A 461373-nucleotide genomic window follows, 5' to 3' on the forward strand; every position below is an offset into this window, starting at 1 on the left:
TATTCCTCTGGCATTATTAAACCAAGTTCAAGATGAAGGTTTTGATTGGCATATCCCTGCGCTCAGACATGAGCTGGTTTGTGGGCTTATTAAGTCACTGCCGAAGACCTTAAGACGTAACTTTGTGCCGGCACCAAATTATGCCGATGCTGTGCTTGCCGCCGTTGAGGTAATGCAAGGCTCATTTATAGAAGCGGTGGCCAACCGTTTACTCAGAATGACAGGTGTCAAAGTCGCCGAGTCAGATTGGGACGTTAGTTCACTTGAGCCGCACTTAAAAATGCAATTTCAGGTAGTTGATGACAAAGGCAAGGTGATAGCCCATAGCTTTGATTTATTGGCACTTAAGGCAAAGTTGCAAGGGCAAGTGACCGAGACGCTTTCGCAAGTGGCAGAGCAAGGGATTGAGCAGGCGGATATTCAGCAGTGGGATTTTGGCGAGCTGCCAGAGCAATATACTAAAAAGCAAGGCAATTATGAGATTAAGGCTTTCCCTGCATTAGTCGATAAAAAGCAAAGTGCGGCTATAGAACTGTTTGATAACGAAGTAAAAGCCCAAGCGGCGCATCAAGCAGGATTGCGCCGTCTTGTGCTACTCAATGTTCCTTCGCCTGTTAAATACCTGCAGCAACACTTACCAAATAAGGCTAAGTTAGGATTGTACTTTAACCCCTTTGGTAAAGTGCATGATTTAGTTGATGACTGTACGCAAGCTGGGGTTGATAAGTTGCTGCGTGCATTTGGTGAGATCAGAGATGACGTCGCGTTTGAAAAAGCCAAAGAACACATTCGAGCTGAGCTAGGTGACACTGTAGTTGAAATTGCGAAGCAAGTTGAGGCTGTGCTTAGTATTGCCCACAGTATTAACAAGCGTATGAAAGGCAGAGTGGATCTCACGATGATCACCGCGCACGGCGACATAAAATCTCAGTTATCCGGTCTTATCTTTAAAGGCTTTGTCACCGCTCATGGTGCTGACAAAATCTCTGATATTTTGCGTTACATGAAAGCGATTGAAAAAAGGCTTGAAAAACTTGCGGTAGATCCAAACAGAGATAGGCTGTGTGTACTAGAATTGGAAAAAGTTGCTGCGGCCTATCTAGACAAGTTGGCAAAAATTCCTTCTGGATTACCTGTACCAGAGTCGCTTATAAATATTTTTTGGATGCAACAGGAACTTCGCGTGTCTTTGTTTGCTCAAACATTAGGAACGGCTTACCCAATTTCGGCTAAACGCGTTCTGAATTCGATAAAAGAGTGCGAAATATAAACTTGCATTTTAGAGTACGACAGTTACTTTATTATATGAGGAAGTAAAGTTTTGGATTGTGAGAAGGAAGCGGCATTGAATATGTCCACACGAGAGAAAAGGAAAAATGCACCGCATCTGCTAGTGGTCGACGACGAGTATTTTAACTATGAAATGCTCGAAGTGGCGCTGTCAGGGGCGTTTGAGCTGAGCTATGCAAACTCGGGCACGAGTTGCTTGTCTAATGCGATTGCTGATCCTCCAGATGCTATTTTGCTTGATGTGTGTATGCCGGGCCTTGACGGTTACGACACCTGTCGAATGTTGAAAAATACACCAGAGACGAAGGACATTCCTGTATTAATGGTATCTGGTTTAGAGTCCGAAAAAGAACAAAAAGCGGGATTCGATGCCGGCTGCGATGCCTATGTGGTAAAGCCATTTTCAATGCAATCGCTATTAGAAAAAATAAAATCAATGGTGTAGGAGCATTATATGATCAATGAAGATAAACGCCGTTTTATGCGTATGTCGGTGGATGCAGTTGCAAAATTAACCGAGCTTGAGTCGGGTAAAGTGCACCAAGGAGTTTGTCACGATTTAAGCGCCACAGGGTTGTCGGTGACAGTGAGCGACCCAATTGAAGCAAATTCAACCGTTGACATTTTCATTGATTCCAGTGGCGATATGATCCAGCCACTTAGTGCTCACGCGACCGTGATCCGCTGTAGTCAAGAACAGGACGAGCAGTGGATTGTAGGGCTTGAAATCACCAAGTTTAATTAGATTACCTAAGCCCTAAAGGTGGTATTGAAGTTTCCTCCGATACCACTGTAAATTGCTAAATCAATAGACCTTACAAATTAGGCCTTTTAGGTAAAAGCCTTCTGGATAATTGCCTGCAATAGGGTGGTCGGCTGCTTGATTTAGCCTTTCCATAATCAACAATTCTTTACCGGCATCGAGCGCAGCGTCTGCAACGACTTTCTGGAACAGGTTTTGTTCCATAAGGCCAGAACATGAGAAGGTGAGTAACGTGCCACCTGGCTTTAATATCTGCATGGCAATCATATTGATATCTTTATAGCCACGACAAGCGCCGTTAAGCTGCGCCTTACTTTCTGCAAACTTTGGTGGATCCATCACGATAGTATCGAATTGACGGCCCTCATCACGATACTGTCTTAGTAGTTTGAACACGTCTTGCTTAACAAACTCAGCTTTCGATAAGTCTAGTTCATTATGTTCTACATTGCGTTTAGCTGTGTCGAGTGCTGGCTGCGATACGTCAACGTTGATTACTTTACTACAGCCACCGCGCAGTGCATAAAGGCCAAATGTACCGGTGTAGCAGAAGCAGTTAAGCACTTCTTTTTCTTTTACAAAGCGCTCTAACGCGGCTCTACTGTCGCGTTGATCTAGATAAAAACCGGTTTTATGGCCGCCGATGATATCGACTTCAATCTTTAAACCATTTTCGCTTATAAGGACTGGTGCGGTTGGTGCGTCGCCTGCAAGCGGTCCGGTAATTTTATCAAGGCCTTCTTTTTTGCGCACATCAACATCTGAGCGCTCGTAAACATGACAATCAGGAAATAGTGATTGCAATGCCATTACTATTTCACCCTTGTGGCGTTCGGCACCAGCGCTTAGCAACTGACAAACCAAGTAGTTATCAAACTTGTCAATTGTTACACCTGGCAGACCATCTGACTCTGCGGCACACAATCTAAAGCCAGTTAAACCACCTTCAGCAATAACATATTCTCTGGCTGCTAGTGCACGTGCGAGTTTTTGCTCAAAGAACGCTTGGTCGATATGTTGTGATTCATCACATGTCCAAATTCTGGCTCGGATCTGAGAGTCTGGACTGTAAGCGGCTGTCGCGAGGTATTTACCCTCATTGCTGTATATCTTAACGGTATCGCCAAGGGCGGGTTTACCTTTTACTTTTTTAATGGCCTTTGAGAAAACCCAAGGGTGTTTTCTGTTAAGGGATTTTTCTCTGCCTGGTTGCAGATATAGCGCGCAAGTCATATATTTTCTCTAATCTTTCCTGATAGCTGCCATTTTAGTGAAGGGTGTGGCAACATACAATCAGTAATGCCTTTCCCGCTGAATTTGTGTGGGTTTATTTGTCAGATATTAATAAAAGTTGAGCTTAATGACGTTAAAAATGCATGAATTAGAAAAAGCATGTGAAGAGTTTATGCTGTCGACACCATGTGCAGATACCGCCCATGATTTGTCTCATATCAAGCGTGTAGTTAAAGTCGCAAAGTCGCTTTGCGAAGCTGAGGGGGCGGATCCTGCTGTGGTGATCCCTGCTGCTTGGTTACATGATTGTGTTGCCGTAGCAAAAAATCATCCAGATAGACCGCTGGCGTCGAAATTAGCTGCAGATAAGGCGGTTGCCTTCCTAACAGAGTTGAAGTACGACACGGATAAACTCGAGGCTATTCATCACGCCATTGTTGCACACAGCTTTAGCGCCGGTGTCACACCCACGACATTAGAAGCCAAAATTGTCCAAGATGCAGACAGAATGGATGCGTTAGGGGCGATAGGTGTTAGCCGCTGTATGAAAGTAGGTGGGGCGATAGCGCGTAATCTTTACAATGTAGAAGACCCTTTTTGTGAGCACAGAAAAGCTGACGATACCAAATATACCTTAGATCACTTCTTCATTAAGCTGCTGCATATTAAAGATAACATGCATACCACCGCAGCCCGTGAGCAGGCACAAACCCGCACCCAATATATGCTGGATTTTTTAGAACAACTGAAATCAGAAATCGCGGATTAAAAAATGACGAGATGAGTATCATCTCGTCATTTGCTTTACAAAAACCACCACAAATAGCGCTAATGAAAAGCTGCCAGTAAAAGCCTCTACTGCTGCGATCAGTCGGGAGATCCCCACAGGAGTAATATCCCCGTAACCCAAGGTTGTGAAGGTAACAACACTAAAGTAAAAGCTGTTCAGCAGTGCCATGACGTTTTCAGATACACTGTTGTCTAAGTCCAGTTGCATTATCTGGTCTTGAAACGAAACACCAAATAGAAAATAGCAAAATGCACAGGTAATTATCATACCTAAACTGAAGCGAATGACATTTTCCGGCTTTTCTCCATACCCACATAATAAGTCGACAAAGCTGGAAATAAGGTGACGTTTTGAAAAGCGTGGATACTGTGCATGTCGCATGCGCAGCTCTTTATATGTAAAGCGCCCAACCATTTCAAATAGTCCTTGGTTTTCTGCGCCCTTACGTAGTAAACGATAGATCTCTTCGGATTGTAGAAACAAGTCTTCCGCGTCTTCTTTGGCTCGGTTTCTACGAGCTTCAAAAGCTTGCTGCTCTTGTAGTAATTGCTCGCCGAGTTCCATATTATCGATACGGGTGTTTTCAAGCTTTATGCCGAGCAAATTGGTGCTTTCTAAATTACAGCAGTGCAGACTTGCTTCTCTCAAATCGGCCTTCATTAGCGACGCATGCTTAATGGTATTATTAAACAGGTGCGCCCCTTTCAAATTGGCACGATAAAAGTTGCTATAAGATAGATCATAGCCATGATGATTTTCAAAGTTAACAAGATTGAGCCCCTCTAAATTGGCTCGCTTCAACTCTAAGCCTTGCAACAAACCGCCGCGCTTGGCGTAGCGTTCAAGCTTTTGGCTTAGCTCCAAGCCACCTTTATCGAATTTATTGTCATGCCAAAAGCAGTAACCTGAGCCCATATCGATTTCACTGCATTTTTTTCCCTCAGGTGACACATATTGGCAAATGGGTTTATCAGCCATAGCTTGCCTAAATCAAAATGCCTTTTTCATTAAGCGTAGCAGCAAAAATAATAAATACGGTGATTTAACGAAAAAATCTTTCTAATTTATAGAGTGTTAGAAACCACACTATTGATGAATGTATTGTCATTGTTGATCAAATTCATCATCTTACATGGCGTTTGCAGTGACTCTGATAAGTTGCTCATATTATAATGCATGCTTTAGTGACTAAGAATTTGTTACCTTGCAATATCAATTGAAGAAAAGCCGAAAGCGTAAGAGCGTTGCGATAAAAATAAAAGCTGGCCAAGTATTTGTGTATGCACCAGAGCAAGTTTGCGAGCACTGGTTACATAATTGGGTGGAAAGCAAATCCGATTGGATAAAATCAAAGCTTGCTCTAAAAGTCATACCTGAGAGCCCTCGGCCACTGGAAACAGGAATTGTGCAAGTATTCGGCGAGACCTTTATCATTCAAAGGGGCGAAAGCACGACCTCTGTAATTGATTTTGATAACAAAAGGGTGTTACTTAAGGCTGTCAAAAATGAATGGCGTGAATTAGTTGCGCTGTTAAGCGAAACGCTAAATGACTATGTAGATATGGTTATTGCGCGCTATCAACCTGATATTCAAGCTCGCTTTGATACACTAAAAATACGCGTTTATAAAAGCCGCTGGGGCAGTTTTTCATCTAAAGGCGTGCTTGCGTTTAATACGCTTTTGATTGGTGCGCCTAAGTGGGTAATTGATTATGTGGTAGTGCACGAACTTTGCCATTTTCATGTCATGGCACACAATAGCGCATTTTGGCATTTGGTAACAAAGTACTATGGCCACGACCATAAAATGGCTCGGCGTTATTTACGTGACCACGGTCGTGACTTGATGATTGAGCATTAGCATAGTGTCCTGTTTATGCCTATTATTTCTCGGGTCTCGCTTTTGCTGCGCGTTTTAACAGCTTCTGAAATGTCGGACATTCAAAGTGGCTTGGCGCAGGACATTTGGCAGCGTGATAGAGGCCATCTCGCATTGCAGTTAAATGCTTAATGGTTTCATTTAATTCATCCCCTTTGGATTGTAACTTCGCCCTATCAATATCCGCTTTACCCTCGGGGGTAAACATGTCCGCTATTTCATCTAACGAAAAGCCTGCGTTTCTGCCTAGTGTAATAAGCGCTAGACGTTCAAGTATCGAAGGGGGGAAAACACGTTTGAGCCCTTGTCGACCAATCGATCGGATCAGTCCTTTTTCTTCATAATATCTAAGCGTGGATGCGGGTAAACCAGACTTCTTTGCTACTTCACTGATATCCATTCTTGCCCTTGACTTAAAGTTAACTTGAACTAGTAGGATAGCGGCTATCAGTAAAAAAGAGGAGTAAAAATTGTGGAAAACCTATATATGATGTTAATGCCAGCAGTTGTGATTGGCGTAGGTGCAACGCTTGTTATGGATTTGTGGGCATTTATGCTCAGTCGCGTGTTTGCCATAAAGGGCTTAGATTATGCATTGGTTGGTAGGTGGATTGGACACTTGTGTCAAGGTCAGCTTACGCATCAAGGTATCGGGCGTAGTAAACCAATATTTGGTGAACGTGTCATTGGCTGGGGCGTGCATTATCTCATTGGGATTGTATTCGCCTTGGTGTTACTACTGAGCGTGGGCAAGCCTTGGTTGACTGAGCCTAGCCTTTTCATTGCGTTAGTTTTTGGCTTAATAACGTGTGTTTTTCCATTTTTTATTATGCAACCCTGTTTTGGTGCAGGGGTAGCAGCATCTAAATTACCAGAGCCGAATAAGGCAAGGGTAAAAAGTATGGCAGCACATTTGATTTTTGGCTTTGGATTGTTTTTAAGCTCGTTTATATATGTAAGCTTATTGTGAGAGCAAGCAATAGAAGGTGGTGGAGGGAGCTGGATTCGAACCAGCGAAGGCTGAGCCGTCAGATTTACAGTCTGATCCCTTTGGCCGCTCGGGAACCCCTCCATCATTTGGAGCGTTTACTTTAAAAGTGGTGGAGGGAGCTGGATTCGAACCAGCGAAGGCTGAGCCGTCAGATTTACAGTCTGATCCCTTTGGCCGCTCGGGAACCCCTCCATACATTTTAAAGCGTTACAATTTGAAAGTGGTGGAGGGAGCTGGATTCGAACCAGCGAAGGCTGAGCCGTCAGATTTACAGTCTGATCCCTTTGGCCGCTCGGGAACCCCTCCGAAATTGTAACTGTTGTTTATGGTGGAGGGAGCTGGATTCGAACCAGCGAAGGCTGAGCCGTCAGATTTACAGTCTGATCCCTTTGGCCGCTCGGGAACCCCTCCTAAACAACGGCGGTGATAATAACAAAGTTTTTTTCGAAGTAAAGAAAACTACTAAAGTTTTTCGGAAAAAGGCCGATAAATTCATAATTAGCAAAATAATCGGTTGGAATACATGCAAATTGATGGCGTTTTAATCAGTGAGTCGCAATTAGGATCCGCATTGAACATTAGTGTTCATGAGACGCGCTCTGCCGATTTTGCCATGCTGTTATCTATGCTATCAACCGATGCATTAGATTTTAGCCAATTTCACCTACCAAAATCTGAAGCTGCCGCAAAAGATAACTCAGAAGAAACACTAAAAAAGCAATTTGAAATAGGTCCACAAAAGCCGCTTGCGCCAAAAGAGTACAATATGCTTATTGGTCAGCATAACGCGCAGCTGGTATCTATGGGGGCGATGGCAACCTTGCGATTGCAAGAAAATTTAAATCCAGAACCTTTTGCCGCACGAAATGATAAAAAGCATATTCCACTCGAAGTCGTAGAAAATTTGGAACCAGCGGTTAAAAGACGTTTGGCGAGCGCGCAAGGTAAACAGGCCTTAGTTGCTGATAAGGCAATGGATGCGGCTGGTTTTTATGATCAAATTGCAACGGGTGATATGCAGAGTATGTTACGCGCGACGGCGTAACAACATTAGCTGCTTTTACTCCTTCAAAATTGAGCAAATTTAAGACAAACGGGTATTAAAACTTGTCATTTCACAGCTGTTTGCTTCGTTACTAGACTGACATAAAACGCCATGCTTATCGTGCCTCATGTTTAATACCAATTGAATTAATTCTCTAATCAATTTGAAGGGTGAAATAGCATATTAGCTTCGTTAAAAATTTCTCATTTAGAACAACTAAATAGCAAAATGTTTGCCTTGCTACTAAAGCTATTTCCCCGCTTCAAAATAGATCATTTACTTAATACAACTGGTATAAGCTAAACGGCCTTTAATCATCCTTAGCTTGCTTCAAGCTTTTTTATTGCTTTGTATCTAATCTCTAATTCAGGTTATTTTTGGTACCGTGGCACTTTTTGTACTTTTTGTCACTGCCGCACGGACAGAGGTCATTTCTGCCTACTTTGGTTGTAGGTGTATCGTACAATTCACCATCTAAGTAATACCATCTGCCTGCTTCGGTAATAAAATTTGACCGCTCATGGAGTATATAGTGTGTGTTTTCTGCGATATAGTGCGCCTTAAACTCAACGATCCCCTGAGTAGCTTCTACTACTTCTTCTAGCACTTCCAATTTTATAAAGTGTGCATAATTAGCAAATGCAGCAATATCGTCGATATTGTTTTGTGATTGTTTAGCCTGGGCGTAGGTGTCATGAATATACTTTGCATCTTTTAAGCAGTATGCAGTATAGCGAGAGCGCATGAGTATTTGTGGACGCTCTGCGAATTTTTGTCCCTTAAGGTACGGCTCACAACATTGCGAATAGGGAAGGGATGAATTGCAATAACAAGACATAAAAACTTCAGTTTTAACAAATTTATATCCTGTTATTGTAGCTTGTTAAGCGCTTTGAAAACAGTGGATCGCAACGTCAGATACCGGCAGTTCCATTTTGTTGATAGTTTGCACTGATGCAATATCAGTCCAAATCACCACCGCAGCGAAATTACCATTGCTGATAGCACTTTTAAGTACATACTCAAGGTCGTATATGTGCTTTTGCCTAATGACGAGCAACTTGCTTGCATCAACTGAAGCACTTTCTAGCAGTGACTTGTTTGGTACATTATCGGGCGCAACGAGTAGCGTCCAGCCTTGTTTATGCTGACATTTATGTAAAACTTTAAGTAACTCTAAGCTAGCGACGATCTCATCTTCAACGATTACATTATTGATTTCGTTAAGTGTGTAATAAGTCGAATTATTTGGCTGTAGAAGTGTATTGCTGTGTAACATAATTGTCTCACTGGTTATCTATACAGTATTTGTATACAGTAGTTTATACAGTGTGTGAATGCAAGGAAAATTGCTAGCTTTTTAATCAATATTCAAGCTTAATTTTTATTTAGTTTAAATTTTTAATATAAAACAAATGGTTGTGGTTTTTTGAAATGAGAGCTTAATTGACGAAAGTTCAGTATGAGTAAAGCATTAGGAAGTTTTCTCAGCTGCTATACAGTAGTTTTCCTACTGTACTATTGTGATCGTTGCAGAGGGTAAGCGTACGTTTACTGAAGAGAGGCTTGGCTACGCCTAGCCTATATTTTGGTGAGTAAAATTTAATTTATTGGCTAATATGCTGTAGTTGATGGATTTGCTCGTAAAGTGTTGCAGCATAGCACTGTGCATCTCTAAAGCGCTTAGTTGTAAGGAAGCGGCGTACATCTAGTAGTACCTGTTCGGCGCCTTTGTGCCCTTGGCTGCTGGCCAAACTTAACCAAGCGGCTGCATGAAAAGGACTGGGTGGCACTCCTTGACCTTTCATAAACAACAAACCTAAAAAGAACTGTGCCTTCAAATCACCAGACATCGCCGCCAGTCTTAGCCATTTTGCCGCAAGCGGAAAAGACTTTTCTTTTAGGTAATAGAGACCTTTTTTCAAAGCTTGGGTATTGTCATGAAGATCTGGGAATTTTGCGTCTGCTTTTAATGGCGACGTTACAAATTCAAGCACATTCAGCAGCTGCTGTTCTAAGTCATGGTTTGCTGAGTTGTCGGTGCTATTTTGATCCATATCTTTATTCGCAATAATGTTGATAAGCAGAGTGTAGCTGAATTTTAACTATTTTGTCCGAGTTTTAAAGTGATTCGTGTTAAAATCCAACCACTTGTTCCTCAAATTTGTAATTTTAGTTATGCTTGAGCGGTTATTTTCACTGCAAGCTATGCACACCAATGTAAGAACAGAGGTGATTGCTGGCTTGACGACATTCGTTACTATGGTTTACATCGTTTTTGTAAACCCTGCAATGCTAGCAGAAGCTGGTATGGATCACGGCGCTGCTTTTGTAGCAACTTGTATCGCAGCCGCAATCGGCTGTTTTATTATGGGGCTATGGGCAAACTATCCGTTAGCGCTTGCGCCTGGAATGGGCTTAAACGCCTTTTTTACCTATGGTGTTGTGCTTGGCATGGGTTATACATGGCAAAGTGCATTAGGCGCGGTATTTATGTCGGGCTGTTTATTTCTATTTTTGAGCGTATTCAAAGTTCGCGAGTGGGTGATCCAAGCTATACCTATCGTGCTAAAGCGTGCGATCGCGGCAGGTATTGGCGCATTCTTAGCGTTAATCGCGCTAAAGAACGCGAAAATTGTTATCGCAAGCGATGCTACATTAGTACAACTTGGTGATATCACTTCTCCCGGCCCGCTATTAGCTATTGCGAGCTTTTTTGTGATTGCGGCGCTTATGTACCGTGAAGTCAAAAGTGGCGTGCTTATCAGCATTTTAATGGTAACGGGTATTGCGTGGGGGCTTGGGCTTGTAGATTATCATGGGGTTGTTGATATGCCCCCAAGCATCGCGCCGACCTATATGCAGTTGGATTTGAGCGGAATTTTTGAGCTTTCCATGCTTAGCGTGGTATTTGCATTTTTATTTGTCGATTTATTTGATACCAGCGGCACATTGGTTGCGGTGACGCAAAAGGCTGGATTATCTGACGAACATGGTCGCATGCCAAGGTTGGGTAGGGCACTGTCAGCTGACAGCACTGCGACGATTGCTGGCTCAGTGCTCGGTACCTCAACGACGACTTCATACATCGAATCAGTGTCAGGTGTATCCGTTGGTGGCCGAACAGGGTTGACAGCCGTGGTCGTGGGGATCTGCTTCTTACTCATGATATTCTTTGCGCCACTGGCACAGATGGTTCCTGCATATGCGACGGCAGGCGCGATATTGTATGTGTCGGTATTAATGCTACAAAACCTAAAGTTGATTAATTGGGATGAGATGAGCGATGCTATTCCGGTCAGTGTTGTGTTATTGATGACACCGCTCACGTTTTCAATCGCGCATGGTATTGCTTTGGGTTTTATTTCTTATACGGCAGTTAAGTTGGCGTGTAATAAGGCAAATGAAATCAGTATCAGCGTTTGGGTACTGACAGTACTCTTTATCGTTAAGTTTGCTTTTGGTTAAGCAAGTGGGTTTACTTCATTTGTAATAAAAAAGGCTGGGTGACCAGCCTTTTACGTAAATGATGGTGTTACCATTTCTTCTTCGGTGCAAACAATACGTCCAAGTCGTCTTGTTCTTGCTCTGCTTTCTTTTTCACCGCTGATGCGTTGGACGCTCTAAGTTCACTGCTGATCTCTTCTAAATAACCTTCCAGCTGTGCTTTTTTCTCTTTTACATAGTCATCATTGTATGAGACGGCGCAAATTGTAGCGTAAGCTTTTTCAAAGTATTGTCTTGCCGAACCGACCATATTTGCAGTCCTTGCTGAAAGCCCTCGTTTTATCTGGCTTTCAACATTGATTTTAAGCTGAAATCGCTCCAGCCTACGGTCTTCATTAACGAACAATTGAGTGTCTACTTTACCTTTACTATGCTCAGAGCGCAGTAGTTGGCGTAATTTCTTTATGCCTTGAACTAATGCGATAATTTGCTTGTCATTGTCAGGAAGTGCTATCGAGTCTGAGTCAGCTGTTTTTTCAGGCTGAGTATTTAAGCGCTCTTGCGACTCGTGTAAGCGACTTTTTAATTCTTTCGAAGTAGGAGACAACTCCACCATTGCGGCTAAAGCGTCATGCACGCGGCGCTGAATGATACGGATCATGACTTCAGACATCGGAATATTGCTGCCGTTCATGATGACGTCTTCCGCTTCTTCTATTACGCGTTTTTGCTTAGCAAGTTCTTTACGTCTCTCCGCTTCTTGTTTCTCTTTATGTTGCTGGATCGCGCTTACCCAAACTGCTATGACGATAAGTGCAACAATCAACATTATTATAATAGAAACAAACATACTGAAATCTCTTTCATGTAACCACCAGTGTAATTTTTTAATCTTACATGAATTCGTACTATTCTGAACAGGTTTACGACAATAACCTGTAAAAAAGATAAAGAATTCATTATTTTTTAGTATAGTCGATGCCTAAATGAGCGGTTAGTTTTAGTGAAAGATAGTCGCCAGATTTAGCACGTGAGTTTGCAAAAGCGTGTCAAAATATTCGCTATTTGGCCAAATGACTGTCGGAGCGTCAGTGAAAATGCTGATATTTAGTACCTCTTGGCTACCTCATTTTTACCAAATGTGCTAGCCTACATAAGGTCGTAACAGGCGGTTTTTATCGCTTTGCACTAAACTAGCTAACAAAAAAGCGGTTTTGCTATGGGCTGATGCTCAACATCAAGAGATCATAAGAATAAAAGCAATATGAAATTACAACAATTGAGATATATCGTCGAAGTGTTGAATCACAACCTTAATGTGTCAGCGACGGCGGAAAGTTTATATACCTCTCAACCCGGTATTTCAAAGCAAGTGCGCATGCTTGAAGACGAGTTGGGGGTACAAATTTTTGGCCGTAGCGGTAAGCATTTAACGCATGTTACGGGCGCGGGTAATGAAATTATTAATATTGCTCGTGAGATCCTCTCTAAAGTGGAAGGGATCAAAGCGGTTGCAAATGAACATACCTTACCAGATCAAGGTAAACTGAACATCGCAACGACGCATACACAAGCTCGTTACGCGTTACCTCCTGTGATCCAAGGGTTTATGAAAAAATACCCTGCAGTTTCTTTACATATGCATCAAGGTACGCCACAACAAATCTCTGATGCTGCCGCTCGAGGTGATGCTGACTTTGCTATCGCCACCGAGGCACTGCATTTGTACAGTGATCTGGTCATGCTACCTTGCTATCATTGGAATCGCAGTATTGTGGTCGCCAAAGACCATCCACTTGCACAAAAAGGCAGTGCACTTACGGTGCAAGACGTCGCTAAATATCCGTTGATCACTTATGTGTTTGGGTTTACTGGCCGCTCAGAACTGGATAAAGCATTTAATGCTCATGGTTTGGAGCCACACATCGTGTTTACTGCAACAGACGCCGATGTGATTAAAACCTACGTAAGATTAGGACTCGGCGTTGGCGTATTGGCGTCAATGGCACTTGATGAAAAGTCTGACAGCGACTTAGTTTGCATCGATGCGAGTCACCTATTTGAAGCAAGTACGACGAAAATTGGTTTCAGAAAAGGAAGCTTCCTAAGAGGCTACATGTACGATTTTATTGAGCGATTTGCACCGCATCTCACAAAAGATGTGGTAGAGCGTGCAAGCTTGCTACGAAATCAAGATGATATCGACAAGCTATTTGAAGGTATGACGCTTCCAGTAAAGTGAAGCACTTGAAAAGCATATGAAAAAGGCCTCAACAGAGGCCTTTTTCGATACTGTTATTCGTACGGGAGCGGATCTGTTGCGTGGTTTAACTCAAACGCTTCGAGACGCTCTTGGCAAGCACCACACTTACCACATGCTTTTTCGCGGCCGTTGTAACACGTCCAAGTGTCAGCGTAATCTAATCCCATTTTTAGACCGTCGGTCAGGATATCAATTTTTGAGTTGTTAAGGTAAGGACTGACAATTTCAACGGCGTCGTAGTTCGCAATGCGGCAAACATCATCCATCTTTTTAACGAACTCAGGGCGGCAATCGGGATAAATTGCATGATCGCCAGAGTGAGCACCGTAAAATACCTTATTTGCTTTTAGAGAGACAGCGTAACCTACCGCAAGAGAAAGCAAAATCATATTGCGATTAGGCACAATCGTGCTCTTCATGCTCTCTTCTTCATAGTGGCCTTCTGGCACGTCGATGTCATCTGTTAGGCTAGAGCCTGACAATAATTGATTGATAGCAGAGATATCAACGACCTTATGAGCAACGCCGAGTTTTGCACATACGTCAGCGGCAACTTGTAGCTCTTTTACATGTCGCTGGCCATAGTTAAAAGACAGTGCATAAACCTCATGGCCCTCGCGGACAGCCTTGTTTAGTACAGTGTAAGAGTCCATTCCGCCGGAATAGATTACGACAACTTTTTCGCTCATAGGTGATTTGCCTCGATTTTGATAGAGGTTTACTTCAGGGCGCGATATACTACACGGCCGCTGGAGAAATGACAATTTTCTCGCGGTATTTTTCGACAACTTTATCTTAAACACGGGGCCATTTTGTACAAGGTTAACGAAATATTTGAAACAATTCAGGGTGAAGCAAGCTTCACTGGTACGCCTTCAATCTTTTTACGTTTGCAGGGCTGTCCAGTTGGTTGTGCTTGGTGTGATACCAAACAAACCTGGGAAACCAACGACACTTTTATTGTTTCATTGGATAACACTGTAGAAAAAAAGGCTGACTCAGAGTGGTGGGCGAACGCGAGTGCTGACGAGATCTTGGCGATTTTCGAGGCGCGGGGCTACCAAGCCAAACATGTGGTGATCACCGGTGGTGAACCTTGTATGTTTGATCTTCGCCCATTATGCGAGTTATTGCATAGTAAAGGGTACAGCACACAGATCGAAACCAGTGGTACATTTGAGATCCTCGCGCCAGCTGAAACTTGGGTTACCGTGTCGCCAAAAATTAATATGCGTGGGGGTTACAAAGTACTTCCAAGTGCAATGGCTCGTGCCGATGAGATAAAGCACCCCGTCGCGATGCAAAAGCATATTGAGGAATTAGAGGCGTTATTTGTACAAACTGGAGTTGAACCGAAGTTAGTGTATCTTCAGCCAATCAGCCAAAAAGCCAAGGCCACTAAGCTTGCAATAGACAATTGCAAAGCGAAAAATTGGCGCTTATCAGTTCAAGTGCACAAGTATTTAGGGATTAACTAAAGCGATTTGCCTAAGCGTATTTTAGCTAAAAATGCGGTGTGTTTAAGCAGAGGTACTGAACAAACCGCGATGCTTAGGCGTTAAGTTCTATGTAGAGGTCAATAACACTCGTTACTGACCATTTCAATCATTCTTTGCGTTTCGCCACTGTTCTCAAATTGATAGAGATTGCGATTGATGTCTTTGAGCAATTCACGCCAATGTGGTTTTTGCTTGCTAAGCGCAAAGTAGAGGTGGTTATACTTTATAGGTGGCGTCACGTTTTCTATGTTTCTTAGTAATTCAATTTTCTCAGCTCTAGGTAAGTCTGAATAATTGACCGTAAAGCGCAGTACTTTTGGATCGCCTATTACTAAATTTACGCGTTTACCGACGAGTAACTTCACCAGCTGTAAATCATTTACGGCCTCTACTGTAACAAATTCACCATTATCCATCATAGCATCAAACTCTGGGGTATTCTGATAGCCCCTCACGACACCAATGAGCTCATTCTTAACCGAGTTTAGATTGCCATCAAAGCGGTCTTCTTCACCTCTTCGTTTCAAAAAGCCGATTTCACCACCAGGAAAGGCATTAGATAAAGCAAGTAGCTCTCTGCGGGTCTTATTCTTGTGATTGTCAGACGGTGCTGAATCCTCAATATAGTATTCAGGGAATAAAATATCGGCTTTTCCCGTTTCCGCGGCCCTTACGGCACGAGCCCAAGGCAAAAATTCAACATACACTTGATAATCTAAATCTGTAAGCAGCGCGACGGCAAACTGAAAGGCCCAGCCTTTATTGCAGAGGTTTGCACCGATATAAGGTGGCCAATCTAATGTCACAATATGAATGAAGGCATTTTTGCCTTTCTTATTGTATAGATAGCCCCCTTGATACTTTTCTCCAGCAACAAGGCGAAATTCTCCACCCTTAAAGTAGGCAACGTTTAAATTCTCCCCATAGATGAAACTACTAAACATGAGAAAAAACATGAGTAATAAGGTCTTTACAATCATCGAAGTCAAAAAAGCGTAGCGAATAGATAAAGTGTAGTGAAAGGAAGTGAAATTAAAAGGAATAATATAAAAAACAAAGGGGCAGTGATGCCCCTTGGTAATCTAGAATATGAAGCTCTACTCTTACTGCACTAATTCTTGTTCAGAGAATGTGTCTGCAAAGAGTGGGCTAGTTAGGTAACGCTCTGCAGCGCTTGGCAAAATAACCACGATGTTTTTATCAGCATTTTCAGGTTGCTCGGCAATACGCTTTGCGGCAACTAGGGCTGCGCCTGAAGAAATACCTACTAAAATACCTTCGTCTTTCATCAGCTGGTGTGCCATTGCAATTGCATCTTCATTCGACACCAACTCAACGCCATCAATAAGCTCAAGATCTAGGTTGCCCGGAATAAAGCCAGCACCAATCCCTTGAATTTTGTGTGGACCTGGTTTTACTTCGTCGCCCGCAAGGGTTTGCGTGATAACTGGTGAGTCAACTGGCTCAACAGCGATTGACTTAACATTTAGGCCTTTTTCATTTTTCAGATAGCGTGAAACACCGGTGATCGTGCCACCCGTACCAACGCCCGCAACGAAGTAATCGATATTACCTTCAAGTGCATCAAAAATTTCTGGACCCGTTGTTTCAAAGTGGATCTTCGGGTTTGCTGGGTTTTCAAACTGTTGCAGTAACACGTATTTTTCAGGGTTACTTGCTTGGATTTCATTTGCTTTTTCAATCGCGCCTTTCATGCCCTTAGCGCCTTCGGTTAGCACTAAATTTGCGCCAAGTGCTTTAAGTAGTTTACGACGCTCAAGGCTCATCGTATTTGGCATAGTAAGTGTCAATTTATAACCACGAGAAGCAGCAACGAAAGCCAGTGCAATACCCGTGTTACCTGAAGTTGCTTCAATAAGCTCTTTACCTTCGCTAAGAAGACCTGCTTTTTCAGCTTCCCAGATCATAGACGCACCAATACGGCATTTAACGCTGAAGCTTGGGTTACGCGCTTCCACTTTTGCGTAAACATTGCCGCCAGAAACGCGATTGATTTTAACCAGCGGTGTATTACCGATAGTTAGACTGTTGTCTGCATATACTTTAGTCATTTGTGTTCCCTAATCTAGGTTTGCTTGTATTCCATCACTTTACTGCGCATTTCGCAAAACGAAAGGAAAGATTGGCTATAAGATATATCAAATTTGCTTATAGCCAATAGTTATTTAAAGGTTGATATTTAAATCAACCAGGCATAACTGAACTTCATAAATACCGTCTTTTCGTCTTTAGTTATCTTTGACAAATCATCGTCTTGATAACCATGATCGGAATAGCCTGCAAAGAAAACGGTTTGTGGGTTTAGTTTATAGGAATAGAGCAGTTGGGTGCTGATGCTTTTATAAGTCGCATCAACATCATCGTTATAATTGCTCTGGTTTCTCGAAATATCTGTATTGATGATTGCCAATCTCAAATAGCTATTAATGTTGAATTGGTAAGTCAGGCGGATATCGCTCAGATTTGCGGTATAAACTTCCGCGCCATCTGCTTTCATTTTTTCGTATGTGTGGCGTAATCTAACTTCAAAATGTTTGCCAAAATTGACGTTAATAACCGGACGGGCGAAATACAAATCACCAACACGGTTGTTTGCAAGGTCAACGCGGTTTCCTTTACTTAAGTTCAAACCTGCGAAAACGCCGGCCATTGGCTTGAACTCCATATAGGTCCACTGTGAATTCTCGGTAAATAGATCGGTATTGCCGTCAATCGCTAAACGGGTTTCATCATGTCGCAGTCCTGTGCGTTTTCTATGTTCAACACCGAAATCAAGAAAGCTTTGCAACGGGCCGTCAACTGCAAAGTTGGTTTGCACTTCTTTTTCTAATAACTCGCCTTGCTCGTTGTGGGAAATATCCCAGTCGGCGTACCAACGTGCACGGTTCCACCAGTTGTTGTCATCGCCATACCAACGGTACTCACCGCCGAAAAGAAATTTATTAAAGTCGACCTGAGTGATAAAGCCCATATCGGTTCTAAGTGCTGCATCGCGAGCTTGATAGCTGGTAAATGCCTTCCAATGCTTGCGATTGTGCTCATAATTAACGTAATAGCCAGCACCACGGTCATCTTCGTCAATCACTCTGAGTACACTTTCGTTTAGGTCGCACTCCGCGAGCGTACTATCACATAACGCTTCAGCAAAAGCGCTATCATAGTCTGTATCTGAGCCAATTAACTGCACTTGCAGGGTATCGTTATCTGTTGGCTTGTATTTGGCGTCTATACTCGCAACTTGGTTGCGATAGTCGTCGCTTTGCCTGGTAGTCGATGTCACGCCTACTGACAAGGTTTTGTTTAGGTCATGACGATATCTCAGTGCCATGTTTTGGCTTTTTCTCTCTAATGAGACAACGCTCGAGCCCAGATTTCCGGGAACAACGACATTGAGTCTTTCATCGTTGGCAATAAATCCTGCAAAAGTGTGACCGTTTTTATTACCGGTAAGCTTGACGCCATAATCGGGAGCCGAAATGTTCCGAGTATGAATAAGGTTAAGGTGAGAAGAAAAGTAATCGGAATTATCTAAAAAGAACGCCCGTTTTTCAGGGAAAAATAGGCTAAAGCTATTGTTAACGCTCAATTGTCCCGTGTCAGCTTCAACTTGTGAGAAATCAGGGTTTAGCGTTGCGTTTAGCGTCGTGTCTGGTGTGATAGCCCACTTTACGTCTAAACCCGGCTCGACATTATTGTCGGCTTGCCATGGCTCTGCGATACCATCATCTATGTCGCGAGATTCTCGCCTATTGGTGACTAGTGTTGGAATAACGGCAAAGTTACTACCTTGCTTAGCCTTAGCAAATCCTTGATATTTCGGCATTTGACAGATCCAGCAAGAATTTGCATGTCTCAATTGCATGCTGGAGATACGCAACCTTTCATTTCTTGGATAAAAACGCAGAAACTCTAAAGCCATTGTTTTGCTTGCGAGGGAGTCGTTAAAATTTAATACACGAAGTGGGATTTCAACTTCAACAACATAACCATCTTTGTTTATCTTTCCGACGCTATCCCAGATCCCATTCCAAGAACCATTCTCACTTTTAGTAAGTTCGTTTTCAATTGAGTCTTGTTGTACACCTAGTGGATTGATGAAAAACTGGTAAGCGCTTTGGGCATTGTTAAATGAATCAATTTTAATGCCGACAAGATCATCTTCCCAGGCGCGGTCACGGTCACGATAAAATGCGCGGATCAACTCAGGATTAGGATCCTTTGCATCAAAAGCAATAAACAAAGATTGACCATTCTCATATACGTAGGCCTTAGTTTGTACTGGACTTGATTGGTTCTCGTATGGCCAAGTGATGTTGTTGATATCTATTTCTAATGCACGTTGCCAAATATCGGCTTCAAGTGCACCATCAATTTTTGCAGAACTGTCGATAAATGGGATTTTATTTGGGTCTAGTGCCCATGTTTGGCTAGATAGACTAAGCGCGACAAAAGAGTAGGTTACAGCTTTAAGCATGAATTTAATTATTTTACAGAGACTTTTTCCAGTATTAGATAATATGCAATGAGCTGAAACAATTTATTTTCGTCAAGTTGCAATTATTTACGTTAGGTGGCGAATATGTATACATAAAATGTACAAATCTATTTATCTCCATCGAATTAATAGCAAAGATGGTCAAAAACATGTTACAACAACGCCTTTGAAAATCTGCTAGGAAGTAACTATGTCTCTTATATTGAAGCTAGTGGCGGGTATCGTCGCTGGTATGTTGGCGGGTCTGTACTTGCCGGCTGTGTTAGTTGAGCTCTTATACACCTTCAAGGTGATCATAGGGCAACTTATCAGCTTTACTATTCCTCTGATAATCCTGCTTTTTATTGCTTCAGGTATAGCAGGTTTACCAAAGGGATCGGGCCACTTACTTGGTAAGACAGTCGGCTTTGCTTATGGGTCAACCATTATTGCTGGCACATTAGCATTTTTATTAGTTAATGCTTTCATCCCATTCTTTGACGGGGGCGTTGCTTATCAAGCTGTGGAAGAGTCTCATCTTAATAGCTTTATTAATATTGAGATCCCTCCGCTGATGGGAGTGATGACGGCACTTGCAACGGCATTTATCTTTGGTATTGGGATGAGCCAGTGCGGTTTAACTAAACTTAAAGGTGTCACTGACGAAGCGAGAGATGTGGTAGATGCACTGCTTGCGAAAGTTATTATTCCAGTATTACCGCTTTACATCGCAGGTGTTTTTGCTGAAATGGCAGTAGCTGGTACGGTATTCGACACCCTGAGTACGTTTGGCGTAGTATTGCTTGCCGCGATTATTATGCATTGGCTATGGCTAAGCACTTTGTTTGTGGTGAGCGGCCTGTTACTTGGTAGAAATCCACTGGAATTAATCAAAAATATGCTACCTGCGTATTTTACCGCTATTGGTACTATGTCGAGCGCGGCAACTATTCCTGTGTCTCTTCGTGCAAGTAAATCTAATAATGTTAACGAAGAGGTTGCCAATTTTACCGTACCACTTTGTGCCACCATCCATTTGTCAGGGTCGACTATTACCATAGTGACTTGTGCAATGGCTGTGATGCTGCTTTCTCCTGAGATGGTTGTCCCGTCATTGTCGGAAATGTTGCCATTCATCTTTATGCTTGGTGTCGTAATGATTGCGGCTCCTGGTGCGCCGGGTGGCGCGGTTATGTCTGCGCTTGGACTATTGACCAGTATGCTTGGTTTTAATGAGGGCGCAGTGGCATTGATGATTGCTTTATATTTAGCGCAAGACAGTTTTGGCACAGCATGTAATGTAACCGGTGATGGTGTGATTGCACTTTGGGTCGATAAATTTTCAAAGCAAAGCTGAGTCATATAAAAATAGATCTACTATAAGTCGCTATGGCTAAATGCTATAGCGACTGCCTTTAAAATCACAAAGCGGTGAAATTATAATCAAACTGCTTCTTTCATAAATTAACTATTTAGTTAATTCATATCAAAATTGTATTTTTCTCTCGTTTCTATCGTTATGCTTTTAAAAAATATGTGGTAATCTCAAACATCTGGAAGCGGGGCTGTTGGTTGCTTCGCTCCTTTTACCAATATATATGTAGAGGGTGTGCCATTGATTAATGTGCTTTTAGTTGATGATCATGAACTTGTCAGGACTGGCATAAAACGCATTTTAGATGATGTGCGTGGCTTTAAAGTGGTAGGAGAAGCCAAAACCGGTGAGGAAGCCGTAACCTTTTGTCGTCAAAGTGAGCCTGACATTGTGCTAATGGACATGAACATGCCTGGTATTGGTGGATTGGAAGCGACCAAAAAGATTTGCCGTTACTGTCCAGATGTAAAAGTTATTGTGCTTACCGTGCATTGTGAAGATCCTTTCCCAAGCAAGGTAATGCAAATTGGTGCGCATGGTTACCTAACAAAAGGTGCAGGCCCCGATGAAATGATCAATGCAATACGTGCGGTTAATGCTGGTCAGCGTTATATTGCGCCAGAAATTGCTCAGCAAATTGCCCTTGCGCAATTTAGTGGCCGCAATGACGAAAACCCTTTCCAATCGCTATCGGAAAGAGAATTGCAGATCATGCTCATGATCACTAAAGGTGAGAAAGCACAAAATATTGCAGATCGCTTGAACCTAAGCTCTAAGACGGTAAATAGTTATCGCTATCGCATGTTTGAAAAGCTCAATGTGAGCGGTGATGTGGAATTAACCCACTTGGCGATTCGCCATAAAATGATCGATATAGATAGCAGTCATTAAGTTCTTTTTAAATGACTGAATTTGATTACAAACCTTTCCTTAAGACATTAACAACAGAACCTGGTGTGTACCGCATGTACGATGTGGACGACCAGGTTATCTATGTTGGTAAAGCAAAAAACCTCAAAAAACGAGTTTCTAGTTACTTCCGTTCAAATATCACAGATAGTAAAACGCGAGTATTGGTCAGTAATATTGACCATATTGAAGTAACGCTAACGAATACCGAAACCGAAGCGCTGCTTTTAGAAAATAACTTAATTAAGAAATACCAACCACGATATAACATCCTCTTAAGAGATGATAAAAGTTATCCGTATATTTTCCTGAGCGCCCATCAACATCCAAGACTTGCATTTCATCGTGGTAGTAGAAAACAAAAAGGCGAATATTTTGGTCCTTTTCCTAGCAGTGCTGCGGTATCGGAAAGTCTAAGGTTAATGCAGAAGATCTTCCCGGTTAGGCAATGCGAAGATGCGTATTACCGCGCACGCAGCCGACCTTGTTTGCAGTATCAGTTAAAAAGATGTTCAGGACCATGCGTTGGCAAAGTAAGCGACGAAGAATACCAAGAACAAGTAGCCATGGTTCGACAGTTTTTGACGGGACGCTCTCAGGACGTCATCTCAGCACTGGTGGAACGAATGGAAACCGCCAGTATGTCTTTGGATTTTGAGAAAGCAGCAAAACACAGAGATCAAATTGCTTTATTAAGGCAAATGCAAGAACAGCAGTCCATTGCAGGGAACTTTGCAGAGCTTGATGTCATTGGTTATGAGCAGAAGAACGGTTTAGTGGCCATTCATGTACTGATGATAAGGGAACACAAGGTACTTGGGACGAAAACACATTTTCCAAAAGTACCAAAAGATTCTGGCGCAGATGAAGTGCTAACTTCTTTCATCGGGCAGTATTATATTTCAACGGGTAACCACTCTAGAATTGCTAAAGAAATTGTATTGCCATTCGAAATAGAAGAAGGAAGTGCATTAGAAGCTGCACTGACTCAAGTTTCGAAGCGCAAAGTTAATTTCAAATGTAACGTTCGTGGGGAACGAGCCCAATATCTTGCATTAGCAAATAAAAATGCGCAAAACAGTATTGAAGTTAAACAAAGTGCACAAGACTCAATCACCAAACGATATGCCAAACTAAAAGCAGTGCTAGGGCTGTCAGACATTCAAAGAATGGAGTGTTTTGATATCAGTCATACCATGGGAGAAAACACGGTCGCATCGTGCGTTGTATTCGATGGTCAAGGGCCAAACAATAGAGAGTATCGCAGATATAACGTCATTGGGATCACCCCTGGGGATGATTACGCAGCGATGGATTTTGCATTAAATAAGCGCTACGGCAAAATGTCGGATGAAGCGAAAGTACCCGATATTATTTTTATTGATGGTGGTAAGGGGCAGTTAGGTAGGGCGGAATCTTTCTTCGCTGATTGGCAACTCAATAAAATGCCGATACTGATAGGGGTTGCAAAAGGCACAAGCCGAAAGCCAGGATTAGAAACATTGCTAATAGATGGTGGTCGTAAAACGGTGAATGTCGAAAGTGATTCACCTGCATTACACCTTATCCAGCATATCCGCGACGAATCACATCGCTTTGCAATTGCAGGGCATCGTAATAAAAGACAAAAACAAAGAACGCAATCTGTGCTTGAAGAGATTGAAGGCGTAGGTCAGAAAAGACGTCAGGCACTACTTAAGTTTTTAGGAGGCATGCAGGGAGTTAAATCTGCAAATATACATCAATTAAAGCAAGTTCCTGGGATCAGCCCTGAAATGGCTGAAAAGATATTTAATCATTTGCATGACAAAGCTTAAGCAATCATGCGAACATAGAAAAAAAGACAATACCAAGTAGTTATGTGGAATATTCCAAATACGCTCACAACATTTAGATTGCTACTCATTCCCGTGTTTGCAGTCGTTTTTTATCTTCCTTATTCATGGGCGTTTTTTGCCGCCGCTTTTATTTTCTGGTTAGCTTCCGTTACCGATATCCTCGATGGCTATCTTGCGCGTAAGTTGGAACAGTCAACACCATTTGGTGCTTTTTTAGATCCTGTTGCCGACAAGGTGATGGTCAGTGTTGCTTTAGTGATACTTGCCACACATTATGATAATTATTTCATTACTATTTCTGCTGTTGTCATTATTAGTAGAGAAATAGTTATTTCTGCGCTGCGTGAATGGATGGCTGAACAAGGTAAAAGAGGTAGTGTTGCAGTATCTTGGCTGGGCAAATTCAAAACAGCTGCACAGATGTTAGCTATTATAGGTTTGATTTGGCAATTATCAGATTGGATGACAATGCTAAGTTACGCACTTTTAGCTATCGCGACATTGCTCACATTAGTTTCTATGATCCAGTATCTCTATGCTGCAAAAGGAGAATTGACTAATTCTTGACTTAAAATGATTATAAACCCAGCGGTTTAGATAAATTTTGAGCAAACGATTCAAAACATTCATTTTTTATGTTGACGCGTTCCAGAACTTCTGTAGAATGCGTCCGTGTTGAGAGGGCAGTATGTCATCTAAATGAAATTTAGATAGCATCACCTAGCAAGTTAAAGTTTAAAGAAGCTTAGTAAATAAGTAGATTTAAATAATGGAACGCGAGTATAGCTCAGCTGGTAGAGCGCGACCTTGCCAAGGTCGAGGTCACGAGTTCGAACCTCGTTACTCGCTCCAAATTTGCGGCGGAATGGCAGAGTGGCCATGCAGCGGATTGCAAATCCGTCTACCTCGGTTCGACTCCGGGTTCCGCCTCCATTTCTCAACATATCCACATGCGAAAGCAAGCCCGATGCCCGGGTGGTGGAATTGGTAGACACAAGGGATTTAAAATCCCTCGCTGGTAACAGCGTGCCGGTTCAAGTCCGGCCCCGGGCACCATTTATATCGGGATTTGTATGTAACAAATCTACATGGTTTTTATATACAAAACGGAACGCGAGTATAGCTCAGCTGGTAGAGCGCGACCTTGCCAAGGTCGAGGTCACGAGTTCGAACCTCGTTACTCGCTCCAATTTTTGCTTTCACACCCGATGCCCGGGTGGTGGAATTGGTAGACACAAGGGATTTAAAATCCCTCGCTGGTAACAGCGTGCCGGTTCAAGTCCGGCCCCGGGCACCATTTATTTTTCACATATCAAATTTACCAGTGTGAAAAATGGAATGCGAGTATAGCTCAGCTGGTAGAGCGCGACCTTGCCAAGGTCGAGGTCACGAGTTCGAACCTCGTTACTCGCTCCAATATTCTTCATGGCGGAATGGCAGAGTGGCCATGCAGCGGATTGCAAATCCGTCTACCTCGGTTCGACTCCGGGTTCCGCCTCCATATCGCATATTCTCCTTATTCTTAATATCTTTCTTATTTACCTTTTTTATTATACAAAAACGCCACTGTTACTGATTTATCCACATCTTTTTTACTTAGACATTGTTTCTTTAGATCCCAGAATCATTACTATAGCTACTAGCCAATAATAAGAAGGATCGAAAGTTAGTATTCAATACCTTTATAAACGCACCTATCTTCATATTTTCGATAAAAGGTATCATTTAGGTATCTAGTCCTGCTTATTGGATAGACTTACTGCTTCTTAGTAGCTTTGCATTTTCACTTCCACATAATTTACGTACACCTTCTCTACATAAAGCAGAATTGACCTGGCTTTGTTTCGATTTCTATATGTAAGTAGACAAGTTGATATGCTAACAGATGCTATATAACGCCATTTGTTTTAGTTGTTCCACTGTGATGCTTAAAGTTTATGTAGGCTCGCGTGACCTCAATTCGGTTTTCCTGAGCAAAAAACATACTGTTTTGACATGTTTCGTTTGTTTTTTGTTCGAACAAATCTTTTTTATAAGTTTTAATGAAAAAAGGGGTTGCACTAAAATCGGATCTCCCTATAATGCGCATCCACCGACACGGGGAGCAACGCTGAAAAGCAATAAGCCAACGAGTTGGTAGTCGAGTAAAACTTAAGTTCGAAACTTCTTATAAAGAAATTCAAAATTAAGTGTTGACAAAAAATCGGGAATGCTTAGAATGCACATCCCTCGAAACAACGAAATGTTTCGAAACGTTCTTTAAAAATATGAAGCAATCATCTGTGTGGGCACTCGTACAGATTGAGTTCTAACAGCAGATTCTAGTTCGCTAGATGACGCAAACAAATTTAGAGTCTCAATTGTAACTGAGTGACTATATAGTCAATTCGTTTTGATTTTTCTTTTTTGAAAAGTAGAAACAAACAATCAGAATTCATTGAGCATGAAACTTAGGTTTCAAAAAAACTTTTAATTGAAGAGTTTGATCATGGCTCAGATTGAACGCTGGCGGCAGGCCTAACACATGCAAGTCGAGCGGTAACATTTCTAGCTTGCTAGAAGATGACGAGCGGCGGACGGGTGAGTAATACTTGGGAACATGCCTTGAGGTGGGGGACAACCATTGGAAACGATGGCTAATACCGCATAATGTCTACGGACCAAAGGGGGCTTCGGCTCTCGCCTTTAGATTGGCCCAAGTGGGATTAGCTAGTTGGTGAGGTAAAGGCTCACCAAGGCGACGATCCCTAGCTGGTTTGAGAGGATGATCAGCCACACTGGAACTGAGACACGGTCCAGACTCCTACGGGAGGCAGCAGTGGGGAATATTGCACAATGGGCGCAAGCCTGATGCAGCCATGCCGCGTGTGTGAAGAAGGCCTTCGGGTTGTAAAGCACTTTCAGTCAGGAGGAAAGGTTAGTAGTTAATACCTGCTAGCTGTGACGTTACTGACAGAAGAAGCACCGGCTAACTCCGTGCCAGCAGCCGCGGTAATACGGAGGGTGCGAGCGTTAATCGGAATTACTGGGCGTAAAGCGTACGCAGGCGGTTTGTTAAGCGAGATGTGAAAGCCCCGGGCTTAACCTGGGAACTGCATTTCGAACTGGCAAACTAGAGTGTGATAGAGGGTGGTAGAATTTCAGGTGTAGCGGTGAAATGCGTAGAGATCTGAAGGAATACCGATGGCGAAGGCAGCCACCTGGGTCAACACTGACGCTCATGTACGAAAGCGTGGGGAGCAAACAGGATTAGATACCCTGGTAGTCCACGCCGTAAACGATGTCTACTAGGAGCTGGGGTCTTCGGACAACTTTTCCAAAGCTAACGCATTAAGTAGACCGCCTGGGGAGTACGGCCGCAAGGTTAAAACTCAAATGAATTGACGGGGGCCCGCACAAGCGGTGGAGCATGTGGTTTAATTCGATGCAACGCGAAGAACCTTACCTACACTTGACATACAGAGAACTTACCAGAGATGGTTTGGTGCCTTCGGGAGCTCTGATACAGGTGCTGCATGGCTGTCGTCAGCTCGTGTTGTGAGATGTTGGGTTAAGTCCCGCAACGAGCGCAACCCCTATCCTTAGTTGCCAGCGATTCGGTCGGGAACTCTAAGGAGACTGCCGGTGATAAACCGGAGGAAGGTGGGGACGACGTCAAGTCATCATGGCCCTTACGTGTAGGGCTACACACGTGCTACAATGGCAGGTACAGAGAGCAGCGAGCTAGCGATAGTGAGCGAATCCCTTAAAGCCTGTCGTAGTCCGGATTGGAGTCTGCAACTCGACTCCATGAAGTCGGAATCGCTAGTAATCGCAAATCAGAATGTTGCGGTGAATACGTTCCCGGGCCTTGTACACACCGCCCGTCACACCATGGGAGTGGGTTGCTCCAGAAGTGGATAGTCTAACCTTCGGGGGGACGTTCACCACGGAGTGATTCATGACTGGGGTGAAGTCGTAACAAGGTAGCCCTAGGGGAACCTGGGGCTGGATCACCTCCTTATACGATTTAGAACTTATTTGTTCGAAGTGTCCACACAGATGATTGTTGCTTGGCCGGATGGCTAAGTGATATTGCTCTTTAAAAATTTGGAAAAGCTGAAAAATTAAATTCTGATAGATAACATAAAGTTATTTATCGAGTTTTCGAAAGAAAATGCCGATTAATCATTTTTATGATTAATTAGCGTCTACTTTAGTATTCAATATTAACTTCTGGCGAAGTTAAATCAGTCTTTGATATACAATGTCAAATTAGACATTTTCAATGATTTTGGTTTTTAGGCAAGGCGCTTGAGATTTTTGTCGACGGGAGCATAACGTGTTATGTGACCAAGCAAAAATATCGAGGAACGCAGCATAAAAGACAAAAGCGAAGAAAAACTACTTTGGGTTGTATGGTTAAGTGACTAAGCGTACACGGTGGATGCCTTGGCAGTTGGAGGCGATGAAGGACGTACTAACTTGCGATAAGCCTAGTCAAGCCAGTAAGAGGCGCTTGAGACTAGGATTTCCGAATGGGGAAACCCACCTGCTTGCAGGTATCGTTAACTGAATACATAGGTTAACGAGGCGAACGCGGAGAACTGAAACATCTAAGTACCCGTAGGAAAAGAAATCAACCGAGATTCCGAAAGTAGCGGCGAGCGAAATCGGACCAGCCCTTAAGCTTTAGTGTAGTTAGTGGAACATGTTGGAAAGCATGACGAAACAGGGTGATAGTCCCGTACACAAAAACTTATCTAAAGTGAAATCGAGTAGGTCGGAGCACGTGAAACTTTGACTGAATATGGGGGGACCATCCTCCAAGGCTAAATACTCCCAACTGACCGATAGTGAACCAGTACCGTGAGGGAAAGGCGAAAAGAACCCCTGTGAGGGGAGTGAAATAGAACCTGAAACCGTGTACGTACAAGCAGTAGGAGCCTACTTGTTGGGTGACTGCGTACCTTTTGTATAATGGGTCAGCGACTTATATTCTGTAGCGAGGTTAACCATTTAGGGGAGCCGTAGCGAAAGCGAGTCTTAACTGGGCGCTTAAGTTGCAGGGTATAGACCCGAAACCCGGTGATCTAGCCATGGGCAGGTTGAAGGTTGAGTAACATCAACTGGAGGACCGAACCCACTAACGTTGAAAAGTTAGGGGATGACCTGTGGCTAGGAGTGAAAGGCTAATCAAACCGGGAGATAGCTGGTTCTCCCCGAAATCTATTTAGGTAGAGCCTCGGACGAATACTTACGGGGGTAGAGCACTGTTAAGGCTAGGGGGTCATCCCGACTTACCAACCCTTTGCAAACTCCGAATACCGTAAAGTAATATCCGGGAGACACACGGCGGGTGCTAACGTCCGTCGTGGAGAGGGAAACAACCCAGACCGTCAGCTAAGGTCCCAAAGTGTATGTTAAGTGGGAAACGATGTGGGAAGGCTAAAACAGCTAGGAGGTTGGCTTAGAAGCAGCCACCCTTTAAAGAAAGCGTAATAGCTCACTAGTCGAGTCGGCCTGCGCGGAAGATGTAACGGGGCTAAACATACCACCGAAGCTACGGCTGCAGACTTTGTCTGCGGGGTAGGGGAGCGTTCTGTAAGTGGCTGAAGGTGTGCCGGGAGGCATGCTGGACATATCAGAAGTGCGAATGCTGACATGAGTAACGACAAGAGGAGTGAAAAACTCCTCCGCCGGAAGACCAAGGGTTCCTATCCCATGTTAATCAGGGTAGGGTGAGTCGACCCCTAAGGCGAGGCTGAAGAGCGTAGTCGATGGGAAACGGGTTAATATTCCCGTACTCGGTATGAATGCGATGGGGGGACGGAGCAGGCTAGGCAAGCATGGCGTTGGTTGTCCATGTGAAAGGCTGTAGGCTGGTGACTTAGGAAAATCCGGGTTGCCAAGGCTGAGAGTCGAGACGAGCCACCAAGGTGGTGAAGTTGTTGATGCCCTACTTCCAGGAAAAGCCTCTAAGCTTCAGTTCATACTGAATCGTACCCTAAACCGACACAGGTGGTCAGGTAGAGAATACTAAGGCGCTTGAGAGAACTCGGGTGAAGGAACTAGGCAAAATTGTACCGTAACTTCGGGAGAAGGTACGCTCTTGTTTGTGAAAGACTTGCTCTGTAAGCAAACGAGAGCCGCAGTGACCAGGTGGCTGGGACTGTTTATTAAAAACACAGCACTGTGCAAAATCGTAAGATGACGTATACGGTGTGACACCTGCCCGGTGCCGGAAGGTTAATTGATGGGGTTAGCTTAGGCGAAGCTCTTGATCGAAGCCCCGGTAAACGGCGGCCGTAACTATAACGGTCCTAAGGTAGCGAAATTCCTTGTCGGGTAAGTTCCGACCTGCACGAATGGTGTAACCATGGCCACGCTGTCTCCACCCGAGACTCAGTGAAATTGAAATCGCAGTGAAGATGCTGTGTACCCGCGGCTAGACGGAAAGACCCCGTGAACCTTTACTACAGCTTGGCACTGAACATTGACCCTACATGTGTAGGATAGGTGGGAGGCTTTGAAGCAGAGACGCTAGTTTCTGTGGAGCCGACCTTGAAATACCACCCTTGTAGTGTTGATGTTCTAACTTAGGCCCCTGAATCGGGGTTGAGGACAGTGCCTGGTGGGTAGTTTGACTGGGGCGGTCTCCTCCCAAAGAGTAACGGAGGAGCACGAAGGTTTGCTAAGTACGGTCGGACATCGTACGGTTAGTGTAATGGTAGAAGCAAGCTTAACTGCGAGACAGACACGTCGAGCAGGTACGAAAGTAGGTCATAGTGATCCGGTGGTTCTGAATGGAAGGGCCATCGCTCAACGGATAAAAGGTACTCCGGGGATAACAGGCTGATACCGCCCAAGAGTTCATATCGACGGCGGTGTTTGGCACCTCGATGTCGGCTCATCACATCCTGGGGCTGAAGTCGGTCCCAAGGGTATGGCTGTTCGCCATTTAAAGTGGTACGCGAGCTGGGTTTAGAACGTCGTGAGACAGTTCGGTCCCTATCTGCCGTGGGCGTTTGAGAATTGAGAGGGGCTGCTCCTAGTACGAGAGGACCGGAGTGGACGAACCGCTGGTGTTCGGGTTGTGATGCCAATTGCATTGCCCGGTAGCTACGTTCGGAACTGATAACCGCTGAAAGCATCTAAGCGGGAAGCAGGCCTCGAGATGAGTTCTCACTTTGACTTAGAGTCAACTGAAGGGCCGTTGAAGACTACAACGTTGATAGGCGAGATGTGGAAGTGCTGTGAGGCATTAAGCTAACTCGTACTAATTACCCGTGAGGCTTAACCATACAACGCCAAAGTGGTTTATAAGCGACAGAAGTTAATAGACTAAAGTAGACAAAAGAATTTAATAAGCTTTTTCCGGATTTACATTGATGAGGGAGACTTCATTGATGAACAGAATTTCCTGGTGACTATAGCGTTTTGGACCCACCTGACCCCATGCCGAACTCAGAAGTGAAACAAAACAGCGTCGATGATAGTGTGGATTACCCATGTGAAAGTAGAACATCGCCAGGGCCAAATAAGAGAAACCCGTTGCAGCAATGCAGCGGGTTTTTTGCTATGTGTGATTTGAAAACCTCGCGAGGTGAACTCACTCCCACCACAGTATTAGCACAGGGCAAAATGGCAGGAGGTGGTTTACCCGCCGATAGGTTGCAATGAAGTTCCGGCAAAAAAACCATGTACATAAAAACCCGTTACAGTAATGCGGCGGTTTTTTTGCTGTCTGGTGTATAGAGATTTGAGATATAAAACCTCGCAAGCCAATCAACACATCGCGAGGTGAACTCGCTCCTACCACAGTATCAGCACAGTGTAATATGGTAGGAGGTGGTTTATCCGCCGATGGCTTGCAATGAAGTTCCGGCAAAAAAACATGTACATTAAAACCCGTTTCAACACTCGCTCCCAGCAGATACACAGCGTTAACTCTCATTGAAGTTTTGTATTCTTTCTTTAATTTTAGTGCTAGAAATTCCTTGGGTATAAGGGATATAAACAACCTGAATATTTTGTGGTGCTAAAGCGGCTTCCAATGCCTGCCAGCGGGGCGTGTGTTGCCATTCATCACCGCAGATCACAAGGTTTACTCTTTGTTGTGCGATCCAGTGCGCTGCTCGCTCAGTATCAGCCATTGGTGCACCGACTAAAACCGCTTTATCTACGCATGCTAATGCCTTAATAATACTTAAGCGCTCGTCTTGATCCATTATTGACGCTCGTCCCTTACTTTTTAACGCAAATGCATCCGGTGCGACCCCAACAACTAAGTAATCTCCGTGTGATTTCGCTAACGACAAATACGTTAAGTGACCAGGGTGAAGCAGATCAAAATAACCAAGCGCTAAAACACGGCTCGGCTGTTGTGATTTCATCCGCTTTTGTACGAACTGCATAAGATTTTTTAAAAGACCGTCATGAGGTTTGAATTGTAATAGCACCTTAAGCATGGCATGCATTTTTTTGAAGTTGCCTTTTTTCCACTCAGTGTAGAGATGAGAGTAGGCATAACAGTAATATAAGTAGGAATCTTGCATAATATTCGGGGCGCAGACGATGGTATCAAAATTTGCGTCAGGTATTTTCCAATCCAGCCCATACAATGCTTGTAAGATTTGTTCTGGATACTGGGGATAACAAATTTCTCCAGCAGGTGAGCTGATGCTCACAACTTGAATAGCAGAGAAACGCGTCACTCTATTCCAAGTAAAAGGTACGTCTTGCATCCATAAACCTGATATGGTGTCTCCAGTGCTTTGCTCTGTGGCATAACCGCAAAGGTCAAGCACTAAGCCTGATTGGTGGCGAAAACATCGAGGGTTTATAAGTCCATAGGATTGCGCTTCTTCCTGCCAGCCAAAATGCTGTAAATGTTCGATTGCGCTTTTCATGTGAGACCAGTCGATACCAATATCAACATCTTTATCATTTTCTAAGAGTTGACCTTCACGCTCTAACCCGAGCAAAGTACCAGCCGTAGGAAAAGCATAAAATCCCGCCTTTTTTAAGGATGACAATGTTTGTAGTAATAGGTGTAAAGCGTGTTCAGGAGTTAGTTTAGTTGAGCTCGCGCTTTCATGTATTGGTACTTCGGATGATTGAACTTCAGCAATGTTTGTCAGTGCGTCATGCTGCAAGCGCCATCCTAGCGCTTGATAGAAGGTTTGAGCGGCGAGTGGTAGTTGTCTGTTTTGTTGATAACTGCGAGCGAGAATATAATAGCTATCTGGTACATCTGGGTGTTTATGTAGCAGTGCCTCAAGTTGTTCAATCCATTCACTCCCGGCTTGTCTACGCTGCGCCAATTGCGCGAGATATAAAATGACCTGCTGGGTGGGCTGCTGTTGATATAGCCGCTGAAATGCTTGCTCTGCTGCTTGATCTTGGCCCGAAGTAAAATACTCGATGGCCTGTGTCATCTTTCTATTAAGTTGTGACTGTTTAATTGCTGTGTCTTTCTGCATCGAGTAAATACCTTGTTGTGCTGCTTTTAGTTTTTGTAGTCACAGAGTCCATATTTTGATGACCCACTTTAATGGATTTGATGTGTTTAATGTGAAGTCGCTAGCGGTTTTATACTTCTGCACGCTCGGGCATTTTGCCAACCGGCGGAAGCTCCACTATGATTACTTTAAATCAGGAAATCGGAGAGCGAAAGTGCTACCAGTTTTAATTATTGTTTCTTCTCTGACAGTACTCGCCCCTGATGAATTGTTTAAGACATTACAGGTTATTCAAGATTTAAACATCTCTAACCCAACACAAGCAACTCGAGTATATGAAGCAGCGTTACCCAAACTTCCAGAACAGCCCTCTAAAGGTATCTATGAGTTACATCGCGCCGGTTTAGAAGCTGCAATTAAAACAAACGATACGGTCAGAATTCGTGAAATAGTAGCGCTATTTTCCGACAATACTGAGTGGCTTGCGTATTTGCAGTCCGAAAAGGGGCAAATTGCAAATTACCTCGCGATTTATTATCGCCGGATCGGTAAGCCTGCGCTTGCGCAAAAAAACTATGAATGTGCTCTTAAGTACTCAACTCACGAGCAAAGGCCACTTATCGTTAATAATCTTGCTGTTTTATATCGAACAACAGGGCAGTTAGAAGAAGCAATCAATATTTTAGCGCCGGCATTGTCTGAGGTGAAGGATGAACAACTGGAAGCGGCACTTAACAATAACTTAGCTAATGTTTATTTTGATATGAGTAAGTATCAGCATGCTGCAAGACTATATAGGCAAGCTTTCCTCTATCATCAAACAGCAGAACAAGCTTACGAAGCGAGCTATACGGGGTTAAATTTATTAAATGTTTATTTGCTTGCCAATCAGTGGAAAAACTTTAGGCGCTATATGAATACAGTGAAAACTCAGCTAAGTGCGGTAGAGGATAAAGAATTATCTATTGTGTTTACTTGGCAGGAGCTAATTTTTCAAAAAAGTAGAAATGGCATACAGCCAAATGCAGATCAAGTAGAGTTTCTTATTTCGACTTTACCCATATTGCTCCAAAGTGATTACGGCAGCAATATGGAGAAGTATGTTTATACATTGCAACTCCCAGAATTGATAGCGTCATATAATACGTTACTGTCTGAGCAGCAAAAAGTGGCCGCCAGTGTATCGACGGATACTTCGCTACCGGAAGTTGCGCTATCTTGGTGTGAACACTAATCCATCACAAAAAACTATTACCACAGCACTACTCTTTATACTTTGAATAGTAGATGTAGTCAGGTGGGGCTGATAAATAATGAGTACCTTTGACTCAACCATCACAGAGCAATACCAATTTACTTAATTAAGTGGTCTATTTTGAGGCAAAAAAATCTTGTCGATAGCCCGGCAAAAATTTTGCTATTTAGTTGTTCTAAATGATAAATTTTTAACACAGCTAGCGTCAGATTTAATTCCTCAAATTGAACAAGTATTAAGTTAAATTGGTATAACATCAAAGGTCAAAAGCAAGTTTAGAGTTAGAAAGTCCACGCTAGATGTAGCTGGGGAACAGATTCATTGGTATCTGTGCCAAGTTTGTTACGCCAATATTGCCATTCAACCCCTAACATTAACTGATTGTCAGGCATACCTACCGCGTTGCCTAGATCCCATTGTAGAATTGGCTGCGCGAGCAACCAGCCTTTTACGTCATTACCCAACTCGTTTTCTCGCTCGCCAATATATTCTACGTGACCTGTGAGATAGAACTTCTGCTCGCCAATTGTAAAGGGGTAACCCCAAGCGAGATCTATCATCCAGCTATCACTTTCTTTAGGCGCACCGCCATGACTAATACCTTGGCTATCGTCTTGATAAAGTGTGAATGTAGAAGAGAAAAAATTGAACCCATCAAAATTCCAATTTACTTTGACACCAGGTAAGTATTTCATCACCTTAGCGTCTCCGGCTGCATTGAAACCCATGGTTAAGCTAACGTCAGCTATGGCGTCGAAAGAAGACTTAAAGCCTACAATCTTTGACATCGAGAAGCTCGAATACCACTCTCCATAAAAGTCACCGTCTTGGTATCCATCACTAAGGTCATCTTTGCTGTAATCGATAAAGAAGAAATTATCGCCGTAGCGATATCCAGACGCATGTTGTAATGAGTAAACCGTTGCCGTTGCTTCGCTTCTGCTAAACGGGTTTTTGAAATCACCGTGGTTTATATGTAGTTGTGTTGTACTCCAATCAGCAGCATAACCAAATGTGCTAAAAGCGAGTGAGGAGGAAATGATGAGCGTGTTGATTTTCATTTATTAATTCGGATAGCGTTAAAAATGAAAGTATAACAAAAGCGCCCAAAGTTGGGCGCGTAAACCGAATAAATTATGCTTTATTTCTTCTTATGCAGATAACGGTAATGGCGGTGAAAGCCAAAATGAAACAGTAATAAGAAGAGCTAGATACGTCCCAAGGGCTGATTTTAAACGTGGCCCCGAGTAACAGTGCTTGTGCACCATAGGGTAAAGAGCCTTGCATAACACAAGCGAAAATATCTAATAAGCTTGCTGAACGTTTAGCTGAGATCTTTCCATCGTCAGCCAGTTTTTTAGCGACAGGGCCTGCAACTATGATACTTACCGTGTTATTTGCGATACACAAGTTACTTGTTAGCACGAGTGCAGCAATGCCGAGTTGATCTGCAACTTGACGGTGCCATTTTGCGATAATGCTGGTAATTTTTTGGATCTGTTTGGCTAAAAAATCTAGGCCGCCATTGATACGAATAAACTCAGATAAACCACCAATGAACATCGACAGCAAGAAAATCTCCTGCATATCACTAAAGCCTTTATAGATATCGTTTAAGAACGCAGCGCCTTGATAGTCACCGGCAAAACCCATACAGCCAGCAAAAACGATACCACTAAAGAGCACAACAAAAACATTGATACCAATCACCGCCAAGACCAAAATAAATGCGTATGGTAAAACTAATAACCAATCAAACGGCTTGGTTTCTACAACCTGCGGCTCTGGAGTTAAAAACACCAAGAGTAAAACAGTCAGCAGTGCAGCCGGTAGGGCTATTTTTAGATTCTCTCTAAATTTATCTTTCATTTCACAGCCTTGCGTTCGCGTTGCTGCAATTGTGGTATCGGAAATAATAGATAAGTTATCGCCAAACATTGCCCCCGAAACGATGGTACCAGCCATCAGTGCCGGATCAATTCCGGTTTTCATCGCGACGGCAACAGCAATAGGTCCAATTGCACCAATTGTGCCCATGGAGGTTCCCATTGCAGTAGAGACGACAGCAGAAATAAGGAACAAGCCGGGTAATAAAAATGCCGGAGGAATAAGTGATAAACCGGCGTTAACCACAGCGTCAACACCGCCAGTGGCACTTGCAACCGCAGAAAAAGCACCTGCTAATAAATAGATGAGGCACATGGTGATGATATTGCTGTGTCCTGCGCCTTGAATAAAAGTTTCGACACTGCGGTTGATGGTATCTTTATTAAGTAAAAAAGCGAGAACGATGGCTGGTAGAATCGCGACAGGAGCTTTTAATTGATAAAACGCATAATCAACGCCTTGCGATTGCAAATACAATCCTGCGCCAAGAAAAATCCCTACAAAGGTCAACAGCGGCAATAATGATAGTTTTGCCTTTGTTTGATTGTAATTTGGTTGCATAGCACTCCCCAACAATAAAGCACAGCCAATAACCAGCTGTAAAACCGCACAACACACCTAATACCAATTGTATTAATTCTCCCACCAATTTGAAGGGGGAACTAGCATATTAGCGTCGTTAAAAATTTCTCATTTAGAACAAATGAATAGCAAAATTTTTGCCTAGCTACTAAAGCTATTTCTCCGCTTCAAAATAGCCCATTTACTTAATGCAATTGGTATAAGATGAAAATCTCTCAACTTCAATAGGTGAGCGAGCGCGGCAGTTTATATGTTTAGACGTCTAAAGTCTAATGTTTTATTATTTTCAACTTAACTGACTATGACACACAGATACGGTAAACTCTACTCCCGCAAAAACACATTTCTATTATCCGGTTAGCCATCGTTGCTGCCTTTTGGATAATCAACATCGCAAATAAAAAAGGGTAACGTATGACAAGAATAGGTATTTACGGTGCGAATGGCAGAATGGGGTTAGCATTGATTGAAGCCTGTTATTTGTCGCGACAAGTAGAGCTAGCCAACGCTTTTGTACGAGATAATTCACAATATCTTGATAAAGCAGTTAATCAATTGCAGCCTCAAGCAGACGCAAATATCTGTTTTAGCTCCGAGCAAAGTAAGCTTGAAAATGTTGACGTATTAATAGACTTCACTTTGCCAGAGGGCATGAAGCAGCATTTATCAGCTGCAATTGCCGCTAAAAAACCGATGGTGATCGGTACTACTGGACTGACAGCAAGTGAAATGGCGCTGTTGGTCGAAGCCGCAAAAGATATCCCAATTGTGTTTTCTCGCAACTATAGCGTTGGCATTAACCTGCTACTGAACTTAGTACAAACAGCCGCACAAAAGCTGGCTGACGACATGGATATTGAAATTTTCGAAGCGCACCACCGCAACAAAATCGACGCACCCTCAGGAACTGCACTCGCTATCGGAGAGGCGATTGCAGAAGCAAAAGGCTGGCAACATGATGAGGTTGCGGTTTACGACCGAAGCCAGAGCCATGAAGCGAAATCTCAACAAGAAATCGGTTATTCGGTCCTTAGAGCGGGAGATATAGTAGGTGAACATACGGCTTACTTCTCGACAATGGGGGAAAGGCTCGAATTAACACATAAAGCAGCGTCGAGATTGACCTTTGCGTCAGGTGCTGTAAGGGCTGCGCAGTGGTTAAAAGATAAGCCAGCAGGCCTTTATGATATGCAAGATGTGCTAGATTTAAAGAAGTAGGTATAACATTTTGAGGCTTTAAAGCAAAAAAAGAGTTTAATGGCTTATTTTTATAATTTTTGTGATTTGTATTAGACGAAAAGGCATTCATGCTGTAGACTATAACGAATTTGCCAAAATTTTAATAACTGCGTGTTACCAAGCGCTTTGTAGACGGGATGTTGAGCGTTTTGCTTTCGCCCGTTTTTTACTATTAGGAGGTTAACTTGACTAAATCCGCTCTGTTAGTCCTTGAAGACGGCACGGTGTTTCGCGGTACTGCTATCGGTGCTGACGGTATGTCAGTCGGTGAGGTGGTATTCAATACGTCAATGACGGGGTATCAAGAGATCTTAACGGATCCTTCATACGCGGAACAAATCGTTACGCTTACTTACCCACATATCGGCAACACCGGTACTAACAGCGAAGATGAGGAAGCGGACAAGATCTGGGCAAAAGGCCTAGTGATCCGTGACTTACCACTGCTTGCGAGTAATTTCCGTAACGAACAATCATTGAGTGATTACTTGAAAGAACGCAATATCTTAGGGATCGCAGATATTGATACTCGTAAACTAACTCGCATTTTACGTGATAAAGGCGCTCAAAACGGCTGTATCATCGCAGGCGACGAAGTAGATGAGCAAAAAGCGCTAGAAGCGGCGCAAGCATTCCCTGGCTTGAAAGGGATGGATTTAGCAAAAGTAGTAACAACAGAATCTCAGTTTGAATGGCGTGAATCAAGCTGGACTCTAGGCGAGGGCTTTAAAACGCTTTCTGCTGAAGAAGAAAAATTCCATGTTGTTGCGTACGATTTTGGTGTGAAAAAGAACATTCTTAGAATGTTAGTTGATAGAGGCTGTAAGTTAACCGTTGTTCCAGCAGAAACCTCCGCTGCTGACGTACTTGCATTAAACCCTGATGGTATCTTCCTATCAAATGGCCCTGGCGACCCTGAGCCATGTACTTATGCCATTGAAGCAATCAAAGCATTTTTAGAAACAGATACACCTATTTTTGGTATTTGTTTAGGCCATCAGTTATTAGCACTCGCTTCTGGTGCGAAAACAGTAAAAATGAAGTTTGGTCACCATGGTGGTAACCACCCGGTTAAAGACTTAGATCGTGATGTCGTGATGATCACTGCACAAAACCACGGTTTTGCTGCTGACGAAGCAACGCTTCCTGATACGCTACGTGCAACGCACAAGTCACTGTTCGATGGCACACTGCAAGGTATTCACCGTACTGATAAGCCAGCGTTTAGCTTCCAAGGTCACCCTGAAGCAAGTCCTGGTCCACATGATGCGGCACCGCTATTCGACCATTTCATTGAATTAATGCAATCTCGCAACGCTTAATTAGACCGGAGTAATAATGCCAAAACGTACCGACATAAAAAGCATTCTGATTTTGGGCGCAGGCCCAATCGTTATCGGCCAAGCATGTGAATTCGATTACTCTGGTGCTCAGGCCTGTAAAGCGCTTAGAGAAGAAGGCTATAGAGTTATTCTTGTAAACTCTAACCCTGCGACTATCATGACTGACCCTGAAATGGCGGATGCAACTTACATCGAGCCTATTCACTGGGAAGTGGTAGAAAAGATCATCGAAAAAGAAAAGCCTGATGCGGTGCTGCCGACTATGGGTGGCCAAACAGCTCTTAACTGTGCGCTAGACCTAGATAAGCACGGTGTGCTTGCTAAACATGGCGTTGAGCTAATTGGTGCGACTGCAGATGCAATCGATAAAGCGGAAAACCGTGAGCGTTTTGACGCGGCGATGAAAAATATCGGCTTAGAATGTCCTCGTGCTGAAATTGCACACTCAATGGATGAAGCGCACGATATCTTAACTCGAATCGGGTTCCCATGTATTATTCGTCCTTCATTCACTATGGGCGGCACCGGTGGTGGTGTTGCGTATAACATGGAAGAGTTTGACGAGATCTGTACTCGTGGTCTTGACCTGTCACCAACAAATGAGCTGCTTATCGATGAAAGCCTATTAGGCTGGAAAGAATATGAGATGGAAGTAGTTCGTGACAAAAACGACAACTGTATCATCGTATGTTCAATCGAAAACTTCGACCCAATGGGCGTACACACTGGTGACTCAATCACAGTTGCACCAGCACAAACGCTAACTGATAAAGAATATCAGATCATGCGTAACGCCTCGATGGCGGTACTTCGTGAAATTGGTGTTGAAACGGGTGGTTCAAACGTTCAGTTTGGTGTTAATCCTGTTGATGGCCGTATGGTTATCATCGAGATGAACCCGCGTGTATCGCGCTCTTCTGCACTTGCGTCAAAAGCAACGGGATTCCCGATCGCTAAAATCGCTGCCAAGCTTGCCGTAGGTTATACGCTTGATGAGCTTCAAAACGACATCACAGGTGGTGCAACTCCAGCATCATTTGAGCCGTCAATCGACTACGTAGTGACTAAGATCCCTCGTTTTAACTTCGAAAAATTCGCAGGTTCAAACGACCGTCTAACAACGCAAATGAAGTCTGTTGGTGAGGTAATGGCAATTGGTCGTAACCAACAAGAATCATTACAAAAAGCACTACGAGGCCTAGAAGTGGGTGCAACGGGTCTGAACCCAATCGTTGCACTTGACGCGCCAAACGCAAAAGAAACGATCATCCGCGAATTACGTGAGCCGGGTGCTGAGCGTATTTGGTATATTGCTGATGCGATGCGTCACGGTATGTCTGTTGAAGAGGTATTTGAACTCACTAAAGTTGACCCTTGGTATCTAGTGCAAATCGAAGACATCTTAAAAGATGAAGCGACAATCGCTGAAGTGGGCATGGCAGGTCTAAACAAAGACTTCCTGCGCCGCTTGAAGCGTAAAGGTTTCTCAGATGCTCGCATTGCCGAAATCGCAGGCGTATCAGAAAAAGAAATTCGCAAGAAGCGTCACCAGCTTGAAATTCTGCCTGTTTACAAGCGCGTAGACACATGTGCTGCAGAATTTAGCTCAGACACCGCTTACATGTACTCAACGTATGATGAAGAATGTGAAGCGAATCCTTCTGACAAAGACAAAATCATGGTTATCGGTGGCGGTCCTAACCGTATCGGTCAAGGTATCGAATTCGATTACTGCTGTGTACACGCAGCCCTTGCGATGCGTGAAGATGGCTATGAAACTATCATGGTTAACTGTAACCCAGAGACAGTTTCAACAGACTACGATACGTCTGACCGCTTATTCTTCGAGCCAATTACACTGGAAGACGTGCTAGAAATTGTCCGTGTTGAAAAGCCAAAAGGCGTGATCGTTCAGTATGGTGGTCAAACTCCACTTAAACTGGCACGAGACCTTGAAGCGAATGGTGTGCCAGTGATTGGTACTTCTCCTGACGCTATCGACCGCGCAGAAGACCGTGAGCGCTTCCAACAGCTTGTAGAGCGTCTAAACCTACTACAACCAGAAAATGCAACGGTAACGTCACTAGAAGAAGCGGTTGCTAAATCACAAGAAATTGGCTTCCCACTGGTTGTTCGTCCATCATACGTACTTGGTGGTCGTGCAATGGAAATCGTGTACGATGAAGACGACTTACGTCGCTACATGACAGAAGCGGTGTCTGTTTCTAATGAAGCGCCAGTACTACTTGACCGTTTCTTAGATGATGCAATTGAAGTAGATGTTGATGCTATCTGTGACGGTGAGAACGTTATCATCGGCGGTATTATGGAGCACATCGAGCAAGCAGGTGTTCACTCGGGTGACTCGGCCTGTTCATTGCCTGCACACACGCTGCCGCAAGATATTCAAGATGTGATGCGTAAGCAAGTCCGTGATATGGCGCTGGAACTAGGTGTTGTTGGCCTGATGAATACCCAGTTTGCGGTGAAAGACGGCCAAGTTTACCTGATTGAAGTTAACCCGCGTGCTGCTCGTACAGTACCATTTGTTTCAAAAGCAACAGGCGTTGCACTTGCAAAGGTTGCTGCACGTTGTATGGTTGGCCAGTCTCTTGAAAGTCAAGGTGTAACGAAGGAAGTTATCCCTCCATATTACAGTGTGAAAGAAGTGGTATTGCCATTCGCTAAGTTCCCAGGTGTTGACCCAATGCGTGGTCCAGAGATGCGCTCGACGGGTGAAGTGATGGGTGTTGGTGAAAACTTCGCCGAAGCATTCGCAAAAGCCCAATTAGGTGCATCAAACACTTTACCACGTGGCGGCCGCGCGCTACTATCTGTGCGCAATGGTGATAAGGCACGCGTAGTTGAACTAGCTAAGACAATGAAAGCAATTGGTTTTGAGTTAGATGCAACGAATGGTACGGCGAAAGCGCTTGAAGAAGCGGGTATTGAAGTACGTCGCGTAAACAAAGTATTCGAAGGCCGTCCTCATATTCTTGACCGTATCAAGAATGGTGAGTACAGCTATATCGTTAATACTACCGAAGGTCGCCAAGCTATTGAGGACTCGAAGGTGTTACGTCGTGGTGCACTTCAGCATAAGACTAACTACACCACTACGCTAAATGCAGCGTTTGCAAACTGTACAGCGAATGAAGCTGACGACAGAAGTTCTGTAAACTCTGTTCAAGAACTACACCAGCGTTTGAACTAAAAAGAACAAGGCCAGAGCGTCAGCTCTGGCAATGAGTGAGATACTTATGCAATCAATTCCGATGACAGTACGAGGCGAAGAATTGCTTCGTGATGAACTGAATCATTTAAAAAAAGTTGTTCGCCCGAAAATCGTTGCAGATATTGCAGAAGCGCGTGAACACGGTGATTTGAAAGAAAATGCTGAATACCATGCTGCACGTGAGCAGCAAGGTTTTTGTGAAGGCCGAATTCAAGAAATTGAAGCTAAGCTTTCGACAGCACAAATCATCGACGTGACTAAAATGCAGAACAACGGCAAGGTTATTTTTGGTAGTACTGTGACTATTGTGAATGTAGATACAGACAAAGAAGTAACTTATCGTATCGTTGGTGACGACGAGGCCGATCTTAAGAACAACTTGATTTCTGTTAATTCACCGATTGCGCGTGGGTTAATCGGTAAAGAACTAGATGATACAGTGAATATTCAAACACCAAATGGTGCTGTTGAATATGAAATCATTGAAGTTGAATACAAGTAATCCTTTCTTTTAAAGCCTGCATCCGCGGGCTTTTTACTATAACAATCATTTCTACTTTTGCTGCTGTAATGCCGTGTAATTGCCATTTCTCTATATTCTTATAGCTTTGTGTGATGCCTGTATATTTTTGGTACAAACAATTTTAGGAGAAAAGGATGTCATTTGAAGTCGATCAATTCAAAACAGAAGGGTTTGAATTGTTTATATCGAGTTGGAAATCTAAGTTGGCAGGCGCTGGCGCGCGGGACCTCTCCCTGAATCAACATTGTTTTTGGCGTACCATGCGTAGTCGCTGTGCGATTGACCTTAGTAAGCAGAGTGAGCTTTTGCAAGGGGTGAGCTTAGCGAGATACGATACCTACCTTATTCTTACTGCTTTGTTGTATACCAACAGCTTATACGCAAGCTCTGATTTAATCATTGGTTATAACCTGCCAGGCCACTTTTTTACCAGTGAAAGCTCAGAAGCTCGACACAGTTTTTCTCGTGAGTTACTTAATTCGCTCAAGCTCACTCAGCCCTTGTTTTTGGTTGATGAATATTTTGAAAATTTTGAGTTCAATACGATTGCTTATGACAAGCTCAATGAGGCTAATCCCGTTTGGCATGATATAAGCAGCGAATTAGGCACTTTACCCAGTTTAGTAAATACCACCCGCTCAGAGCACCAGCTGTCCTTGAACCTATTACACTTTGTACCGAAGCTTTTCTCTGGTAAGCAGCTTGCCGAGCAAGTCAATTATTTAGTTGAGATTGAATAGGATTATACACATCTGACATAGTTTGAAACGAATTTGCTTTAGACTTTTAGTGCGAGCTTGTTACACTCGGATTGTTCCCAAAACCAATCAGGCACCGGTTCATAAATGATATGTTAGTATGAGCCGGTATCTTTATCAGGAGAATAACCATGAGTTTATTAAAAAGCGCATTGTTTAAGACGTTGAAAAATAAGTCTACTCAGCAAGTCGCTTCAGTGGTATTGGATAAGGCTATGAAGCAGGGAAAAGAATACCTAGATTCAAGAAACACCAGCAGTGGTAACGATACAGATGAGTTGCTGTTAGGGCTACAGCATTTATTAGCACAAAAACCAAATGACGGTGTTTATTCAATCACGCTATCCACTTATCGAGTGAGAGTAAAAATCACTTCTGGCGCCATTTCCCATATTGATAAGATCTAATTTATTCCACTCACTATAAATTTTTATTCCTTCTTTTCGTCAATTGGTTGGACTTTTAATCATAAAGATCAACCAATTGGGTGAATTTGTAACCAACGACCTTCCCCCTTTGGATACCCGCTTTTAAGATTATGGTGGCTTTTCCGTCGAGCCACTATTCCATAAAGTTATATAAAATATATTGTATACATTGTAATTTTAGTGTTAAAAACCTATAACCCAATCGGGTTTGGATACACAACAGGAAAGGTAAATGATGAAAATTACAAAACTCACTTTGGCGCTATCTGCGCTTACAGCAATAAATTCAGCCAACGCACATCAAGAATCACAGCGACTCTTTAAGCCGCTCGATGCATCGGTTCAAGTGGAAACGAACATTTCCCATGGCCATGAGCACAAAAATTTGCATGATAGAGCACCCGTTGCACATACACCAACTAGGAGCATGCCGCTGTTATCTGCTAAACACACGCCATTATTGCAAGCGATGGCAGTAAGCCAAAGTGAAGCGATTGCTGCATGTGATTTAAATAGCTTAGCAAGTGCGAGCAGTAGCCAAATTGTTACTGAAATAAAGCAACAGGGTACGAGCTGTATCAATGCTTTGTTCTCCGCTGACAGCAGCATCCAAACACAAGTATTCACTTCAGATAAAATGTACGCTGCGGCGCAAAATGCCAAATCGCTTTCGCAAAGCTATTCAGGCAACGGCAGTGCCGACCTCGAAGCGCTTTATTTATTTATTCGCGCTGGCTTTTATGTTGAGTTTTACAATGACCAGGTGACTTTTGCTACTTGGGTTAAGCCTGCGGTGAAAGATGCGTTGGATGCTTTTGTTGGTAATAGCCATTTCTACGACGACAATGATGCTCATGGTAAAGTACTCGGTGAGGCTATTACTACAATGGACTCATCGGAACTACAGGGGCACTATCTGCCAGTTGTAAAAGCATGGCTATCTAAATGGAATGAAAGCTACGCTCAGAAGTGGAATATGCGCAGTGCGGTAAACGGCATTTTCACTATCTTATATCGTGGTCAGTGGAATGATAACTTTGTCGCTTTGGTTAAAAACGATCAACAATTGGTGAGTTTACTAGGGAGCTTCACCGCACAAACTTGGATGGTAAATTCAGACTCTGAATATCTAATCATCAATGCTGCGAGCGAATTGGCTCGACTTAAATTATACAATGGTGCAGCTATTCAAGAGTCAGTCGACACGCAATTAACCGCTTTATTCTCGCGTTATAACAGTTATGGCTTTGGCGATGGTGTCTGGTTAGCTGCGGCTGATGTCGCGACCTATTATGCTGATTGTGGCCAGTTTGGTATTTGTAATTTTGATAAAGAACTTGAGAGCAAAGTACTTTCTCAACAACATAGTTGTAGCGATACAATAAAGATTAGAGCACAAGCACTCACCGCTCAGCAATTGACTTCAGCGTGTCAAACCATGGAAGCGGAAGAAGGGCGATTCCACACCATGCTGGAAACAGGCCGCTTACCGGTTGCCGATGATAACAATGATTTTCTGCAAGTGAATATCTTTAATAGCAGTGCAGACTATAAAAAATATGCCAAAGCCATTTTTAAAATCAGCACCGACAACGGTGGTATGTATTTAGAGGGTGATCCTAGCGATGTGAATAACGTTGCTAATTTTGTTGCATACGAGGCCAGTTATGCAAAGCCGGATCATTACATCTGGAACTTAGAGCATGAATACGTACATTATCTTGATGGGCGTTTTGACCTGTATGGTGACTTTAATGCTCCGACTAAGCCTATCGTCTGGTGGAGTGAAGGGGTGGCTGAGTACATTGCAAACCTCAATGATAATCAAGCCGCAATAGACACAATCAAAGATGGCTCAGTATATACGCTAGCCGAAATCTTCAGCACGACGTATGACGGTTTTGATCAAGATAGAATTTACCGTTGGGGTTATTTAGGGGTGAGATTCCTGTATGAAAAACACTTTGATGAAGTGCTCGCAATGCGACAGGAAACGCGACAAGCAAATTGGAATGCGTACCAAGCCCGTATGGACCGCCTCGCATCACAGTATCAATCAGAGTTTGTTCAATGGTGCAACGAGCTTGCTGCTGGTGGTCAGAATAACGCACCTACTTCAGAGGTTAATGGGCCATACTCTGGTGATGTTAATCAAGCGATACTATTTTCAAGCCAAGGTAGTGTCGACCCTGATGGTGATGTACTCACTTATCTGTGGCGTTTTGGTGATGGTAGCCAAAGTAATGAAGCCAATCCCACGCACAGTTATGTGCAAGCAGGCGAGTATCAAATTAGCTTAACGGTGAGCGATCCTAGCGGTTTGAATCACACTAGTAATACAGTGGCTACTGTAAGCGCAACGACTTCAAACAAACTACAGTCTGGCGTACCTGTCACGGTTGCGGGCGAGCAAGATGAACAAGTTGCATTTTCAATCGATGTCGCTGCTGGCACTGATAAATTAGTCATCAGCACGTCTGGAGGTACAGGTGATGCCGATCTTTACGTTAAGTTAGGCTCGGCGCCAACGTTCAGCGAATATGATTGCAGACCATACCAATCCGGTAACGAAGAGGTATGTGAAATCACTACACCTACCGCTGGCACCTATTACATTATGCTGCATGGTTATAATCGCTTTGAAAATGTGCAGTTGTTAGGAGAAATCGCAACAAATTCAACAATAGAGGACGTATGTCAGTCGCAGGGTAGTGTCTCTAATGGTAGATTAGCAGCGGATGAAACAATTTGCCTTGGAAGCCAAGAGCCGATGTGGTTTAGCCTTGAGAATGTAAGTGGTCAACAATCGGTGGTGATCAAAACAGCTCATGGTAGTGGTGATCTTGGGCTTGAATACAGCAATGCAGGATGGCCAAATGGCACTAATGTGGATGCAAGCTCGTTCAATCAAGGTAACCAAGAGTGCATTGAGATAAGTGTGCAATCTGAATATTGGGGATACTTGAAAGTGTCAGGCGCACCAACGGGGGCAGCGCTGAAAGTGTCTTATAACAAAGATGGTTGTCAGTAATTGCCTAATACTAAGGCAGACATAATGAAAGTAATAAAACGGGTGATAGAGATCACAGTTATTACTTGTTCATAATTTGTTTTTGTTATATTTTTGTAAAATAAGGGGCCTTTGGTCCCTTTGCTCATTTAAAAACATGTGAAAGGAATTAACCGATATGCCGAGAAGGAGCTAGGCTGTAGTTTTAGACTGTATTAAAAGTTTAGGTTAGACACGAGGCACTCAGTGTTAAAAAAGTACTTTATTGCCATTTCCACTTGGTTAATGGTGGCCTTTTCAGTGACAGCCGCTGAAACCCAAATTCTCTACGTATATCATCACAAGCCGCCCTATATTATTGATCTAGAATCGCAAAAAGGTCTTTATTTTGATTTAGCAAAACTTATTAATGCCGTGCAAAAAGAGCTGCAGGTAGAAGTACGTTTTGTACCACGTAAACGCTTAGATAAGCAGCTTGAACAGCAAACACTCAAAGGATTTATTTTAGGGGTAAACCCAGCTTGGTTTGATGACCGCAAAAAACAAAAGTATTTGTGGAGCGGCCCGTTAATGTATGACACGGACGAATTCGTCTCGCATGTAGAGCAACCGTTTGAGTATTATCACCCTAGCTCATTGTACGGTAATCAAGTTGGCGCCATTGCTGGGTACTACTATCGCCACTTGGACCAAGGAGTGGAGCAAGCCAATATCCAGCGAGTGAACGTAAATTCCGAAGAAGCTCTATTGGAGATGATCCTCAAAAGGCGGGTGAGTATTGCCATTGTCAGTCGCTCTACGACAGAATATCTTGTTGCTAAAAATGGTTGGAAGCGAGTGTTTCACTTTTCTCAAAATCCCCATGAAACCTATTTTAGAGCAATATTGGCGCCTAAAAATTCAGCATCGGATTTTGAGGCGCTACAACAGGTGTTAGATTCCAAGCCTTTCAAAAAGCAACTGGTGAAATTGCTTAAAAGCTACCATCTTGCTTATTGAAGTAAGGGGGAAAGGAGCGTAGTTATTCTGATTTCAGGTTAGATACATCGCTCCGGTACTTTAGTGATTACCAGCAATTATTACCAACTACCCGTGTTTTCCATTGACTGCCAAGGCTCAGCTGAAGGCAATGCATCACCTTGTTGGAGTAATTCGATCGAAATGCCATCTGGAGATTTAACAAATGCCATGTGACCACAGCGCGGTGGTCGGTTGATCACCACACCGGCATCTTGCAGCTTTTGGCAAAGTGCATAGATGTTTTCTACGGCAAAGGCCAAGTGGCCAAAATTACGACCACCAGTGTATTCTTCCGGATCCCAGTTATAGGTAAGTTCGATAGTAGGAGAAAAGCTTTGCTGCGCCTGCTCAACTTGATCAGGGGCGGCGAGATAAATTAAACTAAAACGGCCTTGTTCACTGTCATAACGTTTCACTTCAACGAGACCTAAGAGGTCGCAATAAAACTTCATGGATTCATCAAGATCACGTACTCGTACCATAGTATGTAAGTATTTCATTATGTATTCCGTTTAGACTCTAGTCAGCAAATTTTAAAGTGTTACACATCAGATTGAAAGGTCAACAGACCTCGGGCACCTAGATGAGCGGATAAAAAAGTAATTGATTTCTGGTAATTTTTAGCACTGCTAGTTAAGCTTTTGTGAGATTGAGAATTAACGATTCAAAAGGGCGCTCAATGATGGCAGAACTTCCTGAAGTAATAGATAGCATGACAGATATCGTTTCGTGTTTAAACACCAGCGAATCTTTGGAGCACTTCTTGTTGAATGTGCACTGTATTGTGCAAAAAATTACTTACGCGGACAATTTCTATGTGGTTTTGCAAAGACAAGATGGCGAGTTTGAATTTCCCTATTTCCATGATGTCAAAGACAGTATTTCGCTCGAGGAATTAAATAGCCTAACTAGCACAGAAATAGACAAAACGCTTACTAGTTATGCGCTGCGCTCTGACAGTGTAAAGAACTATTCTGAGCACGCTTTGATGGCACTGACCGAGAAAGGGGTTATTGAAATGTTAGGCAGTTTCCCCAAGCAATGGTTGTGCTTTCCGCTAATCAATCGCGACAAGCATTTAGGCGCGTTTGTGATCCAATCCTACCGTCGTAGCGATGAATACTCAGAAGCCATGGTGGATTTGTTGTATACCGTTAGTCATGTTATTGCGTCTGCGATGGATGCATTTGCAAACCAGCAAGCACTCATTGAAGCGAATACAGCCCTGAGAACCCATGAGCTTGAATTGGAAGCAATGGTAGAAAAACGCACCCATGAACTTAGTGTGAGTTTAGAAGAATTAAGAACAGAGGTCGAAAAGCGCAAATCACTTCAAGAAAAGCTAGAGTTTGATGCCTACCACGATAACCTTACGCAACTGGCGAACCGAAAATACCTTTTTAACGAGCTGAATAAAATGTCCGCTCGTTCGATGCGACAGCCAGTAAATGTATATTTAGGGTATCTCGATTTAGATAACTTCAAGCCGATCAATGATAATCACGGCCATCATAGTGGTGACGAGGTTTTGGTACATGTAGCAAGACGTCTGCAAGAAGCGTTACGAGAATATGATTTTGTGTGTCGTATTGGTGGAGATGAGTTTGTCTTTGTGATCAATGAAAAAATTGCCAGAGACTTGCTTGAAAGCTTAACAAATCGCCTGTTGAGCGTGATAAATGAAGATATCTTGCTTACCAATGGTGAGTTGGTCAATGTCGGGTGTAGCATCGGCATGGCGGTTTCTGAGAGCGTGGAATTCAGTGCGGAATCGTTATTAAAAGTAGCGGATCAAGCGCTATACGAGTCTAAAGGAAAGGGCAAGAATCAGGTCTCATTTAGCTTCAAATAACACTGAATATAAGATTAATATTTTGTTATTTATCATGTTTTTATAAAATTTCATGATATTGCTCGTTGCCCTTTGCTTTAAGCAGATGATTGATTTAGGATCAGGCTTTATAGTCAGAAAAACATGGACATTATGATCATCAGGCTGATCCTTATTGCACTGTTTTGTTTTGCTATGACGGCAAAAGCAGTAGAAGTTCAAAATTTATATGAAGCCTCGCTGAGTGTTAGCGACAAATCTCGCGCAACGCGAGCGCAAGCGAGCCAACAGGCATTATTAAAAGTGTTGCAAAAGCTCACAGGTAAAGCCGATGATTTTTCTCACCCTTCTATCCAAGCGAGCCTTAAGCGCATCTCAGATTACATGCTGAGATATGAATATTATGATCGACAAGGCGTAACCAAAATTAAGGTGGAGTTTGAGCCTGGTAAGGTCGAAGATCTAGTCAGAGAAGCTGGCCTACCGCTTTGGGGTAACCGCCGTCCTATGGTCGCGATTTGGATGGTGATTGAAGATAACTTCCGCCGAGAGTTTGTTACGCAAGAAAGTTACCCTCAACTCGAACGCCTGATTTATGACACCGCAGACGAATGGGGCGTGCCAGTGGTTGTTCCTTTGATGGATCTTGAAGATCGCAGCAATGTGAGTATCGCAGAGGTATGGGGAAACTTTTCTAATGAAGTTGAGGAAGCGTCATTGCGTTATGAGGCGGAGCGCGTTATCACCGCACGTTTGTTTCAGCCTGCCCATACAAATTCTTGGCAGCTAGACTGGCGCTACACTGATGCCGAATATTTTGAGCCTGAGCAGTATGTCGGTGACAAGCAGCAAGTTATTATTGATATGGTGAACCAGCTATCTAGCACCTTAGCTCAGAAATATGTTATCGATCCTAATCTCACTCTAGAAGCGCATCGAACTGAAATTGTGGTTGAGCAATTACAGTCATTTACGGATGTAGAAATGGCGAAGCGTCGTTTTCTATCTATGAGTACCGTGGTGGATGTTGATGTGATCTACCGTGCGAAAACAGCTGTGAAGTTTGCGATTGAACATACCTCAAGCGTATCAGACTTGCGTAAAACGATTGCATTGGAGCAAAGCTTTAAGGCGTACGAAGACCCGAGAGCCTATTATCAAATCGCAGACGACAACAACCTTAAATACAATTGGGTGGGTAAATAGGATGGAATCGCCACGTCAAATGGCGTTGCCAGTGACGCTGCCTGATGACGAAACCTTTGCCTCGTATTTTGGCGGCGAAGCTTCATTGGAAGTAAGCCACTTAAAAAATGGTCTTGCCCGTCGTTCAGCCGGATTTCAGTACACTTATCTGTGTGGATTGGCTGACTCTGGCAAGTCGCACTTGCTATATGCTACGTGCATTGAAGCGCAAGAGCTTGGACTCTCGACTATTTTATTGTCGATGCGAGAAGTGTTGGATTTTGGTCCGTTAGTGTTAGATGGGCTCGATGCATTGGATGTAGTTTGTATAGACGATGTGCATTTGGTTGCAGGAGATGAAGCGTGGGAAAAAGCCTTATTTAACTTTTTCAATCGTTTTAATGAAAAAGGCAAATGCCTTGTGGTTACTGCCGATCTGTTGCCCAACATGCTGAATTTGTCACTGCCAGACTTAGAATCGCGTCTAACCTGGGGAACGACCTTTCAGATCCGCTCGATGAGTGATGATGATAAAGCCGAAGCCTTAGTAAAAAGAGCACACATGCGTGGCCTTGAGCTCTCCGATGAATGTGCGCGATTTTTGCTCACGAGATTGAGTCGTGATATGCGCGCGTTACTTGATGTATTGGATAAACTCGATCACGCATCCATGGCTGCGCAAAGAAAGTTAACAATTCCTTTTATAAAAGCCACTTTAAAGCTGTAACAGGGCTAGAATATCGCCTTGCAATTCAGTTATCATAAGAGATTAAATAACAGCAAATTACCTCAGCAAAGATCAGGTAGACAATGAATTTAGAAAATATTTTAGCGCAAGCGCTTGAAGCCGTTGAGCAGGCAAGCGAAATTGCGCACCTTGAGGAAGTTAGAGTTAACTACCTTGGTAAAAAAGGTGAGATCACAGGTCTTCTTAAAACGCTAGGCAAACTAGCACCAGAAGAGCGTAAAGATGCAGGTCAAGTGATTAACCAAGCTAAGACCCAAGTACAAGATGCGATTACGGTAAAACGTGAAGCGTTAGCCAATGCAGCACTTGAGCAGAAGCTAGCAGCTGAGACGATTGATGTGACGTTGCCGGGTCGTACAATGCCAGCTGGTGGCCTTCACCCCGTTACTCGCACCATAGAGCGTATTGAGCAGTTTTTTGGTGAGCTAGGATTTGCTGTTAAATCTGGCCCAGAGGTTGAAGATGACTTTCATAACTTTGACGCGCTAAATATTCCAGAGCACCACCCAGCGCGTGCCGATCATGATACTTTCTATTTCAATCCTAAATTGGTACTACGTACACAAACCAGTGGCGTTCAGATCCGTACTATGGAAGCTGAGCAGCCGCCTTTGCGAATTATCTCGCCAGGTCGTGTATACCGTAACGATTACGATCAAACACATACGCCAATGTTCCACCAAGTTGAAGGCTTGATGGTAGACACTAACGTAAGCTTTACAGAACTTAAAGGGATTTTGCACGATTTCCTACGCAACTTCTTTGAAGAAGATATGGAGATTCGCTTCCGTCCTTCATACTTCCCATTTACAGAACCTTCAGCTGAGGTGGACGTAAAAGGTAAAAATGGTAAATGGCTTGAAGTACTAGGCTGCGGCATGGTGCACCCGAACGTACTGCGCTCGGTAGGCATTGACCCTGAAAAATACACTGGTTTCGCCTTTGGTATGGGGGTTGAGCGTTTGACGATGTTACGTTATGGCGTAACTGACTTAAGAGCTTTCTTCGAAAACGACTTAAAATTCCTAAACCAATTCAGATAAGAGCGACAAAAGTATGAAATTCAGTGAAAAGTGGTTACGCGAGTGGGTCAATCCAGCAATTGATACTGATGCGCTATCTGAGCAATTATCAATGGCGGGTTTAGAAGTTGATGGTGTAGACCCTGTTGCCGGTGACTTCCAAGGTGTGGTGATCGGTGAAGTGGTTGAATGTGGTCAACACCCAGACGCTGACAAACTTAGAGTAACAAAAGTAAACGTAGGCGAAGACGAACTACTAGATATTGTCTGTGGTGCCGCTAACTGCCGTGCCGGTTTAAAAGTGGCGGTTGCTAAAGTGGGCGCAACGCTTCCAGGCGATTTCAAAATTAAGAAAGCTAAACTTCGCGGTCAGCCGTCTCACGGTATGCTGTGTGCGTTTGAAGAGCTTGGTATGGCGGAAAGTTCAGACGGTATTTTAGAACTCCCTATGGATGCGCCAATCGGTCAAGATATTCGTGAATACTTCGGCTTGAACGATGTAACGATTGATGTCGATTTAACGGCTAATCGTAGCGACTGTTTAGGGATCAAAGGTCTGGCTCGTGAAGTTGGAGTACTAAACAGCATCGACGTAACAGAAGTTGCTATCACGCCAGTTACGCCAACGATTGATGATAAAATCTCTATTGAACTGGTAAACAGCGAAGCATGTCCACGCTACTTAGGTCGTGTGATCAAGGGCGTTAATGTTAAAGCAGAGACCCCTTTTTGGATGGTAGAAAAACTGCGCCGCTGCGGTGTACGCTCAATTGACCCAGTTGTTGATGTTACGAACTACGTATTGCTTGAGCTAGGTCACCCTATGCACGCGTTCGATTTAAGCCAAATCGAAGGTGGAATTAAAGTACGTAATGCCTTTGAGAATGAAGAGCTAGTATTGTTAGACGGCAACACGGCGAAGCTTAATCCATCAACACTACTGATTGCTGATGATAATAAAGCACTTGCGATGGCAGGTATTTTTGGTGGCGAACAGTCAGGTGTTAGTGACGAGACAAAAGACATCTTGTTAGAAAGCGCGTTCTTTGCACCGCTTGCGATTGCAGGCCAGGCTCGCAGCTACGGTTTGCATACTGATGCATCGCACCGTTATGAGCGTGGTGTAGACCCGGTACTGCAGCGTGATGCGATGGAAAGAGCAACAGGCTTGCTACTTGAAATCGTTGGCGGTGAAGCAGGGCCGATTGTTGAAGCTGTGTCAGAAACTGATTTACCAAAAGAGCGTCAAGTCACTTTACGCCGTGAGCGTTTAGACCGCGTGATCGGTTATCATATCGAAGATGCTAAAGTATCAGACATCTTAACACGTCTGGGCTTAGCGGTAACATTTGCAGGTGGCCAGTGGCAAGCTCAAGTACCAAGCTATCGCTTCGACATTAGTATTGAAGAAGACTTAATTGAAGAAGTTGCGCGCGTATTTGGCTACAACAATATTCCAAATGTGGCGCCAACCGCTGCGTTAAAGATGACAGATCATCAAGAAGCACGTTTGCCTGTAGCGTGTTTTAGAGATGAGTTAGTAAGCCGTGGTTATCAAGAAGCCATCACATATAGCTTCGTTGATCCAAAAGCACAACAGCAGTTACACCCAGAAGCAGATGCATTAATTCTTCCGCATCCAATTTCGGTTGAAATGTCAGCAATGCGTGTAAGCCTGATGACAGGCTTGATCAATGCGGTTTCTTATAACCAAAACCGCCAACAGTCACGTATTCGCTTATTCGAAACGGGCCTTAAGTTTATCAAAGACGACAACGCAGAAAACGGCGTACGTCAAACCGCTGTGATCGGTGGCATCGCGTATGGTAACACGCATAACGAACATTGGTCTGTGCCTTCACGTAAAGTTGATTTCTTTGATGTGAAAGGCGATGTAGAAGCTTTGCTTGCGCTTTGTAACGACAAAGCACGCTTTAGTTTTAAAGCAGAAGCGAGCGATGGTTTGCACCCAGGTCAATCAGCTGCAATTTATGCAGACGGTAAAAAGGTTGGTTTCATCGGTGCAGTTCACCCTCAGCTATTAAAGCCGTTAGAACTTAAAGATACGCCATATGTATTTGAAATCGACATGGCTGCTTTAGAAAATCGCCAGCTTCCAGAAGCTGTTAGTATCTCGAAATTCCCATCAAATAGAAGAGATATTGCTATTTTAGTTGCAGATGACGTAAAAATAGGCGATATTTTAGAGTGCATTGAGAAAGTTGGCGGAAATCAATTAGTTGACCTAAACTTATTCGATGTGTACAAAGGGCAAGGGGTTGAACCTGATCATAAGAGTTTAGCCATTGCTCTAACATTGCAAGCGGTTGATAGAACGCTCGAAGAGAAAGACATCAACGCGGTTGTAGAAAACGTGGTGGCCGAACTGGCCAAACAATTCAATGCATCGTTGAGGGACTAGATATGGCGCTTACTAAAGCCGACATAGCTGAACACCTATTTGAAAAACTGGGGATCAATAAGAAAGATGCCAAAGACTTAGTTGAAGCGTTTTTTGAAGAAATCCGCTCAGCGCTAGAAAACGGCGAGCAAGTGAAGCTCTCCGGGTTTGGTAACTTTGACCTTCGCGACAAGAAGGAACGCCCAGGTAGGAACCCAAAAACTGGGGAAGATATTCCTATCTCTGCGCGACGCGTGGTAACTTTTAGGCCTGGCCAAAAGTTAAAAACTCGTGTTGAGGTCGGCACAAGCAAAAACTTGTAATATAAGAAAGCCTTGGTGGTGATACCAAGGCTTTTTTTATATTGAAATAGTTTTGTCACATATTCAAGCTACACTCTGCGCCTGTTTGCGTTCCGTGGAGTGAGGAGCTTATGCGAGGAGCACACTCCTTAAGCAAGTTGTTTAAGAATATCTTTATTGCTTGGTTGTCTTGCACCTTTGTATTTTCAATTGTGGCCGCCTTCACTTATGTGCATCAAAAAGAGACCGCTAAATCCAATCTTGTCACCGTAGCGAGTCGAATCGTATCTGACATCAACAAAGAGTTTGTCGTTGTAGACGATACCTTAAAACATGCCATCCACCTTTCTCCAAATTGTGACCCTGACGGTCTACACTACATGCGTAGATTGGTTTTTGAAAACCCTGGCATGAGCGAGATAGGGATCGTAGATAGTAAAGGGAAATTGGTCTGCAATTCTTTTGGGCAACTCACTCCACCTGTGAATACCAGTGCCCCAATAAAAAAGCCCGGACTTAGATACTATGGCCCAATCATTACCGACTATTTAGAACTTCCAGCCTTTGTTTTAGCGCGCACGAGAGACGATGGTTATGAGGTAAATGTGTTGATGCCGGATCATTGGCTAAAGAGTATGCTTGATATCTCGGCTCATCATAATACCGATTTTGCTGCCTTGGTCGACAATAGCACGGGTGTGCCGGTTTTTCTAAATGGTAAATACGCTTTACCAATCCGCCAAAAACTATTTCCAACTGCTAATAGCCGCGCGGTAGAGGGACTATTTGATGATGCAAAGGTAAAGTTTGCGTACGTTGCAGCTATTCCGAGTTTGCCGCAGATGAGCTTAATCATTGCAAAAAATGATGAGCAACTAGTGAGTCTAGGGTGGCTGTGGCTAGTACTTTGGAGTGTGTTGTATTGCGCCTCTTGGGTTGGCCTCACGTTGTTATTGATCAGCTATGACAAGCGCCAGCTAAGCAGTAAAACACAAATATTAAGAGCATTGGCAAATGATGAGTTATTTAACGTGTATCAACCTCTTGTTAATGCACAGATGCCATCGATAGTGGGCGTGGAAGTACTCATTCGTTGGCGTCATCCACTTGAAGGTGTGCTCGGCCCCGCTTACTTTGTGCCAGAGGCTGAGCGTGATGGTACTATTTTAGATATCTCGATAGCACAAGTCGAAAATGCTGTGCGTGATTTGACGGACATCTTAGTCGCTCAGCCAGACTTTAAGGTGTCTTTTAACGTTAATGGTTTACTTCTGGGCTCTAAACGCTATATCGATACCTTACTTGCTGCAAAAAACCAAATATCCTCGTTGACTATTGAATTAACCGAGCGTGACGTGCTGACGCAGGCTCAAACGAAAACGGTACTAACCGAGCTCAAACGTGCTGGAATAGAAATCGCGATTGATGATTTTGGTACGGGGTATAGTGGTTTGCAGTACTTACAAAGTTTTCCGATCGACCTGCTAAAAATAGATCAGAGCTTTGTTGCATCAATTGGCCTAGATACTTTGCAATCCCCGGTTTTATCGGCCGTGATTGATATGGCGGAAAAGCTGGATAAAAAACTGATTGCTGAAGGGGTAGAAACCCAAGCTCAAGCTCGTTATCTCAAAAGTCGAGGGGTGAATATTCATCAAGGTTGGCTTTATTTCAAAGCACTGGAACTGCCCCAACTACAGCGTGAGATAGGTAAAGTGTTAGATAACAAAAGAGCGGCTTAACCGCTCTTATTTAACCAAAGCTCAGAAAAAGGCCCAACTATTATACAACCTCAGCGAAGTAGCAACCAAATGCATCAAGTGTTAGTGCATTTGCGCTCGCCGTGCCGCTTAGGTGCTTCAGATCGCACTGCCTCAATGTAACTTCAGGAAGTGTCACGCTTTGTTGAGTAGCTGCTAAGTTGAATGCGCACAGCAGTGTTTGGGTTTGTGTTTTACGGTAAAAAGCTAACACCGGCTCTGGGGTATCAATAAACTCAATGTCACCTGTTTTTAGTGCAGGTTGCGCATTTCTCCACTGTAAAAAGGCTTGATAGTAGCTGAGCGTTGAATTGCTATCTACTGCTTGTTCGTCTACTGCTCGTAGAGCATGTGCTTCAGAAACTGGTAACCAAGGCTTAGACACTGAGAAGCCAGCATTGGTTTTTGCCTTCGTCCACGGAAGCGGAGTTCTACAGCCATCACGGCCTTTAAAGTTTGGCCAAAAGGTAATGCCATATGGGTCCTGCAGCTCTTCGAAGGCAACGGCGGCTTCGCCAAGTCCTAATTCTTCGCCTTGATACATACAGACGCTACCGCGCAATGAACCGAGAAGGGCGGTGAGCATTTTTACCTGTGTATCGTTTACCTTGCCATCTACACTCCAGCGACTAGCTACCCGTTCTACATCGTGATTTGCAAACGCCCAACATGGCCAACCTTCGGTCATGACTGACTCTAGGCGAGAAACCGTTTCTCTGATGTACTTTGCACTATAGTCGTTAGTTAGCAGCTCAAAGCTATAACCCATGTGTAGCTTGTTACCATCGGCCGTGTACTCTGCCATTGTTTGCAAAGAGTCTTCTGAGCTTATCTCACCTAAGCTAACTGTGCCTGGGTATCTATCTAATAAGGCACGGATCTCTTCCATGAACAGTAAGTTTTCAGGTTGCGTATTGTTGTAATAATGGTACTGAAAAGCATAAGGGTTGTCTTCGCTAAAGCCACGACCTTGACGAAGCTCAATAGGTTTAGCTGGATTATCCCTAAGCTGCTTATCGTGAAAACAGAAGTTGATTGCATCTAGTCTAAATCCATCAACGCCTTTTTTAAGCCAAAATTCGACGTTATCTAGTACGGCTTTACGTACTTCAGGATGATGAAAGTTAAGATCCGGCTGCTCAGTGAGGAAGTTATGCAGGTAATATTGGCAACGTCTAGGCTCCCACTGCCAGGCGACACCACCAAAAATGGATAGCCAATTGTTTGGTGGACTGCCGTCTGGATTGGCATCGGCCCATACATACCATTCTGCTTTGTCGTTTGTTTTGTCTTCACGACTTTCGACAAACCAAGGGTGTTGATTTGAGGTATGACTAAGTACTTGATCAATAATGATCTTAATATCACGATTATGTGCTTCGCTGATAAGCGTGTCAAAATCGTCGAGTGTACCAAACATAGGATCTATATCGCGATAGTCGCTAATATCATAGCCAAAGTCTTTCATTGGTGACTTAAAAAATGGTGAAATCCATACTGCATCAACACCAAGCGATTTAATGTAGTCTAGTCGCTGAATAATACCCTGTAAGTCGCCAATACCATCTGCATTACTGTCCTGAAAGCTACGCGGATATATTTGATAGATAACCGCGCCTTTCCACCATTCATTATTTGCCATGCACTTTCTCCAGGCTATGTGCGTGTTTGTTCTTTGGCAGTGCTGAGTATCAAGTAAATACTATGCTAGGCACTTTCACCACTAGTTTTGCCAAAGAATACGTCATGCTCATGGGGCTGTAAAAAACCTGCATACGTATGCAGACTTTGTTGGGTAAGTTTATGATAAGTCATTTACATAATTTTATTTTATAAAATAAATTTACCAATATTGGCCTTTAAAAAGGAATAACCATACAAATGAAGCTTTTCGAGAGAGAATTTTTGGTAAGACCAATTTAACTTGGGTATGACTAGTGATGACATGTTGAGGATATTTTGATGCTCAGCCGACAATAATAGCCCATGAAAGTTAAGATTTAGTGAAATTAAAGCAGGTAAATAAATGCCGTCGGTCTTATGACCTTAACTAATAAAAATATATATTTATCATAAAGTTGAGTTTTATTCCTGTAAAAAGCCTGTAAATTTCGTTGAAATGCACTAGCTTTGAATACGTATGCATAAAGTTGTTTACAAATTTAATCAGCCGCTAGTATTTGACTGACAACAACTGTGCTCGTTTGTTTTTTCATCATTTTGCACGCCTGATGAACAAATCGCACAATATAATATGGTTAATTGGGATAAAACATTATGTCTAAGTTCAAACCGAGTATGCTAACGCTTGCGCTGATTGCTGCGGGTGTGAGCCATGCTGCTCCTGTTGAAGATAACACTGCTAATAATGAAGAACATAACGTTGAGGTGATCGAAGTTCGAGGTATCTCGCGCAGTATCATCGCCTCAATCGATAAAAAAAGATTTAGCGACACCATTGCAGAAGTAGTTGATGCTGGAGACTTAGCTTCCTTACCTGACGTGTCAATCGCTGACTCGCTAAGCCGATTACCTGGGATCACCGCGGTAAGAGCAAGTGGGCAATCTTCGCAACTTAATATTCGCGGGATGAACGGCGACTTTATTCAAACCACATTAAACGGACGTGAGCAGGCGAGTACCAGTGGATACACCGCAGGTAGTCGCTGGATTTCATTCGACCAATATCCGTCAGAATTAATTAATCAAGCCGCAGTGTATAAATCACCAAAAGCATCGCTGATTGAAGGTGGTGTTGCGGCTACGGTTGAACTTAAAACGGCAAACCCTCTCGATGCTGATAAAGAACATAATTTTAATTCTTCGGTAAGATATTCCTACAATGATGCAGCGTCAGATGTGGGCGCGGATTCAACAGGCGAACGTATTAGTTTTTCATACCGAGGTAAATTCCTAAATGAGACACTTGGTTTTGCTATTGGTGGGGCGTATCTAAACCAACCAAATAATGCAATTGATATCTCAGCGCATGCTCCTACACGCTCTCAGGATTTTGATGGCGATGGTACTGAAGAGCGCTCAGTCAATGGCTTTCAATATCGCTCAGCCAAAGGCAGCGATGAAAGACTTGGCCTGTTAAGCACCTTGGTGTATCAGCCAACAGACGCATTCAAAGTACAATTTGATTATTTCCATTCTAAGTTTGAATCGGAAGATAAAAAGAGCGGCTTAAATATTGAAGGGTTTTCAAAAGATATTAACTCGTTGTATACGGTTGACAATGCAGTTGTTAAAGATGGTTTTCTAGTCGCTGGGGATGTAACTATTACGGATCCCAATGGCCCATGGGTTGAGATGCGCTCTGAAGACCAATCAACGGACTCAACCACCGACAGCTTTGGCTTAAACTTGCAATACACGACAGATTCGTGGGAATTAAAGTTCGACTGGGCTCATAGTGAAGGGGAAAAAACGCGTAGAGATATGATTGCTTCAATGCATGCATACGAGTACGGTACTTCTACACTGGAAGATGGAACATTAGTTAACACCTGGCAAGAATTAAGAAATCAAACGTTTTCTTTTGAACAAAGAGAGAAAGATTCACCACTGTTAACACTTGGCAACGGGTATACCGACCTATCTAATATGCGACTGGGTGATTGGGAACAATTCCCTCACAAGTACACAGACGAGTTAGATAGCGTTAAGGTTGATTTTAAGTATTTTATTGAGAACAGCTTTATTTCTTCGATAGAAGTTGGTGCGCGTTGGTCTGACCGTGAATTTACGGATCAACGCTCGACATTTAGATGGGGCGCACGTGAAGGTCAAAATGGTTACCAGTTACCGGATGGCACCATCGTCACGAACAAAGGCTGCGAATTTAATGATCAGAACCACCCGTGTATTCCTCACGATTTGACGGGATATGTTTCGGTTAGAGATACTCGAGGTTTCCAATATTTGGAACTAGATCTTGAAGGTATCGCTAACGAAGTATTTGGTCCGGGTAATTATGAGGCGCAACAAACTTGGGGCCACAATTGGACACTTATTGAAAGTGGAGCTGTTCGAGAAGAAGTATTAGCCGGTTATATTATGGCAAATATAGATACCGAAATTGCCGACATACCAGTGACGGGTAATTTTGGCGTTCGAGTAGTAAGAACTGATACGAAATCAATAGGCATTCAACAGATCCAAGGTGATGAAGTTGGTGACTCAATTATCGATGACAATGGCGTTGAAAGAACCGATTATCGCCATGTTAATTATGGTCCTGAGTATACAGACACATTGCCTTCACTAAACCTCAATTTCAGAGTGAGTGACACAGACCAAATTAGGTTTGCAGCAGCAGAAGTTATTGGCCGTCCACCTGTCTACCAGCTTAGAGGTGGTGCAGGTTCTTGGGCTGACACCGCAAATGATGGTACTAGTCCTCGTTATAATGTGTGGTCAAAAGGTAACCCAAATTTAGACCCGTTTAGAGCGACTCAAATTGATTTATCTTATGAGCGTTACTTTGAAGATGGTGGTGCTTTTGTTGCCGCGATATTCTGGAAAGATATTGAATCTTTGATTGAAAGTATCACTTATCAAGAAGGTGAAGTTGACTGGGCTGATATTGGCCTAGAGGTTCCTGATGGATTCGTTGCAGGTCAATACCAAACGACTCAGAATAATGATCAAGGTGGATACATAAGAGGTATTGAGCTTGCTTATACCACGATGTTTGATAATTTACCGGGCGTCTTTTCAGGTTTAGGTTTTAACGCTAACTATTCATATACTGAGAGCGAAACAACGGTAGATGGCGGTGGTAACTTCCCTGATCAGCAATTGCCACTCCCAGGTCTATCAAAAAATGTTTGGAGTGCGACGGTATTTTGGAACATAGACTCGTTCACAACACACCTGAATATCCGTTACCGTGATGAGTATGTGTATGAAGGGGCTTCACCTGGTGGCTCTTCTCTAGCTTGGGCTGATGAATATACTGTGGTTGATTGGCAGGCATCGTACAACTTTGAGAATGGTTTGGAAGCCGTCTTACAGGTTAATAACCTAACTGATGAGCCAAATACCACTAACTATGGTACTGCACTTGCCACTGGTGAGTACAAAGAGTTTGGTCGCCAGTATTATTTAGGGTTTAACTATAGCTTCTAATTAGTCGCAAGCATCCATGGCCACCAAAGTAACACCTGCTTTGGTGGCTTTTTTATAATCGCTCATAGCGCAATGAGTGGTTATCATCAATTATCTAAATTGATATGTTTGGTTCACTTTCAATACATGGTTTTTAATAGGTTTAAGGTGCGAAGGCGATGAAAAGTCAGAAAATAGTGATTTTAGGTGGTGGAACTGCAGGTTGGATGGCCGCAAATATGATGGCAAAAAGCTGGGCAGATAAAGCGATAGAAATCACTGTGGTTGAATCTTCTAGCATCGGGACTATTGGTGTTGGTGAAGGGTCTACTCCGCAGTTCAAAGGATTTATGGACTATTTAGGTATCTCGGAAGCCGAGTGGATGCCGGCTTGTAATGCGACCTATAAAAATGGCATTCGGTTTATAGATTGGTCGACAAAACCTGGATTTTCTAGCTATTTTCATCCATTTCCTGCACAACCTGATGACTACAGTGCACCGGCTTTTTTTCATAACAGCTTTGTTCGGCGTAAGGCGATTGACGTAGAAGGCCACCCAGACCACTTTTTTTTAGCGACTCACTTGGCTGATTTAAATAAATCCCCAATTGCTGCAGAAAGCTTCCCATTCGAAATTAATTATGGTTATCACTTTGACTCAGCATTGCTTGGCCAGTTGTTGGCTCGCAAAGCGGCTGAGTTTAATGTAAAACACATTGATGCCACAATTACCGACGTTCGGAAACACCTTGATGGTGATATTGCGGCACTGATAACGTCTGATGGTACAGAAATCGCTGGGGATATTTTTATTGACTGCTCGGGCTTCAAAAGTTTACTGCTACAACATACTTTAGGTGTGGGTTTTGAGTCATTCGAGTCCAATTTATTTAACGACGCTGCGGTCGTTATACCTACCAAGCAACTTGACACTATTCGCTCCGAAACACAATCTGTTGCGCGTCAATTTGGGTGGTCTTGGCACATTCCACTAACGAACCGTATCGGCAATGGTTATGTTTATAGTCAGCGTTACTGCGATGCGGATCAAGCCGAAACCGAGCTAAGGGCGGCTTTGGGTTTGTTGGACTCAGAAGTAGAAGCTCGGCATATAAAAATGAAAGTCGGGCAAGTTAAAGCGCATTGGAGTAAAAACTGCATCGCTATTGGTTTATCTCAGGGCTTTATAGAGCCATTAGAAGCAACCGCTTTGCATATAGTCCAAGAAACCGTTCAAAGTTTCATTGAATGCTATCAAGATGCGGATTTTACCGATGGTAACAGAGATAAACACAACCGCGCTTTGAGCGAACGGTATCAGGCTATTCGAGACTATATTGTCGCTCATTATCGTGTCAATAGTCGTACTGACACCAACTACTGGCTTGATAATGCCAACAATAACCACTTATCGCGGTCACTCTATCAAATTTTACAGACTTGGGTTTCTGGTAATAACTTATCGGATGAATTAGTTCGCCAAAACGTTGAGCAATATTACCCTTCAGTCAGCTGGCATTGTTTATTGGCAGGTTATGGTATCTACCCAGAACAAGCTCAGCTTAAGTCAGGCAATGCCCTAGCAAACCAACATAACATCGAAAAAGTGAATGACTTCATCAGACGATGTGGATTGAATTTTAAAGATCACCGAATGGAGCTAGAAAGCTTTGTGGCAAATGTTCACAAGTAACTTGGTATTAATCGTTATAAATAAAATCTAATCAAGGGTCTTTCTGAATACATATGTAATGGGTTCAGTACGTTCGTTTACGCAAGTAGACTCTTTTAAAATAGCATTATGACAACACTATGAAAAATAAATCTCTACTATTGGCTGTGTCAGCGCTTTTGGGTGGTGCAGTAAGTTTAAGTGGCTGTGGCCCCAAGCCAGTTGATAAAAAAACCGAACAAATGACATTGCAATCGGAAGTGGCGCCAGTGAGCAAACCCGTTGTTTATCAAGTATTCACAAGGCTCTTTGGCAATACTAAAACAGAGAACAAACCTTGGGGAACGCTAGAGGAAAACGGCGTAGGCAAGTTTTCTGATTTTACTCCTACGGCATTACAACAAATTAAGGCGATGGGTGTGACCCATGTTTGGTATACCGGCGTGCTCCATCACGCAGTAGTGACGGATTATAGCAAGTATGGGATCAGCCAAGATGATCCTGATGTTGTAAAAGGCAGAGCGGGTTCACCTTATGCAATAAAAGATTACTACACCGTTAACCCTGATCTCGCGAACGATCCTTCCGCACGACTGGTTGAGTTTGAAGCCTTAATCAAACGTACACATGACGCCGGCTTGAAAGTGATCATTGATATTGTGCCAAACCATGTCGCTCGTAACTATGAGTCACTCGGTGCGCCTAAAGGGACTGTCGATTTTGGCGCGAATGACGACACGCAAGTTGCATATGCTCGGGACAATAATTTTTATTATGTGGTTGGTGAGGAGTTTACCGTACCAACGAGTGAAAGCTATCAGGTGTTAGGTGGTGAGTCTCATCCATTGGCGGATGGCAAATTTGCAGAAAATCCAGCAAAGTGGACCGGTAACGGTGCTCGCGCGGCAAAGCCTGATATTAACGATTGGTATGAAACCGTCAAAGTGAATTACGGTGTGAAGCCTGACGGTAGCTACGATTTCGACCGCTTGCCAGACGATTATGCTCAGCAGGATTACCGTGCGCACTTTGAATTTTGGCAACACAAGCAATTGCCAGATAGTTGGTACAAATTTCAAGCCATTACCCACTTTTGGTTAGAAAAGGGCGTAGACGGTTTTCGTTACGATATGGCGGAAATGGTGCCAGTAGAGTTTTGGAGCTTCTTAAACTCGTCGATTAAAACAAAAAATCCTGAAGCTTTCTTGCTTGCTGAAGTCTATAACCCCACTTTATATCGCCCGTATATCAAGCAAGGGAAGATGGATTACCTCTACGACAAAGTGGGTTTCTACGACACCTTGAAGGCGTTAATGCAAGGCAAAGGTAGTGCCCAAGCCGTGTTGGATATGCATCAATCGGTAGCCGATATTGCCCCCCATATGTTGCACTTTTTAGAAAACCATGATGAGCAGCGGATTGCAAGCCCTGAATTTGTAGGCGATCCGCTAAAAGGTAAACCCGCTATGGTGGTTAGTCACCTGATAAGCACAGCGCCATCGATGATCTATTTTGGGCAAACATTGGGGGAAGACGGCTCTGAGCAGGCGGGGTTCGGCAGTCCAAGCAGAACCAGTATCTTTGACTATATTGGTGTACCCGAACATCAAAAATGGATGAATAAAGGGAAATTTGATGGCGCGCTACTTTCAAATGAGCAAAAGGCACTTCGTAATTACTACGTCAAATTACTCAATCTAGCAAAGCAGCCGGCAATTGCGGCTGGTGAATACCAGCAAGTCGCTCTGAGTGCTGAGATGCCAAGCAATGCTGAAACAGTCATGGCATTTGGCCGTAAATTAGGTCAACAAAAGCTGTTGGTCGTGAGCAACTTTAATGCAGAACAAGAACAAATAGTCACCGTAAATCTGCCTAAAGAGTGGGATGGTGTTTATAACGATATTTTAGAGTCACACCCGACTTTACAATTACAACCAACAACTGATGGCGAGCACGCCAACGCAACGATTACGCTAGCACCGCTTGCCAGCGTGGTTTATCAATTAGAGAAGTAACCTATGCAACAAGAACAACAAAAACCACAACTCAGTTTTTGGCAGATATGGAATATGTGCTTTGGGTTTCTTGGGATCCAATTTGGTTTTGCACTGCAAAACGGCAACGTGAGCCGTATTTTTCAAACCCTCGGTGCTAAGGTCGATGACATCCCTATACTGTGGGTTGCGGCGCCCTTAACGGGTTTAATCGTGCAACCAATTATCGGCTATTGGAGTGATAGAACATGGGGTAAGCTTGGGCGTAGAAGACCATTTTTCTTGTGGGGGGCTATTCTCACCACGCTATCGCTTTTCATTATGCCCAATTCTCCAACGCTTTGGATTGCGGCGGGTATGCTGTGGATAATGGATGCGTCTATCAACGTCACGATGGAGCCGTTTAGAGCATTAGTAGGTGATAATCTGAATGAAAAGCAACGTGCTACAGGTTATGCGATGCAGAGCTTTTTCATTGGTGTTGGTGCCGTGGTAGCGTCTGCGCTGCCTTGGATGATGACCAATTGGTTTGAGGTGAGTAACACAGCTCCTGCAGGACAAATCCCTGACTCGGTAAAATACGCATTTTACTGGGGGGGAGCTATTTTGTTCATCTCCGTATTGTGGACGATTCTAAAAACGAAAGAATATAGCCCTGAGCAACTCGCTGCTTTTGAACAAGCGCAAACGAATACGCAAAGCGCAACACTGTCAGACCTAACTGTGAACTTTTTAAAAGGCAGTGTGGTGAGCGGTTTCATTGGCGTTATTGTGTTGCTTGCCGTTGCACTTCTTGGCCTTGAAAAAGAGCTTTATTTGCTTAGTGGGCTGCTTATCGCTTTTGCAATTGTATTTGTCATTGCGCATGTGATGCAGCAAAAACAGACTGTAAGTAATGGTTTTTATCATGTTATTTTTGACTTATTTACGATGCCAAAGACCATGCAGCAGCTTGCTGTGGTGCAATTTTTTAGCTGGTTTTCGCTATTTGCCATGTGGATCTACACCACCTCAGCGGTGACGAGCCATCACTATGGTACGTCAGATGTAACGAGCAAGCTTTATAACGACGGTGCTGATTGGGTCGGGGTGTTATTTGCAGCCTACAATGGCTTTGCTGCTATTGCTGCGATGGTGATCCCATTCATGGTTAAGCGCATCGGCCTCAAAGGGGCACATGCAGCTAACTTGTTTTTTGGCGCAGTGTCTTTAATTAGCTTCAAATTTATCGTTGACCCCACATTACTTTGGTTGCCAATGGTGGGCATTGGCTTTGCTTGGGCATCTATTTTGTCATTACCTTACGCGATGTTAAGTAACGCTTTGCCAAGCAACAAAATGGGTGTATTTATGGGGATCTTTAACTTTTTTATCGTGATCCCACAATTACTCGCCGCCAGTATTCTAGGTCTAATTCTGCGTCATGGTTTTGATAACCAACCGATATTCGCACTCGTCATCGGAGGCGTGTCATTTTTACTCGCTGCATTAGCTGTTTCAAGAGTCACGATAAAGGCTCAATAAGGAGAACGAGATGATTAAACTATCAACAATCGCACTAGCCTTGGTAAGTGCTGGCCTCATGGGTTGCGGATCACAGCAATCTGGCAGTGAAACCCTGACGGCACCAGGTGCACCTGGCGTTAAACCTTATTGGTCATACTCTGGAAAAACGGGGATAGGTACATCGTATGAAGCCTACGAAGACGGCAAGTACAGCGATTCTACGGTTACTAAAGCAGTTTCAAAGGTATGGTTTTCTGTTGCAAAAGGGATGATCACAGAGACCATGTTTGGACTTATTCACCAAGCGCAGATCAAAGACATGCAATTTATCATTGTGGGTGACGGCTTTGCAGTGAAAGAATCTGATACTGACGCCCTTGATGTCACGATTGACTATCTTTATAAAGATGCCAGTGGACGCCCGTTATCGCTGGCTTACAAAATTTTAAGCAAAGATAAACAAGGTCGCTTTACCCTTGAAAAGCACATTTTTACCGACCCTGATGGACAAACCTTGTTTGTTAGAGCAAAAGTAGATACTGATCTCAAAGATGTACAGACTTTTGTGAACGTTAATCCATACGTGAATAACAATGGCTTAAACGATTTTGCAAAAGTGACAGAGCAAGGTTTGTTAGCATGGGAAGGTAAGAACTATCTCTCATTGCAGAGCAAAACCGGCTTTGTTGAAGCATCTGTCGGTTATACTGGCACCAGCGATAATTTAGCGGCACTTGAGACTACAGGACATATAGCTCTGGCTTATGCATCTACAGGCAAAGAGAGTGGCAACGTTAACTGGTTGGCAAACTTAGGACAAGTAAAGGGCAGCAGCACCTTTGACCTTACCTTGAGTTTTGGTCATTCTCAGCAGCAGAGCTTTGCTGAGGGGGCAGCCACATTAGCCAAAGGTTATGACAAGGTACTGGCTGATTATAATGGTCAAGGCGAAGCGACGGGCTGGCAAGATTATCTCGACAGTTTAGTGCCGCTAAAGTCCATGACGGCAAATACCGCAGACAACGGCAAGTTACTTTACACCAGTGCGCTTGTGCTTAAGGCGCAAGAAGATAAAACCCATGCCGGCGCGCTGATAGCATCGTTGTCAAATCCGTGGGGTGACACAGTGCCAGCAGAGCAAGGCCATACCGGTTATAAAGCAGTATGGGTGCGTGATTTTTATCAAGTAGCGATGGCATTTTTGGCGATGGGAGATACACAAACAGCACTCACTGCTTTTGAGTATCTAGAAAAAGTGCAGGTTACGGATAAAACACCGGGTAACCACGGTGATACTGGCTGGTTCTTACAAAAAACGCATGTAGATGGCGAGCTTGAGTGGGTTGGTGTACAACTTGACCAAACGGCAATGCCGATTATGCTGGCATGGAAACTGTGGCAAGCGGGTGTGCTAAGCGATGATAGACTGGTTTATTGGTACAATAAGATGTTAAAGCCCGCAGCTAACTTCTTAGTTGAAGGTGGACTGGCTAAAATATTGTGGAATGACACGCAAATCACACCGCCTGCGACGCAACAAGAGCGTTGGGAAGAGCAAAATGGCTATTCACCATCGACTACCGCGGCAATCATTGCAGGCCTTGTAACGGCGAGCGACATTGCTAAATTGGCCGGTGATAAAGCGGGACAAGAGAAATTCCTTGCGACGGCGCAGCAGTATAATCGTGATGTTGAGTCATTCATGTTCACAACCAAAGGTAATCTGCAAAGCAAACACAGTGACGGTCAATATTTCTTCCGTATTGGACAAGACGAAAACCCTAATTCCAGTACGACCTTAAATGCCAATAATGGCCGCAGCGGAATGGATAAGAAGCAGATCATCGATGGTGGCTTTTTAGAACTTGTGCGTTACGGGGTTAGAGGGGCTGACGCCCCGAGCATCGTGGCTACCATGCCTGAATACGATGATGAGTCGATAGCTGAAAACTTAAGAGTAAAATATAGCTTTAAATTTGATGGCGATGTTAATAGTTATCCGGGGTACCGCCGTTACGGTAACGACGGTTATGGTGAAGACGAGAAGCGTGGTATTAATTATGCCGAAAATGGTCAGAATACCGATGGTCAACGCGGTCGAGTGTGGCCTTTCTTTACCGGAGAGCGTGGTCACTATGATATTGCGCTGGCGCTGCTCGATGGTGAGTTGAGTGCGGATGAGCAGAGCAAAATACAAAATACTTATGTGAAGGGGATGGAGCACTTTGCTAATGAAGGCATGATGTTACCTGAGCAAGTATGGGATGGTGTGGGTAAAAATACCTTTGGCTATCAACTTGGCGAAGGAACCAACTCGGCGACGCCTTTGGCTTGGACACATGCTGAATACGTAAAGTTAGTGCGCTCTCTTAATGAAAAACAAGTGTGGGATCACTACCCAATCGTAGAAAGTAAACTGAAATAACAAACAGTGAGTAAACACATAAAAAATGCCGAAGATGAGTTCGGCATTTTTATCGCTATTGCTACCGTGAAGACTGCCTAACAATCAATTTCGGTGGCAAGAGGGTAGAGGCTACTGCTTCACCTCGGATAAGCGTAAGTAAGTTATCGACCAGCATTTGTCCTGCCAATGTGGTGTTTTGCTGCACAGTAGTTAAAGAGGGAGAAACATAACCCGCCGCGGCAATGTTATCAAAGCCAACGACATGTACATCATGAGGAACGCGAACGCCTGCTTCTTGAAGCGCCTTAATCGCGCCAATAGCAATAAGATCGCTAGCCGCGAAAAGCGCGTTAAATTTAACATTGTTGGCGATTAAGGAGCGAGTTGCATGATACCCAGAGTCTTCTGTGGAAATCGCATTTGCCATCTTACGGTCGCTCACCTCAATACCTTTTGCTTTAAGGGTGTCTCTAAAGCCTTTAAAACGTGCAAAAAACTCCGGGCTGTGATCCGAAGCATCGCCAATAAACGCACAATCTGTTCTGACCATGTCGATTAAATGCTTTGCAGCCAATACACCACCACCGTAATTATCGCAGCTCACCGTTAAGTCTGGACGGTTATCAACCGTTGCCCCCCAACAAACAAACTTTGTGTGGTTGTCGAGTAGAGTTTGTAACTTCGACTGGTAATCGATGTAATCACCATAGCCTAGTAAAATTAACCCGTCAGCACGGTGACTATCCTCATAATCGGCATGCCAATCACTGCTCGTCGATTGGAACGATACTAAAAGGTCATAGCCTTCTTTTGCACACGCTCGGGTAATACTTCCAAGCATACTTAAAAAGAAAGGATTAATTTGTGACTCGTCTTCTGTGGGATCTTCAAATAACAGCAAAGCTAATGTACTACTTTGCTGAGTGCGCAGATTACTCGCGTTTTTATCGACCTTATAGTTAAGCTTTTTAGCAATCTCATGAACGCGACGACGAGTTTCTTCGTTAACCAAAGGGCTATTTCTTAGGGCGCGCGACACCGTAGATTGCGAAACGCCAGCATAATGGGCGATATCAAATGAAGTTGCTTTACCTTTCATGTTCTTCTCAACGCTTAAGACAGTGACATTGTCAGCCATTCAATTTTTTTTTCAACCAATTTCACCGAATTTGCAAATTTTTATTGATACAGTCTGACACCGGTGTCATAATGTCGACGTTTTATCATTTTGTTGTCAAAACGTATTTGGCTGCCCTATGCCAAGGGCAGCATTTTTTACCAAATTAACAGAATAACAGGTAAGAGCAAAAGCCAAGGCGTGCAAATTTTGGCGAGTTGAGACAGTAAATTGCAGGACGTGTGCTGGCAGCCCTGATGTTAGCCCAAGCATAATCGCAGTGATAAAGAGATAATAATATGAGCCAGACAACAAGCCATTCATCCGTGCCGTTTGAGCCGATTGTCGTTGCCGACATCGGGGGAACAAACGCCAGATTTGCAATCGTGTCAGATTTTGATACGCGAACGAACCATTTTGTAATTACGCATCAAGCCACTTTTCCTAGTGCTGAATTCCAGTCTTTTGAATCCGCTATCCAAAAATATTTAACTGAGCTACCTGTTGCGCAGCCAAGCCGAGCCTGTCTCGCGGTTGCCGGTCCTATCAAATCTCAGCAAGTTCATTTAACTAATTTAGGTTGGCATTTTAATTCCGAAGACATCAAAGCCCAGTTCGATTTTACTGAACTTGCCGTGATCAACGACTTTGCTGCCTTTGCCTATGCGGCGCCCTACTTAGCACTAGAGAAAAACCTAGTGATTAAGCAAGGTCAGCCTGAGCTAGGTGCAAATATCGGCGTAATGGGTCCTGGCACTGGATTTGGTGCAGCTTGCCTTGCTAGAGATATTAACGGCAGCGCGGTGATGAGCTGTGAAGCGGGACATATCTCACTTGCACCGGTTACCGCCTTAGACAAAGAGCTGTTAACGGTACTGCGCGCGAGTATTCAACATGTCTCAGTCGAGACGGTGTTTTCAGGCCCAGGTATTGCGAGACTCTACAAAGCCATGGCAGAAGTGCGTGGTGAGCAAGCTAAAGATCTTAATGCGGCGCAGATCAGTGCACTTGCGAAAGAATGTAAAGTGTGCGACGCAACATTGAGTCACTTCTGTGACTGGATGGGTAGTGTGGCTGGTGATTTAGCACTGACTTTTGGTGCCTTAGGTGGTGTTTATATAGGTGGTGGGATCTTGCCGCGGATGAAAGCGCGATTACAAGCAAGTAGCTTTGTTGAACGCTTTACCGAAAAAGGCATGATGTCACAGTACACGAGCCAAATTCCAGTTACTTTGGTGGTACAAGATAATATCCCACTGATTGGCGCAGCTGCATGTATTCATGAGCGACGCCGGGCTTAAGGGAAAATCGATGAAAAAAGTAACTATTAATAGCGTTGCCGAATATGCCGGAGTGTCTAAAAAGACAGTATCTCGGGTATTAAATAACGAGCCAAATGTTAGTCCAGCAACGCGGGAAAAAGTCCTGAAGGTCTTTGAAGAGCTGAATTATAAGCCTAATCCTATTGCACGCGGTTTGGCACAAAATCGTAGCTTTATCATCGGTTGTTTATACGACAACCCATCAAAAAGCTATATTACGCGAGTGCAAAGCGGTGCGCTGGAAGCGTGTCAGAAACATAGTTACAATTTATTGATACATCCTTGTGAACTGCGCGGCCAAGACCTTATCGACAATGTTGATCAGCTGCTTACCACCTCGAGACTTGACGGTATTGTGCTTACTCCGCCGTTTTCAGACTCTAACGAGCTTATTGCTTTTTTAAAGCAGCGAAATATTCCTTATGCACGCGTTGCTTCAGCCATTGAAGGCGATGATTCGATTTCAATTCGCAGTAACGACGAGCAGGGCGCTTTTGAGTTAACTGAGCATCTGATCAATTTAGGTCATACCGAAATTGCCTTTATTAAAGGTCACCCTGATCACAGTGCCACGGAAAATCGTTTCTCTGGTTACCAAAAAGCACTAGCAAAGCATGGTATTGAATATCGAGAGCGATTAGTTGCAGAAGGTAACTTTAGTTATCACTCAGGTGCAGACAGTGCAAAAGCCATACTGGACTTAGAGCCAAGACCAACAGCTGTATTTGCATCAAACGACTACATGGCTGCGGCCGTGTTAAAACTTGCTACGCAGCGAGAGATCAAAGTGCCCGAGCAGTTATCTATTGCTGGGTTTGATAACGCACCTATTGCAAGGCATATTTGGCCGGGTCTGACGACGATAGCACAGCCTGTGGAAGAAATGACTCGGATAGCGGTAGAAGAGCTGATTAAGCATATATCTCAGCCGCAAGAAGCACCGTTTCAGCAAGTTTTAGAAGCTAAACTCATCACTCGAGAGTCGACGAAAGCGCGCTCGAATTCATAACTTTTTCAATTTTTATACTTGCCCCAAAGCCCAACGCATAGCCGTTGGGCTTTTTATTTTCGCAGCTACTAGGGGAAACGTTGCGGACTAGATAAATGCGCAGATCTATGTCGCGATAATCAGGCTCGCTGACCCAGCGATTAAAGGCCATGTTACCAAGTTAAGGCTCATTGATAACTTTGCTATCAAATAATGATTTCGCTCAATCATTAATATTATTCTTTTTGTCATAATAATTACTAATAAAATCAGTTAGGTAATGATTTTAATGCCGCAGATATCGGCAAAGTTTTAAGTGGTTATAATTTGGTCATTTTAAAAAGTTAGACTAAATTTATAAGAAGGGTTGACACCGGTGTCAGCTTTATGCGTAAATATAGTGACACCGGTGTCAGGTTGGGGTGAGAGACAACCTGATAGCGTACCTTTGAACGGGTAAATCAAAGCAGCTCTGTACAAGGATTACCACGAATGCTGGTAATCGTGCAGAGCCTTTTTCCTCTAACACTAGAGAGTCAGTAATATGTTGCATCCACGAATTCAGGAAGTCACCGAACGCGTCATTGAGCGAAGCAAAGCAACACGTCAAGCCTATTTAGCTCGAATCCAACAAGCAAAAAAACAAACGCGCGTACGAGCGGGACTGGGCTGTGGAAACCTAGCACACGTAATGGCTGCTTGCTCAAGCAGTGATAAGGCTCGCCTAAAAGAAGACGAGCAACCAAACCTAGCAATTATCAATTCGTACAATGACATGTTGTCTGCGCACGAACCTTATAAAGAATATCCAGATTTAATTAAAGCAGTGGCAAACAAGTTTGACGCGACTGCGCAAGTAGCGGGTGGTGTACCTGCTATGTGTGACGGGGTTACCCAAGGCCGAGATGGCATGGAACTGTCTTTGTTCTCTCGTGATGTCATTGCCATGTCAACAGCAGTGGCGTTATCACACGATGTCTTCGATGGGGTTTTCTGTCTAGGTGTCTGTGACAAAATCGTCCCAGGACTATTAATTGGTGCTTTGTCTTTTGGCCATTTGCCCATTTTCTTTTTACCCGCAGGTCCAATGCAATCAGGGATCCCGAACAAAGAAAAGGCACGTATTCGTCAAAAGTTTGCACAAGGCTTAGTCAGCCGCGAAGAGTTACTGGAAGCTGAGAGTGCTTCATACCACAGTGCAGGTACTTGTACTTTCTACGGTACGGCGAACTCGAACCAGATGCTAATGGAGATCATGGGTCTTCATTTACCTGGTAGCTCGTTTATCAACCCATACACAGAATTAAGAGATGGCTTAACGGCGAGTGCGGTTGAGACCATGCTAACTCAGCTACTTGACGGTAAAAGCGGCAATGCACTTGCGGATATCGTGAGTGAAAAAACCGTGATCAATGGTTTGGTCGGTTTGTTGTCTACTGGTGGTTCTACCAATCATGCCATTCACTTAGTCGCAATGGCAAAAGCGGCTGGCGTTCAAATCACTTGGAAAGACATGGCGGATTTGTCTGAAGTAGTGCCGTTATTAACGCGTATTTATCCAAATGGTCATGCCGATGTAAACCACTTCCAAGCGGCTGGTGGCATGGGCTTCTTAATGCGTGAATTAAGAGATGGCGGCTTCTTACACAATGACGTAAAAACGATTGTGGGTGAAGGACTTGATGCTTACACGATGGAACCACTACTGGATATCAACAGCAATGTGATCATCAGCGATAATCAAGGTCCAGCCAAAGTGAAGTGGGTACCAGTACCTGAAAACTCACTGGATGAAGAAGTGCTTCGCCCAGTAGCAAATCCATTTAACAAGCAAGGCGGCTTGCAACTACTTAATGGTAATTTGGGTAAAGCGGTGATTAAAGTGTCTGCGGTACAAGAGCAGCACCAAACGGTGACTGCACCGGCGAAAGTATTCAGCTCTCAAAGCGAATTACAAGAAGCCTTTACTGCTGGCAAGCTTAACCAAGACTTTATTGCTGTGATTAAAGAGCAAGGCCCTAAAGCGAAAGGTATGCCTGAGTTACATAAACTGACACCTGTCATGGCTACATTACAAGACCAAGGTTTTAAAGTGGCGATTGTGACTGATGGTCGTATGTCTGGTGCTTCGGGTAAAGTACCTGCGGCGATCCACCTTGCGCCGGAAGCGGTTGAAGGTGGTGCAATTGCAAAAGTACACGAAGGTGATTTGATCACCTTAAATGCACCAAAAGGCGAATTAGTGCTACATGTTTCTGATGAAGAAATGGCACAGCGCGAATTACAGCTTTCACCGCAATCGCAAACATTTGGTACGGGTCGAGAGCTATTCTCAGGATTTAGACACGTAGTGAGCAGTGCAGATCAAGGCGCATGCTCATTTGGCATCGAAGAATAATAACAGTGGGAATGAGGGTGAGCATGAGTATTAAAGAGATATTGTCAGCAGCACCAGTGGTTCCGGTTATCGTTATTGATAACCTCGAAGACGCGGTGCCGCTTGCTACGGCATTGTTTAATGGTGGCTTAAAAGCACTTGAAGTGACACTTCGTACACCGGTGGCAGCGCAAGCGGTAAAAGACATTAAAGCGGCTTTACCAGACGCCTATGTTGGTACTGGTACGGTAGTGGATAAGGCAACCTTTAATGCCTCTGTAGAAGCCGGCGCTGACTTCATGGTAAGTCCAGGTGTCAATGACGAATTATTGGAACTGGCAAAGTCGTCAAGTATTCCATTTCTTCCAGGTGCTGCAACGCCAAGCGAAGTGATGAAGCTTGCAAGTCATGGTTTTGAATTCTTAAAGTTTTTCCCAGCAGAAGCTGCAGGTGGTGCACCAATGCTTAAATCCATTGGCGGACCAATTCCACAAGTAAAATTCTGTCCAACGGGTGGTATTTCGTTGGCAACTGCACCTAAGTATCTTGCACTCGACAATGTGGTATGTGTGGGCGGTACTTGGATGCTTGATAAAGCACTTATCGCAAACAAAGACTGGCAAGCCATTGAAGCGCTTGCGAAACAAGCAAGTGAAGTAAAATAGATTAGGGGACAGTTATCATGATTAATATCGCAATTAATGGCTATGGACGTATCGGTCGTAACGTACTTCGTGCACTGTACGAGTCAGGTCAGAATAAAGACATCAAAGTCGTTGCCATCAACGATCTCGCACCTGCGAACGTAAACGCGCATTTGACCCAATTTGACTCTGTACATGGTCGCTTTCAAGAGCAGGTTGTTCTTAACGACAACACACTCGTTATCGGTGGTGACGAAATCACGCTAACGCAAGAGCGTGACCCTGCAAATCTTCCATGGAAAGCGCTAAACGTTGATATCGTACTTGAATGTACTGGGCTGTTCACTTCTCGCGAAGCTGCGGCTAAACACATTGAAGCCGGTGCGAAAAAAGTGATTGTATCTGCGCCGGGCACAGATATGGATGCAACGGTTGTTCATGGCGTTAACAGCGAAGTGCTAAATGCTGAATCAACCATTATCTCTAACGCATCTTGTACCACAAACTGTCTTGCGCCTATTGCAAAAGTATTGAATGATACTATTGGTATTGAGCAAGGTAGCATGACAACCATTCATGCCTACACTAACGATCAGAATCTATCAGACGTTTACCACCCTGATTTATATCGTGCGCGTAGTGCTACTCAGTCGATGATCCCGACGAAAACGGGTGCGGCAAAGGCGGTTGGCTTAGTGCTTCCTGAACTTGCTGGCAAACTAGATGGTATGGCGGTTCGTGTGCCAACCATCAACGTATCACTGGTTGATTTAACTTTTGTTGCCAAGCGTGACACTTCAAAAGAAGAAGTGAATGCAGCAATCAAAGCGGCTGCTGAGGGCGCGATGAGTGAAATCCTTGAGTACAATGAATTACCTTTGGTTTCTATCGATTTCAACCACAACCCGGCTTCTTCAGTGTTTGACTCTACACAAACCAAAGTAGATGGAAAGCTGGTAAAAGTGATGGCTTGGTATGATAACGAATGGGGCTTCTCTTGCCGCATGCTAGACCAAGTTAAAGCACTAGGTGCATTTTTATAATCAGGATTAATTTCTGACCAAAAGCTCTGCAGATCGCGGAGCTTTTTTGTTTTTGACGGAAAAATTGCCATTCTTCCTTATCAATTAGTATAAGTTCCTTGAGGATCGGCACCGTATATGGAAAAATTCACCACACAAACACCAATAACTCCAAACGAGGATTCAATTATGCGCATCATCTTGCTAGGCGCGCCGGGTGCAGGTAAAGGTACTCAAGCTCAATTTCTAATGGACAAATATGGGATCCCTCAGATCTCTACAGGCGACATGTTACGTGCTGCTATCAAAGAAGGGACTCCGTTGGGTCTTGAAGCGAAAAAAGTCATGGATGCAGGTCAACTAGTATCTGACGAAATCATTATCGGCTTGGTAAAAGAGCGCATCGCTAAAGAAGATTGTGCAAATGGCTTCTTGCTTGATGGCTTCCCTCGCACAATTCCACAAGCAGATGCAATGAAAGAAAATGGCATCAAAGTTGACCATGTTATCGAATTTGACGTGGCTGATGAGATCATCGTGGAGCGTATGAGCGGTCGTCGTGTACACCCAGGTTCTGGTCGTGTTTACCACATCGTTTACAATCCGCCTAAAGTAGAAGGCAAAGATGACGTAACGGGTGAAGACTTAATCATTCGTGATGACGACACTGAAGAGACAGTACGTAAACGTCTAGCGATTTACCATGAGCAGACAAAACCTCTAGTAGATTACTATAGTGCAGAAGCGGATGCTGGTAACACGCAATATCACAAACTAGATGGTACACAAGCTGTTGATGCGGTAAGCAAGCAGTTAGGTGAACTATTGGGTTAATAACTAAGCGTTTGCTTGGTTAACAAGTAGGAGTCCTATGAGACTCCTACATTATCTCTAAACTAGCTAAATCGTTTTAATAAGTGCTGTAGTGGAAAGTAATACTTTCTTTTCGACTTGGCTCTGCATAATGGAAGTTGCCTGTGGCTTCTACTCTATGAACGATAGAGGCTGAAATTCCCGCTTTAAATGCCTCACCATTAAACGTAGCTGTATTCCCTGAATCGTTAGGATTAATTTCAATGCACTTGAAAGGTGCCGTGCTGTATGCACGACTGAAACAAAGCTCCACCGTTTCATTGCCAGGATCGGCGTAACCCGCTGAAGTATAGCTAACTCCAGTGATAGTACCCGTTTTACTTCCATATGGGATATCACTTAAATCGATGTTTAATACAGAAAACTCTGTAGTCGAAAGACCGCCTGCTGAGCTTAATACTAGCATCCGACTAGGTTGTTTTTCTTTCGTGATCATAAAATCGTCAGCAATTGCTTGACCACTAAGCGCGAGTGAAGAAATGAAGAGGGCGGTAAGAGACATCTTTTTCATTAACAATTCCTTATTGTATAGTCTAATACCAATTGCACTAAGTCTCCAATCAATTTAAAGGGTGAAATACCATATTAGCGTCGTTAAAAATTTCTCATTTAGAACAACTAAATAACAAAATTTTTGCCTAGCTACTAAAGCTATTTCTCCGCTTCAAATAGCTCATTTACCTAATACAATTGGTATAATTCAAGCTACGCAGTGCAACCGCATAGTGGCGTGATTGTAATGAACGAAGAATATTTGGGTCAACCTTAGATTTGTAAAATAATGCGACTAAATCAGTCGTTTATGGTTTTATTTTGATGGTTCTTATGAGTAAGGGGCCGGTGCCCCTTACCAGTTTTACGCTTTTGCGATAAATATAGCACGGAGCGGAGCGGGGTAGCCTTCAATGGTTTTGCTAGTGTCATTTGGATCTAAGAAATCAGCAAGCGACTCTGTTTCCATCCAAGGGGTTTGGCGCTGCTCGTCTAACGACGTGACGTCTTTGTTTACCACTTTGATATCTTTAAAGCCCACACGCTCAAGCCATAATGTTAATGCGTCGCAGCTTGGAATAAACCATACATTGCGCATCTTGGCGTAGCGGTCGGTCGGCACTAATACTGTATTTACATCGCCCTCAATGACGAGTGTTTCTAGCACTAATTCGCCACCTTTTCTTAGCTGAGACTTTAGCTGCGCTAAAAAGTCGATTGGTGAACGACGGTGATATAGCACGCCCATTGAAAACACAGTATCAAATGCTTTTAACTCAGGCAGTTGCTCTACACCTAGGGGTAGTAAATGCACGTTTGGATCGGGGTTAAAGTGTTTAATAGTTTGGAATTGGCATAAAAATAGATCGGAAGGATCAATGCCAACAACAAGCTCTGCGCCTTCGCCGCGCATACGCCACAAGTGATAACCAGAGCCACAGCCGATATCTAATACATTACGGCCGTGAAGGTCGCTAATATGGGGGAGCAGTCGGTCCCATTTCCAGTCGCTGCGCCACTCAGTATCAATATGGACGCCATGTAAATGAAATGGTCCCTTACGCCATGGCATCATGCGTTTTAGTAAATGCGTTAATTGCTTTTGATGACCTTCATTAACGTCTTCGCCAGTACCTATCTCAACCTTGGTTTTTATATCAACATGCGTGGTTGAGATCTCTGGTAGATTTTTAATGACTTTTTCCCATTTCGGCCAGTCGCCATGTTGGGCTTCTTTTTGCCAATGGCTAAGCTGCGCAGGCAACGTTTCTAGCCAATGGCTCAAAGGGGTTTTCGCAATGGTTGCATAAAAGTCGGTAAACCAATGATTCATAATTGCCTCTATTTTATTGCTACCATTGAGCAGAAGTTAAAGCACTGATACCACACTTGAGTTTGATTAAAGCCAATATCCTCTAATCTTGTTATATGGGTACTTAATGAGTCCGTGCGCATCACGTTTTCAATCGCAGTGCGTTTTTGGCTGATCTCTAATTCTGAGTAGCCATTGTGGCGTTTAAAGTCGTGGTGAAGGTCGATAAGTAAGTTGTCTTTAGTACCGTTTTCACCGCGGATTTTTTCACTTAATAGCAGTACGCCACCAGGTTTTAAACCCTGATATATTTTTTCGAGAACTGCTTTGCGGTTTTCTGGTGGAATAAACTGTAGGGTGAAGTTCATCGCAACGACAGATGCATTGCTAATCTCTATTTCATTGATATCACCTAAAGTGACCGAGACTGGGACGTCAGATTTAAAGCCTTTTAAATGCAGTTGGCAACGCTCTACCATAGGCTGTGAATTATCCACGGCAATGATATGACAGTTTTCTATATCTATATTTCTACGCATGCTTAGCGTGACCGCGCCTAAAGAGCAGCCTAAGTCATATAAGTTTGAGTTACTTTGCGCGTAAGTACCCGCAAGTTTGCCCATTGTGCTTACTATTGTCGCGTAGCCCGGCACTGAGCGTTGGATCATATCTGGAAACACTTCGACGACATTGGCGTCGAAAGTGAAATCTTTTACTGCTTGCTCAGTGGCATAAATACTGTCTTTGCCCGTCACATTAAATCTCTCTTTGAAAATAATCTCGCTATTTTAGCATTTTATGCTGGATAGTCAGTGATAAATTCAGTAGCTTGGCTACTATTAATAATAAGAAGTAAATATGAGACCAAAAATGGCGAAAAGCAAAGTGATTAGCACAGAAGATATCCTCTCAACGCTATGCCACTCAGTAACAGAAGTTCTGTCGTCGGCAAGCGGCAACCAAATTAACTATTCCGCGATGGTTCAAAAGATCACTCGTACCTGTATGAGGCCTGACATCGGCTGTTTCGTATTGTTTGATGGCGGCTTTACCGGTTTAGTCGTAACTAATTTTACCGCGCAAGCAGCAATGGAGGTGTATACCGATTACATGCGCAACATGGGCATGCCTGAAGAAGAAATTGCGCATAGTCATTTGTCCGACGACGTTGCCAATGTATTGGGTGAGTTGATGAACCAAATTGTTGGTGATTTCACCAACAAAGTACGTGAGCAACTACATACCTCTATCACGCAAAACCAACCTAAGATGATGGCTATCAACAAACAGGTGCAGATCTCGGTAGACACAACGATGGATCGCCCGCAGGCAAGACGCGTTACCTTTACCACGCAAGGCCAGAATATTTTCTATCTTGAATTGGCAATGGATAAAACTGAATTTATTAAGCTACATGACTTTGATATTGCGGAGTCGGTAGACCCAGATGACATTATTGCAAGTCAGGCGGAGAAGAAAAAGCCAGCGAAGCCGCAGGAAGAAGATGTTGTAGATGACGACTTTATGGATCAGTTAGGACTGTAAAACCGTTTTCTTGGAGCACGTAATTAGAAAGGCCACCTCAGTGGCCTTTCTATTACGTCAAAATCTTCACTTCGCCCTAGGATAAATAGATAGCAAAGGTACTAATGCAGTGCGCCTTTTCCTGCATTAAGCTCAGGTGCTTCTTCTACATGCTTTATGGATGTTAGCATCATAAAGGCTTCATTGAACTCAAAGCGGGCGATGGCGGTTTTTAATTTCTGTAATTCTGGTTCAGTCAAATAGCTACTTACTGAAATTGAGTCTACTAGCTCTGTGGCTTGAGTATCATAATCTCTTAACGCACACGCAAGCTGGATAAGTTCCTCTAATTGACTATTGCCACCTTTTTCTTCGTTGTTTTTCGTTACATTTTTTACCTGATGAGACGCTTCTTTTTTACGACGTTTTTGGCATTGTTCCAGTGCATATTTGACGTATTTAATCAGCTCGTCAATTTCGCTCGCATTAGGTGGGCGGACATTAAGAGAAGCTTCAATGTGCTTAAACTCTTCAGTCAGCCTAACAATCGAAAGATTAGCACTAGCACCTTTTAATGCATGTAACATGCTATGTGCCAGTTCAAAATTCTCGATGGCTAAAGCCTGTTTTAAATTGATCAGCTCTTCAATCTGCTGGGACAGGAACTTTTCTAAGATATCGAAGTAAACCTTTTGGTTGCCAGCTGCTCGAGCAATACCCTCGGCAATATCAATACCTTCAAACTCAATGACCTCATCAACTTCCTCTACTTCGGTAGTGACTTCTGGTTGATTTGCTACAGGCGTTGCTAAAAGGTTACTGGTCTCAGCGCTTACATATTTCAAAATACTTTTAACGAGTTGCTCAACGTCGATGGGTTTGGTGACGTGGTCATTCATACCAGCATCGATACAAGTCTGGATGTCTTCTTCCATGGCATTGGCGGTCATCGCGAGAATAGGAAGTGTATTTTTATCGAACTCTATACGAAGGTTTTGCGTCGCGGTAATACCATCCATCACTGGCATTTGCATATCCATTAAAACAATATCTATATGTTTGCTATGAACTTGCTCAATGGCTTCTTGCCCATTATCAGCGACCGCCACCTGAGCTCCGAAGCTAGATAAGATCTCCACTGCGATTTCCTGGTTGACGGGTTGATCCTCCGCAACCAAAATTGATATGCCATTTAGTGCTTGTTTACTAATCGTTTGTTCTTTTTTGGTGATAGTGGTTCTTATTTCTGGTGAGTCAAACACGGCATTTTGAATAACGTCCACAAGATTTGACGGATTAATCGGCTTTAAAAGTACACCATCGACTAAACTGGCTTGGCTATCGTTGAGGTTTAACTCCCGACCATAAGCTGTGACTAAAATAAACTTACTTTGTGACACATCGATTTGCGATTGCAGCTTAGTGATCAGCTCGATACCATCTAATTTCGGCATATGCCAATCGACGAAAATAAGATCGGGTAAATCTTGTGTCAGGACGAATTGATTTAACGCTTTATGAGGGTCTAAATAAGAGCAAACCTGCATACCAAAGTTTGTTAGCATACCGCTTAACACGTCCAATGCGTGTTGGTTATCGTCAATAATTGTTGCTGATAGCTCTGATAAGTGGGTAGAGGCCATTTTCGCCTGACTCAGCTCGTCACTGACTTCCATTTCTAATGTGAAATAAAACTCCGAACCGACGTTCTCCTCACTCTCAACATATATTTCTCCCCCCATAAGCTTGACCAGTTGCTGCGAAATTGTGAGGCCAAGCCCAGTACCGCCATATTTTCGGGTGATTGAATTGTCTGCTTGCGAGAAAGATTGAAATAGGTTTTTTTGCTGGCGTTTATTCATGCCAATACCGGAGTCTTTGACGCTAAACTTAATTTTCGCTAACCCTTTTTCGACATTGACGAGGGCAACACGAATAACAACCTCACCGGTTTCTGTGAATTTAACCGCGTTACCCGCTAAATTAATGAGTACTTGGCTTATTCTAAATTGATCGCCAATCACGCAGTAGGGCACTTGTGAGTCTAGATCAAAGACTAACTCTAGTTGTTTTTCTTGGGCTTTTACACTGACGATGGTGGCAACACTGTCGAGTAGCTTTTCTGTTGAAAAAGCCTGATATTCTAACTCGATTTTGCCAGCTTCGATTTTTGAAAAATCGAGTATATCGTTGATCAATCTCAGTAATTGCTTTGCCGCAGTATCTATTTTTGATACGTAGTCGTGCTGCTTTGCATTTAATTCGGTCGCGAGTGCGAGATGAGACATACCAATAATCGCGTTCATTGGGGTTCTAATTTCATGGCTCATGTTGGCGAGGAATTCGCTTTTCGCTTTTGCCGAGTTTTGGGCCAAGTCTTTTGCTTCTATGAGTTCTCGTTGTAGTTGGTTCCTCTCCGAAACATCAAGGTACATGCCAACAATCCCAGCTACAGCGCCATTTTCATTAAAAAATGGCGCTTCGTATACAATCAGTTCCCGCGCCTGCTCTTGGCCATCGAGCAATAGTACTTCGTAAGTTTGCTCTTGGGTTGTGGTGATAATTTCGTGGGCTTTGGACTCAAATAGGCTGGCTATTCCTAAATCAAAAATTTCGTCTAGTTTGGCGCCAATCACATCTACTTCAAATTGATCTAACAGCGCCAAAAAGGACTTGTTTACCCCCATAAATACCCCGTCAGTAGAACGATAGTACGTCGGGTTTGGGATAGCATTGATTATGTGGTGGGTAAGCTCAAGTTGTTCACTTAAAGCCGACTCTGTCTTTTGTTGTTTTTCGATATTTTCATTAATAGCAAGCGCGAGGCTTAAGTCCTTACACAAGTACTCAAGCGCTTCGAATTGGCTGTCTATCAACGCCTGTGCACTACCGACTAGCAGCACATACACTACATGATTACCGATGGCTAGTGGAAAGCAATAACGGCTTTGTAACTTCACTTCAACTTCTTGTTCTTTGAGCCACAACGGTTCTTGTTGTACTTGTGGTTCATTATTTGTTGCGCAAAGCGCTATCGTGGACGCAATAATTGAGTGGCTTGGTGTCACTCCATGGCTTTTCACTAATGACAAGGTGTCGTCTTCTAAATTGGCATAGAGACAAACACTCGGTGCATTGAACTCATTGGCAATAAACTCTAGTGCGTGGCGCACGATAGGTTCGGAGCCGGTGATGGATTTTAGTTCGCGATTATAGTTTTCGATAATTGCGGCTGACGCCAGCTTTTGGCTTTGAGAGGTGGTGGCAGCATGGATCGCTTGTGTGAGCCGTTTTACATCAGCATCACTGTTTGTGGGGGCTACTGAAAGAGGGGAGCCGTTTAACGCTTGTGCACGTAGCGTATTGACGATGCGATAGAGCGGGGAGAAATGTTTAGTGCGCATAAACCAAACATAAAAGCCTAAAAATAGTGTTAACACCGCGAAAGCAAGGCCAGTAATTAACAGTATTTTAAGTTGTTGATTGGTGCGTGTTTCGAGTTCGGCGTTTGCAATGAGAGGCAGTTGTAGGATGGCGTTTTGATAACTTTGAGGTAAGTCGACCTGTTCAACCGTGTTTGCTAAAAATCGAGATTTTAATCTTGTTTGGGTTTCATAAATTTGTTGTAGCGGTAGTGGCAATGAGTGACTTGGTGCAGATTTGATGTCATCGAGCCATTGGGCGTTTTTATCTTTGCTATACATCTCAAGTGAGAGGTGGTTGTGATAAGCGGTATTAACATCGGTCGCGAGTGTGCTATGAGTGGTTGTTGAGTAGTAGATAAGCGTTGCGCTTCCTAGGGCTGCCATCAAGGCGAAAAGTGCGATCCAACTTAGTAATGCTTTTGAGGACATAAGTTATTATTTACGCGTGAATTTATATATAAACATAGTCGCGATATACAATTTCTCAAGCTATGCTGTAAAAAGTGTCTATCGTAAGGATTTGAGTAACGCTACATGTCAGACATTTTAATTGTTGACGATATGCCGGAAAACCTCCAAGTATTGCAGCTCATACTAAGAAAGGAAGGATATAAAGTATTGGCAGCACGAGGGGGGGACATTGCCTTAGGTATCGTTAAAAAGCATCAGCCTGAATTAATTATTACTGATATAAAAATGCCAAATATGTCGGGGATTGAGCTATGTAAAGTGCTTAAGTCCGACAATTCAACGGCGGCCATTCCCGTTATTTTTGTGAGTGCTTATGAAGACAGCGAGAGCTTGGTACAGGCATTCGAGGTCGGTGGAGTTGATTACATCACCAAACCCTATAAACCCGCTGAAATCATAGCCAGAGTAAACACCCAATTTAAGTTAATTGAAGCGCAAAAGTTAGCGGTAAAACAGCAGCTATCTAAAGCCATAAACCAAATGGTGATGGGGATTGCACACGAAATCAATACCCCGCTTGGTACCAGTATTACGTCCAACACCTTTTTAGAAGGCGTCATGCAAGAGCTACAAAGTGCACTTACCGCAGGTACGCTTACGCAGGATGGGTTGGTTACGGGGTTTGAACAGATCAAAGACAGTAGTGCGCTGTGCAGCCGTAATCTAGAAAAAGTGGCTAAGTTTGTCAGCTTATTAAAATCGGTCTCTCAGTCTGAGCGAGATAGCAGCTGTGCTGACGTTAAATTACAAGAAATAGAAACAAGACTGAAAAAAGATTTTTCCAAGCAAGACGTACAAATCCAGTTTGTTGGTAACACAACAACTGAGGTTTACGTGGATGGACAAGCTCTGGTTGAGGTGTTGAGCAACTTAGTTGAAAATTCCATTGCGCATGCCTGGATTGACCATGATCACCTTGCGACTATCACCTTCACGCACTCGGGTAACAATTTACATGTGAATTATACTGACAATGGAATAGGGCTTAGAGGAATCAGTACACAAGAGTTATTAAAACCATTTGTTACAACAAAAAGAGGTAATGCAGGCCATGTTGGGTTAAGCGCAAATTTAACTGCCAACTTGGTTTCAGGGGCACTCAATGGAGAGTTTAGCGTGAAAAATACACCGCAAGGATTGGAGTGGGATATCCAAATACCGATAGATGCCCCCGATAATGCTTGATCTGCATCAAAAGTCTCAGGTCCTATACATAAAAGCGGACATAAGTCCTTATATCATTTGTCCTAATTCAATAAGCTCGCTCGCTGTTAAAACGTAATCTTTAAAAAGTATTCTGCTAACCATGTAATTAGCTACACTTTTTGAAGAATTATCGACAACACGATCGTATAAGGGCTTTTTAGCCTTTGCTGTTGCTGTTTTGAGTGAGGCTTGTTGAATACAAGTTTACTGCTTAAAAACAACCCCCTAGGTTAACAGACCCGATAACATACGCCTTACCTTCTACTAGGTACGCAGTGTTGAGATGACACGGGAAGTGCGTTATTTACTCCAATGTGCAATTGAGTAAATAACCATGAATTACTAATAATTTTGGTGGAACCATTATGCAACAGTTACCTACCGTAGACTATCAATCGCCAAATGCTGCGAAAGAATTTGTAGAATCTTTAAGAAACACGGGTTTTGGTGTACTAAAAAATCACCCAATCCCACAAGAGTTGGTTGAATCAATCTACAAACATTGGCAAGAATTTTTTAACTCAGAAGAAAAACACGAATTCCTTTTCAATAAAGAAACCCAAGATGGTTACTTCCCATCAGAAGTCTCTGAAGTTGCGAAAGGTTTTACAGTAAAAGACATCAAAGAGTACTTTCACGTTTATCCAAAAGGTCGTGTACCGGCTCAATTAGAAGCAGAAATTCGTGAATATTACCGTTTAGCGAGCGAGTTTGCTCAAGAATTGCTAAGCTGGGTACAAGCCGAAGCGCCTGCAGATGTGAGAGCGAGATTCTCTATCGACCTTAAAGATATGATCAAAGAATCAGAGCAGACATTACTGCGTATTCTTCATTACCCACCAATGACAGGTGATGAAGAACCAGGTGCAATTCGCGCCGCAGCTCATGGTGATATCAATCTACTTACTGTATTGCCAGCGGCAAATGAGCCTGGCCTGCAAGTGCAAAGACAAGATGGCAGTTGGTTAGACGTACCTTGCGACTTTGGTTCGTTGATTATTAACATTGGTGACATGCTGCAAGAAGCGTCGGGTGATTACTTCCCATCGACAATTCACCGTGTGATTAACCCTACGGGCAAAGCATCGACGAAATCTCGTATTTCATTGCCGCTATTCTTACATCCAAGACCGGATGTTGTGTTGTCAGAGCGTTACACTGCAGATAGCTATTTGCAAGAGCGTTTAAGAGAACTTGGGGTTAAGTAATCTGCGAATAACCTGAACGATAAGGTTAAATCGATAAAGCGACTTGATGTAATATTGGGTCGCTTTTTTATTATGTGTCTAACAATCCCTAATCTCTGTTAGTCCTTGTAATTTGACGATTATTGCAATTTTTCACTGACAATCCTCACAATCTGTGCAATATTAGTTTTTTTCAAAATGAAGAAATTTCTTGAAAAAATTAATGACAACGCTGTCATTTGTTGTGTAACATCAATTCAACATGAATGAAAAACCGTGTCTAACGAAAATAATAACGCGGTCTAATCCAGAACAAGGTAGGGGTCTTTACATGATGGCTAAACAGGTTAACCAAGACCAACTATACATCGGCGTCGATGGTGGTGGAACAAAATGCCGCGCTACAATTTATTCTCTTCAACATGGCGTTTTGGGTACGGGTCTAGGCGGTCCTGCGAATCCCTTACATGGTTTAGAGCGTACGCTTGAATCTATCATGGTGTCGACACAAATGGCGTTACAAGACGCGGGTCTTCGTGTTGAACAAGTACATGAGCTAAATGCAGGTCTTGGCCTTGCAGGTGTTAACTTACCCGCGCTCTATGACAAAATCATGCAATGGGAACATCCCTTTAAACAAATGTTCCTTACCACAGATTTACACACGGCGTGTATTGGTGCTCATGAGGGGAGCGATGGTGCCGTGATTATTACGGGCACCGGCTCCTGTGGTTTTGCCTTGGTTGATGGTAAAACAGTGAACTATGGTGGTCATGGCTTTGCGCAAGGCGACATGGGCAGTGGCGCTTGGATGGGATTAGAGGCGGTAAAAGCTGCATTGCTAGATCTCGATGGCCTTGGCGAAAAAACGTCATTGAGCCAAGTATTACTAGAGCACTTCAGTGCGAAAGGGGCAATGGGTATTGCAGAGCAAATGGCGGGACAACCGTCTAGTGGTTATGCAAAGCTGGCTCGTTATGTATTAGAGCAAGCCAAGTTAAATGATGAAATTGCTCTTTCTATCGTAAAGTCTGGTGCGGAATATATTAGTCGTTTAGCAAAGCGTTTACTTGAACTAAACCCACCTAGACTCTCTATGATCGGCGGATTATCAGAGCCGCTACAACCTTGGCTCGACCCAGAAGTTGCAAAGCAAGTCCAATTACCGAAACAACCTCCTGAAATGGGGGCAATTTACTTTGCAATTCAAAGTGCAGGTCAAGAATTAAAAAAGGCGAACTAATGACGACTCAATGTTATTTTGCTCCAGAATTTTTTGATGGTGAAAGTGTTAGAAAAGACGTTTACTTCGAAATAAACAACGGCCAAATTGGTTATATCAATGAGTCGCAAGCGACCAATGTATCTAAGTTATCGGGACTAGTTGCACCAGGCTTTATTGACGTACAAGTTAATGGTGGTGGTGGTGCATTTTTTAACGCCGAGCAATCGACGGCATGCTTGGCGACTATGGTTAAAGCACATGGCCAATTTGGTTCCACGGGATTAATGCCAACCCTTATCACTGACAAAATTGAAGTGATGCAACAAGCGGCAGATGCAACAGCAGAAGCGATTGCTACTAATCAGCCCGGAGTGCTTGGGATCCATTTTGAAGGTCCACACTTATCTCATCCTAAAAAGGGTACGCATAGCGAAAAGTTCATCAGACCAATTTCAGAGCAAGAATTTGCGGTTTACGCGCGTCAAGATTTAGGCATCAAAATGGTGACTTTAGCACCTGAAACTGTGCCACTTAGCGATATCGAACGCTTGATTTCATTGGGTGTGAAAGTGTGTATCGGTCATTCAAACGCGGACTATGACACCGCTAACGCTGCACTCAATATTGGCGTTGATGGCTTTACTCACCTATTTAATGCAATGTCTGCGTTTACTTCCCGTGAGCCGGGCGTTGTCGGCGCCGCACTTTGGAATGACAATAGCTGGTGTGGTTTGATTGTTGATGGCCATCACGTTCATCCATTGTCGGCGCAGCTTGCGATTCGTACTAAGCAGCGTGGCAAAATGATGCTAGTGACGGATGCCATGCCTCCAGTTGGGACAGATGATACGGAGTTTGACTTTTTTGACGGCAGAAAAGTTATTCGTACCGGTGATCGATTAAATTCAACAACCGGTGAGCTTGCTGGCAGTGTATTGGATATGGCAAGTGCGGTGCGAAATACCGTCAATACGCTTAACGTGAGTCTAGCGGAGAGTTTGCGCATGGCCTCACTTTACCCTGCGCAATATCTTGGCTTGTCTCAAAAGGGGCATCTAAGATCGGGTGCTGATGCTGATTTCGTGGTGCTCGATAGCGATTTGATTGTGAAGCAAACCTATATTGGTGGCCAGTTGTTATAACTGATATGCAATCGAGTAGTGGACGGAAACGGCCGCTTAAGTTTCCCTGATAAAACCCCGCAGCAGTACCGCGGGGCTTTGTTTTTTAAGCTTAGCCGGTAATTGGTTAAGCAAGGGTGGATCGACAACTCGGGTAGTTATTGTCGTGTGTAATGATAGAGTCATGATTGCAACGCGCATCAAAACTAACCTTGAGGCAAATGGATTTGCTTGATTGAGCGATCCATAGTTAATGTTTTCACGCGGATAAATAACAATGACAACGAATAATAAGCCAAAGCGACTTGCGTCTTTAGATGCCTTACGCGGCATGGATATGTTCTGGATCTTAGGTGGCCAGTCTATTTTTGCGGCACTGTTTGTATTGACCGGATGGCAAGGCTGGAAGGCTTTTGAAGCGCACACGCTACACAGCCCTTGGCATGGCTTCACTTTTTATGATCTTATCTTTCCACTGTTTATCTTTTTATCAGGTGTGGCGATGGGCTTGTCACCTAAACGTATCGACCATCTGCCCTTTAATGAACGTAAACCGTTTTATCTCAAAGCACTGAAGCGCCTTTTGTTACTGTGTGCTTTTGGCGTGTTATACAACCACGGTTGGGGAACTGGGATCCCAATGGATCCTGACGGTGTTCGCTACGCCAGTGTATTAGGTCGCATTGCGTTTGCTTGGTTCTTTTGTGCTTTACTGGTTTGGCATACGAGCTTGCGAACCTTGGCTTATGTGGGTGTAGGCATATTGATATTTTATTGGTTACTGCTTTGCTTTATCCCGGTTCCTGGTGGACAAGCGGGGGACTTAAGTGCAAATGGTGTTGGTAGTTGGAATGCGTTCATTGATACGTATTTACTACCAGGGATCAGTTATCAAAATCGTCCTGTTGACCCAGAAGGTGTGCTGTCAAGCTTACCTGCCATTGTAAATGCTATCGCAGGTGTATTTGCTGGTCGTGTTATTGCTAATGCACAAACGCAGGGAGAGTGGAAAACCGTTGGTATTTTGGCAGGCTCAGGTGTACTCGTCTTAGCACTAGGTTGGCTTTGGGATATGCAATTTCCAGTTAATAAAGAGCTTTGGACAAGCTCATTTGTGCTAGTAACCGTCGGCTGGAGTGCAATTCTACTAGCGGTATTTTACGCGATAGTAGATGTACTGAGTTTTCAGCGTTGGGCGTATCCATTTGTTATTATAGGAGCCAACTCCATTATTATTTATTTGGCGTCAAGCTTAGTGAATTGGACCTTTATTAGTAAAAGCGTATTCGGTGGCGTGATTGCCGCCGTGCCAACTGCGTGGCAACCATTAATTGCTGTTTTTGCGCTACTGGCGGTACAGCTTTTAGTGCTGCATTGGATGTATAAACGTCGTATTTTTGTAAGTGTGTAATATTCACAAGCCTCCTTTCAAAAAGCCCACCGTTGTGGGCTTTTTAACACCTTTCGATTGCATAGAGTAAAAAATATCCATATTTTTTTTCACTTTTGCTTTACAAGCGAATTATTTCTGATAATAATGACAGCGTTGTCATAATGGTAATAACCTAATGTTGTGTATCCCAATTAGGTTCGATCTGACCTTGCTTTGATTGCACGCGAGGCAAGGCTCAGATCCCATTTTATTCTAATCATCTCAACATTTGGTTAATCGTATGCAAGTAGTCATTTTAAAAGACGCTGCCGAAGTGGCAGCATATGGTGCAGACATTTTTACAACGCAATTAAAGCGTAAAGCTAACTCTGTGTTGGGATTAGCGACGGGTTCAACACCGGTCGCTTTGTATCAAGAATTAATTAAGCGTAACCAAGCGAACGAAATCAGTTTTGCTGAAGTTACCAGCTTCAACCTAGATGAATATTTAGGCTTAGATGGCTCGCACCCGCAAAGTTATCGTTACTTTATGCAGCAGCAGCTGTTTGACCATATCAACATTGATAAAAGTAACACGCACGTACCACCGGGGGATGCAAAAAATCCAATTACGGCGTGCGGCGAGTATGAAGCGCGTATTAAATCTGCTGGTGGTATTGATGTACAGCTATTAGGTATTGGCAGAAATGGCCATATTGGCTTTAACGAGCCATCTTCTGGCTTAACGTCACGCACTCGGGTTAAAACCCTAACGAAAGCGACGATTGATGATAATGCTCGTTTTTTTAAAGCTGATGAGTACCAACCTCACTTGTCAATCACAATGGGTATTGGCACGATTTTAGACGCTAAAAAAGTCGTGTTATTAGCGACGGGTGAAAATAAAGCCGATGCTGTTGTTGCTATGGTGGAAGGGCCGTTAACTGCGGCGTGTCCTGCTTCGGCACTACAAATGCATCGTGATGCTGTAATCGTCATCGATGAAGCTGCGGCATCTAAGCTAAAAGATATTGAATTCTATAAGCATATTGAAAACGAAAATCAAAAGCTGTTGGACTATCTTGCCTCTCTGTAGTGTGAAATCACACTGTAGTTTTCAAAAGCCCATTTATGGGCTTTTTTTTTGCCTGTACCTTTGTGCTATGGTAGTTTTAAGGTCTCACCGAGGTGGATAAAATGTTCCAGAACACGAAGGAATAGGGGCTTGCTGTATTACACGCAAATGACGTTGGACAGAGCGTCTAACGAAAGAAAAGATCAAAACTGGTTATTATCTCAAATGGGTGACAATAGTCGCTGGTTATTAATTCAAGACGACGCTAATTTAGTGCGTGCCCGAGATAATGAATTACATTATCTTTCTCGAACAGAAGTCGCTGATTTAGCACTCCAAGACGCGATATTCTTAGGTCGTGACGAAGCGCACAGCTATTTTGCGCTTGACGTCTCTAAACAACGAGACAAGCTTTCTTTTATTGACTCCGAGTCAGAGTTCATCGACATGCGCCAAGTGGGTCGTAACTTACCAAAGCAACAAGGCTCAATTGGCGTGCTTGCACGAGGCTTATGCTACTGGCATAAAACCCATTGTTTTTGTGGACGTTGTGGGCAACCCAATAAAATGGTTGAAGCAGGTCACGCAAGACGTTGTGTTAACCCTGAATGTCGCCATATGACGTTTCCACGTACCGATCCCGCCGTTATCATGCTTGTCACTCATGTTTTCCCTGATGGCGTTGAACGCTGTTTGTTGGGCCGTCAGGCTGTTTGGCCAGAAGGTGTATTTTCGACGCTGGCTGGGTTTGTTGACCCCGGCGAGTCGTTAGAGCAAGCCGTGATAAGGGAAGTGATGGAAGAGGCGGGTGTTGAAGCATATGACGCCACTTATATTGCCTCACAGCCTTGGCCGTTCCCGTCTTCACTTATGCTTGGATTTATCGCGAAGGCGAAAACCACAGAGATTTTTGTCGAGCAAGATGAGCTTGAGCAAGCTAAATGGTTTTCACGGGCGGAGCTTAATACATTTTCAGAGTGGGGTGATACAAAGCCCGGCTATAAACTCACCAGAGAAGACTCGATCTCCAGATATTTAGTTGAATACTGGCGTGCACAATCAGAAGAGTAATTATGAAAAAGCATACTAAAATCGTTGCTGCTGGAAGAAAAGCAGAATATACCAAAGGGGTAGTAAACCCAGTTGTTCAGCGCGCCTCTACCGTAGTTTTTGAGAGCGTTGCCGAAATGCAAGAAGCGATAAAAGGCCGTGGACATCGCACTTTGTTTTACGGCCGCCGTGGCACCAATACCCATTTCGCCTTGCAAGATGCCATTACTGAGCTTGAAAATGGTGCGGGTTGCGCCTTGTATCCGTCTGGTGCTGCTGCTATCGCACAGTCACTACTGTCATTTTTAAAAGCAGGCGATCACTTGCTAATGGTGGATACTGCCTATGAACCAACCAGAGATTTGTGCGATAAGCTGTTAAAAGGCTATGGTATCGAAACCACTTATTATGACCCTATGGTTGGCGCTGGTATTGACGCGTTAATTCAAGACAATACCAAAGTGTTGTTCTTAGAGTCTCCAGGTTCAATCACTATGGAAGTTCAAGATGTGCCAGCGATGGTTGAAATTGCAAAGCGCCGTGGCGTTATCACTATGCTTGATAATACGTGGGGTAATGGCTGGCAGTTTCGTCCGCTCGATCATGGTGTTGATATCAGCATTCAAGCCGCAACCAAGTATATTGTTGGGCATTCGGATGTCATGATGGGGGTTGCTGTTGCAAACGAGCGTTATTGGCCTGAACTTAGAGAACACTCGTATTTACTTGGTCAATGTACCTCTGCAGATGATGCCTATTTAGCACTACGTGGGCTACGTACTATGCCTGCGAGGTTAAAACAACATGAGCAGTCGGCAATGACAGTGGCGAAATGGCTCGAAGCGCATCCGCTCGTGGATCACGTTAGACATCCCGCTTTTGAGACTTGCCCAGGCCATGAATTCTTCAAGCGAGACTTTGATGGTAGTAATGGTTTATTTTCAATCGTAATGAAAGAAGGTAGCCAAAAGGCGATTAACCGCTTCTTAGATGCTTTATCCCATTTTAAAATGGGTTTCTCATGGGGCGGCTATGAAAGTTTAGTTACAGCCAATAAAACCATGGAGCATTTGCGATCAACCACAGGTTGGACATTGGGCCCCGTGATCCGCCTTCACATAGGTCTTGAAGACGTAGAAGACTTGATAGAAGATTTAGAACACGCACTTAAGGTTTACGAACAAAACCTCGGTAAATCTTAAAACCTCGGTTCGACTTATTGGTAAGGGGTGCTTCATTTTAAAAGAGGTACCTCGGACTTATTTATACCATTATGAAGGTCTCATGTTTTTCATCACCTTGACCCAAGTAGTGCCATTACCTAATACTTCCATTTCATAATTCTCCAAAATCTGTAGACACAGATCATATAAAGCTAGTTTTATGGCGTTGAAAGGAGTAACTTTATTTACGTATTTTTGCCAGCTTTACATAAAATAATACATAGGAAGTTTCAAGGAGAATTATATGATGGAAGTAATGTGGAGTAGTATCAGCGTCATAAGTGCGCTTGTTTACATAGGTTTTATTTTTTTGTGTATACCAATTCCCCTCTTTATTTATCTTATTTCAAAACGAGTCAAAGAAATGAGAGATTTAGCAGTGGAATCAAGAATGGAAATTAAAGAGATCAATGCCAGTTTGAAGTACTTTAAACGTAAGTACAGGGAATCTATTGAGGAAGGTAATATTTAAGACTTACGTCACAAGAATATTACAACCCAAATTCAAGGAAAAGTGATGAAATTAAGTTTATTGATTATGTTACCGATAGTCTCACTCAGCGCTTGTGTAGTAATGCCTGTTCAAGATACTGCTCACACCAACAAGTGCGAGATTTCATCGGATAGAAAAACCCTAAAGATAGTAGATGTTGCAGATGAAACCAATACGTATTATTCCGTGAGTGGAATTATATTAACGCCGATACTCGTACCTACTACTGCTATTATTTCGGGAACTTATGTGCTGGCAAATAATGCCTATCGTCTTGGGGAAGAGACGATAAAATGCGAGAACAAATCTTAAAACAATTACAGACTTGTATAATTGTTGCGTCGTGTGTTGGTTTAAGCACAGCGCAACGCTCCAAAACCACTTGTGCGAGCTCCTTGGTTTGCTGAATTTTTACTTTTCTTAAGTATTTAGCCTTCAGCCTACAAATATCTCCTTTTTATATTTTTTTCTAATGCACTGAAAAATTTAGATATTTTAATAGCTTTAAGTTGTTTGCCATTTAGACTTAACTTTTTTCAAGCCGCTTTTACCACAAAGCGAAGCCGGTGTTATCCCAATACAACACCTTCAACTTGTTCTTATTTTTATTATAAAACGCAAACATTAGGCCGCTCATTGCAGACTCAGTCAGTATTCTATGGCCTTGTGTTTAGGTGAAGTTTACTCTGTTCCTAGCCTTTTTAGCGGAAATTTCGTCAGGTGCTATTGCAAGTCAGTTAAAATTTTTATCCAGCGACTCCTCGTTCAGCATCGTGTACAGAGAGCCCACACCATCAAGTAATAATCAATGCTCTTTAAATTTAAGTAAATATTTAAATATAAGCGTTGATTTTGGGTAAAGTTATTGTTAATTTTGGTTGGTGTTTAGCATTATAAAAGCAGTAATAACATTAAATTAAAGGAATAACGATTATGACAGCCGTCATTAGAGGGATCGGTGTATGTGTCCCACCAAATATTGTTACTAACGATGATATTTCAAAAACACTTGATACCAGCGACCTGTGGATTCGTGAACGGACAGGAATAGAGCGCCGGTACATGGTAGATGGCGAGATATCCACTATGGATCTCGCGATTAAAGCCGGGCTTAGGGCAATCGAATCGGCACAAACCAATAAAATAGACATGGTTATCGTTGCAACAACCTCTCCCGAAAGACTTTGCCCGGCAGTTGCTCCAGAAGTGGCTGACAAACTGGGGCTTAAAGGAGTCGCGGCCTACGATATCACGTCTGCTTGCGCCGGATTTGTTTATGGCATGGCAACCGCAAAGGGCTTTGTGGAAAGCGGTATTGCCGATACTGTTTTGCTTATTGGCGCGGAAGCATTTACAAAATTTGTTAATAAAGATGATAGAACCACTTGGCCAATTTTTGGCGATGGCGCAGGTGCTATGGTTATCGGCAAAGGAGAGCCAGATGAACTAGGTGCGATTGGTCAATTTGATCTTGGTGCTGATGGTTCTCTCAGCGATGCATTATGCACACATGCAGGGGGGGCAAGGCAAAGGGTTAAGGACTCCTTAGGGCAACACGCGCAAAGCCAAGCCTACTATCTCAGTATGAATGGCCGGGTCGTATATGAAAATGCAGTTTCACAAATGACCCAGTCTTCGCTCAAAGCGGTCAGACAGAACGATTTGACCATCGAAGAGTTAGACTGGATGATCGGGCATCAAGCCAATATCAGAATTCTTCAAACAGTAGCGTATGAGTTAGACCTACCGGAATGTAAAGTAGCCAGCAACATTGCTGATCATGGCAATACGCTTACGGCTTCAATTCCATTGCTACTAAACGATTATGCACACAGCAACCAGCTAAAACCAGGTCAGAAACTTCTAATCACAGCATTTGGCGCAGGTTTCTCCTGGGGGTCAACGGTTGTGACCTGGCCAGATCTCAGAACCTATCCAAAAGAATGGAATTAATTTTCCAATCATTTTTTCATCAACAAAAAAACAAGCGAGGCAATTATGTTTTCACTAAACGAACTTAAAACGATCATTGAAACTAGATTCAAAATGGATGTATCTACAACTTCCGGAGATACTTCTCTCGAAGACATCGGTTTTGATTCTCTTTCTCAGCTGGATCTTGCTCAGGCGATCCATAAACAACACGGCATTAAAATTAGCGATGATGATATGGAGTCAATCTCAACGCTAGATGATGTTGTTAATTATGTCAGCGGGAAACTGTCATGAGCAATCAACCTGTGGTGATTACCGGTATGGGGATGATCACCCCTGCAGGTAACTCTGTTTCAGAAAACTGGGACAATATCATCAAAGGCGAAACCAAAGCGGCTTTAGACCCAAGTCTCGAAGATTGTCCGGTTAAATTAAGTTGCAGAGTCAACAATATCGATGAACTGGATATGGAAGTAGCCAAACCTTGGTTTTGGGACGACTATGCAAAGTTCGCCCAACTTGCCACTCTTGAAGCTCTGAGATCGGCGGGATTGGATCACAAAAATTGGGAAGACCCGACACGCGTAGCTGTTTTAATCGGCTCTGGCGCCGGTGGTACACAGACATTGGAGGCGCAACATCGCGCTATGTTAGAAGGTGATTATGAAGATTTATCTCCTCTGACATTGCCAATGGGGTTATTAAATATGGCTGCCGGGCAAGTTGCTATTGAGGTAAATGCGCTCGGACCGTGCTTTTCTCCCTGCAGTGCCTGCGCGTCAGGTGCTATGGCAATTGGACTAGCTAAATATCTAATTAACAACGACATTGCCGATGTGGTCATTGCGGGAGGAGCGGAAGCCGCCATTACTCCTTTCTATGTCTCGTCGTTTGCAAAAATGCGGACGTTGAGTTTAAACCCCGATCCTGCTACGGCTTCGCGCCCGTTTGACAAAGAGCGAAACGGGTTTGTTATTGGAGAGGGAGCCGGTGTTCTAATCTTAGAATCTCAGGCACATGCGAGCAAAAGAAATGCCCCTGTAGCTGGTCATTTATTAGGATATGGCTTTTCGGCCGATGCTCATCACGTAACAACGCCTCACCCTGAAGGCGAAGGCGCATTTTTGGCGATGCAAGCGGCACTAAAAGATGGGCAATGTCACCCCTCTGATGTTGGTTACGTTAATGCGCACGGGACATCAACTAAAGGCAATGATGTTATTGAAAGTGAAGCGATAAAAAGGCTATTTGGCTCACAAGTACCAGTTAGCTCAACAAAAGGAGTCACAGGTCACTTACTAGGCGCAGGTGGTGCTATTGAGGCTATTTATTGTCTCAAAGGGCTTCAAAGCGGCGTTATCCCCGCCAGTGCGAACTTGAAAGAGTTGGACCCAAATATCAATGTAAATGTAATTGCAGGTAACTCCATTGAGCGACAGTATCGCATAGCGCTATCAAATTCATTTGGTTTCGGAGGCCAAAACGCGGCGCTGTTGTTATCAAATTAATAAGGAAAATTATATGGAACTACAGACAAAAAAGGACTTGCTAGGCTTTATCTACAACCGAGCTTATGACTTGGATCATAAAGATCTGCAGGTTTTATTACGAGACAATATTTTCAAATACCAAAGTGGTCTTAATATGGCCGAGTTGGGTAAGCTATCTTATAAAAGAAGTGAATTTATACACTCTAAGATTGAATCTCCTCTTGAGGTACTGGCAAATCCCTCTAGGCTATTTGCCCTTGCTGAGTGGGCAGGTTTGCTTGATGTATCTTGCTTCTCAATCATCATGGTTCACTATAACCTAACTATGGGTACATTCTATGACCATGCATTACATAACCAAGCGACCGCTGCAGAATTAGAAGAATTAAATAACCTAAAATCTTTCGGGCCTTATATGGCCACTGAACTAGGGTATGGAAATAATGTTGCCGCATTAAAAACGGAAGCAATCTATGACCATGATGAAAAGTGCTTCTTTCTGAATACACCTGACTGCCTGGCACAAAAATACATGTCTTACAGCGGCTTTTCAGACATACCTAAAATAGCTGTTGTAATGGCAAGACTAAAAATTAAAGAGAAAGACCACGGTGTGTTTCCCTTTGTTGTTCGTCTTTGCGATGAAAACGGATTACGTGACGGTATTCAGGCGATACCTTGCCCAGAAAAACCAGTGCAAGGTCTGGACAATGGCCTCACTTCGTTCCACAACCTGAGAGTCGAGCGAGATCACGCTTTAATGGGTGAGATCGCAGCTATCTCAGAAGATGGAGAATTTGTAGCCAATATTAAGAATGTACGAGCAAGATTTTTAAAATCTATGTCGCGCATCATGCCCGGTCGCCTTTGTGTTTCGAGTGCTGCGCTTGGAGCAGGCAAAGCGAGCTGTTACATTGCCTTGAAATTTGCTCAATATCGTTTATCTAATGCGCCTGGTGCTAGCGATACTGCAATTATACATTTCCGACCATTCCAGCGAGCGTTGTTTGTTAACTTGAGTAAAGTGTATGCCATGTCTGCATTAACAAACGATGGCAAGACTAAATTCCTCGATGGCGATGGCAAAGTAGATAACGACTTAACAACTCAAATTAATATCACTAAAGCCATTGTAACCTGGGAAATGGCTGATGTTGTCTCAAACTGCCGAGAACGAGTTGGCGCTCAGGGGATATTCTCTATAAATAAAATCACTGAATATATTTCCTTGCTGCAAGGCCTAGTAACGGCTGAAGGTGATAACCAAGTCCTAATTGCCACTGCGGCTGGGCAACTTGTCAATCAGTCTCCTGCGGCTCTTATCCATACAGGTGATGAGCACCTGAGTGAACTGTCTGTAGAGAATATCATTACATTGTTAAACGCGAGAGAAAGCCACTTACATAAGAGCATTTCAGAGAATAAGATAAACTCAGCAGGTAGTTTCTTTGATGAGTGGAATGACAACGCAAATGATTCTATTAAGTTAGCCCGTCTGAGAGGCCATCGATTAGCGCTGCAAGCTCAGGCGAAATGGCAATGTGAGTCTTCTGTAGCCCAATCACATTTGGAAACTTTAGGTCGCTTGTTTGGGTTATCACTTCTAAAAGAAGATTCAGCCTGGTATTACAGTTGTGGTCTAGTCCAGCGCGATCTGATTCATGGCTTGGACAGAGAAATCGACAGGCTTTGCCTGCTCCTCGAGCCTCATATCAACACACTCATTGACGCGTTTGGCTATGACGAAGCACTTTTTGATGCTCCCATTTGCTTCCCTGATTATGGCGAACAGTTTACGGCTAGATCCGAACGTATGAATAGCGAAGGAAAGCGTTATGAATAAGCACTTATATAAATGCCCCGTGAGATGGTCTGATATGGATGTCTATGGTGTAGTAAATAATGTATCAATCATGCGTTTGCTCGAAGAGGCTAGAGTTGATTTTATTTGGGGGATTTCAAAAAAAAATGGCGATGCATTTTTCGATCAAGGTTCGGTAGTTGTGTCTCATTCTGTTAGATATCATGCTCCATTGGTTCACAAGCATGAGCCCGTGAACATTACAATGTGGGTAAGTGACATATCCGCAGCGACAGTAACCATTGCATATACCGTGCATGATGGCGATCGGCTTTGCACTTCAGCTGAAACAACTATGGCACCTTATTGCTATAAAAAGTCACGGCCCCGGTCTTTAAGTGCAGCAGAAAGTGCATTTTTCGAGACCTACCTTCATCAGGATAGTGGTGTTACTTTATGAAGTTAGCAACCATTTTAAGCAAGGGTAGTCGCTACCCTTGCTTAGTTGACTGCAATGGTGATTTAAGAGATGTGTCGAGCATTATCGGTTCTTGGTATGATACAGCGCTGTCACTTAGCGCACTCAACACTTTAATTTCCGATGTTAACTTAACCTTATTACCAAAGTTTAATGACCAGGAAGTTCAGTTTCTAGCGCCAATACAGCCAAAACAGATCATTTCTATAGGGCTAAATTATAGAAAGCATGCTCAGGTAGCGGGCCTTTCTTTACCAAAGGAGCCCATTATTTCTTGCAAATCAATTGGCTCTGTATGTGGGCCGACAGACCCAGTGTTAATCCCTACGCACGCCAACCACGTCGACTGGGAAGTTGAACTCGGCGTTGTCATCGGCGAAACCTGCCAATTATTGGAGTCAGAGCAACAAGCACACAACTCGATATTAGGGTACTGTGTCGCCAATGACTTCTCAGATAGACAATGGCTACTTGAACGTGAAGGTGAATGGGTAAAAGGCAAATCTTTTCAAAGTTTTTGTCCTCTAGGACCATACGTTGTGACTGCTGATTCCTTCTCTTACCCTCTGGACCTAACGTTAACTTGTTACGTTAATGGGGTCTTGAGACAAAATGGAAGTACGACAGACATGGTCTTTACACCTGCCTTTTTAGTGCATTATGTCAGCCAGTTTATGACCTTGTACCCAGGTGATGTAATACTAACGGGAAGCCCGGATGGTATATCCCTTGGAAATGACAATATACCTTACCTCAAGCCCGGAGACCGCGTTACAACACACATCAGTCAGCTAGGTTATCAAGAGCAACTTTGTCAACGTTACCCACAAAGTGAGGACATTCTAAATGAAGAATACACCATCTGACTTTGGTCTGACGATGACGCCCCATATGGTCACAATAGATTGGCATGAAGCTAACGGCTGGGGCGATATTCATCTTCAGAAATATCATGACCTGTCTCTGGCGCCACATTCTCAGTGCTTTCATTATGCTCAAGGTGTATTTGAAGGGTTAAAAGCATTTAGGCAAGCAAACAACGATGCGGCATTGTTTAGAGCTTATGATCATGCTCGTCGTTTTCAATCTTCATGTGAGCGCTTAGCCATCCCAGTGTTAGGTGAAGATGTGTTTGTTGATGCGTTGCTTACGCTGCTTAAAGCAGATCTTCAATACCTTCCTGATATAAGGGAGGGTACGCTCTATTTCAGACCTTTCATAATTGCAACTGAGCCTTCATTAGGCTTCTATGGTCGAGCTAAGAGCTTCAAGTTTATTGTTATCGCGTGTCCTATGAGCAACTATTTTAGCTCAACCAACGCCATTAACATTATGGTTGAGTCCAATTACAGTCGTTCAGCTAAAGGTGGAACTGGTGCTGTTAAAGCGATTGGTAATTATGCCGGAACCATCCTCTCTCAGCAGCAGGCCAAAGAACAGAACTATCACCAGGTTCTGTGGTTAGATGCCAACCACAACAAGTATATAGAGGAGTTAAGCTCCTCAAATATTTTCTTTGTTTATAAAGACAAAGTTATAACACCTCGCCTAAGTGGCTCGATTCTACCGGGGATAACCAGAGATACCACCATCAGTCTTATACAGCAAAATAACTTTACCGTTGAAGAGTCAAGCATTGAGCTGCAACAACTTATTAATGATTGGTATAACGGCGATCTGTTAGAAGTCTTTGTTACAGGTACCACCGCGGGTATCACCTCAGTTAAAAAAATTGATTATTTACAGCACAGCCTTAATTTTGAACAGTATTTGACCGCGCAAACACTCGCTCAGAAGTTATCAGATATTCAAATATCAAAAACACAAAATAATCAATCATGGCTAACCAATCTGAATTGTCATAAAAAATAAAACAATTAATTTCAAGGAATTAGATATGCATAACAACATTGAAAAAAAAGCGGCTTTCGTATCGGGAGGCGCCAGAGGTATAGGACGAGAAATCGTTCGTCACCTTGTCGCACATAATTATAATGTCACCTTCACCTATCGAAATAACCGAGAAGCCGCAGAGTCACTAATTCAGGAATGTGATGGTTCTGTGCTCGGTGTACTTAGTGATGCAGCAGATAAAGATAGCATTTGTCTGGCAATTGAGAAGCACATTACGCAATTTGGAAGATTAGATTATTTGATAAACAATGCGGGTATAAACAGAGATAAGGCTTTTAAATCCCTATCTTACGAAGACTGGCAACAAGTTATAGATACTAACCTATCAGGTACCTTTTTACACTGCCAACAGGCAATCAAATACCTTATAGAAACACAAGGAAGCATTATTAACATTGCGTCTGTATCTGGCTTAATAGGCGTAGCAGGCCAGGCAAATTATGCCGCTAGTAAAGCTGGCATATTGGGTCTCACTCGTTCACTTGCCAAAGAGTATGCAAGCAGAGGTGTTAATGTTAATGCTCTAGCCCCTGGTTTTATCGTAACGGATATGACAGATAAACTGCACGAGCGAGTAAAGGAGCAAGTACTGGACTCGATCCCGATGAAGCGATTTGGCAGTGCAAAAGATATTGCAGAAATTGTCACTTTCTTAGGCTCAAACTCTTGTAACTATATGACAGGGCAAGTTATTCCTGTTGACGGTGGACTTTCAGTTTAAAAAGGAAAGATGATGGTAAGTCAAAATGCATTAACGGTATTTGAAGCACTAAAAAATCTTGGTGTCGACTGTTCTATGGATGAGGATCAATGCGTCAAGCATGGACAAGATCAGTCACCTATTTCTACCGTGATTTCTCCTGATATAGTCGTGTACCCGAAGCATACTCAGCATGTGATGGACATTGTATCTATCGCTAATCAAATGAAAATGCCGATTGTACCTTTCGGAGCTGGTACCTCTGTTGAGGGTCACGTGCTACCAATTCATGGGGGATTGCCATGAATATGACACACATGAACCAGATTCTCGAAATTTCTCCTGAGTCTCTTACAGCAAAAGTGCAACCAGGCGTTACCAGAAAGCAGCTTGATCAGGCACTTGCTGCATATAATTTATGTTTTCCAATTGGTCCAGGAGTGAATGCGACGCTAGGTGGGATGTGCTCAACCGGTGCCAGTGGTACCAATGCTGTTAAGTATGGAACAATGAAAGAAAACGTGCTCGGGCTTGAAGTTATTACAAGCGAAGGAAAGCTTGCTAAAACAGGCACCAAAGCGAGAAAAACAAGTGCAGGTTATGACTTGACTAGATTGATGATCGGCAGTGAGGGAACGTTGGGTGTATTCACCGAAATTACGCTGAAGCTTTACCCGGTACCAGAGCAAATATCAGTGGCCATTTGTTCTTTTGAAAGTATCTCTGACGCAGTCAACTCTGTTATTAGTATAATTCAGAATAGTATTCCTATTGCGCGAGTAGAGCTGATGGATGGCCATACTGTTTCTTTAGTGAATGACTATAGCCAACTTGAACTATCTGAAATTCCAAAGTTAATCTTGGAGTTTCATGGATCGTCGCAGTATATCAGTGAACAAGTTGAGAGAGTAAATTCAATCGTATCTCAGTTTGGTGGTTCCGAGTTTAATTGGGCAACAGAAAAAGAAGAAAGAAACAAACTATGGCAGGCAAGACACGATACCTATTATGCCGCTATCGCCTCAAAAGAGAACGCTCGTTCGATTAGCACTGATACATGTGTTCCAATAGATAAATTGGCTGATTGCTTACTTGAATCGATTAATGAGGTTAACGACTCAGGTCTCCCTTATTTCCTTGTGGGGCATGTTGGAGATGGTAACTTTCATTTCGGATACTTGATTGACCCAGATATTGAAGCAGAGAGGCAAACTGCTGAAGCATTAAATTCCAGACTCATCGAACGTGCGATTAAGTTTGAAGGGACTTGTACAGGTGAACATGGTGTTGGAATGAGAAAAATGCACTATCTGGAACAGGAATTGGGGTCCGAGTCCATTAGCCTTATGCAAAAAATTAAACAAGCACTAGACCCTAATAATATCCTCAACCCGGGAAAAGTGGTGCTGCTGAATTCAGTACAGGAAGACATAGAAGGTTAAGTATGCACACATTAATAAGTACACCATTTGATGAATTACACCTAGGTAAAAAGGTCACTTTATATAAAAAAGTTACTGAATCTGATGTCGAACTGTTTGCACAAGTATCTGGCGATTGTAACCCGCTTCATCTTGATGAAGTGTTCGCTCAACAAAGCGTTTTTAAAACTAGAGTTGCTCATGGCATGCTAAGTGGCGCGTTGATAAGTGCCGCGCTAGCGATGGCAATGCCCGGACCTGGGAGTATTTATCTTGGTCAGGATCTAGCATTTTTGGGCGCGGTAAAGATTGATGAAGTTATACGTATAGAGCTTACAGTGCGAGAGAAAATAGGGATCAACAAAGTTCGTATCGAAACTAACATTTTCAATAGTGACAACAGGAAAGTGGTTGCAGGAAATGCTCAGTCTTATGTCAGTTCAGATCAACACTCTATTGAAGTGAAAGCCTTTCCATTTTCTTATATTGGTATAGTCTAATAGAAATGTCTTAACCGCAGGTTCAATAACACTGAAAAAGGAGTGAGTTAGAATGCAAAAACAGGAAGGTTTTAGAGGAAACCTCGAAATGATTGCTTCAATGACCATTGCAGGGACCATAGGCTGGTTCGTTGTGATGTCAGAACAATCACCGGAAACGGCAGTTTTCTGGCGTTGTTTATTTGGGGCCACTTTCATGCTTTTAGTTTGTTTGTATAAGGGCATTTTTAAACAAGTTAAACTCAATAAACCGTCACTCATATTACTAACAGTTGGCGGTGTGGCTTTATCACTCAACTGGCTGTTTTTATTCAAATCCTTTTCGCTATCATCCATTGCAATTGCTACGATTACTTATCATATTGAACCGTTTATACTTGTCTTGCTTGGCGCTATCTTTTTTAAAGAGCATATTTCTACGGACAAAGTGTTGTGGCTAATATGTGCTTTCTTAGGAACCATATTTATTATTGTGGGAAAACAAGAAGGAGGGGCGGCGCTCACTGATAAAGACACTTACTTACAAGGTGTATTTTATGCGGTAATAGCCGCGTCCTTCTATGCGATTGCGGCTATCACGGCCAAAAAGCTGAAGCATATCCCACCTCATATTATTGTGGCATTTCAACTTTTTATTGGTATTTTTGTGCTTCTTCCATTTACTCCTTTGGGAGATATTTCTGCCATTTCAGCTGTATCTTGGTCTTTTTTAGTTACGATAGGGATTATTCATACCGGGCTGATGTGTTTACTATTATATAGTGCCATTCAGAAAATACCGACCGCTTTGGTGGGAGCGTTGTCTTTCATCTATCCGGTCGTTGCGGTTATCGTTGACTGGGCGGCATTCGATACACGCTTGACGTTACTACAATTCGCTGGTGCCAGTGCAATTTTGATAGGGGCGGCTGGTGTCAATCTAAACTGGCGGATCACAAAGAAAAAGTTAAAAGAAAATCGGAATGAGCTCGTTTAGCTCAAAATAACCTGTATTAAACCAGGCAGTCGGCTTTTCAAAGCACACTGTCTGGTCTGTACTCATTCATTTTAAGCCCCCATAAAAATACTAGATAGAACTCACAGAGCATTTTCTGATTTGTGAATATGGGTCTAGACCAGGCCTCACAGGCGGCTTAGAGCAAACTAGAGGGTCGTCAATGTCACTTTCATTCTACAAAGCGGCCGTTCAGCCAACTCATTCCTGCCCAAAACAAGCTAGAAAATTTTGCTCAAGGGGCTAACTGCTTGATTAGGGCTGCTTTATAAAATCAAGTAGTTAACCTAATTAATTGTTCAGGCTAGCGGCCTCTGTATGCGTAAAAAATATAATTGCTTATTAAGGCAAATTTAGGTGTAATGAATACATAATAAGCGCTGAGCAATGCAGGGAAAGCTTAATAACGCTAGCTAAACTGATAACACTAGCTAGGAAAGTGAGAGCCTCCAAAAAGCCTATTTTTTCTTAGTAAGCCATAGCATAAACAACACCAGCTCTGTCACACCGAGCAGGTAGAGGCTCAGTCCAAAAAGCGATTATGCAACACAAACTGCGTGTCGCATAAATACTAAAATGTTATGTGTTCTAGCGAGGATTGAGATGTCTGGAAGTTACCCTGCAAAAATAAAGAAATTACCTCTCTACGATGGTCGTTTTGATGCTTACAAGCTAGAGGCTAAAGATAGCGATGTTTTGTTCGCCTCATATCCTGCGGGAACTGAAATTCCACTACATACACATGATACTGACAACTATGGTGTAATAACTAAGGGCGAGTTGATTCTAACTATGGGTGGAAAAACTGAGAAAATAGGGCTCGGGCAGTGGTATCACGTTCCTGCCCACGTCGAACATTCAGCTCGGTTCGAAGTAGAAACAGATGAAATTGAATTCTGGTTTACAAAGAACACCTAACACATATGAACCTTATCCGGTCAAGTAAGCATAACGATTCTTTTTAGCTACTTTTAAGCTGCTAATTTGTATTGGCAACGCTTAAACCTGTTCAACTTCGTTATGTCGGTTAGCCGTTAAATCGTTTACGGCAAACACATATAGGGGCGTTACGCCGTAATCTCTTATTGCGATCTCATCGCTGCCTAAATCAGTCGATACAACTTGTCGTTTAGGGCCACTAGACATTCATCGGTTAACCTTAATCTTGCACTACTCAAGGGGATGGCTCATTCGTCCAGTTAGTTAAAGGCTCAGCTAAGGTGTAAACGATTCAATTCATTGCTCAAACAAATGCGCACCAATGGGGTGTCTAATCAAGGCCAAATAGCTTATTACTTCGACAACACTTACCTGTAAAATTCAGCTATTACTGACAAAAACACAAATAATGCATGGTTGTTCGTGCTTATCTAGTTAGGTGTAGAGCTCACCCCATTGTGCGACTTAGCTTTTTAAAAAACGTTCATCGTCGAATACCGTTTTGTTCTTAAGCATAAAATAAACACAACGACCGAGCTTATGGGCGAGCACTGAAAGTGCTTTAGCTTTGCTCATGCGTTTTGTAATTTGTTTAAGTAGCACCGAGCTTTGTCATTTCCACGTAAATAAAGTACAGCGGCTTTTCACTGAACGCCCATTTCAAGTGTCCATTTCCAATTTTATTGCCGTTGGTGCCATAGGTTTTGCCAGCGCACAAATCGCTGACACGCTCAAATCGCTGACACCCACCACTAATTTGCACCTTCCTAAGATACCGCCTACGCTTTAATTCTGCACTCAAAGGATTGAGGAACAAATCGCTGACACCCACCACTAATTTGCACCTTCCTAAGATACCGCCTACGCTTTAATTCTGCACTCAAAGGATTGAGGAAAACAAACTATGGCAACTGCCCGTAAAAAGCAAATCAGTTTAACCGACACCAAATACTACCGCGCAAATCGCTGACACCCACCACTAATTTGCACCTTCCTAAGATACCGCCTAAGCTTTAACTCTGCACTCAAAGGATTGAGGAAACCAAACTATGGCAACTGCCCGTAAAAGACAAATCAGTCTAACCGACACCAAATACTACCACTGTATCTCCCGCTGCGTAAGGCGCGCCTTTCTGTGCGGTGAAGATAAATTTACTGGCAAATCATACGAACACCGCCGGGATTGGGTTGAAGAAAAGCTATTGATGTTGGGGTCTGTGTTTTGTATTGATGTTTGTGCTTACGCCGTGATGAATAATCACACTCACATTGTTTTATATGTTGATGATACAAAGGCTAAGCGTCTGTCGGATAAAGCGACTGTGATACGATGGCACAAGTTATTTAAAGGTAATTGGATAAGCCAAAAGTTTATTGAAGATGAGCCACTGAATGAGTCGGAGCAATTGATACTCGATGAGCTGGTTGATAAGTACAGAGAAAGACTCGCAGATATTAGCTGGTTTATGCGAGTGCTTAACGAAGACATCGCCCGGCGAGCAAATAAAGAAGATAATTGTACAGGCCGGTTTTGGGAAGGACGATTCAAATCCCAAGCATTACTGGACGAGGCGGCGTTGGTCGCTTGTCTCGCTTACGTAGACTTAAACCCCATTAGAGCCAAAATCGCCGCAACGCCTGAAACCTCAGACTACACCAGCATCAAAAAACGCATCGACCATGCGAAGCTGGGAAAACAACCAAAAAGCCTACTACGCTTTGCTGGCAGCCCACGAAAACATATGCCAAAAGGTCTGCCTTTTGAACTCAAATCCTATATTGAATTAGTTGAACTCACAGGCCAATGTATTCGCGCCGACAAGCGAGGCTATATCTGTGAGTCTCAACCCATTCTTACTCGATTAAATATAGAACCGGAAAACTGGATAAAACTTACTACGCAGTTTTCTCGGGTATTCCACGGTGCAGTTGGACGAGAGCGAACAATAACCGCTTACTGCGAAACACTTCAAAAACGACGACGGACGAACCTAACAAATTGCGAGCGCTTGTTGGCTTAGTAAAACGAACACCATCAACTCAGAAATCTATAACTGTTGTATTTACAGCGCGTTGTCGTGCGCAATAACTCAGTTTTGATGTAGAGATATGCTTGAGTGTTAAAAACAACCTATCTATGAACGTTTTTGACCAAAGTGATTGAAGTATTTTTATACTCTTTTACTTCACTTCCTCAGCTTGGATGTTAATAATAGTGGGTGTCAGCGATTTGAGCGCTTCTGTATTTACAGCGCGTTGTAATGCGCGATAACCCAGTTTTGGTGAAGAGATTCGCCTGAGCGCTAAAAATTAGTATCGATGAACGTTTTTGACCAAAGTGATTGAAGTATTTTTATACTCTTTTACTTCATCTTCTTAGCTTTGATGCTAATAGTAGTGGGTGTCACTTGTTTTCTAGCTCTTCAAAAACGACGACGGACGAACCTAACAAATTGCGAGCGCTTGTTGGCTTAGTAAAACGAACACCATCAACTCAGAAATCTATAACTGTTGTATTTACAGCGCGTTGTCGTGCGCAATAACTCAGTTTTGATGTAGAGATATGCTTGAGTGTTAAAAACAACCTATCTATGAACGTTTTTGACCAAAGTGATTGAAGTATTTTTATACTCTTTTACTTCACTTCCTCAGCTTGGATGTTAATAGTGGTGGGTGTCAGCGATTTATGCGTCAGCGATTTATGCGCATCAGCGATTTACCCATATCAGCGATTTACCCAGCGATTTATGCCCCATTTATTTAATGTAATTAACTGTAATTTGGTGTAATGGTCTGTTTGGCGCTGGTTGACTATTATAGATTTTAATTTAACGAGCTAATGAATAACATGCTCTACAACACAAGGAAAATGATTATGAATGATATGACAGACGTAAATCAGTTCATCAGAAAGAGATTCTCTACAAACTTATTTCTAGCATCGAGTGGCACCCCATCAGCGCAAGAATTAGCAGATGCAATAAATGCAAATAACGCTATTTTGAACTATTGCAATGGTATTCTTAATACAAAAATTCCAGTGTTGCCAGACAACCCAGAATGGTATCAAAATTTTCAGAAGTCTTTTGCATCAGCTAAAATACATGCGCTAGATTGGTTTAATGTTGTTGCATATGAACTAAAAGAAATTCCTCAAAGTATTGTTAGTTATGGCTTCATTTTTAAGAGAAAAATGAAAACGATAAATGACGCGTTGGACATACTTGTAGATAACCCTAAGGATAAAGAAGCAAAGGAACAGCTTACAAGGAATATTGAAAACTTGATTGACAGCCTAAACGATTTTGTAGAAATTTCGCAGGGTTTTCATGTGAAGCTACAAAATTTTGAGAAGAATATGGAGTCGGATAACTTAGCCATGAAAGGCGCTATTGTTGAAGCTGAAAAACAGAAAGAGTACGACGAAAAACAGGTTCAATCATTATTAAAAGACATCGAAGAGTTGGAGAAAGAAATAGAAAGTAAAAATCAAATAATAGCAGGTGCTGGAATAGGGGCTGGTGTATCATTTTTCGCAGGTGCTGTGATAGGAATCTTTACATTCGGTTTGGGTATAGCATTCGGTATAATTGGGGCCGTTGCAGGCATTGCAACGATAATTGTTGAACAGGCTCAAATAAAAGTTCTGCAACTGAAAATTAAATCCAAAACAAGTGAGATGGATGATTACAATAGTTCTATTGCTGCACTAAAAATACTGTCACAAAATCTTTCAAAACTAACTGCATTAGCAAAACCCGCTAGCACCCAAATTAAAATGATCGAAGATGTGTGGGATACGTTGATTGATGAGTTAAAGCAGGTTGTTTCAGACTTAAAAAGCGGCCAGTATGATTTGGACCAAAGTAAGTACAAAGAGCTGCGCAATGACTTACAGATGGCAGATGACGATTGGTTGACTGTGAGTGAATCTGCTAAAATATTGGCAGATGTAGAGTACTTTTCAGCAAAACCGAAAGAGGCAGTAATAGAGCTCGCCGACGCAGGTTAGTTTGTATAGTTAAGACTTATTCACCTTCAAAATAAAGATCAGGAATTCGGATCAAGCGAAGGCTTGATCCGGTTTTCGCTTAGTGTTGTGGCTGTGGTGGGAAGTTAGCCAGCAACTCCGAAATGGTTTTGTTGATTGATGCTGTTCTTTGATCTGGTGATTGGTTGCTACGTAAGCGACCTTCTTTTGCACCGCGCCAAACTAGCTGGTTAGATGCTTTGTCTATCATATCGAGTACTAGCGTACCTACTTCATATTCACGTGTTGTGGTCTGTGTTTGCCAGCCAATACCCCAGTAGTTCCAACGCGCACCATACGTGGTGTGAAGTGAGTCAGATTCAATTTTTGTATCAACTGATGCGTGATAGTTAACCAGTAAGTCGGCCGATTGCGGATCGGTGAGGGTGAAACCTTGTTTGCTCATTTCGTTTTGAATTGCACTGCGGATCCGCTTTTCCATTAAGTCATTGACTTGGTATTCACGACCATTATTTTTTAGGTCTGCTTCAGGTGACCAAGCATAGGTTTTGTAGTTAGCGAATTGTACAGACTTATCATAATCCCAATCAGGGGTTTTGGCGCAGGCCGCTAACATCAGCACCAAAGTGGCGATAACAATATTCTTAAACATGTGTCTTTACTCCTTAGTCGGATGTTTGCTCTACCTTAACGTGTTAAGGCGTTAAATGGTAGAGACAAGCACCCTTTAATAATTGTATCTAAGACATTAACTTGGGATTAATGTTCCACTTCTATCCAGTCTTTTTCATCCACCCAGTTTTGGCTACCTTGTGCAACACTGCGGATTGGCACCAAGTAGTCACAGCTGATCTGTGGTTTCACCGATGCAAAAATTGGCACAAACCCAAAGCTTAGTGCGGTTTCGATAATAGCCTTTTGGTTTTGTGGGTCGATATCTGCGGCTTCATCGATATAAATTGGGATACGATACATCGCTTGCTCTTGATCAGATAACAGATAGCGAATAAATAGCATGCCACATAAAAGCTTGATAGTGATCCGCGTACCGTTTGAGCCGGCCGAGTCAATTTTATCAAAGTGCTCAGTGTCACCTGCGCGGTTGACCACCTCAAAGCGAATGTCGAAGAGATCGGTTAACGTCAATCCCGCTTTATCACTTGCTAGTTTGATGATGTGATCTTTCGCCTCATTAACAGACTTTTCTGAGCTAGGCTGCTCGCTCAGTAAGTCTAAGCTTTCGCCCTTTTCATATAAATCTGAAGTGCTGATAATGGTATCTATGCTATCAACTAGCATCTTACGAGGGATGACATTGATTTTGAATGCCTGCAAGTTAGAGATTCGATGCTGGCTTATGCCTTTGTTAAAGCTGTTCATCTCTCGGCGTAAGCGGTCTAAGTCTTGACGCAGTCCTTTAATGGTTGCGGCCACTTCAGTGAGCGCCACTCGTGCTTGTTTATCGACGGCATCTCGTTCGTTATCTAAGTTATGATACGCGCTGATCAGCTTTTGATACTTAATGCTAACGTCTGACTCGTTTTCAAACTTAGTGATCCCAGCATTGTAGATATGCAAGTAGGTATTACGAACATTAACGTCTAAGTTTCTAAGCTCATTACAATCTTTGTTAAACTGGTGGATCACTTCAGAGAGATTATCAAAATCAAGATTAATTTCTATTTCATACGGTGCCAGCTTACCTGAATATAGGTCTAGTGTGTGGTCGATACGTTCTGACTTCACTTGCTTTAGGCGGTCGGCTTGGCGCACCAACAAGTCTTGCTTGCTTTTAATGATAGAGCGGCGGTCTGAAATTGAACCAGCATTACGTTGAATATCATGTAAATATTCATCAACTTGCTCTCGTTCCATCTCTAGTTGCTCTTTTAGTGCTTGTTGAGCATCGACCGATTGCAACATGGTTTGATACTGCTCAAAGCGTTTCATGGCCGCTTCTGTTGCCATGAGTTCATCATAAAGCGCATCACGTTCTTTTTGCTTTTCAGCGACGTTTGCGGCTACTTCTCGCTGCTGCTTTAAGTCGTTAAGCGACTGTTGTAGTGACTCTAGTTGTGCTTGCAATTGGGCTTTGTTCTCACCGCTTTGCATTTGTACTGGACTCAGTTTTTTCAACTTAACGGTAGCACCAGGTACTTTAAGCTCACCGCCTTGAACTGACTTAGATAGCGACTCTAAAAATGCGCCAAAGGCATCTTCGTCGGTGATATCAATTTCACCTTGAGAAGTGGTTGAAAACGATAATAAATCTGGGTTCAAGATCCGCGAGATCTCTTCCACTTCTTTTAAAGAAAGATCTTCACGCATACGAGTAAACAAGTTGAACTCAAGGTTCTTGAGTTGCAGTTTTAAACTCTTAATCTGCTTTTGCGTTTCATTGATGCGAAAATCAAGGGTATGGAGACTTTGCCCCTGTGCACTATTAATAGAGAAGGAAAGCTGCTCATATTCCTTTTTCAACAGCGTTAAATTGGTTTTAAGCGTTGCATGATTAGTCAGTTCAAATTCACGTTTTAACGCGTGGAAATCGGTAAACCATTGCTCTATTTGGGTTTGCTTACGCTCGATATCGCGAGATTGCTGGACGTACAGCTGCTGCTTAGACTCAAATTCGCGCTTTTCGGCTTCGATGTCTTCTAGCTGTGTTGCCAGCTCTGCAATTTGCTCGTTGTGATAGTTATCATATTCAACCAAAGCTAAATCGAGTTTCGGGGCGTAAGCCGCCAGTTTACCTTTTAATACCGCTTCATTTTCAAGCATTTTCTCAAGGGCTGAAATTGGCTCTTGCATCGACTCCAGCGCATTTAGTTCACGGCGCGCGCGGTTGACCTTATCGAAAGCGCGACGCCAGACTTCATAAAAGTCGACTTTCGAGTTCGACATATGGCGTTCAAACACCTTGAGCATAAAGCGCTTTACGTCTTGCGCGCCGAGTTTATGCAGATTCAGAATACGACGGAATATTTCTTTGTATACAGGCGCATCTTGGACATTATTCAGTGGGATCATCTTCAGGTTGATATCGCCATCAAATGGTGTGGCGCCACCTGTGAGTAGGGCATTAAGCTCTTGTGCTTTTAGCTCTACAGGCTTAAGTTGTTTTTCCTGTAAGTGATTAAATAGCTTAGTGTACTTGATGATACTTTTACCTTGGGTGTAATCATCAAGATTCAGTTTGCCTTGATAGCAAAAAAACTGGTGCGCGTAACCAGCGATTTTACCCAGCCCCGCAACGCCAATGACCACATCGCCGTGGGGGAGGTTGGCTTCCAGCAAAATATAGGATTGATCCGAAGAAAAGTAGAACTTACGCGTTTCTTCTAAATCGTGACCATCCCATTCAGTCAGTCTTAAATCGTTGATAAGTGGAAACTGCAGCGCATTGATCACCGAGCTTTTACCGGTGTTATTCGGAGCGCAGATTGACGCGCTTTTATCCAGAGGAATGACACACTTAGCGTATCCGGCGGTATTTAATAATGCTAGTTTACTTAAGCCGTACAACTGCTCGCTCATAGCTCGTCCTCAATATCATATTGTTCTTCGTTTACTTCCATTAGCGCGTCAATGTAGCGATAAATCGGTGCAAGTAGCATAAAGCCTTGCTCAACCTCACGGGCTAGACCCAGTCTCACCATACGTAAAAACACGTCTTTTCTGAGATCAGAGCCCGAAAATATTTCCAACTGATCAAAAAGATGCTTATTGAGCTGCACAATGGTTTGCATTAGCTCTAAATCGCAGCTTTCATCAAATAGTACGCGAAGCGGATCTTTACCTTGGTTGGCATAGTGCTCAATTAAAATATAAATGGTTAGGGCAATCGCGCGGGAAATTTTCCCCATATTTGGCGTACTTTCATCGCTTGCCAAATAATAAAAACCACGGGCATCGTGCTGTAAGTCATGGCCTAAAGCTGAAAATAGCGCTTGATAGCTATCAATTTGCTGATCTAATTCTTGCCAAAGGGTAGTGTCTTGCTCACTGATATGATACCCGCTCACCAGTTTTTTATTAATGGCTTGGAGTTCATTGAGCATGTCTAAATTAATTGTCGTCATAATGCTAATCTTGTTTTGCTTTGGCACTAAATGGATATAAAGAGAAGGTATGCGATGCGATAGTGATCTTACTCTTTTGTTGCTCTTGGCTAAGTGCCAAGTCAGATTCGTTGATCAGCTTTTGATAAAGAAACAGCATTTCGTCTGCTTCAAGATCTGGGTAGCTATCGCTTAAAAAGCCCAATAGTGCCTGGCGCTTTTTACCGGTTTGTTGAAATCTCGTTTTTACCGAGTTGTAATCTGGAATGTTAGGACTTTGATAAGCTGGCACATCGTCGTGATCGGGCAGCTGATATTCTTCATGCTCAAACTCAACGAGACTTGCCATATATGCGACCATGTGACGCTTTTGCCCAAGGTTAAAACGTTGAATGTCTGACACAAATTCTGGTTGAACTGGTGAGAGTAAACGGTCAACGCCGCGCTTTCTAATTTGTCCAAGGACTTTGGAGGCTTGGCGTGTAATGAGTGTATTGCGGCGTAGCTCTTCTCGTAACGGCATAAGTAGGTCGGCGCTGCGGCTTAGACTTTCTCTACCAATGAGGTGCATATCTAAAATGCGTGTTCTGAGCTGCTCCAGCATACGTTTGTCTGCAGCACCACGGCCTAATTGTTCAATTTCGTCAATTTGCTCACTGACCTGAAGCTCTATTTGATCAAAGCAGCGTTGGAAAGGGCCATGAATATCGACCATTTCCAGCATAGGTTCGATATATTCGTCAAACGCTTCCAGTACCGCTTTATATCTCATGCCAAGAGAAAGCGTTGAAGTGTCAGACTTTGCTTGTTCAACCAAGTTCATGATAGCGCTTTCGTTATGCTCGAACAGCTTAACAATTTTACGAACGCGTTCGTCCATAATGCGGCTAAAACGGCGTAGCTCAGAGTAGTCAGCCTCTTCACCAGCTTGTGCGATGCGATTACCTAATCTTTCTAAGTCTTTTACCAGCACCGTGATCTCTTCCGCTAAACCAAGGCTCTCTTCTTGTAAAAGAAAGCTGGCGAAGTCAGCGATTGCACGGTTGATTTCTAACTGTGAAGATTTAGCTAAAGGGATAATAATTTCTTGTTGGAGTAATCGATTGGTTTCTTTATAAATTCGTTCACTCGACCAGCTAGGGTTTTTCTGTTTTAGGATGTTTTGTACATCTTTTAGACTGAAATCTGCGAGCTTAAATCGTTTAAAAAGTAGCTCGAGTACGCTCCAGTGTTCATTTATCGTATTTAATAATTTTTTTGCTGGGATCATAACTTTCCAGTGTGTAGTAGCTAAGTTACATCGCTACTTCATCAATTTGTCACAAAATGTTTATCGTACGTAGCATGGGGACTGTGATGGTGCTAGAATCCGCCGCGAAAACGAACCCACCCCTTGTTACATTTAATTACAGGTTGTTTACGCATTATGGTCACGCCCATTATTCTAACCCTGATCGCCATCGCTTTTATACTCATCGTTATAGAAGATATTATTCACGTAAACAAGGCCAAAACAACGCTTTTTTTTGGTACTTTATGTTGGATTATCGCCTTTATCTCTCCAATTCATGGTCAAAGCCCAGAAATTGTACAAATTGAGCTAGACCATAACATTTTAGAAATCGCGACACTTTGGCTGTTCTTAATGGCTGCCATGACGTTTGTGGCTTACTTGAACTCAAAAGGGTTTATCCAAAATATTGTTCACCGGATCATGCCAACCCATATTAGCGAACGCAAGCTAATGTTTTTGGTCGGTGCTTTTGCATTCATATTTTCATCCATCTCGGATAATATTACTGCGACGCTTATTTCATTAGCTGTGGTCATGTCTTTGAAACTTGACCCGAAAAAGTTAATAAAATATGCGACGTTAATTATCTTCAGTGTCAACTCCGGTGGGGTATCATTGATCACCGGTGATGTAACCACCTTGATGATATTTTTGGCCGATAAAGTCACGATCCCAAACCTTTTATTGCTGATCATGCCGTCGATGTTGAGTGTATTTGTGTTAGCAGCCATGCTTTCTATTGGTATGAATGAAAAAATTACCTTTGAAAAGGCAGAATTACGCAGAATTGAAAAGACCGATATCACGATTGCACTCATCTTCTTATCAACCATTTTTGCCACGTTATTCTTAAGCGTGCAATACCATGTGCCGCCGATGCTAACTTTCTTATTTGGCTTGTCTTTGATGTTCTTAATGGCGCAATTCTTGATGCGCAAGAAAGACGTTAATAAGAAAATCATCGACTATATCCGTGAAATTGAATACGACACCTTATTGTTCTTTGTGGGTGTGCTGTTATTAGTTGGTGCGTTGAAAGAGGTCGGTGTACTGTCTAAATTTACCGATTTATACCTGCATCTTGCGCCGGAATACGCAAACTACTTGGTCGGTTTAATGAGTGCGGCGGTAGATAACGTGCCTTTGACGGCGGCACTATTAAAAGCAGACATTACGATGACTCCAGCGCAATGGCTAACCTTTACTTATGCGACTGGCGTTGGTGGCTCTATGCTTATCATTGGCTCTGCAGCGGGGATCATTGCAATGAGTAAGGTTAAAGCCTTAACCTTCTCAAGCTATCTTAAAATGAGTATCTATCTGCTTATCGCATATACCATTGGATATAGTGGCGCGTATTTCGCGGGTCAGCTTATTTAAGACCAATGGATTTAATTTTTTACCGCTTTGGGATAAGTTTTTCATAAATAACTTGACACCTAGACGGCTAAAAGATAATTTTCTTACATCGCCCGCATTTATTGCGGGCTTTTATTTTGCTTTTATTCAGATTAACAAAGGCAAAATAAACAGAAGAGGCGCGATGCTTAGGTAGTTAGTGTGAGGTGACGAGACCAATGACCACTAGTGAGGGAAGTATTCGCCGAGGAGAAAAGTTGCTCGTCGCAACGATTCTTCGGTTTACGAGGCTGAATCCTCGGAACTGTCACCGTATTGGTGGAGAGCTTCTGGCAAAGGTCATTTCAAGCGTTCGTCTTTCTAGAAATCCCATGCCGAGTTCTCCTTATAAAATTTGACTGTGCCAACAGTCGAGAGGAGAGAAAATGAATTCGCAGTATGTTGTAGCCAAATTTGGCGGTACCAGTGTCGCTGACTTTGAAGCTATGTCTCGTTGTGCTCACATTGTTCGTGACAACCCAAATGTTCGCGTGGTGGTTGTGAGTGCATGTGCTGGCGTAACCAATCACCTTGTAACGCTAACCCAACAAAAGGAAGATGAAGCCGGGCGCAAAGCAGTTGTTGCAGCGGTTGAAAACATACAGCAAGCGATTATCGACCAAGTGTCTTTGGATGCTGATCTTGCTGAGGGTTACAAGCAAACTTTCAGTGAATTTGAAAACCTTGCGAGTTTACCTGCACTTAGCAGACAGCAATGCGATGAAATGTTGAGCTTTGGCGAACGTTTTTCTTCTTATTTGTTTACCCAAATACTACGTAATAATCAGGTTCAGGCGTCGCGCTTTGATGTGCGTAAAGTGCTTAAAACAGATAATCAATTTGGAAAAGCGAATCCAAATGTTGCAGCTACGCGTGAAGCCGCGCAAACCAATTTGGTCGCGCTACTTGGCGACACAGTGCAGGTGACGCAAGGGTTTATTGGTAGTGACCAATACGGCCAGACGACCACGCTTGGTCGTGGCGGTTCTGACTACAGTGCTGCATTGTTAGCAGAGGCAATTGACGCGTCAAGTGTGCATATTTGGACCGATGTCGTTGGTATTTTCAGTACCGATCCGCGTTTGTGTGTAAAGGCTAGACCTATTCCTCGTTTGAGTTTTGATGAAGCGGCCGAAATGGCGACATTTGGTGCCAAGGTGTTACATCCCGCAACTATATTGCCAGCGAGTCGTAAAGGTATTTCAGTATTTGTTGGTTCAAGCCGTGATCCGCAAGCGGGTGGCACTTGGATTGAAAAAGAGAAAACGGCGCAAGCAGGCATTCGCGCAGTGACACAACGTAAAAACCAAATACTATTGACGCTAAAGAGCCCTGAAATGCTTCTTGCAAGCGGCTTTTTGGCTCGTATCTTCACCATTTTAAGTAATTACAATATATCGGTTGACTTGGTAACGACTTCGGAAATTAGTGTCGCGCTTACGCTAGATAATGCACCGAATGCTTCTCGACCCGAGCTAGAACAAGCTTGTTTGGATGAACTTGGCGAGTTTTGTCATGTGACCGTTGAAAATAATCTTACTTTGGTGGCCATGATAGGTTCTGAGATCCAGTTGAAGAAGTGCCAACTTAACCTGATGGATGTGTTGTCAGAGTTTAATATTCGATTGATATGCCATGGTGCGAGCAAGCACAATCTGTGCTTTTTAGTTGAGCAGCAGGAGTCAGATCAGGTCGTACAGTCAATTCATGCTAAATTACTAGAGGTTGCATAAGTGAATTTATTGTTTTTTAGGAACTAATAAAAAAGTTGCATTATTGAGTAATGGGTGGCACTTTGTTTATAACGGTTAGGGTCTGCTGACCATCAAGTTTGTTTTTCCCTAGGAGTGCCATCATGAATTATAAAGACGTCTACGAATTCTGGTTTGTTGAATGCACTGAATCAGATTGGTGGAAGAAGTCTGCGGACTTTGATCGCATAATAAAAAATCGCTTCGGTATTTTGCACCAAATGGCGCACCAAGGTGAGCTTTCGAGCTGGAGAGCAACACCACTTGGCGCGCTGTGCGAAATCATTATCTTAGATCAGTTTTCACGCAATATATTCAGAGACACTCCAGAGGCGTTTGCCAGTGATCCTTTGGCGCTGAGCCTCACCCAACACGCCATCGAAAAGGGCTATCACCGCCAGCTCAATGATACTGAATTGATGTTTTTATACCTACCTATGATGCATAGCGAAAGTCGCATCATCCATCGTGCAGCAGACCATTATTTTCGCGACCTGCCCAATTATGATTTTGAAGTCGCGCATAAAAAAATTATCGATAGATTTGGCCGTTATCCCCATCGAAATGAAATACTCAATCGCGATTCAACAGAAGAAGAAATGGACTTTCTAGAGACGCCCAACTCGAGTTTTTGAGGCACGGCTAGAACCTCTCGCATTTTCAGCGGAAGTACGTATAATCGGCCGTCTACAAAAATAATGATTGATTACAGACATGGCTCATACGCGCGATGGATTTCAAAGCCGACTTGGCTTTGTGTTAGCAGCAGCTGGTGCGGCTGTTGGACTTGGTAACATTTGGGGATTTCCTACACAAGCCGCAAACCACGGTGGCGGTGCATTTTTACTGGTTTATTTTGCGGTAATTTTCTTACTCGCATTACCTGCACTTTACACAGAATTGTATTTAGGCCATCAGGCACAAGCAAACCCAGTTAAAGCACTTAAAACAGCCTGGCGTGAAGGTAATCCGAAAATAGGAGCCGCGGCGGGGTATATCGGCCTTGCTGGTGCTATCGTGATGCTCAGCTTTTACTCCATTGTGGCTGGGTGGATGCTGTCTCATGCACTTGATCCTCTTGCGCAAATGGCTGAATTAGATACCGCACACCAGTTTCTTAGCGGTGACTCGATGCTGAGAAACTTTATCTTTACGCCACTGATGCTAATTTTGACTGCGAGCATTATTCTCAAAGGCGTAAAATCAGGTATAGAAGCTTGGTCGCGCAGACTTATGCCGTTGTTACTGGTATTACTGCTTTGCCTTATTGGCTATATGGCGACATTAGACGGCGCAGCAGAAGGGTTTAGAACGTATTTAGTTCCGGACTTTTCAAAAATTAGCGATCCTGACTTGATCATTGCGGCGATGGGGCAGGCGTTTTTTTCGTTATCGTTGGGTGTGGGCTGCATGATGATTTATGGCTCGTACTTAAAACCGAATGAAAATCTACCTAAGCTTACGTTTAGTGTTGCAATGCTAGACACCAGTGTCGCATTTTTGGCCGGTTTACTTATTATCCCTGCAATATTCGTTGCGCAGCAAAATGGTGTTCAAGTATTTCAAGACGGCAAATTAATCGGTGAAGGCCGGTTGATTTTTGCCATTTTACCCGAGCTATTTGCCAATATGGGGGAAATGGGATTATTAGTTAGCCTGACTTTCTTTGTGCTTATGTCTATTGCGTCGGTAACTTCTACCATTTCTTCAACAGAAATTCCGGTATCTTTCTTGGTTGAAAACCATGGCTTTCAACGTAAACAAGCGACTTGGTTGGTTACGTTAGTTATCTTATTAGCATCGAGCACGATTATTCTAAACTTTGATTGGCTGTTCGAATTGGTGATCAGTCTATTCACGCAATATCAGCTACCATTGATGGGACTGTTCTACTTTATTACTGTTGGCTGGGTTTGGAAGCGTGGTAATCAGCTTCACTTAGAATCTCGTGGTGCACATTACTGGTTTGCTCAGTACGTTAGATTTGTTTGCCCAGTCTTGATGACCGCGGTATTTATTAACGTAGCACTGGCAAAGTAGTGGTCATTTATTTTCAAAAAACGGGAAGCATAGGCTTCCCGTTTTCATTTTGATAACAAGGCTCAAAAATCACGAGGGGAAACGAACTCCCCAGCTTGAATGCTCTCATAAGTTCGTTGCGCCAATGAATCTAGGTTGGCTAAATCTTTTCCCATTGAAGCCAGTTGGTTTGTCACTGGAATAATATCGATATCTTCAACCCCAGAAAGTTGAGCCACTCGGGCAAACGTATATGCGTGCTTATATTTTTCGTGTTTGTAGAAAATACTGACTAAAGATGAATAGACTTCTGGGTTAGGGGTATGGCCGCTTTTATTCAGCTCTAATACGCGGTAGAGAATATCAACGGTTTTATCATCATCTACTTTGGCGTAAAACTCTGCGAGGAAAAGCTGAATTTCGGGATCGTTTTGAACTCTAGGGTCATCCTGCATGTTCAAAAGCTTGTTCATTGCTGTGCGATCATTGTTACGAGACCAATGATAATAAAGTAGGCCTGGGTGGTTACTGCCTTTTGTTTCATTATAAATACGTGTCATTTCTTTTAATGCAGTGAGATGACCTTCCACTCGTGAAGTGGTTTTTTCTTTTAACTTGATGTGCTCAATTTTGGCAGCGCGAGAAACACATAGGTTGTAGCTTTCTAAATTTTGCAACAAGTCATATTTGTTTTCGTCCGTCGGTGACTTGTATTCGTGATAGCGCGCGTAGATTAGCGACGCACGTTCGTCTTTACAGTGACTGTCTTTATTTAAGTCTTCACAAAAACCAGGCGTTTCGCTACACACTTGGTTCAGGGTTAGGGTGTCGTCGCAACCAGCAAGTAGTAACGCTGCAAAAACTAGCGACTTTTTAAACGCCATAGTTTGACCTCAATGATTTTTTATAATTATAGGGGGTTACGCCCGAATAAACAGGGTAGAGCTAATAGTTTACTAGTTTAACGCAATGAATTGTTCGGTAACAGTGGAGAATCACGGCAGTTTAAATTAGAATAGCCGTGCCCATTCGGGCTATCCGTTCAAAGAAAATTGTTTATTAGGCAGAAAAAATGACCTTATCTCACGAGCAAGAATATCAAAACAGCTGGCAAGAGCGTCAAGATTATGCAGAAAGCATGCAACCCCTAATCGGTCGTCTATACCGTAACAAAGGCGTTGAAATCTCTGTATACGGTCGTCCTCTTGTGAGCGCAAGCACCATTGATGTTATCAAAGCACACAAAACAGTAGCACGTTTTGAAGAGCGTAAACTACGTCTTCGTGAAAGCTTTCCATTCTTAGAAGTGATCAGCAAAATGGAATTAGCACCAGGTCGTGTTGACCTTGGTAAGCTAGCTTATGCCTACATTTATAAAAATGCAGGTGAAGGCCGCTCAATCGAAGAGTTTTTAAATGCAGAACTTGCAGAATTACTAAACCAAGGCGCACGTCCAGAACCTCGTGACGTTGTTCTTTATGGTTTTGGTCGCATTGGCCGTTTATTAGCACGCCTACTTATCGAACGTGGCGGCTCTCACGCTGATTTACGCCTACGTGCAATCGTTGTTCGCGGTGGCCGCGATGGTGATCTTGAGAAACGTGCAAGTTTATTGCGCCGTGACTCAATTCATGGTCCTTTCAATGGTTCAATCACAGTGGACCATGAAAAAGGTGCGATTAAAGCAAACGGTAACTACATTCAAGTTATCTACGCAAACTCACCTGAAGAAGTGGATTACACAAAATACGGTATTGAAAACGCACTTATCGTAGATAATACGGGTGTTTGGAAAGATGAAGATGGCTTAGGTAAACACCTTAAGTCAATTGGTGCGTCTAAAGTGCTACTTACAGCGCCAGCTAAAGGCGACATCAAAAACATCGTTTATGGTGTTAACAACTCAGACATTCAGTCTGAAGACAAGATTGTTTCTGCAGCAAGCTGTACAACTAACGCAATCACACCGGTCTTAAAAGCACTTAACGACAAGTTTGGTATTAAAAACGGTCACGTTGAAACGGTTCACTCTTACACCAATGACCAAAACTTGATCGACAACTACCACAAAGCTGAGCGTCGTGGTCGTAGTGCGGCATTGAACATGGTTATTACTTCAACCGGTGCTGCGAAAGCGGTTGCTAAAGCACTGCCAGAGCTTGCTGGTAAACTAACTGGTAACGCAATCCGTGTACCAACACCAAACGTATCAATGGCAATTCTTAACCTAAATCTAGGTAAAGAAACAACTGCTGAAGAGCTAAATGAATTCCTTCGTGAGTCTTCACTTTACTCTGAACTACGTGACCAGATTGACTACACTGCATCAACAGAAATCGTGTCTACTGACCTTGTGGGTAGCCGTTATGCAGGTGTGGTTGACTCAAAAGCAACTATCGTTGATGGCGACCGTGTAGTACTTTACGTATGGTACGATAACGAGTTTGGTTACAGCTGCCAGGTTGTACGTGTAATGCAAGACATGGCGGAAGTAAAATTCCCGAGCCTACCTCGCTAACACAAGATTTACGATAAAAAGCCAGCACCAGCTGGCTTTTTTAGTTTTTGAAACAAATTGGTTGTGGTAGGCTTGCAAAGATAGGTCAGCTACAATTAGCTAACAAAAAGTTATGTAATTACTTAGCGCGAACAGCAGCGCAGCATTACAACTTCTTTCAGTTGTAACATTGTTCTGAATGGACGCCAAGCTAGGTATGGTAACAGTGTATTTACACAGCAGTTTTTAACTTATTTAGGGAAACCTATGCGCATTACGAGTAATTTCGATAGTGGTAATATCAAGGTGGTAAAAGCAGAATCACCTGCGGATATTCAACTAGAAATCAATAAAGACAATGAGTCAGACTTTTTTCAATGGTTTCACTTTAGACTTGAGTCTACGCCTTTTTTAGAGCACAAAATTCATATCAACCAGCTACTAAACTCAGCCTACCCAGAAGGTTGGGATGATTATCATGCGGTTGCATCTTACGATCGTCAAACTTGGTTCCGTGTGCCAACCCGTTATGAGAATGGTACATTAACTATCGATTTTGAGCCTGAATGTGCTCACACCTACTTTGCTTATTTTGCGCCTTATAGTTATGAGCGCCATTTAGACCTAGTCTACTGGGCTCAAGCCCATGATGCGTGCGTTGTAGAGACGCTAGGTCAAACGCTTGATGGCCGTGATATGAGCTTACTCACTATTGGTGAGCCGTCAGATGAGAAGAAAAAGATTTGGATCACGGCGCGCCAGCACCCAGGTGAAACGATGGCAGAATGGTTTGTTGAAGGTTTGCTTCACAAACTATTGGATGACGAGGATCCACATGCCGCTGCACTGTTATCGAAAGCGGTATTTTATGTCGTGCCAAATATGAATCCAGACGGCAGCGTTCGTGGTCATCTGCGTACAAATGCAAAAGGCGTTAACCTTAACCGTGAATGGCAAACGCCAACACTTGAGAACTCACCTGAAGTTTATTATGTATTAAATAAAATGCATGAAACTGGGCTGGATATGTACCTCGATATTCATGGTGATGAAGCACTACCGTATAACTTCGTTGCGGGTAGTGAAGGTATTCCGAGTTATGATGATCGCCTACAGCGTTTGGAAGACTCTTTCAAGGCGGCACTGTTAACTATCACACCTGAGTTCCAAGATGAATTTGGTTACGATAAAGATGCACCGGGTGAAGCAAACCTCACCGTTGCTTCGTGTGCTGTCGGTGAAGCGTTCAAAGCGTTGGCTTATACCGTTGAAATGCCGTTTAAGGACAATGCAAATCTGCCAGATCCTTACTTCGGTTGGTCAGACCGACGTTCATATCAGTTTGGTCAAGACACCTTAGCTGCAATCTTAAATGTGGTTGATGACTTAAGATAAGCTTAAAGACGGGTAATCACCATATTGATTACCCGTTTATTTTTGTGCGTTTAAAAGAACAACAAAATAATATTTAAAAATAATAAGGTAGAGCACCTCGACAGGGTGTAATAACAACAATAAAGGGGAATATTCGTGGATGCGTTAGGCAGCTTATTAGATAGCTTAGATGGAATGTTAGGTGGTTCACCTTGGTTCCCGTATGTTCTGTTAGGGGTAGGTTTGTTTTTTACAATCTACTTGAAATTTCCACAGATCAGATATTTCAAACATGCGTGTAAAGTCGTTACTGGTAAATATGATAAAAAAGGCCTAGAAGGCGATACCACGCACTTCCAAGCACTCGCAACGGCACTTTCTGGCACAGTTGGTACTGGTAATATTGGTGGGGTGGCGCTGGCAATTTCAATCGGTGGGCCAGCAGCATTATTTTGGATGTGGATGACTGCCTTTTTTGGTATGACAACCAAGTTTGTGGAAGTCACACTATCGCATAAATACCGTGTACAAACAGATGATGGCACCATGGCCGGTGGTCCAATGTACTATATGGATCGTCGCCTAAACATGAAATGGTTAGCGGTATTATTTGCAATTGCTACTGTGATTAGCTCATTTGGTACAGGTAGCTTGCCGCAGATCAACAACATTGCTCAAGGCATGGAAGCGACCTTTGGTTTTGCACCGATGGCAACCGGTGCTGTGCTTTCAGTTTTGCTTGCGCTTGTAATACTTGGTGGTATCAAGCGCATTGCTGCTATCACTTCTCGCGTCGTGCCATTAATGGCCGCGATTTATATTCTTGGTTCTTTTGCCGTTATCTTCTACAACGTTGAGAATATCGTTCCTTCTTTCCTTTCTGTATTTACAGATGCTTTCACGGGTTCTGCGGCAGCGGGTGGTTTCTTAGGGGCTTCTTTTGCTTATGCATTTAACCGTGGGGTTAACCGAGGTCTGTTTTCTAACGAAGCGGGTCAAGGTTCAGCACCAATCGCGCACGCCTCGGCAAAAGCCGATGAACCAGTGTCTGAAGGTATGGTTTCCATTCTTGAACCGTTTATTGACACAATCATTATCTGTACCTTGACGGGATTGGTTATTTTGTCATCGGGTGTGTGGACCGAAAAGTTCGAAACCCATTTCGAGCGCTCGTCTATGGTTATCTTAGACGGTAAATATGACGAATCGAATCAACAAGACCGAGATGCATTGTACGCCTACTTGAATGGTAAAAAAGAGCATACTGTCAAACCTTTCAATGGTGAGATTGAAGTCGTACAGGGTAAAGCGGTAACGGAAAACTTTACCGTGATCCACTCGCGTTCTATTGGTGAGCAAGTACGCTTTGGTATTACTGAGCGTCACAAGTACACAGGAACGGTCGAAGTGAAAGACGGCTTGCCAACAGACAATAGCATCAGCGTGATTGGTTACTCTTTAGTGCATTCGGCTGAGCTAACAACCAAAGCATTTACCCGAGGTTATTTGGGCGAAAATGGTAAATACATCGTTTCGATTGGTTTGTTGTTATTCGCGTTTTCTACGGCAATTGCATGGTCATACTATGGTGACCGCGCGATGATTTATCTTCTTGGTAGTCGTTCGGTCATGCCGTATCGCGTATTCTATGTTGCAGGCTTCTTCTGGGCGTCGTTTGCTGATACTACACTAGTGTGGAAGTTGGCTGCCGTGGCCATCGTAGTGATGACGTTACCTAACTTGTTTGGTATTTTACTACTCAGAAAAGAAATGAAATCTTCGGTTAAAGAATACTGGGAAGATTTCAACAAAGAACACAAACAGTGAGCGAATTTTAATTAAAATTATCTTGTCATTTAAGGACAAGAGTTCGCAAAGGTAGTAGAATAGGGCGCCTCACAGGTGCCCTTTTTTGTATTATGGAGAAGTAACACGATGGCAATAGCACAGTGCCCAAGCTGCGGTAAATCTATTTCCTCCAAACATAAGTCCTGCCCGCATTGTGAAACCAATTTAGCAGACTTTTCTCAAGAAGACAGAGAGAGAGCGGCCTCTAGAAATCGTGTAAAACGTCAGCAATCTGTAATGAATTACTCGTTTATTGCACTGATCCTAGTACTAGGTGGATTCTTATATATCTATTGGCAGCAGCCTGACCCTAACTCGTTTGAAATGATCGCAAGCAAAAGCGTTATAGGCATTGGTGCGGTTTGGTACTTAATTAATCGAGTCATCCTCGTTATTTTGAAAAAGAAAAAGTAGTAATGAATGTAGATAGCTTAGTTCAAAATATTACCCCTGAAGTATTCGAGCGTTTGCAATACGGTGCGTCAACCGGAAAGTGGCCTGATGGTACACCACTAAGTGATACGCAAAAAGAGCAAACCGTGCAATTGGTCATGCTATATCAAGCAAAAGTAGCTAAGTCCAATGAGCAGTTCACCATCAACGAAAAAGGTGAAATGGTGCAAAAATCCAAACGCGAATTACAACAAGAATTCAAAGCCGACAATGAAATAGCTAGGTTCAGTGAAAATGATCTTTAAACACCTTTTTACACCGAAATGGAAACACCCAAAGGTTGACGTTCGCTCACAAGCAGTGGACAAGTTAGACTTAAGCAAAGACGCAACTTTACTACATACGCTAGCACTTGAGGACGAGTCTGCGCAGATCAGAAAAAAGGTACTTACTAAGGTAAATGACCTTGGTCTTTGGTGGAAAGTTTATAAGCAAGATAGCGAGCTAAAAGAGCTTGCAGAGCAGAAAATTTCGAGTGCGGTGATTAATCAAGATACCGCACTGCAGAGCAACATTCGTGAAGAATACATTGAACGCTATGCGCCAGTTAAAACGCTTGAGAAAGTTGCGTTAATTGAAACCGATTTAGCAAATAAAGTTAAACTGCTTAAGCGCCTTGCGAACGCCACGTTAATCGAAAAATCGTTCAAAGAAGGTGATGAAGCACTTCAGATCGCTATGTTGGAACTGATTGCACAGCATTCACTTGAAAAGAGTGTCCTAAAAGCAGCCACAGGTGAAGCGCTGACTTCTCTTACTGGATCACTGGAACAGCAGCGACTAGCAAAAGAAATGCCTGCTCAAGTTGCTGAGCAAACGCGAGTTGTGCTTGCCAAGTTAAACGCGCTAAGAGATAAGCAAAACTATGAAACGGTGAACGCGCAAGCACAGCAGTTATTTGCACAGTGGCAAAGCATTGAGCTTAAGTGGTTAGATGCTGAAACAGTAACTGCACTAGATGCAAAGTATCAACAAGTAGCAGATAAATTAAACCGTCATCTCAATGAGTTACAAGTTAAACATCAAGCGCAGCAAGCTGAGTTAATGCAAAAGCAAAATGAAGCCCTAGAGGTCGCTGAATTAACTGCTGAACTTGAGGCTATTGAAAAATCGGTCGAAGTTGCATGTAAAACACTAGACTTAGCCCCACACGATGCACTAGTTAAGCGTAGTGAAGTATTAAAAGGCAAAGTGTCTGCACCTCAATATGTCACTGTTGAAGCGCTTGGCGAGTTCACAAGAAAACTGCAAAATATTGAGCGTGATCTTGCCGATTTACCCGCACTTATTGCTGCAAGTGAAACCTTCAATAATGCCTTAGCAGAGTTAAAGGCAGTTGAAGTACCAGCTTCGTTAGAAGCGCTTGATACTCAAGTACAAGCACAAAAAGACCGCTATGTTACAGCGCGTAAAGCACTAGATTCACTGTCTAAGGTATTGCATAAATCAGCAAAAGCTGAGCTATCAGATGCAAGCCAAGCGTTTATGACAGCTATCGAGCCGCTGAAAAATGAGCAAGAAAAGGCACTCAAAATCGCGAAGAAGAAAGCACGTGATGTTCAACGACTAATTGATCAGGGTCGATTTAACGTGGCATTTGGTGTTTTTAATGGCTTTATTGAGCAGTTTGAGTTGCTTACGCCAAGCTACAAAAAGCAGCTTGAAAACCAGCATGAAAGCTTGTCTCAAGCATTAAAAGATCTTAAAGATTGGCAAAAGTATGCAGCTACACCTAAACGTGAAGAATTGCTTACGGAGCTTGATATCAAACTGGCTGAGGAGTCGGTTGACCCTGTTAAGCGTGCTGAGGAAGTAAAATTACTTAGAACACGTTGGAACGAACTTGGTCATGTAGAAACGGAACAGGAAAAAGCGCAAGCAGCTCAATTTGATGAAAAAATCGAATTATTGTTTGTACCTTGTCGCGCTTACTTTGCGGAGCAAGAAGTACAGCGTGAGCAGGCAAAAATAGCGCGTGAAGCGGTGATTGAAGAAGTTAAAGCACTGCTTAGTAGTTTGGATAACGAGGGTATCGATTGGCGAGAAGTGGAAGCACAATTTAACCGCCTAGCCAAAGTGTGGAAAAATGCTGGCAATGTGGATGCCAAAGTCTATCAAAAGCTGAATTCGATTTACCGTGAGCACCATCAAGCGGTTTACGAGAAACTTAAAGCCTTCCATCAAGCCAATGCCGTTGAAAAGGCTAAGTTAGTTGAAACTGCACAGCAGCAGCTAGAAGCTGAAGATTTAGCTGCTGCTTGTGACTTACTGAAATCATTGCAAAAACAGTGGCAGCAAATTGGTTTTGCTGGTGCCAAACAAGAACATACTCTGTGGAAAGCATTTCGTGCTCATAATGATGCCGTGTTTGAAAAGCGCAGCGCACAATATGCCGAGCAAAAAGCACAGGAGAAGTCACAAGAAGCCGAGCAGCGTCAGTTGCTTGCAGAGTTCGACAACAAGGTCATTGAAGCGGTCACTCAAAATGAACTGGCTGCCATTCGTGATGAACTCAATACGTTTATTGTAGTGCCAGGACTGAAGCAAGAAAAGAATCGTTTATTGTCACAAGTGAAGTCGAAATTAGATGATCTATTTTCTTCCCAGCGTCGTGAAAAGTTCAATGAACTGGTGGAAGCAGTAGACACTGACGGTGATATTCCTAGCTCTTGGCAAGGTAATAATAAAACCTCGCTAAACGCTGCTCAGTTGCTATTGAGACTTGAGATTTTAACGAATCAGTCATCACCGGAAGCGTTGCAAAGCGAAAGAATGTCTGAGCAAGTCGCGATGCTGGATGCAAAACTGCAAGGTGAAGAAAGCAGCCTTGAGACTTACCTTATCAGTTATCTCGCTGAGGCTGACAAAGCCGATATAGTGACGTCAAAAGGCAGGTTACTTGCTGTTTTGAACGCATAACCATTGCTCTTTGAGCCTACTCAGGACACTCTGGGTAGGCTTCTCCGATGTAAACTCTATCCGCCTCTAACACCTCTTGAGCTCGGTTTGAATGCTAAAGTTATGAGAAATCTGCTTAGTGGCTCTAGGTAGTTACACCACTTTATTTTAATACTTTGCTCTAGTAACCAATAATCAGAAGAAAAAATAATGACCAACAAACTTTATCAATATCCACTTGCGCTTGCGTTTACCTTCAACTTGGTTGCATGCTCGGTAGGTAATCTTAACGCTACTCATGGTGAAGACCTAAGCCATTTTGCTGGAAATATTAATGTGGCAAGTGGTCAAAGAGCCGGGAACTTATCCCTACAAAATGGCAATATTACGCTAGCTGAAGGGGCCAAAGTTAAGTCTGCAGAAGTGACTAACGGTAATATCCAGCTTGATAAGCATAGTGAAGCGCAGTCGATTAATATTGATAATGGTAATATTATGCTGATGGAAAAAGCGCACGTATATGGGAGCATTCAAGTTACCAATGGTAATATTGAGATTGGTGAGTCGGCTCTAATTGAAGGAAACGTCATTAACGCGAGCGGAGATATTACAATTGCCAGCGGCGCTACTATTTTAGGTGATGTGATTTATCGTCAGGCAGGATATCTTGCTTCTAAGCTTGAGAAAGACATACCAACGCTTACAATTAGTGATGGTGCAAAGATTGTTGGCACTATCCAGCTTTATCGTCCTATTCATATTGAACCTAAACATCTACAAAGTCAGATCACTTACCACTATAAACAGTAAGCTGCATGAGAGTAAGGTGAGCGCAATACGCTCACTTGTGCTCTTACTTAGCGCTAAGTATTCGTGCTAGTTTGTGCACATCATCAATAGCACGTTGTTTTGAGTGCTTATGCCTGTCGTCGCCAAACTCTTGATACTCAGATGCGATTTCATAAAACGCTTCAGCACCTAAATATGGAGCCAACTGCTCGATATGGCTACTTAGGTGATTCAAATGATATTGTGACTCACCTTTTTTAAATGCAAACTCTCCCCAAGATGCCAGTAATACGAGAGTTTTACCCGATAAAATTGGCTCAAGTGGTTTATCACCTCGTGCTAAATCAAAGCTGAAGGTCTTATTTACTCGGACCACCATATCAAACCAAGCCTTTAGCACAGCAGGCATACCGTAGTTATACATAGGGCTTGCGATCACGATAATATCGGCATTGGTCACTTCTTTGATAATTTCGTCAGACTCAGCGAGTACTAAGCGTTGCTCTTCGCTCAACACTCCTTTTGCAAATGCAGCCGCTATAAATGCTTCATTGATGAATGCAGGTTGTTTCACGGAGAGGTCGCGATGGGTGATTTCTACTTTATGTGTAGTTTGACTAAAAGTACTTAAAAACTGCTCTCCCAACATTCTGCTTATTGATTGGTGTTGTGTTTCGTTCTCACTGTACTTTCTTACGCTGCAACTTATGTATAGAATGTTTTTCATGGCTTAGCTCCAGTTGTATTATGTGCATTATTCTGTGCTTAAGTGAGCAATGTGACAACTGAGAAGAATCCATAGATAGATGAGATAAACTAACTTATAGGTTTGCTATGTTCACACATTTACCGTCTTTGAATAACATAAAAACCTTTGCTGTTGCTGCGCACTACTTGAGCTTTAAAGATGCGGCGGGGGTACTTAATGTTACGCCTACGGCAGTGTCACATCAGATAAAGTCACTGGAATCACAGTTAAGGGTTCAGCTTTTTGAGCGAAAAACGCGAGCAGTGCAATTAACATTACAAGGACAGGCACTTGCAAAGGTGTGTATTGATTCACTCAATATGCTTGATAATGCGTTTATTGAGTTTACTGAGCAAAAGAATGATTTGCTTATTTCATGTTGTAATTCATTTGCTGCACTTTGGCTTGCTCCGAATATGGCTGCCATTAATCATGCTTTCCCAAACCAAACCGTCACAATATGCGCGAGCGATCAACTCATTGATTTAAATAAAGAGAAGCATATTGATATCGCCCTGCGTTATGGCAAAGCGGATCCGAATTCTAATGAAACTCATCTTATTACCGAGAAAATTGGGCTTTATGCTAGCCCAAATTATCGGGTGCCAGACCAAGGTAAACCTGTACTATTTCTCACCCATTGGCAAGACGAAACGGGGCTTGAAAATATTCCTTGGCGAGCGCACATTAACGAAAGTCATTATGACTTGCGTTATTTTGAGCAAGAACACTTTGTCTTGCAGGCGGCTGTGGCAGGGCAAGGGCTGGCACTATTGAGCGATGTATTAGCAGAGTCTGCAGTTAGGCAGGGGTGGTTAAGTAAAAACTCGACAATGGAGGAATTTTCAGGCTATGGCTATTGGCTCCGGCAAACGGCTTATCGCAAGAGTTCTGCGATTGTTCACCAGTTTACCATTTGGCTGGCAAGCGCGTTACAAAATATCAAGGCCGACAAAGATAAGGACATAAGATAAAAAGATAAAGGACAGGCACTTTTATCAATGAGCAAATAAGCCGTTTTTTAATATTGATCTATACTTTTGTGGAACTTAAGTCCTTATTCGAAAAGTGTTTATTGCTAGGTGGTGATGTGATGATAAAAATCCTGCTGATGAGTCTCATTTTATTTCCCGCTTTATGTTTGAGTGATGATTATACCTTCGCCTTTGTGCCGCAGCAGTCTGCAAATAAGTTAGCCAAAAATTGGCAGCCTATTCTCGATTATCTCAGTGATAAAACCGGAGATAATTACACGTTTAAAACCGCTAAAGATATACCAACCTTTGAAGCCCGGGTGCTGCAGCAAGAGTATGATGTGGCATACATGAATCCCTATCACTTTGTTGTATTTAATGAGCGGGCAGGTTATCAAGCTATCGCCAAGCAAAGAGATAAAATGATAAAAGGGATCATCGTGGTTAAAAAGGGAGCGGGTATCACTGACTTATCGCAGTTGCGAGGAGAGACACTTGCTTTTCCGGCTCCTGCTGCATTTGCTGCGAGCATTTTGCCCCGAGGGGAATTGGCGAAACAAGGTATTGAATTTACGCCAAGATATGTATCTTCCCATGACTCCGTTTATCTCAACGTGTCGAGAGGGTTTGTCAAAGCGGGGGGCGGTGTCATGCGTACTTTCAACAACGCCGATCCTAAAATTAAATCACAACTTGACATTCTCTGGACGACAAAAGGTTATACACCACATGCATTTGCCGTAAAAAGAGCAATGCCAGAAGATGCAAGGCAAAGATTAGTAGCGGCGTTGACCTCTCTTGAACTGAGTGAAGAGGGGATGAGGCTACTCGAAGCGGTGAATTTCAAAGGCATTATGGCAGCGTCGAATGAGGACTGGCAAGACGTAAAAGCGTTAGAATTAGAAACCTTGGTTGGCAAATAGTACTCGGATGATTAAGAAGCGCCACGACTGAATGAAAAGGCTATCGTTAAGACTCAAAACCATGATTGGCACCGCTATTATTGAAGCGGTGCTGTTGAGTGCGCTCATATTTGTGGTGATTGATTTTATGATGGAGTCCGCAAATGACGCCATGAATAAACGCGCAACCACGACTGCACGTTTGTTTGCGAGCGCGACCAAAGATGCTGTGCTGTCGTACGATTTAGCCACGCTAGATGCTTTTACCAATGAGTTATTAAGCAACCCAGATATCCTTTACGTTAAAGTGATCGATGGTGAAAGCCAAACACTTTCCTTTGCAGGAAACGAGCGCTTTAAAACGCGCACATTTGAAGATGATACGTTAGTTGCGAAAGTCACGGACGGTATTTTTGATATTCATGCTGATATTGTTGAGGGAGGGACACTATTTGGCACTATTCAGATAGGCATAGATATTGGCACCATAAATCGAACGATGTCAGAAGTAAAACGCTGGACGGTTTCTATCGCGCTGTTTGAAATGGCGTTAGTTGCTATTTTCTCTTATTTTCTGGGGATATATCTCACAACCAACCTGTATATATTGAAAAGCCAAGCTAAATTTATCGCTCGTAATGTCAAAAAAGGCGTATTTGATTTCAAATGGAAACCAATACAGAGTAAAGATGAGTTACAAGAACTGTCTTTAGCGTTTGATGAACTATCACAAACTTTAGCCGAAGAGCATGAGCGTCGAGAACGATATAAGCATGATTTGATTGAGCTAAATAAACACTTAGAAGAACTGGTGGCACAGAGAACTGAAAAGCTGAATCAGAAAAATCAGCAGCTTGAGGCCACGAATAGAGAGCTTGAAGCCGCGCAGCAACAGCTTGTTCACTCAGAAAAAATGGCCTCTGTGGGTCAATTGGCTGCCGGAGTTGCCCATGAAATAAATAATCCGCTCGGTTTTGTGATGAGTAACCTTGATGTGATGCGTCACTATCATGGCGATTATGCTGAGCTTGCAAAGCGTGCGGTTCAGCTTGGACTTGAACCTGGTGAACGTCATGCGTTCAATCAATTTGTTAAAGACAAAGACTTTGCTTTTATTAATAGCGATTGTACAGAGCTTATTGATGAGTCTATGACTGGGCTACAAAGAGTTTCTGCGATTGTGAACGACCTCAAGCAGTTTTCAAGAGCTGATACTATTCAATTGCAACCTTGCGATATTAATGCATGCATAAAGACAACGTTAAATCTGGTTGAGAGTAAGCTCAAATATCATGCGAACGTGATCACACAGTTAGGTGAAGTCCCTCAAGTGCTGGGGAACCAAGGTAAGCTAATTCAAGTAATGACAAACTTACTCATCAATGCAGCGCAGGCTTTAAAGAGTGAAGGAGAGATTAAGGTAACAACGTATTTGGAAAATGGCAGTGTTGCGATCAGTGTGCAAGACAGTGGCATTGGGATCCCCAAGGAGATCATCGATAAGATATTTGACCCGTTTTTTACTACAAAGCCTGTCGGTAAAGGCACAGGGCTCGGGCTCTCCATTAGCTACGATATAATCAAAGAGCATGGAGGTGAGTTATTGGTTGAGAGTGAAGAGGGCATTGGGACATGTTTTACTATTTTATTGCCATCATGCAAGTAAGCACGACCCTGATACGAAACGTTTTAATCCACAGCTAATAAGTCCTTTGTGGTTAAAATCAATCAATGGACACCTAATTGTACGGAATAACGGTCGCTGTGAACGACCGTTTTGCAAATTGTTTTTTTACTGTAACTCAACCGTCAAGGTGCGACCGTAACTGGGGGTGCCGATATGCAGACGAGCAGGTTCGTCAACTTGAAAGTCCATTGTACTGATGTCAAATCTTAGTTGTACATCGATGAGCGCTTTACATGGATCATATTCACTCATATCTACTAAGTTAAACATATATTGAGGAGGAAAGCTTTCTAATGAAGTGCCATCCCACTCTAGTGCAAATATGTGTTGAAAACAACCACCACCATACCTTGCATCAATGACTAACTGGCTTGCAGAACGGTCATAGTAAGCGCCTTTCAGCCAAAGCATATTTGCCTGTTTTTGCGTTAGTGTCTTGACCGTTTTACCTTTAAGATGAACGGTCTCTTTATCCTGTGTGTTAGGGTCATTGCTTGGCTGAATGATTCTCGCACCATTTGCTTCTGAATTACCTATCCAAGGGGCATCAACTACAAATGGGACGAGCATATCTGCGCCAATCATAGAGGTAGGTGTAACAGTCAATTCGTAGTTCCAAATCCCGTCTGCGGGAGGAACTACAGGGATCATTTCATTCAGTGAAACATTTAAGTTCGTACTAGAGAGTTGTCCGCTAACTTGAACTCTTCCGTTCTCAGTGATGTCGATCGATTGAATATATGCAACAGCCATTGTTATCTCCTATTTCAGCTATTCCCTGAAACTTCTAAACTGGGCTGGGAAGTCCCAGTTCAACCACATAACAATAGAGAGCGACAGAACGATTCTATCGCAATTTTCGCTGATGTTAATTCTTCAAGTGTTGGTGTTGCTATGGCCTCACACTAAATGAAGAATTCACAAATGAGTAAACAAGTATAGACAAAATTACAAATCTGGTAGCGAAACAACTCATGCTTAAGATGATGGGCTAATATAGAACATGTTTTTTGGTTGCTTTCTTTAATTGGTTTACTCGTTATTTTTATTAATAAAGACGCGAATACGATGTTTATCTGGGTCTAATACGATAAAACTATCGCCATATACCTCGGCTTGCGGGACCTGAGCAAACTCAATATCTAGTAACTTCCATGTATCGTATAAAGCAAAAAACGCCTTTTGGCTTGGTTGCATAATAGAGATTTCAGTACCGCCCCCGGTAATGCGACTTGGTGGTGTAAGGGCTGTGTTTTGTTTAAGTGCAATGGAGATGTTGTTTGCACACTTCATAGAAACAAAAGTTGGAGAAAGCTTTACAGTCTCACATTGGAATAGCTGTCTATAGAACGCTTCGCTAAGCTTGATATCGCTTACATATAACACCAAAGAATCAACGGTGACCATCATGGAATTCCATCATTTTTTAAAAAGTTGCAGCTACGATACTCTCTCGGTGTGTCAGCTATTGTCAGTAGCATTACGCTGAGTTAATACCTTGGGCTGAGCATTTAATCGAGACAGATAGTCCCATATCACTTTAACTTCATGTTATTAACGCTTACAGTAATCTCGCACACTGTCTAACGGTGTGTAGAGCAAAGTGAAACTGGTGTTTTTAACAAAAAGGAAAGGTTGTATGGTTACTTGTTACTTAAAATATGTTGTTGATCCGGCAAAAATTGCTGACTTTGAGGAATATGCCAAAATGTGGATCCCACTCGTCAATCGTTTTGGTGGGCAGCATAATGGCTACTTTTTACCATCGGAAGGTGCAAGTAATATTGCCTTGGCATTATTCACCTTTCCCAGTCTGGCGGCTTATGAAACGTATCGCAACGAATCGTTTCAAGACGCACAGTGTCAGGCTGCAATTAAATTTGCAGAAGATACCGGTTGCATAATCAGCTATGAACGCAGCTTCTTTAGACCTGTATTTGAATAAAGGTGAGTAAATGGAGCTGAACATCCCGTGCAACTAGATATTTCTGCCAATCTCAAACTACAAAACCTTGCTTTGACGCATGCAAAGCCATTATTTGATTGCGTACAAAGTAGTCGCGCAAGTTTACAAAACGTGTTGCCGTGGGTTGCGACATTACATACCGAGGCTGATGCAGAGCGATACATCGACACACGTATAAACAACCAAGTTGGCGGACTTTGGTCTGCTATTGAATTTAATTGCGAGTTTTGTGGTGTGTTTGGGATCAAGTATATGGATGCGCAAACGCAAACTGCCGAAATCGGCTACTGGCTTGGCGAAAAGGCAAGAGGTCACGGCTTAATCGGTCTAGTGCTTGAACAGGTTATTGCCAGGCTTCGAGAGGTAAGTGATATTAAAACTGTGGAGTTTCAATGTTTACAGTCAAATATTGCGAGCCAGCGGATCATTGAAAAAATAGGCGGCCAGTTTGTTGAGTCCTGTGTCAATGATCTGGGCGTAGCAGGTGACGAGCCGTTATATATCTATCGACTCGCACTTTAGTTTCGCCTTTTTAGAGGAACGAGCGCATAGTTGCTATGCGCTCAACTGATTAGTTTACCTCATATTTAGCAGGCACAGCTCGGCTTCGTAGGGTAGTGACGATAATTTGCGGTAATAGCGGCATTACAATCATGCCAACCATCAAACTATACTGAAGCGGCGTGAACGTCTCGCCCAGTAGCACCAACCCCGTCAAAATACCTGCAACCGGATTTGCAATACCACCAAAGGTAAAGTCCACTACAGACATACGCTGCAGTAACCACACGTACAAGCTATAACCCAGCGCAGTGTTCAGGAGTACAACCCATAACATGCCACTGAGATTGGTCATCGAGAAATTGTTAAAAGCCGCAATATACTTAGCTGGTGCGATCAGGCCGTGAACGCTTGATGCGAGCGTGAGAATAACGCCGCCAATAATGAGTTGCCAAGTTAACACCGTCCACCAATGCATGCGATCACCAAGAGACTTAGTGATTGAGCTGCCGATCACGATACAGGTTATTGCCGCAAGTATTGCCGCTAAACCAAGAGGGTTTAAACTCAGTGAACTCGGATCAAATAACAACCAGGCCAACACAATAAGCGCCGCGCCGCATAACGCTTGCACCAATCCCGGACGTTGCTTATTGACCAACCAATGATAAAGCATGGCGAACACCGGCACAGACACCATGCCCACGCTAGATATGGCAGATGGTAGCGTTAACGACATCACGAAGATCATGCTAAAAAACGCCGCGATATTAATCGTCCCTAGGCCGAATAATATTTTCCAGTCAGCTTTTTTTGGCACACTCGGCTTAACTGCTAGCAAAATAAGCCCAGCCGGAAGCGCTCTAATAGCGCCAAGTAAAAGAGGCGGCCAGTCCGCAAGGGTGTATTGTGTCACCGCATATGTGGTACCCCATAAAAATGCAGGGATCATCGCGAGGAGTATATTCACATTAACTATCTTTATGTTGAGATACTTTGCGCTAAGGTATTACTAAAAACACTTTTTGTAAAGTATCTTTATGTTAAGATATTTCTTTACAAAGTTTGTTGTCGGGGCAAATATTGATGGATGCGATTGATAGAGTACAAGAGCAGTGGGCTCGCGAAAAACCACAGTTAGAAACAACGCCCATGGCGATAATGGGTCGCTTAGTGCGCATAGCTAAACATATGGAAGCCGAAGTTGAAAAGCTACATAAGCAATACGGCTTAAATTTGGGTGAATTTGATGTGTTAGCTACCTTGCGCCGCAGCGGCAAGCCATTTCGCTTAACTCCATCAGAGCTATTTAAAACCATGCTACTCACCTCTGGCGCGATGACCAATCGTTTAGATAAGCTAGCGGCAAAAGGCCTTATCAAACGTGAGCATTGTAAAGAAGACCGCCGCAGTGTAACAGTTGAATTAACAGCAGAAGGCCTCGCCCTGATTGAAAATCTGATTGAACCGCATATCGCCATTCAAGCCCAATTGGTTGAAGGGATGAGTAAAGAGCAGCAAACCTTGTTAAATAGTGTGTTAAAAGAATGGTTAACGCAATTTGAGTGAGGGTGTAAACAGTCTTGTAGGCGGTTCACCCGCTGAGAAGTGATGCCGCCTTTCGGATGTGAAGGGGGAAGTGGTGTTGCCTGCGTCTTCAGGTTTTACGTAAGCCATTGGACTGTTTGCTAGCAGCACATAATCATCATGGTGTAGTAGGTTCGAATAACCGAAGCGCTATTCGACCCACTAAACCTTTGTACTCATCACGTACTCTGGATACCCTGTATGTTCATCTTTTTGTTCAGCGATAACACTAAAACCTTGAGATAGGTAAAACTGATAGCTTGCTTGATTTTCTTTGTATACACAAAGCGTCAATATCGGTCTTTGATTTTTTGCATGAGTAAGCAATTGTTTGCCTATGCCGGTTCCCTGTAGCTTTGGTTTCACAAATAGGGCGGCTAAGCTGTTTTGGTGTAAAGCGTAAAACCCGACAACGTCGGAATTCAGCTCGTAGACGTAAACCTCTGAAGCAGGGAGATAAATATTACGCATATTTTCTAAATTAGCTTGCCAAAACTCAGCTGAGATAAAGCCGTGTGCTTGAATGGATGCGCTCAGCCAAATTTCAAGTATGGTATCTATGTCATCTTCAGTGTATTTTCTTATCATGATTGCAGCGCCCGTAATTTTTCGAGCACTTCATTAAGTACAGCTATTCCCATTGTTTTTTCCACGAGGGAATTCATATCCCCTTGAAGAAATTCATTCCAAGATACGGTTTTGGCGCCTGAATTGTGTGCATATCTACCATACGCAGATAACACAGTCTCATCATCCTGAATGGAGACGAGATAAAGATTTTGATCTGGCGTATCAAGCCTACGCTCGAATAGTGTGTTAGGTTGTTTATATTCCATGACTGTTTATCAAATAAAAAAGTGGCGATGTGAATTCAGGTCTCAAGTCTGTGTTGAAGGTGCTTAAAACGTACAGTGATTACCTTTTCATTCCTTGTGATGTGCAAATTATCACTGGACCATACTTGGTACAAGTGCTTTGTTGGCGAGATGGCATGCTTAATCTTTAAAAAAACCAAAATAAATTACAAGGCCGACCTAAATACGTTAACTTGAAATCGTCTTTTTTGATTGGTATCAAAGCGCATCCACGCGTTCCTCGTTCATTCTTTTGAAACGACGCGATCGAGCGAACCAAGAAAACGTCGCCCTAGCATCACACTTAATCCTCAAACCCTAATCCGATATAATGCAACCGCCTTGTAAGGCACGCCCCTGTGTCAGACAAGACTTAGCCGACATCCTGTCGGCACATTGCATATCGGCTTATACTTTTCGGGTGTGATGGAGGGGATAAGTTGCTTGTATGAGCCTCTACTGTTTTGGCGATTAAGCTGCTTGCAAGCATTGCAAGAACTGTTAGCACATTATGTCTCCAAATTTGCAGTATAAATATTTTTGTGGGAGGCGGTTTACCCGCCGAGAAGTTATGTTTTCGAGCTATTGTTGATGATGAGTTTGCGGGCGACCACTTCGAGTTGATTAATGAGTAGAGCCTTCCTTGACTAATATCAAAGCGCATCTATGCGCTTTTCGTTCATTCTTTTGAAGCGACGCGATCGAGCGAACCAAGAAAACGTCGCCCCAGCATCACACTTAATCCTCAAATCCTAAGTCGATATAGTGCAACCGTCTTGTAAGGCACGTCCCTGTACCAGACAAGACTTAGCCGACATCCTGTCGGCACATTGCATATCGGCTTATGAATTTCGGGTGTGATGGAGGGGGAATAAGTCGCCTGTGGATTTCTACTTTCTCAATAGCGATAGAGTCGTTTACAAGTTCAGAAAATTAAGGCTCCAGTCTCACAGTGTAAATAGCTTTGTGGGAGGCGGTTCACCCGCCGAGAAGTTATGTTTTTCAGGTGTGACGAAGGAGAATAAGTTGCATGTGAGATCTTCTACGATTTTACAGTAAACCCCAAACAAAAAAGCCACCTGGTTAAGGTGGCTTAGTCCAAACCCGCATCTGGTTATTTATGCTTTACAGCCCACAGATGCAGTAGTTCGTGTGCAATGGTGGCGGCGGCGATTGCGGTGAGCTCGCTTTGGTCGTAGGAAGGGGAGACTTCTACTACGTCCATGCCTATCATGTTTAGCCCTTGCAGTGCGCGTAAAATCTTCAGCACTTTATCGCTGGTTAGGCCGCCGCATACCGGGGTGCCGGTGCCTGGTGCGAATGCTGGGTCTAGACAGTCGATATCAAAGGTTAAGTACACGGGCAAGTCGCCGACGCGTGCTTTGATTTGTGCTGCTATTTCTTCGGCGCTTAAGTCATTTGCTGCCATAGCGTCAATCACGCCAAACTCATGACCTTGCTCTGTGTACTCGGTTCTAATGCCAATTTGCATTGAATGCTCAGGGCTTATTAAGCCTTCAATCGGAGCGTGATAGAACATAGTACCGTGGTCATAGCGTGAACCTTGGCTGTATGTGTCTGTGTGCGCATCAAAATGTACGAGTGCCATTTTGCCGTGAATTTGCTGGTGAGCACGCAGCAATGGCAGGGTCACAAAGTGATCGCCGCCTAGGCTTAATAGCGTTTTACCTTGCTGCAAAATTTGCAGAGCGGCTAGCTCGAGTTGCGCAGTAAAATACTCAGGATCGCCAACTGGGTAGGTGAAATCGCCAGCGTCCTGAAGTTTAATTTTGTCCCACAATGCAAATGACCAGGGATATTTTTTACTTTCCCAAGCTAAGTGTACGGATGCGCGACGGATTGCATCTGGACCCAAGCGCGCGCCTGGGCGTCCAGAGGTTGCCAAGTCAAATGGCAAGCCAAGTACCACAACGTCTGCATCAATATCTGTGATATTGCGTACCATTGGCTGACGTAAAAACGTCATGCCGTTGGAGTACAGAGAATGATCGGTGTGATCGAATAAGTGGCTCATGGGTTAAAAATCTTCCAAATAAGTATAGCCGTCAAGGCCGGTTTCAAGCTCTGCCAGGCAGGTAGCTCGTTCTTCAAGCGGTAGTTTGCTTTCAACTAGGTTGGCAAAGTTACGCTTAAATTGTTCAACATCAAGGTGTACATAACGCATCATATCGGCAACGGTGTCACCCGCATCGACATTACCAAGCGACAATTCGCCCTGGTCATCTAATGTGGCTACAACGGTGTGGGTGTCGCCAAATAGGTTATGCATGTCACCTAAAATCTCTTGGTATGCACCCACCAAGAAAAATCCCAATAAATAGGGTTTATCTTTGCAAAACTCTGGTACTGGTAGCGTGGCTTCAATACCTTGGCCATCAACATAATGCTCCACCGTACCGTCAGAATCACAGGTAATATCCAATAATACCGCGCGGCGCTTTGGTGCCTCTGTTAACCCGCTGAGTGGCAGTACAGGGAATACCTGTTCAATACCCCAAGCGTCTGGCAAAGATTGAAATAGCGAGAAATTCACAAAGAATTTATCCGCAAGCTTAGCACTGAGCTCGTCAATAATTGGGCGATGGAAACGGTTTTTGTTATCCATACGCTTGTTCAGCTCATAACATACACGCAGATTTACTTGCTCCGCCCATGCTCTTTGCTCAAGGCTTAATAGGCCCATCGCAAATTGGCTGTGTACTTCTGCCAAGTCGCCCTGCGTATCATGAAAAATTTCAATCAATGCGCGGTCGTCGCTCTGCTCGTTGAGCGCCTGCCAAGACGTCCACATATTGTGTAGTAGTCTTGGGGCGTCATTTACCGGTGCAGTTATCTCTTCTACTTGATAGCTTTCAGTGCCAATCACATCGGTGATTAATACCGCGTGATGCGCCGTTAACGCACGACCCGACTCAGAGATGATCTTTGGCATTGGCTGATTGTATTGCTTACAGGTATCGCCTACAGTGTAAACGATGTTGTTTGCATATTCAGCTAAGCTGTAGTTCATCGAGTTGGACGACTGGCTACGCGTTCCATCGTAATCCACTGCAAGTCCGCCACCTACGTCTAAATTCAACAGGTTTGCACCTAAACGGCGTAATTCGCAGTAGAATCTAGCGGCTTCACCCACACCAACGCGCACATCACGAATATTGGCCATTTGCGAGCCTAAGTGAAAGTGCACCAGTTGCAGCGCATCTAGCATGTCAGCTTGCTTTAATTGGTTAACAACCGTAAGGACTTGCGATGCAGACAGACCAAATTTGGACTTTTCGCCGCCGCTTGCTTGCCATTTTCCTTTACCTTGTGATGCCAAACGTACGCGTAAGCCTAAACGAGGTTTAACGTTGAGTGCTTTGGCTTCTGCCATCACGATGTCGAGCTCAGAACGCTTTTCTAAAACGATATAAACCTGATGGCCTAATTTTTCACCGATAAGCGCAAGACGGACGTATTCTCTGTCTTTGTAGCCATTGCACACGATCACTGCGCTGGTTTTTTCACTGAGCGCCAATACGGTAAGTAACTCAGCTTTACTGCCAGCTTCTAAGCCAAGCTGTTTTTTATCGCTGGCTGCTTGGCTTGCGATAAGCCCCTCAATGACTTCTTTTTGTTGGTTTACTTTAATTGGGTAAACCAATAAATAATCTTCTGGGTAGCTGTAATCAGTAATCGCCTGATTAAACGCACCAACAATATTATGTACGCGCTGTTCTAGAATTTGTGGAAAACGCACTAGCGCAGGAAGGGTATAACCCTCAGATTTAATTTGTTGTGCAATGTTTGTCAGAGTTACGGCGTGCTGTGGCTGCTGTTGGTTCGGCATCGCAGTAACCTCTCCCTGATCATTAATACCAAAGAAGCCTTGGCTCCAGTGGCGCACGTTGTAGCATTCACGTGCTTGCTCAGAAGAGGTAAATTTGGTCATTCAAGTTCCTTAACGTAAGTTAGAGTTCAGCCTGCAGTGCGCCATCAATGGCGGCTACTCACTGAGTGATAGGTAGAATTAACCTGAACTCGGCATAACATCTGGCCAGAGCGATATTACGCTTTTGAGCATGGATATTTTAGTTGGTTAACTAACTTTTTATCCCGAGTTCAGGTTAATTAATTTTCGCGCATTAGACACAAATAGAAAGTCTCAGTCTAATGAGTTATTTTGCTCGTCAAGAGTGACAAATCTTTCCCTTAGTTTAGTTGCGCTATAACGTGAATTAAGTGAGTGTAAACAAGGAGTAGTAAATTCTACTCTCGGGTTTTTTAAGCTAACGTTTCATCAAAACGCAAGGTTTGCATCGATGACAATCAATATTATTTATATCGTTTTAGGTTTATCACTGTTGGTATTCGGTGCTGACCGTTTAGTCGCGGGCGCATCTAAACTGGCTGCGAGCTTCAACGTACCCAGTTTACTAATTGGATTAACTATTGTGTCCTTTGGTACCAGTGCTCCTGAGCTTGCGGTCAGTGTGCAATCTGCAGTAGCTGGGCAAGGCAGCTTAGCTGTTGCCAACGTGCTTGGCAGTAATACCTTTAATATCTTATTTATATTGGGTATATCAGCGCTGATAGCGCCGCTGGTGGTGTCACAAGCATTGGTAAAAAGAGATATTCCTATGCTAGTGATCGCCTGTTTTATTGTTGCTGCGTTGGTTTGGGATGGTGAGCTAGGTCGCTTTGATGCTGGATTGCTGAGTTTGCTCTTGCTGCTGTATGTTGTGTATTTATTTGTGCAAGGTCGTGCGCTTAGTCACAAAAATGATGAACCAGCGTCATCGCAACAACCAAACCGCTGGCGTGAGCGCGCTGTTAATACAGTGCAATTTATTTTAGGGCTTGGTTTGTTGATATTTGGAGCACAGTTGATGGTTGATAACGCGGTGCAACTTGCCCGTACTTTAGCGGTGGATGAAGTGATGATTGGCTTAACCATTATTGCAATAGGTACTTCGCTACCAGAAGTGGTTACCTCAGTAACGGCGAGCATAAAAGGGCATGCTGATATAGCGGTAGGAAATGTGATTGGCAGTAACTTATTCAATTTACTCGGTGTCCTAGGCGTGGCTGGACTTATCAGCAATAGCCCTTTGGAAGTGACAAATCGTATGCTAAGTGCGGATATTTCGGTCATGATCGTTGCAACTTTACTTTGTACTCCACTACTTATTTCAGGCCAGAAGCTTAGTCGTCGAGAAGGTGGTATCTTGTTTATGGGTTATGTAGCTTATTTCATTTATACGTTGAGTTAATAAAGTTTCAGAAGTTTCTGAAACTTTATTGAGTTTATCGAGTAAACTAATTAGTATGTTATTGGGAAAACTTAAAAATGAGAAAGGACAATGAAAACAATAACATCAGCAGTACTCGGACTCGTCGCTTACAGTTCAGTGGTCAGCGCCAACCAATCAGTTCATGAACACGATTATCAATATGTGGAAATAAACGGCAACAAACTTGCCTATGCTTGCAAAGGAGAGGGCGAGACTACCGCACTTTTACTAGCTGGGATGGGCCTTGATGCTCATGAAACCTACAAAAACACCATTCATAACATAAATCCAAAAGGCTATCGCTTATGTTTTTATGATAGAGCGGGGACCGGAAAAAGCACTTTTGCGAAGCCTCGAGTACGGACTATGTTGGAGCTTACACAAGAGCTTGAGGCATTCACTCAAGCCACTAAAATGGATAATTTGGTACTTGTACCTCACTCTTTTGGTGGTTTTGTTGCAAGAGCCTATGCCAACCGAAACCCTGAAAAAGTAAAAGGTATGGTGCTTATCGATATCGCTCATGAGTCTTGGTATCACGATATGAAAAGTAAGATGTCCAAAGAAGCATGGAAGATAATGGAATGGATCATCAACTGGGAGCGAGATACTCATTCACTAGAAGACTTGGAAGAAGCTTCTGCCCATACAGAGATGTACAATATCAACCGGAAAATGCCAGTTACTATACTGTCACGTGGGATCCCTCATGTTTCTATCCGCTCTACCGGTATGAGTTATGCTGATGTTGATGTTTATACTCAAACTTCAAAAGACTCCCAAATAAAGCTGCAAGAAATTGGCGATAATGTTACGCCCATTACCATGAAATATGCGTCTCACCTGTTTGATGAAACAGACCCATTTATTGCCATCAAATATATTGAAGAAATGGTGAAAAAGGTACAATAATATTTTTTACGCAAAGGGTTAGCGGTTATACTGCTGCTAACCCAACTAACAATAATAAAGCAATGTTCTCTCATCACATAATCAGTTCAAAAATCACGACTTTCTTAGTAGCAGCAGCCGGCTTTGCAGGGGTGGTATTGTCAGTACTGGGTGTATTTAACCATCCGCAATTGACGTTAATCCTCGACTTTACAGCAAGCTTTTTATGCTTGATGGTCGCGTATAAGTTATATCAAAAACAACTCAGGGCCTTAAGTTGGGCAGCGGTGCTCGGCGCGCTTATGTCCGTTGGCGTAGTCGTCGATGATACGCTAATCCAATTTTCATCAGGGCTGCTATTAACGGTTCAGTTGAACCTAGAAACCATAGCCGTAAACATCAACTTGCTTGGCTTGATTATCATCGCGACTGCGCTCACGGCAAAAATAAAGCTAACTAATTCAAAGGAATAATCAATGGAGTTACTTACCTATCTGCAGACGCATTTTATTACCAAAGAGACTTTGCTACGCGAGTCGCAGTTATCCCATCTTGAATTGGCTATGCTAATTGAAAAGCGTTTGATGCCAAAAGCCGCCTATAAGTTAGCATTAAAGCTTGAATGTGACTCTTTCTTTGGCGAGCACTGTGATGAAAGCTGCATAGAATTTTATCCGCAAGGGGCTTTAGTGTGGCTTGGTGCTGTGTCACAAGTAGCGGATGAAGCACAAGCCTTTGCACTCTTTAGTAAACGTTATAAAAACCAACTGCATAGATTAAAAGCGCAAGGCTTTAATCCGAGAGATGCAAAGCTGGATCAAGACATCGACGCGCACTTAGAAAGTGAGTGGCAACACTTCCTTGGCGGTATTTACGGACTTTGTACTAAAACGGGTTTACCTGAAGATATTGCAAATAAAGAAGCCGCTATCGTTATCATCAATGAGTATTTAGCACGAGATGAACATTTGAGTCTGGATGAACTGACTCAGCTTCACCAAGTGGTTGATTTATTGGATGAGGCCAGTGCCTTATTTGCGCCTCATGAGCGTGAACGTAGCTCACGCAAGCGCTTAATCGACGACGTAAGAGCAAAATTTCCAAAGCCTTTAACATCATAATTAACTGTTTTTCGCTTTTTAAATCATGTGAATTGACTTCACATCCATTTCACACCTGTCCGCATAAAGTGTCTGTAACAAAACAACACAAGGGTCAACAGGCCCGAGGACAGGATGATGAACAAATCACTATTAACCTTATCTCTCGTTGCTGCCTTATCAGCAACTTCAATCAATGCGGTTGCACAAGATAAAAACACACCTCATGTGCTCATGGTGCTCAGTAGTTATGGCGAAATGGGGGCTGATGGCACCTTAAGCAAACCTGGATTTGAATTTGACGAGCTCAGTAAAGCGTATGCCGTGTTCAAACAAAATGGCGTAAAAGTCACGTTAGCCTCGCCAAAGGGCGGTGAACCATTGGCAGATAAGTTCGACAAGAACAAATCCTACAATCAAGCATACAGTAACGATACGACAGCGATGGCGCAGCTTAAAAACACTAACAGACTGAGTGAGTTAGAGCCCTCACAATACGATGCTGTGTTTGTGGTTGGGGGCAAAGGCCCAATGTTCGACTTGCATGACTCCAAGCCGTTACAGGCAATTATTCATGATATCTACGTTAACAACGGCGTAATTGGTGCGGTTTGTCATGGTCCTGCGGCATTGGTGGATGTAAAGCTTGCAAATGGAGAGTACTTAATCGCTGGTAAGCGAGTAAATGGTTTTACTAACGAAGAAGAAGCAGCGTTTGGTAAAAAGTGGACCAAACAGTTTCCATTCCTACTTGAAGATAAGCTCATTGAGCGTGGTGCATCGTTTGTGCAAGACGGGTTGATGTTGAATCAGGTCAGTATTGACGGTCAATTGATCACAGGGCAAAACCCTTTTTCTACGGTAGATACTGCCAAAGCGATGGTTGCGGCGTTAGGTCTGACGGTAAGCGAGTTACCTCGTTTCAAAGACGATGAAAGTATCTTGTTGGTAGAGCAATTTTTTTCAGATAGCAGCAAAGCGAAGGCGCGTTATTTAGCGGATAAGGCATCATTTGATCCTATGTTGCTCGGGATCTCTGGTTTATATCAAGCGCAGCATGCGCAAACTGCTCATCAGCTTGCAGTGGCCGTTGAGTTGATGCAATTAACCCTTGCAGATATCGATCACCCCATGCTGTACGAAGCACTAGTAAATGCACAGCTCAAACTAAATGATATGTCTGGTGCGAAATTCACTTTAGAAGCAGCACTTAAAAAGCACGGTACGGCGGAGAGTCTGATGGCACTAAAGGAGAAAGTTTATGGTTAAGCAAAACTGGAGAAAAGCAATGTTAGTAGTTACTGGAATTATCGCAGGTGTTGCCGCTGTTTGGTACGCAGTATTTGGATTAAAGCCATACAGCGTTACGTCGGAGGAATTAACGCAAATATATAGCTACGAGCAAAAAGCGGTGGAGGTAAAGCTATCGCCATTAAAAGCTAATCACTTTGCGCTTGAGTACACGACGTTTGATGGCGATAAAGTCAATGGGCATATTCTCTATCCAAGTAATTATGACGCGACTAAACCAATTCCAATTATGGTGGGTGTCCACGGCATGGGTCGAAGTGATGTACGTTGGATACAAGAGAGCTTTAAAGGACGCGACACATACGAGCAAACGGATGAGCTTACCAAAATGGCGCTGGCAAAAGGTTATGCTGTTATCGCTATCGATTCGAGAAACCACGGTAAACGTAAAAATCCAGACTATAACCTTATTGATGTTATGCGTGATATAGATTGGTGGGGAAAACGTGAACCATACGAAAACATGGTTATTGATTCGGTAAAAGATCACAGAGTTCTGCTTGATTGGATTGCAACCCAACCGCAATTTGATCAAAACCAAATCAGTGTTGCAGGATACAGCATGGGAGGTCAAATCAGTTTAATTTTAGCTGCACTGGATAAACGAGTAGATAATGTGTTATCAATTGTTCCACCTTACCTGACTAACGCGGTGGCTCGAGTGGCAATTAAAAACTTTGCGACAGCTGTTGATTCTCCCAAGGTGTGGTTGGTCTCGGCAGATGACGATGAATACGCCAGTGAGCGTGAAAATGAAGCATTATTTGAGGCCATTGCGAGTGTTAAAAAACATCACGTGGTCATTGAAGGTGAGCATATCTTGCCTGAAGGCTACTATAAAGAATTACAAGGTTGGTATTAATGAAAACAAGCTCACAACTCAATATCTTAGTGATTGAGGACAACCCCGCGATTGCAAGTAATATAGCAGATTACTTTGATATGCAGGGGCATAGTTTGGACTTTGCCTATACGGGAGAGCAGGGTTGTGAGCTTGCATTAACGCAATATTTTGACTGTATTATTTTGGATATTATGCTGCCAGATATTGAAGGGCTAGAGGTCTGTCAGCGATTAAGGCTTCAAGCCGACAGGCATATTCCCATCATCATGTTAACTGCTCGTGATACTTTGGACGATAAATTAGCAGGATTTGCGCAGGGTGCGGATGACTACCTCACCAAACCTTTTTCGCTAGAGGAGCTCGCAGCCCGAGTCAGCGCATTAACTTGCCGATTAAATCCCACATCTGCTGCAAGAACGCTTAGTGTAGGGGACGCAGATAAACAGGTTACGCTCAATTACCAAAATCAAACGGTAACGCGGGGGGAGATTGCACTCGTGTTACCGCCAATATTGTTCAATATTCTTAAAATTTTGATGGAAAGTTATCCACGAGCGGTATCAAAGAGTGAGCTCGTTGAGCGTATTTGGGGCGAGGAGGGCACTGACTCGGATTCTTTACGGTCACACATCTACCAATTACGTAAAGCGGTAGATAAGCCATTTCCAACTGCCATTATTAAAACTATTCACAGCGTTGGCTTAGTGCTGGATTTATAGTTGAAATAGCAACTGAGAAAAATGAAAACAAAACAACTAAGAAACCGCATTATCACTTATTTTGTCTCTATCGTCGTGTTGCTCAGTGTATTATTTTCACTGATCACTTTGCTTTTTAGCTACATCATAGAAGACAGTTTTTTTTATCAAATTTTAGAGGATGAAAGAAAGCAGATAGCGCTTCAAATCGTCAATAACGAGACACCAAAAGCACATTTTGACTTCGTCACATTTCATCCTACAACCGACACTTTACCCGCGGTGGTAAGAACGCTACTCGCTGAGGAACCAAACCGCAAAGAGTTTAGTGCTGAGGCGGGTAAACATTATCATATCGCCTTTCTAAACAAGGACGACCGTGGACAAGGCTTATTGCTTGCTGAAGTAAGCGGCCATCTTGTGGTGCGCGAACTGCGAGGCTTGATGCTTGGTTTTTCACTGACCTTATTGGTGATTGGATTAGTAATCGCGCTATTGCTAGCGCTCGGTACGGTAAAGCTGGCAAAAAAACTACTTAAACCTTTGGATGAGCTTATGGTAATTGTAGAGGCGAGTCCCGTTGAAAATCTACCGACCAATTTTGCATCTCAGTTTTCGCAAAATGAAATTGGTAAATTTGCACAAACGCTAGAATCGGCCCTTGCTCGCATTCGAGCATTCGTTGAGCGTGAACGCCAATTTACCAGAGATATTTCCCATGAATTGAGAACACCTGTCACCATTTCCCAAGGGGCGGTCAGTTTACTCAACCACACCGAGTTAAACAGTAAACAGCAAGAGCTGGTAGCAAGGATTGCGGAGTCAGACCAGCAGATGCAGCTAACACTAGAAGCGTTACTTGCCCTTGCCCGGGAAAAAGCTGATACACCGGAGCAGACTAATTTACAATCCGTGATTGAAGCTTGCATTATTAATAACCAAGCGCTGTTTGAGCATAAAGTCCTAAGTATTGACTTACCCGGCAATGTATTTGTTCCTATGGCCGCGCAGGAGCTAAGATTGGTAGTGCAAAACCTGTTACAGAACGCTGTACATCATAGCCAAGGTGAGCAAATTCATATTCGTTACCGAGACAATACACTAACGATTGCGGATAATGGCCAAGGGTTACCAGAGACCTTTACGGCAAACGAGCAAGCCTTTGAGTCTGGAATGCGGGGTCCTAATAGTTTAGGTACTGGCATTGGTTTATCGCTAGTAAAGCGTCTTTGTGAGAAGTTTTCTGTAGAGGTGATGATTGAAAGTGGCGAAACGGGTGTGTCGGTTCACTTAAAGTTTGCTTAGGGTAGTTGTTGACCTGACCCAACACAGAATGAAAAGGCACGGCGACTTCCGTTATCGTGCCTTGAGAGAATTTAATTGAACTTAAGAAAACTCGGCGATAATCAATACTCTCTTGTGTTTAGCACTATAAAAAACAATCCCTTCGCCACCGCCCTCAAAATAAGTGGAGAAGCAGAAGGTGCCAAGGTAGGCAAAATCTACGTCATGCTCTTCATCAAAAAAGCCAATTTCACGAGTGGAGTAGTGGCTGTAGTTCTCGCCACTTTGCTCATCCATAGCGTCAAAATAGCGCGTTTCATCATCACTTTCTTCATCCCACAAATAGGCGTCCCAATTGCAACCGAGTATGGGTTGGCCACCGAATTCAAAGAGCGGAACGCTTTCATCATTTTCGTCAAACGAGTAGTTAAGTCGTTGATGTTTGGCGTAGAAGCTGGCTACTTGCTGATAGTATTCGCTATAGTCTTCAAAATCCTCCTTCTCTTCACTTAGATTGTCAACATTGTGAGCATCAACTTGCCACCCATTGTCTGTCAGTGAGTAGGAGATATAAGGAAGGTCGCCATCAAAAATCTCCATAGAAATCGGTAATGCGATAAGTATATTATCATCGCTGTTTGAGTCTAACTTTGAATAGGCAAGTAGTCCTATTGGTAATAGCTGATTGTCATTAAACGCGACATCTTGGCTACTCGGGAATGGCTTGTAAAAATCAGTCGCTTGTAACACTTTTGTCGCAGGGCATGCGAGCGCCGAATCTTTAATGTAGAGGGCCATAAAACAACTCCTTTTTATGGTTTATTTTTTTGTGATTAATACGTTAGGCTTGTATTTGGTGCACACCATATAGCGATGCGTGTGGAAAATCAATCAGTGATAATAATTATTCGGGCGTTAGCATGCCTGTCCTTTATATTTCCTTTATATTTTCTCCAAATTTGTGGCTTATCATGCCTATGATAGGGCCATTGCAGTGCAGGATTGTCCGCTATAATACAAACTACATCAGGTGAGAAAAGTAGATACGCCATGGAAAATAGAGCATTTAAAATAAAAGTAATGGATCTAACTGAATTAGAAATTGCAGCAAAGTGGGCTCTGCAAGAAGGGTGGAACCCTGGGCTTAGCGACGCACAGTGCTACTATCAAGCCGATCCAAATGGCTTTTTAATTGGCTATCTAGGCGATGAACCTATCGCTTCGATTTCGGTGGTTAAGTACGATGATTCATTTGGTTTTTTAGGCTTTTATATCGTTAAGCGTGAGTATCGAGGTCAGGGTTATGGGATGCAGATTTGGCAGGCAGGACTTCAATATTTAGCTGGTTGTAACGTCGCACTGGATGGAGTGGTCGCGCAGCAAGAGAATTACAAAAAATCGGGTTTTAAGCTCGCCTATCGTAATATTCGCTACGAAGGAGTGGGTGGCGGCGAAACGCCTGATTGCACAAACTTAGTGGCACTTGAAAGATTACCGATAGAAGAAGTCATTGCGTACGACAGTACGTTTTTCCCAGCAAAAAGAGTAGCCTTTGTTGATGCTTGGATTAACCAGCCAAACTGCCACGCTTTAGGCATTAAACAGGATGACACACTTGTAGCCATAGGTGTGATCCGTCCTTGTCACATTGGCTATAAAATAGGACCTCTTTATGCTGATAACGCAGAACTTGCAGAAACACTCTTCTTAGCGCTTAGGTCTAAGGTATCAGCAACTGAGGCCATTTATTTGGATGTGCCAGAAGTAAATGCAGCTGCTGTTGCGCTTGCACAAAAGTACAAGATGTCACTTTCTTTTGAAACCGCAAGAATGTACACCGCTAAACGCCCAGATTTGCCATTAGCGCGAGTGTTCGGGGTAACTTCGTTTGAAATTGGTTAATGTTTTCACTCAAACAGCGAGTCATAAAGTAAATGTATTGCTTTGCAAATTTCCGGCTCTGAAAGTGCGCCAAAGCCGAATCTAATATGGCTGGCAGGGGACTGTGAATTTGTAAACACTGAACTTAGGGTAAAGTCTTTACTGGGTGCAAAGCTCAGTGGGTTTGTCTTTGCAACAGTGGAAATGTCAAGCCATAGTGCCAGTCCGCCTGTGGGAATATGATAGGAGATCCGAGTTCCAAAGACGCGTTCGAGTTCAGCCATGGCAAAATCTCTACGCGCTTGATATTGCCTTCTGGTTTTGCGTATGTGGCGTTTGACTTCACCTAAATCCATTAAGCTCGCCAGCACGATTTCCGAGACGGTATTACCTTGTCTATCAATAAGCATTATCTGTTGTGCAATACGTTCGATAAATTCAGGCGCGGCGGCAATGTACCCAAGCCTCAAACCTGGGGCAAACACTTTTGACATTGACCCGACATGAATCACGTTTTCAGAATTTGGCAGGCTTGAAAGTGGAGGAATAGGCCGCGTGTTGTAGTGAAACTCATGATCATAATCGTCTTCGAGTATCGCAAAATTATACGCTTTTGACAGTGCTAACAATGCGAGTCTCCGCTCCATCGGCATGGTTACTGTGGTTGGGTATTGGTGGTGAGGAGTAACATACACCGCAGCAATTGGATGGGTAGCTAACAGTGCTGCGAGCTGCTCAGTATCGAGACCGTTATCATCGATTGGACAAGGCAAAACGACAAAGCCGTGGGCCTCAAATGCCGCCTTTGCAGGGAGATAACAAAGTGCTTCAACAACAATTGCACCTTTACGAGGATCGAGCACTTTTGAGGCGAGATAAATGCCCATTTGACTCCCTCGAACGATGCAAACCTCCTCGATATTACAATTCATAAAGCGGTCAAAGCTTAGCATGTTTGCAATTGCACCGCGAAGCTCAGGTGTTCCTCTTGGATCGCCATACCCAAGCTGCGCCTTGCGACTTAATTCGATGCAAACTTTACGATAGGTTCTGGCGAGCAGAGTATAAGGGATTAAGCGAGAGTCGGGACTGCCATCATTTAAACTGGTGAAATCGTTCAATGGCTCTATTGCGTTTTGATAGAGCATTTCAACAAGGCCAGATGTTGCTTTGGTCTTTTGCGTCATCGTGACCAGATGCTGTGTTGAATCAGTTAACGATTGCTCGGGCAATTCATAGGCAACAAAAGTCCCTGAGCGAGGTTTTGTAAGCAGCCAACCTTGTGCTTCTAGTTCTTCGTAAACGACTTGTACGGTTTTTCGATTGATACTTAATTGTTCAGCGAGCTTCCGAGAGCTCGGCAGCAAAGTGCCGGGATTTAACCTGCCCAAAATGATGTCTGAGGTAATTTGATTGAGCAGTTTGGTATGTATCGTTTTCCCCTGCGAGTGGGTCAAACAAAAGTGCATTTGCCAAGATTTGGACATAACGGAGTATTTATCTGGACCAGTTAAAATTAAAAAACTGGATGTTATTTTTGGTCCAGTTTGGCGTTACTTTATCCTCGTTGTCAAGCAGTAAAGAGGAGAGTATAGGTGAAGACAGCACTAATGAGTAAAGGGGAGCTGATGCAAAACGCTCAGCTTCAAATGCAAAACCAACTAACCACAAAGGCTTTTAGTCAACATGAAAAACTCGCGCTAACCTGTCGAATACTCTTTGATAAGGGTCATGACTCGGGGCTTGCAGGCCAGATAACCTGTCGAGTAGAGCATGAGAATCACTTTCTTACTCAACAGTTGGGACTTGGGTTCGATGAGATCACGGCAAACAATCTGATTGAGGTGGACGCAGATCTTAATCCGATTAACGGAAAGGGGATGGCAAACCCTGCAAATCGCTTCCATACCTGGATTTATCAACATCATCCTGAAGTGAATTGCATTATTCACACCCATCCTACTCATGTGGCGGCGCTTTCAATGCTAGAAACCCCACTGATAATCTCACAAATGGATACGTGTGCGTTATATGAAGACTGCTCATTCGTGGCCAATTGGCCTGGAGTGCCTGTGGGTAATGAAGAGGGCAAACTTATTTCAGAGGCGCTTGGCAATAATCGTGCGGTGTTTTTGGCTCACCACGGCCAGCTCGTGACAGGGAAAACGATAGAAGAGGCGTGCAATTTGGCGGTATTAATTGAACGCGCTGCTAAGTTACAACTCCTTGCTATGGCGGCAGGAGATATCAAACCTTTACCTCCTGAGCTTGCTCGAGAAGCGCATGACTGGGTGTCGACAGAAAAAAGAAATCAAGTGAACTTTGCATACTATGCAAGGCAAGCACTCAAACTCCATATTGATTGTATTTAAGGAATTGCGATGAAAATTTCAGGTATTATCGGTTACACCGTGACACCGTTCGATCCCTGTACGCAAGGGGTTGATTTGGCTAAACTTGGCGAAGTGATAGATATTTTACTTGCAGGCGATGTGGATGCGATAGCTGCGCTTGGCAGCGCAGGAGAGGCGGCCTATTTAACCGCGCAGGAGTGGCAGCAAGTTGCTGAATTTACTGTCAAACATGTCGCAGGGCGGGTTCCTGTTATCATCGGTATTGCAGCGTTAACGACAGCACAAGCCACAACTTATGCAACGTACGCCCACCAATTTGGTGCGGATATGATCATGCTTTCACCTTTTTCTTACTATCAATTGAGCGAGCAAGAGATATTTGAACATTATCAGCAAGTGTCGAAAGCTTCGCCGTTACCTATCATGATCTACAATAATCCAGCAGTATGTGGTGTGGACATGACACCTGAGTTAATGCTGGCAATGGTGGCAGACATTGAAAATGTTGTCGCGATTAAAGAGAGCTCGGGTGACATTCAGCGGATGCACAAAATTTATCATCTTAGTGAGGGAGCGGTGCCATTCTTTAACGGTTGTAATCACATGGCATTAGAGGCATTGACTGCCGGTGCAGCAGGGTGGTGCACTGCGGCGCCATGTTTAATTGGTGATAAGCCAAAACAGTTATTGCAGGCTGTTGCAAACAGCGAATTTGAACGTGCTCAAGGGCTATTTTATCAACAGTTTGAGTTTCTGGAATTTATTGTGAGCTCTGGCCTTGCCGCCGCAGTAAAAGCTGGGTTCGCACTTAAAGGTATGGATGTCGGTGGTCCAAGAGCGCCATTGCTACCACTCAATGACGCTAAGCAAAAACAGTTAGCGCAATTACTAAGTAATTTGCGTTAATCGAAGCGGTATTGCCGATAGGTTGAAGTCAATAGCTCAACAAACTCCCGTACCTTTGCGGGAGTATATTGCTTCGACAAGTACAGTGCGTGAATAGGATAACTTTCATCGTGTAGTTCAGGTAGTAGCTGTACACAACTGCCCATAGCTAATTCATCTTTAAATGCCCATAGCGGCCCGTAATGCACACCAAGGCCAGCGTTTACCCAATTTTTTAGCACTGCAACACTGTTGGCGATGAGTTTACCACTTACCGTAACGGCTTCACGGTGCAGGCCTTTACCGAGAATGAGCTGATCACCAAGTTTAGGTTTATTGTAAAAGATAAAATCCAGTTTGCTTAAATCGCTAAAGCGTTGCGGTTGTCCCATGCGTTCAATATACGATTTAGAGGCCACCAAGACCCGTGGTACATGGCCTAGTTGTCGGCAAATCAAGGAGGAATCATCCAGTTTGCCAATCCTAATTGCAATATCGATTTGTTTAGCCTTGAGATCTTCAAAATGACTGCCGAGCAGTAACTCGATATTGAGGTCTGGATAGGTGGTTATCATGGTTTGTACCACAGGAGCAATGAAGCGCTCAGCGAAGTCGTGTGGAGCTGCAACCCTCAATGTCCCAGAAGGCACTGCTGAGGTGCCTGAAATCGACTCTTCTAATTCCCTTTTTTCATCTAGTAATTGCTTTACGCCTTTATAGTACTCAAGCCCAACCTCAGTTGCGGCCGTTTGCTTGGTGGAGCGCTGTAAAAGTTTTACTCCTAATCGACTTTCTAAGTTTGCAAGCTTTCGGCTTACCGAGGAGGGATCGGTACCTATCACTTCAGCCGCAGATTTGAGGCTGCCAGATTCAACGGTAAGAACAAACAAATCTTCTTCAGTAATCGATTTCATAGCGGATGTAAAAAATGCAATTAGTAAATGACTAAAATCACTATACCTGTATCCCTTTCACCTAGCTACACTAAAAGTCGATTGAATATTTCAAGTAGGAGAAATAGGTATGTCTAAGCAATTAACAGGTAAGGTTGCGTTTATCACTGGGTCAGCCAAAAATATGGGCAAGGATTTTGCCATAGCGCTGGCAAAGCAAGGCACTGATCTTGTCATTCACTATCATAGTGCGCATTCTAAGCCACAAGCACTTGAAACTCAGAAGGAAGTTGAAGCGCTGGGTGTTAGAACGACGCTAGTACACGGAGATGTCAGCAATAAAGCGCAGGTAATGAATATATTTGAGCATATTATTAGTGAGTTTGGCGGCGTAGATATCGTTATCAATAACGCCGGTACTATCAGTAAAAAACCGTTTGTTGAGTATAGCGAGGAGGATTTTGACAGGCTATTTGGGATCAACTGTAAAGGAGCATTTTTTGTGATGCAAGAAGCCGCTAAACATATTCGTGATAACGGTCGGATCATTAATATGGGCACTTCGCTGCTGGCAGCATTTACTGGAAATTATGCGCTCTACGCTGGCTCAAAAGCACCACTTGAGCATTTCACTCGTGCGCTGGCAAAGGAAATCGGACATCGAGGAGTGACCGTCAATACCATCGCACCAGGTCCAATTGACACTGACTTTTTCCATGGCGAAGAAAACGAGCAAACCGTTAATTATTTACAGTCTGCAAGTGTAATGAACCGACTAGGGCAAGTAGACGATATTACCCCTGCGGTGCTTTATCTTGCGTCGGAGCAATCACGCTGGACGACTGGGCAAACTTTGTTTGTTAACGGAGGCTTTGTCACTCGTTAAGTATGCTATGAGGGCACAAGTTGGTTAGGCGGTTTGTGCCAACGTTTTGTTCGCCAACAAGATGGTAAACGTTGTGCCATTTCCGGCTTTGGAATTGACTTTTAAGTCACCTTCTAAATGTTTTTTGACGAGATTATAGGTGACGGAAAGTCCAAGCCCGGCATGACCATATTGGCGAGCTGTGGTGTAAAAGGGCTCAAAGATCCGGTTTAGGACCTCATTACTCATACCGACGCCTTCGTCTTTGACTCGAATAAATATTTTATTGTCAGTGATCTCTAAACGAACAGCGGCAAACGGCTGGGTGTCGCTATCATTACTAAAACCATGCACTCGGGCATTCTCTAGCAGCTGCAACAAGATTTGCTGTAGCGCCTTAACGTTGATTTTGACCAGTTGTTCCAGTTTTCCTGTTGCGCTAAATTCAACGCGCATCTTTAACTGGAAACGTGCCGTTTGTTCGCAATAATCGCGAATAACTGCTTCTAGGTCGACAAGTTGCTCGACGTCAGTTTCTTGCTCTGCAGAGATATTCTTGAACTCTTGTACTAGCTTTGCCGTTTTGCCGAGATTTCGCTCTGCGATAGACAACCCAGAATCCAATGCTGCCATAATTTCTAAAAACTCAGCGTGCGACAAACGCTGAGTTTTCATGCCAGTTTCCATCACATCCACTTGCTCTTGGCAGGATGACACTGCGGTAATCGAGACGCCAAGTGGGGTATTTACCTCGTGAGCCAATCCCGAAACTAAACTACCTAGGCTCGATAATTTTTCCGCCTCTACCAGTTGCTGGTGGATCACATGAATGTGGCTAAGGAGCTGATTGATGGCAAGGCTAACATCAGTCAGTTCATTGTGGTTATCAATGTCGATACGTTTTTCGAGACTCGAGCTCTCAATAATGTGATTGATTTGCGAGCGAATATGATCGATTGGATGTTGAATAGAGCGATATAAAGCGAAGCCAACGGCGATTAAGCTCACCAATACAATCACAGAAAAAATAATGAGCAACAACTTTAGTTGGCTAAATTGTTGCTCGGTTTGCTCCACAATACTGAGTGCGACGTCATTTTGTACCTCGGTGAGTGCTTGTAGTGACGAAGTTAACGGATCGAACTTTTCATAGAGTGCAGTAACAAACTGATTTTGTGGAATTGCTAAAAATGTCCCTTGATTTATCGCGCTTTGGAGCGTGGCAATATGCGTAAATACGGCCTGCAGTTGGAACTCAATGAGTTCAACTTTGACTTGCTCCGCCGTCACCAAATATGTGTTTAGATAGCTTTGCCAGGCGTCGTTCATGACCCGAGTAGCATCTGCTATTTGCATCAACACCTCGTCTTTGGAGACCAGCCCTGCACGATACTTATGAAGTATGTCGACAATCTGAATCGCACCGTGATCTGATACTTTTTTTATTTGAATAAGCGGCACAACACGATCGGCGTATAGAGATTCTACTTCTGACTCAAGGTGAGCGTAACGGTTAAAAGCATAGCCAAGCAGTAAGGCAAGCGCAATGATGGGAAACACAATTAGCAGCCATAATTTATGGCGAATATTAATTAGCTCTAGCACTACAGATAACTCATTTTTTATATATCAACTTGAAGTATAAGTGCTGTTGATAATGTCGCCATTTTTCGTGGTGAAAATTAAAAAAGCATAATGTGCGACTTGTGTCGCACTTTTTTATTTGTTAATGTGTGACATATGTCGCAGTTGTGAAAAAAACAATGAAACCTAACTCAACCGAACTAATCGTTTTAAAAATCCTTTGGCGTGAACAGCCAAGAACGGGCAAAGAAATTCACACAGAAATAGGATCAAAGCTCAGCTGGAGCTACTCATCAACTCGAAAAACTCTTGAGAGAATGTGTGAAAAGGGTTATCTCGCCGAGCAAATGCAAGGCAATAAAAAAATATACTCAGCTGTCCTTGCTAAGGTACCGACTCTCGCACTTTATGCCCAAGAGTTTGCAAAGCAAATTATGGAGTTGGATGAGCCTCTGCCAATCGCTATGTTTTCAGATAGTAAGTTAATTGCAGCGGATGAATTAGATGAATTAGAAGCCATGTTAGATGAGTTAGCTAAGACGCAAGGTGATAAAGAGTAAGGTATGGAACTAATATTACTTTCGGTCTTGCTGTGGGTGGCGCTTAGTGGCTTAACGTACGCACTAGGTGTGAAATTTTCCGCTCGGTATGTACAGAATAAAGGACTTTGGTGGGGCGTGCTGGCAGTGACTTTTGTGCCTTGGATCCCACTTGAACACATGGAGCAACACAACGCCATTCCAGCCGTATTGTTTAATGCCAATTTACAACAATTTGCAGAGCCGCTGCTGGCAATGACGAAGCGCACTCAAGTTGCGTCTGACTGGCTAAACCTGACGCTTATGGCTGTATTTCTGGTCTATTGCGTTGGGCTAATCGCTCATCTTTTGGTACTTGGGCGACAGTATTGGCGAGTAAAACGCCTCTGTAGCACCGCCTCAAAAATAAAGCTCGGTGCACGGAGTTGCTATCAATTGCCAATTACTTGCTCTCCTTTTGTGTTCGGACTGTGGCAACCTAAAGTGTATTTGCCGGTGGAATTTGACACGCTACCAGAGGCAGAGCAGCAAGCACTTATTCTGCATGAGTTAACCCACATAGATAAGGGCGATCACATTGCCGTCGTAATTTGGCGAATACTCGCGACGCTTGCTTGGTTTAACCCGTTCATTGCAAAAATGGAACTGGGCTTTATTCGAGCGATGGAATATTGCTGTGATGAGGTGACGATAGCGAAGCACAGCCTTGAACCTTTGGCTTATAGCAAAGCATTAATGAACTCTTTAAAACGGGCTGCTGCGCAGCCGAAAACGATGAATATGACAGCAAGTTTTGCGTCTAATTCACTGACTTTAGATGATTATAAAAAGCGTTTTAGCGTTATTCTTAAATCTAAAAAGAAGCCAAGTAATCTTGTGTTGATAGGGGTTTTTGTGTTGCTTAGTTCAGGTTTAGCCTATGGCAATATTCAATGGACAATGGGAACGGCAATGGCAATGGTGAGTAAAACATGGACATACCCGGTCGTCACCCCTGAAATAACATCAAGGTTTGGGCATGTATCGAACTTTCGTCACAATAAAGCACATCAAGGACTGGATTTAGCTGGCGGCGTTGGTGAACCTGCGATGGCGGTTGCCAGCGGTACGGTCACGATTGCCGATGATAAAACCTTGCCTGAGAATTACGGTAAAGTGGTGTTGATCCATCATGACAATGGTTATCAAAGTCTCTACGCACATCTTGATAGCATTGATGTTGAAGTAGGTGAGCAAGTATCACAAGGAGAAGTGATCGGTACCATAGGTGAAACCGGTCGAGTCACTGGTCCACATCTACATCTAGAAGCTCTACATAACAACACGCGCATTGATCCGCTGACCTTATTGGAAAATTAACATGATTAAAAAGCTTTCTATTGCCATTGTAATGATGGCAACTTTTGGCTGCTCGAAACAGCCCGAGCAGACTCATTCTGTCAATAAAGCGCAAGAGAATACGCTTGTGTCGGTACAAGCAGAACAAGGTCAAGTTGTTGTACTCAATAGATCCGCTGAAGACTCAGTCACGGCCCAAATCCAAATCACAGAGGAGCTAAAGCCAGTTCAAGATATTCGTTTACTTGAACTTAAATCGGGTGAGAGTTTAGCTAATCTTTTAAGTGAGTTTGCATTCAGTGACCGCGATAGTTGGCTGGTGGAACAAGCCGTGAGTACGTGGACATCACTGACTAAGCTCAAGGCTGGACAGTTAATAGAAGCAGAGCTTGTAGACGGACAAGTACAGCTGATCCGCTTTGAATATGCATTTGCACAGGTTATTGAGATTAAAAGAGCGGATGAACAGTGGCATGCATCGCTAAGTGAGCTTGAAACCGTCACGCAAACAAAGCGTTTATCGACAAGCATAGATTCTAGTTTTTTTGTGGACGCCAGCAAAATCGGGGTGCCCAATGATATTATCAATCAAAGTATTGTGGCCTTATCTCACCTTGTTGATTTTCAAAGAGAAGTATATGCCGGCGATCAAATTGATTTTGTATTTCAAGAACAGCAGCTTGTGGTTGCCGAAGAGTTACTCAAGCAAATCTCCAAACCTTTAGCATTACAACATGTTGCGCTACTTTCAGGAAAAGAAAAATACCGCTTATACCGGTTTACTGATAATGGCGGAACGACCGCTTTTTACCACTCAGATGGTACCCTCGCGCAAAGCTTTCTAATGAAAACTCCGCTTAACGGTGCTCGATTATCGTCAAACTTCGGTAAACGTCATCACCCAGTATTGGGCTATACCCGAATGCACAAAGGGATAGATTTTGGTGCGCCTGTTGGTACGCCTATTATGGCAGCAGGCTCGGGAAAAGTACTCAAAGCTGGGTGGGGCGGCAGCTTTGGTAATCGCGTAGTGTTAGATCACGGTAAAGGCTATCAAACACTTTATGCTCACTTAAATGGCTTTGCGAACGGTCTCAAGGCAGGGACGCGAGTAAAACAAGGAGACGTGATTGGCTACCTTGGTAATACCGGCCTGTCGCAGGCGCGTCACTTACATTATGAAGTGCATAAAGACGGAAAAGCCATCAATCCACTCACCCTAAAACAACCAAAAAACACTAAGCTAAGTGACACGCAATTTGATGAATTTAGCGCGCAGGTTGCACAAATTACCACATTGCTCGATAGCGAAAACACAAAGCTAGCTCACCATGATGGACAGTCGGGCCGCATAGGTAATGCCGATGACTAGTCCTGAAAGAAATCGCATTAACAGCCTCGACTTTATTCGCGGGATAGCAATCCTATGTATTTTACTTATCAACATCGAAAGCTTTGCCTATCCCAATCCATGGGGCAGTTACCAATATGGCTTTATGACGGATATAGACAGTGAGGTAAGATACTGGGTTTATGTATTTGCTCAGGGCAAGTTTTACGGACTGTTGGCGATGTTATTTGGCGCAGGTCTCACCATTATTCTTCAAAAACAGCCATTTGAATTTGCTATTAAATTAAGTGCGGCAAGGCTAGTAGCTTTATTTATACTCGGCCTTGTTCATGCTTATTGTATTTGGAGTGGCGACATTCTTTATCACTATGCCGTGATAGGAATGATTGTCACCACCGTCATATTACTTGGCACCCGGGCCATCAAAGTCAGCATAGTAATTTGTTTGGCGTTTATGTTAGTTGCAGGTTTTGGCAGAGCAGAGCGCACCATCGCCCAATATGATGCTTACCAAGCAGCACTCAATGTGGACGAAGCGTCTCGCACACGAGACCAGCAAAAAGCGATTAATCGGTGGCAGAATAAAACCGAACCACGGACACCCACCCATCGTACTTTGGAAGAAACGCCAAGCTTAACTGAGTATTGGCAGGAAAACTTTGACAGTCCGCAAGTCCACAAAGGTAAGCTGTTTTATTCAAGTATTTTTTGGTCCACGCTAATGATGATGCTGATAGGCTCGCAGCTGTTTCAATGGGGATTGTTCTCAAAGACTAAACTTAGCCCATTTGCGGTTGTGGCATTACTTTGCTTGATTGCAGTGTCGTGTTATGCCACTCAAGCTCGCTATTTTCATTGGCTGCAAAGTTCACATATCCCAGTGTTGTCTTACGCTAAACAAATGGTCATTGTACTTAACCGGGAGCTGCAAGCGATTGTTTACTTGGTTTTGTTATCTTTGCTATATAACCGTTGGTTGCATCGCTTCAAACCCCTAGAGGCGATAAATCAAGTGGGTCGATTTGCGCTGAGTAATTACATTGGACAGTCACTGTTATTGGTGGTGATATTTTATGGCTTTGGATTACATAATACGCTAAGTCGCAGTGAGCTCTTGCTCTTATGGCTTGTGATTATGGCAGTGCAGCTGCTGTTAAATGTGATTTACGGGCGATTCTTTAAGGTGGGTCCCGTTGAACGAGTATGGCGCAAACTAACAATTAAGTTACATGCATAATCGACTCGAATTTTTTACAAATTCGAACTTAAAACCTAAGCTAACTTTGACCTAATATTAAAGTCGACACGTTAGCTTGAGGTAAGGTATGGAAATAGAAATAACACAAGGATGGGACATTGAGCATGCGCAAGCGGCTGCTGAGCTTTATGTTGACGCGTTTGGTAGCAAATTCAAAGCCGCAGTGCCGGATCGCAATAAGCTGATCACTATTATCGCGAAGAGCTTCATCTCAGAATACTCCTTTGCTGCCTTTGCAGATGGCAAGTTAGTGGGGGTTGCGGGCTTTCAATATGGCAAAGGCGGTTTTACATCGAATATGGGCTTTACTGGACTCATTGACGAATTGGGCTTGCTAGGCGGGGTTAAAGCCGCAGCGGTGTTTACCCTATTTGAGCGAAAGCCTGCGCCCAATGAGGTGGTGATGGACGGCATCGCAGTTGCAGAATCGGTCAGAGGACAAGGTGTTGGCACTGCGCTTTTAGTGGCACTGCAGCGCTATACCAAACAAAGCGGGTTTCACGCTTTACGACTTGATGTAATTGATTCTAATCCCCAGGCAAAAAAGCTTTATATGAGAATGGGTTTTGTTGCCTCCCATCATGAAGATTTTTCTTATCTAAATTGGTTAATCGGTTTTAGCGGGGCAACAACGATGTTGTGGCGTCCATAGGACCGGTTTTCTGTGCTGCAAAAAATAAACGTGAAAGATAAGCAGACCTTAGGCATTTGCTTTTGCTATGAAGTAACAAGTAAAATGCCGAACTTTACGCATAACCAGACACCGACATGACAGCAATAAACCCTGTATCGACCCTCCTTAATCATTTGCAAACCCAAGCCGTACCAAACGAGCTAAGGCGTCTATTTCATGGACGTGGTCGTTGCTATGAAGGGCTGGAACAAATCACAGTAGATTGGTTGCAAGGTCAGCTCTTAGTCTCTTTATTCAAGGAGCACGACGTTGACTTGATAGCGTCGTTAAAGCAGGCATTATTATCACTTGTGGAGACCGAAGCGTTTAACGGAAAACTCTCTGCTATTTTACTACAGCATCGTTATTTGCCTGACTCAGATCTCGAGGTTTTGTATGGTGAATTAACTGCTATGCCTATCGTTGAAGAAAATGGACTTAAATATGGCTTAAAGCTTGGCGTAAAACAGAACATGGGACTGTTTTTAGATATGCGTTTGGGTCGTGAGTTTGTTAAAGCTCAGTCTACGGGGGCTCGGGTACTTAATCTGTTCTCTTATACTTGCGGGTTTTCCGTCGCGGCAATTGCAGGCGGTGCTGCCCATGTTGTGAATCTAGATATGGCAAAAGCGGCGCTCAAGCAAGGCCGAGTCAACCATCAACTCAATGAACACGACCTCAGTAAGGTGTCTTTTTTAGGCCATGATTTATTCAAATCTTGGGGAAAAGTGCGTAAATATGGGCCGTACGACCTTATCGTAATTGATCCGCCAAGCTTTCAAAAAGGCAGCTTTGCATTGACCAAAGACTATCAACGTATTTTAAGAAAGCTTCCTGAGTTACTTACGCCAAATGCCCAAGTGTTGGCGTGTGTGAATTCTCCCGATGTTTCAAGCCAATTTTTGATTGATGAAATGACCAGAGAGGCACCAACGCTTACGTTTGTTGAACGTTTACAAAACCCACCTGAATTTAAAGACATTGATGAGCAAAGCAGCCTCAAGTGTTTAAGATTTAAAGCAAGTTAATCTATTTTTTAGCACTTTAACTTGGATGTAAAAGTGTGGACTAATACAGATAACCATTTAGCATTGAAAAGCGACCATTCAGCAATATTCAGAGTGCTTTTCGACGCTAAATGCGTACCATGAACGTATTCAGTCACTATTTGTATTGATTATGGTCAATCTCACATTGCAGCGAAATGAACAATTCGCAATTTTAGCCATCGTTGCCGCAATAAGTTTTGCTATCAGCCTTACTGATTGGGTGCAGCGGGGCATGTTGTTGTCGACAAATATCGCGGTTTCTTCTATTTTGGCGGTTGTGTTCCTCTACTGGTTACCTATGGTGATAAGTTACGTACTCATCATCCGTTTCAAGATAGGCAATTGGCCGCTGCAATATATCGGCTTTTATGGACTGATGGTAATGGGCTGTTTATGTTGGGGTGTACTCAGAAGTGGAATGTTAAATACCCATGCATTTTCACTGTTTGAGGCGCTAACCATCGCACTGCCTTGGTCTAGCGGTATTTTTGTGGTGATTAAGTTCTACCTTTCCCAAAAGTTGTTAAAACAAGAAAAACAGCTTCGCCAACTTGCTGAAATTAAGTTATTACACAGTCAGTTAAACCCGCATTTTATGTTCAACAGCCTCAACACAATTGCAGCCTTTGTACCAAATCAACCAGAAGCAGCACGGTCTTTGGTTCATAATCTCGCTGCGGTATTAAGATATTCATTAACGCATTCTGTGACAAGCGGAAAAATACCGAGCAAAGTATCCGTTGCCGATGAGCTAATTGCACTAAATCAATGGTGCGAGATAGAGCAAAGCCGGTTTGGGGATGCGCTTATCATCGACTTTGATATCGACGATGCATTATTGAGCGAAGTAATACCGCCAATGATTTTACAGCCGCTTTTGGAAAATGCAGTAAAACATGGCAACAGTAGGCCGCTTCACATTGATGTATTAATCAAAAAGTTAGCGAACCAGTTAGTGTTTAAAATCAGTGACAACGGGGTGGGCTTTAAGGAGCGGGACATATTGAGTTCGTCAGATGCGGGACTCGGTCTTTCGATCACGCGCTCACGGTTAAAGTTAGAAGAAAATGCTGAACTTAGGCTTGGTAACGACATGCACACAGGTGGTGCGGTTGTCAGCTTTTCACTCACACGAGGAGCAAAGGAATGTTGAACATTGCTATTGTGGAAGATGAGCAACCAGCCATTGATAAATTAACGGAACAACTTAGCCAGATCACCAAGTACAATCTGGTACTGACTTGTAACACGCCATTAGTATTTCTTGATACATATCGAGAACTTGCGATAGATATTGTCTTTGTCGATATTAACTTGCCAGAATGCAATGGTGTTACTCTGGTCGAGAAACTTCAAGGGGCGGGGTTTTCAGGTGCGATAATTTTTACCACGGCCTACAGTGAGTTTGCGGTTGAGGCTTTTACGCTCGGCGCGGTTGATTATTTGCTCAAACCGTATAGTACTGAACGCTTAGCCCTGGCGTTATCAAGAGTTAATCGTGTTATCGCTACAGGATTCGCCGCTACTTTAACGAGTAAGGTGGCGGGGAAAACATCACTAATTGATGTCAGCAGTATCGAACTTATAAAGCTAGAATACGGTCAAGCCATTGCGTTTAGTAATGGACAGCAATATCCCATTGATGGCTCCCTTGAGGAGATCCAACAGCAATTGCCAACACATTTCTTAAGAGTTCACCGTAATGCCATTGTAAACCAAAGCGCGATAACTGCGTTTGAACGCTGGGTTACAGGGGGTTACCTTGTCAAGTTGCGAGATAGCAATTTACAAGTTGTGACTAGCCGAGGTGGTGCAAAACTACTCAAACAACAACTGAGCAACATAGGGCTCAGCTAACTCAAAAAGGTAATAAAATGATGAAAACTATAATGCCATTTTCTTTGGTAGGGCTTCTTGCGGCCTGTTCAAACACGACTATACCAGATGTTAAACGTCAGTTTATCGATGATGGTCAGACTCACCCATTGGTTGTGGTGTTAGGTGGCAGCGAAGGGGGGAATACACTCGCTAATCCTCAGTGGAAACCATTTTTAGATGGATTTAATGATATTGGTGTCTCAGTAGCGGCACTTGGTTATTATGGCACTGAAAATACATCGAGCAGTGCAGCTGAATTATCTTTGAATGATATAGCCAAACGGATAAAAGCATTGAGTGCAGACCCAAAGATAAACCCAAATTGCGTAGCGGTGTATGGTTTTTCTAAAGGAGCGGAGCTTGCGTTATTACTCGGGGCGCACTTTGATGAGATAAACCATGTAGTGTCCGTTATGCCTAGTCACGTAAGCTGGAATGCTGTTAAGACCTTGTCTTCTCGCTCGAGTTGGACGCTTAGCGGCAATGCTCTGGACTACATTGATGCCCCCCTGTTGTCATGGAAAATGCAAAAGGGGAACGTAACGGGAGAGTTTACACCTGCCTTTGAGGCTGCATTGGCAGAGGCAACGCCTGAAGCAATTGCAGCCGCTCGCATCCCGGTTGAAAACACCAATGGGCCAGTGCTGCTGGTCTCTGCCAAACACGATGAAATTTGGCCATCGTACAAAATGGCCGGATATATTGAAGCTGATTTACGCGAAGCTAGTTTTTCTCATCCATTTAAACATATCGCACTTAACTCGGGTCACTACAGCTTTAACAAAAAAGTGCAAACTGAGGTAAATCAATTTTTAAGCGAAACCTTGGTAGCACGTTGCGCGAATAAATAGTAATAAATTCACCTTGCTTTTATATTGCTGGTCGTTGAAAAATTTACCGAGCTGCAGGTAACGTTGTGTCTGCAGCTTTTAGTCGCTTTGTGTATTTTGCCGGTGTGATCTGAAAGATAGTTTTAAACTCGCGAATAAGATGAGATTGATCAGCGTAGCCGCAATCTAGCGCGAGTTGAGCGATGTTAATGTCAGGCGTTTCTCTCAGTTTTTGTTTAGCCAATCGGACTCTATAAATGCGAGCTAAATGTTTAGGGGTGATCCCACAATGTGTTTTAACTTGTCTCTCTAATTGCCGTTTTCCGATCGGAGTTTGAGCATATGCTTGCTCTAAAGGGGTCATTGAAACAATATGCTCAAGGAGTATTTGGGTATGTAGGATAGAATTCTGTCGAGGAATTGGCATATTCAATATCGGTTCTAGTAGTCGAAGTAATGCTGTCAGGTTGGCACTAGTTTGCAGCGTGTTCAACAAGGGCAATATATTATTGGGATTTGCTATAGGGTGTTGCAGCGTTTTCAGAAATGCCAGTCCCGCGGGTTTAAAGCGGATCCCGAAAAAACATGCCTGTTCAGAATAGTTGACTTTGCTAGACTGAATGGCAATTGGTTGCAGATAAAAGGGGGCTGTGAGCTGATTGTCATTGAAGCTAACGAGTCCACGAAGAGGGAAAATAAATCCAGTTGCCCCGTCGCTTGGAAGCCAAGTTTCTCCGCGCTTGTGCGATTGTGCAAACCAGATAGCTTGCACATAGCTAGCGATTTCACCTGTTGGGTTTATTAATTCAAGCGTTAGTTCTGTGCTCATTGAACTCTACATTCGGCTTAAACATTTTCACGATCCGATTCCAGCTGTTGATGGCATTAATAGCGATAGTTAACGTGGTCAATTCTTTATCATCAAATTCTACATTAAGTGTTTGATAAAAAGCATCATCAATCACTTGTGCGTTTGTCAGATTTTCACAAAGCGCTAATGCCAGTTTTTCTTTATTGGTGTATAACGGCATGTCTTGCCATGCACTTAATCCAATAATTCGATTAGTGGTTTCACCATACTCTAGTGCCTGTTTAGTGTGCATTGCAATACAAAAAGCGCATTGATTGATTTGTGATGCTCTAAGTTTAACGAGCTCCCAGATTGTGATTCCAAAAGTTGCGTGGGCTTGCTGTTTTAATAATTCCTCTTGTCCCAATAAGTGCTGAATAAGTTCAGGTGCCTGATTGAAGTAGTCTGCTCTTTTCATTTCTGAATCCTCATGTTTAGTGATACGTATAGTGTAATGAGGTGTAAGCGGTAAAAATTGAAAAAAAACGTCTTTGTAATAAAATTTTAAGGAGGAAACACACAACTCTAATTTAAAGGATGGTTGTAAAATAATGTGCGATGTAAACCTTGCTCTAGCGCTTTATCATTTATCCACACTCAAAAAAATCTGGCTTCAGGCCAACGGCACTTTTACAAATAAACAGCAGCAGGTAGAGCCAGTTAGTTTCGAATTATATAAAGCGACTTTTGACATACTGGGTCTAAGTTTGTCTCAAGCACATCAATTACAGTTTCAATATGCTCATGATTACGATAGCTTTATTGATGCAATTGTAACAATTGCTCAGCCGAGTGGTGAAAAAATAGCATTGTTAAAACATGTCACCTGCCACTTACCTTGCCCCGACAGTTATCAAGAAAAAATAGCTGCTGTTCAGAATATGCCGGATGTACTCACTGAGGACGACCTGAAATGCTGGCAGGACAACGGCTATGTCATCGTTAAGAATGCAGTGAGTGCTGAAGGCTGCGCCAATGCGAGAAACGCCATCCAAGACTATTTGGAGATTGAGTTAGCAGACCCAAAGACTTGGTATAAGGTTAACCAAGAAAAAATGAGTCGCAGTATGGTGCATTTGGTACAACATAAAGCACTGGAAGACAATCGGAATTCAATGAGAATTCATAAGGCCTTTAGTCAGTTATGGCAAAGCGAACAACTGATAGTTTCAGCCGATCAGTGTGGTTTCAACCCGCCTGAAACTGCGCAATCTAGCTTTCAAGGTCCTGATCTACATTGGGATTTAGATTTCTCTAAGCAACTCAAGTTTGGCACGCAAGGGATTTTGTATCTATCAGACACTGAAGAAAAACAGGGGGCAACAACGGTTGTGCCAGGATTTCATACGAAGCTAGAGTCATGGCTTGCAGTTGCCCCGTGGGATCCATGTATACCAAACACCGAGTACTTACATCAACTGGGTTCCAAAGCAATTGCAGCCAATGCAGGAGATATGGTGATTTGGCATCAATTTTTACCTCATGGTGGTAGCGCGAATACAGCAAACGCACCTCGTATAGTGCAATACATCAATATGCATCCATTCCCCGAAATGTAGAAGGTGAAAAAATCTCTATTTGGTTAAATTTTGTCTTAACTTGGCGGCGAGTAAACAGTAGTATGATTGTGAAGTTTGGGAGAATGTAGCAACTCACCACAAGGAAAAGCCGTCGATGCAATTAGCACAACTCAATATAGCCACCGCTAAATACCAAATGGATGCGCCAGAAATTCAATACTTTGTCGAAAGTTTAGGCCGCATTAATTTACTCGCAGAGCAAAGCCCTGGCTTTATTTGGCGCTTAAAAGATGAAACCGGTAATGCAACAGAGATTAAGGCGTTTGATGATCCAAATATTATCGTGAATATGTCTGTATGGCAGTCGGAGCAAGCGCTCAAAGATTTTATGTTTAAAACCGCGCATAAGGAATTTTTGGCGCGTAAAAAAGAATGGTTTCACCGCGCTGAACAGGAAACTTACGTGTTATGGTGGGTTGAAGAGGGCCATGTCCCGACGCTAGATGAGGCCAAAGAAAGACTCGATTACCTGCGTCGTTTTGGAGATTCGGCTTATGCCTTTACGTTTAGAAATAGTTTCACCGAACTAGATCTAAGGGAGAGGGAAGCTTGTGAAGAAGATTAATCTTGTGCACCGATGAAATGATAATCAACCCTAAGGGGGGAGAGCCGCGTGGAGTGGTGAATACCGATGATGTTGGTGGTACACTTATCGCAGATCATGATGTAAGGATTTAACGAAAAATGCGCGCGGCACTAAGAAGCAAGATAATAGAAGTATGTGATAAAAAAATCGCACAAAAAGGGGATAACGTTGGCGTATCATTTTACGCTTTTTTTGTCAATAAAAACACGGACCCTGCATTACTTATGGAAGCGGCAACTTGGTGGATACAAACTCACGAACTAGACCACTTCGAAAAGGCGTTAAAGATAAAAGCAATGGCTGAAAGTGGAAAATAGGTCTTAAAGGATATTGTCATGGGCCATCAATCGAGATGACCCAACTGGCAGTTACAGCGTGTAAAACGAGACAAAAAATACTGCAACAGATGCAAGTGCAAACATAGTGTACTCGGTGATAGTTTGTTTGCGTTTCTCATCATCAGTTTTAGGGGCTGTCGCTATCATTAGCAGGCTAGTGACAAACATTGCTAATGAATATAAACATAAGATTGATAAAGTAGCATCTGTAAACATATAAGCCTCGACTTGGTTCTACTCATTTTAACTACGTGCATCATGGTCATACAGATTAACCTCTATACACGTTTATTTAAGTTGTATTCGCTTCTAATTACAGTAAATTATACTGTGTTTTTAGGTGTTTCTGAAAGGAGTAAAAGATGCAAGTTGAGTATTTTGTGGTTGACGCATTTACGCGTAAACGTTTTGGTGGTAACAACGCTGCAATCGTTGAGGTTGAAAACTGGCTTAGCGACGCCCTAATGCAGCAGATAGCCATCGAAAATAACCTTTCCGAAACCGCCTTTTTGAAGCCAATTGATAACAATCATTATGAGATCCGGTGGTTTTCTCCAATTACTGAAATTGACTTTTGTGGTCATGCCACGCTCGCCGCGGCGTATGTGCTTTTTAATCACAAGGGAAAATCAGGTGAGATAAAATTTCAAACCCAAGAAGTCGGAACACTCACTGTTAAGCAAGTGGCTGATGGTCGCATTGTAATGGAATTTCCGAACTTAGCCCCTGAGTTAACTAAAGCCCCCGACGCATTGCTGGAAGGGCTGAACGTAACACCGACGCGGGTACTTAAAAATCGCCAAGCGTACTTTGTGATTGTTGAGACTGAGCAGCAAGTACGCAGCTGTGAATACGACAGCGATAAATTGAAAACCCTTGCGCCTTTTGATGTTGTGGTGACAGCAAAAGGCGATGACGTTGATTTTGTGTCGCGCTACTTTTGGCCTGCTAATGGGGGCGATGAAGATCCGGTTACCGGTTCAATTCATGCCGGGTTAGCGCCATATTGGGCAAAGGCGCTAAACAAACAAAAACTTCATGCACATCAGGCTTCAAAACGTGGCGGTGAGCTATTTTGTGAAGTGACGGATACGAATGTCATCGTATCTGGGTTTGGTGTACTTTACGCAAAAGGAATATTCGAAATTGAGGACGAATAAGATTCACTTCATACAGGCAAAAGAAAGTGACTTTGATTACCTAGTGGCATTGCGTAAAGCGACCATGGTGCCGCACTTAGAAAATGCCGGACTGTTTTTGACTGAAGCTGAACATAAAGCCCGAGTATTATACGAATACCCAAGCTCACATTTGATTCATATAAATGAAAAGTGTGTTGGCTTGGCTAAGTTTAAACAACGTGAACATGACTATTACCTCTTTCAACTGCAAATAGAGCCCCAGCAACAAGGAAAGGGGCTCGGTGCGCAAGTCATCAAAAGCTTGATAGAATCCTACTCAACATTGCCTTGGGTATTGACGGTGCTTAAAGCGAATCCCGCGAAGCGTTTATACGAAAAGTTGGGATTTGTGCAGTTTGCTGACGATGAATATGAGTTTCATTTTAGGCGTGAACCTAATCCCTAAATTTAGTATTCTCTAGCCAATTTAAATTTAAAAGAGTTGTTATGGCAAAACAAATATGGGTAGATGCCGATGCCTGTCCTGTGGTGATAAAGGAAATGCTGTTTCGCGCTGCAGTGCGTACTTCTACCACGGTTACATTGGTTGCAAATCAATATCTAAAAACGCCTCCGTCTCCTTTTATTCAAAAGCTTCAAGTCCCGAAGGGGTTTGATATTGCGGATAACGAAATCGTGAAGCGCGTGAATGAAGGTGATTTGGTTATTACTGGCGACATTCCACTTGCAGACGAAGTCATTGAGAAAAAGTGCACCGCACTTAACACGCGCGGTGAATTGCTGACGAAAGAAAACATAAAATCTCGCTTAAATATTCGTGACTTTATGGACACGATGCGTGCCAGCGGCGTACAAACTCAAGGGCCACCACCTTTGTCTCAAGCTGATAAGCAAAATTTCGCCAATCAATTGGATACTTGGATCACCAGAAACACAAAGGGGTAGGTATGGCTTACAAGGCGAGTTGTTTGTGTAAAGCGGTTCAAGTTGAGATCCGTGGACCAATCAGCGATATCATTCATTGTCATTGCACTTTATGTCGTAAGTCTACTGGCACGGCTTATGCGACTAATGGCTTTGTGCTGTGGAGCGATTTTGTGATTCTCAGTGGCGAAGAGGCACTAAACACCTTCGAGTTTAAACCTGGAAGAAAGCGCCATTTTTGCAAACATTGTGCAAGTCCAATTTTTAGTTCGAACGAAAGCGATCCAAAGCGGGTGAGGTTAAGACTTGGCATTTTGGACTCGGATATCAAAGAGCGGCCAATATCACATAATTTTATCTCTTCAAAAGCCAATTGGGACGACTTAGACGCGCCGCTTCCTCGCTACGATGCATTTGAGCCTAGCCGCGATTTATCAACAACATCGGGAGGTAATTAGTGACGGGTATTAGTGATTTATCTCAATTATTAAAAGACATTTCGCCGACGCTTGATGAAACACCTTTTGTATTTTGTACAGTGCAAAAAAGCCTTGCTGAGTGCGTAATTTTCAATCCAATTGCGACCTTTATGGAGCGCGAGGGGTTAACGCTGGTAGTCACCAAGCAAATGGCAGACGAACATGGATTGGATTACAGCTGTGTGATGAATAAAATTACTTTGCAAGTGCATTCGAGCCTAGAAGCCGTAGGGTTAACTGCTGCATTTTCCAATGCGCTAAAAGGTGCTGATATTAGCGCGAATGTGATTGCTGGTTTCTATCATGATCATATTTTCGTACCCGTAAATGATGCTAAACGGGCGGTACACGCGATGCAAACGTTGGCAAAATGACATTGATAAATCTCGAAGGTTGCTAGGTAGCATGAAAGTTTACTTTAAAAGAATGGCCTCCAAAGGTGTGTGTCCTCCTAGAAAACCGCTTAAGAAAATCCTTTGGTCATGGGTTGGTGCAATGGTGGGGATCTTGTTGATTACGGTGATTTCTAACTTCGCTTTACCATATGGTGTTGGCAGCGCATTGCTCATTGGCTCTTTTGGTGCAACTGCTGTTTTACTCTATGGCGCTCCTATGGCAGAGTTCTCTCAACCGAGGAATTTACTGGGCGGGCATTTCTTTTCAGCTTTACTCGGCGTCAGCATTTTTATTTTGCTTGGAGAAGAGAGTCTTTTTGCAGCACCGCTTGCGGTATCGCTCTCAATTGTTGTGATGCACTTTACTCGAACCTTGCATCCACCCGGTGGAGCGACCGCGCTAATCGCCATTATTGGTGGTGAGTCTGTTCATAACTTGGGATATATGTATGCATTTTATCCCGTGTTGATGGGGGCTCTGCTGATGTTATTGGTCGCGCTGTCTGTGAACAATATGTCGCGCAACCCCAAGCGGCATTACCCAGTTTATTGGTTCTAACTATTTTATATAAAAATTTAAAAGGACAGGCATGTCAAAAATTGAATTCGTCCCTTACCAATTAGTCCCAGCTAGCTTTAATCCATGGCGTGAAATATTTGTTGAAGTGGCAGAAGAAGTGATGATGGCATTAGCACACCCTGAACTTGAATTTCTACACTTTGGTTCAAGCTCTTTTAAGGTTGCCGGCAAAGGGATCATCGATATCTCTGTGTTATACAAACCCGGGCAATTAACGCAAACTGTTGAACATCTTAAAAATGTAGGCTTTAAAGATCAGCACAGCGATAATCCATTTCCTGATACTCGTCCTAGAAAAGACATCGCGGTGATGTATCAAGGTGAGTTGTTTCAAGTGCATGCTCATGCTATTGAAAAAGGGAGTGAAGAACATATCAAGCAAGAAAAGTTTAAAGCTTATATGCTCAGTAATCCTGACGCGCGTGCGGAGTATGAAACTCAGAAGCAATTAGTAATAGCGCAAGGTATAGCCTCCCAAGATGAGTATGGAAAAGCTAAAGCGCCATTTGTAAAGCGCACTTTAAAGGACATCCACTTTAATTAACTAAAGCCTCGTAACTAAAGCCTGATTAATCATATCTTTATAGCTGTTAGTGTTAGGACAACGACTAAGACCTAACGCTAACAGCTTGCCATTTACTTTATTTAGATACCGTAGTCATTGCAGGATGTGAAATTGGTGTTTATCTAGTTATAAGTTTTAAGGGACAGGGACTTAAGCTTAACCTATGTCGTTTTAGATAATTGCATAATCTTTCGTCGTTTAATTCTAGGTATCTGTTTTTATATACAGTATTATTTTGTTTTGCTTGTACACCAACATTAAACCGTAAAATAAAGGAATAGCAGATATGATCCCAACGATTGAAACGAATCGATTAAGATTGGTCGCACCCAATAAAGACGCTTTTGAAACCTATAAAAAATTTTATACAGACGGATCTGCTTCGAAAATGTATGGTGGTCCAATAGGCATAGAGCAAACTTGGGCTAGGCTTAAAGCTGATGTAGGCTCTTGGTATTTACTTGGTTTTGGTGTGTGGGTAATTCAACTAAAGTCGAATGATAGCTATGTTGGTACATGTGGTTTTTGGCAAGGCAAAGAATGGCCAAAAGAATTAACATGGTGGGTGCTACCCGAGGCGAGAGGCCAAGGAGTTGCAACGGAAGCTTCGCTCGCTGTATTAAAACATGCTTACAATGTATTTAATTGGGAAACTGTCGAGACTTACATGAATGATGATAATGGCGCTGCTCGAGCTTTGGTTGAAAAGCTAGGTGGCGTTAAGGTAAGACGGCAACAATTTAACGATGACCTGAGCCGAGATATTTATTTTCTTCCAAAACCTTAGCGGTAAATCGTGGTGTTGAGCACAGCTCTGAAAGTTGCAGGTTTAGTCCACTTTTCGGAATAAAAAGTAACGAATAACTATGGACAGGCACATTTATGTTGATGTTTACAAATTTAAGGCATGTGTCTAAGCTTTAATTTCTTCAATTAGCATTTGCATGTTCAAGGAGTGAACAATGGGATTAGCAAGGAAGTATCAAATCAACTTGTCAAATACACATTATTATCATTGTGTGTCACGTTGCGTCCGCCGCGCCTTTTTGTGCGGTGAAGACATGCTGACTGGCAAATCTTATGAGCATCGACGAGCCTGGGTTGAAATGCGATTGCTTTTTCTATCCAAAATATTTTGCTTGGATGTTTGCGCTTACGCGGTAATGCCTAATCACACCCATGTGGTGTTGTATATCGATGATAAAAAAGCACAAAAGCTCAATGATAAAGCTATTTTGCTACGCTGGAGCAAGCTTTATAAGATATCTTCGCACGCTCATCAGTTCCTCCAAGGTAAATGCTTAAATGAGGGGCAAAAAGGTGTGTTGAGCAAAGAAATAAATGAATATAGAAGCCGCTTAGCGAGTATTAGCTGGTTTATGAGAGGGCTCAATGAGCACATCGCTCGACGTGCTAATCAAGAGGATGAATGTACCGGACACTTTTGGGAAGGGAGATTTAAATCTCAGGCCTTGCTTGATGCTTCAGCCTTGTTGGCATGTATGGCTTACGTAGACTTAAACCCCATTCGTGCAAAATTAGCTAGTAACCCCGAAGATTCAGAACACACTAGTATAAAACTTAGGTGTGAGTTTGCAAAAAGATGCAAACAGCCAAAGTATCTAGCGCGGTTTTTAGGAAATACCAAAAAACATATGCACAAAGGTATACCCTTTGAATTACGTTCATATCTAGACTTAGTTGATTCTACAGGAAGATGCATTCGTGCTGATAAGCCCGGGCTTATCGATCCGCGTCAAGAACCTATTTTGGAGCAATTAGGTCTAGAAGCACGTAATTGGTTTAAACTTACTACCCAGCTTGAGCAAACTTTTCACGGTGCGATTGGTAGCGCAGATTCGATAGAGGCTTATTGTGAGCATCGCAAATTAAGGCGACGAAGTAATATTTCGCAAAGCCAACGACTTTTTACGTAATATGAACTTACGTAGACGGCCAATTTAATCCGGTTGTAAGTGTCTAACTGCTCACTCAGGTTGAGGGAGCAGTTAGTCGTGCACGTTGTATGAAACACTCAATCTTATTTGCACAAAACCATCGGTCTTACTTTATTTGGCTTTGCAGATTTCCAATTAATTGTTTCTACAAATTGATTATTTTAACCAGCCTAATCGGTTCACCATCAACGTCAAACTCACCCGTGATCTCAAGTAATCCATTTTTCAATCCTTGTAACTTATCTACTTCAATTACTTGTGTTTGATAAGGTAAGAAAGTAACAGGCTGCTGCCAAAGTGAACCTTCATTTTGAAATGATTGAAATGATTGAAATGGAGTAAAATCGACGCGTAATATACCACTCGATGCACCTGAATAGGGACCGGTTAGCGTGATGGTAATATTGTCACGAACAGTGACTTCCATTTTTACCCCATCAAAAGGTTTCTCTGGCGTTCGAAGAGGCTTTTGTTGTGTTAATCCGTTCCAACTAATCACTAAGTTCTGAAAGGTATGTTTTGGCAATAGAACACGGTGTTCACCTGAAGCTAGAATTTTTTTGTAGTTACCGTAAGTTAGCGCAATATCATGGGTACTGGGATTGTTGACGTAAAGACAGTGCATTCCATCAGAAAAATAGCTTTGGGTGTTGATACCACTTAGCGTAAAGAGCGCATCGTCGCCAAGTGTTGATTGCCAACTTTGCATCAAGTGATTGAGGGTTTTATTCTCAGTTTCAGTGACTGTCCTTGATTTCTGTTTGCTAAATATTTCGCGAAGTGGGGTCATACAGTCACTTAACTGAGCGCTATATTCCACACAGGTGTTAAAGGCTCTGCGCAGTAGCGATGCATCTTTAAAGTGCCAAGGATTAGTGGTTTGTTCATTCGTGATCAAATAGTCATGCGCGGCAAAGTAGGGCGCTATTCTATGATTATTATTTCGGCCAATAAGACTGATTTTTTGCAGGCTAAGCGCTGAAATGTCGATTTGGCTCAATTGTAACCTAGCCAGTTGCTCATGGTGTTGCGTTTTCATTTTAATAACTAGCGCATCGTCCTGCTTTGAAAGCGTGAGCGCAAGTTGATGATATTGCTTGATATCCATGCGTAATTGCGGCAGCAGTGCGATAGACTTCGAGGAAAACAATGCTTGATTGCTTGAGACCGTTAACTTTACTCCTTCTTGAAGGGTAAATTGCAGTAAGTTGTCTTTACTAAAATCAACTTCTTCAACTTTGGAGCGTCCAAGACGCGCATCTAAGCTTTGGTTTGTTAAATCAGCGATTAACGCAAAGCCAATTTCCCCACGTCTAATCTGCTCCGGCTCGAAGTCGATTAGTGCTGCAACACTATTCTCATCAAGTGAGTTGATTAGAGGTGTTTTATCTGGTGTAGGAAAATCCATCACGGCATGTGTAGAAGAGAAGTTTGGATGAATATCGAGACGATTAAGTGCTTTGCTTTCGGTATTTCTGAGCCAATATGCGGCACCGTTTTGCTCCCAAGGCCCATCGACAATATAAAAACTTGGCGTGGCAGAGCGCACAAACGCTGCAAACTGCTGTTCAAGCAGAGGCCAATTGGGAAAGGTCTGTTTTAAGAGCGCATTGGCAGTTGGCAAGGTGTTTTCAGAGTGAGGATTTGCGTCCATTAATTGGCCGATAAAGCGTTTAAAATATTGATATCGCTCAGGGTCGCTCAATAAAAAATGTACGATAAAAAAGTTGAGCCCGCGCTTGAGCGATGGGTCGTCATTGATGGCTTCAAAAGAGGGCTGGCCGTTTTGATAATACTGCTGTAAACCCAAGTGCAGGTAATTCATTGGAGCACGGTCAAAAACCATCACAGTTAACTGCTTTTTATTTGGATCATATACGTGGCTTGCAATGGCATCTGCCATCCCCTCGGTGATCCAATTGGGTGCCCAAGTTGAGTGACCGTTCAGAGCCATATGAAACGCATGCATGGTTTCGTGGATCACGATGTAGCGCTGGTGATGCTGGCGATGACTCGGAAAGTTATACCCTGCGCGGTTATAAAACATGGTTTCGCCACCAGCCGTTTTATGTACGCCTCGCAAAAAACCGTCGTCCAGCATGGCTTCTTTTGTACGTTGGCGTGAACTGCCATAAACGACAGCAATTCTCTTTTTATCAATCGCTGCAGGCGCCATACCAAACAATTCAACATAGTGAGGGTAAGACATTTCTAGTAATTCTAAATAGAGTTTTACTTTGTCCTCAGGAAAGTCACTTTTTAGCGCAAAATGTTTACTCACCCACCAGTCATAGCCCCGCGAGTTAGCTATTTTTCCATCGCTATAAGTCAGCGGAATTTGTTTACCAACATGTTGGATATCAATGTGTTTCAACGTGCTGACTCGGCCATTAACGCTTATTTCAGAGCGCATATCCGCGGGGCTTGGAATAGCGACAATATCGCTTCGCGTAGTTTTACATCCGCTGAGTAAAGCAAGTATTGCAATTAGAGGAGCAAATACTAGCCGGGGCTTTTGGATAGAGGGTATTTGCCAATAAAAGGTATGGAATAGATAAAATAAAGACATGATACTTTTCTCTCGTTATTATTTGTGTATATTGTATGCAATATAAAATAACAAAGATAACAGGTATTGTCATTATGCAAAATCAGCAGCAGTGGTGTGAACCAGATCTCAATGAGGCAAATCGCTCAACGTCGCCGTCTGGGTTTGGTCGAACTTTTTACATTGCGAATATCATGGAAATATTTGAACGGCTCGCTTGGTATGGCTTCTTCGCCGTGTCATCAATTTATATGACAACACCGAAGTTGCAAGGTGGTATTGGCTTTACTGATATAGAGCGTGGCGCGGTACAGGGGATTATTCCCTTCTTTTTATATCTTTTGCCTGTTGTAACTGGTGCTCTGGGAGATCGCGTCGGGTATAAAAAGATGTTCTTTTTTGCATTTTTGGTCATGACGCCAAGCTATTATTTATTGGGACAGGCACAGAGTTTTTGGCCGTTTTTTGCTGCGCTGAGCTTTGTTGCTCTAGGTGCCGCCTGCTTTAAACCTGTGGTCGTTGGCACCGTAAGCCACAGCACAAACGATGGTAATCGTGGTCTTGGGTTTGGGATCTTTTATACCATGGTGAATATTGGTGGATTTTTAGGTCCATTGGTTGCGGGATATATGCGAGCCATTAGCTGGGATGCGGTATTTATGATGTCGGCGATTTGGATTGCCATAAACTTTATTCCCTTGATGTTATTTTACAAAGACCCCCAAACATTACCTAAAACCAAGCAATCTTTTACTCAAGTATTAAAAACCGCGCAGTCGGTGCTGGGTAATACACGTTTAGCACTTACGCTGTTTGTCGCACTGGCGCTATTGATGTCAGCAGGAGTTGGATTTTCTAACTACAGTCAAGCGTTTACTTGGATTGCAATATGGTTAGTAGCTAACTGGGTGTGGGACAGGGTGCTCATAAATCGAGCACCGACTAAAGCATGGTGGCAACAACCGATGAAGGTGAGTAACCTGCCGTTTGCGTTATATTTGCTGATCCTTGCAGGCTTTTGGACTGTTTATAATCAGCTTTTTTATACTTTACCTGTGTATATCCGTGATTATGCAGATACCCGAGATATATTGGCGTGGTTTGGCGATTCTGGCGTCGCGTTTTTAGCACATGTTGATATTGATAAGTTAACTGCTGCCATTTTTGCGCTGTTCAACGAGCTTAAGGAAAGCGGCGTGGTATCCATTGAAACCATTAGGCTTGAATGGGTTCACCTCAAAGTGAATGTCCCGCATGAGCAAATACAGTTGATACTGCAAACGCTAAATGCGCTTCACGATAATGGACAGGCACTTTCACAGCACCAAGCGCAAGCCCTTGCTGAACAACTCGTACAATATCGTCAAATCAACCCTGAGTATCTCATTAATTTAGACTTTGCAGCGATCGTAGTCGCACAAATTTTGGTGAGCTTTCTCTGTCAGCGATTTAGACCATTTTATGTGTTAGTCACTGGCTTACTGGTGATGGCGGTTGCGTTTATCGCATTACTTAGCGATAGCGACTGGTTAAGCGGTCAGCTCATTGTCACTGTCATATTGCTTATCGCGCTTGGTGAAATGCTTGCCTCTCCTAAAAGCCAAGAGTATGTCGCGAGTATCGCGCCTCAATCTCAAGCTGCGTTGTATATGGGGTACTACTTTGTTTCTATGGCGCTGGGCTTCTTATTTGCTGGATTTTTATCTGGTTGGAGCTATAAAGTGTTGGTGCAAGAAATGGCGGCACCAGAGTTAATGTGGGGGCTGTTTGCCGCTATCGCACTTATAACCGCCATTGCATTATTCTGGTTTAACAAAGTGATAATAGACAGAAAAACATAGTTTTTTGAAATAGGAACAGTTATTGGTCGCGATCGGTTTGTTTGCAAGCCATATTCTTTCTACACTCAAGCAAAAAATGAGGAAGTAACATGAATAAAAAAATATGGATGAGTACGGCACTCTTTGTTTCAAGTAGTGTGTACGCGCAAACGTATGTTTTAAATGCTGACTCTGCGATTGATGTGGTGTCAGGCAAGCTTATCTCCCCTGCAACTGTGGTCGTTGAAGACAATAAGATTATCTCAGTCGGAAAATCAAATCGTAAAGCCTATCCAAAAGACGCTGAAGTGATAGACCTAAGTGGTCACACATTATTACCTGGTCTATTTGATATGCATGTCCACCTAACTTCAGACGCACATGTTCATGGCTACAAAAGGTTGCAACGCACTGCACCTCGTGCGGCAATTACTGGTGTTAGAAACGCCAAGCGCACACTAGATGCGGGCTTTACGTCTGTTCGTAACCTCGGTGCTGCTGGCTATGCTGACATCGCGCTGCGCGATGCCATTATTGATGGTGACGTATCAGGCCCACGTGTAAACGCAGCAGGTCCTTCACTTGGGATCACTGGCGGCCATTGTGACAACAACCTCCTAACCCATGAGCATAAAGTATTTTCAGAAGGGGTGGCTGATGGACCTTGGGCAGTAAGGCAAAAGGTACGTGAAAATATTAAATATGGCGCTAACTTAATCAAGTTCTGTGCAACGGGTGGCGTACTATCTAAAGGCACTAAAGTGGGTGCTCAGCAATATTCCCAAGAGGAAATGACGGCGATTGTGACCGAAGCACACTTACGCGGTTTAACGGTTGCTGCCCACGCGCACGGCACGGATGGTATCAAGTCTGCAATTAAAGCAGGTGTGAATTCAGTAGAGCATGTAAGTTTTGTTGATGATGAAGCCATTCAGCTAGCCAAAGACAAAGGTACGTACTTTTCTATGGACATCTACAATACGGAATATATCCTTGGCGAGGGCGAAAAGGCAGGTATTTTGCCTGAAAGCTTGGATAAAGAACGTAAGGTGGGTGCAACTCAGCGTGCTAGTTTTACAAAAGCGGTAAAAGCAGGCGTGAATATGGTGTTTGGCTCTGACGCTGGTGTTTATCCTCACGGTGACAATGGTAAGCAGTTTAGCCGCATGGTGAAATTTGGCATGACTGAGCTACAAGCCTTACAGGCTGCCACTATTAACTCGGCGACGTTACTCAAGCAAAATACACAATTAGGCTCACTTGAGGTGGGGAAACTTGCTGATATTATCGCGGTTAAAGGTAACCCACTAAAAGACATTAGTGTGATGGAAAACGTCATCTTTGTGATGAAAGATGGCAAAGTAGAAAAGCAATAGCCAAACGTTCCGCGCAGTTCTTATGCAAAGAACTGCGCAGCTTTGCAATATATCGTTGTAATCATAATAAAAATCAGTGGACAGGCAACGTTTTGAGACGGAATACATATTTTATCGTGTTAACTGTGGTTGCTTGGTAAATATTGTTCCCAATTCGACACGACAAATGGATATTCACCCGTGACATCTACTCGACTGCGCCAAAACTGCATCGCGCCAGTATTAATCCCTTGATAGACAAAAATAACATCTGCAGCAACTCTATCTCCACTGTTGCTAACATTGACGTCAACATTGATCAGCTGATAACCATTGGGATTAGGACCATCTTGGCGGCTTTGGTAGTAAAGGTGAAATGACTGCTGGTATATTGTAGGGTTGTTATATAGTACATAGTTTAACGCGCGTGTTGCGTCACTATTACCTCTAGATATATTGAGCGAAGTTATTTCAGTAACAAGGTTTTGAAACTGATCGTTATTTGCCTTGACGCCGTGTAACACCTCACCAAATGGCAGTACCATCACTGGAATGATTGCACTAACTAGTACTGTGTTTGGTGAGTGCATTTCGCCGATAATTACCACTTGTCCGGTTTCACTATTTGTTGTTCGATCTAGTGCGGTAATACATTGAGTTAACAGTTCATCCGTTGGAATGAGTAAAGTATAAAGTTGCTCAATGTAACGATTGTCCAAGACCCATTTCATGCTGCGCGCTATGTAACGATTTTTACCTAAACTCAAGCCTTTAAACAGCTCCTGATTAAGTTGTTTATTCCTGTTGAGCCTTTGTAGCGCAATGTCATCATTGACGTTCTCCAACATGGGGAGCTGTGTTTCTTGGTTGCCCATTAAGCTATTTTGATATAGCTCTTTTTCTAGATTAAGGGTCGGAAATTGGGCATTTATCACACCAACGGCATAGACAAAGTTTGTGGATATGGTTGAAGGTTCTGAGTTTGTTTCACCGTCGGCCAACCTCTGACTAAGTGGCAAATTTTGTTGAGTGGATAATGATTGGTTCATGAAGCCTCCCTAAATACTTTTCGCAAATGGCGCTAGTCTGGATGAAACAAAAGGATAGTGGTTGGTTACGTCGATATTACAGGCATAGCGGCTACGATCTGAACTACACAGAATAAACTCAACAACGTGGCGCATTGGTTCAGAGTGTATCTGTTGCAATTGAATAGCTTGAATATCATCAATCAATAAGTGTTGGCTGCTATCAACGACGATTTGATAGAAGTGACTCAAAAAATAGTTACTGGCTTTGTCTTTTTTAGTTAACCCAATAGTAGGCTTAAGTGCGGGCAGCTCAAGCTGTTGATTGGCTGGTTTACCATCTTTGAGTATTGGAACTTGGATATCGGTAACTGCGATTAGATGCTTTACCGTGGCGGTTGGTAAAGCGATGTCATCGTAGTGCTGTGCGGCATGTTCGCCTGTTAGCTCGCCAATAACCACATAAGTATTTTTTTGTTCTGTTGTATTGATCAGTGCATTCAGTTGTATCGGTGTATCTGGCTCAAGGATGTAAGTGTCTACCAGGTTTATGGTAAGAACCCATGTTGCCTGCTGCGCTAAATATAAAAATGGCCTGTAACTCAACTGAGGTTGACTGTCCATGGTTACGCGATAGTTGAACACTTTATAAAACTCTTCGGGATTGGCCTTTATAGACAACGCAGCAGCTTCATATTGCTTTTCGAGGTTTAAGGTCGGAAAGCTTGGTTGAATAACACCAATTGCATAAATAGATGTATCATGGTTGTCATGAGGCGCAAACTGTATTGGCACTGTTTTATCATTGTGAATTAAGGTCTTCATTTCTATCCTTCCTTTGCGTTAACCTTGTGGCATCGTATTCAGCAGCGGGAGGAATTGTTGTATTTCTGTATTGATAAAAGGATACAAGCCACTCACGTCGATACGACAAAAGTAATAGTGATGTTTAGCAGAAGCGTTTTCTTTATAGGTTAGCGTAATATCAACAATCTTATGTTCAGACACCGCGTCAAATTGGGAAAACGTGATGTCGGTTAGAGAAGCACTTGGCAGGGTTGCGGACCCAAGACGCATTTTATGGGTTTGTAAGTAGATATCTGGATAGCGAAATGCAACAAAATTCTTAGCTCTATCAAAGTCATCACGGCCTGCATTTGGTTCGACTTCTAGTGCTTTTATCACATCTTGAATGGCATTGGTTTCCGCACTGGAAATTTTTTGAATTGTATTATGCAGTTCTGACAATGTTTGATGATATACCTGATGACAAACTATCTCAGCTAAATTGGTGTCGTGGTTATTAGAGGAATGGCCAATGACACAAGTATACACAAGCTCCAGTGTATCTTTAGGTGGCTGTAGCGCTTCAATTAGCGCTTCTAACTCGACTTTTGTCGCGGGAGTTAAGTGGTAACTTAGCTGTTTTTGAATGACTAAAATCCAAGAAACTTGCTCGGCAAGATAAAGATACTTGTCTCTGTTAGGATCCCCAACCGGCAATGATTTATTAGTGAAAACTTCGTAATAGGCTCTTTCATCGACGGCGAGCTCCATTGCGGCTTGTAAAAATTGCTTTTCTATTCCCTCATTAGGAAAGACTATGTCTACTTGCCCCACTGCATAAATGTAGTCAAAAGCGGCGCATTGCACGGAAGTAGGATGCTGAATTTCCTGCGCTTGCATTTGCTCGGATGAGTCAAGGTCTTGCGGGGCGCTCGGTAGCCTAGCATCGTTTGCCTCTACCGGCGCTATGCCAAGAGTGTCTGAGTCACAAGTTTTGCTATCTTGTGTTTCAGCGTTTTCAGAACTGCAAATTGCGGGATCTGCTGAGGTGACCTCAGGGTGTAATTCGCTCATATTATTCTCTTTTTTGATGAAGAAGTGCTGATGGAGCACAGCACTTCACTTTGGTGTTAACTACTTGCAAGGATCTTCTTCGTTGCAATACCTGTAGTTGCTGTGTCTATCGAATAGAGGGTTGTAACACCCATAGTGGTGGCAGCTTGAGCTGTAACAGCCATCTGCTGCTGAGCTGTGGTTGCATTATGAGCTGCGTTTGCAAGCGCTTGTGAAGTTGCTTGGAACAAGTTACCCATTGACATTGCTGGAGCATCACCTAGTACTTTTACGTTTGCTTGGGTGACTGAGTCAGTGATTTGGTCGTTTACAGAAGTTGGAAATGCCATGATTTTTTCCTTAATGGTTAGTTGCTTTTTAGCGTTAATAACTAAAGGATAATGTAGCCCGCTCCGTCACAGATGTTTTGGTTTAACTAATTGTTTTTATGGTAGATTGGACGACTTTAAAATGCGTAATATTTAACAGTGTTTGGTGGTTTTTACGCATTGCGGCTGTACAACTGAGCTAAGGGAGTACTGACGGTGTAAAAATAACCCCATCATGAGAGCTCCATACTTTTCTCGCAATGGGGTTAGTCATTAGCTATGCCTGTCCATCAAACAGGTTTAAATTACAACTCGTTTATCAGCTAAGGAATGCTTTACTCGTTGTCAGCTTTTGATTCACTGCGAACTTGCCTCTTAGCTAAGTCACCTGCTGACTAAACCGTATTGATAAAGTGGGCATAAATTGACATTTCCAACTGAGTTGGCATTTTTAACTATATCGCGGGCCGCTTTTACCAACTTGGTAGAAGTTATGATGTTTGCAAATTGTGAGTTTAACCAGTCTATGAAAAAGTAAAAGGTGTGAGTGTGATGAGATCACCACCTAAGTTGAGTTTGATAGTTAGAAAGTCGACTTATGCCCTCACGTATATCCATCATGGTTATTTCTGTGCGTGCTTCGCTGAGTAATTTTAATGATACAAAGCGTAATACATTGATAATATCGGCTCCACTCAGTGGATATTGCTCTGCAAGTTTGTTTAAACATATATTGCTTGATAGGCGAGATTGGTGGCAAAGTCCGCTTTGCCAAATTTCTAGTCGCTGTGCAGCCTTTGGCGCTTGAAACTGGACAATCGATTCAAATCGGCGAAAAAACGCGTCGTCGATATTATCTTTATAGTTTGACGCTAAGATCACCACACCGCTAAAGCTTTCAATACGCTGCAGCAGATAGGCGACATTTTGATTAGCAAACTGATCGTTAGAAGAGCTGGTTTTTAAGCGCTTAGTGAAAAGCGCGTCCGCTTCATCAAAGAAAAGGATCCAGTCACGATGCTCTGCAAGGCTAAACAGCTGTTCAAGGTTTTTCTCTGTTTCTCCAATGTACTTTGAGGTGATCAGCGATAAGTCGACTTTATAGACTGATTTATCTAGTATTTTTCCAAGTACGCTCGCCGTTAGGGTTTTTCCTGTTCCAGGAGGGCCGTAAAACAGTGCACGGTAACCGGGGCGGAGTTGTTTACCAATTTTCCATTGCGTTTGTAATGTCTTGCCATATTGAACCCAAGTAATAATTTCGTTTAGCTGATGACGAGTGGTATCTGGTAGCTTTACATCATCCCATTCAAGTGCTGTGTTTACTTGGGTTGCAGGAAACTGATGACTTGTTTCTGGCCGATATGGCTCTGCCGTCGTGAACATTTGTATAAACTCGGGTTTAAGAACCAAGGGGATGTTTAATCGTGATATACCCTCAGATTCTCGATGACTGTCCACCATAAGGTTAAGTAATTGGCTTGAACGGATCGTTTGAAGGACATCAAACTCCGTGTTGAGATTATTTCCGTCAAGAATGAATGCCGCTGTGATCCCCGTTGTGAATATCAGCCCTTGAGATTCTTGTATACCAAACTCACTAAAAGGGCGGTTTGTTTGTTCGTTGATTGACAGGAAAATGTCGAGTACAGGGGCTTTGATAACCGGGACAAATGCTAGAATAATTAATAATCTTTCAATCAGGTTTGGCTTGCTGCGGGTAATAAAGTCCGCAAAGTCAGAGTCTGAGTTATCTAGCGTAGGTGGCAGTGGAAATTCTTGCTCAGTATTATCGAGTGACTGTCCAAAGTAATGTGACACACGATATTGAATAGCACGCTGCAGCCAGTCGCACTCTTGTTCTAAGTCTTTGGCATTTAAAGCCGCTTTGGAAGGAGTTTGAGCTAAAGGTTCAAAGTTAGATTGCCACATTTTACTTCCTTATTCTTTAAATAAGCGTTCCACAGTGTAGTTTGTGCGGCTGCGAATCTGATTGGCAACTTTAGGGATTATGTTGGTATAACAGACTAATTGCTGCAAGTTCTTTTATTTAAGAGGTGGTTGGTTACGTAAAAGAGCAGGCGAGTTGCCTATCCTGCTCAGTCTTTTCATAAAGATCATTGAAGTGCCCAGTAAATTGGGTAAGTACCTGAGTTTTCGCCAATCATAATTGTGCGTATTGTGGTGCCACTATTTGATTCTTCAAATGGAGTATAGGTTGATTCAAGTACACGGCCGTTAGTTTGCTGCTGTAGCTGCACCTCATCGCCTAAAATACCTATTGAATAACCTGATTGAAATATATAGTGTTCAATTTCTTGTATTTGGTCAGATTTAGCACCATTGTCATTGTCTTTTAGCTGTAGCCAGACTGTCGTACCGATAGGAATAGAGGCGCTATTTAACAGGTCAAGAACGTTGTTAGCTATATCAAGAGGATTGTTATTGGTGTTATTGATAGAAGACACGTTGAGGATAAACATCGGCATCAATGCCAGCGCGTATCCGTGCTTGTCACTGGTGCCAGTTATTCTGTCGGTTTCTTGAGCCGTTAGCGCAACATCCCACTCATTGTCTTGTGTGTTAAGGTTGCGCATACAAAAGCTATAACCTTCGCCTTTATATTTGTCTGCGACACTTGGCTTCATGGTACCGTTATAAATAAAGCCTTTTGCACCTGGGTGGGCAACACTGGAGTAGGCCAGATTAGGATCTGGCATATTCGTTACTCTGACATAACTTGGATCGTCTTTTGAACCTAAAGGTTTTTTGGCGTTCATAATCTCGTCTCACTTAATGCGTTTAATTAATTCAGGGTGAAAGCAACCAAATAGATAAATTGGTTGAATTAACTATAAGAGAGGCTGGTTTTACCAACTTGGTAAAAGTTATTTTTCGGTTGGTATATTTTACTTTATCGCTTTTATTGGGGGGAATGTAGGAAGATAGGCCGACAAAGGCGGCCAAAGAATAGAAGCAAAATTCAGTTTTTAAGTGCATTTTTGATGGTTTTAATCCAATCGCCATTTGCGTCACTTGAAAACTGCCAATTCATAATACCACCCAGTTCAGTGGTGTTTTGAATGGGGTTAATAACCGCTTGAATAATAGTCCCTGCCGGCATGTATCCAGAGCCTGCATCGTGTGCTGTCACTGGGAATCCTGCAATAATTTTCTTCGCAGACATATTCGGTAGCTTGATATAGTCCATATAGGAACTAACGATTTGATCTGGGCATGCGCTCCAAGGTGGATTGTTGTAAAACTGAACGTTTAACCAGTCAATATCCTCTCCAACTTGTTCGACTATTTTAAGATAACCAGCCATGTAACCACCATGCTCTAGGTAAGGAGGTTGCGGGGCGTGGGAAATATAGTAGCGGGGTGAGGGCAACTGTTTTCTGAGAGCCTGTGTTAATGATACGAGAAACTGTACGCCGTCATAACTTGCATTCGCGATAAATGCAGCGCTATCTTCATAGTCGATATCAATGCCATCCAGATGATTATCTTTAACAAAGTCCGCCAAGGAATCTGCTAGCCTGTCTGGATCTTGAGATAACGAGTAATATACGTTGTGATCCATATCGCCACCACCAAATGAGATCAATACTCTTTGCCCATTTTGCTGCATGGTATGTATCGCTTCTACCGTTTGGGCCGTGAAGCTGGTCTCTGTAGCAGCAATTGCACCGCTTAAAATTAGCTTAAACGGATTGTTTGAAGCCGAAGATAAAAACGCTAAGTTTACTATATCGTAAGGAAGCTCACCGGCATTGGCCAAAGGAATAGCACCTGAATTATAGTAGGTAATGGTTTTAGACATCATTGTTCCTTATATATGAGAGTACACTAAAATAAGAGAGAAATATTACTGGCAGACTATTATCTTAGCCCAGCTACTGTAATGGATCATATTTGGATGATAAGCCGTTAGACATAGCGTTTTAGAAAACGGTAGGCGAATCGATCTGAGCGTAGAAAAGGTTAACTAGTGTTCGCCAACCTTTTCGACTGTCTGTGATGTTGAAAATGACCTTTCTACTCAATCATTTATTGGACTAAGATCTGATAGACTCCAAGCCGTTCCGTGGAAGTTTGCAACTTGTACCGGACCGGAGTTATGTGCATGAGTGGCTATTGGCACTGGGAACATTTGACCTATCCATGCAGATACTCGATTTCCTGGTAATTGATAATAGTTAATTGTTACCTTAGCAACATTTGTTACTTGAGAACGCCTTTCAGCGCCAATGTTTGGCCTATTGGAGGTCACGCCAACTTCGTAGTTACCAGTGATTGGATTCGAGTAGGTAATGAAGAACATTGATCTGCTAAGACCAGGTATCACAGCACGAAACGGAGGAGGGGTGTCATTCCAAACTACATTAAGACCAACTGCATTTGCTGCAGTATTGAATTGTTCTCTAGCTTCATTTCTTACATGAGCTTCCCAGCTAGAGGATGCAAAGCGACTGCTATGTTGCTGTCTTCTAATATTTCCTACGGCACCTGTGAGAGTGTTCATCATTGCACTCATACCTCTGGGACCTCCGGGATTTGCGTAATGTCTATTTCTGATATTTTGTAGCGAGTTTTGAGCACCATGCACAGAAGTAGAGTGATAAGCTTGATTATTTCGTTCAAAGTTTTCATTCTTGTTTTGAGCTATCCAATTCAGCGGATTATAACTTGAGCGACGGAGATATAGCCCATCTTTCTCATCTTCAGTTAGATTACCAGTGAGATAATCATAGAGCCCCACTTTTTGGATCACTGCAGCTGCTTTAGCATTTAAATTCTCCTTACTCTTTTTTAACGATCTATTTTCTGTGGCGGTATAATTGCAATCTAATATACCGTTATGCTCTTTTGATTTTTTCAATTGTGCATACATGAGCCTAATTTCTCCGATTCTCATTTGTGATTGTGAGAGGTAATTTTCAATCCAGATAACAGCTGATTTTCTGAAAATAAGTTTTGCCGAATTACCTATTTTCCGCATGGAATTTAAATAAACCCACTAATTTAATAAATAGGTTTAGGTCAATTTTAATCCCTTACTTTAAATTGGGAGTGAAAGGGAACTGACTTTTATGTTTACCGGAAAATCGTCCCATCTGCTCACCTAAATATAATGCCAATTTTCCCCAGTCCGTTGCTTGCTGCTCCAGAGTTGGGTCGTCATTTACAGCTATGCCATTTACCTCTGTAGTGGGCTTTACTATCCCCAGCGCTTGTTGAACAACATGACCAAGCTCGTGGGGAAGGTGTTTCTCTTGACCTGGGGCCAAGTAAATATCCTTGCCCTGAGCATATGCATGGGCTTGTACTTGCGAAGGCTTTGACGAGTTGTAGTGCACTCGCACATTGGCCAAATTAACACCAGATAGTTTTTCCATGCCACGTCTGAGGCGTATTGGTAAAGCGCAGCTCTTAAGAGGAACGTTTTTTGCTCTTCGCTGACGTGCGGGGTTCTGCCTTACCGTTCCGGTAATGTGGCGCTGCCTGGTCGTTAGTTGATAAAATGTCATCGTGTTGTTTCGTGTTTGTTGGATACTTTTACTATAGGCATGGTATAGCGGTAACGATTGGTAAAAAGTCTGGAGTCGTTGGTATTTATTCGTAAGGTTACTGCAAATTGAAAGAAGGTATGCATGAAAAATACCCGACTGAGCCGGGTATTTGTGACTTTTATTCAGTAGCTTCAACAGCTCGGGTTGCTTGTTGCTCTGCTTCATCTGGGGTTGAGGTGGCAGGGGCATCAAACGCTTGCTGATAGACACTCTGATCTGCTGCGACGACGGCGTTGTTCGCGATATTTTCAGCCTCAGAAGGCGTAGCCGTAGCGTAGCCTGTGGACTGAGCTGCTGTGGCGACCTCAGCTTGTGATACTGCTTGCATTGCTTGTTGTTCTGCATTGAGAACGGATTGTTCATTTTGAGTGGTCATGATGGAATATCCTTACTAATGGTTAAATTATGCACTGTGTAGTGCTTCGAATGGGCCTTCAACCCAAACATCGTTATGAGTAAACAAATTGATGAGCTCTAGCGGCCGCGAGTCAGCTAGTTCAGATAAAGAAGTTTCCCAAATATTGCGTTGGGAGCGCACTTTGATGAGCTTATGCTTGTCCTGTTTCCAGTTTACTGGCAGAAATACACATCTTTCTTTGGCCTTTTGACCGTAGAGTCTATCGTTGGCAGAGAGAAAAACTAAGTTTCGTTTGTGGTTATCCGCAAGGTTAGACTCTTCCACGCAATAGCGTAATGACGCTCGAAACCAGTTTGGAAATGGCAAACTGGATGGCTGGTTTTGGTGAGTCGTGGTATTGTCTGTGGTTGCTTGAGGACTCTGTTGACTATGCCAAGTGTGTAGTGCATCTATAGCCAAACTTCGGTATTGCAAAAGCGGGAGTGAGTCAATAAAGGCTGGCAAATCGTCATTTTTACTTAACTTAAAGCGTTCATAAGCAAAATGTAATTGGCCAATTGCGTTCAGACGTGAAATAACCAGCTCTGGGCGGTTTAAACCCAGTATTTCAATCGTAGTTTGACCTTTGGTTAATTGTATTGCGCTATCCTTGTCTAATGACTGAAGCCATCTCGTAAACGCAGGCGATTCCATCAAGTCGTGTGACTCTTGAAGTAATTCGGGCTGTGACCAAACAAGCTGCTCGGCTTCATTGTGACTGATAGATTTGCTGTCCATCAAAAAAGTAGACAAAACATCAAAGGCATAGGCTCGACCTGATTGAGGGTCAAAGCGGACAAATTGTCTTGGGTCTTCTAGGTAAGGGCAGACTAGTAAGGGCTGCTCTTGGTCGATATTAATCAGTGGCGCACGTTCGCCAACAAGTGGAAATTGACCACCTTTATATTGCTCGTGACAAGCATTACAGACAAAAAGTAGGTTGTTTTGATCATATGCCAATGAAAAGTACGGCGAGCAGGTCGCCACTACGTCTAAATGTGTTGAAACCGGTCTTTCCAGTAACTCAACAGGCCTGAAGTGGCCAACTTCGCCGGAGTTTGTCGCTAATAAATAGCTTTCGCAATAGGCACAGCAGCCATTACTGAGTTGTTGCAAGTGAGCTTTCAAATGATCGGATGCAAATAGCGCTGTATCAAAAGCGGCATAGTTAAACCCCACATTAACCAAGTCTTCTGTTAAGCCTGTCAGCCTGAGCGTGATAAATACGAGGTTATCTACTAAGTCAGGAGCGTAGCCCTCGCTTACTAGCTGCTTTCTATCTTCAATTGTCAGCGTATGATATTTAGGCGCGTCTACCAGACGCGCCATGAGTGCTTGCATCTGTTTATTTGCTGCTGCAATTTTTACGTCTTCGTCTGGTAACCAGGCTATAGGTTTACAATCTATTTGGATCATTGTGGTCAGGCTCCCTGCAACTTGTTTTATTCGCCTTGCGTGTCAGCACTGCGCTGCATTACATCATGTTGAAAGACTTGATTTTGATGCATTAGCTGCTTTTCCATGTTTTTTAGCGTTTCTTCCATCGCTTGTTGTGCGGCCTCAGCACTTTGGCGAGCTGCGACTTCCTGCTCCGTATATACTTGCTCTATCTGTGCTTGCTGGTCCTCTAATTGTGTTACTTGCGCTTGCAGTAATGTATCTTGGTAGGGCGTTTCGTGAGCGTCAGATTGGTTTATTTGAGTCTCACTCTCGAGCGCATTATGAATGCTGGCGAGATGTTGACGAGACTGTTCAATTAGCTGTGAAGATTGCTGTAATGACATATCTATAGTGTGTTGTGCGCGGTTAAGCATGGTATCAATGTCGGCTAAAATACTATTCATTTGTTTCGGCATAACGGCTTGAGAGAGTTCACCAAGCGCTGTAACCTTTTGATTTTTGGTATTCATTGTTCAGTCCTCTTATTATGCAACCAGCGGCCAGTGATTTTGCACACTCAGACACCCTTGGCTATCAACATCAAGCAACGCTTCGCTGTGATATAGGTCATATAAATAGTGCCGGCACTGGCCGGCCTGACAGACATAGCTGTCTTTTGCTAATGAGTTGATTAGCGTATGTTGAAGCGTTTCAAGATAGTCATTTGCAGCTTGCACTAAATCGCCCTTACCTAGGTCTATGTTAAGCACGATATTAAGTAAGCCTGCGCTGAAACTGCTAAAGCCCAGATATTTTCCACTTTCATACCATTGCTTAATCGCATTGTGTAGATCAATAGCTTGAAGTTCGTAGGTGACCACAGGAGAATCTAGGTTGGCATTAACCACCGGAGAGAGGGTAGTAATTGCGTCATTTAGCGCACTAATAGGACTTGGTGAGCGCTTTTTCCACTCAAGGTAAATACATAAATATCGAGCAAATTCACTTAGATTTTGTGCTTGCTGAGTTGCCCATTGGCACGCTGGGATAACGGTTTGATTTGATAGTTCATAGTAACGCTCACAATAACAAATAACATGGTATAAGTTGAGTTGATCCTTAAATGAGGCGCTCCAACCCAGAGCATGGTAACTCAAGTTATAACGTCGATAAAACAGTGCAATTTTGTTCAGAATCGTACTATCTAACAGACGGTATTTGGTTAATAGATCAGCTAAAATTGCTTTGCCTTTTTCAGAGTCTCGATTGCTCAAGGTCGCGAGGTCTCTGAGATCATTAGTAGTCAACTCGAGTAGTTTTTTCACATCGATTGAAATGGGAATATGATGTAAGTAGATCAACGTTGAATTCATCAATCCCAAGTAAAGCAGCTCGATAAATTGCGCTTCTGACGAAAAGCGCATTATCTCGCTCTGTTGTATGAGGGCGTTGACACTCTCTTTTCCCTGATTTAAAAATTGGATCAAGGTTTGCGTTTTGTCGGAAAATTGCGCCAACTGTTCAATTTCTGTGTTATTCACTACGATCGTCATGTTTGCCTCCCGTGTCAGCGTCAGTGACGTGAGCCCCCATTAGCTTCCACCACTTGGAAAATTATTGAGTAGATCACTGGCAGAACTACCGACATCACCAAAGTTTTTCGTACCATTTTCAACCATCTTGTTAGCCGCTTCGATGATACTGTTGTATTCTTCGACCTTACCAGTCGCCAGCATTTGTGAAATCGCAACCCCCATTGCGGTAGTCGCCATGGTATTGATATTTCTTAGGTTGTCGGTTGCATCTTGAATTGCAATTGCCGTTGATTGAGAAACTGACTGATAAGCCTTACCGGCACCAGAGAGTTTATTTAGCTCGCCGCTTAAGCTGGCATTTTTGATGATATCAAGCGTCGCTTGTGTTGATGGCCCGACATTTGTTAACTCATTCATATGCTTTGCCTCAGTTAATTTAAGTTATGTTGGGTTTACCTCTAGGTGCTTTTTTTGCTATCAGGGTCGAGGTATTGATGCAGGAGTTTTTGTACTACCTCTTCAATTTTGCTTAGATCCAGTTGTTCTTCAGGCGCTTTGGGCTTTTCTGGTTTAGGCGGTGACTGCTGTAGCATTTTTGCACAGCTCGCTGCCGCAGCTGCAGAGGCCGAAGTTTGCGCGTTTTGCTGTGCTGTGACGGCGTTATACATCGACATCCCCATAGTTTCGGTTGCTGCAATATTGAGCATGCCCATAGATTGCATTGGAGCAGAGCCCGTCAATAGGGTATTAACTTGATTCACTGAATCAGAGATTTGGTCGTTTACTGTACTCATTTTGCTAATTCCTTTCTTATCCTGGTTTAACGGAAGCTACGCCAGAGCTGATAATGAGTGCACAGCACTGTGCTACACTTGCACTGGATATCATCTGACCTCGAGCTTCGTTCTGCACGGCGTTCTCCATCAATAAAGAGATAGAGTTTCCCATCGTGATGGCGGCTACACCGAGCGAAAAAGTGTGTGCTTCGACAAGGGGTAACATGGTATTTCTCCAATTGAGCAGCACTTAAGTCTTTGTGAGTAAAGTCGTACTGATGTTGGATCCATCAGTACGACTTAGCACTTAACGGTAGACTTTAGTGATGCCTTCCGCCGTAGTTGCCGTATTGATACTCATTAGGGTATCTACGCCTTGCACCAATGCGGCTTGAGCTGTCACATTGTTATTTTGCTGTCCAGTTGTTGCATTGTGTGCAGCGTTTGAGAGTGCTTGGCTTGTAGCAATCATAAAGTTACCAGTTGCTACAGCAGGTGCGTCACCGAGTACTTTCGTATTCACTTGTGAGACTGAGTCAGTGATCTGACTGTTTACAGCTGTTGGAAATGCCATAACTATCTTCCTTTTAAAGTATTAAATATCTAGGCGTTAAAGCCCGTTAGTTTGTGACTGAACCGAGTACGTTATGCAAAAATCTTACTTGTCGCGATGCCAGTCGTTGCAGTGTCAATGGAGTAAAGTAAATTTACGCCCATTGTTGTTACTGCTTGCGCAGTAATATTTGCCTGTTGTTGTGCGGCCGTTGCGTTGTGAGCCGCGTTCGCCAATGCCTGAGAAGTTGCCTGAAAGAGGTTTCCCATAGCGATAGAAGGCGCATCGCCTAGCACCTGTACATTGGCTTGTGTAACAGAGTCTGTAATTTGACTATTTACAGCGGTTGGAAAAGCCATAGTGTTATCCTTATTGTCGTTAACAAGTTCAGCCTAAATATCGTTAGCTGTGTTTGTAGGTATCTCACATTCCCAGATAAGCGTCTTCGTTGAGTCGCTGCTGTGCGCGATGTTGAACAAGTATCGGGGAGCCGAGAATTAACCTAATCCAGCAACCGGCTGTTTTTGTGGTTGAAGAATACTTTTTGTTGCAATACCTGTGGTTGCGGTGTCAATAGAATATAAAGTAGTCACCCCCATCGTTGTTGCCGCTTGCGCTGTCATTGCAGCTTGTTGTTGAGCTGATGTCGCATTGTGTGCCGCGTTAGCTAATGCCTGAGAGGTAGCTTGAAATAAGTTACCCATAGACATCGCTGGAGCGTCGCCTAATACCTTTACGTTTGCCTGAGTGACCGAGTCGGTAATTTGATCGTTTACTGCTGTTGGAAATGCCATAATTCCACCTTTTTAGCTTTAAGTTTGACGAATAAAAAAAATATGAGTGGTGCTTAGGTCTAACAAGCTAGATGGAGCTCCTAAACACTGAGGTTAGTATAGAAAACGCAGTAGGGTTAGAATTGGCAGTACTTCGCATAATTATTGGTATAACTCAGGAACTACTTGGTAGATTTATCTGAATCACCAGAGGTGAAATACCAAAAATTGAATCTGGTCACTAAGAAATATTCTAACCGTTGCTACAGCTAACTAAGTGCTGAACACGAAAGGTGCATTCAGCAAATGGTTGTACCGTTATTCAGTGTTTTGTACGGTGATCTCGGTAGGCACCAGGACTGACGCCAACGACGGACTTAAACTTTCTAACAAAAAAGCTCAGATCGGAGAAGCCGACATCGTCACATACCTCAGTCACTTGACTATAAGGGTCTTCACGCAAAAGCGTCATTGCTGTCTTGATCCTTATCCGTAGCAAAGTTTGTTTAAATGACTGTCCAACATAACGTTTGAATAAGAACGAGAGATGAGAAGGGCTGACGCACGCATAATTGGCAACCTCGCTTAGGCTCAGTGGCTTCTTAAAATTGTCATCAATATATTGCAGCGCTCTTGCTAAAGCGGGATGAGGTTTGTTGACAGGCCTAAGCGGTGATAACGGAGTAAAGTTGACTCCCTGACGACTATCTGAAGGGGTGTAACTGTGCTCATCATCGCAGGATATCAGTGTTTGCATGGCTTGGGTAAAATCGCATTCAGCTTGTTTTAGTGGGATAAGATTACCCTTAGTTGGTGAAGGTTTATTTTCCATTGCGGGGAATAGAGTCAACAGAGTCTGTTTAGTGATTTCTGGTTGCTCACATAAGAACGTCAGTTTGTCTAAACAACGTTTGAGCTGTTTTACGTTATGAGGCCAATCATAACTGGTTAAGACTTCTAGCGCAGGTCCTTGAAATTGCAGTTTGGCGAGATGTTTACAAGTATGTTTGTAGTGGTTTATTAGGGCAATGATGTCTTCTTTACGGTTGTAAAGAGGAGGTATGGGTAGCTCAAGACAATGATAATGCAACCAACTCAAAAAGGAGTTGGACTGCATGTGTGTGTCTGCAGAGGTTTGTTTTTCCGCGCTAGTTGAGGTGATTAATCGTGGCGCGGGAGACTGCGGGGAAAGGGTGAGCCAGTAGTCTTTGATTGACTCGGCCTGCACTTGGGTCAGTGCGTCGACATTTTTGAGGTAAATGGTACCGCTTTGAGCTCGGTTGACAAGCTCTTCTAATAGGGTTGCTGCGCATTGACCCTGCCAATGGTTTACACACGATACAATCATATCTTCAGAATGCGATTTACTCAGCTCATGAATATGGCAAGCGGCTAAATGCTTCCCAGAACCGGGTTGACCAACAATATGTATGGGTAAATCACATTGTGCTAAATGCTGAATTTGCTGCTTTAGTTTGAAAAGTACATCACTACTGCCAATCCAAGGTTGTGCTGACGGTGTTAGTTTTACGAGTGTGGACATGGTGTTTCCTTATTTCTCATGTTGCAGAAAACATGCACATTCGAGGTTCATTTGAATGGCATGTTATGGGGCTAAGGAAACGATATGGATATTTCGACTCAGATATTGGCTCAGATACGGGTCACTTGGTTTTGTGTATTAGGTTGATGGTGTTTATACCAATCCAGTTCTAAGTCGTTTGCGTGACTTCTCAGAGATTCCCATACGAGAGGGTGCACAAAACTGTAGTGTTCAGCGTCTTGGGTTATCAATCCACTGCTCAACATTTTGTGTAACACACACAAGGGAGCACGGATTTTTTTATGTTCATTAAATTGGTGAAGTTGTTTCGTATCGAAGTGTTGTCCAATTCGCGCTGCAAACTTAAGGGTATTTACAACTTCACATGGCATCGAGTTGAGGTAGTGTTGAGTGAGTTGCTGTAGGGTTTCAGGAAGTTCTGATTGGGGATGGGTGACACAAAGTAGTTGAATTAAAAATAATGGGTTACCACATGCCCGCTTTAAGGCAATAGCGGTTCTATGTTGATGTTTGCACGGAAGCATATCTCGGCTCAATAATGTGTGATGTGCTAATTGCTGCATCGAACTGATATCTAGTGGCTTTAGATAGATAATATGTGCAGAGGAGAGCCATTTGGGAGGATGAGTAAAAGCATTTTTTTTCTGGGCAGACAGGATAAACAAAATACCAAAATGACATTGGACTTGTGTAAGTATGCTCAAAAAATATCTGCTTTGCTCGCTAAGAGTGTGTGCATCGTCTATCAAGATCGCTTGCACTTTTTTGTGATTGAGATATTTCAGTAAATCACTGACTACGGTTCTATCAAGCAACCTTAAGCGCTCGTCTGAAAATTGACGAAGCGCCTGCTTGTGAGCAGAATTTAAAGGCAAGTCCGCCCATTGACGCATACGAATTGCGCTCAGCGGTGTGCTAGAAACGAGGTCTATTTGATGGCCTAACTCTACTTCACTATGTGCCTTAACAAGCAATAATGAGCGAACAAAATTGGCAACAAAAAAGTGAGGGTTGTTGTGATTTAAGCAGGAGTTTGTACTAAATAGGAGGTAGTTTTTCTCCGCTCTCTTTAAGTGGCAAATAAAGGAATTGAGTAGCGCGCTTTTACCTATTCCTGTCATACCCAGTAGTAAGATGGTTTGAGCGCAAGGTAACGCCACCGCTCTACTAAAAATGATATGTAATTGATTAAGCTCCCATTCTCTTCCATATAATGGAGTGGGCTCGTCTTTTAACAAATAGCTATATAGCCATAAAGGAGACTCTGCTTGATCGATTAATGTATCAATACTGACCTGGAAGTACTTTGCTAAATTTTGAATAGTTCTGCAGAGTACTCGATTACCAGATTCTGCTCGTTTTATTGTGGAAACCGATACTGGGAAGCGTTGGTTTGTACAGTTTTCAGCAAGCTTTTCTCTACTTAGGGCTTTTTTTTCTCAGCATTAGTAACGTTGTTTTATTCACCGCAATTCTACCTTGGTTAGGTGTAGTCATTATTCAGATCCTTGTCGTTATGTTATTGATACATCATTATTGTTGCCAGTTGTGTTTGTTGTTAATAATCTATTTATATTATTGCTTCATTTCTATTACAAGGTATTACAGCGTTTAATTTATTGTTTGGTAAATTTTGAGGAGGGGAGTTTTGGGTTTGGTATGTTATGGAAAAAGTGAGGGTTGAGAGTCAACGCTATATAACGAGTAGCACTATGTAGTGACTAAGTCTTACTGACAAACAGACTAAAAAAGCGCATAATTGAAGGCGTTGCCAGACAAGGTATTTCATGATGGATTTGAAATACCTAAGTGCTTTTCTAAGACCCTAGAGTACTTAAGTATTATACTTTTAAGGGCAACATGATGAATACGCAACTTCCTAAAATCGTGATAGTCGGTGGTGGTGCTGGTGGCTTAGAGTTGGCAACACAATTAGGGCATAAACTGGGAAAAAAACGCCAAGCAGAAATCTTATTAATTGATAAAAATCGCAGTCATATTTGGAAACCGTTGCTTCATGAGGTCGCGACAGGGTCTATAGACGCTGACTTAGATGGAGTGGTTTATTCTGCTCATGCAGCAAAGCATTATTATCAGTTTCAGCTCGGCAGTTTTAGCCACGTAGACTCAAGCAATAACACCATCACGCTGAGCGAGCTAAAAGATGAACTCGGTCATCGTATCCTCCCAGAGCGACAAGTCAGCTATGATTATTTAGTGCTTGCCATTGGTAGTATTAGCAATGATTTTAATACGCCGGGGGTCAAGGAGCATTGCTTCTTTCTCGATTCAAATCAGCAAGCTGAGCGATTTCAGCATGCACTCCTCGATAACTTTACACGCTTACACCAAGACGATGATCCGAAACACTCGTTAACCATTGGCATTGTTGGTGGTGGCGCTACTGGCGTTGAGCTTTCTGCTGAGCTGTATCATGTATCAGACATGTTGAAAATGTACGGACTGAATAAAATGACTGCCAAACGCCTTCGTATTGATTTAATAGAAGCAGGTCCTCGAATATTACCTGCATTACCTGAGCGTATTGCTAATTCAGCCAAACGGGAGCTTGTGAAGCTAGGTGTCACGGTGCGAGAAGGCACCCAGGTAAAGCAGGCAACCGAAGACAGCTTTATTACTAAAGAAGATGAACAGCTAAAAGCAGACATCAAGGTGTGGGCTGCGGGGGTAAAAGCACCTGACTTTATTAAAGAGATTGGGCTGTTCGAGCTTACTCGCAATAATCAAATTAAGGTAAATCAATACTTACAAAGCAGTGTAGATGAGCATATTTATGTCATCGGTGATTGCTGCGCGTTTACCCAAGCGGATGGCTCTCAAGTGCCGCCGCGTGCTCAGTCCGCCCATCAAATGGCGCAATGTGTAGAGAAAAATCTAATCGCAACATTAAAAAATCAACCTTTGCACGAGTTTACCTATAGTGACCACGGTTCTTTAGTGAATTTATCTCGTTATAGCACCGTTGGTAGTTTAATGGGAAACCTAACCAGCAATAGCTTTTTCATTGAAGGCAAGATAGCGCGATTCATGTACATCTCATTGTATAGAATGCATCAGCGCGCAATCCATGGTATCGCAAAAACCTTTGCACTATGGATAAGCGAAAAGGTGCTTAGAGTGGTGCGACCAAAAATGAAACTGCACTAAGTTAATCTGACTTCAGATAATTAATGCCTTTCTAGCAGCTAGTTTTAGCGCTAGCTGCGTTGAATTCACGTCTAATAACCAGCTATTGGTGCGTAAATGCGCCTTGCCTACAGGATGTAGGTACCAGCGTGATAGCAGGGCGCGAGAGCAGAGTTATCGCCAAAACTCTCTGGCTAAGTGAAGCTATTTTTAGCATTTCAAAAGCCGATGAAATTCGGCTTTTTGCTTTGTTGGCTTAGCTGTTTGAATATCAACTGTTAAGTGACTGTCCACGATAATGGCCTTGTAATCACGTCATAACTTACTCTATTTGTGTGCCTGTCCACGAAAAGGACAAATAACCAATGAAAGCTTGATGTAGATTAGTGATTAATCATTTCCTCTTTTTTGATTAACAAAAGCTGTCGTGAAGCTTGCGCATTTGTCCTAGTATATTAATCAAGTGATTAATGGAGCTGAAACATGACAAATAAGCTAACGGAAGCCGCTGTTACCCCGAGAGAAAAGCTTATCACCGCTGGTAAATGTTTGTTTATTAACCGCGGATATAATCGAGTCACGACCAGAGCAATTGCGGACCTTGCAGAGGTAAACATTGCTTTGATTAAGTACTACTTCGGCGATAAAGCGGGGCTGTTTGAAGCGGTATTTCGCGAAGTTGCAGCACCTCTACTGAGCTTGCTTGAAGGGATTAAAAAATCACAGTTACGCGAACTTTCACCGCCCATTTTAACTCAGTTTATAGAGCGCTACTTTCAGGTGATGAGCCAATACCCAACGTTACCTAAGATCATTTTTATGGCGCTACATGATACGCACTCTAAAGAGCATGAAATCATAAAAAAGATTTTCTTTGAGCATGTAGAAAACGGTGTCAGTACTTTAAATTCGACCTTTCAAACGCTTTCGCCTGCAGAGCCCATTCGAGCTGAATGGTTACTTTTAACCTGTCTTGGCTTGTCGGCATTTCCTTTTTTGGTGCCACCTGTGATGCAGCCGCTACTTGGTATCGAAAACTCGGATACTGAGCAGTGGCGCTCCCTTGGCAAACATCAGCAAGCTATTTTTAACGTGTTTCTATCCCAGCATATTGAACGGAAAACATCATGAAAACACCGTTTTACATCATTAGTTTTGTGTTATTGACGCTTTTGGTTGGTTGCTCTAAACCCGAGCGTAAAATCTTCGGCATTATCGAACGACCGCAGGTGCAGATCAGCAGCCCAACCGGAGAGTTATTAGTTGAGTTGCTGGTAGAGCGCGGCGATAAAGTGGTAAAAGGACAGCCACTGGCGAAGATCGATGACGTAGTGCAGCAACAACAGGTTAATGCTATTGAACAGCAAATCGCGCGCTTGCAAGCGCAATATAGATTGTTACTCTCAGGCACCCGAGTTGAGCAAGTCAAACAAGCCAAAGCAAGGGTGCATGCAGCACAGGCCGCTTGGGAAGAAGCTCAGCGGCAACTTGTTCGGCAGAGGCAGTTAATCAAAGACAAGTTGACCTCTCAAGATAGGGTCGATGCCGCCTCAGCCAATGCCGAGTCGACACTTGGTATTTTGCAAGAGGCCCAAGCGCGTTTGAAAGAGCTTGAAAATGGCACGAGAGAGGAGACAATCGAACAAGCAAAAATCGCAATTACAGAAGCACAAACACAGCTAATTATTGCCAACAAGCAGCTCGCTGATCTTACCCTTAAAGCACCCACTTCCGGCGTTGTCGAGGATTTACCTTGGCGTGTTGGTGAGCGTCCCATTAAAGGTGCACCGATTATTTTGCTGGCTGCTGACGACAAAACATTCGCACGGCTTTATCTGCCGCAAACCCAGCTTGCTAAAGTCTCTTTGGGAAGTGTGCTAAATGTGCATTTCGATGGCAGTGATACAAGTCTACAAGGCACCGTCAACTACATTAGCCAAAGCGCGAGCTTCACACCTTATTTTGCACTTTCACAAGAGGAAAGAGCACGTTTAATGTATGTGGTGGAAGTGCTGCTCACTGATAAAGTGACTGTCCCGTCAGGCACGCCGGTATGGGTGGAGCTGCAAGAATGACCAAGGAAGTCGTGATCCAAAGTGAAGGGTTGGGTAAGCAGTTTAACGACTATTGGGCGGTTTCAAACCTAAACCTTACCGTAAAACAGGGCGAAATTTACGGTTTTCTGGGGCCAAATGGCTGCGGAAAATCAACCACAATCCGGATGTTGACTGGACTGTTAACGCCAACCACAGGTCATGTCAGTATTATGGGAAAAGATGTGCAGGCACATGGTGAAAGCTTACGTAATCGATTAGGCTACATGACGCAAAAATTCTCCCTATACGAGTCGCTAAGCGTGCTGGAAAATCTCGAGTTTGTGGCGAAAATTTATGGTTTATCACGCAATGATGTTAAGCATAGAGTGGCTGAGCTGCTACAGGAATACCAATTAGAAGATAAAAAATCGGTGCAGTCCGGTGCATTGAGTGGTGGACAAAAACAACGCCTCGCGCTTGCTGCTGCTGTTATTCATAAACCAGAGTTGCTCTTTTTAGATGAGCCGACGTCAGCGGTTGACCCGGAAAATCGTCGCGCATTTTGGGAGCAGTTATTTAGTTTAAGCGCGCAGGGCACGACCATTTTAGTGTCTACCCATTATATGGACGAGGCAGAGCGTTGTCACCGCCTTGCTATCTTAGAGCAAGGTGTAAAGCGTGCGGATGATAGTCCCATCGCGCTGATGGAACAGTTAAAGGTTTCGGTGTGCGAAGTTGTGGGTGACGACGTCGCGGCATTAAAAACACGTTTAGCTTCATTACCCAGTGTGATTTCCGTCTCCCAAATAGGTGCTCGCCTTAGGGTGTTGATAAACAAAAAAGAATCACAACCTCTGGCATTATTGCGAGCTGAATCTGGAGGTGGTTACGAAGTGGATTTCACTCGCGCTAACCTCGAGGATGTGTTTGTAACGAGTACAGGGAGGGGCTATGCTGAGCTTGCGTAGGTTAAATGCCATCGTCAGTAAAGAGTTTATGCAGCTGGCACGTGACCGTATTACCTTTGCGATGATTGTGATGTTGCCATTGGCGCAGCTGTTGCTATTTGGTTATGCAATTAATACTGATGTGAGACATGTTTCCGCAGGTATTGTTGATTTTAGTCAGACTTATCAATCCAGACAGTTGATACAAACCGCAGCCAACACTCAAGTTGTTGACTTTATCGGCTATTACGATTCAATTGCGGCGGCTGAGCAGGCCATTACCAGAGGAAAGGTGAATACCGTGTTGGTTATTCCTGCTGATTTTGTGCGTCGGCAGCTCAATCGTGATTATCAACTAAGTGGCTATAAAGTGGGTAATAGTACAGCGCAACATAGCGTTGCGCAGTGGTTGATTGATGGTTCCGATCCGTTATTAAGTGGTGCTGTGGCAGGGCTCAGTAAGTTGCCTATTAGCATCAAAAGGTTACCTATGCCTGCACTGCCAGATCCAGCTTTTGCGCTGCAAAATTACTTTAATCCAGAGAAACGTTCGTCGGTTAATATTATTCCCGGTTTGATTGCTATTATATTAACGATGACGATGATCCTATTTACCTCATCAGCGCTGGTTAGAGAGCGTGAGCAGGGTAATATGGAATTTCTTATCACCACACCGGTTCGGCCAACCGAACTAATGTTAGGTAAAATTCTACCTTACATTCTTGTTGGCTTTATTCAAATGGCGATAATACTATTTTTAGGACATTGGCTATTTGATGTACCGCTCAATTTTGATATGCCAAGTCTACTTATCGTGACGTTGTTGTTTATCACCGCGAGCCTTACCTTAGGGCTGCTTATCTCCACTAAAGCCAAAAACCAATTGCAGGCAATGCAAATGACGGTTTTTGTGTTACTGCCTGCAATATTGCTATCTGGGTTTATGTTCCCATTTGCCGCGATGCCAAGAGCGGCGCAATACCTTGCAGAGATCTTACCTGCCACACATTACGTAAGGTCGATCCGAGCTGTGGTGCTTCGAGGCGCGCACTTTAGCGATTTGTATTTTGATTTACTCTGTTTGGTCGCCTTTAGTGTGATTGGCTTTATGATTGCGACGATGCGCTTTAAAAAGCGATTAGATTAGTTGTGTAAATATGTAGGTACTGATAACTTACAGCGAAGTGTTGTTTTAAAAGGAAAATTTTGATGGACTTGCAATCTCTCGCCGTGTTTGCGGTAGCGTGTCTCGCGATTAACCTCATCCCTGGTCCCGATGTGATCTATATTGTGTCCAACACAATGAAAGGCAAAATGTCAGCAGGGCTAAAGGCTGCGCTGGGTTTAGGCACCGGTTATTTCGTTCATACTATTGCCGCTTGTTTAGGACTATCAGCGATTATTTTGAGCTCAGCTTTCGCGTTTAGTGTGGTGAAATGGCTCGGCGCTGTTTACCTAGTTTATTTGGGTGTTCAGTCGTTATTATCAATGTGGCGTGGCGATAGCCAACTGCAGGTAAAGCAAACCGAGGTTGCAGCAGGCAACGTCTTTATGCAGGGGGTATTAGTGAGTGTTTTAAACCCTAAAGTGGCGCTGTTTTTCCTATCTTTTTTACCACAATTTGTTGACCTTTCAGCACAGTCCACCTCGCTGCAAATTTTAATGCTCGGCATGTTGTTTAGTGCCTTGGCGACAGTTTGTAACTTGATCTACGCGGTAGCCGGAAGCTGGCTATTCAATCGTCCTAATGCTAAGCGGTACTCTCGTGCACTTGAAGGTGTCTCGGGCGTATTGCTGCTGGGATTGGCTGGAAAAGTTATCGCGAGCGAGAAGTAGAGTAGTCAAGGGTGACCAAACAAGGTAAATCAATGTAGTAGAGTTACACGTGGAAAAGTCTAAAATCTGGAAAGACAAGTCTGTTGAGGGTGTCGAGCTTTTATCAGCACAATATACTAAGTTTGAGTTTGCTAAACATTGGCATGATGAGTTGGCCATTGGCGTGATAGAAGAAGGTGCTGAAGGTATTCTCTATGGCGGGCAAAAGTTAATTGTGCCTAAACATCACGTTGTTGCTATCAATCCTTCTGAAGTGCACACCGGATTCCCTGGTGTGCCAAGTGGGTGGCGCTATCGAATGTTTTATTTTGATCTCGCATTTCTACAGCGACTTTTTGACAATATGAGTGTGCACTTAGAGCCCATTGTTAATCGCACCATCATTGATGATAATCGTCTATTTTTAGGTTTATTGCAGCTTCATCAAGCCATGGAGCAAGCCAGTTTCACACTGACAAAAGAGTCGTTGTTGCTGATGACTTTAGAAAAGGTGTTTACTCAGTATGGCTCAGTGACAAACCCTGAAAACACTGCTTTTATTGATACTCACAGCGTGTTTCGTGCAAGAGATTACCTTTTTGAGAACTGGCAAGAAAATATTTCACTCGATGAGTTAGAGTGTTTAACGGACAGCACCCGGTTTCAATTAATTAAAGGCTTTAATTCTGCATTTGGCCTGACTCCACACCAATTCCTCCTGCAAATTAAAATCCAAAAAGCCAAGCTGCTGCTTGCTAAGGGCATGACGTGTGTAGACACGGCGCTAACCTGTGGCTTTTATGATCAAAGCCATTTTAGTCGAAACTTTAAGCGGGCATATGGGGTATCACCGTCTAATTACAGGTGCTGATATCTAGGCCTTTGGCTTATTTCAATTTTGTACAAGAACATGCCTTGCAATTTCTGTACTTTGTGTGCTTTCACAAAGGAGAAGTTTCAAGCATGAGTTTGTTTATCATTTGGTTTAGTGCCATGTTCCCGTTAGTTTTTAGTCCAGGACCTGCAAATATCGTATTTGCCGCATCAGGTGCCAATGTCGGAGTGAGGCGATCATTAGGACTCTTGGCCGGAGTTGACATTGTGTATATTCTAAAGTCGCTGCTGGTGGGGTATGGCCTCGGCAAAGTCGTTGAGTCTCACCCCATGGCTTTGAATATTATGCAATTGATAGGTGCAATTTACCTTATTTATCTGGCAACGAAGTTTTTTGCCGCGACTAAGAGCATCTCAGCAAATGATAGCAAAAAATTAGGCTTTGTAGATGGGGCGTTGCTGCAAATATTGAATAGCAAAGGATGGGTATTAGTCTTTATTATGTTTACGCTTTTTAGTGAGCAAGCAAATGATACCTTCGGCGCGTTGGGCAATTTAATTCTGGTGTTATGGCTTGCGATACTCAACATTTCGGTGCATTTGGTGTGGATTAAAGCTGGCGACTTGTTGGCACGAGTGTCGAATAACCCAAATTATAATAAATGGTTGAATCGGTTTTACGGCGGCTGTTTGTATCTGGTCGCGGTTTGGTTAATTTTCGATAATGAAATTTGGCGCGAAGGTTTGATCTGAGCAAAAATAAAGGCTTCTAAATTGAAGCCTTTATTTGTATACAAGTAATAGGGTGATTACATCACTCGCATGCCAGGCTGTGAGCCCTCGTCTGGATTTAAGATGTAAATTTCTTTACCACCTGGGCCTGCAGCCAACACCATGCCTTCTGACATACCAAAACGCATCTTGCGAGGTTTTAGGTTTGCAACCATTACTGTTAACTTGCCGATAAGATCTTCAGGTGAATAAGCAGACTTAATGCCAGCAAACACCTGGCGCGTTTCACCACCTAAATCAAGCGTAAGTTTAAGCAGTTTATCTGCACCTTCAACATGCTCTGCGTTAGCAATTTTTGCGACACGCAGATCAACTTTGGCAAAATCATCGAATTCGATTTCCGCAGCGATTGGCTCTTTGGCAAGTGGGCTATTCGGATCTGCTGCTACAGATTGACCGCCCACTTTCTTTTCAAGGCTTTCTTTAGACGACTCGATCATCGCATTCACTTTATCAAGTTCAACACGCTGCATAAGTGCCTTAAACTTATTGATTTCATGATCAACAAGGGCGTTGTCAACGCTTTCCCAACTTAGCTCAGTGTTTAAGAAAGCTTCTACATTTTTCGCCATACCTGGAAGGATAGGTTTTAAATAAGTAAGTAGTACGCGGAATAGGTTAAGACCCATAGAGCACACTTGATGTGCACGCTCAAGTGTCTCTTCATTCTTTGCAAGCACCCAAGGCGCTTCGGCATCAATAAACTGGTTTGCTTTGTCAGCAAGGGTCATGATTTCACGCACTGCGCGGCTGTATTCGCGGTTTTCAAAATGTGTCGCGATTGAATCCTTTGCAGCAACAAAGCTAGTTAGTAGCGCTTCGTCCATAATAGAGCCGCTTAGCTTGCCGTCAAATTTCTTAGTAATAAAGCCTGCGCAGCGACTCGCGATGTTTACCACTTTGCCCACTAAGTCTGAGTTTACGCGTGCCGCGAAATCTTCTAAGTTGAGGTCTAAATCCGTAACGCCGCTGTTTATTTTAGCCGCGTAGTAATAACGTAAATATTCAGGGTCTAAGTGTTCAAGGTAGGTACGAGCCTTTACAAAAGTGCCTTTTGACTTAGACATCTTAGCGCCATTCACGGTGACAAAACCGTGAGCGAATACGTTATTTGGTTTACGGAAATTAGCGCCATCAAGCATTGCAGGCCAAAATAGGCTGTGGAAGTAGATGATGTCTTTACCGATAAAGTGATAAAGCTCGGCGTCAGAGCCTTCGCCCCAAAACTCGTCAAAGTTTAGGCCTTGTTTCTCGCAAAGGTTTTTGAAGCTTGCCATGTAACCGATTGGTGCATCCAACCAAACATAGAAATATTTGCCAGGCGCGCCTGGGATTTCAAAACCAAAATAGGGGGCGTCACGGCTGATATCCCACTGCTGCAAGCCGTCTGCAAACCATTCGTCTAGCTTGTTCGCCATTTCAGATTGCAGACTACCTGAGCGTAGCCATGTTTTTAGCATGTCTTCGAATGCAGGTAAGTCAAAGAAGTAATGCTCTGAATCTTTCAAGATGGGTGTCGCACCAGACATCACCGATTTTGGCTCAATCAACTCTGTTGGGCTGTAGGTTGCACCGCAGGCATCACAGCTGTCGCCATTTTGATCTTCAGACTTACAAGTCGGGCAAGTACCAGTAACAAAACGATCTGGTAGGAAAATGCCTTTCTCTGGGTCAAATAACTGTGAAATCGTGCGCTTTTTGATATAGCCTTTTTCGTCTAAACGAGTGTAGATTAGCTCGCTTAGTTCACGGTTTTCGTCACTGTGTGTGCTGTGATAGTTATCAAATTCGATATTGAAGTCTGCAAAGTCACGCTGACGCTCAATACTCACCTGCTTAACCATTTCTTCAGGCGTGATACCTTGCTTCTGTGCATTGAGCATGATTGGCGTGCCGTGCGCATCGTCCGCACATACATAATAGGCTTCATGGCCTTGTAGCTTTTGGAAGCGAGCCCAAATATCGGTTTGAATATATTCCAGCAAGTGGCCTAAGTGTGTGGGGCCATTTGCGTATGGTAATGCACTGGTAATGAGAATTTTTCTCTTCGTCATAACGATTCCATGAATTTAGCGCGATCTTTCTAATTGATGGTGTTGAATTGGTTGATTATTCACCGAGTTAACACTTGAATGGACAAGTGTGCTTAGTGACTCACCTTAGTTCAGACCATGAACCGCGAATTGACTGGTTTTAATGAGTTGAATGTTACATAATTCCGTGGCTATTTTCATCACCCAGAGGAGTTTAATTTGTATGTTTGGACTGGAAAAATGGTTTGCCAAGGGAAAAAACACCAAACAGGCAATCATTGAGCTTTTAAATGGCTATCGTAGTGCCGCATTACCAGTGGGCATTGATGCAAATTGGGTGATCAAAACACAAGAATCAAAGGCGCAAATTCAAGTACAAATAAATTTTCCATTTGCCATCCAATGCGACCAAGATGTTGCTAGTTATCTACAGCAACACTTAGGCAAGCCCGTTGAGGTGACATCGAAAGTCGTTGTTGTCGGCAGACCAAAATTTAAAGCCATTAAACATATTATTCTTGTTGCCTCAGGTAAGGGCGGGGTGGGTAAGTCTACCACTGCGATTAATCTGGCGTATGCGCTACGTGCTCAAGGTGCGAAAGTTGGTGTGCTAGATGCTGATATTTATGGCCCTTCGCTACCTAGTTTACTGGCTCTTGAGGATGAAAAACCTCAGGCGAAAGATGATAAAACCCTACTGCCAATTGAAAAGTCGGGTATTAAAGCTATGTCTATCGGCTTTTTGGTCCCAGCAGAGGACGCCACTGTTTGGCGAGGACCAATGGCTTCTCAAGCGCTTACTCAATTGTTAAATGAAACGGATTGGGGTGAGCTGGATTATCTGATTGTTGATATGCCACCAGGCACAGGAGATATCCAACTTACTATGACGCAAAAAGTGCCAGCCAGTGGTGCGGTGATTGTCACTACACCGCAGACCTTGGCGCTAGCAGATGCACAGAAGGGCATCGCGATGTTTGAAAAAGTGCAGCTCCCTATTTTAGGTTTGGTCGAAAATATGAGTTACTTCAATTGTGAGCAATGTGGTAGTCGCAACCATATTTTTGGTCACTCTGGTGGCACCACGCTGGCGAGTCGCTATGGTGTGCCTCTGCTCGCGGAAGTACCGCTTAACGAACAGATCAGAACAGCAACGGAGCAGGGCGAAGATATCATTGCCACAGTCCGTGAGCCTAATTCAGAAAGTAAGACTGACAATCATGGTATAGCAGATCACTATGTTGATTGTGCCCAACTGGTTGCCAGTATGTTATATTACCAATCAGACTCAACATCGGGTGTTGAGATTGTGATGACGGAAGACTAAGAATGAGATTATCGGATACCCATATTCGAGAAGCGATTGAACAACAACGCATAATCATCGAACCTACACCTAAGCCAGATATGATTTCAGGCGTTACTGTGGATTTAAGACTGGGTAACAAGTTTAGAGTGTTTCAGGACCATGCCGCGCCTTACGTTGATCTCAGTGGCCCTAAAGATCAGATCAATGCCGCGATGGAATCCATCATGAGTGACGAAATTGTGTTAGAAGATGGCCAAGCGTTTTTCTTGCACCCTGGTGAGCTGGCGCTGGCAATGACGTATGAAAAAGTAACGCTACCTGCCGACCTTGTTGGTTGGTTAGATGGCCGCTCGTCGCTGGCTAGGCTAGGTTTAATGGTTCATGTTACTGCGCATCGTATTGATCCCGGTTGGTCTGGAAACATCGTATTAGAGTTCTATAACTCAGGTAAGTTGCCTTTGGCACTTAGGCCAAACATGAAAATAGGTGCGATGAGCTTTGAAACGATGACAAGTGCTGCGCAATTCCCTTATAACGAGCGTAAAGACGCCAAATATAAGGATCAAAATAGTGCGGTTGCTTCGCGTATAAGTGACGACAGTTAATTGAATAGGTGGGCGAGAGGATTTGTGTGTAAATAGTTGGCCTATTACAAACAAATCTGACGCTTAGCTTGGGAATAACAGCTGCTTGAGCACAAGTTGTTATTCCGAGTTTAGACTAGTCCCTCAACTTACCTAAACGGCATGCCATCTTTACATTTTTGATTCCCCATCAAATAGCCATAACGATTTAAATTCAATAATATTTTTGCATTTGCTTCGATCCAAACCATACTTATTGTAATGCGTTTTTTATGTTGTCGGCGAAAGCGTCATGCGAATGACAGCAGTAGACAAAGTGAAATAGGTATTATACCAATTGAATTAATTCTCTAATCAATTTGAAGGGTGAAATAGCATATTAGCTTAGTTAAAAATTTCTCATTTAGATCAACTAAATAGCAAAATTTTTGCCTTGCTACTAAAGCTATTTCCTTGCTTCAAAATAGATCATTTACTTAATACAACTGGTATTAGTGCGCGAATGACGTTGCTTCCTGATTTGCAAAGAGAAGCTTAAGGCCAATATTTTCGAGTTGGTGTTTTTCTTGAACGTTAACGCTTGGTTCTTTGCATAACGAATAGGCTGATAAATCACCGTCAAAGTGACTCAAGGAGAATGGGTATGTGGCTTAGCGCTGCTAGGTATGCCACGCTGGTGTTTACGATAATTGTGTGTTGCATCTTTGCGATGTGGGCTACTGCTGAAACGCAGCTGGCCGCAGAAACTGTAGAAGCAAGACCTTTAATTTCAGTAGGCTATGGTGACTTTTCCGAGGCCCAGTTTAGTGTATCGCAAGAAACGGTAATTATTCCAAAGGGCGTTGCGGTTTGGCTTCGAATCACAAGCCTCGTTCGCGATGATCTGTCAGACCAAGTGCTAACAGTCGCACGTCCATCCATGGGTAGTGTGGAGTTTTTTACCACAGACCCTATTGGAAAATTAACTCAAATTCCCGCAAGTAACAATCATACATCGTTATCCCATTTTTCACCCCACCTGGTGATTGATGCAAATAGCCATATTGAGACGATCATTGTTAAAGTTCAATCACCCTATGTTTCCTTGTCAAGAGTGAGTATTGAACCTTATGAAGTTTATATAGAAGATACCAATGCTCATCTATTTTTAACTGGGTTGTTTCTGGGGGTAATGTTTTTATTGAGTATTTTCATGCTCAGTACCGGTATCATTTCGAAACGCGCAAGCCTGCTTTCGGTTGGTGGTTATTTGCTGTCATTAGCCTGTCTTTACGTCACCCATAAAGGACTCGCTGATATCTTTTTCAGCTACCAAAATAGCATTCATTTTTTACATTACAGTGGCAGCTTTGTGTGTTTTGCACTCGGCTTCAGCCTTTTGTTTTTTCATCATTTCCTTACTAAAAATAGGCTTGATAGAAAGATAAAGCTAACCATCAAGACGACCGCATATATCTACTTACTCAGCGGTGTCATTGTGGCGTTTGCGAAAGTGGATTTACCGTTTGCACTTCAGTCCATAATGGTTATTGGTGCAATTGTATTAAGTACGATGATTTTGGTAAGCCAAGATAAAGACAGTCGTAAAGAAGTCTATTTTTGCTGCGCAATTTGGTCTCCTATGGTGGCGGTACTAATTGGCTTTGCTGGGAGTCAATTAATACAGCCAAGTGAGCAGATATCAATTGTAAACCATGTGTTGATCAGCCTACATTTAATGCTCTTACTACTGTTTGTGGTTTGGCATGATGCGGAAAAGCGGCGTATGTATATTCATTATGCTGAGTTTGATAAAGAGACTGCACTGCCCAATAAATTCGCCCTGTTTGGTTCGCTCGCTAAGCTTGAGGAGCAAAATAAAGCGCATACATTGTTGCTTTTTAAACCACTGATCCTGCCATCAATAAGACTGAGTTTTGGCTTAACCTTTGCAAATCAGCACATCAATAAGTTATTCAAAGAGGTCTCTGAGCAAATCAATACTTATGGTAGCGCTGCCGTTGCAAATAAAGGAAACACACCTATTTACCGCCTAGAAGACCAAGTGTTTGCCATCGTGCTTGATGGTAAAATAGAGGTCAGTCAAGTTGAGCAATATGTATGTATTTTATCAGCTGTATTCGAAGAAGGGGTTGGCTATAAAGACACGCAGATTGTCGATAGTCTAGAGGTTGGGGTTGCGAATTATCCAATGCATGCAAAATCCACAGAGAAGCTTATCCAGCGTGCGCTGCAGGCTCTTAATACTAAGTCACACAATGGTCAACGTTGGCATCTATTTGATGTTGAAAGCTCTATCTCGACTGAGCGACAATTAAAGCTCACCTCGTTTCTTAAAAGTGCGATAGAACATGAACAGTTCAGTTTATTCTTTCAGCCGCAGGTAGACCTCAGGACTGGCAGGGTATTTGGCTCGGAAGTGCTACTGCGCTGGCTTCACCCTGAACTTGGTTACATACCACCTGACGAATTTATTCCGATTGCGGAGTCTTCAGGGCAAATTTACGAGATCACCGAATGGGTGATTGAGCATGCGCTTCATTATCAAGCCGAGATAACCAAGTTATTGCCTGAGCACGTTATTTCAATCAACGTATCAGGTCGTGACTTGAGTAGAAGAGAGTTGTCGGTACAGCTTATTACGCTTATCAATGAATTATCACTCGCACCTTCTCAAATAATGATAGAGATCACGGAATCTGTAACGATAGGAAAAGAAGCAGAACTTAAAGGGGTGTTAGATGATTATCGTTCAATCGGCGTAAAGGTGGCGATAGACGATTTTGGTACTGGATATTCGTCACTTGCATATTTGAGTAAACTTGGATTTGATGAACTTAAAATTGATAAAAGTTTTGTGATGGATATCGAGACATCTAAGAGCAACCAAACAATATGTAAAGCGACGTGTGATATGGCGCACAGTTTAGGCTCAAGGGTGGTGGCTGAAGGGGTTGAGGATATCAATAGCTACATTCGTTTGCAGGCCTATGGCTGCGACTTTGCACAGGGCTATTTTATTTCACGTCCGTTGCCGCTCACTGAATTTAAGAGTTGGCTAAGTAAAGTCACCTATGCCGGCGATATAAAATCTTTCCTAGTTCGCTGAAGTAGTGAAAAATGGGCTCAGCGCATCGTTCTCTATGTTTGCGCTTTGGGTAAATCCCCAGTTTTTCTTGCTCTGAACCTTTAATTCCCGCGGCCAAAAATGAATTTGATATATCGCTGTGGTAGGCAATAATGGCCTCGAACATCCGAGCTGTTAGCTCCTCGGGCAGTGCGTAATAAATCTGTTTGTTTGCGCTATCGGCAATCTTGGCGGTATGAAAATACCGATTTGGTTTTTGATGTTGTTCATCTAGAAAGGTATGCGCAAAAAACGTTGCTAAAGCATTGTTCAGAGGGTGTAATACGGTTTCGGTAGAAAGTAACCAAGCTGATGATGTAAAAGACTTTTTTGGCTGAGTTATTAAATGCTGGCAAATATAGTGATCAAATGCATGCCACCATTCGTGGGCAAGTGCGCCACCACCAGCATTTTTTGCCAAGGCGAGTGTTCTTGTATTTGCTGCGTAATGCGCTTGAACACCTTGTTGACCGCCTGTGCCAAAATCAAAATTAAGTGTTCCCCGAAGGCCAATGACTTCTGGTGGTACTTGTAGTATTTGGGCTAGATCTGCGAGGGCATCATAAATTAAATTGGCGGATAAACGGGTTTCTTCGGGCGTAACCCAATGACCAATGGTCATGGTTTTAAAGCCAAAGGTCTGTTTGATTTCACTGAAATCAACTTGATCGCCGAATCGATAATCGGGTCCTCGACGAGTGTATCCGCGCTGTAGTCTCGAGCTTGGCATTTTCTTCCTTTAATATCGAGCCTTAACATCATCAGGCATTCGCTTCATCTGCTCTTTCACCATACCAGCTTGAAGTTTGTAGAGAACCGAAGTTTCGCATTGATCTACAATCTCGAGAAATTGAGCTGCCGCTTCAAGTGTTGATAAACTGTATTCATGTTTAGATTTACGAATAGTATATTCACTTGCATTGACCGAATCGAACTGGAAACTGGGCAACTGGCTTAGCCACGGATTGAGTTTATAAAGCTTAGTGGCTTTCTTCCAAGTACCGTCCAATAAGATGATGGCATCAAGCTTTTGAGAGTGGTTATACTCTGTAGTTAAGGTCTTAGCGTGGCTGTTTGGGTAGAGCAATGCAACATGGTTTACGTTGCAGAAGTTAATCAACTCTTCAAAGTCACTGGTATTTTCTCCAACATACAGTGCAAAACTGTCTAACTGCAAGGCGAGGAGCTTTGCGGTATTTTTGGCGACTTTTACTTCGCTCGGGTGCTGCATGATAATAACTTGAGTCGCATTTGCTATCACGTTACCAATATAGGAGCATACGCAAGTTTTTGTGGGAAACTGACAGACTGGACAGGTATTACGTTTCATGTTTAATGAGGTGTTTCTAAATATAAGTCGTATTTTATCATATCTTGCCCGCATTTACTTTGCACAAGAAACCAGATTTGGCTAGCATAAGTAATAGAATATTAAATTTAAGGAAAATTATGAGCATCGTAATAGATGAAGGTGCCCTAGAAAACATGCAAATGTTACTGGGCGAGCAATTCGAAGATACGGTTCATTTTTGTTGTTCTGAATTCGAGCGGTTAGAATCGGAGTTGATGCTGAATTTGAATCAGGATCAAGAAGCTGCCATTCGTCATGCTCACAGTTTGAAATCTAATGCTGCCCAGTTTGGAGCTGCTAGTTTGAGCGATTTGGCAAAGACGATTGAGCATGCCCTCATGCAAGGGGAGCAGGATATTGTTGATGACTCTATTGAGAAGCTGGCAGCACAAGTTGCAGGTTCAAAAGCGAAACTGCAGCAGTGGGTGAGTGCTCAATCTTAAATCCGGCATCAGCCAAAGAGCGGAAATGAGGTCGTTTATACGGCCTTTTTTATTTAAAATTGCGCTTATTTATCCCACTCTAATCACTTCATTTTGTAAGTTGCTTTTTTGAAGCATAAAAAGTTATCACAAGCATAGAATTTTGACGGCATTGTGATATATGCTTGAGCAAAATGAGGGGGTTATAGATGCTACAAATAACAAAAAGTAATAAGCTCAACGGGGTGAGTTACGATATTCGTGGTCCAGTATTGGATCAAGCAAGAAAAATGGAAGACGAGGGCATGAAAGTCCTCAAATTAAATATTGGTAATCCGGCGGCATTTGGCTTTGATATGCCAGAAGATATGCACCGAGATATCATAAAAAACTTATATTCTGCACAGGGGTATTGCGACTCAAAAGGATTGTATTCTGCCCGAGTTGCCGTGTATCAATATTATCAGCAAAAAAGCTTTCCCAATATTAGTGTCGATAACATCTTCATTGGCAATGGCGTCAGTGAATTGATCCAAATGACCGCACAAGCCTTACTCAATGATGGTGACGAAGTGTTGATCCCCGCACCAGATTATCCGTTATGGACGGCCGCTGTTAAATTATCAGGCGGTAATCCAGTGCATTATCTTTGTGATGAAGAGCAAGACTGGTTTCCAGATATCGAAGATATCAAGCGTAAAATCACAAGTCGGACAAAGGCATTGGTGCTGATCAACCCAAATAATCCGACCGGTGCTGTATATGACAAAGCATTGCTCGAAGCATTAATTGACGTTGCCAGAGAACACAAGCTATTAGTACTGAGTGATGAGATCTACGAAAAGATTTTATATGACGATGCGGAGCATTTTTCAATTGCGAGTCTTTGTGATGATATCCCAGTTATCACGTTTAACGGCTTAGCAAAAACCTATCGTGCGGCCGGGATCCGCATGGGCTGGATGGTGATCAGTGGTAAGCATTCAGTGATGCGGGATTTGATCACAGGCTTAGAAATGCTTGCGTCTATGCGATTATGCGCCAATGTTCCTGCACAGTTTGCCATTCAACAAGCGCTCGGAGGCATACAATCCATCGACCAACTCATTGAACCGGGTGGGCGTTTGTATGAACAGCGTGATATTGCGTTCAAAGGTTTAAACGATATCGAAGGGATAAGCTGTGTAAAGCCAAAGGGCGCGCTTTATGCGTTTCCAAAAGTCGACGTGAAGCGGTTTAATATTAAGAATGATGAGCGCATGGTGCTGGACCTGCTCAAAGAAGAAAAAATTCTACTCGTCCACGGACGTGCTTTTAATTGGCCCAGTGCGGATCATTTTAGATTAGTGTTTTTACCACATAAAGATGATTTACAGCCTGCAATGGATAGAGTAAAGCGCTTTTTTGCGCATTACAGTCAGTAACATCTGTAATACCAATTAGTCTTAATACTTGCTCAATTTGAAGGAGCAAATCTGACGCTAACTGCGTTAAAAATTTCTCATTTAGAATAACTAAATAGCAAAATTTTCGCCTGGTTATCGACAAGATTTTCTCGCCTCAAAATAGATCACTTAATTAAGCGAATTGGTATAAAAAATAAAAAAGCTCGGAAGTTTCCGAGCTTTTTTGTGGGCTAGTAATTTGTTACTTAGTGAGTATTAGAATTTAGCTCCGGTGTCGTTTGTTGGCTATCAGCCGAGTCTTTACCTTTAAACCATTTGCGGCCAACGCGTTTAACATCTTCAAGTGCCACATATTGACAAGGGATAAGTACTAGGGTGATCACCGTGGCAAACAACACACCAAACGCAAGCGATACCGCCATTGGAATGACAATTTTAGCTTGCAGGCTGGTTTCCATAATGATTGGTACAAGTCCGATAAAGGTGGTCAACGAAGTGAGCAAGATTGCTCTAAAGCGTTTACATCCGGCCTCGACGGCCGCGGCTTTTAAATCGATACCTTCTTCGCGTGCTTTATTGACAAAATCCACCATAACCAAAGAGTCGTTTACCACAACCCCTGCCACGGCAATAATACCAAAGAACGACAAACTACTCATTGTCATTCCCAATATCATATGACCGAATACCGCGCCGACCACACCAAATGGGATCACAGACATGATGATGACAGGCTGAGAATAAGAACGTAGTGGAATTGCCAGTAGTGCGAAGATAATCATTAATGACAGGGCAAAGTCACGAATTTGCTCAGCAACACTGTCCATTTCTTCTTGTACGCGACCCGCCACTGCACTCTGAACGCCAGGGTAGTTCTTTAATAGACTAGGAAGATATTCGTCACGAACCTGTTTTGCTATCTCAAATGGTTGGGCGATTTCGGTATCAACTGATGCCCAAACATTAATCGTGCGTTTGGCGTTTTCACGGCGAATTCGGTTAACACCATCAACCAATTTTACATCAGCCACTTCTACCAACGGCACTTCTGCACCTTGAGGCGTTAAGATACGCACGTCCTGAATGTCACTAATGGCATCACGATGTTCTTTAGGGTAACGGATCATTACTTTGATCTCCTCACCATCACGTAAAATACGCTGTGCTTCAAGGCCGTAGTAACTGAAGTTTACTTGAGATGCAACATCCGCCAATGTCAGTCCAAGGCTATACGCTAATGGTTTAAGCTCAAGCTGCACTTCATCGGTTGCTGATTGCATAGAGTCATTGATATCACCAACACCTTCAATAGTTGCTAGCTTGTCTTTTAGTTTCTGTGCGACTTCGCGAAGCTCTTCTTTGTGTTTACCTTCTAATCTAAAGCTAATATCTCCGTCATCACGACCACCATTCATGATGCTATCTTGAATGTTTAGCGATTTAACACCAGGCAGTGCAGGCATTGCATCACGCCAGCGGGCGCTGAGTGCAAAGGTATCGATTGGGCGTGCATCTGGTTCAACCAAGATCACCATAATATTTGCGCTTGTGCGGCCATTCATATTCACCATGTAATCACGGATCATTTTCTTGCCATACTCAGCCTCAATTTCTTTGTCGACTTTCAGTACCATTTGCTCAATTTTTTGAATTGACTCAAGCGTCGCGTTTTCTGACGAAGATAAGTTCATATCAATCGAGATACGTGGAAAATCATGTGGGATTTTTGGGTTAGCAACAAACTTCACTAAGCCACCAGCAAACATCCCCGCGCTGACAATTAAAATGGTTAAAAAGCCAACGATAACGGTATAACGGTAGTGAATACAGCGTACAATGAATGGGCGGTACGTGTTTTCAATGAAAGATTGAAGGCCGCTATCCATTTTTTCCCGGAGGCGATGGAACGGATTTTTAGGGTTGCTTGGTTTGTCTTTCATCGCTGCTAAATGCGCAGGTAAAACCAGCTTGGATTCAACCAAAGAGAATAGTAAGCAAAGAATTATTACGCCACCAATTGCTTTAGAAAATGCTGCCGTTGGGCCGGTTGCTAATGTTTGCGGTAAGAAAGCAGCAACAGTAGTAAGCACACCAAAAGTGGCTGGGATAGCAACACGCTTTACACCACGAACGACATTATCGAGGCTATGACCATGTTTTTCTATTTCTGCATGGGCGGATTCACCGACGACTATCGCGTCATCAACGACAATCCCCAACACCAAAATAAAGGCAAACAGTGAGGCTAAGTTAATCGTTACGTCTAAATAACCCATTGGCATCATTAGAAATGCACCTAAGAAACTAACTGGCAACCCCATCATGACCCAAAATGCTAAACGCACACGTAAAAATAGAGCAAGCATTAGCATAACTAATACGCCACCTAACGCCATATTTTCTAGCATCATGTTAAGGCGGCCATTGAGGTAATAGGTCAAGTCAATAAAAGGCTCAAGTTCTACGCCTTGTGGTAATGAGCCTTTCTTTGCCTCAAGATAGTTCTTAATGATATCTGCAACTTTGGTGATGTCTTGGTCTTTTGACGCGCTAACTTCATAAACCAGTGAGTTCTTACCATTGTATTTAGAGTATTGAAGTCCTTCTTCAAAGCCATCGTTAATAGTGGCGACATCGCCTAAGCTAACCTGTGCGCCGTCTGGTAGTGTTAGTAAGGGGAGTTTTCTAAACTCGTCACCGCGATAGGCTTGATTTTCAACTCGCATTGAAATATAGCCATTTTCGGAGCGAATTTGACCGGCAGACATGTTCGCTGAGAAGCTCTTTACAGCATCCGAAATCGCTCTAAAACTTAGGCCGTACTCGCGCATTTTATCCGGGCTTATCTCAACCGAAATTTCGTAGTTCAGGCCACCATCAAAACGCACAAGGTTAACGCCGGGTAACGACAGCATTTCTTCATGAATGCGATTACCAAGCTCTTTAAGATCATGGGGACTTAAATCGCCATTGAGTGACAACCACATCACTTCTTGGGTTGCCTTGTCGTGACGTACAATAGGGCGTTCCATTCCAGATGGGAAAGTTGAGACGGAGTCCACTTGCATCTTGACTTCGTCGAGTACCTCTTTGGTGTTGTACTGCTCGTCTACTTCTATCCAAGTTTGCGAGTAACCGCGATTAGAGTAGGTGATCAAGCGTTTGATCCCTTCGAGACCTTCCATGGATTCTTCGATCTTAATCGTGATCCCTTCCTCGACCTCTTGAGGTGCCGCGCCCGGATACACAGCTTGAACACTTATCCAGTTACTATCGTATTGTGGAAACATTTGCTTGCGGATCGAAAACGCGGTAAGCAAGCCGCCCACAATAATAAATATCATCAATAAGTTTGCTGCAACTGGGTTACGTGCAAACCAAGCAATTAAGCCTTTTTCTGTGCTTTGACTATGCATAAACCTTACTCCTCTTTGAGCGCCAATTGGGTGTTAGCGCTTTGCGAAGGAGTATTGTCTGTACGTAGTTGCATTCCTTCAGAAGGATAGTCCAGCGCTGAAGTAATGACCTGTTGGCCTGACTCAACGCCGTTATCAACGACGACCATGCCATTGTATTCTCTAATAATATTGACCTTTTTGTAGCTCAGCTTGTTATCATCATCCAATGTTGCAACGCGACCTTCTTTCACTAAGTGATGAGGAAGCATAGTGGCATTTTGCACTAACAAACCTTGAATATCAGCATTGATATAAGCGCCAAAACGTAGTGGTTTTGCGTTGTTGTAATAAGGCTGTTCGACTTGAGCAACAAGGTAGGTCATGCGACTTTTGTTATCGATAACACCTTCACTGCGGACGATCTCGCCTTTCCAACTCATCGGTTGACCAGCGACTTCTGCTGTGATCACGACATCGGTGCCAACACCTTGTTGCGGTAAGTATTTCAATTCATTATCGGCAACAGGGAGGCGTACTTCCGCAACAGATGTCGCATTGAGTTTACCAAAGCCATTACCGGGATTGACTACACTACCAAGGCTTACGGTACGAGACTCTATAATCGCATCGTAAGGCGCTCTGATGTAAGTACGCTCCAAATTTCGGTTCGCTCTTTTCACTGCAGCCTGAGCAGCTTTAAAGCTTGCTAACTTTTCAGCGAGCTGAGGTTTTCTTAAATAGAGCTCGGAAGGTATTTTTTCGTTAGCGTTTGCTTTAATCCTTTGCCATTCTGCTTTTGCTACTTGCACCTGAGCTTGTTCTATTTCTAGTGCTGAGCTGGCTTGTGCTAAAGCCGCTTCAGCTTCAATCAGCGACGCTTCATAGTCATTCGGGTCGATGCGAGCAAGCACGTCGCCTTCTTTGACAAAGCCACCTTTGACAAACTTGTCAGACAATGAAATGACTTGACCACTGACCTGAGCAACAAGCTCAGTACTGTATTTTGGCATCACGATACCGTATGACGATACGTTAAGCTTAACTTGGTCAATATGAATAGGTTGAACCTGTACGAGAGGATGTACTATTTCTTCTTTCTTCTCTTCTGGAGGTTGTTTCATTGCAGACATGGCAACAGCCGCTGCAATTCCCACCGCAAGAACGGCAATTGGTAGAATTATTTGTTTTTTACTAGCCACGTTAAAATCCTTCCTGTTGAATGATTTTTAATGACCCAGATTAACGGCTCTAGATCATCGATAAGCTTAAGAATACGCGAATAATTATGTCGAGGTGTTTAAATCCAGACTGAATATGTAACAAAGCTTTGCGTACCTAAATTTATCGTTACATTCTTAAAAGCGATTGATGCTTTTACGTGTAGTCGATTTTTCGATAAAATGCACCACTTATTGTCAAAATTGCGAGAAACAGAATGGATTGTAGGCTTGGTTGTGGCGCTTGTTGTATAGCACCAAGTATTTCAACCCCCATTCCCGGTATGCCAAATGGTAAACCTGCGGGGGAGCGGTGTATTCAACTAGATGAAAATAATCTGTGTAAACTGTTTAACCAGCCAGAGCGCCCACAGGTGTGTTTGCAATTTAAGGCAATGGAAGATGTGTGCGGTGACAGTAATGAAGCAGCGATGCAGATCATCACAGAACTCGAAATGTTGACCTAATTAGCCTGATAAAAAAACGCCCAGAAACTTACCTGCTAAGTTCTGGGCCTAGGGAAAGGCTCAAGATTGAGCCGTGCGCTAACTAAAAACACCTTCTAAGACTGTAGGGAGAAGTAGAAAGTACTGTTAAGTTTAGTTAACCTTTCATTCTTTTTACAAATAAATGAATGATTTATTAAGTTTATATAAAACAAAGAGTTGTTATTTATATTCATAATTGGTCTTAAAAATATCAAAAGGGTATATTCAGGTTATACCCAAGTTATCAACAGGCCGTCTTTAATTAAATCCCGAGGCAAACTGTTTTTAACTTTATTCTTTTGCCATTTTCCTAACCCGATGGCACTGCCACATAGCGTGAGGATCACCTCTCCCGTTAGTTTGGTAACTTCATCTAGGCGTATATCCTTGCCATTAAAGTAATCTTTTGCTTGCTCTTTTGTTAGTGCTAAAGTGTTTTTAGACGCTAAGTGACCGAAAGTAGTGGCAAACTCATGCTCTAATCTTACCCCGTTTTTATGGGTAGTACCGATTAAAATCCCTATACGAGAATATTTGATCTTATCTTGGATTGCTTCAAAGTTGTCAGGAAATAGCCACACCTCTTTATCGCGCTGCATCAACTTACCGTCAAGTTGGGCAATACCAAACTGTTTTTTTAGGACGGATAACAATAGTTGAGTGGTTTTCTTGTCTAGTTCTTCAAAAGGGAAAGCCCCTTTTTTCTGTTTTGGGTTTTTAACGGCAACAGAGTGTAACTTCTTAAATCGAGCAATGAAAAACCCTTCGCTATCATATAGCTGAGGCCACACATGCAAGTATCCTTCGGACGTTGTTGCTTTTTCAGCACCTTCAAATAAGGTCGACAGGTTTTCGACTGCTACTGCTTGAGGATAATTATCAATGAGGTGTTGGCATACTTGCTGATTTTCCAACGGTGTTAATGTGCAAGTTGAATACACTAAGGTACCACCTGGCTTTAAGGCTTGAAATGCGCTGTCTATCAGTTGCTTCTGCACTTGTGCAATTTCAACATTAGACTCAATTGACCAGTTTTTAAGGGCGTTTGGGTCCTTTCTAACAGTGCCTTCTCCAGAGCATGGCGCATCAAGCAAGATGTTATCAAAACATTCATGCATATAATCGCCAAAGATACAGCCGTCAAAGTGAGACAACGCAACATTTCGTATGCCCATACGTTTCATATTTGCTGCAAGCGCTTTGAGTCGAGATGATGATAGCTCATTAGCGATTAGTACGCCGCGTCCATCCATATAAGCCGCGAGTTGCGAAGTTTTCGAGCCCGGTGCTGACGCCATATCCAAATTAATATCATCACTGCAGATAGTCGATTTAAGTGCTGTTGGCGGCAACATAGAACTTGCTTCTTGGACATAGATGCAGCCACTTAAATGGATATCTGTGTTGCCGATAGCAAGATTAGTTTCTTCTTGTTCACTTCTTGATATCCAAAACCCTTCCTCACACCATGGGATCGGCTCTGCCTGCCAATCACTTTTTTCGCAGTAGGCTAAGAATTCCGTGATAGACATTTTTAGGGTATTGACTCTGACTGCTCGGCGTAAAGGAGACTGGCACTTATCTATAAAGTCTTCGATGCTAAGGTGATCTGGTAAGTAGGTTTTTATGTCGTCCAGAAACGCGCTGGGAATATAAGTTGATTTGTCCACGCAGTTACTCAAGTTATAAGCTTTCTCTCATTTTACACTTTCATGGGTGAAAAATGCATGTTTGTTGTGACGATGCTGATTATTAAGCAAAACTCATGGCTGACAATAAAAGGCTATGGTTATATAATCCTCGCGAAATATCGCGAGGATTGCTATGTCTATTATCAAACACTTTTTGGCGGACCCTAAATTATTATTGAATGCGGTTGGAGAGGGGATCTATGGTTTTGACCTTTCTGGTAACGCTGTTTTTGTAAACCCGGCCGCAGAGCGTATGACTGGGTGGCAAAGTGATGAGCTTTTGGGGAAGAAAATACATCAGTACCATCATCATAGTCATGCAGATGGGAGTGATTATCCTGCTGATGAATGTAACATCTACAAAACGATGTTTGATGGTAAAACACGACAGGTAACCAATGAAGTGTTCTGGCGTAAAGATGGAAGCTGTTTCCCTGTAGAATATACTTCAACCCCAATCTTTAAAGATCAGCAAATTATCGGTGCAGTCGCGATATTTCGCGATGTATCGCAACAGCACAAAACTGAAAATGCCCTAAGAGAGGCGCTAAATAAAGTTCAAGTACTTACTGAGCAACTTAAAGATGAAAATGCCTACCTGCTAGAAACATTAAATGAAAATTGGCAAGACTCGGGTTTGGTGGGCAGTAGCGCAATATTTCAGGCCATGTTGGCGCAGCTAGAGCTGGTTAGTCAGACCGACAGTACGGTATTGGTTTTAGGGGAAAATGGCACGGGTAAAGAGCTTGTTGCCAGAAATCTGCACCGCCTTAGTGAGCGTTCATCGCAACCTTTCGTTAAAGTAAATTGCGCTGCTTTTTCACCAACTTTGATCGAATCTGAGTTGTTTGGACATGAAAAAGGTGCATTCACTGGAGCGAATGAAAAACGTAAAGGACGTTTTGAGTTGGCGGATAAAGGGACAATATTTTTAGATGAAATTGGTGAGTTACCGCTAGAAGCGCAAAGCAAGTTATTACGTGTATTACAAGAGCGAGAGTTTGAGCGTGTAGGGGGAAGTAAGTCGATCCAAGTAGATATACGGATAGTCGCGGCGACCAACAGAGATTTGTGGAAAATGGTCGAAGAGGGAGGGTTTAGAATGGATTTATATTATCGTTTAAACGTTTTTCCTATTCGAGTGCCAGCACTACGAGAGCGTATAGAGGATATACCCGTATTGGCCAACAACCTCATCGTGCAGCTCAACAAAAAGCTGAGTAAGCAACTACGCGGGATCTCAAAAAAGGCTATTCATGCGTTACAGCGTTATGATTGGCCAGGCAATATTCGAGAACTTCAAAACGTGTTGGAGCGCGAAGCGATATTATCTAAAGGTCGTTTACTTGATTTATCTCAAGCACTTAACGCTACTGAGCAGCATAAATCTGAAAACGGTGAACTGACTTTAGCGCAAGCGGAAGCTGAGCACATATTAAGAGTGCTAGAAATAAGTAACTGGAAGATCGCTGGCAGCAACGGGGCGGCTGATAAGTTAGGACTACCCGAAAGTACGCTAAGGTCGAAAATGAAAAAACTAAAAATTGCTAAACTTTCGTGATATTTCGCGCCTATCCGTGATATTTCGCGATATTGAAAATATCATAAAAACAAATGTAATAAAAATCAACGCGTTATAAACTTTCAGATTGGTCTGAAAGTTGCAATATCAAACTCGTGTATTACCAATGTAGCAAATAACATGAAGTTTGATATCAAAGAAGAAGACATGATCATTAAGCCCTATAAACAAGAAGGGCCTATTTACGTCAGAGAGCAAAAAGGTTTTTTCCAAAAAATAAGAAGAAACCTTGGTTGGTTTTTAATGTTAACTTTCGTTCTCATTCCTTGGATCCCGTACAACGAGCAGCAGGCCATCTTGCTTGATTTTGGTAAGCAGCAATTTAGGATATTTGGTGCCACCTTTCTCCCTCAAGACTTTATGATTCTAGCCTGGATTTTTATGGTGGGTGCCTTTGCTTTATTCTTTGTCACGACTTGGCTGGGTCGCGTGTGGTGTGGTTATACTTGCCCACAAACAATTTGGATGCTGATGTTCACTTGGGTTGAGCACCGAGTGGAGGGGACTCGCAACCAAAGAATAAAGTTGGACAAATCAAACTGGGATAGCAAAAAAGTCGCTAAGAAAACGGCCAAACACGCTATTTGGTTGATAATTTCGATGTTTACTGCCACTTCATTTATGGCCTATTTTATACCTGCAAAAGAGCTGTATCTAGACATGTTTACGCTTGAGTGGACTGGCCTTACTTCCTTCTGGGTATTCTTATTCGCACTTTGTACCTATGGAAACGCGGGCTTTTTGCGAGAAAAAATGTGTACTGTGGCATGTCCATATTCTCGTTTCCAATCGGTTATGTTTGACAAAGATACACTGGTCGTCACCTATGATAGCGAACGAGGTGAAAATAGGGGTCGTCGTAAACGCAAAGAAGACCCAAAACAGCTTGGGCTCGGCGACTGTGTAGACTGTAATTTATGTGTTGAAGTTTGCCCTGCTGGTATTGATATTCGTAATGGCCTGCAATACGAATGTATTAACTGTGGTTTATGTATCGATGCGTGTAACGAAACGATGAATAAATTCGGTTATCAGCCAGATTTGATTAAGTATCAAAGTGAGCATCAACAAGCGGGTAAAAAGTCGAATCCATTTAGGTTAAAAATAGTGGGTTATGGTGCCATTACCGTATTGATAGTAGTCACAATGGTGATTTGGGCATTTAATCGTACACCAATAGAAGCTTCTGTCATTCGCGACCGTAATGCGCTTTATCGTGTTAACTATGAGGGGTTAGTCGAGAACCCATACACCTTAAGTGTCATAAACAAAACACAGCATGATTTAACTTACACCGTGAGCTTAAAGGGGCTACCAGATGCGAAATTAACAGCCCCAATGACAACGCATATTGCTGGCGGTGACATGGCATTAATCCCTGTAACGGTCACCGCTGATGGCTATGAGCTAAAAGGTAAACGGACTCCAATCCAATTCACGATAGAGTCGCAGCAAGATGCCAAAATTAGCATCACCAAGGACAGCTACTTCTATAAAAATTAGTTTACACTCCCCCCGACTCAAGGCGCTTGTATTATGAAGCGCCTTTTTTTGTGTGCATATATGCACAATCTGACGCTAAATTTATGGCTTTCTCTCTGAACTTTTAGCGTATAAGCTTACTCTTATTGAGAATGAGTTTTATTAGCTGAATATTATGTTTAAAAATACATCACAAAACTATGGTTTGTTAGCCATCATCTTTCATTGGCTCAGTGCGCTTGTGGTATTTGGCATGTTTGGTCTTGGGTTGTACATGGTTGAACTCAGTTATTACGATCCTTTCTACCGTGACGGCTTACACATTCACAAAAGCATCGGGATACTGCTAGCAGCTTTGATAGTACTTAGGCTGATTTGGAAGTTCACTAACTCTAAAGTGAAGCCCGAAAGCGAAGCAACTCCCGTGGATAAATTGCAAAACATAATAGCGTATGTCGTTCACATCGTTTTGTATCTTGGCTTGTTTGGGCTGTTTGTCACAGGTTACTTAATCTCTACCTCGGATGGCAGAGCAATCGAGGTATTTAACTGGTTTTCTGTTCCGGGTATTGGAGAGCTGTTTGAAGAACAAAGTGATATTGCAGGCACTGTGCATTTTTACATTGCTTGGGGGCTCATTGGATTAGTAGCGCTACACATTGTGGGAGCGCTAAAACACCACTTTATTAATAGAGATCGTACCTTAGTTCGCATGCTCAAGGTACCAAACGCTACAAAAGTTGAGGATTAAAACATGAAAAAAACAATCATTGCATTAAGCATGGCGGCTATGACCTTATCGGCCGGAGTAAATGCTGCGGACTATGTAATTGATACTAAAGGTGCACATGCCTTTGTAAACTTTAAAATTAAACATTTAGGATACAGCTGGTTGCATGGTCGATTTAATAGCTTCGAAGGCGACTTCAGCTATGATGCAAAAAATCCAAATGCATCAAAAATCAATGTAGTGATCGATACTGCTTCTGTTGATTCGAACCATGCAGAGCGTGATAAGCATTTGCGCGGTAATGATTTCTTAAACGTTAAAGCAAATCCTAAGGCGACTTTTAAGAGTAACTCGATTACTTTTAGCGATGATACAAATGCGAAGGTAAAAGGAAGCTTTACACTCAATGGGGTAACAAAGAATATCGAGTTTGATATTCAAAAAGTGGGCGAAGGTAAAGATCCTTGGGGTGGATACCGAGTTGGCTTTGAAGGCGAAACCCAGTTAAAACTTGCTGATTATGACATTGATTATGATCTAGGTCCGGCATCAACGCACGTTACCATCGGTTTGCACTTGGAAGGTATTCGTAAGTAATCTCTACTAGCACCACGTGTTTCTATATACGTGGTGCTGCGCTTTATATTCTAGGTGGAGTCCACTTTTAAAACGCAATATCAGTTTCAGAAAGTTAGTTTTTAAAAATACTAGCTAGCTGTGGCTGAAATTGCTCTGGTAACCAACGGGACATAGCCAGTCTAAACTGCTCGTTTTTATGGGCTTGTTTTAACGCTTCGCTAATTGCAGCGATCTGTTCCTTACCAATCGCATTGTTATTACAGCCTGCATATCCAGCAGTTATTTGCGAGGCGATACTCAATCTGACTTGTGTCAATTCATCTTGCTTATCAACATGCAATTTGTGGTAGTGGTGTTCGCTTGGGTATCCGAGTATCACGTCGACTCTTTTTTTGAGCAGCATGATAGTCAAACTCTCTAATGTATCTCTTCCTGGTCTTACAAGCACTTGCTTGGTAGGCAAACTCGCCAATAACGCATCAATTTCATGACCAAACGACCGGTTTGCCGCCACACCTACGGTTAGCCCGTGCTCAGTTACGAGCTTTTCCAAATCAATTGCGCTGTTGGTAATGCCAAGCGACTGTGCGACATCTTTCCTTAGTGCGGCAGAGGTTGACAATCCAATGGTGGAATACTCATCACTAAAAGCGATATGTCTTTGCCGCTCGGGTGTTTTATAGAGGGAGATCATACAATATTGGTTGTTGAAATTAGAGAGCTCATGTATCGCCCTCGATGCGGGGAACACTTTATAATTGAAGGTGTAGTCGGGCATCTGTTGTTGGATGAGTTTTATCAATAACTCGTCCCGTCCTTGTCCCTCCAAATCATCAGAAAGGATATAATAAGGCGCGAAGTCTATCGCAATCCAAGTTATTTGTTTTGCAAATACGAAACTGGATTGAAAGGCAATGAAGAGGAGTAAGATGATTTTGATCAAATTGGGTCACTCTTGCTGAACTTACAATAAGCTTAGCATTGTTTGCGATATTGATGATTAAATTAATGTTTATTTAATTTGTATTTAATGTTTACAGAGGTTGGCGGTATGCTAGCTTTAAAAGAGGTTTTAGTTTTGGGTAAAAACGTGCTAGTTAAAGCTTTGTCAAGCGATTGAATATAGAGTTTGATCGCAGCGCGTTAATCCAATATAAGTAGATAAGGCCGTATGGCAAGGAAAGTCATACAAGCCAATAACTATAAATTATTAATAAGGAAAACCGATGGCTATATTAATCGTTACCGATATTTTCGGTTATACGGATCATATTGATCGTTTTGCTAAATCACTTGGAAGTGGCGTGCAGGTGCTTTCACCATTTATAGAAGAACCAAACAGTGTCTCTGAGTCGGATTGTTATGAGCTGTTTTTGGCGCAGTGTGGTCATCGTTTATATGCTGACAAAGTATCAGCAGCGATTTCTGAATACAAACCAAAACTTATTATTGGCTTTAGTGCAGGCGGAGCTGCAGCGTGGATTGCATTGTCTGAACAAGGTACATCTCACTCTGTTGAGCAGCTTATCGCATTTTATCCCAGCCAAATACGTAACCATCTAAGTATTAAGCCTAGTTGCGATGTGTCTATCTTCTTTGCTCAAGTTGAATCTCATTTTGACGTTGAGCCCGTTATAGAACAGTTAAAAGATAAAAAAGGGCTGGATTGTATCCGAACGCGATATTTACACGGTTTTATGAACAAGCTCTCGGGTAACTATGATGAGTACGCATACTCGCATTATCAGTATTTTTGCCAGCGAGAGGCACGCAACTATATCGAGGTTGTGCAACGAGAGGCGGAGTTTTCGTAACAACATACGCAAAAGCGGCTTGAGCGAACTACACTAAACACTAACTTATCATACTTTAAGGAGTGAAAGATGTATCCCGAGTTGCCTGATTATCAACATTTTTATAGTAATCCGATCGCCAAACCTCCATGTAGAATGCTAAATGCACAAATGTATGGCTTCTTTGTCAAAGGAAAGAAATCAACAATCCAAGCCTATGTTGATAAAACGCTGAATTCGGTTTCTAGTAGTGAATTTGTATTCAGGGCTTTAACGGATTGGTGCTTATTGACCTTTACGGATATTGAAAATATCGCATCAAAAGTGCCGCCATTTAGTAATTATGGATATATGCAAGAAACCGATGTCATTGTCTGGTTACCAATTCTGCAAGTCAATCTCGAAACGTTAAAAGCAGAGCATCTGTATTGGTATCCTGCGTTTATCTCTGTCAATAACATTAACGCGCTGATAAATGGTCGAGAAATATGGGGCTACAACAAATATTTATGTCGCTACGAAATGCCTGATAACTTTGGCGACCCACTGAGCTTTACCCTCTCTCTGGAGACCTTTAAGGAATTTGATCCCAACGTCAAAATGGCATGGCATGAATTGTTATCCATTGAACCTGAGGATGACGGGGAGTCATGGCTAAAAGAAGTGTTGGAAGTGGGTGAAGAAATTGCTGAGCTTTTCAAAGATTCAGTGTCTGATTTAAACGTCGATAGCCAATTTCTTAAGCAGTTCTTATCGGGTTTTACCCACCCACAAATGGATCAAATATTATTTAAGCAGTTCCCAGATGGCTATGCCGAGAAGTCTGTATATTCGGCAGTGGTACATTCCCCTTCTGAGGTGAAGAAAATCCACAAAATTGGTTTTATCAAAGATGACTTAAGCCTGAATCTACAACGAATAGATGCGTTTCCACTCGATAAAATGTTTGGCATTCCATTAGGCAAAAGCGAGGTCAAACTACCTTACTTTGTGAAAATGGACTTCGATCAGGCAGGTGTGGAAGAAATTGTTTCCAGTGCTCAGAGTATGGCTAATCTCCATCGTTAGTGTATTTGTGGCATAAAAAAACACGATTTTTACTAAAGCGATATTTGCATGTTTAGTTGTCTTCCTATGTGGCTTTAGGTGTTGCTCGTCAACACGTTTGAAAAAGGAAGGCTTATGAGTAAACAAAAAGTAGCAATACTTGGCGGCGGCGTTTCGGCGATGACAGCTGCGGTATACATGACTGAACAAGAAGATTGGCAAGAGCGCTATGATATTACCGTTTATCAGCAAGGTTGGCGTTTGGGGGGCAAAGGGGCGAGTGGTCGTAATGCTGAATACGGCGAGCGTATAGAGGAGCATGGTCTTCACGTTTGGTTTGGTGCCTATGTCAATTCTTTTAGGGCAATTGAGACAGTTTATAATAAGCTTGAGCGCTCAAGTGATGTCCCCATTCACACTTGGCAACAAGCACTAAAACCGCATAGTTTGGTGGTGCTGCAAGAATATATCGACCAGCAATGGCAAACTTGGTCGGTAGATTTTCCTGAGATCCCAGGTAATCCAGCAAATGGCACTCTCGATTTACATTTTTGGCAGATTTTAAAATTACTTGCGGCTTGGCTACACAAGTGGGTTGACGATTTGGAATGTGAAGTTGAGAAAACGCACAAATCCACACAACTCAAAACTAAAAAAGAAAGAGATAAAACGCTGCTTGCTCACTTGGGGCAAGAAGTTAAAAGCTTTTTTGATAGTGTCGAAGATAAAGCCAAGACCTTATTTGATGACGCAGAAAACCATGTCCAAGAGGTTGTATCCACACCAAAGCTGTTAATAACGCAACTCAGTAATTTTTTAACGGTGCGTGAAGCTGATCATCGTTTGGAAAATAAGAAAGATCATTTAGTTGTTTGGTATATGGTTCGAAAAATTAGGCGTTGGTTGCAGTCTGAAGTAAACGACTTAATTGATGACAACCCTGTCATTAGACGTCTGTATATATGTATAGATTTAGGTGTTGCGATGACCATTGGCATGCTCCGTGACAAAGTCTATTCACGAGGGTTTGGTTATCTTGATCGATACGATTTTAAACAGTGGCTCAAGCGCAATGGCGCAAATGAATCGCTGTCTGTGGAGTCTGCGCCTGTCCGCGGCTTTTATGACCTCGTTTTTGGCTATGAGGACGGTGATTTTAAAAAGCCAAATGTCGAAGCGGGAGTTGCGGCTTTGGCTATGCTTCGGATTATGCTGTGTTATCGCGGTGGTGTGATGTGGAAAATGCAAGCGGGGATGGGAGATATTATTTTCTCACCTATCTATGAGCTGCTCAAACATCGAGGCGTTAAGTTTGCGTTTTTTCATCAGGTTGAATCGTTACACTGTGCACAGGATGATGATGGCCATTATGTTGATAGTATTCAATTAATTCAACAGGTTAAACTAAAAGAGACGCAAAATTACGAGCCTCTAGAATTAGTCAAAGACTTGCCATGTTGGCCAAGCTCTCCATTGTGGCAACAAATTGACCCGCAGCAAGTGGCACTACTTAAAGAACATGAGATTAACCTTGAGTCTTACTGGTCTAATTGGGAGGCGGTTTACCAACAAGCATTTGGACAGAGGTTACCGAGAAAAACACTGAATAAAGGTACTGATTTCGATTTAGTGATTTTTGGGATCTCAGTAGCAGGTCTTGAGCCACTTTGTCAGCAATTATTGGCTAAAGATGACAACTTAAAGTTGCAAGCCGAAAAGGTCAAAACTGTTGCGACTCAAGCATTACAGTTGTGGCTCACTAAAACTGACAATGAACTGGGTTTTCACGACCCTTCTGGCAGTAATGAGCCACCAATATTAAGCGCATTTTCTCAACCCTTTGATACTTGGGCTGCGATGTCTAATTTACTTGAGGTTGAAGATTGGCCAAATACTCAGCCCAAGAACATTGCCTACTTTTGTAGTGCTTTTACCTGCGCAGATTATCCACCTCCGAGCGATCATGAGTTTCCTGAACGCATGAAAGCTCAGGTAAAAGAAAACGCATTGCAAAAACTTAGATTACAGATGCAGCCACTGTGGCCAGAGGCTTATCACGGTGACGACTTCGATTGGAACGTATTGTTTGATGTTGATAATAATGAAGGCGAAGTTAGGTTCAACACCCAGTATTGGAGGGTGAATGTCGACCCCAGTGAGCGTTATGTGTTAAGTGTTGTTGATAGCAGTCAATTTCGACTACCTACGGACGGCAGCGTCTTCAATAACCTCTACATTACCGGAGATTGGATTAAAACCGGTGTCAATGCAGGTTGTGTTGAAGCTGCTGTGATGGCTGGCATGCAAACGAGTAGAGCTATCACCGGATATCCTCAAAGCATTAGTGGAGAATCAGGGTTTGAGCCGTTTAACCTTTGAATAGTTAGTCATACTGACGGAGTAGCTCAACTACATTTCAAGCCTTGCAATTTGCAGGGCTTAAATCCCATCTTGGTATAATTTGTATGCGTTATGAACGATAGCTTGAACCTTAAAAAGGTAATCGGGTTCATTTGTTTGGGGGTCTTTTTAATTCAGCTATACTGATAGTGCAATTGCATGATATAGCTCGGGATTCAAACTATGCCACATCCAAATGTGCTGTTAAATACGATAACACTAACATTACTCTCAGTAGTTTCGATGGAAACGTCAGCACAAGTCGAAGAAGAAATCGAAGTCATTGAGGTATACGCTCAAAAAAGAAAGCAATCTATCAATGATGTTGCTATCGCTGTTAAACCCATATCCGGCCAAGTCATCACTGACGCTGCACTGAAAGATACGACCGATCTGGGTAGTTTAGTTACGAATGTAAAAATCAGTCAAAATGCAGCTGAGGGCACGCCTCCAGCGGTCAGCATTCGAGGTGTCGGACTTGTCGATTACAATACGGCCAACACTTCTCCGGTTGGGGTGTATTTAGATGGTATATCTGTTGGGTCTGCGAATAATCAAATCATTAACTTGTTTGATGTTGAGCAAGTAGAAGTATTGAAAGGTCCACAAGGTACACTTTTTGGTAGAAATACCACTGGGGGGGCAATTTTAGTGCGCACGGCGCGCCCAACAGATGGTAATTTTGCTTCTGTCAGTGTGGGGGTCGGTTCGGATTCTTTAACAAGAGCACGTATGATGCTCAACTATAGCCTAGATCAAAATAGCGCGGTGCGACTTGCCGCAAGCCACAATAACTATGAGTACACAACGTATAACCTCCAGCCTGACGCTCCTGAGGCGTATATGGAACAAAATGATGTTCGACTAAGTTATTTTGGCGAGTTTGATAAGTTCAGTGTTTTTGTGAAATTAGATTATGGTCATTGGAATGGACTGGTTCAGCCGGTCGGGAATATCGGATTATTCTCAAACCCTTTGGATGGTTCATTATGTTCTCCAGCGCAAGCGGGCACTAGCAACTGCGTTGATGCGCTTGGCTTTAATATTGGCAGCGACGATTTTTGGGCTGTGCGGGTCAATAATTATCAAAAACATCACAGTATAAGCAAAGGTGTTACAACAGAGATCGCGTATGCACTGGATGACCGGTCTCAACTTATTTATCTTGGGGCTTTCAATCGCTTAGATAGGATACATGGATTTAATTGTGATGGAAGTCCATTTTCATTATGTGAAGGTGAGTTAGGGCTTAAAAATGAAAAGCTGGTGAATGAGCTTAGGTTTGAGCAAAGTATGGAAACCGGCTTTCTGACGGTAGGCTTATTTCAACTAGAAGAGCGTATTTACCAAGATAATTTCAATGACTTATTACGTGATTTTAGGGGAACCCCTAATGGTGCTAGTGCGGCAACCTTTTTCTATGACAATGATATCAAAGTAAAATCAATGGCTTTGTTTGGCCAATATGAATATGAAATCAGTGAACATACAGATGTACTTGTAGGAGTAAGGTACAGCGATGAAAAGGTAAATTATGACTCTTTCTCATACCTAAATGTACCGTTTGGAGATAACCTCGCTGGCATTTTAGTCCCTGCCTACGACATTGAGGGAAAAGAGTCCGATAGTAATTTGTCTGGAAAATTGTCAGTTATCCATAAAGTTAAACCGGATAAAAGTGTTTATTATAGTTTATCTAATGGTGTAAAAAGCGGCGGTTATAACGGTGGCTTCCTTATTTCGAAGGATGCCGCGATACAGGCAAGTTATGGCCCCGAAGAACTAATCGCCCATGAAATAGGAGCAAAGCTGTTATTTAATGAGCTTAAACTTCGTACAAATTTGGCCGCTTTTTACTATGATTATAAAGACCAACAGGTATTTATGAATCAGGCTTCAGAAGTACCTGGAGCACCGCCTTATCAGTTACTTGAAAACGTAGGTAAGTCAAAAATCTATGGTGCTGAAATAGAAAACACTTGGTATCTATCGGAGCAAACTCAGATAAGCTTGGATATAGGGTATATACCTGAAGCTAACTTTGAGGAATTTATTGATCCAGTTGGCGTTGTATTGACCGACAATCGCTTACCGTTTACATCCGAATGGAATATCTCTGGACAAATAAATTATGCATTTAATTGGGATGAAGTTAGTATAAAAAGTAGAATAGCATTTGATTATCAAAGCGAATATTACTTTGACCAAAACGAATCTCCCTATGCTAAGCAGCCCAGTTATATGCTTTGGAATGCCAATCTACAGGTGGAGTATAGAGACTGGCAGTTAGGTATTTGGGGTAAAAATCTTCTAGATAAAGAGTATAGCCATCTTAAATTTGACCTAAGTAGCTTTTTGGGAATGTTGGAAGACTTTAAAGGTGAGGGGAGAAGGATAGGCATCGATGTAACATATCGCTTTTGATTTTTTTGAGCACTATATAGAGATAAGTCACCTGACTTGGGGGTAGAAAACTTGCAGATCAAATACCGAACCACAGGTAACTTTACTAAGGTAACTGGCTAGAATGCGTTTACTACTGATCATTTTCAGCATAATTCTGTTTTCTAGTTTCGCCTATGCAGATCAGGCTGTGTTGAAATTGACGCAGCCTTGGCAATATCAAAATTTACATCATGTTGGAAAGGCTTATGAGGCAAATTCTAGTACAAGGTTTCCTCAAAGCTGGGATGAGTTGAGTGCATGGGAATCTATTCATGAGCCACTAAAGAAGAGAGCGCTGTTTTCTGGTCGTTATTTCTTGGTGACTAAAGTCAGAAATGAAACGCCATTGAATGAATTTGTGCTCTATCCATACAATACGGTATTGAGCAAAATAGAGTCGAGGATATATACACCAGAAACGGTCTTGCGAGTTTTTTCTGGGGGCAAGGTCGAAAATGAATTTGCATTTCATTATGGTAACCAAGTCACGTTAGAACCGAACCAAGATTATTATATCGTTACGCTCTTCGAGAGTGATTTCTTTTACACCCCTGTAAAGTTGACCATTGAGCCTCTGAGAGATTTTCAGCAGGAAGTGGTCTATGAAAACCTTATCATGACGCTTTGTTTTGGTGTCGGCATTGTTCTTGGGCTATATAACTTATTAATTTACATCGGCTCTAAAGATATCACTCATTTTTATTACGCATTATTTACTTGTGTGTGGGTATTTGCGTGGAGCCATTTCTTTCATATTCCCGACGAGCTATTTGGATTTTACTCTGCAAACTTGCATTGGTTAGGTTTTGCGCTTGCGCCATTAACCAACGCGTTATTTTATATCCATCTTTTAAAACTCAAGGATGTTCATCCAAACTATGTGTCGATTTCTATCTGGCTTGGAGTGATAGCTGCCCTTGGACTACCATTTTGTATTCTTTTTCCAGGTTTTGGCTTTATTTGGGCAACATTGGTAACGGGATTAGCGCTCTGTTTCGGACTATTTGTCGGCATTAAGCGCTGGGTTGAGGGCTTTAAACCAGCTCGTTATTTTGTGATGGCATATATCGCAATGGCGATCCCCAATATGGTGGGCAATTTAACTAACTTAAGTTTGCTGCCTGAATCGTCGAGTAACTTATATCTTTATGGTTTAATAGGTACTGCGCTTGATGCATTACTGTTGGCTTTTGCGGTTGCGGACAAATTTAGAATAACCAGTGAAGAAAATATAGAGCTCAATAAAAACCTTGAAGCAAAGGTGTTAAAACGTACTTATGAGTTAGAGCAGGTGGCCTCAGAGCTTAGAGATGCTAGCGAGGCAAAAAGTCGATTTTTGGCGAACATGAGCCATGAAATAAGAACACCAATGACGTCAATTATTGGTTATGCCGATGGCATTATGCTCGGAGATATCAAGCCGCATGAGCGTAATCACGCAATCTCTGTTATTTTACAAAACTCGCGTCATGTACTTGGACTAATTAATGACATTTTGGATATGTCTAAAATTGAGGCTAATAAACTAGAAGTTGAGTTGGTGGAGTCAAACCTTTTTCAAGCAATTGCGCATGTCGATTCGTTATTGGGTAAGCAAATTAGAGATAAAGGGCTTGAGTTTGCATTGAATTATCACTTTCCACTGCCTGATTTTGTGGTTATTGATCCCACTCGATTGCGGCAGATATTACTAAATCTCACATCTAACGCAATGAAGTTTACGACGGTTGGTAAAATCTCGATTGATGTGGCGTGTCAGAACGAGCGCCTTATGATCACGGTACGAGATACCGGGATAGGAATGACAGCGGATGAGCAAAAAGAATTATTTAGTGCGTTTTATCAAGCCGATTCTTCCACATCAAGGAAATATGGTGGGACAGGGCTTGGACTAAATATTTCCAAAAGCTTAGCGAGAAAGTTAGATGGTGATATTTCGGTAGAAAGTGAGGTAGGTTCAGGTACTGCCTTTACTCTTACTGTTGGCCTATATACCACCGAGAAAACAAAGTGGGTGCAAAGTCTCGCTCAAATTGGCGATGTTCGTGAACAAGGCATAATACCAGATGAAATAAATCAAGAGCTTAAAGGTGAAGTGTTATTAGCTGAAGATAACACAGACAATAGTAAGCTTATTAAGCGTATTTTAGAGCGTATGGGCTTATCTGTTACGGCGGTTGAAAATGGTCAGCTAGCGGTACAGGCGGTACTAGATGGTGATTTCGATTTGATATTAATGGATATTCAAATGCCGGTAATGGATGGTGAGCAGGCGTTTAGCTTTATTCAGGCTACGGGGTGTAGCACGCCTGTGATTGCATTAACTGCCAACACCATGCAGCATGAAATTGAGCGTTATTTAAAACTTGGATTTAGTGATCATCTCGCAAAACCTATCGATAGAGTCGTGTTCAGTCAAAAAATAGCCTATTATTTGGATATCCAAGTCGATGAGGAAGTTGATCTGCCCGAAGCTGAGTTTTATCAGTTAAAGCAACAGTATATTTCTGGGCTGCATGAGCAAATCATTCAGATCAAGAATCAAGCTAAGTATCAGGATTACGATGCGTTAGCAAAAACAATTCACGCGATTAAAGGCACTGCTGCGATGTTTGATTGTATTGATATTCATAAAATCGCAAACGAGTTGGATGTTAAGCTGAAGAATAAACAACTCGAGTGTGTAGAAGTACAGCTAACTGAATTACTTGGCGCAATGACAGCCGCTATTGAGTCAGAAAAGCAGCAAACCAAACAAGCTTAGTTTTCTACGCCTTATAAATATTTACAGCGGATAGAGTGACCATTCAAGGATGCCATAAAACACTTTATCTTAATGGCTGCAGACTATAGATTTGAGTTTTACTTAAGTTAGGGAAATCCTCCCGCTGCTTATAGTTAGCATATAGATTGGAAAATATGGTGGTTTTGGATAGTTTATCTAGGCTCGCAATAAATAAACGTCCACTGTTTTTGTCTCCCGATATTACACTGCTTTTACAGCACTGCTGAAATGAGGAAATAAGCGTTCTGATAGTATTCTTGTTGCCCATATCCTGTAGTGCAATTTCTGCTTCTATAAAGAATGCAACTCCACTCCAATAGACTCTTTGTTGCGCGTTTAATGACCACATATGTTCGCTCACTCTTTTAAGTGACCCTTTATTCATTAGCGTATTTTTTGCGCCTCGGCTGAGCCCTGAAATTAATCTTGTATGAAACTCCCCAACATTAAAAATATTGTTCTCTAGCATAATGACATTTTGTAAATAGGTAGCAAGTCCCTCTGCAAGCCAGAAATCTGAGTGGTCAAGCAAAGGATGATAAAGGTGAGCAATTTCATGGTACAAGGTCCAATCTTTAATCAGCACTCGGCTTGAGGTAAATCGTTTGATTTGGAGTAGAATAGCATCGGGTTCGCCACGTTGAACCGTACCCCATGGCACTGGCTCAGATGCGAATAAGTTCGGTTCAATAATAAATGGAAGCGTCTGCTGTTGTAGTGCTCCCAAGGTATGCTCTGTTGTTTCAACACCGCGCTTTAGCCAAGTTTCCACATGTTGTTTATCGCTGCTACTTATCCAGCCCTTATATTCGATTTCAATTTCGGCTGCCTGTGTAGATACAATTAAATTGAACGACAGTATTAGCATTAATAATTTCATTATTTTCTCTACAAGGGTTACTTCGTAAGTAGACCTGAGAACGCATTATTTCATTCTTGATGTTGAGATTATCTCAACTGACCTGGTTGGGTGATTATGTAAAACTGAGTAAAACAACGTTAAAAGGTAATAAGATGAAAATCAACGCACTTAGTTTATTGTTATTGAGTCCTGTTGCTTTGGCAAACCCACTTTTAGGTACTTGGGAGTTTGTTGAGGGAAAATATGCCACCCCAGATGGCATTGTATCAGCGCAAGCGCCGAACTTGACGTCGATAAAGTTAATTACTGAGGCTCATCACAGCTACATTACGCAAAGCGAAGGAAAGTTTAAATACGCTGGTGGAGGGAGTTACAAAATAGAGGGAGATAGATTTATCGAAACCTATGAATATGGAAATGTTACTACCTTACTTGGTCGAACGATGTCATTCAGCTACAAGATTGATGGTAATTTATGGCATCATGAACTTTATGAAGATGGTAAGTTCGTCGAGAAGGAAGTATGGAAAAAAGTTCAGTGATCCCAAAGAAGATGCGTTATATCAGTCACGCATCTTCTCAGCTTCAAATCCAGTACACCGAAACACCAACATTGAGTGCAAAGCAAGTGCTAATCAAAGTGCATGCGTTTGGGGTTAATAGAGCAGACATTTTGCAAAAGCAAGGGAAATACCCTGCGCCTGAAGGCGATAGTGAGATATTGGGTCTGGAAGTGTCTGGAACGATAGTTCAAGTGGCGTCTCCTGAGTTTGAATATTTACTTGGTGATCAAGTGTTCTGTTTAACCTCTGGAGGCGGCTATGCTGAGTACGTGGTTGCACAAAGTGAATTACTCATGCCGTTAACCGAAGGCTTGTCATTGAGCTATGCGGCAGGCTTAGCAGAAGTATATCTTACGGCCTATGATGCGATTGTGCGAACTGGGAAGCTAAATTCTAATGGGGTTTTACTATGCCATGGCGGAGCTTCGGGTGTTGGCAGTGCAGCCATAAGAATTGCAAAAAGGCTAGGTGCAACGATCATTACTACCCAAAGTAGCAAGGAAAAGGCCGAGTACGCAAAGGCTCTGGGGGCGGATCACACGATTAATTATTTAGACTGTGATTTTGCTGAAGAAATGAAAAAACTTGGTTTGAAAGCAAATGTCATTCTTGATCCTGTAGGTGGTGAATACCTCAGAGCGAACCTAAGAGTTGCAGCAATGGATTGTCACTGTGTGATGCTCGCTATGCTAGGCGGAAGATATACAGAGCTAGACTTTGCCAAGTTACTCGCGAAAAGGTTTAACTTGCACGGAAGTACGTTAAGAAATCGCTCTTTGGACTATAAAAGGGAATTAGTGAAAGATTTTCTGAATGAGTTTGGCTCGGACCTGTCGGATAAGACGATGAAGATACCAATATATAAGGAGTTATATTGGGATGAAATTGAGCAAGCCCACGATATTCTCGAACACAACCAGAACCTCGGGAAGGTGATAGTTAGAGTTAGTTGACTGTTTATTTATACAGTTGTTATTCTATCACTCTTAGTGATTAGAGGAGTGAATATTTTGACGTTCAAAATTGAAGAGAAAGTACCTTGCCCTGAGGAATATTGTGATTTGCGAATAGCCTCTGGATTATCTGCAAAATCTCTAGAAGCAGCCACAAGGGGACTACCTAACTCATTATACGGGGTTGCAATTCGACATAACGAACAACTTGTGGCGATGGGCCGGGTGGTTGGAGACGGAGGTTGTAATTTTGAGGTTGTCGATGTTGCTGTCAATCCGCTTTATCAGGGGCAGGGATTAGGGCGTACAGTAATGGAATATATTGATGGTTACTTAGCTGCAAATGTGTTGTCGGGCTCTTATGTTTCAATGATTGCGGACGAGCCTGCTTTTTATAAAAAACTGGGTTACCGCCTTGTATCTCCAGCGAGTCAAGGAATGACAAAGAAGTTCACAGTGGATAAAGACTGAATCTTCCCAAACACTACGCATTTACGCTGCCTTGCTCTGTACTCCAAGTTGGTTTCTTCGATTGCTGGAACGCCATATTTGGTCAAGTCTTGCAGGTATCGCAAGTAACCCGATGAAAAATATGCAGATGAGTAAGTCCCAATACCAAGTTTGCGTTGTGTAAGCCTGGCTCCAAGGCTGCAGAAAATAAATGACTACGGTATGGAAAGCAAATACGGGTAACGCATGTTGCCCTAAAAATACGGGATACTTCAGCGTAAAGAGCCTCGGTATATGCCGGTTTAATAACATAAACAGGTAAACGGCTAATAATAAACTCAATTGATAAACTACCGAGGCGTTACCACTTCCTAAGAGATACGGCTCCATCAGTGCTGGAAACCAATGTTTAGTAATAAACAGAGCGGTGATACATGTGAGCAAGCATATCCGTACGGCAATGGGAAAATCAAAAGAATAGCCTTTATGGTGTTTTAGGTAGCTTAGAATAAAACCCATATAAAAGTATATTTGCCACGCTAAAGGGTCAAAGTAGCTCACATTGATTGTGATATCGGAAAATATATCGTTAAATGGACCAGCTAAAGGCTGAATTGTGACGTGTTGCGATAAAAGCCATATAAGGACAGAAGAAGTTGCAACTAACCAAAGTTGGCCACGATTTATAGCAAGTATTGCAAAAGGCAGAAATATCATTGGCACAAGATATAAGATAAGTATGTCATGATAACCTGGGTGTTCAAGCAATAAAATAGCCGAAATATAACTTTGAAAGGGGTTGTTAAACCAATTTTCTGCATTAAAAAAACCTGTCCACTGTTGGATATAAAACGGAAATATCCAAACGAATATGAAACTGATGGTAATGGCTGTAATATGAAATCCATATATGGTTAAACAGCGCCGCCATACTTTGCGTTGAAGCTGTGTTTTATTACTGCTTAACCTTCCGTAGACAAGATATGCGACAAATCCAGACAAGAATACGAAACCCTCAGCCGCTGTTACAAAACCTAAGGGTGCTCTAGTGAGTTGAGGGACGAAGTGACCATATAAATGGTTACAGGCAATAATAATTAGCAGCCAGCCACGTAGGCCATCGTATGCTAAATTCCTTTTCACTGTTCCTACCCCAAAGCCTGAAAGTTAATCTACTACTCTGTACCTTTTTTACTTATCATGCTAATGAAATAATTTAATATAGACCTGATTATAGTGGAGAAAGTGCTATCTTTTTCGACTTTAGTTGAATTATAAAGATTTAAAATTGGTACAACGAGTGGATCTGAATTATCGACCCTTGGCGCGGGTTATAGAGAGTAGGTAGTACTTTTTCTCTATTTGAATGAGTTCTAGAAGTGGTACAACCGAGTGGATCCGAATTATTGACCTTTGGCACGGGTTATAGAGAGTAGGTAGTGCTTTTTCTTTATTTGAATGATATCTAGTAGTGGTACAACTGAGTGGATCCGAATTATCGACCCCTGGCACGGGTTATAGAGAGTAGGTAATGCTTTTTCGTTTTGGATTTAACTAGATAGTAAATATTGTAGAGTGGTACAACCGAGTGGATCCGAATTATCGACTCTTGGCGCGGGTTATAGAGAGTAGGTAGTGCTTTTTCTAGATCTAAGGTTGGTATAACCGAATGGATTTAACTAGATAGTAAATATTGTAGAGTGGTACAACCGAGTGGATTCGAACCACCGACCCCTACCATGTCAAGGTAGTGCTCTAACCAACTGAGCTACGGTTGTATTATAAGATTTGGTACGACCGAGTGGATTCGAACCACCGACCCCTACCATGTCAAGGTAGTGCTCTAACCAACTGAGCTACGGTCGTACAATAACATTTTCTTATTAATTGTTTTCAGGTCTGTGCCTGTCAACGCGTTGTAATATATAGTGACTCAGCTAACGGATCAAGCGGCTTTCAGTAATTTTTTGATTGTTTGCCTTTTTTTTGTTCACACTGGAGGGATTTCACACAGCTCGTAAAATTTTTGCCACCATTTTACGTGTGCTTTCGCAGAATCTTTAAGGTTATCCAAGTGTTGTTGAAGCGTGAGCGGGTCGACAAGGTTATTATTTTGATACAATAGGTGGATAGGTTGCCAGGCTGAGATCAACTCTTCCATAGAAAGAGAGAGCATCGCCTGATAAGGCTGAAGAATGGATAAATAATATTTGTTGAAGATATTGTTTATGATCTCTGCCTGCTTTTTATTTCCGCCACTTTTGCAAAGGCCATCTCTCAGCCTAAGTTGTTGTAATTGGCTTGTAGTCACATTATTCAGTTGAGTCTGCTTACGGACGCTCGTCACCAAAGATGAGATAAATCGCTGAGAAAGCACTTTTATAGCGGGTGTGAGTGTAGTTGGACTGAGATTTTCTGGCGTATCCATGTTTATTACTAGCTCTGCAAGCTCGTTAACGGCCTCTAGCATGTTGCTGTGGGCTGCTGGCAGCTCTAGCGGCACCTCTTCAGCGAGTAACAAACTCAAACTTGCCAATTCTCTTTCAAATGTCATCATATGAAGAAAGTAACGTGGAAGCTGTTGTTTCTTTTCCTGAACTGCTTGAGTTAATGTTTGTTGCAGCTCGTCGCTTGTGTTTGGGTGCTGAATGCAGTGAGGCGCTTGTTGAATAAATAAGATGTTGTATTTCAAGCGTTCGCTTGGGTAACTAACTTTCCCTAATTGATTATTGTGCGCAGCGATGAGATTTGTGACTTTGCAGTGTCCAGCGGTCACGATGTCTAACATAGAGATAGTTAGCTCACTTGTCGGCAATGGTACTTTTTGTACCTCCGGATTGTAAAGTGGTGCTGTGTGTACCACCTCTATGTCAGTCGCGCTCGCCAAACGTTGTTGATATTCAACAGCAATATCGCTCGGCTGCTTGCTGCAGCCGACCAAAGTAAAAAGTATTAGCGTACTAGCTATTCGCTTGACTAATCTCAAATTTCACCCGTTTGTTTACGCATGTCACCAATAATACTGCCGCCGTACTCAAGCCAATAATGATACCAATCCAAAAGCCTTGAGGACCCATCGCAGGCGTTATTAAATCGGTCTTTGCTAATACATAGCCTAACGAAAACCCAATTAGCCAATATGATACAAAGGTAACCCAAGATATTGGTTTAGTATATTTGAGCCCCCTTAACACACCATTTGCTGAGACTTGTAATGCATCGGGTAATTGATACAAACAAGCCAGTACCATAATGCTGGTTGCAAGAGCGGCTACTTCAGTATTGTTGGTATAGAGCCAAACAATCTGATCTCTTCCTATATACGTAATGAGTGCGACAAATAGTGCAATTAAGGTGGCCAAAAGAAACGCGGTATTCACTGAAAGTTTGAGTTGGTCTAAGGCACCTTGTCCAGTTAGATTACCGATCCGTATTGCAATAGCCATCGACAAACTTAAAGGCATCATAAACAGCATAGTAGTGACGCTGGCAGCAATTTGGTGACCAGATACGGAAATAGGACCTAGATCTGCAATAAATAAAGGAATGCACGCGAATAGCGTAACTTCAAAGAAGGTTGCCAATGCAATTGGAAAGCCAAGTGCTGCAACATATTTCATCATAGATAGACTTGGTTTAGTAAAACCGCTGACTAGGGCCTTTCCATCTATGTGTTTACTCTTCAAGCTATACACCCACTGTGCAATTGCCATTGACCAAAGCACGATAGATGTAGCGAGGCCACAGCCCGCACTACCAAGCGCTGGCGCGCCAAATTTACCATAGATAAAAATATAGTTAGCAACGACATTGATACAAAGACCAACAATGCTGATGTAAAAAGCAGGCTTTGTTTGCCCAACCCCTTCGGTGACATTGCGGTATACCGTGAAGATCAAAAAGCCCAATAGACCCCATTTCACAAAATCAATATAGCCTTGAGCGAGGGTCTGAACATTCTCACTTGCTCCTATATTTGAAAAAACCATAGAAGTAAAGTTCGCTAAAACCAAACCAACGGTAAAAAGCGCTAAAGCAAGATACAAGCTTTGCTGGAAAAATCGTTTGATCCCTGCGGTGTCATTAGCACCATGGCAATGCGCAACAATACTCGTAAGTGCAAGTAAGATCCCTTGTAAACTAAAAATCAAAGGGTTCCAAACACCCGTAGCAATAGAAAGAGCAGCTAAGTCTTCAGCACTGACTTGACCTGCCATCATCGTATCAACGACGGTCATTAAGACTAAAGTAACTTGAGCGAGAAAAACGGGGATCGCAAGTTGAAGCAAGCGTCTGGCTTCCCAAGTTGAAAAATTCATGGTGAGATACTACTTAAGGCGTAAAAACGTTAGTTTATTTTAGTGCTTTGTTTTAAGCAAAATTTTGCGGCTAGCAGTCGCAACTATTTTTATCTAGTTGGATATTCAATATAAATTAAGTACATCTCTTATTGCGATTTCGCTACAATCTCAAGGATAAACTAAGAGGGTAGATATGTTTACAGGAATTGTTCAAACAAAAGCGACGGTGGTGTCGGCAAAGCAGGTCGATAATATTTTAAAATTAGTTATTTCTGTTGGTGCTGAATACCTCGATAAGCTGACCTTGGGTGCGAGCATCGCAATTAACGGATGTTGCCTAACTGTGGTGCACTTCGAACAGCCAGAAAATGACGTGGTAGGACAAGTTTGCTTTGATGTGATTGATGAAACATTGAGACTCACTAATCTAGGTGAGGTACAAAGAGGGTCGCAGGTAAATTTTGAACGCTCGATGACATTTGGTACAGAACTCGGCGGACATATAATTTCAGGTCATATTCAAACAAGCGCGAATATCAGTGAAATACATCGCAACGAAGGTAATTGTAGGATGCATGTAGCCTTGCCAGAAGTGTGGCATAAGTATGTTATGTACAAAGGCTTTATCGCGGTAAACGGTGCGAGCTTGACTGTGGGGGAGCTTGATCATACCGGCTTTTGGTTACACCTAATACCTGAAACGCTGACGCTTACCAATTTGGGTATGATACGTGTGGGAGATACTGTGAATATTGAGATTGACCAACAAACCTATACGATTATTAATACCGTTGAAAACTACATGAAAAAGCAAACTCTATTGAAGCACAACTAGTACCTTGCCCGAGTAATACCCTTTACGTCTATCTGTAGGCACCAAAAGTACAGGCTGATGTTGTGCCAACCTGATAAGCAGCTCGCAAATGAGCTGCCCTTTATCTATAGCACTTCTGCTTTGGTTAAAACACTTGCTCGTCGTCGCTATCAACCCTAAGCTCAAGCTTATTGTGCAGTTGGTCTAAGTGCATATTTAGGTGTATTGGATTGCAACAAGCAGCACAGTCTTCGTAGTAGTCCTGATCGCCTTCACTCGCATCAAGATTGACAAAAATATGATGTCCACAATGCGGACATTCAATACGTTGTTGATATAGGTTTTTCATTGGCCCTCCACCTGAATTGGCCAAACTAAATACCTTTTAACTATAGCGCATTGTGACGAAAATATGGCAGTTATTTGAGCAGGGCTTGTACTTGTTCAGCCGCGTCCCGTATGTACTTGCCAGCAAACAAGTTTGCTTGCACTAAAAGAGGATATAAGCGATAAATGTCTAATCGCTCATGTGCATTTTCTGCGAGTGGATAGATAGACTCGTAACCACGATAGAAGTCATCTGGCAGCGGAGCGAATAACGAAGCCATAGCAATATCAACTTCTCTATCACCGTAATAGCAAGCTGGGGAAAATAGCACGGGTTTTTGATGGCTAAAGCCAATGTTACCATGCCAAAAATTACCATGAACCAGAGACGGTTGAACTTGGTGCGGAAGGAGTGGCTTAAGCTGCTCCACAAATGTGTCAATATCAGTGAGGATAATCCCTTTTTCAGCAAGCAATTGCAGTTGCCAACCAATTCTTTCCTCAGCAAAAAAAACTTCCCATTTTTTGTGCCATTGATTTGGTTGCGGCAGCTCATGAATATAATTATCTTCTTCTAGGCCGTACATTTCCTGTTCATGACGTTGGTGCATTTTAGCAAGGCTTTGACCGCACTCAAGCCAGTTTTCATTGCGATGATCAAGTTCTAACCATTCCAGCACAATAAAGCAGAACTCAACACTCGTACCTAGGGTAATTGTATCGGCCACAAGGAAATCAGAGTCGCGAATAAGCTTTTCACGATTAGATGCTTCACATTCAAATCGCTCTAAAGCCTGAATTGGAGCAACTTTGACCAAAAATTGATGGGTATCGTCTGCAATCTTATAAAGTTTTTTAGACCCATAACTTTTTAAGGTTTGCTTTGAAGTAAACTCAAAAGTGTCATGGAGAGATTCAGAGATTTGTTGGTTGACTTTGTTCCACATAAGTTAGATCCAACATATTCACTTACTCTAAAATATGGTTGAAATTCTCAAGATCACAAATACTTGAGGCCTTTTTCTAAAAAAAATAAAATATCGCGTCTGTCATTTTATCCAAGGGAAGTACATTGAATAAAAATATCATCACCAATTTACTGGCGATACTGCTAACAGGTACTGGCTTCGCACTAGAAAACGACACGTTGTTTTCGGTTGGATTGTTTTCACTATCTGGCGCAATGACGAATTGGTTAGCGGTACATATGTTATTTGAGAAAGTGCCTTTCCTCTATGGCTCAGGGGTTATTACGCTTAAATTCGAGTCGTTTAAAGCGTCAATTAGAGAGCTCATCTTGAGCGAGTTCTTTAGTAGAGAAAAACTAGAAAAGTTTATCGGCAAGGAGCATCCAAAGTTTGACTTGGCGCCGATAGCCAATAAAGTCGATTTAAATCCAGCGTTTGACCGTTTGTTAAGTGTCATTGATGCGTCGCAATTTGGTGCGATGCTGCAGATGTTTGGTGGGACTGAAGCTGTACAACCGCTGCGAGAGCCATTTATTGAGAAAATGCGATTAGCAATAGTTGAGCTCGGTGAACAGCCTGAGTTTGATGCTGCAATTAGTGAGTCACTCAGTAACGGTCTACTCGGTGATGATTTACATCAAACCATTGAAAAAGCGGTAGATGAGCGACTTAATGAGCTAACGCCGAAAATGGTAAAGGAGATTGTACAAAACATGATTAAGACTCACTTAGGTTGGTTAGTTGTATGGGGAGGCGTCTTTGGGGGTCTATTTGGGTTATTGGCTGCAGTTGTATAGCTGAACAAAGAAAAAGGCGCAGTCAGGGATTGCTACGCCTTGCTTTTTTGTTTACAAACATGTCGACATGGCTACTTAGAACCTGAGACAAAAATGGTCTTTTTATCAAGTTTAGCGATGTCTTTAATACTGGTTTCTACATTACTGTCTACACCAAGGAAGTCCGCAGCCTTATTAAATCCGTAGGTTGCTGCAAATTTGCCGACTGGCATATCATTACAGTGTAGTTTTTCTTCTACAACACGTCTTTTTAGGTGGTTCTCTTTAATGGTGTGGAACAAGTGAATCTTATTGTCTTTGACTACCGACATACAAACTTTAGTCGCTTTACTATTATCCGCAGCAACAAAGTCTGCCGCAGATGCGGTACCTGCGATCAGAAGCGAGGTTGCACATACTAAATTGAACAGTTTCATGGTTAGCTCCTTGGCTATCTCTAGGACACGTTCTTAGTATTACTAAAGTTGCTGCAGAATGCTGTAAATCAAGTAATTCCGAATGTAATAGAGTATGTCAAATGTGTGCAGGCTTTCTATCTATCTGTAAAGTAATAAATTATTTTGTTTCTAAGGATACAAATAGCAAAAACTTTTTTCACTATAAAATACCATTATCGATAATTTAACACTTCATTCTTAGATTTACTTCCTCTTTGTTACTTATGCCACTTAATGTGTCAAAACGTGTCAATATTGACGCTAATTTACATTCAGTTATGGCAACTAAGGCTTTTCTAAATTACTCACTGATGACAACATGCGTTATAATATCCGGACGTTCGTCGTAATTACTTGTCACTAAAACTCATAATTGCGTAAAGTGCGATGGCATGAGTTAAAGTCACAAAAAAACAATAGAGATGACAAAAATGTATAAATTTGCTCCCTCCCTAGTCGTAGCTGGCATTGCCGCAGCTTTGATGGGCTGTCAGGATAACGGCCCACAAAAAGAAAAAGTTACCATAGAGAAAAACCCATATCCCAGTACTTACAAGCCTGTACCTTCTCAGTCAACCCTAATCACTAATGCTACCGTTTTAACCGGAACGGGTGAAAAAATAGAACAAGGTGACGTATTTATTGTTGACGGTAAAATCAAGCAAGTTGGTAAAGACCTATCTGTCACGGCAGATATTACCATTGATGCTGAAGGCAAATGGGTAACACCTGGCATTATCGATGTGCACTCTCATTTAGGAGCTTACCCCAGCCCAAGTGTAGAATCGCACAGTGATGGCAATGAAATGATTAACCCTAATACTTCTCAAGTATGGGTTGAGCATTCTGTATGGCCGCAAGATCCAGGCTTTAACCGAGCTAGAGAAGGGGGGATCACCACGCTACAAATCTTACCTGGCTCTGCAAACCTATTTGGTGGTCGTGGTGTTACCTTAAAGAATGTGCCGGCACCAACAATGCAGGCAATGAAATTCCCAGATGCGCCATATGGGTTAAAAATGGCATGTGGTGAGAATCCAAAGCGTGTATATGGCTCCAAAGGTGTTGCCCCTTATACTCGTATGGGTAATATGGCAGGATATCGTGAAGCTTGGATTGAAGCTGGTGAATATAAGCGCGCTTGGGAACAGTACGAAGCTGAGTATACTGCTGGATTGAATCCGGATGCACCGAAACGTGATATCAAGTTCGATACGCTTCGTGGTGTGCTAGATGGTGAAATCTTGATTCATAACCATTGTTATAAAGCAGAAGAAATGGCAATGATGATCGACTTGTCTAAAGAGTTTGGTTATCACGCAGGGACGTTCCACCACGGTATTGAAGCATACAAGATTGCAGATCTGTTAGGTGAAAACGGTAATTGTGCTGCACTGTGGCCAGATTGGTGGGGCTTTAAGATGGAAGCCTATGATATGGTTCAGGAAAATGTAGCAATTGTAGATGCAGTGAAAAACTCATGTGCGATAGTTCATTCTGATTCAGATACCACAATCCAACGCTTGAATCATGAAGCCGCAAAAGTGATGAACACAGCTAACCAGTCTGGCTTTAACATCAACGAGCAGCATGCAATTAAGTGGATCACCTCGAACGCAGCTAAATCTTTAGGCATTCAGGATAAAACTGGATCGCTTGAGCAAGGCAAACAAGCCGATGTAGTAATTTGGAACACCAATCCGTTCAGCGTGTACTCTCGTGCAGAGCAGGTCTTTGTAGATGGTGGTAAAGTCTATGATCGTCACGATGAAAAATATCAAGCGGTTAGTGATTTTATGTTAGGTCAAAAGTAAGGAGTTGATGAGATGAAAACCATGAAACTAACCATGATCACTAGCGCATTGCTAGCTCACTCTGTTGCTTTTGCCAATGTTACCGCAATTACTAATGCAACGATCCATACCGCGACAGATGCGGGCGTACTTGAAGGTGCGACTTTAGTTATCGAGAACGGTAAAATAAAAGCGATTAACCCAGATAACGTGACTGCTGATGTAACGATTGACGCCAGCGGTAAGGTTGTCACTCCAGGCTTTATCGGCTCAATGAACCAACTTGGTTTAGTGGAAGTTGGTGCTGTTGCTGCTTCTCGTGATGCTGGTGATGACGATGCCGGCGTAGACTTTGACGCAAGCACCGCATTTAATCCACGTAGTAGCTTAATTGCCTATGCAAGAAAAGGCGGTGTAACGCAAAACTTTGTCGCACCTTGGGGTGGTAAAAGTGAATTTGCAGGGCTTGGTTTTGTTGTTGACTTATCTGGTGAATTTAACAGTGTGACTGACAAGCAAACAGCGTTAATTATTCATCTGGGTGCCAAAAGCAAAGGGTCTCGTGCAAAAGCGTTAGATAACGTTGTTAAAAAGCTTGAGGCACAGCAAGAAAAGCTTGCTAAGAAAGACAAAAAAGACGAGGGAAAACCGAGTTCAGAAGAACAAGTGTTAACTCAAGTGCTTGCGGGTGATATGCCTGTGATTGCAACGCTTTCAAGAGCGTCGGATATTCTTGAAGCGATTAAGCTAAAAGAAAAGTTTGGTTTAGATCTGATTATTCAGGGGGCAGATGATGCGGTAGTGGTCGCTGAGCAATTAGCTGAGGCGAAAGTACCTGTTATTTTGAGTGCAGTATCAAATCTACCAGCTAGCTTTGACTCAATGCATGCAAGTCTAGATAACGCAGGTAAGCTTGAGAAAGCGGGTGTCAATGTCATCCTGTCAATTGGTGGTGACGGTAGTCATAACGTCTACCAGCTACGCTTTGATGCGGGTATTGCTGTAGCAAATGGCATGAGTCATGAAGGCGCACTTAAGGCGGTTACCGCTAACCCCGCGAAAGCACTGGGCATTGATGGCGGTGTGATTGAAGCTGGTAAACGTGCAGACATCGTAATGTGGAGTGCGGATCCTTTCGAATTTAGCACCACAATCGATAAAATCTGGATCAATGGTGAGGAAGTGTCTATTGAGTCACGCCACGATAAACTAAGAGACAGATATACAACAGATTCTGATATGCCTAGAGCGTATACGAAGTAACGTTTTTATACAGGGCCTCATTTGAGGCCTTTTTTAATTCGATTGTCCCGTCCTAAATAACCTGAGGTTTAGGTAAGGAATGAGCTAACTAATTGTTCTTAAAATTAATTAAATTATTTCGTTATCTAGCCAGAGAGTTTTAGGGATAACTAGACGAATTTACGCACCAATAGCAGGCTATTGGAAGTGAATTCAACGCAGTTAGCGCTAAAACTGACTGCTAGAAAGGCATTAATTATCCGAAGTTCAGGTTAAATACACTTGGCGGGTTTTGGCAATCCAGCTATTTTTGTTGCTTGTTTGGCTGGACCTTTTGGAAATAACTTATATAAATAGATGCTATTACCTTTATCCTCGCCTAGTGCTTTAGCCATTGCCTTAACCAGCATGCGGATCGCGGGGCTGGTATTGTATTCGAGATAAAAATTTCTCACAAACTCAATGACTTCCCAATGTGCATCTGAAAGCTCAATATTTTCTTCTGCGGCTAGAAGTGGTGCTAAATCTTTAGTCCATTGAGTATGGTCTAGCAAATAGCCTTGTTTATCTGTCTCGATAGTTTGGTTGTTAAATTCTAGCATGATGATTACCAAGTAATTGAATTGTTCATCGTAATGGTCAGCTCAACCCAATCTTTGTCAGAGATAAGCTCTACTCCGGCCTCTGGGACAATGCCTCTGGCACTGGCGCAAGTTTGCAGCATCACCACATTTGCATCTCCAGCTGAGATACGTGTTTGCCCAAAGCAGCCATCATTACATAATAAAATTGTGTCGTGATGGGATACAAACTGCAGCTGATCGCATGCTTCGATACTAGAAATAATATGTAGCGTACTCATAGTGTCACCACAAAGTCATGTTGTTTGATTAACGCAAGGGTTTCATGTTGATTTTTGATTTCAGTATCAACAGCAAGGGAGTGTGGCGATATGTTAAACTCCTCCATCGCTGACTTACAGGCATAAACCCGCTCGACATCATAAATTTCCAGAGTTTTTAATTGCTTAAACATGTCTTTTAAACCCAGTAGTGGAGCATTGAGGGTTTTCTGGAGCGATAGCACAGCAGAACCGGTAAAAAGCCAACTTACTTGTTGATCAATCGCTGCATAGATTAGTGCGACATCGAGCGCTTCTTTCAGACTATTTTGGTCAAATGGACTGGTTTGAGAAATAATTAACACGTTTTTACTCATTTAAACTGCATCCACTTATCAGACTTACTCGAGATCATGGCAAACTCCGCAAGGCCTGCAACGGTGAAAGGGCTAACGTCTTCGATGCTAACGCCGCGTTTTTCTGCTGCTGTGACACACAACAACAGGGGGATCCCTTTATCTTTGATGCGTTGCCAAATCGCGTTGACTTGCAATTCGTCGGAAGCGTGTATGATATTTTGACTGGCGTGATAAACACCATCTTGGTATAGAAAGATACACGCGATTTGATGGTCACTTTTAATAGCGGCATCGACATACCGTTCTAGTAAAGTTAACTTTGACTGTGCAGCTACGCCAAAGTGCACTGATATGACTATTTGACTCAAATTTTACTCATAAAAAAAGCCCCGTAATGGGGCTTATTTTATCAGAAATTCTGAGTTAGTCATCCGACGCGCCTAAAAGGGCAAGGATACTGGTAAATAAGTTATAAATACTTAAATACAAGCTCACAGTTGCAAGCACGTAGTTTGTCTCGCCGCCGTTGATGATGCGGCTTGTATCATAAAGGATAAAGCCAGACATTAATAAAACGACTGCCGCGTTAATTGCCATGAATGCGATGCTTGATCCAATGAACAAGTTTACTAGGCTTGAGATAATAACCACGATTAAACCAACCGTTAAAAAGCCACCCATAAACGAGAAGTCTTTTTTCGTAGTTAGTGCATAAGCTGATAAACCGAAGAAAATTAACGCTGTTGTGCCAAGTGCTTGTGCTATCAACATGCCACCATTTGGTAGTGCAGCATAGTGATTAAGCATAGGCCCAAGGCCGAAACCTAAAATACCAGTAAATAAGAATACAAGACCGATAGCAGAAGATGAGTTTGCTTTTTTACCGATAACAAATAGCAAACCAAATGCAACTAATGAACAAACAATACCGGTAAACGCTGGTAATGCCATTGTCATTGAAATTGCGGCTGTTACTGCACTGAACGCTAATGTCATTGCCAATAGGAAGTAAGTGTTTTTCAACACTTTGTTTGTTTCCATTGTCGACATGACAGGTTTTGCAGTGTTGTATGAATGATTGAATGCCATGATTCAAGCTCCTTAATAAAACATGCTGATCCCAAAAATAACTGAGATAAGAGTATCAATTGTTATATGTTGGGGCAATGATTTCTGGATCAATATCTGTCGTTAATTGGGTCTCTACGGTAATAGTTACTCAATACGTAAGACTTTGAATATTTTCAAAAGTTCGCTGAAATATTAAAAATACGCATAATTTTGACTGGTTCTTAGACGATTGAGCCAAATTTTACGCAAACGATCAAATAATTGAAAAAAAAGCTTCACAAGCGCATAGGGATTCTCTATTATTCGCCCCGCTGCGGAGAGATGGCTGAGTGGTTGAAAGCACCGGTCTTGAAAACCGGCATACGTTAATAGCGTATCTAGGGTTCAAATCCCTATCTCTCCGCCACTTATTTTAGATTCATGCTCGTAAGCGTGGATTGTAGGTTTTGGAGAGATGGCTGAGTGGTTGAAAGCACCGGTCTTGAAAACCGGCATACGTTAATAGCGTATCTAGGGTTCAAATCCCTATCTCTCCGCCACATTTAAAGCCCTCAAATTTGAGGGCTTTTTTGTTTCTGATATCAGAAATCTCCCGCCTTGCGATTTCACCAGTATACTCTTGATAAAAATACTTATTAGACCAAAGTCGGCTAGTGCAGAGGCACTGCTTGCACAATACTCAGTAGTGTTGAATGAATAATTAGTGTAGAGAGTGTTGAATATGAAACAAGTTGGCAAAGGAGTAGGGTTCTCTTTATTATCACCGTTAATCGTGGGTGGTGTGCTTGGGATTTACTACAGCTTTACACTCGGTCGCAGTGAAATGTTCTTTAACTTACTACTTAGCGCAATTTCTAACGCATACATCGTTGGTCTTGCAATGTGCCTTTTCGTTGTTCCCGGATATATCCTTATGTTTAGGTACAACAAGGTGCAATATGGTGGTCTGTTAACACTGGGCTTACTTGGTGGTGCGGTATTTAGCTATCTTTTCGCTGCACAATCGGGTATCGGTTTTATTGTTAACGCCTTAATGTCAATGCTCGCTGCGGGGCTGTTCTTGTTTGGTTTACGGGCAGGTCATCGTAAAACTGAGTGATAATTAACCGAGCAGTGTCAGTTTTACAGATAATTAATACTTTTTCAGTCGAAAAGGTTTTAATTATTTCTCCGAAAGAGTACCTTTAGCTTTTGTCGTTCAATTCGTGAATTTGATGGTAATGCAAAAGCAAGACTTTTATCAGACTTTAGTTAAACAAGCTCAAGGGCTAATCAGTGGTGAACACAATGTGATTGCCAATATGGCAAACTTGAGTGCGCTTTTATTTACAACTCTTGAAGATATCAACTGGGCAGGCTTTTATCTTATGGATAGCGCTGAAGAGTTGGTTCTTGGGCCATTCCAAGGCAACCCAGCCTGCATTCGAATTCCTGTTGGTAAAGGGGTGTGTGGTACAGCCGCTGCAACTTGTGAAACGCAATTGGTTGAGGATGTTCATGCGTTTGCTGGCCACATCGCTTGCGATGCAGCATCAAATTCAGAAATTGTGATCCCTGTTTTTAAAGATAATAAAGTGATTGCCGTGCTAGACATTGACAGTCCTAGTCTGGCAAGATTTGACGAGCAGGATAAGATCGGATTAGAAGCGTTAGTTAAAGCGTTTGAGGAAACGCTTTAATGAAAGATATGCTTCAGGTACAAGATTATTTGTTTTCCTACGCCGATGTTGGTGATTGGGAAGGCGAAGAAGAAGTTGTTGCAGAACGCTTAAATGAACTTATTCATCACGCATGGGATTTGCTTCCCGAAGATTTAGACTGTGACACAATAGATAGGCTCATAGAAGGTATTTGGGAACATCTTCGCGGTGATTTAGCGCTTCTTGAAGCAGATATAGAAGAGCTAATTGACTGGGTTACACACTATATAAACTCGTCGCTCGATGAGCAGATGTAATTAATAGGTTTAAAAATGGAAACCACAAACAAGCTAAAAGACACAAATGAAGTATTAGACTTCTTATTTTCAGAATTTCCTAACTGCTTCAAGCAAAAGGAAGGGATTAAGCCATTAAAGGTTGGTATTTTCAAAGATATCGCTGAGCGTATTGAGGGGTCTGACAAAGTCAGTAAAACTCAAGTTCGTCAAGCACTTCGTAAATACACTTCAAACTGGCGTTATCTCGAAGCAGTCACTAAGAACGAGTTTCGTGTAGACCTAGACGGCAATCAAGCTGAGAAGGTTGAACAAGAGCACGTTGAACACGCAGAAAAAGCATTGGCCGAGAGCCGCGCAAAAATGGCTAAGCGTAAAAAGCCACAGCGTCCAAACAATCGCGATGGCGAAACAAAATCTTACAAAAAGAAACCTCACTCTAGGGATCGTCAAGACCAAAAACGCCCTAAAATGAGTAGTAAACCTGCTGAAGTCAAACCAAAGCGTAGTGGTAAAGTTGAACCTTTACCGGCTGAACAGGTCAAGGTTAATAACAAAGTTAAAGTTAAACTTGGTCAAGCGCTTGTTAACGCTACTATCACTGAAGTCAAAAATGATGAAGTGCACGTAGAGCTTGTAACAGGAATGCAAGTTAAAACTAAAGCAGATAGCCTATATATCCAGTAAGGAGTTGTATATGAGTAAAAAGTTACCACTCATTTCCCTAGTCGCCGCGTTCGTATCGAGTGTTACTTTAGCCTCAACAAGCACAGTCACTATTAAGGACTTGCCGGTTCTTAAACCTGAAGCGCAACACACAACGGCTAGTAAACGAGTGACTAACTTATTTACTCGACAACACTACAAACGCTTCAGCTTTGATGACAGCTTATCGGATAAAATTTTCGATCGTTACGTAGAAGCCATCGACTTTAATAAGTCTTTGCTTCTACAGTCGGATATCGATAGTTTTCAACAATATCGTAAGCAATTTGATGATGCATTGATCTCAGGAAAACTGGGTTTTGCTTATGATATGTTTAATCTAAGCATGAAGCGTCGCTTTGAGCGCTATGATTTTGCCATTGGCTTACTCGACAAAGAAATGAACTTTGACAAAAAAGATGAGTTCATTTTTGATAGAGAAGAGCAAAGTTATGCAACCGCGACAAGCGAACTTGACGAATATTGGCGCCAGCGTGTTAAATCTGATGCGCTGCGCTTAAAGTTGACTGGAAAAAATTGGGAAGAGATCAAAGAAGTTCTTACCAAGCGCTATAAAAACGCGCAAAAACGCCTAGTCCAAACGAACAGTGAAGATGCATTTCAAGTAATCATGAATGCGTTTGCACGCAGTATTGAAGCGCACACTTCCTATCTCTCACCACGCCGAGCCGAACAGTTCAAAATGGATATGGACTTAGAGCTGGAAGGTATTGGTGCGGTATTAAGTTACGATGAAGATTACACCGTGATCCGGAGTTTAGTTCCTGGCGGCCCTGCGGACAAAACCGAAAAGCTTAAGCCGGACGACAAAATCATCGGCGTAGCACAAGATGATAAAGAATTTGTAGACGTTATCGGCTGGCGTTTAGATGATGTGGTCGATCTCATCAAAGGCCCTAAGGGGACCAAGGTTCGACTTCAATACCTTAAAGGTACTGATAGTCACGGGACGCCTAAGGTCGTTGAAATTGTTCGTGACAAAGTAAAATTAGAAGATCGCGCAGTTAAGTCTTCTGTATTTGAAGCCAAATATTCTGAGCTACAAAGCAAAATAGGCGTGATAGAAATCCCGAGTTTCTACAATAATCTTTCTCAAGATGTAAAAACTGAAATCGCGAAACTTAAAGAAGCCAAAGTAGACGGTGTTATCATTGATCTTCGCCAAAATGGTGGTGGCTCACTTTACGAAGCGACCCAGCTATCCGGTTTATTCTTTGACCAAGGTCCAGTTGTTCAGATCCATACCGCTTATAACCGGGTTGAAAGTCAACAAGATAGAGATGGCATTACCTTCTACGATGGACCTTTGACTGTTTTGGTTGACCGCTACAGTGCATCGGCATCCGAGATTTTTGCTGCTGCGATGCAAGATTATGGCCGAGCAGTAGTGATTGGTGAGCAAACCTTTGGTAAAGGCACCGTGCAACAACATCGTGGTCTCGGTAAAAATTACGATTTATTCGAAAACCCTTTGGGGAGTGTAACCTACACTATTGCGAAGTTTTATCGTATCGACGGTGGCAGTACGCAACATAAAGGCGTGATCCCTGATATCTTGCTACCTTCGGCAATCAACCCGGAAGAGTGGGGAGAGAGCCAAGAAGATAATGCACTGCCTTGGGATAGTATTGTTCGTGCAAAATATGCGAGTCTAGATAACTTGTCGCCAACTATTCAATACTTGAGTAAGCGCCATGATGAGCGAGTAAAAGCAGAGCCTGAATTCGAATATATTTATAAAGATATTGAAGAATACAAAGCGCGCAAAGATGATAAGGCGATTTCATTAGTTGAAGCCGAACGTATCAAGGAACGTGAAGAACGCGATGATCTGGTATTGAAACGTACTAATGAAAGGTTGAAACGTCTTGGTTTAGAACCGGTTAAAGATTTGGATGATGCACCAGAGGTTATTTCGGAGTTAGACCCTTACCTTGAAGAGGCTGCGCTTATCACGCAGGACCTAATTTCATACGGGCGGATAGCCAAAAACGAAGTTAATAAATAATAAAAGGCGCTTCAAGCGCCTTTTATTATGCCTTTTACACTTACTTTTACTTTACAAATTTTGTTATCATCTGCCAGCTTTTCTAAGCTGATACTCTTTTGAGGCTTTTTGAGAATGGTGCGTGGCTCGACCACTGGCAACCTAGCTACTCAAAACGGCTCAAAACGGTATACTGCAAATAAAATAATTATAAGCATGGGTCGTCGTGCGTAGGAGTATTCCTTTTGAAACAACAAAAACAGCCGTCATTTATTGACGCTCTTATTCCGATCACTTTGTTGGTCGCTTTGCTCGGTGCTGCGGTGTACCTCTATGGTGACAGTTCATCATCAGGTCCAAACCAAATAGCCTTGCTTTTTGCAACATTCACTGCGGCGCTCGTCGGCCTAAAAAATGGTTTTACGTGGAAGACGCTTGAAGAAGCGATGATAAAGGGGATCACTATCTCTCTTGGTGCCATTATCATTTTATTGATGGTAGGTGCCCTAATAGGTACTTGGCTGCTGTCTGGTACCGTTCCCACACTGATTTATTACGGACTACAAATTATCAATCCAAGTTGGTTTTATGCCGCGAGTTGTTTGATTTGTGGGATTGTGGCGATGAGTATAGGTAGCTCGTGGACGACGGCCGCAACCATAGGTGTAGCGCTATTAGGTGTAGCGACTGGGCTTGGCTTAGATCAGGTCGTAACCGCAGGTGCAGTCATTTCAGGTGCCTATTTTGGCGATAAGTTAAGTCCATTATCTGAAACCACAAACTTAGCGCCTGCAGTTGCCGGTAGTGATTTATTTGATCATATTCAACATATGCTTTGGACCACAGTACCTAGCTTTGTAATCGCACTTATTATATTTATTGTCATGGGCTTCAATGCTGAAGCGTCAAGTGAAGCGGGGCGAATAGATGAAATTGTTTCGATACTACAAACTAATTTCAACATTAACCTGTTAATGCTAGTTCCTTTGCTGGTGCTGCTTGGGCTTGCTATCAAGAAGATGCCTGCTTTTCCGGCGATTTCAATCGGCGCGGTGATAGGGGCGATATGGGCAGTGCTGTTCCAAGGTGATCTTATTGCAAGTCAAATTGATGCTAGCCAAGGCGAGTTAGTGGGCTATGTGAAATTGGTGTGGGCGACTTTCTTTGATGGTTTTGCATTGCAAACAGGCGATGCAAAAATGGACGACTTGTTAAGTGGCGGTGGCATGTCATCAATGCTAACGACAACTTGGCTGGTGATGACGGCATTGATGTTTGGTGCCATTATGGAAAAAACTGGCTTACTTGATGTCTTTGTACGCAGCATTCTTAAAATTGCAAAAAGCACAGGCTCACTAATTGCCTCGACTATTGCAACTTGTATTGGTACAAATCTAGTTGCCGCGGATCAGTACATCGCGATTGTTGTTCCTGGTCGTATGTTCAAAGAAGAATACAAAAAGCGCGGTTTGAAGAGTGTAAACCTCTCTCGCACGCTGGAAGACGGTGGCACAATCACTAGTCCACTGATCCCTTGGAACACCTGCGGCGCATATATGCAGAGCGTACTACTGATCAATCCGTTTGATTATGCCATGTACGCATTCTTTAACTTGATCAATCCTGTGCTGGCGGTCATCTACGCGTATCTTGGTATCAAGATCCTTAAGATTACGCCACCTACGGTAAACGCAGAAGAACCAAATGAGACAGCAGGCCGTGCATAAAATAGTGCATTTGCAATCTTGCTCAGGCCTTTTCCAACAGGTCAAATAGAAATTAAACGCCTATCCTTAGAATTGGCGATATCAAATTTGTTTTATCACTCGCCCCTTTTTGGGGCGTTTTTGTAAGGAATATATATGACTCAAAAACCACAAGCCAAATTTCTTAAAGATTACCTTGCACCAAGCCATACTGTTGATACGCTTTGCTTGACCTTTGAGTTAAGCCCTAGAAATACCATAGTGACTGCCGTAAGTCAGGTTGTCGCGGTGAGTAATGCGACACAATTAATATTAGATGGTGTCGACTTAGAGTTAGTATCTTGTCAGGTAAATGGTGAAGAGTGGCAAAGCCTTGAAAAATCTGACTCAGAATTGATTCTTTCTAACTTGCCAAAGGCCTTTGAGCTTAAAATTGTCACTAAAATTTCGCCACAAACAAACACCTCACTTGAAGGTTTATACCTCTCTGATGGCGCTTATTGTACGCAATGTGAAGCGGAAGGTTTTAGAAAAATCACCTACTTTATGGATAGACCTGATGTACTGACGACATATACGGTGACGGTCATTGGTGAGTCAAAGTATCGTTACTTATTATCAAATGGCAATAAAGTTGAAGAAGGGAGCTTAAGTGACGGCAGACATTTTGCAAAATGGCACGATCCGCACAAAAAACCAAGCTATTTGTTTGCCTTAGTTGCCGGCGATTTTGACGTATTAGAAGATAATTACAGCACTAAATCGGGTAGAGAAGTGAAGTTGGCGTTATTTGTTGATAAAGGCAATTTACATAAAGCTCCCCATGCTATGACGTCATTAAAAAAGGCCATGGAGTGGGATGAGTCAAGGTTCGATTTGGAATACGATCTCGATATATACATGATTGTCGCGGTTGATTTTTTCAATATGGGGGCAATGGAAAACAAGGGACTAAATGTTTTTAATAGTGCCTGTGTGTTGGCAAGCCAAGAGACTGCGACAGACCGAGACTTTCACACCATTGAGTCGATAGTTGGACATGAATACTTCCATAACTGGACTGGAAACCGGGTTACTTGCCGTGATTGGTTTCAGCTTAGTTTAAAAGAAGGCCTAACTGTATTTAGAGATCAGGAGTTTAGCAGCGATCTAGGTTCTCGAGGCCTCAACCGAATCGACGCAGTAATGGCGATGCGTACACATCAGTTTGCAGAAGACGCGGGGCCAATGGCACATCCGATAAGGCCTCAACAAGTTATTGAAATGAATAACTTCTATACCGTAACTGTTTATAACAAAGGCGCTGAAGTGATCCGCATGATGCATACCTTATTGGGGGAAGCAAACTTCCAAAAAGGGATGAAACTCTACTTTGAGCGTCATGACGGACAAGCAGTGACGTGCGATGATTTCGTTAATGCAATGATGGATGCTTCTGGTGTTGATTTAACGCAATTTAAACTATGGTACGAGCAATTCGGCACGCCAAGAGTAAAAGTGGCTACCGAGTATGACAAACAGGCGCAAACATATGCAATTACGGTGAGCCAAAGCCATGCTGATTGCGACCCCGTAAAAGCGCCACTGCATATTCCTTTTAAGCTAGAGCTTTTGGATGAGCAAGGTGAAAGCATTCCGTTGCTAACAAAGCACGGAGAAATACAACGAGCGTTAGATATTACTGAATTTGAACAGCGGTTTGAGTTTGAGCAAGTTGTAAGTAAACCCGTTCCTGTATTACTAGAAGATTTCTCAGCGCCTGTGCTTATGGAGTACAGCTATACCATTGATGAGTTACTACACATATTGCGTTTTGCGCGTAGTGATTACGCTCGTTGGGAAGCAGTGCAGCAAATCTTTATGATCGAAGTTAAACGAGCGGTTACGTCAGGCGATTTCAAACTGGATCCAAAAGTACTCGATGCGTTGTCCGCATTGGTGGAAACATTAGATGGAGACCTTGCGCTATTGGCCGAGTTATTGACTTTACCAACGTTTGATACGCTAGCTAGTCAATTTGAAATTATCCCAGTAGACAAACTCGTTTCAATTTCCGATGCATTTGAAATGCAAATTGCGCAATCACTGCAACCGGTGTTTGAACATGCTTATTTGTCTTTGCAAGACTCAGGCTCATTAGAAGCAAAGGATGTCGCGATCAGAGCCTTTAAAAATAAAGCGCTTTATTACTTAGCGAAAACAGATTCCGATAGTGTTGCCAGCGCGCTAGATAATCAATTTTCTTCAAGCAATATGACCACTAAGTTGGCATCATTAAAAGCCGCCGTCGCCGCGCAGCACACAAAGATGGAAAGCTTGTTCAGTCAATTCGATAGTCAATGGCGTCACGATAGTCTAGTCATGGATAAATGGTTTGCATTAAGTGCAAGCTTATCTAATGATGAGGTGATATCGAATATAAATGCGCTTTATGCGCATCCTTGTTTTGACAAAGGCAACCCTAACCGTGTTCGCGCATTGATAGGAAGCTTCGCAAGAAGTAACCCCGCGCAATTCCATCGTACAGATGGCAAGGGCTATGCGCTATTGGGAGACTTATTAGTGGAGCTAAACAACATCAATCCACAAAATGCGTCACGTATGATCACGCCGTTTATGTCATGGAAGCGTTATGATGAAACGCGCCAACAACTGATGCGGGCACAGTTGAATCGTTTGGCTAACTTAGAAGGCTTAAGCGACGACTTATATGAGAAGGTAGAGAAGGCGCTAGCGCAGTAGATGAAAGAGTACTTCTTTTACATGGATTTGAGCTACGACAAGTGCCTCGGTTACTACTACGGGCACTATACTTCAGTGCAAGTGATTGAAGATGGGGGGAAGAGCATTCGCTTCCCCGCAGAGCATATTCGCCCCTTTATTTCATCAATTGGGATCAGGGGGAGATTTCGTCTCATCTTGGATGATAGCAATAAGTTTCTATCGTTAGAAAAAGTCACTTAATCGAAGTAGAACTGCAAAACATATTTTATTTTTGTTAAATGAGTTTGTTATAAGCTTGAAATACGTGTTATAAATTATCTGGTAGGACGTCTTACCAAGAGTAAAATACGCCCCTAGAGGCGAAAAAGCGTTGATTTAGTTGAGCAGTATTTGTATTTTCGCGGTTTCGCTTCTATCGTTTAGACAACAAAAAACAATAACTCTAAGAGCTTAAGCTCTAGACATGACCCGCCAAAAGGGGGAGAAATAATGATAAAAAGATCGCTCTTTGTGAAAAACAAAATCATGCTCGGTCTTAGTGCGGCAGTAATGGGAGCTGCCGCCACGTCAGTACACGCGGCCAGTTTTGAGGTTGGTGATTTCGAAATTACCTTCGATTCGACTTTTTCTTATGGTCAAAGCATTCGCGTTGAAGATCGTAACTTTGATTTCATCGGTAAAAGTAATCATCCTCAGTTTAACTGGGATGGTTATAAAGCAACCACTGGCAATACCATCTATTCTTCGTCACAAATCTGGTCACAACAGGGTGCCTATTCAAATAATGGTGATGCTGGTAACCTAAATTTTGACTCTGGAGATACTTTCTCTCAGTTGTTAAAAGGTACCCATGATTTAGCAATTACCAAAGATAACTATGGTTTGTTCACTCGTTTCATGTATTTCTACGATTTTGCGATGGAAGATGGCGATTTTGCGTATAGCAACCCTGTTTCAGGCAAAAAAGTTGACCCGTGTGAAGACGACGATACCAGAAAACAAGTCTGTTCGGATTTACGCTTGCTAGATGCATTTGTTTGGGCGGATTTTGACCTCAATGATGGCAAAAACCCGCTCTCCGTGCGTTTAGGTCAGCAAGTCGTTAACTGGGGTGAAAGTACGCTTATTTCCCATGGCATTAACGTCAACCCAGTGGATATTGACCGCTTGAAAGCCCCTGGCTCTGAAGTAAAAGAAGCCTTTATCCCTGTCGGTATGCTTTGGGCGTCGATTGGTTTGTCTGAAAACGTCAACCTTGAAGGTTTTTATCAGTATCAATGGCATGAAACCAGATTGCCGGCAACAGGTAGTTACTTCTCAACCAATGATTTTGCATCTGAAAATGGTTATATGCAAAATGTTCAGCTTGGTTTTACCTCAAACCCTGATATCGATTTGTATCACCTCACTGACGCATTAAACAGTTTATATGCTGATGCAACTGCCGCATTGGTTGCTCAAGGCGTAGTGCCGACAGCAGAAGCAGTGGGCAGTGCTGCAGCGTCCATGTATATGGCTTATCCGACTAAAGTGGCGCTTAAAGGAAAAGGGAATAACGGTAAGAGCGAACCTGATGATGGTGGTCAGTACGGTTTACGCTTAGGTATTTTCTCTCCAGAGCTAAACGACACTGAATTTGGTTTGTATTACATTAATTACCACAGCCGTAGACCTCTGATTTCCGGTAAAGCTTCTAACTTTACAGGACAAGCGATCATGGCTGATTTAGCTTACATCGCACAAAATCAAATTACCGCAGACAATGTCACTAACCTAAATGCCTTTACTCAAGCGCAAATTACCTACCCAGAAGACATCAAGCTGTATGGTTTAAGTTTTAATACTGCGATTGGTGAAACCGCATTTGCTGGTGAAGTGGCATATAGACAAGATGAGCCACTACAGATAGATGACGTTGAACTACTTTACGCAGGTATGGTTGAGCAGTTAGCCGCTGCGGGTCTGCGTGATGATTTGGCTGGTTTATCTCAGCTTAGTCAAGGGGACGATGTTGCTTATGTGGGTCCTGGTGAAGTCGCGCAAGGTTATATTTTGCGAGACACTATTCAAGCACAGTTTACTGCAACACATTTGTTCGGACCATCGCTAGGTGCAGATAGCTGGGCAGTGGTTGGTGAAGTCGGTGCTGTTACTATTAAAGACATGCCAGAGTACGATGAGCTTCGTTTGAATGTTTCAGGTACTGGCCGAAGTGGCACGATTGAGGGGCTTTCTGGCCGAGATTACAATCTTATCCATCAAGCGGTTTCAAATGGTCCAGAGACCAACCCATTCCCATCGGCTTCTGCATGGGGCTATCGCCTTATTGCTAAGGGTGAGTATAACAACCTATTCAGTGGTGTGAATTTTTCTCCACGTGTAGTGTTCTCACATGATGTTAACGGTATCACCCCGGATCCTATGTTCTTGTTCATTGAGGATCGTAAATCGCTAGGCATTAATCTTAACTTTAACTACTTAAATTCGTGGTCATTTGATTTTGGCTATAACACGTTTTGGGGTGGTGGTAAGACGAATACCTTTGCGGACCGTGATTTCATCTCATTCAACATTAAGTATTCAATTTAAGGGCTTTCGATATGTTTAGAAAACCTACATTTATCGCAGCAACAATAATTACAATGCTATCTGCCAGCAGCGCTATGGCGAAAATGAGCGCTGACGAAGTTGCACGTTTAGGTAAAGACTTGACGCCTATCGGTGCAGAGAAAGCGGGTAATGCTGATGGCAGTATTCCGGCTTGGAATGGTGGGATCACTGCGCCTCCAGCTGGTTATGAAGTGGGCATGCACCATCCAGATCCATTTGCTGATGACAAAGTATTGTTCACAATTGATAAATCAAATTTAGATAAATACAAGTCATTGCTAAGCCCAGGTCAAATTGCGCTATTTGAAACGTATCCAGAAACGTTCAAAATGAACATTTACCCAACTAGACGCAGCGCTTCTTATCCGCAGTTTGTGTATGATGCAACAAAGAAATACGCATCTACAGCAGAGCTGATCGAAGGTGGTAACGGCATTAAAAATACCGCTATCGGTATCCCGTTTCCAGTGCCAAAAGATGGCTTAGAAGCTATCTGGAACCACCTATTGCGTTTCCGTGGCTTGTCGATTGCACGTTACGGCGGTCAAGCGATGCCTACGGAGTCAGGTGCTTACAACATTATCGGTTTCGATGAGCAATTATTGGTTAAGTACTCTGCAACAGATGCAACCCCTGAAGCGTTGCAAGAGTCAAATATCCTGTTTAAGTTTAAGCAGCAAGTGACAGAGCCTGCACGTCTTGCTGGAACTGCATTGCTTGTACATGAAACCATGGACCAAATTTTGACACCTCGTCAGGCTTGGACCTATAACGCAGGCCAGCGTCGTGTAAGACGTGCGCCAAACGTTGCATATGATGCACCAGGAACTGCGTCAGATAGCTTACGTACAACAGATGACTTTGATATGTTTAACGGCTCTCCAAACCGTTATGATTGGAAACTTGTTGGTAAAAAAGAGATGTATATCCCTTACAACAGTTACAAACTACATAGCGACAAGCTGAAGTATGATGATATCTTGATGGCCGGTCATATTAACCCTGAGCATGTACGATATGAAAAGCACCGCGTATGGGTAGTCGAAGCTAACCTGAAAGAAGGTACTCGCCATATTTACAAAAAGCGTGTGTTCTATATTGATGAAGATAGCTGGCAAATCCACGTAACGGATATCTATGATAACCGTGACCAGATGTATCGCGTTGCGATGGCACATGGTCTTAATTACTACGAAGTGCCGACACATTGGAGTACGTTGGATGTCTATCATGATCTAAACTCTCGTCGCTACCTTGCGATTGGGTTAGATAACGAAGAAGACATGTATGACTTCAGTCAGTCTTTCAACGATAACGAGTTTACTCAGGGTGCGCTGCGCCGTGAGGGTCGCCGTTAATCAAATATTATCAGGCTGAAGCAACCTCGCTTCAGCCTTCTTCCTCCTTTCCTCTCACAACTCGAGTGTTTTCTCATGATGAAGAAGTTAGTAGCAGCCTCGATTTTAACTATGGCGCATGTAGCAGTAGCCGAAAGTAGTGATCAGATTTCAGCAGAATCAGCCCTGATGGTCGCTCACCCAGAACAAACGCTTTTCACAGATATTACAGATAATGGTGATGCGTTAATTGCGGTAGGTAAACACGGCACAATAATTATTAAACAAGAAGGGCAAAACTGGACGCAGGCAGAGGTGCCAATTCAATCACTGTTGACCTCTGTGACATTCAAAGGCAAAGATATTGGTTGGGCTTGTGGCCACGACGCTAGCATAATCAAAACCACAGACGGTGGTAAAACATGGGCGCTAAAACAATATCTACCAACATTGGAAAAGCCTTGTCTTGATATTGAGTTTATTGACCAACAACACGGCTTCGCTGTGGGTGCTTATGGCATGTTTTTTGAAACCACTGATGGTGGTGAGTCTTGGACAAAACGTTTTATCAGTGAATTTGTTCACCCCGATGATGTCGACTACTTAGCCGATTTAAAAGAGCAAGACCCCGCGGCATATGAACAAGAAACGGCGTTTATTCTTCCCCATTTTAATCGCCTGTTAATCGCCGAAGGCATGATGTACCTTGCCGGTGAAATGGGACTTGTGGCACAAAGTGATGACTTAGGAAAAACATGGCAAAAATTTGAGCCTTTTTATCGCGGTTCATTTTTTGCTGTTGATCAAACCTCAGATAACCAACTTATTGTTGCAGGCCTTAGGGGCAACGCATTTATTGGCAATGCACAGCAAGTAGTGCAACTTGATACTCAAAAAACGGCGACAATAAATAGTATTACCCACAAAGATAATGTGACCTATATGTTTGCTAACAGCGGCGTAATATTCACGTTGAAAGCAGGTAAGCTAACCTCAAAACAACTAAAAAACGGCCACTCTATTTTAGCAGGTGTGGTTAAAAAGAATCAGCTAATTCTGGCGACGGAGCAGGGGATTGCTGAGGTAGAGGTGAACAACTAATGCAAGCGTTTTTAAATCAATTGGTATACGCGATCTTTAGGCATCGTATTACCGTCGTGTCTTTTTTCGTACTGACGACGATATTTTTGGGCTTCAAAGCCACACAAATTCAGCTCGATGCCTCATTTAACAAAAATATTCCACTAAATCATGAATACATGAAAGTTTACTTGAAGCACGAAAAACAGTTTGGTGGTGCAAATAGTATTCTTATTTCTGTTTGTGATAAAGATGGTGACATCTTTAATGAGCCATTTTTCACTCAGCTAAAGGCTGTGCATGATCAGCTCTATTTTATCCCAGGTGTTAATCGCCCACTGGTGAATTCAATCTTTGCACCCAGTGCGAGATTCGTCGAGGTGGTAGAGGACGGCTTTGCCGGTGGACCTATTATTCCGGCTAATTTTCAACCTACTGAACAAGGCCTAGCGGTTGTAAAGCAGAACATTGAAAAAGCAAAAGTTGTGGGCCGTATGGTTGCGAGCGATTATTCTTGTGCCATGGTAACCGCTCAGCTAATGGAAACCGATCCGCAAACTCAAGAAAAGCTTGATACCTTAGCCTTTGCGCAAAAATTAGAGTCTGAGATCCGAGCGCCTCTTAGCACTGACAAAGTGAGCATACATATTATTGGCTTTGCGAAAATGGCCGGTGACATTGCTGATGGTGCGAAAGGTGTAGTGCTTTTCTTTGCGTTAGCAATTGCTTTTACCTTTATTATGGTCTGGATGTTCTGTAAGAGCTTTAAGCTTACGCTGCTTCCGATTGTTTGTTCATTTATTGCTGTGATTTGGCAGATGGGCTTACTCAGTACTTTGGGCTTTGGTGTTGATCCCATGTCTATTTTGGTGCCTTTCTTAGTCTTCGCCATTGGCGTGAGTCACGGTGTGCAAATGATCAACGCGATAGGTAAAAAAGTAGCGGAAGGGGTAAGCTGCAAAGTGGCTGCTGAAGCGAGCTTTAAAGCATTACTTATCCCAGGTGGCATTGCTCTACTTTCTGACACCGTTGGCTTCTTAACCTTACTGGCAATCGACATCGGTATTATTCGTGAACTTGCTATTACTGCCAGTTTAGGGGTTGCAGTTATTATCTTTACCAACTTGGTACTGCTTCCAGTGATGGCGTCGTTCTTTGAGTCTGCAAATATTAAGCGACTTGGTGATGGTAAAAACGCCAGCCATGGTATGTTTGAGGCAATGCGAGAGGCCTTGGTGAAAACCACAGACAAAAAAGTGGCCAGAGTGATTTTACTTATCAGTGCAGTATTGTTCGCATTTGGCTACTGGCAATCTGAAAAAATGCGTATTGGTGATTTACATGCTGGTGCACCGGCGCTACATGAAGATGCCAGATACAACCAAGACACTTTCCTTATCTCAGACCGTTATGCAATTTCTTCTGATATCTTAAAGGTCATTGTAGAAGCGACACCTGCGGCTTGTACCGAGCACGATACAATGGAGCGTATTAGTCGTTTCCAATGGCGAGTAGAAAACTTACCGAGTGTACAATCGGCTGTTTCTTTAAGCTCCGTTGCACAAGCGGTTAATGCTGGGTACAACGAAGGTAACTTAAAGTGGCAGACGTTACCAAGAAATACCGCTTCTCTAGTTCAAGCTACCTCTCGAGTGGAGACAAGCTCAGGGCTACTTAACGGTGATTGTTCGGTGATGCCTATTATCATCTTTATGGCAGATCATAAGGCCGAATCTATCGACCATGTGATTGCGAAGATAAAAGCTTTCTCAGAAGAAGAGGGAACTGATGACGTTGCCTTTAAATTAGCATCAGGTCCAATCGGTGTGATGGCGGCAACAAATGAATCCGTTTCCGAGGCGCAGGTTCCTATGATGATCTACGTGTACGGCGCGGTGATCCTGTTGTGCCTAGCGAGCTTTAGGAGCGTGCGAGCGACTATCGCAGTGGTACTACCTTTATATGTGGTATCAACGCTGGCTCAGGCGCTTATGGTGCAGCTTGAAATCGGTTTAACGGTATCGACGCTACCGGTAATTGCTTTGGGTGTGGGAATAGGTGTCGATTACGGCATTTATATTCTATCCTCTATGATGGGACAGCTTAAGCAAGGTATGCCGTTGTCGGTTGCCTATCGAAATGCGCTTGCTGAACGAGGCAGTGCGGTACTGTTTACTGGTATCACATTGGCGATTGGCGTAAGCACATGGATTTTCTCTGCGCTTAAGTTCCAGGTTGATATGGGTATCCTTTTAACCTTCATGTTCTTGGTAAATATGCTGGGTGCTGTGCTGCTTTTACCGGCAATTGGAACGCTTATCTGGTCTGACCAGAAAAAATAATGTGAATAATTGTGCTCCTTTTTATTTGGTATTGGCGATTTATATCTATTTTTTGTGAATAGATGAGCAAACAGCTGAAAAGCTTGAAATGTTTTCGTCAAAAAGGCTGTTTATTAGCGTCAGAAAGGTTAGAATTTACCTGACTCCACGCTAATAAATGGCTGTACAAATAATCTACCGTTCAAAGGTGGTATAGATTAAGGAACACATAATGACACAAAATGAAGGCACAGCTTCTGTTATCCTAGATAACGTCTGCAAGCTTATCCATAAAAAAGTCCATGCTGACAAAGTGTCACTTGTCGAAACGTTTGCCAAAACCTTGTACAGCAATATGTCTAAAGAGGATTTGGCACATCGTAACGACAGTGACTTATACGGCGCAGCATTGAGCCTTTGGAATGCCCTTGATAAAAACAAGTCTGACGACGCCGTCATTCGCGTTTTTAATCCTGAGGTTGCAAAGGATGGATGGCAATCATCGCATACAATTGTCGAGATAATCGCTAAAGATATGCCGTTTTTGGTTGATTCAGTGCGCATGGCGATGAATCGCAAAAACATAGTCTCTCACCTATTACTTCATTCTCCACTTAAGTTACAAAGAAACGATGCCGGTGCAATCACCGCGGTTTCTAACTTAAAAGCAGAACAAGAATCTACGTCTACTAAGACCGTATTTTTTATCGAAATCGACAGGCAAACAGATGATTCGGTGATCGCTGATTTTACAGCTGAGCTTGAATCTGTCTTAAATGATGTTTCTGTTGCGGTTGCTGATTGGCTACCAATTCGCGATAAATTGGTGAGCGTAAGTAAAGAGCTGCCGACCCGTCATTATAGTTGTTCAAAAGAAGAAGTTGCTGAAGCCGTCGAGTTTTTAGACTGGCTGGTTAGCGACAACTTTACCTTTATGGGCTACCGCCAATATGATTTGACTCCAGTTCAAGGTGACTATGAGCTGAAGCCAGTTGAAGGCACAAGTCTCGGACTAATGAAAAACTCAGGTGATGACCACAGTCGTTTATTGTCTGAATTGCCTGAAGTTGCGCGCAAAGAAGCACGTAGTAACAACTTGTTGATCTTAACTAAGACAAATTCACTTTCACGCGTTCATAGACCCGCGTATATCGACTATGTTGGTATCAAGCGTTTTGATGATGAAGGTAACGTGATTGGTGAAGACCGTTTCATTGGCTTGTTCTCTTCTAGCTTCTACAACAACAGTGCGGTAGATGTTCCGGTACTTAAGAGTAAAATTAACCGTATCATGGAGCAATGTGACTTTGCCAAAGGCACACATGCATACAAGGCGGTACTCAACATTCTTGAAACCTATCCACGTGATGAGTTAGTACAAGCACGCGAAAGCGAGCTGCTTGAAGTGGCAATGGGCGTTCTACAAACTCAAGAGCGTGACATGTGTCGCTTATTTGTGCGTAAGGATGTGTATGGTCGTTTCTTCTCTTGTATGGTTTATGTGCCGAGAGAGCGATACAACACTGCGTTACGCCGTGAAACTCAACAACTGCTAGGCCGTGCATTTAAGTCTAGCGACAAAGTAGAGTTCACCACCTTTTTCTCTGAATCAACACTAGCGCGTACGCATTACATCGTGCGTGTTGATGACAACAACATAGATTACAACGTGAAAGAAATTGAAAATAACTTGGTAGAAGCCGCTCGTACTTGGGAAGACAAGCTACAATCTGCACTTCTTGAAAGAACGGGTGAGTCTCGTGGTAACGAGTTAAACCGTAAATATACGAATGCCTTCCAGTCTGCTTATAAAGACCAAGTATTGCCAAGCGCAGCAGTCGTAGACATCGAAAAGCTAGAGCAACTAAATGATGACAACAAACTTGAGATGCTGTTCTACAGACCTCAGGAAGAAGCAACGTCACAACTTGTTCGTTTGAGCTTGTTCCATAAAGCAGAGCCTATTCACTTATCAGACGTGATGCCAATGCTTGAGAACTTTGGTCTACGTGTTATTGGTGAAACACCATACGCGGTGAAGACGACTGATGGTCAAGTAAACTGGATCATGGATTTCTCTATGCTTATCGACAGCAAAGGGATCACTGATTTTGACAAAGTATCAGCACGTTTCCGTGCGGCATTGACCAATGTGTGGAATAACCGCCTAGAAAACGATGGTTTCAACCGTTTAGTGTTATTAGGTGGTCTAACTGGTCGTGAAGCATCTATCCTGCGCGCATATGCTAAATACATGCGCCAAATTGGTGTGACGTTCTCGCAGTCTTACATCGAGAATACATTTGACCGCTACCCGCACATTGCAGCGATGATCGTTGATCTATTCGTGAAGAAGTTTGCACCGAAGAAAGTTGCTACTGAAAAGGCACTTCAGAAGGTTGTTGATGCTATCTACCTAGAGCTTGAAAACGTAGCGAATCTAGATGATGACCGTATCATTCGTTTGTACGTTGATATGATCAATGCAACGCTGCGTACTAACTTCTATCAAAAAGAAGCTGATGGCACGAATAAGTCGTATACGTCATTCAAGATCCAGCCAAGCGCAGTGCCAGATATGCCATTGCCATTACCAGCGTTTGAAATTTTCGTATACTCTCCACGCGTAGAAGGTGTTCACCTACGTGGTGGTAAAGTGGCTCGTGGTGGTCTACGTTGGTCAGACCGTCGTGAAGATTTCCGCACAGAAGTACTTGGCCTAGTTAAAGCACAGCAGGTTAAGAATACGGTTATCGTCCCTGTGGGTTCTAAAGGCGGTTTTGTTTGTAAACAACTTCCAACTGAACGTGAAGCGTTCTTCAAAGAAGGCCAAGAGTGTTACAAGATCTTCATCCGTGGTCTACTAGACATCACAGATAACATCGTACATGGTGACATTGTGCCGCCAGTGGATGTTGTACGTCACGACGAAGACGACCCATACCTAGTTGTTGCAGCGGACAAAGGGACTGCGACTTTCTCTGATATCGCAAATGGTATCGCTGAGTCTTATAACTTCTGGCTTGGTGACGCTTTCGCGTCAGGTGGTTCAGTTGGTTACGACCACAAGAAGATGGGTATTACTGCTAAAGGCGGTTGGGAATCGGTTAAGCGTCACTTCCGTGAAATGGACGTTGACTGTCAAACAACTGATTTCACAGCGGTTGGTATCGGTGACATGGGCGGTGACGTATTTGGTAACGGGATGCTGCTATCTAAGCACATTCGTTTACAAGCGGCATTTAACCACATGCACATCTTTATCGATCCAAACCCAGATGCGGCAAGCTCGTATGTAGAGCGTGAGCGTCTATTTAATCTGCCACGTTCAAGTTGGGAAGATTATAATAAGGATCTAATTTCTGAGGGCGGTGGTATTTTCTCTCGTGCAGCGAAAGCAATTACGCTAAGCGCTGAAATGAAGAAGATGATAGGCACTAAGAAATCGAGCATGACACCTAACGAGTTGATCAAAGCATTGTTAAAGATGCCAGTTGATTTGCTGTGGAATGGTGGTATCGGTACTTACATCAAGTCTAAATCTGAAACTGACGCTGAAGTAGGCGACCGTGCAAACGACGCGCTACGTATCAACGGCGGTGAGCTTGGTGCGAAGATCTTTGGTGAAGGTGGTAACTTAGGTGCAACTCAGCTGGGTCGTATCGAATTTGCTTCAAACGGCGGTCGTATCAACACTGACTTTATCGACAACGTAGGTGGTGTTGCTTGTTCGGATAATGAAGTTAATATCAAGATCCTACTTAACGGCCTAGTTGCTGAAGGTGAATTGACGAATAAGCAGCGTAACGAATTACTGTATTCAATGACTGATGAAGTATCAGAATTGGTACTGAAAGATTGTTACCGTCAAACGCACACGCTTTCGGTTACTAAGTCTAAAGGTCCAGCAACGCTGAAAGAGAAAGTACGTTTTATCCATGCACTTGAAAAAGACGGCAAGCTAAATCGTGCAATCGAATTCTTACCAACTGATGAAGAGCTAGCAGAGCGCGCGGCGGCAGGTAAAGACCTAACGCGTCCTGAGCTATCTGTATTGGTTTCTTACTCTAAGATGGTGTTAAAAGAGACATTGGTTGTTGATGAGATCTCAGAAAATCCATACTACCGTCAGTTGCTAGTGAACTCGTTCCCAGCACCACTGCGCGAGCGCTTCAATGCTGCGATGGATAATCACCCGCTACGTAAAGAGATCATTGCAACGAAACTTGCAAACAACATCGTTAACGACATGGGTCTAAACTTCATGGTTCGTATGCACGAAGAGACAGGTGCAACGGATGCAGAAATTGCGGTTTGCTACTCAATTGCAAGTGCAATCTTTGAAATGAAGGAAACGTGGTCAGCGATTTCTGCGCTTGATAATAAGATCCCAGCGGCAGTTCAAACGGAAATGCTATATCAATTACGTCGTACGGTTCGCCGTGCAACGCGTTGGTTCTTACGTCACCGTGACAAGTCTCAAACTATCGAGCAAACCATTGCGTTCTTTGCACCTACATTTAAAGATTTAAGTGCAAATCTACACAACTACATGGTTGCAAATGAAAGCGAGCAGATCGTTGATAAAGCACGTGACCTTGAATCTCAAGGTGTGCCAGCTGAGATTGCACTGCGTATCGTGTCACTTTCAAGCTTGTTCTCTGTCATGGACTTAGCGGAAGTTGCACATAGCTCAGGTCGTAAGATCGGTGTTGTGTCTAATACTTACTTCACGCTTGGTGCAAACATGGGTCTACATTGGTTCCTTGACCAAATCACGGCTCAACCTGTTGCAAACCATTGGCAGGCGCTTGCTCGTGCTTCATATCGTGAAGAGCTTGATTGGCAACAGCGTTCATTGTCAGAGGTTGTGTTAAACAGCTTTGCTGGTGATGACAGTGATATCAATGAACAGATTGAACAGTGGATGGATAAGCAAGCAGGCTTACTACACCGTTGGCAGCAAATGCTAACTGAGTTTAAGACGTCGCAAAGTCATGACTTTGCTAAGTTCTCAGTTGCACTTCGTGAGCTAATGTTACTAAGCCATAACTGCGATACTTCCAAATAATCTAGAAATCGCTACAATACCCCAGCTTTGACTGGGGTATTTTTTTGTCTAATGCCATTGGCATAATCCATTTAGCTAAAGTTACGCTTGGGTAATTTTAGCTAAGTCGATTACGTTATCAATACTGAGGAGCTACCATGTTTTACGATCTTGCGCGTCGTTTTATGTTTAATAAAGATGCGGAGTGGGCACACGATTTTGCCCTAAACAACCTGCGCCGCTTTGCGAATACGCCAATGAGCCTTGCATGGTCTCAATCAGTTCAAGACAAACCGGTTAATTTTCTGGGGTTAGAGTTTAAAAATCCAGTAGGGTTGGCCGCCGGTCTTGATAAAAATGCTGAGTGTATCGAAGCATTTGCACAAATGGGTTTTGGTTTTATTGAAGTAGGGACTGTCACGCCAAGACCACAAGCGGGCAACGACAAGCCTCGGATCTTTCGTCTACCTGAAGCAAATGCGATTATTAATCGCATGGGATTCAATAACAAGGGCGTTGATTACCTAGTCAACAATGTAAAAGCAGCAAAATATGATGGGATCCTTGGGATCAACATTGGCAAAAATAAAGATACACCGAATGAACAAGGTAAAGATGACTACATTCACTGTATGAGAAAAGTATTTGAGCATGCCTCATATATCACCGTGAATATCTCTTCACCAAATACACCGGGTCTGAGAGATCTACAATATGGCGAGGCGCTGGACGATCTATTGCAAAGCCTGAAAAATGAACAGATGGATCTGATCGCCAAGCATAACAAGTCAGTGCCTATGTTGGTAAAGATCGCACCAGATGTCGATGGCGTTCAGTTAACCCAGATCGCAGAATCATTAGTTAATAATCGTATCGATGGTGTTATTGCAACTAACACAACATTAGCCCGAGATACGGTAGAAAACCTAGAGCACGGTAATGAAGCAGGTGGTTTGTCTGGAAGACCTGTTCGTGAAAAATCGACGCATGTTGTCAACGAATTGAAGCGTATTACCGACGGTAAGCTACCAATCATCGGTGTAGGTGGTATTGACAGTGCTGAATCTGCAAAAGAGAAACTTTCAGCTGGTGCAGATTTAGTACAAGTCTATACAGGCTTTATTTATGAAGGGCCAGCGCTTGTTAAAAAGATCGTTTCGTCCTTATAAGGATCGGTCATATAACCAAATGATCCAAAACAAAACGTTATTATAAAAAATTTCATCATTGCCTTTTTCGCGTTATACTCCCACTTACTAGTTGAGCTAATTGGTTGGTGGGAGAGAAGTTTTGCAAGCTTCAAAAGAGTGGCAATGGATCCGCTGCACAGAAAGGAACAGGTTGTTAATTGATTTGGGTGACGAGCTTCAGCTTTGCACGCCTTTTCGTTTGCGCCACCTTACTGAAGACTCCACCGCTAATCCCAATTTTAGTCTCAGCGAAGCTGAATTTTATCAGAGTGTATTTTCCTACCTTTGCGGTTTTGGTGTTTGGAATGAGCCCAGATGCTGCCAAATCGCTTTAAATGCCACTGCGGCAAAGTTTCATCTGCAACCGATGCAAGCAAAAAGCTGGTTTTTTAAGCCATATTTTGGTGGTGAACCTGTGAGTGAGGCAGTTGTGTGTTTAAATTCCAAGTTAAGCAGCGGCGAGTTTCTAATTATCGAGCATGATGGTCAATCAAGTCTTTGTTTAAGCTTGAACGAGCAATTTATTCTTGATGAGGGAATAGAGCTTGAACAATTTCAAGCGATAAAAGTACTGAACGATCGGTTAGCGCCTCTTGTGTTAACACACCGAGTTCATCAAAGCGCATAGCCAAGTTCTTCCCATCGTTTTATTGACCAGCAATTGTTTCCTGTATTAATCTGTACCTAATTTGAGTTGTTTGCTGATCTAGGGAACAGAATGCGCTGCCTCTGCGATAAAACATTAAAACTGACTTATGCCGACGCTGAAGGACATTGCGGTTATCAATGTCAGTCATGCGGTGCCATTTGGCTGCCGCGCAAATTTATTGATTCCATTAAACATACTTATCATTTTAGTTATACCGATTTTATTGCAAAGCGGTCGTTGGTTGAGCGTGACGTTTTACAATTATGCCCTGATGATGGTCATACACTTAAAGACTATACGCTCTTTGAAGCTAGTTTTAGTGAGTGCGGGTGCTGTGGTGGCGTGTGGTTTGAAAAAGGGGAGCTCCATAACTTACTACAAAATTACCAAAGCAAGAGTTCGGACATAAGCGCGCTAGATAAGTTAGATTTTCTGAGCTTGCTAAATTTTTAACGTAATTTATCCCCATACAACCAAGCTCAACTAATAACTAACGATAACTTGTGTGTTATACTGCGCCCAGTTGAAATTTAAGGGTATTCAAATTGCAATTTATCGCATTGACATCTATTGGTGTAGAGCAGTTACTGGTTGAAGAATTAACCGAGTTTGGTTTTGAAATAAACAAGCAAACCGTTGGTTCAGTTAAGTTCACAGGCGCTAATCTAGACGTACAAAAGTTCTGTATGATGACACGATTTGCAACGCGCGTGATGTTGCTTATCGATGACAAACCAGAAGTGAATGACAAAGATTCTCTCTACAAGTTTGTTCGTTTTCAGGCATGGCAAGATTGGTTTAGCCCAAAGCAGACCTTTGCAGTAGAGTTTAATGGTACGAATAATGCGCTAAAAAATACGCAATTCTCTGGTCTGGTGGTTAAGGATGGGATCGTTGACTACTTCAATGACCTGTTTGAACAACGTCCAGATGTTGACAAACAGACACCTGATATTCGCATCATAGCGAAATTATCTAAGCAAGGCTGTGCGCTATATATCGATTTCTCGGGACCTCGCTTATCTGATAGAGGTTATCGTGACAAACAAGGTAAAGCGCCAATTCGTGAACATTTAGCGGCAGCGCTGGTTAAACGTAGCGGCTGGCTTGAAGATACTAATAAGCCGCTTTTTGATCCCTGCTGTGGTTCTGGCACGTTATTGATAGAAGCGGCTTCTATGGCACTTGGTTTACCTACTAACCTCAATAAAGACTTTGCCTTTAAACGCCTGCCGAGTTTTCGTGAAAGTAAGTTCACCGAGCTTAAAGCACAATTAAATGTACAACCAGAGCAAAAGAGCTTATGGCTGATCGGTAGTGATATCGATGAACGTGTGCTGTCAATTGCTGAGCGTAATGCCAAGCGCGCAGGCGTTGAGTCACATATAAAGTTTAAGTTTGAAGATGCCAATCAGCTTAGCCTTGCTGCTAAACGCCCCGGCACTGTGCTGAGTAACTTACCTTATGGTGAACGTCTAGGTGGTATGGCTGAAATTATTACGCTATATCGCAATATGGGTATCGCCTTTAAAAAGCACTATAAAGACTGGAGTTTGGCGTTACTTGCGAGTGAAGAAAGCCTATTAAAAGTGCTAAAACTAGCGCGTAAAAAGTCTTATAAATTCAAAAATGGCCCGCTCGACGTGCTGCTTAACTTGTATGAAATGAATGAAATGCAGGTACAGCAAAATAAACAGAGCAGTGGGCTTAATTTTGAAGGCTCGACTGCGTTTGGCAACCGCTTGAAGAAAAATCTACAAGGCTTAAAATCTTGGCTGAAAAAAGAAGACATTAATGCGTATCGTGTTTATGACGCGGATATCCCTGAATACAATGTTGCAGTTGATATTTATAACGATAACGCAGTCATCTTTGAATACAAAGCGCCAAAAGAAATTGACGATAGTGTTGCGCAAAAACGTTTGCAAGACGTGATCACACTTACCGCCGAGCAGCTTAATATCGACCCGCTAAACATCGCGGTAAAAGTAAGAAAGCGCCAAAAAGGCCAAGAACAATACAAAGCCCTGGACAAGCAAAACCGCACTGAGGTAGTAGAAGAGTACGGTGCTAAGTTCAAGGTTAACCTATTTGATTATCTTGATACGGGTCTATTCCTTGACCACCGCTTAGCTCGCAAGTTTATTCAGCAACATTCGAAAGATAAACGCGTGTTGAATCTATTTGCATACACAGGTAGTGCTTCTGTGCACGCCGCAGTTGGCGGCGCTAAGTCTGTTACCACAGTAGATATGTCAAAGACCTATCTAAAATGGGCTGAAGAAAACTTTGAGCTAAATGGTTTGAAGAACCCACGTTTCAGATTTGAGCAAGCGGATTGCTTAAAATGGCTTGAAAGAGCCGTTGGTCAATATGATCTCATTTTCTTAGACCCACCAACATTCTCTAACTCTAAACGTATGTCTGACGCATTTGACGTGCAAAGAGATCATTTAAAACTATTTGGTTGGGTAAAGAAAATATTAGCACCGAATGGTGTACTGCTGTTTTCTAACAACAAACGCGGATTTAAAATCGATGAAATGGGACTTGCGGCACTTGGCCTAACTGCTGAGGAATACTCATCGCAAACCTTGTCTTTGGATTTTAAACGTAACAAGCAAATTCACAACAGCTGGTTGATCCGTCATGATTAAATGTACCTTATTCCACACCGATGGTTGTCATCTTTGTGAAGAAGCATTGGCGATGTTAATTCAATTTTTGCCTGAAGCCGAAATTGAACTCGTCGATATCGTCGATAGTGAAGAGACGATGACGGAATATCAATATAGAATTCCAGTGATTAAAAAAGGCGAGACAGGTCAGGAACTTGGCTGGCCTTTTACTCAACAACAACTACAAGAATTTATAGACTAATATGGATCTCATTCGAATTGCTAAAGCCCAACTGGCTTTTGGCTCACACCCTATACTTGACCAAGCTGATGCCGTTATTGAATCAGGCGAGCGCGTTTGTATTGTGGGCCGAAACGGTGCCGGTAAATCAACGTTACTGAAAGTGCTTGATGATCAAGTGCAACTTGATGATGGTGAAATCAACCGTGTTGGTGGATTAAAAGTTTCAAGGCTAGAACAAGACCCACCAAAGGGCGCAAATGGCTCGGTCTTTGATTATGTTGCGAACGGTTTACCTGATGTTGCTGAGCTGCTCATTGAATTTCATGAAGTCAGTGAAAAACTACAAACCAGCCAGTCAGATAAATTGATGACCTCGCTTGAGCGCTTAACTCAGCGATTGGAAAGCGAAGATGCGTGGCGTTTTGAGTCACGGATCAAGCAAGTGCTTAGCCAGTTGCAATTAGATGCGAATATGCGCCTAGAAGAGCTCTCAGGTGGCTGGTTACGCAAAGTCGCGCTGGCCAAGGCGTTGGTGAGCGATCCAGACTTGCTGCTACTCGACGAGCCGACTAACCACCTTGATATGCAAAGTGTTATCTGGCTTGAGCAATTCCTGAAAGAGTTTAAGGGGGGGATAGTGTTTATTTCCCACGACCGTGCCTTTATTCGCGCAATGGCGACTCGAATTTTAGATTTAGACCGTGGCAAGTTGGTTTCATACCCTGGAGATTATGCGCAATATCTAGAACAAAAAGCCCATGATTTAAAAGTGGAAGAGCAACAGAATGCCTTGTTTGATAAAAAGCTTGCCGAAGAAGAAACCTGGATAAGGCAAGGGATCAAGGCCCGGCGAACTCGTAACGAAGGGCGTGTGCGAGCACTAAAAGCGCTTCGTGTTGAGCGCAAGCAACGCATCGAGCAGCAAGGTAAGACAGACTTCAACATCGAGACGGCGGATCGTTCCGGTAAGCTGGTCTTTGAAGCGAAACATTTAGACAAAGCATTCCAAGAAAAATGCATTGTGAAGGACTTTTCAACGCTGGTGATGCGTGGCGACCGTATTGGCTTGGTCGGTCCAAATGGAGCAGGTAAAACTACGCTGTTAAAAATGCTTTTTGGTGATATTAAACCTGACGCAGGCAGTGTAAAACAAGGCGTGAATCTGGAAGTTGCGTACTTCGATCAATACCGTGAAAAATTGGATGAAGAAGCAACTGTGCAGGATAATGTCGCAGAAGGTAAGCAAGAAGTAATGATGGGCGGCCGCTCGCGTCATGTACTTGGCTATCTGCAAGACTTTTTATTTCCGCCTGCGCGAGCTCGAACTCCTGTAAAGGCATTATCGGGCGGTGAAAAAAACCGCTTATTACTTGCTAAGCTCTTCCTTAAGCCTTCAAATATTATTGTGCTGGACGAACCGACCAACGACTTGGATATTGAGACGCTTGAACTACTTGAAGAAATCTTAAACCAATACCAGGGCACAGTGCTGGTCGTCAGCCACGACCGAGAGTTTATCGATAATACCTGTGGCAGTGTGTGGGCATTCGAAGGCGAAGGCCTAGTGACGGAAATTGTTGGCGGCTATAGTGATTTTGAGCTGTATCAGCAAAGACGAGAGCAGCAAAAGAAAGAAGTACAAAAGGTTCATCAAGAAAAGCAGCAACAGGCCGAGACTAAAAAGGCAGCTGCGCCTGCTCGTTCAAATAAGCTGAGTTACAAATTAAAACTTGAATTAGAGTCGTTGCCCAGTAAAGTAGAGGAACTTGAAGAGGCAGTGAACAAACAACAAACACTGGTCAGCGATCCAGACTTCTTTAAACAAGATCAAGAAACGACCCACAAGGCATTGAACCATTTGACTGAGCTAGAGTCGAAGCTGGAAGCCGCGTTTGAACGCTGGGAAGAACTAGAAGCATTACAGAATCAGCAGTAAGGATTAAAATGAAATTTAAACTTTTAGCCGCGAGTGTCGCCGTAGCCCTTTCACAACAGGCGGCCGCTGCCACCTATCAGTTAACTGAATTACCAAGACATGATAATAGCAAATATAGCTACGTGTCAGATGCCAATGAAGCTGGAGACGTGATTGGTCACGCTTCCAATTTATTTGGTGTAAAGATTGATGTGTCGTATATCGACTTCGATGATTCAACACTCAAAAATTATTACGACAGTACAAAAAAGCAGTACGAGCTGATCGAAGAAGAAATCACCTTCACATTAGAAGATATTCAAAACAATGATGCAGCTAATACGAATGCTCAAGCTCATGCATTTATGCTGTCTTATGTTATGAATTCAAGTAGAGTAGTTAGCCAAGAATATCAAAGAATTGAAAGAGCAATTTCTTTGACATATAACAATAATACCGCAGAAGAGTTTGTGGTATTTGATGAACAATCTCCTGATTATGAAGGACTCACTCGCTCGGTCACTAACTATCTTACAAGCATCGCAGAAGACGGTACAATAGTGGGCTGGGGTTCTGCACCTTTTAAAAAGATAACTTTTACTCCTGAGGGTGAAACAGAAGAAGAAACTTATTTTGTACGTGATTGGCGAAATAAAGGTATTTTAGTTACACCAGCTGGAGAGAAAATTAGGTTAGAGCCTGCCTTTACAGAATACGGCGGCCTTTCTCTTGCCACTGATATCAAACAAACCGCTGATGGCGGCTATATTGTTGTGGGACAAAGTTCAACTTCGTTATCGCAAAGAGCAACAGAAAATATAGAAGATAGTTGTGATGGTGTGGATGAACCAGTCGATGTGTGTATTCAAAGGTTGACCTCGCCGTATCATACTCGAGCCTACAAGTGGACGTTTGATAACGATTTTAACTTAGTCAGTGCAACGGATCTTGGACTTGGTTTTACACCAGATGAAGATGATGATCGAGCCTATTCAAGCATGGCTGTGGCAACTAATGGGACGGGATTAACGGTTGGTTATTCTCGTGCACGTCGTCAAAGTAACGATGACCTTCTACCTTACGAACAAGCCGTTTACTTTACTAATAATGAAATTAAGCGTATTAAAGAGGTTGAGAGTTATATCGAATACAGCCAAGCGGTAGATGTGAACGACAATGGCACGATTGTTGGTGTGTTTGGACGTTTTACTGGTAGTTCAAGAGATTATGACTCAACAGGTTTTTATTTTAATGCGAATACCGCTGAGTTCAAAGAAATGCCTGCATACTTCGAAGGGTCGGCGACAGCAATCACAGATATCAATAATAATGGCTTTGTTGTAGGCCAAGGTGTTACAGAAAAGAGTGGTTCTAACCGTCGTCGTGAAGCGTTTCTATATGAAATTGGTGCAGAAAAACTAGTGAATATAAACTCACTTCTTCCTTGTAAGAACGATTCTTTCCCTTACACCATTGCAGAAGCTGTGAAGATCACTGATGACAACAAGATATATGCGATTGCGACCAAAACGGTTGAAAGACGCAATACGTTGGGTGAAATTGAGAAGGACAGTAAGGGCGAGACTGAGTATGAGTCGGTAAGTTTACCTGTTCTACTTACCCCAATTTCTGGTGAACCAGAAAACTGTACACCACCTGAGGCAGAAACATATGAGCGTCAATCTGCAAGCTGGTCTTGGCTTAGTTTACTCGCGTTACCACTAGTGGCGCTGAGAAGACGTCGTAAAGCCTAAAGTACAATTTAGACGATAAAAAAGCCCGGAAGGGCTTTTTTTGTGTTTGAAAAGAAATATTAGCAAATTCAATTCGATATTTTGTTCAACCGGTACAAATCTTAACTATACTGGTATTAGCCTTGGCCGCGGCTTTGCCATGCTTTATTCACTGAACGTCGCCATAGGTAATCGATACCGAAAAAGCCGATAATAGCGGCAAGTGTTGCGCAGATCAAAGAGCCGACGATAAATGCAGGCCCAATCGTTGTTAGGCTTTGTGCAAGCCATTCCCAACTCGCCTCAAAATGGAATGGCTGTTGTTCTTGGCCAAGGGCAAATACACCGACTAAGTAAGAGCAATAAAATATCGGCGGCATCGTGAGTGGATTAGTGATCCAAACGAGAGCAATAGACAAAGGCAAGTTGACGCGAAATGGAATCGCAAGTGCTGCTGCCAGTACCATTTGAAAAGGAACAGGGATGAATGCGAAAAATAGCCCCACCGAGAATGCGCCACGTGCTGAGCGCCGGTTTAAATGCCAGAGGTTGGCATCATGCAGTAACTTCCCAAAGATTTTTAATGATTTCTGTTGTTTGATTTTATTATGATCAGGTAAAAAGCGTTGAATCGTTTTTTTCGCCATTTGCAGCTGCCATCTACTTGGATTCTGATATGTTTTGGAATAATTCTAGGTTGCTTCAGTGCGGTATTCCTTCTCGACAATTGGCGATTAGCCGCAATAAGCATATTCCTCTACTTCATGGGCCGCTATTCTAAGCTTTTTTGTCCTATATTGGCAGGATTTATTTTAGGGATTTCCATTGTTCTTAGCCATTACTTTGTTTTTTATCAGCTAAAAATACCAGAAATGTGGCAATCGCAGCTTGTTACTGCTTCGGGTAAAGTTATTGAGGTTGATAATTCTGTGATTGGTGAAGCGTTAAAGGTAAAGCTAGAGCAAGTTGAAGGCTACCAGTTTGCGCGTTGGCGTACTGTAAATGCAAAGCTTTATCGTGATTCATCAACGCCTATGTTGACAGTTGGTGACCACATTGAATTTACGGTGAAGCTTAAGCGTTATCGTAGCCGAGCTAATATCGGACTTTTTAACGCTGAATTGCACGCGTTTAGAAAGCATATGTATTTCAAGGGCAGTATCAAAACAATCAATTTGTTAGTGAAGGACACTACGTGGCGTGATAATTACCGCTTATTCATAGATAAAAAGCTCAATGGGCTCAGCTATGCTTGGCTGTATTATATTTTATTAACAGGCGATACAAGCAAAGTCGACTTCGAAAACAAAACACAATTTAGAAGTCTTGGTTTGAGCCATCTGTTAGCGATTTCAGGGCTTCATATCGGAATGGTATTTGCAATCGCGTTTTTGCTGATAAAAGTCGTGCTGCATTGTGCCCCGGTAATAATCTCCCAAGCAGCCAACTTGCATCAGTGGTGTTTAGTTTTTGCGTTACTGTTGTGTTTTGGGTACGTCATTCTCTGCGGCTACAGTGTATCGGCGACTCGAGCTGTGATCATGGCAATGGTATGGGTTGCATGTTACCTCTTTGCCGTGCGCCTTAAAGCACTTCAGGTGTTAACGGCTGCATTGACAATCGTCTTAGTGGTAGACCCGTTTTCACTACTCAATCCCGGTTTATATTATTCCTTTTTTGCGGTAGCTATCATCGTAACGTTAGTGACAAAAGTTGGCCGAGGTTTAGGTGCGAAACTGCTTGGGTTAATTAAGTTGCAGCTTGCGTTATTTATCTGTCTGTTGCCACTCAACCTGTATTTCTTTTCTGGTGCGAGCATCATTTCATTAGTTGCGAATATCATAGTGATCCCGTTGATTTCTGTTGTGGTATTTCCGCTACTACTGCTTCATGTTACTGCGTTGCACGCTATTGGTTGGCAACTTCCACTTCATCTAGTTGATAGTGGGTTAGTGGTTCTGTTTGAGCTGTTGCAAAGCGCTCCACTAACTTGGGCAGATATACCCAGCGTTTCGTCCGTGTTTCTCATAACCAGTTACTTAAGTGCTTTGCTGCTGTTTTTATTCAGAAATTATTTTGGTTTATTACCGATAGTAATTTTCCTCGTTCAGTATCTATTTCGAGCCTCTCCGCTATGGCAAGTCGATATTTTTGACGTCGGTCACGGAACCGCTGTATTGGTTTCTCGCAATAACAAAGGGCTGCTCTATGATGTGGGGGCCAAGTATTTTGGCTATTTTTCAATGTTTGAGTTTGTGATCAAACCCTATCTTTTGAATAATCGAATTACGCTACAAGATACCATCATTAGTCATAACGATGGTGACCATAATGGTGGCGTTGACGACCTCGTTGCCTTTGATGGCGGGAAATCGTTACAGCGTTTTCACCCCGCAAGTGCTGCTGATAGCTGTGTGCTTGGAACACATCAATTTCAAGGGCTAGACATATCAGTGATCTGGCCTCAAGAAATGTCGAACAATGACAACAATAATTCTTGTGTAGTTAGTATCTCTGATGGGCAGTTTACGCTTTTATTACCAGGAGATATTGAGAAAGTCACTGAAACTAAGTTACTTGATCTAGAAAAAGAGGCACTCAAGGCCGATATATTACTGGTTCCACACCATGGTAGTGGCAGCTCTTCGAGCGAGCAGTTTATTCAAGCGGTTGACCCAGATATTGCGATATTTTCTCGTGCCTTTTATTCGCCTTGGAAAATTCCCAATGAGAAAGTGATTGAAAGATACCAAAGAGTAGGGAGCACACTATTGGATACCGCCTTAGATGGCCATATAAAGATCTCAATTTTTGCTCAAGAAATTACAGTTGAACGAGCTCGGGAAGTGGAAAATTACTGGTTTCTCAGATAATCCATTCAGTTTTAACGATTTGAAAGTTACAATAATGCCATATAGAAAAGTAGAGGCTGGCAATGCAACCAACCGACAAGCAGATTTACGCTAGATTATTTAGCTATGTAAAAGACTTTAAACTCGCTGCCATATTTTCAGTAATTGGCATGATAGGGTACGCTGCGATGGACGCTTCGTTCGTTGCGCTAATGGATCCGTTTATCGATGAGGGCCTCACTGCAGGGAATCGCGATGTACTAAAACTGGCTCCCTTTGTTGTCATCGCGTTAGTTATTGGACGTGGTATCTTTAACTATATGGCATCGTATTGCTTGTCTTATGTTGGGTCTCAGGTTGTGCGTGCGTTGCGACAGCAACTATTTGAACATATGTTGTATCTACCTGTGTCGTTTCATGATCAACATTCTAATGGTGAATTGATATCAAAAATCACTTTTGATACTGAACAAGTACAGCAAGCCGTCACTAAGGCGCTTCAAGTGCTGATCCGTGAAGGTGCATTTGTATTTTTCTTACTCATCACTATGTTTTATGCAAGTTGGCAGTTATCGCTCATTTTCTTAGTTGTGGTACCAATCGTGGCGGTGATAGTCACAGTAGTATCCAAGCGTTTTAAGAAAATCTCCAAGAATATTCAAGATGCGATGGGAGAAGTGACGAAAAGCTCTGAGCAAATGATGGCGGGTCATAAAGTCATCCATGGCTTTGGTGGTCAAGATAAAACCATCTCTCACTTTGCTAAAGTTAATAATCATAATCGTCAGCAACGCGTAAAAATGGACGCGACTAAAGCGCTGAGCGTGTCTATCATCCAAATCATAGCGGCGAGCGCAATGGCGGTGATACTCGCGATTGTTGCGATGCCTTCTATGGTAGATAAAATTTCATCGGGCACCTTTGTCACTTTGATCACCTCTATGATGATGATGCTGCGTCCTTTAAAACAACTTGCCAATGTAAATAGTGACCTGCAACGCGGGATCTCTGCGGCGAAAAGTGTGTTTGCGGTGATTGATCTTGAAAAAGAAAAGGACACTGGCACTCAGTCCTTATCTCGTGCTCAAGGTAACCTACAAGTCAAAGACTTAACTTTTACTTATCCATCTAAAAACGATCCGGTAATTGAGTCATTAAACCTTGAAATCAAAGCCGGGCAGAGTATCGCGTTGGTGGGTAGAAGTGGCTCAGGAAAATCAACGATTTCTAATCTTTTACCGCGTTACTATGATATTGAAGCGGGCAGTATAGAGTTAGACGGCACGAATATAAATGATTACCAGCTTGCGGATCTACGCGCGCAGTTTTCCATCGTGTCGCAGCAAGTGGTGTTGTTTAATGACTCCATTGCAAACAATATAATGTACTCGTTAAAGCAACCCTTATCGCAAGAAGCCCTAGAAAAAGTCGTAAAACAAGCCCACGTTTGGGAATTTGTTAAAGATCTTCCTGAGGGCCTAAATACTGTTGTTGGTGAAAATGGCGTAATGCTTTCTGGCGGACAACGACAACGTATCGCCATCGCGCGTGCTATTGTGAAAGATGCACCTATCCTTATTTTAGATGAAGCCACATCAGCATTAGACACAGAATCTGAGCGTTTGATCCAACAAGCGTTGGAAGAGCTGATGGCTGATAAAACAACCATAGTAATTGCCCATCGGTTATCGACAATCGAGCGTTGTGACTGCATCTATGTGCTAGATAAAGGCAAGATCATCGAACAAGGCAAGCATGCTGAATTAGTCGCGCAGGAAGGGGTTTATCATGCACTTTGCAAAATGCAGTTTGGTGAGCAATAAATGGCATCAAAAATAGAGCAAAGTTGGTATAAAAAACCGGGACTACTAACACTATTATTGCTTCCGCTAAGCCTGTTATTTGGACTTATTAGCTCGGTGAGAAAGGGGCTTTATAAACTCGGTATTTGCCCCGCGTACCGCTCGCCTGTTCCGGTTATTATTGTCGGTAACATCAGTGTGGGCGGTAATGGCAAAACGCCATTTGTGCTTTGGTTAGTCCCTTTTCTTGAAAAGCTTGGTTTTAAGGTTGGGGTGATCAGTAGAGGCTACGGTGCGAACCCCAGTTCAACTCCGTTTTTAGTCACTGAAGCGACCTCAACGGAAGAGGGCGGTGATGAACCTTGTTTACTCGCCAAGCGGTTGAAATGCCCAGTGATGATTGGTGCTGATAGACAAGCCAGTATCGAGAAATTATTAGATAATAGCGATGTAAACATCATCGTCAGCGACGATGGGCTACAGCACTATAAATTGGCACGAGATATTGAGTTCTGTATTGTTGATGCTGAGCGACGCTTTGGTAATGGCTTATGGATGCCTGCAGGGCCGCTTAGGGAATTACCTAAGCGTATTCAGAGTGTCGATCTTGCCGTATATAATGGTGGATGCGAAAGTTACTCCTATACGCTAGAGGCGGTTGGTTTTTTTCGTGTTACAGATGATAGTCCGGCATCCAACATAGAAATGGTTGGTGCTTCAGTCTGCGCTATCGGCAACCCCGCGCGATTTGAAAATACGCTCCGAGATAGGGGGATTGTTCTGAGTGAAAGTCTACATTTTGCGGACCATCATCCATATCAAGCGTCCGAATTCTCGCAAATTGAAAACGGCGCTATTTTTATGACAGAGAAAGATGCGGTAAAGTGTCGCACATTTGCAAAAGATAATTGGTATTACCTCAAAGTAGATGCCAAACCTACATCAGCGCTTGAAAAAGCGGTATTAAATTTACTTAAAAAGAAAGAGATTTATCATGGCCTTTGATACCAAATTACTAGAAATAATTGCCTGCCCAGTATGTAAAGGCAAATTAAGATATGACAAAGAAAACAAAGAGTTGATCAGCACAGCAGCCAAGCTTGCGTATCCAATTAAAGATGATATTCCAGTGTTATTGGAAAACGAAGCGCGCGAGCTGAGCAGCGATGAGGTTGAGCAGTGGAATTCGTAGTCGTCATTCCGGCGCGTTATGCTTCAAGTCGGCTGCCTGGTAAACCGCTTGCTGATATCGGCGGCAAATCAATGATCCAGCGTGTTTACGAACAGGCTATTCAATCTGGCGCTGCAGCGGTCTATATTGCTACCGATCACAGTGCGGTATTTGAGGCTGCGCAAAACTTCACTGATAATGTGCTCATGACGCGTGAAGATCACCAATCAGGTACTGAGCGACTCGCCGAAGTTGTTGAACAACTGGAGCTGAACGAACAAACCTTGGTGGTTAATGTACAAGGTGATGAGCCACTGCTAGAGCCTGATAACATCGCACAAGTGGCAGCACTACTGCATCATTCTGATGCACCGATGGCGACGCTATGCGTCGATGTGGAAGATGTAGAAGAGGTGTTAAATCCGAATGCAGTGAAAGTGGTGTCTGATCTTCAAGACAACGCACTGTATTTCTCTCGCTCGTCTATTCCGTTTCAGCGTAACAGCATGTTAACGCTCGACAAAAATAGCATTCCAGTGAGCCATTTTAAACGTCATGTTGGCATATATGCCTATCGTGCGGGCTTTATTCAAACCTATTTATCGCTAAGTGTTTCACCGCTAGAGGTGCAAGAGTCACTAGAGCAGCTACGTGTGCTGTATCATGGATACAAAATTAAGGTCGCTAAAGCGGTTAAGCCGGTGCATGCTGGAGTGGATACCCCCGAAGATTTGGCACGGGTTCAAGAGATACTGAATGGAAAAGTTTAAGCTCATTGCGGACGAGGTAGACTATGTGGTTGCATACAAACCACAAGGTTTGAGCTTCCATAGTGAGGACGGTGCAGGTTTTGTTGCCTTACTGACGGAGCAACTAGGCTATCCCTTATTTGCGGTTCACCGCCTCGATAAAGTCACGTCGGGACTCATCCTTTTAGCGAAGTCTAGCGAGGCTGCAAAGCAGCTGACGAGCCTGTTTTCCGCTCGAAAAATAGACAAATTTTACCTGGCGTTAGTTAGTGCGAAACCGAAGAAAAAGCAAGGCTGGATAAAAGGTGATATGGCTAAGTCGCGTAGAGGCACCTATAAACTGGTTAAAACTAAGCTAAATCCTGCGGTGACTCGGTTTTATTCATGCTCTGTTGCGACCAACCTACGCGCTTGTATCGTTAAACCGTTTAGCGGTAAAACACACCAAATTCGGGTGGCACTAAAAAGCATCGGTGCACCAATTTTAGGTGATTTAGCCTATAGTGGAGAGCCTGCAGATAGAACGTATCTTCACGCATTCTGCCTTGAATTTGAGTGGCAAGGTAACCATCAACGCTATCAAGCGGCGCCTGAAGGTGATGGTGCATTTGGCCATTTATTGGCACATGAAATCTTTGCAAGTTGGCAAAATCCAAGTCAATTAGAGTGGTAACATGACGGATTCGAATAGAGAACTAAGATTTGGCGGTATTGGTCGGTTATACGGTAACGCCGAGTTGGAAGCATTAAGTAAAGCACACTTTTGTGTCATTGGTATTGGTGGCGTTGGCAGTTGGGCTGTAGAAGCGCTAGTGAGAACGGGTATAGGTAAAATAACGCTTATCGATATGGACGATATTTGTGTAACCAACATCAACCGTCAGTTACATGCTCATAGCGAAAGTATCGGGATGCAAAAGATTGAAGCAATGCGAGATCGCTGTCTTGCGATTAACCCAGATTGTGAAGTTACCCTGATCGATGATTTTCTGATGTTAGATAACATTAGAAACTACATTCAAGGCTTTGATTATGTTATCGACTGTATCGACGCGGTTAAAGAGAAAGCGGGGCTAATCGCACATTGTAAGCGCAATAAAATACCGGTGATCACCACAGGTGGTGCAGGCGGTCAAACCGATCCGAGTCAGATCCAGTATGGGGATGTGGCAAAGACGACCCATGATCCGCTGCTGGCAAAAGTACGCTATATTCTCAGAAAACAATATAACTTTAGCGATAATCCAAAACGTAAATTTGGCGTAGATTGCGTGTATTCCACAGAGCAACTCGTTTACCCAAGTACCGATGGCACCGTGTGCAAAGCAAAGCAACAGGCTGAAGGTGGGAAAAATATGGACTGCGCGACCGGGTTTGGCTCTGCTACTATGGTAACTGGGAGTTTTGGTTTTTTTGCGGCGTCCAAAGCAATACGTAAGTACCTAGATAAACAAAGCAAAAGCGGCGAATAAGTGTGCTCGTTTGAGCACCCTATATCACTTTATTTTAATATCTCCGCCTGCACTTGGATCTGTTCAACAATCGCACGGATACCATTACCTCTAGATGGGCTTAGGTGAGCAATTAATCCAAGCGACTCAAACAGTTCATAAGCATTAAACTGGCTTGCTTGTTCTGGCGTTTTACCTGCGTACGCTGCAATGATGATTGCAAGTAATCCTTTGACAATACGCGTATCTGAGTCGGCAATAAGTACGAGTTGTTGCGCGCTTTCATCTAAGTCCAGATAGAGCCAAACTTTACTATCACAGCCTGACACTAACGCTGAGTCGACTTTCAGGGCATAAGGAAGCTCTGGAAGTTGTTTACCTAGCAGCATAATTTCACGATACTTGGCTTGCCAGCCATGACTTTCAGATAATTTTTTTGTGATATGTTCGATATTCATAAGTCTAATCTAGTAATTCGATTGTGGCATTTAATGCGTTAATAAAATGCTCAATATCGTCTTGGTTATTATAAAAAGCCAAACTTGCACGTACTGTTCCATTAACCTTGAGCATTTTCATTAGCGGCTGAGTACAATGGTGTCCGCTTCTGACTGCTACGCCGTATGTATTGAGTAGTGTGGCAAGATCGTAGTGGTGCTCGCTTTTATAGTTAAAACTGACGACGCCAACATTGTTTTGTGTATCGCCATAAACCGTGATGCCTTCAATCTGTCTTAGCTTTGCTAAAAGGGAGTGGTAGAGCGCTTGCTCATAACGTTGAAGTGCACTGGGATCAATCTCGTTTACATAATCTATCGCTGCGGCAAATCCGATAACGCCAGAAATATTGGGAGTGCCGGGCTCAAACTTGCCAGGTGCCTCTCTATAGCTAGATCGCTCGAAACTCACTTCTTTTATCATTTCGCCGCCGGTTTTGTATACCGGGAGCGCATTTAGTTGCTGGTATTTACCATAAAGTCCGCCGACACCTGTTGGTCCAAGCGCTTTATGAGCTGAAAAAACATAAAAGTCGCAATCCAGCGCCTTTAGATCAGGTCTCAAATGCAGTAAAGACTGTGCGCCGTCGATAACCGTGATGGTACCTAAGGCCTTGCAAACCGAAATGAGCGACTCAATTGGATGAATATTCCCAAGTGCGTTTGAAACATGGCCCATTGCTAACACATCAGGTTTATGCTGCTTTAACATCGCAATTGCGCCTTGCTCATCGAGGACGCCGTCTAACATAGGTAACACCAGTAAAGTTGCGCCTGTACGTTGACAAGCTTCTTGCCAAGGCACTATGTTAGCGTGATGTTCAAAGGGACTGATAGCAATGACGCTGTCTGAATTGAAGCGTGCACTCAGGCCATGAGCCAACAAGTTTAGTGATTCAGTTGCGCCGCTGGTCCATACGATTTCTCGTGTTTCAACATTTAAAAAATTGGCAATTGTTTCTCGGGCACTTTCGTAGCGAACAGTGGCGTTTTCACTAAGCGTGTGTAAACCTCTATGTACGTTTGAATTCTCATTTTGATAAAAAGTTTTTATGACATCAATGACTTTGTTCGGTTTTTGCGCAGTTGCAGCAGAGTCAAGATAGCAAAGCGGCTGTCCATCAAGTTGTTTGTTCAAAATTGGAAAGTCGTTGCGCAGAGATTGGATGTCAGTCATAACGTACCTGAGTTAATTGAGCAGCGCGATTCTAACGAATACGCGGCGATATTAAAACAAAAAAGGCCGCATTAAGCGGCCTTTTCAAACACAATAACGAGATTATCTGTCGTTTTGTGTTTTGTAGTCGCGAGACGTGTAGCCTTTGTATAGCTGACGTGGACGACCAATTTTGTGTCCTGGCTGAGAAAGCATTTCGTTCCAGTGTGAAATCCAACCCACAGTACGAGACATCGCGAAGATAACCGTAAACATGCTTGTTGGAATACCGATTGCTTTAAGAATGATACCAGAATAGAAGTCTACATTCGGGTATAGCTTCTTCTCAATGAAGTAAGGGTCTTCTAGGGCAATCTGTTCAAGTTTCATTGCTACGTCAAGCAGTGGATCTTGAATGTTTAGCTCTTTAAGCACTTCGTGACACGTTTGACGCATTACCGTCGCACGTGGGTCAAAGTTTTTATAAACGCGGTGACCAAAGCCCATTAGACGGAACGGATCGTTCTTGTCTTTTGCTTTTGCAACGTACTCGTCAATACGATCAACAGAGCCGATTTCTTCAAGCATAGTTAAACATGCTTCGTTTGCGCCACCGTGTGCAGGGCCCCAAAGTGATGCAATACCTGCTGCGATACATGCGTAAGGGTTTGCACCTGAAGAACCAGCAAGACGAACTGTTGAAGTTGACGCGTTTTGCTCGTGATCTGCATGAAGCATGAAAATACGATCCATTGCTTTAGCAAGCACTGGGCTGACGTTATAGTCTTCAGCTGGCACAGAGAACATCATGTGAAGGAAGTTTTCTGCGTAGCTCAAGTCGTTACGTGGGTATACGAACGGTTGGCCAACGTTATACTTGTACGCCATTGCAGCAATCGTTGGTAGCTTAGCTACTAATTTGATTGCACAACGCATGCGCTGATCTTCATCAGAGATATCCAAATCTGAGTGGTAGAACGAAGATAACGCACCAACTACACCACATAGCATTGCCATAGGGTGTGCATCTACACGGAAGCCTTGGAAAAACGCAGCAATTTTCTCGTGCATCATTGTGTTGCGAGTGATCTCATCTGAGAACTCAGCTAGTTGTTCTTCGCTTGGTAATTCACCGTTTAATAGTAGGTAGCAAAGTTCAATATAGTTAGAATTTTCAGCAAGTTGCTCAATTGGATAACCGCGATGAAGCAGTACACCTTTGGCACCGTCAATGTAAGTGATAGACGAGTCACAAGAGGCAGTCGACATAAATCCTGGGTCATACGTAAATAGGCCGTGAGCACCTAAAGAACGAACGTCAACTACGTCTTGTCCAGCTGTACCTTCGTAAATTGGTAACTCAATCGGATCGTGACCATCAATATGGACTGTGGCTTTTTTATCTGCCATCTATTTGTCTCCTATTTAATAACAATATTCTGATTGTTATGTTGTGATACTAATGTTAAGCAAATTCAGATCATTCTAACTTATAACCTAGGTTAAAAGTCAATTTTTCTGTGATTTATGCATAAATGTATAATAAATATTCTACGACGATTAAATATTAGACCATTCGCTAATTCGCAAGCGTCTCTATCTAAACAAGAATTGTAAAAGGGCGCATAGCCTTATATACTGTCAACGGTTTTATACCGTATCGTCTGTGGGTAAACCTATTTTTACATCAATTTTTACACTCGAGTGAACTTTTTGGTGTCCTAATTGGTTTATCTAGAGTGTGCCACCTACATTTCAATATGTAGGTGGGTTTCATAAAAACAAGTAGATGAGCTCCTTTGTGGGCAAAGATGGGCAAGTAACTGTGAAAAAGCAAAGACCTGTAAATCTAGATCTTACGACTATATCTATGCCGCCAACGGCTAAAGCGTCGATTCTTCACCGTGTCACCGGTGTCGCTTTCTTCTTCGCTTTGACCTTTGTGATTTGGGCTTGGTCTGAATCCCTTTCTTCTCCTGAAGGCTTCGAGTTTGTAAAAGAACTGATGTCTGGCTTTATCGCGAAATTCATCGCGTGGGGCACCCTAACTGTATTGTCTTACCACATCATCGGTGGTATCCGTCACATGATCCAGGATATGGGACATTGGGAAGAATTAGAATCAGGCAACAATAGCGCGAAGATTGCACTAGCACTTTGGGTTATCGTAGCAATTTTGGCTGGAGTATGGATATGGTCTTAAATCAAGCGACTCTAAAGCGTGATGGCGTACAAGACTACGTGTCACTACGTACAACTGCGTTAATTATCCTAGCTTACGCGGTATTCATCGTAGGCTATCTTCTAATTACTCCTGAACTGACTTATGAAGCTTGGTCAGGGTTGTTCTCAAACTTAGCTGTGAAAGCAGCAACGATGATCACACTAGTATGCATCATGGTACATACACGCATCGGTTTGTGGCAGGTTCTAACTGACTACGTTAAGAACTCAACAACTCGCACTATTCTTGGCTTTGTATTAAACCTTATGGCTTTAGCTTACGTAGCTATTGGTCTGTTTGTTCTGTGGGGTGTTTAAGTGAAATATAACGTACGTGAATTTGACGCAGTTGTAGTCGGTGCAGGCGGTGCGGGTATGCGCGCGGCACTTGCTATCTCGGAATCAGGCAAAACTTGTGCTCTTATTTCAAAAGTTTTCCCAACTCGTTCTCATACAGTATCAGCACAAGGCGGTATCACCGTTGCGCTAGGTAACTCTCACGAGGACAACTGGGAATGGCACATGTACGATACGGTTAAAGGTTCTGATTACATCGGTGACCAAGATGCTATCGAGTACATGTGTAAAACAGGTCCAGAAGCTATCACTGAACTTGAGAACATGGGTCTACCTTTCTCTCGTTTTGAGAACGGTCGCGTATATCAGCGTCCTTTCGGTGGTCAGTCGAAAAACTTTGGTGGCGAGCAAGCTGCACGTACAGCAGCCGCAGCGGACCGTACTGGCCACGCGTTGCTACACTGCCTATATCAGCAAAACGTTAAAAACAAAACAAACGTTTTCTCTGAGTGGTATGCACTAGATCTAGTAAAAAATGACAATGGCGATGTAGTGGGTGTCACCGCAATCGACATCGAGTCAGGTGAAATCACTTATTTCAAATCAAAAGCAGTTGTTCTTGCAACTGGTGGTGCGGGTCGTATTTTCGCATCAACAACTAACGCGCACATCAACACGGGCGATGGCGTTGGTATGGCGGTTCGTGCTGGCATTTCAATGCAAGACATGGAAATGTGGCAGTTCCACCCAACGGGTATCGCAGGTGCGGGTGTACTAGTAACAGAAGGTTGTCGTGGTGAAGGTGGTTACCTTCTAAATAAAGATGGCGAGCGCTTCATGGAGCGTTATGCGCCAAACGCGAAAGACCTAGCGTCACGTGACGTTGTTGCACGTTCAATGATGACTGAGATCCGTGAAGGTCGTGGTTGTGATGGTCCTTGGGGTCCGCACATCAAGCTGAAGCTTGACCACTTAGGTGCTGAGACACTTAACTTACGTCTTCCTGGCGTTTGTGATCTAGCGAAGACATTCGCACACGTAGACCCAGCAGAAGAGCCAATTCCAGTAATCCCAACTTGTCACTACATGATGGGTGGTGTACCAACTAACGTTAACGGTCAAGTGCTAAACGTAGACGGTCAAGGTAACGAAAAGATCGTTGAAGGTCTATTCGCAGTAGGTGAGATTGCGTGTGTATCTGTACACGGTGCAAACCGTCTAGGTGGTAACTCACTGCTTGACCTTGTCGTATTTGGTCGTGCGGCGGGCAACTTCCTTGGTACTTACTTGAAAGATGCTGAAATCGCTAAAGAAGCAAGCAACGATAACGTAGACGCAGCACTTGCGCGTACTAACCGTTGGGAAACTTCTGCGAAAGGTCAGGGTGAAGATCCTGTACAAATCAAGAAAGATCTACAACGTTGTATGCAGCTTAACTTCTCGGTATTCCGTGAAGGTGACGCAATGGCTGAAGGTCTTAAAGAACTTAAAGAAATTCGTGAGCGTCTACAGTACGCACGTCTTGACGATAAGTCTGCTGAATTCAACACGCAACGTATTGAGTGTCTAGAGTTAGATAACTTGATGGAAACAGCGTACTCGACAGCGGTTGCTGCGAACTTCCGTACGGAAAGTCGTGGTGCACACTCTCGCTTCGATTACCCAGAGCGTGATGATGAAAACTGGTTGTGTCACTCGATTTACAACCCAGAGTCTGAGTCTATGAGTAAGCGTGAAGTTAACTACGCGCCTAAGACTCGTGAAGCATTCCCACCGAAAGCACGTACATACTAGGAGCTAAGCGATGGCAACTTTAGAATTATCTGTTTATCGTTATAATCCTGATGAAGATGCGGCACCACGCATGCAAGACTATTCTCTAGAAGTAGAGGAAGGTCGTGACATGATGGTGTTAGATGCTCTTATGCAGTTAAAAGAGCAAGATCCATCTTTATCTTTCCGTCGTTCATGCCGTGAAGGGGTATGTGGTTCTGACGGTATTAATATGAATGGTAAAAATGGTCTTGCATGTATTACTCCAATTTCTGCTTTGCAGAACGGTGGTAAAGGCAAGGTCGTCATTCGTCCATTACCAGGTCTTCCGGTGATCCGTGACTTAGTAATCGACATGAGCCAGTTCTATACGCAATACGAGAAGGTTAAGCCATTCTTGATCAACGACAAGCCAACTGGTGGTGAAGAACGTCTTCAGTCTATTGAAGAACGTGAAAAGCTAGATGGCCTGTACGAATGTATTCTTTGTGCATGTTGTTCAACGTCTTGTCCTTCTTTCTGGTGGAACCCAGATAAGTTCATCGGTCCTGCGGGTCTTCTACATGCTTATCGTTTCTTGGCTGATAGCCGCGATACAGCGACAGAAGAACGTCTTGCTGGTCTTGATGACGCGTTCAGCGTATTCCGCTGTCACAGTATTATGAACTGTGTTAGCGTATGTCCAAAAGGCCTTAATCCAACTAAGGCAATTGGACAAATTAAATCAATGTTGTTAAACCGTTCGGTATAACACATACTACTAGCTAAGATGGCAAGCAAAAGCTTGCCATCTTGTTTTCGTTTGAGTTTCTGCGCTAGATAAAAGGGCTAATAGATGCACGAAGGTGTGATGAAGGCATGGCTAGAATCTTCGCATTTGTACGGCGGTAACGTTGCGTACGTAGAAGATCTATATGAGGCGTATCTAGATGATGCAGCTTCAGTGCCAGAAGAGTGGCGAGAGGTGTTTGATCAACTACCTAAAGTTGATGGAGTGGATGTTGACACTAAACATTCAGAAGTAAGAGCGCAATTTGCGGAGCTTGCTAAAAACAAACACAGAGAAGTCGTGGTTTCCGCAGAGGGTTCTGCTGATGCCAAGCAAGTTAAAGTTCTGCAGTTAATTAATGCATTCCGTTTCAGAGGTCATCAGAACGCAAACCTAGATCCTTTAGGGATTTGGGATAGAGAACGTGTTCGCGATCTTGACCCTGCTTTTCATGATTTAACCGATGCAGACTTAGATAAAGAATTTAACGTTGGCTCTTTTGCTTGTGGCAAAGAGACAATGAAACTCAAAGACTTGTACGCTGCGCTTAAAGCGACATACTGTGGCTCTATCGGTGCTGAGTACATGCACATCACGTCTACCGAAGAAAAACGTTGGTTACAACAGCGTTTGGAATCGTCCTTCTCGAAGCCACAATTCGACAAAGAAACCAAACTAAGAATCTACAAAGGTTTAACTGCTGCAGACGGCTTAGAAAAGTACTTGGGCGCAAAATTCCCAGGCGCTAAGCGTTTCTCTCTAGAAGGCGGTGACTCACTTGTGCCTATGCTGAAAGAGCTTATTCACCGTGCTGGTGAAAGCGGTCAGCAAGAAGCCGTAATTGGTATGGCCCACCGTGGTCGTCTAAATGTACTAGTGAATGTATTGGGTAAAAACCCGCAAGAACTATTTGACGAGTTTGCTGGTAAATACGGCGAACACGCAGGTTCTGGTGACGTTAAATACCACATGGGTTTCTCTTCAGATTTCGGTACGAAGGGCGGCAATGTTCATATGGCATTGGCATTTAACCCATCTCACCTTGAAATCGTAAACCCGGTAGTAATGGGGTCGGTACGTGCTCGTCTTGACCGTTTGAATTGCCAAAGTGGTTCTAAAGCATTACCAATCACAATTCACGGTGACTCTGCAATCGCAGGTCAAGGTGTTGTTCAAGAAACGTTTAACTTATCGCAAACGCGTGCATACGGCGTTGGCGGTTCGATCCGTATCGTAGTTAATAACCAAGTTGGTTTCACTACGTCAAAACGCGAAGATACTCGTTCGACTGAATACTGTACTGATATCGCTAAAATGGTTCAGGCACCTATCTTCCACGTGAACGCAGACGATCCTGAAGCCGTTGCTTTTGTTACACAAGTTGCACTTGATTTCCGTAACAAGTTTAAACGTGATGTGGTGATTGACTTAGTATGTTACCGTCGTCACGGCCACAACGAAGCGGATGAGCCAAATGCAACGCAACCGCTGATGTATCAGAAGATCAAAAAGCACCCAGTACCTCGTCAATTGTATGCTGATCAACTTGTACGCGAAGGCGTGATTTCTGAAGACGATGCGAAACAAATTGCTGACGATTACCGAAATGGTCTTGATAAAGGCGTTTGTGTTGTAGAAGAAATTCAAAAAGAAACCAAACACTCATCAGATTGGTCTAAGTATGTTGGTCACGATTGGGACACGCCGTATGAGCCAAAAGTTGCGCTAAATAAACTCAAAGCGCTTGGCGAAAAGATTGCGAGCTACCCAGAAGCTCATAAAGCACAATCTCGCGTTAAAAAGATTTACGATGATCGTAAACTTATGGCGCAAGGCGAGAAAATGCTTGATTGGGGTATGGCTGAGACATTGGCTTACGCGACCTTGGTTGATGAAGGCACTGATATTCGTCTTACCGGTCAGGATTCTGGCCGTGGTACATTCTTCCATCGTCATGCCGTAGTTCATAACCAAAAAGACGCGTCTACTTATCTTCCGCTGCAAAACATTCGTGAAGGCCAAGGCTTGTTCGAAGTGTACGATTCAGTACTTTCGGAAGAAGCGGTACTTGCATTCGAATATGGTTACGCGACAGCAGAGCCAACGTCTTTGGTACTGTGGGAAGCGCAATTTGGTGACTTCGCCAACGGTGCTCAAGTCGTATTTGATCAATTCCTAAGTTCAGGTGAGCAGAAGTGGGGTCGTTTATGTGGTCTAACACTACTTCTTCCTCATGGTTATGAAGGTCAAGGTCCAGAGCACAGTTCTTCGCGTTTAGAGCGTTATTTACAGCTTTGTGCTGACCACAATATGCAAGTATGTGTGCCGTCAACACCAGCGCAAGTATACGCAATGCTACGTCGTCAATCGGTTCGTCCACTACGTCGTCCTCTGATTGTAATGACGCCTAAGTCGCTATTACGTCATCCATTAGCCGTTTCTAGCCTAGAAGAGCTATCCGAAGGCGTATTCAATAACATGATCGATGAGATTGATGATATCAATCCTGAAAACGTTGAGCGTGTTGTGTTCTGTAGTGGTAAGGTTTATTACGAACTACTGCAAGAACGTCGTAAGCAAGAGCTTAACAACGTGGCTATCGTTCGTGTTGAACAGCTATATCCATTCCCTCACAAAGAGATGGATGAGATCATGGCTCGCTACCAGCACGTAAAAGATTTTGTTTGGTGTCAAGAAGAGCCACAAAACCAAGGTGCTTGGTACTGTTCACAGCATCATTTCTGGGAAGCTATCCCAGCTGGCGCAAATCTGACTTATGCAGGCCGTAAGGCTTCAGCTGCACCAGCATGTGGATACATGTCTACACATACTAAAGAACAAAACGCGTTAATTGCTGACGCTTTAACAATTAAGAAATAAGGAATAAGAGATGACAACCGAAATTAAGGTTCCTGTTCTTCCTGAGTCTGTTGCCGATGCAACGGTTGCTACATGGCATGTAAGCGTTGGCGATAAAGTGACTCGTGATCAAAACTTAGTTGACATCGAAACGGATAAGGTCGTTTTAGAAGTTGTAGCACCAGAAGACGGTGTTATCGTTGCAATTTCTGAAGAGGAAGGCGCAACCGTTCTTGGCGAACAAGTTATTGCACAACTAGGTGCTGCTGATGAAGCAGCAGCGCCTGCTCAATCAAATGAAAAACCAGCAGCGTCAGAATCGGCGCCAGCAGCAGAAGGTAAAGAAGTGGACATTAAAGTACCTGTACTTCCTGAGTCAGTAGCAGACGCTACTATCGCAACTTGGCACGTTCAACCAGGTGAAGCGGTTAGCCGCGACCAGAACCTAGTTGATATTGAAACAGATAAAGTGGTTCTTGAAGTTGTTGCACCTGAAGACGGTGTGATGGGTGAGCACATCCACGCTGAAGGTGAGACAGTACTAGGTGATCAAGTTATCGGTAAAATCGTTGCCGGTGGCGCACCAGCTGCATCATCAAGTGCGAAGAAAGAAGAAGCACCAGCTGCTGCTTCTGACGAAAACTCAGATGTACTAACACCATCTGTTCGTCGTCTTATCGCAGAGAAAGGCCTTGATGCTGCTAAGATCAAAGGTTCTGGTAAAGGCGGTCGCATTACTAAAGAAGACGTGGACGCTTTCCTTAAAGCACCAGCAAAATCAGAGTCTAAGCCAGCGGCTTCTGCACCAGCTGCCCCGGTAGGTGAGCGTACTCAGAAACGTGTACCTATGACTCGTTTACGTAAGACAATCGCTAACCGCTTACTAGAAGCGAAGAACTCAACAGCAATGCTTACGACGTTCAACGAAGTAAACATGAAGCCAATCATGGATCTTCGTAAGCAGTACCAAGAGGTATTTGAGAAGCGCCACGGTATTCGTTTAGGTTTCATGTCTTTCTACGTGAAAGCGGTAACTGAAGCACTTAAGCGTTTCCCTGAAGTTAACGCGTCAATCGACGGTGACGATATCGTTTACCACAACTACTTTGACATCAGCATCGCGGTATCAACACCTCGTGGTCTAGTGACTCCAGTACTACGTGATTGCGATAAGCTTTCTGTTGCTGAAATCGAGAAGAATATTCGTGAATTGGCTATTAAAGGTCGTGATGGCAAACTAACTGTTGACGATATGACTGGCGGTAACTTCACTATTACCAATGGTGGTGTCTTCGGTTCACTACTATCTACGCCTATCATCAACTTGCCACAGTCTTCAATCTTGGGCATGCACAAAATCCAAGAACGTCCTATGGCAGTAAACGGTAAAGTTGAAATTTTACCTATGATGTACCTAGCACTATCTTATGACCACCGTCAAATCGATGGTAAAGAGTCAGTTGGTTTCCTAGTAACAATTAAAGAGTTGCTTGAAGATCCAACACGTCTACTACTAGACGTATAATATTTGTTTAAAGAATAAGCTGTATGCTCGCATACAGCTTTTTTTTTGCGCCTTTGGTCTAAGTGGGGTTTTCATCAGAAGCCTTGGGATCTATACTATGTGCGCAATTTGGGATAGCTGACTATTTGCATAAATATTCAGCTTTTTTAGTATAAAAAATTGGATAAAGCATCATGAATTTGCATGAGTATCAGGCAAAACAACTTTTTGCCGAATATGGTTTACCTGTATCAGAAGGCTTTGCTTGTGATACACCTCAAGAAGCAGTTGAAGCTGCTGGTAAAATCGGTGGAGACAAGTGGGTTGTTAAGTGTCAAGTACACGCTGGCGGCCGTGGTAAAGCTGGCGGTGTTAAACTTGCAGACAGCAAAGACGAAATCCGCGCATTCGCTGAAAACTGGTTAGGTAAAAACCTAGTTACTTACCAAACAGACGAGAAAGGTCAGCCTGTTGCTAAAATCTTAGTAGAAAGCTGCACTGATATTGCAAATGAACTATACCTAGGTGCTGTTGTTGACCGTGGTTCACGTAAAATCGTGTTCATGGCATCAACTGAAGGTGGTGTAGAAATTGAACAAGTTGCAGAAGAAACGCCTGAACTAATTCATAAAGCTGAGATCGACCCACTAGTAGGTCCTCAAGCTTACCAAGGTCGTGAGCTAGCGTTCAAACTAGGTTTGAACCCAACTCAAGTTAAGCAATTCACTAAGATCTTCATGGGTCTAGCGCAAATGTTTATCAACCACGACTTTGCTCTACTAGAAATCAACCCTCTAGTGATCACAGACGCTGGTAACCTACACTGCCTAGACGGCAAAATCGGTGTAGACGGCAACGCATTGTTCCGCCAGCCTAAGATCCGTGAATTCCACGACCCTTCACAAGAAGACGCTCGTGAAGCACACGCAGCAAGCTTTGAACTTAACTATGTAGCACTAGACGGTAACGTTGGTTGTATGGTTAACGGTGCAGGCCTTGCGATGGGTACTATGGACATCGTAAACCTACACGGCGGCAAGCCAGCTAACTTCCTAGACGTTGGTGGCGGCGCGACTAAAGAGCGTGTATCTGAAGCATTCAAGATCATCCTTTCTGACGACAATGTTAAAGCAGTGCTAGTTAACATCTTCGGTGGTATCGTACGTTGTGACATGATCGCTGAAGGTATTATCGGTGCGGTTAAAGAAGTTGGCGTAAACGTACCAGTAGTTGTACGTCTTGAAGGTACTAACGCTGAAGCTGGTCGTGAAGTACTAGCTAACTCTGGCCTTGACATCATTGCAGCTGAGTCACTAACTGACGCTGCTGAGAAAGTAGTTGCTGCTGCGGAGGGCAAATAATGTCTGTACTAATTAACAAAGATACTAAAGTAATCTGTCAAGGTTTCACTGGTGGTCAGGGTACTTTCCACTCTGAGCAAGCTATCCAGTACGGTACGCAAATGGTTGGTGGTGTTTCTCCTGGTAAAGGCGGCACAACTCACCTAGGTCTACCTGTATTTAACACAGTACGTGAAGCGGTAGAGTCAACTGGTGCAACTGCATCTGTTATCTACGTACCAGCTGCGTTCTGTAAAGACGCTATCCTTGAAGCGATCAGCGCAGGTATCGAACTAATCGTATGTATCACTGAAGGCATCCCTACACTAGATATGGTTGATGTTAAAGTGAAGCTAGAAGAAACTGGCGTTCGCATGATTGGTCCTAACTGCCCAGGTGTTATCACTCCAGGTGAAACTAAGATCGGTATCATGCCAGGTCACATCCACTTACCTGGTAAAGTAGGTATCGTGTCACGTTCTGGTACTTTGACTTATGAAGCAGTTAAGCAAACAACTGACGCTGGCTTCGGTCAATCTACTTGTGTTGGTATCGGTGGTGACCCAATCCCAGGCACTAACTTCATCGACGTACTAGAGATGTTCCAAAACGATCCGCAAACTGAAGCTATCGTAATGATCGGTGAGATCGGCGGTACAGCTGAAGAAGAAGCGGCTGAGTACATCAAGCACAACGTAACTAAGCCTGTTGTTTCTTACATCGCAGGTGTTACAGCTCCTCCAGGTAAGCGTATGGGTCACGCTGGTGCAATTATCGCAGGCGGTAAAGGTACAGCTGATGAGAAATTCGCAGCACTTGAAGCAGCGGGTGTTAAAACGGTTCGCTCTCTTGCAGAAATCGGTTCTGCACTAAAAGAGAAAGCGGGTTGGTAAGTTAATACCACACGTTAAAAAGGCTCCTTATGGAGCCTTTTTTGATCTACTTAACCTGAACTCGGGATAAGAAGTTAGTTAATCCACTAAAATATCCAAGTTCAAAAGTGTAATATCACTCTAGCCAGAAGTTATCTCTTAATACAATGCAAATTTGCGTAAATAGCTGACCTATTGCAAGAAAATTTAACGCAGTAGTAAGGGATAACAGCTGCTAGCGAACAAGTTGTTATCCTGAAGCTCTGGTTACTTAAGTAGATCAAAAAATTGGTATTATCACAGCGAGTATAATTAATTTGACTTCAGTGAGAGGACTGTGTATGCCTTACCAAACTTTAGGTCAGCTCTGTGAAACAATGAAAGCTGAACTCTTAGCGTTCACTGATGAACATCCTGAATTTATTAGAACAAAACATGCTCGAGGCGAAATAGTGCTGTCACAAGGTGCTAAACAGGATATTGGCTATTTTATCGAAAAGGGGAAGCTAGTTTCCTCAGCTATCAGCGAGGGTGGAGAGATAAGGCATAAGGAGTTTTATTTTCCAGGTGAGCTATGTATTTTGTATGCCGAATGGATAAGGGACTTACCAAGCCACTTTCAACTAGCTGTAATTGAAGATGCGATATTAGTGCACGTTCCCTTGAACCTGTTCAAGCAGCAGACAACAACAGAGCTTAAATTAAAGTTGTTTCAACAACAGTTACTCTTTAAAGAGGCAAAGGAAGCTTTTTTACTTTTAAACACGGTTGAAGAACGCTACCGATTTTTACTTGAGTATAGAACTGATTGGGTAATGAAGATTACTAATCAAGATTTGGCAAACTATCTAGGATGCACGGCACAAGGGTTATCAAGAATTAAAAATAGAATAAAGAAAATAAATTAATTAATTTTAATAATAAACCACTATTAGAAAAATAGGAATTATAGTGGTTTATTATAATTTAGGGGTTACTCGTTAACGGTTTTAGTATTTAATTTACTGCTTTGCAGTGGGGTATATACATCTCTATACATTACTGAAGAACCAAAAAAGCTCCTGTAAGTGCCAAGTATCACCTTACCACCTTCACATGTGGCTTCTTCTTCAGTCAAATACCAAGGCGTATTTGAACGCTCCGAAGCTGAATAACTATAGAGTACGCCATTAACGCTTGTTATCCCATTAGCTGCATAATAGCACTCACTTGAATAATAAGTAACTTCTTGGGCAGATACTACCGATGCTCCTAATACCATAGATAACGCAATGAGTGATTTCATTCTATTTTCCTTTAAAATGTTAACTTACGTTGATTTGAGAATTTATCATAGAAGAGTTTTTAAAATATGCCACCAGTAATTTATGAAGTTTTTTATTTAAAAGTTGCAATTTTTATATTAGTTGCTATTTGAAGGACTTTTGTCGTAATTTGAAGTTGTCTTGCTAGAGATAAAAACAGCTAGAGCAAGACAATTTAGTCGGTGGTGGTAATCGTTAGTAGCCTTATAAGCTATATTCACGTTCTACCTTAGCAATACGAGTTGTATAGCTTTGATACCATTTTTTATTGCCGTTTTTTTGTGCCTCAATATGCTCAGCATTGGCTTTCCATGCTTTGATTGATTCTAGGTCGCGCCAATAAGAAACGGTGATCCCAATCTCTTCACGCGCAGATTCTAATCCTAAAAATCCAGGTTGAAGCTGTGCAAGCTCGACCATTCTCGACGCGGTTTGGGCGTAGCCCTCGTCGTCTTCATTTTTAATATTGGTAAAAATTACGGCGTAATAGGGTGGTGGTGGTGTAGTTGCTATCATAAGTTGTGACGCAGTAGATTGAAGATATTAAGTTTATACCAATTAACCTGTGCTTAAATCAATCACGATAAATGATGAGCTGCTTATCAGAGCATCTCATCATTTAGCCATCACTAAGGTTATTCAACCCCAAAAGGATTGTCTATGCTATGTGCAGGTTCAGTAAACCAACGCGGACCATCGTCGGTCATATAGAAATGGTCTTCCAAGCGAATGCCAAATTCATCAGGAATAACCAGCATAGGTTCATTTGAAAAACACATTCCAGCTGCAAGCGGTTCAGGGTTGTCTTTGACTAAATAAGGCCATTCGTGGATATCTAAACCGATACCGTGTCCAGTGCGATGTGGGCAACCAGGTAGTTGATAATCAGGACCGAGCCCATTGCTGGCAATATACTCTCTAGCGGCTTTATCAACAGCGCCACAGGGCGCACCAATTTTGGCTGCATTAAATGCTGCAATTTGCGCTTGCTTCTCGATTTGCCAAGCGGACTTTTGCTTTTCACTGGGGTCGCCAAAAACATAAGTACGGGTGATATCACTAAGATAGCCGTGTAACTTACAACCTGTGTCGACGAGAACCACATCGCCTTTTTTCAGCGTTTGTGGATTTTTTACACCATGTGGGAATGACGACGCCACACCAAATAGCACAATACAAAAATAATTGCCCGGTGCCCCCACTTTTTTGTGTGCTTCATTAATAAAGGCTTCAACTTCGGTTGTGGTGATCCCTTCATACAGCATAGATGCCGTTGCTTTATGTACGGCAAGTGTCATGTCCATTGCACGTTGAATAAGGGCAATTTCATTGGCCGATTTATGCATTCTACAATGCGCGGTTACTGCCTTTGCATTGATAAGCGAAAGCTCAGGTGCCGCGAGTCTGATCCCATCAGCAACAAAAAACGCAGTGCTTTCGTCAATGGCGAGTGTGCCTGTGCTATCAATATTGAGTGTGTTAAGTACGTTTGCGAGGAGCTCGTAAGGAGATTCTTCTTCTTGCCAAGCATGAATAGGGCCTTCAATCAGCCAATAATCCTTAATAGAGCCAATTTCAAAAAACGGGACGATAAACTGAACTTGTCCATTGGCGGGTAAAATAGCACCGACCAAACGCTCACTGGCGTACCATTGCAAACCAGTAAAGTATTTTAAATTTGTACCAGCATTTAAATAGAGTGCATCAATGTTGTTCTGCTGCATATATTGTTGAGCTTTCTCTATTCTTGCTAAATACTCGCTTTCGCCAATTGGCGCTACGCCTTTTGTCATATCTTCTAAGTTATCTAGCGCCTGTTGCGCGCTCTGGTATGCAATACCTTTCATTTTTGTGATCCTTAGCTAATTAAATCGAGCAATACTAAAGGGAGTAAGATCGATGTCGTTGGGCTTGTTGTCAATAAGATCTGCGATACATTCACTTGAAATTGCGGCTTGGGTCAGTCCTAAGTGCTGATGACCCAGTGCAAAATAAAGGTTGTGATGATTTGGCGCTTGTCCGATGACAGGTAAATAATCTGGGAGTGAGGGACGGCAGCCAACCCACAAGTCATCATTTTGCTGTGGCAGCGATGAGTTTAACAATATACTTGCATGATGCAATAATACGCGAGCACGGCTGTAGTTGGGTTTACTCTCCAGTGCAGCAAATTCTACCGTTCCGGCCAGTCGCAAACCTTGTGACATGGGCGTCATGATAAACCCTCGCTCACTTGATGCGATAGGTCGTGTAAGCGTATTATTCACTGCCAACATGTTGTGATAACCGCGCTCGGCAATCATGGGCAGTGAGTAACCTAAAGACGCACAGAGCGTTTTACTTGCAGCACCCGTTGCTACAACTACTTTGTTAAAGGTCATCTTGTGGCTTTTGGAGTGAAGTGTGTAGCCACGCTCTGTGTGGGTAATATTGTCGATTGAGCCTTGTTTGAATGCTCCTCCTAGCTGCATAAACTGTTCATATAACGTCAAACAGAGAGCGTAGGGATCTGTGCTATGCGCGACTTTATCAAAATACAGTGCCGAGGTAATGGCACTTGATAGGCTCGGCTCCATTTCTCGGGCTTGATCACCCGTAAGTAAGCTCACTGAGATATCTTGTTCGGCGTATTTGTTATAGCTTTGACGCGCAGAGCTTTCGTCACCTTCAAATACCAGTAAACTGCCGTTGCTAGATATAAGTGTATGATACTTATCACCAAGTAAACGCTGATATGCGGGTAGTGCGCGTTCATTTAAACTTCTAAGTGCGATTGTACCTTTGTGGAAGCAGCTGCTTTTCATTTGCTTTAAGAAGCGGACAAACCAAGGAATATTTTTGAGCAAAGAGGTGCTCTCAATTCGCAAGGGCCCCTTCGGATTGACTAACATGCCAGGCACCTTTGTTAGTAAAGCTGCGTCTGCCATGGGGAATACCTGCTCTGTGGCAAAATGCCCCGCGTTACCCTTAGAGCACCCCTCTGCGGGCTGATTTTTATCGAACAAGGTAACAGCGTGGCCTCGTCGAGCTAATTGCAGTGCGGTGGTGATCCCAATGATCCCTGCGCCTATCACTGCAATTTTATTATTACTTTCCACAATTTACCTCACCATCCTAAATTGTATTTCCACATAGACATCAATCAGGTCTCGTTTAAATACCTACAAGAAAAAATTTACCACTTATAAATCATAAGATTACAGATATTTAGGCCAGTCATTTGAGTTGATGGCTAAAAAATCTCTCTTTTGAATATTGATTATTGTATACAATATACCTATGATGGCAAGCACAATAACTAAACAACCTAATGAAAGGCGAGAACCATGAACGTAAATTGGCAGGGTGTATATCCAGCAGTAACCACTCAATTCCATGATGATGAAAGCATCAACTTTGATACTACCAAAGAGATGATAGATAACCTGATTAACGAAGGGGTTCATGGCATCATAGTATTAGGCACCGTCGGTGAAAATTGCTCACTCACGGCTAACGAGAAACGCCAAGTTTTAAAAGCTGCAACAGAAGTGGTAGGTGATAGAGTGCCACTACTTAGTGGTGTGGCTGAAACCACAACTGCGCTTGCTGTCGAGTTTGCCAAGGATGCAGAAGCGCTTGGCATAGATGGACTAATGGTATTGCCAGGGATGGTTTACCGTTCAACCGAGCGCGAAGCAATTCATCATTATCAACAGGTAGCGCGAAGCACAGCATTACCTATTATGATTTATAACAATCCGGTGACCTACGGTGTCGATGTGTCTATTGAAGGCATGAAAACCTTAGCTGAGGAGTCCAATATTGTTTCTGTAAAAGAAGCAACGGAAGATACCCGTCGTATTAGCGAGCTGTTTAGCGCATTTGGCGATCGCTACGTGGTATTTGGTGGTGTTGATGATATCGCACTGGAAAGCCTGATGCTGGGAGCGACAGGTTGGATCTCGGGATTGACCAATGTATTCCCACGCGAGTCAGTGGCTATTTATAAACTTGCTGAACAAGGTCGCTATGAGGAAGCGCGCGCGCTGTGGCGTTGGTTTTTACCTTTGCTACGCTTAGATACTATTCCAACACTAGTGCAGTGCATCAAATATGCAGAACATTTGGCTGGACGCGGTAGTGAAGTGACTCGTTCTCCAAGATTGCCACTCACCCAAGAGCAAAAAGCTTACGTGAGTCGTTTGTACGATGAAGCGATGGCAAATCGAATTGACTTAAGCCAATATAACTTGGACTAAGCGTATGATTTTAGGCACCTACTATTGTATAGATGGCCACACTTGTGGCAATCCCGTGCGCTTGGTCACAAGCGGTCATCCAACGCTTTTGGGCGAGAGCATGAGTGAAAAGCGCCAGCATTTTTTACGTGACTACGATTGGATAAGGCGCGCACTGATGTTTGAGCCTAGAGGCCATGACATGATGTCGGGTGCCTTTTTATATCCACCGACCACTGCTGATGGGGATGTGGCAATCCTATTTATCGAAACCTCTGGGTGCTTGCCTATGTGTGGGCATGGCACTATCGGGACAGTCACTTTTGGCCTTGAAGGCGGCCTTATTACTCCAAAGGAACAGGGTGTACTCAAGCTTGACACCCCAGCGGGGCGCGTGAATGCTTATTATGAGATGAAAGCAGGTAAAGTGACTTGGGTAAGGCTCTACAATGTGCCGGCATTTTTGGCTTACCAAGCGGTGCCTGTCCATGTTGATGGGCTAGGGGAGCTCATCGTTGATATTGCCTATGGCGGTAACTTTTACATTATTGTTGAGCCTCAAAGTCTATTTGCTGGTGTGGATCAAAGTTGCGCCGCCGAATTACTGGCGTGGAGCCCCAAAGTGCGCGCGGCAGTTAACGCGCAAATAAATCCAATTCATCCTGAAGACTCTACCGTGTGTGGTGCCTCCCACGTGTTATGGACAGGTAAGCCACAACATCCAGATAGTCATGCGGCCAACGCGGTATTTTATGGCGATAAAGCGATTGATAGGTCGCCTTGTGGTACCGGCACAAGTGCACGAATGGCACAGTTGTTTGCAAAAGGACTGATAAAAGAGGGCGATACTTTTGTTCACGAGAGCATCATAGGCAGCCAATTTATCGGCAAGGTTGAAGGCACAACTGAAGTCGCGGGAAAAGCCGCAATTCTGCCAAGTATTCAAGGCTGGGCACGTCAAACGGGGAGTAATTGTATCACTGTAGATGACGAAGACCCATATGCATTTGGTTTTCAGGTGCTCTAGCCATTAAGACTGAAAGAAAACAGGAGCTAACAATGAATTTATCAGGAAAGAGCTACATCAACGGTGCGTGGCAAGCCGCACAAGCGGCAACAACGTTTTACGCGTTTTGCCCGGCAACCAATGAACCGTTAACGCAAGCATTTTTTAACGCCAGTGAAGCACAAGTAGAAGAAGCCATTAATGCAGCGGAGCAGGCCTTTAAGGCTTATCGTAAAACGTCGATGACTGCTCGTGCAGAATTTTTAGAGACCATAGCCCAAGAAATTCTCGCCTTAGGTGATGAGCTAATAACCACAACAATGGCAGAAACTAACCTACCAAGGCCAAGACTCGAGGGCGAGCGTGGCCGCACGGTAAACCAATTAAACGCATTTGCCGCAGCGCTGAGAGATAACCTAGCTGAGCTTTGCCTGACTAAGGAAGAGCAAGCGGACCCAAATCGCACACCGCTGCCTAAGCCAAAAACACAGCTTAAGCATATTCCTATTGGCGTTGTTGCAGTGTTTGGCGCGTCAAACTTCCCGTATGCCTTCTCTACGCTTGGGGGCGATACTGCAGCTGCGTTAGCCGCTGGCTGCCCTGTGGTATATAAAGGTCATCCAGCACATCCAGCAACGTGTGAGCTAATGACTAAAGCCATTGCCGCAGCAATAAGCAAGTGCGATATGCCCAGCGGGGTGTTTTCTATGCTGCAAGCGAAAGCATACGATGTCGCACATTGCCTGGTTAAAGCCGAGCCTATCAAAGCGGTTGGATTTACAGGCTCCTTTGGCGTTGCAAAAGCATTGCAAGACACCATCGCGAAGCGTCATGAACCTATCCCGCTTTACGGTGAGCTTGGCAGCGTAAACCCGCAAATTGTTTTACCTGAAAAAGTACAGGCACAAGGCGCAGAGCTTGGTGCACAATTTGTCCAGTCTTTACTTATGGGCAATGGTCAATTTTGTACTAGCCCCGGTATTTGGTTGGTGCCAAGTAGTAGTTCGCAAACATTTATCGAGACGGCTAAACAAAATATTAGTGAAGCGCCTTCAGATACCTTATTGACCCCTGGCATTTTAAAAGCATACCAAAACAGCATCGCGGCACTAAAAGCACACCCTCAGGTAACCTTATTAAGCTCTGGTGAGCAAGCACTGCCGTTTCACGCAAGCGCCCACTTGTTCCTAACGGATAGCGAAAGCTTTGCAACCGATGCAAGGCTTAAAGAAGAAGTTTTTGGGCCAAGTGCTTTAGTGGTGAGCTACGACAACTTAGCACAGCTTGAAGACTTAATCGCAGACTTAGATGGACAGCTCACCGCCAGTATTCATGGCACTGAGTCTGACCTACATCAAGCCGAAGATATTATAGAGGCGTTACAATACCGCGTAGGTCGATTGATTTACGGGCAAATGCCAACGGGCGTTGAAGTGTGCGCCACCATGAACCACGGTGGGCCGTTTCCGTCATCAACCGATGTACGTTCAACATCGGTAGGGTTAGAAGCGCTCAAACGATTCGTAAGACCAATTTGTATACAAAGTTAAGCAAACCAAGCCCATAGTATTGCTATGGGCTTTTTTATTTAGACATAATTCGCACATCGAACTTATATACTCGACAAACATGCAATTTGAACTCAGATACGTTTATAATGAGTTCATAAAACAATAATTACTAAATACTATGGCGATTGTACATAAAACTCGAACTCAATTAGTTGCTGAAGCAATTCGTGAAAAAATCCTCACTGGCGAAATCAAAGCGGGCGAGCCGCTGAGGCAAGCCGCGCTGGCAGATGAGTTAAATGTAAGCCGTATTCCCGTTAGAGAAGCACTCCTGCAACTAGAAGCCGAAGGCTTAGTTAACTTTGAAGCGCACAAAGGTGCGACGGTCACTCGCTTAAGTGCCGAGCAAATCGATGAAATATTTGATCTACGGGCATTGTTGGAAGCTGAGCTGTTACGCCACTCAATCGACAAGTTGACCGCACGCGACCTGCTCGAAGCCGAAGCCATTTTAGCCGAGCTTGAAGAAGCCACCGCCGCTGGTGATACACAGCTGGCAACAGGTAAGCTTAATGCCGAATTTCACAGCAAACTCTACAGCAAAGCACAGCGTCCACAAACTCGCGAACTGGTGGATGTGTACAGTAAAAACTCCGAGCGCTACGTGCGCATGCACATCCTACTTGCGGGCGGCATTAAAACCGCACCAGAGGAACACCGCCAGCTATTAGAGCTATGCCGCGATAAAAATACCAAAGGGGCTTGCGACTTTTTGAAAAAACATATCACCGGCGCAAAAGATGATATCAAAGCGTTGCTGCTAAAGCTTGAAAGCGAGCAGTAGGTAAATTTGGTTGTATAGGCCCTAGTGGATTTCTGAATAATAGTCATATCTATTCTCATGGCTATTGTTCAGGACGCTGTGATTACATATATATCAAATTAGAAGAACAAGTGCTCATTAACTAACACCCGTACTCGAGGCTGCTCCTTACCCAAACATAATCATATCTAACGACCCCAACTTTGATTTATATCATCCTCGCAAGACTAAAGTCTCATCAAAACTTGGCGGTTTTTTATCTATCTTTACTAAGTTCCAGCGAAACTGAGTAACTTAATATGACAACAACAACCTATCAACAGGCATATCAAACATTTTCCCAAGACCCAGAGGCATTTTGGCTTAAAGAAGCGACACGGCTTGATTGGCACACGCCACCAAAAATCGGACATAGCCAAGACCAAGAGGGGTTGAGTCATTGGTTTAGCGATGGCTTGATGAATACCAGTTATGTGGCACTCGACCATCATGTACACCAAGGGAGAGGGGAGCAAACAGCACTAATTTATGACTCGCCGGTGACGAATACCAAACGCAAAATTAGCTATCGCGAGTTGCTCTCTCAAGTGAGCCATTTTGCGGCTGGCTTAAATCAACTTGGTGTAAGCGTAGGTGATAGGGTCGTAATTTATATGCCCATGGTGCCAGAGGCGGTCGTTGCTATGCTTGCTTGTGCGCGCGTGGGTGCTATTCATTCCGTGGTGTTTGGCGGTTTTGCACCTCATGAGCTTGCGGTGAGAATAGATGATGCGAAGCCAAAGCTAGTGATCAGTGCTTCTTGCGGAATTGAAGTAGGCCGCACCATTGAATACAAACCTATGCTGGACGAGGCGCTTTCGGCGGCAAAACATCAAGTTGAGCATTGCATTGTGTTACAGCGTGAGGCATACCAAGCGCAGATGTCATCGCCAAGGGACCTAGATTGGACTGTGGTGGCAAACACGCCTGAATCCTTTGATGCCGTGCCGTTACCAAGCACGCATCCGCTTTATATTTTGTATACTTCTGGTACCACAGGCACACCCAAAGGAGTAGTACGAGAGCAGGGCGGTCACGCTGTGGCATTAAACTACAGTATGAAAACCGTTTACGGCATGAAGCCCGGTGAAGTGTTTTGGGCTGCATCCGACATTGGCTGGGTTGTGGGGCATTCTTATATTGTTTATGGCCCGCTGATTTATGGTTGCACCAGCGTATTATACGAAGGAAAACCGATTAAAACCCCAGATGCAGGGGCGTTTTGGCGAGTGGTAGAAGAATACCAAGTGACAGCACTTTTTAGTGCGCCCACGGCATTTCGTGCCATAAAAAAAGAAGATCCGAGCGCTGCGCTTTTGGCTAATTACAATACCAGCAGTCTAAAAACGCTATTTTTAGCTGGTGAACGACTAGACCCTGCTACCTACGACTGGCTACAGTCCACCACAAAGCTGCCAGTGATCGACCACTGGTGGCAAACGGAAACGGGCTGGGCAATTGCATCTAACCCAGTAGGGATTGAATTGATGCCTACAAAGGCGGGCAGTGCCACAGTTCCTACACCGGGTTATCAAGTTGAGATCCTCGATGTCGACGGCAGTCCATGTGAAGTCAATCAACAAGGCGTTGTTGCAGTTAAACTGCCCCTTCCTCCCGGTTGCTTAACTACTATTTGGAATAACACGGCGCGCTTTAAAGGCAGTTACTTATCACAATACCCCGGCTATTACCTCTCTGGTGATGGCGGGTATTTTGATGAAGACGGCTATCTGTTTATTATGGGCCGCACCGATGACGTAATAAACGTAGCCGGACATAGACTGTCAACCGGTGAAATGGAAGAGATAGTCGCAGGCCACAATGCAATTGCAGAATGCGCCGTATTCGCCGGTAAAGATGAGTTAAAAGGCCAAGTGCCCATTGCCATGGTGGTACTGAAAGATGGCGTAAACACCACTGAATCGGCAATTGCAGAGGAAATAAGAAGCCTGATCCGCGAAAAAATCGGCGCGATTGCCTGTCTTAAAACCATTAAAGTGGTTGAGCGTTTACCCAAAACCCGTTCGGGTAAAATTCTCAGAAAGAACCTACGCCAGCTGGTAGACGGAGAAGACATTGTCGTGCCATCTACCATTGACGACCCCGCCATTATAGAAGAGTTAAAGCAATTATGGGATATGAGCCAGCACCAATAGTTTTTGTGTGTTAGCGGGTTATCCCTAATGCTAAACGCGCATCAACATTAATTAGGAGCGGGTTCATCCCGCGATTTTTTGAGTGCGATTACCTCAAAAATCTGATGTCGTGATAAATCACGACCTACCAGTTTTAATCGCGATCTAGCTGTGTTGCTGAGCTACTAGGGCAAACCTTGTGCTAAACGCGCAGCAGTATTAGGTGGGAGCGGGTTCACCCCGCGATCTTTTGGAATGTGGCTCCTTCTAAAATCTGATGTCGTGATAAATCATGACCTACCAGTTTTAGTCGCGATTTAGCTGTGTTGCTGAGCTATTATGGTAAACCTTGAGCTAAACGCGCAGCAGTATTAGGTGTGAGCGGGTTCACCCCGCGATCTTTTGAGTGCGGTTACCTCAAAAATCTGATGTCGTGATCAATCACGACCTACGAGTTTTAGTCGCGATCTAGCGGTGCTGCTGAGCTATTCGAGTAACTTATGTTAAACGTGCATCAACATTATGTAGGAGCGGGTTCATCCCGCGATCTTTTGAGTGCGGTTACCTCAAAAATCTGATGTCGTGATAAATCACGACCTACCTGTTTTAGTCCTGTTCCGCTATTGTCCGCAAACTGTCCGGTGTCCGTCCAATCCCCTTGAATAAAGCCGTTAAATCTAATAAATGCCATAAAAAACAATAGTATAAATTCTGGCACGCTACTTGTTATTAGTTACTCATGATAATCGCGGACACCCACTTGTCCGCAAGGAGGTAGCATGATTAAAGATACAAGTGCGCAAGACAAACAAATCGCAAAAAAGCGAACCATAAAAAAGCCGGTGATTGCGTTATTGGCAGTTGGCATCACCTTAGGTGGATTAACTAGTGCTTGGCCAAGCATTAACACGATTTTATCTGCAGAGCAGACGGTATCGCGGGAGCAAGTACGTCTCGCCACGGTAGTGAGAGGTGATATAAGCGAAGATATTCGTGTTGAAGGGCGTACGCTCGCTGCGAATAATCCAGACTTATACGCCATCGCATCGGGCACAGTAACACTAAACGTTAAACCTGGTGATGCCATTAAGGCGGGACAAACGTTACTAAGCATAGACAGTCCGGAGTTGACTAACCGTTTATTACAAGAAGAAGCCACGTTTGAACGCTTACAAACTGAAGTTGAGCGTCAACGGATCTCAATTAAACAGCAGCTACTCGATACTAAACAACGCATGGAAATGGCGAAAGTAGACCTAGAAGCCGCCGAGCGAGAAATGGCGCGTTCAAAAGAAAGCATCGAAAAACAAATTATCTCAAAGTTAGAGTTTGAGCAGTCAATGGTTGAGCTAAAACGCGCACAGCTTCAAGAGCAGCATGCCATTGAATCGTTAAAACTTGAGCAAGAGCGACTCGCGTTTGAGCTCAAAAGCAGCGAGCTGAGCCTAACCAGACAACAGCATATTCTAGAAGAAGTGCAGCGTCAGGTAGCCGCACTTAATATTATTTCGCCGTTATCAGGTATTGTTGGTACGGTGCATGTCCAACAAAAGCAGTTTGTACAGCGAGACGCCGCATTAATATCACTGGTTGACCTTTCTGAGCTCGAAGTTGAAGCGCAGATCCCAGAAATCTATGCTGAAAACCTAGGTGTCGGCATGGCTGCGGAAGTATTTATTAATCAATACCAATACCGAGCTAAACTGGTTGCTATTTCTCCTGAAATTGAGGCCGGTCGCGTCAGTGCTCGGGTACGCTTTGACGAGCAGCCAAGCGGCCTTCGCCAAAATCAAAAGGTATCTACAAGAATTATCCTGTCGCAAAAGCAAGACGTGCTCAAAGTAAGGCGTGGCGCATTTGTTGAAACTGGTGCCGGGCGATTCACCTACGCGGTTATCGGTGAACAGGCTGATCAAACACCGATTCAGCTCGGTGTAAAAAGTATTTCTGAAGTTGAGATTGTCGACGGCCTGAGTGAAGGGCAAGAAATCGTGATCTCAAGTTTAGATCCGTTCAATAACAAAGCGCGAGTATTACTCGGGAAGTAGCCCCATCTTGCGTACCAAATAAGAATGAGAAGGAATAGATAATGTTAAAGATGAATGAAGTAAGCAAAATTTACCGCACTGATCTCATAGAGACCCATGCGCTCAGTAATGTCAACTTAACCATTGAAGAGGGTGAGTTTATTGCGGTTACAGGGCCGTCAGGATCGGGTAAAACCACTTTTTTGAATATTGCGGGTTTATTAGAGCGTTTTGAGCGTGGTGACTATTTTTTAGATGGTGAAAACGTTGCCAATCTTAACGATAAAAAGCTGTCACAGCTAAGAAACGAAAAAATTGGCTTTATCTTCCAAGGCTTTAATCTTATCAGCGATTTATCTTTATATGACAACGTTGAAGTCCCCCTTATTTTTAGGGGAATAAAAGCCAGTGAACGTAAAAAGCGTATTGAAGAAGCCCTTGAGCTTGTTGGTCTTGCAAGCCGAATGAAACATCATCCTGCACAGTTAAGTGGTGGGCAACAGCAGCGTGTGGCTATTGCCAGAGCGCTTGCAGGGAAACCTAGATTCCTACTTGCGGATGAGCCAACGGGTAACTTAGATAGCTTGATGGCAAGACAAGTGATGGATTTATTACAAGAAGTGAATCAGGCGGGTACAACATTGATTATGGTAACCCATGACAATGAGCTGGCACGACGAGCGGGTCGTAATATCCAAATTCTTGATGGTGAGCTAACCGACATCACTAAATCTCAGCTAACCGAACTGGCAGTGTAGGAGTAAGCGATGAAAGAGCTAATACTATTAGCTTGGCAGGGATTAAAGCAAAAACCCAAGCTAAGCGCACTGATGGTGATCAACCTTGCAGTTGGGATCACCTTGATGTTGACGATGTCAGCCATTGTAAAACAAAGCAGCAGTGAGGTGATTGGTCATAAGGGTGATTACTTGTACACCGCGGGTCTGAATTTTTTTGATAGTGACCAAGACGTTGTCGATTTTAACCAATTTCCTCGCTGGACATATCAAGATGCCCAAGCGCTTAAGCAAGCGGATTTACCATACGAGCATCTATCATTTAACTACACCACAGAGTTTATTGTGGGGCTGGCGGATAACTCAGTTAGACCTATTAGTGTAGAAGCTTCTGGTACAGATAGAGATATGTTTAGTGTACTAGATGCGCCGTTTATCCACGGAGCTTCTTGGAGTGAACAAAGCCAACAAAGTGGTGAAGCGGTCGCTGTGATCAGTAAAAACGCTAACGACCATCTTTTTGGTGGGGCGAATTCTGTCGGGCAGTTTATTCAAGTTCAAGGCGAACAAATACAAGTCGTGGGCGTGGTTGATTTAAGTAATTATAAACGTCGTTTCCAAGATTTGAGCTTTAGTAATAATTACAATCACGATGCTTTTATCCCGCTAAATTATGCCTATGCGCAAAACTTTCCACGAACAGGGCAAGTATCGTGTAGAACCGACGATTTATACACCGCAACCAACCCACGCAGCGGCAATATCGACATGCTGAAAAGTGCTGAATGTGGTTATTTGACGGTTTGGTTCCAGTACCAAAAAGATATGGGGGCGGCACATCTTGCAGAACTAAAAACTTGGTTGAATAACTATATTGCAAATCAGCAAGCGGTAGGCCGTTTTCAACATAATAATCTCACCGATTTTTATAGCATGGGCGAGCTCTATATTTTGATCCAACGCTTTTTGGCATGGGAAGCCATTTACCTAACGTTTTCGTATTTTCTGTTTGGTATTTGTTTAGTGAATACGGTTGGCATTTTGCTCGCCAAATTCCAAGCCAATCGCAAGCTTATTTCCCTTTATCGAGCGCTCGGCGCAAACCGTGGGGTAATAATGAAAATTCACTTTTTAGAGATCTTGATGCTCACGGTTGCGTCCGTAGCACTTGGCTTTGTATTGGCATTCGCGGGACTTGAATTGATGTTCCACCTACGTATGTATCAGGCAGATTATATGGCATTTGCCGAGCAAGTTCGTCAAATCTATCAGTTTGATGGTGAGCTGGCACTTTTGACCACCATAGGCATTTTCTTGGCGGTTGGGATATCTGGATTATATCCGGTATACCGTAGTAGCCGTGTATCACCAGCTGCAGAGTTAAGGGGGTAAGTATGGCGATTAAACATATTTTGAAACTGATCTTAAAGCAAAAAAGTATTGCACTGTTAATCATTCTACAAATCGCGATTACCGTGATGATTGTCAGCAATACCGCGTTTATTAGCTATGCAACGCTGCAAAACTGGCTAATACCTTCAAAGTTGGAAGAGCAACAAATTCTCAATGTAACGACACGTGTGTTTGATACCTCCGTAGACGTGCAGTCGCTTATAGAAAAGGATATTCAAGCGATTGAAAATGTGCCGGGGGTCGTTGCCGCATCTTATGCTGGTAGAGAGCTGGTATTAAACAGCTTAGGCCCTGGATGGACTATTTTTAAAGATACTCAACCAGAAACGGATTACAGCGTGTTCGGCTACTTTGGCTTGGATGAAAAAGGGGTAGATGTACTTGGACTTGAGCTCGTTGAGGGGCGTAGATTTTATGCCAGCGAATTTATCAAAGGTGATGAGGCAACAAAAAATGCAGGCGTTATTATGATAAGTGACGACCTTGCCACGTCCTTATTTCGTGATGACTCTGCTCTTGGACAGACGGTGTATATTTCAAGACAACGCATTCCACATCAAGTAGTTGGTGTTTATAAAGGTAAAATGCTTGGAGAAGGCGCAACATACAATCAACAACCCTACAATTCGGGGGTTGTACCTGAAGTCATTTGGGGTAACCGTCAACGAGCTAATTATTTAGTCAGAGTTGAAAAAGGCGTGTCTGAGCGAGTGCTAGAAGAAGTTGAAACGGCACTTTATCACACCAACGGACGAATGGTTGAGCGAGTAGAGTTTGTTGCCAGAGCAAAAAAACGTTTGTGGGATGGCCGTAGCACCTTTGCACTCACCATGGCAGGCATAAGCATCATTGCATGCGTGGTCACCGCGCTTGGTATTGTCGCACTTGTCAGTTTTTCTGTTAGCCTAAGAAAGAAAGATCATGGTGTACTTCGTGCGTTAGGTGCATCTAAAGGTAAAGTGATGTGGTCTTTAATTAAAGAAAATACAATTTTAGTCTTTATCGGTTTAGTGCTAGGCTTTGGTCTCTCGATTTTGCTTTACTATTTTTTGATGAATAATGTTCGCGTGCAAAGTGTGGTAGAGATCCCGTTATTGGTTGGGGTAGCTATTTTTACTTGGCTTGTGAGTACATTGGCAGTGTACCTGCCTGCCAAAGAAGCTGCGAAAGTGTCGCCGGCGCAAGTAACAAAATCGAGTTAATAAAAATAACAAAGCCCCGAAAGGGGCTAAATCTACAAATTAGGATCAAAAGCGTTCATGAGTGTATTGGTAATTGACGATAATCCGGATGTAATTCAAGCCATTAAAGTCCTTTTGTTGCTCAATGATATTCCGTGTGAAGGTGTTACCTCTCCGCAGCTGGGCCTAGAGAAGGTTCGTAGCAAACAGTTCGACTTGGTCATTCAAGATATGAACTTTACCCGAGACACCACCAGCGGCGCGGAAGGTAAAGCCCTGTATAAAGCTATTCGAGATTTAGAGCCAGACTTACCCATCATCTTACTGACCGCTTGGACGAATCTTGAAATGGCGGTAGAGCTAATTAAAGATGGTGCGGCAGACTACTTAGCCAAACCTTGGAAAGACCATAAACTCGTCACTTCAGTGAAGAACTTGCTCGAAATGCGAGAACTACAAGAGCAAGTAAGTAGCGCTGCGAGTCAGCGCAACGCCAGATTACAAAAGCTAAAAACGCAATACGACCTGTGTGGTGTGGTAGTAGCCGATCCGGCCATGTTGAGCTTGCTTGAAATGGCGACGCAGGTTGCGCACTCCGACGCGCCAATTCTGATCACAGGACCAAACGGCGCTGGTAAAGAGAAAATTGCAGAAATCGTGCAAGCCAATAGCAGCTATAAACATAAACCCTTTATTAAAGTGAATGCGGGGGCTATTCCGGCGGACCTCATTGAGGCTGAGTTATTTGGGGTTGAAAGTGGTGCTTACACAGGCGCACAAAAATCGAGGGCTGGGCGCTTTGAAGCCGCCGATGGTGGCACCTTGTTTTTAGACGAAATCGGCAACTTGTCTTTGGCAGGTCAGCAAAAGTTACTAAGGGTTTTACAAAGTGGTGAGTTTGAACGCGTTGGCAGTACGGTAACAAAAAGGGTAAATGTTAGGGTGATCAGTGCCACCAACAGTAATTTACCCGAGGCTATTCGCGCGGGGACTTTTAGAGAAGACTTGTACTATCGTATCAATATGATTGAGCTTAAATTGCCGCCATTATCTGAGCGAAAAGAAGATATTACGGTGTTGGTAGATCACTTTTTGCCTAGCAATAAGAGTTTGAGTAACGCAGCAATGAAGCAGTTAAAGCATCATACTTGGCCTGGAAACGTCAGGGAGCTTGAAAACACCATAGGTCGTGCTGTGCTATTAAGCTCAGGGCAAGAAATTGAGTGTGAGCATTTAGCAATTAAAACGCCACAACATGAAGAGCCGCTTGAATATACACAAGCAGATATCGAAGCAGCATTAGACAGCGCTGATGGCGTAGTTAGTAAAGCTGCACGAAAGCTGGGGTTAAGCCGCCAAGCGCTTTACCGGAGAATGGAGAAATTTGGTTTAAAATGACGGTGTCTCTTCAAGCAGCGGTGTCTGCATGCCTATTTGTATCACTATTGGTGTTTGCGGCTATTTTATGGCTGGCAGCTTCATTTGCAATACCAATTACTCTGGCAATTCCAGTGGGGCTGCTTGTCGCGGCGGTAGTTGGCATTGTCGGTATCAGTTACTTTTTCTCTCGCCAACAGCGGATTATAGATTGCTTAACGGACGGGATCCGCAGTTTTAAAGATCAAGACTTTTCAGTTCAAATTACCCATTTCGAAAGCATAGAAATGTCTGATTTAATTTTGGAATATAATCGTTTATCGACAACGCTAAAAAAACAGCGCCACGCCACTAGCCAAAGAGAGTTACTACTCGATACTATTTTGCAGGTATCACCGGTATCGATTTTACTGTTAAATCAGTTTGATCAAGTGGTATACGCTAATGATAAAGCAGGAAAATTACTTAATAACAACAAGTCGTTAAGCGGCCTAGTACTGCATCATGCCATCGCGAATGCAGATCCTAAGCTGCAAACCATTTTGCTACAAAAAGAATCTGGGTTTGTGACCTTTCAAGCCAATGATGAAAAGCAAAGCTATTACTTTTCAAGGCAGAGTATCACACTCAACCACCAGCCACATGTGTTGCTTATGTGTCAAAACCTATCTAGCGAAATGAGCCGCCAAGAGGTAGGGCTTTGGAAAAACGCCATCCGTCTTATCAGTCATGAGCTCAATAATTCATTAGCGCCTATTTCTTCACTGACTAACTCCGCAAATACGATTGTTGAGCGCAGTGGTAAAGAACAAAACCATGCCCTGATCCAACTGCTTCCCGATATGTTGGCAACCATTAATCGCCGTACCGAGAACTTGAGTGAGTTTGTCGCTAAATATAGCGAATTTGCAAGATTACCTGCGCCAAATATTACAGAGCAACCCTTGCAGCCCTTACTTGATACCGTTAGTAAGCTTTATGACTTTACTTTGCTGGCAGCACTTCCTTTGGAGCGCGCTTTTTTTGATCCCATACAGGTAGAGCAGGTGATGATAAATTTGGTTAAAAACGCCCATGAGTCAGGATCTAAAATAGATGAAATAGGCGTGAAGCTGCTGGTTGATTATCAACGTCTGATAGTCGTGGTTGTTGATAGAGGTGTAGGAATGGAAGAAGAAAAGCTAGCAAACGCAGTACTGCCATTCTTTTCTACTAAACCCAGTGGCACAGGCATAGGGCTAAGTATTTGTAATGAAGTCGCCATTGCCCACGGTGGACAACTTAAGCTATTTAATCGCGAGAAAGGTGGTCTAATGGTGCAGTTTGATTTACCACTCGTTGCACCTAAAGCATAGCGTTGTTATTGCACTAACCCATATCGGGTGGGAGCGGGTTCACCCCGGGTTCTTTGGGTTTTAATACCGTATCTCAGGCGGCGGAAATCTTTTGTCGTGATAAATCACGACCTACAAATAACAAGCTTCACAAATTTATTTTGTTAGCCTCATTTTCTGCTAAACGCATATCTATCGACAGGCAAAGGCAGAGCAGCGATACTCAAGCAAATTGACAATATAGGGAAATGAACTTGAACGCGCAAACTCAAACGACCAACTACTTTTTACTCTTCGCGGGTGTGTGTACAGCCATTGCGGCAGTGGCGCACATTGGCTGCATTATCTTTGGCGCGCCTTGGTATCGCTTTTTTGGTGCTGGCGAGGAAATGGCTACTATGGCCGATCAAGGGCTTATTTACCCTCACCTTATCACTGCCGTTATCGCTACGATTTTACTGCTCTGGTCATGCTACGCGTTTTCAGGGGCGAAACGGATCCGACAATTACCTTTGATGAAAGTCGCTTTGTGTGTAATAAGTGCAATCTTTTTAATAAGGGGAATTGGGTTTGTTTTTATCATGCCAACGATCCCAGATAACAGCATGACGTTTTGGTTGGTGAGTTCCTCAATTTGCTTGGTAATAGGTGGGGCTTACGCGCTTGGAACCAAAAAGGCATGGTCACAAATTTAGCAGCTTTAAAAGCTAGCACTTCAGGTGCTAGCTTTTTGTTCAGATTGGATAGTTTCTTTATTGATCTAGTGTCGTTCTAACACCGGCTTCAAGTTCTTCGTGAACAGATTTAAATAACCCAAGTTGGCGTTCAATGATATGCTCAGGTACACCCGCCATAGCGCGCGCTATGTTGCCGTACAAGCGCTGCTTTTGGGCATCATCAAATAGGCAATATAGAGCACGAGGCTGTGAAAAATCATCATTGTCTTTGCGGTGGTCGTATCTATCCGCCATTCCTTCAAGCTCAAGAGCAGGGCGTTTATACTCTGGGCTCTCTTTTGGGCCTCCCATCGAATTAGGCTCGTAGTAAGCATCTTCGTTACCACCGGGTTCATTGTTAAAGAACCGCATTGCACCGTCTTTGTGGTAATGATGCACAGGGCATTTTGGGCGATTAACAGGTAATGCCTCATAATGCGTACCGAGTCGGTAGCGGTGAGCATCGGCATAGGAGAAAATGCGTGCTTGCAACATTTTATCGGGAGAAAATCCAATTCCAGACACCACGTTAGACGGACTAAATGCAGCTTGTTCTATCTCTGCAAAATAATTGTCTGGTACGCGATTTAATTCGAGTGTGCCAACATCAATGAGTGGAAAGTCGCCATGCGGCCAGACTTTGGTTAAATCAAATGGATTGTGTTGGAACTGTTTTGCTTGCGCTTCAGTCATCACTTGAATCTTCATATCCCATTTCGGATAATTTCCGCGCTCTATGGCCTCAAGCAAGTCCTCTTGAAAGCTCTCCCTGCTTTCGCCAATTACTGATTTTGACTCTTCATCGGTATGATGCTGGTGGCCTTGTTGGGTTTTCATATGAAACTTCACCCAAACTCTTTGGTTTTCCTCGTTAATCAAACTAAAGGTATGAGAGCCATAGCCATTCATATGTCTCACATCCGTTGGCAAGCCACGGTCAGACATTAAAATCAATACTTGATGCAGGCTTTCTGGCGACAGTGACCAAAAATCCCATTGCGCGGTGTTGGAACGCAGGTTGATTTTTGGGTGGCGCTTTTGGGTGTGAATAAAATCTGGGAATTTATACGGATCACGGACAAAAAATACGGGGGTATTATTGCCAACTAAATCCCAATTTCCTTCATCAGTGTAAAACTTTATTGAGAAACCTCTTACGTCACGCTCCGCATCCGCAGCCCCTTTTTCGCCGGCTACCGTTGAAAAGCGCATCAGAATGTCGGTTTGCTTACCAACCTCAGCAAATAGATTAGCCTTGGTATATCGGCTTATATCGTTTGTTACCGTAAATGTTCCAAACGCACCCCATCCCTTAGCATGCACGGTACGCTCTGGTATACGCTCTCTATTTTGATGCGCCAGTTTTTCGATTAACTGGTAGTCCTCAACCAATAATGGGCCTCGAGGACCTGCGGTAAGGCTATTTTGATTATCGGCGATTGGATTACCTGCGGTGGTGGTTAATGGACACTTCGTCATTGCTCGTTTCCTTCATATAAAATTTAGAAATTAACAGCAATAAATGAACCAAAATAAAAGTGAAATAAAAACAATCTGTTATAAATGTTGTCGGCGGGGGATGTGAGTTTTACTGAGCAAAGTTTTCAGAGTGATGTAAGCGCTACGTGAATTATACAGACTGTTGAAATGCAGCGGTTTCATCCGCTGCAAATTTAGAAATTAATGGTAGCTAAAGTATTAGAAAAACCTCGTTGAATTCCATAAACGCGTTTTACCACTATCTAACCCAACAAACTGCACCGTACCAGTCGTTACGTTACTTGGTAATGTATAGCTAATCGTTTTAGCTTGAGTACCATACGCAAATGCAGAAATACGTTTTACTTTAGTGCCATCAATGTATACGTCTACGTATTCTGTGTTGGTTACATCAAAATTATACACTCCGTTAGTTTCAGCAACCGACGCAAATCTATCTGAATTAAATGCTACCGTTGCACGCGCTGTGGGTTTTGCGAGTAACTTACGAGCGATCGTATTGAAATCTTGAGTATCACCATCGAATATGTCTTCAACGTTATAACTGACAACTTCATTGGCAACACAGCCGTAGTCCTCAATGAGCGCATTGATGTGATGACCTTGACGTACCGACTGACGCCACGACACCCGCATACTTTGATCATAAGGTAGCGCTTGATATGGTGCACCCACGTACTGTACAAATAAACCGTGCTCAATTACGTTTGCGCCACCTGCACCAGTACGTTCGTGCTGTCCAAATACGGTTGCAATACCGTTATCTTGCATACCACATGTGAACATATCACCTGCAGAGTAGGTGTTAGCGTTTGTCCAAACCCCCACGTTACCATAATATGCCTGCCCAATCTGGTTCACTGCATCTTTTGTCATGAATGAGGTTGCAGCAGAGTATTGTTCATTGGTGCCTTGTACGTCAGCTAATACTTGGTGCCAATTATCACTTAGGTAAGTACCGAACAGGGAATTATTTAGAATATGGTGGTTCTCAGGTGTGTTGATAAAGCGTACATGAGACGGAGTAACACGTTTTGGTGTAAACAGTTGTAGTAAATAGTCGTTATATAGAATATTACCACCAGGGTTGCTTCTAACATCAATAATAAGTGCTTTCGTGTCACTTAGCTGGTTATCTAAGATATCTATGATGGCAACAAGGGCAGTGTTAGTTCCATTTTTAGGTGAAAAAGAGGCAATCTTAATATAGCCGACTGACTCGCCGTCTACTTGTACTTTATTCCATGTTACCGTCGGCTCAGCAGTGGCATTGGCTGCTAGGGCAAAAGCACTATCTTGTGCTGCAGCTTCTAACTCTTTAAATGTAGCAAATTCATAGTTAATACTTTGCGTAAACTGCGCTGCATTATCCTCTGTATTCGCTTGTGTAGTCGGATTTCCGTTGTAAACCAACCAAGGCAAGTTAACACTATATATTTCGCCCGTTTCGTAAGATTCCAAAGTAAGCGTTAGCGCGTCATTTTGTGGCGGCATCTGTTTATTATGTGATTTGATAGTCAAGTTATTTAACGCACCAACAAACCCGCCATCTGGATTAGCCCCACCGCCTTGGAATAGTGTGTTGTTTACTACATCCGTTACTGCTTGGCCGTTGTATGCAATGACTTTATCACCTAAAGAAACCGTTGATGTATCTGGTGCAAGTACGGTGTAGTTTTGCCAGATACGGTTTACGCGTACTTCCTTGCTGCCATCTGTATTGACGGTTTGTGCAAAATGAACTGGCACAAAAGAAACAAAGTTTTTCATTGGTGCCGGGTAGTTATAGTCCAAATGAAAATCTCGCTGAGATAAGAAGATCTTTTGCAGCTGCTGATGAAATTGAGAAGAACTTAGATTTCCCATGTTATTGATTAAGTCGTCTACTGCAACGACTGGGTCTAAGTGTCCGGCCGGAGAAAGACCGTAGTACAGGTTTTTGGCATATTTATTGACGTATAAACCGTCAAGTAATAGTTTTGCTTGCTCAGCTACAAGCGCTTTTTGTTCATAACTATAATCTTGAATACTAATTTGGTCGCGTGTGTCTTCAAGATAGGATATTTGTGCCATTGCACCCGTTGTAAAGCTTAATGCCAGAAGACTGGCAACTGTTGATAATTTAAACATATTGTTATTGTCCTGTATATGGAAACAAAACTGTTTTATATCTTTTGGGTACAAAAGTCGATAGGTGTTAAACAAAATGATAATAATTTGTTGCTTTTATGTGTGTTGATTAAACCGAACTTCCTACTCTTTGTAGGCTAACTAAGGAGAGTATTGGGAGAATTGAGTTTTAGAGGATTATTTGATTTGCCACGCAACACTCATTTGCGTGGCATCAAGGATGTCGAACGCAAATTAGGCTGTTTGATGTAACTCTTGCTCCATTTGATCTCTCATTTTAAACTTTTGGAGCTTACCCGTTACCGTCATCGGATAGGCATCAACCAATTTGATGTATTTTGGCACTTTGAAATAGGCGAGTTTATCTTTTAAAAATACACGAATATCTTCTTCCGAAATATAGTGCCCGGGCTTAAGTTGAACCCAAACACATACTTCCTCACCATATTTTTCGTCTTTGATCCCAAATACAGCGGCGTCTTGAATATCATGATGATGATAAAGCACTTCCTCAATTTCTCTGGGGTAAATATTCTCGCCACCGCGAATGATCATGTCTTTTATGCGGCCGACGATGCTAACGAACCCTTCGTCGTCCATTACCCCTAAATCGCCAGAGTGTAGCCAGCCGTCGTCATCTATGGTCGCCGCCGTTTTTTCTGGGTCTTGCCAATAGCCTTTCATTACACAATATCCTCGGGCACATACTTCACCAGGCGTACCAATTGGGGCAATATGTCCTAGCTCGTCAATAATTTTGACCTCGGTATGTGGCATAGCACGACCAACAGTCTGCACGCGTTTTTCTACAGGCGAATCGATCTCGGTAATATTATTGATTGGGCTGCACTCGGTTTGCCCGTAACCAATGAGTACATCGGTCATATGCATTTGGGTTTGTACTTGGCGCATGACCTTTTCTGGACAGGTGGAACCTGCCATCACCCCAGTGCGCAGCGAAGATAAATCAAACTGCGTAAAGTCTGAGTGTTCTAATTGTGCGATAAACATTGTTGGTACACCGTGAAGCCCGGTGCATTTTTCTCGTTCAACAACTTCTAAGGTGACAAGCGGATCAAAGCTATCGTTAGGGAATACGGCGCACGCACCTTTACTAATACAAACGAGATTACCGAGTACCATACCAAAACAATGATAAAGCGGCACGGGAATACAAAGCTTGTCTTGCTCTGTGAGCTTCATAGCATTGGCGACGAGTAATCCGTTATTGAGGATATTACTGTGGGTGAGGGTGGCGCCTTTTGGATTGCCAGTAGTACCTGAAGTAAATTGAATATTGATAGCGTCACAGGCATTTAGGGTGGCTGCAATCGCATTTGCCTCAAGATAGTGGGCATCATTAGCTTTAGATAACAAAGTGCTGAAATTCATTAGACCCGGTTCAATATCCTCGTCAATCAGCACAATCTGTTTGAGTGAGGGAAGGCGCTGTGAAGATAATTCGCCAAACATGCAGTCGTAGGATTCTGGTGCCAGCTCTCTAATCATGTCAACGTAATGGCTATGTTTAAAAGACTTCGCCATAACTAACATCTTACACTCAACATTGTTTAGCACGTATTCAAGTTCGCTTGGGCGATAGGCGGGGTTAATACACACCATAATTACACCAATTTTAGCAGTTGCGAATTGCACTAGACTCCATTCAAGGTTGTTCGGAGACCAAATCCCAACTCTATCCCCCGGTTTGATCCCCACAGCTAAAAGGCTTGCGGCAAGTTGATCTATTTTTGCGAGGTACTCACGATAATTTAAGCGAACTGATTGATGAGAGACAACAATGGCTTCTCTTCCTGGATAATTGTCGACAATATTTTCTAGATATTGCCCTATGGTGAGTTGAGTGAGCGGTGCTACTTGGGGGCCTTTGAAGTAACTCTTTGTAAGTGAACCTGCTTTTATTAATTGGCTCTCGGTCGTCATATCTTGTCCTTGCTGTTGATCTCTAGTTTTTATCATTATGCTTTATCAGTGATAACCTAATTGTCGACAAAATCAAGTGCAATTGGACGAAAAGCATGAAATTACGACTAATGGCTAGTGATAAAGTGTGTAATGGCAAGGTAGTGGAAAGGTGGTAGTAGCTTTATCAGACATATAAAAAACGCCTGAAAATTCAGGCGTTTTGTGGTTTAACTTAAGGGATGTTATTAAGCTAATCCTTCATCTGTATCGACATGCTCATCTTTATGATGCTTCGCGATTTCATCTGAAAGTTCTTGCTTAGAACGCTTCTCTGACATCCGTCTTGCCATTAGCCAGTAAAAGAACAGGGGCAAGAAGAATACTGCAAGGAAGGTAGCCGAGAGCATACCACCCATTACGCCAGTACCCACACTGTGTCTTGCTCCTGCTCCAGCTCCAGAACTCATAACCAGCGGAACTACGCCAAGTATGAAAGCAAGTGAAGTCATGATAATAGGTCTAAAACGCAGTCTCGCTGCTTCAAGGGCTGCGGTTGCTGGACTCCATCCTTCTTGATATTTCATTAGCGCGTACTCGACAATAAGAATGGCATTTTTACTTGCAAGGCCCAGTAGGGTAACCAAACCGATTTGGAAGTAAACGTCGTTGGTCAGCCCAGCAATCCAGATTGAGACCAAGGCACCGAAAGTACCAAATGGTAGCGCTAACATAACCGAGAATGGCAATGACCAGCGCTCATAAAGTGCTGCGAGGATCAAAAATACCATGATCACGGCCATACCGAGTGCAATACCAGTTGTGCCAGAGTTTTGCTTTTCTTGGAACGCGGAACCCGTCCACTCGAAAGTCATATCTGGTGGTAGTACTTTGTTGGCGATACGCTCAAACTCCGCGATAGCTTGACCTGAGCTGTAGCCAGGTGCTGCTTCGCCCATTAACTTAACTGCAGATAAGTTATTGTAACGATTCATGGTTTCCGGACCGCGACTATACTCAACATCCGTAAATGCAGAAATTGGTACCATTTCGCCACGATTGTTTTTCACATAAATGCGGCCTACATCTTCCGGTGTCATTCTAAACTCGGCTTCTGCGGACATAATCACCTGCCATGCACGGCCAAACTTATTGAAGTCGTTGACGTAGTAATTACCTAAATTTGCTGCAAGTGCGTTAAACGCAGAATTGATATTAACCCCCATGGCACGCGCTTGTTCACGATCCATATGTACCTTTAGCTGCGGTGCATCAGGACGCCATAGCGTTTGAATGCCTGTAAGGATTGGGCTCTTCTGCGCCTCGGCCATGATCATCTGCATGCCTTGCTTCAATTTAGCGGGATCAGAGCCGCCTTTATTTTGCAAGAAGACTTCAAATCCGCCTGTTGTACCCAAGCCGAAAATTGGCGGTGGGTTAAACGCCAGCACTAATGCTTCGTTAATATGCGCGGTTTTCATAAATAGCTCACCAACTAGTTCCTTCGCTGACACATCGCGTTCATCCCAATGTGTTTGTGTCACGAACATAGTCGCCGCGCTGTTTTTGAAGCCACCACCGATGAAGTCCATTCCCGTAAACGCCACGACGTTTTCGTTAGCAGGGTTAGACTTTGCAGCAGCTATCACTTCATCGGCCACTTTAGCGGTGCGCTCTAATGAAGAGCCGTCAGGCAAAAACACCGCTATCATGTAGTAACCTTGGTCTTCGTCTGGTACCAAAGAGCTTGGTGTTTTTTGCCACAGGAATACCGTTGCACCAATCATCGCTACCATCAATGTTAGGCCTACAAAACCACGGCGAACCATAAAGCTAACCGTGCCAACATAGCGTCCGGTTACACGATGGAACCAGTCATTGAACCACAAGAAAAACTTGGCATCTTGTTTGTGCTCGTGCTTAAGCAGCAATACACAAAGTGCAGGCGTCATTGTCAGTGCAACCACACCGGATAAACTTACAGAGATGGAGATTGTGATCGCAAATTGGCGGAATAGTTCGCCTGTTAACCCACCCAGGAAAGCGATAGGTACAAACACCGAACACAATACCAATACAATCGCGACTACGGGGCCGCTTACTTCTTGCATCGCTTTAACCGCTGCTTCTCTAGCCTGCAAGCCTTGCTCATGCATAATCCGCTCGACATTCTCAAGTACTACGATGGCGTCATCTACCACGATACCAATCGATAACACCATGCCGAACAGCGTAAGCGTGTTAATCGAGTAACCGAGCATATAGAGACCTGCAAATGTACCAAGTAACGAGACCGGAACTGCAAGCGTTGGAATTAGCGTTGCACGCCAGTTTTGCAAGAACAGGTAAACCACTAAGAATACCAAGATCATTGCTTCACCAAGCGTTTTTAACACTTCTCGAATTGAGACTTCTACAAAGCGTGTGGTGTCGTAAGAGTTAACGTGAGCGAGACCTGTAGGGAACTGAGGTTTGATCTGTTCAATTTCAGCCTCTACTGCTTTAGCCACGTCAAGCGCATTCGCGCCCGGTTGTAAGAATACACCGAGTAATACCGCTTCCTTACCGTTAATAGTACCTTGGAAGTTATAGTCTTTAGAACCAAGCTCTACGCGAGCAACATCCTTAAGGCGCAGTGTTGAGCCATCAGGGTTTGCACGAACGATGATATTTTCGAACTCTTCAGCCGTCGATAAACGTCCTTTCGCGGTGACACTATAAACGAGCGATTGCGCGTCTTGAGATGTCGGTGTTGCACCAATACTACCCGCTGCATACTGAGAGTTTTGCTCTCTAATTGCACCCGCAATATCGTCAGCTGTGACTTGCAGTTGACTCATAATATCCGGGCGCAACCAAATACGCATGGCATAGTCTTTAGCACCGAAAATCTGCACGTTAGTCGTACCAGGAATGCGTTTGACGCGGTCAAGGATATTCATGGTGACGTAGTTAGATGTCCAGAGACTTTCTCGAGTACCATCTGGCGAATAGAATGCGTGTACTTGTAAGAAGTTAGAAGATGTCTTTTGAACCACCACGCCTTGGCGTCTAGTTTCTTCAGGGAGACGAGCTTCTACTTGCTTCACCCGGTTATTTACATCTACGGCAGCTTGATCAACATCCGTTCCAATCTCAAAAGTAACTGCGATCGTCGTTACGCCAGAGTTCGTACTGGTTGATGTCATGTACATCATGCCTTCAACACCGGTGATCGCGTTTTCTATAGGGGTTGCAACAGTTTGTTCTAATACATCTGCTGATGCACCAGGGTATACCGCGCGTACCTCAACTTGAGGTGGTGCAATTTCGGGATACTGTGCAACAGGCAAACTGCGCATAGCAGCAAGCCCGGCAAGCACTATCACGATAGAGATAACAAAGGCAAAAATAGGCCTGTTTATGAAATATTTGGAGAACATCAGATTATTCCCCTTGCTCGCTCACAGACACTGGCATACCAGGGAAGAAGATCCTCGCCATACCTTCAACGATGACAGGTTGACCTTCTTTTAAGCCTTCGCGAATAACCCACATATTCTCATTATTAAGCTTGACCCATTCACCAACTTTGACCGGCGCAGGTAGGGCTACGGTTGCACCTTGTTCATTTTTGGTAGCAATGTAGACAAATTTCCCCGTACCATTGTCTAGTACCGCTCTTTGTGGAAGTACAACGGCATTATTGCGTACCGCACCAGAGAGCTTAACTCGCACAAACTGACCCGGTCTTAACTCACCATTTTCATTAGGAATACGAGCTTGTAACTCACTGGTACCCGTAAAGCGGTTTACCCGGACGTCGCTAAAGTTTACTTTACCAGCTTGTCCGTACAGTGAACCATCTTGCAGAATAATCGTAGTATCAAATTCATTGTTTTCCGGTAATGACAATGAGCCATTTTCTACATCTTGGCGCATTGTAAGCTGCTCACGCTCTGAGAAGCCAAAGCGAGCACGAATGGTGCTGATGTCGGTAAGTTCAGTTAATAGTACACTCGGACCGGAAACATAGCTGCCTTCTGACATCAGCTCACGACCCACAATACCAGAAACTGGTGCTTCAACTTTGGCATATTCAAGGTCCAGCTTAGCTTCACTCAACGCGACTTTTGCAGATTCTAAATTCGCAACTGCAATATCGTAAGCCGATACTGAGTTATCAAAGTCGCGCTTTGATACTGAACGCTCGTTCTTCAAACGCTCAAGCCTTTCGCTCTCGCGCTTAGTTTGATCAACGTTTGCTTTTGCTGCCTGAAGTGCTGCCTGCGCTTTTTCTACCGCTAATTCAAAAGGTTTAAGCTCGATGGTGAATAATGAATGACCAGCTTTTACAAACTGACCTTCCTCAAAGTTGCGAGATTCGATGATCCCAGACACTCGAGAACGAATTTCGACTTCTTTATCTCCCGCGAGAGTGGCCGGAAGTTCGATATCGAAAGGTACTGATTGAGTAGTAACTTGTTGTACACTCACTTGCGCAGGTGGCATTGCATGGCCCCCTTGCTGTGGTGCTTCTGAACACGCTGACAAAGTGCCTAACGTGAGCATTAAAAAAGATAGGTGTTTAACACGACTGCGTATTGATGCTGGATACATGAACACTCCAATTCCTATATTATCATTTTATGCTGCCCCGGCTTCGACGGGGAACTACCTTGCAATTTGCCTTTAATAACGCACACTCAACTGGATGCAATCAGTCAAGTGACTTCATTTCATACCTTAACCACACCAAAGTAAAGGCTATTTGTTCGACAATTAAACAAGTAAACGGTAGTGTATACTTAAAGAAATAAAAGGTAAACGGTTGCGTGTACTTTTCTTCAATTTAGGTATACGATCATGTGTACTTTTTATTAACGACTTTATTGATTAAAATAAAGGGAATGTTGATTTATTACGAAGAAGGCTTACCTCTGTATAGAGAGGTGATTCTTGGTATACAACTGACCATGTGAGTAGCAGCTATCAATGGCTCGCTTTTCCCACTATTAATTAAAGACAGAATAAGTAAATGACGCAACTTTCACCAAAACAGCAGTCAATTTTATGTGCAGCGATAGAAGAATTCGCTCAAAAAGGCTTGCAGGCGACGACGATGGAGTCGATCAGTCAATCAGCGGAAGTATCAAAGCGCACGTTATACAAGCATTACTCGACCAAAGACGAGCTCTTTGATGCCGTTGTTGAGCTGTTAATTGAGCGAATTAAGCCGATAACTGCGATACAATTTATCCCAAACTATGACTTTTCAGTGCAACTGCAACATCTTGCGAAAAGCGCAATGACTTTGTTGAATGACGAGGATTATATGCGTTTGTCGCGTATTGTGATGATTGAATCGATGCGTAGCTTTGAGCAAGCACAGAATTTAAATGAAAAGTTTAGTCATTGTGAAGCCGCGATGATCCAATGGTTCGAAGATGCTGCGAATTCAGGGTGTCTTGGTAGTTTTGATGCGGACTTTGCCGCAGCGTACTTTTGGGGCGCACTGAAAAAGCTAGGCTATTGGGAACGCGCGATAAAATGGCAAGCTCCGCTTCCAGAAGCAGAGCTTGATATATTAGTTGAAAAGGCGGTCTCGCTATTTTGTAATGGCGTTACTCAACGCCAATAAATCCACCGGTTTGATGTGACCACAGTTTGGCGTAAATACCACCTAAAGCTAGCAAGGATTGATGGCTTCCTTCTTCTACTATCCGACCTTCATCCATAACGATTAATCTGTCCATTTGTGCAATCGTGGATAACCTATGGGCAATTGCAATAACGGTTTTACCTTCCATCAGTGCATCTAAGCTCTCTTGGATAGCTTGCTCAACCTCAGAATCCAAGGCTGAAGTGGCTTCGTCTAAAATTAAAATTGGCGCATTTTTTAGTAATACACGGGCAATGGCGATACGTTGGCGTTGGCCACCTGATAGTTTCACACCGCGTTCACCTACTTGTGCGTCAAAGCCAGTATTACCGTGACTGTCTTCTAAGTCTTGGATAAAATCGTAAGCCTGCGCTTCTTTTGTTGCGGCTATTAATTCTTCTTCTGATGCATCAGGGCGACCATAAAGAATATTGTCACGCACGCTGCGATGGAGCAAAGAAGTATCTTGCGTCACCATGGCGATATGACGTCTTAAGCTTTCCTGTTTTACTTTCGCAATATTTTGGCCATCTATTTCGATGCTGCCGCCGTCGGTATCGTAGAATCTCAGTAATAAGTTCACTAAGGTCGACTTCCCCGCACCTGAGCGGCCAACTACACCAATTTTCTCCCCGGGTTTGATATGTAGGTTCAGGTTGTCGATGACGTTATGTTGTCTCGCTGCATCTTTACGCTTATAAGCGAAGGTAGTGTTACAAAAGTCGATTTTTCCGGCTTTAAAATCTAACTGTGGCGCTGTCTGTTGGTCAACAATATCAAGTGGTCTTGAGAGTGTGTTCATGCCGTCTGCAACGGTACCAATATTTTCGAATAGGCCGCTAATTTCCCACATTATCCACTGTGCCATGCCATTTAGACGTAAGGCTAAACCTACTGTAATCGCAATTGCACCAGCGGTTATTGCATTAAATGACCATAAGTAGATTGAAAGAGCGGCAACGGAAAATACCAGCAGATAATTTAAGGCCTGAATACTAACATTTAAACTAGTTGCTAAGCGCATCTGCTTATAAACAGGTTGAATAAACACATCCATGCTGTCTTTGGCATATTCTTCTTCTCGTTTGGTATAAGAGAAAAGCTTTACGGTTGAAATATTGGTGTAGCTATCAACTATCCTTCCCGTCATTTCTGAGCGCGCGTCAGCCTGCTCACTAGAAACGCGTTTTAGTTTAGGAACAAAATAAAACTGGAAACAGATATAGCAGCCAAGCCAAATAACCAAGGGGATCATCAAACGTATATCACTGCTTGCAACAAGCGCGAGCATTGCGGTGAAGTACACTAAAATATAAACCAGTACATCGAGTAGTTTCATGACTGATTCGCGCACAGCTAGGGCAGTTTGCATCACTTTAGTTGCAATACGTCCTGCAAACTCGTCTTGATAGAATGTCATAGACTGCTTTAGCAAGTAGCGGTGTGCCTGCCAGCGAATAGCCATTGGGTAATTACCCAATAAACTCTGATGCAAAATGGCGCTGTGAAAAAAGACTAACAGTGGCAGCGCCACTAACGTGATCACAGACATTCGGATTAACTCGGCTTGTTTGGCTTCAAATAGAGTTTGTGGTGTATAAGTGGAGAGCCAGTCAACCAAATCACCCATAAAGCCAAATAATGTTACTTCCAAAATTGCGAGGATCGCAGCACTTAGCGACATAAATAATAAGGGTAATTCCATTCCCTTAGTATAGAAGCGACAGAAAGCCAACAAACCGTGTGGTGGCTGACCAACTTCTTGCTCGGGAAAGGGTTTGGTAAAGCGTTCAAATACTCGATACATGGATGATCCCTAAATTTGTTCAGAAGCTAGTCTACCTTGATAGTATGAAATGCGCGAGTCACAGATTGGTGCTCAATTTGCACGAATGATTATAGTTGTTTTTGGTTGAGTAGTTTTTGTGTAATGAGCTCACCAGTGACAGCATCATAGCTACTCAAAGTCAGTGGCGTAGAATAGTGCTTTAAATAGACCAGATCATGTGGTTTTTCTACTGTAATTTTGTCGATTGGGACGAGCTTATTACCGTCATCGACAAAAAATGACAGCTCTAAATAGCATGGAAAAACCTTTTTACATACACCAAGTGATTGTTGTTGTAGATCAAACGTTGAGGAAAGCCAGCTTGGCCTATTATTGATTTTCGTGGTTTTGGGCCAAGTTACAGAAAGATCAAATCGTTGCGGATCTGAAGAGTAGTGCTGAGATTGGCTTGCTACTCGTGCGAGCAGCAAAGGAGTATTGCCACTCACTGATTGAACCTCAGATAAGCGAACCTGATCAACGGTGAGTGGATTAATTGTCAATGTTTGTTTGAGTTCACTCGCCAGTTGGTTTTGCTCATCTAGTTGAGAAAACCCGAGGTGAACGAGTAATTTTGCATCACGATTGTTATCAAATACTTTTTCTTTTAAGTGTTCAGCCGCGGCTTTGGCTCTACCTTGTTGTGAGTCGTGATCGTAACTAATAATCTCGTAGCCAAGTGATTTGGCTTCAAATATCAAGCTAGCGTAAGTCGCTTCCATGGTGTAGATCCCATGTTCGTATGTTGTAAAGCCATGTTTATTTATTTGCTGCTCAACGCTTACCTGCGGGGTGAGTGCTTCTAATGCAAGATAGCGATAGCCTTGTTCATATAAAGGCTTCAATAGGGCAATCGTTAGGGCTCGGTGTTTAGCATTATGATACGCTTCGTTTACCATAGTAAGATGCGTTTCAGTTGCCTTTTGCTCTATGATTTCTAGCGCAGGAACTAGCCGATAATCGTTTAGCAACATATCTGGATTGATCACCCCAGAGGTGAGTTTTTCTGCTTCAAAATAATTGCCGACGATAGAATGATAGGTTGCTGCATATTGAATGTTTGCTGAGCTGCTATCTAAATGCCCTTTGACTGGAATTTGGCTTTCGAGTGACTGTGTGTTTTCAAACACACGTTTATCTGAGTTAACACCAAAGATTAAAGAAGCAGGGTTAGCGCTTGAATTTGCTAATGCTGTTACGGATATCAGCGAACATGCGCTAAAAATAACGGCTTTTCCATATTGTTGAGGTAACACCTAAATCCACTCCTTGCGGTTTATTACGGTTATATTAATAGCATAAAAGCGCGGAGGGCTGAATCAAATAAAAGCAAATTTTTTACAAGTATTTTATATTTGAATTATTTACAGGGGAGAGAAGTGTGGAAGCAAATAAAAAGGCCAGTAGCTAAGTAACTGCTGGCCCTTGATATGATTATTCTTCTTTGCCGTATGTTTTACGAAGAATATAAACATAGGCATTGATGAAAGCTTGCTCTTGAAACTTTTTCAACCCAGTGTCTTCATAGTCAACAGGAATTGGGTTTCTTTTTAATTGCTCTTTAACTTCAGTGCCAGAAAGTAACTGCACGTCCACACCTGAAATTAACTGGATTGCAGCTTCCATTTTAAAACCAGCCGCACTACCTGCGAATTTACCTTTGTGTGGGCGCTGACGAATGGCGATAGAATCTACGCCGTAATCTTCTACTAGTTTTGCAAAGTCGAATTGGAACTTGCGCATTTCATCAAGTTCTGTCCCTTGGTTACTTAACGTAAAGCGGCGCTGACGAATGTCTCTAATATCAAAAACATCATCTTCTTTCGTTAGCATACAAAGCAGAGCTTCGCTGCCTGAAATTTCAACCCCAAGTGTTCTCATTTTCGTGTCCAGATTATGCAAAAATTGAATTATCTCACAGTGTTATTTCTATTGCTATCGCTGCATGGTCAGAATAGCAAATATCTTCGTCCATACGCTTTGGATCAAGGTGAGCATCGTAACTGTAGTAATGTAACGACTTCACCCTGGGCGTTTCTCGGTTGGGATTGAACTCTTTTGAACAAAGAATGTAATCAAGTACATTGCCCTCACCTTGATAGTAATGACTGGCTGGTTTTTCTTTGTGGTTGTTGTCAGCGTAAAGAAAACTGTCGAACAACCCGACACTATCAAAGCCATTACTAGCAAGGACGGGTGGAAAGGCTTGCGTCATAAAAGATAATGCCGGGCTGTCTAATGCATCATTGAAGTCGCCCATCACCAATGTTGCAGCCTGTTTCTCCCTTTGTGTCTTTAATGCATCGTAATAAATGATGGAAGCTTCGAGTGAACGTGATATCTGCGACTGCATCGTACCTACGGTTTCGTGAAGCAATGTAAGTAGCGGGTCATCTTGATTGGAATCTCCCAGCATGTGGGCCATTGAATGTACGCGTTGAGACTTAAAGTGCACGGCATAACACGCCAGTAACCCAAAGCCTGGAATGTCGAACTTACATTTTATCGGGGTGCGATTGAATTTAAATTGATGTTGATTATTAAGGTATTCGAGTAATTCGGGGCAGGGCTCTAACGGCGCAAAGGATTTAAATGGTAGTTTTGATGCGATAGCGACCACGGGTTTAAACAGTACCGATGGGTAGACGTGATCAGGACTTGGCGCATCGACTGTGGCAAAGTGAACAAGACCTAAGTCTTCGCACAGCATCTGTAAGCTATCAGGTGAGAAGACTTCTTGAAACACAATGACATCGGGGTTTATATGCTGAATGAGTCCCGTGATAAACTGAGTTTTGGTTTGCCACTGTGTTTCATTATAGTGCTCATGAAGTTGATAAAAAGAATAAGGCGGCGCTGCAAAATTTAGTAGATTAAAGGTTGCAAACCGATAACGCTTTTTGGCCACGAATAATCCCAAAATAGTATTTGTAAATTAATAGATTAATTTTAGCTCTAGGCTTGCACTTAGCCAAGTAACACGCGAGAATAGTGATTCTTATTCGAAAGTCCTCGGATGAGCCGCGATAATTCGCGCAAGACAATGCTTATTCGTAAAAGCGTTGATAGGCACACTTTAAAATTAATTAAATACATGTGATGCATTGTAGGTGTCACCACTGTAAATAGGATTTATCATGCCAGTTATTACTCTCCCTGACGGCAGTCAGCGTATTTTTGAAAACCCTGTCACTACTCTAGAAGTCGCTCAAGACATCGGTCCTGGCCTTGCGAAAGCAACGATTGCTGGCCGTGTAAATGGCGTTCGTGTTGATGCTTGTGACCTCATCGAAAATGACTCAGCGCTTGAAATCATCACCGCAAAAGACGACGACGGTCTTGAGATTATTCGTCACTCGTGTGCGCACTTGATTGGTCACGCTGTAAAACAATTGTTCCCAGAAGCTAAGATGGCGATTGGTCCTACCATCGACAACGGTTTCTATTACGATGTTGACTTAGAGCATTCGCTTACTCAAGAAGACCTTGAAGCGATTGAAAAACGCATGTTGGAGTTGGCAAAAACCGACTACGACGTAGTAAAGAAAAAGGTGAGCTGGCAAGAAGCGCGCGATGCATTTGCGGCACGCGGTGAAACCTATAAGATGGAAATCCTAGACGAGAATATCGCGAAAGATGACCGCCCAGGTTTATATCACCACGAAGAATATGTTGATATGTGTCGTGGTCCGCACGTACCAAATATGAAGTTCTGTCACCACTTCAAGATTATGAAAGTGGCGGGCGCATACTGGCGCGGCAACTCAGAAAACAAGATGTTACAGCGTATCTACGGTACAGCTTGGGCTGACAAAAAGCAGCTAAAGGCGTATCTTAAGCGTTTAGAAGAAGCTGAAAAGCGTGATCACCGTAAAATTGGTAAAGCACTCGACCTGTGGCATTGGCAAGAAGAAGCGCCAGGCATGGTATTCTGGCATAATGATGGCTGGAGCATTTATCGTGAGCTTGAAGATTTTGTTCGTGAAAAACTACGCGAATATCAGTACGAAGAAGTAAAAGGTCCGTTGATGATGGACCGTGGCTTGTGGGAAAAATCAGGCCACTGGGACAAGTATTCAGATGCTATGTTCACGACTGAGTCAGAGAAACGTGAGTATGCTATTAAGCCGATGAACTGCCCAGGTCACGTGCAGATCTTTAACCAAGGTCTAAAGTCATACCGTGATTTACCATTACGTATGGCTGAGTTTGGCTGTTGTCACCGTAATGAACCATCAGGCGCACTACATGGCTTGATGCGCGTTCGTGGCTTTACTCAAGATGATGCGCATATCTTCTGTACAGAAGAGCAAATCATGGATGAAGTATCTGCCTGTATCAAAATGGTATATGACACTTACTCGACATTTGGCTTTGAAAAGATTGTTGTAAAACTTTCGACTCGTCCAGAAAAGCGCATTGGTGAAGACGAAATGTGGGACAAAGCGGAAGCTGCATTGGCTGAAGCGTTAAAAGTTAACAACATCGAGTTTGAATATCTGCCGGGTGAAGGGGCGTTTTATGGTCCTAAGATCGAATTCACGCTGTATGATTGTTTAGAGCGTGCGTGGCAATGTGGTACAGTGCAATTAGACTTCGCACTACCAGGTCGTTTAGGTGCAACTTATGTTGCGGAAAGTAACGAGCGTAAAACACCTGTTATGATCCACCGCGCAATTCTGGGTTCACTAGAGCGCTTTATTGGAATTCTAACGGAAGAATATGCTGGTCAGTTCCCAACTTGGCTTGCGCCGAAACAAGTTGTAATCATGAATATCACGGATAAACAAGCGGATTATGTCCACGAAGTTGTACAAAAGTTGAATAAACTTGGAATAAGAGCTTGTGCCGACTTGAGAAATGAGAAGATTGGTTTTAAAATCCGCGAGCATACTTTAAAACGTATACCTTATTTACTAGTGGTGGGTGACAAAGAAGTCGAGCAACAAGAAGTTGCAGTAAGAACCCGTACTGGTGAAGATTTAGGTAAATTATCGATTGATGATTTCATCGTTAAAGTTAGCGAAGAGATTAAAAATCGACTATAAATATAAACTTGCGTGTACTTTACTTTTTCTGGTGCACGCATTTACTTTTGAATTTTTTGGAGGAACGTACCATTAGAGGCGGCAAAAAAGGGCAAAATAACGCTCAGAAAAATCGTATTAACGAAGAGATTACAGCGAAAGAGGTTCGCTTAATTGACGCTGAAGGCGAGCAAGCTGGCATTGTCTCAACAAGAGACGCACAAAACATGGCGGACGAAGCAGGTCTAGATCTAGTTGAGATCAGTCCAAATGCTGAGCCACCGGTTTGTAAAGTGATGGACTACGGTAAGTTCCTTTTTGAAAAAGCAAAAATCCAAAAAGAACAAAAGAAAAAGCAAAAGCAAATTCAGGTTAAGGAAGTTAAATTCCGTCCTGGTACAGATGTTGGTGATTACCAAGTCAAGCTACGTAGCCTTCGCAAGTTTCTTGAGGGTGGCGACAAAGCTAAAGTCACAATTCGCTTCCGTGGTCGTGAAATGGCGCACCAAGAGATTGGTATTGATCTACTAGAACGTATCAAGACTGAATTGGAAGATATCGCATCAGTTGAGTCTTTCCCGAAAAAAGTAGAAGGTCGTCAGATGATAATGATGATGGCGCCTATTGCTAAAAAGTCTTAATCTCGGCATAATACGCATCGAATTTAACGCAGGTCTCAAGTGCTAACGCCACCTGCGTTATCCGGTTTTAAAGTAAGGTATTGATCCTTCACCGGTTTTAGGTAGTAAGTTAGGCCTACAAGTGAGTTTATCTCCGCCTACTTACATTGTGTTAAAGCAATATCATTCGGAGTTATTGCAAATGGCTTATAAGCTAAAATCACACAGAGGTGCTGCTAAGCGCTTCAAAAAGACTGCTTCTGGCGGTTACAAGCGTAAACAGTCGCATCTTCGTCACATTCTGACTAAGAAATCTTCAAAGCGTAAATTACACCTTCGTGCTAAGTCTATGGTTCATAAGAATGACCTAGGCCTAATCGATCGTATGTTACCATTCGCTTAATAGAGGATATCAGAAATGGCAAGAGTTAAACGCGGCGTAGTTGCACGTGCACGTCACAAAAAAGTATTAAAGCAAGCTAAAGGTTACTATGGAGCGCGTTCACGCGTTTACCGCGTAGCTTTCCAAGCGGTAACTAAAGCTGGTCAATATGCTTACCGTGACCGTCGTGCTAAGAAACGTACTTTCCGTCAACTATGGATTGCTCGTATCAACGCAGCTGCACGTCAAAATGGTCTTTCTTACAGCCGTTTCATCAATGGCCTTAAAAAGTCATCGATTGAAATCGATCGTAAGATCCTAGCTGATATCGCAGTATACGACCAAGTAGCTTTCGCAGCACTAGTTGCTAAAGCAAAAGATGGTCTAGCTGCTTAATAAGCGGAACTAGAATTAGTCTTAGGACTAAACCTGGTATTGAAAAGGAGCCTTAGGCTCCTTTTTTAGTTTTATACTCGTTATCAACGCAAGCGTTAGCGGTTTTTTATTAAGATTTTATCCAGCATCTTACTGCTCAATATTCGTTTTAAGTATCCCATCAAATAGGTTGGAAACGTAACGTAATATCTCGGCTTTGCATTCTTCGCACTCAGTGCGTGTTGCAACGCTTTATAAACAGCTTCTGGTCCTAAGGTAAATTTTTGTGGTGCTTCTTCTGAGCCTAAGCGGTTAAGCTGCGCCTGATATGCATTGTGATGTACACTATTTTCGTGATCGATATTCGCTAAAAAGGCGTGTTTCGCGTTCTCTCTAAATTTAGACACGATTGGACCTGGCTCTATTAGGCTAACTTGAATATTGCTACCTGAAAGCTCCATACGTAGGGTGTCGGTAAGTCCTTCAAGTGCAAATTTGCTCGCGTTATAAGCGCCACGATATGGCAGAGCGACTAATCCAAGTACGGATGAGTTATGAATAATGCGGCCTGCGCTTTGCTTACGCATTTGCTCAACTGCGAGACAGGTGAGCGTATGCCAGCCAAAAAAGTTAACTTCAAATTGTTGCCGTAACACCTCTGTAGGCAAGTCTTCTACCGCACCAGGTTGGCCGTAGGCACCGTTATTGAATAACGCGTCTAACTGACCATCTGCGATTGTCAAAGCTTGGTTAAAGCCATTATTTATACTTTGCTCGCACGCTAAGTCGAGCAAAATACATTGAATGTCTGTGCCTTCAAATTTATTCAAGTCTTTTGCATTTCTAACCGAAGCAATAACTTGATATCCTGCTTTTGACAATTGCACAGCGCAGTAATAACCAATCCCGCTAGAACAACCTGTGATTAAAATTGATTTTTGTACGCTCATTTGATCCCTAAAGTTATGGTTATCTGCGATTAACTGCAAATTTTTGTTGAATCACCGCACATTGTAAGCCGATATCTAAAATATTGATATAATTGGCAGATAAAAGCAGAGGAATAGAGAAATATGATGAGTTCCAGCATTATTATGCTTACTGCAATGCTAGGTATGAACGGTCATTTACCACCTTTGATAGAGTGGCAGGGCAAAAGTGAACAACTATTACAACAACAGGGCCCATTAACGACTGATTTTGAACTAAGCGGTGCGATAGACTCTCCTGATTATGCTGACACGATGGCATTCGTTGACCGCCTAGTGGCCGCCAATCCGACCCAGTTTAAGCTAGAGACGATTGGGTTTAGCAATAGTAATCGTGCGATTAAGATGATTGTTGCAACGGAGCAGGGCGGTGACAAGTCAAATGTTATTAATAATGGTAAGCCAACCATTTTAGTACAAGCTGGTATTCATGCCGGAGAAATTGACGGCAAAGATGCGATGTTTATGTTGCTTCGCGATGTTGCAACCGGTAAGCGCCGTGATATCTTGACGAAAGTGAATTTACTCTTTATCCCTATTCTCAACGTCGATGGGCATGAAAGGCGCAGCGAGTTTAACCGTATAAATCAACGCGGCCCGACTGTTATGGGCTTTAGAACCAATGCCAATAACTTAAATCTGAATCGTGATTACACTAAATTGGATACGCCAGGAGTTAAGGCGGTCATGCAGGTGATTAACGAATATAATCCGGATCTGTACATCGATGTTCATGTAACGGATGGCGCAGACTACCAATACGATGTCACTTATGGTTTTAACCCAACTTTTGCAAGTGAGTCACCTGCAATAGCTGAGGTGTTAGAGAATCAGATTTCGCCACAAATTAATGCAGCGCTTGCCGCTCAAGGGCATATTCCAGGTCCACTTGTATTTGTGATGGATAAGCGAGACTTTAAAAAAGGGTTGGCTGGTTGGGTGGCAACACCACGATTTTCAAATGGTTGGGGAGATTTAAAAGGACTGCCGACCATACTGGTAGAGAATCACTCATTGAAGCCCTATAAGCAGCGCGTGTTAGGCACTTATGTGTTTATGGATGGCGTTATCAGTGGCCTTTCAAGCAATATTCAGGCATTACGAGAAGCGGTTCAAAAAGAGGCTGAATTCACACCGAAACAATTGGTTGTCGAACGCAGCTATGCAAAAGAGCCGGATTACATTCAATTTAAAGGTATCAAATACAAGCAGTTTGAAAGTGCATTGTCTGGTCATTTGGAAGCTAAGTATTTAGGCGAGCCGCAAGACTATGAAAAGCTGCCAATTTATTGGCAGAAGGAAGTAAAAACAACGGTGAATGTACCTGAGCAGTTTTACATTCCCCCGGCATATCCGGAAGTGGTCGAAAAATTAAAACTGCACGGAATTACCGTTTCTACACTGCCGGATGGAACGGTAGTGGAAAAAGTAAGCCAAGCTACAGTAAAAGACTACAAGTTCGATACAGCTCCTTTTGAAGGGCGCTTTAGAGTAAATGCGACTTTTGACATTAAGGAGCTCTCAGACAAGGTCGATCTCAGTGGGTGGTATAAAGTAGCAACGGCACAAAAATCTGGAGAGCTGGTGACTCACTTGCTACATCCAGAGGCGCCAGACTCATTTTTTGCTTGGGGGGAGTTCAATACTATTTTCCAACGTACAGAATATGTTGAAAATTATGCACTTGAACCTTTTGCGCGAAAAATGCTAAAACAAAATCCAGCAATGGCGCTAGCCTTCGATAAAAAAATACGTGAAGACAAGCAGTTTGCAAACGATCCAAAAGCGAGGATGGAGTGGCTTTATGCAAGAACTCCGTTTTATGATAATGCGTATCTTAAATATCCTGTTTTGATGTCGTTTGGAGCAAACTAACCATGCAAGTGTTCACAATTCCAGTTACACCGTTTATGCAAAATTGTCGTGTTATCGTGTGTCCAGAAACACAAGCCACTGCAATTGTAGATCCAGGTGGTGAAGCGGAAAAAATTATCGCGCAGTTGGACACTCAGGGGTTAGTGCCAAGCATGATCTTGCTTACCCATGCGCACCTTGATCATGTGGGGGCAAGTACAGAATTAAGTGAACATTTTAATATCGAGATTATTGGGCCTCATCAGGGCGACCAATTTTGGTTGGAAGCCTTGCCAATGCAATCACAAATGTTTGGTTTTCCTAATCATGCTGCTTTTTTACCATCAAAGTGGTTAAATGATGGTGATAAGGTTAAGGTGGGAAACTTAGCTCTCGAAGTCAGACATTGTCCAGGGCATACTCCAGGGCACGTGGTATTTTATGAACCAAACTCAAAACAGGTTTTAGTAGGAGATGTGTTGTTTAAAGGGTCTGTTGGTCGTACTGACTTTCCAAAAGGCGATGCAGCCCAGCTAAAACAGTCTATACAAGATAAGCTGTTTACTTTGCCTGATGAGGTTGTGGTGCATTCGGGTCATGGTGAAAATACCTCAATTGGCTTCGAAAAGGCGACAAATCCTTTTATGAGTGGCCGATTTGGTTAAATATAGTGGAAGTGGCATAGTAGTGGTATGCATTTTTTAATTTGCTATGCTTCAGGGAATAACAATCAGCATCGGTTAATAGACTGATGTGCTAACTAAACTAGAATAGATATGTCATTGAACCAAGTAGATCGCCAGATACTGGCATTGTTACAGCAAGACGCAAGTCTTTCTACCGCTGAAATCGCTGATAAAGTGGGACTATCTCAGTCACCTTGTTGGCGTCGCATCGCTAAATTAGAGCAAGACGGTTACATCAAAGGCAAAGTTGCATTGCTGGATGAGAAGAAACTCGGATTTGATATGTTAGTTTATGCGCATGTTAGGCTTTCAAACCATGGCCGCAATAACCTTGCCGAGTTTGAAAAATTGATCTTAAGTTATGACGAAGTGACAGAGTGCTATTCTATGGCAGGCACCATGGACTTTATGCTGCGTATCATTTCGAAAGGCATTGAAGGCTATGAGCAATTTGTTCGTGATAACTTACTTAATTTAGAATTCGTCCAAGAAGTACATTCAAACGTTACAATGACTTGCGTTAAGCGCAGCACTTCCTTACCACTTTAATACAATTTGTTGCCCTGCTTCGTTGGGTAGGGCTTCCCGTCATCTTTTCACCATTGTTCTATACTACAATGTAGGCCGCTTTATTGAGCTATGTATTACAAACGAGTTTGCGATACAAGCTTGTATCTTATTTGTTAAAGGCGCTGCTTTTTGCTAAAATCCGCCGCCTTTGTGTTCATAGTCAATTCACACCAGAGGATATTGATGTTTAATCTTATCAGCAAAGCGCCTAGCTCTGCTAAAAACGATGTACTGTCTGGGCTTACGGTCGCTTTGGCACTTGTGCCTGAGGCTGTGGCTTTCGCTTTTGTTGCACAAGTAGACCCATTAGTCGGTTTATATGCAGCATTTATTGTCGGTCTTGTGACTTCAATCTTTGGTGGTAGGCCGGGTATGATCTCGGGGGCAACAGGGGCTCTTGCCGTGGTAATGGTGAGCCTTGTTGTTGAGCATGGCGTAGAATATCTCTTTGCAACCGTATTACTCATGGGCCTCTTACAAATACTCGCGGGTATATTTAAGCTCGGCAAGTTTATACGTATGGTACCGCATCCTGTAATGCTAGGCTTTGTAAATGGCTTAGCTATCGTTATCTTCCTCGCCCAGCTTGGACAATTCAAAGTACTTGACGAACAGGGTGATCTTACGTGGATGCAAGGTGAGGCGCTATATATTATGGCTGGCTTGGTTGCATTGACTATGGCCATTATTCACTTTTTACCAAAGCTAACAACCGCGGTGCCTTCGAGTCTAGCTGCGATTTTAGTGGTAACCGGTATTGTTATTGGTTTAGATTTAGATGCTCGTAATGTGCTTGATTATCTGAAAGATATGTCAGGTAACGTAGATGCAACGATAGCTGGCGGTTTTCCTGCTTTCCATATCCCTGAAGTACCATGGACATTTGAAACATTTAAAATCATCTTCCCATACGCACTTATCCTAGCAGCGATTGGTTTGATTGAATCTCTACTAACGCTCACGTTAATCGACGAAATCACCGAAACACGTGGTCACAGCAACCGCGAATGTATCGGTCAAGGTGCGGCTAACGTTACTTGTGGTGTGTTTGGTGCGATGGGTGGCTGTGCGATGATTGGGCAATCAATGATCAATATTAATTCTGGTGGACGTAGCCGTTTGTCAGGTATCACAGCGGCATTATTACTACTTGTATTTATTCTGTTTGCGGCAAGCCTTATCGAGATGATCCCGCTTGCGGCGCTAGTTGGTGTAATGTTTATGGTGGTATTAGGGACTTTTGAATGGTCAAGTTTTAGATTAATAAGAAAGATCCCTAAATCAGATGCATTTGTAATCGTCTTGGTGTCGGGGGTTACAGTGATTACAGATTTGGCCATTGCAGTTTGCGTTGGTGTCATTGTTTCGGCTCTCGTATTCGCGTGGGAGCATGCGAAACATATTTACACCAATAATTATATTGATGAGCAAGGCTCGAAAGTATATGAATTACACGGACCTCTGTTTTTTGGGTCGGTGAAAAACTTTGCTGAGCTGTTTGATGTTAACAATGACCCTGATGATATCATTGTTGAATTTAAACATAGCCGTGTTGCTGACCACAGTGCAATTGAAGCGATAGATGCGTTAGCTGAACGTTATAAAAAGGCTGGTAAAACGCTGCATCTTCGCCACTTAAGCCAAGACTGTAAAGTATTGCTAAGTAAAGCTAAAGATCTCGTTGAGCTAGACGGCCAAGCAGATCCTACTTATAAAGTGGCATCTGACAAGCTTGCTTAAGAGCGACAGTTTGAATAGATGAATATAAATTAACTGGTTAATTTATTTCAAAAAAGGCACTAAGGTGCCTTTTTTATTTGCGGCAAGGTGTGTAAAAACTGAGACCACCAGCAGTGAATAGAGACGACATGCTGAGATATAATCCAGTTAAGATAGAAGAGGTATAATCATTTTGAAGTGGCAATCACTGGTTGATAACAGGCAGAGATTTTTCTGGGTATTACAAATAGCCGGTTGGCTGGGCTACGCGCTAGTTAACTATATTGGCTCAAAAGTCTTTGAAATGCGCGATATTTATGTGTTTGTCATCGCATTAAATGCCTATGCAGGTTGCTTGATGACCGTACCGCTACGATACCTCTATCGTAAAATTTGGAATGCAACACCGTTGGTGCTGATATTCGTTGTGTTTACGGCGTCATATGTGACTGGAACACTATGGGCGGTCGTTCAGAAGTTTAATCATTGGGAAATATATCGCCACGGATATCGGCCGGATGAGTGGTTTTATTACTTACAGCAGGGACTAGACTCTGTCTATATCATACTCTGTTGGAGTGGGCTGTACTTTGGTATTAAGTATTACCAGTTGCTACAGAGTGAGCGCCAAAAAGCTTTGAAAGCCAATACGATGGCTCATGAAGCGCAATTGAAAATGCTGAGATATCAATTGAATCCGCATTTTCTATTCAATACGCTTAATGCAATTTCAACGCTTATATTGGTTGAAGAAAACAAAGATGCGAACCAAATGGTCTCAAGGCTCAGTGATTTCTTGCGCCATACATTGAACACAGATCCAATAAAAAAGGTACCGCTTGAGCAAGAACTACATGCGTTAAAGCTGTACTTAGAAATTGAGAAGGTGCGCTTTGATGAGCGCTTATCTATTGAGCTTGATGTGACAGAAGAAGCCGAACAGGCACTAGTACCAAGCTTGATCCTACAACCACTCATTGAAAATAGCATTAAATACGCAATTGCCCATATGGAGCATGGCGGCAAAATTGAAATAAAAGCGCAGGTGTTTGCCAATGAACTACTCTTGGAAGTAGGAGACAATGGTCCTGGCGCGGAACTGGAAGATGGGCAACTGAAAAGTGCACAGGGAGTGGGTTTAGCGAATACCAAAGACCGTTTAAAAACCTTGTACGAAAATAATTATTCATTTGTGCTCTCGGATAATGAGCCAACTGGTTTGAAGGTAAACATTCGCGTTCCATATGAAAGGGCGAAGAAGTAATGAGCAAAATTAGAACACTAATCGTAGATGACGAGCCGCTAGCGAGAAAAGGGTTAGCGGTAAGGTTAAGAGATTTTTCTGAAATCGAAGTTGTAGAATTGTGTGGCAGTGGTCAACAAGCAATCGATCTATGCAAATCTGAGGACATAGATCTGGTCTTTCTCGATATTCAAATGCCGAACATGAACGGTTTTGAAGTGGCGAGAGCGTTGAGTGAAAGTGTTAAACCATTGCCTGCTATCGTATTTGTAACTGCGTTTGATCAATATGCTGTAAAGGCATTTGAGATCCATGCGCTGGATTACATCTTAAAACCCGTTGATGACAACAGATTAAAACAGGCGGTGGAGAAAGTGCAAAGCTATTTAAAAACACAACAAGACAATGCGCATAAGAAAAAGCTAGCCAGCTTTGTTGCAGGGATCACTGGTAATAACTGTGAAGAAATCCTTAAAAAACTTGCAACAGGAGATACAATTGAAGATAAAAAATTCCCTGAGTCGCTCGCGGTAAAAGAGCAGGGTGAAATCATTCGAGTATCTACATCGTCAATTCAGTGGATTGATGCAGCCGGTGACTACATGTGCTTACACTGTAGCGATGGTCAGACTCATATTTTACGTAAAACAATGAAAGATCTAGAACAAGAGTTAGATCCAACATTATTTGTGCGCGTACATCGCTCTGCAATTGTTAACACTAAGCAGATCAGTAAACTGGTCACGCAAAGCAGTGGCGAATATTTATTGGTACTTGAGAATGGTCAAGAGCTTAAAGTCAGCCGTAGTTACCGTGATAAAGTAAAGGCCGCACTCGCAAGCTGATACGATAGCGAGCTAAAGTGATTTGCACCGTGTTTAGCCTACGATGACGTAGTGTGTTTTATGTGCTTGTACACTTCAGAGTATTCTAAGGAAAGATGAACTAGGCAGCAAGGCTACCTAGTTCAACGCTATTACACTGTGACGATTTTCAGCGTGTTACTGGCGCCGATAGTTTCCATCTTATCACCGTGTGTGATGATCACTGTGTCGCCTTTTTCCAATGAGCCTGCTGCAACTAGCGTATCAAGCGCTTCGCGAACAGTTGAATCATCTGAGCATTGCGTTGAGTCAAATCTTACCGGATAAACACCACGATAGAGTGATGCCTGCCCAAGCGTTGATTGATGGCGAGACAGTGCGTAAATAGGTAATCCTGAACTGATACGAGACATCAATTTTGCAGTATTCCCTGATTCAGTTAGTGCGACAATCGCTTTTACTGAATCTAAATGGTTTGCAGCGTACATTGCCGACAGCGCGATAGTTTCACAGGTATCAGCAAAACGGCTGTCTAAACGATGTTTAGAGATATGGATCTGCGGTTGAGATTCAGCACCTAAACACACACGTGCCATTGCCGCGACCGTTTGTTCTGGGTAATCGCCAGCTGCGGTTTCCGCTGAAAGCATTACCGCATCAGTGCCATCAAGCACTGCGTTTGCGACATCCATAACTTCAGCACGAGTTGGCATTGGGTTGTCAATCATTGACTCCATCATTTGAGTGGCAGTGATCACCGTACGGTTTAGTGAGCGAGCACGGCTGATAATTTGCTTCTGTTTACCAACGAGCGCTGCATCGCCAATTTCTACACCTAGATCACCACGGGCAACCATCACCGCATCAGAAGCCAGTACGATGTCGTCAATCGCTTCTACGGTTTCAACCGCTTCTGCACGTTCGATTTTTGCAAGTAATTGTGCATTAGAACCTGCTTTCTCCGCCAGTCCTCGAACGTAACGCATGTCGTCACCACTGCGAGGGAACGAAACCGCAATATAGTCCACACCAATTTCTGTTGCTGTGATCAAGTCTTCTTTATCTTTGTCAGTAAATGCAGGTGCGGTTAAGCCGCCGCCTAAACGGTTGATCCCTTTATTGTTCGACAATACGCCGCCAACTTTAACACTGGTATGAACCAAGTGACCTTGTACTTCTTCAACAACAAGTTGAATAAGGCCATCGTTTAATAACAGCAAATCACCTTGTTTTACGTCATTCGGTAATTCTTTATAGTCGATACCCACGGCTTCAACGTGGCCTTGGCCAGGCTCCATTTTTGCATCTAGAGTGAATTTTGCATCCACTTCTAAGAACACTTTGCCTTCTTTAAACGTTGAAACGCGGATTTTAGGACCTTGTAAATCTGCAAGGATCGCTACATTTACGCCTAAGCGTTTAGCAATTTCGCGAACGGCTTCGGCTCTATTTTTGTGATCTTGAGCGACACCGTGTGAAAAGTTTAGTCTGACTACGTTGGTGCCGGCACGAATGATTTTTTCTAAGTTGTTATCTCTATCCGTCGCTGGCCCCAGTGTTGCGACGATTTTTGTGCGTCTAAGCATCAGATTCTCCTGTTAGCTTATCAAGGTAAGCAAAAACTTATGAATGTGTTAAAAGTAAATCAAAATTGCTGTTTTTTTACACATGCCACATTGTAAAATCACGATTTAACTAATTAGAGCATAAAGAATTATGCAAAACCCTTTTTAACACTCGAATTAAGTTATATGATCTATATGTCATCATTATGACACCGGTGTCAGTGGCCGTCAATCTCGAATATTTTACCTTACAGCTTAGGGGACTATTTGAGATTTATCACAAAATTGGTGAATTCGTGCTGCTGTCACTATATTGCTATACAGTGAATTGTGTTAGCTGTCATATTTTGGGGACCGATATGATATCAGTGAATTGTGTGTCTTGCTGGTCAATCATGGTCGCTCAGGTATAATGCACATACACGAACGCATAAAGTTTTGATGTTACCGAGGAGGAAACTAAATGCAGGTTGCATTAGTTGGTTTGGGTGTGATGGGTAAAAACCTCGCGCTAAATCTAATTGAGAAGGGGATGACCTTAGTCGCTTACGACAAGAACCCCGAAGTAGGTGCGGAATTATTGAGTTGCGCACAGTCGTTAGGTATGGCGGAGCGCTTACACATAGTGTCTGATCTCGGTGATATGATCAGAAGATTAGAGACTCCTCGCTCGATTTTATTACTCGTTCCAGCAGGTGAACTAGTAGATAAAGTTTGTAGCGATTTGGTTGAAGCTGGAGTTGAAAAAGACGATATTATCGTTGACTGTGGTAACAGTAATTACAAAGATGGTATCGCACGTAAATTGAAATATCAGAATAAATTTGAGTTTGCCACTATGGGGATTTCTGGAGGTGCCGAAGGTGCACGTCATGGTCCTGCAATGATGGCAAGTGGTTCAGAAGGTGGCTGGGAGCGTATCGAGCCTTGGTTCGAAAAGGTTGCCGCGAGCTACAACAATGAATCATGTTTCGCGCGTGTTGGGCAATCGGCTAGCGGTCACTTTGTTAAAATGGTGCACAACGGTATTGAGTATGCGTTGATGCAGCTCATTGCGGAGCTTTATCAATTGCTTCGTCTGGGTACCGGTCGCTCTCCTAAAGAAGTTGCTGAGATTTTTGAATCTTGGTCTGAAGGTAAATTAAATAGTTATCTACTTGCAATTTCTAGCCATATATTAAGTCTAGAAACAGAGCAGGGCGAGTCTTTAGTCGACCTTATCGACAATAAGGTAGGAGCTAAAGGCACTGGTCTTTGGACGGCGCAAAACGCGCTGGAGCTTGGTATTGCCGTACCTTCGCTTGTGGCTGCGGTACAAGCTCGCCATCTCACCAATACTATTGATACTCCAGCTGCAAAAGAAATGACGTATGCGAATAAATCAACGCAAACAATTGACGTTGATTTAGACGAGTTAAAAGACGCATTCTATTTTGCCAGTTTACTATGTTACCGCCAAGGTCTTGCACTGATTAAGGGCGCGTCTCGTGCACACCAATGGAAAGTGGATCTCAATAAAACGCTACAAACCTGGCGTGCGGGTTGTATTATCCGAGCTGATTACTTAGACGATATCGCCGAAGGTGTTGAATTTATCGATTCACTCGAGAAGCCTGCACTTGCACTACGTAGCATTACAGGTAAAGCGGTGGCGACTGGTTTGTCTTTCCCAGTGCTTGCTGCGACGCAAACTTATATTGCAACACTGAGCACGCCAAGCAACGGGCACTTGGTGCAAGCACAGCGTGATTACTTTGGTGAGCACGGCATAAAGACACACAGTGGTGAAACTTGTCACCTTACTGATCTGGTCGATATCGAAGCAAAAGTTAGATAATAATCGACGTTCTGAGCAGTTCGAGCTGATTTTAAAGCCGTGGTAACGATACCACGGCTTTTTTGTTGTGTTACTTTTTCGCTTTACTGCTATCGAGTTAGCTCACCGCGTAGGTTGTCTTGCATCAAATGGCGGATCGTTTCAAGCTCAAGCTGTTGGCTAAATAAATAGTGTAGCTTTGTTAAGCACGCTTCTAGTGTCATATCGTAGCCGCTGATCACACCACAATTTAATAACGCATTTCCTGTCGCGTAGCCGCCCATATTCACTTTTCCTTGAATACATTGGGTGAGGTTGATAATCACCACTCCGCGGTCGCTGATTGCTTTAAGCTCAGTTAAAAAATGCTCGTCTTGTGGCGCGTTACCAACACCGAAGCTTAATAAGATCAGCGCTTTCATCTCGCCACGCATTAGGTTCTTAAGGATTTCAGTTGAGATCCCTGGATACAAATGCATTACCGCGATAGGTTGAGGTGAAATCTTGGTGACTTGCAAGCTTTGCTCAACGTAAGGGCTTAGCTTCCCTTCGATCAGCTGAATATTGATCCCTGCTTGTGCCAGCGGCGAAAGGTTTGGAGAAGCGAATGCATCGAAGCCATCAGCATGAGCTTTGATTGCTCTATTACCGCGGTAAAGTTTATTGTTGAAGAACAAACTCACTTCGGCGATAGGGTAGTTAGCAGCCAAATACATCGCGTTTAACAGATTTACTTGACCATCAGAGCGCAGTTGTGACAACGGAATTTGAGAGCCGGTCACTATCACAGGTTTAGTTAAGTTCTCAAACATGAAGGATAGTGCAGAGGCAGTATAGGCCATTGTATCTGTGCCATGGAGCACCACAAAGCCGTCGTAGTCATGATATTTTGATTGAATGTCATCCGCGATAAGCTGCCAGTGATGCGGTGACATATCTGACGAATCAATTAATGGGCAATATTCATGAATATCAAAAAGCGGCATTTCATCGCGAGTAAACTCAGCGTTATTTTTTACCGTATCTGTTAGGTATCCTGCAACCGGAACGTAACCACGACTGGATTGCTTCATACCAATGGTACCACCGGTATAGGCGATATATATTTTTTTTCTTTTCATAAAAAAGCCCAGAATAAAATCTGGGCTCAGTATAACAATTACAGCACCACAATTGCAGTGCTTAATCGATTTTACTCAGGTGAAACGTTGCACACTAAGCAAAGCGTATAGACATGGTTAGGATCGTTAAGCTGGCCTAACATCTGAGTTTGTAGTGCTATTGTATTGCTAACGCTGTCTAGGGCATTTAATGCAGTTTTTGCGAATATCGATTGCTCAGGTACAAGGGCACTAATGGCGCTTTGCACCATAGATGCACCGAATAATTGCTGCATCAGCTTTTCTTGCTCGGTGAGTGTTTGTTCAATAGTGATAACATCATACATCTCTAAATTAGCAAGACTTGCTGCCGCTTCAATGGCATCGTTCTTGTTGCCTAACTTATCAACTAAGCCAAAATCAAGCGCCTGAGTTGCTAGCCATACACGTCCTTGCGCAACATCGTTAACCGCTGACTTATCAAGGTTTCGCTCGGTTGCAACCATAGAGATAAACTTATCATAGGCATCTTCAACCCCCATCTGGATAAGGTTTTTATAGCCACCATCTATCCCTCTGAATGGAGATTGGCCTTTTAATTCGGTTGTCGCAACACCATCAGAATAAATTCCTAATGAGTTTGCTGCATTTTCAAAGGTCATGATCATGCCAAATACACCAATAGAACCGGTGATAGTGCTTGGCGATGCCCAAATTTCATTAGCTGATGCCGCAATCCAATAACCACCAGAAGCTGCAACAGAACCCATTGATGCTATCACAGGTTTTCCAGCGGCTTTTAGTGCAAGAACTTCATTACGAATGGTTTCAGAAGCAAACATGCTACCACCGCCGGAGTCAATTCTTAGTACAACGGCTTTCACTTTGTCGTTAAGGCGAGCCTTTTTAAGTAGTGCTGCTGTTGAATCGCCACCAATAGCTCCCGCTTTACGCTTGCCATCAGAGATTTGACCTTTAGCAACAACCACTGCGACTTTTTCGGTAAATGGATTTTCTGCAAACTCTTTCGGCGGCAACGTCGATAGATATTGATTGAACGAGACCTGTTTAAAAGATTTTCCCTTTGCATCGAGACCAACTTCATCGATCAGTTTCTGTGCAAATGCTTGATTGGTCGTTAACGCATCGACCCATTGGTTGTCGATAGCGTATTTGGCGGAATCGCCTTGTGCCGCTTCCATTTTGTCTGTTAATGCAGCGAAGGTTTCATCAAAATTAGCCACATCGAAACCGCGGTTCTCGGCTACTTCTGTTTTATATTGTGTCCAAAGCGGGGTGATCCATCCAAGATTTGACTCTTTTGCTTCAGGTGACATATCGCTGCGAATATAAGGCTCAACGGCCGACTTGTATGTACCAACGCGGAAAATATGTTGCGTAACTTTAAGCTTATCAAGGGCTTCTTTGAAATACAGCGGATACATGCCAAATCCGGTGATATTAACTCCACCGTATGGGTGTAAAGAAATTTCATCGGCTACCGAGGCAAGATAATATTGAGCTTGAGTGTAATAGGCGCCGTGGGCATATATTTTTTTGCCCGCCGCTTTGAATTGCGCGAGCGCGTCTTTGATATCTCGTAATTTATCGAGATGGGCGCTATGAAGACGTTGTAAATCAAGATACATCACTGTAATGCGTTCATCTTGAGCTGCTTTATTGATAACATCGATGACATCATCTAATAAAATTTCGCTTGGCTCTTCTGAGTCACCAAAAGCATCACTCATTGCCGCCTCAACAGGGTCAACATAGGTCAATTGCTCAACTATGATACCGTTCAGGTTTAAACGTAGTACGCTTTTATTTTCGACCTTAACCTGATCCTCACCCGATACAATGCTTATCACGATGGCGATAAGAATGAATAAAAACAGCAGATTTAAAATTAATCGCCTGGAAAAGTTCAGTGTGGCCCAAATGCCTTTAAAAATATTCGCTATCAGTTTCAAAATGATCCCTTATGCTTAACTTCAATACAACTCTATACATTTATCATATATCAGAGCGAGTTTCATGAATAATAGAAAAACGTAACGAAGTATTTTCATGATTGAAATATCGCCAATGCTGCCAAATTCGTTAATTTCTTTCTCCTTAAGACTTGCCAAATAATAAAAAAACGTTAATGTTCACAGGTAAGACCAGTTTTGTGGGGCGGCAAATGTTAGAACAAGAACTACAACTTAAACATACCAGTTTGCGAAATCGCTTGGTAATGGGATCAATGCATACCGGGCTTGAAGAAGGGTGGCACAACCGAAAGCGACTGGCTGCGTTTTATGAGGAACGAGCAAAAGGTGGAGTGGGTCTGATCGTAACCGGTGGCTACAGTCCAAATCTACGCGGTAAGTTGACACCCATTTCTTCTTCTTTTAACTCGTTATACGATGTAATTAAACACAAAGCATACACTGATGTAGTACATAAGCATGGTGGCAAAATTTGTCTACAGTTACTACATGCAGGGCGCTACGCTTATCATCCATTCAACACTGCACCTAGTGCGATTAAAGCACCGATTAATCCATATAAACCAAAAGCAATGAGCGTAAGCGCCATCAAAGGTACGATTAAAGACTTTGCTCACTCAGCTAAATTGGCCGAAAAAGCAGGCTACGATGGTGTGGAGATCATGGGCTCAGAGGGTTATTTAATCAATGAGTTTATGGCGGGTCATACTAATAAGCGCACTGATGAGTATGGTGGTAGCTTAGAAAACAGAATGCGATTGGCAACAGATATTGTAAAAGCGGTTAGAGCAAAAGTGAGCGATAAGTTCATAATCGTTTTTCGTTTGTCGGTCATGGACTTAATCCCAAATGGCTCAACACCAGAAGAAGTTGTGCTTCAAGCCAAAGCTTTGGTCGCGGCAGGTGTGGATATTCTCAACACTGGTATTGGTTGGCACGAAGCGCGTGTTCCAACAATTGCGTCGATGGTGCCTCCAGGTGCCTATCGTGAAGCGTCACATAGATTAAAACAAGCCGTTGATATACCTGTTGTAGCAGTAAATAGGATTAACACCCCAGATCTTGCTAATGACATTTTAGCTAAAGGAGATGCCGACCTTATTTCTATGGCGCGTCCGTTACTGGCTGATCCTGAATTCTTTAATAAATATCAAGAGCAGCGTTCGGAACAAATCAATATTTGCATCGGCTGTAATCAGGGTTGTTTAGACCATGTATTTAAAGGTAAACGAGCAACATGTTTGGTGAATCCACAAGCCGGATTTGAATTGGATTATCCACTTCAGAGTGCCCAAAGGAAAAAACAAGTACTCGTTGTTGGGGCAGGACCAGCTGGATTGTCTGTAAGTTATTATCTCGCTAAAAAAGGCCACCAAGTTAAGTTAATTGATAAAGGTAGCGAGCTTGGTGGTCAGTTTAATTTAGCGATGCGAATACCAGGTAAAGAAGACTTCCAACATACGCTTAAATACTATGTCAGCGAAATAAATCGCTTAGGTGTTGAGCTTTGCCTAAATACACCATACGAAGAAACAATGGCAAGCGCGTTTGATGATGTGGTATTTGCAACGGGTGTAAGTCCACGGATGTCGAAAATTGAATGCGCAGATGGGAAACGTGTGTTTGCCTATGACGAAGTTATTAAGGGTGAAGTAGAATTAGGTAATAAAATTGCTATTTTAGGCGCAGGTGGTATTGGCTTTGACATGGTAGCGTTTTTAACTGAACAGCGAGAACAAACGATCCCTAATTTTAAATCTCAGTGGGGAATAGAATGCGAAGCGCAACCATCACAAGAGCAAAGACCGATTTATATGTTAAAACGCTCTGAAGGACGTTTTGGTAAAGACTTAGGTAAGACCACAGGCTGGATCCACAGAGCCGTTGCAAAACACCACAATGTTCAACAAATTGCAGAATGCGAATATATCAGCTTTGATAATCAAGGTTTGACTGTAAGAGTTGCAGGTGAAGAGCAATTGTTGGATGTCGATACGGTCATTGCTTGTATTGGACAAGTTTCTAACGATAGCTTGTTCGATAAAGAGGCACTACCAGAAAATCAGCACGTTATTGGTGGCGCCAAACTGGCTGCAGCGATTGATGCTAAGCGAGCGATTGCAGAAGCCCTTCAGGTAGCAAGAAAGATCTAGGGTCTGTTGATCTTTGCTGTTTGATTTTTGTTCTCCTGAGTGTGTTTTGGTCGCGACGCTCGACTTGCCGCCTAGTAATCTAAGCAAGAGTTGAGCAACAATGAACAAAGCGCACTCAGGTGAACCCAAAGGGCAGCGCTTGATTGGCATTTCTACTGTGTTATCGCCTGACTCACATAGAACAACTATGCTACGCAGGCTCTGCCTTGTATGAATACCAATCAAACTGCTGCAAAAACAAACTTGAAAGATTAACAGGCCCTAACGAAATAATCCAACCCAATCTGCGGTCTATACTGATAATTCAAACATCAACTATGGACCGCATATGCTTGCCAACCTACTAAAGCCGTATCGGCAACTACAACATTTATCTCAACATTTTTCTGGTATCGCGCCATTACTCATGCGCCTTATTCTCGCGCCAGTTATGATCATTGCAGGTTACAATAAATTAAATTTGTCTAATCCAGACGCGACATTTTTACAACGCCTCCTCGCCGATCCCAATATTGTCGCATGGTTTGGCAATAGTGAATGGGGCTTAGGTCTACCTTTACCTGACTTGCTTGCCTTTCTCGCTGCTTGGACGGAGTTTTTAGGCGGTTGGTTAATTTTGCTTGGCTTGCTTACGCGTTTAGTGTCTATTCCGCTCATGGTGACTATGGTAGTTGCTGCAACGACGGTGCATTTGGATCATGGCTGGTTTTCGGTAACGCCAACAAATCCAGATACCAGCGCCGCAAAAGTATTAGACTGGCTAGGCTTTGAAGAAGCTAAAGTGAGCCTAGAAAATAGCGTAGCAGCAAAGCAACGTTTGGATTCAATTAAAGAGATAGTCGAAGAAAATGGCAGGCCAAATTATCTCTATGAAAGAGGCAATATTGTTATTTTAAACAATGGAATTGAATTTGCGGCAACTTACTTTGTATTACTACTTTCACTATTTTTTACCGGTGGTGGACGTTATGTCAGTGTTGACTATTGGTTGAGGCTACTTATTGATAGAAAACAACGCCATTTACTTCCAGAGTAAAACGAAATATTGCAAGGATGCTATCCAGAAATCCGTGATGTCGCGTGGTCGAATTTAAGGGAAAATGATAGACTACAAGCCACGTAATACCAATTTGATTAGGTAGGTGCTCTACTTCGAGACACATAATAAGTCAAATTGGTATAATTCACGGCCATTTTGAAGGCACAACACGGGATGAGTTAATGGACGCCATAGAATTACTCTTAACACGCCAGTCAGATAGCAATCTGTCTTTTCCTGGACCTAGTCCAGCTCAGTTAGAAATCATTAAAAAAGCAGCACTAAAAGTGCCAGATCATGGTGGCTTAACACCGTTTAGATTTATTACAGTAGAAGAAAAAGGCCGCGAAAAGCTGGGTGAAATCTACTATCAAGCGGCGGTAAAAGAGCAGCAAGAGCAACGGATAATAGATAGAGCGAGACAGCTACCAGAGCGCGCGCCAATGTTGATCATCGCAGTATCTCCTTATCAAGAACATCCAAAAGTACCTCGTATTGAGCAAATTCAAAGTGCAGGCTGTAGTGTACTTGCTATGCAGCAAGCGGCTTTTGCACAGGGGTTGTCTGGTGTGTGGCGAACGGGCTACTTTGCCCAGAGTCCAGAAGTGAAAAAGCAACTTGGTCTCGATGAAAAAGATGAAATCGTTGGCTATCTTTATTTAGGCACGCCTACGGTGCAATGTACTAAGCCTATAAGACACAAACCAGAAGATTTCTTTAGCAGTTTATAAGGATACGCAGCCATGGCATTACATGTAATTGATCATCCATTAGTTCAGCATAAACTTGGACTCTTGCGAGAGCAGGGTATATCAACCAAAAACTTTCGCGAAATTGTCTCAGAAGTTGGCAACTTACTCACTTACGAAGCAACAAAAGATTTGACGTTGAGCGATCAGGTCATCTCTGCTTGGGATGGTAACGAATTAACAGTTAAAAGGCTGACAGGCAAAAAGATCACCTTGGTGCCAATTTTAAGAGCCGGTTTGGGAATGCTAGATGGCATACTGCAATTGATCCCAGCAGCTAAAGTAAGTGTTGTGGGTTTACAGCGTAACGAAGAAACACTTGAGCCAGTGCCTTATTTTGAGAAGTTGGTGGGCAATATCGATGCTAGACTCGCTTTGGTTATTGATCCAATGCTGGCAACGGGTGGCTCACTGATTGCTACTATCGACATGCTAAAAAAAGCAGGTTCAAAAGAGATCAGAGCGATTGTGCTGGTAGCTGCGCCTGAGGGAGTAAAGTTGGTGGAAGAAGCACACCCTGATGTTGAAATTTACACAGCAGCATTAGATAGCCATTTAAATGAGAAAGGATATATAGTCCCTGGGCTTGGTGATGCCGGTGACAAAATCTTTGGTACGAGAACCTAGCAGGTTTAGTGATTAACAGATTTTGTTTTTTGATCTAAAACAATGATACAAAAAAATATGGTAGTAAAAACATGCCTTCCGCTCTATTTTTGTTAAAACAACAAAATAATATTAAGGATAGACGATGTATTTGCTACGTATTTTTTTGTGGCTAAGCTGCATTTCTGCTTCAGCAAGCGAGCTCCCCAGCATTGAAAAAATAGAAACATTTGCAACCAACTATCATCTCAATCTCAACATACATACACAATCAAGCAATCTATCTGGCAGCGCAACGATAACGGTTAAAAATCAAGGAACAACACCAACTAGAGTAATCCCATTAAGACTTTATCGCTTGCTTAGTGTTGTCGATATCACTTCGGAAGCGGGTAAGTCCCTCAACTATACACAAGGAGTAGTAAGTAATATTGATGACTCACTATTTCAGTCTAATTATATTAAATTATCGTTATCTGAGGCGCTCCAACCCGATCAACAAACAACTTTTACTGTTAATTATTCTGGCCATATAAAGGGGTATGTAGAAACTGGGATGGCTTATATTAAAGATGACATTACCCCTTTGTTTTCTATTATTCGTATGGACGCATATGCTTATCCGCTCATCACAGTGCCTGATGATAGGGTCAATCGCGCGTCACGCTTTTGGCAGAAGCTGTATAACTACACCGCTAGCATCGAAGTGGATAGCGGCTTAGTAGTAGCAAATGGTGGAATTTTACTAGGCGTAACAGAAACCGATCAAGGACGAAAGGTTTATTCATACAAAAACCAGAAACTCTCATGGAGAATGGACTTCATGGTCGCACCATATACCGTGACAAAAGGGCATGGCTTTAAGCTATTTACGTTACCGGGAAATAAATATGCAACTGACTATATGGAAAAGGCAAAACAAACCATAACATTGTATGAAAGTTGGTTTGGTCAACGTCAAAGCACTGGTGAGTTTAGCTTTATAGAGATCCCAAAGGGGTTTGGTGCTCAAGCTGATGTTACCGCAATTATTCAAGACAGCGAGGGGTTTGTGGAGGTAACTCGTTTGTATCACGAACTGAGTCATCTATGGGACCCACGTTCGAATGAAAGCTACTCACCACGCTGGAATGAAGGTAAGGCTACCTTTTTAGAATATTTAACGGATTCACGGCTGAATAAAAGGGTGTCTTTAAGCTCGCATATGACAAACGTACTAAAACGAGCAAAAAACCAGTTCGTTAAACAGCCTAAATATTTAACGACTGCGTTTGAAGAGTATGGAAAAGCTGGGCTTAATGCCTATTCGGTAGGGGCGCTATTTTTTGCGCTTTTGCATCATGAGCTAGGAGAGGAAAGGTTTAATCATTTACTACGTACTTTTTATGCAGCACATGTTAAAAGCGGAGCATCAACAGGCGACTTTATCCTTGCACTGCGTGATTTGAAAGATCCTAACATTGATTGGATATTATCTCGTTGGGTGAATAGCCATAGGTTCACGCTTGATATTTTAGACGCTACCAACTTTGAGAACTTCATCACGTTGAGTATAAGAAGTAGTAAAATATAAATAATCCAAATAAAAAAGCTACCCATAAGAGGTAGCTTTTTGGTTTCTATAAAAGAAAGGAATCGGTATTAAAAGTAGCCTCTAATGCCAAGCTTGATGTTACGACCAGGAAGAGGGGCTTGCTCTTTGATAAACGAGCTATGCACAAAGCCTAGCTCATCTGTTAGGTTATCAAGGTTAACATAACCAACCATGTCACTGCCCATAAACTCAAAGTCATAATTAAACGACATATCCACTAACGTATAGCCCTTAGTTTCACTTTCATAGCTCGCGATGTTGTCTTGCTTGAAATAATGCGTCACCGTGAAGTTCGCTGTTAGGTTCTCATAACTGTGTTCGTAATCAAGACCTAGCTTGTTGCTTGGGATACGTGGTAAATATTCGTCGTTATCTAACTTCGCTGTCAGCGAATCACCAAACAGTTTGACGCGTGCAAAGTTGCTTAGTTTGTAATGGGCATCAAACTCAAGGCCGTATAGTTTGGCATCACTGCTTTTAAACTTAAACACTGGAACAGCGCCTTCATGTGTATGATCCGCCACTTCTAAACCGTGCTCTGGACTAAAGATATAGTCTGTTAATGCCTGATAGTAGAAGTTTTCGATGTCGTTATAGAAGAAATTAACGGTATAGCCAAATTCACCTGAGAACTTTCTAAAGCTAATGTCTAGGTTGTTTGATGTTTCTTGTTCGATATCTTGCGGCTCAAAGTGTAAATGATCACCTTCTAGCTCATAACCAAGCCCTAGTTCATAGGTGCTGGTTGCGATATGAATGCCATTTGAAAGCAATTCGGCGGTTAATGGTGCGCGCTCCGAGCGAGACAGCGAAACAGCAACGTTTTGGCCTTCAGCAAAGTCGTACACACCACCAATAGACAAGCTTAGATTGGTCATTTCTAGGTCATAAGAAATAAACCCATTATCTAAGTTACCACCATGGTCGTGATCTTCTTCATATACTTCTAGCTGGTTGCCTTTGCTTGATAACTGGTAGTCTTCAATACGAGCACCTAACTCAAGTGTGAAGTCTCCAAAACGACGTTCTTCAAGGATATAAAGTGCGTGCGTTTTGGTATTGGTCGATGGTGTAAAAGCTTCTTCACCGTTCGCGGCGTAATCGCTGTCGGAGAAATGATAACCAACAGTGCCGTGCCATTCACCTAAGCGGTGCTCTGCGGTTAAGCGTAACTCGGTTGTATCATTTTCAAATACAGTACCTATGTTTCCATCTTCAATTTCAGCATGTTCGTAATCGGTGTAGCCGACACGTAGACCAACAGATTCAAGCCAATCACTGTGTACTGCATAATTTACAAGCCCTTGCCAACGGTCTTGCTTTACTCGAGCAAATACGGATTCTTCTTCGTGGTCTTGCCCTTCTTCTTCATGCTCGTGATCATGGTCATGACCAATATGAGAGTGAGCAGGAATGCCGTAGTCGGTATCAACACGGCCATAAGAGAAACCAACGGTCAGATGATCGCCGACGTAACTTGTACCTAAATTAAATTGCTCAGAGTCGATAAAGGTATTATCGACGCGATTGGCGTACTCTGTTTCATGTTCTTCTGCTTCGTGGGCATGATCTTCGCTTTCATGTTCATGTTCATGCTCGTGTTCTTCATGTTCGTCGTGTGGAAGCGCGAAATTAGGAGTTTCATAGTCACCACCTTTACGCTTAACGCCATCGAAATGGAAGTTAAAGCCGTCAAAGCCTGATTCTAATAACACCGCATAGGTATTGGTATTTGAGTTGGTATCATGGCTATAGTCGGCTGCGCCCTGAAGGCTTTCGATCACATCAGTCGGAATACGATTATCAACGACATTAACCACACCACCTATTGCACCTGAGCCGTATAGTAGGGTAGCTGGGCCTCTTAGCACTTCAATCTGTTGCGCTGCAAGCGAGTCGTTGGTGTTGGCATGATCAGGACCAACGCGCGAGGCATCGCTACTGTCTAACCCATTTTGCGTGATTTTGACTCGCGGTCCATCTAAGCCACGGATAATAGGGCTTGAACTTACCGGACCAAAGTAACTAGCATTGATCCCAGGTTGGCCTTTTAGTGTTTCACCCAGTGTGGGTTTTGCACGGTTTTTTAGTTCATCACCGCTTAATACACTCACTGGAGAGGTCATTTCCATACTATTTTTGTGCAGGGCAGAAGAATAAACAACTATGCTCTCAACGGACGTTGGTGTTAGCTCAACACGTACGAAACCTTGTTCTTCGGTAACATTAATACGATGGTCTAAGTAGTTTGGCTTTGAGATATGAAGCTGCGAGTCAGCATCGAGCTCAATCGTAAATTGGCCAAATTTATCTGACTTTACCGATTTGCTTTTGCCATGAAGGTGGATAGTGGCGTTACTGAGCGGTTGGTTGTTTGCATCAACAACTTTACCTGTTAGTTGTGCAGCATAAGCTGGCGCTGCACCTATTATTGAAATTAATGCGCTGGCGATAAGAGACTGCTTAAACATATTTTTATTACCACGAGTTAGGTTATGTATTGAACGAGTGAGCTGTTCGACTAATAGAGTGATAATATAACACTACAAATTTTGCGGATCAATAACGTTATACTATAACTTAGTTATTGTTGAAATTAGAATTACAGCTATAGTTAAAAAACAAGCTAAAGTGAGCACAACATAATGAACAAGCCATTTGTTTTCAAGGCAAGGATTAAGGTTGCTGACTTATTTCACCATAGCCACCATGAAGAAGCGTTTACTACCGCCATGTTGTCAAAAGAAAGTAGCGAGCATTTTGCGATGAAATTGCTTGGGATCTGCGCACTGTCTTTTGATAAGCCGGCAAAGTGGAGCAAGGCGGAGAAAAAATATTGGCCGGATGTATGGCTAGAAGATGACAACGAACAGGTTGAAGTTGCTTTGTTTATTGGTACCTTAGAGGTCGATGAGATACTCAAGTATGAAAAGCTTTATGCTAAGGTTGTGATATTGTGTGCTGACGGTGAGCAATGGTTTGAAGAGCGTCGAGCGCAATTGCAGTTTATTGGATCTTTCTCTGTGTTTAGTATTCCTAAGGACTTTGTGGTTGAATTGTGTGAAATGCTGACGCGAAGTTTGCATTGGGATGTGATTTTTGAAAATGGGGCGATGAGTGTTACTGATAGTGAACACTACATTCGTACTCAAATTACCAAGCTGATTTAACGTATTAGTTAGAGATAACGGCTATTAGACAAGTTGTTATCTCTTGGGTTTTGGTTATTTATGGCAACTCTATTTTAATATGGCTTGTGGGTCTGCTACAACACAATAAAACTTCCCCATCTCTCACAAAAGCAAGTGGCTCGTTTGCGTACTGTGTTTGTCCTTCGATGAGCTTGGCGCGGCAGGCGCCGCAAAAACCCTCGCGACATTGATAGGGGACTTCGATATTTGCGGCTTCAAGGGTTTCAAGTATCGAAGACGAAGAAGCCACATATTCCAGTGGCTCCTCAATATTCTCAACCTGAATTAGGAAGGATGGCTTTTCAACCATTACAAGTCGAAATCGCCAAAGTCAGAGGCATCTACTTCAGAGTCGATTTGTCCAACAAGGTATGAGCTGATCTCAGCTTCCTGTGGTGCAACCTGAACATTGTCAGAAACAAGCCAAGCATTGATCCACGGAATAGGATTCGATTTGGTCTCAAATTGTGTTGGTAAACCAACTGCTGCCATACGAATATTTGTGATGTACTCAACGTATTGACACAAAATATCTTTGTTTAGGCCAATCATTGAGCCGTCTTTAAATAGATACTCAGCCCATTCTTTTTCTTGCTCAGCTGCTTCAACAAACATCTTAATCGCTTCGTCACGGCATTGTGCTGCCACGATAGACATTTCAGGATCATCTTTGCCTTCTTGCATGATATTCAGCATATGCTGTGTGCCAGACAAATGAAGCGCCTCATCACGAGCAATTAGCTTGATGATCTTGGCATTACCTTCCATAAGCTCTCGCTCAGCAAAAGCAAACGAGCAGGCAAAGCTCACGTAGAAGCGGATCGCTTCTAAGATGTTTACCGACATGATGCAAAGGTACAGGAGCTTTTTCAGCTCAAACAAGTTAATGACGACCGTTGTGCCGTTAATTTCATGTTTACCTTCACCGTACTGATTATAAAGGCTTACCTTTTCAATCAGTTCGTCGTAATACTTGGTCACTGCATCCGCTCGTTCAACAATTTTGTCATTGCCCACTATGTCGTCAAAGATCACTTCCGGGTTTTGCGTCACATTACGAATAATGTGAGTGTAAGAGCGACTGTGGATCGTTTCACTAAACGCCCAAGTTTCGATCCAAGTTTCAAGTTCAGGGATGGAGACGATCGGCAAAAGTGCAACGTTAGGAGAGCGACCTTGAACACTGTCTAGCAATGTTTGATATTTTAGGTTGCTCAAAAAGATATGTCTTTCGTGCTCAGGAAGTGCCTGAAAGTCCAATCTATCCTTACTTACATCTACTTCTTCTGGACGCCAGAAAAACGATAATTGCTTTTCAATTAGTTTTTCGAAAATAGGGAACTTCTGTTGGTCGTAGCGAGATACATTAACTGTTTGCCCGAAAAACATCGGTTCTTTTAATTGGTCGTTATGATTTCTGCTAAACGTAGAATATGCCATAAATGTGTTACTCAATACCTAAAAAAGCGGGTGAAGACCACCCGCATAAAAAGTTATATCTTACAAGCGCCGCCTTCACAGCCATCGTCTTCTGCTTCTGGTTTCAACTCATCTTGAGCATCCGAAGCACCGTCGCGGGTATTATGGTAGTAAAGTGTCTTAACACCAAGTTTGTACGCGGTGAGTAAGTCTTTTAGCAATAGTTTCATAGGAACTTTACCCGCTTCAAACTTACTTGGATCATAATTGGTATTTGCAGAGATAGTTTGATCGATGAACTTCTGCATAATACCAACTAGCGCAAGGTAACCATCGTTAGATGGAATATCCCAAAGTAGCTCATAGTTGTCTTTGAGGCGGTCGTACTCAGGTACAACTTGTTTCAAGATACCATCTTTACTTGCTTTAACACTGATATGACCACGAGGTGGTTCAATACCGTTTGTTGCATTTGAGATTTGCGATGATGTTTCTGACGGCATCAAGGCTGACAACGTTGAGTTACGCATACCATGTTCTTGGATACTTGCTCTTAATGCATCCCAGTCAAGGCGTAATGGCTCTTCACAGACTTTATCAAGGTCACGCTTATAGGTATCTATTGGCATGATACCTTGTGAGTAGGTCGTCTCGTTAAACTTAGGACAAGCGCCACGTTCTTTTGCCAGTTCATTCGATGCTTTCATCAGATAGTATTGGATCGCTTCAAATGTTCTGTGTGTTAGGCCGTTAGCACTACCGTCTGAGTACTTAACGCCATTCTTTGCAAGATAATAAGCAAAGTTAATCACACCGATACCCAGTGTACGGCGTCCCATCGTTGCATTGTACGCAGCAGGAACAGGGTAGTCTTGATAGTCTAATAGGTTATCAAGTGCGCGAACCGCAAGCTCTGCTAACTCTTCTAGCTCATCTAGAGACTTGATGGCACCTAAGTTAAATGCTGAAAGCGTACAAAGTGCAATTTCACCTTCAGGGTCATTTACATGGCTTAACGGCTTCGTTGGTAGTGCAATTTCAAGGCATAGGTTTGACTGGCGGATCGGTGCAACCTTAGAGTCAAACGGGCTGTGTGTATTACAGTGGTCAACGTTTTGTAGATAAATACGACCGGTGCTCGCACGTTCTTGCGCAAACATTGAGAATAATTCAATCGCTTTAATGCGTTTCTTACGAATAGACTCATCTTGCTCGTACTTAACATACAACTCTTCGAATTTATCTTGATCTTCAAAGAATGCGTCGTAAAGACCAGGCACATCTGATGGACTAAATAGCGTGATATAGTCGTCTTTAATTAGGCGGCTATACATGGTTTTGTTGAACTGCACGCCATAATCTAAATGACGCACGCGGTTTTCTTCAACACCACGGTTATTTTTTAGTACTAATAGGTTTTCAACTTCAAGATGCCAAAGCGGGTAGAATAGGGTAGCTGCGCCACCACGCACACCGCCTTGAGAACAGCTTTTAACAGCCGTTTGGAAGTGCTTATAAAACGGAATACATCCTGTGTGGTAAGCTTCACCATTTCTGATTGGGCTACCTAGTGCACGAATACGACCTGCGTTAATACCAATACCAGCGCGCTGACTGACGTATTTTACAATCGCAGAAGAAGTTGCGTTGATTGAATCTAGGCTATCAGCACATTCAATCAGTACGCATGAGCTAAACTGACGTGTCGGTGTACGAACACCAGCCATAATTGGCGTTGGTAATGAAATTTTGAATGTTGAAACCGCATCGTAGAATCGCTTAATGTAATCTAGACGCGTTTCTTTCGGGTAGTTTGCAAACAGGCTAGCAGCTACAAGAACATATAAGAACTGCGCACTTTCATAGATTTCACCCGTTACGCGGTTTTGTACAAGGTACTTACCTTCCAACTGCTTAACAGCTGCATAGCTGAAGTTCATATCTCGACTATGATCGATGTAGTGGTTTAGCTCATCAAACTCTGCTTTTGTGTAATCAGTAAGAAGATGCTGATCATAGCGCTTGTCTTCAACCAGCTTTACCACATGGTCGTGTAAGTGCGGCGGCTCAAAACAGCCATAGGCTTTCTTACGCAAGTGGAAAATAGCCAAACGAGCGGCTAGATACTGATAATCTGGAGACTCTTTTGAGATCAGATCGGCTGCAGCTTTAATAATCGTTTCGTGGATATCACCAGTACGAATACCGTCATAAAACTGGATGTGTGACTTTAATTCAACCTGAGAAACTGAGACGTTATCTAGGCCTTCTGCCGCCCATGTAATGACACGATGGATCTTATCTAGATCTAACGGTTCTTTGCGACCGTTTCTTTTGCATACAGATAGCTGTTGGTTCATGTTATGTGCCTGTATTCCTTAGGAACGCGCTTTAGATATCGCACGAATATAAAATTGTTTAGCAAACCACCACTATATATGGTGCCCTAGTGGCTAGGGATCACAAGATAGTGGGGTTGACGTGAATTTGCAAGAGAACAACTCGGGCAGAATTGTGGATAAGTTTGGGATAATTTATTTATGTAAGTATCCACTAACCTATGACAATCCACTTATCTGCCCACAAAGAAAAATCAACAAAAAGATGACGCTTTTCAGCAAAAATAAAAAAAAATTCTAACTGATTTTTTTCTACACAAATTCGTATCTATTATAGCAAAAACACAATATATGGTGTTTTATTTTTTTATCGACACTAAATATGCGATAACGTGTCTAATGGGTTAGTAAGATAGAGATCCGCATGCCAAGACTTAGCTTCGGATTCAGATGGAATGAATCCCCACATTGCTGCTGCACTAATCATTTTTGCGGATTTTGCAGCAATAATGTCTCGCTCAGCATCGCCAACATAAATACATTGCGCTGGTGAAACCCCCAATTTTGACGCCACTAACAGTAAAGGCTCGGGATGAGGTTTGGCCACCGCCAGTGTATCTCCGCATACTACTGTCTCGATCTTTGCAAGTTCAGGGATCTGTTTTAGTAGCGGAAGTGTTAAAAACTCAGGTTTGTTGGTCATGATCCCAATCTGAATCTCTTTTTCTAGAAGTGCCGCTAATAAATCACCAATTTGCGCAAAGCATTGGGAATGTACAGATAAATTCGCCAGGTAGTAGTCGAGTACACCTTGACGTAAAACCTGAGTGTCGTAGTGCTTTAATGACTCACCAAATCCTACCTGCAACATCGCTGCTACGCCGTTTGAAATCGCACTGCTATATACCTGTTTGCCGACAGTAGGCATTTTATTAACTGTTAAAACGTGGTTTAGTGCAGCGCCCAAATCATCACTGGTATCCAGCAAAGTGCCGTCTAAATCAAATAGTACCGCTTGGATCATGCCAGCTTCTCAAAGTGTAGAATGTAGTTAACTGAAACGTCTTTCGTTAAGGTAAATGTTTTGCCGATAGGGTTGTAGTTAATCCCTGTCGCCGCTCTGACTTTGAGGTCGTACTTTTCAGCCCAATCAATTAAGGTCGAAGGGCGAATAAACTTATCATGCTCATGCGTGCCTTCAGGAACCATTTTAAGCAGTTTTTCAGCAGCGACGATAGCCAGTAAATACGCTTTCGTGGTTTTGTTTAAGGTAGAAAAAAATACATGACCGCCGGGCTTAACTAGCTGTGCGACTGAACGAATAATGGATTCTGGGTCTGGTACGTGTTCTAACATTTCCATGCAAGTTACTACATCGAACTCACCTTGGTGTAAGGCTGCGAATTCTTCCGCTGGCACTTTTTGATAGTCTACGTTAACGCCGACCTCTAACGCGTGGAGCTTTGCGACGTTAAGCGGCTCTTGTCCCATATCGATACCGGTTGCATTTGCACCCAGCTTAGCCATGCTTTCAGTTAAAATCCCGCCACCACAACCGACATCCAATACTGTTTTTGCGAATAGGCCTTCACATTTGTCGTTAATAAAGTCCAACCTCAACGGGTTAATGTCGTGTAATGGTTTAAATTCTCCCTCTCGGTCCCACCAGCGCTCTGCTATTTCTTCAAATTTAGCGATTTCATTAGGGTCTACATTTTGATGTTCGGTCATAAAAAACTTCCTCGTCGAATTGAGCGCATTATAAAGGGGATTAGATAAAAATAGCACCTGTAAAACGGTAAAAAGTGTGTTAGCATGCTTGACGAATTTTATAATAAACAAAGCCCCCGCTGATACTCTGAGGCAATTCGGCTATTTTTTGAAGCGCGTTTAATTGGCGCTTCAGCAGAAAGAGCAATTTGATATTCAGATAGCATCTCAACACAAGTTGTAGTGTGACACAAAAGGGGTGGACACTGAAGGAAAGTGGAGTCAAATGTCTGATCTCGCCAATGAAATCCTGCCAGTCAATATCGAAGATGAATTAAAAAATTCATACCTAGATTATGCAATGAGTGTAATCGTAGGTCGTGCATTACCTGACGTACGTGACGGCCTAAAGCCTGTTCACCGTCGTGTATTGTTCGCGATGAATGAACTTAAAAATGACTGGAACAAACCTTATAAAAAGTCAGCTCGTGTAGTTGGTGACGTAATCGGTAAATATCACCCGCATGGTGATAGCGCGGTTTACGATACTATTGTACGTATGGCTCAGCCTTTCTCTCTACGCTATATGCTCGTAGATGGACAAGGTAACTTTGGTTCTGTTGATGGTGACTCTGCAGCTGCGATGCGTTATACCGAAGTACGTATGGCGAAAGTCGCTCACGAGTTACTTGCTGACCTTGAAAAAGAAACCGTTGATTATGTACCAAACTACGATGGTACAGAGCAAATTCCAGATGTGTTACCAACTAAAGTGCCTAACCTATTGGTGAATGGTTCATCTGGTATCGCGGTTGGTATGGCGACCAATATTCCACCTCACAACTTAACTGAGGTGATCAATGGCTGTTTGGCTGTGATCCAGAATCCAGACATCACTATTGAAGAGTTAATCGACTATATTCCGGGTCCTGATTTCCCGACTGCCGCCATCATTAGCGGTAAAAACGGCATCGAACAAGCCTATAAAACAGGCCGTGGTAAGATCTATATCCGCGCGAAAGCTGAAATCGAAGTCGATGAGAAAACAAACAAAGAAACCATCATCGTTCATGAAATTCCTTACCAAGTTAACAAAGCAAGACTAATCGAAAAGATTGCAGAGCTTGTTAAAGATAAAAAGGTTGAAGGGATCAGTGCACTACGCGACGAGTCTGATAAAGACGGTATGCGTATTGTTATTGAAATCAAACGCGGTGAAGTCGGTGAGGTTGTACTAAACAACCTATACGCTCAAACACAACTACAAACTGTGTTTGGCATCAATATGGTTGCACTAGATAACAACCAGCCCAAGTGTTTCAACCTGAAAGAAATGCTTGATGCGTTTATTATTCACCGTCGTGAAGTGGTAACGCGTCGTACTGTATTTGACCTGCGTAAGGCAAGAGACCGAGCGCATACGCTTGAAGGCCTCGCAATTGCGCTAGCCAACATTGACCCAATCATTGAGCTTATTCGTAAGTCACCAACTCCAGCAGAAGCGAAAGCGGCGCTAACTGCGCGAGCTTGGGATCTTGGTAACGTTAAATCAATGCTTGAGCGTACTGGTGAAGAAAATGTTGCGCGTCCAGATTGGCTAGCGGAAGAATTAGGGATCCGTGATGGTCAGTACTATTTGTCTGAGCAACAAGCCCAAGCAATTCTAGACTTAAGACTACACAAATTAACGGGTCTTGAGCACGAGAAAATTCTAGCAGAATACAAAGAACTGCTCGATTTAATCGCTGAGCTACTGTACATCCTTTCTACTCCAGAGCGTTTGATGGAAGTGATCCGCGATGAGTTAGCTGAAATCAAAGAAACGTATGGTGATGAGCGTCGCACAGAGATCACTGCTGCTGCGCACGATATCAGTCTAGAAGATTTGATCAACGAAGAAGACGTTGTAGTGACGCTTTCTCACGAAGGCTATGTGAAGTATCAACCTCTTAGCGATTACGAAGCTCAGCGTCGTGGTGGTAAAGGGCGATCTGCAACTAAGATGAAAGATGAAGACTTTATCGAACGTCTACTCGTTGCAAATACTCACGATACAATTCTTTGTTTCTCCACTTCTGGCCGCTTGTATTGGTTGAAAGTTTACCAGCTGCCGCTTGCATCACGTGCGGCGCGCGGTAAGCCAATTGTAAACTTGTTACCACTCGAAGCTGATGAGCGTATTACGACAATTTTACCAGTTCGTGAATACGAAGAAGATAAGTTTATCGTCATGGCAACGGCAAGTGGTATCGTTAAGAAAACACCTCTGACTGCATACAGCCGTCAGCGTGCAAGTGGTATTATTGCTATCAACTTGAACGAAGGCGATAGCCTGATCGGTGCTAATATCACTACAGGTGAAAATGACATCATGCTATTTACTGAGCATGGTAAAGTTGTACGCTTTAACGAGAAGCAGCGAGATTCAGAAACAGGTGAAGTGAAGCGCGACCCTGAAACCGGCGAAGAAATGTTGGCTTTACGTCCGATGGGCCGTACAGCAACAGGTGTTCGTGGTATCAAGATGCCTGATGACGTGAAAGTGGTATCACTAATCGTACCACAAGGCGATGGTGCAATCTTGACCGTAACTGAAAATGGTTATGGTAAGCGTACACCGCTTGAAGAGTACCCAGCGAAGAGCCGTGCAACACAAGGTGTTGTGTCAATCAAAGTAACTGAAAGAAATGGTTCTGTGGTTGGCGCGGTTCAAGTTGATGACAACGATGAAATCATGTTGATCTCAAACCGTGGTACGTTAGTTAGAACGCGTGTAAACGAAGTTTCTACGGTAGGCCGTAACACCCAAGGTGTTATTCTGATCCGTACGATGGAAGAAGAAAAGGTAGTTGGTCTTCAACGCATCGAAGAAATTGAAGTGGAAGCGCTGCCTGAAGGTGACGTTGCAGAGCTAGAAGGTGAAGCAACACCTGCTGCGGGATCTGACGCAGAAGAATAAAAAAATCCTACCCAAAAAAAAGCGACTTCGGTCGCTTTTTTTCTTTCTGTCAATTTTTTCAATCTGTTCCTCTATGACAAGAGCCTGAAGCCTGATAAATTAAGGCTACCAACAATCCGACGTTTTAGTCGGGCAGCCCACTGTTCATCCTAAAAGTCATGAGAATAACGCTATTCTTTGGATGATTTAGATTATTTGGAATGAGGAAAAATATGACGGTTTATAATTTTTGCGCGGGTCCTGCGATGTTACCTGTTGAAGTTATGAAAAAAGCGCAAAAAGAATTTCTAGATTGGCAAAATCTGGGTGTTTCGGTGATGGAAGTGAGCCACCGTTCGGCACCGTATCTCGAAATGGCAAAGCAATGCGAGGCAAGCTTACGTCGTTTGATGAACATCTCTGATGAATTTGAAGTCCTGTTTATGCATGGTGGTGGCCGAGGTCACTTTGCTGCTGTACCGTTAAATCTACATGTAGATGGTGTACCTAGCGTATATATCGAGAACGGGATCTGGTCTACCGGTGCGACGAAAGAAGGTGAAAAATTCACGCAAACGCATGCGATTAATATCCGTACTGACGAAAATGGTCAATTCGACATTTTACCTGTCTCCGAATGGAAGTTACCAGAAAACGCTTCATATATTCACTATTGTCCAAACGAAACCATCGACGGTATCGAAATCTTTGACGTTCCAAAGCATGCAACCGCACCAATTGTAGCGGATATGTCTTCCAATATTTTATCTCGCGAAATTAACGTCGACGACTTTGATTTGATCTATGCTGGTGCACAAAAAAATATCGGTCCTTCAGGGCTCAGTATCGCCATTGTACGTAAGACGTTATTGAAGCGTGAAGGGCTGCCCAGACCTGCTATCCTTGATTACGCCATTGAGGCTGATCAGCAAAGCATGTACAACACACCACCGACATTTGCATGGTATCTTGCGTTTGAGGTGTTCAAGTATCTTGAAAGCATTGGTGGTGTTAAAGCCATGGAAGCGCACAATCAAGAAAAAGCAGCCATTTTATACGATTATATTGATGGCTCTGACTTCTATTCAAACAAAGTTGCAAAACATTGTCGCTCATTGATGAACGTACCATTTTGGTTAAATGATGACAGCCTAAATGCTAAATTTTTGGCAGAGGCAGAACAAAACGGTTTAATTGCACTTGAAGGCCACCGTTTTGTTGGCGGTATGCGAGCTAGTATATACAACGCCATGCCAATTGAAGGGATCAAAGCGTTAGTTGCATTTATGGATAAATTCGCACGGGAGAATAGCTGATGGAACAATTGACCCTCAAGCCTATTACTAAAGTCAGTGGCAGTGTGACGCTACCTGGCTCTAAAAGCTTATCAAATCGTATTTTGTTGCTTGCAGCGTTGTGCGAAGGCACGACAAAAGTGACGAACTTATTGGATAGCGATGACATCCGCCATATGTTAGGCGCATTGTCTCAGTTAGGCGTTGAAGTAACGTTAGAAGATGATAATACGGTGGCACTGGTCAAAGGAAATGGTGGCAACTTTAATACCCCCGTTGAGCCGCTATTTTTAGGCAATGCCGGTACAGCATATCGTCCATTAACTGCAGTGCTTGCAGCTATCCCCGGTGATTATGAACTGATTGGTGAGCCACGAATGGAAGAGCGTCCAATTGGCCATCTTGTTGATGCCATGCAAACGCTTGGTGCAGATATTCAATATCTCAAAAACAAAGACTACCCGCCGTTGAAAATTACAGGTAAGCAACTTGCTGGTGGTGAAGTTGAGATTGACGGTAGTATCTCAAGCCAATTCTTAACTGCATTATTGATGGCAGCACCGCTTTTTAGTGGCGATACGAATATTGCGATTAAAGGTGAACTGGTTTCAAAACCTTATATTGATATTACCATTGGCGTGATGACGCACTTTGGGGTTCATGTCGAAAACCACGATTATCAACATTTTGTGGTAAAAGCAGGCCAACAGTATCAATCTCCTGGAACACTTATGGTCGAAGGGGACGCCTCGTCAGCCTCTTATTTCATCGCAGCAGCTGCAATTGCAGGTGGTGAAATTGAGATAAAGGGAGTGGGTAAACAAAGTGTGCAAGGTGATATCGGTTTTGCCAAAGTGATGGAACAAGTCGGTGCAGACATTGATTGGCATGATGAGCGTATCGTTGTCCGAAAAGGCGAGCTAAACGGTGTGGACATTGACGCCAATGCTATTCCCGATGCGGCGATGACGCTTGCAACCGTAGCACTATTCGCAAAAGGTAAAACGGCAATTCGTAATATTTACAATTGGCGCGTGAAAGAAACCGATAGGCTAGCTGCCATGGCGACCGAACTTAAAAAAGTAGGCGCAGAAGTGGTAGAAGGGCACGACTTTATCGAAGTTACACCACCGGCTAATTTTAATTTTACGGATGTAGACACATACAATGACCATCGCATTGCGATGTGTTTTTCGATGGTGGCAGTGGGTGGTCAAGCTATCACGATTAACGACCCTAAATGTACGGCAAAAACTTTCCCAACCTATTTTTCAGTGTTAGAAAGCATTAGTCAGTATTAATTTCATCCAAGGTGTTGAAGATGTTCAGCACCTTACAATCTTCTCTAATATAGTCATCATAACAAAATCAAACACGCGGATATTTGACTGAATTTTATTCAGCCAAAGCCAGTCTGCACCTGACATTTAGTGCCTTTCACTGTACTAATAATTTGAGATATAACAAAAAATGACAGGTAAATAAGGATATATTCAGCAAATTGACGTATACTATGCGCCGTCAAATTCAGGTGAGCATTTTTAGGAGGTCTAAATGCAGGCAGCTATGCCAGTTATCACCGTAGACGGCCCAAGTGGTTCAGGCAAAGGAACTGTTTGTCGCTTGTTAGCTGAAACATTAAATTGGGAAGTGTTGGATAGCGGTGCGATTTATCGCGTGCTTTCGTTAGCAGCATTACACCACCAAATTGCAACTGATAACGAAGAGGGGTTGGTCCCACTCGCTGCCAATTTGGATGTACAATTTTCTATCGATAAAGAAACTAAAAAAAGCAAAATTGTACTTGAAGGTGAAGATGTTACTAACACCATTCGCAATGAAGAAGTCGGCGCAGCTGCGTCAAAAATTGCGGCGCTACCTCGAGTGAGAGAAGCATTATTACGACGTCAGCGCGCTTTTAGAACTGAAGTTGGCTTAATTGCAGATGGACGTGATATGGGAACAGTGGTGTTCCCTGATGCTGAACTTAAAATTTATTTGACTGCAAGTGCAGAAGAACGTGCTCGCAGGCGATTTGTTGAGTTGAATGAGAAAGGCCATGATGTTACACTAAGTGGTCTGTTAGAAGACATTAAAGCTCGCGATGATCGCGATATGAATCGCAAGGTTGCCCCATTAGTTCCTGCTAGCGATGCGATAGTTGTTGATACAACTGAGCATAATGCTGAGCAAGTGTTCAAACAGGTTATGTCTTTTATTCAAGACGCCATTGTGGCCGGTAAACTTCCAAAAAGTTGTTTACCTAAGTAATTTTTTAATGACACAGGCAGGAAGCTAGTGTTTATTTAACAACCCCATGCAGCATGGTTGCTAATTGGTAATTTAACTTTATAGAGACGTATTTAGTATGTCAGAAAATTTTGCGCAGTTATTTGAAGAAAGCCTACAGGGTTTTGAAGTTGAGCAAGGCTCAATCGTTAAAGGTACAGTAATCGCTATCGAGAACAACGTTGTTCTTGTTGATGCTGGCCTTAAGTCTGAAAGTGCAATCCCTGCAGAGCAATTCAAAAATGCTGCTGGTGAACTAGAAGTTGCTGTTGGCGACGAAGTTGATGTAGCACTTGACGCTATCGAAGACGGTTTCGGTGAGACTATCCTTTCTCGTGAGAAAGCGAAGCGTCACGAAGCTTGGATCCGTCTAGAGAAAGCATGTGAAGAGCACGAAACTGTTGTTGGTATGATCAACGGTAAAGTTAAAGGCGGTTTCACAGTTGAAGTTGATTCAATCCGTGCATTCCTACCTGGTTCACTTGTTGATGTACGTCCAGTTCGCGACACAGCTCACCTTGAAGGTAAAGAGCTAGAGTTCAAAGTTATCAAGCTAGACCAGAAGCGCAACAACGTTGTTGTTTCACGTCGTGCTGTTATCGAATCTGAGAACTCACAAGAGCGTGAAGAGCTTCTTCAAAACCTTGTTGAAGGTCAAGAAGTTAAGGGTATCGTTAAGAACCTTACAGACTACGGTGCATTCGTAGACTTAGGTGGTGTTGACGGTCTTCTACACATCACTGACATGGCTTGGAAGCGTGTTAAGCACCCTTCAGAGATCGTGAACGTAGGTGACGAAATCAACGTTAAAGTACTTAAGTTCGACAAAGAGAAGACACGTGTTTCTCTAGGTCTTAAGCAACTTGGCGAAGATCCATGGGCTGCTATCGCTGGTCGTTACCCAGAAGGTGCTAAGCTTACTGGTCGTGTAACTAACCTAACTGACTACGGCTGTTTCGTTGAAATCGAAGAAGGCGTTGAAGGTCTAGTACACGTTTCAGAAATGGATTGGACTAACAAGAACATCCACCCTTCAAAAGTAGTTTCACTAGGTGATACTGTTGAAGTTATGGTTCTTGAAATCGACGAAGAGCGTCGTCGTATTTCTCTAGGTCTTAAGCAGTGTAAAGCTAACCCTTGGCAAGAATTTGCTCGTCTTAACAACAAAGGCGACCAAGTTTCTGGTAAGATCAAGTCTATCACTGACTTCGGTATCTTCATCGGTCTTGACGGCGGTATCGACGGTCTTGTACACCTATCTGATATCTCTTGGAACACTCCAGGCGAAGAAGCTGTACGTGAGTACAAGAAAGGTGACGAAATCACAGCTATCGTTCTACAGGTTGACCCAGAGCGTGAGCGTATCTCTCTAGGCGTTAAGCAAATCGACGCTGATCCATTCACTAACTACCTAGACGCCAACAAAAAAGGTGCTATTGTTAAAGGTAAAGTGACTGAAGTTGATGCTAAAGGCGCAACTGTTGAGCTAATCGAAGGCGTTGAAGGTTACATCCGTGTAGCTGACATCGCGCAAGAGCGTGTTGAAGACGCGACTGCTGCTGTTTCTGAAGGCGACGAAATCGAAGCTAAATTTGTAGGTGTTGATCGTAAGAACCGTACTATCAGCCTATCAGTTAAAGCTATCTACGAAGCTGAAGAAAAAGAAGTACTAGAGAAGCTTAAGAAAGATGAGCCTGCGTTCGAAAACGCAATGGCTGCAGCTTTCAAAAATGCTCAAAAAGACTAATTAATCAGTCTTTAAACTAGGAAGGGCGCTTAGCCCTTCCTTTTACACTAAAGGAAACATTATGACAAAGTCTGAATTGATAGAACAACTTGCACTGCAGCACGCTCACGTTCCTGTTAAAGATGTAGAGAATGCGGTAAAAGAAATCCTTGAACAAATGGCTGGCTCATTATCAGACTCGGAACGTATCGAAATCCGAGGCTTTGGTAGTTTCTCGCTTCACTTCCGTTCTCCTCGCACTGGTCGTAATCCTAAAACGGGCGAGACAGTAGAATTGGATGGTAAATACGTACCACACTTTAAGCCAGGCAAAGAGCTGCGCGATAGAGTAAACGAAAGCTTAAATAATTAAGTCTAACGGAGCTAAACTTGGTTGCAGTATTGAAAAAGGGATTAGCTGTTGTTGCCATACTGATTGCATTTTTAGTTGGAACACAAAATCCACAAGTTGTTAATGTCAATTTTGTAATTGCAAGTGCAGAGTTACCACTCGCAACCTTAATGAGTATTTGCTTAGCTCTTGGGATAATTATTGGTTTACTTGTAACAGCGTCGGTTTTATCTAAGCTTAAATGGCAAAATCATCGCCTAAAAAAAAGTAATAGTAAGCTTAGTCAAGCAGCCGAACGCTAGTTATGATCGAGCTGCTGTTTTTATTACTACCTGTAGCCGCCGCTTACGGTTATGTTATGGGTAAAAATAGTGCAAAGAATCAAGCCCTAGAGCAAAGTAGACAAATTACTTCTGAATACAGTAAAGGCCTAAAATTCCTACTAGATAGGGAAGAAGATCAGGGTCTTGAACACCTCACCAAATTACTTGAAGTCTCAGCAGACTCCGTCGACCATTATTTAACACTCGCATCGCTTTTTAGAAAGCGAGGAGAGTTAGATAGAGCGATAAAAATTCATGAGCTCCTACTTAAACAACCTAATCTAGATGAAGAAGTGGTGAAGTCCTGTCGCCTAGAGCTTGCTCAAGATTACGTCTTAGCTGGCCTATTGGATAGTGCTGAAGAACACTTGGTCATCCTTGTAAAACTTGGGTTTAAAGATGCACTCGATCCAATTTTAAACCTATACTCTCAAACTAGAGATTGGCGAAAAGGCGTTCATATGTATGAAGCGCATCCTGAGCTTTTTAAAAAGTCGTCTCATTGCGCGACTATTGCAAATTTTTATTGTGAGGCTGCAAATCAAGAAAAGAATCCAAGCCTATTCGAAAAAGCAACATCGCTCGCGCATGAAACAGTAAGACCCTTGTACGAAATGGGCAAAGATGCATACAAACATGATGACTACGTGAAGTGTATATATTATTGGCGAAAGCTCGTGAGTCAATTTGTATGTATGGCACCGCTAGTAATAGAAGACCTCGAATCCTGTTATGTTCAATTAAACATTCACGATCAATTCTTTGAGTTAGTCTCAGAGCTATTAGAAAAAGGAGGCGTGCTGATCAGAATTAAGTTTTGCCAAGGATTAGTCCAAAAAGGTCATATTTCTGAGGCAATAGAGTTTCTAACTGATAGTTTAAAGCGTGAACCATCAATTAGGGGCTTTAGTTATTTGCTGCAACTCATTAGCGGCAAAGATGCTAAAATAGACCACGTACTACAAGAAATAGATAAATTGGTTAAGTCTTATATTGCAACTAAGCCAAACTATCAATGTGGTCATTGTGGGTTTACAAGTCATACGATGTATTGGTTATGTCCCTCCTGCAAACATTGGGAGTCACTTGCTCCAAGCCGTGGGTTAGACGGTTTTTAAGTTTTTAATTTGGCCAAATAGGGTAACTATGTCGACACAAGATTTAAAAAAGGTTTTGATTGCGCTTGATTATGATAATGAAGAAGCTGCATTATCATTTGTTTCTCAGCTTTCACCTGACGAATGCCGATTGAAAGTAGGTAAAGAGATGTTTACCTATTTTGGCCCTCAGTTTGTAAAAAAACTGGTAGATATGAATTTTGATGTATTCTTAGACCTGAAATTTCATGATATTCCAAATACAGTCGCAAAAGCAGTAACTGCTGCAGCTGAGCTTGGTGTGTGGATGGTAAATGTTCACGCCAGCGGCGGTCACGAAATGATGTCAAAAGCAAAAGAAGCGTTGGTAGCTTACGGCGATAAAGCGCCGTTACTTATTGCTGTGACCGTGCTAACGAGTATGGATCAAGGTCAGCTATTAAAGCTTGGAATTGAAAAAACGCCTCAAGAGCAAGTGCTATATCTAGCAAAATTAGCGAAAGAATCAGGCCTAGACGGCGTAGTTTGTTCTGCACAAGAAGCCGAACTTTTAAAAGCTCAACTCGGTGAAGAGTTTAAGCTTGTGACACCTGGTATCCGACCAGCAGGTGCTGATGCTGGCGATCAAAAACGTATTATGACGCCTGAAAAAGCAGTGAAAGCGGGTAGTGATTATCTAGTGATAGGGCGTCCGATCACTAAAGCTGAAGATCCTGCAGCTACGTTGAAGGCGATTAACAGTAGCATAGCCGAAATTTAAATTGCAAAGCCAACGTAATATTCACGTTGGCTTTATTTTACTGTCCAAGTCGTGTGTCGCAACTATAGGCGAAGTAAAACTCCTCCGGAAGATATTGAGCATAGACCTTAGTCTTGTTGTGCTTATTGGTATACCACTCACCCATGAACGTGTAATTTGGATCATCGCTAGTAATGAAATTAAACTTCTCTAGCTTTGTTTTATCAGTCGCTCCAATTTTTAGCGTCAGCGAGTTGTCGTTAAGTTTGTAGTTTCCCCTAGCCAGAAAGTCATATCCTCTGTTACTTTCAGTTTGCTCGGTTGCTCTAGCTATCACTAAGTTCTTGTTTGACCTTATACAAATTTCATAAAGAAGGGATTTATAACCATATTGTTCATACACAATGGATAAAATACCTTTTGTTAACTCACTAGTAGAATACGGGAATGCTGTACTAGACGAATCGCTAGTACCCAAAGAATCGCTAGTACCAAATGAGTCACTAGTACCAAATGAGTCACTAGTGCCAAATGAGTCACTAGTACCAAATGAGTCACTAGTACCAAATGAGTCACTAGTACCAAATGAGTCACTAGTACCAAATGAGTCACTAGTACCAAATGAGTCACTAGTACCAAATGAGTCACTAGTACCAAAAGAATCGCTAGTATCAAGCGATTCATTCGCGGTATTATTGGTTTGGGTTACACTTCCGTATAACTCCTGATTAATTCCATCACTAATTATTTCAGCAGCAGATGCAATTGATTGTACAGTACTTGCTAAAACCACTGTAGTAGGTAAAACAGCAAATAAATTAAATTTCACGATCTATCCTTACAATAACTTAAAATTTCTGTTTTTATCTTTGTTACTATTGCACATAGTATAGGTTTTATATTTAAGAAATAATCCTCCTTTTTATCCTTAGGTATATGGTTTGTATGGTTGAATACTCCAAAAATGATATACTTAAAGCTACCCGATAAGACGAGCATAACCTCTCTTTCATTTGAATTTGATTCTAAACCACTGATGAAATTAGAAAGCGTCGATTTTAATTCATTTAATGTTCTGGTTTTTTCTAAATCTTTGATGTGCGAATTTAATATTTCACAACATCTATATAAATTGTTTTTAAATGTAAAGTTTATATGGTTGAGGTTGTTTACTTTTTTCAAACTTTTTTCAAATAGTGAAAAGGAAAAAGGAATTGAGTTTTGTTTCAACTCCTTTGTTGGTATTGCACCATTTATCAATGCGCCATTACTTATATTCTCAACACTCAGATCAGGATTAATCTGGATTAACGATTCAACCGCTTTTCTTGATTCGTTGAATATTCGAGTTGTTAACACTCTTTCAGTCTGATTACCTAGCACATAGTGCTGACCAGTAAAGCGACATCGACTCAAAGCATCTCTTTCGTTATAGTATTGAGAGTGCTTACAATGATGCATTTCCTCATCAACAAAACCATAATCACATCCAGATAATACAAACTTTTTTACGCCCAGACTTACAAGTGCAGATATCGCTGTATTTGTAACGGTTGGGTTGCTATAGTAAAGCGGAGTGATTGCATGTTCTTTTTTAATAATTTCTGTTGTAATGTCATTTGCTTTAAAAAAAACTAATCTATTCTCGAATGCTAGCAGAGTTTTATGGTAGACGGTGTTTAATGTTATCAATAGTGTATTTTTCAATAGAGGACTTTTTAGGTAATCTTCTTTAATATAATAGCCATCCTTACTTCTCTCCATTTCTACATGTATATGTGGAACAATGTTTTTTCTAAGTAGACTCGGTAATGATGTCCCACATGATACTACAATACCATTAAATTTATTTATATCATCAATTATAAGATCTAGCGAAGGACCATTTCCTACAATCAAAGCTTTATGGCTTTCTAGAAAAGAAAAATCTGATGTTTTAAAATTTTTTAGACTTTTTATGTTTTGAGAGGAATGTTTTAAACTCATCATCTCATCTTCCATAAAGCCCCATAGACTTACGAAGGAGTTTCTCCATTCCTTAAATGATTCATATATTTTGTCAAATAACTGACAGTTATAGTGTCTAAATAAACTAATATCACTAAATATTCCACAACTTCGATTAGACGAGTAGGATGCTAAACTATCTAAAAAGTCACTATAGCTCTTACAGTTAATGAGCTTTAGATTACCACCGCGTGCTTTACACTCATTTTCTATCGTTTCAAGATCGATGTTAAACCGGCCTAGGGCTTCAAGCTTTTGATCCTGCTCAATAATTATCACATCTATATAATTTAGCTTGTTAAGTAATGCGGGAACGTGATAGCCAGCACCTAAGCCAAGAATGATGAGTGTACTGGATGTAGGTGTCGAGTTTGGCTTAAAGCCCAATGCTAATGCAATGTCATGTGATTCATTTATAAATTGTTGATGGCAATACTGTGTTTCAGCTATGGATAAATTTAGAGAAAGGTGAGTTGGTCTATTAAAGAAAAGTTCCACTTGCTTAATGCACTGAACTTTAGGGTCAATGCCATAGAATTCTAATTCGAGAGACTTAGCATGTAATTTATCTCGAATCTGAGGGGAGTGTGATTCGTTCTGTGAAATTTGAATACTTGCTTTCATATATTGTTCTAGTCCTTGATATCTAATTACTCGATAAGCATTAGAATTGAGTACCCATATTAGCATCAAACCTGAAAATTTTCTTTCAATTTAATAGAGAAGGCACCTTGCGAGGAGCAACCATAGATGATGGATTGAAGTCTACTCTAAAAGTAATGTGTAGGGTAACCTTGTATTTTATTCGCTATTTAGTGATAAGTTAGTTGGGTATTAAGCAATATTTGATGGAAGCTTGATTAGCCATACCGTTAGTATGGCCTATCGATAACAGGATAGTTGTCTCTTATTCTTCGTTAACAGCAGTTTCAAAATTTAAACTAAACTGACCACTGCGCTGTACTGAGAAAATGGCCTTTTGCCAGTTCTCTTCTTGATTTGATGTCGCATTTTCGAACAAGCTTAAAAAAAGAACGGAAATTTCATCACTTACTGGTATAACGTGCGCTTGTTTTGGTGTGCTAGTGTCATAGTAAAAAGCGGAACACCTAGGTATATTGTCGTCATGGTAGTCCAATACGAGCCGCGCTTCACTCCACGGCTCTTTAATTTGTTGGTATAGATACTGGCCCAATTGTTGTGGGACTTGTCGGTTTTCTTCTCGCATTCCAACTCCTTGTTATGTTCAGCGATAAATGTTGCTCTGATTTTACTGGCGACTTTTGGCTTTAGTATGTGCTATAAATTTGTAGATCCCAAAACCGACCAGTATAAATATGATCGACTGACCCGCGGCTTTACTTATGATAACCGCATCGGAAAATAGCCCTGAAAGTATAGACATACAGATAAAAAACGAAAGCACTGATGTTAGTAACACAATGGCTTTTATCCAAGATTGAACTAGCTTATGTCTCTGCTTGCTAATCAATACAGCAACGATAAAACTGATCAAAGAAACCAAAAAACCAATAAAATACAGCTCCGTTGTGCTCATGGTATTTCCTTATTAATAGGTGAGTAAATTATTTTATTCATTTTCTGTCGCTTTAAAGAAACGTTTCACAAAGTGTTCGGCTCAATTACTCTCCGAAATCACTCTCGATCCAATGAAATCATGGCATTCAAGCCGATAAATTAAGCTGTACTTTGCCAAGAGTCGGGTGAAAAAAGTATCGTCGTTCCTGACGCTTGTAAGCACCGCGGTCGCGTGGGTAAATCTTTAGTAACTCGCCATTTTATACGGTCTTGTGAATAGCTAACTTTTAAAATAAGGGAGCTGATCAAAGATTGTACATTGGTTTTTACAAAAACTTGGCTTTTCTCTGTTTGTTTACGTAGTTCAGTCCTTGGCTTTGAGGTGAATTGATAAGAATAAGTGTGCTCAGAAGTCACCCTCGTACGAATTTCAAAAAGGGGATCCTTGAAAAAAGTGCTTATTTGAACTGGGTTGATTGTTTCAAAAGTCACATTATTCCCAGCCAAAAGTTTGTAAGAAAAATAGGAACCTGATCCTAAAGTGCTATGGTAAACAAAAGCTTCATTTATACAAGTGCTTAGTTCAAAACTAACGACCTTAGTACTTTGGCTTATGCCGTAAATGGTCATCCTTGTGTGCATGATATTTAACCTTAGTTGCTTTAAAAACTCTCACAACAATCCACAAAGCATTGGTTAATGCAGTGTAAACATGATTTTTTGATGTAATTATCTGTTATTAAATAAATTCATATAATAATAGAGGTTATTACATGGATTGAGTCGAATTCAAGTGTGTTTTTTATAGCTTGATAATATTAATTTGATATTAAGGTTGATCTAGAAAATTCGTTTGTGTATCGTATGCGCCGTTCGAGAATGTACATCAAAAGTCCAGATGTTTAGTGTGGTTTTTGTTTTCAGGGAAGTGTCTATCTCAACAAGTTGTAAGAAAGCTTAATGCAAACTGAATTGCTCACTAAGCTTCATGACTTCCTCTCTGAATGCCCAATAAAAAGTAAAACCTACAAAAAAACAATGGCTTAAATGTTTTTTAAGAAGATTTCCGAATGTTAACTTAGTATTCAGTTACAAACTGCATACTTGTGTTCTGTAATTTCTTGTTAAATAGTTAAATCAAATGTATTTTTACTATTGTACTGGAAATTAAAAAGATTAATTGTTTCCAATAATCTAATTTGGATGTCTTATAATTGAGGCTGATATGGCTAGGAATGCTTTATTTATAATGGTTTTGTTTTTGACTGGTTGTATGTCTACTTACGTTAAGTTAGACGTAACTGCTACTGATAACATAAATTTAAACCAGTTTAACGAGCCACTACCTGTGGTATTAAAAGTATATCAACTTACTGATATTCAAGCGTTTAAAAATTCTACATTTGAACAGCTTTGGAAGTCAGATAAATCAATTCTGGCTAACACCTTAGTTACGGTGGAAGAACGCACCGTAAACCCCTCAGATCGTATAAAAATCGAGTTTGAACAAGCTGAATCTGCAAAGTACGTGGCTTTTGTTGCGCTATTTAGAGATAGAACGGGTGGTAACTGGCGCGCATTTTATGACTTAAATGATTGGCCTGTGCCTTTATCTACTTCTCTAGATATTGAAATTACAAGTAACTCGCTTCGCTTACCTGAAGTAGAGGAGGACAAGTAATGCAGCACAACAACGTATACAAACCTGTTTGGGCTGAAGGTTTAATGCTAAGTCAGCAGCACTTACAACTGTTCGATCAATACCAGCAATCTCAACTAGCTGGTGTACAGCAAAGTCTTAGAGACAATGCATATGGTTTAGACCGCATTGTATTCGACGAATCGGCGTTAGCCAAAGGTGTAGTCAAACTGCAAAGTATTGCAGCAATCTTCAAAAGTGGTCGTCATATACATCATGTTTTTGCTGACAACGAAGCACCTATGTTTGAGCTTGAAGATAACAAAAGCGAATACATCATTAGTGTGGCGCTCGCGAACAATCATTCAGTAAGTAATATCCAAGGTTACCCGCAAACTGGGCAACTTAGTGCTTATGACTGTGATTTTGTTGAGCTTCAAGATGCACATGATCCAAACCGAAAAGCAGAAGTGATGGTTGCTAAACCTAAACTTATGCTGGTTGAGTTCAGCGCAAGTAACAGTTTTATCGAGCAATTGCCTTGTATAAAAGTTATACGTGGTGAGCATGGGCAGTTCGAAATTGACTCAAGTTATATTCCTCCACTGCTAAACATCAAAGCCCATGGCTATTTAGCCGAGCGTGTAAATAAACTCGTCAATATGGTTGAAGCTAAGTACACCGCGATGTTTACCAATCGTGCGAGTATGGGGATCGTGGAAGATTTTGGTCCAACAGAACTCAAACACTTTTTGTTATTACAAACATTTAGCTCTGTTTTTCCTGAGATTAAGCAGTTAAGTACCACAGCCAAAACTAGTCCTGATGCGCTGTTTATGGCACTAAATAAACTGATCTGCCAACTGATCAATTTTGAGCCAGAAGCGAGTAAATTTGAGTTACCAGTTTATGACCATCAAGACTTAACGCGCAGCTTTGGTTTAATCGAAACTCATATTCAAACCCTTATTGGTTCGATAAGCGCAGCACGCTCGTCTGATCTAGTACTCAGTGCAATCTCTCAGTCTATCTTTGAGGTTAAAGACATAGAAAGCAGTACCTTGACACGGGGTGAGCTATACATTGCGGCTTTCTATGAAAACGAATCTACGCAATGGATCGAGTTGTTTGCAGAGCAGGTTAAGCTGGCAGCGCCAAGTCAGCTAGAAATATTAATCGCTTCAGCGCTTGGTGGGGTGAAGTTAACACATTGCCAGCGTCCACCGAATAGAGTGTCTGTTAAAGGTGGATACGAGTATTTTAAAGTTGAGCCACATGGTGCTGCTTGGGAACAAGTTGTACAGGAATTAGCGTTAAGAATCTTTGTGCCATTTAGCCTTCAAGGCGTGAAACTTGAAGTGGTTTCAGTGGCGAGTAAATAGTTAGTAGGTAAAGGTCATGGAAGCGTCGAAAAATAAATCTGAACTAGTCGCCTGCATTTCTCCGGTACTTGAAGTGCTTACTTCAATTCGCCAGGGCGGGGCAGATCATCAAGGAGTTGATGGTCTACGCAGTAAAGTCATGGATGCTTTTGATGAATATGAAAAGAGCTGTTATGACGCACGGATCAGTGCGTCGGAAATGCAGGAAGCCAAATTTGCATTAACCGCTTTGGTCGACGAGCAAATCATGACGGCACAGAAGCCGTACAGTATGGAGTGGATGGCGCGACCTTTACAATTAGAATTATTTGGCAACATGCGTGCGGGAGAAGCTTTTTTTGAAAAGCTTGAAAATATCCGCCGTGCAGCAGCGCAGCAACACACGGTTTTGGAAGTATATTTTGTTTGTTTACAACTGGGTTTCGAAGGGATCTATAAGATCAAAGGGGTAGAGCAACTCAAAGCGTTGATGTTGGATGTTAGAGCGCAATTAGAAGAGCTTGCTGGACCTGCAAAATTACAGCTTTCTGATAATGCAAAACCGCAAGAAAGTATGGTCACTAAAGTAGGAAGAAACCTACCTTATTGGGTTATTTTATCGGTAACGCTTGCTTTACTAGCCAGTATGTATGTTGGTTCAACGTATTTCATTGAGAATCGTGCGAACCAGCAAGTCGTGCAAATTGATAAGCATATTGAAGTACTAACGCAGTTAGAGAAAACAGGGAAAGCGAGGTAACATCATGTCAGGAGTAAATCGTAGTGGACTAGTGCATCTAGTCTTAGGATTTTTGTCATCTCGTGCGACGGCTCATTGGGTCGGCATATTCGCAATTTTGACGCTAATTTGGTTTGCTGGTCGGTTTATTGGCCTTGAAGATCAAAATCATCGTTTAATGGTGATGGGGGCGGTATTTGGTCTGTTTTGTCTTACTTTATTAGTTCGATGGTTGTGGGTGAAGCGCTCTGGTGACAAGTTAGCGAAAGAAATTGCCAATAATCATGCGGGGACAGAAGCCGAAGTCGAAGAAATTAAAGCCAAAATGGAAGAAGCGCTGTCTGCATTAAAAGCTTCTCATTTAGGCGCTGGTTATCGTGGTAATGCTGCGTTGTATGCATTGCCTTGGTATATGATCATTGGTCCGTCGGCTGCGGGTAAAAGTACGTTATTTGCAAACTCTGGGCTGCATTTCCCTTATTCAAAATCTAATCAACTGCATATTCAAGGTTTTGGTGGCACACGTAATTGTGACTGGTGGTTTTCAGATCAAGCCGTTTTGATTGATACCGCAGGTCGTTATACCACTGAAGAGTCAGACAATGATCAATGGTTGTCATTCTTAAAGCTGTTACGTAAATACCGCTCTAAACAGCCAATCAATGGCGTAATGGTGGCGATTAGTGTTGCCGACATCTTGACCTCAGACAGCGAACAGATCCGCGACCATGTTAAACAGATCCGCGCTCGTATTGATGAGTTAATTAACCAACTTGGACTTATCTTTCCAGTATACGTGGTGTTTACCAAATGTGATTTGATCAGCGGCTTTGAGCCTTTCTTTAATGAATTAAGTGAAGATGAGCGTAAACAACCTTGGGGCGCATATTTACTTGAGGAAGATGGCACCAATACCGGTGAAGTGGCGAGCGAGAACTTTTCAAAACATCTTACTGGCCTGTATGAGCGACTGTGTGATCAACGTCTAGTTAAAATGACGCGTGAACGTAACGCCCAACGTAAACAACTGATTTATGATTTTCCTAATCAGTTCAAAGCGGCGTCTGCCAAAGTTGAAGAATTTATTGACACATTATTTAAAGAAAACCCGTACCAGGAAGTACCGTGGTTTGCTGGTGTGTATTTTACCTCTGGTACGCAAGAAGGTACGCCTATCGAGCGTAGCGCAACGAGCAAACTATCTACGTTTAGGTCAGTATTGTTTGAGTATCGCCAAGAAAGCATTACCTCCGCGTTTTTTATCAACCAAGTATTCAAAGATGTGTTGTTTAAATTGCAAGATCTCACTCGGGGTAACCGGAAAAAGCGCCGCGTACAAAAATGGCTCAAAGGCTTTGCAGTATGCTTGTGTGTGACGTCGGTATTTGCTCTTGCGGGTTTGTTGGTTAACTCTTATACCCACAATCAACAGCTTTTAACAACCAGTGATAAATTAACGACTGCTGTTGTTAATACACGAGTTGAAAACCAGCCGTTGGCCGAGCAATTTAATTCAACTTTGTCTCTTTTTGCACACTATCAAGAGCTAATCGGTTATGAGAAAAAGCTGCCTTGGTATTTCTTACTCGGGGTTTACAGTGCAGATAACACTATTAAGCCAATAGAACAGGTATTACGTCAACGTGTACAAGCGCTCATTGGCGAACCAAGTTCGGAGCTTGTGCAACAAGCACTTTTTGAAAGCCACCAAAACTGGATTGCACTGCTAAGTACAGAAGAACAGGTAGCTAAACGTATCGAGCCAAAGCTACGTGATAAGTACTATCAAGCACTTAAGCTGCAACTCATGATGAGTAACGAGTTTGAGCGTTTAAATAAAGACTATGCGAAGTCTGAGCTACTGGACTACACGGCGGATCGCTTAGAGCTAACGCTAAACGAAGACACGCAAGCATTAACAGAGCAACTGTCAGGATTGATTGATTTTTACTTAGCTCAATTAGCAGTTGAGCCTACACCGCAGCAGCTTGCGATTTGGCAGAATAATGATTTCTTGGTGAGTCAGGCTCGTTCAGACTTAATGAGTGCGCCAGAGCCAACCGCATTATATGAGCAGATCAAAGCAAAAGTAACGGTATCAAAAGCCGCACTAACGCTTGATCAAATGATGCAGCAAAACAACAAAACCTTTTTGCAGTCCAAGATTAGCATTCCATACGTTTACACCAAAGAAGCATGGGAAAACGAAGTGTACGACGCCATCAAGGTCATCGCGAGCAAAGCATTCTCTGGCGACTGGGTGATGGGCACAGACAACGCAGAAAGCGAAGGCTCTGTTGATGAAGCAAAAGCAAGCGCTTTAGTTAAATCTATCCGTGCACTGTATTTCAGAGACTATGCCAATGTGTGGTTTGAGTTTTTAAATTCAGTAGAAATAAGCCCATTTAATACGAGCAACGCGGCAAGTTTAACGCTCGCTCAGTTGTCATCACCAGAAGGTCCATTGGTCGATTTAATGGCGTCAATCGACGACAACGTGAATCTAATTGATTCGCCAAACAAAACGGTAGAAACAGAAAAGTTAACCGAGCAGGCAAATGCATTACTTGCAAAGTCTAAAAACAACAAGGTTAAAGGTGCAAAGATAGAAGCCGCTGCGAGAAAGCGTGTACCTGAACTGTCGAGCCGCTTTGCAGATCTTCGTCGCTATACGGCAAAAGGAGAAGAGAACGCTCGCTCTGATTACCTAGAGCAATATCTCGGTGCTTTGAGTGCATTTCATTCAGACATCAAAACGATTGCGGCGAGTAACAATGATGACTATATGGCGATGTCATTTACTCAAACGCTGTTAAATGGTGATAGCAAAAACCATGCGCTGCAAAGTGCATGGGTGGTGGTCGAAAGCCAAGTCAGAGCGCTTGACCCAGATACTAAGCAAGCACTTGAAAAACTACTAAAAGCACCCCTTTTAGCGAGTGTGCAGACAGTAATGAACGAAGCAAAAGTACAGCTTAATGAGCGTTGGTCTAATCAGGTATTCTTAACATACAAAGAAAATATCCGTGGTAAATATCCGTTCAATATCGACGGGCCAGATGCAGCAGTTGAAGATATTAGTGAACTGCTGAACCAAGAGTCAGGTGTGTTCTGGCAATTTATGGCTGAGAATCTATCTCCCTACCTTCGTTTAAAACGTGGTGAGTGGGTAGAGAAAACCTGGAACGGTATCGGCATTGGCTTTAAGCCAGGAGTACTAGACAAGCTAACTAAGGCGAGAAAGGTAACGCGTTCGCTATTTCCTCGAGACGGTTCTGAGGTAGGGATTAGCTTCCAAATGATGCCTGTGGCACAAAAGGGATTAAAAGAAACTTATATCGGCTTTAGTGACCAAAATTACCGTTATAGAAACGAACCTGAAGAGTGGCGTCGTTTTAACTGGCCTGCTCGTGCGGGCACTGAAAAAGCAGTGGTATATGGTTTAGACAGTGAAGGCCGCAGAATCGAAATCGAAAAGTCAGGGCCTTGGGCATTCCTAAAAGTATTGAATGAAGCGAATGTACAGTGGGTTCGTGGTACTGAATTTATGGCAACATGGCAATTACAAAGAGAAGCAGAGGCTAGTGTTGAACCAATCCAAGTTCAAGTTGCACTTAAGTCGAGCAGAAACAGTGGCATATTCAGCAAATATTTTATGACGTCATTTGCGCTGCCTGAGTCTTTGTTTGATACCAAAGTGAGTGTAGCTTCCAATGAAAACTTGGCGTTGAGGTAACATAGGCATGTTCGGTTTTTTTAATAATAAGAAAGTCGCCAAGGTGCCAACGACTCAGCCATTTGGATTTATGGGTAAGAACCCAATTCAAGCGGACTTTATTAAGTTTAACGTTGACTCAAGAGAAGCAATAGCACTTGAACGCTGGCTTCAAGAAGGTTACGCAGACATGAGCCGACAGGCGTTGATAAAAGATGCCGCTTCTCAAAAAGAGCAGTCAACGCTATTTTTTATCGCCTCAGGTCAAGACGAAAACTGTTTACTAGGCACACTACAGCCAAGCGAAGATAAAAGTGGAAGACAATACCCATTTTGCTCGTTTGTATTATCGAGTAATGCGGACTACAAACAAAACCCTGCATTTCTATTTAGCGAATGTGGCAGTGCGTTTAAATCATTAAGTTTAAACCATGAGCTGATCAGAAACTGCAGTAGTGTTGAGCAAATGCGCCATAGCGCACAGGAGCTTAAGCAGGCAAGTGAGCTGGTTTCGCAACCGATTGATTTTGATAAGGCAATGTCTTCACTACGAGCTTCACCGATACAGCGTATATGGGATGCGCTTGAATTAGAAGATCTTGACCAGCGAGCACAATTAATCAGCCAAGTGATGTCTGCGCTTAAAATGATCAAAACCCAAGGCTGTTTGCGTTGTCAGTTTGGATTGAAGTTACCGATGCCACAAGTGGGTGAAGATACCCAGTTGTTAGGTGCATTTTGGCTGCATCTTATTACTAATATGGTGGCCGATCATCACTGGCAGCCTTGGTGTTTTTATAACTATGGTCAATTGAGCCAGAAAGCTTCGCTAGTGGTGTATTGCAGACCTATGCCGGCCTCGTATTTTGCGTCAATTTGGCTTGAACACAATAGCTTGTCGACGACCATTAATCTAACAGGGACTTTGCCACAACATCCGGTGACACCGCATATGTATGAATTGGCAAAAGCATCAAATATGAGTGTTTTCGATGCGCTAAGAAGTTGGAGTAAGTTATGAGTCAACCACATAAGTATCAGAGCTGGCAGCAGTGGTGTGAAAAGTTATTAGCGCCTCTAGGCGGCATGCCATGCGGTGACGATTTGAAATACGAAGAGTCATTTAAATTACTAAAAGCCTCTTCGTCAGGTGTTGCTGAGCCAGACTTCAAAGCTAACTTTATTTTGGCATCAGAGCTTTTAGAAAAGCAGAGTAAGGATATTCGCATCGCGTCGTATCTAACGTTGGCCGCTACGAATGAGTTTGGGCTCGAAGGTTTGATCCACTCGTTAGATTTGTTTAATCAGCTTTTGCAACAGTATCAGGCGCAGATCCACCCAGTGAAAGAACGTGCGAGAGCATCGGTTCATACTTGGTTCTTACAACAACAACAGCGCTTACTTGGTGTTGCTACAGCGCATAGTGCGACAATGCCGGAGCAATGGCCAGAGTTAAAGCGCGTACTTGAACAGTATGCATCAGAATCCGTGGCAATACTTGATGCAGACTCAGGTCCGCTTGCTGATTTAAAACACTGGTGTGAGCAAGGTTTGATTTCGCAACCAGTTCCTGTACAACCTGTTGCGACGGTACAAGAGCCTGTCGAAAAGCATGAGGTGGTCACAGCAGAGCAGCCTCAAGTACAGCAACCTGTAGCGGCGACTTCACAGCCTACAGCTGTTGCTTCAAAGCCAGTTTCTACACTTGCTATTGCCGTGGAAGCACCGCAGTCAGACTCGGCTTATACAGAGCAAGTTCGCAAACTATTGGCGTATGACAAAGAAAGCCAAAATTGGATGCGAGCGATTCGCTTGGCACGTGCAGTGAGGTGGGGGGCGCTTGCATTGCCACCGCACGATAATGAGTTGAAAACGCGCTTACCAGCCCCAAGGCAAGCGGCATTTGTGCCTATTGAAAACGCCTTAGCTGCACAAAACTTTGCCCAAGCGTTAGAAAAGGCAGAAGCCTTATTCATGGAAGGGGCGATGCATTTTAACCTTAACTTACAAAGGCTAACCATCGCTGCACTTGAAGGACTCAAGTTATTTAAAGAAGCACAGTGGATCGATTTAGAACTTGCCGCAATCGCTGATCAATACCCAACACTGCTCAGCCTTAAATATGAAGACGGAAGTGAATTTTGTTCAGCAGCAAATCGCGAGCGAATTGGCGAACATAAATTACTAAGCCAAGGTGAAGGTGCAAGCACAGACGGTAATCAGAAGGTTTGGTTAGATAAATTTAAAGAAGCGCAGGCGCTTGTTGATCAAAACAAGCTTACGCAAGCACTGCAGCTAATGGAAGGGTTTGCACAAGACAAGTTCGATTTTGCAAAGCAAAAATTATATCAAGCACGTTTATTGATGCGCAGTGAACGCGCTGATCTTGCCTATCCAATGTTTGAGCAGCTGCTTAAAGACATTGAACAGTACCGACTGGACCTATGGCATGAGTCGTTTGCTCTAGAGGTTTGGCGTTATGCCAAGCAATGCAATGAAGCAGTATCTTTGGAGCAAGGAGATGAATTTGACCTACGAGCAACTGCGATAAAGCAGCAGATGCTCGTAACCAAAGTAAGCTCAGCGATTGACTGGGTTTGATTGTTAACCGCTGGGCTTGTAACGGCAGGCGCAACGACTGATTAAATAAGGAAAGACTATGTCTGATACGTTTCAAAAAGAGATCCCAAGAGCGCGGATTAATATAGCGCTTGAGCTGGAAACCGAAGGTGCAACGCAAAAGAGTGAACTACCGATGAAAGTTTTGGTGGTTGGTGATTATTCCAACGGCCAAAACGACAGTGACCTCGCTGAGCGAGAGCGCATTGCTATTAATAAAAATAATTTAGAGCAAGTGCTAAAAGACATGTCACCAAAGGCAAAGTTTCAAGTATCGAACAAAATCGCAGGTGATGGTGAAATCGGTATTAACCTAACGTTTGATGATTTTAAGTCATTCGATCCAGAGCAGGTTGCAGCGCAAGTACCAGAGCTTAACAAGATGATGTCAATGCGTAACTTATTACGTGATCTGAAATCTAACTTGCTTGATAACTCAACGCTGAGAAAAGAGCTTGAGCGCATTTTGCAGAACAAACCAGAACTTGATGAGTTAAAAGCACGGCTAAACGAGTTAGCGCCGCTTTTGTCTGAGCAAGAGAAACAACCGCAAGAGTAAGGACACAAACCGATGAATATGCAAGAAACATTAAACGTTGAAGCGCGCAAAGAAGAGACTTTGACAGCTTCAGCTTATGAAACAATCTGTAATCTTGTGTCTATTGAGCCGGTTTCAAGTGAAATCAGCATAGATAACTTCCGTGATGCTAATAATCTTGCGGAAACAGACACCAATGAGCGCTTAACTGCTGCTATCAATGTCTTTTTAGACATGGCCACTAATGACAGCAAAGAAGTATCGCGTATCGACAAGTTATTACTTGATGACTACATTGCCAAAGTTGACAAAATTATCTCTGAACAGCTGGACGAAATTTTACATCATCCGCAGTTTCAAAAAGTAGAGTCAGCGTGGCGTTCACTGCGTTATTTGGTGAATCGTTGTCCAAATAACTCAAACGTAAAGCTTGAACTACTTGATGTTGATAAAGAAACACTACGTGACGACTTCGAAGAAGCACCAGATACCACGCAATCTGCGCTTTATAAGCAAGTGTATACAGCTGAATATGACACACCAGGGGGCGAGCCAATTTCGACTATGGTGTCAAACTTTGAATTTGATTGTTCAGCGCCGGATGTGTCGTTATTGCAAGAAATTTCAAGGGTTTCTGCAGCAGCACATTGTCCTTTCTTAGGCAGTGTTGGTGCAAAGTTCTTCCTAAAAGATTCGCTTGAAGAAGTATCAAAAATTCAGGATTTGGGCTCTTACATGGAGCGTGCTGAGTTTTTACGTTGGAAGAACTTCCGTGAATCAGAAGATGCACGTTACATTGGTTTAGCGTTCCCACGTTTCTTACTGCGCTTACCATACGGCGACTTAAACCCAATTCGTCACTTTAACTATCAAGAAGACGTTAGCAGTGAGCATCATGAACGTTATCTATGGGGTAACGCGACATTTGCGTTCGCGGCAAATATCGTCCGTAGCTTCCACCAAAATGGTTGGGCGGTAAATATTCGTGGTCCACAATCTGGTGGTCGCGTTGAAAATCTACCTCTGCATTCTTTTGAGGCAGGTCGTGGTCAAGAAACTAAGATCCCAACGGAAGTACTTATTTCTGAAACCAAAGAGCTTGAGTTTGCAAACCAAGGGTTTATCCCACTGAGCTACTACAAAAACAGTGACTTTGCGTGTTTCTTCTCTGCAAATAGTGCGCAAAAGCCACAAATTTTTGAGACGCCGGAAGCCACCTCTAACTCGCGGATCAATGCAAGATTACCTTACATCTATTTGGTATCGCGTATTGCACACTATATGAAGGTGATCCAGCGTGAAAATATCGGTTCAAGCAAACCTCGTCACGAACTTGAGCAGCAACTTAATGATTGGTTAGGTGCATTAGTTACTAAGATGAATAATCCAGACGAGTCTCTAATTGCGACGCACCCGTTAAAAGATGCCAACGTGACTGTGTCGGAGATCCCGGGTAATCCTGGTTATTACCGTGTGAATACGTATGTGGTTCCACATTTCCAAGTGGAAGGTATCGACGTACGCCTCGCACTCGTTGGTCAAATGCCTGGCGAAAAGTGAAGGCCAGTTGAAGAACCAATGAAGCGTATTTAGGGCAGTGAATGCTGCCCATTATTAAAGTTTACATTTAAATTAAAAAAACAAAATAGCTTTACAATGTGTCTTGTAAATATAAAGGTAAAAACACGTTGTTTAGTTAGTTGTATCATGGGGATTTGTGACAACTTAAAAATGCTTTTAATCATTTTTATATCGGTGAAAGTTTAAAGGAATATTTTATGGCAAACTTGATAAAAAAAGCAGGTCATTTAGGAAGGGCCTATGCTGTTCTGGAGCTTGTTTATAGGCAATTTTATAAAAATGGCAAAGATGCAAATGAAGCTTATCTTAAAATGCTGCCTTTAGTTAAGGATGCTATAAAAACTCATGGTCGGGATTCAGAAGTAGCAATAGGAGCTTTAGAGTTACTAGCTGATCTTGCACCTTTTGGCGCAAAAAGAAGAAACTTCAAGCGGCGTTATGTTGATAAACCTGATGGTTGGAAGCAGTTACCAGCAGACCCGAATCAGCTTTCGTATGGATACTGGTATTAAATGGTGTATTTATGAACATAAAAGCAGACCATATCATTTGGAAAGTTATATTTTTGGTGCAACTATCTGTGACACTGTTTTCAATATACGAAAATCAAGCTTCAGCTCTTTCAGAGCTCAGAGCTACATTTATTGGGGGAGTTCTTTTTATTGCTGATAGTTTAATTTTGGCAGCAAACCTTTTTCTGATTTTACAAGTGCGTGTTCTAAGTCGAAAAGTATGGTTTTTTATAGCTTGGCTATGGTGGTTTTTAAATATTTACAGCTTACTAAATGAGTTTTATTTGGGCGGTTATACCTCGTCTGAAATGTTGTTCTTTGGAAATATAATCTGGCTTTTAATTTTATTTTCCTTGCCTGTATTTAAGTACGGAAACTTTGTAGGAAATCTTAGTAAAGCTGAATAAAGCTAAAACGATTTACACTTCCATGATGCACTTTAGTGCATGCGTTAAACGGTGGAAGTGACGTGCGCCTTGAACTCGTTAGTCAACAACCTAGCGATAGATAAAGACCGCCAATATAAGTGAATAAAACTATCTAAGGCTGAGAACGTAGCTTTAGACAAGAAGCGATGAGGCAAAGGATTGTCATGTTGAAGCGAAAAATATGTAACTGGTTGATGATACTAAGTACAGTCTTGGTGGCTAACTTAGCTTATAGCCAGGAGCTGACACCAGAGCTCTTTTTTGCAAAAAAGAAATTACAAGAAGTAACTATCTCTTACACCAAGGCGATGGAAACGTGTTTTGAGCATACTCCACGCGTTCGCCCAAGCGAGCTAGAGACAGACAAACTAGAGATAGAATTGGTTGTAGAGGCAGTAAATTACCTGCATTACCTTGCGCTTAACCATTGTATGAAAGACGAATATATTCGTTTCTTAAGTGCAGTTAACTACTACAACTCTTTGGTTAATCGTGATGAATGGTTAGAGGTTGATAGCTTTGTTATTTCCGCTTTGGAAGAAGAAGTACGTGGAGAATTCGAATTTAAACAGTTACCCGAAGCGGTTCAGCAGCACTTTTTGCAGCTGGATATACTAAAAACGCCATTTGATGCGGCGACGTTAGTGATGGAATTACGTGGTGACTTATAACATGTAGTGAAAGATTGCCCCAAGTTGGCTGCCACCAACTTGGGACATGTTCCCAAATTGGCATAAAGCGTGGCGCTTTGTTTGGGGATCAAACGTGAAAAACATGCGTTTGATCAATGCCTTTAATAATTAGGAAACATCTTATCTTAAAAGGAGAAATTAAAAATGGCAATTCCAGCGTATATGTGGTTAAAGGACGACCAAGGTAACGACGTTAAAGGTTCAGTAACTGTAGCTGAGCGTGAAGGTTCAATTGAGATTTTGCATTTCGATCACGAATTGCGTATCCCAACTGATAACGACACGGGCGAGCTAACAGGTACTCGTAAGCACGAGCCTTTTGTTATCACAAAAGCTGTGGATGCTGCTACTCCGTACATGTACAAAGCGTGTTCAAACGGTCAAACATTAAAGCAACTTGAGCTTAAATGGTACCGTATTGATGACACTGGTACTGAGCGTGAGTACTTCCGCCATACGCTTGAAGACGTGAAAATCACTTCAATCACGCCAACAATGCACAACGTTAAAGATTTGGATAAAGAGCGTTATCCTCACCTTGAAACAGTGCACATGCGTTACAAGCGCATCACTTGGACGTACCTAGACGGTAACATTGAGTTCTCTGACTCATGGACTGAAGGTCGTTAATTTCGAGTGTTGGAGGCCTGCTGGCCTCCTTTTCAAGCTTAAACTAGTTCGCGCAATGAATAGAGAGCGTATTTTTCTATGGCCTTATTTGATTTGCTAGCTCAACCATCACGTCAAGCCTATAGCGATAACAATTTATCGCATCTAAGCGACAGCGTATGTAAACACCTAACGCAACTATTGAATGCGCGTAGGGGAGTGCTTGAGCACTTAGGTGATTATGGTTTACCAGATGTGGAAGATCTATATGAAGGGCTACCTTATTCGCAGCAAACACTTGCCAATGAAGTAAAAAGAACCATAGAAAAATACGAACCAAGAATCACTAACCTCATCGTTCGACCCATCGACATAAAAGAGGAAAACTGTGTGATTCGATTTGAGATAAGAGCGCAATTAAAAACCGGCGAGATAATCAGATTGAATACTAAGTTTGCGTCAGGTGGTAAAGCAAACGTCAATGCAGGAGGAGCAGATTAATGGATATGCAGCAATATTTTGATGCGCAAATGAGGCTGTTAACACAAGCAGGTAAACAATTTGCTCAGCAGTATCCTGAACATGCCGGCTTTTTAAATATTGACGCTTTAAAGGATAGAGATCCTCATGTTGAGCGCTTGCTCGAAGGAGTCGCTTACTTAACGGCATTTACGCAAAAGCGATTGGATGAGACGCTACCCGAAGTGTCTGAGCAGGTACTCAGACAGATTTGCCCAATATTATTAAATTATTATCCGTCTACGACGGTGCTAGAGTTTGCGCCAAAACTCACCATGCAAGGACTGGTGAGTGTGCCAAAAGGCGCGAAAATCTCTTCCCATAAAAGTGACAACGCCCCTGTGGCTTGTCACTTTACTACCACCGCAGAAACGAAAGTGCTGCCGTTTGAGATCTACTCTGTGGACTATCATGAGATCCACACTGGTGCGACGTTAAACTTGCACCTCAAGAGGTTAGGCCAAGGCAGTTTAGATGATTACGATCTCTCTAAATTACGGGTGTATTTACGTGGTGACACGCCGCTTTGTGCCAGTCTTTATCAAATGATGAAGAATCCAAACGCAGCGATAGAGGTTGAGACAGGAAAGCTTGGCAGTACGACGCAATATACCTTGAACAAGTCAAAAATTGATGCTGCTTTTCATAAAGACAGCACCGGAATGCTGCCGAATAGCGAACAGAGTCATCCCGCATATGCGTTGCTGCTTGATTACTTTAACTCTCGTGAAAAGTTCTATTTTGTTGAACTAACGGGACTGGATACACTAAATATTGATCCAGACACTAATACCATCAGCATCAAAATAGCCAGTGATATTAAATTACCGCCCGGTAACAAAGTAAATGCGGATAATATCCTGCTTAATTGTGTACCCGCGGTAAATATCTACCCAGTAGATGCCGAGCCTATCCGAGTCAGCGAAAATCAAACCGAATACCAACTACATCCAGTGCAAAATAAGCTTGGTGAGAGTTTTTGTTATAGCGTGAAGTCGGTACAAGGCGCAAGTAGTAGCACTGGAGAAGCCATCGACTTTGTTTCTCGGTATAGCACGGTATATGAAGATAACGCCCATTTGTATTCACTGATAAGCCGTGATATTGGCGGGGTATCGCCACAGACGTACATTCAGCTTTCAATGCAAGAAGTGGGTGATATTACTACTTTATCGACCGATCTGTTGGCACATAACGCGGCGTGGCCAAGGCAAACACTGCAAGAGGGTGATATCAATGCACAAAGCGCTGATGTACCGTCGGTACTTAGCGTTAAAAATGTCGTAAGACCGAGCAAGTTGCTTAATTCTCCTGATCAGGCTTTACATTGGCAGCTCATTAGCTTGTTGAATATGCGTTTCTCTCAACTTGCGGAGCCAACCCAGTTGAAAAAGCTATTGGCGCTGTTTGATTGGTCGGAGCGCTCTGAAAATCGAAATCGTATTGAGAGCATCCAAGGCGCTGAATCTAAACCTATCTCATTGCTACAAAAGGGCGTGTTCGTTAAAGGGATAGAGATCCACTTAACCCTAAACGAAAAGAGCTTTGTTTGCGCAGCCGATGCGTATCATTTTTGCGATGTGTTGCATCAGTTCTTTAAATTATATGCGCCAATTAACGAATGTTTAAAAACCAGAGTTACGCTGCTGCCAAGTTACCACGAGTGGGAATGGGATGTGACGGCTGGCGACAGTTATCAGGTGTAAATGATGGAGCAGCAAAACCAACCTATTTGGGCAAAACTGCCAGAGCCGATAGCGAAATTGATGGCTACACCTTGGCGTTTTAGTTTGTACAAGGCGCTAACGCTTATTGAACAGCACTGGGCTAGCAATAACGAGTTACAAAGTGGCCACAGTCATCGCGTTGAAATTGCACCGTATAAAGAACTTGGGTTTCCAGCGTCAGACGTTAGACGCTGCGAATTGCAAGTAAGGCAACGAGGTAAATTGAGGCTTGAAACGTCATTTCTCGGTTTATATGGCGTTGATGCTGCGATGCCGCACTACTTGTTAGAGCAAGCCGCAGGAGACGAAGAGGTAGGTGCAAGAACACGCGCATTTTTAGATCTTTTTAATCATGTACTGTATTGCCAGCTATTTCAAAGTTGGAAGAAGTCTCAGATTAATCTTGCTGGCATTGGTGCGCAGCAATTTGATCAAATAGTTGCTGCGGTATTTGAAAATAACCAATCGGATAAGAGCAAACTAAACCTCATTAGTGCCAAACAAACCAGTGCAGCTGGGCTTGAGCAAGTATTAAAGCAAGCGCTACAAGACGAAAGCTTAACGATTAAAGATAATATCGTTGAATGGGAAGGTATTACTGAAGCGGGCAAGTTAGGCTCAAAACAAAGCGGTTTCTCATTGGGTGGTAATGGCGTATTGGGTAAACGCGTTTTGGTCACCGGCAATCGTATTTGCATTGAGCTTGGTCCAATGGACGAGGCTGAGGCACAGCTATATGAGCCAGGTGGTGTAAAGGCGAAACGTTTATCACAATTATTAAATTGGCACACCTCAACCAAAATGAATTGGCAACTGTTAGTGCAGATCAATCGCCAAGCGCGCGAGGGCACTCGGTTAGGGGCTGGCAAGCTTGGGGTAAGTTGTGCGATAGGTAAAGTTAACGCACGCATAGAGAAGAAAATATATTCACAATCACAGTTTTAATGCGAACGGGAATAGCAAGGATTAAAAGATGGACGCAACAGGCATAAAGAATCTCATAGACAAACTCAATCATCACAGCGCGACAGCGTTAGAAGCCGCGGCTGGATTCGCAGCGAGTCGAAAGCATTTTGAAGTGCTACCAGAGCATTACCTATTAAAGTTAATGGAAGAGCACAATGACGGCGATGTTGCGAAGATCTTACCTTTCTTCGAAGTTGATCAAGACGCATTGTGGAATAGTGCGCTCGAATTTATCAATCAACAAGAGGCTGGTAACCCGAGCAAGCCGGTTTTCTCCCGTCGTCTCTATGAGTGGTTAGAAAAAGCATGGCTCAGTGCAAACATGCGCCATCAAAATGATTGGATCACAGGCGCTGCGCTGATTGACTCGTTCAAAGACATGGCGATATATAGCCCTGCATTTGGACTGGCGCGCGAGTTCGACAAGATTGATACGCACTTCTTAAAGCAGAATTTAAATAAGATCTGTAAAGGTTCGACTGAGCGTCAAGTATTCAGTAAGCCAAATGCTGACAACACGGTGTCGAATAGTCGCTCACAAGGTGAAAGCGCGCTAGAAGCATTTTGTGAAGACCTCACTGAAAAAGCACGTTCTGGTGCAATTGACCCAGTCCTTGGGCGCAACGAGGAGATCCGCCTCGCAATTGATGTGTTGTGTCGTCGCCGTAAAAATAATCCAATCTTTGTCGGTGAACCCGGTGTTGGTAAAACGGCAGTGGTAGAAGGGCTTGCTCAGCGCGTTGTTGAAGGGCAAGTTCCGCCAGAACTTAAAGAAGTTAAGATCTGCGTACTAGATATGGGTCTGCTACAAGCCGGAGCCGGCGTAAAAGGTGAATTTGAGCGTCGTCTTAAACAAGTCATTGATGAAGTAAAGAGTTCAGCGACCCCTGTTATCTTATTTATTGACGAAGCGCATACCTTGATTGGTGCTGGTGGCGACGCTGGCATGGGAGATGCCGCAAACCTACTAAAACCAGCACTTGCTCGTGGAGAAGTAAGAACACTTGCAGCAACGACATGGAGTGAATATAAAAAATATTTTGAGCGCGATGCTGCGCTTGAACGCCGGTTTCAATTAATTAAAGTCGATGAGCCAACCGAGCAAGCCGCAAAGCTCATGCTCACGGGTCTTAAAGAGAAATACGAAAAGCATCATCAAATTCAAATCACAGACAGTGCAATTGAAGCCGCGGTCAGTTTGTCTGCACGATATATTACAGGTAGACAATTACCTGACAAAGCCATTGATGTACTAGATACTGCGGCTGCTATGGTCAGAATGGGGCCGGCAACATCGCCTGTGGTGATTGATAAAGCCAAAGAGCAGATCCGTTACTATCAAAGCAGAATTGAACGCTTGGCGATCGAATCAAAGCTTGGGATTGCAGATCAAACTTGTACTCAAAGTCTCACCGATGCGCTTACACAAGCCCAAGAGCAGCTTGCTGAGCTTGAGCAAAGCCGTGAGCTGCAAATTGATACTTATAATGCCTTACGCGGTGCGAGCGACGAAGAGAAACCAGCGATTAGACAAGCGCTTGCTGCGTTAAATCAAGATGACAATGCGATTTTCTCCGAAGTGACCAGTGATACGGTAGCGCAAGTGATCGCAAGTTGGACTGGGATCCCTGTAGGTAACATGGTGAAAGACGAGCTGGAGAACTTACTTAAGCTTGAGCAATCACTGGCACAAAGCGTTGTGGGTCAAAATGCTGGATTGACTGCGATTGCACAAACCTTACGGGTAGCAAAAGCGGGTGTATCGGCCTCATCTGGCCCACTGGGCGTATTCTTATTAGCAGGTCCTTCTGGGGTTGGTAAAACCGAAACTGCAAAACACATAGCCGAACTACTATTTGGTGGCGAGAAGTTCTTAACCACGATAAACATGAGTGAATATCAAGAAGCACACACAGTATCACAACTCAAAGGCTCACCACCGGGTTATGTGGGTTATGGTGAAGGTGGGGTGTTAACCGAAGCTGTGCGTCAACGTCCATATTCTGTGGTGTTACTTGACGAAGTGGAAAAAGCCCACGCAGATGTCATGAATATGTTCTACCAAGTGTTTGAAATGGGCGTAATGCGTGATGGTGAAGGCCGTGAAGTCGATTTTAGAAACACGGTTATCATCATGACTTCTAATTTAGGGGCTGAGCAAATCATCAATGCTTGTACACCAGAAACCGAGCAGCAAGCCATGCAGCAAATGGTGGATGGGATCATTCAGCAAGGTGTACCTGAAAACGAAGAAGCACAAGACAGCAACGAAGAAGAAGCACCGTTTGAGAGACCGAGCTTTCAGCAGCTAGTCAGCTTAATTAAGCCAAACTTGCTCGCGCATTTTGCACCTGCGCTTTTAGCGCGTATGCAGGTTGTGCCTTTCTTCCCGCTTGATACTGATGTGTTAAAACATATCGTGGCACTAAAGCTTGAGAAGGTCGCGGCGCGACTTCGTGACAATCACGCTATACAACTGCGCGTAGATCAAACGGCGCTAGATTATCTAGCCGATAAATGCGCTATGTCTGATAGCGGCGCACGATTGGTTAACGCAACAATTGAACAACAAATTTTACCTGGGATCGCGCGCTCAATTTTGGGCTTTATGAGCGAAGAAGATATGCCAGATCTGCTGACGCTGACACTGGATGAAAATGGTGAAATTGAAGCCGTATTCGCCGACTTAAGTTAACGGTAGATACGAGTAAGGAGACAAAAATGGAAATGTTCGCATCACTTGCCGATAAACTGCCTAAGGCAAACGAAAGTCACTTTGCAATCGAAATTGCGGGGTTGTCTGGGAGTTTATTTAAAGTATTGAGTTTTGAATCACAGAATGACAGCTTATGTAGTGACTATCGCTTCGATATTGAGGTGTTAAGTGAGGAACTAATTGAGCCTGATCTGGTGATTGGTAAAGATGTTACATTTTCCATTACGTGGGCGATGTCTGACAGAACGGTTTCGGGAATTATTACCGAATATGTCTGCCATGGTCGCAGTCATCAAGGCTACGTGTATACCTTATCCTTTCAATCACTTTTGGTGTTGCTCAAGCATCAACGATCTAATCGCGTTTTTACCGACATGTCGGCGGATGCCATCGTTAAAAGCGTGTTAGATAAGGCAGGGTTCCCGTCAGGAAAATTGCAACTGAAGGGATCATCACCTTCCCTTGCCATGACAGTGCAATACGACGAAAGTGACTTTGATTTTGTAACACGTCTAATGCGCCGCTACGGTTTTGTTTACGGCAGCACAGAGTCAACGGGTAGCCAAGCCAACCTATCGGTATTTGCCAGCAGCAGTGATTTTTCTTCAGAGATGGAAGAGATCACTTTGCCTTATGCATCACCCACCGGACAGGTAAGACCGAGCGAGTCTGTCTTTGCCTTTTCTAAAAAAGCGAGCCTACTAAATAGCGGCTTTAGGCTGTATGACGAAGACTATGAAAAAGGCTGCGCATTGTCTGTAAATAGCAATAATCAATCAGAGGTGGGCGGCTTTGGTGAAGACAGCATATTTGCTGAAAACTTCATGACTGAAGGCGATGGCGATGCACTTACCAAAGTGCACCAGCAAAGCATTGATTGTCAGCGGAATCTTTTTGTAATCGATACTGACTGTCGAGCGCTTCGCCCGGGTGTCGCTTTAACCATAACCGATCACCCTAATTATAGTGGTCGTTACTTAGTGGTATCCGTTGCCCACAAAGGCTGCCAAGGCGGTAGTGTTGAATACGGTTCCAAGGTAAAAGGCTTAACCTATAAAAACCAAGCGACGATTATCCCAATTGATGTGCAGTTTAAAGCGCCTGTTATTAAGCGCAAAAAGGTTTTTGCATCGTTTAACGCCACGATTGAGCAAGAAGTGGATGACAAAGGACGCTATAAAGTCAAGCTGCCATTTAACCAAGATGGTGAAGGGGAAGAGAGTAAACCGACTCGACTTATGCAGCACTATGGTGGGCCTGGCGGGCACGGCATGCACTTTCCTTTAAACAAAGGAACCGAGGTTATGGTGGCGGGCGAAAATGGCGACTTAGACAGGCCGATTATTCTCGGTGCGCTATTTAACGATGAAGCACTAAGCCCGGTAACTGCAGAGAATGCCACCGAAAATAAATTGGTGACGAAGGCAGAAAACACTTTGTTGATGGATGACAAACAAGGCGAAGAGAAAATCCAACTGTTCACCAAAGCGCAAGAAAATATGCTCGAATTTAATGCCACCGAAGGCAGCGAATTTATCAAGCTTGAAACCAAAAAAGGTTACATCGATATTAAGTCGAAAGAAGCGATGACGCTGCAATCACAAGCGAATATTGTGGCACAAGCCGACAAAGAAATAAGCATTCGCGCAGAAGATGCGGTGTATATCCAAAGTATTGAGTCCAATATTGAGATCAATGCCAAAGAGGCTATTCAACTCACCGCAGACACCAACATTAAAATTCAGTCTGCTGACAGCAATATTCAATTCGAAGCGCAGCAATCCATTAATCTTGAGGCCGCGCAAGACATCAGTTACTTCAGTGTTGGCGGTAATGTTGAGCTTGCGGCGCAAAATGGTAACTTGACCATTAATGCCGATAGAAACATTTCTATCGTTGGCCAAGGTAGCGGCTCAATTCAGCTTTCTCAAGGCGGCGGCAAAATAGAAATTGATGCGGCAGGTAATATTACCATTGATGCGAACAACTTAAACTTAAGTGCCAGCAATATTTCAGTGTCTGGCTCAGCAATTAGCCATAACTAAGCAGGGAGCAAAGTCTATGAAAACCAATGTTGTACAATTTCCTCCGTCGTTAAGCAACATCGTATGGCGTGTATCCGCCATTGATAAATTAGGCAAAGTGTTACGAGTGAAGTGTGACGAATCTAATGTAGAAATGAAGGTTAAAGGCCAATTAGACAGTGTGACACGGGTAAGTCTTGACGATGAAGTGTTGCTACATAGCGTGGCAATGCCAGTTGTTATTGGTCGCTTAGCTGCACCGCAAGACTTTCCGGCGGCGTCGGTGACAAATAACAACGGCACTGTGGTGCTAAATGGCGAGCAAAAAGTCTGTGTCAAAACCAAAAATGGCAGCATAGCAATTAACGGCAATGGTGAGATACAGCTTGAAGGTAAACTGCTAAACGCCGATATTGAGCAAGATCTCAGCCTCCAAGGCTGGCCAATTCGATTAAATTAAGCTGATATGGTGTGACTATGTTTTTAGCTGCAACCAAATTGGCCGTTCACCGTCAACAACTCAAGTCGCTTTGGCGTCATTATCAAAAGTTTAATGCACGCCAAGTAGTTGAGACTGGGCGTTTACATGCCCTTGAAAAACAACTATTAAATCATGTGTATACCTTAGCTGCGACGGACGAAGAACACTGGATAAATCGCTCACAACTAGATTGTATTGCGCACGGGTCGATTGATGATGTATTTACGTTAACCCAAGAGATTGACTCGCCTCAGCTGTTGTTACTCATTAACCATCTATTTGGGACAAGAGCACTTGAAGATCAAGCTAGTGAAATCATCACGGCGATTAACAGCGAGCCTGCGCTTGCTGAGCTGCTCATTCATAACTTGTCAGCATGGCGCATTGATTTAGGTGATGCACTCAGGCAGCGAATTTTATCAACAGATGAAAATTGGCCTACGAGCCTTATCTATTTAGCATTTAGTACGGCTAACTTGTCGCGTCACCAACTCATGGCCGCACTTGATCATAGCAACCCTGAAATTGCCTACACGGCATTGGTGAATATGTGGCTGTGTAATACAGAGCAACTTTCAGAGCACTTAGTGAAGCGGTTTGCGATGACCGATGATGCCACGCTAAAAGCAAAATTATTGCAGCTGGCAGGTTTACTCGATGAGCCAAAATGGGATGAACCATGCTTACTTTATTGTCAGCATAATCCAAGCTACATTGCAGAAGTATTTCCGTACTTTTCTCATATCCGCTCGTTACAAAATCTAGTTAAGTTACTCGAAGTCCCCAGTACCGCTCGTCCAGCTTACGAGGCGTGGAAACAAATCACCGATCTCGACTTGCCTGAAGAATTCGCAATAAGCGATGCACAAACTGGCGTTAAATCTCAAAAATCGCAAAAATTACCCAGTTTTAAGCAAGCAGAATACGAGCGCCAAGCCTTAATAACAGCAAATACCCAACATCAACTCGCGGGGCGTAAAGTCTCTGAGCCAAAAGCTTGGTTACAACAGGGATTGGCTGGCCTTGCTATTCAGCGCAAGCTTTCCAAAATTTCCTCGCACGCACTTGGCGCTGCGCTTTTTTACATGCCGATGGCTTATCTTCAGTGGCAATCAGTGAAACAGGAGTTGAACCATGCTAGTGAATGAATCCGAGTGGCAAAGTAGCACGGTTGAGGCTTGGGATGAGGAAAAAGATCCCATCGTAGTCATCGCTGTGAAGCAGAACTTTGAATACGACGTAAAGGGTAATGTGTATCCCGATCCAACTGGAGCGCCTGTTGTACTTGCTGATGACTTTGACGGTGAAGGGCTTGAAGCCAGCTTAACCGCCGTTAACGAAGTTCAGCCTTATAAAACCGGTTTTGAAGTATATGGTGAATTGACCTGCTTTCCACCAACCGACAAACAAGCGCGAGTGATTGAAGTTGGACTCAAACTCGGCTGTGACGACCGGGTCTTTGTTGATAAATTACTGCGAGTTACTGGTGAGCGAGTGTGGAAGCGGTCTCTATTTGGACCCGTGGCGAGCGATCCACAAGTATTATCCGCCTGTGTATTAAATTATCAACTTGCCTATGGCGGCACGAGTCTGTCGGATGAAGAACAAGTTTCGACCCAAAACCCTCTTGGTCGTGGTTATAAGCTCAAGAATAAAGAAGCGAAAGGCCAGCCATTGCCACAAGTGGAGTATGCTAATCAGGTATTAAAAAAACCGAGTCACGACACTGCGGTTGCAAGCTTTGCAGCGATCCCACCATTTTGGTCGCCAAGGGGTGACAAACTCCCAGAGGTTGACGAAGCCCAAGCCCTCGCGGGTAAGTTTCCATTTAAAGAAGTAGTCCCCGCTGCGCATTATCAAGTCGCGCCGCAAGACCAACAAACTCCAAACCCGTTTAGTGATGGCTGGTGGATTGAAATGATGGGCTTAACGCCAGATTTACCTTATGGACAAAGTCTAAAGCTAACGTTGCCCAGAATCGTGCCTCGCTGTCGTTTGGTTAATGGCCCTGACGCCGCGCCTATTGATATGCAGTGTGATACGCTGGTAATTGACTCGCAAACACAGCAGTTTTCATTAATTTGGCGAGGAAAGGTAAAAAAGAGCCAAACTGGCAGTAACAGCGTGTTCTTAGTCGAAGTGACACAAACGCAAGGAGTGGCACATGCAGTTTGAATTAATCGCGCTAGAAACCCCCGCCGGTAACCACCCCAGTGCTTTATATACCGCGGTCGCAAACAACATGCGCTTTTGCACGCCAAGCAAAGCCATTGTTAGATATGATATAAGCCTCGATGCCCCATACTTGCGCGCACAAATTGAAGAAATCTCGGTCACACGACGTAAAGACCGCTGTTTAGCCATTTTAGAATCTTTATTAAGCCAGACTAAGCAACGGTTTGATGGCAGTGCCAACGCGTGGGATGGCACCATTAATCTAGTTACTGCCAACACAAAAGCAGAAGAGCCATATATAGAACTGTCCGATGTTAGGGCGCTTTGTGACCATCTTGATCTGAACGTTGACGATATTCAGTTGTATCAAGTGCTTGATATTGATTCGCTCTCGCCAAATAGTCTCTATGTATTTGTAGATAGTTGCGTTGGTTATGATGAAGCGTCAAAACCAAACTGGGTAGGCAAACTACAAGTTGTTGGCGGTCCTGAAGGTGTTGTATTAAGTGAAGGCGGTTGCGTACTGCTTGGTACAAACGCGAGTAAAGATGGATGCCAAATTAAAGCATATCAGGGCGACTTAGGTGAGCTATTAAAAGAGCTGCACGCAGAGATAAACGAGCCTTATATTTCGACCCGCTTACTCAGTGAGCAGTGGCAAAGAGAATGGCTCAATGCAAGCCGTGCCTTGTACCAAGAGCATGACGCATTAATTGAACTCAACAACACGGCAAATACCATTGGGTATATTGGCGCTGGCCATAATGCAATGGGACTTGCGGTTGCCAGCAGTTATTTACATAACCCGTTAAATCGCCATATTGACAGAGTGTGGCTGATCACAGAGCAAGAAAAACCACAATTAATCTCAGTAACAAGGAGTGTGTTATGAGCTTTATCGCAGCAGTAAAGGGAAAAGAGCCAGATTCGATTCAGTACGATCAAGATGCTATGTCTGCAACGCTGAGAGTAGGCGGGAGTGTGTCGTGGCGACATAACAATCCTGCATTGTTAAAGCTTACTATCGCAGCGAAAAATAATGGCGCTATTGGCTGTGTAAATGGGATAGCCGTATTTCCTGACAAAGCCAGCGGTGAAAACGCATTTATAGATGAGATTGCGCGCGCTAAATATGGCGATATGGTATTGGGTGAAATGATAACTGAGTTTGCCAGTGACTATATTGTCCCACCGCCCAACTGGAACGATGAAAAAAACGAGCCGATTTTACCTCATCAAGAACCAGAAACTGGCATGGATATGCATAAGCCAATTGATGACGCCAGAGCGTTTTTAGACTTAGTTGAATGCAAAATAGGATGGCAAGCTGGCAGCGAGGAACAAATCGAAAAAGACGTAGATAGCGAAGCCCAGCAAGTCGGCATCGTAAGCGGCCAAAACGTATTAATTAATGGTCGCACCGCAGTACATAAAGACAGTGGTGGCATGCTAAATACCATAGATGTTTGCTGGACTAAAATTGGTAAAGTTGTCGTGCCAATTCCTTATAGCAATCTCGCCAAATCTAAAGACGCGGCAAGTACAGCCAGCTCAGTAAAAATCAATGGCAACCCAGCAGCCAACATCAAAAGTAACTTTTCAAAAAGTACAGGTGATCAACCCGGTAAAAAGAAAGGCATTGCCAGCGGCACAATCAAAGGCAAAGCCGAATTCATTCTTGGCTCTTTTGATGTGTATATCGAAGGAAAACCCGCCGTACGCCAAGGAGATCTTATGATCTCTAACAGTAAAAACACGCCACCTTCTCCCTTGAATCAACCTGGCGGTGCGACCCCTAGCTCACTGTCAGTGGCAAAAAGAGATGCAACGGGTACTGAACAAGATCCAATCCAAAGTGCATTTGGTCTAAATAACCAAAGCAGCCGTAGTCTTATCTCGCAGGGAAATTTCGTGACAAAGCAAGGCGCAAATAAACAACAAAAAAAACTAGAGCAGGGAGGGTAATAAAGTATGGGCACACATATTTTTAATACTGAACTCAATGACGAGCAAGCACCTTGTACGCTGGAATTGCAACTTCAAGGATTAAATGGCAAAGATTGTACTGTGCCACTTGGTTTTGCTGAAGTTCAACGAGCATCATCACCAAAGCCGGATGATCAAATCCCGTTTGTGGAGACGGTTGAACTACGTGTGTTCTCAGACGCTTCGCTTGATATTAACAAAGCAAAGGCTCCTGAATACGTGCCTATGTTTAAAGATCAAAAAGAATTTCAAGAAGATGAACCTGTTGGTTACTATTACTTTTTTGTTAATGGTTATTTGTGGCGAGAAATAGCCGCCATTTCAGGTGGTATGCTCAGTGAAGTTGACCTTCGTGAGTATCACGGTCAAAGCTTCAGGCCCAACAACGGCACGCACATGCCAAGACTCACACTGCCAATTCGCGCAAAAGGTCTATTCTCAGACTCAACTTCAGTTGAAACTATGACTTATCAAGTAGCCTTTTCACGCGTGCAATGGTCATGGGATTACATCAGCGCGCTGGGTGATATGAAACCTGATGACAGCCGCTTTGATAAAAAGCCGATGACGTCAAAATGCCCAGACGAAGGTAAAGCCTCGACCTATCGTAGCGAGCGGATGCAAACCATCGACTTTTCATCAGCCCCCAACTGGGACAGTATTGAAAACTTAAAAGCCAACGAAGACGGTGAACCCTGTATCTATTTGCATGACGTTTTGGGGATAGCGCAGAAATGCTTCCTATTAAGTGAAACAGCCCTCGCGCAGCTTACAATTCAACGCTTGACTTTGGAAGAAAACGGTTATTATAAGTCTGCTATCATTGCTCAAAGTGTATTTTTAAATGATGAGCTACATGAAAAAGATTTTTCTATGCGGAACGTTGCTCAAAGTCGGTATAAACCTGAAATCGATTATAAGCAAAAAGATTCATTTAGTCGTGAGTTACGAAGTGCAGCTGCACATCTCTCTGAAAGTAAAGTTGAAAAGTACCTTGTTGGCAGTAACAGTGCTGAGATATTAGATCTAGTTGAGATTTTTTATGAAAATAAAGAAAAATTAATCAAGATTTATACAGAGAATTATACACCACCAAGAGGAATATCTGAGCCATCAAAACTCCAATTTATCTCGCGTGACTTTTCAACTTTGGACAACATTCAAGACCATTATAGTTTTCATATGTTCTGTCAACACTTTAATCTAATGGCACTGAGAAAAGAGGGATTGCAAGTAAACTTCAAGGCCGTGTTAGATAAGGCGCGAGTAAGCAAGTTAACAAGCAAACTTGATGAACAATATAAAAAAGCGATTAAGCTAGTCTTCAAACATGTGTCTGATGAAAATGAATGGTTCCAAAAACAATTTTGTGGCAACGAGCTTGCTTATGGTGATACATCTGCATCTGCACAATACGATGAAACGCTAATAGGAGTTGAGCTTGGGGATTTTGATCCCAAAAAGTTTAATCGAGATGAAGCACTTGCTCCTGTATCAATGTTTAATCTGACAAAGGGAGCTTCCGATATCTCTCTTAAAGGGGTTGAAGAGTTTACCAATCTTCATTTAGCACTCCATAAGGAATTTATTGACAAGCAGACACCTAGTGAAAAGCTGCAACGATTTATGGCCTCGACGATAAAAAGTCGCGTACCTGAATTTGTAGATAAACTTAAGCTGTTCCCAGCTGGTGACGTACCGGATACCCACTTTTCTCTTACCAAAGAGTTTAGTGATATAACGACATTAGGGAGGCTAACTACCAGAAAGCAACACCAAGCTTTTAAAAAGATTATTGATGCTGTTATAAAAGATAAAGTTGGCTCAAAGAATAATAATCAATTTATCACCGTTGCAAAAGCGCTTGGATTAGAAGTATTTGATGAAAAGGGTAAAGTGAACGGAGTTATTTTAACTAAGACTAAAGAAAGTATAGAAAGTTTAGCCATAAAAACCATCGAATTTAAAAAGCTTAAAGGGGATGTAAACAGCTCAACAAAGTATGTTTTATCACTCCCTAAGGAGCTATTTGATCTCGAATATGAGCACAAAGAGCTGTTTGATGAGTTAGGTCAAGGATACCACCGAGAAGGCCTTACAAACAAAGAACTGTCAAGGTTTAAGAAAGTTGCGAAAAAAGGTGTACCTGGGTTAATAGCAATTCTAACTGTTTGGGGAACAATCATTCAGTACTCAGACTACGAAAAGAATTTTGAAGGTAAAGGAGATCTTTATGAAGTGTCGAAGAATTTAGCACTCTTAGGTGGCAGCATAACGGCAATATTAGGGCTTTTAAATTCAACTTTGAAAATTCCAGAGGAAGAGAGGCTACTCACCAAAGAAAAATACATAGGTCGTGTCGGGCAGTCAATTTCTTCAATTTCGATATTTAGAGGAATGTCGAGCATAATAGGGATTGCTGCGTCAGTAGTTTTGTTGTTCGATGGGTTAGAATTAATTGCCAAACATGATTTGGATGCGGGGATTGCTACATTAGTCTCTGCTGGATTCACATTTCTATCTTCAATTCAAGTGTTTTTTTTCGGTAGTCTAGGACATTTGGGGTGGGTTCTTTTTATTGCTGCAATACTTACCGCATTAATCGCAGAGGCCTTAAAAGATTCAAAGTTGAAAAGGTGGGCTGAATTTGGGCCATTAGGTATGAAGAGCAATATCACATATGAGCATTTTAAAAACTCTGAGAAATTCCACGAATATATTTTATCAGTACTGTACTCACCTAGGGTGGCCAATGTAATCAATAATGGCTTGCACTATCAGGTTGAAATATCTTCCCCAATCATCGATGAGCTAGAGAGTGAACTCGGTTTACAGGTTGATTACAAATATAGAAATATAAGAAATCTTAAAGTATATGAAGGGACTTGGGTTTATGGGTTAAAAGATCACAAACCAATTTATAGTAAAGAAAGGAATAAAATAGGCGGTATTTTTAATTTTTCTCTTGATGGCGAAATTTTGGATGTAGAACTTAAGCCCTTTGTAAGGGTAAATAAAGTTACTATCCCCATAAAATATAAAGAGTATGAGGTTTATGAGCATGCTACAGAAAAATAGCTTTTTTAATCAATTTTTTCGTGAAAATAGCTTTAAAGGTGGGTTAAGTAAAAATAGGCATGGTTTGGCAATTTATAGAAAGTTTTACACTCCAAAGTTGGATTTGTATTTAAATACAAGTGAGCGCTATTATTATGCGGAAAAGCCTAGTAGTACAACGTTCTTTTTATTTTATTTGCCATGTGGTATTTCTTTTGCTATTTGGGTCTTGCTACTTTTGAACTTTCTTGTTGTTATTTTTACTGACGGAAGTTTCTACTGGCCGATTCTATTGATAATTCCAATATACTCCTTTATAGCGGTTAATTTTTTAGGCTTAACATATGATCGTGTCAAGTTTAAAGGAGCTTATTTTGACCGCAAAGATCAAAAAGTCAGCTTTACGTGGAAGATAGAAAACGCTAGTGAATTTGATCGATTTGGTAATCCAACATTCGATTGGAAAGACATTGAATGTCACACTAAAAATGAATTTGCAACTTTAGGTATTATGAAAGGGTTTATTGAAATCAGACATAAAGACTTAGAGCGTTACCCGAATGCGAAACTAACAATAAATGCCTCTGGTGATACGTCGAAGCCTGTACGGTGTTTTTTGGAATGGGAGGCGATTGTAAGGCATATGCAGCAAGATAAACCTCTACCTGATACACCGGAATACGAGCTGTATCGAGAGTTGGATCCGCTCACGAAATCGTTTGATAAAAGCAATGGTCGACCAAAAGGCTTTTGGACACAATTCAGCCTTGAACAGCAAAGAGAAATTGAAGAGAAAATATTTCAGGAAGCTATAAAATTTGACTGGTCTGAGGGCAAAGTTCAACCAGAAATTACAAAACCTTGGGAAGTATGGACCCCTGATCCCAAACGGCCACCTAAGCCAAGAGGTATGTTTACTATGATAATGTTACAGCTAGTACTTTGCTATCCGGAATAGGAGTTGTGGATAGCTTTTAACTTCTGATGCTTCTATAGGCTCGGTAGCAACATTCAGTCGTAAGCGTATTTAGCCTCATACAAACCTAGATTGATTTAGTCTGCGCTCCGGTCGTCAACATGACAACATAAAATGGAAAATGCGTTAACCGATTTTTACAGCATGTTGTACTCACCTACGGTAAATATTCAAAGATTTTTAAGTGTGTTTAAAGTGCAGGTAAGCGCGCCACTAACCAATGAATTAGAAGGGTTTTCTGCTCGTTTCTATTGGTCAAAAGAAGGTGATGATAAAATACAGGAGATAAATCATCATCAGTTGGCCAAGCTTAGCAGTGGTTGGAAGCTATACCCTAATCGAACCGGTTATTACTTTGAGTTCACTGAAGGAAAACTCTGTGAACTGTTAAATCTAGAAGTTGGTAGCTCTATTGAGTTAATCATAGAAGTAGAAAGCTACCCCAATGGTAAAGGTAAAAAAGTGATCGAAAGTGCAGCTGAGTTGTACTCTTTACCAACGGTGGTGACCAAAAAAGATGATGGTTATTTGATCACTAAAGGGGTTAGATACATCAAAGAACTATCTAGATTAAATCAAAAGTTCAGATTTCCTGAAAGGCCGCCAATAAGATAGAAGGACATGACAAGTGAAAAAGATTGAAGAGATGACTGAAGAAGAGCTGGATAGCTATTTGGCAAATAAAGCGAAGGAAAGAGAGCGATATTATCGAGAAGAAGCAACTGAAGAAGAAAAAGAAAAGAAAGCACAAAGAGATGCATACTTGGCTAGAGAGACAAGTTATCGTCGTAGTGGTATTTTTTATGAAGAACTACCCAAAAACCATCTCCATAATTTAAGTTATAAGGAACGACTAGCCAAGGCTGAAGAATTAAACGGCTGTAAGTTTAAAGAAGCAAAACCCTGTAAAGACGCATTTGCACCGAGAGACGACTTTAGTGGCGTAAGTTACCCTAGCCAATGCGATGGTCGGGTTGTTTCGGTACCGCGCTCACCGGGATTATGGTCTATTAGGCTACATGGGTTGGTATTAGGCCCTATCATTGGGATTTGTCTGTTAGGGGTAAGTATGACAGACGACAGTATGCCAGCTTGGCATTCATGGTTGGGGCTGTTTTTACTGACTGCATTCCCTTTAATAATGTACAAATTAGGGAATGCAATTCGTATTGTGGATGCAATCGAGTTTAACCGCCATACCGGACTGGTAAGAACGCCCTACACCTTATTCAGAAAGCCATTTTATATCCCCATAGAAGACCTAGAGTTTGTTGTCGGTCCAGAAGTAAAAAATATGCGAGGCAGCGCATCGATGCAAACGGGTTACTTAAGTTGTAGAAAATACCCCGAGCACTATTGGTTTGGAAATCGTATAGGTATTGCGGGAGGTGGCGATACTCACGATTGGTCACAAATGAATAGGTTTATGGATATTACTCAACCAATCAACCGCTATTATTATAAAGCTATGGAGTATACGTTTAAGAAGAATAAGAATGCTCACGGCAATGGTCCATTTCCAGAGGTGATGAAAAAGTACTTTGATGCCGATGACTGCCAAGTAAATCGCATGGAAGTGTGGTGATACGAATTCTAAAAACTTTTATCTGTAGATACGCGGGTCTCAGTATGATAGCTATTTCAACAAGCAAACCAATTTAATATCAGTCTTCAATTAGGTGGATACCAAGGTACCAGTAATAAAGCGGGTATTCATTTTTGGCCGTCTAGAGTGCATGTTAAGTTTTTGTGGCAAAGCAGCTGCATGTACTAAATGAGCCAAAAATTTAGGAGATTATGTAATGGATAGAAAATGGTTATTACCATCATTATTGGCATCAAGTAGCCTTCTGGTCGCATGTGGGGGCGGTAGTGATGACGATCCACAACCTGGCGATAACACCGGAGCCAAAGGTTCAATAAAAGTCATTGTACAGGGCTTACCCGCAGGTTCCGAGGCAGACCTAACGCTAACAGGTCCTTCAAGCTATAGCGAAGATATTTCTACCACCACTACACTCAATGCGCTTGCTACGGGTGAATATAAGCTAACCGCTACCTCTCGTTCTGTAAATCAGGCACTGTATCAACCAAATGAAGAATCAATCACCGTTGATTTAAGCAGCAATGAAGAAGAAACAATCACCATCACTTACCGGACATCAGTCAATGCAGAGGGAACGGTAACGGGATTTGGCAGTGTGTATGTGAACGGTGTGCGCTATGAAACGACACCGGAGCAACAAGCAAACCTTAAAGTCGGTATGCAGGTTAATTTACAAGGTAAACAAGGAGCAGATGGTGGCTTTGCGGTTGCAGATTCTATTACCTACGATGCAACCGCTAAAGGTGTAGTGACCGCAGTAGACTATGCAAATCAAACAATTACCGTTTTAGGTCAAGAATTTGGTGTCGATAAGCGCACAAAGCTCACTATCGCATTTACTGAGTTAAATATGGGAGACTTTGTTGAGATCAGTGCGCTGCATCAAGGGCAGGGTCAATACATCGCTACCCGTATTGATGTTGAAGAACAAAATGGCGAGTTTGAGGTTGAAGGCAAGGTTTCTGAACTAAACCTTGATGCCAAGACATTTAAATTAGGGGCGCTTATTGTTGACTACAGTCAAGCAACAGCGGTTGAAGGCACAATAGAAAATGATGCAATAGTAGAAGTAGAAGCATCAAACTTACCTGTAGAAGGCGTTTTACTTGCGGATAGCGTCGAGGTTGAAAGCGCCAATTCAGCGCCTTCGGGAGCGGTGGCTAAATTCGAAGGAATAGTAACGCAAGTCAGTGACGATGCTTTTGCAATTGGCGGCCATACTTTTACATTGAGCGATGAGACTGACTATAAGAAAGGCGACGATGACGACTTACAAGTCGGTATGCGTGTATTTGTGCTTGCAGTTGCAACTGAAGAAGGTTTAATCGCCAAAAAAGTACGCTTTGATAAGCACTCTGAAATCGAATTAACCGGTGTCATTGACGCAATTGATCTTGAAGCACAAACACTAACGGTATTTGGAAGCAGTTATTTTGTAGATAACTATACCCAATTTGAAGATGAGTCAGATGCTGAGGACAAAGAGTTAAAACTCGAGAAGCTTAATATTGGCGATGTCGTTGAAATTGAAGCTTTTGGCTTTGAAGGTGCTTATGTCGTGAGAGACTTAGAGCGCATCTCTGCGAGTGATTTTAATGATCAGCAAGAGCATGAAGTTGAAGGAAAAGTTACTGCTGTGAATGCAGCTGAGCAGACAATCACTGTTGGTAAACTGGTCTTTGCTATCAATGGAGCAACCGAACTTGAGCTTGAGAGTGATGTTGATCTAACGGTATTTTTTGAACAAGTGGCAGCAGGTGATATCGCGGAAGTTGACTATGTGATCCAAGGTGGTGCACTTATCGCCACGAAAGTTGAGGTTGACGACAAAGATGACGACTTTGATGACCGAACTTTTGAATTAACAGGTAAAGTTTCGGACTTTAACCCTGTCGATGCAACTTTTAGCCTCAATGGTAAAACCGTGTTTTTTGATGAAAACACCGAGTTTAAAAACGGCATATTTGTTAATGACGACTTCGTTGAAGTCAAAGCGATTCAGCGTGCCGACGGCTCAGTTTTTGCGCTTAAAATTGAAATCGAATCTGAAGACGGCATTGAGCTTGAAGTTGAAGGTGACGTCACCAACTTCGTCTCAGCGTCTGAGTTTATGGTGAATGGCATTTCAATTACCACGGATAACAATACTGAGTTTAAAGATGGAAGCAGTGAAAACTTAGCTAATGGCGTCTCTGTTGAAGTCGAAGGGGTGTTAACCCAAGATAACGTACTATTGGCTAAGAAAGTTGAATTTGATGATGACGATGCCGAAGAAGTAGAGATTGCGGGGGTTATCGAAGACTTAGTTAAGGACTCTCCGTTTGATTATCAGTTCAATCTCGGTGCGCAGCGTGTTCAAGTTACCGCAAACACAGAGTTTAAGCATGGTAATTTTGAAAAACTAGATAATGGTTTAGAAGTGGAAGTCGAAGGATACACCATAGATGGCGTGACAGTGGTTGCTAAAGAGCTGAAGTTTCAAGCAATAAAGTACGTAGAAGTTGAGGGGTCAATCACGCAAGTTGATTCAGCAACCATGTTTTATGTACTTGGCCAAAAAATTGAAGTGTCTGAGCAAACTCAGTTTGAAGATGGTGAACAGTCTGATATTGCAACGGGTAAAAACGTTGAAGTGGAGGGCTATTTAGTAACCGAGGATGGTGAAACTTATATTCAAGCAGAAAAAGTAGAGTTCGAAGACTAAGTATTACTAAATGTTAAGCAAGCAATTAAAGCCTCCAATATGGAGGCTTTTTTGTATATTTATCACTTTAAAGTTAATTCACTTCGCCTGACTTAGTACCGTCATATTTCTAGCACTTAACTGCCATAAAAGCTTAGCTTTCTTGACTTTTTTCCCTCGTATAGTGACACCCGCCACGCAAAACGCAACGGTTTATCCTGACTCGCTGTGCTTCTTGGTTCAGCTTCTATGAAGTGGAATAAGAAGAGACGTGAATTGGTATTACTGAAATAACTAAAAGCATGCGCACGGGTATGCAAACAAAGTAAAGAAAGGACTTATGAAAACAAAACTACTTCCAATCGCACTACTGTGCGGTGCCACAAGCATTATTACTGGTTGCTCAGATTCAGATAACGATGTTGATATAAACGTGCCGAAAGGACCTGATATTCCAAAAGAAGGCACTGCGGTATCTTTGCGTTTACTAGAAACCACAGATTTGCATGCAAATGTATTGAACTACAATTACTTTTCAGACAAGCAAGATGACAAAGTGGGTCTCGTGAAAACCGCGGCGTTAATCCATCAAGCGAGAAGCCAAGTTAAAAATTCCATGTTGGTAGATAATGGCGACTTGATCCAAGGTAGTCCGCTTGGCGACTATATGGCGAAAATCAAAAACCTCAAAGAGGGAGAAGTTCATCCTGTTTATAAGGCCATGAACACACTAGAGTACGATGTCGCAAATATTGGTAATCATGAATTTAACTTTGGCTTAGCGTTTTTAGATGAAGCAATCGACGATGCGAACTTTCCCTATATTAGTGCAAACGTGTTTAAGGTTGATGGCGACGAAGATGAAACAAATGATGTGCCGTTATTTAAGCCTTACCTAATTCAAGAAAAGCAATTCTTTGACGAGAATGACAAGCTTCAGGTGATTAAAGTCGGCTTTATCGGGTTTGTTCCACCGCAAATCATGCAATGGGATAAGGCCAATCTTGAAGGCAAAGTGATCGCCAAGGACATCGTAAAAATGGCAAAACACTACGTACCTAAGATGAAAGCTGAAGGCGCGGATATTGTCGTTGCTATTCCGCACTCAGGTCTTGATGTATCTGCCGATAAGCCAATGGCTGAAAATGCATCTTATGCTTTGTCCAAGGTGGATGATATAGACGCCATTATGTTTGGTCACGCGCATGCAAACTTCCCAGGTTCGGGCTATGCAGACTTAGCGGCACATGGTGTTGATAATGATAAAGGCACAATCAATGGCGTTGCGGCTGTAATGCCTGGTTTTTGGGGCAATCATCTTGGTGTAATTGACCTAGATATCCAATTTAAATCAGGTAAATGGGTGGTGGTTGACTCACAGTCGACGCTGAAAGCTATCTATGAAACGGATGAAAATCGTAATACGGTATCGTTGGTAGAAAGCGATGCGGCAATTGAAGCTGCGGTACATCGTGAGCATGCTGAAACTCGTGCATGGGTGAATGAGCCTTTTGCTAAAATTACCAACACAGTGAACAGCTATTTTGCGTTAGTGAATGACGACCCCTCAATCCAAATCGTGACTGACGCACAAGCATGGTATACAGCAAAAATCGTGCAAGGTACTGAGCTTGATGGATTACCTATACTGTCTGCGGGTGCGCCTTTCAGAGCAGGGCGTGGCGGCCCAGATGACTTTACCGCAATACCTGCAGGTGATATCGCCTATCGTAACGTTGCGGATATGTACATTTACCCGAACGTACTTAAGGTGTTGAAGCTCAAGGGCAGCGAAGTGCGCGAATGGCTTGAAATGTCTGCAGGACAGTTCAATCAAATCACACCAAATACTGAAGGCGTTCAAGCGCTGATCAATCCAGACTTTCCTTCATATAACTATGATGTACTAGATGGTGTGACGTATCAAATTGATGTCACTGAGCCTGCACGCTACGCGGCAAACGGTGAAAAGGTGTCAAACGGTAACCGCATTAAGGCATTGAAGTATCAAGGTGAGTTGGTGAAGGACGACCAAGTATTCTTGGTTGCAACGAATAACTATCGTGCATCTGGTGGCGGTAATTTCCCAAATATTAAGGGAGATAAAATCGTTGTCGACTCGCCAAATGAGAACCGTCAGGTCGTTGCTGACTATATTACTTTTGTTAGCGACCAAAATGGTGCTGCAGGACTTGATCCGTCCGCCGATATGAATTGGTCATTTGCACCTGTGGTTGGCGCCAATATTGAATTCTTTAGCTCAACCAGTGCGGATGCTGAAACTTACAGTCAGCAATTTAATCATATTCTACCTACCGGCAAAACCGACGAAAGAGGTTTTGCACTTTATCAGCTGGATTTAACACAACCGCTGAACTAATACACTACGCCGCCATATTTTGGCGGCTTTTTTATTGCTTCTTTTTATAATTTTCAACGGGATTTGACGAATGAAACAAGTAAACTTCAAGCTTTGCAGCGTAGTTTTGGCTGCAGCTATATCCACCTCTGTATTTGCAGCGCAGCCGTATGACTGGAATAACCACATTCCAGTCAAAACACCAAGCACAAACAACAATGGTAAGACAGTATTATTTGATGTGTCACACGGTGGCGTTGAAGGAAATGCCGATTGGGTTATTGATGGTGCGTTTTCAGACTTTGCGGATGCATTAGTTAATGAAGGGTATACCGTAAAAGAATATCGTGGTGTTGATTTAAACAATGACGGCAAGATTAGATTCTTTGACGACCGTACCTCTCAAAGCAATCAAAATGAAGCGGTTATCAGCTACGATGCGATTAAAGATGCAGATGTCTTTGTATTGGCAGAAACTAACCGTCCTTTCACTCAATCAGAGCAAGCGGCGTTATTGCAGTTTGTTGCGGATGGAAAAGGGATATTTTTTATTGCAGATCATTATGACGCGGATCGTAATCTAAATACGTGGGATGCCACTGAAGTCTTTAACGGCTACAACCGCTCAGATCTGGCCAAGTATAATCTAGGTGGTGAGTACGGTGACTGGCGTAATCCAAAATCAGCAGACATGGGATGGCTTGCAGAAAACTTTGGGATCCGCTTTCGCTTTAATGCCGCTGACTACAAGCAAGGCGTAAGTGGTATTGAGTCTGCGAGCAAAACAGAAGGGATCACACTTGGAGTTACTCCTGTATTGATGGCCGCAGGCGCGACACTTGCGATTGTAGATGAACAAAAAGCGAAGGGCTTGGTTTATTTTTCACCTTCAGATACACCGGCTAAATGGCGTCATGCTAAAGATGATGGACTTTACTTTGGTGGTAGAAATGAAGGCCCGTATGTTGCTATCTCAAAAGCTGGGTTAGGCAAAGCCGCATTTATTGGTGATTCTTCCCCAATTGAAGACGCTACGCCTAAGTACAAGCGTCAGGATAATGGCAATAGTAAAAAGACGTACCCTGGCTGGACAGACAGTGGTAATGCGGCTGTACTTTCGGTCAACATCATCAATTGGCTAGCAACGCCTGAGTCGTATCAGTACTTTGATGGTACTAACGGTCATGCAAGCGGTGAAGTAACACCAGTGCCAATGGCGCCGCAAGAAATGTCTGATCCAAACAATGGTCAGCCATGGGGGACGCCTGCATCGGGTTTTGATGCATGGAATACAGATAGCTATAAAAATAGCTCTTTCAATGCGCCTTATGGTTCAGGGCAAACCAACCCAGATCCTAATCCCGATCCAGAGCCAACTCCTGATGGCGCGATTTCTGTAGCACAGGCACTTGCTGCTTCAGCTGGGTCTAAATTTGCGGTGTTAGGTAAAGTGACAGCCGAAGTAAACGGTATCTATGGCCTATTACTCACAGATACTGCCAACGCATCGTTAAGTATCAACGTAAAGCTTGAATCTGCTCAACGCAGTGACTTTAACCCGCAACTCAATCCTGAGATCCTTGGTCAATCAGTCATAGTGACTGGTACTCGAGACAGCTATATGGGTGAGGCTGGTATTCGTTATGTAAGCGATATTCAGATTGCACCAGTGGCATTGTCGGTTGAGCAGGCGCTTGCAACCGCCGAGGGCAATGAAATCGAGCTTGTTGGGCGTGTCAAATCTGCACTTAATGATATCTATGCTTTAGTACTTGAGGACAGCCAAAATCCAACTCATACGATAAATGTTAAACTTGAAAGTCACCAGCGTGCTGCATTTAGTCCGCAGCTTAATCCATCCATTCTTGATTCTACTTTAGTTATCAAAGGTGTTCGCTCATCGTATATGAGTGCACCGGGGATACGAGAAGTAAGTGAGATACAAACCGTTGGTACAACGACAGAGCCATCTAGTGATATGAGTGTTGCTGACGTATTAGCGCTAAATAATGGCTCAGCAGTGGTAGTCAGTGGCAAAATCACAGCTGCTGTAAACGATATCTATGCGCTTGAATTAAGCGACCCAACAGTTGCTGGCAACAAGCTATATATTAAGTTGGAAGCAGCTCAGCGCGATGCATTTAGTCCCAAGCTTAACCCGAGTTTGATTGGTAAATCACTGAGAGTTGAAGGGATTAAAAATGACTATATGAGTCATCCCGGTGTTCGTAATGTTACTTCACTTGTATTGTTAAATTAAATCAGTGTAATTGACCCTCCTTAAAGTAGGCATAGCAACGTTTATGTCTACTTTATTCCAAGCGTTATTCCTGTATATTCTTTGTTCATTCATTATTTCACAAACTACACTTTTGAGGTCATTTACCTAGTTTGGATGGTAATGATTTTTATTTGTGTTAGTGTGTCGGCGTTATAGTGACATAAACTCGCCAGCTGCAATGCTTAGTCGAGATCAGTAGGTGCTATTGCTTAGTGTTTACTGAAAGGAATAGTGTTTTTAACTTTGGAACAAACTACATGAAATGCGTTTGCTTAATACTCTCTCTTTTATCCTTTAATCTTTATGCTGCAGCGGTCAACGTTGTGGTCACTGATGTAAAGCAACAACAGCTTGAACGAACACTGTCTTTAACGGGCTCAATTAGTGCAGCACAACACGCACAAGTGTCAAGTTTAACCGATGGTGTAATAACTAAGATTTCAGCTGAAGCCGGAGATATTGTTGAAGCAAATGCTGTACTGCTGAGTCTCGATGCCGCTTTAGTAAAAGCTGAGCTGAAAAGTGTAGAAGCTGCACTTGAGCGCGCCAAGGTCGATCGCAACAATGCGATAAGGTTGGTAAAAGAAGCACAGTCTCTGTCGCAGCAAAAATTATTTGCGCAAACTGAGCTTGCTGACAGAGAGGCTAAGTTACAAGCATCAGAAGCCACTCTTTTAGAAGCACAAGCTAAGATGGCTTATCAGCGAGAGCTCGTTAACCGCCATCAATTAAAAGCGCCTTTTACGGGGGTGATAGCAAGGCGCACGGTTAATTTAGGTGAGTGGGTGACGCGTGGACAAACGGTGTTTGAATTAGTGAGTAGTGATGTTTTGTGGCTCGATTTGCAAGTGCCACAAGAATACTTTCAGCTTATTAACCTTGGCCGTGTCGTTAATTTTAGTGTCGCAAGCGCGCCAAGCGTGCTGCATCAAGCTCATGTATTGGCAAAACTTCCGGTAGTTGACAAAACCAGTCGCTCGTTTCTATTAAGATTGGCAATTCCAAAAGATGCGCAGTTGCGTGTCGGCGCATCGGCTACGGCAAAACTGCCGCTAATTCGAGCACAAGACCACAGTGTGATTATTCCTAGCGATGCGATTTTGCGTCATCCCGACGGTGGGTTCAGTGTCTTTGTGGCCGTTGACGGTCAAGCAAAGCGGTTAAACGTTCAAATTGGTGAGCGAATTAATGGTCATATTGAAGTTTTATCTGGCTTAGAGTTAGGGCAACAAGTGGTGGTTGAAGGCAATGAGTTATTGCAAGAAGGCCAAGCATTAAACATTGTACCGGGTTTATAGGAGCGGGTGATGTTAAGAGCCAGTGTAAATCACGCCATTTTAGTTGCAGTAACGGTATTGATCTGTTCGATATTGGGTATTGTTGCCGCGTTTAAAATTCCGGTGCAAATGATCCCAGATCTTGAAGTAAGAACCATCACTGTGGTGACCAATTGGCCCGGTGCCACGCCACAAGATGTTGAAAAAGAAATACTTATAGAGCAAGAAAGGTATCTTCGTTCACTTGCGAATCTAACTCGCATGTCAAGTTATGCCAATACTGGTGAGGCAGAGATAGAGCTTGAGTTTCCATTTGGTGTCGACGTCAACGAAGCGCTCATAAACGTGAGCAACGCGTTATCTCAAGTACCAAATTATCCTGAAAACGTTGACCAGCCAGTGTTATATAGCAGCGCGTTTTCGAGCAATGCCTTTATGTTTTTTAATCTAAAGCCGCAACCGGGAAATCCACTCAATCTTGATATTGATATGCTTCGCGATTATGCCGAAGACTTTATTCGTCCAGAAATGGAAAGAGTCAGTGGAGTATCTCAGGTTGGTGTGCGTGGTGGTGCACTCTATCAAGTACAAATTTTGGTAGATCAAGAACAATTGGCGAGCCGTGGAATTAGCTTAGTTGACGTTAGAAATGCAATACGCAGTCGTAACCAAGATGCCTCTGCTGGCGATATAGACAGTGGGAAACGCCGTTATTTACTGCGTATGGTCGGCCGCTTTGAGTCAGCTAAAGCGCTAGAAGAGCTGGTAGTCAGTCACCGTGAGGGCACCACAATTAAGCTCAAAGACATCGCTCAGGTAAAGCTTGATCATTATGAAGTGCGCGACATTGCCTATAACAATGGCGAGCGAGCCTTAATGCTCTCGGTGAGACGGGAAAGCGGTTCTAACGTGATGGCGATTAAAGAAGAAATGATGGAGGTAGTGGCTCGCATCAACCGTGACATGCTCGCAAGTAATGGACTACAACTGACGCTATTGAGCGATGATGTTCGTTACGTTAAAGGATCTGTTGAAAATGTTTGGACGAATTTAGCGCTGGGTGCGGTGCTTGCGACTCTGGTGATGTTTTGGTTTTTAAAGAGCCCACGCTCGACCTTTATTGGTGTGATGGGCATTCCAATTTGTACCATCGCGGCATTTTTGGGTCTGTTGCTATTTGACAGAACGATCAACGTGATTTCCCTCGCCGGCGTTGCATTCGCCATTGGCATGACGGTTGATAACACCATTGTTGTACTTGAAAACATAGAGCAAGCCAGACGCCGAGGTCTCGACAAACTTCAAGCAGCCATTACCGGTGTTCAAGAGGTATGGCCTGCGGTGCTTGCTTCAACCCTGACCACAGTGTTGGTATTCGCACCTATTTTGTTTATTCAGCAAGAAGCCGGGCAGCTTTATTCCGACGTCGCAATTGCGATTTCTGCTGCAATCATCGCTTCTATGTTGGTGGCCTTGTTTGTGGTGCCTGCTGCTAATGCAAATTTTGCCTGTAAGGAGATCTCCAGTGGCATGTTGTCTACGCCTAAACTGCCAACGTTTATTCCGGCGATGTTATCAAGTCCACGTGCTCGCATAGTGTGTATTGTATTCGGTAGTGTGTTGTTACTCGGTGGGGCGTGGTTATTTATGCCTAAAGCCGAATATTTGCCGGAGGGAGAGGAGCCAAAAGCGTTCTCTATGATGATAGCGCCTCCGGGCTATAACCTCAGCCATATGCAAAAAATTGGTGATGAACTACTTCCTTATTTAAACAAGCATTTGGAAAACGATGACAGCGATTTTGTATCGGGTAACACGTCGTTGCCACCTTTAAAGTATTATTCGATGTCTGTTGGTGTTGGTAGCATTTGGCTATTAAGTGAACCATACAACCGTGAATACATCGATGAAATGATGGAGGCAATCACGACCAAGTTTAGAAGCTACCCAGGAATGCGCGCATTTTCTTCACGAGGCTCGATTATCTCAAGTAATGATGGCGGTTCAAGAGCGGTGGCTTTGGATATCAGCGGTACAGATCAAACGGCGCTCTATCGGGCAGCAGATGCAGTGTATCGGTTAGCGGGGGAAGTCTTTGATAATCCACAAGTGGATTCTGCACCATCTTCTCTGACACTCGACCAACCGCTAATAGAAATCCAACCAAGGTGGCAACGGTTGGCTGAAGTGGGTATGAGTGCCGACGAACTCGGCTATACGGTCGCAGCCTTGAGTGACGGCGCCTATGTTGACGAGTTGATCTTAGACGATGATAAAGTAGACGTCTTTTTATTTTCTGAGTCGGGTAATCAGCAAAGTCTTTCGCAATTAGCGCAATCTCCGGTTGTGACCAAAGCTGGGCTGATCCCGCTGAGCGCTTTGGCCGATCTACGAGAAAAAGCAGACAGTGATAGTTTGCGTCGAGTTGATGGTCGTAGAACCGTGACTGTATATATTATTCCACCAAGAAATGTTGCGCTAGAGGAAGCGCAGGAATTAGTAAGAACGGAATTATTACCGCAGCTTCAGCGGCAGGGCGATCTGCTTCCTGGTGTCAATGTGAGTATCGGTGGTGCTGCCGATCAACTAGACAAAACCAAAGAAGCGCTGGGCAGTAATTTTATCGTTGCATTAGCGCTGTGTTACTTATTACTTGTCGCAATCTTCAAGCATTGGGGCTATCCGCTATTTATTATGGCAACAGTGCCGCTTGGCATGGCTGGAGGCTTACTTGGACTAATTGCTATTAATGGCATTGGTAGCATAACAGGCACTTTCCACCAGCCTTTTGACATGATAACCATGCTTGGCTTTTTAATCTTGTTAGGGACTGTGGTTAATAACCCTATTCTGATTGTCGATCAAAGCCGAAGAAACCTTGAGAGTACCGCGATGAGTGTTTACGAGGCGGTGATCTCAGCACTACAAACGCGATTAAAACCGATTGTGATGTCAACGATGACAACCCTATGCGGTCTTGCGCCATTGGTGTTTATTCCAGGAGAAGGATCTGAGCTTTATCGAGGCGTTGGCATGATAGTGCTTTGTGGTATTGCTATGGCAACTATCGTCACACTCACCATTTTACCCGCGCTATTAGTCAGCTTTTTAAAACGGCCGGTAGAGAGTTCCGTAAGCAAACTCTAACCATATATTAATCACGCTGTGTATATTACGAATGCCTTGCTTGAACTTTTCCGTTCAGCAGGGCATTTTTATTGTTAAGTGTTATGAAAGCTTGAATTTAACGGTTTTTGCCCACAGTAAAATAAGATGCGTACAGGTTTATATAATAAAAAGAGCACAACATGACATCTAACATACGCTCTGCGATTATCGCTGAGGGCGGAGGTCAAAAAGGCATTTTTACAGCGGGCGTGCTTGATGCTTTTCTTGAGAAAAAATTTACGCCTTTTGATTTAAAAGTGGGTGTCTCAGCGGGCGCACAAAACCTCGCAGCTTATTGCGCTCGCGCCAGTCAATATGCGCAAACTGCTATCGAATCACTTACAACGGAGCAGCAGTTTTTCCGTCCCGCGCGATTTTTTACCGGTGGTAATGTCATTGACTTGGATTGGTATTTTCAACAAGTAGAGCACAGCGGCAAAGTACGGTTTCCAACTGAGCCTAACCACCTCACGCCGGAAAGTAACTTTTATGCGGTTGCAAGTCACTTAGACTCGCTTGAGCCACATTATTTGCATACGTGGCACGATAACATGTTTACCCATTTAAAGGCTTCTAGTGCGATCCCTTTTTTATATCGTCCAGGCGTTAAAGTTGCGGGTCACGGAATGATGGATGGCGGCGTGGCCGATCCTTTACCCGTGCGCTGGGCACACAGTCAAGGGGCAAAGACGATTTGGGTGATCAGAACCATTGAGGCACATGACGATGGCAAAATGCCAGTGCTTGAGCGCTTAAAGCCAATCATGCGGCGCGTTAATCAATCTCCTCGAATGTTAGAAATGTATCATCACTATCAAAGTCGCTATGCCGATGCGGTGAACTTTATGAATTCACCACCAGAAGATGTTAACGTCATTCAAATAGCGCCCAATAGACCACTAGAATCTATGATTTTAGGCTCAAGCCCTGAGACCTTAAAGTCTGATTATAAATTGGGGTTTGAGCTGGGATTAAAAGCGGTAGATAAATGGCGTGATATGCTTGAAGTCAGTGTAATGTAACAAGCAAGCCTCAGGTTGAGACTTGCTTGTGCTTAAGACTTGCGAATTGAAATAGAAGTCGCTTCGATATCAATTCGGCCATCTTTAAATAAACCACCGATGGCTTTTTTAAAGTTAGCTTTAGAGGTAGAGAAAGTACGCTTGATGGCGTCAGGATCTGACTTATCGCCTAGCGGTAAATAGCCGCCACTTTCTTCGAGCTTGCTATAAATGATTTCCGCAAGGTCTTTAACCTTACCTATACCTGGCTTTTCTAACACGATATCAATCTTATCTTCGTCATGAACCGCTTTTACAAAGCCCTTCATGCGCTGACCAATATACATGCGCTTAAATACATCATTGAAAAAGACCAATCCAAAGTGTTTTTCATTGACGATCACTTTATAGCCAAGATCGGTTTTTGCTGCGACGATTAGGTCTACTTCTTCGAATTTTTCGTACTCGGCTTTTGATTTACTTAAAAACTTACCCAGCGCACTAGACGCACAAATACGCTTACTGGCGTTGTCTAGGTAAAGCCTAACCAAATAGCTATAGCCGTCGCGCATTTTCGGTTTTTGTTCATTGAAAGGCGCTAACACGTCTTTTTCAATACCCAAATCCATAAAAGCACCAACTTTATTGATCTCTTTTACGCGAAGCAGGGCAAACTCACCGACTTGTGCAAGTGGCTTTTTGGTTGTTGCCGTTGCGTGTCCCAAGTTATCTAAATAGATAAATACTTCAACAGAGTCACCTTCTTCGGTGTGCTTTGGCACTTCTGCTCGAGGAAGAAACACATCGCCAAGCTCACCACCGTTTAAATAAGCGCCTTCCGCGGTAAGCTCTTCAATGGTTAACATTTTGATTTGACCTAACATGATTATTCCTCGTCAGTTTGTGGTTTTGGTTTGCGACGCATCGGCATAGTACCGTCAATATCAATTGGTGGCGGGACCACTTTTCTCGGTTGTGACTTTTTCACAGGCTTTTTCTTAGGTTTATTTGTTTGCTTTGGCGCAGACTCTGCAGAGCGATTTTTACTCTGCTGCGGTTTTTGCTTAAGTCCTTTGAATTTACCAACAAGACCGGGGACTTCTTCAAAACGTAGTGGCTCATCAAGATAGTTTTTGATTGCCACATAGCTATCCCAATCTTTAGGACCAACAAATGAAACAGCAGTGCCTTTAAACCCAGCACGCCCTGTACGACCGATACGGTGGACATATTCTTCTGCCTGCTTAGGCAAGTCAAAATTCATAACATGAGTAACAGAGAGCAAATCGAGACCACGAGAGGCAACGTCTGTGGTAACCAGCACTTTATAGATCCCACGGCTGAAGCTTTCCATGATGTCTAACCGCTTACTTTGTGGCATATCGCCCGACAACGATACCGCTTTAATCGACATCTCATTTAGCAGTTTGCTTAATCTGTCTGTGTCGCCACGGGTTGCGGTAAAGATAATGCACTGTCCTACGTCATCCTGTGTGATGAAGTGTTTAAGCAGTGCTTCTTTATGATCTAAATGATCGGCAAAATAGAGCGCTTGCTTAATGTCTTCATGCTGCTGATGGGCATTGCTCAACATAATGCGCTTTGGCGATTTAAGTAATTGACGTGACGAAGCTTCTACTTGTGTATGATCTAGCGTAGCTGAAAATAGCAGCGTTTGTCTTTGGCGGTGATCTGCAGAGTCATTAATGACGTCTAACTGTTTTTCAAAGCCAAGGTCAAACATACGATCTGCTTCATCAAAAATAAGCAGCTCAAGACCACCTAAAAATAATGAGCGATTTTCAACGTGATCGGCAATACGACCAGGAGTACCCACCACAAAATGTGGGTCGCGGCGTAGCGCTTTTACCTGATCATTGTAGTTTTCACCACCCAAAATCTTACAGACTTGAATATTAGTGCCAGCACACAGTGCACGACACTCAGAGAACACTTGAGTCGCGAGTTCACGAGTTGGGGCTACGATAACAACGCGAGGATCGCGTTTGCTTAGCGCTTTTTGTTTCATTACACGCTGTACGGCAGGCAGCAAGAAGGCTAGGGTTTTGCCAGAGCCTGTTTTAGACTGCGCAAAAACATCGTGGCCAGCTAGAGCCGTTGGGATGGCATGCGCTTGGATCTCGGTCGGTTCCGTGATCCCTTGGTGAGCCAGTTGTTGTTCTAGGCGCGTATCTATCCCAAGTTCAGTGAATCTCAAGTCAATTTCTCCAAGTCTTGAATTTTAAAAACACGAGATTATACCAAAGCATAGACGCTATCGGATATAGAATTTGTGTTTTTTGCATTTTAATCAAAAATCCGTAAAATACGCGCCTCAGCGCCGGGTTTGCGACTCGGTTTTCGTGCTTTACACATCGTCATACTTAATGTGTAAGCTAATCAAAGCTTAAATCTAGGAAAATACAATGTCAGAACAATACGTTGTTTGTGCTATGTACAAGTTTGTCTCTTTACCTAACTACCAAGAGATAAGACAGCCACTTCACGATGTGATGGAAGCGAATGAAGTTCGCGGTACGTTATTACTTGCAGAAGAAGGTATCAATGGTACCGTTGCCGGTAAACGTGAAGGCATTGATGCGCTACTTGCATGGTTAGACAAACAACCAGGCCTTGATAACATCGTTTATAAAGAGTCGTTCGATGAAACTTGCCCTTTCTACCGCACTAAAGTAAAGCTTAAGAAAGAAATCGTGACTATGGGTGTACAAGGTATAGACCCTAAAGAGGTGGTTGGTACGTACGTAAAACCACAAGATTGGAATGCATTGATTTCAGACCCTGACGTTGTACTCGTTGATACGCGTAACGACTATGAAATCGAGATCGGTACATTCAAAAATGCCATCGATCCTAAAACCAAGACTTTCCGTGAATTCCCAGAGTGGGCGCAAAATAACTTAAACCCAGAAAAACACAAAAAAGTGGCGATGTTCTGTACTGGCGGGATCCGCTGTGAAAAATCGACAGCGTATATGAAAGAGCAAGGCTTCGAAGAGGTTTATCACTTGGAAGGCGGCATTCTAAAATACTTAGAAGACGTGCCAAAAGAAGAAACCATGTGGGAAGGCGAGTGCTTTGTGTTTGATAACCGCGTTGCTGTCGATCATGATTTAAACAAAGGATCTTATGATCAATGCCATGCTTGTCGTATGCCAATCACGGAAGCAGAGAAACAACTTGAAGAATATATGGAAGGGGTGTCTTGTCACCACTGCCACAAAGACTTAACAGAAGAGCAAGTTGCACGATTTGCTGAGCGTCAAAAGCAAATTGAACTGGCGAAGCTACGCGGCGAAGGTCATATCGGTCATGAAGCACAGGATGCTATTCGTAAGCGTAAAGAAGAAAAGCTAGCGCAAAAAGAAGCGCAACGTCAAAAGCGCTAAAGATGCATTGTACTAAGAATACATAACAAAGGGACCGGATGGTCCCTTTTCTCTGCTAAACCTTTCACTGCCAGCTATTTGTGCAAGTGCCTTTCGCTCTGCAAACTTTTCATGTTAGGTGTGTAGCCTTTTCTAATTCCTGTTTTCAAATTCTTCGAAATCAAATTCTGAAATTAAATTAATTTATAATAATCAAAGGGATACTATTTATTTTCAGATTGGTGTCTTCCTTGCTTATTCAAAGGCTATCGCTGTAAATCTATAAATTGATTTATGCCGTTAAATTTTTGAAGGAGCTTTATGATGTCAAATACGGTAACCACAATTAACCCTGCGACAGAGCAACCCGTTAATGAATATACGTTAATGAGCTTGGACGAGGCGCAAAAGTCGGTGGACTTAGCCAATGACTGTTATTCATTTTGGAAGAAAACCACATTTACGCAAAGAGCACAAAAGCTAAACAGGCTTGCGGACTTAATTGAGCAAAATAAATCCAAGTTAGTTTCACTGATGACCGAGGAAATGGGCAAAGTGACGGAGCAGGGTGAACAGGAAGTTTCCTTGTGTGCTGAAATTTGCCGATATACCGCTGAGCATGGCGAAAAAGAATTACAGGATGAGCATCGGGTATTTGAGCAGGGACACGCCATTATCACTTATCAACCAATAGGTGTGATCTTAGGAATACAACCTTGGAACTTTCCGCTTTATCAGGTGATTAGATACAGTGTTTCGAACGTGATGGCGGGTAATACCACGGTAATGAAACATGCCTCAAATGTATTTGGCATGGCTAAATACATTGAAGAGTTGTATTTAGAGGCCGGTTTTCCAAAAGGTTGCTATCAATCATTGTTAATTGATGGTGAGACAGCCAGCGAGTTGATAAAGAATCCATATATTCGCGGTGTTACGTTTACCGGAAGCGATAAAGTAGGTAAACAAGTTGCCAAACAAGCTGCTGAGCTTTCTAAAAAAACTGTCCTAGAGCTTGGCAGTAACGATGCCTTTGTGGTGCTGGCAGATGCTGATATTAACAAAGCGGTGTCGGCGTGTATTCAAGGTCGTATTGTCAACAACGGTGAAACCTGCGTTGCAGCGAAGCGCTTTATTATCGTTGATGAGATTTATGATCAATTTAGAGAGGCTTTTGTGGCTGGCTTTAAGCAGCTTAAGGTGGGAGACCCAACCGCAGCAGACACCGACTTAGGTCCTATGGCGCGTAAAGATTTACGTGATGAATTACACCAACAAGTTGAAGCGTCCGTTAAGGCGGGAGCGACTTGTCCACTTGGTGGAGAAATTCCAAAGCAACAGGGGTTTTATTATCCAGTCACCATTTTGGAAGACGTTAAACCCGGTATGCCGGCTTATGATGATGAACTATTTGGCCCTGTGGCGTCGCTAATTCGTGTGCATGATGAGGCTGAGGCGATGATGGTAGCCAATGATTCACGCTATGGTTTAGGTGGTGGCATTTTTTCTGAAGACACTCAACGTGCAACAGAACTTGCTATCAAGGAGTTTGATACTGGCATGGTGAACATCAATGGCTATTCGCTGGCGCAACCAAACTTGCCGTTTGGTGGTGTTAAAGACAGTGGCTATGGTAGAGAGCATGGTGGTTTTGGGATCAAAGAGTTTGTTAACGTGAAAACCGTAATGGTCGCAAGCGTTGAATAACGCAAACCGATCCTGACGTTTGCTTATACGCTGGAGCCAGTAATACTGGCTCTTTGCGTTTTAAATTGGTTATAATTCGCGTCCATTTTTTACAGCGAGAAAGACACGTGGGCGAAGCGAGCTTAACAACCTTACATTTATTGGCAACTGATCCAAGCGCAGTGGCGCAAGCGGCTGAACTTGCACGTGACGGTCATCTTGTTGCGGTTCCTACAGAAACCGTTTATGGCTTAGCAGCAGATGCAAGGCAACCCGATGCGGTAAAAAAAATCTTTGTAGCAAAAGGACGCCCAGCTGATCACCCGCTAATCGTACACCTCGCTGACAAGTCTTTGGTCACTGAGTGGGTGGAAACATTGCCAGACTATTTTGATGCCTTAGCTGATGCGTTTTGGCCGGGGCCACTGACGATCGTTGCCAAAAAGCAAGCACATGTGAGCGATGTAGTCACAGGCGGCCACCCAACCGTGGGTATTCGTGTGCCAAATCATCCTGCAATGCTAGCATTATTGCGGCGTATTAACTCTGGACTTGCTGCGCCTTCAGCCAACCCTTACAAAAAAATTAGTCCAACCACCGCCGAGCAAGTGTTGTTTGGATTGTCCGGCAAAATAGCGGCTGTGTTAGACGGCGGTCCTTGTGAAGTGGGACTTGAGTCTACGATTGTCGATATATCTTCAGCAACACCGAGGATCTTGCGAGCAGGCCCTATTACTAAAGCTGCACTTGAAGCGGTGCTCAATATTGAAGTGGATGAGCCCGATGTACACACCGTAGCCGTCCCAGGTAACGTAAAAGCCCATTATCAACCAAGCAAACCGCTTACCCTGTTGTCAACGGAAGAGTTAGCTGCTCGCCTAAGCGGCCAGTGCGAAGCGAATACCGGTGTGTTGTATTATTCATCGCAAATTGAGCGAATTATCTGTGAGAATTCAGCAAACAACGAGCTGGTGGATCTGAAACTTGGTGCTGACAAAGCCAAGTATGCGCAGGGCCTTTATCACGGGTTACATCAATTGGACCAATCAAGTGCAACCGAGATTTTGTTGGAAGCACCACCAACGGCGCCCGAGTGGCGTGATGTTAACGACAGACTGATGCGTGCGGCCGCACAATAGTCATAATTTGGCGCGGTAGCCTATCGCGCCTCACTCTGCCTCAATCTTTACATAACTTTACCTTACTTTACATGGGCTTATCTTGCCTTTAAAACGCTGCAAGGCATACTGCATCTTATCGCACTTATACTGTGTGTTATCGAATAGTTTATCTTGATGTGAGTGATTAACTGTTACACTCAAATATAGCTAAGAACAATGGAAATTATAAGGTTAATATGTGTAAAGTAACGCGCTTGGTGGTTTTTACGGCCACTATGCTGATAACCAATGCCGCTTTGGCGAAACCTTCGCAAGTGATTGCAGAGCCTATTCAATTTGAAAGCAGTAGCCAGCAAATTCAGGCAGTAGGTAATGCTGAAGCGATTCAATCGGTTATTTTGTATCCCGCAATTGGTGATAGGGTGACTGCGGTACATTTTAAGCCGGGCGATCAGGTTAAAGCGGGTACTTTGCTATTGGAGCTAGACTCACGCCGCCAAAAAGCGGCGCTTGAAGAAGCTAAAATTCGTCTTGCAGATGCGCAGCGCACCGTCGACCGCCTAACTGATAGCCAAAAGCGTGGTGCCGTCCCAATTAATGAATTAGATAAAGCGGTAACGGATAGAGACTTAGCAAAAGTCGCCTTGATCCAAGCTAAGAATGAATTAGAAGACCGCCAAGTGATCGCCCCTTTTTCTGGCGTAATGGGACTCACCGACGTTGAGGTTGGAGATCGCATTACCACCCAAACCGCGATTGCGAGTATCGATAACTTTGACAAGTTGTATGTTCAATTTGCGGCACCGGAATCGGCGTATGGCATGCTTAAATCGACCGATAGCGTGCTGCTGACACCTTGGAATGATAATTCAACACGGATCGACGCAAAGATAGCGCAAATGGACTCTAGAATAGACCCAACAGCCCGCACACTAAAAATCAAAGCCATCTTTGAAAACCGCAATGACCGTTTTTTGCCTGGAATGAGCTTTAGAGTATCGCTAACGGTATTAGGTGAGGAGTTTGCCGTTATTCCTGAAGCTGCACTGCTTTGGGGCGCAACAGGTCCTTATGTATGGAAAGAAGTAGATGGCAAAGCTAAGCGTATTGATGTCAAAATCCAACAGCGTTTGCCGGGAAAATTGCTGGTATCAGGTGATTTGGCAGCAAGAGAGTTATTAGTTGTAGAAGGGGTGCAACGTCTTCGTCCTGGGCAAGAAATTGCGGTGACGAATGCACTGGCGAAGGAATAAATCGTGACTAAACCGGAGTTACCACAGTTACAAGACTTACCGTCGATGGCCATTCGCCGTCCGGTATTAATCGTTGTATTAAATTTATTGATTATTATTGCAGGTATTGCTGCTCTTGCCGGCGTTGAAGTTCGTGAACTGCCCGATGTAGATAGGCCGCGTTTAACGGTGTCCGCATCGTTTCCCGGCGGCTCGCCTGAGACCGTCGACACCGAAGTAACGAGTAAGTTAGAAGGCGCAGTCGCGCGTGTCAGTGGTGTAAAAAGCATTCGTGCACAAAGTGAAGAAAATAATGCACGGATTGTTGTTGAATTTCGTCCGGGCATTAATCTAGACGATGCAGCAAACGAAACACGCGAATCCGTTTCTCGAGTACAAAGAGAGCTACCGGAGGAAGTTGAACGGGTGTCCATTATTAAAGCGGATAATGACGCAGAAGCCGTGGTTTCTTTAACTGTAAGTAGTGCCTCTTTAACACTTGAAGGATTGACCGAGCGAGTAGAAAAAGACTTAGCGCCGCAGTTTTTGACTATTCCAGGCGTGGCCGATGTGCGCCTGAACGGCGATAGAGAACGGGTGCTGCGCGTAAGACTTGATCCCTTAAAACTGACAAGCTTTAATCTAACCGTTCCGGATGTTGCTGCGGCGCTTAGACAAGCACCGTTTGATGTACCCGCAGGCAGTTTAAAGTCTGACGATCAGCAGCTGATTGTCCGTGCTGATGCCACTTCTGTAACCGCTGAGCAGGTGAGTGATATCATCATTCGTGGCGAGACTCGGGTGGGGGATATTGCCTCTGTGTATTTTGGACCGGCTGATCCTCGCTCTATGGTGAGGCTTGACGGAGAGCCTGTAATTGGGCTTGAGATCATTCGCCAAGCACAGTCCAATACCATTGAAATCTCAGATGAAGTGCTGCAACTCGTTGATAAGATAAAAGTACGCTTTCCAGATCTGGAGCTATTCGTCACCTCCGATGATGCACAGTTTATTCGCTCATCCGTAGACGAAGTCTTAAGCTCTTTGGTGATAACCATATTGCTGGTGGTATTCACGCTTTGGGTATTTATTGGCTCGTGGCGTGCGACGCTTATTCCAGCTTTTGCAATCCCGGTTGCGCTTATCGGCTCTTTGGCGCTGATCTGGGCGCTTGGCTTCTCGGTTAATATTTTAACCTTGCTAGCACTGGTGTTGGCCACTGGACTTATCGTAGATGATGCGATTGTTGTTAGTGAGAATATTCAGCGTCGTCGTGGCGAAGGGATAGGTCGTCGCGCTGCGGCGGTACTTGGGACAAGAGAAGTCTTCTTTGCTGTAGTTGCGACAACCGCAGTACTTGCTGCGGTATTCGTACCGATTGCCTTTTTACCCTCGACTGCGGGCCGACTGTTCAGGGAGTTTGGTGGCGTGTTAGCTGGTGCCGTGATTATTTCTTCATTTGTGGCACTGTCATTGGTGCCAGCATTAACATCTAAGTTAAAAGTAAAGCAAGATAGCAAAAAGCACCTGTTTTCAAGTGTTGGTGTGAAACTCGCAGAAATGTATCGCGGTACGATCCACTGGGTACTTGACCATGCATGGCTAACCTTTGGTGTATTTGTGGTTATTGCGAGCTTGTCTGGTGCGCTCTATTCGCAATTGGATAATGAGCTTTTGCCATCTGAAGACAGAGGTAAAATTCGCATTTTCGCAAGAGGGCCTGACGGTGTTGGTCTTAACTTTATGGATAGACAAGCCAAACAAATGGAAGATATTTTATTACCTTTTGTTGAAAGCGGAGAAATAGAGTCAATCTATACGGTTGTCGGTCAGTGGGATCCCAATATCGTGTTCATCACTGTGCCATTAAAGCATTGGGATGAGCGTCATTTCTCGCAACAGGAAATTATCGATAAGATCAGAGGACCGCTTGGTAATATACCTGGCGCACCGGCTCGTGCCTTTGGTGCAAATAGCTTAAACCTAAGAGGCCAAGGTGGTGGTATCGAGCTTGCGCTACTTGGTAACGACTATTTAGAGATCTTTAAAGCTGCGCAACAATTTGCGGTTTTGGTTGAAAAAGAAATGCCAGACGTGGCGCCGGTGCAAATCTCTTATCAACCCTCACAACCTCAGCTACGCGTAAACATTGACCGTCGAAGAGCAGAAGAGCTTGGCGTTAGTTTAAGTGACATCTCAACGACACTTAGGGCGGCGATTAATGGTGATGATGTTGCCGATTTGAATGTTGGCGATCAATCCATACCAATTATGCTGCAAGCTCAAAACCATACCATCAGAGACCCAAGTGATTTGGCTAACCTTTATGTTGGCAGCCGCTCTGGTGCATTAGTTCCGCTAAGTAGCCTTGCCGTTATTGTAGAAGAGGGCGTAGCTGCAGAGCTTGAACGCCACGCTCAGCGTCGTAGTATCGAGCTGGATATGAAACAGCCAGAAGATATGCCTATGGCTGAAGTGGTTGAAAAATTACGAACGCTGGCAGATCAGAGTTTACCTGACAGCGTGACGCTAGCGTTTAAAGGGGAAGCCTTAACGTTTGAAGAAACGGCCAACGAAGTGTTACTTACCTACGTGCTGGCGTTTTTGATTGTGTTACTCGTACTTGCTGCACAATTTGAAAGCGTGAATAGTGCCGTTGTAGTGATGATCACAGTTCCGTTTGGGATCACCTCCGCCATATTGGCGCTGTATCTTACAGGTACTTCGCTAAACATATATTCGCAAATCGGTTTAGTGATGTTGATTGGTTTAATCGCTAAAAATGCCATCTTGTTAGTTGAGTTCGCTGATCAGTTACGTGATAAAGGACGGTCAGTAAGACAAGCCGTTGAAGAAGCGGCAGTGATCCGTTTGCGTCCTATCATGATGACTTTAGTATCTACATTGCTTGGTGCTTTACCGTTGATTTTATCGGTTGGCGCAGGTGCTGAATCGAGAAATGCAATCGGCTGGGTCGTATTTGGCGGTCTAGGCTTGGCGGTTTTCTTTACGCTTTACCTCACACCTGTCGTTTATCTCGGTTTAGCGAGATTTACAAAACCGAGGGCGGATGAAACCAAATTATTAGTGGATGAACTTGATAAAGCTGAAAGTTAAATTCCACGGTTAAAAATAAAGTAAGGTGAGCGCAGCAATAGCTGCGCTTTTTTTATACAGTGATTAATGTTGTGGTAACACATTCTTTGATACTTTTTGTTGAACTTTTCATTATTTAAACTGTCACAACCGATGTGGTTGTTTTATAGCCAGTATGTTTGCTACTCTAAGACAGTAAATCCTGTTTTCTATAACAATAATAAAAATAACAAGCTAATTGAAAGAAGATGTGTCATGGGTAATTTATTTTTAAAAGAACGGGAAAATTGGACCGCCTGGATTATTTGGAGCTTGATAGGGTGCACGGCAACCGTTGCATTATCGAGTTATACCAGTGAGATATGGATGGGGCTATTGGCGCCTATCTTGGTATTAGGATTACTAACAACATGGATGAGTTACACCAAGCGATTTGATTTTTCCAGAGCATTCAAAGTGCTCAGTACCGTTGTGTTGTTTTCATCTATTCCGGTTATCATTGAAAAAGTGCTGCCCGCAAAAAACGCAGTTATTGGTATGATTGATTCGGGGATCATCGTGATTGCGATGGTTATCGCCAGTTGTATTTTTGCTTACATTGCCAAAAGGCCAAAGCAATATTATTGATTATTCGGCTATTATTTGCGCTTTTGAATGCAAAAATCGAAATAGTGCTTTACAACCGATGGATAACTCCATAAAATGCGCGCCAACAACGGAGAGATGGCTGAGTGGTTGAAAGCACCGGTCTTGAAAACCGGCATACGTTAATAGCGTATCTAGGGTTCAAATCCCTATCTCTCCGCCACCTCATTCCCAAAACCGCCTCCAAATGGCGGTTTTTTTCGTTTGGAGGCGTGTATGGCTGCAGCTAGTAACATGGCAATAATAAAACATAGTTCTATTTGGATTGTATTTAGTTATTTTTATCTTAGTGGCCTGAACATGGCGCTTACGTTGTCGATTGATTCACAACAAGACCCTGATATCACGATGACGCTGCTGCATATTTTTTTATTCAATTGCCTTGTTGGTCATCTGATCACTAAATATGAAAAATCCTGGCCAGAAATTGCCAGTGTGGTTATTGCATTATTTGGTGTGGTTGGATTTGGACACTACTTTGTTGGTAGCTTGGGAGAGTACAGTGATGAGCTTAATATTGGCCTTGTATTATTACTGCCATTTGCAACCTTTGTAATGAAAAAACTCAAACAATACGCCGAAGAGAAAGCCGCTAGTTAGCGGTTTTTTTGTGTCCGACGAATAGCTCGACTGCTTGATAATCAAGCAGCTCCGGTATCTTGCCTATTTTGGCTGTGATACAATCTAAGGTTCTTGTTAATAAAAAATATGGAAAGACTATGTCTCAATTCAACACAGACGCAGATAAAGCGAGCTACGGTATTGGTTTACAAATGGGTGAGCAACTTAAAGCAAACCCTTTTGAAGGTCTAAACCTTAACTCTGTATTCGAAGGTATGAAAGACGCTTATGCTGGTGACAGCTTCCGCGTTGAGATCCCTGAAATTCAAGCGGCATTTGAGAAGATCAATGCTGAAATCCAACAGCGTCGTGAAGAAGAAGCGAAAGTATTAGCAGCTGAAGGTGTTGCATTTCTAGAAGAAAATGCAAAGCGTGCGGAAGTAACAGTAACTGAGTCTGGTCTTCAGTATGAAGTAGTTGAAACTGGCGAAGGTGATAAGCCTGTTGAAGATTCAAAAGTACGTGTTCATTACCACGGTACTCTAATCAACGGTACGACTTTTGACAGCTCTTATGAGCGTGGTCAACCAGCTGAATTCCCAGTAAATGGTGTTATCAAAGGTTGGACTGAAGCACTTCAAATGATGCCTGCGGGTTCAAAGTGGCGTCTATACGTGCCGCATGAGCTTGCATACGGCGAGCGTGGTGCAGGTGCTGCAATCGCACCTTTCTCAACGTTGATCTTTGACGTTGAACTACTAGACGTACTTTAAGTCTATGCTTTGAGTGGATCTGTTCGATCCACTCTATTATTCCATTTAGCGTTAATACTCCCTCAAATTGAGCGACTAAATAACAAAAACTTTTACCTCGCCGACACAGACCTCGCTACCTTGCCCATAGCTGTGCTATCGACAAGATTTTCTCGTCTAAAAATGGATCGTTGAATTAGGCTAGTTGATATTACTTTTGCTGCATATTTTCTTTAACCCGCCTCATTACTTCCATTCAATACTAAATACACATTCTCCCAAAGCTTTGATAATGCAATTAGGTAGTCAGGCGTTTGAAAATGGGGACAGTCGCTGTCGCCATAGATAACGGCTTTAAGTTGTTCAAGTACGGCTAAGTTGGCTTTATCGCGCAATGTCATTATTTCATTCACCGTAAACGCATGTTGCTCCAGCAGGTAGTGGCTTCGCCACTCTTTACTAGACATAGTGATAGGTGATGGTAACCAAGTTAATGGACCATAAGTATCGCTTAGCAGTAATGTGCCATGGTTAAATATGGCTGAGACTCTATGATTGATAAATGTTGCTGAACCATCATCAAACTCAGACGCAAAGTTTTGACAAAGCAGCGAAATGGACATCTCCCCGCGTTGTAGCAAAATACTAGCAAACGCACTCGGAGTAGCCTTCGGTTGAATGGCTACTGTCACATCAACTTCGTCGGTAAACAGACGACAAATTAAATCCAGTCCCGAATACAGTGTCCTGAGGTTAACGGCGAGGTCTAGATGCATACATTGGCCTTGTGCGGCGGCACTGAAGTAGCTGTCATAGAAAGAGCGAATAGGATACAAATCGGCGAAATGGGCGTTCACCCAGAACCTAACGCCATTCGCTTTTGCGACTGCTAATGCCTGTGCCATCGAGGTTGGCCCAATTGGATGTTCACAAATTACATGAATATGTTTTTCTAATAGTGCGATAGTAATCTCAATACCGGCATCGCCAGCGATAGCCACACAAGCAATATCTACTTGTTTGTCTGTTATCTGCTCTACATTGGTGTAATGCGGTACGGCAAAGGACTGAGCGTACTGTGTTGAGCGAAGACCACCAGTCGACAATATGCCACTGAGCATCAATCCCATATTTTGAAACTGTAATGCTCGAATATAAGTAGCACCATAATTTGTTCCGCATACTAAAACTTTCATAGCTGAGTCCTTATGCAATGGGGTGTGGATACAAGTTAACCGCGCGGCCTGCCAAGAGTTTATGCAATCTTGGGTTGTCAATGCGCTTGAATTGTTCGCCAAAGTGAATGGGCTGCATATTAACACCAACAGCTCGAGCAACTCTAAATGGACTTAATGCAACGTCTGAAGCAGTGACGTCAACAATGGCAATATCAACCCCCGCTTTGGTAATGCGCTGTCTTAGATCTGCGGCTCCCTCAAGTGTAGGATAAGACCAGCATGATAGCGGTTTAGATTCAGATTTAGGCTGTCTCATGAAGTTAAAGGCGGATAAGTGTGCACTAGAGAAATAAAATGCAGCATGATCCTCTAACGTTCTGACCTGCTCTACGGTTTGTGGAGCTTTATGCCCACTCTGCATTAGGCTGCAAAGATAGGGCATAACATGACCTTGCTCCAATAATGCTTTGGTGACAGCCACATTGATGTTGTCATGGGTTGCTAGTGAAACTGATACCGCAGGCGTGGTGATGCCATCGCCTAGACCAAGGCAAACTACCGTTGGGATATGGATGCCGACGTCAAGAAGGTATAACTCTAGCGCTATGCCTTGCTGTGTTATCGATTCGACCATGAGCTTCAACTTGCCAGTTAGCAAAGAGTCGGCATCTAATCTAGTACAAGGGAGTTGGGCGTACCAGGTAAGCATCATCGCATCTCTTTCAATGAGTTCGAAGCAGGCTCTGACAGCGGCATCTTCGTTATCTTTACCTGCCGCTAAGCCATTAGAAGAAACTTGACTGAATTGTTCTTCATAAGGGCAAGTAAAATTAAAGTAGCTCACTAAAGCGGGCACCCAAGTAGCGCGACTTGTGCCAATCCAATTGCCTTCAACCCAATGAATTTTTTGTTTGCTTCGCCATTTACTAAAAGGAAACCCCGGTGTTGCATACTGCTCGGGAGAATAGAGGACTAGATCTGCTGGGTTTACGTAGTCTCCTTGAAGTTGATTTACCGTGGCATAACGACAGTTACGAATATCGTATCTCGCTGCTGAATAACGTTCAAGTGCTTCACCCACGGCACTAATATGAGCTGAAAGCGAGTCTAATCCTTTGCCTGAACCAACTTGGCCTTGTGTTCTCGGATCAAATTGACCACTTGTAAAACTACTTAGGCTAGCGGATGCGGTGACTGGGAGTTCAGGTAAGTGGGGGGCATGGCCCGTTAGTTGTTTTATCACGCCAAATTCTGGGTCAACCCAACCTCGCATCATTGTTTTAAATTGCTCAACTGTCTTTAATTCAGAAATGGCTGGTAATGCCTTATTGTTGGCAGAGATATCTTGTTCACTAGGGCCAGAGCATACTGCGCATTCGGGGACTGGAATAATAGGGTGAAGCGAGCTTTCTCCACTAACCAAATTGGTTGTTCTGGTAGTATTTTGCAGCACAGATTGCGTGTACTGTAACAAAATGGTTTGTATATCCGTTGCAGCCTGCATTGCGATTGATGCTGACATACTACTTAAAATTGAATGGGCTCGAGCGCCGGAATGTGCTTTATTCGTGATCTCATCAATCTTGTGTGCAGTTTGCGGATTTATTGCAGTGCCAAGTTTTCGCAGTCGTAAACAGTTCCAGCATCCACCGCCTTGATTGGTAACATATGGACCTACATGCCCGGTTAGTCCATCAATTGAGACGTAAAAAGTGGGTAGTGCAAGCTTAGCTAAATGCGTGGCGATGTTGGTATGCGCACTGAGCGAGTCCGATGGCAGAGAAATAACAACCAGATCCCAGTTTTGAAGAATAACTTCATCTAATGGGGAGTTCAGTTCGGCAGTTTGTACACTAACTTCTGAGTGAACAAAGCGTTGCTTTAGGTAGTCTGTGAAGGCATCGACCGTTGTAGTATTACTTGGCAGGTGATTAACTGCATGATGATAATAGCCACTTTGGTTAGTACAATTAGCATCATCAAGAATATGAATATACCCTACGCCAGCATTTAACAGCTCTTCTAGCATAGGCATCGCCCAAGGCGTTAACCCTATACACAGAATACGGTTATTCTGGAGTGTTCGTGGATCACGCTTTGCCTCATTTTGCCACGCGTTAATAAAGCGGTATTGTTCAGGCCAAGGAGCTGAGGTTGAGTTGATAACAACGCGTTCAATGAGACCTTTTTGCTCCAATAAGCGCAATAATTGCTCAACACTAGCGCTAGAGTATTGCGTTATCTGTGATGCGATCTCATCGAGGCCAAAGTCACCATTTAATAAAGGAATAATGTCGTCAACAAAAGCACTTATGTCTTTTCCATGGAGTTGAAAATCTCCAAGATCAGAGCGTAGCAATACTCCCTCATCGTTAGGTAAGATACTCGCGGCAGGTGATAGCCTTATTTTATCTTTATTCATATGCATCCTCTGTAAGTTATGGAAGCCCCGATAGAGAGGCTTCACTAATGTCTTTATCCTTGAACTGCACTCAACATACAGCAATAAATTGGACCTGGTGTACAGGTATAACATTGGTATGTTGGGTTACTTCCTGCACACAATTGTGCACCTTGAAAGTGATTAACAGAGGGTTGACACAACACACACTGTGTTGGCTGACAAGTAACACACTGCGATTGACATAAAACACATTGTGTTGGCTGGCAAGGAACACACTGCGGTTGACATAAAACACACTGTGTTGGCTGACAAGTAACACACTGCGGTTGACATAATACACACTGTGTTGGCTGACAAGTAACACACTGCGGCTGGCATAATACACATTGTGTTGGTTGGCAAGGAACACACTGCGGTTGACATAATACACACTGTGGTTGGCATAATACACATTGTGTTGGTTGGCAAGGAACACACTGCGGTTGACATAATACACACTGTGTTGGTTGGCAAGTAACGCATTGCGCAGGCTGGCAGGTTACACAGAACGAAATGATACAAGGAACACACTGTATGCTTTGTGCGCATTGAACACTAGCGCCCCCTGAAGGTTGACACTGTAGACATTGCAGTGATGCAGATTCTGGCGTAGCAGTGGGCTGACAGTGAAGGCAGCAGTTACAGAAATTGACAACACAAGGGAGGCAGTTTGTACAAGGCGAACATGGAGTACATGGTGTGCAAGGAGTACATAAATAACAAGGACTGCACGTAAGGGCGCAAGCGTCGCATTTACGTACTCCCTCTGCTTGCTGCTCAGAATATTGCTTTTCTAATTCTTTAACTTTTGAACTTAGCTCAGTGAGCTGAACCTGAAGATCTTTAACGTCATTACTCATTTTCAAATCCTTTATGACCAAAGTCATGGCTTTAGATTGATGTTTGGTGCCGGGCGATAGACACCGCTAAATTCGCCATGGCAAATAACAACAAGGTTGAGACCTGACTAACTACATGTAGATATCAACTTATATTTTGAACCTAAGCGAAATCCTAGTATCGCTATCCCACCTTAAACAGGGTGTTTGCAGTAATGTGGGGAAACAGTAGTTTGCTGTTTTTGGTGTTGTTAAACTGTAGCGAAATATTCTGTGTGTATTGCAGTTGCAACGCGCCACTGGATGACCTTTCTATCCAGTAAGTAGTAGAAAAGTTTTGAACGTCTACATGGTTTTTACAAAATGGGATACTTGAAACTAATCCATCATTGTCACTGTTAACGGTCAAAATATCCGTTTTAGTGATAGGGTTATATGCTTGGTTAACTAGCAATTGTTGTTCTAACACGATATTCGGATTGATATTTGGATTACTCGGTGAGTTTTCGCCATACAAACCCGCAATGGCAGTACCTGCCTTAGTTTCTGGTTGCGGCAGCGTGTTGGCAATGGGAATTTCTGGACGACCATCGACAAAGTGATGATTTCCAAGTGCTAAAATTGAGTTACCGTGTGGAATTGAAACCTGTTTGACTATCGCATGCTCTGGATTTTGTATTGGCACGTTTGCTCCACCTGAAGGAGCGGGGATATAAGGAGGGCGGTTGTACTTACCTGAACCTTGATTGGTGGTGGCTAAATTGAGCCAAGTGCCATTTTCAGCATGCACAAGTTGGTCTTTCTTGTCACCGTCGGCAAAAAATACACGTTGCTCATAAAAGATCGTATAACTATTTTGTTGATAATCGCCACCTCGATTTACTACTTTTCCTTGTGTAGCGCTAAAGGTGATCACCTCGTAGTAAGGGAAATTAAATAATATAACCCCTTCTGGAGCAGTTTCTTGCGGCAGCGGCATGACGTTAAATCCCGCAAAACGAGCACTTGCCCAAGTGCCGATGAGATCTGCCAATGGCCCAAGTGCGCTGAGGGTTTCTGGCTGGCTATTTCCTCCTCCTGTTGCGAGTAAAGGTATATTGTAATCTGGGACAAAACCTTGCTAGTTAGGTTGCAGCGCAGCTTGTAGGTGATCTGCTGTGGCTTTTGCTTGCTGATTGGTGACAGTATTAAACATAAAAAACTCCCTTTAAAAGGTTTATTAATAAAGTGTTTTCAGTGTTTAATTTAAGTATGGTTATGCAAATTGATCGATTACATCACATTACATTGAGGGCTGTGTTGTGCATATGAATGCTTAGGCGTTTGAATTGGTAGGGTTCTTTGACCTCGGGTGAGCGCTATGTTGGTACAACTATAGTAAAGCGCTGACGTTATCATGAGAGATCTCTAAACGCACAATGCAAAACGCTCCCATAAAAGGGAGCGTTTTTAGCAAAGCTGAGTTTGTGACGTTTTAGTAAGTCGCACTGCCTTTAGTACGAGGGAAGGCAATAACGTCACGTACGTTGCCCATACCAGTAACATAAGCAACCAAGCGCTCAAAGCCCAGACCAAAGCCTGAGTGAGGCACTGTTCCATACTTACGTAGGTCGCGGTACCAGCTGTAATCTTCTTTGTTTAAGCCCATCTCTTCAAGACGCGCATCTAGCACATCTAGACGCTCTTCACGTTGTGAGCCACCAATGATTTCACCAATACCAGGTGCAACGACATCCATAGCGGCAACGGTTTTACCGTCTTCGTTTTGGCGCATGTAGAATGCTTTGATATCACGAGGGTAGTTTTTGATAACTACTGGTGCGTTAAAGTGTACTTCAGCAAGGTAACGTTCGTGTTCTGACTGTAAGTCGACGCCCCATTCAACAGGGAATTCAAACTCTTTATCGCATGCTTTTAGAATTTCGATAGCATCTGTGTAATCTACCTGAGCAAAGTCTTTATCGATGAATGATTCTAGGCGAGTAATGGCATCTTTTTCGATGCGCTGTGCGAAAAACTCCATATCATCACGACGTTCATCAAGTACTGCTTTAAACACATACTTCAACATGTCTTCTGCAAGCGCTGCGATGTCGTTAAGGTCGGCGAATGCCACTTCAGGCTCAACCATCCAAAACTCTGCCAAGTGACGAGAAGTGTTTGAGTTTTCAGCACGGAATGTTGGACCAAAAGTATAGATTTTTGAAAGGGCACTCGCGTATGTTTCACCGTTAAGCTGACCAGATACGGTCAAGAATGCTTCTTTACCAAAAAAGTCTTCTGAATAGTCTACATCGCCTTTGTCTGTGCGTGGTAGGTTGTTCATATCAAGTGTAGATACACGGAACATCTCGCCTGCGCCTTCACAGTCACTCGCGGTAATGATAGGCGTGCTGATCCACTGGTAGCCACGCTCATGATAGAAACGGTGAATAGCTTGCGCAAGACAGTTACGAACACGCGTAACCGCGCCCATAACATTAGTGCGAGGGCGAAGGTGCGCATGTTCGCGTAAGTATTCGATACTGTGGCGTTTTGCAGCCATTGGGTATGAATCTGGATTCTCAACCCAGCCTAATACCTCAACGCTGTTCGCTTGGATCTCAAAAGATTGACCTTGACCTTGTGATTGTACAAGCACACCAGTCACCGCTACTGAACACCCAGCAGTAAGACGAGTCACTTCGTCATAATTATTCAGCGAATTAGGGACTACGGCTTGAATAGGGTCAAAACAAGAACCGTCATGAACGGCTAGAAATGAAATACCTGCTTTTGAATCACGTCGTGTACGGATCCAGCCTTTTACTGTTACTTGGCTGTCAACCGCAACGGTGCCTGCTAGTAGCTCCGTTATCGCTGTGTGGCTCATCTTTACTCCAAATGATTTATTTTTTATTTGTAAATTAAAAGACAGAGTGTCTTATCGTCATGTAAGCCGTATCTTACCTGCGATGGACAAATAAAAAAACACTGAAATGCAAAAAACTGGGCTGAAAAGAATGAGTAAAAGCCATGAAAAAACAGTCGGACTGTGGCATTATGAATGTTCGATGATAAAAATAGCTTTATTAATACTAACAGTGACGTTCAAAACTCGATGAAACAAGTTTTTATTTTGAGGGGTCTACCTGGCTCTGGAAAATCGCATTATGCGCAAACGCTAGCCGACGACCTCGTCTCCGGCGATGAAACACAGTATTTTATCTGTTCAACCGATGATTATTTTCTTAATGAAAACGGCGAGTATCATTTTGAAAAACAACGCCTTTCAGAATATCACAACTTAAACTTAGCTCGGTTTATTAACGCCTTAGCTGAAGGTATCCCTTTGGTCGTTGTTGATAACACCAATATCAAGAAATGGGAGTTTGTTGCTTATGCATCAGCTGCTGTGGCAATGGGCTATCAAGTGAAAGAAGTCATTGTTGGCGAAATTAAAGATAAATCCCTACAGCACTTATATGCCAAGCGTAATAGCCATGGCATTGGCTTGAAAACAATTTCAAAAATGGCCCACCTTTTCGAATGGTGATCAAGCTTAGGGTAGAGTAACGCTAACAACGCTCGCGCATGTAAAACAGGGTAGTATCATATCCGATCTTACAGTTAAAAAGAGCGGGTTTAGACTTCGCCTTCGAGCAAACAAGAGACGGTCATCAATGTTAGCTTCATTCTACATAGCGGCCGTTTAGTCAACTCATTCCTGCCCCATTTCGATTCAGCAGTGGAATGTGCAACCAACTTTTTTAGCTTCAGTTGACCCAACTTTAGTAATGCTACTGAGTTTCGAAAGGGCTCTGACATTTATATTGTGTCTAACGGGCTAGTTGTACCTGCAAAATGTTGGCCAAGTACATGTGTATAGATTTGTGTGGTACTAACGTCATTGTGGCCCAGTAATTCTTGAACACTGCTTATATCACGACCAGCTTGAAGCAAATGGGTTGCGAAGCTATGCCTAAACGTATGGCAGGTGACGCGTTTATTTATTTGAATATTACGCACGGCATTCCCGAGCGCTTTACGAATAACACTTTGATGTAAATGGTGCCTGCAAAGTGTTCCTGTATAAGGATTGATACAAGTAGTGCTGGAAGGGAAAATAAACATCCACCCATGCTGCCTAAACGCGTTGGGATACTTGCGTTCTACTGCATTTGGCAAAGATGGACCTATCCCGTGAAGGTTGTCATCCTGTTGAATCTTAATAGCCATTTCAATATAGGTAGTGAGCTTTTTTGAGCATCTATTGCTGAGGATGGTTTGCCTATCTTTATGCCCTTTTCCGTCTCTAACGGTCAGCGAAGCTCTATCAATATCAATATCTTGGATACGTAACCTGAGGCATTCTGAAACTCTTAGTCCGCTACCATAGAGTAGTTCTATTATTAGTCTATCGCGGCCATCAAGTTCATTTAGTATTAGTGAGATTTCTGATGGGGATAACACTGTAGGTAAATGTCTTTGTTTAGTGGCATAGCAAAAGCCTAAATCCCCAAGCTCATGGTGCAAATGCTTCTGATACAAATAGGCTAACGCGTTAAGTGCAATTTTTTGTGTGTTGATAGCCACATTTCGTTGGTTGGCAAGGAAAGTTAAAAATTGTGTAACCTCTTCCGTTCCCATTGTCTCAGGGTGACGCTTGTGGTGAAAGTTAATGAATGCCTTAATCCAATATAGGTAGGTTTTTTTCTGTTCTAATGCTGTAACCACGCATACGCATTTCTTCCTGAAGGCCTTTCAGAAATGGGCTTTTTAGACTCATGGTAACTCCTTAGCTCATATTGCTGTGTGTGTATACAGTGTTATCTGGAATTCTCGGATATCAAGGGAAATAATGAAAAAATTTTTGCGCGTTTGTGTATGAGTAAATTAAAAATGTTATTGTTTATCAAAAGGTTATTTGTCTGCAATTTGAGATAATAGGTTTGGGAAACGCGCATGCGCATTTTTCCAGATGGTATATTTAGAAGAATGCTGATAAGTTCTTTACATACTGATAGTTAACTGCGCGCGTTTTCATTGGTCTAACGAGGTAAACGCGCATGCGCACGAATAAAATGTTAGGTGTTTAAAGATGCGCTGCATCAAGTTCTAATAAATGGAGTAATAAATGAAAAAGGGTTTGAAAGTATCAGATGGGTTTAATGTTAATCTCGACAATGTTTGTGTCTGGATAGTGGAAACAGAATCTATTCAATTACAGCTAGCTTGCTCAGATGAATTAGGCATCATTGATATTGTTATTGAGGGGTCTGAAGCAGCTAAATGTAGCGAAGGACATAGAGTTACCATTAACGAATTTAAGCGTATTGAGCGTGAAATTACAGAATATATGGCTGAGTAGCTACCACCTAACAAGGTCAGTCAATCTGACCTCCGTAAGCTGTCTTGTTTTTTGCAAAAAACGCAAAAAATCAAGCCAACTTACTACGGCAGTTGCTGGCGGCGTTAGGCATCTTTGTTACCCACATCAGTAGGTTAACAATTTAATCTGTTAGTCTCTAAATAATAAATCATAAGGAAAATGAATTGCTATATTTACCCAGTAGAACCAAAACTCTTCTTGAAACTGACCCTATAATAAAAGCTTTTGTTTACTCTTGTATTGCCAAGTTAACCCCATGGATTAATGACAATAAACCCATTTTTTTCCCCGAATATACAGATCATGGTTTTACTCACTTAAACGAAGTCTTATTAACAGCTGATGGTATTATTTCTGATGAAAGTTGGGATCAACTTACACCTAAAGATGCAGCTGCAATGGTTGTATCTGTTTTATTACACGACTGTGCAATGCACATGACCGTTGATGCTTTCGACGCTTTAATTAATGATAAATTCCCTTCAGTTACTTCACGTTATACAGGTAAGGAGAAAAGTTGGAGTGATGTTTGGAGTGATTACTTTGCTGAAGCTAAAAGGTTTGACGCAAAGAAATTGTATTCTATTTTTGGTGACGAGGTTCCTGTTAGGAATATCCCTTCAAATAAGATTGATTGGACAGATAGGGATAAGTTACTAATTGGAGAGTTCATTCGTAGACACCATGCTAGAATGGCTCACGAAATCGCATTCTATGGCGTACCAGGTGTTGATGGAGTTTCTATTGATTTAAGCGATGAGCAACAGAGTAGCTTTCTTGATTTATGCGGGTTTATTGCTAGAAGTCATCATTTAGGTTTGCGTCAAGCCGTCGATATGATTGAGAAAAATACGAGACGAGTTCATCTAAATACTCATGTGCCATTTATAATGCTTATCCTAAGAATTTCTGATTATATCCAAATTCAAACAAAAAATAACTGACACCCATCACTATTAACATCCAAGCCGAGGAAGTGAAGTAAAAAAGTATAAGAATACTTCAATCACTTTGGCCAAAAACGTTTATCGATTGGTTGTTTTTTAGCACTCAAGCATATCTCTACATCAAAACTGAGCTATCGCGCACGACAAAGCGCTGCAAATGCAGCTGTA

The 461373-nt window shown here is 43.0% G+C and carries 388 protein-coding genes, 16 tRNA genes, 3 rRNA genes, 2 pseudogenes and 1 riboswitch (1 of these 410 only partly in view); of the genes and pseudogenes, 280 read left to right on the plus strand and 129 right to left on the minus strand.

The genetic code is table 11. The features are described from left to right. The 3 genes from hrpA to GSF04_RS11915 form a co-directional block, all read left to right on the plus strand. Positions 1–1270 carry the end of an ATP-dependent RNA helicase HrpA gene (gene hrpA / locus GSF04_RS11905; protein WP_211859626.1) on the plus strand. 2624 nt of this gene lie to the left of the window's left edge, so the window shows 1270 of its 3894 coding nt (coding positions 2625–3894); its start codon lies beyond the left edge, outside the window; the stop codon is at positions 1268–1270. Between the two features lie 81 nt (positions 1271–1351). Then, complete coding sequence (locus tag GSF04_RS11910; protein ID WP_010375541.1) at positions 1352–1735, plus strand: response regulator; 384 nt, start codon at positions 1352–1354, stop codon at positions 1733–1735. A 9-nt stretch (positions 1736–1744) separates the two neighbouring features. After that, the gene (locus GSF04_RS11915; protein ID WP_010375543.1) at positions 1745–2035 is read left to right on the plus strand and encodes a PilZ domain-containing protein; all 291 of its coding nucleotides are present in this window, start codon (positions 1745–1747) and stop codon (positions 2033–2035) included. Positions 2036–2095: 60 nt separating this feature from the next. Here GSF04_RS11915 and GSF04_RS11920 read toward each other — a convergent pair whose 3' ends face one another. Then, entirely contained in the window at positions 2096–3286 is a 1191-nt protein-coding gene (locus GSF04_RS11920; protein WP_211859627.1) for a class I SAM-dependent methyltransferase, read from the minus strand. A 127-nt stretch (positions 3287–3413) separates the two neighbouring features. Between GSF04_RS11920 and GSF04_RS11925 the strand changes: the two genes are divergently transcribed. Continuing rightward, positions 3414–4055, plus strand: coding sequence for an HD domain-containing protein (locus GSF04_RS11925; protein ID WP_211859628.1), 642 nt, complete (start codon positions 3414–3416; stop codon positions 4053–4055). 18 nt (positions 4056–4073) lie between these two features. Here the strand turns inward: GSF04_RS11925 and GSF04_RS11930 are convergent, their stop codons facing one another. Beyond that, entirely contained in the window at positions 4074–5054 is a 981-nt protein-coding gene (locus tag GSF04_RS11930; protein ID WP_010606522.1) for an ion channel, read from the minus strand. Positions 5055–5280: 226 nt separating this feature from the next. Between GSF04_RS11930 and GSF04_RS11935 the strand changes: the two genes are divergently transcribed. Further along, positions 5281–5937 carry a YgjP-like metallopeptidase domain-containing protein gene (locus tag GSF04_RS11935; protein ID WP_211859629.1) on the plus strand — a complete coding sequence of 219 codons (657 nt, stop codon included), beginning with the start codon at positions 5281–5283 and terminating at the stop codon, positions 5935–5937. Between the two features lie 22 nt (positions 5938–5959). Here the strand turns inward: GSF04_RS11935 and GSF04_RS11940 are convergent, their stop codons facing one another. Further along, on the minus strand, positions 5960–6355 hold the full coding sequence (locus GSF04_RS11940; RefSeq protein WP_039492270.1) for a helix-turn-helix domain-containing protein: 396 nt from the start codon (positions 6353–6355) through the stop codon (positions 5960–5962). A gap of 72 nt (positions 6356–6427) precedes the next feature. Here GSF04_RS11940 and GSF04_RS11945 point away from each other — a divergent pair, with 72 nt between their 5' ends. After that, positions 6428–6925 (plus strand): DUF2938 domain-containing protein, encoded by a 498-nt coding sequence (locus GSF04_RS11945; RefSeq protein WP_249122478.1) that lies wholly within the window; start codon positions 6428–6430, stop codon positions 6923–6925. A gap of 17 nt (positions 6926–6942) precedes the next feature. On the opposite strand, the gene GSF04_RS11950 is transcribed toward GSF04_RS11945, so the two are convergent. The 4 genes from GSF04_RS11950 to GSF04_RS11965 form a co-directional block, all read right to left on the minus strand. Continuing rightward, positions 6943–7027, minus strand: a tRNA-Tyr gene (locus GSF04_RS11950). A 26-nt stretch (positions 7028–7053) separates the two neighbouring features. Beyond that, positions 7054–7138, minus strand: a tRNA-Tyr gene (locus GSF04_RS11955). A 29-nt stretch (positions 7139–7167) separates the two neighbouring features. Next, positions 7168–7252: transfer RNA gene (locus GSF04_RS11960), tRNA-Tyr, on the minus strand. A 20-nt stretch (positions 7253–7272) separates the two neighbouring features. Next, a tRNA-Tyr gene (locus GSF04_RS11965) sits at positions 7273–7357 on the minus strand. Between the two features lie 112 nt (positions 7358–7469). Here GSF04_RS11965 and GSF04_RS11970 point away from each other — a divergent pair. Continuing rightward, the gene (locus tag GSF04_RS11970; protein WP_211859630.1) at positions 7470–7991 is read left to right on the plus strand and encodes a VC2046/SO_2500 family protein; all 522 of its coding nucleotides are present in this window, start codon (positions 7470–7472) and stop codon (positions 7989–7991) included. 361 nt (positions 7992–8352) lie between these two features. Here GSF04_RS11970 and GSF04_RS11975 read toward each other — a convergent pair whose 3' ends face one another. The 3 genes from GSF04_RS11975 to GSF04_RS11985 form a co-directional block, all read right to left on the minus strand. Continuing rightward, positions 8353–8829: a YchJ family protein gene (locus GSF04_RS11975; protein WP_211859631.1), complete on the minus strand. Its 477-nt coding sequence runs from the start codon at positions 8827–8829 to the stop codon at positions 8353–8355. Positions 8830–8874: 45 nt separating this feature from the next. Continuing rightward, the gene (locus GSF04_RS11980; RefSeq protein ID WP_010375559.1) at positions 8875–9270 is read right to left on the minus strand and encodes a SulA-like leucine-rich domain-containing protein; all 396 of its coding nucleotides are present in this window, start codon (positions 9268–9270) and stop codon (positions 8875–8877) included. Positions 9271–9598: 328 nt separating this feature from the next. After that, positions 9599–10048, minus strand: coding sequence for an SEL1-like repeat protein (locus GSF04_RS11985; RefSeq protein WP_010375560.1), 450 nt, complete (start codon positions 10046–10048; stop codon positions 9599–9601). A 121-nt stretch (positions 10049–10169) separates the two neighbouring features. On the opposite strand from GSF04_RS11985, the gene GSF04_RS11990 reads away from it, so the two are divergent. Further along, positions 10170–11459 (plus strand): NCS2 family permease, encoded by a 1290-nt coding sequence (locus GSF04_RS11990; protein WP_045987891.1) that lies wholly within the window; start codon positions 10170–10172, stop codon positions 11457–11459. A gap of 67 nt (positions 11460–11526) precedes the next feature. Here GSF04_RS11990 and GSF04_RS11995 read toward each other — a convergent pair whose 3' ends face one another. Then, a complete protein-coding gene (locus GSF04_RS11995; RefSeq protein WP_010375563.1) occupies positions 11527–12288 on the minus strand; it encodes a hypothetical protein in 762 nt (253 codons plus the stop codon). A 414-nt stretch (positions 12289–12702) separates the two neighbouring features. Here GSF04_RS11995 and cysB point away from each other — a divergent pair, with 414 nt between their 5' ends. Further along, the gene (cysB, locus tag GSF04_RS12000; RefSeq protein ID WP_010375565.1) at positions 12703–13680 is read left to right on the plus strand and encodes an HTH-type transcriptional regulator CysB; all 978 of its coding nucleotides are present in this window, start codon (positions 12703–12705) and stop codon (positions 13678–13680) included. 53 nt (positions 13681–13733) lie between these two features. On the opposite strand, the gene queC is transcribed toward cysB, so the two are convergent. Beyond that, positions 13734–14390: a 7-cyano-7-deazaguanine synthase QueC gene (gene queC / locus GSF04_RS12005; RefSeq protein WP_010375567.1), complete on the minus strand. Its 657-nt coding sequence runs from the start codon at positions 14388–14390 to the stop codon at positions 13734–13736. Between the two features lie 123 nt (positions 14391–14513). Between queC and queE the strand changes: the two genes are divergently transcribed. After that, the gene (gene queE, locus GSF04_RS12010; protein ID WP_211859632.1) at positions 14514–15179 is read left to right on the plus strand and encodes a 7-carboxy-7-deazaguanine synthase QueE; all 666 of its coding nucleotides are present in this window, start codon (positions 14514–14516) and stop codon (positions 15177–15179) included. A 98-nt stretch (positions 15180–15277) separates the two neighbouring features. Here queE and GSF04_RS12015 read toward each other — a convergent pair whose 3' ends face one another. The 3 genes from GSF04_RS12015 to GSF04_RS12025 all read right to left on the minus strand — a co-directional run bounded on the left by GSF04_RS12015 (position 15278) and on the right by GSF04_RS12025 (position 19695). Next, positions 15278–16144 carry a transporter substrate-binding domain-containing protein gene (locus GSF04_RS12015; protein ID WP_017218900.1) on the minus strand — a complete coding sequence of 289 codons (867 nt, stop codon included), beginning with the start codon at positions 16142–16144 and terminating at the stop codon, positions 15278–15280. Between the two features lie 159 nt (positions 16145–16303). Next, the gene (cysK, locus tag GSF04_RS12020) at positions 16304–17272 is read right to left on the minus strand and encodes a cysteine synthase A (RefSeq protein ID WP_211859633.1); all 969 of its coding nucleotides are present in this window, start codon (positions 17270–17272) and stop codon (positions 16304–16306) included. Positions 17273–17400: 128 nt separating this feature from the next. Further along, positions 17401–19695, minus strand: coding sequence for a carbohydrate binding family 9 domain-containing protein (locus tag GSF04_RS12025; protein ID WP_211859634.1), 2295 nt, complete (start codon positions 19693–19695; stop codon positions 17401–17403). 211 nt (positions 19696–19906) lie between these two features. Here GSF04_RS12025 and GSF04_RS12030 point away from each other — a divergent pair, with 211 nt between their 5' ends. The 14 genes from GSF04_RS12030 to rrf all read left to right on the plus strand — a co-directional run bounded on the left by GSF04_RS12030 (position 19907) and on the right by rrf (position 31332). Further along, a complete protein-coding gene (locus GSF04_RS12030) occupies positions 19907–21052 on the plus strand; it encodes a dicarboxylate/amino acid:cation symporter (RefSeq protein WP_211859635.1) in 1146 nt (381 codons plus the stop codon). 258 nt (positions 21053–21310) lie between these two features. Further along, positions 21311–21961 carry a UvrY/SirA/GacA family response regulator transcription factor gene (gene uvrY, locus GSF04_RS12035; protein WP_010606537.1) on the plus strand — a complete coding sequence of 217 codons (651 nt, stop codon included), beginning with the start codon at positions 21311–21313 and terminating at the stop codon, positions 21959–21961. Positions 21962–21972: 11 nt separating this feature from the next. Continuing rightward, positions 21973–23796: an excinuclease ABC subunit UvrC gene (uvrC, locus tag GSF04_RS12040; protein WP_211859636.1), complete on the plus strand. Its 1824-nt coding sequence runs from the start codon at positions 21973–21975 to the stop codon at positions 23794–23796. 42 nt (positions 23797–23838) lie between these two features. Beyond that, positions 23839–24384: a CDP-diacylglycerol--glycerol-3-phosphate 3-phosphatidyltransferase gene (pgsA, locus tag GSF04_RS12045; RefSeq protein ID WP_010375584.1), complete on the plus strand. Its 546-nt coding sequence runs from the start codon at positions 23839–23841 to the stop codon at positions 24382–24384. Positions 24385–24593: 209 nt separating this feature from the next. Further along, a tRNA-Gly gene (locus GSF04_RS12050) sits at positions 24594–24669 on the plus strand. 7 nt (positions 24670–24676) lie between these two features. Then, a tRNA-Cys gene (locus GSF04_RS12055) sits at positions 24677–24750 on the plus strand. A gap of 36 nt (positions 24751–24786) precedes the next feature. After that, positions 24787–24873: transfer RNA gene (locus GSF04_RS12060), tRNA-Leu, on the plus strand. A 57-nt stretch (positions 24874–24930) separates the two neighbouring features. Next, positions 24931–25006 (plus strand) — tRNA-Gly (locus tag GSF04_RS12065). Between the two features lie 21 nt (positions 25007–25027). Then, a tRNA-Leu gene (locus GSF04_RS12070) sits at positions 25028–25114 on the plus strand. A gap of 43 nt (positions 25115–25157) precedes the next feature. Beyond that, positions 25158–25233 (plus strand) — tRNA-Gly (locus GSF04_RS12075). Positions 25234–25244: 11 nt separating this feature from the next. Further along, positions 25245–25318, plus strand: a tRNA-Cys gene (locus GSF04_RS12080). A 969-nt stretch (positions 25319–26287) separates the two neighbouring features. Next, a 16S ribosomal RNA gene (locus GSF04_RS12085) occupies positions 26288–27820 on the plus strand. A gap of 396 nt (positions 27821–28216) precedes the next feature. After that, positions 28217–31100: ribosomal RNA gene (locus GSF04_RS12090) — 23S ribosomal RNA — on the plus strand. Positions 31101–31218: 118 nt separating this feature from the next. Next, positions 31219–31332 (plus strand): 5S ribosomal RNA (gene rrf / locus GSF04_RS12095). Together the 16S, 23S and 5S rRNA genes form the textbook arrangement of a ribosomal RNA operon. Before the next feature lie 410 nt (positions 31333–31742). On the opposite strand, the gene GSF04_RS12100 is transcribed toward rrf, so the two are convergent. Next, complete coding sequence (locus tag GSF04_RS12100) at positions 31743–33281, minus strand: adenylyltransferase/cytidyltransferase family protein (RefSeq protein ID WP_211859637.1); 1539 nt, start codon at positions 33279–33281, stop codon at positions 31743–31745. Positions 33282–33474: 193 nt separating this feature from the next. Here GSF04_RS12100 and GSF04_RS12105 point away from each other — a divergent pair, with 193 nt between their 5' ends. Continuing rightward, positions 33475–34494, plus strand: a complete 1020-nt coding sequence (locus tag GSF04_RS12105) for a tetratricopeptide repeat protein (RefSeq protein WP_249122479.1) — start codon at positions 33475–33477, stop codon at positions 34492–34494. A gap of 302 nt (positions 34495–34796) precedes the next feature. Here the strand turns inward: GSF04_RS12105 and GSF04_RS12110 are convergent, their stop codons facing one another. Next, positions 34797–35576 carry a nucleoside-binding protein gene (locus GSF04_RS12110; protein ID WP_211859639.1) on the minus strand — a complete coding sequence of 260 codons (780 nt, stop codon included), beginning with the start codon at positions 35574–35576 and terminating at the stop codon, positions 34797–34799. Between the two features lie 73 nt (positions 35577–35649). Then, the gene (locus GSF04_RS12115; RefSeq protein ID WP_211859640.1) at positions 35650–36963 is read right to left on the minus strand and encodes a Na+/H+ antiporter NhaC family protein; all 1314 of its coding nucleotides are present in this window, start codon (positions 36961–36963) and stop codon (positions 35650–35652) included. Positions 36964–37398: 435 nt separating this feature from the next. On the opposite strand from GSF04_RS12115, the gene dapB reads away from it, so the two are divergent. From dapB to GSF04_RS12155, 8 genes are all read left to right on the plus strand, one after another. Then, positions 37399–38202 (plus strand): 4-hydroxy-tetrahydrodipicolinate reductase, encoded by an 804-nt coding sequence (dapB, locus tag GSF04_RS12120; protein ID WP_039495517.1) that lies wholly within the window; start codon positions 37399–37401, stop codon positions 38200–38202. A gap of 206 nt (positions 38203–38408) precedes the next feature. Continuing rightward, the gene (gene carA, locus GSF04_RS12125) at positions 38409–39545 is read left to right on the plus strand and encodes a glutamine-hydrolyzing carbamoyl-phosphate synthase small subunit (RefSeq protein ID WP_010377970.1); all 1137 of its coding nucleotides are present in this window, start codon (positions 38409–38411) and stop codon (positions 39543–39545) included. Between the two features lie 16 nt (positions 39546–39561). After that, positions 39562–42780 (plus strand): carbamoyl-phosphate synthase large subunit, encoded by a 3219-nt coding sequence (carB, locus tag GSF04_RS12130; RefSeq protein WP_039495519.1) that lies wholly within the window; start codon positions 39562–39564, stop codon positions 42778–42780. Between the two features lie 46 nt (positions 42781–42826). Then, positions 42827–43303, plus strand: a complete 477-nt coding sequence (gene greA / locus GSF04_RS12135; protein WP_010377973.1) for a transcription elongation factor GreA — start codon at positions 42827–42829, stop codon at positions 43301–43303. 155 nt (positions 43304–43458) lie between these two features. Continuing rightward, the gene (locus tag GSF04_RS12140) at positions 43459–44064 is read left to right on the plus strand and encodes a hypothetical protein (RefSeq protein WP_211859641.1); all 606 of its coding nucleotides are present in this window, start codon (positions 43459–43461) and stop codon (positions 44062–44064) included. Positions 44065–44213: 149 nt separating this feature from the next. Further along, positions 44214–44489, plus strand: a complete 276-nt coding sequence (locus tag GSF04_RS12145; protein WP_039495521.1) for a hypothetical protein — start codon at positions 44214–44216, stop codon at positions 44487–44489. Between the two features lie 253 nt (positions 44490–44742). After that, on the plus strand, positions 44743–47541 hold the full coding sequence (locus GSF04_RS12150) for a collagenase (RefSeq protein ID WP_211859642.1): 2799 nt from the start codon (positions 44743–44745) through the stop codon (positions 47539–47541). A 225-nt stretch (positions 47542–47766) separates the two neighbouring features. Next, the gene (locus tag GSF04_RS12155; protein ID WP_193521821.1) at positions 47767–48519 is read left to right on the plus strand and encodes a transporter substrate-binding domain-containing protein; all 753 of its coding nucleotides are present in this window, start codon (positions 47767–47769) and stop codon (positions 48517–48519) included. Positions 48520–48599: 80 nt separating this feature from the next. On the opposite strand, the gene GSF04_RS12160 is transcribed toward GSF04_RS12155, so the two are convergent. Further along, positions 48600–49040: a VOC family protein gene (locus GSF04_RS12160; protein WP_130126509.1), complete on the minus strand. Its 441-nt coding sequence runs from the start codon at positions 49038–49040 to the stop codon at positions 48600–48602. Between the two features lie 179 nt (positions 49041–49219). On the opposite strand from GSF04_RS12160, the gene GSF04_RS12165 reads away from it, so the two are divergent. The 7 genes from GSF04_RS12165 to GSF04_RS12195 all read left to right on the plus strand — a co-directional run bounded on the left by GSF04_RS12165 (position 49220) and on the right by GSF04_RS12195 (position 57771). Then, complete coding sequence (locus GSF04_RS12165) at positions 49220–50392, plus strand: sensor domain-containing diguanylate cyclase (RefSeq protein ID WP_211859643.1); 1173 nt, start codon at positions 49220–49222, stop codon at positions 50390–50392. 123 nt (positions 50393–50515) lie between these two features. After that, entirely contained in the window at positions 50516–51577 is a 1062-nt protein-coding gene (locus GSF04_RS12170; protein WP_211859644.1) for a DUF2066 domain-containing protein, read from the plus strand. 1 nt (position 51578) lies between these two features. Further along, a complete protein-coding gene (hda, locus tag GSF04_RS12175; protein WP_211859645.1) occupies positions 51579–52283 on the plus strand; it encodes a DnaA inactivator Hda in 705 nt (234 codons plus the stop codon). Between the two features lie 83 nt (positions 52284–52366). Continuing rightward, positions 52367–53347 (plus strand): phenylalanine--tRNA ligase subunit alpha, encoded by a 981-nt coding sequence (gene pheS, locus GSF04_RS12180; protein ID WP_010604038.1) that lies wholly within the window; start codon positions 52367–52369, stop codon positions 53345–53347. A gap of 13 nt (positions 53348–53360) precedes the next feature. Continuing rightward, on the plus strand, positions 53361–55748 hold the full coding sequence (gene pheT / locus GSF04_RS12185) for a phenylalanine--tRNA ligase subunit beta (protein WP_211859646.1): 2388 nt from the start codon (positions 53361–53363) through the stop codon (positions 55746–55748). Positions 55749–55750: 2 nt separating this feature from the next. Then, positions 55751–56050, plus strand: coding sequence for an integration host factor subunit alpha (ihfA, locus tag GSF04_RS12190; RefSeq protein ID WP_010377997.1), 300 nt, complete (start codon positions 55751–55753; stop codon positions 56048–56050). 110 nt (positions 56051–56160) lie between these two features. Continuing rightward, a complete protein-coding gene (locus tag GSF04_RS12195) occupies positions 56161–57771 on the plus strand; it encodes an EAL domain-containing protein (RefSeq protein ID WP_211859647.1) in 1611 nt (536 codons plus the stop codon). 40 nt (positions 57772–57811) lie between these two features. On the opposite strand, the gene GSF04_RS12200 is transcribed toward GSF04_RS12195, so the two are convergent. After that, the gene (locus GSF04_RS12200) at positions 57812–59431 is read right to left on the minus strand and encodes an alpha-glucosidase family protein (protein WP_211859648.1); all 1620 of its coding nucleotides are present in this window, start codon (positions 59429–59431) and stop codon (positions 57812–57814) included. A 635-nt stretch (positions 59432–60066) separates the two neighbouring features. Between GSF04_RS12200 and GSF04_RS12205 the strand changes: the two genes are divergently transcribed. From GSF04_RS12205 to GSF04_RS12225, 5 genes are all read left to right on the plus strand, one after another. Continuing rightward, positions 60067–62925, plus strand: a complete 2859-nt coding sequence (locus GSF04_RS12205; RefSeq protein WP_211859649.1) for a TonB-dependent receptor — start codon at positions 60067–60069, stop codon at positions 62923–62925. 158 nt (positions 62926–63083) lie between these two features. Beyond that, positions 63084–64598, plus strand: coding sequence for a tryptophan halogenase family protein (locus tag GSF04_RS12210; protein WP_211859650.1), 1515 nt, complete (start codon positions 63084–63086; stop codon positions 64596–64598). A gap of 119 nt (positions 64599–64717) precedes the next feature. Further along, complete coding sequence (locus GSF04_RS12215) at positions 64718–66592, plus strand: alpha-amylase family glycosyl hydrolase (protein ID WP_211859651.1); 1875 nt, start codon at positions 64718–64720, stop codon at positions 66590–66592. Between the two features lie 3 nt (positions 66593–66595). Next, positions 66596–68095 (plus strand): MFS transporter, encoded by a 1500-nt coding sequence (locus GSF04_RS12220; protein ID WP_211859652.1) that lies wholly within the window; start codon positions 66596–66598, stop codon positions 68093–68095. Positions 68096–68105: 10 nt separating this feature from the next. After that, complete coding sequence (locus tag GSF04_RS12225) at positions 68106–70502, plus strand: glycoside hydrolase family 15 protein (RefSeq protein WP_211859653.1); 2397 nt, start codon at positions 68106–68108, stop codon at positions 70500–70502. Between the two features lie 61 nt (positions 70503–70563). Here the strand turns inward: GSF04_RS12225 and GSF04_RS12230 are convergent, their stop codons facing one another. Continuing rightward, positions 70564–71583, minus strand: a complete 1020-nt coding sequence (locus GSF04_RS12230) for a LacI family DNA-binding transcriptional regulator (protein ID WP_039495539.1) — start codon at positions 71581–71583, stop codon at positions 70564–70566. Positions 71584–71900: 317 nt separating this feature from the next. Here GSF04_RS12230 and glk point away from each other — a divergent pair, with 317 nt between their 5' ends. The 6 genes from glk (at position 71901) to adk (ending at position 78788) form a co-directional block, all read left to right on the plus strand. Then, positions 71901–72902, plus strand: coding sequence for a glucokinase (gene glk, locus GSF04_RS12235; RefSeq protein ID WP_039495541.1), 1002 nt, complete (start codon positions 71901–71903; stop codon positions 72900–72902). Positions 72903–72912: 10 nt separating this feature from the next. Next, complete coding sequence (locus GSF04_RS12240) at positions 72913–73932, plus strand: LacI family DNA-binding transcriptional regulator (RefSeq protein WP_010378018.1); 1020 nt, start codon at positions 72913–72915, stop codon at positions 73930–73932. A 523-nt stretch (positions 73933–74455) separates the two neighbouring features. Further along, complete coding sequence (edd, locus tag GSF04_RS12245) at positions 74456–76309, plus strand: phosphogluconate dehydratase (RefSeq protein ID WP_017219245.1); 1854 nt, start codon at positions 74456–74458, stop codon at positions 76307–76309. A 23-nt stretch (positions 76310–76332) separates the two neighbouring features. Next, positions 76333–76953, plus strand: a complete 621-nt coding sequence (locus GSF04_RS12250) for a bifunctional 4-hydroxy-2-oxoglutarate aldolase/2-dehydro-3-deoxy-phosphogluconate aldolase (protein WP_010378022.1) — start codon at positions 76333–76335, stop codon at positions 76951–76953. Between the two features lie 17 nt (positions 76954–76970). Then, positions 76971–77975, plus strand: coding sequence for a type I glyceraldehyde-3-phosphate dehydrogenase (gap, locus tag GSF04_RS12255; RefSeq protein ID WP_017219247.1), 1005 nt, complete (start codon positions 76971–76973; stop codon positions 77973–77975). A gap of 168 nt (positions 77976–78143) precedes the next feature. After that, positions 78144–78788 carry an adenylate kinase gene (gene adk, locus GSF04_RS12260; protein ID WP_010378026.1) on the plus strand — a complete coding sequence of 215 codons (645 nt, stop codon included), beginning with the start codon at positions 78144–78146 and terminating at the stop codon, positions 78786–78788. Between the two features lie 76 nt (positions 78789–78864). Here the strand turns inward: adk and GSF04_RS12265 are convergent, their stop codons facing one another. The 3 genes from GSF04_RS12265 to cmoA all read right to left on the minus strand — a co-directional run bounded on the left by GSF04_RS12265 (position 78865) and on the right by cmoA (position 81386). Continuing rightward, positions 78865–79338, minus strand: a complete 474-nt coding sequence (locus GSF04_RS12265) for a hypothetical protein (protein ID WP_211859654.1) — start codon at positions 79336–79338, stop codon at positions 78865–78867. Positions 79339–79683: 345 nt separating this feature from the next. Continuing rightward, positions 79684–80652 (minus strand): tRNA 5-methoxyuridine(34)/uridine 5-oxyacetic acid(34) synthase CmoB, encoded by a 969-nt coding sequence (gene cmoB / locus GSF04_RS12270; protein ID WP_017219248.1) that lies wholly within the window; start codon positions 80650–80652, stop codon positions 79684–79686. An 8-nt stretch (positions 80653–80660) separates the two neighbouring features. Continuing rightward, on the minus strand, positions 80661–81386 hold the full coding sequence (gene cmoA, locus GSF04_RS12275; RefSeq protein WP_211859655.1) for a carboxy-S-adenosyl-L-methionine synthase CmoA: 726 nt from the start codon (positions 81384–81386) through the stop codon (positions 80661–80663). Positions 81387–81501: 115 nt separating this feature from the next. Here cmoA and GSF04_RS12280 point away from each other — a divergent pair, with 115 nt between their 5' ends. Then, the gene (locus tag GSF04_RS12280; RefSeq protein WP_010378035.1) at positions 81502–82176 is read left to right on the plus strand and encodes a DUF3334 family protein; all 675 of its coding nucleotides are present in this window, start codon (positions 81502–81504) and stop codon (positions 82174–82176) included. 101 nt (positions 82177–82277) lie between these two features. On the opposite strand, the gene GSF04_RS12285 is transcribed toward GSF04_RS12280, so the two are convergent. After that, a complete protein-coding gene (locus GSF04_RS12285) occupies positions 82278–86009 on the minus strand; it encodes a response regulator (RefSeq protein ID WP_211859656.1) in 3732 nt (1243 codons plus the stop codon). A gap of 105 nt (positions 86010–86114) precedes the next feature. Here GSF04_RS12285 and GSF04_RS12290 point away from each other — a divergent pair, with 105 nt between their 5' ends. From GSF04_RS12290 to GSF04_RS12405, 23 genes are all read left to right on the plus strand, one after another. Beyond that, positions 86115–87236 (plus strand): hybrid sensor histidine kinase/response regulator, encoded by a 1122-nt coding sequence (locus GSF04_RS12290; protein ID WP_039495550.1) that lies wholly within the window; start codon positions 86115–86117, stop codon positions 87234–87236. 386 nt (positions 87237–87622) lie between these two features. Continuing rightward, entirely contained in the window at positions 87623–88465 is an 843-nt protein-coding gene (locus GSF04_RS12295) for an isopenicillin N synthase family oxygenase (RefSeq protein ID WP_211859657.1), read from the plus strand. Positions 88466–88775: 310 nt separating this feature from the next. Further along, on the plus strand, positions 88776–89687 hold the full coding sequence (locus GSF04_RS12300; RefSeq protein WP_010378041.1) for a BadF/BadG/BcrA/BcrD ATPase family protein: 912 nt from the start codon (positions 88776–88778) through the stop codon (positions 89685–89687). After that, positions 89687–90811: an N-acetylglucosamine-6-phosphate deacetylase gene (gene nagA / locus GSF04_RS12305; protein WP_211859658.1), complete on the plus strand. Its 1125-nt coding sequence runs from the start codon at positions 89687–89689 to the stop codon at positions 90809–90811. The genes GSF04_RS12300 and nagA overlap by 1 nt, the downstream gene beginning before the upstream one ends. 256 nt (positions 90812–91067) lie before the next feature. Continuing rightward, entirely contained in the window at positions 91068–92201 is a 1134-nt protein-coding gene (locus GSF04_RS12310) for a DUF5009 domain-containing protein (protein ID WP_211859659.1), read from the plus strand. 262 nt (positions 92202–92463) lie between these two features. After that, positions 92464–93258 carry a glucosamine-6-phosphate deaminase gene (nagB, locus tag GSF04_RS12315; protein WP_045988699.1) on the plus strand — a complete coding sequence of 265 codons (795 nt, stop codon included), beginning with the start codon at positions 92464–92466 and terminating at the stop codon, positions 93256–93258. A gap of 147 nt (positions 93259–93405) precedes the next feature. Then, complete coding sequence (nudC, locus tag GSF04_RS12320) at positions 93406–94308, plus strand: NAD(+) diphosphatase (protein ID WP_017219254.1); 903 nt, start codon at positions 93406–93408, stop codon at positions 94306–94308. A 2-nt stretch (positions 94309–94310) separates the two neighbouring features. Then, on the plus strand, positions 94311–95489 hold the full coding sequence (locus GSF04_RS12325) for a cystathionine beta-lyase (protein WP_211859660.1): 1179 nt from the start codon (positions 94311–94313) through the stop codon (positions 95487–95489). 265 nt (positions 95490–95754) lie between these two features. Next, complete coding sequence (locus GSF04_RS12330) at positions 95755–95982, plus strand: hypothetical protein (RefSeq protein WP_010378049.1); 228 nt, start codon at positions 95755–95757, stop codon at positions 95980–95982. Positions 95983–96027: 45 nt separating this feature from the next. Continuing rightward, positions 96028–96315 carry a hypothetical protein gene (locus tag GSF04_RS12335; protein ID WP_211859661.1) on the plus strand — a complete coding sequence of 96 codons (288 nt, stop codon included), beginning with the start codon at positions 96028–96030 and terminating at the stop codon, positions 96313–96315. Between the two features lie 621 nt (positions 96316–96936). Beyond that, positions 96937–97956 (plus strand): beta-ketoacyl-ACP synthase III, encoded by a 1020-nt coding sequence (locus GSF04_RS12345; RefSeq protein ID WP_017219258.1) that lies wholly within the window; start codon positions 96937–96939, stop codon positions 97954–97956. Positions 97957–98001: 45 nt separating this feature from the next. After that, a complete protein-coding gene (locus GSF04_RS12350) occupies positions 98002–98232 on the plus strand; it encodes an acyl carrier protein (RefSeq protein WP_052258289.1) in 231 nt (76 codons plus the stop codon). After that, entirely contained in the window at positions 98229–99446 is a 1218-nt protein-coding gene (locus tag GSF04_RS12355; protein WP_017219260.1) for a beta-ketoacyl-[acyl-carrier-protein] synthase family protein, read from the plus strand. Before GSF04_RS12350 ends, GSF04_RS12355 begins: the two co-directional genes overlap by 4 nt. 13 nt (positions 99447–99459) lie before the next feature. After that, a complete protein-coding gene (locus GSF04_RS12360; protein ID WP_211859662.1) occupies positions 99460–101271 on the plus strand; it encodes an acyl-CoA dehydrogenase in 1812 nt (603 codons plus the stop codon). Further along, positions 101264–101689 carry a thioesterase family protein gene (locus GSF04_RS12365; protein WP_039495564.1) on the plus strand — a complete coding sequence of 142 codons (426 nt, stop codon included), beginning with the start codon at positions 101264–101266 and terminating at the stop codon, positions 101687–101689. Before GSF04_RS12360 ends, GSF04_RS12365 begins: the two co-directional genes overlap by 8 nt. Next, positions 101686–102573 carry a fumarylacetoacetate hydrolase family protein gene (locus GSF04_RS12370; RefSeq protein WP_193521808.1) on the plus strand — a complete coding sequence of 296 codons (888 nt, stop codon included), beginning with the start codon at positions 101686–101688 and terminating at the stop codon, positions 102571–102573. Before GSF04_RS12365 ends, GSF04_RS12370 begins: the two co-directional genes overlap by 4 nt. Then, on the plus strand, positions 102554–103579 hold the full coding sequence (locus GSF04_RS12375; protein ID WP_017219264.1) for a branched-chain amino acid aminotransferase: 1026 nt from the start codon (positions 102554–102556) through the stop codon (positions 103577–103579). Before GSF04_RS12370 ends, GSF04_RS12375 begins: the two co-directional genes overlap by 20 nt. Before the next feature lie 25 nt (positions 103580–103604). Continuing rightward, complete coding sequence (fabG, locus tag GSF04_RS12380) at positions 103605–104342, plus strand: 3-oxoacyl-ACP reductase FabG (RefSeq protein WP_211859663.1); 738 nt, start codon at positions 103605–103607, stop codon at positions 104340–104342. A gap of 9 nt (positions 104343–104351) precedes the next feature. After that, positions 104352–104627, plus strand: coding sequence for an FAD-binding protein (locus GSF04_RS23460; protein ID WP_211859664.1), 276 nt, complete (start codon positions 104352–104354; stop codon positions 104625–104627). Then, positions 104624–105763 carry an FAD-linked oxidase C-terminal domain-containing protein gene (locus tag GSF04_RS12390; RefSeq protein ID WP_211859665.1) on the plus strand — a complete coding sequence of 380 codons (1140 nt, stop codon included), beginning with the start codon at positions 104624–104626 and terminating at the stop codon, positions 105761–105763. The genes GSF04_RS23460 and GSF04_RS12390 overlap by 4 nt, the downstream gene beginning before the upstream one ends. A gap of 2 nt (positions 105764–105765) precedes the next feature. After that, positions 105766–106242 (plus strand): MaoC family dehydratase, encoded by a 477-nt coding sequence (locus GSF04_RS12395; RefSeq protein ID WP_017219267.1) that lies wholly within the window; start codon positions 105766–105768, stop codon positions 106240–106242. Positions 106243–106294: 52 nt separating this feature from the next. Further along, positions 106295–107218, plus strand: a complete 924-nt coding sequence (locus GSF04_RS12400) for a DMT family transporter (protein ID WP_039495567.1) — start codon at positions 106295–106297, stop codon at positions 107216–107218. 621 nt (positions 107219–107839) lie between these two features. Beyond that, complete coding sequence (locus GSF04_RS12405; RefSeq protein WP_039495568.1) at positions 107840–108154, plus strand: cupin domain-containing protein; 315 nt, start codon at positions 107840–107842, stop codon at positions 108152–108154. An 81-nt stretch (positions 108155–108235) separates the two neighbouring features. On the opposite strand, the gene GSF04_RS12410 is transcribed toward GSF04_RS12405, so the two are convergent. Both GSF04_RS12410 and GSF04_RS12415 read right to left on the minus strand, forming a co-directional pair. Next, on the minus strand, positions 108236–108382 hold the full coding sequence (locus GSF04_RS12410) for a hypothetical protein (protein WP_211859666.1): 147 nt from the start codon (positions 108380–108382) through the stop codon (positions 108236–108238). A 258-nt stretch (positions 108383–108640) separates the two neighbouring features. Beyond that, positions 108641–108887: pseudogene (locus GSF04_RS12415) on the minus strand (IS110 family transposase); the annotation flags it as partial. Between the two features lie 337 nt (positions 108888–109224). Between GSF04_RS12415 and GSF04_RS12420 the strand changes: the two are divergent. Then, positions 109225–110196, plus strand: coding sequence for a transposase (locus GSF04_RS12420; protein ID WP_211859667.1), 972 nt, complete (start codon positions 109225–109227; stop codon positions 110194–110196). 854 nt (positions 110197–111050) lie between these two features. Then, entirely contained in the window at positions 111051–112187 is a 1137-nt protein-coding gene (locus tag GSF04_RS12425; RefSeq protein ID WP_161568676.1) for an HBL/NHE enterotoxin family protein, read from the plus strand. A 79-nt stretch (positions 112188–112266) separates the two neighbouring features. On the opposite strand, the gene GSF04_RS12430 is transcribed toward GSF04_RS12425, so the two are convergent. The 4 genes from GSF04_RS12430 to GSF04_RS12445 form a co-directional block, all read right to left on the minus strand. After that, on the minus strand, positions 112267–112818 hold the full coding sequence (locus GSF04_RS12430; RefSeq protein ID WP_010371911.1) for a DUF4136 domain-containing protein: 552 nt from the start codon (positions 112816–112818) through the stop codon (positions 112267–112269). A 107-nt stretch (positions 112819–112925) separates the two neighbouring features. After that, positions 112926–115703 carry an ATPase gene (locus tag GSF04_RS12435; RefSeq protein WP_211859668.1) on the minus strand — a complete coding sequence of 926 codons (2778 nt, stop codon included), beginning with the start codon at positions 115701–115703 and terminating at the stop codon, positions 112926–112928. Further along, positions 115700–116248, minus strand: coding sequence for a hypothetical protein (locus tag GSF04_RS12440; RefSeq protein WP_010371906.1), 549 nt, complete (start codon positions 116246–116248; stop codon positions 115700–115702). Before GSF04_RS12440 ends, GSF04_RS12435 begins: the two co-directional genes overlap by 4 nt. Positions 116249–116252: 4 nt before the next feature. Further along, on the minus strand, positions 116253–117497 hold the full coding sequence (locus tag GSF04_RS12445) for a hypothetical protein (protein WP_010604512.1): 1245 nt from the start codon (positions 117495–117497) through the stop codon (positions 116253–116255). A 156-nt stretch (positions 117498–117653) separates the two neighbouring features. On the opposite strand from GSF04_RS12445, the gene nhaD reads away from it, so the two are divergent. From nhaD to GSF04_RS12465, 4 genes are all read left to right on the plus strand, one after another. Further along, the gene (gene nhaD, locus GSF04_RS12450; RefSeq protein ID WP_211859963.1) at positions 117654–118901 is read left to right on the plus strand and encodes a sodium:proton antiporter NhaD; all 1248 of its coding nucleotides are present in this window, start codon (positions 117654–117656) and stop codon (positions 118899–118901) included. Positions 118902–119046: 145 nt separating this feature from the next. Beyond that, positions 119047–119217, plus strand: a riboswitch (Lysine riboswitch). Positions 119218–119305: 88 nt separating this feature from the next. Further along, a complete protein-coding gene (gene lysC, locus GSF04_RS12455) occupies positions 119306–120652 on the plus strand; it encodes a lysine-sensitive aspartokinase 3 (RefSeq protein WP_193521804.1) in 1347 nt (448 codons plus the stop codon). A 122-nt stretch (positions 120653–120774) separates the two neighbouring features. Then, positions 120775–121305: a DUF924 family protein gene (locus GSF04_RS12460; protein ID WP_010604514.1), complete on the plus strand. Its 531-nt coding sequence runs from the start codon at positions 120775–120777 to the stop codon at positions 121303–121305. A 79-nt stretch (positions 121306–121384) separates the two neighbouring features. Next, entirely contained in the window at positions 121385–122710 is a 1326-nt protein-coding gene (locus tag GSF04_RS12465) for a sodium-dependent transporter (RefSeq protein ID WP_039495578.1), read from the plus strand. Between the two features lie 62 nt (positions 122711–122772). Here GSF04_RS12465 and GSF04_RS12470 read toward each other — a convergent pair whose 3' ends face one another. Next, positions 122773–123573 carry a DUF2989 domain-containing protein gene (locus tag GSF04_RS12470; protein WP_039495580.1) on the minus strand — a complete coding sequence of 267 codons (801 nt, stop codon included), beginning with the start codon at positions 123571–123573 and terminating at the stop codon, positions 122773–122775. Positions 123574–123761: 188 nt separating this feature from the next. Here GSF04_RS12470 and GSF04_RS12475 point away from each other — a divergent pair, with 188 nt between their 5' ends. From GSF04_RS12475 to GSF04_RS12505, 7 genes are all read left to right on the plus strand, one after another. Next, a complete protein-coding gene (locus GSF04_RS12475) occupies positions 123762–125207 on the plus strand; it encodes a glyceraldehyde-3-phosphate dehydrogenase (protein WP_017219277.1) in 1446 nt (481 codons plus the stop codon). Positions 125208–125453: 246 nt separating this feature from the next. After that, the gene (locus tag GSF04_RS12480) at positions 125454–126581 is read left to right on the plus strand and encodes a M14-type cytosolic carboxypeptidase (protein ID WP_211859669.1); all 1128 of its coding nucleotides are present in this window, start codon (positions 125454–125456) and stop codon (positions 126579–126581) included. 135 nt (positions 126582–126716) lie between these two features. Beyond that, the gene (locus tag GSF04_RS12485; RefSeq protein ID WP_017219279.1) at positions 126717–128387 is read left to right on the plus strand and encodes an AGCS family amino acid carrier protein; all 1671 of its coding nucleotides are present in this window, start codon (positions 126717–126719) and stop codon (positions 128385–128387) included. Positions 128388–128495: 108 nt separating this feature from the next. Beyond that, positions 128496–128822, plus strand: a complete 327-nt coding sequence (locus GSF04_RS12490; RefSeq protein WP_039495584.1) for a hypothetical protein — start codon at positions 128496–128498, stop codon at positions 128820–128822. 2 nt (positions 128823–128824) lie between these two features. Beyond that, on the plus strand, positions 128825–129106 hold the full coding sequence (locus GSF04_RS12495) for a DUF1315 family protein (RefSeq protein WP_211859670.1): 282 nt from the start codon (positions 128825–128827) through the stop codon (positions 129104–129106). Further along, complete coding sequence (locus GSF04_RS12500; RefSeq protein ID WP_211859671.1) at positions 129096–131780, plus strand: DUF349 domain-containing protein; 2685 nt, start codon at positions 129096–129098, stop codon at positions 131778–131780. The genes GSF04_RS12495 and GSF04_RS12500 overlap by 11 nt, the downstream gene beginning before the upstream one ends. 189 nt (positions 131781–131969) lie before the next feature. Next, positions 131970–132569 (plus strand): polymer-forming cytoskeletal protein, encoded by a 600-nt coding sequence (locus GSF04_RS12505; RefSeq protein ID WP_211859672.1) that lies wholly within the window; start codon positions 131970–131972, stop codon positions 132567–132569. Between the two features lie 43 nt (positions 132570–132612). On the opposite strand, the gene GSF04_RS12510 is transcribed toward GSF04_RS12505, so the two are convergent. Next, the gene (locus tag GSF04_RS12510; RefSeq protein ID WP_211859673.1) at positions 132613–133275 is read right to left on the minus strand and encodes an NAD(P)H-dependent oxidoreductase; all 663 of its coding nucleotides are present in this window, start codon (positions 133273–133275) and stop codon (positions 132613–132615) included. Positions 133276–133382: 107 nt separating this feature from the next. On the opposite strand from GSF04_RS12510, the gene GSF04_RS12515 reads away from it, so the two are divergent. The 3 genes from GSF04_RS12515 (at position 133383) to GSF04_RS12525 (ending at position 136838) form a co-directional block, all read left to right on the plus strand. Further along, positions 133383–134270, plus strand: coding sequence for a LysR family transcriptional regulator (locus tag GSF04_RS12515; RefSeq protein WP_211859674.1), 888 nt, complete (start codon positions 133383–133385; stop codon positions 134268–134270). A 119-nt stretch (positions 134271–134389) separates the two neighbouring features. Then, positions 134390–135193: a phosphate/phosphite/phosphonate ABC transporter substrate-binding protein gene (locus GSF04_RS12520; protein ID WP_211859965.1), complete on the plus strand. Its 804-nt coding sequence runs from the start codon at positions 134390–134392 to the stop codon at positions 135191–135193. 31 nt (positions 135194–135224) lie between these two features. Continuing rightward, on the plus strand, positions 135225–136838 hold the full coding sequence (locus GSF04_RS12525; RefSeq protein WP_249122480.1) for an ATP-binding protein: 1614 nt from the start codon (positions 135225–135227) through the stop codon (positions 136836–136838). 126 nt (positions 136839–136964) lie between these two features. On the opposite strand, the gene GSF04_RS12530 is transcribed toward GSF04_RS12525, so the two are convergent. Both GSF04_RS12530 and GSF04_RS12535 read right to left on the minus strand, forming a co-directional pair. Then, entirely contained in the window at positions 136965–137612 is a 648-nt protein-coding gene (locus tag GSF04_RS12530; protein WP_211859675.1) for a hypothetical protein, read from the minus strand. Between the two features lie 279 nt (positions 137613–137891). After that, entirely contained in the window at positions 137892–138269 is a 378-nt protein-coding gene (locus GSF04_RS12535; RefSeq protein ID WP_249122481.1) for a VOC family protein, read from the minus strand. Between the two features lie 229 nt (positions 138270–138498). Between GSF04_RS12535 and GSF04_RS12540 the strand changes: the two genes are divergently transcribed. Then, positions 138499–138804 carry an NIPSNAP family protein gene (locus GSF04_RS12540; protein ID WP_010604531.1) on the plus strand — a complete coding sequence of 102 codons (306 nt, stop codon included), beginning with the start codon at positions 138499–138501 and terminating at the stop codon, positions 138802–138804. A gap of 27 nt (positions 138805–138831) precedes the next feature. Beyond that, a complete protein-coding gene (locus GSF04_RS12545; RefSeq protein ID WP_211859676.1) occupies positions 138832–139347 on the plus strand; it encodes a GNAT family N-acetyltransferase in 516 nt (171 codons plus the stop codon). A 49-nt stretch (positions 139348–139396) separates the two neighbouring features. On the opposite strand, the gene GSF04_RS12550 is transcribed toward GSF04_RS12545, so the two are convergent. After that, positions 139397–140296, minus strand: coding sequence for an EamA family transporter (locus tag GSF04_RS12550; RefSeq protein WP_211859677.1), 900 nt, complete (start codon positions 140294–140296; stop codon positions 139397–139399). Between the two features lie 116 nt (positions 140297–140412). Here GSF04_RS12550 and GSF04_RS12555 point away from each other — a divergent pair, with 116 nt between their 5' ends. Further along, positions 140413–140895, plus strand: a complete 483-nt coding sequence (locus tag GSF04_RS12555; protein WP_211859678.1) for a MarR family transcriptional regulator — start codon at positions 140413–140415, stop codon at positions 140893–140895. A gap of 180 nt (positions 140896–141075) precedes the next feature. Here GSF04_RS12555 and GSF04_RS12560 read toward each other — a convergent pair whose 3' ends face one another. The 4 genes from GSF04_RS12560 to speA form a co-directional block, all read right to left on the minus strand. Then, the gene (locus tag GSF04_RS12560) at positions 141076–141501 is read right to left on the minus strand and encodes an N-acetyltransferase (protein WP_211859679.1); all 426 of its coding nucleotides are present in this window, start codon (positions 141499–141501) and stop codon (positions 141076–141078) included. Beyond that, complete coding sequence (locus GSF04_RS12565) at positions 141498–141749, minus strand: hypothetical protein (RefSeq protein ID WP_211859680.1); 252 nt, start codon at positions 141747–141749, stop codon at positions 141498–141500. The genes GSF04_RS12560 and GSF04_RS12565 overlap by 4 nt, the downstream gene beginning before the upstream one ends. Before the next feature lie 1132 nt (positions 141750–142881). Next, a complete protein-coding gene (gene speB / locus GSF04_RS12570; protein ID WP_010604538.1) occupies positions 142882–143802 on the minus strand; it encodes an agmatinase in 921 nt (306 codons plus the stop codon). Positions 143803–143805: 3 nt separating this feature from the next. Beyond that, on the minus strand, positions 143806–145719 hold the full coding sequence (gene speA / locus GSF04_RS12575; protein ID WP_039495609.1) for a biosynthetic arginine decarboxylase: 1914 nt from the start codon (positions 145717–145719) through the stop codon (positions 143806–143808). A 370-nt stretch (positions 145720–146089) separates the two neighbouring features. Here speA and GSF04_RS12580 point away from each other — a divergent pair, with 370 nt between their 5' ends. The 8 genes from GSF04_RS12580 (at position 146090) to GSF04_RS12615 (ending at position 153210) form a co-directional block, all read left to right on the plus strand. Then, positions 146090–147040, plus strand: a complete 951-nt coding sequence (locus tag GSF04_RS12580) for a calcium/sodium antiporter (protein ID WP_211859681.1) — start codon at positions 146090–146092, stop codon at positions 147038–147040. Between the two features lie 90 nt (positions 147041–147130). Continuing rightward, a complete protein-coding gene (locus GSF04_RS12585) occupies positions 147131–147973 on the plus strand; it encodes an alpha/beta hydrolase (protein ID WP_211859682.1) in 843 nt (280 codons plus the stop codon). A gap of 62 nt (positions 147974–148035) precedes the next feature. Further along, the gene (locus GSF04_RS12590; protein WP_010604541.1) at positions 148036–148425 is read left to right on the plus strand and encodes a hypothetical protein; all 390 of its coding nucleotides are present in this window, start codon (positions 148036–148038) and stop codon (positions 148423–148425) included. A gap of 3 nt (positions 148426–148428) precedes the next feature. Then, entirely contained in the window at positions 148429–149073 is a 645-nt protein-coding gene (locus tag GSF04_RS12595; RefSeq protein ID WP_211859683.1) for a DUF6058 family natural product biosynthesis protein, read from the plus strand. Between the two features lie 114 nt (positions 149074–149187). After that, complete coding sequence (locus GSF04_RS12600; protein WP_249122482.1) at positions 149188–150321, plus strand: DJ-1/PfpI family protein; 1134 nt, start codon at positions 149188–149190, stop codon at positions 150319–150321. Further along, positions 150314–151225 (plus strand): alpha/beta fold hydrolase, encoded by a 912-nt coding sequence (locus GSF04_RS12605; RefSeq protein ID WP_211859684.1) that lies wholly within the window; start codon positions 150314–150316, stop codon positions 151223–151225. Before GSF04_RS12600 ends, GSF04_RS12605 begins: the two co-directional genes overlap by 8 nt. After that, a complete protein-coding gene (locus GSF04_RS12610) occupies positions 151225–151926 on the plus strand; it encodes a response regulator transcription factor (RefSeq protein ID WP_211859685.1) in 702 nt (233 codons plus the stop codon). Before GSF04_RS12605 ends, GSF04_RS12610 begins: the two co-directional genes overlap by 1 nt. 21 nt (positions 151927–151947) lie before the next feature. Further along, positions 151948–153210: a HAMP domain-containing sensor histidine kinase gene (locus GSF04_RS12615; RefSeq protein ID WP_211859686.1), complete on the plus strand. Its 1263-nt coding sequence runs from the start codon at positions 151948–151950 to the stop codon at positions 153208–153210. Between the two features lie 81 nt (positions 153211–153291). Here GSF04_RS12615 and GSF04_RS12620 read toward each other — a convergent pair whose 3' ends face one another. Continuing rightward, entirely contained in the window at positions 153292–153987 is a 696-nt protein-coding gene (locus GSF04_RS12620) for a hypothetical protein (RefSeq protein ID WP_211859687.1), read from the minus strand. A 252-nt stretch (positions 153988–154239) separates the two neighbouring features. On the opposite strand from GSF04_RS12620, the gene GSF04_RS12625 reads away from it, so the two are divergent. Continuing rightward, positions 154240–155091, plus strand: a complete 852-nt coding sequence (locus GSF04_RS12625; RefSeq protein WP_211859688.1) for a GNAT family N-acetyltransferase — start codon at positions 154240–154242, stop codon at positions 155089–155091. A gap of 5 nt (positions 155092–155096) precedes the next feature. Here GSF04_RS12625 and GSF04_RS12630 read toward each other — a convergent pair whose 3' ends face one another. Then, complete coding sequence (locus GSF04_RS12630) at positions 155097–156557, minus strand: PLP-dependent aminotransferase family protein (RefSeq protein WP_249122483.1); 1461 nt, start codon at positions 156555–156557, stop codon at positions 155097–155099. A 108-nt stretch (positions 156558–156665) separates the two neighbouring features. On the opposite strand from GSF04_RS12630, the gene GSF04_RS12635 reads away from it, so the two are divergent. Both GSF04_RS12635 and GSF04_RS12640 read left to right on the plus strand, forming a co-directional pair. Continuing rightward, the gene (locus tag GSF04_RS12635; protein ID WP_211859689.1) at positions 156666–157442 is read left to right on the plus strand and encodes an aldolase; all 777 of its coding nucleotides are present in this window, start codon (positions 156666–156668) and stop codon (positions 157440–157442) included. A gap of 9 nt (positions 157443–157451) precedes the next feature. Continuing rightward, a complete protein-coding gene (locus GSF04_RS12640; RefSeq protein ID WP_211859690.1) occupies positions 157452–158330 on the plus strand; it encodes a dihydrodipicolinate synthase family protein in 879 nt (292 codons plus the stop codon). Here GSF04_RS12640 and GSF04_RS12645 read toward each other — a convergent pair. Next, positions 158327–159223 carry a LysR family transcriptional regulator gene (locus tag GSF04_RS12645; RefSeq protein ID WP_211859691.1) on the minus strand — a complete coding sequence of 299 codons (897 nt, stop codon included), beginning with the start codon at positions 159221–159223 and terminating at the stop codon, positions 158327–158329. The genes GSF04_RS12640 and GSF04_RS12645 overlap by 4 nt on opposite strands. Before the next feature lie 109 nt (positions 159224–159332). Here GSF04_RS12645 and GSF04_RS12650 point away from each other — a divergent pair, with 109 nt between their 5' ends. Continuing rightward, a complete protein-coding gene (locus GSF04_RS12650) occupies positions 159333–160088 on the plus strand; it encodes an SDR family oxidoreductase (protein ID WP_211859692.1) in 756 nt (251 codons plus the stop codon). 24 nt (positions 160089–160112) lie between these two features. On the opposite strand, the gene GSF04_RS12655 is transcribed toward GSF04_RS12650, so the two are convergent. After that, positions 160113–161672: an ATP-binding protein gene (locus GSF04_RS12655; RefSeq protein WP_211859693.1), complete on the minus strand. Its 1560-nt coding sequence runs from the start codon at positions 161670–161672 to the stop codon at positions 160113–160115. 158 nt (positions 161673–161830) lie between these two features. On the opposite strand from GSF04_RS12655, the gene GSF04_RS12660 reads away from it, so the two are divergent. From GSF04_RS12660 to GSF04_RS12700, 9 genes are all read left to right on the plus strand, one after another. Continuing rightward, positions 161831–162211: a BlaI/MecI/CopY family transcriptional regulator gene (locus tag GSF04_RS12660; RefSeq protein ID WP_010371797.1), complete on the plus strand. Its 381-nt coding sequence runs from the start codon at positions 161831–161833 to the stop codon at positions 162209–162211. A gap of 3 nt (positions 162212–162214) precedes the next feature. Then, a complete protein-coding gene (locus tag GSF04_RS12665; RefSeq protein ID WP_211859694.1) occupies positions 162215–163549 on the plus strand; it encodes a M23/M56 family metallopeptidase in 1335 nt (444 codons plus the stop codon). Position 163550: 1 nt separating this feature from the next. Further along, a complete protein-coding gene (locus GSF04_RS12670; protein WP_211859695.1) occupies positions 163551–164900 on the plus strand; it encodes a peptidoglycan DD-metalloendopeptidase family protein in 1350 nt (449 codons plus the stop codon). Next, positions 164893–166116 carry a DUF418 domain-containing protein gene (locus tag GSF04_RS12675; protein WP_211859696.1) on the plus strand — a complete coding sequence of 408 codons (1224 nt, stop codon included), beginning with the start codon at positions 164893–164895 and terminating at the stop codon, positions 166114–166116. The genes GSF04_RS12670 and GSF04_RS12675 overlap by 8 nt, the downstream gene beginning before the upstream one ends. A gap of 88 nt (positions 166117–166204) precedes the next feature. Beyond that, a complete protein-coding gene (locus GSF04_RS12680) occupies positions 166205–166789 on the plus strand; it encodes a GNAT family N-acetyltransferase (RefSeq protein ID WP_211859697.1) in 585 nt (194 codons plus the stop codon). A 116-nt stretch (positions 166790–166905) separates the two neighbouring features. After that, a complete protein-coding gene (locus tag GSF04_RS12685; protein ID WP_130126202.1) occupies positions 166906–167838 on the plus strand; it encodes a class I SAM-dependent methyltransferase in 933 nt (310 codons plus the stop codon). Positions 167839–167989: 151 nt separating this feature from the next. Then, positions 167990–169012 (plus strand): histidine kinase, encoded by a 1023-nt coding sequence (locus GSF04_RS12690; RefSeq protein ID WP_211859698.1) that lies wholly within the window; start codon positions 167990–167992, stop codon positions 169010–169012. Then, on the plus strand, positions 169006–169716 hold the full coding sequence (locus tag GSF04_RS12695; protein ID WP_130126204.1) for a LytTR family DNA-binding domain-containing protein: 711 nt from the start codon (positions 169006–169008) through the stop codon (positions 169714–169716). The genes GSF04_RS12690 and GSF04_RS12695 overlap by 7 nt, the downstream gene beginning before the upstream one ends. A gap of 17 nt (positions 169717–169733) precedes the next feature. Then, complete coding sequence (locus GSF04_RS12700) at positions 169734–170588, plus strand: acyl-CoA thioester hydrolase/BAAT C-terminal domain-containing protein (RefSeq protein ID WP_017218617.1); 855 nt, start codon at positions 169734–169736, stop codon at positions 170586–170588. A 43-nt stretch (positions 170589–170631) separates the two neighbouring features. Here GSF04_RS12700 and GSF04_RS12705 read toward each other — a convergent pair whose 3' ends face one another. Both GSF04_RS12705 and GSF04_RS12710 read right to left on the minus strand, forming a co-directional pair. After that, a complete protein-coding gene (locus GSF04_RS12705; protein ID WP_211859699.1) occupies positions 170632–171396 on the minus strand; it encodes a helix-turn-helix domain-containing protein in 765 nt (254 codons plus the stop codon). Continuing rightward, on the minus strand, positions 171374–171835 hold the full coding sequence (locus GSF04_RS12710; protein WP_211859700.1) for a carboxymuconolactone decarboxylase family protein: 462 nt from the start codon (positions 171833–171835) through the stop codon (positions 171374–171376). Before GSF04_RS12710 ends, GSF04_RS12705 begins: the two co-directional genes overlap by 23 nt. A gap of 133 nt (positions 171836–171968) precedes the next feature. Here GSF04_RS12710 and GSF04_RS12715 point away from each other — a divergent pair, with 133 nt between their 5' ends. The 3 genes from GSF04_RS12715 to GSF04_RS12725 all read left to right on the plus strand — a co-directional run bounded on the left by GSF04_RS12715 (position 171969) and on the right by GSF04_RS12725 (position 173900). Further along, on the plus strand, positions 171969–172976 hold the full coding sequence (locus tag GSF04_RS12715; protein WP_211859701.1) for a phytanoyl-CoA dioxygenase family protein: 1008 nt from the start codon (positions 171969–171971) through the stop codon (positions 172974–172976). Positions 172977–173091: 115 nt separating this feature from the next. After that, positions 173092–173562 (plus strand): DUF3291 domain-containing protein, encoded by a 471-nt coding sequence (locus tag GSF04_RS12720; protein ID WP_211859702.1) that lies wholly within the window; start codon positions 173092–173094, stop codon positions 173560–173562. Positions 173563–173681: 119 nt separating this feature from the next. Further along, positions 173682–173900 (plus strand): DUF6500 family protein, encoded by a 219-nt coding sequence (locus GSF04_RS12725; protein WP_211859703.1) that lies wholly within the window; start codon positions 173682–173684, stop codon positions 173898–173900. Between the two features lie 51 nt (positions 173901–173951). Here GSF04_RS12725 and GSF04_RS12730 read toward each other — a convergent pair whose 3' ends face one another. Beyond that, a complete protein-coding gene (locus tag GSF04_RS12730; protein WP_010604566.1) occupies positions 173952–174137 on the minus strand; it encodes a hypothetical protein in 186 nt (61 codons plus the stop codon). A gap of 146 nt (positions 174138–174283) precedes the next feature. Between GSF04_RS12730 and GSF04_RS12735 the strand changes: the two genes are divergently transcribed. From GSF04_RS12735 to GSF04_RS12775, 9 genes are all read left to right on the plus strand, one after another. Then, the gene (locus GSF04_RS12735; protein ID WP_039495651.1) at positions 174284–175081 is read left to right on the plus strand and encodes a PhzF family phenazine biosynthesis protein; all 798 of its coding nucleotides are present in this window, start codon (positions 174284–174286) and stop codon (positions 175079–175081) included. Next, positions 175068–175508, plus strand: a complete 441-nt coding sequence (locus tag GSF04_RS12740; RefSeq protein ID WP_211859704.1) for a GNAT family N-acetyltransferase — start codon at positions 175068–175070, stop codon at positions 175506–175508. The genes GSF04_RS12735 and GSF04_RS12740 overlap by 14 nt, the downstream gene beginning before the upstream one ends. 41 nt (positions 175509–175549) lie before the next feature. After that, entirely contained in the window at positions 175550–176008 is a 459-nt protein-coding gene (locus GSF04_RS12745) for a YaiI/YqxD family protein (protein ID WP_010371749.1), read from the plus strand. 2 nt (positions 176009–176010) lie between these two features. Beyond that, complete coding sequence (locus tag GSF04_RS12750) at positions 176011–176445, plus strand: GFA family protein (protein ID WP_211859705.1); 435 nt, start codon at positions 176011–176013, stop codon at positions 176443–176445. Further along, positions 176445–176840, plus strand: coding sequence for an ACT domain-containing protein (locus GSF04_RS12755; RefSeq protein ID WP_211859706.1), 396 nt, complete (start codon positions 176445–176447; stop codon positions 176838–176840). The genes GSF04_RS12750 and GSF04_RS12755 overlap by 1 nt, the downstream gene beginning before the upstream one ends. 31 nt (positions 176841–176871) lie before the next feature. Beyond that, the gene (locus GSF04_RS12760) at positions 176872–177420 is read left to right on the plus strand and encodes an HPP family protein (RefSeq protein ID WP_211859707.1); all 549 of its coding nucleotides are present in this window, start codon (positions 176872–176874) and stop codon (positions 177418–177420) included. A gap of 31 nt (positions 177421–177451) precedes the next feature. Next, positions 177452–177985, plus strand: a complete 534-nt coding sequence (locus GSF04_RS12765) for a GrpB family protein (protein WP_069019018.1) — start codon at positions 177452–177454, stop codon at positions 177983–177985. Between the two features lie 307 nt (positions 177986–178292). Further along, positions 178293–178793: a GNAT family N-acetyltransferase gene (locus GSF04_RS12770; RefSeq protein ID WP_039495656.1), complete on the plus strand. Its 501-nt coding sequence runs from the start codon at positions 178293–178295 to the stop codon at positions 178791–178793. 175 nt (positions 178794–178968) lie between these two features. Next, entirely contained in the window at positions 178969–179943 is a 975-nt protein-coding gene (locus GSF04_RS12775) for a transposase (RefSeq protein ID WP_211859708.1), read from the plus strand. A gap of 166 nt (positions 179944–180109) precedes the next feature. Here GSF04_RS12775 and GSF04_RS12780 read toward each other — a convergent pair whose 3' ends face one another. Beyond that, positions 180110–182533 carry a hypothetical protein gene (locus GSF04_RS12780; RefSeq protein WP_211859709.1) on the minus strand — a complete coding sequence of 808 codons (2424 nt, stop codon included), beginning with the start codon at positions 182531–182533 and terminating at the stop codon, positions 180110–180112. Positions 182534–182607: 74 nt separating this feature from the next. On the opposite strand from GSF04_RS12780, the gene GSF04_RS12785 reads away from it, so the two are divergent. Both GSF04_RS12785 and GSF04_RS12790 read left to right on the plus strand, forming a co-directional pair. Further along, the gene (locus GSF04_RS12785; RefSeq protein WP_211859979.1) at positions 182608–184353 is read left to right on the plus strand and encodes an MFS transporter; all 1746 of its coding nucleotides are present in this window, start codon (positions 182608–182610) and stop codon (positions 184351–184353) included. An 89-nt stretch (positions 184354–184442) separates the two neighbouring features. After that, on the plus strand, positions 184443–185708 hold the full coding sequence (locus GSF04_RS12790) for an amidohydrolase family protein (RefSeq protein WP_010371730.1): 1266 nt from the start codon (positions 184443–184445) through the stop codon (positions 185706–185708). Positions 185709–185827: 119 nt separating this feature from the next. Here GSF04_RS12790 and GSF04_RS12795 read toward each other — a convergent pair whose 3' ends face one another. From GSF04_RS12795 to GSF04_RS12895, 21 genes are all read right to left on the minus strand, one after another. Beyond that, complete coding sequence (locus GSF04_RS12795) at positions 185828–186736, minus strand: hypothetical protein (RefSeq protein WP_211859710.1); 909 nt, start codon at positions 186734–186736, stop codon at positions 185828–185830. 9 nt (positions 186737–186745) lie between these two features. Next, positions 186746–187540 (minus strand): hypothetical protein, encoded by a 795-nt coding sequence (locus GSF04_RS12800; RefSeq protein ID WP_211859711.1) that lies wholly within the window; start codon positions 187538–187540, stop codon positions 186746–186748. A gap of 18 nt (positions 187541–187558) precedes the next feature. Continuing rightward, the gene (locus tag GSF04_RS12805; protein WP_211859712.1) at positions 187559–188575 is read right to left on the minus strand and encodes a hypothetical protein; all 1017 of its coding nucleotides are present in this window, start codon (positions 188573–188575) and stop codon (positions 187559–187561) included. A gap of 56 nt (positions 188576–188631) precedes the next feature. Continuing rightward, entirely contained in the window at positions 188632–188904 is a 273-nt protein-coding gene (locus GSF04_RS12810) for a RebB family R body protein (protein WP_010371716.1), read from the minus strand. 537 nt (positions 188905–189441) lie between these two features. Continuing rightward, positions 189442–190815, minus strand: a complete 1374-nt coding sequence (locus tag GSF04_RS12815) for an ATP-binding protein (protein ID WP_211859713.1) — start codon at positions 190813–190815, stop codon at positions 189442–189444. A gap of 185 nt (positions 190816–191000) precedes the next feature. Beyond that, positions 191001–191663: a hypothetical protein gene (locus GSF04_RS12820; RefSeq protein ID WP_017218634.1), complete on the minus strand. Its 663-nt coding sequence runs from the start codon at positions 191661–191663 to the stop codon at positions 191001–191003. A gap of 203 nt (positions 191664–191866) precedes the next feature. After that, entirely contained in the window at positions 191867–192709 is an 843-nt protein-coding gene (locus GSF04_RS12825) for a glycosyl hydrolase family 18 protein (protein ID WP_211859714.1), read from the minus strand. A 219-nt stretch (positions 192710–192928) separates the two neighbouring features. After that, on the minus strand, positions 192929–193888 hold the full coding sequence (locus tag GSF04_RS12830) for a hypothetical protein (protein WP_249122485.1): 960 nt from the start codon (positions 193886–193888) through the stop codon (positions 192929–192931). 55 nt (positions 193889–193943) lie between these two features. Further along, on the minus strand, positions 193944–194285 hold the full coding sequence (locus GSF04_RS23370) for a DUF4157 domain-containing protein (protein WP_249122486.1): 342 nt from the start codon (positions 194283–194285) through the stop codon (positions 193944–193946). A gap of 292 nt (positions 194286–194577) precedes the next feature. Further along, positions 194578–194835, minus strand: a complete 258-nt coding sequence (locus tag GSF04_RS12840; RefSeq protein WP_211859715.1) for a hypothetical protein — start codon at positions 194833–194835, stop codon at positions 194578–194580. A 27-nt stretch (positions 194836–194862) separates the two neighbouring features. Next, complete coding sequence (locus GSF04_RS12845) at positions 194863–196272, minus strand: hypothetical protein (RefSeq protein ID WP_211859716.1); 1410 nt, start codon at positions 196270–196272, stop codon at positions 194863–194865. Positions 196273–196298: 26 nt separating this feature from the next. Next, positions 196299–196766: a hypothetical protein gene (locus GSF04_RS12850; protein ID WP_010371699.1), complete on the minus strand. Its 468-nt coding sequence runs from the start codon at positions 196764–196766 to the stop codon at positions 196299–196301. A 15-nt stretch (positions 196767–196781) separates the two neighbouring features. Beyond that, a complete protein-coding gene (locus GSF04_RS12855; RefSeq protein ID WP_211859717.1) occupies positions 196782–197789 on the minus strand; it encodes a hypothetical protein in 1008 nt (335 codons plus the stop codon). 39 nt (positions 197790–197828) lie between these two features. Continuing rightward, on the minus strand, positions 197829–198188 hold the full coding sequence (locus tag GSF04_RS12860; protein ID WP_017218642.1) for a hypothetical protein: 360 nt from the start codon (positions 198186–198188) through the stop codon (positions 197829–197831). Positions 198189–198229: 41 nt separating this feature from the next. After that, positions 198230–198565 carry a RebB family R body protein gene (locus tag GSF04_RS12865; protein ID WP_010371690.1) on the minus strand — a complete coding sequence of 112 codons (336 nt, stop codon included), beginning with the start codon at positions 198563–198565 and terminating at the stop codon, positions 198230–198232. Positions 198566–198581: 16 nt separating this feature from the next. Further along, positions 198582–198773: a RebB family R body protein gene (locus tag GSF04_RS12870; protein ID WP_010371687.1), complete on the minus strand. Its 192-nt coding sequence runs from the start codon at positions 198771–198773 to the stop codon at positions 198582–198584. A gap of 81 nt (positions 198774–198854) precedes the next feature. Then, entirely contained in the window at positions 198855–199121 is a 267-nt protein-coding gene (locus GSF04_RS12875; protein ID WP_010371682.1) for a RebB family R body protein, read from the minus strand. A 71-nt stretch (positions 199122–199192) separates the two neighbouring features. Next, on the minus strand, positions 199193–199459 hold the full coding sequence (locus GSF04_RS12880; protein ID WP_010371679.1) for a RebB family R body protein: 267 nt from the start codon (positions 199457–199459) through the stop codon (positions 199193–199195). 138 nt (positions 199460–199597) lie between these two features. Continuing rightward, positions 199598–199894: a RebB family R body protein gene (locus GSF04_RS12885; RefSeq protein ID WP_010371676.1), complete on the minus strand. Its 297-nt coding sequence runs from the start codon at positions 199892–199894 to the stop codon at positions 199598–199600. A gap of 301 nt (positions 199895–200195) precedes the next feature. Beyond that, positions 200196–201416, minus strand: coding sequence for an AraC family transcriptional regulator (locus GSF04_RS12890; protein ID WP_211859718.1), 1221 nt, complete (start codon positions 201414–201416; stop codon positions 200196–200198). Positions 201417–201526: 110 nt separating this feature from the next. Beyond that, positions 201527–202597 (minus strand): ATP-binding protein, encoded by a 1071-nt coding sequence (locus tag GSF04_RS12895; protein WP_249122487.1) that lies wholly within the window; start codon positions 202595–202597, stop codon positions 201527–201529. A gap of 703 nt (positions 202598–203300) precedes the next feature. Between GSF04_RS12895 and GSF04_RS12900 the strand changes: the two genes are divergently transcribed. The 8 genes from GSF04_RS12900 (at position 203301) to GSF04_RS12935 (ending at position 210969) form a co-directional block, all read left to right on the plus strand. Then, on the plus strand, positions 203301–204605 hold the full coding sequence (locus GSF04_RS12900) for an NAD(P)/FAD-dependent oxidoreductase (protein ID WP_211859983.1): 1305 nt from the start codon (positions 203301–203303) through the stop codon (positions 204603–204605). Positions 204606–205067: 462 nt separating this feature from the next. After that, positions 205068–205715 (plus strand): TetR/AcrR family transcriptional regulator, encoded by a 648-nt coding sequence (locus GSF04_RS12905; RefSeq protein WP_211859720.1) that lies wholly within the window; start codon positions 205068–205070, stop codon positions 205713–205715. Then, complete coding sequence (locus GSF04_RS12910) at positions 205712–206659, plus strand: HlyD family efflux transporter periplasmic adaptor subunit (protein WP_211859721.1); 948 nt, start codon at positions 205712–205714, stop codon at positions 206657–206659. Before GSF04_RS12905 ends, GSF04_RS12910 begins: the two co-directional genes overlap by 4 nt. Beyond that, a complete protein-coding gene (locus GSF04_RS12915; protein ID WP_211859722.1) occupies positions 206656–207588 on the plus strand; it encodes an ABC transporter ATP-binding protein in 933 nt (310 codons plus the stop codon). The genes GSF04_RS12910 and GSF04_RS12915 overlap by 4 nt, the downstream gene beginning before the upstream one ends. Beyond that, complete coding sequence (locus GSF04_RS12920; protein WP_010371660.1) at positions 207572–208714, plus strand: ABC transporter permease; 1143 nt, start codon at positions 207572–207574, stop codon at positions 208712–208714. Before GSF04_RS12915 ends, GSF04_RS12920 begins: the two co-directional genes overlap by 17 nt. Positions 208715–208776: 62 nt before the next feature. Beyond that, positions 208777–209403 (plus strand): LysE family translocator, encoded by a 627-nt coding sequence (locus GSF04_RS12925; protein WP_130163909.1) that lies wholly within the window; start codon positions 208777–208779, stop codon positions 209401–209403. A gap of 49 nt (positions 209404–209452) precedes the next feature. Further along, entirely contained in the window at positions 209453–210253 is an 801-nt protein-coding gene (locus GSF04_RS12930; RefSeq protein WP_211859723.1) for an AraC family transcriptional regulator, read from the plus strand. 92 nt (positions 210254–210345) lie between these two features. Beyond that, entirely contained in the window at positions 210346–210969 is a 624-nt protein-coding gene (locus GSF04_RS12935; RefSeq protein WP_211859724.1) for a LysE family translocator, read from the plus strand. A gap of 56 nt (positions 210970–211025) precedes the next feature. On the opposite strand, the gene metG is transcribed toward GSF04_RS12935, so the two are convergent. Continuing rightward, on the minus strand, positions 211026–213062 hold the full coding sequence (metG, locus tag GSF04_RS12940) for a methionine--tRNA ligase (RefSeq protein WP_211859725.1): 2037 nt from the start codon (positions 213060–213062) through the stop codon (positions 211026–211028). Positions 213063–213264: 202 nt separating this feature from the next. Between metG and apbC the strand changes: the two genes are divergently transcribed. The 3 genes from apbC (at position 213265) to GSF04_RS12955 (ending at position 218043) form a co-directional block, all read left to right on the plus strand. Next, positions 213265–214368: an iron-sulfur cluster carrier protein ApbC gene (apbC, locus tag GSF04_RS12945; protein WP_193521791.1), complete on the plus strand. Its 1104-nt coding sequence runs from the start codon at positions 213265–213267 to the stop codon at positions 214366–214368. A gap of 2 nt (positions 214369–214370) precedes the next feature. Beyond that, the gene (dcd, locus tag GSF04_RS12950; protein ID WP_010371648.1) at positions 214371–214955 is read left to right on the plus strand and encodes a dCTP deaminase; all 585 of its coding nucleotides are present in this window, start codon (positions 214371–214373) and stop codon (positions 214953–214955) included. A gap of 622 nt (positions 214956–215577) precedes the next feature. Continuing rightward, positions 215578–218043 carry an EAL domain-containing protein gene (locus GSF04_RS12955; protein ID WP_211859726.1) on the plus strand — a complete coding sequence of 822 codons (2466 nt, stop codon included), beginning with the start codon at positions 215578–215580 and terminating at the stop codon, positions 218041–218043. Here the strand turns inward: GSF04_RS12955 and GSF04_RS12960 are convergent. Next, complete coding sequence (locus GSF04_RS12960) at positions 218003–218791, minus strand: CLCA_X family protein (RefSeq protein ID WP_211859727.1); 789 nt, start codon at positions 218789–218791, stop codon at positions 218003–218005. The two genes, GSF04_RS12955 and GSF04_RS12960, sit on opposite strands and share 41 nt — an antisense overlap. Positions 218792–218800: 9 nt before the next feature. Then, entirely contained in the window at positions 218801–219445 is a 645-nt protein-coding gene (locus GSF04_RS12965; protein WP_349251740.1) for a tRNA-uridine aminocarboxypropyltransferase, read from the minus strand. Between the two features lie 65 nt (positions 219446–219510). On the opposite strand from GSF04_RS12965, the gene GSF04_RS12970 reads away from it, so the two are divergent. Together GSF04_RS12970 and GSF04_RS12975 are read left to right on the plus strand one after the other, a co-directional pair. After that, entirely contained in the window at positions 219511–219855 is a 345-nt protein-coding gene (locus GSF04_RS12970; RefSeq protein ID WP_039495682.1) for an Hpt domain-containing protein, read from the plus strand. A gap of 188 nt (positions 219856–220043) precedes the next feature. Further along, a complete protein-coding gene (locus GSF04_RS12975) occupies positions 220044–221258 on the plus strand; it encodes a pyridoxal phosphate-dependent aminotransferase (RefSeq protein ID WP_211859729.1) in 1215 nt (404 codons plus the stop codon). A gap of 227 nt (positions 221259–221485) precedes the next feature. Here the strand turns inward: GSF04_RS12975 and GSF04_RS12980 are convergent, their stop codons facing one another. Beyond that, on the minus strand, positions 221486–224656 hold the full coding sequence (locus GSF04_RS12980; RefSeq protein ID WP_211859730.1) for an efflux RND transporter permease subunit: 3171 nt from the start codon (positions 224654–224656) through the stop codon (positions 221486–221488). Positions 224657–224661: 5 nt separating this feature from the next. Further along, positions 224662–225837, minus strand: coding sequence for an efflux RND transporter periplasmic adaptor subunit (locus GSF04_RS12985; RefSeq protein WP_211859731.1), 1176 nt, complete (start codon positions 225835–225837; stop codon positions 224662–224664). Positions 225838–226073: 236 nt separating this feature from the next. Here GSF04_RS12985 and GSF04_RS12990 point away from each other — a divergent pair, with 236 nt between their 5' ends. Then, complete coding sequence (locus tag GSF04_RS12990) at positions 226074–226322, plus strand: YkgJ family cysteine cluster protein (protein ID WP_010371625.1); 249 nt, start codon at positions 226074–226076, stop codon at positions 226320–226322. A 251-nt stretch (positions 226323–226573) separates the two neighbouring features. Here the strand turns inward: GSF04_RS12990 and rsmF are convergent, their stop codons facing one another. Beyond that, on the minus strand, positions 226574–228013 hold the full coding sequence (gene rsmF, locus GSF04_RS12995; RefSeq protein WP_211859732.1) for a 16S rRNA (cytosine(1407)-C(5))-methyltransferase RsmF: 1440 nt from the start codon (positions 228011–228013) through the stop codon (positions 226574–226576). 154 nt (positions 228014–228167) lie between these two features. Here rsmF and GSF04_RS13000 point away from each other — a divergent pair, with 154 nt between their 5' ends. From GSF04_RS13000 to GSF04_RS13015, 4 genes are all read left to right on the plus strand, one after another. Next, positions 228168–229595, plus strand: coding sequence for a sigma 54-interacting transcriptional regulator (locus tag GSF04_RS13000; RefSeq protein ID WP_211859733.1), 1428 nt, complete (start codon positions 228168–228170; stop codon positions 229593–229595). Positions 229596–229736: 141 nt separating this feature from the next. Further along, positions 229737–231119, plus strand: a complete 1383-nt coding sequence (gene ccoG / locus GSF04_RS13005) for a cytochrome c oxidase accessory protein CcoG (RefSeq protein ID WP_211859734.1) — start codon at positions 229737–229739, stop codon at positions 231117–231119. 154 nt (positions 231120–231273) lie between these two features. After that, positions 231274–231849 (plus strand): cytochrome b, encoded by a 576-nt coding sequence (locus tag GSF04_RS13010; RefSeq protein WP_211859735.1) that lies wholly within the window; start codon positions 231274–231276, stop codon positions 231847–231849. A gap of 3 nt (positions 231850–231852) precedes the next feature. Further along, positions 231853–232425, plus strand: coding sequence for a YceI family protein (locus GSF04_RS13015; RefSeq protein WP_017218664.1), 573 nt, complete (start codon positions 231853–231855; stop codon positions 232423–232425). 94 nt (positions 232426–232519) lie between these two features. On the opposite strand, the gene GSF04_RS13020 is transcribed toward GSF04_RS13015, so the two are convergent. After that, complete coding sequence (locus GSF04_RS13020) at positions 232520–233350, minus strand: TIGR02285 family protein (RefSeq protein WP_017218665.1); 831 nt, start codon at positions 233348–233350, stop codon at positions 232520–232522. Between the two features lie 283 nt (positions 233351–233633). Here GSF04_RS13020 and GSF04_RS13025 point away from each other — a divergent pair, with 283 nt between their 5' ends. The 5 genes from GSF04_RS13025 (at position 233634) to GSF04_RS13045 (ending at position 242856) form a co-directional block, all read left to right on the plus strand. Then, positions 233634–234221 (plus strand): dienelactone hydrolase family protein, encoded by a 588-nt coding sequence (locus GSF04_RS13025; protein WP_211859736.1) that lies wholly within the window; start codon positions 233634–233636, stop codon positions 234219–234221. A gap of 69 nt (positions 234222–234290) precedes the next feature. Beyond that, positions 234291–235268 (plus strand): acetoacetate decarboxylase, encoded by a 978-nt coding sequence (locus GSF04_RS13030; protein WP_211859737.1) that lies wholly within the window; start codon positions 234291–234293, stop codon positions 235266–235268. Between the two features lie 114 nt (positions 235269–235382). Beyond that, on the plus strand, positions 235383–237626 hold the full coding sequence (locus GSF04_RS13035) for an NAD(P)-binding protein (protein ID WP_211859738.1): 2244 nt from the start codon (positions 235383–235385) through the stop codon (positions 237624–237626). 204 nt (positions 237627–237830) lie between these two features. Continuing rightward, positions 237831–240071, plus strand: coding sequence for a TonB-dependent receptor (locus GSF04_RS13040; protein WP_211859739.1), 2241 nt, complete (start codon positions 237831–237833; stop codon positions 240069–240071). Between the two features lie 103 nt (positions 240072–240174). Continuing rightward, positions 240175–242856: an ATP-binding protein gene (locus GSF04_RS13045; protein WP_211859740.1), complete on the plus strand. Its 2682-nt coding sequence runs from the start codon at positions 240175–240177 to the stop codon at positions 242854–242856. A gap of 64 nt (positions 242857–242920) precedes the next feature. On the opposite strand, the gene GSF04_RS13050 is transcribed toward GSF04_RS13045, so the two are convergent. Next, positions 242921–243757 carry a hypothetical protein gene (locus tag GSF04_RS13050; protein WP_211859741.1) on the minus strand — a complete coding sequence of 279 codons (837 nt, stop codon included), beginning with the start codon at positions 243755–243757 and terminating at the stop codon, positions 242921–242923. Between the two features lie 134 nt (positions 243758–243891). Between GSF04_RS13050 and GSF04_RS13055 the strand changes: the two genes are divergently transcribed. The 3 genes from GSF04_RS13055 to GSF04_RS13065 are packed head-to-tail and all read left to right on the plus strand — an operon-like array spanning position 243892 to position 245726. Beyond that, on the plus strand, positions 243892–244281 hold the full coding sequence (locus tag GSF04_RS13055) for a hypothetical protein (protein WP_211859742.1): 390 nt from the start codon (positions 243892–243894) through the stop codon (positions 244279–244281). Further along, positions 244263–245255 (plus strand): NAD(P)H-quinone oxidoreductase, encoded by a 993-nt coding sequence (locus GSF04_RS13060; protein WP_211859743.1) that lies wholly within the window; start codon positions 244263–244265, stop codon positions 245253–245255. Before GSF04_RS13055 ends, GSF04_RS13060 begins: the two co-directional genes overlap by 19 nt. Positions 245256–245312: 57 nt before the next feature. After that, on the plus strand, positions 245313–245726 hold the full coding sequence (locus GSF04_RS13065) for a GNAT family N-acetyltransferase (RefSeq protein ID WP_211859744.1): 414 nt from the start codon (positions 245313–245315) through the stop codon (positions 245724–245726). 21 nt (positions 245727–245747) lie between these two features. On the opposite strand, the gene opgC is transcribed toward GSF04_RS13065, so the two are convergent. The 5 genes from opgC to GSF04_RS13090 all read right to left on the minus strand — a co-directional run bounded on the left by opgC (position 245748) and on the right by GSF04_RS13090 (position 250024). Continuing rightward, the gene (gene opgC, locus GSF04_RS13070) at positions 245748–246848 is read right to left on the minus strand and encodes an OpgC domain-containing protein (protein WP_069019063.1); all 1101 of its coding nucleotides are present in this window, start codon (positions 246846–246848) and stop codon (positions 245748–245750) included. Positions 246849–247406: 558 nt separating this feature from the next. Beyond that, positions 247407–247483 (minus strand) — tRNA-Val (locus tag GSF04_RS13075). A gap of 11 nt (positions 247484–247494) precedes the next feature. Further along, a tRNA-Val gene (locus GSF04_RS13080) sits at positions 247495–247571 on the minus strand. Positions 247572–247695: 124 nt separating this feature from the next. Then, entirely contained in the window at positions 247696–248691 is a 996-nt protein-coding gene (locus GSF04_RS13085) for a DUF3080 family protein (protein WP_211859745.1), read from the minus strand. Beyond that, complete coding sequence (locus GSF04_RS13090) at positions 248666–250024, minus strand: MATE family efflux transporter (RefSeq protein WP_211859746.1); 1359 nt, start codon at positions 250022–250024, stop codon at positions 248666–248668. Before GSF04_RS13090 ends, GSF04_RS13085 begins: the two co-directional genes overlap by 26 nt. Before the next feature lie 175 nt (positions 250025–250199). Between GSF04_RS13090 and GSF04_RS13095 the strand changes: the two genes are divergently transcribed. Next, a complete protein-coding gene (locus tag GSF04_RS13095) occupies positions 250200–250841 on the plus strand; it encodes a riboflavin synthase subunit alpha (RefSeq protein WP_211859747.1) in 642 nt (213 codons plus the stop codon). Between the two features lie 124 nt (positions 250842–250965). On the opposite strand, the gene GSF04_RS13100 is transcribed toward GSF04_RS13095, so the two are convergent. Both GSF04_RS13100 and GSF04_RS13105 read right to left on the minus strand, forming a co-directional pair. Beyond that, positions 250966–251169, minus strand: coding sequence for a CPXCG motif-containing cysteine-rich protein (locus GSF04_RS13100; RefSeq protein WP_039495704.1), 204 nt, complete (start codon positions 251167–251169; stop codon positions 250966–250968). Positions 251170–251239: 70 nt separating this feature from the next. Next, positions 251240–252094 (minus strand): fructosamine kinase family protein, encoded by an 855-nt coding sequence (locus GSF04_RS13105; RefSeq protein ID WP_211859748.1) that lies wholly within the window; start codon positions 252092–252094, stop codon positions 251240–251242. Between the two features lie 125 nt (positions 252095–252219). Between GSF04_RS13105 and GSF04_RS13110 the strand changes: the two genes are divergently transcribed. Further along, complete coding sequence (locus GSF04_RS13110; RefSeq protein ID WP_211859749.1) at positions 252220–252912, plus strand: DUF445 domain-containing protein; 693 nt, start codon at positions 252220–252222, stop codon at positions 252910–252912. Positions 252913–252983: 71 nt separating this feature from the next. On the opposite strand, the gene GSF04_RS13115 is transcribed toward GSF04_RS13110, so the two are convergent. Continuing rightward, complete coding sequence (locus GSF04_RS13115; protein WP_039495709.1) at positions 252984–253328, minus strand: DUF3718 domain-containing protein; 345 nt, start codon at positions 253326–253328, stop codon at positions 252984–252986. A 452-nt stretch (positions 253329–253780) separates the two neighbouring features. Between GSF04_RS13115 and GSF04_RS13120 the strand changes: the two genes are divergently transcribed. Continuing rightward, a complete protein-coding gene (locus GSF04_RS13120) occupies positions 253781–255163 on the plus strand; it encodes an amidohydrolase (protein WP_211859750.1) in 1383 nt (460 codons plus the stop codon). Positions 255164–255175: 12 nt separating this feature from the next. Continuing rightward, positions 255176–256405, plus strand: a complete 1230-nt coding sequence (locus tag GSF04_RS13125; RefSeq protein ID WP_211859751.1) for an amidohydrolase family protein — start codon at positions 255176–255178, stop codon at positions 256403–256405. Positions 256406–256656: 251 nt separating this feature from the next. Here the strand turns inward: GSF04_RS13125 and GSF04_RS13130 are convergent, their stop codons facing one another. Genes GSF04_RS13130 through GSF04_RS13150 form a run of 5 tightly spaced genes read right to left on the minus strand, consistent with a single transcriptional unit; the run spans position 256657 to position 258673 of the window. Continuing rightward, positions 256657–256986: a TusE/DsrC/DsvC family sulfur relay protein gene (locus tag GSF04_RS13130; protein WP_045989037.1), complete on the minus strand. Its 330-nt coding sequence runs from the start codon at positions 256984–256986 to the stop codon at positions 256657–256659. A 5-nt stretch (positions 256987–256991) separates the two neighbouring features. Continuing rightward, positions 256992–257246, minus strand: coding sequence for a DsrH/TusB family sulfur metabolism protein (locus GSF04_RS13135; RefSeq protein WP_039495714.1), 255 nt, complete (start codon positions 257244–257246; stop codon positions 256992–256994). Continuing rightward, entirely contained in the window at positions 257243–257602 is a 360-nt protein-coding gene (locus GSF04_RS13140; protein ID WP_211859752.1) for a DsrE family protein, read from the minus strand. Before GSF04_RS13140 ends, GSF04_RS13135 begins: the two co-directional genes overlap by 4 nt. After that, entirely contained in the window at positions 257599–257952 is a 354-nt protein-coding gene (gene tusD / locus GSF04_RS13145) for a sulfurtransferase complex subunit TusD (RefSeq protein WP_211859753.1), read from the minus strand. The genes GSF04_RS13140 and tusD overlap by 4 nt, the downstream gene beginning before the upstream one ends. 55 nt (positions 257953–258007) lie before the next feature. Further along, complete coding sequence (locus GSF04_RS13150) at positions 258008–258673, minus strand: Bax inhibitor-1/YccA family protein (RefSeq protein ID WP_010604622.1); 666 nt, start codon at positions 258671–258673, stop codon at positions 258008–258010. A gap of 297 nt (positions 258674–258970) precedes the next feature. Here GSF04_RS13150 and GSF04_RS13155 point away from each other — a divergent pair. The 22 genes from GSF04_RS13155 (at position 258971) to GSF04_RS13260 (ending at position 288502) form a co-directional block, all read left to right on the plus strand. Then, positions 258971–259061, plus strand: a tRNA-Ser gene (locus GSF04_RS13155). Between the two features lie 42 nt (positions 259062–259103). Continuing rightward, a tRNA-Ser gene (locus GSF04_RS13160) sits at positions 259104–259194 on the plus strand. 182 nt (positions 259195–259376) lie between these two features. Next, positions 259377–259754 carry a hypothetical protein gene (locus tag GSF04_RS13165; protein WP_211859754.1) on the plus strand — a complete coding sequence of 126 codons (378 nt, stop codon included), beginning with the start codon at positions 259377–259379 and terminating at the stop codon, positions 259752–259754. Between the two features lie 121 nt (positions 259755–259875). Beyond that, positions 259876–260334, plus strand: a complete 459-nt coding sequence (locus GSF04_RS13170) for a GAF domain-containing protein (protein ID WP_010371559.1) — start codon at positions 259876–259878, stop codon at positions 260332–260334. After that, entirely contained in the window at positions 260334–260612 is a 279-nt protein-coding gene (locus tag GSF04_RS13175; RefSeq protein ID WP_010371557.1) for a hypothetical protein, read from the plus strand. The genes GSF04_RS13170 and GSF04_RS13175 overlap by 1 nt, the downstream gene beginning before the upstream one ends. A gap of 15 nt (positions 260613–260627) precedes the next feature. Further along, entirely contained in the window at positions 260628–261278 is a 651-nt protein-coding gene (gene proQ / locus GSF04_RS13180; RefSeq protein WP_039495719.1) for an RNA chaperone ProQ, read from the plus strand. Between the two features lie 10 nt (positions 261279–261288). After that, complete coding sequence (gene prc, locus GSF04_RS13185) at positions 261289–263325, plus strand: carboxy terminal-processing peptidase (protein WP_211859755.1); 2037 nt, start codon at positions 261289–261291, stop codon at positions 263323–263325. Positions 263326–263549: 224 nt separating this feature from the next. Next, entirely contained in the window at positions 263550–265031 is a 1482-nt protein-coding gene (gene nhaC / locus GSF04_RS13190; protein ID WP_039495721.1) for a Na+/H+ antiporter NhaC, read from the plus strand. 135 nt (positions 265032–265166) lie between these two features. Next, complete coding sequence (gene pepN / locus GSF04_RS13195) at positions 265167–267752, plus strand: aminopeptidase N (RefSeq protein ID WP_211859756.1); 2586 nt, start codon at positions 265167–265169, stop codon at positions 267750–267752. Then, a complete protein-coding gene (locus GSF04_RS13200) occupies positions 267753–267974 on the plus strand; it encodes a DUF2835 domain-containing protein (protein WP_211859757.1) in 222 nt (73 codons plus the stop codon). A gap of 249 nt (positions 267975–268223) precedes the next feature. Then, positions 268224–270323: a DUF1302 domain-containing protein gene (locus GSF04_RS13205; RefSeq protein ID WP_211859758.1), complete on the plus strand. Its 2100-nt coding sequence runs from the start codon at positions 268224–268226 to the stop codon at positions 270321–270323. Positions 270324–270334: 11 nt separating this feature from the next. Continuing rightward, on the plus strand, positions 270335–271702 hold the full coding sequence (locus tag GSF04_RS13210) for a DUF1329 domain-containing protein (protein ID WP_039495726.1): 1368 nt from the start codon (positions 270335–270337) through the stop codon (positions 271700–271702). Positions 271703–271780: 78 nt separating this feature from the next. Further along, on the plus strand, positions 271781–272782 hold the full coding sequence (locus GSF04_RS13215; protein WP_249122501.1) for a YCF48-related protein: 1002 nt from the start codon (positions 271781–271783) through the stop codon (positions 272780–272782). After that, entirely contained in the window at positions 272782–275103 is a 2322-nt protein-coding gene (locus GSF04_RS13220) for an MMPL family transporter (protein WP_045989048.1), read from the plus strand. The genes GSF04_RS13215 and GSF04_RS13220 overlap by 1 nt, the downstream gene beginning before the upstream one ends. Before the next feature lie 211 nt (positions 275104–275314). Next, positions 275315–280153, plus strand: a complete 4839-nt coding sequence (locus GSF04_RS13225; RefSeq protein WP_039495730.1) for an NAD-glutamate dehydrogenase — start codon at positions 275315–275317, stop codon at positions 280151–280153. A gap of 137 nt (positions 280154–280290) precedes the next feature. After that, positions 280291–281301: a quinone-dependent dihydroorotate dehydrogenase gene (gene pyrD, locus GSF04_RS13230; protein ID WP_211859759.1), complete on the plus strand. Its 1011-nt coding sequence runs from the start codon at positions 280291–280293 to the stop codon at positions 281299–281301. A 172-nt stretch (positions 281302–281473) separates the two neighbouring features. Then, the gene (locus GSF04_RS13235) at positions 281474–281950 is read left to right on the plus strand and encodes a cell division protein ZapC domain-containing protein (protein ID WP_249122488.1); all 477 of its coding nucleotides are present in this window, start codon (positions 281474–281476) and stop codon (positions 281948–281950) included. 90 nt (positions 281951–282040) lie between these two features. Further along, positions 282041–282424, plus strand: coding sequence for a zf-TFIIB domain-containing protein (locus tag GSF04_RS13240; protein WP_130126232.1), 384 nt, complete (start codon positions 282041–282043; stop codon positions 282422–282424). Positions 282425–282516: 92 nt separating this feature from the next. Continuing rightward, positions 282517–284628, plus strand: a complete 2112-nt coding sequence (rlmKL, locus tag GSF04_RS13245; RefSeq protein WP_211859761.1) for a bifunctional 23S rRNA (guanine(2069)-N(7))-methyltransferase RlmK/23S rRNA (guanine(2445)-N(2))-methyltransferase RlmL — start codon at positions 282517–282519, stop codon at positions 284626–284628. After that, a complete protein-coding gene (locus GSF04_RS13250; RefSeq protein WP_045989052.1) occupies positions 284621–284851 on the plus strand; it encodes a glutaredoxin family protein in 231 nt (76 codons plus the stop codon). Before rlmKL ends, GSF04_RS13250 begins: the two co-directional genes overlap by 8 nt. 1 nt (position 284852) lies before the next feature. Continuing rightward, on the plus strand, positions 284853–286769 hold the full coding sequence (locus GSF04_RS13255; RefSeq protein WP_211859762.1) for an ABC transporter ATP-binding protein: 1917 nt from the start codon (positions 284853–284855) through the stop codon (positions 286767–286769). Between the two features lie 8 nt (positions 286770–286777). Further along, positions 286778–288502 carry a DUF3466 family protein gene (locus GSF04_RS13260; RefSeq protein WP_211859763.1) on the plus strand — a complete coding sequence of 575 codons (1725 nt, stop codon included), beginning with the start codon at positions 286778–286780 and terminating at the stop codon, positions 288500–288502. Positions 288503–288618: 116 nt separating this feature from the next. On the opposite strand, the gene GSF04_RS13265 is transcribed toward GSF04_RS13260, so the two are convergent. Next, positions 288619–289128, minus strand: a complete 510-nt coding sequence (locus GSF04_RS13265; protein ID WP_010371507.1) for a DUF2062 domain-containing protein — start codon at positions 289126–289128, stop codon at positions 288619–288621. Here GSF04_RS13265 and GSF04_RS13270 point away from each other — a divergent pair, their 5' ends adjacent. The 7 genes from GSF04_RS13270 (at position 289129) to tcdA (ending at position 296527) form a co-directional block, all read left to right on the plus strand. Next, complete coding sequence (locus GSF04_RS13270) at positions 289129–291354, plus strand: DNA internalization-related competence protein ComEC/Rec2 (protein ID WP_249122502.1); 2226 nt, start codon at positions 289129–289131, stop codon at positions 291352–291354. Positions 291355–291416: 62 nt separating this feature from the next. Further along, complete coding sequence (gene msbA, locus GSF04_RS13275) at positions 291417–293156, plus strand: lipid A export permease/ATP-binding protein MsbA (protein ID WP_211859764.1); 1740 nt, start codon at positions 291417–291419, stop codon at positions 293154–293156. Beyond that, positions 293157–294140, plus strand: a complete 984-nt coding sequence (lpxK, locus tag GSF04_RS13280) for a tetraacyldisaccharide 4'-kinase (RefSeq protein ID WP_211859765.1) — start codon at positions 293157–293159, stop codon at positions 294138–294140. Further along, entirely contained in the window at positions 294130–294327 is a 198-nt protein-coding gene (locus tag GSF04_RS13285) for a Trm112 family protein (protein ID WP_010371492.1), read from the plus strand. The genes lpxK and GSF04_RS13285 overlap by 11 nt, the downstream gene beginning before the upstream one ends. Then, on the plus strand, positions 294315–295076 hold the full coding sequence (gene kdsB, locus GSF04_RS13290; RefSeq protein WP_211859766.1) for a 3-deoxy-manno-octulosonate cytidylyltransferase: 762 nt from the start codon (positions 294315–294317) through the stop codon (positions 295074–295076). The genes GSF04_RS13285 and kdsB overlap by 13 nt, the downstream gene beginning before the upstream one ends. Next, positions 295063–295728 (plus strand): TIGR01621 family pseudouridine synthase, encoded by a 666-nt coding sequence (locus GSF04_RS13295; protein ID WP_211859767.1) that lies wholly within the window; start codon positions 295063–295065, stop codon positions 295726–295728. Before kdsB ends, GSF04_RS13295 begins: the two co-directional genes overlap by 14 nt. A gap of 1 nt (position 295729) precedes the next feature. Next, entirely contained in the window at positions 295730–296527 is a 798-nt protein-coding gene (tcdA, locus tag GSF04_RS13300; protein WP_211859768.1) for a tRNA cyclic N6-threonylcarbamoyladenosine(37) synthase TcdA, read from the plus strand. Between the two features lie 29 nt (positions 296528–296556). Here tcdA and GSF04_RS13305 read toward each other — a convergent pair whose 3' ends face one another. The 3 genes from GSF04_RS13305 to GSF04_RS13315 form a co-directional block, all read right to left on the minus strand. Beyond that, entirely contained in the window at positions 296557–296964 is a 408-nt protein-coding gene (locus GSF04_RS13305; RefSeq protein WP_211859769.1) for a SufE family protein, read from the minus strand. 4 nt (positions 296965–296968) lie between these two features. Then, complete coding sequence (locus GSF04_RS13310; protein WP_211859770.1) at positions 296969–298180, minus strand: cysteine desulfurase; 1212 nt, start codon at positions 298178–298180, stop codon at positions 296969–296971. Between the two features lie 102 nt (positions 298181–298282). Further along, a complete protein-coding gene (locus GSF04_RS13315; RefSeq protein WP_010371472.1) occupies positions 298283–299569 on the minus strand; it encodes a citrate synthase in 1287 nt (428 codons plus the stop codon). Between the two features lie 415 nt (positions 299570–299984). Between GSF04_RS13315 and sdhC the strand changes: the two genes are divergently transcribed. The 9 genes from sdhC (at position 299985) to GSF04_RS13360 (ending at position 310704) form a co-directional block, all read left to right on the plus strand. Then, positions 299985–300362 carry a succinate dehydrogenase, cytochrome b556 subunit gene (gene sdhC / locus GSF04_RS13320; RefSeq protein WP_125252744.1) on the plus strand — a complete coding sequence of 126 codons (378 nt, stop codon included), beginning with the start codon at positions 299985–299987 and terminating at the stop codon, positions 300360–300362. Further along, a complete protein-coding gene (gene sdhD, locus GSF04_RS13325; RefSeq protein WP_010371467.1) occupies positions 300353–300700 on the plus strand; it encodes a succinate dehydrogenase, hydrophobic membrane anchor protein in 348 nt (115 codons plus the stop codon). Before sdhC ends, sdhD begins: the two co-directional genes overlap by 10 nt. Beyond that, positions 300701–302473 carry a succinate dehydrogenase flavoprotein subunit gene (gene sdhA, locus GSF04_RS13330; RefSeq protein WP_010371464.1) on the plus strand — a complete coding sequence of 591 codons (1773 nt, stop codon included), beginning with the start codon at positions 300701–300703 and terminating at the stop codon, positions 302471–302473. 10 nt (positions 302474–302483) lie between these two features. Beyond that, the gene (locus GSF04_RS13335; protein WP_102056724.1) at positions 302484–303203 is read left to right on the plus strand and encodes a succinate dehydrogenase iron-sulfur subunit; all 720 of its coding nucleotides are present in this window, start codon (positions 302484–302486) and stop codon (positions 303201–303203) included. 84 nt (positions 303204–303287) lie between these two features. Beyond that, positions 303288–306101 (plus strand): 2-oxoglutarate dehydrogenase E1 component, encoded by a 2814-nt coding sequence (gene sucA / locus GSF04_RS13340; protein WP_211859771.1) that lies wholly within the window; start codon positions 303288–303290, stop codon positions 306099–306101. A 10-nt stretch (positions 306102–306111) separates the two neighbouring features. Continuing rightward, positions 306112–307605 (plus strand): 2-oxoglutarate dehydrogenase complex dihydrolipoyllysine-residue succinyltransferase, encoded by a 1494-nt coding sequence (gene odhB, locus GSF04_RS13345; RefSeq protein ID WP_045989062.1) that lies wholly within the window; start codon positions 306112–306114, stop codon positions 307603–307605. A gap of 173 nt (positions 307606–307778) precedes the next feature. Then, positions 307779–308945, plus strand: coding sequence for an ADP-forming succinate--CoA ligase subunit beta (sucC, locus tag GSF04_RS13350; protein WP_010371452.1), 1167 nt, complete (start codon positions 307779–307781; stop codon positions 308943–308945). Then, positions 308945–309817, plus strand: coding sequence for a succinate--CoA ligase subunit alpha (sucD, locus tag GSF04_RS13355; RefSeq protein ID WP_010371451.1), 873 nt, complete (start codon positions 308945–308947; stop codon positions 309815–309817). The genes sucC and sucD overlap by 1 nt, the downstream gene beginning before the upstream one ends. Before the next feature lie 320 nt (positions 309818–310137). After that, positions 310138–310704, plus strand: coding sequence for a Crp/Fnr family transcriptional regulator (locus GSF04_RS13360; RefSeq protein WP_045990491.1), 567 nt, complete (start codon positions 310138–310140; stop codon positions 310702–310704). A gap of 65 nt (positions 310705–310769) precedes the next feature. Here the strand turns inward: GSF04_RS13360 and GSF04_RS13365 are convergent, their stop codons facing one another. From GSF04_RS13365 to GSF04_RS13380, 4 genes are all read right to left on the minus strand, one after another. After that, positions 310770–311081 (minus strand): hypothetical protein, encoded by a 312-nt coding sequence (locus tag GSF04_RS13365; protein ID WP_010371443.1) that lies wholly within the window; start codon positions 311079–311081, stop codon positions 310770–310772. Between the two features lie 223 nt (positions 311082–311304). Then, positions 311305–311616, minus strand: a complete 312-nt coding sequence (locus GSF04_RS13370; protein WP_211859772.1) for an antibiotic biosynthesis monooxygenase — start codon at positions 311614–311616, stop codon at positions 311305–311307. 119 nt (positions 311617–311735) lie between these two features. After that, positions 311736–312947: a Xaa-Pro peptidase family protein gene (locus tag GSF04_RS13375; RefSeq protein ID WP_211859773.1), complete on the minus strand. Its 1212-nt coding sequence runs from the start codon at positions 312945–312947 to the stop codon at positions 311736–311738. Positions 312948–312962: 15 nt separating this feature from the next. Continuing rightward, positions 312963–314198 carry an FAD-dependent oxidoreductase gene (locus GSF04_RS13380; RefSeq protein WP_211859774.1) on the minus strand — a complete coding sequence of 412 codons (1236 nt, stop codon included), beginning with the start codon at positions 314196–314198 and terminating at the stop codon, positions 312963–312965. A 228-nt stretch (positions 314199–314426) separates the two neighbouring features. Between GSF04_RS13380 and GSF04_RS13385 the strand changes: the two genes are divergently transcribed. The 12 genes from GSF04_RS13385 (at position 314427) to GSF04_RS13440 (ending at position 329598) form a co-directional block, all read left to right on the plus strand. After that, positions 314427–315341 carry a dihydrodipicolinate synthase family protein gene (locus GSF04_RS13385; protein WP_211859775.1) on the plus strand — a complete coding sequence of 305 codons (915 nt, stop codon included), beginning with the start codon at positions 314427–314429 and terminating at the stop codon, positions 315339–315341. Positions 315342–315345: 4 nt separating this feature from the next. Then, positions 315346–316347, plus strand: coding sequence for a 4-hydroxyproline epimerase (locus tag GSF04_RS13390; protein WP_211859776.1), 1002 nt, complete (start codon positions 315346–315348; stop codon positions 316345–316347). A 32-nt stretch (positions 316348–316379) separates the two neighbouring features. Next, positions 316380–317876 carry an aldehyde dehydrogenase (NADP(+)) gene (locus GSF04_RS13395; RefSeq protein WP_211859777.1) on the plus strand — a complete coding sequence of 499 codons (1497 nt, stop codon included), beginning with the start codon at positions 316380–316382 and terminating at the stop codon, positions 317874–317876. A gap of 139 nt (positions 317877–318015) precedes the next feature. Further along, the gene (locus tag GSF04_RS13400; RefSeq protein WP_039495756.1) at positions 318016–318681 is read left to right on the plus strand and encodes a GntR family transcriptional regulator; all 666 of its coding nucleotides are present in this window, start codon (positions 318016–318018) and stop codon (positions 318679–318681) included. A gap of 278 nt (positions 318682–318959) precedes the next feature. Beyond that, a complete protein-coding gene (locus GSF04_RS13405; RefSeq protein WP_211859778.1) occupies positions 318960–320855 on the plus strand; it encodes a propionyl-CoA synthetase in 1896 nt (631 codons plus the stop codon). A gap of 758 nt (positions 320856–321613) precedes the next feature. Then, the gene (locus tag GSF04_RS13410; protein ID WP_211859779.1) at positions 321614–322882 is read left to right on the plus strand and encodes an efflux RND transporter periplasmic adaptor subunit; all 1269 of its coding nucleotides are present in this window, start codon (positions 321614–321616) and stop codon (positions 322880–322882) included. 41 nt (positions 322883–322923) lie between these two features. After that, positions 322924–323619: an ABC transporter ATP-binding protein gene (locus GSF04_RS13415; RefSeq protein WP_010604884.1), complete on the plus strand. Its 696-nt coding sequence runs from the start codon at positions 322924–322926 to the stop codon at positions 323617–323619. A 9-nt stretch (positions 323620–323628) separates the two neighbouring features. Then, positions 323629–324990: an ABC transporter permease gene (locus tag GSF04_RS13420; RefSeq protein WP_211859780.1), complete on the plus strand. Its 1362-nt coding sequence runs from the start codon at positions 323629–323631 to the stop codon at positions 324988–324990. A gap of 2 nt (positions 324991–324992) precedes the next feature. Further along, a complete protein-coding gene (locus GSF04_RS13425; protein WP_211859781.1) occupies positions 324993–326213 on the plus strand; it encodes an FtsX-like permease family protein in 1221 nt (406 codons plus the stop codon). Positions 326214–326270: 57 nt separating this feature from the next. Continuing rightward, entirely contained in the window at positions 326271–327590 is a 1320-nt protein-coding gene (locus GSF04_RS13430; protein ID WP_211859782.1) for a sigma-54 dependent transcriptional regulator, read from the plus strand. Then, positions 327587–328924, plus strand: coding sequence for an ATP-binding protein (locus GSF04_RS13435; RefSeq protein ID WP_211859783.1), 1338 nt, complete (start codon positions 327587–327589; stop codon positions 328922–328924). The genes GSF04_RS13430 and GSF04_RS13435 overlap by 4 nt, the downstream gene beginning before the upstream one ends. Positions 328925–329151: 227 nt before the next feature. Further along, complete coding sequence (locus GSF04_RS13440; protein ID WP_211859784.1) at positions 329152–329598, plus strand: hypothetical protein; 447 nt, start codon at positions 329152–329154, stop codon at positions 329596–329598. A 57-nt stretch (positions 329599–329655) separates the two neighbouring features. Here the strand turns inward: GSF04_RS13440 and GSF04_RS13445 are convergent, their stop codons facing one another. From GSF04_RS13445 to GSF04_RS13465, 5 genes are all read right to left on the minus strand, one after another. Continuing rightward, entirely contained in the window at positions 329656–331098 is a 1443-nt protein-coding gene (locus tag GSF04_RS13445; RefSeq protein WP_211859785.1) for a catalase, read from the minus strand. Between the two features lie 219 nt (positions 331099–331317). Then, positions 331318–333249 (minus strand): S41 family peptidase, encoded by a 1932-nt coding sequence (locus GSF04_RS13450; RefSeq protein WP_211859786.1) that lies wholly within the window; start codon positions 333247–333249, stop codon positions 331318–331320. A gap of 234 nt (positions 333250–333483) precedes the next feature. Beyond that, positions 333484–335193: an AMP-binding protein gene (locus GSF04_RS13455; protein WP_211859787.1), complete on the minus strand. Its 1710-nt coding sequence runs from the start codon at positions 335191–335193 to the stop codon at positions 333484–333486. A gap of 227 nt (positions 335194–335420) precedes the next feature. Continuing rightward, positions 335421–338594: a multidrug efflux RND transporter permease subunit gene (locus GSF04_RS13460; RefSeq protein WP_211859788.1), complete on the minus strand. Its 3174-nt coding sequence runs from the start codon at positions 338592–338594 to the stop codon at positions 335421–335423. A 4-nt stretch (positions 338595–338598) separates the two neighbouring features. Beyond that, complete coding sequence (locus GSF04_RS13465; RefSeq protein WP_039495769.1) at positions 338599–339771, minus strand: efflux RND transporter periplasmic adaptor subunit; 1173 nt, start codon at positions 339769–339771, stop codon at positions 338599–338601. A gap of 418 nt (positions 339772–340189) precedes the next feature. Between GSF04_RS13465 and GSF04_RS13470 the strand changes: the two genes are divergently transcribed. Continuing rightward, positions 340190–340792 carry a TetR/AcrR family transcriptional regulator gene (locus GSF04_RS13470; protein WP_010604874.1) on the plus strand — a complete coding sequence of 201 codons (603 nt, stop codon included), beginning with the start codon at positions 340190–340192 and terminating at the stop codon, positions 340790–340792. Here GSF04_RS13470 and GSF04_RS13475 read toward each other — a convergent pair. The 4 genes from GSF04_RS13475 to GSF04_RS13490 all read right to left on the minus strand — a co-directional run bounded on the left by GSF04_RS13475 (position 340776) and on the right by GSF04_RS13490 (position 345549). Beyond that, positions 340776–342620: an ABC transporter ATP-binding protein gene (locus GSF04_RS13475; RefSeq protein WP_211859789.1), complete on the minus strand. Its 1845-nt coding sequence runs from the start codon at positions 342618–342620 to the stop codon at positions 340776–340778. The two genes, GSF04_RS13470 and GSF04_RS13475, sit on opposite strands and share 17 nt — an antisense overlap. Before the next feature lie 89 nt (positions 342621–342709). Further along, positions 342710–343897, minus strand: coding sequence for a hypothetical protein (locus GSF04_RS13480; RefSeq protein WP_211859790.1), 1188 nt, complete (start codon positions 343895–343897; stop codon positions 342710–342712). Between the two features lie 178 nt (positions 343898–344075). Next, positions 344076–344522 carry a DUF3010 family protein gene (locus GSF04_RS13485; RefSeq protein WP_010604871.1) on the minus strand — a complete coding sequence of 149 codons (447 nt, stop codon included), beginning with the start codon at positions 344520–344522 and terminating at the stop codon, positions 344076–344078. Positions 344523–344556: 34 nt separating this feature from the next. Then, positions 344557–345549, minus strand: coding sequence for an endonuclease/exonuclease/phosphatase family protein (locus GSF04_RS13490; RefSeq protein WP_010604870.1), 993 nt, complete (start codon positions 345547–345549; stop codon positions 344557–344559). A gap of 229 nt (positions 345550–345778) precedes the next feature. Here GSF04_RS13490 and thrS point away from each other — a divergent pair, with 229 nt between their 5' ends. The 4 genes from thrS to rplT all read left to right on the plus strand — a co-directional run bounded on the left by thrS (position 345779) and on the right by rplT (position 349066). Beyond that, complete coding sequence (thrS, locus tag GSF04_RS13495) at positions 345779–347689, plus strand: threonine--tRNA ligase (protein WP_017217299.1); 1911 nt, start codon at positions 345779–345781, stop codon at positions 347687–347689. A 56-nt stretch (positions 347690–347745) separates the two neighbouring features. Next, positions 347746–348309, plus strand: a complete 564-nt coding sequence (gene infC / locus GSF04_RS13500) for a translation initiation factor IF-3 (RefSeq protein WP_017217300.1) — start codon at positions 347746–347748, stop codon at positions 348307–348309. Positions 348310–348490: 181 nt separating this feature from the next. After that, positions 348491–348691, plus strand: a complete 201-nt coding sequence (rpmI, locus tag GSF04_RS13505; protein WP_010604868.1) for a 50S ribosomal protein L35 — start codon at positions 348491–348493, stop codon at positions 348689–348691. A gap of 15 nt (positions 348692–348706) precedes the next feature. Further along, complete coding sequence (gene rplT / locus GSF04_RS13510) at positions 348707–349066, plus strand: 50S ribosomal protein L20 (protein ID WP_010376973.1); 360 nt, start codon at positions 348707–348709, stop codon at positions 349064–349066. Positions 349067–349161: 95 nt separating this feature from the next. Here the strand turns inward: rplT and GSF04_RS13515 are convergent, their stop codons facing one another. Further along, on the minus strand, positions 349162–349995 hold the full coding sequence (locus GSF04_RS13515; protein WP_211859791.1) for an SDR family oxidoreductase: 834 nt from the start codon (positions 349993–349995) through the stop codon (positions 349162–349164). 126 nt (positions 349996–350121) lie between these two features. On the opposite strand from GSF04_RS13515, the gene GSF04_RS13520 reads away from it, so the two are divergent. From GSF04_RS13520 to GSF04_RS13545, 6 genes are all read left to right on the plus strand, one after another. Then, complete coding sequence (locus GSF04_RS13520) at positions 350122–351909, plus strand: M14 family metallopeptidase (protein ID WP_026000935.1); 1788 nt, start codon at positions 350122–350124, stop codon at positions 351907–351909. A 2-nt stretch (positions 351910–351911) separates the two neighbouring features. Further along, a complete protein-coding gene (locus tag GSF04_RS13525) occupies positions 351912–352553 on the plus strand; it encodes an MBL fold metallo-hydrolase (protein ID WP_069019112.1) in 642 nt (213 codons plus the stop codon). 111 nt (positions 352554–352664) lie between these two features. Then, the gene (locus GSF04_RS13530; RefSeq protein ID WP_010376979.1) at positions 352665–353123 is read left to right on the plus strand and encodes an Lrp/AsnC family transcriptional regulator; all 459 of its coding nucleotides are present in this window, start codon (positions 352665–352667) and stop codon (positions 353121–353123) included. 204 nt (positions 353124–353327) lie between these two features. After that, positions 353328–354884, plus strand: a complete 1557-nt coding sequence (locus GSF04_RS13535; RefSeq protein ID WP_211859792.1) for a SulP family inorganic anion transporter — start codon at positions 353328–353330, stop codon at positions 354882–354884. 172 nt (positions 354885–355056) lie between these two features. After that, the gene (locus GSF04_RS13540) at positions 355057–356127 is read left to right on the plus strand and encodes a histidine kinase (RefSeq protein ID WP_017217305.1); all 1071 of its coding nucleotides are present in this window, start codon (positions 355057–355059) and stop codon (positions 356125–356127) included. After that, complete coding sequence (locus GSF04_RS13545; protein ID WP_010376983.1) at positions 356127–356951, plus strand: LytTR family DNA-binding domain-containing protein; 825 nt, start codon at positions 356127–356129, stop codon at positions 356949–356951. The genes GSF04_RS13540 and GSF04_RS13545 overlap by 1 nt, the downstream gene beginning before the upstream one ends. A 131-nt stretch (positions 356952–357082) precedes the next feature. Here GSF04_RS13545 and pyk read toward each other — a convergent pair whose 3' ends face one another. After that, on the minus strand, positions 357083–358516 hold the full coding sequence (pyk, locus tag GSF04_RS13550; RefSeq protein WP_211859793.1) for a pyruvate kinase: 1434 nt from the start codon (positions 358514–358516) through the stop codon (positions 357083–357085). Between the two features lie 442 nt (positions 358517–358958). Between pyk and gndA the strand changes: the two genes are divergently transcribed. Further along, positions 358959–360332, plus strand: a complete 1374-nt coding sequence (gndA, locus tag GSF04_RS13555; protein ID WP_069019114.1) for an NADP-dependent phosphogluconate dehydrogenase — start codon at positions 358959–358961, stop codon at positions 360330–360332. 89 nt (positions 360333–360421) lie between these two features. Here the strand turns inward: gndA and ansA are convergent, their stop codons facing one another. Together ansA and sppA are read right to left on the minus strand one after the other, a co-directional pair. Further along, complete coding sequence (gene ansA, locus GSF04_RS13560) at positions 360422–361432, minus strand: asparaginase (RefSeq protein ID WP_010376991.1); 1011 nt, start codon at positions 361430–361432, stop codon at positions 360422–360424. Positions 361433–361503: 71 nt separating this feature from the next. Then, entirely contained in the window at positions 361504–363384 is a 1881-nt protein-coding gene (sppA, locus tag GSF04_RS13565; RefSeq protein ID WP_211859794.1) for a signal peptide peptidase SppA, read from the minus strand. Between the two features lie 212 nt (positions 363385–363596). On the opposite strand from sppA, the gene GSF04_RS13570 reads away from it, so the two are divergent. The 5 genes from GSF04_RS13570 (at position 363597) to GSF04_RS13590 (ending at position 369525) form a co-directional block, all read left to right on the plus strand. Next, positions 363597–365558, plus strand: coding sequence for an NADPH-dependent 2,4-dienoyl-CoA reductase (locus GSF04_RS13570; RefSeq protein WP_211859795.1), 1962 nt, complete (start codon positions 363597–363599; stop codon positions 365556–365558). Positions 365559–365886: 328 nt separating this feature from the next. Next, positions 365887–366594, plus strand: coding sequence for a DoxX family membrane protein (locus GSF04_RS13575; protein ID WP_211859796.1), 708 nt, complete (start codon positions 365887–365889; stop codon positions 366592–366594). Between the two features lie 185 nt (positions 366595–366779). Further along, positions 366780–367328 carry an NAD(P)H nitroreductase gene (locus GSF04_RS13580; protein ID WP_211859797.1) on the plus strand — a complete coding sequence of 183 codons (549 nt, stop codon included), beginning with the start codon at positions 366780–366782 and terminating at the stop codon, positions 367326–367328. A gap of 12 nt (positions 367329–367340) precedes the next feature. After that, positions 367341–367973, plus strand: coding sequence for a uracil phosphoribosyltransferase (upp, locus tag GSF04_RS13585; RefSeq protein WP_010604856.1), 633 nt, complete (start codon positions 367341–367343; stop codon positions 367971–367973). Between the two features lie 124 nt (positions 367974–368097). Next, complete coding sequence (locus GSF04_RS13590; protein ID WP_211859798.1) at positions 368098–369525, plus strand: M1 family aminopeptidase; 1428 nt, start codon at positions 368098–368100, stop codon at positions 369523–369525. A gap of 68 nt (positions 369526–369593) precedes the next feature. Here GSF04_RS13590 and GSF04_RS13595 read toward each other — a convergent pair whose 3' ends face one another. Next, on the minus strand, positions 369594–372017 hold the full coding sequence (locus tag GSF04_RS13595; protein WP_211859799.1) for a TonB-dependent receptor: 2424 nt from the start codon (positions 372015–372017) through the stop codon (positions 369594–369596). Between the two features lie 174 nt (positions 372018–372191). Between GSF04_RS13595 and GSF04_RS13600 the strand changes: the two genes are divergently transcribed. After that, a complete protein-coding gene (locus tag GSF04_RS13600) occupies positions 372192–372716 on the plus strand; it encodes a YaeQ family protein (protein WP_211859800.1) in 525 nt (174 codons plus the stop codon). 58 nt (positions 372717–372774) lie between these two features. Here GSF04_RS13600 and yfaE read toward each other — a convergent pair whose 3' ends face one another. The 5 genes from yfaE to ubiG all read right to left on the minus strand — a co-directional run bounded on the left by yfaE (position 372775) and on the right by ubiG (position 378226). Next, a complete protein-coding gene (yfaE, locus tag GSF04_RS13605; RefSeq protein WP_211859801.1) occupies positions 372775–373047 on the minus strand; it encodes a class I ribonucleotide reductase maintenance protein YfaE in 273 nt (90 codons plus the stop codon). Continuing rightward, positions 373047–374177 (minus strand): class Ia ribonucleoside-diphosphate reductase subunit beta, encoded by a 1131-nt coding sequence (gene nrdB / locus GSF04_RS13610; RefSeq protein ID WP_017217314.1) that lies wholly within the window; start codon positions 374175–374177, stop codon positions 373047–373049. Before nrdB ends, yfaE begins: the two co-directional genes overlap by 1 nt. A gap of 53 nt (positions 374178–374230) precedes the next feature. After that, the gene (gene nrdA, locus GSF04_RS13615; RefSeq protein WP_211859802.1) at positions 374231–376516 is read right to left on the minus strand and encodes a class 1a ribonucleoside-diphosphate reductase subunit alpha; all 2286 of its coding nucleotides are present in this window, start codon (positions 376514–376516) and stop codon (positions 374231–374233) included. A 355-nt stretch (positions 376517–376871) separates the two neighbouring features. Then, complete coding sequence (locus GSF04_RS13620; RefSeq protein WP_211859803.1) at positions 376872–377519, minus strand: HAD-IA family hydrolase; 648 nt, start codon at positions 377517–377519, stop codon at positions 376872–376874. Further along, positions 377516–378226, minus strand: a complete 711-nt coding sequence (gene ubiG, locus GSF04_RS13625; RefSeq protein WP_211859804.1) for a bifunctional 2-polyprenyl-6-hydroxyphenol methylase/3-demethylubiquinol 3-O-methyltransferase UbiG — start codon at positions 378224–378226, stop codon at positions 377516–377518. Before ubiG ends, GSF04_RS13620 begins: the two co-directional genes overlap by 4 nt. A gap of 265 nt (positions 378227–378491) precedes the next feature. On the opposite strand from ubiG, the gene gyrA reads away from it, so the two are divergent. The 9 genes from gyrA (at position 378492) to pyrF (ending at position 388985) form a co-directional block, all read left to right on the plus strand. Beyond that, on the plus strand, positions 378492–381164 hold the full coding sequence (gene gyrA / locus GSF04_RS13630) for a DNA gyrase subunit A (RefSeq protein WP_211859805.1): 2673 nt from the start codon (positions 378492–378494) through the stop codon (positions 381162–381164). Positions 381165–381376: 212 nt separating this feature from the next. Beyond that, positions 381377–382459 (plus strand): 3-phosphoserine/phosphohydroxythreonine transaminase, encoded by a 1083-nt coding sequence (gene serC, locus GSF04_RS13635; protein ID WP_211859806.1) that lies wholly within the window; start codon positions 381377–381379, stop codon positions 382457–382459. Further along, entirely contained in the window at positions 382459–383739 is a 1281-nt protein-coding gene (gene aroA / locus GSF04_RS13640) for a 3-phosphoshikimate 1-carboxyvinyltransferase (protein WP_211859807.1), read from the plus strand. Before serC ends, aroA begins: the two co-directional genes overlap by 1 nt. A gap of 253 nt (positions 383740–383992) precedes the next feature. After that, on the plus strand, positions 383993–384709 hold the full coding sequence (gene cmk, locus GSF04_RS13645) for a (d)CMP kinase (RefSeq protein ID WP_017217320.1): 717 nt from the start codon (positions 383993–383995) through the stop codon (positions 384707–384709). A gap of 97 nt (positions 384710–384806) precedes the next feature. After that, a complete protein-coding gene (gene rpsA, locus GSF04_RS13650; protein ID WP_017217321.1) occupies positions 384807–386474 on the plus strand; it encodes a 30S ribosomal protein S1 in 1668 nt (555 codons plus the stop codon). Positions 386475–386535: 61 nt separating this feature from the next. Continuing rightward, positions 386536–386826 carry an integration host factor subunit beta gene (ihfB, locus tag GSF04_RS13655; RefSeq protein WP_010377033.1) on the plus strand — a complete coding sequence of 97 codons (291 nt, stop codon included), beginning with the start codon at positions 386536–386538 and terminating at the stop codon, positions 386824–386826. Between the two features lie 17 nt (positions 386827–386843). Continuing rightward, positions 386844–387107 (plus strand): LapA family protein, encoded by a 264-nt coding sequence (locus tag GSF04_RS13660; protein WP_010377035.1) that lies wholly within the window; start codon positions 386844–386846, stop codon positions 387105–387107. A gap of 2 nt (positions 387108–387109) precedes the next feature. Beyond that, positions 387110–388246: a lipopolysaccharide assembly protein LapB gene (locus GSF04_RS13665; protein ID WP_211859808.1), complete on the plus strand. Its 1137-nt coding sequence runs from the start codon at positions 387110–387112 to the stop codon at positions 388244–388246. 28 nt (positions 388247–388274) lie between these two features. Beyond that, entirely contained in the window at positions 388275–388985 is a 711-nt protein-coding gene (pyrF, locus tag GSF04_RS13670; protein ID WP_045990776.1) for an orotidine-5'-phosphate decarboxylase, read from the plus strand. Between the two features lie 37 nt (positions 388986–389022). On the opposite strand, the gene GSF04_RS13675 is transcribed toward pyrF, so the two are convergent. From GSF04_RS13675 to GSF04_RS13690, 4 genes are all read right to left on the minus strand, one after another. Beyond that, on the minus strand, positions 389023–389793 hold the full coding sequence (locus GSF04_RS13675; RefSeq protein WP_211859809.1) for a hypothetical protein: 771 nt from the start codon (positions 389791–389793) through the stop codon (positions 389023–389025). Further along, entirely contained in the window at positions 389790–391595 is a 1806-nt protein-coding gene (locus tag GSF04_RS13680) for a 6-hydroxymethylpterin diphosphokinase MptE-like protein (RefSeq protein WP_211859810.1), read from the minus strand. The genes GSF04_RS13675 and GSF04_RS13680 overlap by 4 nt, the downstream gene beginning before the upstream one ends. Positions 391596–391878: 283 nt before the next feature. After that, positions 391879–392199 (minus strand): hypothetical protein, encoded by a 321-nt coding sequence (locus tag GSF04_RS13685; protein WP_211859811.1) that lies wholly within the window; start codon positions 392197–392199, stop codon positions 391879–391881. A 42-nt stretch (positions 392200–392241) separates the two neighbouring features. Beyond that, positions 392242–392529 (minus strand): hypothetical protein, encoded by a 288-nt coding sequence (locus GSF04_RS13690; protein WP_211859812.1) that lies wholly within the window; start codon positions 392527–392529, stop codon positions 392242–392244. A gap of 1230 nt (positions 392530–393759) precedes the next feature. Between GSF04_RS13690 and tssJ the strand changes: the two genes are divergently transcribed. The 32 genes from tssJ (at position 393760) to GSF04_RS13850 (ending at position 437966) form a co-directional block, all read left to right on the plus strand. Beyond that, complete coding sequence (gene tssJ / locus GSF04_RS13695; protein ID WP_010377046.1) at positions 393760–394191, plus strand: type VI secretion system lipoprotein TssJ; 432 nt, start codon at positions 393760–393762, stop codon at positions 394189–394191. Further along, positions 394191–395531, plus strand: a complete 1341-nt coding sequence (tssK, locus tag GSF04_RS13700; RefSeq protein WP_017217327.1) for a type VI secretion system baseplate subunit TssK — start codon at positions 394191–394193, stop codon at positions 395529–395531. Before tssJ ends, tssK begins: the two co-directional genes overlap by 1 nt. A 16-nt stretch (positions 395532–395547) precedes the next feature. Continuing rightward, positions 395548–396270, plus strand: a complete 723-nt coding sequence (icmH, locus tag GSF04_RS13705; protein WP_211859813.1) for a type IVB secretion system protein IcmH/DotU — start codon at positions 395548–395550, stop codon at positions 396268–396270. Positions 396271–396274: 4 nt separating this feature from the next. Continuing rightward, complete coding sequence (gene tssM / locus GSF04_RS13710) at positions 396275–399985, plus strand: type VI secretion system membrane subunit TssM (RefSeq protein ID WP_211859814.1); 3711 nt, start codon at positions 396275–396277, stop codon at positions 399983–399985. Between the two features lie 7 nt (positions 399986–399992). Continuing rightward, a complete protein-coding gene (tagF, locus tag GSF04_RS13715; protein ID WP_211859815.1) occupies positions 399993–400985 on the plus strand; it encodes a type VI secretion system-associated protein TagF in 993 nt (330 codons plus the stop codon). Continuing rightward, the gene (locus GSF04_RS13720; RefSeq protein ID WP_211859816.1) at positions 400982–402565 is read left to right on the plus strand and encodes a TssA family type VI secretion system protein; all 1584 of its coding nucleotides are present in this window, start codon (positions 400982–400984) and stop codon (positions 402563–402565) included. Before tagF ends, GSF04_RS13720 begins: the two co-directional genes overlap by 4 nt. 58 nt (positions 402566–402623) lie before the next feature. Beyond that, positions 402624–403142, plus strand: a complete 519-nt coding sequence (gene tssB, locus GSF04_RS13725; RefSeq protein WP_039495804.1) for a type VI secretion system contractile sheath small subunit — start codon at positions 402624–402626, stop codon at positions 403140–403142. 12 nt (positions 403143–403154) lie between these two features. Then, positions 403155–404681, plus strand: a complete 1527-nt coding sequence (gene tssC / locus GSF04_RS13730; RefSeq protein WP_010377056.1) for a type VI secretion system contractile sheath large subunit — start codon at positions 403155–403157, stop codon at positions 404679–404681. A gap of 218 nt (positions 404682–404899) precedes the next feature. Beyond that, the gene (locus tag GSF04_RS13735) at positions 404900–405214 is read left to right on the plus strand and encodes a hypothetical protein (RefSeq protein WP_211859817.1); all 315 of its coding nucleotides are present in this window, start codon (positions 404900–404902) and stop codon (positions 405212–405214) included. Positions 405215–405225: 11 nt separating this feature from the next. Then, on the plus strand, positions 405226–405621 hold the full coding sequence (locus tag GSF04_RS13740) for a hypothetical protein (protein ID WP_211859818.1): 396 nt from the start codon (positions 405226–405228) through the stop codon (positions 405619–405621). Positions 405622–405806: 185 nt separating this feature from the next. Further along, positions 405807–406313 carry a hypothetical protein gene (locus GSF04_RS13745; protein ID WP_249122489.1) on the plus strand — a complete coding sequence of 169 codons (507 nt, stop codon included), beginning with the start codon at positions 405807–405809 and terminating at the stop codon, positions 406311–406313. 165 nt (positions 406314–406478) lie between these two features. Continuing rightward, positions 406479–406964 (plus strand): Hcp family type VI secretion system effector, encoded by a 486-nt coding sequence (locus tag GSF04_RS13750; protein ID WP_010377064.1) that lies wholly within the window; start codon positions 406479–406481, stop codon positions 406962–406964. 78 nt (positions 406965–407042) lie between these two features. Further along, positions 407043–407444, plus strand: a complete 402-nt coding sequence (gene tssE, locus GSF04_RS13755) for a type VI secretion system baseplate subunit TssE (protein WP_039495807.1) — start codon at positions 407043–407045, stop codon at positions 407442–407444. Beyond that, a complete protein-coding gene (gene tssF / locus GSF04_RS13760; protein WP_211859819.1) occupies positions 407444–409168 on the plus strand; it encodes a type VI secretion system baseplate subunit TssF in 1725 nt (574 codons plus the stop codon). The genes tssE and tssF overlap by 1 nt, the downstream gene beginning before the upstream one ends. Further along, positions 409169–410134: a type VI secretion system baseplate subunit TssG gene (gene tssG / locus GSF04_RS13765; RefSeq protein ID WP_249122490.1), complete on the plus strand. Its 966-nt coding sequence runs from the start codon at positions 409169–409171 to the stop codon at positions 410132–410134. A 28-nt stretch (positions 410135–410162) separates the two neighbouring features. Beyond that, positions 410163–412850: a type VI secretion system ATPase TssH gene (gene tssH / locus GSF04_RS13770; RefSeq protein WP_211859820.1), complete on the plus strand. Its 2688-nt coding sequence runs from the start codon at positions 410163–410165 to the stop codon at positions 412848–412850. A gap of 26 nt (positions 412851–412876) precedes the next feature. Further along, the gene (tssI, locus tag GSF04_RS13775) at positions 412877–414916 is read left to right on the plus strand and encodes a type VI secretion system tip protein TssI/VgrG (protein ID WP_211859821.1); all 2040 of its coding nucleotides are present in this window, start codon (positions 412877–412879) and stop codon (positions 414914–414916) included. A 16-nt stretch (positions 414917–414932) separates the two neighbouring features. Beyond that, positions 414933–415355 carry a hypothetical protein gene (locus tag GSF04_RS13780; RefSeq protein WP_211859822.1) on the plus strand — a complete coding sequence of 141 codons (423 nt, stop codon included), beginning with the start codon at positions 414933–414935 and terminating at the stop codon, positions 415353–415355. 17 nt (positions 415356–415372) lie between these two features. Further along, positions 415373–416524 carry a hypothetical protein gene (locus GSF04_RS13785; protein WP_211859823.1) on the plus strand — a complete coding sequence of 384 codons (1152 nt, stop codon included), beginning with the start codon at positions 415373–415375 and terminating at the stop codon, positions 416522–416524. Then, complete coding sequence (locus tag GSF04_RS13790) at positions 416511–417551, plus strand: DUF2169 domain-containing protein (protein ID WP_249122491.1); 1041 nt, start codon at positions 416511–416513, stop codon at positions 417549–417551. Before GSF04_RS13785 ends, GSF04_RS13790 begins: the two co-directional genes overlap by 14 nt. After that, positions 417541–418443: a hypothetical protein gene (locus GSF04_RS13795; protein ID WP_211859824.1), complete on the plus strand. Its 903-nt coding sequence runs from the start codon at positions 417541–417543 to the stop codon at positions 418441–418443. The genes GSF04_RS13790 and GSF04_RS13795 overlap by 11 nt, the downstream gene beginning before the upstream one ends. Further along, complete coding sequence (locus tag GSF04_RS13800) at positions 418440–419516, plus strand: DUF4150 domain-containing protein (protein WP_211859825.1); 1077 nt, start codon at positions 418440–418442, stop codon at positions 419514–419516. The genes GSF04_RS13795 and GSF04_RS13800 overlap by 4 nt, the downstream gene beginning before the upstream one ends. 6 nt (positions 419517–419522) lie before the next feature. Continuing rightward, on the plus strand, positions 419523–422615 hold the full coding sequence (locus GSF04_RS13805; protein ID WP_211859826.1) for a hypothetical protein: 3093 nt from the start codon (positions 419523–419525) through the stop codon (positions 422613–422615). Next, positions 422599–423552, plus strand: coding sequence for a hypothetical protein (locus GSF04_RS13810; RefSeq protein ID WP_249122492.1), 954 nt, complete (start codon positions 422599–422601; stop codon positions 423550–423552). The genes GSF04_RS13805 and GSF04_RS13810 overlap by 17 nt, the downstream gene beginning before the upstream one ends. A gap of 132 nt (positions 423553–423684) precedes the next feature. Next, complete coding sequence (locus GSF04_RS13815) at positions 423685–424185, plus strand: hypothetical protein (protein ID WP_249122493.1); 501 nt, start codon at positions 423685–423687, stop codon at positions 424183–424185. Positions 424186–424198: 13 nt separating this feature from the next. Continuing rightward, positions 424199–425155 carry a hypothetical protein gene (locus GSF04_RS13820; RefSeq protein WP_211859828.1) on the plus strand — a complete coding sequence of 319 codons (957 nt, stop codon included), beginning with the start codon at positions 424199–424201 and terminating at the stop codon, positions 425153–425155. A 217-nt stretch (positions 425156–425372) separates the two neighbouring features. Beyond that, positions 425373–427880 carry a DUF5666 domain-containing protein gene (locus GSF04_RS13825; protein WP_211859829.1) on the plus strand — a complete coding sequence of 836 codons (2508 nt, stop codon included), beginning with the start codon at positions 425373–425375 and terminating at the stop codon, positions 427878–427880. Between the two features lie 319 nt (positions 427881–428199). Then, complete coding sequence (locus GSF04_RS13830; RefSeq protein WP_010379103.1) at positions 428200–430239, plus strand: bifunctional 2',3'-cyclic-nucleotide 2'-phosphodiesterase/3'-nucleotidase; 2040 nt, start codon at positions 428200–428202, stop codon at positions 430237–430239. Between the two features lie 70 nt (positions 430240–430309). Further along, positions 430310–432478: a DUF6359 domain-containing protein gene (locus tag GSF04_RS13835; protein WP_211859830.1), complete on the plus strand. Its 2169-nt coding sequence runs from the start codon at positions 430310–430312 to the stop codon at positions 432476–432478. A 278-nt stretch (positions 432479–432756) separates the two neighbouring features. Beyond that, positions 432757–433797, plus strand: a complete 1041-nt coding sequence (locus GSF04_RS13840) for an efflux RND transporter periplasmic adaptor subunit (protein WP_211859831.1) — start codon at positions 432757–432759, stop codon at positions 433795–433797. A gap of 9 nt (positions 433798–433806) precedes the next feature. Beyond that, positions 433807–436923: an efflux RND transporter permease subunit gene (locus tag GSF04_RS13845; protein WP_211859832.1), complete on the plus strand. Its 3117-nt coding sequence runs from the start codon at positions 433807–433809 to the stop codon at positions 436921–436923. Between the two features lie 161 nt (positions 436924–437084). Beyond that, the gene (locus tag GSF04_RS13850) at positions 437085–437966 is read left to right on the plus strand and encodes a patatin family protein (RefSeq protein WP_211859833.1); all 882 of its coding nucleotides are present in this window, start codon (positions 437085–437087) and stop codon (positions 437964–437966) included. Positions 437967–437998: 32 nt separating this feature from the next. Here the strand turns inward: GSF04_RS13850 and GSF04_RS13855 are convergent, their stop codons facing one another. Next, positions 437999–438829 (minus strand): S1-like domain-containing RNA-binding protein, encoded by an 831-nt coding sequence (locus tag GSF04_RS13855; protein WP_010379092.1) that lies wholly within the window; start codon positions 438827–438829, stop codon positions 437999–438001. Between the two features lie 2 nt (positions 438830–438831). Continuing rightward, the gene (locus GSF04_RS13860) at positions 438832–440163 is read right to left on the minus strand and encodes a DEAD/DEAH box helicase (RefSeq protein WP_211859834.1); all 1332 of its coding nucleotides are present in this window, start codon (positions 440161–440163) and stop codon (positions 438832–438834) included. A 208-nt stretch (positions 440164–440371) separates the two neighbouring features. On the opposite strand from GSF04_RS13860, the gene GSF04_RS13865 reads away from it, so the two are divergent. The 9 genes from GSF04_RS13865 (at position 440372) to GSF04_RS13905 (ending at position 450448) form a co-directional block, all read left to right on the plus strand. Further along, entirely contained in the window at positions 440372–441355 is a 984-nt protein-coding gene (locus tag GSF04_RS13865; RefSeq protein ID WP_095729392.1) for a rhodanese-related sulfurtransferase, read from the plus strand. Between the two features lie 303 nt (positions 441356–441658). Next, positions 441659–443041, plus strand: coding sequence for an NAD-dependent succinate-semialdehyde dehydrogenase (locus GSF04_RS13870; RefSeq protein WP_211859992.1), 1383 nt, complete (start codon positions 441659–441661; stop codon positions 443039–443041). A 107-nt stretch (positions 443042–443148) separates the two neighbouring features. Beyond that, a complete protein-coding gene (locus GSF04_RS13875; RefSeq protein ID WP_211859835.1) occupies positions 443149–444159 on the plus strand; it encodes an L-threonylcarbamoyladenylate synthase in 1011 nt (336 codons plus the stop codon). A 218-nt stretch (positions 444160–444377) separates the two neighbouring features. Beyond that, positions 444378–445394 (plus strand): efflux RND transporter periplasmic adaptor subunit, encoded by a 1017-nt coding sequence (locus tag GSF04_RS13880; protein WP_211859837.1) that lies wholly within the window; start codon positions 444378–444380, stop codon positions 445392–445394. A gap of 45 nt (positions 445395–445439) precedes the next feature. Continuing rightward, the gene (locus GSF04_RS13885) at positions 445440–448490 is read left to right on the plus strand and encodes an efflux RND transporter permease subunit (protein ID WP_211859994.1); all 3051 of its coding nucleotides are present in this window, start codon (positions 445440–445442) and stop codon (positions 448488–448490) included. Between the two features lie 234 nt (positions 448491–448724). After that, complete coding sequence (locus GSF04_RS13890) at positions 448725–449096, plus strand: hypothetical protein (protein WP_010379077.1); 372 nt, start codon at positions 448725–448727, stop codon at positions 449094–449096. A 90-nt stretch (positions 449097–449186) separates the two neighbouring features. After that, positions 449187–449277 (plus strand) — tRNA-Ser (locus GSF04_RS13895). 53 nt (positions 449278–449330) lie between these two features. Continuing rightward, entirely contained in the window at positions 449331–449714 is a 384-nt protein-coding gene (locus tag GSF04_RS13900; protein ID WP_211859839.1) for a hypothetical protein, read from the plus strand. Positions 449715–449833: 119 nt separating this feature from the next. Further along, complete coding sequence (locus GSF04_RS13905) at positions 449834–450448, plus strand: FKBP-type peptidyl-prolyl cis-trans isomerase (protein ID WP_010604796.1); 615 nt, start codon at positions 449834–449836, stop codon at positions 450446–450448. Between the two features lie 212 nt (positions 450449–450660). Here the strand turns inward: GSF04_RS13905 and GSF04_RS13910 are convergent, their stop codons facing one another. The 5 genes from GSF04_RS13910 to asnS form a co-directional block, all read right to left on the minus strand. Next, positions 450661–451623 carry a Gfo/Idh/MocA family oxidoreductase gene (locus tag GSF04_RS13910; RefSeq protein ID WP_211859841.1) on the minus strand — a complete coding sequence of 321 codons (963 nt, stop codon included), beginning with the start codon at positions 451621–451623 and terminating at the stop codon, positions 450661–450663. A gap of 10 nt (positions 451624–451633) precedes the next feature. Further along, positions 451634–454027: a TOMM precursor leader peptide-binding protein gene (locus tag GSF04_RS13915; protein WP_211859850.1), complete on the minus strand. Its 2394-nt coding sequence runs from the start codon at positions 454025–454027 to the stop codon at positions 451634–451636. Between the two features lie 70 nt (positions 454028–454097). Next, positions 454098–454505 (minus strand): hypothetical protein, encoded by a 408-nt coding sequence (locus tag GSF04_RS13920; protein WP_249122494.1) that lies wholly within the window; start codon positions 454503–454505, stop codon positions 454098–454100. Positions 454506–455071: 566 nt separating this feature from the next. Continuing rightward, entirely contained in the window at positions 455072–455920 is an 849-nt protein-coding gene (locus tag GSF04_RS13925; RefSeq protein ID WP_249122495.1) for a heme-binding protein, read from the minus strand. A gap of 441 nt (positions 455921–456361) precedes the next feature. Further along, a complete protein-coding gene (gene asnS, locus GSF04_RS13930; protein WP_010379069.1) occupies positions 456362–457759 on the minus strand; it encodes an asparagine--tRNA ligase in 1398 nt (465 codons plus the stop codon). A gap of 228 nt (positions 457760–457987) precedes the next feature. Here asnS and GSF04_RS13935 point away from each other — a divergent pair, with 228 nt between their 5' ends. After that, the gene (locus tag GSF04_RS13935; protein WP_026000942.1) at positions 457988–458422 is read left to right on the plus strand and encodes an AAA family ATPase; all 435 of its coding nucleotides are present in this window, start codon (positions 457988–457990) and stop codon (positions 458420–458422) included. Between the two features lie 272 nt (positions 458423–458694). Here GSF04_RS13935 and GSF04_RS13940 read toward each other — a convergent pair. Next, positions 458695–459655: pseudogene (locus GSF04_RS13940) on the minus strand (integron integrase). Positions 459656–460003: 348 nt separating this feature from the next. Between GSF04_RS13940 and GSF04_RS13945 the strand changes: the two are divergent. Both GSF04_RS13945 and GSF04_RS13950 read left to right on the plus strand, forming a co-directional pair. After that, positions 460004–460237, plus strand: coding sequence for a hypothetical protein (locus tag GSF04_RS13945; RefSeq protein ID WP_211857517.1), 234 nt, complete (start codon positions 460004–460006; stop codon positions 460235–460237). 185 nt (positions 460238–460422) lie between these two features. Then, positions 460423–461202, plus strand: coding sequence for a hypothetical protein (locus GSF04_RS13950; protein WP_211857519.1), 780 nt, complete (start codon positions 460423–460425; stop codon positions 461200–461202). Positions 461203–461373: the final 171 nt, after the last annotated feature.

The organism is Pseudoalteromonas sp. A22 (assembly GCF_018141345.1).
GTDB lineage: Bacteria > Pseudomonadota > Gammaproteobacteria > Enterobacterales > Alteromonadaceae > Pseudoalteromonas > Pseudoalteromonas maricaloris.

Excerpts from the sequence above, each read along its gene's own strand:
- GSF04_RS13910 (WP_211859841.1), bottom strand. The coding sequence starts at position 451,623 with ATGAAAGTTTTAGTATGCGGAACAAATTATGGTGCTACTTATATTCGA.
- tssG (WP_249122490.1), top strand. The coding sequence starts at position 409,169 with ATGATGGAGCAGCAAAACCAACCTATTTGGGCAAAACTGCCAGAGCCG.
- GSF04_RS12530 (WP_211859675.1), bottom strand. The coding sequence starts at position 137,612 with ATGGCTGTTGCATATATTCAATCGATCGACATCACTGAGAACGGAAGA.
- GSF04_RS12920 (WP_010371660.1), top strand. The coding sequence starts at position 207,572 with ATGCTGAGCTTGCGTAGGTTAAATGCCATCGTCAGTAAAGAGTTTATG.
- ansA (WP_010376991.1), bottom strand. The coding sequence starts at position 361,432 with ATGAAAAGAAAAAAAATATATATCGCCTATACCGGTGGTACCATTGGT.
- odhB (WP_045989062.1), top strand. The coding sequence starts at position 306,112 with ATGACAACCGAAATTAAGGTTCCTGTTCTTCCTGAGTCTGTTGCCGAT.
- GSF04_RS13395 (WP_211859777.1), top strand. The coding sequence starts at position 316,380 with ATGAATTTATCAGGAAAGAGCTACATCAACGGTGCGTGGCAAGCCGCA.
- GSF04_RS13115 (WP_039495709.1), bottom strand. The coding sequence starts at position 253,328 with ATGAAACTGTTCAATTTAGTATGTGCAACCTCGCTTCTGATCGCAGGT.
- GSF04_RS13595 (WP_211859799.1), bottom strand. The coding sequence starts at position 372,017 with ATGTTTAAGCAGTCTCTTATCGCCAGCGCATTAATTTCAATAATAGGT.
- GSF04_RS12935 (WP_211859724.1), top strand. The coding sequence starts at position 210,346 with ATGAGTTTGTTTATCATTTGGTTTAGTGCCATGTTCCCGTTAGTTTTT.
- GSF04_RS13460 (WP_211859788.1), bottom strand. The coding sequence starts at position 338,594 with ATGTTCTCCAAATATTTCATAAACAGGCCTATTTTTGCCTTTGTTATC.
- GSF04_RS12710 (WP_211859700.1), bottom strand. The coding sequence starts at position 171,835 with ATGAAAAGAGCAGACTACTTCAATCAGGCACCTGAACTTATTCAGCAC.
- GSF04_RS13090 (WP_211859746.1), bottom strand. The coding sequence starts at position 250,024 with ATGAATTTTTCAACTTGGGAAGCCAGACGCTTGCTTCAACTTGCGATC.
- GSF04_RS12830 (WP_249122485.1), bottom strand. The coding sequence starts at position 193,888 with ATGCGGAAAATAGGTAATTCGGCAAAACTTATTTTCAGAAAATCAGCT.
- GSF04_RS12815 (WP_211859713.1), bottom strand. The coding sequence starts at position 190,815 with ATGTGGCAATCTAACTTTGAACCTTTAGCTCAAACTCCTTCCAAAGCG.
- GSF04_RS11995 (WP_010375563.1), bottom strand. The coding sequence starts at position 12,288 with ATGTTTGTTTCTATTATAATAATGTTGATTGTTGCACTTATCGTCATA.
- GSF04_RS13225 (WP_039495730.1), top strand. The coding sequence starts at position 275,315 with ATGACACAAAATGAAGGCACAGCTTCTGTTATCCTAGATAACGTCTGC.
- cysK (WP_211859633.1), bottom strand. The coding sequence starts at position 17,272 with ATGACTAAAGTATATGCAGACAACAGTCTAACTATCGGTAATACACCG.
- GSF04_RS12290 (WP_039495550.1), top strand. The coding sequence starts at position 86,115 with ATGTCAGACATTTTAATTGTTGACGATATGCCGGAAAACCTCCAAGTA.
- tssM (WP_211859814.1), top strand. The coding sequence starts at position 396,275 with ATGTCAGGAGTAAATCGTAGTGGACTAGTGCATCTAGTCTTAGGATTT.
- GSF04_RS13545 (WP_010376983.1), top strand. The coding sequence starts at position 356,127 with ATGAGCAAAATTAGAACACTAATCGTAGATGACGAGCCGCTAGCGAGA.
- GSF04_RS12215 (WP_211859651.1), top strand. The coding sequence starts at position 64,718 with ATGAAAAATAAATCTCTACTATTGGCTGTGTCAGCGCTTTTGGGTGGT.
- GSF04_RS13335 (WP_102056724.1), top strand. The coding sequence starts at position 302,484 with ATGGCAACTTTAGAATTATCTGTTTATCGTTATAATCCTGATGAAGAT.
- GSF04_RS12960 (WP_211859727.1), bottom strand. The coding sequence starts at position 218,791 with ATGCCAAGCTCGAGACTACAGCGCGGATACACTCGTCGAGGACCCGAT.
- GSF04_RS12140 (WP_211859641.1), top strand. The coding sequence starts at position 43,459 with ATGTCATTTGAAGTCGATCAATTCAAAACAGAAGGGTTTGAATTGTTT.
- GSF04_RS13095 (WP_211859747.1), top strand. The coding sequence starts at position 250,200 with ATGTTTACAGGAATTGTTCAAACAAAAGCGACGGTGGTGTCGGCAAAG.
- GSF04_RS13465 (WP_039495769.1), bottom strand. The coding sequence starts at position 339,771 with ATGTATCCAGCATCAATACGCAGTCGTGTTAAACACCTATCTTTTTTA.
- GSF04_RS12965 (WP_349251740.1), bottom strand. The coding sequence starts at position 219,445 with ATGCGGGCAAGATATGATAAAATACGACTTATATTTAGAAACACCTCA.
- GSF04_RS12355 (WP_017219260.1), top strand. The coding sequence starts at position 98,229 with ATGAGCAATCAACCTGTGGTGATTACCGGTATGGGGATGATCACCCCT.
- glk (WP_039495541.1), top strand. The coding sequence starts at position 71,901 with ATGAGCCAGACAACAAGCCATTCATCCGTGCCGTTTGAGCCGATTGTC.
- GSF04_RS13475 (WP_211859789.1), bottom strand. The coding sequence starts at position 342,620 with ATGTATCGAGTATTTGAACGCTTTACCAAACCCTTTCCCGAGCAAGAA.
- GSF04_RS12250 (WP_010378022.1), top strand. The coding sequence starts at position 76,333 with ATGAGTATTAAAGAGATATTGTCAGCAGCACCAGTGGTTCCGGTTATC.
- GSF04_RS12845 (WP_211859716.1), bottom strand. The coding sequence starts at position 196,272 with ATGATCCAAATAGATTGTAAACCTATAGCCTGGTTACCAGACGAAGAC.
- GSF04_RS12205 (WP_211859649.1), top strand. The coding sequence starts at position 60,067 with ATGTCTAAGTTCAAACCGAGTATGCTAACGCTTGCGCTGATTGCTGCG.
- GSF04_RS13250 (WP_045989052.1), top strand. The coding sequence starts at position 284,621 with ATGATTAAATGTACCTTATTCCACACCGATGGTTGTCATCTTTGTGAA.
- GSF04_RS13470 (WP_010604874.1), top strand. The coding sequence starts at position 340,190 with ATGACGCAACTTTCACCAAAACAGCAGTCAATTTTATGTGCAGCGATA.
- GSF04_RS12970 (WP_039495682.1), top strand. The coding sequence starts at position 219,511 with ATGAGCATCGTAATAGATGAAGGTGCCCTAGAAAACATGCAAATGTTA.
- gyrA (WP_211859805.1), top strand. The coding sequence starts at position 378,492 with ATGTCTGATCTCGCCAATGAAATCCTGCCAGTCAATATCGAAGATGAA.
- GSF04_RS11975 (WP_211859631.1), bottom strand. The coding sequence starts at position 8,829 with ATGTCTTGTTATTGCAATTCATCCCTTCCCTATTCGCAATGTTGTGAG.
- GSF04_RS12650 (WP_211859692.1), top strand. The coding sequence starts at position 159,333 with ATGTCTAAGCAATTAACAGGTAAGGTTGCGTTTATCACTGGGTCAGCC.
- tagF (WP_211859815.1), top strand. The coding sequence starts at position 399,993 with ATGTTCGGTTTTTTTAATAATAAGAAAGTCGCCAAGGTGCCAACGACT.
- speA (WP_039495609.1), bottom strand. The coding sequence starts at position 145,719 with ATGACCAAATTTACCTCTTCTGAGCAAGCACGTGAATGCTACAACGTG.
- GSF04_RS13485 (WP_010604871.1), bottom strand. The coding sequence starts at position 344,522 with ATGAGAACACTTGGGGTTGAAATTTCAGGCAGCGAAGCTCTGCTTTGT.
- rpmI (WP_010604868.1), top strand. The coding sequence starts at position 348,491 with ATGGCTTATAAGCTAAAATCACACAGAGGTGCTGCTAAGCGCTTCAAA.
- GSF04_RS13865 (WP_095729392.1), top strand. The coding sequence starts at position 440,372 with ATGTCAGAACAATACGTTGTTTGTGCTATGTACAAGTTTGTCTCTTTA.
- GSF04_RS13040 (WP_211859739.1), top strand. The coding sequence starts at position 237,831 with ATGCCACATCCAAATGTGCTGTTAAATACGATAACACTAACATTACTC.
- GSF04_RS13880 (WP_211859837.1), top strand. The coding sequence starts at position 444,378 with ATGTGTAAAGTAACGCGCTTGGTGGTTTTTACGGCCACTATGCTGATA.
- GSF04_RS12435 (WP_211859668.1), bottom strand. The coding sequence starts at position 115,703 with ATGAGCGAGCAGTTGTACGGCTTAAGTAAACTAGCATTATTAAATACC.
- msbA (WP_211859764.1), top strand. The coding sequence starts at position 291,417 with ATGCAACCAACCGACAAGCAGATTTACGCTAGATTATTTAGCTATGTA.
- GSF04_RS13220 (WP_045989048.1), top strand. The coding sequence starts at position 272,782 with ATGCAAGCGTTTTTAAATCAATTGGTATACGCGATCTTTAGGCATCGT.
- GSF04_RS12405 (WP_039495568.1), top strand. The coding sequence starts at position 107,840 with ATGTCTGGAAGTTACCCTGCAAAAATAAAGAAATTACCTCTCTACGAT.
- edd (WP_017219245.1), top strand. The coding sequence starts at position 74,456 with ATGTTGCATCCACGAATTCAGGAAGTCACCGAACGCGTCATTGAGCGA.
- GSF04_RS12910 (WP_211859721.1), top strand. The coding sequence starts at position 205,712 with ATGAAAACACCGTTTTACATCATTAGTTTTGTGTTATTGACGCTTTTG.
- GSF04_RS12535 (WP_249122481.1), bottom strand. The coding sequence starts at position 138,269 with ATGATGGTCACCGTTGATTCTTTGGTGTTATATGTAAGCGATATCAAG.
- GSF04_RS13405 (WP_211859778.1), top strand. The coding sequence starts at position 318,960 with ATGACAACAACAACCTATCAACAGGCATATCAAACATTTTCCCAAGAC.
- GSF04_RS13150 (WP_010604622.1), bottom strand. The coding sequence starts at position 258,673 with ATGGCATTCAATCATTCATACAACACTGCAAAACCTGTCATGTCGACA.
- GSF04_RS12420 (WP_211859667.1), top strand. The coding sequence starts at position 109,225 with ATGGCAACTGCCCGTAAAAGACAAATCAGTCTAACCGACACCAAATAC.
- pheS (WP_010604038.1), top strand. The coding sequence starts at position 52,367 with ATGAATTTAGAAAATATTTTAGCGCAAGCGCTTGAAGCCGTTGAGCAG.
- GSF04_RS13915 (WP_211859850.1), bottom strand. The coding sequence starts at position 454,027 with ATGAATAAAGATAAAATAAGGCTATCACCTGCCGCGAGTATCTTACCT.
- ihfA (WP_010377997.1), top strand. The coding sequence starts at position 55,751 with ATGGCGCTTACTAAAGCCGACATAGCTGAACACCTATTTGAAAAACTG.
- GSF04_RS13805 (WP_211859826.1), top strand. The coding sequence starts at position 419,523 with ATGGGCACACATATTTTTAATACTGAACTCAATGACGAGCAAGCACCT.
- tcdA (WP_211859768.1), top strand. The coding sequence starts at position 295,730 with ATGACGGATTCGAATAGAGAACTAAGATTTGGCGGTATTGGTCGGTTA.
- GSF04_RS11930 (WP_010606522.1), bottom strand. The coding sequence starts at position 5,054 with ATGGCTGATAAACCCATTTGCCAATATGTGTCACCTGAGGGAAAAAAA.
- GSF04_RS12760 (WP_211859707.1), top strand. The coding sequence starts at position 176,872 with ATGAAAGTTTACTTTAAAAGAATGGCCTCCAAAGGTGTGTGTCCTCCT.
- hda (WP_211859645.1), top strand. The coding sequence starts at position 51,579 with ATGGAATCGCCACGTCAAATGGCGTTGCCAGTGACGCTGCCTGATGAC.
- GSF04_RS13825 (WP_211859829.1), top strand. The coding sequence starts at position 425,373 with ATGGATAGAAAATGGTTATTACCATCATTATTGGCATCAAGTAGCCTT.
- ccoG (WP_211859734.1), top strand. The coding sequence starts at position 229,737 with ATGAAGTTTGATATCAAAGAAGAAGACATGATCATTAAGCCCTATAAA.
- GSF04_RS12865 (WP_010371690.1), bottom strand. The coding sequence starts at position 198,565 with ATGAGTACAGTAAACGACCAAATCTCTGATTCAGTGAATCAAGTTAAT.
- GSF04_RS12510 (WP_211859673.1), bottom strand. The coding sequence starts at position 133,275 with ATGAAAAACATTCTATACATAAGTTGCAGCGTAAGAAAGTACAGTGAG.
- GSF04_RS11990 (WP_045987891.1), top strand. The coding sequence starts at position 10,170 with ATGCTTGAGCGGTTATTTTCACTGCAAGCTATGCACACCAATGTAAGA.
- GSF04_RS11925 (WP_211859628.1), top strand. The coding sequence starts at position 3,414 with ATGACGTTAAAAATGCATGAATTAGAAAAAGCATGTGAAGAGTTTATG.
- GSF04_RS13420 (WP_211859780.1), top strand. The coding sequence starts at position 323,629 with ATGAAAGAGCTAATACTATTAGCTTGGCAGGGATTAAAGCAAAAACCC.
- GSF04_RS11980 (WP_010375559.1), bottom strand. The coding sequence starts at position 9,270 with ATGTTACACAGCAATACACTTCTACAGCCAAATAATTCGACTTATTAC.
- GSF04_RS12500 (WP_211859671.1), top strand. The coding sequence starts at position 129,096 with ATGATCTTTAAACACCTTTTTACACCGAAATGGAAACACCCAAAGGTT.
- GSF04_RS12145 (WP_039495521.1), top strand. The coding sequence starts at position 44,214 with ATGAGTTTATTAAAAAGCGCATTGTTTAAGACGTTGAAAAATAAGTCT.
- GSF04_RS13575 (WP_211859796.1), top strand. The coding sequence starts at position 365,887 with ATGCTTGCCAACCTACTAAAGCCGTATCGGCAACTACAACATTTATCT.
- GSF04_RS12220 (WP_211859652.1), top strand. The coding sequence starts at position 66,596 with ATGCAACAAGAACAACAAAAACCACAACTCAGTTTTTGGCAGATATGG.
- GSF04_RS12720 (WP_211859702.1), top strand. The coding sequence starts at position 173,092 with ATGCAATTAGCACAACTCAATATAGCCACCGCTAAATACCAAATGGAT.
- metG (WP_211859725.1), bottom strand. The coding sequence starts at position 213,062 with ATGACGAAGAGAAAAATTCTCATTACCAGTGCATTACCATACGCAAAT.
- GSF04_RS13010 (WP_211859735.1), top strand. The coding sequence starts at position 231,274 with ATGTTTAAAAATACATCACAAAACTATGGTTTGTTAGCCATCATCTTT.
- serC (WP_211859806.1), top strand. The coding sequence starts at position 381,377 with ATGACGGTTTATAATTTTTGCGCGGGTCCTGCGATGTTACCTGTTGAA.
- GSF04_RS12805 (WP_211859712.1), bottom strand. The coding sequence starts at position 188,575 with ATGAGCGAATTACACCCTGAGGTCACCTCAGCAGATCCCGCAATTTGC.
- cmk (WP_017217320.1), top strand. The coding sequence starts at position 383,993 with ATGCAGGCAGCTATGCCAGTTATCACCGTAGACGGCCCAAGTGGTTCA.
- GSF04_RS13165 (WP_211859754.1), top strand. The coding sequence starts at position 259,377 with ATGAAACAAGTTGGCAAAGGAGTAGGGTTCTCTTTATTATCACCGTTA.
- GSF04_RS13140 (WP_211859752.1), bottom strand. The coding sequence starts at position 257,602 with ATGAGTAAAAACGTGTTAATTATTTCTCAAACCAGTCCATTTGACCAA.
- GSF04_RS12990 (WP_010371625.1), top strand. The coding sequence starts at position 226,074 with ATGGATTGTAGGCTTGGTTGTGGCGCTTGTTGTATAGCACCAAGTATT.
- uvrC (WP_211859636.1), top strand. The coding sequence starts at position 21,973 with ATGACTGAATTTGATTACAAACCTTTCCTTAAGACATTAACAACAGAA.
- GSF04_RS12900 (WP_211859983.1), top strand. The coding sequence starts at position 203,301 with ATGAATACGCAACTTCCTAAAATCGTGATAGTCGGTGGTGGTGCTGGT.
- GSF04_RS23460 (WP_211859664.1), top strand. The coding sequence starts at position 104,352 with ATGATGGTAAGTCAAAATGCATTAACGGTATTTGAAGCACTAAAAAAT.
- GSF04_RS13835 (WP_211859830.1), top strand. The coding sequence starts at position 430,310 with ATGAAACAAGTAAACTTCAAGCTTTGCAGCGTAGTTTTGGCTGCAGCT.
- GSF04_RS13665 (WP_211859808.1), top strand. The coding sequence starts at position 387,110 with ATGATCGAGCTGCTGTTTTTATTACTACCTGTAGCCGCCGCTTACGGT.
- GSF04_RS13680 (WP_211859810.1), bottom strand. The coding sequence starts at position 391,595 with ATGAAAGCAAGTATTCAAATTTCACAGAACGAATCACACTCCCCTCAG.
- ubiG (WP_211859804.1), bottom strand. The coding sequence starts at position 378,226 with ATGACCGAACATCAAAATGTAGACCCTAATGAAATCGCTAAATTTGAA.
- GSF04_RS13685 (WP_211859811.1), bottom strand. The coding sequence starts at position 392,199 with ATGCGAGAAGAAAACCGACAAGTCCCACAACAATTGGGCCAGTATCTA.
- GSF04_RS12885 (WP_010371676.1), bottom strand. The coding sequence starts at position 199,894 with ATGGCATTTCCAACAGCAGTAAACGATCAAATTACCGACTCGGTCACT.
- GSF04_RS13060 (WP_211859743.1), top strand. The coding sequence starts at position 244,263 with ATGGAAAAAAGTTCAGTGATCCCAAAGAAGATGCGTTATATCAGTCAC.
- GSF04_RS13600 (WP_211859800.1), top strand. The coding sequence starts at position 372,192 with ATGAACAAGCCATTTGTTTTCAAGGCAAGGATTAAGGTTGCTGACTTA.
- GSF04_RS13435 (WP_211859783.1), top strand. The coding sequence starts at position 327,587 with ATGACGGTGTCTCTTCAAGCAGCGGTGTCTGCATGCCTATTTGTATCA.
- GSF04_RS13105 (WP_211859748.1), bottom strand. The coding sequence starts at position 252,094 with ATGTGGAACAAAGTCAACCAACAAATCTCTGAATCTCTCCATGACACT.
- GSF04_RS13310 (WP_211859770.1), bottom strand. The coding sequence starts at position 298,180 with ATGACTGACATCCAATCTCTGCGCAACGACTTTCCAATTTTGAACAAA.
- GSF04_RS12115 (WP_211859640.1), bottom strand. The coding sequence starts at position 36,963 with ATGCAACCAAATTACAATCAAACAAAGGCAAAACTATCATTATTGCCG.
- GSF04_RS12555 (WP_211859678.1), top strand. The coding sequence starts at position 140,413 with ATGGATGCGATTGATAGAGTACAAGAGCAGTGGGCTCGCGAAAAACCA.
- GSF04_RS12210 (WP_211859650.1), top strand. The coding sequence starts at position 63,084 with ATGAAAAGTCAGAAAATAGTGATTTTAGGTGGTGGAACTGCAGGTTGG.
- GSF04_RS13205 (WP_211859758.1), top strand. The coding sequence starts at position 268,224 with ATGATAAAAAGATCGCTCTTTGTGAAAAACAAAATCATGCTCGGTCTT.
- GSF04_RS12850 (WP_010371699.1), bottom strand. The coding sequence starts at position 196,766 with ATGAATACCAAAAATCAAAAGGTTACAGCGCTTGGTGAACTCTCTCAA.
- pheT (WP_211859646.1), top strand. The coding sequence starts at position 53,361 with ATGAAATTCAGTGAAAAGTGGTTACGCGAGTGGGTCAATCCAGCAATT.
- GSF04_RS12925 (WP_130163909.1), top strand. The coding sequence starts at position 208,777 with ATGGACTTGCAATCTCTCGCCGTGTTTGCGGTAGCGTGTCTCGCGATT.
- GSF04_RS12795 (WP_211859710.1), bottom strand. The coding sequence starts at position 186,736 with ATGAACCAATCATTATCCACTCAACAAAATTTGCCACTTAGTCAGAGG.
- GSF04_RS13850 (WP_211859833.1), top strand. The coding sequence starts at position 437,085 with ATGACATCTAACATACGCTCTGCGATTATCGCTGAGGGCGGAGGTCAA.
- GSF04_RS12595 (WP_211859683.1), top strand. The coding sequence starts at position 148,429 with ATGGAGTTACTTACCTATCTGCAGACGCATTTTATTACCAAAGAGACT.
- GSF04_RS12715 (WP_211859701.1), top strand. The coding sequence starts at position 171,969 with ATGTGCGATGTAAACCTTGCTCTAGCGCTTTATCATTTATCCACACTC.
- GSF04_RS12160 (WP_130126509.1), bottom strand. The coding sequence starts at position 49,040 with ATGAAATACTTACATACTATGGTACGAGTACGTGATCTTGATGAATCC.
- GSF04_RS13025 (WP_211859736.1), top strand. The coding sequence starts at position 233,634 with ATGGCTATATTAATCGTTACCGATATTTTCGGTTATACGGATCATATT.
- GSF04_RS12495 (WP_211859670.1), top strand. The coding sequence starts at position 128,825 with ATGAATGTAGATAGCTTAGTTCAAAATATTACCCCTGAAGTATTCGAG.
- GSF04_RS13130 (WP_045989037.1), bottom strand. The coding sequence starts at position 256,986 with ATGCTAGAATTTAACAACCAAACTATCGAGACAGATAAACAAGGCTAT.
- GSF04_RS13580 (WP_211859797.1), top strand. The coding sequence starts at position 366,780 with ATGGACGCCATAGAATTACTCTTAACACGCCAGTCAGATAGCAATCTG.
- GSF04_RS13720 (WP_211859816.1), top strand. The coding sequence starts at position 400,982 with ATGAGTCAACCACATAAGTATCAGAGCTGGCAGCAGTGGTGTGAAAAG.
- GSF04_RS12370 (WP_193521808.1), top strand. The coding sequence starts at position 101,686 with ATGAAGTTAGCAACCATTTTAAGCAAGGGTAGTCGCTACCCTTGCTTA.
- GSF04_RS13620 (WP_211859803.1), bottom strand. The coding sequence starts at position 377,519 with ATGATCCAAGCGGTACTATTTGATTTAGACGGCACTTTGCTGGATACC.
- GSF04_RS13520 (WP_026000935.1), top strand. The coding sequence starts at position 350,122 with ATGAGTTCCAGCATTATTATGCTTACTGCAATGCTAGGTATGAACGGT.
- GSF04_RS13830 (WP_010379103.1), top strand. The coding sequence starts at position 428,200 with ATGAAAACAAAACTACTTCCAATCGCACTACTGTGCGGTGCCACAAGC.
- GSF04_RS12700 (WP_017218617.1), top strand. The coding sequence starts at position 169,734 with ATGATGAAAACTATAATGCCATTTTCTTTGGTAGGGCTTCTTGCGGCC.
- GSF04_RS12225 (WP_211859653.1), top strand. The coding sequence starts at position 68,106 with ATGATTAAACTATCAACAATCGCACTAGCCTTGGTAAGTGCTGGCCTC.
- GSF04_RS12200 (WP_211859648.1), bottom strand. The coding sequence starts at position 59,431 with ATGGCAAATAATGAATGGTGGAAAGGCGCGGTTATCTATCAAATATAT.
- rplT (WP_010376973.1), top strand. The coding sequence starts at position 348,707 with ATGGCAAGAGTTAAACGCGGCGTAGTTGCACGTGCACGTCACAAAAAA.
- GSF04_RS12280 (WP_010378035.1), top strand. The coding sequence starts at position 81,502 with ATGGCGAAAAGCAAAGTGATTAGCACAGAAGATATCCTCTCAACGCTA.
- GSF04_RS13750 (WP_010377064.1), top strand. The coding sequence starts at position 406,479 with ATGGCAATTCCAGCGTATATGTGGTTAAAGGACGACCAAGGTAACGAC.
- icmH (WP_211859813.1), top strand. The coding sequence starts at position 395,548 with ATGGAAGCGTCGAAAAATAAATCTGAACTAGTCGCCTGCATTTCTCCG.
- GSF04_RS13735 (WP_211859817.1), top strand. The coding sequence starts at position 404,900 with ATGGCAAACTTGATAAAAAAAGCAGGTCATTTAGGAAGGGCCTATGCT.
- GSF04_RS13295 (WP_211859767.1), top strand. The coding sequence starts at position 295,063 with ATGGAAAAGTTTAAGCTCATTGCGGACGAGGTAGACTATGTGGTTGCA.
- pyk (WP_211859793.1), bottom strand. The coding sequence starts at position 358,516 with ATGCTTAGACGCACAAAAATCGTCGCAACACTGGGGCCAGCGACGGAT.
- pepN (WP_211859756.1), top strand. The coding sequence starts at position 265,167 with ATGACTCAAAAACCACAAGCCAAATTTCTTAAAGATTACCTTGCACCA.
- GSF04_RS12165 (WP_211859643.1), top strand. The coding sequence starts at position 49,220 with ATGATGGCAGAACTTCCTGAAGTAATAGATAGCATGACAGATATCGTT.
- speB (WP_010604538.1), bottom strand. The coding sequence starts at position 143,802 with ATGAGCCACTTATTCGATCACACCGATCATTCTCTGTACTCCAACGGC.
- GSF04_RS13905 (WP_010604796.1), top strand. The coding sequence starts at position 449,834 with ATGTCTCAATTCAACACAGACGCAGATAAAGCGAGCTACGGTATTGGT.
- dcd (WP_010371648.1), top strand. The coding sequence starts at position 214,371 with ATGAGATTATCGGATACCCATATTCGAGAAGCGATTGAACAACAACGC.
- GSF04_RS12800 (WP_211859711.1), bottom strand. The coding sequence starts at position 187,540 with ATGAAGACCTTAATTCACAATGATAAAACAGTGCCAATACAGTTTGCG.
- GSF04_RS12680 (WP_211859697.1), top strand. The coding sequence starts at position 166,205 with ATGGAAATAGAAATAACACAAGGATGGGACATTGAGCATGCGCAAGCG.
- pyrF (WP_045990776.1), top strand. The coding sequence starts at position 388,275 with ATGTCGACACAAGATTTAAAAAAGGTTTTGATTGCGCTTGATTATGAT.
- GSF04_RS12775 (WP_211859708.1), top strand. The coding sequence starts at position 178,969 with ATGGGATTAGCAAGGAAGTATCAAATCAACTTGTCAAATACACATTAT.
- GSF04_RS12585 (WP_211859682.1), top strand. The coding sequence starts at position 147,131 with ATGAAAACAATAACATCAGCAGTACTCGGACTCGTCGCTTACAGTTCA.
- GSF04_RS12025 (WP_211859634.1), bottom strand. The coding sequence starts at position 19,695 with ATGCTTAAAGCTGTAACCTACTCTTTTGTCGCGCTTAGTCTATCTAGC.
- GSF04_RS12840 (WP_211859715.1), bottom strand. The coding sequence starts at position 194,835 with ATGACCACTCAAAATGAACAATCCGTTCTCAATGCAGAACAACAAGCA.
- GSF04_RS12310 (WP_211859659.1), top strand. The coding sequence starts at position 91,068 with ATGACAACGAATAATAAGCCAAAGCGACTTGCGTCTTTAGATGCCTTA.
- GSF04_RS12745 (WP_010371749.1), top strand. The coding sequence starts at position 175,550 with ATGGCAAAACAAATATGGGTAGATGCCGATGCCTGTCCTGTGGTGATA.
- GSF04_RS13455 (WP_211859787.1), bottom strand. The coding sequence starts at position 335,193 with ATGACGACCGAGAGCCAATTAATAAAAGCAGGTTCACTTACAAAGAGT.
- GSF04_RS12445 (WP_010604512.1), bottom strand. The coding sequence starts at position 117,497 with ATGATCCCAGCAAAAAAATTATTAAATACGATAAATGAACACTGGAGC.
- GSF04_RS12890 (WP_211859718.1), bottom strand. The coding sequence starts at position 201,416 with ATGTCCACACTCGTAAAACTAACACCGTCAGCACAACCTTGGATTGGC.
- GSF04_RS13370 (WP_211859772.1), bottom strand. The coding sequence starts at position 311,616 with ATGATAGCAACTACACCACCACCACCCTATTACGCCGTAATTTTTACC.
- GSF04_RS12100 (WP_211859637.1), bottom strand. The coding sequence starts at position 33,281 with ATGCAGAAAGACACAGCAATTAAACAGTCACAACTTAATAGAAAGATG.
- GSF04_RS12285 (WP_211859656.1), bottom strand. The coding sequence starts at position 86,009 with ATGTCCTCAAAAGCATTACTAAGTTGGATCGCACTTTTCGCCTTGATG.
- pgsA (WP_010375584.1), top strand. The coding sequence starts at position 23,839 with ATGTGGAATATTCCAAATACGCTCACAACATTTAGATTGCTACTCATT.
- GSF04_RS12465 (WP_039495578.1), top strand. The coding sequence starts at position 121,385 with ATGGCTCATACGCGCGATGGATTTCAAAGCCGACTTGGCTTTGTGTTA.
- GSF04_RS12750 (WP_211859705.1), top strand. The coding sequence starts at position 176,011 with ATGGCTTACAAGGCGAGTTGTTTGTGTAAAGCGGTTCAAGTTGAGATC.
- GSF04_RS12475 (WP_017219277.1), top strand. The coding sequence starts at position 123,762 with ATGACCTTATCTCACGAGCAAGAATATCAAAACAGCTGGCAAGAGCGT.
- GSF04_RS12780 (WP_211859709.1), bottom strand. The coding sequence starts at position 182,533 with ATGTCTTTATTTTATCTATTCCATACCTTTTATTGGCAAATACCCTCT.
- GSF04_RS12630 (WP_249122483.1), bottom strand. The coding sequence starts at position 156,557 with ATGTCCAAATCTTGGCAAATGCACTTTTGTTTGACCCACTCGCAGGGG.
- GSF04_RS12685 (WP_130126202.1), top strand. The coding sequence starts at position 166,906 with ATGACAGCAATAAACCCTGTATCGACCCTCCTTAATCATTTGCAAACC.
- GSF04_RS13935 (WP_026000942.1), top strand. The coding sequence starts at position 457,988 with ATGAAACAAGTTTTTATTTTGAGGGGTCTACCTGGCTCTGGAAAATCG.
- GSF04_RS12440 (WP_010371906.1), bottom strand. The coding sequence starts at position 116,248 with ATGACGACAATTAATTTAGACATGCTCAATGAACTCCAAGCCATTAAT.
- tssC (WP_010377056.1), top strand. The coding sequence starts at position 403,155 with ATGAATATGCAAGAAACATTAAACGTTGAAGCGCGCAAAGAAGAGACT.
- GSF04_RS13100 (WP_039495704.1), bottom strand. The coding sequence starts at position 251,169 with ATGAAAAACCTATATCAACAACGTATTGAATGTCCGCATTGTGGACAT.
- GSF04_RS13440 (WP_211859784.1), top strand. The coding sequence starts at position 329,152 with ATGAACTTGAACGCGCAAACTCAAACGACCAACTACTTTTTACTCTTC.
- GSF04_RS12675 (WP_211859696.1), top strand. The coding sequence starts at position 164,893 with ATGACTAGTCCTGAAAGAAATCGCATTAACAGCCTCGACTTTATTCGC.
- GSF04_RS12015 (WP_017218900.1), bottom strand. The coding sequence starts at position 16,144 with ATGTTTAGTAGTTTCATCTATGGGGAGAATTTAAACGTTGCCTACTTT.
- GSF04_RS12515 (WP_211859674.1), top strand. The coding sequence starts at position 133,383 with ATGTTCACACATTTACCGTCTTTGAATAACATAAAAACCTTTGCTGTT.
- GSF04_RS12785 (WP_211859979.1), top strand. The coding sequence starts at position 182,608 with ATGCAAAATCAGCAGCAGTGGTGTGAACCAGATCTCAATGAGGCAAAT.
- GSF04_RS12345 (WP_017219258.1), top strand. The coding sequence starts at position 96,937 with ATGACAGCCGTCATTAGAGGGATCGGTGTATGTGTCCCACCAAATATT.
- GSF04_RS11985 (WP_010375560.1), bottom strand. The coding sequence starts at position 10,048 with ATGGATCAAAATAGCACCGACAACTCAGCAAACCATGACTTAGAACAG.
- GSF04_RS13535 (WP_211859792.1), top strand. The coding sequence starts at position 353,328 with ATGTTTAATCTTATCAGCAAAGCGCCTAGCTCTGCTAAAAACGATGTA.
- GSF04_RS12230 (WP_039495539.1), bottom strand. The coding sequence starts at position 71,583 with ATGAAAGGTAAAGCAACTTCATTTGATATCGCCCATTATGCTGGCGTT.
- tssH (WP_211859820.1), top strand. The coding sequence starts at position 410,163 with ATGGACGCAACAGGCATAAAGAATCTCATAGACAAACTCAATCATCAC.
- GSF04_RS12425 (WP_161568676.1), top strand. The coding sequence starts at position 111,051 with ATGAATGATATGACAGACGTAAATCAGTTCATCAGAAAGAGATTCTCT.
- GSF04_RS13870 (WP_211859992.1), top strand. The coding sequence starts at position 441,659 with ATGTCAAATACGGTAACCACAATTAACCCTGCGACAGAGCAACCCGTT.
- GSF04_RS13255 (WP_211859762.1), top strand. The coding sequence starts at position 284,853 with ATGGATCTCATTCGAATTGCTAAAGCCCAACTGGCTTTTGGCTCACAC.
- nrdA (WP_211859802.1), bottom strand. The coding sequence starts at position 376,516 with ATGAACCAACAGCTATCTGTATGCAAAAGAAACGGTCGCAAAGAACCG.
- GSF04_RS13525 (WP_069019112.1), top strand. The coding sequence starts at position 351,912 with ATGCAAGTGTTCACAATTCCAGTTACACCGTTTATGCAAAATTGTCGT.
- sucA (WP_211859771.1), top strand. The coding sequence starts at position 303,288 with ATGCACGAAGGTGTGATGAAGGCATGGCTAGAATCTTCGCATTTGTAC.
- GSF04_RS13120 (WP_211859750.1), top strand. The coding sequence starts at position 253,781 with ATGTATAAATTTGCTCCCTCCCTAGTCGTAGCTGGCATTGCCGCAGCT.
- GSF04_RS12690 (WP_211859698.1), top strand. The coding sequence starts at position 167,990 with ATGGTCAATCTCACATTGCAGCGAAATGAACAATTCGCAATTTTAGCC.
- GSF04_RS13030 (WP_211859737.1), top strand. The coding sequence starts at position 234,291 with ATGTATCCCGAGTTGCCTGATTATCAACATTTTTATAGTAATCCGATC.
- GSF04_RS11940 (WP_039492270.1), bottom strand. The coding sequence starts at position 6,355 with ATGGATATCAGTGAAGTAGCAAAGAAGTCTGGTTTACCCGCATCCACG.
- GSF04_RS13125 (WP_211859751.1), top strand. The coding sequence starts at position 255,176 with ATGAAAACCATGAAACTAACCATGATCACTAGCGCATTGCTAGCTCAC.
- GSF04_RS13400 (WP_039495756.1), top strand. The coding sequence starts at position 318,016 with ATGGCGATTGTACATAAAACTCGAACTCAATTAGTTGCTGAAGCAATT.
- GSF04_RS13170 (WP_010371559.1), top strand. The coding sequence starts at position 259,876 with ATGCAAAAGCAAGACTTTTATCAGACTTTAGTTAAACAAGCTCAAGGG.
- nagA (WP_211859658.1), top strand. The coding sequence starts at position 89,687 with ATGACGACTCAATGTTATTTTGCTCCAGAATTTTTTGATGGTGAAAGT.
- GSF04_RS12955 (WP_211859726.1), top strand. The coding sequence starts at position 215,578 with ATGTGGCTTAGCGCTGCTAGGTATGCCACGCTGGTGTTTACGATAATT.
- GSF04_RS12395 (WP_017219267.1), top strand. The coding sequence starts at position 105,766 with ATGCACACATTAATAAGTACACCATTTGATGAATTACACCTAGGTAAA.
- GSF04_RS13000 (WP_211859733.1), top strand. The coding sequence starts at position 228,168 with ATGTCTATTATCAAACACTTTTTGGCGGACCCTAAATTATTATTGAAT.
- thrS (WP_017217299.1), top strand. The coding sequence starts at position 345,779 with ATGCCAGTTATTACTCTCCCTGACGGCAGTCAGCGTATTTTTGAAAAC.
- GSF04_RS13570 (WP_211859795.1), top strand. The coding sequence starts at position 363,597 with ATGTTAGAACAAGAACTACAACTTAAACATACCAGTTTGCGAAATCGC.
- GSF04_RS12330 (WP_010378049.1), top strand. The coding sequence starts at position 95,755 with ATGATGGAAGTAATGTGGAGTAGTATCAGCGTCATAAGTGCGCTTGTT.
- GSF04_RS13260 (WP_211859763.1), top strand. The coding sequence starts at position 286,778 with ATGAAATTTAAACTTTTAGCCGCGAGTGTCGCCGTAGCCCTTTCACAA.
- GSF04_RS13055 (WP_211859742.1), top strand. The coding sequence starts at position 243,892 with ATGAAAATCAACGCACTTAGTTTATTGTTATTGAGTCCTGTTGCTTTG.
- GSF04_RS12470 (WP_039495580.1), bottom strand. The coding sequence starts at position 123,573 with ATGGCGTTTAAAAAGTCGCTAGTTTTTGCAGCGTTACTACTTGCTGGT.
- GSF04_RS12295 (WP_211859657.1), top strand. The coding sequence starts at position 87,623 with ATGCAACAGTTACCTACCGTAGACTATCAATCGCCAAATGCTGCGAAA.
- tssJ (WP_010377046.1), top strand. The coding sequence starts at position 393,760 with ATGGTTTTGTTTTTGACTGGTTGTATGTCTACTTACGTTAAGTTAGAC.
- GSF04_RS13855 (WP_010379092.1), bottom strand. The coding sequence starts at position 438,829 with ATGTTAGGTCAAATCAAAATGTTAACCATTGAAGAGCTTACCGCGGAA.
- GSF04_RS13740 (WP_211859818.1), top strand. The coding sequence starts at position 405,226 with ATGAACATAAAAGCAGACCATATCATTTGGAAAGTTATATTTTTGGTG.
- GSF04_RS12540 (WP_010604531.1), top strand. The coding sequence starts at position 138,499 with ATGGTTACTTGTTACTTAAAATATGTTGTTGATCCGGCAAAAATTGCT.
- GSF04_RS12880 (WP_010371679.1), bottom strand. The coding sequence starts at position 199,459 with ATGGCTTTTCCAACCGCTGTAAATAGTCAAATTACAGACTCTGTTACA.
- apbC (WP_193521791.1), top strand. The coding sequence starts at position 213,265 with ATGTTTGGACTGGAAAAATGGTTTGCCAAGGGAAAAAACACCAAACAG.
- GSF04_RS13265 (WP_010371507.1), bottom strand. The coding sequence starts at position 289,128 with ATGGCGAAAAAAACGATTCAACGCTTTTTACCTGATCATAATAAAATC.
- sdhD (WP_010371467.1), top strand. The coding sequence starts at position 300,353 with ATGGTCTTAAATCAAGCGACTCTAAAGCGTGATGGCGTACAAGACTAC.
- GSF04_RS12400 (WP_039495567.1), top strand. The coding sequence starts at position 106,295 with ATGCAAAAACAGGAAGGTTTTAGAGGAAACCTCGAAATGATTGCTTCA.
- proQ (WP_039495719.1), top strand. The coding sequence starts at position 260,628 with ATGGAAACCACAAACAAGCTAAAAGACACAAATGAAGTATTAGACTTC.
- GSF04_RS12975 (WP_211859729.1), top strand. The coding sequence starts at position 220,044 with ATGCTACAAATAACAAAAAGTAATAAGCTCAACGGGGTGAGTTACGAT.
- GSF04_RS12580 (WP_211859681.1), top strand. The coding sequence starts at position 146,090 with ATGACAATCAATATTATTTATATCGTTTTAGGTTTATCACTGTTGGTA.
- GSF04_RS13285 (WP_010371492.1), top strand. The coding sequence starts at position 294,130 with ATGGCCTTTGATACCAAATTACTAGAAATAATTGCCTGCCCAGTATGT.
- GSF04_RS13135 (WP_039495714.1), bottom strand. The coding sequence starts at position 257,246 with ATGAGTACGCTACATATTATTTCTAGTATCGAAGCATGCGATCAGCTG.
- GSF04_RS12790 (WP_010371730.1), top strand. The coding sequence starts at position 184,443 with ATGAATAAAAAAATATGGATGAGTACGGCACTCTTTGTTTCAAGTAGT.
- GSF04_RS12170 (WP_211859644.1), top strand. The coding sequence starts at position 50,516 with ATGGACATTATGATCATCAGGCTGATCCTTATTGCACTGTTTTGTTTT.
- tssF (WP_211859819.1), top strand. The coding sequence starts at position 407,444 with ATGGATATGCAGCAATATTTTGATGCGCAAATGAGGCTGTTAACACAA.
- GSF04_RS12410 (WP_211859666.1), bottom strand. The coding sequence starts at position 108,382 with ATGTCTAGTGGCCCTAAACGACAAGTTGTATCGACTGATTTAGGCAGC.
- GSF04_RS12360 (WP_211859662.1), top strand. The coding sequence starts at position 99,460 with ATGGAACTACAGACAAAAAAGGACTTGCTAGGCTTTATCTACAACCGA.
- GSF04_RS13840 (WP_211859831.1), top strand. The coding sequence starts at position 432,757 with ATGAAATGCGTTTGCTTAATACTCTCTCTTTTATCCTTTAATCTTTAT.
- nrdB (WP_017217314.1), bottom strand. The coding sequence starts at position 374,177 with ATGGCATATTCTACGTTTAGCAGAAATCATAACGACCAATTAAAAGAA.
- GSF04_RS13885 (WP_211859994.1), top strand. The coding sequence starts at position 445,440 with ATGGCCATTCGCCGTCCGGTATTAATCGTTGTATTAAATTTATTGATT.
- GSF04_RS12770 (WP_039495656.1), top strand. The coding sequence starts at position 178,293 with ATGATCCCAACGATTGAAACGAATCGATTAAGATTGGTCGCACCCAAT.
- aroA (WP_211859807.1), top strand. The coding sequence starts at position 382,459 with ATGGAACAATTGACCCTCAAGCCTATTACTAAAGTCAGTGGCAGTGTG.
- GSF04_RS13050 (WP_211859741.1), bottom strand. The coding sequence starts at position 243,757 with ATGAAATTATTAATGCTAATACTGTCGTTCAATTTAATTGTATCTACA.
- GSF04_RS12590 (WP_010604541.1), top strand. The coding sequence starts at position 148,036 with ATGTTCTCTCATCACATAATCAGTTCAAAAATCACGACTTTCTTAGTA.
- GSF04_RS13045 (WP_211859740.1), top strand. The coding sequence starts at position 240,175 with ATGCGTTTACTACTGATCATTTTCAGCATAATTCTGTTTTCTAGTTTC.
- GSF04_RS13360 (WP_045990491.1), top strand. The coding sequence starts at position 310,138 with ATGCCTTACCAAACTTTAGGTCAGCTCTGTGAAACAATGAAAGCTGAA.
- GSF04_RS12640 (WP_211859690.1), top strand. The coding sequence starts at position 157,452 with ATGAAAATTTCAGGTATTATCGGTTACACCGTGACACCGTTCGATCCC.
- GSF04_RS13795 (WP_211859824.1), top strand. The coding sequence starts at position 417,541 with ATGCAGTTTGAATTAATCGCGCTAGAAACCCCCGCCGGTAACCACCCC.
- GSF04_RS12030 (WP_211859635.1), top strand. The coding sequence starts at position 19,907 with ATGTCTCTTATATTGAAGCTAGTGGCGGGTATCGTCGCTGGTATGTTG.
- GSF04_RS12300 (WP_010378041.1), top strand. The coding sequence starts at position 88,776 with ATGATGGCTAAACAGGTTAACCAAGACCAACTATACATCGGCGTCGAT.
- cysB (WP_010375565.1), top strand. The coding sequence starts at position 12,703 with ATGAAATTACAACAATTGAGATATATCGTCGAAGTGTTGAATCACAAC.
- gap (WP_017219247.1), top strand. The coding sequence starts at position 76,971 with ATGATTAATATCGCAATTAATGGCTATGGACGTATCGGTCGTAACGTA.
- GSF04_RS12600 (WP_249122482.1), top strand. The coding sequence starts at position 149,188 with ATGATGAACAAATCACTATTAACCTTATCTCTCGTTGCTGCCTTATCA.
- GSF04_RS13015 (WP_017218664.1), top strand. The coding sequence starts at position 231,853 with ATGAAAAAAACAATCATTGCATTAAGCATGGCGGCTATGACCTTATCG.
- dapB (WP_039495517.1), top strand. The coding sequence starts at position 37,399 with ATGACAAGAATAGGTATTTACGGTGCGAATGGCAGAATGGGGTTAGCA.
- GSF04_RS13175 (WP_010371557.1), top strand. The coding sequence starts at position 260,334 with ATGAAAGATATGCTTCAGGTACAAGATTATTTGTTTTCCTACGCCGAT.
- GSF04_RS12520 (WP_211859965.1), top strand. The coding sequence starts at position 134,390 with ATGATAAAAATCCTGCTGATGAGTCTCATTTTATTTCCCGCTTTATGT.
- tssI (WP_211859821.1), top strand. The coding sequence starts at position 412,877 with ATGGAAATGTTCGCATCACTTGCCGATAAACTGCCTAAGGCAAACGAA.
- GSF04_RS12375 (WP_017219264.1), top strand. The coding sequence starts at position 102,554 with ATGAAGAATACACCATCTGACTTTGGTCTGACGATGACGCCCCATATG.
- GSF04_RS12825 (WP_211859714.1), bottom strand. The coding sequence starts at position 192,709 with ATGTCTAAAACCATTACCTACTATAATTCAGGTGCTATTCCTTTGGCC.
- GSF04_RS12110 (WP_211859639.1), bottom strand. The coding sequence starts at position 35,576 with ATGAAAATCAACACGCTCATCATTTCCTCCTCACTCGCTTTTAGCACA.
- GSF04_RS13745 (WP_249122489.1), top strand. The coding sequence starts at position 405,807 with ATGTTGAAGCGAAAAATATGTAACTGGTTGATGATACTAAGTACAGTC.
- GSF04_RS13425 (WP_211859781.1), top strand. The coding sequence starts at position 324,993 with ATGGCGATTAAACATATTTTGAAACTGATCTTAAAGCAAAAAAGTATT.
- GSF04_RS12195 (WP_211859647.1), top strand. The coding sequence starts at position 56,161 with ATGCGAGGAGCACACTCCTTAAGCAAGTTGTTTAAGAATATCTTTATT.
- GSF04_RS13785 (WP_211859823.1), top strand. The coding sequence starts at position 415,373 with ATGTTTTTAGCTGCAACCAAATTGGCCGTTCACCGTCAACAACTCAAG.
- GSF04_RS23370 (WP_249122486.1), bottom strand. The coding sequence starts at position 194,285 with ATGGAAAAACTATCTGGTGTTAATTTGGCCAATGTGCGAGTGCACTAC.
- GSF04_RS12335 (WP_211859661.1), top strand. The coding sequence starts at position 96,028 with ATGAAATTAAGTTTATTGATTATGTTACCGATAGTCTCACTCAGCGCT.
- ihfB (WP_010377033.1), top strand. The coding sequence starts at position 386,536 with ATGACAAAGTCTGAATTGATAGAACAACTTGCACTGCAGCACGCTCAC.
- GSF04_RS12460 (WP_010604514.1), top strand. The coding sequence starts at position 120,775 with ATGAATTATAAAGACGTCTACGAATTCTGGTTTGTTGAATGCACTGAA.
- GSF04_RS12660 (WP_010371797.1), top strand. The coding sequence starts at position 161,831 with ATGAAACCTAACTCAACCGAACTAATCGTTTTAAAAATCCTTTGGCGT.
- upp (WP_010604856.1), top strand. The coding sequence starts at position 367,341 with ATGGCATTACATGTAATTGATCATCCATTAGTTCAGCATAAACTTGGA.
- lysC (WP_193521804.1), top strand. The coding sequence starts at position 119,306 with ATGAATTCGCAGTATGTTGTAGCCAAATTTGGCGGTACCAGTGTCGCT.
- GSF04_RS13365 (WP_010371443.1), bottom strand. The coding sequence starts at position 311,081 with ATGAAATCACTCATTGCGTTATCTATGGTATTAGGAGCATCGGTAGTA.
- GSF04_RS11920 (WP_211859627.1), bottom strand. The coding sequence starts at position 3,286 with ATGACTTGCGCGCTATATCTGCAACCAGGCAGAGAAAAATCCCTTAAC.
- GSF04_RS12860 (WP_017218642.1), bottom strand. The coding sequence starts at position 198,188 with ATGAATGAGTTAACAAATGTCGGGCCATCAACACAAGCGACGCTTGAT.
- gndA (WP_069019114.1), top strand. The coding sequence starts at position 358,959 with ATGCAGGTTGCATTAGTTGGTTTGGGTGTGATGGGTAAAAACCTCGCG.
- GSF04_RS13800 (WP_211859825.1), top strand. The coding sequence starts at position 418,440 with ATGAGCTTTATCGCAGCAGTAAAGGGAAAAGAGCCAGATTCGATTCAG.
- rpsA (WP_017217321.1), top strand. The coding sequence starts at position 384,807 with ATGTCAGAAAATTTTGCGCAGTTATTTGAAGAAAGCCTACAGGGTTTT.
- nhaD (WP_211859963.1), top strand. The coding sequence starts at position 117,654 with ATGGTCACGCCCATTATTCTAACCCTGATCGCCATCGCTTTTATACTC.
- nudC (WP_017219254.1), top strand. The coding sequence starts at position 93,406 with ATGACGTTGGACAGAGCGTCTAACGAAAGAAAAGATCAAAACTGGTTA.
- tssK (WP_017217327.1), top strand. The coding sequence starts at position 394,191 with ATGCAGCACAACAACGTATACAAACCTGTTTGGGCTGAAGGTTTAATG.
- asnS (WP_010379069.1), bottom strand. The coding sequence starts at position 457,759 with ATGAGCCACACAGCGATAACGGAGCTACTAGCAGGCACCGTTGCGGTT.
- GSF04_RS12150 (WP_211859642.1), top strand. The coding sequence starts at position 44,743 with ATGATGAAAATTACAAAACTCACTTTGGCGCTATCTGCGCTTACAGCA.
- GSF04_RS13390 (WP_211859776.1), top strand. The coding sequence starts at position 315,346 with ATGATTTTAGGCACCTACTATTGTATAGATGGCCACACTTGTGGCAAT.
- GSF04_RS13210 (WP_039495726.1), top strand. The coding sequence starts at position 270,335 with ATGTTTAGAAAACCTACATTTATCGCAGCAACAATAATTACAATGCTA.
- GSF04_RS12610 (WP_211859685.1), top strand. The coding sequence starts at position 151,225 with ATGAAAACAAGCTCACAACTCAATATCTTAGTGATTGAGGACAACCCC.
- GSF04_RS12695 (WP_130126204.1), top strand. The coding sequence starts at position 169,006 with ATGTTGAACATTGCTATTGTGGAAGATGAGCAACCAGCCATTGATAAA.
- GSF04_RS12645 (WP_211859691.1), bottom strand. The coding sequence starts at position 159,223 with ATGAAATCGATTACTGAAGAAGATTTGTTTGTTCTTACCGTTGAATCT.
- GSF04_RS13515 (WP_211859791.1), bottom strand. The coding sequence starts at position 349,995 with ATGAGCGTACAAAAATCAATTTTAATCACAGGTTGTTCTAGCGGGATT.
- nagB (WP_045988699.1), top strand. The coding sequence starts at position 92,464 with ATGCAAGTAGTCATTTTAAAAGACGCTGCCGAAGTGGCAGCATATGGT.
- GSF04_RS12505 (WP_211859672.1), top strand. The coding sequence starts at position 131,970 with ATGACCAACAAACTTTATCAATATCCACTTGCGCTTGCGTTTACCTTC.
- GSF04_RS11970 (WP_211859630.1), top strand. The coding sequence starts at position 7,470 with ATGCAAATTGATGGCGTTTTAATCAGTGAGTCGCAATTAGGATCCGCA.
- GSF04_RS12615 (WP_211859686.1), top strand. The coding sequence starts at position 151,948 with ATGAAAACAAAACAACTAAGAAACCGCATTATCACTTATTTTGTCTCT.
- GSF04_RS13590 (WP_211859798.1), top strand. The coding sequence starts at position 368,098 with ATGTATTTGCTACGTATTTTTTTGTGGCTAAGCTGCATTTCTGCTTCA.
- GSF04_RS12350 (WP_052258289.1), top strand. The coding sequence starts at position 98,002 with ATGTTTTCACTAAACGAACTTAAAACGATCATTGAAACTAGATTCAAA.
- GSF04_RS12735 (WP_039495651.1), top strand. The coding sequence starts at position 174,284 with ATGCAAGTTGAGTATTTTGTGGTTGACGCATTTACGCGTAAACGTTTT.
- GSF04_RS13415 (WP_010604884.1), top strand. The coding sequence starts at position 322,924 with ATGTTAAAGATGAATGAAGTAAGCAAAATTTACCGCACTGATCTCATA.
- queC (WP_010375567.1), bottom strand. The coding sequence starts at position 14,390 with ATGAGCGAAAAAGTTGTCGTAATCTATTCCGGCGGAATGGACTCTTAC.
- pyrD (WP_211859759.1), top strand. The coding sequence starts at position 280,291 with ATGTTTTACGATCTTGCGCGTCGTTTTATGTTTAATAAAGATGCGGAG.
- prc (WP_211859755.1), top strand. The coding sequence starts at position 261,289 with ATGAGTAAAAAGTTACCACTCATTTCCCTAGTCGCCGCGTTCGTATCG.
- GSF04_RS13445 (WP_211859785.1), bottom strand. The coding sequence starts at position 331,098 with ATGACGAAGTGTCCATTAACCACCACCGCAGGTAATCCAATCGCCGAT.
- GSF04_RS12855 (WP_211859717.1), bottom strand. The coding sequence starts at position 197,789 with ATGACGATCGTAGTGAATAACACAGAAATTGAACAGTTGGCGCAATTT.
- GSF04_RS12765 (WP_069019018.1), top strand. The coding sequence starts at position 177,452 with ATGTCAAAAATTGAATTCGTCCCTTACCAATTAGTCCCAGCTAGCTTT.
- GSF04_RS12240 (WP_010378018.1), top strand. The coding sequence starts at position 72,913 with ATGAAAAAAGTAACTATTAATAGCGTTGCCGAATATGCCGGAGTGTCT.
- tssE (WP_039495807.1), top strand. The coding sequence starts at position 407,043 with ATGGCCTTATTTGATTTGCTAGCTCAACCATCACGTCAAGCCTATAGC.
- GSF04_RS11910 (WP_010375541.1), top strand. The coding sequence starts at position 1,352 with ATGTCCACACGAGAGAAAAGGAAAAATGCACCGCATCTGCTAGTGGTC.
- GSF04_RS13385 (WP_211859775.1), top strand. The coding sequence starts at position 314,427 with ATGAACGTAAATTGGCAGGGTGTATATCCAGCAGTAACCACTCAATTC.
- GSF04_RS13215 (WP_249122501.1), top strand. The coding sequence starts at position 271,781 with ATGAAGAAGTTAGTAGCAGCCTCGATTTTAACTATGGCGCATGTAGCA.
- GSF04_RS11915 (WP_010375543.1), top strand. The coding sequence starts at position 1,745 with ATGATCAATGAAGATAAACGCCGTTTTATGCGTATGTCGGTGGATGCA.
- GSF04_RS13315 (WP_010371472.1), bottom strand. The coding sequence starts at position 299,569 with ATGGCAGATAAAAAAGCCACAGTCCATATTGATGGTCACGATCCGATT.
- GSF04_RS13240 (WP_130126232.1), top strand. The coding sequence starts at position 282,041 with ATGCGCTGCCTCTGCGATAAAACATTAAAACTGACTTATGCCGACGCT.
- GSF04_RS12980 (WP_211859730.1), bottom strand. The coding sequence starts at position 224,656 with ATGCATAGTCAAAGCACAGAAAAAGGCTTAATTGCTTGGTTTGCACGT.
- GSF04_RS12490 (WP_039495584.1), top strand. The coding sequence starts at position 128,496 with ATGGCAATAGCACAGTGCCCAAGCTGCGGTAAATCTATTTCCTCCAAA.
- GSF04_RS13530 (WP_010376979.1), top strand. The coding sequence starts at position 352,665 with ATGTCATTGAACCAAGTAGATCGCCAGATACTGGCATTGTTACAGCAA.
- GSF04_RS13035 (WP_211859738.1), top strand. The coding sequence starts at position 235,383 with ATGAGTAAACAAAAAGTAGCAATACTTGGCGGCGGCGTTTCGGCGATG.
- sucC (WP_010371452.1), top strand. The coding sequence starts at position 307,779 with ATGAATTTGCATGAGTATCAGGCAAAACAACTTTTTGCCGAATATGGT.
- tssB (WP_039495804.1), top strand. The coding sequence starts at position 402,624 with ATGTCTGATACGTTTCAAAAAGAGATCCCAAGAGCGCGGATTAATATA.
- GSF04_RS12905 (WP_211859720.1), top strand. The coding sequence starts at position 205,068 with ATGACAAATAAGCTAACGGAAGCCGCTGTTACCCCGAGAGAAAAGCTT.
- GSF04_RS13450 (WP_211859786.1), bottom strand. The coding sequence starts at position 333,249 with ATGTTTAAATTATCAACAGTTGCCAGTCTTCTGGCATTAAGCTTTACA.
- yfaE (WP_211859801.1), bottom strand. The coding sequence starts at position 373,047 with ATGGTTGAAAAGCCATCCTTCCTAATTCAGGTTGAGAATATTGAGGAG.
- GSF04_RS12820 (WP_017218634.1), bottom strand. The coding sequence starts at position 191,663 with ATGAACGCCAAAAAACCTTTAGGTTCAAAAGACGATCCAAGTTATGTC.
- GSF04_RS13410 (WP_211859779.1), top strand. The coding sequence starts at position 321,614 with ATGATTAAAGATACAAGTGCGCAAGACAAACAAATCGCAAAAAAGCGA.
- GSF04_RS12670 (WP_211859695.1), top strand. The coding sequence starts at position 163,551 with ATGATTAAAAAGCTTTCTATTGCCATTGTAATGATGGCAACTTTTGGC.
- GSF04_RS12625 (WP_211859688.1), top strand. The coding sequence starts at position 154,240 with ATGGAAAATAGAGCATTTAAAATAAAAGTAATGGATCTAACTGAATTA.
- GSF04_RS13780 (WP_211859822.1), top strand. The coding sequence starts at position 414,933 with ATGAAAACCAATGTTGTACAATTTCCTCCGTCGTTAAGCAACATCGTA.
- GSF04_RS13845 (WP_211859832.1), top strand. The coding sequence starts at position 433,807 with ATGTTAAGAGCCAGTGTAAATCACGCCATTTTAGTTGCAGTAACGGTA.
- GSF04_RS13810 (WP_249122492.1), top strand. The coding sequence starts at position 422,599 with ATGCTACAGAAAAATAGCTTTTTTAATCAATTTTTTCGTGAAAATAGC.
- cmoB (WP_017219248.1), bottom strand. The coding sequence starts at position 80,652 with ATGAATCATTGGTTTACCGACTTTTATGCAACCATTGCGAAAACCCCT.
- GSF04_RS12725 (WP_211859703.1), top strand. The coding sequence starts at position 173,682 with ATGCGCGCGGCACTAAGAAGCAAGATAATAGAAGTATGTGATAAAAAA.
- GSF04_RS12480 (WP_211859669.1), top strand. The coding sequence starts at position 125,454 with ATGCGCATTACGAGTAATTTCGATAGTGGTAATATCAAGGTGGTAAAA.
- GSF04_RS13790 (WP_249122491.1), top strand. The coding sequence starts at position 416,511 with ATGCTAGTGAATGAATCCGAGTGGCAAAGTAGCACGGTTGAGGCTTGG.
- GSF04_RS13690 (WP_211859812.1), bottom strand. The coding sequence starts at position 392,529 with ATGAGCACAACGGAGCTGTATTTTATTGGTTTTTTGGTTTCTTTGATC.
- GSF04_RS12605 (WP_211859684.1), top strand. The coding sequence starts at position 150,314 with ATGGTTAAGCAAAACTGGAGAAAAGCAATGTTAGTAGTTACTGGAATT.
- GSF04_RS12665 (WP_211859694.1), top strand. The coding sequence starts at position 162,215 with ATGGAACTAATATTACTTTCGGTCTTGCTGTGGGTGGCGCTTAGTGGC.
- GSF04_RS12730 (WP_010604566.1), bottom strand. The coding sequence starts at position 174,137 with ATGTTTACAGATGCTACTTTATCAATCTTATGTTTATATTCATTAGCA.
- GSF04_RS13945 (WP_211857517.1), top strand. The coding sequence starts at position 460,004 with ATGAAAAAGGGTTTGAAAGTATCAGATGGGTTTAATGTTAATCTCGAC.
- GSF04_RS12565 (WP_211859680.1), bottom strand. The coding sequence starts at position 141,749 with ATGGAATATAAACAACCTAACACACTATTCGAGCGTAGGCTTGATACG.
- adk (WP_010378026.1), top strand. The coding sequence starts at position 78,144 with ATGCGCATCATCTTGCTAGGCGCGCCGGGTGCAGGTAAAGGTACTCAA.
- GSF04_RS13900 (WP_211859839.1), top strand. The coding sequence starts at position 449,331 with ATGGCTGCAGCTAGTAACATGGCAATAATAAAACATAGTTCTATTTGG.
- GSF04_RS13200 (WP_211859757.1), top strand. The coding sequence starts at position 267,753 with ATGAAAGAGTACTTCTTTTACATGGATTTGAGCTACGACAAGTGCCTC.
- GSF04_RS13430 (WP_211859782.1), top strand. The coding sequence starts at position 326,271 with ATGAGTGTATTGGTAATTGACGATAATCCGGATGTAATTCAAGCCATT.
- GSF04_RS13890 (WP_010379077.1), top strand. The coding sequence starts at position 448,725 with ATGGGTAATTTATTTTTAAAAGAACGGGAAAATTGGACCGCCTGGATT.
- GSF04_RS12875 (WP_010371682.1), bottom strand. The coding sequence starts at position 199,121 with ATGGCATTTCCAACAGCTGTAAACAGTCAGATCACTGACTCAGTCTCA.
- GSF04_RS12525 (WP_249122480.1), top strand. The coding sequence starts at position 135,225 with ATGAAAAGGCTATCGTTAAGACTCAAAACCATGATTGGCACCGCTATT.
- GSF04_RS13815 (WP_249122493.1), top strand. The coding sequence starts at position 423,685 with ATGGAAAATGCGTTAACCGATTTTTACAGCATGTTGTACTCACCTACG.
- GSF04_RS12430 (WP_010371911.1), bottom strand. The coding sequence starts at position 112,818 with ATGTTTAAGAATATTGTTATCGCCACTTTGGTGCTGATGTTAGCGGCC.
- GSF04_RS12365 (WP_039495564.1), top strand. The coding sequence starts at position 101,264 with ATGAATAAGCACTTATATAAATGCCCCGTGAGATGGTCTGATATGGAT.
- GSF04_RS12560 (WP_211859679.1), bottom strand. The coding sequence starts at position 141,501 with ATGATAAGAAAATACACTGAAGATGACATAGATACCATACTTGAAATT.
- GSF04_RS13375 (WP_211859773.1), bottom strand. The coding sequence starts at position 312,947 with ATGAAAGGTATTGCATACCAGAGCGCGCAACAGGCGCTAGATAACTTA.
- greA (WP_010377973.1), top strand. The coding sequence starts at position 42,827 with ATGCAATCAATTCCGATGACAGTACGAGGCGAAGAATTGCTTCGTGAT.
- sucD (WP_010371451.1), top strand. The coding sequence starts at position 308,945 with ATGTCTGTACTAATTAACAAAGATACTAAAGTAATCTGTCAAGGTTTC.
- GSF04_RS12705 (WP_211859699.1), bottom strand. The coding sequence starts at position 171,396 with ATGAGCACAGAACTAACGCTTGAATTAATAAACCCAACAGGTGAAATC.
- GSF04_RS12265 (WP_211859654.1), bottom strand. The coding sequence starts at position 79,338 with ATGAAAAAGATGTCTCTTACCGCCCTCTTCATTTCTTCACTCGCGCTT.
- GSF04_RS12325 (WP_211859660.1), top strand. The coding sequence starts at position 94,311 with ATGAAAAAGCATACTAAAATCGTTGCTGCTGGAAGAAAAGCAGAATAT.
- GSF04_RS13305 (WP_211859769.1), bottom strand. The coding sequence starts at position 296,964 with ATGAATATCGAACATATCACAAAAAAATTATCTGAAAGTCATGGCTGG.
- lpxK (WP_211859765.1), top strand. The coding sequence starts at position 293,157 with ATGGCATCAAAAATAGAGCAAAGTTGGTATAAAAAACCGGGACTACTA.
- GSF04_RS12620 (WP_211859687.1), bottom strand. The coding sequence starts at position 153,987 with ATGGCCCTCTACATTAAAGATTCGGCGCTCGCATGCCCTGCGACAAAA.
- GSF04_RS12810 (WP_010371716.1), bottom strand. The coding sequence starts at position 188,904 with ATGGCATTTCCAACTTCTGTAAACGACCAAATCACTGACTCAGTCACC.
- GSF04_RS12870 (WP_010371687.1), bottom strand. The coding sequence starts at position 198,773 with ATGTTACCCCTTGTCGAAGCACACACTTTTTCGCTCGGTGTAGCCGCC.
- carB (WP_039495519.1), top strand. The coding sequence starts at position 39,562 with ATGCCAAAACGTACCGACATAAAAAGCATTCTGATTTTGGGCGCAGGC.
- GSF04_RS12390 (WP_211859665.1), top strand. The coding sequence starts at position 104,624 with ATGAATATGACACACATGAACCAGATTCTCGAAATTTCTCCTGAGTCT.
- GSF04_RS12915 (WP_211859722.1), top strand. The coding sequence starts at position 206,656 with ATGACCAAGGAAGTCGTGATCCAAAGTGAAGGGTTGGGTAAGCAGTTT.
- fabG (WP_211859663.1), top strand. The coding sequence starts at position 103,605 with ATGCATAACAACATTGAAAAAAAAGCGGCTTTCGTATCGGGAGGCGCC.